General features: G+C 66.8%; 333 protein-coding genes, 6 tRNA genes, 3 pseudogenes and 1 riboswitch (1 of these 343 cut by a window edge). Of the genes and pseudogenes, 169 read left to right on the forward strand and 173 right to left on the reverse strand.

Translation table 11 applies throughout. From position 1 onward, the window contains the following. The 4 genes from BMX57_RS00825 to hisI all read right to left on the reverse strand — a co-directional run. Window positions 1–801 carry the beginning of a heme lyase CcmF/NrfE family subunit gene (locus BMX57_RS00825; protein ID WP_092361584.1) on the reverse strand. Its footprint begins 1,164 nt before the window's first position, so only the first 801 of its 1,965 coding nucleotides appear in the window; its start codon is at window positions 799–801; its stop codon lies off the left edge, out of view. Between the two features lie 84 nt (window positions 802–885). Continuing rightward, complete coding sequence (locus BMX57_RS00830; protein ID WP_092361586.1) at window positions 886–1,464, reverse strand: holin family protein; 579 nt, start codon at window positions 1,462–1,464, stop codon at window positions 886–888. After that, window positions 1,455–2,066 carry a holin-associated N-acetylmuramidase gene (locus tag BMX57_RS00835; protein ID WP_092361588.1) on the reverse strand — a complete coding sequence of 204 codons (612 nt, stop codon included), beginning with the start codon at window positions 2,064–2,066 and terminating at the stop codon, window positions 1,455–1,457. The genes BMX57_RS00830 and BMX57_RS00835 overlap by 10 nt, the downstream gene beginning before the upstream one ends. Before the next feature lie 148 nt (window positions 2,067–2,214). Beyond that, on the reverse strand, window positions 2,215–2,574 hold the full coding sequence (gene hisI / locus BMX57_RS00840) for a phosphoribosyl-AMP cyclohydrolase (protein ID WP_092361590.1): 360 nt from the start codon (window positions 2,572–2,574) through the stop codon (window positions 2,215–2,217). Between the two features lie 67 nt (window positions 2,575–2,641). Between hisI and BMX57_RS00845 the strand changes: the two genes are divergently transcribed. Continuing rightward, window positions 2,642–3,094, forward strand: coding sequence for an iron-sulfur cluster assembly scaffold protein (locus BMX57_RS00845; protein WP_092361592.1), 453 nt, complete (start codon window positions 2,642–2,644; stop codon window positions 3,092–3,094). A 476-nt stretch (window positions 3,095–3,570) separates the two neighbouring features. On the opposite strand, the gene recG is transcribed toward BMX57_RS00845, so the two are convergent. From recG to sciP, 4 genes are all read right to left on the reverse strand, one after another. Next, window positions 3,571–5,661 (reverse strand): ATP-dependent DNA helicase RecG, encoded by a 2,091-nt coding sequence (recG, locus tag BMX57_RS00850; protein WP_092361594.1) that lies wholly within the window; start codon window positions 5,659–5,661, stop codon window positions 3,571–3,573. Further along, window positions 5,658–7,778 carry an NAD-dependent DNA ligase LigA gene (gene ligA, locus BMX57_RS00855; RefSeq protein ID WP_092361596.1) on the reverse strand — a complete coding sequence of 707 codons (2,121 nt, stop codon included), beginning with the start codon at window positions 7,776–7,778 and terminating at the stop codon, window positions 5,658–5,660. The genes recG and ligA overlap by 4 nt, the downstream gene beginning before the upstream one ends. Before the next feature lie 123 nt (window positions 7,779–7,901). Continuing rightward, complete coding sequence (gene ctrA / locus BMX57_RS00860) at window positions 7,902–8,633, reverse strand: response regulator transcription factor CtrA (protein ID WP_092361598.1); 732 nt, start codon at window positions 8,631–8,633, stop codon at window positions 7,902–7,904. An 88-nt stretch (window positions 8,634–8,721) separates the two neighbouring features. Then, complete coding sequence (gene sciP / locus BMX57_RS00865) at window positions 8,722–9,009, reverse strand: CtrA inhibitor SciP (protein WP_092362193.1); 288 nt, start codon at window positions 9,007–9,009, stop codon at window positions 8,722–8,724. A gap of 142 nt (window positions 9,010–9,151) precedes the next feature. On the opposite strand from sciP, the gene mnmA reads away from it, so the two are divergent. Then, window positions 9,152–10,297 (forward strand): tRNA 2-thiouridine(34) synthase MnmA, encoded by a 1,146-nt coding sequence (gene mnmA, locus BMX57_RS00870; protein WP_092361600.1) that lies wholly within the window; start codon window positions 9,152–9,154, stop codon window positions 10,295–10,297. Continuing rightward, entirely contained in the window at window positions 10,290–10,820 is a 531-nt protein-coding gene (locus BMX57_RS00875) for a GNAT family N-acetyltransferase (RefSeq protein ID WP_092361602.1), read from the forward strand. The genes mnmA and BMX57_RS00875 overlap by 8 nt, the downstream gene beginning before the upstream one ends. 145 nt (window positions 10,821–10,965) lie before the next feature. Here BMX57_RS00875 and lpxB read toward each other — a convergent pair whose 3' ends face one another. From lpxB to pyrH, 13 genes are all read right to left on the reverse strand, one after another. Next, window positions 10,966–12,123 carry a lipid-A-disaccharide synthase gene (gene lpxB / locus BMX57_RS00880; RefSeq protein ID WP_092361604.1) on the reverse strand — a complete coding sequence of 386 codons (1,158 nt, stop codon included), beginning with the start codon at window positions 12,121–12,123 and terminating at the stop codon, window positions 10,966–10,968. Then, complete coding sequence (locus tag BMX57_RS00885) at window positions 12,123–12,917, reverse strand: LpxI family protein (protein WP_092361606.1); 795 nt, start codon at window positions 12,915–12,917, stop codon at window positions 12,123–12,125. The genes lpxB and BMX57_RS00885 overlap by 1 nt, the downstream gene beginning before the upstream one ends. 5 nt (window positions 12,918–12,922) lie before the next feature. Beyond that, on the reverse strand, window positions 12,923–13,708 hold the full coding sequence (gene lpxA / locus BMX57_RS00890; protein ID WP_092361607.1) for an acyl-ACP--UDP-N-acetylglucosamine O-acyltransferase: 786 nt from the start codon (window positions 13,706–13,708) through the stop codon (window positions 12,923–12,925). After that, window positions 13,705–14,178, reverse strand: coding sequence for a 3-hydroxyacyl-ACP dehydratase FabZ (fabZ, locus tag BMX57_RS00895; protein ID WP_092361609.1), 474 nt, complete (start codon window positions 14,176–14,178; stop codon window positions 13,705–13,707). Before fabZ ends, lpxA begins: the two co-directional genes overlap by 4 nt. Before the next feature lie 71 nt (window positions 14,179–14,249). Next, a complete protein-coding gene (locus BMX57_RS00900) occupies window positions 14,250–14,837 on the reverse strand; it encodes an OmpH/Skp family outer membrane protein (protein WP_092361611.1) in 588 nt (195 codons plus the stop codon). A gap of 6 nt (window positions 14,838–14,843) precedes the next feature. Further along, window positions 14,844–17,201 carry an outer membrane protein assembly factor BamA gene (gene bamA, locus BMX57_RS00905; protein WP_092361613.1) on the reverse strand — a complete coding sequence of 786 codons (2,358 nt, stop codon included), beginning with the start codon at window positions 17,199–17,201 and terminating at the stop codon, window positions 14,844–14,846. Between the two features lie 130 nt (window positions 17,202–17,331). Then, entirely contained in the window at window positions 17,332–17,457 is a 126-nt protein-coding gene (locus BMX57_RS20975; RefSeq protein WP_268235976.1) for a hypothetical protein, read from the reverse strand. Window positions 17,458–17,550: 93 nt separating this feature from the next. Further along, a complete protein-coding gene (gene rseP, locus BMX57_RS00910) occupies window positions 17,551–18,900 on the reverse strand; it encodes an RIP metalloprotease RseP (RefSeq protein WP_092361615.1) in 1,350 nt (449 codons plus the stop codon). A gap of 4 nt (window positions 18,901–18,904) precedes the next feature. After that, window positions 18,905–20,077: a 1-deoxy-D-xylulose-5-phosphate reductoisomerase gene (dxr, locus tag BMX57_RS00915; RefSeq protein ID WP_092361617.1), complete on the reverse strand. Its 1,173-nt coding sequence runs from the start codon at window positions 20,075–20,077 to the stop codon at window positions 18,905–18,907. Further along, complete coding sequence (locus tag BMX57_RS00920) at window positions 20,077–20,862, reverse strand: phosphatidate cytidylyltransferase (RefSeq protein ID WP_092361619.1); 786 nt, start codon at window positions 20,860–20,862, stop codon at window positions 20,077–20,079. Before BMX57_RS00920 ends, dxr begins: the two co-directional genes overlap by 1 nt. Beyond that, window positions 20,859–21,596 (reverse strand): undecaprenyl pyrophosphate synthase, encoded by a 738-nt coding sequence (locus BMX57_RS00925; protein WP_092361621.1) that lies wholly within the window; start codon window positions 21,594–21,596, stop codon window positions 20,859–20,861. Before BMX57_RS00925 ends, BMX57_RS00920 begins: the two co-directional genes overlap by 4 nt. Before the next feature lie 11 nt (window positions 21,597–21,607). Beyond that, a complete protein-coding gene (frr, locus tag BMX57_RS00930; protein ID WP_092361623.1) occupies window positions 21,608–22,171 on the reverse strand; it encodes a ribosome recycling factor in 564 nt (187 codons plus the stop codon). 48 nt (window positions 22,172–22,219) lie between these two features. After that, window positions 22,220–22,975 (reverse strand): UMP kinase, encoded by a 756-nt coding sequence (gene pyrH / locus BMX57_RS00935; RefSeq protein ID WP_092361625.1) that lies wholly within the window; start codon window positions 22,973–22,975, stop codon window positions 22,220–22,222. A gap of 107 nt (window positions 22,976–23,082) precedes the next feature. Between pyrH and miaA the strand changes: the two genes are divergently transcribed. The 6 genes from miaA to BMX57_RS00965 all read left to right on the forward strand — a co-directional run bounded on the left by miaA (window position 23,083) and on the right by BMX57_RS00965 (window position 31,340). Continuing rightward, entirely contained in the window at window positions 23,083–23,958 is an 876-nt protein-coding gene (gene miaA, locus BMX57_RS00940) for a tRNA (adenosine(37)-N6)-dimethylallyltransferase MiaA (RefSeq protein WP_229724129.1), read from the forward strand. A gap of 55 nt (window positions 23,959–24,013) precedes the next feature. Next, window positions 24,014–24,832: an AraC family transcriptional regulator gene (locus BMX57_RS00945; protein WP_092361628.1), complete on the forward strand. Its 819-nt coding sequence runs from the start codon at window positions 24,014–24,016 to the stop codon at window positions 24,830–24,832. Between the two features lie 239 nt (window positions 24,833–25,071). After that, window positions 25,072–26,739 (forward strand): ABC transporter substrate-binding protein, encoded by a 1,668-nt coding sequence (locus BMX57_RS00950; RefSeq protein ID WP_092361630.1) that lies wholly within the window; start codon window positions 25,072–25,074, stop codon window positions 26,737–26,739. A 140-nt stretch (window positions 26,740–26,879) separates the two neighbouring features. After that, window positions 26,880–27,926, forward strand: coding sequence for an ABC transporter permease (locus BMX57_RS00955; protein ID WP_092361632.1), 1,047 nt, complete (start codon window positions 26,880–26,882; stop codon window positions 27,924–27,926). Window positions 27,927–27,941: 15 nt separating this feature from the next. Continuing rightward, entirely contained in the window at window positions 27,942–29,156 is a 1,215-nt protein-coding gene (locus BMX57_RS00960; protein ID WP_092361633.1) for an ABC transporter permease, read from the forward strand. A gap of 96 nt (window positions 29,157–29,252) precedes the next feature. Beyond that, window positions 29,253–31,340 (forward strand): dipeptide ABC transporter ATP-binding protein, encoded by a 2,088-nt coding sequence (locus tag BMX57_RS00965; RefSeq protein WP_092361634.1) that lies wholly within the window; start codon window positions 29,253–29,255, stop codon window positions 31,338–31,340. Between the two features lie 81 nt (window positions 31,341–31,421). On the opposite strand, the gene BMX57_RS00970 is transcribed toward BMX57_RS00965, so the two are convergent. After that, the gene (locus BMX57_RS00970; protein WP_092361636.1) at window positions 31,422–32,000 is read right to left on the reverse strand and encodes a lytic transglycosylase domain-containing protein; all 579 of its coding nucleotides are present in this window, start codon (window positions 31,998–32,000) and stop codon (window positions 31,422–31,424) included. 211 nt (window positions 32,001–32,211) lie between these two features. Between BMX57_RS00970 and ssb the strand changes: the two genes are divergently transcribed. Further along, complete coding sequence (ssb, locus tag BMX57_RS00975) at window positions 32,212–32,706, forward strand: single-stranded DNA-binding protein (RefSeq protein ID WP_092361638.1); 495 nt, start codon at window positions 32,212–32,214, stop codon at window positions 32,704–32,706. Between the two features lie 15 nt (window positions 32,707–32,721). After that, window positions 32,722–33,792, forward strand: coding sequence for a site-2 protease family protein (locus BMX57_RS00980; protein ID WP_092361640.1), 1,071 nt, complete (start codon window positions 32,722–32,724; stop codon window positions 33,790–33,792). Window positions 33,793–33,823: 31 nt separating this feature from the next. On the opposite strand, the gene BMX57_RS00985 is transcribed toward BMX57_RS00980, so the two are convergent. The 3 genes from BMX57_RS00985 to BMX57_RS00995 all read right to left on the reverse strand — a co-directional run bounded on the left by BMX57_RS00985 (window position 33,824) and on the right by BMX57_RS00995 (window position 36,688). Then, entirely contained in the window at window positions 33,824–34,672 is an 849-nt protein-coding gene (locus BMX57_RS00985; RefSeq protein WP_092361642.1) for a LysR family transcriptional regulator, read from the reverse strand. A gap of 319 nt (window positions 34,673–34,991) precedes the next feature. Then, entirely contained in the window at window positions 34,992–36,101 is a 1,110-nt protein-coding gene (gene aroB, locus BMX57_RS00990) for a 3-dehydroquinate synthase (RefSeq protein ID WP_092361644.1), read from the reverse strand. Next, window positions 36,101–36,688: a shikimate kinase gene (locus tag BMX57_RS00995; RefSeq protein ID WP_092361646.1), complete on the reverse strand. Its 588-nt coding sequence runs from the start codon at window positions 36,686–36,688 to the stop codon at window positions 36,101–36,103. Before BMX57_RS00995 ends, aroB begins: the two co-directional genes overlap by 1 nt. Before the next feature lie 79 nt (window positions 36,689–36,767). Here BMX57_RS00995 and BMX57_RS20545 point away from each other — a divergent pair, with 79 nt between their 5' ends. The 4 genes from BMX57_RS20545 to BMX57_RS01010 all read left to right on the forward strand — a co-directional run bounded on the left by BMX57_RS20545 (window position 36,768) and on the right by BMX57_RS01010 (window position 40,722). Further along, complete coding sequence (locus BMX57_RS20545) at window positions 36,768–36,917, forward strand: hypothetical protein (protein WP_177175355.1); 150 nt, start codon at window positions 36,768–36,770, stop codon at window positions 36,915–36,917. Continuing rightward, entirely contained in the window at window positions 36,907–38,406 is a 1,500-nt protein-coding gene (locus tag BMX57_RS01000; RefSeq protein WP_092361648.1) for a hypothetical protein, read from the forward strand. Before BMX57_RS20545 ends, BMX57_RS01000 begins: the two co-directional genes overlap by 11 nt. Window positions 38,407–38,408: 2 nt before the next feature. After that, window positions 38,409–39,353 carry a tyrosine recombinase gene (locus BMX57_RS01005; RefSeq protein ID WP_092361650.1) on the forward strand — a complete coding sequence of 315 codons (945 nt, stop codon included), beginning with the start codon at window positions 38,409–38,411 and terminating at the stop codon, window positions 39,351–39,353. Between the two features lie 61 nt (window positions 39,354–39,414). Beyond that, the gene (locus BMX57_RS01010; protein ID WP_092361652.1) at window positions 39,415–40,722 is read left to right on the forward strand and encodes an HlyC/CorC family transporter; all 1,308 of its coding nucleotides are present in this window, start codon (window positions 39,415–39,417) and stop codon (window positions 40,720–40,722) included. A gap of 4 nt (window positions 40,723–40,726) precedes the next feature. Here the strand turns inward: BMX57_RS01010 and BMX57_RS01015 are convergent, their stop codons facing one another. After that, complete coding sequence (locus BMX57_RS01015; protein WP_177175356.1) at window positions 40,727–41,959, reverse strand: DUF2254 domain-containing protein; 1,233 nt, start codon at window positions 41,957–41,959, stop codon at window positions 40,727–40,729. 139 nt (window positions 41,960–42,098) lie between these two features. On the opposite strand from BMX57_RS01015, the gene BMX57_RS01020 reads away from it, so the two are divergent. Both BMX57_RS01020 and BMX57_RS01025 read left to right on the forward strand, forming a co-directional pair. Further along, window positions 42,099–44,516, forward strand: coding sequence for a GcvT family protein (locus BMX57_RS01020; RefSeq protein ID WP_092361656.1), 2,418 nt, complete (start codon window positions 42,099–42,101; stop codon window positions 44,514–44,516). A 32-nt stretch (window positions 44,517–44,548) separates the two neighbouring features. Beyond that, window positions 44,549–45,160 (forward strand): nucleotidyltransferase family protein, encoded by a 612-nt coding sequence (locus tag BMX57_RS01025; protein ID WP_092361658.1) that lies wholly within the window; start codon window positions 44,549–44,551, stop codon window positions 45,158–45,160. Window positions 45,161–45,265: 105 nt separating this feature from the next. Here the strand turns inward: BMX57_RS01025 and BMX57_RS21040 are convergent, their stop codons facing one another. Continuing rightward, window positions 45,266–46,408, reverse strand: coding sequence for a Hint domain-containing protein (locus BMX57_RS21040; RefSeq protein ID WP_308419721.1), 1,143 nt, complete (start codon window positions 46,406–46,408; stop codon window positions 45,266–45,268). 151 nt (window positions 46,409–46,559) lie between these two features. Here BMX57_RS21040 and BMX57_RS20270 point away from each other — a divergent pair, with 151 nt between their 5' ends. The 4 genes from BMX57_RS20270 to BMX57_RS01045 all read left to right on the forward strand — a co-directional run bounded on the left by BMX57_RS20270 (window position 46,560) and on the right by BMX57_RS01045 (window position 50,814). After that, the gene (locus BMX57_RS20270) at window positions 46,560–47,156 is read left to right on the forward strand and encodes a hypothetical protein (RefSeq protein WP_143057860.1); all 597 of its coding nucleotides are present in this window, start codon (window positions 46,560–46,562) and stop codon (window positions 47,154–47,156) included. 74 nt (window positions 47,157–47,230) lie between these two features. After that, window positions 47,231–48,655 (forward strand): DegQ family serine endoprotease, encoded by a 1,425-nt coding sequence (locus tag BMX57_RS01035; protein WP_092361659.1) that lies wholly within the window; start codon window positions 47,231–47,233, stop codon window positions 48,653–48,655. 118 nt (window positions 48,656–48,773) lie between these two features. Then, complete coding sequence (locus tag BMX57_RS01040) at window positions 48,774–49,457, forward strand: response regulator transcription factor (protein WP_092361661.1); 684 nt, start codon at window positions 48,774–48,776, stop codon at window positions 49,455–49,457. After that, window positions 49,450–50,814, forward strand: a complete 1,365-nt coding sequence (locus BMX57_RS01045) for a sensor histidine kinase (RefSeq protein ID WP_092361662.1) — start codon at window positions 49,450–49,452, stop codon at window positions 50,812–50,814. The genes BMX57_RS01040 and BMX57_RS01045 overlap by 8 nt, the downstream gene beginning before the upstream one ends. Window positions 50,815–50,819: 5 nt before the next feature. Here the strand turns inward: BMX57_RS01045 and BMX57_RS01050 are convergent, their stop codons facing one another. Both BMX57_RS01050 and BMX57_RS01055 read right to left on the reverse strand, forming a co-directional pair. Next, complete coding sequence (locus tag BMX57_RS01050) at window positions 50,820–51,554, reverse strand: creatininase family protein (protein ID WP_092361664.1); 735 nt, start codon at window positions 51,552–51,554, stop codon at window positions 50,820–50,822. Between the two features lie 69 nt (window positions 51,555–51,623). Continuing rightward, window positions 51,624–52,394 (reverse strand): transporter substrate-binding domain-containing protein, encoded by a 771-nt coding sequence (locus tag BMX57_RS01055; RefSeq protein ID WP_092361666.1) that lies wholly within the window; start codon window positions 52,392–52,394, stop codon window positions 51,624–51,626. Window positions 52,395–52,528: 134 nt separating this feature from the next. On the opposite strand from BMX57_RS01055, the gene BMX57_RS01060 reads away from it, so the two are divergent. Genes BMX57_RS01060 through BMX57_RS01070 form a run of 3 tightly spaced genes read left to right on the forward strand, consistent with a single transcriptional unit; the run spans window position 52,529 to window position 54,393 of the window. Next, window positions 52,529–53,269, forward strand: a complete 741-nt coding sequence (locus tag BMX57_RS01060; RefSeq protein ID WP_092361668.1) for an amino acid ABC transporter ATP-binding protein — start codon at window positions 52,529–52,531, stop codon at window positions 53,267–53,269. Between the two features lie 11 nt (window positions 53,270–53,280). Next, window positions 53,281–54,039: an amino acid ABC transporter permease gene (locus BMX57_RS01065; protein ID WP_092361670.1), complete on the forward strand. Its 759-nt coding sequence runs from the start codon at window positions 53,281–53,283 to the stop codon at window positions 54,037–54,039. Between the two features lie 12 nt (window positions 54,040–54,051). Continuing rightward, complete coding sequence (locus BMX57_RS01070; protein ID WP_092361672.1) at window positions 54,052–54,393, forward strand: carboxymuconolactone decarboxylase family protein; 342 nt, start codon at window positions 54,052–54,054, stop codon at window positions 54,391–54,393. Here BMX57_RS01070 and BMX57_RS01075 read toward each other — a convergent pair. Continuing rightward, the gene (locus tag BMX57_RS01075; protein WP_092361674.1) at window positions 54,390–55,616 is read right to left on the reverse strand and encodes a cytochrome P450; all 1,227 of its coding nucleotides are present in this window, start codon (window positions 55,614–55,616) and stop codon (window positions 54,390–54,392) included. The two genes, BMX57_RS01070 and BMX57_RS01075, sit on opposite strands and share 4 nt — an antisense overlap. A gap of 90 nt (window positions 55,617–55,706) precedes the next feature. Here BMX57_RS01075 and BMX57_RS01080 point away from each other — a divergent pair, with 90 nt between their 5' ends. Next, on the forward strand, window positions 55,707–56,057 hold the full coding sequence (locus BMX57_RS01080) for a TfoX/Sxy family DNA transformation protein (RefSeq protein ID WP_092361676.1): 351 nt from the start codon (window positions 55,707–55,709) through the stop codon (window positions 56,055–56,057). Window positions 56,058–56,222: 165 nt separating this feature from the next. Here the strand turns inward: BMX57_RS01080 and ndk are convergent, their stop codons facing one another. Continuing rightward, complete coding sequence (ndk, locus tag BMX57_RS01085) at window positions 56,223–56,645, reverse strand: nucleoside-diphosphate kinase (protein WP_092361678.1); 423 nt, start codon at window positions 56,643–56,645, stop codon at window positions 56,223–56,225. A 229-nt stretch (window positions 56,646–56,874) separates the two neighbouring features. Here ndk and BMX57_RS01090 point away from each other — a divergent pair, with 229 nt between their 5' ends. From BMX57_RS01090 to BMX57_RS01120, 7 genes are all read left to right on the forward strand, one after another. Then, window positions 56,875–57,114 carry a hypothetical protein gene (locus tag BMX57_RS01090; RefSeq protein ID WP_229724134.1) on the forward strand — a complete coding sequence of 80 codons (240 nt, stop codon included), beginning with the start codon at window positions 56,875–56,877 and terminating at the stop codon, window positions 57,112–57,114. A gap of 116 nt (window positions 57,115–57,230) precedes the next feature. Beyond that, on the forward strand, window positions 57,231–58,322 hold the full coding sequence (locus BMX57_RS01095) for a glycoside hydrolase domain-containing protein (protein ID WP_177175357.1): 1,092 nt from the start codon (window positions 57,231–57,233) through the stop codon (window positions 58,320–58,322). A gap of 122 nt (window positions 58,323–58,444) precedes the next feature. Beyond that, window positions 58,445–59,041 (forward strand): YceI family protein, encoded by a 597-nt coding sequence (locus BMX57_RS01100; RefSeq protein WP_092361682.1) that lies wholly within the window; start codon window positions 58,445–58,447, stop codon window positions 59,039–59,041. Window positions 59,042–59,072: 31 nt separating this feature from the next. Beyond that, complete coding sequence (locus tag BMX57_RS01105) at window positions 59,073–60,920, forward strand: ABC-F family ATP-binding cassette domain-containing protein (protein ID WP_092361684.1); 1,848 nt, start codon at window positions 59,073–59,075, stop codon at window positions 60,918–60,920. After that, complete coding sequence (locus BMX57_RS01110; protein ID WP_092361686.1) at window positions 60,917–61,537, forward strand: MarC family protein; 621 nt, start codon at window positions 60,917–60,919, stop codon at window positions 61,535–61,537. Before BMX57_RS01105 ends, BMX57_RS01110 begins: the two co-directional genes overlap by 4 nt. A 39-nt stretch (window positions 61,538–61,576) precedes the next feature. Continuing rightward, window positions 61,577–62,158 carry a retropepsin-like aspartic protease family protein gene (locus BMX57_RS01115; RefSeq protein ID WP_092361688.1) on the forward strand — a complete coding sequence of 194 codons (582 nt, stop codon included), beginning with the start codon at window positions 61,577–61,579 and terminating at the stop codon, window positions 62,156–62,158. A 65-nt stretch (window positions 62,159–62,223) separates the two neighbouring features. Next, window positions 62,224–62,805 (forward strand): hypothetical protein, encoded by a 582-nt coding sequence (locus tag BMX57_RS01120; RefSeq protein WP_092361690.1) that lies wholly within the window; start codon window positions 62,224–62,226, stop codon window positions 62,803–62,805. A gap of 2 nt (window positions 62,806–62,807) precedes the next feature. Here BMX57_RS01120 and BMX57_RS01125 read toward each other — a convergent pair whose 3' ends face one another. Genes BMX57_RS01125 through BMX57_RS01140 form a run of 4 tightly spaced genes read right to left on the reverse strand, consistent with a single transcriptional unit; the run spans window position 62,808 to window position 65,986 of the window. Next, window positions 62,808–63,572: an NAD(P)H-dependent oxidoreductase gene (locus BMX57_RS01125; protein ID WP_092361692.1), complete on the reverse strand. Its 765-nt coding sequence runs from the start codon at window positions 63,570–63,572 to the stop codon at window positions 62,808–62,810. A gap of 16 nt (window positions 63,573–63,588) precedes the next feature. Beyond that, complete coding sequence (locus BMX57_RS01130) at window positions 63,589–64,047, reverse strand: DNA polymerase III subunit chi (protein WP_092361694.1); 459 nt, start codon at window positions 64,045–64,047, stop codon at window positions 63,589–63,591. Then, complete coding sequence (locus BMX57_RS01135; protein ID WP_092361695.1) at window positions 64,048–64,449, reverse strand: VOC family protein; 402 nt, start codon at window positions 64,447–64,449, stop codon at window positions 64,048–64,050. 46 nt (window positions 64,450–64,495) lie between these two features. Further along, window positions 64,496–65,986 (reverse strand): leucyl aminopeptidase, encoded by a 1,491-nt coding sequence (locus tag BMX57_RS01140; protein WP_092362197.1) that lies wholly within the window; start codon window positions 65,984–65,986, stop codon window positions 64,496–64,498. A 136-nt stretch (window positions 65,987–66,122) separates the two neighbouring features. On the opposite strand from BMX57_RS01140, the gene lptF reads away from it, so the two are divergent. From lptF to BMX57_RS01180, 8 genes are all read left to right on the forward strand, one after another. Further along, the gene (gene lptF / locus BMX57_RS01145) at window positions 66,123–67,256 is read left to right on the forward strand and encodes an LPS export ABC transporter permease LptF (protein ID WP_092361697.1); all 1,134 of its coding nucleotides are present in this window, start codon (window positions 66,123–66,125) and stop codon (window positions 67,254–67,256) included. Next, entirely contained in the window at window positions 67,253–68,350 is a 1,098-nt protein-coding gene (gene lptG / locus BMX57_RS01150; protein ID WP_092361699.1) for an LPS export ABC transporter permease LptG, read from the forward strand. Before lptF ends, lptG begins: the two co-directional genes overlap by 4 nt. Beyond that, the gene (locus BMX57_RS01155) at window positions 68,347–70,500 is read left to right on the forward strand and encodes an LPS-assembly protein LptD (protein ID WP_229724135.1); all 2,154 of its coding nucleotides are present in this window, start codon (window positions 68,347–68,349) and stop codon (window positions 70,498–70,500) included. Before lptG ends, BMX57_RS01155 begins: the two co-directional genes overlap by 4 nt. Further along, window positions 70,485–71,741, forward strand: coding sequence for a peptidylprolyl isomerase (locus BMX57_RS01160; protein ID WP_092361701.1), 1,257 nt, complete (start codon window positions 70,485–70,487; stop codon window positions 71,739–71,741). Before BMX57_RS01155 ends, BMX57_RS01160 begins: the two co-directional genes overlap by 16 nt. Then, the gene (pdxA, locus tag BMX57_RS01165) at window positions 71,738–72,703 is read left to right on the forward strand and encodes a 4-hydroxythreonine-4-phosphate dehydrogenase PdxA (RefSeq protein WP_092361703.1); all 966 of its coding nucleotides are present in this window, start codon (window positions 71,738–71,740) and stop codon (window positions 72,701–72,703) included. Before BMX57_RS01160 ends, pdxA begins: the two co-directional genes overlap by 4 nt. Then, a complete protein-coding gene (gene rsmA / locus BMX57_RS01170) occupies window positions 72,700–73,542 on the forward strand; it encodes a 16S rRNA (adenine(1518)-N(6)/adenine(1519)-N(6))-dimethyltransferase RsmA (protein ID WP_092361705.1) in 843 nt (280 codons plus the stop codon). Before pdxA ends, rsmA begins: the two co-directional genes overlap by 4 nt. Window positions 73,543–73,728: 186 nt before the next feature. Next, the gene (locus BMX57_RS01175; RefSeq protein ID WP_092361707.1) at window positions 73,729–74,214 is read left to right on the forward strand and encodes a GNAT family N-acetyltransferase; all 486 of its coding nucleotides are present in this window, start codon (window positions 73,729–73,731) and stop codon (window positions 74,212–74,214) included. Window positions 74,215–74,263: 49 nt separating this feature from the next. Then, window positions 74,264–74,866 carry a GNAT family N-acetyltransferase gene (locus BMX57_RS01180; RefSeq protein WP_092361709.1) on the forward strand — a complete coding sequence of 201 codons (603 nt, stop codon included), beginning with the start codon at window positions 74,264–74,266 and terminating at the stop codon, window positions 74,864–74,866. Between the two features lie 209 nt (window positions 74,867–75,075). On the opposite strand, the gene BMX57_RS01185 is transcribed toward BMX57_RS01180, so the two are convergent. The 3 genes from BMX57_RS01185 to prfA all read right to left on the reverse strand — a co-directional run bounded on the left by BMX57_RS01185 (window position 75,076) and on the right by prfA (window position 77,790). After that, on the reverse strand, window positions 75,076–75,654 hold the full coding sequence (locus tag BMX57_RS01185; protein ID WP_092361711.1) for a DUF4167 domain-containing protein: 579 nt from the start codon (window positions 75,652–75,654) through the stop codon (window positions 75,076–75,078). Between the two features lie 241 nt (window positions 75,655–75,895). Further along, window positions 75,896–76,741 (reverse strand): peptide chain release factor N(5)-glutamine methyltransferase, encoded by an 846-nt coding sequence (prmC, locus tag BMX57_RS01190; RefSeq protein WP_092361713.1) that lies wholly within the window; start codon window positions 76,739–76,741, stop codon window positions 75,896–75,898. Then, a complete protein-coding gene (prfA, locus tag BMX57_RS01195; protein WP_092362201.1) occupies window positions 76,738–77,790 on the reverse strand; it encodes a peptide chain release factor 1 in 1,053 nt (350 codons plus the stop codon). The genes prmC and prfA overlap by 4 nt, the downstream gene beginning before the upstream one ends. Before the next feature lie 61 nt (window positions 77,791–77,851). Here prfA and BMX57_RS01200 point away from each other — a divergent pair, with 61 nt between their 5' ends. Next, window positions 77,852–78,139: a hypothetical protein gene (locus BMX57_RS01200; protein WP_092361715.1), complete on the forward strand. Its 288-nt coding sequence runs from the start codon at window positions 77,852–77,854 to the stop codon at window positions 78,137–78,139. Here the strand turns inward: BMX57_RS01200 and BMX57_RS01205 are convergent. Genes BMX57_RS01205 through BMX57_RS01220 form a run of 4 tightly spaced genes read right to left on the reverse strand, consistent with a single transcriptional unit; the run spans window position 78,074 to window position 81,616 of the window. Continuing rightward, a complete protein-coding gene (locus BMX57_RS01205; protein WP_092361717.1) occupies window positions 78,074–78,493 on the reverse strand; it encodes a DUF1499 domain-containing protein in 420 nt (139 codons plus the stop codon). The two genes, BMX57_RS01200 and BMX57_RS01205, sit on opposite strands and share 66 nt — an antisense overlap. 42 nt (window positions 78,494–78,535) lie before the next feature. After that, a complete protein-coding gene (gene speB, locus BMX57_RS01210; protein WP_092361730.1) occupies window positions 78,536–79,483 on the reverse strand; it encodes an agmatinase in 948 nt (315 codons plus the stop codon). Further along, a complete protein-coding gene (speB, locus tag BMX57_RS01215) occupies window positions 79,480–80,442 on the reverse strand; it encodes an agmatinase (protein WP_092361732.1) in 963 nt (320 codons plus the stop codon). The genes speB (BMX57_RS01210) and speB (BMX57_RS01215) overlap by 4 nt, the downstream gene beginning before the upstream one ends. Before the next feature lie 10 nt (window positions 80,443–80,452). After that, on the reverse strand, window positions 80,453–81,616 hold the full coding sequence (locus BMX57_RS01220; protein ID WP_092361734.1) for a M20 aminoacylase family protein: 1,164 nt from the start codon (window positions 81,614–81,616) through the stop codon (window positions 80,453–80,455). A gap of 65 nt (window positions 81,617–81,681) precedes the next feature. Between BMX57_RS01220 and mazG the strand changes: the two genes are divergently transcribed. The 5 genes from mazG (at window position 81,682) to BMX57_RS01245 (ending at window position 85,452) form a co-directional block, all read left to right on the forward strand. Continuing rightward, window positions 81,682–82,497 carry a nucleoside triphosphate pyrophosphohydrolase gene (gene mazG / locus BMX57_RS01225; protein ID WP_092361736.1) on the forward strand — a complete coding sequence of 272 codons (816 nt, stop codon included), beginning with the start codon at window positions 81,682–81,684 and terminating at the stop codon, window positions 82,495–82,497. A 153-nt stretch (window positions 82,498–82,650) separates the two neighbouring features. After that, window positions 82,651–83,592: a nucleoside hydrolase gene (locus BMX57_RS01230; protein WP_092361738.1), complete on the forward strand. Its 942-nt coding sequence runs from the start codon at window positions 82,651–82,653 to the stop codon at window positions 83,590–83,592. Continuing rightward, window positions 83,589–84,038, forward strand: coding sequence for a GNAT family N-acetyltransferase (locus BMX57_RS01235; protein WP_092361739.1), 450 nt, complete (start codon window positions 83,589–83,591; stop codon window positions 84,036–84,038). Before BMX57_RS01230 ends, BMX57_RS01235 begins: the two co-directional genes overlap by 4 nt. Window positions 84,039–84,200: 162 nt before the next feature. Continuing rightward, window positions 84,201–84,476, forward strand: a complete 276-nt coding sequence (locus tag BMX57_RS01240; protein WP_092361740.1) for a glycine zipper 2TM domain-containing protein — start codon at window positions 84,201–84,203, stop codon at window positions 84,474–84,476. A gap of 121 nt (window positions 84,477–84,597) precedes the next feature. Next, window positions 84,598–85,452 carry an FkbM family methyltransferase gene (locus tag BMX57_RS01245; protein WP_092361741.1) on the forward strand — a complete coding sequence of 285 codons (855 nt, stop codon included), beginning with the start codon at window positions 84,598–84,600 and terminating at the stop codon, window positions 85,450–85,452. An 89-nt stretch (window positions 85,453–85,541) separates the two neighbouring features. Here the strand turns inward: BMX57_RS01245 and eno are convergent, their stop codons facing one another. Together eno and BMX57_RS01255 are read right to left on the reverse strand one after the other, a co-directional pair. Then, window positions 85,542–86,816 carry a phosphopyruvate hydratase gene (gene eno / locus BMX57_RS01250; RefSeq protein ID WP_092361742.1) on the reverse strand — a complete coding sequence of 425 codons (1,275 nt, stop codon included), beginning with the start codon at window positions 86,814–86,816 and terminating at the stop codon, window positions 85,542–85,544. Between the two features lie 78 nt (window positions 86,817–86,894). Then, the gene (locus tag BMX57_RS01255; RefSeq protein ID WP_092361743.1) at window positions 86,895–87,800 is read right to left on the reverse strand and encodes a DMT family transporter; all 906 of its coding nucleotides are present in this window, start codon (window positions 87,798–87,800) and stop codon (window positions 86,895–86,897) included. Window positions 87,801–87,926: 126 nt separating this feature from the next. Between BMX57_RS01255 and BMX57_RS01260 the strand changes: the two genes are divergently transcribed. Continuing rightward, window positions 87,927–88,946 (forward strand): AbrB family transcriptional regulator, encoded by a 1,020-nt coding sequence (locus tag BMX57_RS01260; RefSeq protein WP_229724143.1) that lies wholly within the window; start codon window positions 87,927–87,929, stop codon window positions 88,944–88,946. 11 nt (window positions 88,947–88,957) lie between these two features. Here the strand turns inward: BMX57_RS01260 and BMX57_RS01265 are convergent, their stop codons facing one another. From BMX57_RS01265 to BMX57_RS01275, 3 genes are all read right to left on the reverse strand, one after another. Continuing rightward, complete coding sequence (locus BMX57_RS01265) at window positions 88,958–89,371, reverse strand: Fur family transcriptional regulator (protein WP_092361745.1); 414 nt, start codon at window positions 89,369–89,371, stop codon at window positions 88,958–88,960. A gap of 106 nt (window positions 89,372–89,477) precedes the next feature. Next, the gene (locus tag BMX57_RS01270; RefSeq protein ID WP_092361746.1) at window positions 89,478–90,182 is read right to left on the reverse strand and encodes an endonuclease/exonuclease/phosphatase family protein; all 705 of its coding nucleotides are present in this window, start codon (window positions 90,180–90,182) and stop codon (window positions 89,478–89,480) included. Window positions 90,183–90,311: 129 nt separating this feature from the next. Then, window positions 90,312–91,730: a protein adenylyltransferase SelO gene (locus tag BMX57_RS01275; RefSeq protein ID WP_092361747.1), complete on the reverse strand. Its 1,419-nt coding sequence runs from the start codon at window positions 91,728–91,730 to the stop codon at window positions 90,312–90,314. 59 nt (window positions 91,731–91,789) lie between these two features. Here BMX57_RS01275 and BMX57_RS01280 point away from each other — a divergent pair, with 59 nt between their 5' ends. Continuing rightward, on the forward strand, window positions 91,790–92,209 hold the full coding sequence (locus tag BMX57_RS01280) for a cupin domain-containing protein (RefSeq protein ID WP_092361748.1): 420 nt from the start codon (window positions 91,790–91,792) through the stop codon (window positions 92,207–92,209). Window positions 92,210–92,295: 86 nt separating this feature from the next. Here the strand turns inward: BMX57_RS01280 and BMX57_RS01285 are convergent, their stop codons facing one another. From BMX57_RS01285 to BMX57_RS01300, 4 genes are all read right to left on the reverse strand, one after another. Next, the gene (locus tag BMX57_RS01285; protein ID WP_092361749.1) at window positions 92,296–93,354 is read right to left on the reverse strand and encodes a FecCD family ABC transporter permease; all 1,059 of its coding nucleotides are present in this window, start codon (window positions 93,352–93,354) and stop codon (window positions 92,296–92,298) included. Between the two features lie 4 nt (window positions 93,355–93,358). Beyond that, a complete protein-coding gene (locus BMX57_RS01290; RefSeq protein ID WP_092361750.1) occupies window positions 93,359–94,294 on the reverse strand; it encodes an ABC transporter substrate-binding protein in 936 nt (311 codons plus the stop codon). Next, window positions 94,291–95,091 carry an ABC transporter ATP-binding protein gene (locus BMX57_RS01295; protein ID WP_092361751.1) on the reverse strand — a complete coding sequence of 267 codons (801 nt, stop codon included), beginning with the start codon at window positions 95,089–95,091 and terminating at the stop codon, window positions 94,291–94,293. The genes BMX57_RS01290 and BMX57_RS01295 overlap by 4 nt, the downstream gene beginning before the upstream one ends. Before the next feature lie 232 nt (window positions 95,092–95,323). Further along, a riboswitch (cobalamin riboswitch) is annotated at window positions 95,324–95,540 on the reverse strand. A 128-nt stretch (window positions 95,541–95,668) separates the two neighbouring features. Continuing rightward, on the reverse strand, window positions 95,669–96,790 hold the full coding sequence (locus BMX57_RS01300) for an anhydro-N-acetylmuramic acid kinase (protein WP_092361752.1): 1,122 nt from the start codon (window positions 96,788–96,790) through the stop codon (window positions 95,669–95,671). Between the two features lie 62 nt (window positions 96,791–96,852). Here BMX57_RS01300 and tyrS point away from each other — a divergent pair, with 62 nt between their 5' ends. After that, a complete protein-coding gene (gene tyrS / locus BMX57_RS01305) occupies window positions 96,853–98,103 on the forward strand; it encodes a tyrosine--tRNA ligase (protein ID WP_092361753.1) in 1,251 nt (416 codons plus the stop codon). A gap of 244 nt (window positions 98,104–98,347) precedes the next feature. Here tyrS and BMX57_RS01310 read toward each other — a convergent pair whose 3' ends face one another. Continuing rightward, window positions 98,348–100,171: an adenylate/guanylate cyclase domain-containing protein gene (locus BMX57_RS01310; protein WP_092361754.1), complete on the reverse strand. Its 1,824-nt coding sequence runs from the start codon at window positions 100,169–100,171 to the stop codon at window positions 98,348–98,350. Window positions 100,172–100,436: 265 nt separating this feature from the next. On the opposite strand from BMX57_RS01310, the gene BMX57_RS01315 reads away from it, so the two are divergent. Both BMX57_RS01315 and BMX57_RS01320 read left to right on the forward strand, forming a co-directional pair. Further along, complete coding sequence (locus BMX57_RS01315) at window positions 100,437–101,192, forward strand: SDR family NAD(P)-dependent oxidoreductase (RefSeq protein WP_092361755.1); 756 nt, start codon at window positions 100,437–100,439, stop codon at window positions 101,190–101,192. A gap of 4 nt (window positions 101,193–101,196) precedes the next feature. Continuing rightward, window positions 101,197–101,751 carry a sugar O-acetyltransferase gene (locus BMX57_RS01320; RefSeq protein WP_092361756.1) on the forward strand — a complete coding sequence of 185 codons (555 nt, stop codon included), beginning with the start codon at window positions 101,197–101,199 and terminating at the stop codon, window positions 101,749–101,751. Here BMX57_RS01320 and BMX57_RS01325 read toward each other — a convergent pair. The 3 genes from BMX57_RS01325 to BMX57_RS01335 form a co-directional block, all read right to left on the reverse strand. Next, the gene (locus BMX57_RS01325) at window positions 101,748–103,559 is read right to left on the reverse strand and encodes an ABC-F family ATP-binding cassette domain-containing protein (protein WP_092361757.1); all 1,812 of its coding nucleotides are present in this window, start codon (window positions 103,557–103,559) and stop codon (window positions 101,748–101,750) included. The genes BMX57_RS01320 and BMX57_RS01325 overlap by 4 nt on opposite strands. Before the next feature lie 68 nt (window positions 103,560–103,627). Then, the gene (locus BMX57_RS01330) at window positions 103,628–104,365 is read right to left on the reverse strand and encodes a GNAT family N-acetyltransferase (RefSeq protein WP_229724146.1); all 738 of its coding nucleotides are present in this window, start codon (window positions 104,363–104,365) and stop codon (window positions 103,628–103,630) included. A 51-nt stretch (window positions 104,366–104,416) separates the two neighbouring features. Continuing rightward, window positions 104,417–104,893: an outer membrane protein assembly factor BamE gene (locus tag BMX57_RS01335; protein ID WP_092361759.1), complete on the reverse strand. Its 477-nt coding sequence runs from the start codon at window positions 104,891–104,893 to the stop codon at window positions 104,417–104,419. 84 nt (window positions 104,894–104,977) lie between these two features. Here BMX57_RS01335 and BMX57_RS01340 point away from each other — a divergent pair, with 84 nt between their 5' ends. The 8 genes from BMX57_RS01340 to BMX57_RS01375 all read left to right on the forward strand — a co-directional run bounded on the left by BMX57_RS01340 (window position 104,978) and on the right by BMX57_RS01375 (window position 110,470). Next, window positions 104,978–105,514 (forward strand): YceD family protein, encoded by a 537-nt coding sequence (locus BMX57_RS01340; protein ID WP_092361761.1) that lies wholly within the window; start codon window positions 104,978–104,980, stop codon window positions 105,512–105,514. Between the two features lie 204 nt (window positions 105,515–105,718). Then, window positions 105,719–105,925: a 50S ribosomal protein L32 gene (rpmF, locus tag BMX57_RS01345; RefSeq protein WP_092361763.1), complete on the forward strand. Its 207-nt coding sequence runs from the start codon at window positions 105,719–105,721 to the stop codon at window positions 105,923–105,925. Window positions 105,926–105,949: 24 nt separating this feature from the next. Then, window positions 105,950–107,071: a phosphate acyltransferase PlsX gene (gene plsX, locus BMX57_RS01350; protein ID WP_092361765.1), complete on the forward strand. Its 1,122-nt coding sequence runs from the start codon at window positions 105,950–105,952 to the stop codon at window positions 107,069–107,071. Next, on the forward strand, window positions 107,072–108,043 hold the full coding sequence (locus BMX57_RS01355) for a beta-ketoacyl-ACP synthase III (RefSeq protein ID WP_092361767.1): 972 nt from the start codon (window positions 107,072–107,074) through the stop codon (window positions 108,041–108,043). It begins immediately after the preceding gene. A 98-nt stretch (window positions 108,044–108,141) separates the two neighbouring features. Continuing rightward, window positions 108,142–108,447, forward strand: a complete 306-nt coding sequence (gene ihfA / locus BMX57_RS01360; protein WP_092361769.1) for an integration host factor subunit alpha — start codon at window positions 108,142–108,144, stop codon at window positions 108,445–108,447. A gap of 11 nt (window positions 108,448–108,458) precedes the next feature. After that, complete coding sequence (locus BMX57_RS01365; RefSeq protein WP_092361771.1) at window positions 108,459–109,193, forward strand: MerR family transcriptional regulator; 735 nt, start codon at window positions 108,459–108,461, stop codon at window positions 109,191–109,193. A 62-nt stretch (window positions 109,194–109,255) separates the two neighbouring features. Next, window positions 109,256–109,332: transfer RNA gene (locus BMX57_RS01370), tRNA-Pro, on the forward strand. 58 nt (window positions 109,333–109,390) lie between these two features. Further along, the gene (locus BMX57_RS01375) at window positions 109,391–110,470 is read left to right on the forward strand and encodes a 2'-deoxycytidine 5'-triphosphate deaminase (RefSeq protein WP_092361773.1); all 1,080 of its coding nucleotides are present in this window, start codon (window positions 109,391–109,393) and stop codon (window positions 110,468–110,470) included. Window position 110,471: 1 nt separating this feature from the next. On the opposite strand, the gene BMX57_RS01380 is transcribed toward BMX57_RS01375, so the two are convergent. The 7 genes from BMX57_RS01380 to BMX57_RS01410 all read right to left on the reverse strand — a co-directional run bounded on the left by BMX57_RS01380 (window position 110,472) and on the right by BMX57_RS01410 (window position 117,412). Next, the gene (locus BMX57_RS01380; RefSeq protein ID WP_092361775.1) at window positions 110,472–110,759 is read right to left on the reverse strand and encodes a hypothetical protein; all 288 of its coding nucleotides are present in this window, start codon (window positions 110,757–110,759) and stop codon (window positions 110,472–110,474) included. A gap of 66 nt (window positions 110,760–110,825) precedes the next feature. Then, a complete protein-coding gene (gene scpB, locus BMX57_RS01385) occupies window positions 110,826–111,485 on the reverse strand; it encodes an SMC-Scp complex subunit ScpB (protein ID WP_092361777.1) in 660 nt (219 codons plus the stop codon). Next, complete coding sequence (locus BMX57_RS01390) at window positions 111,478–112,272, reverse strand: segregation and condensation protein A (RefSeq protein ID WP_092361779.1); 795 nt, start codon at window positions 112,270–112,272, stop codon at window positions 111,478–111,480. Before BMX57_RS01390 ends, scpB begins: the two co-directional genes overlap by 8 nt. Beyond that, window positions 112,262–113,269: a beta-N-acetylhexosaminidase gene (nagZ, locus tag BMX57_RS01395; protein ID WP_092361781.1), complete on the reverse strand. Its 1,008-nt coding sequence runs from the start codon at window positions 113,267–113,269 to the stop codon at window positions 112,262–112,264. The genes BMX57_RS01390 and nagZ overlap by 11 nt, the downstream gene beginning before the upstream one ends. Further along, the gene (locus BMX57_RS01400) at window positions 113,266–114,360 is read right to left on the reverse strand and encodes an SPOR domain-containing protein (RefSeq protein WP_092361783.1); all 1,095 of its coding nucleotides are present in this window, start codon (window positions 114,358–114,360) and stop codon (window positions 113,266–113,268) included. The genes nagZ and BMX57_RS01400 overlap by 4 nt, the downstream gene beginning before the upstream one ends. Window positions 114,361–114,445: 85 nt before the next feature. Continuing rightward, window positions 114,446–116,191, reverse strand: coding sequence for an arginine--tRNA ligase (gene argS, locus BMX57_RS01405; protein ID WP_092361785.1), 1,746 nt, complete (start codon window positions 116,189–116,191; stop codon window positions 114,446–114,448). A 63-nt stretch (window positions 116,192–116,254) separates the two neighbouring features. After that, a complete protein-coding gene (locus tag BMX57_RS01410; RefSeq protein WP_092361787.1) occupies window positions 116,255–117,412 on the reverse strand; it encodes a deoxyguanosinetriphosphate triphosphohydrolase in 1,158 nt (385 codons plus the stop codon). Window positions 117,413–117,488: 76 nt separating this feature from the next. Between BMX57_RS01410 and BMX57_RS01415 the strand changes: the two genes are divergently transcribed. Beyond that, window positions 117,489–117,812 carry a HesB/IscA family protein gene (locus BMX57_RS01415; RefSeq protein WP_092361789.1) on the forward strand — a complete coding sequence of 108 codons (324 nt, stop codon included), beginning with the start codon at window positions 117,489–117,491 and terminating at the stop codon, window positions 117,810–117,812. Between the two features lie 7 nt (window positions 117,813–117,819). Here BMX57_RS01415 and BMX57_RS01420 read toward each other — a convergent pair whose 3' ends face one another. The 3 genes from BMX57_RS01420 to BMX57_RS01430 are packed head-to-tail and all read right to left on the reverse strand — an operon-like array spanning window position 117,820 to window position 120,119. Further along, the gene (locus BMX57_RS01420) at window positions 117,820–118,689 is read right to left on the reverse strand and encodes a DMT family transporter (protein ID WP_092361791.1); all 870 of its coding nucleotides are present in this window, start codon (window positions 118,687–118,689) and stop codon (window positions 117,820–117,822) included. After that, a complete protein-coding gene (locus tag BMX57_RS01425) occupies window positions 118,686–119,762 on the reverse strand; it encodes a DUF6902 family protein (RefSeq protein WP_092361793.1) in 1,077 nt (358 codons plus the stop codon). Before BMX57_RS01425 ends, BMX57_RS01420 begins: the two co-directional genes overlap by 4 nt. A gap of 57 nt (window positions 119,763–119,819) precedes the next feature. Continuing rightward, window positions 119,820–120,119, reverse strand: a complete 300-nt coding sequence (locus tag BMX57_RS01430) for a DUF6749 family protein (RefSeq protein WP_092361795.1) — start codon at window positions 120,117–120,119, stop codon at window positions 119,820–119,822. 358 nt (window positions 120,120–120,477) lie between these two features. Between BMX57_RS01430 and xth the strand changes: the two genes are divergently transcribed. Beyond that, window positions 120,478–121,284, forward strand: a complete 807-nt coding sequence (gene xth, locus BMX57_RS01435; protein ID WP_092361797.1) for an exodeoxyribonuclease III — start codon at window positions 120,478–120,480, stop codon at window positions 121,282–121,284. A 7-nt stretch (window positions 121,285–121,291) separates the two neighbouring features. On the opposite strand, the gene BMX57_RS01440 is transcribed toward xth, so the two are convergent. After that, window positions 121,292–122,467 (reverse strand): FAD-dependent monooxygenase, encoded by a 1,176-nt coding sequence (locus BMX57_RS01440; RefSeq protein WP_092361799.1) that lies wholly within the window; start codon window positions 122,465–122,467, stop codon window positions 121,292–121,294. A gap of 97 nt (window positions 122,468–122,564) precedes the next feature. Continuing rightward, the gene (gene dksA / locus BMX57_RS01445) at window positions 122,565–122,987 is read right to left on the reverse strand and encodes an RNA polymerase-binding protein DksA (RefSeq protein WP_373283067.1); all 423 of its coding nucleotides are present in this window, start codon (window positions 122,985–122,987) and stop codon (window positions 122,565–122,567) included. A gap of 390 nt (window positions 122,988–123,377) precedes the next feature. Between dksA and BMX57_RS01450 the strand changes: the two genes are divergently transcribed. From BMX57_RS01450 to BMX57_RS01470, 5 genes are all read left to right on the forward strand, one after another. Continuing rightward, window positions 123,378–124,223 (forward strand): AAA family ATPase, encoded by an 846-nt coding sequence (locus tag BMX57_RS01450; RefSeq protein ID WP_092361803.1) that lies wholly within the window; start codon window positions 123,378–123,380, stop codon window positions 124,221–124,223. 117 nt (window positions 124,224–124,340) lie between these two features. Next, window positions 124,341–124,790, forward strand: a complete 450-nt coding sequence (locus BMX57_RS01455) for a GNAT family N-acetyltransferase (protein WP_092361805.1) — start codon at window positions 124,341–124,343, stop codon at window positions 124,788–124,790. Then, window positions 124,787–126,154, forward strand: coding sequence for a DUF2927 domain-containing protein (locus BMX57_RS01460; protein ID WP_092361807.1), 1,368 nt, complete (start codon window positions 124,787–124,789; stop codon window positions 126,152–126,154). Before BMX57_RS01455 ends, BMX57_RS01460 begins: the two co-directional genes overlap by 4 nt. 3 nt (window positions 126,155–126,157) lie before the next feature. Continuing rightward, the gene (locus tag BMX57_RS01465) at window positions 126,158–126,325 is read left to right on the forward strand and encodes an apolipoprotein acyltransferase (RefSeq protein ID WP_092361809.1); all 168 of its coding nucleotides are present in this window, start codon (window positions 126,158–126,160) and stop codon (window positions 126,323–126,325) included. 8 nt (window positions 126,326–126,333) lie between these two features. Next, the gene (locus BMX57_RS01470) at window positions 126,334–127,518 is read left to right on the forward strand and encodes a vWA domain-containing protein (RefSeq protein WP_092361811.1); all 1,185 of its coding nucleotides are present in this window, start codon (window positions 126,334–126,336) and stop codon (window positions 127,516–127,518) included. Here BMX57_RS01470 and BMX57_RS01475 read toward each other — a convergent pair. Next, a complete protein-coding gene (locus BMX57_RS01475; protein ID WP_092361813.1) occupies window positions 127,508–127,888 on the reverse strand; it encodes a hypothetical protein in 381 nt (126 codons plus the stop codon). The genes BMX57_RS01470 and BMX57_RS01475 overlap by 11 nt on opposite strands. 230 nt (window positions 127,889–128,118) lie before the next feature. Between BMX57_RS01475 and BMX57_RS01480 the strand changes: the two genes are divergently transcribed. Continuing rightward, window positions 128,119–128,808, forward strand: a complete 690-nt coding sequence (locus BMX57_RS01480; protein ID WP_092361816.1) for a M48 family metallopeptidase — start codon at window positions 128,119–128,121, stop codon at window positions 128,806–128,808. A 70-nt stretch (window positions 128,809–128,878) separates the two neighbouring features. Here BMX57_RS01480 and BMX57_RS01485 read toward each other — a convergent pair whose 3' ends face one another. The 5 genes from BMX57_RS01485 to BMX57_RS20555 form a co-directional block, all read right to left on the reverse strand. After that, window positions 128,879–129,421, reverse strand: coding sequence for an RSP_2648 family PIN domain-containing protein (locus BMX57_RS01485; protein ID WP_092361818.1), 543 nt, complete (start codon window positions 129,419–129,421; stop codon window positions 128,879–128,881). Beyond that, on the reverse strand, window positions 129,418–130,626 hold the full coding sequence (locus BMX57_RS01490) for an RSP_2647 family RNA methyltransferase (RefSeq protein ID WP_092361820.1): 1,209 nt from the start codon (window positions 130,624–130,626) through the stop codon (window positions 129,418–129,420). The genes BMX57_RS01485 and BMX57_RS01490 overlap by 4 nt, the downstream gene beginning before the upstream one ends. A gap of 77 nt (window positions 130,627–130,703) precedes the next feature. Then, entirely contained in the window at window positions 130,704–130,979 is a 276-nt protein-coding gene (locus tag BMX57_RS01495) for a hypothetical protein (RefSeq protein ID WP_092361822.1), read from the reverse strand. Beyond that, the gene (locus BMX57_RS01500; protein WP_092361824.1) at window positions 130,966–133,761 is read right to left on the reverse strand and encodes a [protein-PII] uridylyltransferase family protein; all 2,796 of its coding nucleotides are present in this window, start codon (window positions 133,759–133,761) and stop codon (window positions 130,966–130,968) included. The genes BMX57_RS01495 and BMX57_RS01500 overlap by 14 nt, the downstream gene beginning before the upstream one ends. Window positions 133,762–133,838: 77 nt before the next feature. Further along, a complete protein-coding gene (locus tag BMX57_RS20555; RefSeq protein ID WP_177175358.1) occupies window positions 133,839–133,979 on the reverse strand; it encodes a hypothetical protein in 141 nt (46 codons plus the stop codon). Between the two features lie 237 nt (window positions 133,980–134,216). Between BMX57_RS20555 and BMX57_RS01510 the strand changes: the two genes are divergently transcribed. The 4 genes from BMX57_RS01510 (at window position 134,217) to BMX57_RS01525 (ending at window position 136,465) form a co-directional block, all read left to right on the forward strand. Then, entirely contained in the window at window positions 134,217–134,642 is a 426-nt protein-coding gene (locus BMX57_RS01510; protein ID WP_092361828.1) for a DUF2852 domain-containing protein, read from the forward strand. Window positions 134,643–134,716: 74 nt separating this feature from the next. After that, the gene (locus tag BMX57_RS01515; protein ID WP_092361829.1) at window positions 134,717–135,154 is read left to right on the forward strand and encodes an RDD family protein; all 438 of its coding nucleotides are present in this window, start codon (window positions 134,717–134,719) and stop codon (window positions 135,152–135,154) included. A 91-nt stretch (window positions 135,155–135,245) separates the two neighbouring features. Next, window positions 135,246–136,067: an arginyltransferase gene (locus BMX57_RS01520; protein WP_092361831.1), complete on the forward strand. Its 822-nt coding sequence runs from the start codon at window positions 135,246–135,248 to the stop codon at window positions 136,065–136,067. Window positions 136,068–136,075: 8 nt separating this feature from the next. Further along, window positions 136,076–136,465: a VOC family protein gene (locus tag BMX57_RS01525; RefSeq protein WP_092361833.1), complete on the forward strand. Its 390-nt coding sequence runs from the start codon at window positions 136,076–136,078 to the stop codon at window positions 136,463–136,465. A gap of 111 nt (window positions 136,466–136,576) precedes the next feature. Here BMX57_RS01525 and BMX57_RS01530 read toward each other — a convergent pair whose 3' ends face one another. The 4 genes from BMX57_RS01530 to BMX57_RS01545 all read right to left on the reverse strand — a co-directional run bounded on the left by BMX57_RS01530 (window position 136,577) and on the right by BMX57_RS01545 (window position 141,666). Further along, on the reverse strand, window positions 136,577–137,038 hold the full coding sequence (locus tag BMX57_RS01530; protein ID WP_092361835.1) for a DUF6404 family protein: 462 nt from the start codon (window positions 137,036–137,038) through the stop codon (window positions 136,577–136,579). A 121-nt stretch (window positions 137,039–137,159) separates the two neighbouring features. Further along, on the reverse strand, window positions 137,160–139,514 hold the full coding sequence (locus BMX57_RS01535; RefSeq protein ID WP_092361837.1) for a TRAP transporter large permease: 2,355 nt from the start codon (window positions 139,512–139,514) through the stop codon (window positions 137,160–137,162). Between the two features lie 11 nt (window positions 139,515–139,525). Further along, the gene (locus BMX57_RS01540) at window positions 139,526–140,464 is read right to left on the reverse strand and encodes a TRAP transporter small permease subunit (RefSeq protein ID WP_092361839.1); all 939 of its coding nucleotides are present in this window, start codon (window positions 140,462–140,464) and stop codon (window positions 139,526–139,528) included. Between the two features lie 119 nt (window positions 140,465–140,583). Next, window positions 140,584–141,666 (reverse strand): TRAP transporter substrate-binding protein, encoded by a 1,083-nt coding sequence (locus BMX57_RS01545; RefSeq protein WP_092361841.1) that lies wholly within the window; start codon window positions 141,664–141,666, stop codon window positions 140,584–140,586. Window positions 141,667–141,916: 250 nt separating this feature from the next. Between BMX57_RS01545 and BMX57_RS01550 the strand changes: the two genes are divergently transcribed. The 4 genes from BMX57_RS01550 to ilvN all read left to right on the forward strand — a co-directional run bounded on the left by BMX57_RS01550 (window position 141,917) and on the right by ilvN (window position 146,679). After that, window positions 141,917–143,347 carry a cache domain-containing protein gene (locus BMX57_RS01550; protein ID WP_092361843.1) on the forward strand — a complete coding sequence of 477 codons (1,431 nt, stop codon included), beginning with the start codon at window positions 141,917–141,919 and terminating at the stop codon, window positions 143,345–143,347. Beyond that, the gene (locus BMX57_RS01555; RefSeq protein ID WP_092361845.1) at window positions 143,344–143,991 is read left to right on the forward strand and encodes a response regulator transcription factor; all 648 of its coding nucleotides are present in this window, start codon (window positions 143,344–143,346) and stop codon (window positions 143,989–143,991) included. The genes BMX57_RS01550 and BMX57_RS01555 overlap by 4 nt, the downstream gene beginning before the upstream one ends. 340 nt (window positions 143,992–144,331) lie before the next feature. Continuing rightward, window positions 144,332–146,083, forward strand: a complete 1,752-nt coding sequence (locus BMX57_RS01560) for an acetolactate synthase 3 large subunit (protein ID WP_092361847.1) — start codon at window positions 144,332–144,334, stop codon at window positions 146,081–146,083. Between the two features lie 35 nt (window positions 146,084–146,118). Then, complete coding sequence (gene ilvN, locus BMX57_RS01565) at window positions 146,119–146,679, forward strand: acetolactate synthase small subunit (protein WP_092361849.1); 561 nt, start codon at window positions 146,119–146,121, stop codon at window positions 146,677–146,679. A gap of 24 nt (window positions 146,680–146,703) precedes the next feature. On the opposite strand, the gene BMX57_RS01570 is transcribed toward ilvN, so the two are convergent. After that, window positions 146,704–147,078: a hypothetical protein gene (locus BMX57_RS01570; protein ID WP_092361851.1), complete on the reverse strand. Its 375-nt coding sequence runs from the start codon at window positions 147,076–147,078 to the stop codon at window positions 146,704–146,706. Window positions 147,079–147,319: 241 nt separating this feature from the next. Here BMX57_RS01570 and BMX57_RS01575 point away from each other — a divergent pair, with 241 nt between their 5' ends. From BMX57_RS01575 to BMX57_RS01585, 3 genes are all read left to right on the forward strand, one after another. Then, the gene (locus tag BMX57_RS01575) at window positions 147,320–148,117 is read left to right on the forward strand and encodes a helix-turn-helix domain-containing protein (protein ID WP_229724148.1); all 798 of its coding nucleotides are present in this window, start codon (window positions 147,320–147,322) and stop codon (window positions 148,115–148,117) included. Between the two features lie 105 nt (window positions 148,118–148,222). Continuing rightward, window positions 148,223–149,380, forward strand: a complete 1,158-nt coding sequence (locus BMX57_RS01580; RefSeq protein WP_092361855.1) for an aromatic ring-hydroxylating oxygenase subunit alpha — start codon at window positions 148,223–148,225, stop codon at window positions 149,378–149,380. Further along, window positions 149,377–149,592 carry a hypothetical protein gene (locus BMX57_RS01585; RefSeq protein ID WP_092361857.1) on the forward strand — a complete coding sequence of 72 codons (216 nt, stop codon included), beginning with the start codon at window positions 149,377–149,379 and terminating at the stop codon, window positions 149,590–149,592. Before BMX57_RS01580 ends, BMX57_RS01585 begins: the two co-directional genes overlap by 4 nt. A 24-nt stretch (window positions 149,593–149,616) precedes the next feature. On the opposite strand, the gene BMX57_RS01590 is transcribed toward BMX57_RS01585, so the two are convergent. Beyond that, window positions 149,617–150,399: a DUF2189 domain-containing protein gene (locus BMX57_RS01590; RefSeq protein ID WP_092361859.1), complete on the reverse strand. Its 783-nt coding sequence runs from the start codon at window positions 150,397–150,399 to the stop codon at window positions 149,617–149,619. Window positions 150,400–150,760: 361 nt separating this feature from the next. On the opposite strand from BMX57_RS01590, the gene BMX57_RS01595 reads away from it, so the two are divergent. Continuing rightward, complete coding sequence (locus tag BMX57_RS01595) at window positions 150,761–152,848, forward strand: calcium-binding protein (RefSeq protein ID WP_092361861.1); 2,088 nt, start codon at window positions 150,761–150,763, stop codon at window positions 152,846–152,848. Between the two features lies 1 nt (window position 152,849). On the opposite strand, the gene prfB is transcribed toward BMX57_RS01595, so the two are convergent. Further along, window positions 152,850–153,977, reverse strand: coding sequence for a peptide chain release factor 2 (prfB, locus tag BMX57_RS01600; RefSeq protein WP_092361863.1), 1,128 nt, complete (start codon window positions 153,975–153,977; stop codon window positions 152,850–152,852). A 139-nt stretch (window positions 153,978–154,116) separates the two neighbouring features. Here prfB and BMX57_RS01605 point away from each other — a divergent pair. Continuing rightward, a pseudogene (locus tag BMX57_RS01605) lies at window positions 154,117–154,626 on the forward strand (aminoglycoside phosphotransferase family protein); the annotation flags it as partial. 218 nt (window positions 154,627–154,844) lie between these two features. Here the strand turns inward: BMX57_RS01605 and BMX57_RS01610 are convergent. After that, the gene (locus tag BMX57_RS01610; RefSeq protein WP_092361867.1) at window positions 154,845–157,337 is read right to left on the reverse strand and encodes a penicillin-binding protein 1A; all 2,493 of its coding nucleotides are present in this window, start codon (window positions 157,335–157,337) and stop codon (window positions 154,845–154,847) included. A gap of 249 nt (window positions 157,338–157,586) precedes the next feature. Here BMX57_RS01610 and BMX57_RS01615 point away from each other — a divergent pair, with 249 nt between their 5' ends. Further along, window positions 157,587–158,981 (forward strand): hypothetical protein, encoded by a 1,395-nt coding sequence (locus BMX57_RS01615; RefSeq protein WP_092361869.1) that lies wholly within the window; start codon window positions 157,587–157,589, stop codon window positions 158,979–158,981. A gap of 4 nt (window positions 158,982–158,985) precedes the next feature. Here the strand turns inward: BMX57_RS01615 and BMX57_RS01620 are convergent, their stop codons facing one another. Then, on the reverse strand, window positions 158,986–160,203 hold the full coding sequence (locus tag BMX57_RS01620; RefSeq protein ID WP_092361871.1) for an N-acetylmuramoyl-L-alanine amidase: 1,218 nt from the start codon (window positions 160,201–160,203) through the stop codon (window positions 158,986–158,988). Window positions 160,204–160,245: 42 nt separating this feature from the next. Then, window positions 160,246–161,415, reverse strand: a complete 1,170-nt coding sequence (locus BMX57_RS01625) for a pyridoxal phosphate-dependent aminotransferase (protein ID WP_092361873.1) — start codon at window positions 161,413–161,415, stop codon at window positions 160,246–160,248. On the opposite strand from BMX57_RS01625, the gene BMX57_RS01630 reads away from it, so the two are divergent. The 3 genes from BMX57_RS01630 to BMX57_RS01640 all read left to right on the forward strand — a co-directional run bounded on the left by BMX57_RS01630 (window position 161,414) and on the right by BMX57_RS01640 (window position 164,047). Beyond that, window positions 161,414–162,787 carry a M48 family metalloprotease gene (locus BMX57_RS01630; RefSeq protein ID WP_092361875.1) on the forward strand — a complete coding sequence of 458 codons (1,374 nt, stop codon included), beginning with the start codon at window positions 161,414–161,416 and terminating at the stop codon, window positions 162,785–162,787. The genes BMX57_RS01625 and BMX57_RS01630 overlap by 2 nt on opposite strands. Next, complete coding sequence (locus BMX57_RS01635; RefSeq protein ID WP_092361877.1) at window positions 162,784–163,542, forward strand: DsbA family protein; 759 nt, start codon at window positions 162,784–162,786, stop codon at window positions 163,540–163,542. Before BMX57_RS01630 ends, BMX57_RS01635 begins: the two co-directional genes overlap by 4 nt. Before the next feature lie 223 nt (window positions 163,543–163,765). Next, entirely contained in the window at window positions 163,766–164,047 is a 282-nt protein-coding gene (locus BMX57_RS01640; protein ID WP_143057862.1) for a hypothetical protein, read from the forward strand. A gap of 21 nt (window positions 164,048–164,068) precedes the next feature. On the opposite strand, the gene ispG is transcribed toward BMX57_RS01640, so the two are convergent. From ispG to hemA, 3 genes are all read right to left on the reverse strand, one after another. Beyond that, a complete protein-coding gene (gene ispG, locus BMX57_RS01645) occupies window positions 164,069–165,187 on the reverse strand; it encodes a flavodoxin-dependent (E)-4-hydroxy-3-methylbut-2-enyl-diphosphate synthase (RefSeq protein ID WP_092361881.1) in 1,119 nt (372 codons plus the stop codon). A gap of 66 nt (window positions 165,188–165,253) precedes the next feature. Continuing rightward, a complete protein-coding gene (locus BMX57_RS01650) occupies window positions 165,254–166,519 on the reverse strand; it encodes a helix-turn-helix domain-containing protein (protein WP_092361883.1) in 1,266 nt (421 codons plus the stop codon). Window positions 166,520–166,649: 130 nt separating this feature from the next. Further along, a complete protein-coding gene (gene hemA, locus BMX57_RS01655; protein WP_092361885.1) occupies window positions 166,650–167,873 on the reverse strand; it encodes a 5-aminolevulinate synthase in 1,224 nt (407 codons plus the stop codon). Between the two features lie 223 nt (window positions 167,874–168,096). Here hemA and BMX57_RS01660 point away from each other — a divergent pair, with 223 nt between their 5' ends. Both BMX57_RS01660 and BMX57_RS01665 read left to right on the forward strand, forming a co-directional pair. Beyond that, complete coding sequence (locus tag BMX57_RS01660; RefSeq protein ID WP_092361887.1) at window positions 168,097–169,491, forward strand: M20/M25/M40 family metallo-hydrolase; 1,395 nt, start codon at window positions 168,097–168,099, stop codon at window positions 169,489–169,491. Continuing rightward, window positions 169,488–170,354: an alpha/beta fold hydrolase gene (locus BMX57_RS01665; protein WP_092361889.1), complete on the forward strand. Its 867-nt coding sequence runs from the start codon at window positions 169,488–169,490 to the stop codon at window positions 170,352–170,354. Before BMX57_RS01660 ends, BMX57_RS01665 begins: the two co-directional genes overlap by 4 nt. A gap of 12 nt (window positions 170,355–170,366) precedes the next feature. Here BMX57_RS01665 and BMX57_RS01670 read toward each other — a convergent pair. From BMX57_RS01670 to BMX57_RS01685, 4 genes are all read right to left on the reverse strand, one after another. Beyond that, window positions 170,367–170,443, reverse strand: a tRNA-Asp gene (locus BMX57_RS01670). A 49-nt stretch (window positions 170,444–170,492) separates the two neighbouring features. Beyond that, a tRNA-Asp gene (locus tag BMX57_RS01675) sits at window positions 170,493–170,569 on the reverse strand. A 258-nt stretch (window positions 170,570–170,827) separates the two neighbouring features. Further along, entirely contained in the window at window positions 170,828–171,766 is a 939-nt protein-coding gene (locus BMX57_RS01680) for a pirin family protein (protein ID WP_092361891.1), read from the reverse strand. Between the two features lie 86 nt (window positions 171,767–171,852). Beyond that, window positions 171,853–172,725, reverse strand: a complete 873-nt coding sequence (locus BMX57_RS01685) for a MurR/RpiR family transcriptional regulator (protein WP_092361893.1) — start codon at window positions 172,723–172,725, stop codon at window positions 171,853–171,855. A gap of 102 nt (window positions 172,726–172,827) precedes the next feature. Here BMX57_RS01685 and BMX57_RS01690 point away from each other — a divergent pair, with 102 nt between their 5' ends. The 10 genes from BMX57_RS01690 to BMX57_RS01735 all read left to right on the forward strand — a co-directional run bounded on the left by BMX57_RS01690 (window position 172,828) and on the right by BMX57_RS01735 (window position 182,509). After that, complete coding sequence (locus tag BMX57_RS01690) at window positions 172,828–173,634, forward strand: N-formylglutamate amidohydrolase (protein WP_092361895.1); 807 nt, start codon at window positions 172,828–172,830, stop codon at window positions 173,632–173,634. Next, complete coding sequence (locus tag BMX57_RS01695) at window positions 173,631–174,152, forward strand: TRAP transporter small permease subunit (protein WP_092361897.1); 522 nt, start codon at window positions 173,631–173,633, stop codon at window positions 174,150–174,152. The genes BMX57_RS01690 and BMX57_RS01695 overlap by 4 nt, the downstream gene beginning before the upstream one ends. Beyond that, window positions 174,152–175,477 (forward strand): TRAP transporter large permease, encoded by a 1,326-nt coding sequence (locus BMX57_RS01700; RefSeq protein WP_092361899.1) that lies wholly within the window; start codon window positions 174,152–174,154, stop codon window positions 175,475–175,477. Before BMX57_RS01695 ends, BMX57_RS01700 begins: the two co-directional genes overlap by 1 nt. Next, complete coding sequence (locus tag BMX57_RS01705) at window positions 175,467–176,201, forward strand: DUF4336 domain-containing protein (protein WP_092361901.1); 735 nt, start codon at window positions 175,467–175,469, stop codon at window positions 176,199–176,201. The genes BMX57_RS01700 and BMX57_RS01705 overlap by 11 nt, the downstream gene beginning before the upstream one ends. A 26-nt stretch (window positions 176,202–176,227) precedes the next feature. Next, on the forward strand, window positions 176,228–177,265 hold the full coding sequence (locus BMX57_RS01710; protein WP_092361903.1) for a TRAP transporter substrate-binding protein: 1,038 nt from the start codon (window positions 176,228–176,230) through the stop codon (window positions 177,263–177,265). A gap of 72 nt (window positions 177,266–177,337) precedes the next feature. Beyond that, window positions 177,338–178,702, forward strand: a complete 1,365-nt coding sequence (locus BMX57_RS01715; RefSeq protein WP_092361905.1) for a glutamine synthetase family protein — start codon at window positions 177,338–177,340, stop codon at window positions 178,700–178,702. Window positions 178,703–178,705: 3 nt separating this feature from the next. After that, a complete protein-coding gene (locus BMX57_RS01720) occupies window positions 178,706–179,110 on the forward strand; it encodes a YybH family protein (RefSeq protein WP_092361907.1) in 405 nt (134 codons plus the stop codon). Window positions 179,111–179,119: 9 nt separating this feature from the next. Then, entirely contained in the window at window positions 179,120–180,496 is a 1,377-nt protein-coding gene (locus tag BMX57_RS01725) for an aldehyde dehydrogenase family protein (RefSeq protein ID WP_092362203.1), read from the forward strand. A gap of 4 nt (window positions 180,497–180,500) precedes the next feature. Next, a complete protein-coding gene (locus tag BMX57_RS01730) occupies window positions 180,501–181,646 on the forward strand; it encodes an iron-containing alcohol dehydrogenase (RefSeq protein ID WP_092361908.1) in 1,146 nt (381 codons plus the stop codon). 149 nt (window positions 181,647–181,795) lie between these two features. Further along, the gene (locus tag BMX57_RS01735; protein ID WP_092361910.1) at window positions 181,796–182,509 is read left to right on the forward strand and encodes a hypothetical protein; all 714 of its coding nucleotides are present in this window, start codon (window positions 181,796–181,798) and stop codon (window positions 182,507–182,509) included. Between the two features lie 291 nt (window positions 182,510–182,800). Here BMX57_RS01735 and BMX57_RS01740 read toward each other — a convergent pair. The 5 genes from BMX57_RS01740 to BMX57_RS01760 all read right to left on the reverse strand — a co-directional run bounded on the left by BMX57_RS01740 (window position 182,801) and on the right by BMX57_RS01760 (window position 188,312). After that, a tRNA-Val gene (locus tag BMX57_RS01740) sits at window positions 182,801–182,875 on the reverse strand. Between the two features lie 19 nt (window positions 182,876–182,894). Continuing rightward, window positions 182,895–183,365: an HU family DNA-binding protein gene (locus BMX57_RS01745; protein WP_092362205.1), complete on the reverse strand. Its 471-nt coding sequence runs from the start codon at window positions 183,363–183,365 to the stop codon at window positions 182,895–182,897. 218 nt (window positions 183,366–183,583) lie between these two features. Continuing rightward, complete coding sequence (gene lon / locus BMX57_RS01750) at window positions 183,584–185,998, reverse strand: endopeptidase La (protein WP_092361912.1); 2,415 nt, start codon at window positions 185,996–185,998, stop codon at window positions 183,584–183,586. Window positions 185,999–186,193: 195 nt separating this feature from the next. Then, entirely contained in the window at window positions 186,194–187,324 is a 1,131-nt protein-coding gene (gene tgt / locus BMX57_RS01755) for a tRNA guanosine(34) transglycosylase Tgt (protein ID WP_092361914.1), read from the reverse strand. Window positions 187,325–187,379: 55 nt separating this feature from the next. Continuing rightward, complete coding sequence (locus tag BMX57_RS01760) at window positions 187,380–188,312, reverse strand: nucleoside hydrolase (protein WP_229724150.1); 933 nt, start codon at window positions 188,310–188,312, stop codon at window positions 187,380–187,382. Window positions 188,313–188,475: 163 nt separating this feature from the next. Between BMX57_RS01760 and BMX57_RS01765 the strand changes: the two genes are divergently transcribed. Together BMX57_RS01765 and BMX57_RS01770 are read left to right on the forward strand one after the other, a co-directional pair. Further along, window positions 188,476–189,369, forward strand: coding sequence for an SPFH domain-containing protein (locus BMX57_RS01765; protein ID WP_092361917.1), 894 nt, complete (start codon window positions 188,476–188,478; stop codon window positions 189,367–189,369). Then, window positions 189,369–189,647: a hypothetical protein gene (locus tag BMX57_RS01770; protein WP_092362207.1), complete on the forward strand. Its 279-nt coding sequence runs from the start codon at window positions 189,369–189,371 to the stop codon at window positions 189,645–189,647. Before BMX57_RS01765 ends, BMX57_RS01770 begins: the two co-directional genes overlap by 1 nt. Before the next feature lie 50 nt (window positions 189,648–189,697). Here the strand turns inward: BMX57_RS01770 and BMX57_RS01775 are convergent, their stop codons facing one another. Then, entirely contained in the window at window positions 189,698–189,880 is a 183-nt protein-coding gene (locus BMX57_RS01775; RefSeq protein WP_092361919.1) for a hypothetical protein, read from the reverse strand. A 177-nt stretch (window positions 189,881–190,057) separates the two neighbouring features. On the opposite strand from BMX57_RS01775, the gene BMX57_RS01780 reads away from it, so the two are divergent. Then, on the forward strand, window positions 190,058–190,420 hold the full coding sequence (locus BMX57_RS01780; protein ID WP_092361921.1) for an SUF system Fe-S cluster assembly protein: 363 nt from the start codon (window positions 190,058–190,060) through the stop codon (window positions 190,418–190,420). Between the two features lie 75 nt (window positions 190,421–190,495). Then, window positions 190,496–190,876, forward strand: coding sequence for a HesB/IscA family protein (locus BMX57_RS01785; RefSeq protein WP_092362209.1), 381 nt, complete (start codon window positions 190,496–190,498; stop codon window positions 190,874–190,876). Window positions 190,877–190,891: 15 nt separating this feature from the next. On the opposite strand, the gene BMX57_RS01790 is transcribed toward BMX57_RS01785, so the two are convergent. Next, window positions 190,892–191,806, reverse strand: a complete 915-nt coding sequence (locus BMX57_RS01790) for an isopenicillin N synthase family dioxygenase (RefSeq protein WP_092361923.1) — start codon at window positions 191,804–191,806, stop codon at window positions 190,892–190,894. A 132-nt stretch (window positions 191,807–191,938) separates the two neighbouring features. Here BMX57_RS01790 and tpiA point away from each other — a divergent pair, with 132 nt between their 5' ends. Then, window positions 191,939–192,688, forward strand: coding sequence for a triose-phosphate isomerase (gene tpiA, locus BMX57_RS01795; RefSeq protein WP_092361925.1), 750 nt, complete (start codon window positions 191,939–191,941; stop codon window positions 192,686–192,688). Window positions 192,689–192,746: 58 nt separating this feature from the next. On the opposite strand, the gene BMX57_RS01800 is transcribed toward tpiA, so the two are convergent. The 5 genes from BMX57_RS01800 to BMX57_RS01820 all read right to left on the reverse strand — a co-directional run bounded on the left by BMX57_RS01800 (window position 192,747) and on the right by BMX57_RS01820 (window position 199,150). Beyond that, a complete protein-coding gene (locus tag BMX57_RS01800; RefSeq protein ID WP_092361927.1) occupies window positions 192,747–194,123 on the reverse strand; it encodes a TRAP transporter large permease in 1,377 nt (458 codons plus the stop codon). Then, window positions 194,123–194,800, reverse strand: coding sequence for a TRAP transporter small permease (locus tag BMX57_RS01805; RefSeq protein ID WP_092361929.1), 678 nt, complete (start codon window positions 194,798–194,800; stop codon window positions 194,123–194,125). Before BMX57_RS01805 ends, BMX57_RS01800 begins: the two co-directional genes overlap by 1 nt. 124 nt (window positions 194,801–194,924) lie before the next feature. Then, a complete protein-coding gene (locus BMX57_RS01810; protein ID WP_092361931.1) occupies window positions 194,925–195,926 on the reverse strand; it encodes a DctP family TRAP transporter solute-binding subunit in 1,002 nt (333 codons plus the stop codon). A 264-nt stretch (window positions 195,927–196,190) separates the two neighbouring features. Beyond that, on the reverse strand, window positions 196,191–197,420 hold the full coding sequence (locus tag BMX57_RS01815) for a sigma-54-dependent transcriptional regulator (protein WP_092361933.1): 1,230 nt from the start codon (window positions 197,418–197,420) through the stop codon (window positions 196,191–196,193). Next, window positions 197,417–199,150 carry a sensor histidine kinase gene (locus tag BMX57_RS01820; RefSeq protein ID WP_092361935.1) on the reverse strand — a complete coding sequence of 578 codons (1,734 nt, stop codon included), beginning with the start codon at window positions 199,148–199,150 and terminating at the stop codon, window positions 197,417–197,419. The genes BMX57_RS01815 and BMX57_RS01820 overlap by 4 nt, the downstream gene beginning before the upstream one ends. Window positions 199,151–199,199: 49 nt before the next feature. Here BMX57_RS01820 and BMX57_RS01825 point away from each other — a divergent pair, with 49 nt between their 5' ends. Next, window positions 199,200–200,381, forward strand: a complete 1,182-nt coding sequence (locus BMX57_RS01825) for a cytochrome P450 (protein WP_092361937.1) — start codon at window positions 199,200–199,202, stop codon at window positions 200,379–200,381. Window positions 200,382–200,466: 85 nt separating this feature from the next. Here BMX57_RS01825 and BMX57_RS01830 read toward each other — a convergent pair whose 3' ends face one another. Further along, window positions 200,467–200,952, reverse strand: a complete 486-nt coding sequence (locus BMX57_RS01830) for an Lrp/AsnC family transcriptional regulator (protein ID WP_092361939.1) — start codon at window positions 200,950–200,952, stop codon at window positions 200,467–200,469. Between the two features lie 139 nt (window positions 200,953–201,091). Between BMX57_RS01830 and cobA the strand changes: the two genes are divergently transcribed. The 9 genes from cobA to BMX57_RS20980 all read left to right on the forward strand — a co-directional run bounded on the left by cobA (window position 201,092) and on the right by BMX57_RS20980 (window position 208,467). After that, entirely contained in the window at window positions 201,092–201,868 is a 777-nt protein-coding gene (gene cobA, locus BMX57_RS01835) for a uroporphyrinogen-III C-methyltransferase (RefSeq protein ID WP_092361941.1), read from the forward strand. Continuing rightward, entirely contained in the window at window positions 201,868–202,182 is a 315-nt protein-coding gene (locus BMX57_RS01840; protein WP_092361943.1) for a DUF2849 domain-containing protein, read from the forward strand. Before cobA ends, BMX57_RS01840 begins: the two co-directional genes overlap by 1 nt. Before the next feature lie 77 nt (window positions 202,183–202,259). Continuing rightward, window positions 202,260–203,927: a nitrite/sulfite reductase gene (locus tag BMX57_RS01845; RefSeq protein WP_092361945.1), complete on the forward strand. Its 1,668-nt coding sequence runs from the start codon at window positions 202,260–202,262 to the stop codon at window positions 203,925–203,927. Then, window positions 203,917–204,672 carry a phosphoadenylyl-sulfate reductase gene (locus tag BMX57_RS01850; protein WP_092361947.1) on the forward strand — a complete coding sequence of 252 codons (756 nt, stop codon included), beginning with the start codon at window positions 203,917–203,919 and terminating at the stop codon, window positions 204,670–204,672. The genes BMX57_RS01845 and BMX57_RS01850 overlap by 11 nt, the downstream gene beginning before the upstream one ends. Beyond that, window positions 204,669–205,076: a DUF934 domain-containing protein gene (locus tag BMX57_RS01855; protein WP_092361949.1), complete on the forward strand. Its 408-nt coding sequence runs from the start codon at window positions 204,669–204,671 to the stop codon at window positions 205,074–205,076. Before BMX57_RS01850 ends, BMX57_RS01855 begins: the two co-directional genes overlap by 4 nt. 107 nt (window positions 205,077–205,183) lie before the next feature. After that, window positions 205,184–206,017 (forward strand): ferredoxin--NADP reductase, encoded by an 834-nt coding sequence (locus BMX57_RS01860; protein ID WP_092361951.1) that lies wholly within the window; start codon window positions 205,184–205,186, stop codon window positions 206,015–206,017. A 120-nt stretch (window positions 206,018–206,137) separates the two neighbouring features. Further along, complete coding sequence (locus BMX57_RS01865; RefSeq protein WP_092362211.1) at window positions 206,138–207,529, forward strand: alpha/beta fold hydrolase; 1,392 nt, start codon at window positions 206,138–206,140, stop codon at window positions 207,527–207,529. A 47-nt stretch (window positions 207,530–207,576) separates the two neighbouring features. After that, the gene (gene infC / locus BMX57_RS01870) at window positions 207,577–208,200 is read left to right on the forward strand and encodes a translation initiation factor IF-3 (RefSeq protein ID WP_425304851.1); all 624 of its coding nucleotides are present in this window, start codon (window positions 207,577–207,579) and stop codon (window positions 208,198–208,200) included. 138 nt (window positions 208,201–208,338) lie between these two features. Then, the gene (locus tag BMX57_RS20980) at window positions 208,339–208,467 is read left to right on the forward strand and encodes a hypothetical protein (RefSeq protein ID WP_268235983.1); all 129 of its coding nucleotides are present in this window, start codon (window positions 208,339–208,341) and stop codon (window positions 208,465–208,467) included. Here the strand turns inward: BMX57_RS20980 and BMX57_RS01875 are convergent. The 8 genes from BMX57_RS01875 to BMX57_RS01910 form a co-directional block, all read right to left on the reverse strand. Beyond that, entirely contained in the window at window positions 208,452–209,243 is a 792-nt protein-coding gene (locus BMX57_RS01875) for an FAD binding domain-containing protein (RefSeq protein WP_092361953.1), read from the reverse strand. The genes BMX57_RS20980 and BMX57_RS01875 overlap by 16 nt on opposite strands. 101 nt (window positions 209,244–209,344) lie before the next feature. Then, window positions 209,345–211,708 (reverse strand): xanthine dehydrogenase family protein molybdopterin-binding subunit, encoded by a 2,364-nt coding sequence (locus BMX57_RS01880; RefSeq protein ID WP_092361955.1) that lies wholly within the window; start codon window positions 211,706–211,708, stop codon window positions 209,345–209,347. Window positions 211,709–211,770: 62 nt separating this feature from the next. Next, entirely contained in the window at window positions 211,771–212,256 is a 486-nt protein-coding gene (locus tag BMX57_RS01885) for a (2Fe-2S)-binding protein (RefSeq protein WP_092361957.1), read from the reverse strand. A gap of 101 nt (window positions 212,257–212,357) precedes the next feature. After that, window positions 212,358–213,359 carry a molybdopterin-binding protein gene (locus BMX57_RS01890; protein WP_092361959.1) on the reverse strand — a complete coding sequence of 334 codons (1,002 nt, stop codon included), beginning with the start codon at window positions 213,357–213,359 and terminating at the stop codon, window positions 212,358–212,360. Further along, window positions 213,356–214,324, reverse strand: coding sequence for an XdhC family protein (locus BMX57_RS01895; RefSeq protein WP_092362215.1), 969 nt, complete (start codon window positions 214,322–214,324; stop codon window positions 213,356–213,358). The genes BMX57_RS01890 and BMX57_RS01895 overlap by 4 nt, the downstream gene beginning before the upstream one ends. A gap of 113 nt (window positions 214,325–214,437) precedes the next feature. Further along, window positions 214,438–216,417 (reverse strand): OmpA family protein, encoded by a 1,980-nt coding sequence (locus BMX57_RS01900; RefSeq protein WP_092361961.1) that lies wholly within the window; start codon window positions 216,415–216,417, stop codon window positions 214,438–214,440. A 107-nt stretch (window positions 216,418–216,524) separates the two neighbouring features. Continuing rightward, on the reverse strand, window positions 216,525–217,784 hold the full coding sequence (locus BMX57_RS01905) for a vWA domain-containing protein (RefSeq protein ID WP_092361963.1): 1,260 nt from the start codon (window positions 217,782–217,784) through the stop codon (window positions 216,525–216,527). Between the two features lie 61 nt (window positions 217,785–217,845). Beyond that, the gene (locus BMX57_RS01910; RefSeq protein WP_092361965.1) at window positions 217,846–218,754 is read right to left on the reverse strand and encodes an AAA family ATPase; all 909 of its coding nucleotides are present in this window, start codon (window positions 218,752–218,754) and stop codon (window positions 217,846–217,848) included. Window positions 218,755–218,981: 227 nt separating this feature from the next. Here BMX57_RS01910 and BMX57_RS01915 point away from each other — a divergent pair, with 227 nt between their 5' ends. The 19 genes from BMX57_RS01915 to BMX57_RS02005 all read left to right on the forward strand — a co-directional run bounded on the left by BMX57_RS01915 (window position 218,982) and on the right by BMX57_RS02005 (window position 237,755). Then, entirely contained in the window at window positions 218,982–220,013 is a 1,032-nt protein-coding gene (locus BMX57_RS01915) for a glycosyltransferase family 2 protein (RefSeq protein ID WP_092361967.1), read from the forward strand. Further along, window positions 220,010–220,651, forward strand: coding sequence for a sulfotransferase family protein (locus BMX57_RS01920; protein WP_092361969.1), 642 nt, complete (start codon window positions 220,010–220,012; stop codon window positions 220,649–220,651). The genes BMX57_RS01915 and BMX57_RS01920 overlap by 4 nt, the downstream gene beginning before the upstream one ends. Beyond that, window positions 220,648–222,981 carry a glycosyltransferase family 2 protein gene (locus BMX57_RS01925; RefSeq protein WP_092361971.1) on the forward strand — a complete coding sequence of 778 codons (2,334 nt, stop codon included), beginning with the start codon at window positions 220,648–220,650 and terminating at the stop codon, window positions 222,979–222,981. The genes BMX57_RS01920 and BMX57_RS01925 overlap by 4 nt, the downstream gene beginning before the upstream one ends. Window positions 222,982–222,984: 3 nt before the next feature. Next, complete coding sequence (locus BMX57_RS01930) at window positions 222,985–223,698, forward strand: FkbM family methyltransferase (protein WP_092361973.1); 714 nt, start codon at window positions 222,985–222,987, stop codon at window positions 223,696–223,698. Window positions 223,699–223,702: 4 nt separating this feature from the next. Then, the gene (locus BMX57_RS01935; protein ID WP_092361975.1) at window positions 223,703–224,782 is read left to right on the forward strand and encodes a glycosyltransferase family 2 protein; all 1,080 of its coding nucleotides are present in this window, start codon (window positions 223,703–223,705) and stop codon (window positions 224,780–224,782) included. Between the two features lie 98 nt (window positions 224,783–224,880). After that, window positions 224,881–225,819, forward strand: coding sequence for a phosphoadenosine phosphosulfate reductase (locus BMX57_RS01940; protein ID WP_229724151.1), 939 nt, complete (start codon window positions 224,881–224,883; stop codon window positions 225,817–225,819). A gap of 60 nt (window positions 225,820–225,879) precedes the next feature. Next, window positions 225,880–226,917, forward strand: coding sequence for a dihydroorotase (gene pyrC / locus BMX57_RS01945; protein ID WP_092361978.1), 1,038 nt, complete (start codon window positions 225,880–225,882; stop codon window positions 226,915–226,917). A 72-nt stretch (window positions 226,918–226,989) separates the two neighbouring features. Next, window positions 226,990–227,670: an orotate phosphoribosyltransferase gene (locus tag BMX57_RS01950; RefSeq protein WP_092361979.1), complete on the forward strand. Its 681-nt coding sequence runs from the start codon at window positions 226,990–226,992 to the stop codon at window positions 227,668–227,670. Window positions 227,671–227,895: 225 nt separating this feature from the next. Beyond that, on the forward strand, window positions 227,896–229,383 hold the full coding sequence (locus BMX57_RS01955) for a replicative DNA helicase (protein WP_092362217.1): 1,488 nt from the start codon (window positions 227,896–227,898) through the stop codon (window positions 229,381–229,383). Between the two features lie 59 nt (window positions 229,384–229,442). Further along, window positions 229,443–230,246, forward strand: a complete 804-nt coding sequence (locus tag BMX57_RS01960; RefSeq protein WP_092361980.1) for a DUF1194 domain-containing protein — start codon at window positions 229,443–229,445, stop codon at window positions 230,244–230,246. A 66-nt stretch (window positions 230,247–230,312) separates the two neighbouring features. Next, window positions 230,313–231,347, forward strand: coding sequence for an alanine racemase (gene alr, locus BMX57_RS01965; protein WP_092361982.1), 1,035 nt, complete (start codon window positions 230,313–230,315; stop codon window positions 231,345–231,347). Further along, on the forward strand, window positions 231,344–232,126 hold the full coding sequence (locus tag BMX57_RS01970; RefSeq protein ID WP_092361984.1) for an MlaE family ABC transporter permease: 783 nt from the start codon (window positions 231,344–231,346) through the stop codon (window positions 232,124–232,126). The genes alr and BMX57_RS01970 overlap by 4 nt, the downstream gene beginning before the upstream one ends. Continuing rightward, window positions 232,123–232,869: an ABC transporter ATP-binding protein gene (locus BMX57_RS01975; protein WP_092361986.1), complete on the forward strand. Its 747-nt coding sequence runs from the start codon at window positions 232,123–232,125 to the stop codon at window positions 232,867–232,869. The genes BMX57_RS01970 and BMX57_RS01975 overlap by 4 nt, the downstream gene beginning before the upstream one ends. Beyond that, complete coding sequence (locus BMX57_RS01980; protein ID WP_092361988.1) at window positions 232,866–233,303, forward strand: paraquat-inducible protein A; 438 nt, start codon at window positions 232,866–232,868, stop codon at window positions 233,301–233,303. The genes BMX57_RS01975 and BMX57_RS01980 overlap by 4 nt, the downstream gene beginning before the upstream one ends. Window positions 233,304–233,334: 31 nt before the next feature. Further along, window positions 233,335–234,696, forward strand: a complete 1,362-nt coding sequence (gene radA / locus BMX57_RS01985) for a DNA repair protein RadA (protein WP_092361989.1) — start codon at window positions 233,335–233,337, stop codon at window positions 234,694–234,696. Window positions 234,697–234,738: 42 nt separating this feature from the next. Further along, entirely contained in the window at window positions 234,739–235,293 is a 555-nt protein-coding gene (locus BMX57_RS01990) for a CvpA family protein (RefSeq protein ID WP_092361990.1), read from the forward strand. 159 nt (window positions 235,294–235,452) lie between these two features. Beyond that, complete coding sequence (gene purF / locus BMX57_RS01995) at window positions 235,453–236,937, forward strand: amidophosphoribosyltransferase (protein ID WP_092362219.1); 1,485 nt, start codon at window positions 235,453–235,455, stop codon at window positions 236,935–236,937. A 151-nt stretch (window positions 236,938–237,088) separates the two neighbouring features. Then, on the forward strand, window positions 237,089–237,334 hold the full coding sequence (locus BMX57_RS02000; protein ID WP_092361992.1) for a hypothetical protein: 246 nt from the start codon (window positions 237,089–237,091) through the stop codon (window positions 237,332–237,334). Between the two features lie 7 nt (window positions 237,335–237,341). Next, window positions 237,342–237,755 carry a DUF1284 domain-containing protein gene (locus tag BMX57_RS02005; RefSeq protein WP_092361994.1) on the forward strand — a complete coding sequence of 138 codons (414 nt, stop codon included), beginning with the start codon at window positions 237,342–237,344 and terminating at the stop codon, window positions 237,753–237,755. A 102-nt stretch (window positions 237,756–237,857) separates the two neighbouring features. Here BMX57_RS02005 and BMX57_RS02010 read toward each other — a convergent pair whose 3' ends face one another. Then, on the reverse strand, window positions 237,858–238,460 hold the full coding sequence (locus BMX57_RS02010) for a biotin transporter BioY (protein ID WP_092361996.1): 603 nt from the start codon (window positions 238,458–238,460) through the stop codon (window positions 237,858–237,860). 101 nt (window positions 238,461–238,561) lie between these two features. Here BMX57_RS02010 and BMX57_RS02015 point away from each other — a divergent pair, with 101 nt between their 5' ends. Continuing rightward, window positions 238,562–239,218 carry an SDR family oxidoreductase gene (locus BMX57_RS02015; RefSeq protein WP_092361998.1) on the forward strand — a complete coding sequence of 219 codons (657 nt, stop codon included), beginning with the start codon at window positions 238,562–238,564 and terminating at the stop codon, window positions 239,216–239,218. Window positions 239,219–239,260: 42 nt separating this feature from the next. Here the strand turns inward: BMX57_RS02015 and BMX57_RS02020 are convergent, their stop codons facing one another. The 4 genes from BMX57_RS02020 to BMX57_RS02035 form a co-directional block, all read right to left on the reverse strand. Continuing rightward, window positions 239,261–240,106 (reverse strand): ATP-binding protein, encoded by an 846-nt coding sequence (locus tag BMX57_RS02020; RefSeq protein ID WP_092362000.1) that lies wholly within the window; start codon window positions 240,104–240,106, stop codon window positions 239,261–239,263. Window positions 240,107–240,167: 61 nt separating this feature from the next. Next, window positions 240,168–241,043: a twin-arginine translocase subunit TatC gene (tatC, locus tag BMX57_RS02025; protein WP_092362002.1), complete on the reverse strand. Its 876-nt coding sequence runs from the start codon at window positions 241,041–241,043 to the stop codon at window positions 240,168–240,170. After that, complete coding sequence (gene tatB / locus BMX57_RS02030; RefSeq protein WP_092362004.1) at window positions 241,040–241,525, reverse strand: Sec-independent protein translocase protein TatB; 486 nt, start codon at window positions 241,523–241,525, stop codon at window positions 241,040–241,042. Before tatB ends, tatC begins: the two co-directional genes overlap by 4 nt. Before the next feature lie 6 nt (window positions 241,526–241,531). After that, window positions 241,532–241,747 (reverse strand): twin-arginine translocase TatA/TatE family subunit, encoded by a 216-nt coding sequence (locus tag BMX57_RS02035; protein ID WP_092362221.1) that lies wholly within the window; start codon window positions 241,745–241,747, stop codon window positions 241,532–241,534. Between the two features lie 208 nt (window positions 241,748–241,955). On the opposite strand from BMX57_RS02035, the gene BMX57_RS02040 reads away from it, so the two are divergent. Next, window positions 241,956–242,621 carry a helix-turn-helix transcriptional regulator gene (locus BMX57_RS02040; RefSeq protein WP_092362006.1) on the forward strand — a complete coding sequence of 222 codons (666 nt, stop codon included), beginning with the start codon at window positions 241,956–241,958 and terminating at the stop codon, window positions 242,619–242,621. A gap of 94 nt (window positions 242,622–242,715) precedes the next feature. On the opposite strand, the gene BMX57_RS02045 is transcribed toward BMX57_RS02040, so the two are convergent. From BMX57_RS02045 to BMX57_RS02060, 4 genes are all read right to left on the reverse strand, one after another. Then, window positions 242,716–243,891, reverse strand: coding sequence for a peptidoglycan DD-metalloendopeptidase family protein (locus BMX57_RS02045; RefSeq protein ID WP_092362008.1), 1,176 nt, complete (start codon window positions 243,889–243,891; stop codon window positions 242,716–242,718). Between the two features lie 69 nt (window positions 243,892–243,960). Next, window positions 243,961–244,608 carry a protein-L-isoaspartate(D-aspartate) O-methyltransferase gene (locus tag BMX57_RS02050; protein ID WP_092362010.1) on the reverse strand — a complete coding sequence of 216 codons (648 nt, stop codon included), beginning with the start codon at window positions 244,606–244,608 and terminating at the stop codon, window positions 243,961–243,963. Continuing rightward, complete coding sequence (surE, locus tag BMX57_RS02055; RefSeq protein ID WP_092362012.1) at window positions 244,605–245,387, reverse strand: 5'/3'-nucleotidase SurE; 783 nt, start codon at window positions 245,385–245,387, stop codon at window positions 244,605–244,607. The genes BMX57_RS02050 and surE overlap by 4 nt, the downstream gene beginning before the upstream one ends. Window positions 245,388–245,495: 108 nt before the next feature. After that, the gene (locus BMX57_RS02060; RefSeq protein ID WP_092362014.1) at window positions 245,496–246,083 is read right to left on the reverse strand and encodes a riboflavin synthase; all 588 of its coding nucleotides are present in this window, start codon (window positions 246,081–246,083) and stop codon (window positions 245,496–245,498) included. 128 nt (window positions 246,084–246,211) lie between these two features. Here BMX57_RS02060 and BMX57_RS02065 point away from each other — a divergent pair, with 128 nt between their 5' ends. The 3 genes from BMX57_RS02065 (at window position 246,212) to BMX57_RS02075 (ending at window position 250,776) form a co-directional block, all read left to right on the forward strand. Next, entirely contained in the window at window positions 246,212–247,546 is a 1,335-nt protein-coding gene (locus BMX57_RS02065) for a capsule biosynthesis protein (protein ID WP_092362016.1), read from the forward strand. Between the two features lie 98 nt (window positions 247,547–247,644). Then, complete coding sequence (locus BMX57_RS02070; RefSeq protein WP_092362223.1) at window positions 247,645–248,778, forward strand: polysaccharide biosynthesis/export family protein; 1,134 nt, start codon at window positions 247,645–247,647, stop codon at window positions 248,776–248,778. Window positions 248,779–248,781: 3 nt separating this feature from the next. Then, a complete protein-coding gene (locus BMX57_RS02075) occupies window positions 248,782–250,776 on the forward strand; it encodes a capsular polysaccharide biosynthesis protein (RefSeq protein ID WP_092362018.1) in 1,995 nt (664 codons plus the stop codon). A 7-nt stretch (window positions 250,777–250,783) separates the two neighbouring features. On the opposite strand, the gene ribD is transcribed toward BMX57_RS02075, so the two are convergent. From ribD to BMX57_RS02145, 14 genes are all read right to left on the reverse strand, one after another. Then, a complete protein-coding gene (ribD, locus tag BMX57_RS02080; protein ID WP_092362020.1) occupies window positions 250,784–251,878 on the reverse strand; it encodes a bifunctional diaminohydroxyphosphoribosylaminopyrimidine deaminase/5-amino-6-(5-phosphoribosylamino)uracil reductase RibD in 1,095 nt (364 codons plus the stop codon). Window positions 251,879–251,912: 34 nt separating this feature from the next. Then, on the reverse strand, window positions 251,913–252,383 hold the full coding sequence (gene nrdR, locus BMX57_RS02085) for a transcriptional regulator NrdR (protein ID WP_092362022.1): 471 nt from the start codon (window positions 252,381–252,383) through the stop codon (window positions 251,913–251,915). A 121-nt stretch (window positions 252,384–252,504) separates the two neighbouring features. Continuing rightward, window positions 252,505–252,924 carry a secondary thiamine-phosphate synthase enzyme YjbQ gene (locus BMX57_RS02090; RefSeq protein ID WP_092362024.1) on the reverse strand — a complete coding sequence of 140 codons (420 nt, stop codon included), beginning with the start codon at window positions 252,922–252,924 and terminating at the stop codon, window positions 252,505–252,507. A 27-nt stretch (window positions 252,925–252,951) separates the two neighbouring features. Next, window positions 252,952–253,407, reverse strand: coding sequence for a hypothetical protein (locus tag BMX57_RS02095; protein ID WP_143057863.1), 456 nt, complete (start codon window positions 253,405–253,407; stop codon window positions 252,952–252,954). A gap of 10 nt (window positions 253,408–253,417) precedes the next feature. After that, on the reverse strand, window positions 253,418–253,861 hold the full coding sequence (locus BMX57_RS02100; protein ID WP_092362028.1) for a hypothetical protein: 444 nt from the start codon (window positions 253,859–253,861) through the stop codon (window positions 253,418–253,420). A 172-nt stretch (window positions 253,862–254,033) separates the two neighbouring features. Next, window positions 254,034–256,022, reverse strand: a complete 1,989-nt coding sequence (rpoD, locus tag BMX57_RS02105) for an RNA polymerase sigma factor RpoD (RefSeq protein ID WP_092362030.1) — start codon at window positions 256,020–256,022, stop codon at window positions 254,034–254,036. 110 nt (window positions 256,023–256,132) lie between these two features. Next, the gene (gene dnaG, locus BMX57_RS02110) at window positions 256,133–258,082 is read right to left on the reverse strand and encodes a DNA primase (protein WP_092362031.1); all 1,950 of its coding nucleotides are present in this window, start codon (window positions 258,080–258,082) and stop codon (window positions 256,133–256,135) included. 1 nt (window position 258,083) lies between these two features. After that, window positions 258,084–258,419 (reverse strand): hypothetical protein, encoded by a 336-nt coding sequence (locus BMX57_RS02115; RefSeq protein WP_092362033.1) that lies wholly within the window; start codon window positions 258,417–258,419, stop codon window positions 258,084–258,086. Window positions 258,420–258,455: 36 nt separating this feature from the next. After that, on the reverse strand, window positions 258,456–259,001 hold the full coding sequence (locus BMX57_RS02120) for a sarcosine oxidase subunit gamma (protein WP_092362225.1): 546 nt from the start codon (window positions 258,999–259,001) through the stop codon (window positions 258,456–258,458). Next, window positions 258,994–261,927: a sarcosine oxidase subunit alpha family protein gene (locus BMX57_RS02125; protein WP_092362034.1), complete on the reverse strand. Its 2,934-nt coding sequence runs from the start codon at window positions 261,925–261,927 to the stop codon at window positions 258,994–258,996. The genes BMX57_RS02120 and BMX57_RS02125 overlap by 8 nt, the downstream gene beginning before the upstream one ends. Next, window positions 261,924–262,187, reverse strand: a complete 264-nt coding sequence (locus BMX57_RS02130; protein ID WP_092362036.1) for a sarcosine oxidase subunit delta — start codon at window positions 262,185–262,187, stop codon at window positions 261,924–261,926. Before BMX57_RS02130 ends, BMX57_RS02125 begins: the two co-directional genes overlap by 4 nt. Window positions 262,188–262,242: 55 nt before the next feature. Continuing rightward, window positions 262,243–263,496, reverse strand: coding sequence for a sarcosine oxidase subunit beta family protein (locus BMX57_RS02135; RefSeq protein ID WP_092362038.1), 1,254 nt, complete (start codon window positions 263,494–263,496; stop codon window positions 262,243–262,245). Between the two features lie 113 nt (window positions 263,497–263,609). Further along, window positions 263,610–264,503, reverse strand: coding sequence for a hypothetical protein (locus tag BMX57_RS02140; protein ID WP_244892191.1), 894 nt, complete (start codon window positions 264,501–264,503; stop codon window positions 263,610–263,612). A gap of 86 nt (window positions 264,504–264,589) precedes the next feature. Further along, complete coding sequence (locus BMX57_RS02145) at window positions 264,590–266,020, reverse strand: Glu/Leu/Phe/Val family dehydrogenase (protein ID WP_092362040.1); 1,431 nt, start codon at window positions 266,018–266,020, stop codon at window positions 264,590–264,592. A gap of 388 nt (window positions 266,021–266,408) precedes the next feature. On the opposite strand from BMX57_RS02145, the gene BMX57_RS02150 reads away from it, so the two are divergent. The 3 genes from BMX57_RS02150 to BMX57_RS02160 are packed head-to-tail and all read left to right on the forward strand — an operon-like array spanning window position 266,409 to window position 269,168. Beyond that, window positions 266,409–268,079: a pilus assembly protein TadG-related protein gene (locus tag BMX57_RS02150; protein ID WP_229724161.1), complete on the forward strand. Its 1,671-nt coding sequence runs from the start codon at window positions 266,409–266,411 to the stop codon at window positions 268,077–268,079. Beyond that, on the forward strand, window positions 268,076–268,612 hold the full coding sequence (locus BMX57_RS02155; protein ID WP_092362042.1) for a TadE/TadG family type IV pilus assembly protein: 537 nt from the start codon (window positions 268,076–268,078) through the stop codon (window positions 268,610–268,612). The genes BMX57_RS02150 and BMX57_RS02155 overlap by 4 nt, the downstream gene beginning before the upstream one ends. Before the next feature lie 4 nt (window positions 268,613–268,616). Next, window positions 268,617–269,168, forward strand: coding sequence for a TadE/TadG family type IV pilus assembly protein (locus BMX57_RS02160; RefSeq protein WP_092362044.1), 552 nt, complete (start codon window positions 268,617–268,619; stop codon window positions 269,166–269,168). Here BMX57_RS02160 and BMX57_RS02165 read toward each other — a convergent pair. Next, window positions 269,147–269,635, reverse strand: a complete 489-nt coding sequence (locus BMX57_RS02165; RefSeq protein ID WP_092362046.1) for a hypothetical protein — start codon at window positions 269,633–269,635, stop codon at window positions 269,147–269,149. The two genes, BMX57_RS02160 and BMX57_RS02165, sit on opposite strands and share 22 nt — an antisense overlap. A 104-nt stretch (window positions 269,636–269,739) precedes the next feature. On the opposite strand from BMX57_RS02165, the gene BMX57_RS02170 reads away from it, so the two are divergent. The 3 genes from BMX57_RS02170 (at window position 269,740) to BMX57_RS02180 (ending at window position 272,297) form a co-directional block, all read left to right on the forward strand. Further along, window positions 269,740–270,927, forward strand: coding sequence for a 4Fe-4S double cluster binding domain-containing protein (locus BMX57_RS02170; protein WP_092362048.1), 1,188 nt, complete (start codon window positions 269,740–269,742; stop codon window positions 270,925–270,927). Between the two features lie 127 nt (window positions 270,928–271,054). Continuing rightward, the gene (locus BMX57_RS02175; RefSeq protein ID WP_092362050.1) at window positions 271,055–271,966 is read left to right on the forward strand and encodes a pirin family protein; all 912 of its coding nucleotides are present in this window, start codon (window positions 271,055–271,057) and stop codon (window positions 271,964–271,966) included. A gap of 37 nt (window positions 271,967–272,003) precedes the next feature. Continuing rightward, the gene (locus BMX57_RS02180) at window positions 272,004–272,297 is read left to right on the forward strand and encodes an antibiotic biosynthesis monooxygenase family protein (protein ID WP_092362053.1); all 294 of its coding nucleotides are present in this window, start codon (window positions 272,004–272,006) and stop codon (window positions 272,295–272,297) included. On the opposite strand, the gene BMX57_RS02185 is transcribed toward BMX57_RS02180, so the two are convergent. Continuing rightward, complete coding sequence (locus BMX57_RS02185) at window positions 272,298–272,888, reverse strand: TetR/AcrR family transcriptional regulator (protein WP_092362055.1); 591 nt, start codon at window positions 272,886–272,888, stop codon at window positions 272,298–272,300. Between the two features lie 103 nt (window positions 272,889–272,991). On the opposite strand from BMX57_RS02185, the gene BMX57_RS02190 reads away from it, so the two are divergent. From BMX57_RS02190 to BMX57_RS02210, 5 genes are all read left to right on the forward strand, one after another. Then, a complete protein-coding gene (locus BMX57_RS02190) occupies window positions 272,992–273,285 on the forward strand; it encodes a hypothetical protein (RefSeq protein ID WP_092362057.1) in 294 nt (97 codons plus the stop codon). A 108-nt stretch (window positions 273,286–273,393) separates the two neighbouring features. Further along, window positions 273,394–274,680, forward strand: coding sequence for a homoserine dehydrogenase (locus tag BMX57_RS02195; protein WP_092362059.1), 1,287 nt, complete (start codon window positions 273,394–273,396; stop codon window positions 274,678–274,680). A gap of 70 nt (window positions 274,681–274,750) precedes the next feature. Then, a complete protein-coding gene (glpX, locus tag BMX57_RS02200; RefSeq protein WP_092362061.1) occupies window positions 274,751–275,716 on the forward strand; it encodes a class II fructose-bisphosphatase in 966 nt (321 codons plus the stop codon). Between the two features lie 108 nt (window positions 275,717–275,824). Beyond that, entirely contained in the window at window positions 275,825–277,567 is a 1,743-nt protein-coding gene (recJ, locus tag BMX57_RS02205; protein ID WP_092362063.1) for a single-stranded-DNA-specific exonuclease RecJ, read from the forward strand. A gap of 124 nt (window positions 277,568–277,691) precedes the next feature. Next, window positions 277,692–277,766 (forward strand) — tRNA-Glu (locus BMX57_RS02210). Window positions 277,767–277,823: 57 nt separating this feature from the next. Here BMX57_RS02210 and eutB read toward each other — a convergent pair. Then, window positions 277,824–278,831 (reverse strand): hydroxyectoine utilization dehydratase EutB, encoded by a 1,008-nt coding sequence (gene eutB, locus BMX57_RS02215; RefSeq protein ID WP_373283072.1) that lies wholly within the window; start codon window positions 278,829–278,831, stop codon window positions 277,824–277,826. Between the two features lie 148 nt (window positions 278,832–278,979). Between eutB and BMX57_RS02220 the strand changes: the two genes are divergently transcribed. From BMX57_RS02220 to BMX57_RS02230, 3 genes are read left to right on the forward strand one after another with little or no spacing between them, the layout of a single operon-like run. Then, complete coding sequence (locus BMX57_RS02220) at window positions 278,980–280,536, forward strand: caspase family protein (RefSeq protein ID WP_177175360.1); 1,557 nt, start codon at window positions 278,980–278,982, stop codon at window positions 280,534–280,536. Then, window positions 280,506–281,207: a hypothetical protein gene (locus BMX57_RS02225; protein WP_143057864.1), complete on the forward strand. Its 702-nt coding sequence runs from the start codon at window positions 280,506–280,508 to the stop codon at window positions 281,205–281,207. The genes BMX57_RS02220 and BMX57_RS02225 overlap by 31 nt, the downstream gene beginning before the upstream one ends. A gap of 12 nt (window positions 281,208–281,219) precedes the next feature. Beyond that, on the forward strand, window positions 281,220–281,636 hold the full coding sequence (locus tag BMX57_RS02230; protein ID WP_143057865.1) for a hypothetical protein: 417 nt from the start codon (window positions 281,220–281,222) through the stop codon (window positions 281,634–281,636). On the opposite strand, the gene BMX57_RS02235 is transcribed toward BMX57_RS02230, so the two are convergent. The 11 genes and pseudogenes from BMX57_RS02235 to ectA form a co-directional block, all read right to left on the reverse strand. Continuing rightward, window positions 281,633–281,905, reverse strand: coding sequence for a DUF6522 family protein (locus BMX57_RS02235; protein ID WP_092362073.1), 273 nt, complete (start codon window positions 281,903–281,905; stop codon window positions 281,633–281,635). The genes BMX57_RS02230 and BMX57_RS02235 overlap by 4 nt on opposite strands. Window positions 281,906–281,910: 5 nt before the next feature. Next, window positions 281,911–282,135, reverse strand: coding sequence for a hexameric tyrosine-coordinated heme protein (locus BMX57_RS02240; RefSeq protein ID WP_092362075.1), 225 nt, complete (start codon window positions 282,133–282,135; stop codon window positions 281,911–281,913). A 42-nt stretch (window positions 282,136–282,177) separates the two neighbouring features. Then, complete coding sequence (locus tag BMX57_RS02245) at window positions 282,178–282,594, reverse strand: RrF2 family transcriptional regulator (protein ID WP_092362077.1); 417 nt, start codon at window positions 282,592–282,594, stop codon at window positions 282,178–282,180. A gap of 70 nt (window positions 282,595–282,664) precedes the next feature. Then, the gene (locus BMX57_RS02250) at window positions 282,665–284,266 is read right to left on the reverse strand and encodes a 5-guanidino-2-oxopentanoate decarboxylase (RefSeq protein WP_092362079.1); all 1,602 of its coding nucleotides are present in this window, start codon (window positions 284,264–284,266) and stop codon (window positions 282,665–282,667) included. Further along, a pseudogene (locus BMX57_RS02255) lies at window positions 284,263–285,449 on the reverse strand (pyridoxal phosphate-dependent aminotransferase). Before BMX57_RS02255 ends, BMX57_RS02250 begins: the two are co-directional and overlap by 4 nt. Before the next feature lie 54 nt (window positions 285,450–285,503). Beyond that, window positions 285,504–286,154: a phosphoglycolate phosphatase gene (gph, locus tag BMX57_RS02260; RefSeq protein ID WP_092362231.1), complete on the reverse strand. Its 651-nt coding sequence runs from the start codon at window positions 286,152–286,154 to the stop codon at window positions 285,504–285,506. After that, window positions 286,151–286,708 (reverse strand): thioredoxin family protein, encoded by a 558-nt coding sequence (locus BMX57_RS02265; RefSeq protein WP_092362081.1) that lies wholly within the window; start codon window positions 286,706–286,708, stop codon window positions 286,151–286,153. Before BMX57_RS02265 ends, gph begins: the two co-directional genes overlap by 4 nt. Before the next feature lie 151 nt (window positions 286,709–286,859). Next, entirely contained in the window at window positions 286,860–288,293 is a 1,434-nt protein-coding gene (locus tag BMX57_RS02270; RefSeq protein ID WP_092362083.1) for an aspartate kinase, read from the reverse strand. Window positions 288,294–288,339: 46 nt separating this feature from the next. Further along, entirely contained in the window at window positions 288,340–288,732 is a 393-nt protein-coding gene (locus tag BMX57_RS02275; protein WP_092362086.1) for an ectoine synthase, read from the reverse strand. A 3-nt stretch (window positions 288,733–288,735) separates the two neighbouring features. Continuing rightward, window positions 288,736–290,031 carry a diaminobutyrate--2-oxoglutarate transaminase gene (gene ectB / locus BMX57_RS02280; protein WP_092362088.1) on the reverse strand — a complete coding sequence of 432 codons (1,296 nt, stop codon included), beginning with the start codon at window positions 290,029–290,031 and terminating at the stop codon, window positions 288,736–288,738. A 51-nt stretch (window positions 290,032–290,082) separates the two neighbouring features. After that, window positions 290,083–290,613 carry a diaminobutyrate acetyltransferase gene (gene ectA, locus BMX57_RS02285; RefSeq protein ID WP_092362090.1) on the reverse strand — a complete coding sequence of 177 codons (531 nt, stop codon included), beginning with the start codon at window positions 290,611–290,613 and terminating at the stop codon, window positions 290,083–290,085. A gap of 240 nt (window positions 290,614–290,853) precedes the next feature. Between ectA and BMX57_RS02290 the strand changes: the two genes are divergently transcribed. Continuing rightward, a complete protein-coding gene (locus tag BMX57_RS02290) occupies window positions 290,854–291,339 on the forward strand; it encodes a MarR family winged helix-turn-helix transcriptional regulator (RefSeq protein WP_092362091.1) in 486 nt (161 codons plus the stop codon). A 12-nt stretch (window positions 291,340–291,351) separates the two neighbouring features. Here the strand turns inward: BMX57_RS02290 and dnaE are convergent, their stop codons facing one another. Next, window positions 291,352–294,852 carry a DNA polymerase III subunit alpha gene (gene dnaE / locus BMX57_RS02295; protein ID WP_092362093.1) on the reverse strand — a complete coding sequence of 1,167 codons (3,501 nt, stop codon included), beginning with the start codon at window positions 294,850–294,852 and terminating at the stop codon, window positions 291,352–291,354. Here dnaE and BMX57_RS20280 point away from each other — a divergent pair. The 5 genes from BMX57_RS20280 to BMX57_RS02315 all read left to right on the forward strand — a co-directional run bounded on the left by BMX57_RS20280 (window position 294,814) and on the right by BMX57_RS02315 (window position 300,056). Continuing rightward, window positions 294,814–295,128 carry a hypothetical protein gene (locus BMX57_RS20280; protein WP_143057866.1) on the forward strand — a complete coding sequence of 105 codons (315 nt, stop codon included), beginning with the start codon at window positions 294,814–294,816 and terminating at the stop codon, window positions 295,126–295,128. The genes dnaE and BMX57_RS20280 overlap by 39 nt on opposite strands. A 234-nt stretch (window positions 295,129–295,362) precedes the next feature. Then, window positions 295,363–296,880 (forward strand): ABC transporter ATP-binding protein, encoded by a 1,518-nt coding sequence (locus BMX57_RS02300; protein WP_092362095.1) that lies wholly within the window; start codon window positions 295,363–295,365, stop codon window positions 296,878–296,880. A 63-nt stretch (window positions 296,881–296,943) separates the two neighbouring features. Continuing rightward, the gene (locus BMX57_RS02305; RefSeq protein WP_092362097.1) at window positions 296,944–298,026 is read left to right on the forward strand and encodes an ABC transporter permease; all 1,083 of its coding nucleotides are present in this window, start codon (window positions 296,944–296,946) and stop codon (window positions 298,024–298,026) included. Between the two features lies 1 nt (window position 298,027). Next, complete coding sequence (locus BMX57_RS02310; protein ID WP_092362099.1) at window positions 298,028–298,948, forward strand: ABC transporter permease; 921 nt, start codon at window positions 298,028–298,030, stop codon at window positions 298,946–298,948. Window positions 298,949–298,982: 34 nt separating this feature from the next. After that, a complete protein-coding gene (locus BMX57_RS02315; RefSeq protein WP_092362101.1) occupies window positions 298,983–300,056 on the forward strand; it encodes a BMP family ABC transporter substrate-binding protein in 1,074 nt (357 codons plus the stop codon). A gap of 50 nt (window positions 300,057–300,106) precedes the next feature. Here the strand turns inward: BMX57_RS02315 and BMX57_RS02320 are convergent, their stop codons facing one another. Genes BMX57_RS02320 through BMX57_RS20560 form a run of 4 tightly spaced genes read right to left on the reverse strand, consistent with a single transcriptional unit; the run spans window position 300,107 to window position 304,005 of the window. Next, window positions 300,107–301,444 carry an adenylate/guanylate cyclase domain-containing protein gene (locus tag BMX57_RS02320; protein WP_092362102.1) on the reverse strand — a complete coding sequence of 446 codons (1,338 nt, stop codon included), beginning with the start codon at window positions 301,442–301,444 and terminating at the stop codon, window positions 300,107–300,109. Between the two features lie 56 nt (window positions 301,445–301,500). After that, on the reverse strand, window positions 301,501–302,115 hold the full coding sequence (locus tag BMX57_RS02325) for a CDP-alcohol phosphatidyltransferase family protein (protein ID WP_092362104.1): 615 nt from the start codon (window positions 302,113–302,115) through the stop codon (window positions 301,501–301,503). 47 nt (window positions 302,116–302,162) lie between these two features. Beyond that, window positions 302,163–303,398: an HlyD family secretion protein gene (locus BMX57_RS02330; RefSeq protein WP_092362233.1), complete on the reverse strand. Its 1,236-nt coding sequence runs from the start codon at window positions 303,396–303,398 to the stop codon at window positions 302,163–302,165. Then, on the reverse strand, window positions 303,391–304,005 hold the full coding sequence (locus BMX57_RS20560; RefSeq protein ID WP_177175361.1) for a hypothetical protein: 615 nt from the start codon (window positions 304,003–304,005) through the stop codon (window positions 303,391–303,393). The genes BMX57_RS02330 and BMX57_RS20560 overlap by 8 nt, the downstream gene beginning before the upstream one ends. Window positions 304,006–304,067: 62 nt before the next feature. On the opposite strand from BMX57_RS20560, the gene BMX57_RS02340 reads away from it, so the two are divergent. From BMX57_RS02340 to BMX57_RS20835, 4 genes are all read left to right on the forward strand, one after another. Further along, window positions 304,068–305,144 (forward strand): NAD(P)/FAD-dependent oxidoreductase, encoded by a 1,077-nt coding sequence (locus BMX57_RS02340; protein WP_092362106.1) that lies wholly within the window; start codon window positions 304,068–304,070, stop codon window positions 305,142–305,144. Continuing rightward, a complete protein-coding gene (locus tag BMX57_RS02345; RefSeq protein ID WP_092362108.1) occupies window positions 305,141–305,785 on the forward strand; it encodes a DUF938 domain-containing protein in 645 nt (214 codons plus the stop codon). Before BMX57_RS02340 ends, BMX57_RS02345 begins: the two co-directional genes overlap by 4 nt. Window positions 305,786–305,873: 88 nt before the next feature. After that, a complete protein-coding gene (locus BMX57_RS02350) occupies window positions 305,874–306,212 on the forward strand; it encodes a carboxymuconolactone decarboxylase family protein (protein ID WP_092362110.1) in 339 nt (112 codons plus the stop codon). Window positions 306,213–306,407: 195 nt separating this feature from the next. Then, the gene (locus BMX57_RS20835) at window positions 306,408–306,626 is read left to right on the forward strand and encodes a hypothetical protein (protein WP_229724172.1); all 219 of its coding nucleotides are present in this window, start codon (window positions 306,408–306,410) and stop codon (window positions 306,624–306,626) included. Window positions 306,627–306,730: 104 nt separating this feature from the next. Here BMX57_RS20835 and BMX57_RS02360 read toward each other — a convergent pair whose 3' ends face one another. From BMX57_RS02360 to BMX57_RS02385, 6 genes are all read right to left on the reverse strand, one after another. Further along, on the reverse strand, window positions 306,731–307,537 hold the full coding sequence (locus tag BMX57_RS02360) for a hypothetical protein (protein WP_092362112.1): 807 nt from the start codon (window positions 307,535–307,537) through the stop codon (window positions 306,731–306,733). A 10-nt stretch (window positions 307,538–307,547) separates the two neighbouring features. Then, entirely contained in the window at window positions 307,548–310,055 is a 2,508-nt protein-coding gene (locus tag BMX57_RS02365; RefSeq protein ID WP_092362114.1) for a GcvT family protein, read from the reverse strand. Window positions 310,056–310,196: 141 nt separating this feature from the next. Continuing rightward, on the reverse strand, window positions 310,197–311,438 hold the full coding sequence (locus tag BMX57_RS02370; protein WP_092362116.1) for a hypothetical protein: 1,242 nt from the start codon (window positions 311,436–311,438) through the stop codon (window positions 310,197–310,199). A 95-nt stretch (window positions 311,439–311,533) separates the two neighbouring features. Further along, window positions 311,534–312,937: an FAD-binding oxidoreductase gene (locus BMX57_RS02375; RefSeq protein ID WP_092362118.1), complete on the reverse strand. Its 1,404-nt coding sequence runs from the start codon at window positions 312,935–312,937 to the stop codon at window positions 311,534–311,536. Window positions 312,938–312,997: 60 nt separating this feature from the next. Next, entirely contained in the window at window positions 312,998–314,779 is a 1,782-nt protein-coding gene (gene ggt / locus BMX57_RS02380; RefSeq protein WP_092362120.1) for a gamma-glutamyltransferase, read from the reverse strand. A 53-nt stretch (window positions 314,780–314,832) separates the two neighbouring features. Next, window positions 314,833–315,819: a 2-hydroxyacid dehydrogenase gene (locus tag BMX57_RS02385; protein ID WP_092362235.1), complete on the reverse strand. Its 987-nt coding sequence runs from the start codon at window positions 315,817–315,819 to the stop codon at window positions 314,833–314,835. A gap of 138 nt (window positions 315,820–315,957) precedes the next feature. Here BMX57_RS02385 and BMX57_RS02390 point away from each other — a divergent pair, with 138 nt between their 5' ends. After that, window positions 315,958–316,479, forward strand: coding sequence for an SH3 domain-containing protein (locus BMX57_RS02390; protein ID WP_373283070.1), 522 nt, complete (start codon window positions 315,958–315,960; stop codon window positions 316,477–316,479). 8 nt (window positions 316,480–316,487) lie between these two features. On the opposite strand, the gene BMX57_RS02395 is transcribed toward BMX57_RS02390, so the two are convergent. Next, window positions 316,488–317,396: a haloalkane dehalogenase gene (locus BMX57_RS02395; protein WP_092362123.1), complete on the reverse strand. Its 909-nt coding sequence runs from the start codon at window positions 317,394–317,396 to the stop codon at window positions 316,488–316,490. A 95-nt stretch (window positions 317,397–317,491) separates the two neighbouring features. Here BMX57_RS02395 and BMX57_RS02400 point away from each other — a divergent pair, with 95 nt between their 5' ends. The 4 genes from BMX57_RS02400 to BMX57_RS02415 all read left to right on the forward strand — a co-directional run bounded on the left by BMX57_RS02400 (window position 317,492) and on the right by BMX57_RS02415 (window position 320,941). Beyond that, complete coding sequence (locus tag BMX57_RS02400; protein WP_092362135.1) at window positions 317,492–318,484, forward strand: NADPH:quinone reductase; 993 nt, start codon at window positions 317,492–317,494, stop codon at window positions 318,482–318,484. An 87-nt stretch (window positions 318,485–318,571) separates the two neighbouring features. After that, a tRNA-Gln gene (locus BMX57_RS02405) sits at window positions 318,572–318,646 on the forward strand. 272 nt (window positions 318,647–318,918) lie between these two features. Then, window positions 318,919–320,205 carry a site-specific integrase gene (locus tag BMX57_RS02410; RefSeq protein ID WP_092362137.1) on the forward strand — a complete coding sequence of 429 codons (1,287 nt, stop codon included), beginning with the start codon at window positions 318,919–318,921 and terminating at the stop codon, window positions 320,203–320,205. A 49-nt stretch (window positions 320,206–320,254) separates the two neighbouring features. Continuing rightward, a complete protein-coding gene (locus tag BMX57_RS02415; protein WP_143057867.1) occupies window positions 320,255–320,941 on the forward strand; it encodes a hypothetical protein in 687 nt (228 codons plus the stop codon). A 511-nt stretch (window positions 320,942–321,452) separates the two neighbouring features. Here BMX57_RS02415 and BMX57_RS02420 read toward each other — a convergent pair. The 4 genes from BMX57_RS02420 to BMX57_RS02435 form a co-directional block, all read right to left on the reverse strand. Next, entirely contained in the window at window positions 321,453–321,887 is a 435-nt protein-coding gene (locus tag BMX57_RS02420; RefSeq protein WP_092362140.1) for an ABA4-like family protein, read from the reverse strand. Window positions 321,888–322,000: 113 nt separating this feature from the next. Continuing rightward, window positions 322,001–322,429, reverse strand: coding sequence for a glyoxalase superfamily protein (locus BMX57_RS02425; RefSeq protein ID WP_092362142.1), 429 nt, complete (start codon window positions 322,427–322,429; stop codon window positions 322,001–322,003). Continuing rightward, a complete protein-coding gene (locus BMX57_RS02430; protein WP_092362144.1) occupies window positions 322,426–322,614 on the reverse strand; it encodes a hypothetical protein in 189 nt (62 codons plus the stop codon). Before BMX57_RS02430 ends, BMX57_RS02425 begins: the two co-directional genes overlap by 4 nt. Window positions 322,615–322,796: 182 nt before the next feature. Further along, on the reverse strand, window positions 322,797–323,711 hold the full coding sequence (locus BMX57_RS02435) for a LysR family transcriptional regulator (RefSeq protein ID WP_092362146.1): 915 nt from the start codon (window positions 323,709–323,711) through the stop codon (window positions 322,797–322,799). Between the two features lie 141 nt (window positions 323,712–323,852). Here BMX57_RS02435 and BMX57_RS02440 point away from each other — a divergent pair, with 141 nt between their 5' ends. The 5 genes and pseudogenes from BMX57_RS02440 (at window position 323,853) to BMX57_RS02455 (ending at window position 326,391) form a co-directional block, all read left to right on the forward strand. Next, the gene (locus tag BMX57_RS02440) at window positions 323,853–324,473 is read left to right on the forward strand and encodes a class I SAM-dependent methyltransferase (protein WP_092362148.1); all 621 of its coding nucleotides are present in this window, start codon (window positions 323,853–323,855) and stop codon (window positions 324,471–324,473) included. A 139-nt stretch (window positions 324,474–324,612) separates the two neighbouring features. Beyond that, window positions 324,613–324,732 (forward strand): annotated as a pseudogene (locus BMX57_RS20985) (DUF2306 domain-containing protein); the annotation flags it as partial. Window positions 324,733–324,817: 85 nt separating this feature from the next. Next, window positions 324,818–325,177 (forward strand): DUF2306 domain-containing protein, encoded by a 360-nt coding sequence (locus BMX57_RS20990; RefSeq protein WP_268235986.1) that lies wholly within the window; start codon window positions 324,818–324,820, stop codon window positions 325,175–325,177. A 49-nt stretch (window positions 325,178–325,226) separates the two neighbouring features. Further along, window positions 325,227–325,646 carry a DUF6326 family protein gene (locus BMX57_RS02450; RefSeq protein ID WP_092362150.1) on the forward strand — a complete coding sequence of 140 codons (420 nt, stop codon included), beginning with the start codon at window positions 325,227–325,229 and terminating at the stop codon, window positions 325,644–325,646. 46 nt (window positions 325,647–325,692) lie between these two features. After that, window positions 325,693–326,391, forward strand: a complete 699-nt coding sequence (locus BMX57_RS02455) for a class I SAM-dependent methyltransferase (RefSeq protein ID WP_092362152.1) — start codon at window positions 325,693–325,695, stop codon at window positions 326,389–326,391. Here BMX57_RS02455 and BMX57_RS20565 read toward each other — a convergent pair. The 9 genes from BMX57_RS20565 to BMX57_RS02495 form a co-directional block, all read right to left on the reverse strand. Beyond that, the gene (locus tag BMX57_RS20565; RefSeq protein ID WP_177175362.1) at window positions 326,342–326,755 is read right to left on the reverse strand and encodes a hypothetical protein; all 414 of its coding nucleotides are present in this window, start codon (window positions 326,753–326,755) and stop codon (window positions 326,342–326,344) included. The genes BMX57_RS02455 and BMX57_RS20565 overlap by 50 nt on opposite strands. Further along, on the reverse strand, window positions 326,745–327,095 hold the full coding sequence (locus BMX57_RS02460; RefSeq protein ID WP_143057868.1) for a hypothetical protein: 351 nt from the start codon (window positions 327,093–327,095) through the stop codon (window positions 326,745–326,747). Before BMX57_RS02460 ends, BMX57_RS20565 begins: the two co-directional genes overlap by 11 nt. A 266-nt stretch (window positions 327,096–327,361) precedes the next feature. Beyond that, window positions 327,362–327,757 (reverse strand): hypothetical protein, encoded by a 396-nt coding sequence (locus tag BMX57_RS02465; RefSeq protein ID WP_092362156.1) that lies wholly within the window; start codon window positions 327,755–327,757, stop codon window positions 327,362–327,364. A gap of 615 nt (window positions 327,758–328,372) precedes the next feature. Further along, window positions 328,373–328,831, reverse strand: coding sequence for a VOC family protein (locus tag BMX57_RS02470; RefSeq protein ID WP_092362158.1), 459 nt, complete (start codon window positions 328,829–328,831; stop codon window positions 328,373–328,375). A gap of 50 nt (window positions 328,832–328,881) precedes the next feature. Then, window positions 328,882–329,559 carry a DUF4386 domain-containing protein gene (locus BMX57_RS02475; protein ID WP_092362160.1) on the reverse strand — a complete coding sequence of 226 codons (678 nt, stop codon included), beginning with the start codon at window positions 329,557–329,559 and terminating at the stop codon, window positions 328,882–328,884. A 28-nt stretch (window positions 329,560–329,587) separates the two neighbouring features. Further along, complete coding sequence (locus BMX57_RS02480) at window positions 329,588–330,487, reverse strand: EamA family transporter (RefSeq protein ID WP_092362162.1); 900 nt, start codon at window positions 330,485–330,487, stop codon at window positions 329,588–329,590. A 186-nt stretch (window positions 330,488–330,673) separates the two neighbouring features. Beyond that, entirely contained in the window at window positions 330,674–331,312 is a 639-nt protein-coding gene (locus BMX57_RS02485) for a DsbA family oxidoreductase (protein WP_092362164.1), read from the reverse strand. Further along, window positions 331,312–331,935, reverse strand: coding sequence for an NAD(P)H:quinone oxidoreductase (gene wrbA, locus BMX57_RS02490; RefSeq protein ID WP_092362165.1), 624 nt, complete (start codon window positions 331,933–331,935; stop codon window positions 331,312–331,314). Before wrbA ends, BMX57_RS02485 begins: the two co-directional genes overlap by 1 nt. A gap of 106 nt (window positions 331,936–332,041) precedes the next feature. Continuing rightward, window positions 332,042–332,929: a LysR family transcriptional regulator gene (locus BMX57_RS02495; RefSeq protein ID WP_092362167.1), complete on the reverse strand. Its 888-nt coding sequence runs from the start codon at window positions 332,927–332,929 to the stop codon at window positions 332,042–332,044. Between the last annotated feature and the right edge of the window lie 352 nt (window positions 332,930–333,281).

The raw sequence follows: 333,281 nt of genomic DNA on the forward strand, positions 1-333,281 counted from the left end.
CTTTTCCACCACGATGGCGGAATGCAACAGCGCGGCGGCCAGCAGCCAGGGCATGAAAGAGGCATTCTCGACCGGGTCCCAGAACCAGAAACCGCCCCAGCCCAGCTCGTAATAGGCCCACCAGGACCCCAGCGCGATGCCGATGGTCAGAAAGACCCAGGCCGCCAGCGTCCAGGGCCGCACCCAGCGGCCCCAGGCGGCATCGACCCGGCCCTCGATCAGCGCGGCCACCGCAAAGCTGAAGGCCATGCTCAGGCCCACATAGCCCAGGTAGAGGAACGGCGGATGGAACGCGAGCCCCGGATCCTGCAAGAGCGGGTTCAGGTCCTGCCCGTCAAAGGGCGGCACGGCCATGCGCAGGAACGGGTTCGAGGTAAACAGGATGAAGGCGAAGAAAGCCACCGCGATCGCCGCCTGCACGCCCAGGACCCGCGCCCTGAGCGTGGGTGGCAAGCCGCCGCCGAACCAGGCCGCCATCGCCCCGAACAGGGTGACGATCAGCACCCAGAGCAGCATCGAGCCCTCGTGATTCCCCCAGGTGCCCGAGATCTTGTAGAGCATCGGCTTGGCCGAGTGGCTGTTCAGCACCACCAGCCGCAGCGAGAAATCCGAGGTGATGAAGGCCCACATGAGGGCGGCAAAGGCAAACCCGGTCAGCAGGAACTGCACCGACGCGGCCGGTTCGGCAACCGCCATCCAGCCGGGCCAGCGTTTATGCGCCCCGACCATCGGCACGATCATCTGCACGATGGCGACCAGGAAGGCGAGGATGAGGGCGAAGTGACCGAGTTCCGTAATCATGCGGAAAGGTATAGTATGCCCGCCACCCGGCTTCCAATCACATTCGCCCTGCCCGTCGCGCGTTGAACATCGCGTTGCGGGCCGTCAGGCCCGGCGCAGGCGGCGCCAATCCTCCAGCGCCGGGTTGGCATCGACCGCCAGGCTCTGGCGCGCCAGGTCCCCGTCGGGTCTGGGATCCGCGATGCCGGGACTGTCTGCGCGCAGCTGTCGCAGCTGCCGGATGTTTTCCATCACCTGCGGCGCGCGCCGCATCGCCCCGGCCAGGTCGCGCTCCAGATCCTGGATCTTGGCCTGGTGGCGTGCGCCGAAATAGAACGACACGATGACACCCAGCAGCCACCAGAGCGGCTCGGGCACCAGCGCGATGCCCTGCATCCGCTCGGCGAACCAGATCGGGTCCACCATGGCCGCAACGAAGAGGCCCAGCGTCCCCAGCGCCAGCGCCGGGCGCGGCAGACGGTTCAGCCCGTCCATGAACCGGTCGAACCCACCGCGCCGCGGCACGGCGAATTCGGCGGCGTATTGATCCTGCACCTGAGCGCGCAAGGCGGCGGCGCGCCCGGCCCCGGCCTCGGTATTCTCGCGGAACACCTCGGCCGTCTCGCGCAAAACGTTCCGCCCTCCGCCGAACAGCACCCCCATGAGCCCCGAGATCAGTCCCATGCGGCCACCCTCCTCGCGAATGCCCGCGCATCCATGTGATAGCGCGGCGACAGGAACGCCTCGGCCCGTCGGATCCAGCCGCCCTTGCCGCCCGCCCTTGTGCGGGCGTATTTTCGGCTCGACGGGCGCCGGTCGGCCAGCCGGAAATAGTAATTCCGCCGCGCCACCCCATAGGCATCGCGAAGCGCAACCGGATCGGGATCCGCTGCCAGCACCGCGGCCGCCACGGTCTGCGGCCCGATCGCACCGTCGACCACCACCTCGAAACCCATTTCGCGCAGCAGATGCTGCAGGATCCGCACGGCCTGCGCCCCGGCATTCACATACATGTCGAACACGCTCGCATGCAGGCACTCCGGCAGATCGGAGATCCGCGGCCGGCGGAAATAATGCGCCTCGAAGATCTCGACCGCCTGCGTCCGGCTCAGCGCGCGCACGTCCGCCGCCCCGACCAAGCCATCGCCATCGAGGTCCAGCCCGAGCCGGCGCATGGTATGGATCGTAACCCCGTATTTCGTGGCCCCGCCGGGATCGTCGGGGTCGTCCACGAACCCGCCCTCCCGCATCACGATCTCCTCGGCAATCTGGCGTATCTTGCGCATCGGCACCCTCCCTGGCAGAGAGGCCAACGCTGCTCGGACTTGCCTAATTCCCCGGAAACGTGCCGCGCGCCCTCCCGGCACGAAGCGCAACGCGTCGTCTTCCTCTTGCCGGAAATATCCCCGCCGGAGGCATGGCGCGCAGCGCCATTCAGACGATGGGCGTCATCAACTCGGTCTCCTGCCCGTCCCGCACCGCGGTATAGAAACAGCTGCGCCGGTTGGTGTGACAGGCCGGCCCGGTCTGGCGCACCAGCACCAGCAGGCAGTCGCGGTCGCAATCGAGCCGCAGATCGACAAGCTCCTGCACATGGCCCGAGCTTTCTCCCTTGACCCAGTACGCCTGCCGCGACCGCGACCAGTAGGTGACGCGCCCGGTCTCAAGCGTGCGCGCCACGGCTTCGGCATTCATCCAGGCCATCATCAGCACCGCGCCGTCCCCGGCATCCTGCGCAACGGCCGGAATCAGCCCGTCGGCGTTGTAGTTCAGGCTGGAGGGGTCGAAGGACATATGCGATAACCTTTTGAATCCGGGATCGGCCCCACTATCTATGGGCTGTACGCGACGAGGGAAAGCCATGACCGGCGAAACCGATCTGATCAAACTCTATTCCGGCCGGATCCTGGCGCTGGCGGCCGATATTCCCCATCTCGACCGGCTGGACGACCCGGACGCCACGGTCAAGAAACGCTCACCGCTCTGCGGCTCGACAGTGACGGTCGATATCAGCCTGCAGGACGGCCGCGTGGCCGGTTTCGGGCAGGACGTGAAGGCCTGCGCGCTGGGCCAGGCCGCCGCGTCGGTGGTCGGCGGCGCCATCATCGGCACCACGCGGGCGCAGGTGGAAACCGCGCGCGACCAGCTCAAGACGATGCTGAAGGAGGACGGCCCTGCCCCGGACGCGCCGTTCGACGGACTCGAGGTTCTGCGCCCGGCACGCGACTACAAGAACCGCCATGCCTCCATCCTGCTGGCGCTCGAGGCCTCGGCCGAAGCGGTCGAAAAGGCCGAACGCGCCAACTGCGCCTGACACCCCCTTGGCTTTGCAAGAAAAAACCGCCGCGCAGTCCCGGGCAGGACTGGCGGCGGCAGGTTGTGCGGGTCTCGACCGGGGATCGGGCGCAGGCCGTCGGGTCGGGGACAGGCAGGTGACCCGGAGCATCCGAAGGGACAGGAATGCAGGGTCGGCCGCGCCGGGACGAGATCGCAGGCAGATTCGCGTCAGAGACCCGGCAGGTGAAGCGCCGCGACCAGCATCACGACCAGCGAGGCCGCGCCGAGCGCATCTTGCACCAGGGTGCCTTGCGACCGGCTCAGCACGGATTTGATCTGGGTCAGCATGGTGTCACCTCCAAGTTGGTTAACTCTCTGTTGACCTTTTGTTCTCATTTTGCGGGCGCCCTGTAAAGAACTTTTTAGGAACATTCGCGAACAAAACCGGCCGTATCGCGACAATTCATTGAAATTTCATAATATTTTCCGCGCCCCTCGATTCGCCGCGCGGGATCAGCCGACCGAGATGAGACGAATGGCCTGGTCCTGCTTCATCAGCCACAGCAGCACCCGAGCGGCCCGCCCCCGCTCGCCCTCCAGGGCCGGGTCGGCCTCCAGCAGCGCCCGGGCATCGGTCTGCGCCATCGCCATCAGGCCCGCCTGCCGTTCCAGATCCGCGATTCGGAACCTCGGCAGACCCGATTGCGCGGTCCCGATCAGGTCGCCGGCGCCGCGCATCTCCAGATCGGTTTCGGCGATGCGGAACCCGTCTTCGGTCTCACGCAGAACTTCCAGCCTTCGCCGCCCGCCCTCGCCCAGGGGGGGCCGGTACATCAGCAGGCAGGTCGAATCCGCCTCACCCCGTCCGACCCGGCCCCGCAGCTGGTGCAGCTGCGCCAGGCCGAAGATCTCGGCGCGCTCGATCACCATGATCGACGCGTTGGGCACGTTCACCCCCACCTCGATCACCGTGGTCGCCACAAGAACCTTGGTGTCGCCCGACACAAAGGCGGCCATGGCGGCGTCCTTGTCGGCGGGCGGCATCTGGCCGTGGACCAACCCGACCACCCCCTCACCCAGTGTCGCGCGCAGCCGCTTGAACCGGTCCTCGGCGGCGGTCAGATCGGTCGCTTCCGACTCGTCCACCAGCGGACAGACCCAGTAGCATTGCCGCCCCTCTGCAATCGCGCGGCGCAGGTGGTTCACGACCTCGTCCATGCGCTCGGTCGAGACAACGGCGGTCTTGACCGGCTTGCGGCCCGGCGGTTTCTCGTCCAGCACCGAAACATCCATGTCGCCATATTGCGCCAAAGACAGGCTGCGCGGGATCGGCGTGGCGGTCATCACCAGAACATCCGCGCCCAGCCCCTTCTCCGCCAGTTCCATGCGCTGCCGCACACCGAAGCGGTGCTGTTCGTCGACGATGGCCAGGCGCAGGTCGCGGAACCCGACATCGGACTGGAACACCGCATGTGTGCCCACCAGCACCTGGATGTCGCCCCGCGCCAGAGCCTCCAGCTTGGCGCGCCGCTCCGCGCCCTTGTCGCGGCCGGTCAGCAGCTCGAGCACGACACCGGCCTCCTCGGCCAGCGGCCGCAGGCCCTCCAGGTGCTGGCGGGCGAGGATTTCGGTGGGCGCCATCATCACGCCCTGCCCGCCCGCCTCGACCGCGACAAGCAGCGCCATGAAGGCCACCAATGTCTTGCCCGCGCCCACGTCGCCCTGAAGCAGCCGGTTCATGCGCTCCGGCGCGGCCATGTCGGCGGTGATCTCGGCAATCGCCCGTTCCTGCGCCCCGGTCGGCCGGTATGGCAGGTTGGCAAGCACGCGGGACTGCAACGCACCGGTGGCCCTGCTCTGGATCCCGCGGGCCTTGCGTTCGCGGCGGCGCGCCAGCGCCAGGGTCAACTGATGCGCCATCAGCTCGTCATAGGCCAGGCGCGCGCGGGCCGGAGCGGTGGGCACGACGTCATCCAGACCCTGCGGCGCATGGGCCGCCTGCATCGCCTGCCGCCAGCCGGGCCAGCCCTCGCGCGCCTTCAGCGCGGGATCGATCCACTCGGCCAGCTCCGGCGCCCGCGCCAGCGCGCTTTGCGCCGCCTTCAGCGCGGTTTTCTGCGTCATGCCGTGCGTGAGATGATAGACCGGCTCGAAATCCGGAATGTCACCCGCCTCGGCCAGTGGCGCCATGTGCTCGGGATGCACCATCTGCGCCATGCCGTCGAAAAGCTCCAGCTTGCCCGACACGACACGCCGCGCGCCCTCGGGCAAGACCCGTCTCAGGTAGTCGCCGCGCGCGTGGAAGAACACCAGCTGGAAATCCGCCTGCGCGTCCTCGACATGCACGCGATAGGCCCCGCCCCGGCTGCGTGGAGGCCGATGGGCGCCGACCGTCACCTCGACGGTCAGCGTGCAGGGCAGATCGACCCCCTTGATCGTCTCGCGCCGGCGCCGGTCGATCACCGCATAGGGCAGCGAGAACAACACGTCGCGCGGAGTCTCGATCTCGATCTGCGCCATGACCTGCGCGGTCTTGGGGCCGACGCCCTCCAGCGTCTCCAACCCCGCGAAGAGCGAGAAAAGTTGCTCGGGGCGGCCGCTCATGCGTCGCCGATCAGCTGCAGCCAGCCATCCTCATCCAGCGTCTCGATCCCAAGCTCGGCGGCCTTCTTCGCCTTGGATCCCGCCCCCGGTCCGGCCACGAGCAGATCGGTCTTGGCGCTCACCGAGCCCGATACCTTGGCCCCCAGCGCCTCGGCCCGCGCCTTGGCCTCGGCGCGGGTCATCTTCTCCAGCGTGCCGGTGAACACCACCGTCTTGCCCGCCACCGGGCTGCCGGAGGTGTCTGGGCGCGACGCCTCCTGCACGTCGAGATGCGCCACCAGCCGTTCGATCGAGGCGCGCTCGTTCTCCTGGGCAAAGGCGGTGACCAGCGAGGCGGCCATCACCTGCCCCACCCCGTCGATGCTGAGCAGGTCGTCCCAGGCCGGGCCCTCCATCGTGGCGGCTTCGCGCATTGCTGCCTCGAAGGCCGCCCAGCTGCCGTAATGCGTGGCCAGCAGGTTCGAGGCGGCCTCGCCCACATGCCGCAGCCCCAGCGAAAAGATCAGTCGGCCCAGCGGGATGCGGCGTTTTTCGTCGATTGCCGCGAACAGGTTGGCGGCGGATTTCTCGCCCCAGCCCTCGCGGTTCTTCAACTGCTGCATGCCGCGGCCGAACCGCTCCTCGAGCGTGAAGATGTCCGCCGGTTCGGCAATCCAGCCGTCGGCATGGAACTGCTCCACCTGCTTGGCGCCCAGCCCCTCGATGTCGAAAGCCGCGCGCGAGACGAAATGCTTGAGCTTCTCCACCGCCTGCGCCGGGCAGATCAGGCCACCCGAGCAGCGCCGCACCGCATCGCCCTCCTCGCGGATCGCATCACTGCCGCATTCCGGGCAGATGGTCGGGAAGGCGTAGGGCTGCGCATCGGCTGGCCGTTTCGACAGGTCCACATCGGCCACCTTGGGGATCACGTCGCCGGCGCGATAGACCTGCACCCAGTCGCCGACGCGGATATCCTTGCCGCCGCGGATCTCCTCGCCGCGGCTGTCGCGCCCGGCGATGTAATCCTCGTTGTGAAGCGTCGCGTTCGAGACCACAACGCCCCCCACCGTCACCGGCGTCAGGCGCGCCACCGGGCTGAGCGCGCCGGTACGGCCGACCTGGATGTCGATCGCCTCGAGCCGGGTCCAGGCCAGTTCGGCGGGAAACTTGTGGGCGATGGCCCAGCGGGGCGTGGTGCTGCGATAACCCAGCCGGTGCTGCAGCCCCAGGTCGTTGACCTTGTAGACCACCCCGTCGATGTCATAGCCCAGCGTGGCGCGTTTCTGTTCGATTGTCGCGTAATGCGCCAGCATCTCCTCGGGCCCGTCGCACAGGGCCGTCAGATCGTTGGTCTGAAAGCCCAGTTTCCTCAGCCGCGCGATCGCCTTCATTTGCGTTTCTGCAAGAGGTTCGGAGGTCTCGCCCCAGGAATAGGCGAAGAACCGCAAGGGCCGCGCCTTGGTGATCGTTGCATCAAGCTGCCGCAACGAGCCCGCCGCGGCGTTGCGCGGGTTGGCGAATTGCTTGCCGCCGGTCTCGGCCTGCCTCTCGTTCAGGGCCCCGAAATCGGCGTGGCTCATGTAGATCTCGCCGCGAATTTCCAGCACGTCGGGCGCACCGTCGAGCTCTTGCGGAATGTCGCCAACGGTGCGGGCATTGGCGGTGACGTTCTCGCCCACGGCCCCGTCGCCGCGGGTGGCGGCCTGCACCAGCGTGCAGTTCTCGTATCGCAGGGACAAAGACACGCCGTCGATCTTGGGCTCGGCCGTGAAGGCCAGCGGGGCACCGGCATCGAGGCCCAGGTACTTGCGGATCGAGCGGTCGAAATCGGTCACGTCCTCGGCGCTGAAGGCATTGCCCAGCGACAACATGCGCATGGCATGCGTGACCTTGGCAAAGCCCTCCGAGGGGCGCGCGCCGACCGATTCGGACGGGCTGTCGGCACGTTTGAGATCGGGAAACCGCGCCTCGATCGCGGCGTTGCGCCGTTTCAGCGCGTCAAATTCGGCATCCGATATCTCGGGCGCGTCCTGGCCGTGATAGGCCTGATCGGCCCGCGCCAGCAGCGCGGCCAGGCGGGCCAGTTCGCCCTGCGCCTGCGCCTCGGTCATTTCGTCGATCTCGAGAGTGTCGGTCATGGCCCCGCCCAAGCTGTCGTCCGTTCGCCGACAAGTGATAGGACGGGGCCATGATCAGGTCCAGATGCCCATTTTCCGAGGTGAGTGGCGGCGGCCGCTCTGGACAGGCGGTGTATCGGGGTATCAGGCGCCGACGGCCAGGCGCGGGTCGTCCATCTCTTCGGGTTGCGGGTCGCGCAGGACATAGCCGCGACCCCAGACGGTCTCGATATAGTTGCGCCCGCCGGTGGCCTGGCTCAGCTTCTTGCGCAGCTTGCAGATGAACACGTCGATGATCTTGAGTTCGGGCTCGTCCATGCCGCCATAGAGATGGTTGAGGAACATCTCCTTGGTCAGCGTGGTGCCCTTGCGCAGCGACAGCAGTTCCAGCATCTGGTATTCCTTGCCGGTCAGGTGCACCGGCTGGCCATCCGCCTCGACCGTCTTGGCGTCCAGGTTCACCGAGATCAGACCGGTATGGATGACCGACTGGGAATGGCCCTTGGACCGGCGGATGATGGCGTGGATCCGCGCCACCAGTTCCTCGCGGTGGAACGGCTTGGTCAGGTAGTCGTCGGCGCCGAACCCGAAGCCCTTGATCTTGCTGTCTGTGTCGTCGGCCCCCGACAGGATCAGGATCGGCGTCTCGACGCGCGCAAGGCGCAACTGGCGCAGAACCTCGTGCCCGGTCATGTCGGGCAGGTTCAGGTCCAGCAGGATCAGGTCCAGCAGGATCAGGTCGTAGTCATAGAGCTTGGCAAGATCGACGCCCTCCTCCCCCAGATCGGTCGCATAGACGTTCAGGTTGGCATGGGTCAGCATCAGCTCGATGCTCTTCGACGTCGTCGGATCGTCTTCGACCAGTAGGATTCGCATTCAGTCTCTCCGCCTCAATTCGGGTTCGGTGTGCGGTTAACCCTGACCAATAAAGGTTAATCCCCTCTTACCCGTTATGGAGATACTACTACTCTCCCTTAGGTTGTCTATATCTTTTCAACGCCGTCGCCTTCAAACCTTCTGCCCCGTGCTCCGCCGCGGCGCTGACCCAGGCGTTGAACTCCTCTTCGCTCAGGCCATATGTCGACATCGCCTCCTCCAGCGGCAGCAGCCCGTAGAGGACGCCGCGCACCACCGCGATCTTGCGTGATGCCACCCAGCGCCGCGTGTCGGCGGGCGGCAGGTCCGCCCGGGTCATCCGCGTGCCATCCGGCAACCGAACCGCGCGCACGCCTTCCACCTTTCGCAAGAACATCCTCGCACCCTCCTTCATCTCCACCGCCATCCTGCGGAGGGCGTGCTTAACGGGGCGTGAAACGCGCCCTTGAGAGTGTCGCGGATTTTCCTATATTCCGACGGTCCCGGTACAACCCCCGACTCCGACAGGAACCCGACCCATGGCGCTCGACACCAGCACCCCGATCAACTCGCTCGGCTTTGCCAAGCCGCCATCCGAGACGCGGGTGGTCGTCGCCATGTCCGGCGGCGTCGACAGCTCGGTCGTGGCCGCGCACCTGGCCGACCAGGGCTATGACGTGGTGGGTGTCACGCTGCAGCTTTATGACCACGGCGCGGCGCTGGCCAAGAAGGGTGCCTGCTGCGCCGGTATCGACATCCACGACGCCCGCCGCGTCGCCGAAGAGCGCGGCTTTCCGCATTACGTGCTGGACTATGAGAACATCTTCAAGGACGCGGTTATCGACGAGTTCGCCGACAGCTATCTGGCGGGGGCCACGCCGGTGCCCTGCATCCGCTGCAACGAGCGGGTCAAGTTCAAGGACCTGCTGGAAACCGCCCGCGACCTCGAAGCCGACTGCATGGCCACCGGCCACTACATCCAGCGCAAGATGGGTCCCGACGGGCCGGAACTGCACAGTGCCGAGGATGCCAATCGCGACCAGAGCTATTTCCTGTTCTCGACCACCCCCGAGCAGCTCGCGTTCCTGCGCTTTCCGCTGGGCCACCTGCCGTCGAAACAGGCCACCCGAGAGATGGCGGCGCAATACGGGCTTTCGGTCGCAGACAAGCCCGACAGCCAGGACATCTGCTTCGTACCCAATGGCGACTATGCCAGCGTGATCGAGAAACTGCGCCCCGGCGCGGCCGAGCCCGGCGAGATCGTGCATGCCGACGGCCGGGTGCTGGGCCGCCATACCGGTGTGATCCACTACACGATCGGGCAGCGCCGCGGCCTGGGTATCGGCGGGTTGTCCGACCCGCTCTACGTGGTCAAACTGGACGTGGGTTCCAAGCAGGTCATCGTCGGCCCCAAAGAGATGCTGGCCACCCGCACCATCCCCGTGCGCGAGATCAACTGGCTGGGCGATGCGCCCTTCACCTCGCAGCCCGAATGGCACCTGTCGGTCAAGGTCCGCTCCACCCGCCCCCCGCGCGAGGCGATCATCCGGCCGCTCGGCGACACCACCGCCGAGGTCGAGTTGCTGACCCCCGAGGAAGGCGTCTCGCCGGGACAGGCCTGCGTATTCTACGAAGGCGACGGCAGCCGCATCTTCGGCGGCGGCTGGATCTGGCGAGGTGCCTGAGCAACTCGCCACCGAACGGCTGCTGCTCCGGCGGCTGCGGGCCGACGACGCCCCCGCGCTGCACGCAGTCTTCTCGGATGCGCTGGCCATGCAGTATTTCGGTGACCGCCATGAAACGCTGCAGCAGACCGTGGACTGGGTCTCGGGATCCGTCGACGCACCGGACAGCCGGTGCCGGGAATACGCGATCGTCCTGGAGGGTTGCGTCATCGGCAAGGCCGGTGTCTGGAACGCGCCTGAAATCGGGTTCTTCCTGCTCCGCGATCATTGGGGTCGCGGCTACATGCGCGAGGCGCTTGTCCGGCTGCTGCCGCGTTTTTTCGAGATGATGGACCTGGACGAGATCACCGCCGATGTCGACCCGCGCAATGCGGCCTCGCTGGCACTGCTGCACAAGCTGGGATTCGCGGAAACGCACCGGGCCTCCGCGACCATCCGCATCGGCGGGGAATGGTGCGACAGCGTCTTTCTGCGGCTCGGGCGCGATCAGGCCGTATCGGGGCCGGCATCTACCAGCACGTAGGGACCCGCCGCAATCATCGCCCAGGGGCCCAACCGTCCGGCAAGGCGGCCGGTAATGGCGGACAGGACGAGGGTCAAAAGAACCGCGAGATTGTCGGGATTAGTGGAAGCCGCGCCAGCGCCGCCGAAAGGCCGGGCAGCCCATGTCACGCACGCATTCCGGACAGGACCGCCCGCGCCGCGCGCAGGCCCGGCGCCTCGCCGCCCCGGCCCAGCCGGTCCATCGTCGCCTCCATCGCCGCCTGCTGCGCTTGCGGGTCGGCCCGCACCTCCGCCAGGTGACGGGCGATGGCCTCGGGCGTGCAGCCGGGGCCAAGGCATTCCGGCACCACGCGCGTCTCGCTGACCAGGTTGACCAGCGTCACGGTGTCGATGCTGACCATGCGCTCGGCGATCTTCTGGGTCAGCCAGCTGACCTTGTAGGCGATCACCATCGGCGTTCCGGCCGCCGCCAGTTCCAGCGACACCGTGCCCGAGGCCGCCAGCGCCAGCTCTGCCGTGGCAAAGGCCGCGCGCTTGTGGGCGGCGGCAGTATCCGGGTCGACGTGCCGCGGATCCAGGACAACCGGGTCACCCGGCCAATCCGCAACCTGCAGGCGCACCGCGTCGGCCACGTGTCCCACCGCCGGAACAACAACACGCATCTCCGGCGCCTCGGCCAGAAACCGCTTGAGGCCCGCACCGAATACCGGGGCAAGCCGGTCCACCTCGCCCCGGCGCGAGCCCGGCAGGACCAGCAGGACGGGCGCGTCGCCCAGATCCAGCGCCTCGCGCAGCGCCACGATCTCGGCCGGGGTGGCCTGCGGTTCGGCCACGACCGGATGTCCGACGAAATCGCAGGCCATGCCCGCCCGCTCCATATAGGGCGGCTCGAAGGGCAAGAGCGCCAGCACGTGGTCGATGACCCGCGCCATCCTGTCGGCCCGGCCCGGGCGCCAGGCCCAGACGCTGGGCGCCACGTAATGCACTGTGCGGATGTCGCTGGCGGCCTTCACCAACCCCGCAACCCGCAGTGAGAAATCGGGCGAGTCGATGGTGATGAGCACGTCGGGGCGCGTGTCCAGCACCGCTTGCGCGGTCTCTGCAATGCGACGCTTGAGATGGAAGTATTTCGGCAGGACCTCGACCAGCCCCATGACGCTCAGCTCATCCATCGGGAACCGGCTGACAAGGCCCTGTGCCTGCATCATCTGCCCGCCGATCCCGTCGAATTCGACATCCGGCACCAGCTCGCGCAGCCCCGCCATCAAGGCGCCGCCCAGCCGGTCGCCGGACGGCTCGCCGGCCAGCAGGAAGACGCGCATCAGGCGGGCCGCCCGACGACCTGCAGGAACAGGCCCAGCCGGTCGCATTCGGCGATCACCGTCTCGCGGTCCAGAACGATCACCCCGCCCTTTTCGATCACGATCCCCGACAGGCCCGCGGCCACGGCTGCTGTCACCGTGTCCGGGCCGATGGTCGGCAGATCGACGCGGTGGTCCTGGTCGGATTTGGGACCCTTGAACAGGATGCCGCCACCGGCATCAGGGCGCTGGGTCAGCGATTGCAGCATCCAGTTCGTGCCAAAGACGCCCTCGATCGCCAGCGCCTGACCGCGCAGCACGACACAGGCCTGCCCGATATCGGCCGTGCTCATCGCGCGCAGGATGGCGGCGCCGCGCGCGGCATCCTGCAGATCACCCTCCGAGGGCGCGGCCTGTGTCAGACTGCCCAGCGGCGGCAACAGGTCCGGCGCAATCTCATGCGCCGCACGCACGCGCAGCCCGGCCTCCTCGAAGATCCCGATCACCGCGCGCAGGGCGCCATCGTCACCGCTGAGGATCGCCGTCTGCAGCACCGGAACCAGCGGCATGGTGGCGGCATCGATGCGCGACGGGTCGATGGGCGGCCGACCGACCGCCCCGGCCATGCAAAGCTCGCTCACCCCGCGCGCCTTGAGATCTGCGATCAGGCTGCCGAGCTGCTCGATGGGAAACGGCCGGTCCACGGCCAGCCGGTCGGGCGGAAACCCCTCCATGGCGCAGATCAGCGGGCGCTCGGGCAGCCTGTCCACCAATTCGTCGGGCAGCGCGCCCGATCCCGCGATCAGCGCCAGCACCGGCCTCAATCCCCCGGCGTGAGGAAGGACCGGTCGGTGTCGCCGGTCACGAAGGCCACGATGCGCTGGACATACTCGCTGTCCGTCTCCTTGCCGATCCGCTGCGCGCGCTCCTGGAAGGTGCCGTCGCCCTGGGACAGGGTCTGGAAGGCCCGCCGCAGCGCCGAGATATCCTCGCGCGGGACACCGCCACGCTTGAGACCCACCAGGTTCAGCCCGTCCAGCCGGCCGCGCGACGCCTGCACAAGCCCGTAGGGGATCACGTCCTTGGGCACCATGGTAAGCGCGCCGATGATCGCGCCGCGCCCGACCCGCACCCATTGATGCAGGCCTGAAAGCCCACCGATGATCACGTCATCCTCGACCACGCAATGCCCGGCCGCGCCGGCATTGTTGACCATGATCACGCGGTTGCCGATCTGCACGTCATGGGCCACATGCGCGCCCGCCATCAGCAGGCAATCATCACCGATCCGGGTCACGCCACCGCCACCCTCGGTGCCGGTGTTGACCGTCACATGTTCACGGATCCGGTTGCGCCGGCCGATCTCCAGCCGGGTCTCCTCGCCGCCGAATTTCAGGTCCTGCGGGATCTCGCCGATCACCGAGAAATTGAAGATCACGGTGTCGTCGCCGATCTCGGTGTTGCCGGTCACGACCACGTGGCTTTTCAGCTCGACCCGTTCACCCAGCCGAACCCTGGCCCCGACGACGCAGAACGGCCCGATGACACAGCCGTCGCCGATCTGCGCGCCCTCCTCGATCACCGCACTGGGATGGACAAGGCTCATGTCGTCTTTTCCATGTCCCAATCGACATAGGCCGAGAACTCCGCCTCGGCGGCGGTCTCGCCCTCGACCCTGGCCACGCCCTTGAACTTGAACAGCTTGCCGCCCGGCTTGCCGCGCAGGGTCTCGACATGCATCTCCATCACGTCACCGGGCACGACCTTGCGGCGGAACTTGCACTTGTCGATGCCCATGAAATAGATCAGCAGCTCGGTGTCGATCACGTCGAATCCCACGCCCAGCATCACCCCCGAGGTCTGCGCCATCGCCTCGATGATCGTGACACCGGGCATGATCGGCGTGCCGGGGAAATGGCCCTGGAAATGCGGCTCGTTCATGGTGACGTTCTTGATCCCGCGCGCCGACTTGTAGCTGTCGATATCGACCACCTTGTCCACCAGGAGGAACGGGTAGCGGTGCGGCAGGATGCGCTGGATCAACTGAATGTCGGCGCATTTCTTCTCTGAACTCATCGGGCTGAGATCCTGTTCTTCAAGCATATCGCACCGTCACTAGCAACAGCCACCCGGATGGGCAAGCGGCGCTAGGGGTCGTCGCGCTCTTCCAGCGCCGCGCCGTCGCCGATGGTGGCGTCGATCCGCGCAATGGCCAGATCGGTGATGTCGGTGGCGTTGGCGCTCAGAAACACGCTGGAGCGTTCCAGGATGACGCCGGCGCCGGCTTCCTTCATCAGTGCCTCAAGAACCGGTTGCGCGATCACGAAGAAACGCGACTGCGCCTCTTCGGTCCGCTCGGACAGCGCCTCGAGCTTGGCCTTCTGTGTGCTGCGATGTTCCTGGACCTTGCGGTCAAACGCGTCGGCCAGTGCGCGGAACGCCTCGGGCTGCATGGTGCCGCGCCGCTCGGTCAGTTCCGCCTCCTCGCGGCTCAGGGCGGCGATGATGCGTTCGTTCTCGGCCGCCAGAACCGCGCTTTCGGCCTCGACCTCGTCGGCGATGCGGCGGCCGAAAAGCGACTCGCTGAACAGCCGGTCGGCGGAAATGGTCAGGATCTCGCCCTGCGGCACCCCGGTCTGCTGGGCCGGCGCCGGGCCGGCCGTCCAGACCGCGGCCAGGATGCAGAACGCCAGCGTCCGGGCCCGCCCCATGGTCAGCAACAGGCCCGGTCGCATGCCGCCTCAGAACCGCGCCTGAAGCGTCAGGTCGAAATTCTGCACCTTGTCGAACTCCTCTTTCACCAGCGCCTGCGAGAAGTTGAAGCGCAGCGGTCCGAAGGGCGTGTCCCACAGGACCGAGAACCCGAGCACGTGCCGGAATGATCCGCCTTCGCCGACGATCGTTCCGCCGGCCGTGTTCACGTCATCGAGATTCCAGAGATTGCCGACATCATAGAACAGCCCGCCACGGATCCCCAGCTCCTCGGGCAGGCCCAGCGGGAACTCGGCCTCGAGCCGCGCGACGGCGTAGTAGTTGCCGCCGATGGCGTCGTCCCGGCCGTTGGACAAATCGCGCGGGCCGATACCGGCCGGCTCGAAGCCACGGAAGGTGCGCGGCCCCAGCACGTAACGATCGACCGTGCGGCTGAACCCGTCGCGCCAGTAGAGCGCGCCCAGCTCGACCGTGGCGCGCAGCGTGACCTCCTCGTTGAAGGTCAGCTGTTGCGCAGTCGCCAGCGCCGAGGTCTTGACGAACTTGTTGTCGCCTCCCAGCCCGGCGGCGTCGACACCCAGCTGCAGCAGCAGCCCGCGCGTGGGATCCAGCCCGTCACGACGGCTGTCATAGGTATAGGTCATCCCCAGCGAACTGCTCGAGCGTTCGCCCTGGGCGATTTCCGACGCGATCACCGCACCGACCGTCTGATCCTCGCGCTGGACCATCTCGCTGGTCTCGAAATTGTAGCGCAGCTGCAGGTTGGACAGTTCGCCCACGTCGAAGGTCAGCGCCGGCTGGAAGAAGACCCGCTTGGTGTCGTAGTTGGTAAAGCTGGAATCGCGTTCGGACAGACCAAGCTCAAGGTCGAACTGCAGGTCACGGCCCAGCAGATACGGCTCGGTGAAGCCGAATGTGTAGCGTTCGGATTCCTGCGCGGTCGAGATCGACGCCGACAGGCGCTGCCCGCGGCCCAGCCAGTTCTCTTCGTTCAGGCTCACCGCCAGCCCGAACCCGTCCGAAACCGAGTAGTTGCCGCCGATGTTCAGCGATCCGGTCGGCTGTTCCTCGACATCCACATCGACGATCACGCGGTCCGAGGATGTCCCCTCGCGGGTCTCCACGTTCGACTCGGCGAAAAAGCCCAAGGCGCGGATGCGCTCGGCGCTCTCGCGGATCTCGCGCGGGTTGAACGGGTCGCCCTCGACGGTCTTGAACTGCTGGCGGATCACCCGGTCCAGCGTGGTCGTGTTGCCCTCGATGTCGATGCGCTCGACGAAGATGCGTGGCCCCTTGACCAGCGCGAACTCCACATTCAGCGTCAGCGACCGGTCGTTGCGGGTCACGCGCGGCTCGACACGCATGAAATCCACCCCGCGACGCAGGCCAAGACGCTCCAGCCGCGCGATCTCGTTGTCGACCAGCGACGGCGAGTAGGTCACGCCCGGACGCACCTTCACGGCCTCGCTATAGGGGCCCGCCTGGACCCCGGGAATCTCGCTGACCACGCTGACATTGCCGAACGAGAACTGCTGCCCCTCGGTCACGTCGAGCACCAGGAAGAAGGCGTCGCGCTCACGGGTGAACTCGGCATTGGCGCTGTTGACGCGGAAATCGACGAAACCGCGCGACAGGTAGAATTCGCGCAGCACCTGCTTGTCGAACTCGATCCGGTCGGCGATGAACGTATCCGCACGGATGAAGGTACGCAGGAGACCGGCCTGCTTGGTCTGCAGCACGCGGCGCAGCCGGCGGTCGGAATAGGCGCGGTTGCCGACGAAGCTGATGCGCTCGACTTCGATGGTCTCGCCCTCGGCGATCTCGTAGACCAGATCGACCCGGTTATTGCCGCGCCGGATCAGGCGAGGCGTCACCGTCGCCGCGATCCGGCCCTGGGCGGAATAGACCTCTGAAATCGCCACCGCGTCCCGCTCGGCCTGCTCGGCGGTGAATACGCGGCGCGTCTGCGCCGAGATCACCTCGCGCAGCACGTCGTCCTTGATGCGCCGGTTGCCCTCGAAGCTGATCTTGTTGATCGTCGGATATTCCGTGACCGTCACGACCAGCGTGCTGCCGCGCGGCGTCAGTTCGACTGTTTCAAAAACGCCACTGTCAAGAACGCGTTGATAGGCGTCGTTCAACTCGCCCGCCGTGACGTTCTGGCCGCGTTCGATTCCCATCCGGGCGATGATTGTCGAGGCCTCGATGCGCTCGTTGCCCTCGACCCGGACGTCGTTGAACCGATAGGTCTGCGCCTGTGCCGGCGCCGCGGCCAGCAGGAATGTCGTTGTAAGTCCTAGAAAAAATGCCAGCAGCGATGAATACAATATGTAGCTGCCCGATGCTCGGACACCGCAGGATGTTCCCGCGCCTCGCCTGTAAAACATGTTCTTGCCAACCCGATGTTCTTGCCGCTTCTGCTCTGTCAGTAGCCGGATTGAGCGTTGTTGTCAAAACGCCAAACGGCGCGCGCCCCGGTCGGGCGCGCGCCGTTCAGCAAGCGAAAACGCGTGTATTTCAGAATCCGCCGAGATAAGCCCCGAGGCTGAGCCCGGCGGCGACCGCGCCGAGGACGAACAGGCGGTCCCAGTTGAGCTCGACCAGAAGGCTGAGACCCCTGTAGGATTGCTGTATCGTCTGCATCGGTCCGATCCTCGTATCTTGTTGACGCCCCCGAAAGTAGGCCCGGAATATGGCAGGACTTGGGCGCCCTTTGTGACAAGATTGGGGCGGCGATCAGCAGAACAGGTCGTTGCCGAGCGCGAAGACCATCAGCATCAGGATCATCGTCAGGCCAAGCGCCATCAGGACCCGCATCGCCATGTCGCTGGGCGGTTTGCCCGCGACCGCCTCATAGGCGTAGAACACCAGGTGTCCGCCATCCAGCACCGGAATCGGGAACAGATTCATCAACCCGACGGCGGTGGACAGGACCGCGATGAACCAGATGAAGCTCTGCGCGCCCTGGCTGGCCATCGCACCCGAGGTTTCGGCGATGCCCAGCGGGCCGGTGATGTTGCAGGTGCTGATCGCGCCGGTGATCATGTGCCACAGCCCCGAGATCGAGCCGGTGATGATCCGCCAGGTCTGCACCACCCCTCCGGTCACCGCCTCGATCGGGCCCGCGGTCTCGGTGGCGGGATCCAGGACCATGCCGCCGATGATCCCGATGCGCCAATGCGTCCTGAATCCGCCATCGGCCTGCGGCTCGTCGGTTCGGCGCGGGGCCAGGGCGAATTCCAGTTCGGTCCCGTCACGCCAGACCGTCAGCAGCAGAACCCGCCCGTCCGAACTTTCCACCCTGTCCTTGAGTTGCGAGAAGGCAAAGATCGGATCGCCGTCCAACGCGGTGATGAGGTCGCCCGGTTTCAACTCGATATCCATTGCCGCGCTGCGCGGCGCCACCTGCTCGATCAGCGGCGGGAACAGCCAGGGCCCCTGCACCACCCGCTCGGACCCGTCACGGCGCACGGTGTATTGCAGCTGCCGCGCGGGCTCCAGGCCGGTCACGAAGTCGGACCAGGCAGCGTCATCCTCGAAATCCGGCGTCGGGATGCCCTCGATGGCGACGATCTCGTCGCCGGGCCGCAACTCGGTCACCACATCCGGCAGGGTTTCGACCTGCCCCACGGTCAGCGGATCGCTGACCACGCCCCGGATCATGAAGACGGCAGTGAAGATCAGGATCGACAGCGCGAAATTGAACACCGGTCCCGCCGCAACCGTTGCCGCACGCGCCCAGAGCGGCGCGCCGTGCATCGTGTGCCGCATCCGCTCGGGATCCAGCTCGGCCTCGGCCATCGCCGCGGCATCCTTGCCGGAGGCGGCATTGGAATCGCCCAGGAACTTGACATAGCCGCCGAATGGCAACAGGGCCACCTGCCAGCGCGTGCCATGCTTGTCCTCGCGGCTCCACAGCACCGGGCCGAACCCCAGCGAAAAGACCTCGGCATAGATGCCCGACCAGCGGCCGACGATGTAATGGCCGTATTCATGCACCGCCACGATGACCGACAGGGCCACGACAAACGCCACGATTGTGTAAACAAGCCCGCCGAATTCGGGGATAAGTGCCAGTATGTCCAATTTCTCAGCCTGCTCTTCTTGTCACGGCCGCATCGGCCCAGTCCCGTGCCAGATGATCCGTTCGGGTGACGTTATCAAGGGTCATTGGGGCGTCAATAAGACCGGCTTTTGACTCGAACCGCTCCAGCACCGTCTCGACCACCCCCGCCATGTCCAGGAATCCGATGCGTCTGGCAATGAAATGATCCAGCGCCCGTTCCTTGGCGCCGTTGAACACCGCGCCCGACAGCCCGCCCCGCGCCATCACCGCGCGCGCCAGCCGCAGCGCGGGATAGCGGGTGTCGTCCGGGGCCCGGAAGTTGAGCTGCGCCACCTGCGTCAGGTCCAGCCGCGGCACCGGCAGCACCCGCCGGTCCGGCCAGTGCAGGGCGTAACCGATGGCGTGCCGCATGTCCGGCGCGCCCAGATGCGCCATCAGCGCACCATCGGTGAACCCCACCAGCGCGTGCACGATGGATTCGGGGTGCACCACGACCTCGACCCTGCCCGGGTCGATGCCAAATAATTCATGTGTTTCAATAAGTTCAAGCGCCTTGTTGAACATAGACGCGCTGTCGATGGTAATGCGCTGACCCATGTCCCAGTTGGGATGGCTGGACGCCTGCTCGGGGGTCGCGCTGGTCAGCGCCGCGATCGGCCAGTCGCGGAACGCGCCGCCGCTGGCGGTGATCACGATACGCTCGATCGCCGCGACATCCTCGCCCACCAGCGCCTGGAACACAGCCGAATGCTCGCTGTCCACCGGCAAAATGCGCGCGCCAGTCCGGGCGGCGGCCTGCCGGACCAGCGCCCCGGCGCAGACCAGCGATTCCTTGTTCGCCAGGGCCAGGGTTGCGCCCTGCTCCAAAGCGGCCAGGCCAGGGGCCAGGCCCGCCGCGCCGACGATGGCCGACATCACCCAGTCCGCCGGGCGTGAGGCCGCCTCGACCAGGGCCGCCGGACCTGCCGCCGCCTCGACGCCCGACCCTTCAAGCGCGTCGCGCAGATCCTGCAGGCGGCCGGGATCGGCGGTCACGGCCAGATCGGCGCGCAGCCGCCGGGCATCCTCGGCCAGCCGGGCGATATTCGCCCCGCCGGTCAGCGCCACCACGTCATAGGCCTGCGGGTCGCGGGCAATCAGGTCGACCGTGTTCTGCCCTATGGACCCGGTTGCGCCAAGAATCGAGACCCTGCGCATCACGCCCCCCCCGGCAGCCAGATCGGGCCGGTTGCCAGCACGAAGACAGCGGCCCCCATCATGCCGTCGAACCGGTCGAGAAAGCCGCCGTGGCCCGGGATCAGGTTCGAGCTGTCCTTGACCCCCACATGGCGCTTGAGGGCGCTTTCGGCGATGTCACCGGCCTGGCTGGCCATCGCCGCCAGGACCGACACCAGAACCAGCGCCAGGCCCACCCCGGTCTGCGGGCCGAAGATCAGCCCGACCGCTGCTGCCGCAAGCCAGCCGCCACCGGTGCCCGACCAGGTCTTCTTGGGACTGACGCGGGGCCAGAGCTTGGGGCCGCCCAGCCCCTTGCCGCAGAAATAGCCGGCCACGTCGGTCGCTACCACGACGGCGATCAGCCACAGCATCCAGATCAGCCCGTGCGTCTCGCGGACCAGGATGAAACCCAGGCCCGCGACCGAAATCCAGAAGGCGAAGACCCCGAACAGCGCCCGGTGCCGGGCGATCCGGCCCATACCCACCAGCACGGGGGCCAAGAGCAGCGGCAGGCGCGCGACCGGCGGCACGTGATAGCTGGCCAGCACCGCCGCTCCGGTCAGCAGCGCCAGTTGCACCGCCACGCCGGACCGGTCGGGCGCCAGCATCCGCAGCAACTCCCAGATCATGATCCCGGTGGCGGCGGCGATGAACAGCTCGAACCAGATCCCGCCCAGCCACAGCTCCACCGCCGCGACCGCCGCCAGCACGATCCCCGAGACCAGCCGCGCCGCAAGATCGGACCATCGCCCGCCAGCGTTCATGTCTTCACCGATCCGAAGCGGCGGTCGCGGGCGCCATAGCTGCGGCACAGGCGCGCCAGTTCGTCGGCGGTGAAATCGGGCCAGAGCGTGTCTATGAACTCGTATTCGGCATAGGCCGACTGCCACAGCAGGAAGTTCGAGATCCGCGCCTCGCCGCTGGTGCGGATCACCAGGTCGGGATCGGGCAGAACCCTTGTGTCCAGATAGCGCGGCAGGGTCTCGACATCGACATCTTCGGGGCGCAGCTTGCCGTCGGCCACGTCCTGCGCCAGGCGCCGTGTGGCGCGGGCGACCTCGTCACGGCCGCCATAGTTCAGCGCAATGGTCAGATGAACCCCGGTATTGCCGCGGGTCTGCTCCTCCAGCGTGTCCATCAGCTCGATCAGCTTGGCATCCAGCCGCACCCGGTCGCCGATGAACCGCACACAGACCCCACGGGCGTGCAGCGCCCGGGTCTCGCGCGCGATATAGCGGCGGAACAGGCTCATCAGCCCGGCCACCTCGACCTGTGTGCGTTTCCAGTTCTCGGTCGAGAAGGCGAAGATCGTCAGGTATTCGACACCCAGATCGGGACAGGCCTCGACCACCTCGCGTACACGCCGGGCGCCGGCATGGTGGCCGAACAGCCGCGGCCGGCCGCGCGCCTGCGCCCACCGCCCGTTGCCATCCATGATGATGGCGACATGGCGCGGCCCGTGCGCGGTTCGGTCCGAGGGGTCCTTGTCCTTGGGCATGAATGCTCCGGTCAGACCTGCATGATCTCGGCCTGCTTGTGCTCAAGCGCGTCGTCCACCGCCTTGATCATCGTGTCGGTGAGCTCCTGAACCTCGGTTTCCCAGAATTTCTGGTCGTCCTCGCCCAGCCCGTCGGCCTTGGCCTTCTTGATCTGGTCCATGCCGTCGCGGCGCACGTTGCGGATGGCGACGCGGGCATGTTCGGCGTATTGCCCGGCCACCTTGGTCAGCTCGCGCCGGCGCTCCTCGTTCAGCTCGGGGATCGGCAGCATGATGATGGTGCCGTTCAGCTGCGGGTTGATGCCCAGCCCGCTCTCGCGAATCGCCTTCTCGACCTTACCCACCAGAGACTTGTCCCAGACATTCACCGTAACCATGCGCGGCTCGGGCACGTTGACCGTGCCGACCTGGTTGATCGGCGTCGGCTGGCCATAGGCCTCGACCATCACCGGCTCGAGCATCGAGGCCGAGGCGCGGCCGGTGCGCAGCGAGGCGAACTCGGTGCGCAGATTCGCCATCGCACCATCCATCCGGCGCTGAAGATCGTCGGTATCCAGTTCGAAATCGTCAGACATGCTGCCCACTCCCTTTTCAGGCTTGCCGATTGCTCGGACCTAATAGACCTAGCCACCCACCTTTGTATAGGTGCCCTCACCGGCAAGGATGCCGCGGAACCCGCCCGGCTCGTCCAGAGAAAAGACGATGATGGGCAGGTTGTTGTCGCGCGCCAATGCAATGGCGCTGGCGTCCATCACACCCAGCCGCTTGGCCAGCACGTCGTCATAGCTGACCGTGTCATAGCGTGTCGCGTCGTCGAACTTGGCGGGATCCTTGTCATAGACGCCATCGACCTTGGTGCCCTTGAAGATCGCCTCGCATTTCATCTCGTTGGCGCGCAGGGTGGCGGCCGTGTCGGTGGTGAAATACGGGTTGCCGGTGCCGGCGGCAAAGATGCAGACCCTTTTCTTTTCCAGGTGCCGCACCGCGCGGCGGCGAATGTACGGCTCGCAGACCTGGTCCATCGGAATCGCCGAGATCACCCGCGTGAACACCCCCAACCCCTCGAGCGCCGACTGCATCGCCAGGGCGTTCATCACCGTGGCCAGCATCCCCATGTAATCCGCCGTCGTGCGCTCCATCCCCTGCGCGCTGCCCTGCAACCCGCGAAAGATGTTGCCGCCGCCGATCACCATGCAGATCTCGACCCCGAGGTCATGCACCGACTTGACCTCTTCGGCGATGCGCTGGACGGTCGGCGGGTGCAGCCCGTACCCCTCGTTGCCCATCAGCGCCTCGCCGGAGATCTTGAGCATGACGCGGCGATAGGTCGTTTCGCGCGCGGGCTGTTCGCGCGTGGGCTGGGCGGGGGCAAGGGTCATCGGGGCGCTCCGGGCTGGCAGGGGTTCAATTCCGGCGCAAAATGGAGCAAAACGCACGCGGGTTCAATGCGCCGCGCAAGGATGGCGCTCAGGCGCGGAGGCAAGCGATGACCCTGCTGGATCAGGTGCCGCCGATCCCCGACAACATGCCGGTGCTGATCGCCGGGCCGACCGCCTCGGGAAAGTCCGAACTGGCGCTCCAGATCGCCGAGCGCCACGGCGGTGTCATCGTCAACGCGGATGCCAGCCAGGTCTATGCCTGCTGGCGCGTGGTGACCGCGCGCCCCTCGCCCGAAGAGGAAGCCCGCGCGCCGCACCGGCTCTATGGGCATGTCGCCCATGACGCGCCCTATTCCGCCGGTCACTGGCTGCGCGAGGTGCTGCCGCTGCTGGACGGTCCCGAACGGCCGATCATCACCGGCGGCACCGGGCTCTATTTCAAGGCGCTGACCGAAGGCATGGCCGAGATCCCCGCGACACCGCCCGCGATCCGCGCCGAGGCCGACGCGCTGCCGTTGGAGGTGCTGCTGGACGATCTGGACCGGGCGACGGCGGAGGGGCTGGACCGCAACAACCGCGCCCGCGTGCAACGCGCCTGGGAGGTGCAGCGCGCCACCGGCCGGCCCCTGGCCGACTGGCAGGCGGACACGCCTCCACCGACTCTGGACATCGCGCGGACGGTGCCGATCCTGTTCGACGTCGAGAAGGACTGGCTGAACACCCGGATCGAAGCCCGGTTCTCGCGGATGATCGAACTGGGCGCGCTGGACGAGGTCGCGGCCATGCGCGACCGTTACGACCCGACCCTGCCTTCTTGCAAGGCGATCGGCGCGCCGGAACTGGTGGCCTTTTTCGACGGCGAGATCGACCTCGACACCGCCCGCAGGCGCGCCACCATCGCCACGCGCCGCTTTGCCAAGCGGCAGCGCACCTGGTTCCGGGCCCGGATGACCGGGTGGCATCACGTCCGGCCCGGGATCTGACCCTTGTCCTTTTCCGCGAACTGCCATTAAGGTTCGGGCGGGAACAGGGGCTGAAATGAACTTTTTCGAACAAACCGAGCTATCGACCGCGGCGGCGGCGCATCTGGGCCTCTACAGCCTGCCGCAGCTTGCACCGCTCGGGCGCTGGCAACTGGAGCTGTTGCATGACCGCCCGGCGCATCTGCTGATCTGGATCACGCGCGGTCAGGCCCTGGCCCGGTTCGACGGCGCGCGGGCCGGTGTCGGGGTTCACAACGCGATCTTCCTGCCGGCGCGCCACGCGTTTTCCTTCGAGGCCGGCGGTCAGTGTTTCGGTCAGGCACTGCTGATCCCCGCGACCCTGGACCTGCCGCTTCCGGATCAACCGCAACACCTGCGCATCCGCGACGTTGCCGGTCAGAACGAACTGACCGGCCTGCTCGAGGCGCTGGGACGCGAACAGACCTCGGGCCGGCCCCTGCGCCAGGCGGCGATGCAGGCGCACGCGGCGCTGATCGGCATCTGGATGCAGCGCCAGATCGCCGCCGAACCGCCGGCGGCGAAGCCCGGTGCCGCGCGGCGGCTGACCCGACGTTACTTTGCCCGCCTGGCGCGGCATCACGCGGATGGCGGCGCGATGGCCGAGCATGCCGCGGCACTTGGGGTCACGCCCACGCACCTAACGCGGGTGTGCAAATCCGAAACCGGCCTGACCGCAGCATCCCTGCTGACCCAACGCGTCCTGCACGAAGCCCGGCGCCGGCTGGCGCAAGAGGGCGGACCGGCCCGACGAATCGCTGCCGACCTGGGGTTCGGCAGCGCTGCGTATTTCACCCGCTTCATGCAGCACCATACCGGTCGAACCCCGTCGGCCCTGCGCGGAACCACGTCCTGACGGTGATTACCCGCAAGCCGCGACAGCCCGGCCCATGTCGCATTCTTACAAGCCGAAATGTCGTTTTTTTGACATGAAGTGGCGAAACCGATCATTGACCTATGGAACTTTCTCATGCGGAATGGCCGCATGAGGACGCAATAGATCCACACGTCACCGCCGTCTCGATGCCGGAACGCATCGGAACGGACTTCGGATGACGGCCTCCAATAAAACGGGACACTTACGGGGAGAAACCGATGAACCACCAGACTTTGAACGGAAAACCGGTGCACTGGGCCGCCGAGATGCACGCGCAGGAATACCGCGACGGCAAGCTGAGCCGGCGCGAATTCCTGAGCCGGGCGACTTCGCTGGGCGTGACCGCGGCCGGCGCCTATGGCCTGATCGGCATGGTCGCGCCGACCGAGGCCATCGCCCAGGAGCGCCAGCAGGGCGGCACCCTGCGGGTGCAGATGAGCGTGCGCGAACTCAAGGATCCGCGCACCTTCGACTGGTCCGAAATGGGCAACCAGATGCGCGGCACGCTGGAATACCTGGTCGAATACAACTCCGACGGCACCTTCCGCGGCATGCTGCTGGAGGGCTGGGAGATCAACGAGGACGCCACCGAATACACGCTGAAGGTCCGCCAGGGCGTCAAGTGGAACAACGGCGACGACTTCACCGCCGAGGACGTGGCCCGCAACATCGGCCGCTGGTGCGACAAGAACTCGGAAACCAACTCGATGGCCGGCCGCTTCGCGACACTGATCGACGAGGACACCGGTCAGGTGATCGACGGCGCGGTCGAGGTGGTCGACGACCACACGCTCAAGCTGATGCTGCCGAAATCCGACATCTCGCTGATCGCCGGCATGTCCGACTATCCCGCCGCCATCGTGCACAGCTCGTTCGACGAGGCCGATGTCGCCAACAGCGTCGGCACCGGTCCCTACGTGATCGAAGAGCTGGAAGTGGGGGTCAAATGCACCCTGGTGCGAGCCCCCGACCATACCTGGTGGGGTGAATCCGTATTCGGCCCGGCGACGCTGGACCGGATCGAGTATACCGACTACGGCACCGATCCCTCGGCCTGGCTGGCGGCGCTGGAATCCGACGAGGTGGACATGCTGCACGAATCCGTGGGCGAGTTCATCGACGTGATGGACGGCCTCGGCTATGTGAAGTCCGAAGTCGTGACGATGGCCACGATGGTCATCCGGCCCAACCAGCTGGCCGAGATCGACGGCAAGAAGCCCTATGCCGACAAGCGCGTGCGCCAGGCGCTTCAGATGGCCGTGGACAACGCGGTCTGCCTGGAACTGGGCTATGGCGGGCGCGGTGCGGTGGCCGAAAACCACCATGTCGGGCCGATCCACCCCGAATATGCCGAACTGCCGCCGCAAAACCACGATCCGGCGGGCGCCAAGGCGCTGATGGAAGAGGCCGGGATGGCCGATTTCGAGCATGAGCTGATGTCGATCGACGATGACTGGCGCCGCAACACCTGCGACGCCGTGGCCGCGCAGCTGCGCGACGCGGGCATCAAGGTCAAGCGCACGGTGCTGCCCGGCAACACGTTCTGGAACGACTGGACGAAATACCCCTACAGCTCGACCAACTGGAACCACCGTCCGCTGGGCGTGCAGATCTGGGCGCTGGCCTACAAGTCGGGCGAGGCGTGGAACGAGTTCGGCTGGGCGAACCCGGACTTCGACGCCCTGCTGGACGAGGCGCTGGCCATCGCAGATGCCGACAAGCGCCGCGAGGTCTCGGCCAAGGGCCAGGCGCTGATCCAGGAGGAAGGCGTCACGGTGCAGCCCTACTGGCGCGCGCTCTATCGCCACATGCGCGAGGGGCTGGTCGGAACCGATCAGCACGTGGCCTTCGAGCACCACCACTACAAGTGGGGCCTGGCCGCCTGATCCCGGGCACATGACGAACCGGGGGCGCCATGCGTGGCGCCCTCCAAAGCCGCAGACCGCAGGGGCCTTCGCGCCGCTGCCGATCAAGAGCCTGAAAGAGGCCTCGGGTCTGCGGGCAAGCCTTACCATCAGGGGCTGACATGGGACTGTTCATTCTCCGGCGGGTCGGCGTGATGCTGTTGACCGCGCTCTGCCTGACCTTCGTGGTCTTCTTCATGACCAACCTCTATCCGAACCTGGAAAAACTGGCCAAGACCCAGGGCAACCAGCGGATGAGCGACGAACAGGTCGAAGCCTGGCTTGAAAACCGGGGCTACAACGATCCGCTCCTGATCAAGTATGGCCGCTGGCTGGGTGTCGTGCCCGGCTTCGTGAACACGATGGAGGACGGGCAGGTCCTGGGCAGCTGCGTGCGCCCCGGTGTCGAGCCCGAGGACACGCCGAGTTTCTGCGGCATCCTGCAGGGCGACTGGGGCTACTCGACACGGTTCAAGGACGAGGTCGGCGGGATCGTCGCCAAGCGCCTGGGCAATACCGGGTATCTCATGATGTGGGTGATGATCCTGATGGTGCCCACCGCGCTTATGGTGGGGGTTCTGGCCGGGATGCGCGAGGGGACCAAGCTGGACCGCTCGCTGTCGACCTTCTCGATCATCACCACGGCGACGCCCGAATACGTCTCGGGCGTGATCTTCATCGCCGTCTTCACCTCGTCGGCGGTGGGTCTGAAATGGTTCAAGGGCACCGCCACGCAGGCGATGGAAAACCCGACCTTCGAGAATTTCTTTCTGCCGGTGCTGACCATCGCGCTCTACGGCATGGGCTATATCGCCCGGATGACGCGCGCCTCGATGACAGAGGTGATGACCGCGCAATACATCCGCACCGCGCGGCTCAAGGGCGTCAGCTTTCCAAACATCGTGATGAAGCACGCGCTCAGGAACGCGCTGATCGCGCCGTTCACGGTGATCATGCTGCAGTTCCCCTGGCTGCTGAACGGCGTGGTGATCGTCGAGACCCTGTTCAACTACAAGGGTTTCGGCTGGATCCTGGTCGAGGCGGCGGGCAACAACGACATCCAGTTGCTGCTGGCGGTGTCGGTGGTGTCGGTCTTCGTCGTGCTGGTGACGCAGCTGATCTCGGATATCGGCTATGTCTACCTGAACCCCCGCATCCGGATCTCGTGAGAGAGGAGAAAGACCATGGAACCTCTCGGCACATTCGAGATCATCGCCCGCGTCTTCTGGCAATTCACCAGCGTCTGGATCGCGCTCATCATCCTGTTTGCCGTCTCGGTCGCGTTCAAGCGGCGGCTGGGCCTCTACGGCAAGCTGTTCGACAGCCCCATCGGCATGGTCGGCTTCGCGCTGGTGATGTTCTGGGTCTTCACCGGCATCTTCGGCGCGATGGAGTTGATCGTCACCCATGACCCGCTGGCACAGATATCGGGGATGAAGAACAAGGTCCCCGGCACGCCGGTTCCCGGCAGCGAGGAAGGCATATACGCCTATTACCTGCTGGGCGGGGACAACCTGGCCCGCGACGTGTTCAGCCGGATGGTGACCGGCGCATGGGTGGTGGTGCAGATCGCGCCACTGGCCACCCTGTTCGCCTTCATGGTGGGCATCACCCTGGGCCTGCCCGCGGGATATTTCGGCGGGCGCCTCGACACGCTGCTGTCCTTCCTGTCCAACCTGATCCTCGCCTTCCCGGTGATCCTGCTGTTCTACCTCTTGGTCACGCCCGAGATCGTGGCGACCGGCATGCCCAACTACATGGCGGCGGTGCTCTTCGTCTTTCCGATCGTGTTCCTGGGTGTGCTGCTCAATTCGCGCTACTACACGCAGCCGAATTTCCGCACGCCTCTGCTGGTGGCGGTGCTGGGCGTGGCGATCTGGCTCTACCTGTCGCTGATCTCGACCGGAGGCGCCTTTGTCGATGCCGGCACCTACCGGATCCCGGGCCTGCCCAAGCTGGTCGACCTGTTCGACGTGCCGGGCGGGGTACTGGTGGTCTTCGTCTCTGTGGTCTTCGTGAACTCGCCCACCGTGTTCCGTATCGTCCGGGGACTGACACTGGACATCAAGACGCGCGACTATGTCGCCGCCGCGCAGACCCGCGGAGAGGGCGCCTGGTATATCATGCTGTGGGAAATCCTGCCCAACGCGCGCGGCCCGCTGATCGTCGATTTCTGCCTGCGCATCGGCTATACCACGATCCTGCTGGGAACACTGGGCTTCTTCGGGCTGGGCCTGCCGCCGGAGAGCCCCGACTGGGGCAGCACGATCAACGAAGGCCGCAAGCTGCTGTCGATCTACCTGCACCCGGCCCTGCCGCCGGCGCTGGCGCTACTGTCGCTGGTGCTGGGTCTGAACCTGCTGGCGGACGGGCTGCGCGAGGAAAGCCTGCGCGATTGATGGAGAACGGCCGGGGGCCCTGCCCCCGGACCCCCGGAGTATTTGCAAAAAGATGAAGGACGCGCCGCACGCGGACCCTCATCGGGGAGAGCAAAGATGAGCAAGATGGCCGAATACGACGGACCGATTCTGGAGATCGACAAACTGTCGATCTCGTTCTTCACCCGGCTGCGGGAAATCCCGGCGGTGATGGATTTCTCGGTCGCGGTGCAGCCGGGCGAGGCGGTGGGCCTCGTGGGCGAGAGCGGCTGCGGCAAGTCCACCGTGGCGCTGGGAGTGATGCAGGACCTGGGCAAGAACGGCCGCGTCGTCGGCGGCACCATCAAGTTCAAGGGCCGCGACCTGGCCGAGATGAGCGCCGACGAGCTGCGCGACATCCGCGGCAACGAGATCGCGATGATCTACCAGGAGCCGATGGCGAGCCTCAACCCGGCGATGAAGATCGGCCGCCAGCTGATGGAAGTGCCGATGATCCACGAGGGCGTGAGCGCCGAAGAGGCCCGCAAGCGTGCCCTTGAGGTGGTCTCGGACGTGCGCCTGCCCGACCCTGAGCGGATGCTGAATTCCTATCCCCACCAGCTCTCTGGCGGCCAGCAGCAGCGCATCGTGATCGCCATGGCGCTGATGTCGAAACCCTCGCTGCTGATCCTGGACGAACCCACCACCGCGCTTGACGTGACAGTCGAGGCGGCGGTCGTGGAACTGGTCCGGGACCTGGGCAAGAAATACGGCACATCGATGCTTTTCATCAGCCACAACCTGGGGCTGGTGCTCGAGACCTGCGACCGGCTGTGCGTGATGTATTCCGGCGAAGCGGTGGAACGCGGCTCGATCGAGGACGTGTTCGACGAGATGCAGCACCCCTATACCCAGGCGCTGTTCCGGTCGATCCCGCTGCCGGGCGCGGACAAGAACAGCCGCCCCCTGGTGGCCATCCCCGGCAACTTCCCCCTGCCCCACGAACGCCCTCCGGGCTGCAATTTCGGCCCGCGCTGCGACTATTTCGAGGCCGGGCGCTGCGACCAGGGCGACATCCAGATGTTCGACGTGCCCGGCAACGACCGGCACGCGACGCGCTGTCTGAAATTCCAGGAGATCGACTGGAACGCGCCGCTGGTGCTGGCCGACACCAAGACCAAGGGCGAGATCGGCAATGTTGTCCTCAAGATGGACAACTTGCGGAAATACTACGAGGTGGCGGCCAACGTGCTGTTCGGCGGCGGCGAGAAGAAGGTCGTGAAAGCCAACGAGACGCTGACCTTCGAGGCCCGCGAATCCGAGACCTTGGCCATCGTCGGCGAATCCGGCTGCGGCAAGTCGACCTTCGCCAAGGTCCTGATGGGTCTGGAGACCGCGACCGACGGGCAGATCCTGCTGGACAACCGCAACATCGAGCAGATCCCGATCGAGCAGCGTGACACCAAGACCATCTCGGACGTGCAGATGGTGTTCCAGAACCCGTTCGACACGCTGAACCCGTCGATGACCGTGGGCCGGCAGATCATCCGCGCGCTGGAGATCTTCGGCATCGGCAAGAACGAGGCCGAGCGGCGGCAGCGCATGCTGGAGCTGCTGGACCTGGTGAAACTGCCCCGCGCCTTTGCCGACCGGATGCCGCGGCAGCTGTCGGGCGGCCAGAAACAGCGGGTCGGCATCGCGCGGGCATTCGCCGGCGACGCGCGGATCGTGGTGGCCGACGAGCCGGTCTCGGCGCTGGACGTGAGCGTGCAGGCGGCGGTGACCGACCTGTTGATGGAGATCCAGCGCGAGCAGAAGACGACGCTTCTGTTCATCAGCCACGACCTGAGCATCGTGCGCTATCTCAGCGACCGGGTGATGGTGATGTATCTGGGCCATGTCGTGGAACTGGGCACCACCGACCAGGTGTTCAGCCCGCCCTATCACCCCTATACCGAGGCGCTGCTCTCGGCGGTGCCGATCGCCGACACCTCGGTCGAGAAGACGCATATCGTGCTCGAGGGAGACATCCCCTCGGCGATGAACCCGCCGCCCGGCTGCCCGTTCCAGACCCGCTGCCGCTGGAAGTCGGAAGTGCCGGGCAACCTGTGCGACACCGAGGTGCCGCCGGTGCGGACGCTGGCCGAGGGCCACCAAGTCAAGTGCCACTTGTCGGACGAGGTGCTGGGCCGGATGGAGCCGGTGATCAAGATCGCGGCGGAATAGGCCCGCGTTCAGTCTTCCTCCGGCGGTGGTCGGTGCGACCCGGTTGTCAACACCGAGGGTGGCCTCGCAATCTGGCGCCAATCAGCCGCCCCAGATCACCTTCACGTAGTTCTTGGTTTCCTTGTAGGGCGGCACGCCGCCATAGCGCTCGACCGCGTCGGGGCCGGCATTGTAGGCCGCAAGCGCCAGGCGCCAGGACTTGAACTTGCGGAACTGGCGCGACAGGTAGCGCGCCCCGCCATCGAGGTTCTCGTAGGGATCATGCGGGTTCACGCCAAGCGCGCGGGCGGTGGCCGGCATGAGCTGCGCCAGACCCAGCGCGCCCTTGTGGGATTTCGCCCTTGGGTTCCAGCCGGATTCCTGCTGCACCAGCCGCAGAAACAGCTCTTCGGGGATCGCGTGGCGCCGCGCGGCGGCCCGCGCCATCTCCAGGTACTGACCGCGATACTTTCCCAGATAGCGCTTGTTGAAGCTGCCCTGCGCCGATTTCGGCTTCAGCCGAACCGAGCCCTCGTATTGCGAGGCGCCGCGCGTGTCCAGGAAACGGGTCTGGTTCTTGAACAGGTCGCGCCTGTTCTTGGTGCCGAACATGTCGGCCGCGACCGGTCCGGCCGTCACCGCAAGCGTCACCGCCACGATTCCCGATATAGTGCTGCGCATTCCCCGGCCCCTCGCCCTGTCGCGAGGCGAAACTATAGGTAAATTCGCCCCGATTGGAACCCCATGCGGGATTTCCGTCGGGCACAGTGACCGTTCACCGCTGGCCTTCAACGGCTAACTTTGCTTTAACCCTGACGCATGAGGATGGATCCGGTCCGGAACACTACCGGATTCGGATCCGAACGCACCGACAACGATAACGGGGGAAGCCATGGCAGGCTCGGTCAACAAGGTCATTCTGGTGGGCAATCTGGGCCGCGATCCCGAGGTCCGGACATTTCAGGATGGCGGCAAATTGTGCAATTTGCGCATTGCCACATCCGAAAGCTGGAAGGATCGTAACACAGGCGAACGCCGTGAAAGAACGGAATGGCACAACGTTGTGCTGCGTGGCGACGGACTAGTGCGGGTCGCCGAACAGTACCTGCGCAAGGGATCGAAGGTCTATGTCGAAGGTCAGCTTCAAACCCGCAAGTGGCAGGACCAATCCGGGCAGGACCGCTACTCAACAGACGTTGTCGTTGCTGGCCTAGGTGGCACGTTGACCATGCTTGATGGTCGCAGCGGCGACGGCGGCGGTGGCGGCTATGGCGGCGGCCAGGGCGGGTATGACAGCGGCCCGCAGGGTGATCCATACGGCGGATCGCAAGGCGGTGCACCTGCTCCCGCGTCGGGCGGCATCGACGACGACGAGATCCCGTTCTAGGACCGGAGACGAACGATGACATGGTCCTTCACGCTCGGCCGTCTGTTGGGATCCGAGCTGAGGGTCCATGTCACCTTCTTCCTGCTGCTTGCCTGGGTCGGCTTTGCCACCTATTCCGCCGGCGGCTGGGCGGCTGCCGCCGAGAACGTGCTGTTCGTCCTGGCGCTCTTCGCCTGCGTGGTGGCGCATGAGTTCGGCCACGCGCTGATGGCGCGCCGATACGGGATCCGGACCCCCGACATCACCCTGCTGCCGATCGGCGGGATGGCCCGGCTGGAACGGATGCCCGAAAAACCCGGTCAGGAGATCGCCGTCGCGCTGGCGGGACCAGCCGTCAACGTGGTGATCTTCGCGCTGCTGCTTCTGCTGGGCGCCGATCCGGGTACCGAAACGCTGACCGCCATCGACAGCGCCGGGCCGGATTTCCTGTCACGGCTTGCCGTGGTCAACCTGTTTCTGGCGGTGTTCAACATGATCCCGGCCTTCCCGATGGATGGCGGACGGGTGTTCCGCGCGCTCCTGTGCCTGGCGATGGACCGGGTGCGGGCCACGCGCCTTGCCGCCCTGGCCGGGCAGGTCGTGGCGTTCCTGCTGGGCTTTGCCGGCCTGAGCACCGGCAACCCGATCCTTGTGCTGATCGCACTGTTCGTCTTTGTCGCCGCCAATGCCGAGGCGCAGGACGTGGCGATGCGGGCGGTGTCGCGCCGGTTGCTGGCACGCGAGGCGATGATCACCAGCTACGAGGCGCTGGGGCCTCAGGACACGCTGCACAGTGCCGCGCAGGCGGTGATCCGCACCACGCAGCACGAGTTTCCGGTGCTCGATGACGACGGGCGGCTGCAAGGGTTCGTGACCCGCGCCGGTCTGTTTGCGGCCCTGGCCGGGGATACGACGCGCGGCGCCCCCGCCGCGTCGATCATGGAGAGCGAGATTCCCACCGTCGGGCTGACCGACGGGCTCGAGACGGTGCTGTCGATGCTGCACAAGGGCGCACCGGCGGTGGCGGTGCTGGGCGAAGCCGGCCAGATGCTGGGCTATATCACCCGCGAGAATGTCGGTGAGTTGATGGTGATCCGCGGCCGTTGACGCGTCCGGTGCGCGGGTGGACCAACGGGTTTCAGGACGTGCCTGAAGCTCGGAGGCCCCCGTCGCCCAGCAGCTCCGCGATGGCATCAAGCGCAGAGCGCACCGGCGGATCGTGCCGGGCGTCGTGGTGGCAGACCAGCCATTCCTCGTGGGTTAGCGCCTCGATCACCGGTCCCGTCCGGACCAGCCCATCCTGGCCCGAAGCGGCAAAGAGCGGCAGGACGATCTGTCCGACCCCGGCCAGCGCCAGGTCCAGGGCCAGGCGGGGATCGCTTGCCGTGGTCACGATCCGGTCGGCGTGACCGTCATGGATCCAGCGTTGCGAGGGGCTGCCGGCGTCCTCGGCCGGCGCGGCGATCCAGCCTTCGATCCCCGGAGCCGCGGCAAAGGGCGCATAGCGCACCGCGCCGGTCCGGCGCCCGGCCAGCCAGCTTTGCTCGGGACGCCGGTTGCGGATGCCGATATCGGCCTCGCGCCGCGCGATGTCCATTGCCACGGTGGTCGGCACGAATTCCGGCACCCAGGTATCCTCGGCGGACCAGATCAGGTTCAGGTGGCGGGCCAGGAATTGGGCGGTCCAGTGCCCGGCTGTAACACGGACCCTCGCGCGCCGACCGGATCCGGCAAAGGCGCCGAGCCGGTCCGCGAGATGGCGCAGGTCGCCGGCCTCCTCCAGCAGCGACCGCCCGGCAGCGGTCAGCGTATAGCCGCGGGCGCCCCGGGCAAAGAGGCGGATCCCGGTCTGACGTTCCAACTCGACCATCCGCCGGCTCAGCGTCGGCGCACTGACCCCGGTGGCCCGCGCGGCCGCCGAGAGACCGCCGCAATCGGCCACGGCGAGAAACAGGACCATGTCATCCAGAGAGAGGTTTCGTTTCATTATTGGAAAGCCGCTTTGAATCTTGCCACCTCGCACCTCTGCGGATGAGGGGCATATTATCAGGCTAACAGCCATAAATGGAATGAAATCATGAATGATCTGATCCGGCTCGCCAAATGGCAGCCGTCTGGCGACAACCTGTTCCGCAAGCATCCCCTGACCGAGCGTGAGATCTTTCGCCTGAGGATCAACGCCGCCCGCCGGGTCCGGCACAAGCGGCGCATTCTCCGGCTGGGACTTGGCGCCATTCGAAGGGTCTTGCGCCGATGGGCCCGACCGGGCGCAAAACTGCGGGTGCGCCTCCGCGGGCCCAGAGCGATTACGGCCTCAGCGCGTCCTCCAGCACTGTCCGGACCGTCTCGCGCGGGACATCCGAGGTGACGAAGGCCCGGCCGATCCCGCGCGCCAGAACGAAGCGCAGCTTGCCATCGACGACCTTCTTGTCCTGTCCCATCAGGTCCAGCAGGGCGTCGGCGCCGGGCAGGTCGCCAGGAATGTCGGCCAGGTCGGTCTTCAGGCCCATCGCGCGCAGATGTGCCCGCACGCGGCTGGGATCCTCCTGGCTGCACAGGCCCATCCGCCCCGACAGCTCGAAGGCCAGTGCACAGCCGATGGCCACGCCCTCGCCATGCAGCAGCCGGTCGGAATAGCCGGTGGCCGCTTCGAGCGCGTGACAGAACGTGTGCCCGAGGTTCAGCAGCGCGCGGTCGCCCTGCTCGGTCTCGTCGCGGACCACGATCTCGGCCTTCATCTGGACCGAGCGCGCCACCGCCTGCGACCGCGCGGCCATGTCGCCGCCGGCCATCGCGGGGCCGTTGGCCTCGAGCCAGGCAAAGAAATCCGCGTCGCCCAGCAGACCGTATTTGACCACTTCGCCATAGCCCGCCAGGAAATCGCGAGGCGCCAGCGAGGACAGCACGGCGGTATCGGCCAGCACCAGCGCCGGCTGGTGGAACGCGCCGATCAGGTTCTTGCCCTGCGGCGCGTTGATGCCGGTCTTGCCGCCCACCGAACTGTCCACCTGCGCCAGAAGCGAGGTCGGGATCTGCACGAACCGGACGCCACGGCGCAGGATCGCGGCGGCAAAGCCGGCCAGATCCCCGATCACCCCGCCGCCCAGGGCCACGACCACGTCGCGCCGTTCGACCTTCTGTTCGAGCAGCCATTCGACCGCCCGCTCCAGCTGCGCCCAGCCCTTGGTGGCCTCCCCGGGCGGCAGCGCCAGCGCGACCATCTCGATGCCGGCCGCGTCCAACCCTGTGCGAAGCGCGTCGAGATGCAGCCCGGCCACGGTCTCGTCGGTCAGCACCGCCACGCGCGGGCGCGCCAGAAACGGCGCGATGCGCTCACCTGCTTGGGGGAGCAGGTCCGGCCCGATCTCGACGTCATAGGCCCGCAGGCCCAGATCGACATGAACAGTCTGGTGCATCAGATCCGTCTCAACACATCCGGCCGGGTCAGGAGCGCCGCAATCACCCGGTCCACCATCTCCTCGATCGCGGCATCGCCGTCGGACACCACGGTCAGATCGGCCTGCGAATAGAACGGCACACGGGCCTCGAAAAGCCCCGAAAGCGTCGCCCGCGGATCGGCGGTGCGCAGCAGCGGCCGCGTATCCTTGTGCCGGACCCGGTTCCACAGAACGTCCAGATCGGCATTCAGCCAGACAGACGCGCCGCGCTCGGAGATCATCTTGCGGTTCTCGGCGGACAGGAAGGCCCCGCCCCCGGTCGACAGCACGCCGCGCGCCTCGTTCAGCAGCCGGCCGATCACCTGGCTTTCCTTGCGGCGAAAGAACTTCTCGCCATCGCGGGCGAAGATCTCGGGAATGGACATGTTGGCCGCCGATTCGATCTCGGCGTCGCTGTCGAGGAACGGCACGCCCAGCCGCGCGGCCAAGGCCCGTCCAACGGCGGTCTTTCCCGCGCCCATCATGCCCACCATCACCACGGTCTTGCGCAGTTCGAACGCCGCGGCGGCCGGGTCCGGGACCGTATTATGCTCAATTCCGCTCATTCCCCCGTGAATGACGTGATCTTGCCGAAAAGGCCAGTTATAACTTGGTCAAAACACGAAAATGGGGCAGCGTTTCATCATGGGTCGTCTTGTAAAATTCCTTGTCTATATCGTCTGCCTGTCCATCATCGGGCTGGTCGGATACGCCTATGTCGGGCCGTTCTTCGGCGTCGACTTTTCCGCGCCGCAAGAAGAGGTGCGGCAACCGGTGGTTCTGGATGCGGATTAAGCAGGCCGTATTTCCCCTGCTGCTGCCGATGGGCGCCGTCGCGCAGCAGCCCCTGTCGGCGATCGACTGGCTGAACCAGCCACCGCCGGTCGAACTGCCGGGGACCGTGCTGCTCGAGCCGCCGGTGACGCCCTCGGCGCTGCGGCCCGAGGTCGAGGTCACGCCGCTCGAATCGCTGTCGGTTCCCGTGGGGCTGGTGGGCACCGACGTCACCGGGCTGCCGGCCGATCTGTGGCGCGGCAGCGACGTGGCCCGGATCGAGGAGCTGCTGGATACGGTGGCCGTGCGCGACGTGCCGGCGATGCAATCCCTGCTCTACACGCTGCTCCTGTCGGAGAGCGGCGCGCCCAGCGGCACCGGCGCGGGCGAGCGGCTGCTGCTGGCGCGGATCGACCGGCTGATGGATCTGGGCGCCGTGGACGCGGCGCAGGAGCTGGCCCAGGTTGCCGGCCCAACCGCCAGCCCCGACCGGTTCGCCCGCTGGTTCGACGCCACGCTGCTGACCGGGGACGAGGATCGCAGCTGCAAGGCACTGGCGGCCGAGCCGCACCTGTCGCGGGACTATGCCGCGCGGATCTTCTGTGCCGCCCGACTCGGCGACTGGCAATCGGCGGCGCTGACGCTGGAGGCTGCGCATGCGCTGGATATCCTGCCTTCGCACAAGCTCGATCTGCTCGACCGCTTTCTCAGCCCCGAGATCTATGACGGCGCGCCGCCCCTGCCACGCCCCGACGCGCCCGACCCGCTGGCGTTCCGCCTGCATGAATCGATCGGCGAACGGCTGAACACCGCGACCCTGCCGCAACCCTTTGCCGTTGCGGACCTGCGCGACATCGCGGGCTGGAAGGCCCAGGTCGAGGCGGCCGAACGGCTGGCGCGCACCGGCGCGCTGACGCCCAATCACCTGCTGGGGCTCTATACCGCGCGTCAGCCGGCCGCGTCGGGTGGCGTCTGGGACAGGGTTCAGGCCGTGCAGCGTTTCGAAACCGCGCTGCAGACGGGAAGCCCCGAGGCTTTGGGCAAGACCCTGCCCGATGCCTGGGCGGCGATGACCGACGCCCGCCTGGAGGTGCCCTTTGCCGAGCTGTTCGCCGAGGCGCTGGCCAAGAGCGACGCCGGCGGCCTGGCCTGGCGGATCCGGCTGCTGTCGCGCGATTACGAGGCGGCCGCGGCCACACCGCCCGACCAATCCGCCGAGACGCAATTCCTGGCCGCGATTGCCCAGGGCGAACCGGGCCGCGCCACGCCCCCCGACGCGACGGCGCGGGCCATCACCGCAGGCTTCGATCCAGAGGCCACGCCCCCGGCCGAGATCAGCCGGATCATCCGGCGCGGGCAGCTGGGCGAGGCGATCCTGCGGGCGATGGCGCTGCTGGCGTCGGGCGATCCGGGCGATCTGAGCGATGCCCTGGCCACGTTCCGTGCGGTCGGGCTGGAAGACACGGCCCGGCGGGCGGGTTTGCAGCTGATGCTGCTGGACAGGGGCTGAACATGCCGGGTCCGGCCACACAGGAGCAATGGATCTCGACCTTTCTGGAAGCGCAGGCTGCCGAGTTGGGCGCGGCCACGAACACGCTTCTGGCCTATGGCCGCGACCTCAAGGACTTTGCCGCCTGGCTGGCGCGCAAGAGCAGCGACCTGGCTCAGGCCGACCGCGACCTGGTCGAGGCCTATCTGATCGACTGCGATGCCCAGGGGCTGGCGCGCGCCACCCGCGCGCGGCGCCTGTCGGCGGTCAAGCAGATCTACCGCTTCGCTTTCGAGGAAGGCTGGCGCGCGGACAACCCCGCCATCCAGATCAAGGGGCCGGGCCGCCAGAAACGCCTGCCCAAGACGCTGGATGTGCCCGAGGTGGACCGGCTCCTCGCCGCCGCGCGCAGCACCGGGCGCAGCGCGGCTGACCGGCTGCGCAACACCTGCCTGATGGAGCTGCTCTATGCCACGGGCATGCGGGTGAGCGAACTTGTCTCGCTGCCGGTCACGGCGGCGCGGGGCGATCCGCGCATGCTGCTGATCATGGGCAAGGGTGGCAAGGAACGCATGGTGCCGCTGTCTCCGCCGGCCCGCACCGCACTGAGCGACTGGCTGTCAGCCCGCGACGAGACCGAAGACGAGGCCACGGCCCGGGGCGTGCCGCGGTCGCGGTTCCTGTTCCCGTCGCGCGGCAAGTCGGGCCATCTGACGCGGCACCGGTTCTACATGCTGATCAAGGAACTGGCCGTGGCCGGCGGCGTGGCGCCCGGAAAGGTGACGCCACACACGCTGCGCCATGCCTTTGCCACGCATCTGCTGGCCAACGGCGCCGACCTGCGCTCGATCCAGACCCTGCTGGGCCATGCCGATGTTGCCACCACCGAGATCTATACCCATGTTCTCGAGGAACGGCTGGCCGATCTGGTGCTGGAACACCACCCGCTGGTCAAGGACAGGGGCTAACCCCTTGAACGCGAACCCCGCCGCCCCCATAAGAGTGCGGTAATCTACAATCGAAAGAGCAATGGACCCGACCTTACCCGCCCTCGACGGCGCCTTCTGGATCACCTGCGGCGCGATCCTGTTCCTTCTCGTCCTGTCTGGCTTCTTCTCCGGCTCGGAAACCGCGCTGACCGCCGCGTCGCGCGGCAAGCTGCGGGCGCAGGCCGACAAGGGGTCGCGCGGGGCGCAGCGCGCGCTGCTGATCACCGAAGACAACGAGCGCCTGATCGGATCGGTGCTGCTGGGCAACAACCTGGTCAACATCCTCGCCGCTTCGCTGGCCACCGCGCTGTTCACGCGGATCTTCGGCGAAAGCGGCGTGGCGCTGGCGACGCTGGTGATGACCATGCTGGTGCTGATCTTCGCCGAGGTGCTGCCCAAGACCTATGCGATCACCAATTCCGAGAAGGCCGCCGCGTTGGTGGCCGCACCGATCGGGGTGCTGGTCACGCTGTTCGCGCCTGTGGTATCGGCTGTGCGGGTGCTGGTGCGCGGCGTGCTGCGGGTCTTCGGCGTGCGCATCGACCCCGACAGCCACATCCTGGCCGTGCGCGAAGAGATCGCCGGGGCGCTGCAGCTGGGCCATTCCGAGGGCGTGGTCGAAAAGGAAGACCGCGACCGCATCCTGGGCGCGCTGGATCTGGGCGACCGCACGGTCGAAGAGATCATGCTGCACCGCTCGAACATCCAGATGATCGACGCCAACGCCGAGCCCGAGGAGATCCTGCAGCAATGCCTGCAGAGCCCGCACACGCGCCTGCCGGTGTATCGTGACGAGCCCGAGAACATCATCGGCGTGGTGCATGCCAAGGATCTGTTCCGGGCGATGTACAACCAGGTCGGCGGCACCGACGGCGATTCCAGCCGGCTCAGGAATTTCGACATCTCGCGGGTCTCGAACGCGCCCTATTTCGTGCCCGAGACCACCACGCTCGACGACCAGATGCGCGCCTTTCTGCGGATGCGCAGCCATTTCGCACTGGTGGTGGACGAATACGGATCGCTGCAGGGGCTGATCACGCTCGAGGACATCCTGGAAGAGATCGTAGGCGAGATCACCGACGAGTTCGACCCCGACAGCGAATTGCAGGTGCAGCGCACCGAGGACGGGCACTTTCTGGTCGACGGCGCGATGACGATCCGCGATCTCAACCGCGCCAATGACTGGTCGCTGCCGGATGAAGAGGCCAATACCGTTGCCGGGCTGGTGATCCACGAGGCGCAGATGATCCCGACCGTGGGCCAGGTGTTCTCGTTCCACAATTTCCGCTTCGAGGTGACCACGCGCGACGGAAACCGGGTGACGGGCCTGAAGATCCGCCCGCTCTGAGGGATCAGACCGCCGCCGCGGCCTCCAGCCGCGCGCGCTCGGACTCCTCGGTCAGCCCGTCCCTTGCACGCGCCAGGCTGCGGGCGGCGCAGTCGGTCGCGGCGCGCGCCATGCGGTCATCTGCCCGCGCGGCGATCGCGCCCAGGGCGCATTGGATCGCCACCTGCACCTCGACCATGCCGCCGGCATCCCGGGCGATCCGGTCAAAACTGTCCTCGAACAGCACGCCGGCATCCAGCGCACGGATCCAGACCCGGTCGAACCTGGTCTTGCCCCCGGCTCCCTCGCCGGCCAACAGCAGCAGGGACGACAGCCGGTCGACGACGTGGATGGCCGTGCCGGGATCGTTGATGCCCGGCGACAGGGCGCGGCTGGCAATGTCGGCCAGTACCGCGACACCGAACCGGGGATCCTGCACGAAGGACCGTGCCCGCGCGATGCGGAAGCCCTCGTCATAATCCCGCGACCGGTCCGCGCCCGCCGCGCCGCCGATCCGGGCCAGGACCTGACCCTCTTGGACGTAATCGCCGGGCAAGGCGAGCACATAGACCTGCGTGTCATCCCCCGCGGCCTGGCTCTGCAGGATGTCGAGAAAGACCTGCTCTACATAGCCCGCGCGCCGCGCGGGAACGGGAAAGCCGCCGGGATCGTGCTCCTGCTCCATCTCGCGCGCGCCATAGCATCCCGACGCGCCCAGCGTGCGCAGGGCGCGCCCGGCGCGCTGCTCGACCTGCGAGACGGTGTTGTTGAGGCTGCCCAGATCCTCCAGATGGGCGATCCAGCGAATGATCGAGACCACGATCATCACGATCACCACCGCCGTCACCCCGAACAACGCCACGCTCTCGCGCTCGCCGAAGAACGGCGTATGGCGCAGGACCATCGCGCAGAGCGAGAACAGGAACGCCCCCACGAACACCGCCAGCACCGAATGGGTCAGCGTGTCGTCCTTGAGGATGACATGGGTGCGCGGGCTCCACTGGGTTTCGGCGGCACGATGGGCCGAGGTCATCATGGTCAGCGAAAAGATCGTCACCGCCAGCATCGAACTGGCCAGCGTGGCCAGGATCGGATCGACCGAGTCGGCGCCGATGCGTTCGGCCACGCCCTCGGGGATCAGCCAGTCGAGCTGCTTGGCCAGCAGCACCGACACCACGCTGAGCGCCGCGATCAGCAGCACCCGGACATAGAGCTTGCGCAGGATCTGCCTGGCCAGCTGGAAAAACATCGAGATCATTGTGCCCCCTGGTTTCCATCCCGATTTCGACGCCCGGCTGGTCCGTATGCGACACGATCCGTCGCACAGCGGCAAGCGGCGCGGCACGATCGCCCAAGACTGGCCCGATATCCTGACCCCCAGTCTAGCGGAGCCATCCATGAATACCACATGCCAGGTCGCGGTGATCGGCGGCGGAGTCGTCGGCTGTTCGGTGCTGTATCATCTGACCAAGCTGGGCTGGTCCGACGTGATGCTGCTGGAACGCTCGGAGCTGACTTCGGGCTCCACCTGGCACGCCGCGGGCGGGTTTCACACGCTTAACGGCGACACCAACATGGCCGCGCTTCAGGGCTACACCATCCGGCTCTACAAGGAGTTGGAGGAGATCACCGGCCTGTCCTGCGGGCTGCACCATGTGGGCGGCGTGACGCTGGCCGACAATCGCGACCGATTCGACATGCTGCTGGCCGAACGCGCCAAGCACCGCTTCATGGGGCTGGAGACCGAGATCGTCGGGCCCGAGGAGATCCGCAGGATCGCGCCCGTCACCAACACAGACGGCATCATCGGCGCGCTCTTCGATCCGCTGGACGGGCATCTGGACCCGTCCGGTACGACCCATGCCTATGCCAAGGCGGCGCGCATGGGCGGTGCGACGATCCGCACGCACTGCATGGTGCGCGAGACCAACCAGCGCGCCGATGGCAGCTGGGATGTGGTCACCGACCAGGGCACCATCCATGCCGAACACCTGGTCAATGCCGGCGGCCTCTGGGCGCGCGAGGTGGCGGCGATGGCGGGCATCTACCTGCCGCTGCACCCGATGGAGCACCAGTATCTCGTCACCGAGGAGGTGCCCGAGATCGCTGCGATCATCGATGCCGGCGGCGAGCATCCGCACGTGATGGATCCCGCCGGCGAAAGCTATCTGCGGCAAGAGGGGCGCGGGCTGTGCATCGGCTTCTACGAACAGCCCTGCCGCCCCTGGGCGGTGGACGGAACGCCCTGGAATTTCGGGCACGAGCTGCTGCCCGACGATTTCGACAAGATCGAGCAGAGCATCGAATTCGCCTATCGCCGTTTTCCCGCTCTGGAGCGCGCGGGCGTTAAATCGGTGATCCACGGCCCCTTCACCTTTGCGCCCGATGGCAACCCGCTGGTCGGCCCGGTGCCGGGCCTGCGCAACTACTGGTCGGCCTGCGGGGTGATGGCGGGGTTCAGCCAGGGCGGCGGCGTCGGTCTCACGCTGGCGCAATGGATGATCGAGGGCGAACCCGACCGTGACGTCTTTGCGATGGACGTGGCCCGGTTCGGCGACTGGATCAGCCCCGGCTATACAAGGCCCAAGGTGATCGAGAATTACCAGAAGCGTTTCTCGGTCTCCTACCCCAACGAGGAACTGCCCGCCGCCCGCCCCAACCGCACCACGCCGATGTATGACATCTTCAGCGATCTGGGCGCGGTCTGGGGCCAGCAATACGGGCTGGAGGTGGCCAATTACTTCGCGCAGGACGGCGAACCCGATTACGAGACGCCGTCCTTTCGCCGGTCGGACGCCTTTGACGCCACCGCGCGCGAGGTGCGCGGCGTGCGGCAGGCTGTCGGCATCAACGAGGTCCACAATTTCGGAAAATACCGCGTCACGGGCGCCGGAGCGCGGGACTGGCTCGACCGGATCATGGCCGGGCGGATCCCCGCGCCGGGCCGCCTGTCGCTGACGCCGATGCTCTCGCCCAGCGGCCGGCTGATCGGGGATTTCACCGTCTCCTGCCTGGCCGAGGACGAGTTCCGGCTGACCGCTTCCTATGGTGCCCAGGCCTTCCACATGCGCTGGTTCGACCGGAACGCGGCCGAGGGCGTGCGGGTCGAGAATATCTCCGACCGGCTCGACGGGTTCCAGATCGCCGGACCCAGGGCCCGCGACGTGCTGGCATCCTGCACCCGCGCCGACATCTCTGACATGCGTTTCATGGATGTACGGCGGCTGGTCGTGGGCATGACCGACTGTATCGTCCAGCGCGTCAGCTATACCGGCGACCTCGGCTTCGAGATCTTCTGCGACCCGATGGCCCAGCGGCAATTGTGGTGGGTGCTGTGGCAGGCCGGTCAGCCGCACGGGATGGTGCCCTTCGGGATGCGCGCGATGATGTCGCTCAGGCTGGACAGGTTCTTCGGCTCGTGGCTGGCGGAGTATTCACCCGATTACACCGCCGCCGAAACCGGGCTGGACCGCTTCATCTCCTTCCGCAAGAACGTTGAATTCATTGGCCGTTCCGCTGCCGAGGCCGAGCGTGATGCCGGCCCGGCCCGGCGGCTCTGCGCCTTTGCGGTCGAGGCCGAGGACGCCGACGTGCACGCCTATGAGCCGATCTGGCTGGACGGCGCGGTGGCGGGGTTCTGCACCTCGGGCGGGTATTCCCATCACGCCGGGACATCGGTGGCGCTGGGTTTCCTGCCCACAGCGCGCATCAAGGACGGGTTGGAGGTCGAGATCGAGATCCTGGGCCAGATGTGCAGGGCGCACGTGATCTCCACCCCGCTTTTCGATCCCGAAGGGACCCGGATGCGGGGATAGCGCCGGGCGGCGCGTCCTGTCATCCTGCGCGCATGGAGATCCCGATCATCATCCTCGCCGCCGGGCAGTCGCGGCGCATGCAGGGGCGCGACAAGCTGCTGGAGGTGGTCGACGGCAAGCCGCTCGTTCGGCGGCAGGCGCAGATGGCCCGCCGGGTGACGACGGCGCCGGTGATCGTGGCCTTGCCGCCGGAACCGCATCGCCGCCATGACGTGCTGGCGGATCTGGAAGTGCAGCGGCTGAGCGTGCCGGACGCCGACGAAGGCATGAACGCCTCGCTGCGCCGCGCCTTCGCGGCGCTGCCCGATGATGCCCGGGCCGCCATGCTGGTGCTGGCGGATTTGCCCGACCTGACCGGTGATGACTTGAGAACTGTTCTGCAAGTTATTGATCTGGATGGAGATACGCTGATCTGGCGCGGGACGACTGTAGACGGAGAACCGGGCCATCCCATCGTCTTCCGCGCCGATCTGTTCGATGCGATGTCGCGGCTGCGCGGCGATGGCGGCGCGCGGAGCATCGTGGCGGCGGCCGGCCCCCGCGTGGCCCATGTTCCGCTGCCGGGGCGGCGCGCGCGCAACGATCTGGACACGCCCGAGGCCTGGGCGGCCTGGCGCCGGGCCAACCCCGGCCGCGCTGGATAACCCGTCGAGGGCATGTGCCGAAACGAAAGAAGCGGGCCGGCAACCCGACCCGCTCTTCCGGCCACGCACAGGATGCGCGTGACGTGCTGCAAACTCTTGTCGGTGTCAGTTCATCAACAGCCGCGCCTCGCGCTTGGTCAGGGACCGCCGGGCCGGGGCAAAGGCCGCCTGGCCATGGGCCGACCGAAGCTCGGGAAACAGCTCGAAGATCTCGGTGCGCTGGGCGTTGCCCAGACCGGCCAGAGCCTGGATCTCGGGCTGGAAGCTTTCGGACCAGGCGCCGTTGGACAAAACGACCTCGTGCCGGTCGAACATGAAGTGGATATAGGTGACGTCGAACAGGTCCACCGCCTCGACACCCTCCAGCCCGACCAGGTGCTTGGCCGCGACCAGCACCTCGCGGTCCTCGAAATAGAGCGCGGTCTTGTCGTTCGATACCAGAATGCGGTGGTTCGGGCTGACCGTCATGTCGCGTTCCGGCAAGCCGCCGCCCAAGGCTCCCGCGCGGATACGGATCGGCCTGAGATGCTCGGCCCGGATCAGGTCGGCGCGCCCCAGGCGGATCTCGTCATACCAGCGGATCGGCTGCAATCCGTTGTCGCGGGTGACGACCCGGTCACCTGCGCGCAACTCCTCGACCGGCTTTTCGCCCCGCGGCGTCGCGATCAGGATGCCGGGCGTGAAGCAGGGCACCAGACCCGCGGCCGGCCCTCCGCGCGCGGAGATGGTGGCCGGCCCCACGGCATCATGTGCCAGGAACACGGTCTCGTCGCGCCGGTTCGATCCGTTCTCGGCCTTCACGGCGACGCCCTGCGCCGCCGACCAGCCGATCCGGACCGTCACCGCATCGCCGGCCAGCGCGAAGCCGGCCGAAGTGGTCAGCACCGCCACGTTTTCCCCATCGCGATGTTCCACCTCGACCGCTCCATCCGGGCGAACCCGGATCCTGTTGGTCGCTGCACCTGCGCCATGCCCGTCGCCCTGGACCAGCGGCAAGCCCTTGTCATCGTCCTTTACGCGGAAAGCGGCGACGACCGTCCCCCGGCCCGGGTTGTCCGGATCGCCACCGCCTTCATCGACGTCAGGATGCAGGAGCTGCACCCCGTCGACCGCAACATCCACGTCCCCCACAACGCCAGGATGCTGCGCCGCAACCTCGTCCGACAGGGCCCCCGCCCCATCGGACACCGGCCCTGTCACCAGAACATCAACCACCCAGGCCGGTATTGGGTTGTCGCAACTCGTCACCTTACCTACTCCGTCTTCAGGCGCTTTCGCGCCGGGCCGCTCGCACGGCTTCCCCCATTGACCCCGAAGGGCCGCAAATCCTCGATCCCTCGGGACCGAATGAGGACGCGCCCCAGGCACACGCCCTCCGATCACCGGCCCGGGGTTGTCCGTGCCGGTGGATGTCGCCTCGCATTCGCTGCTGCACCGCGGCTGCGACCTGTCGTTCCCCCTTGCATCCCCCAATGCAGGTCAGGTGGCCGCCCCCGCGGCCATCGCCCTTCGATCGAAGGACAGGAACATTTTTACCCAAGTCCCGCCATCCGGGAAACCAAAAGCGCCGCTCCGCCGCGCCACTGGCCCTCCCGGCCTTGACCAGACCGCGATGCGGCCTGCGGCGAGTGGCAATCCCAAGTTGCTCACTGTTTCCAATCGAGAACTTGCTCGAGCCGAGATGATCTCCGACGGAGGCTTGTTTGCCCTTTTAGGTATGACGGATCAGGCAAGCCGCCTCAGAGTCTCGGTTTCGCAAACCGAAACAGTCCTCAACGGCACTCTACTTATCCTTGCGCGCCACATTCTTGCCCCAAACCCCGGAAAAAGTGGAACCAATCAGGTTGAGGCACTGCATATTTCGGCCACCGACGCAACAATCCGCCATCTTCTCGCTCGAATCAAAGTCAAATTCGACCGGATTCGCAGGTCACGTCCCGTCGTCCCGACCGCACCCGCATTAAGACATCTTAATCCAACCGACAGGCGCGGCTAACGCCGGCGGCTTATTCCTCTGTCAGACGCCGGGTCCCGCCCGGCAACTTGCCACGAAGATGACAGGAGCTTTCGATGGACATTCGCACGGCTGAAACACGCCATTCCCTGCCCGGCAAGGCCGGCGCCGCGGCGCTCGGTGCCTTGCTGCTGGCGGCAACCTCCCTGCCCGCCCATGCCGACGAGGCGCTGGCCGACCTGGTCGAGGAGGTCTCGCCCTCGGTCGTCACCGTGATTTCCCAGCAAAGCGCAAAGGCGATGCCGGCCCAGGCCGCGCCCTTCGACTTCGAGGGCCATCCCTTCGGCGAATTTTTCCGCCGGTTCGGCGTGCCCGAGGGCCGGCAGATGCCGCGCCCCGGTCCCAGCCAGGGCCTGGGCTCGGGCTTCGTGATCGATTCCGACGGGCTGGTGGTGACCAACCACCATGTTATCGACGGCGCCGAAAAGGTGACGATCCGCCTGAGCGACAAGCGCGAATTCACCGCCGAGGTCGTGGGGTCCGACCCGCTGACCGATCTGGCGCTGCTGAAGATCACCACCGATGCCGAGCTTCCGGCCGTTGTGCTGGGCGACAGCGACGCCATCCGCGTGGGCGAGGACGTGGTGGCCATCGGCAACCCGTTCGGCCTGAGCTCGACCGTGACCACGGGCATCGTGTCGGCCAAGGGGCGCAACATCTCGGACGGCCCCTATGCCGAGTTCCTGCAGACCGATGCCGCCATCAATAGGGGCAATTCCGGCGGTCCGCTCTTCGACATGGATGGCGAGGTCGTGGGCGTGAACTCGGCGATCTACTCGCCCTCCGGAGGCTCGGTTGGCCTTGGTTTCGCGGTTACGTCGAACATCGTGCAGGAGGTCGTGGCCGACCTGCGCGACGACGGAAAGGTCGATCGCGGCTGGCTGGGCGTCTCGATCCAGAGCGTGACCCCCGACATCGCCGGCGCGATGGGGCTTGACGCGTCGCAGGGCGCGCTGGTCGCCGACGTGGTTCCGGACAGCCCGGCCGACGGTGTGCTGCAGCCGGGCGACGTGATCGTGGGCTTCGGCGGCGCTGAGGTCGCCGACAGCGCGGACCTGCCCCGCCTGGTCGGTGCGACCGGTGCCGGCGAGGACAGCACCGTGACCGTCTTGCGCGACGGCGAGCGGGTCACGCTGGACCTGACGGTGGGCGAATACAAAGGCCCCACTGCGTCCGCCCCTGAGCAGGATGCCTCGAACATGGCGCTGGGTGTCACCGTCGCGCCGCTGACCGAGACCGCGCGCAACGAGCTTGGTCTGGGGTCCACCGTCACCGGCGTTCTTGTGATGGAGGTCGCCCCCGACAGCCCCGCCGCGCAGGCCGGGTTGCGGCGCGGCGACGTGATCATGAAGCTGGACGGCCAGGAGACAGACACGCCGCAGGCCCTGCAATCGGCGCTGAAGAACCAGGGGGAAGACCCCGCACTGATGCTGATCAACCGGCGCGGCGCACCGCTGTTCATCGCGGTCGACATCGCCTGACGCGACAACCGTGACGGACAGGAGACAAGGCGACGGGCCGGACACAAACCACCGTGTCCGGCCCCGTGCATTTCCGACACAGGCGGCCTATATACGCGGCGAGAAAGGACACCCGCCCATGAGCCGCCGCCTGTTGATCGTCGAGGACGACCCGGAAACCCGGGCCTTTATCGTCAAGGGGTTCAGCGAGGCGGGTTTTGCCGTGGAAACCGCCGAGAACGGGCGTGACGGGCTGTATCTGATGACCGATGGCGGGTTCGACGCGGTGATCCTCGACCGGATGCTGCCCGGGCTCGACGGGCTCAAGCTGGTGCGCTCAATCCGGGCGGCGGGGCTCAGTACGCCGGTGCTGATGCTGACCGCGATGAGCGCGGTGGACGAACGGGTCAAGGGACTGCGCGCCGGGGCCGATGATTACCTGGTCAAGCCGTTCTCGTTCCAGGAATTGCAGGCCCGGATCGAGGCGCTGCTGCGCCGCCCGCAGGACGGCACCGAGGAAACCTCGACCCTGACCTGCCGCGACCTGGAAATGGACCTGCTGCGCCGGCGCGTCACCCGCGCCGGGCGCGAGATCACCCTGACCCCGCGCGAGTTCCAGATCCTGGAGTTCTTCCTGCGCCGAAAGAACCGGGTGATCTCGCGCACCATGCTGCTCGAAGGCGTCTGGGACTATCATTTCGACCCGAATACCAACATCGTCGACGTCCACATTTCCAAGCTGCGCCGCGCGATAGACGACGGCGGCGCGGATCCGCTGATCGAGACGGTGCGCGGGGCCGGCTACATGATGTCGGATGACTAGGGCGCGCGCGCCCCTGCGCAACGCGCGCACCCGGCTGGTGCTGGCCAGCGTGGTGCTGAGCACGGTGATGACCGCGCTGGTCCTGGCCGTGGTCTATGTCACCGCCAACCGCACCATCGCCTCGGAAACCCGCAGCGTCGTGACCGCCGAACTGGCCGGGCTGGCCGACGAATACGAGCGGCTGGGCACGCTGGGCCTGATGCGCGCGATCGAACGGCGCAGCCAGGACGCCGCCGAGCGCGATGCGCTCTACCTGCTCACCGACCCGGCGGGCCGGGTGCTGGCGGGCAACCTGTTGCGCTGGCCGCCGGATATCGAACCCGGCAGCGGCTGGGTGCGGCTGGAACTGATGCGGGCGGGTGGCGACACGGCCGTGCCGATCTCGGCCGCGTCGATCCGCCTGCGTGGCGGCGAGCGGCTGTTGGTCGGGCGCGACGCCTCGGCCCGGCAGCAGTTCGACCGGGCGCTGCTGCAATCGGCGGGCCTGGCGTTGCTGGCCACGCTGGCGCTGAGCCTGCTCACCGGCTGGCTGCTGACCCGACTGGTGTTCTCGCGCCTGTCCGAGATTGCGCGCACGGCGGGCGATATCGTCTCCGGCGACCTCTCGCGCCGGATCCCCCTGCGCGGCACCGGCGACGAGCTGGACCGGATGGCCGAGACGCTCAACGAGATGCTGGAGCGGATCGAGGAACTGGTCGGCAACCTGCGCATGACCACGAACTCGCTCGCGCATGACCTGCGCTCGCCCCTGTCGCGCCTGCGCCAGCGGGTCGAGGCGCTGACCGCCACCGACCGCCCCGAAAGCGAGCGCGCCGCCGAGGCCGCACGGGCACAGGCCGAGATCGACCACCTGTTGCGCGTGTTCTCGCGGCTGACCGAGATCTCGCGCGCCGAGGCCGGGCTGGGCCGTGACCTGTTCGAGCCGGTCGAGCTGGAGCCGCTGGCCCGCGACGTGCTGGAATTCTACGAACCGGTGGCGCAGGAACAAGGCGTGGCCCTGACGCTCTCGGGCGAGGATGCCCGGCTGCCCGGCAACAAGGCGCTGCTGGCCCAGGCCCTGTCGAACCTGCTGGAGAACGCCCTGCGCTATGCGCCGGACGGCAGCACGATCCGGGTGACGCTGGGACGTGCCGGCGACCGGGTCGCGCTGACCGTTTCCGACAGCGGCCCCGGCGTGCCGGAGGAGGCGCTGCCCAGGCTGTCACGCCCCTTCGTGACGCTCGACGACAGCCGGACCGAGCAGAATTCGGGCCTGGGACTGGCCCTGGTGGCGGCCATCGCGCGGATGCATGGCGGCAGCTTCACCGCGCGCAACCTCGATCCCGGCTTCGAGGCCCAAATGACCCTGGGCCGTTAACCGCGTCACGGCACACAGAAGTCCTGGAACCGCTCCGCGACGCCCCGCGCCGCCAATTCCAGAAGGCGCGCGCCGTCTTCCGGCCGGGCCAGCGCCGAATGCGATCCGACCCGGCCATCGGGAAAGGCCGCCCGGTGCGCGTCCGGCGGGCCGTGGCGGTCGCCCGCATGGGCAGCGAGATAGCCGGGCTCCAGCCGCGCGGGTGGCTCTGCCGCCTCGCCGGGCGGCAGCGCGCCCAGAAGCGCCTGGGTGATCGCCACTTCGGACGGCGTGGCGTGCATCCCCTCCCAATCGCCATAGAGCGCCTTGCGCAGCGCGTCGGCCTCGGGCGCCTGCCACCAGCTCATGATGGCAACGGCACCGGTGGGATGGTTCGCGGCAATCTCCTCGAGCGGCTCGATATTCGCACCGTGGCCGTTGACCACGAACACGCCGCGAAACCCCTGCGCCAGCAGGCCGGCGATCACCTCCTCCGCCAGCGCCGAGAAGACCGGGCGCGACAGCGACACCGTGCCGGGAAAGGCGGTGTTGAATGGCGCCGGCGTATAGGCCAGCGCGGGCGCCACAACCGCGCCGCACAGCTCGGCAGCACGCTGCGCCACCGCCTCGGCGCAGATCGTGTCGGTGCCGATCCGGCCCATCGGCCCGTGCTGTTCGGTGGACCCCGCAGGCAGCAGGATCGCGGCGCCCTGCGCCAGCCGCGCCTCGACCTCGCGCCAGGTCATGTGCGCCAGTTGCATGCCATGTCCTTTCGCCCATGAAAGAGGGGCCGCGCGATCCGCACGGCCCCGCCTGCTGTGTCGATGGCCTCAGAGGCCCCAGTTGGCCTTCACCCCGTCAAAGAACCCCTGCGCCTGTTTCACCTTGACCCAGTTGTTGACGTAGTTGATCCACACCTGGTCATCCTGCGGCAGCAGCATGGCGATGGGCGACGGCGAGCGCGGCTCGGCCCCCTTGACCGGAACCACCGGGAATTTCTCCTGCAGCGTCACGCCCTCGATATTCGAGGTGATGAACACGTCGGCCCGGCCCGCCAGAACCTCCTGGAAGCCGCGCGCGGGCGCTTCGACCACCTTGATGTCGGCATCCGGAAACCACTCGCGCACCAGTTTCTCGAAGGTGGTCCCAAGGGTCGTGGCCACCTTCACCTCGGGCTTGTTGATCGAGGCGTAGCCGTCGAAACGGTCGGCCTTGTCCTCGGTGGTGAAGGGGAAGATCTCGACCGCGATGTAACTCTCGGAGAACCCCGCGACCTTCATCCGCGGCGGCGAGATCGAGGCCGATCCGGTGATGTGATACTTGCCCGCCACCACGCCGTTGACCAGCGTCTTCCAGTCGGTCGGCACATATTCCACCTCGACGCCCAGATCCTTGGCCAGCTCGTTCATCACGTCGATGTCGAACCCCTTGTAGCTGTTCGTCGCCGGATCGCGCAGGCTCATCGGGTTCCAGTCGCCGGTGGTGCCGACCTTCAGCACGCCGCCGTCCAGGATCTCGTTCAGCGCCGATTGCGCCGAGGCCGCGCCGCCGAGCACCAGCCCCGCCACCGCGATTGCGGCGGCCTTGAATATCTGTCTCATAACGGTTTCCCTGTTGTTGTTTTCGTTTCGGTGTTTTTCGTCTTGCTGCGAATGCTGCTTGATTTAAGGCCCCACCGCCCCCTAGGCTCAAGCAAAATCGTCACGGCCCCAGCGGCCAGCGCGGGGGAGCAGGCATGACCGAAACCGCAATCGAGCTGGTCGGGGTCAACAAATGGTTCGGCGATTTCCACGTCCTCAAGGATATCGACCTGACCGTGGGCGCCGGTCAAAAGGTCGTGATCTGCGGCCCGTCCGGATCCGGAAAATCCACTGTCGTGCGCTGCATCAACCGGCTGGAGAAGCACCAGAAGGGCACGATCCGGGTGAACGGAACCGAACTGCGCGGCGACGCGCAGACCATCGCCGCGATCCGGTCCGAGGTCGGCATGGTGTTCCAGCAATTCAACCTGTTCCCGCATCTCACCGTGCTCGACAACCTGATGCTGGGCCCGGTCAAGGCGCGCGGGCTGACCCGGGCCGAGGCCGAGAAAACCGCCCGCCATTACCTCGCCCGCGTGCACATCCCCGACCAGGCCGACAAGTATCCCGGCCAGCTGTCGGGCGGCCAGCAGCAGCGCGTGGCCATCGCCCGGTCGCTCTGCATGGAGCCGCGGGTGCTGCTCTTCGACGAGCCGACCTCGGCGCTCGACCCCGAGATGATTTCGGAGGTTCTGGACGTGATGATCGAACTGGCGCTCGATGGCATGACGATGGTGGTCGTCACTCACGAGATGGGGTTCGCGCGCAAGGTGGCCGACCAGATGGTCTTCATGGATGCCGGCGAGATCGTCGAGCGCGGCGCCCCCGAGGAGGTCTTTGCCGCGCCGAAATCCGACCGCTGCCGCAAGTTCCTCAGCCAGATCCTGCAGCATTGAAAAGGCGCGCGATGACCCGCTATCTCCCCTTCGCCGCCCTACTGCTGCTCGGGGGCTGTTCCAGTTCCTCGACCTGGGGCTGGTACGTGATCGACCCGACCACCGCCTCGGGCTGGATCAACATCAAGTTCCTGGTCTCGGGCATGGGCGACACGATCCTCATCTCGGTGATCGCCGCGGCCATCTCCATCGCGCTCGGCCTCATGGTCGCCCTGCCCGCCTTGTCCCACCGCCGCTGGCTGCGGATCGTCAACCGGGTCTATGTCGAGCTGATCCGCTCGATCCCGCTCCTGCCGATGCTGTTCTGGGTGTTCTACGGGCTGCCGATCATCTTTCGCTCGATGGGGCTGAACATCCCCATCGACCCGTTCTGGGGCGCGATCATCACCCTGGCCCTGTCCGACAGCGCCTTTACCGCCGAGATCTACCGCGCCGGCATCCAGTCGATCCCCAAGGGCCAGCACGAGGCGTCCCAAACCATCGGCCTCAGCTATGCCCAGACCATGCGCTACGTGATCCTGCCACAGGCGATCCGCCGCATCCTGCCGCCCCTGGCCAATCAGTTCATCTACATTGTCAAGATGAGCGCCTTCGCCAGCGTCATCGGCATGCAGGAGCTGACCCGGCGGGCCAACGAACTGGTCGTCACCGAATACCGCCCGCTCGAGATCTACTCGCTGCTGATCGTGGAGTACCTGGTGCTGGTCCTGATCATCAGCGCCGGCGTGCGCTGGCTGGAACGGCGCATGAGCGCGGATGAACGCATCTGACAAGGAGCCGCAATGGACTGGACCGAATTCATGACCGGCATCGAGGCCGACATCGCCACCTTCGCGCGGGAAGCGCCCGACACGATGAAGGGGTTCGGCACGATGGGCGCGGCGGCCAAGTCCAGCGGCGCGCTGGACGCGAAAACCAAGGAGATCATGGCGCTGGGCATCGCCATCGCCACGAGATGCGACAGCTGCATCGGCTTTCACATCCGCGCGCTGATCCGCCTGGGGACCACGCGCAAAGAACTGTGCGAGGCGCTGGCAATGGCCAGCTACATGGGCGGCGGGCCGTCGATCGCCTACAGCGCCAAGGCGTTGAAAGCGTTTGATACGTTCTCGTCCGCGGACTAGCCCAGCACGGCGGGCAGCGCCGCGTAGCCGCGAAACCGGATCCGCCCGCCGGACACCCGCCCCGGCAGCAGGCGGTAGCCGGGATAGCGGTTCAACAGCCGCCCGATCGCGATCCGCCCCTCCATCCGCGCCAGGGTCAGGCCGACGCAGACATGCGGCCCGCCGGCAAAGGCCAGGTGACGATTGGGCTTGCGCGCGATGTCGAAACGGTCGGGCGCCTCGAACACGGTCGGATCGCGATTGGCCGCCCCGATGCACAGGTGCAGGTTGGTACCCGCCGGAATGCGCATCCCGTCCAGCTCGATCTCGGCGGTGGTCTCGCGGTTGCCGAACTGGTTGGGCGAGCGGAACCGCAACACCTCCTCGACCGCCGGCACGATCAACTCGGGATCCTGCAAGAGCCGCGCCCGCTGATCCGGATGATCCTCGAGCAGCGCCAGCCCGTTGCCGATCAGGTTCGTCGTCGTCTCGTGCCCGGCATTGAGGATGAAGATGCAGTTCTGCAGAAGTTCGGTCTCGCTCAGCTGCCCATCCGCCCCCTCGCCCCGGATCAGCCGGGTCAGCACATCGGTCTCCGGATCTCCGGGTTCGGCCCGGCGCCGCGCCACCAGGTCCTGCAGATAGGCCTTGAAGTCGCGAACCGCCGCGTGGCCGCGTTGCAGCTGTGCCTCGCTCAACACCGGCTCCAGCGCGCCCAGGATGGCCAGCGACCAGTCGCGCAGCGGCCCGCGTTCCGCCATCGGCACATCGAGCAGGTTGCCGATGATCTGGATCGGGATGGTCGAAGCGAAATCCTCGATCAGGTCGACCCGCTGGCGCCCCGCCATCGCGTCCAGCAAATGATCCACCGTCTCGATCAGCCCCGGCTCCATCCGCGCGATCGCCCGCGGCGTCAGCGCCGAGGTCATGATCTTGCGCACCCGCGTGTGCAGCGGCGGGTCGTTGAACACCAGCGAGGTGGTGTGATGCTCGAAGAGCGGCGAGCCGACCCCGAACTTGGGCCCGAACGCGGCGGTCTTGTCCGAGGAATAAAGCGTGGTGTCGCGATAGATCCGGTCCAGGTCGCCATGCCGGCTCAGCAGCACCGACCCGTCCGGCTGCGCCAGCACCGGCGCCTCGGCCAGCAGCGCGTCGTAGTATGGGAACGGATCGTCGAGAAACCCGTCCGGCGGGTTGGTCAGGTCGAAATCGCGGATGTCTCCGGCGCCGAGTGTTGTGGTCATTGTCGCCTCCCTGCCCCTGCCTAGAAAGAACTGCCCCGGCACACAAGTGGGCGCTTGTCGCAGCCATCGGCGAGCGGCTAGCATCACCCCATGCCCGATCCCGTCTCCTCGATCCGCAACCTCGGCCCTGCATACGAGGCGGCCTGCGCCCGCGCCGGCATTCACAGCGCCCGTGACCTGCGCGCGCTGGGGGCCGATGTCGCCTATGCCCGTCTGTTGGGGACCGGCATGAAACCCCATTTCATCGGCTATTACGTGCTGGTGATGGGGTTGCAGGGGCGGCCGTGGAACGATTGCAAGGGCAAGGAAAAGGCCGCGCTGCGCAAGCGTTTCGACGCCATCAATTCCGCAGCCACGCCCGCCACCACACATGGGCTGGCGGCCGAACTCGACGCGATAGGCGTGCGCGTCCGCCCCGATCAACTCACCCCGGACACCTGATCCGATCCCCCAGCTTCCTCTCGCCCAAAATACCTTGGGGGGAGCCGCCGCAGGCGGCGTGGGGGGCAAAGCCCCCCTGAACGCATCCAGCGCGCCGCAGGCGCTCAACAAGAAAAGGGCCGCGCCCGGCGGACGCGGCCCGAGACAGGCAACCGGCGCTCCGGCTCAGCCGACCAGTTCGGTTCCGGCGAAGAAATAGGCGATCTCGACCGCCGCGGTCTCGGGCGCGTCCGAGCCGTGCACGGAATTCTCGCCGACCGACTCGGCGAACTCGGCGCGGATGGTGCCGGGGGCCGCGTCGGCGGGGTTGGTGGTGCCCATCACTTCGCGGTTCTTGGCAATGGCGTTCTCGCCTTCCAGCACCTGCACGACGACCGGTTCCGAAGACATGAACTCGCACAGCTCGTCATAGAACGGGCGCTCGGCATGCACCTCGTAGAACTTGCCGGCCTGTGCCTTGGACATGTGGATCCGCTTCTGCGCGATGATCCGCAGCCCGGCCTCCTCCAGCTTGGCGTTGATCTTGCCGGTCAGGTTGCGGCGGGTTGCGTCGGGCTTGATGATCGAGAAGGTACGTTCCAGTGCCATGCGGCTCTCCTAGGGTAAGGCCGGCGCAGCGCCCGGCGTCGTGAAAATCCGCGGTCCGATAGCATGGCTCATCCGCAGGATAAAGGGGATTTGCGCCCCTCCCGAACCGCCCGAAGCGCGGCGTTTACTTACACGACTTTTTTTGTCAGCTATTCGATGCCCGTACCGGGTGATTCTGAAAACGAGGTATAACCAGATGAAATGTCCTGCTCTTCTAACGGCGACGGTCATGGCGGCGCCCGCGCTTGCCGACACTCCGATGCCGCTGACCTACGAGGTTTTCGAGACCGCCGTCGCGCATGTCGACCTCCAGACCTGCCCGGCCGAACTGGCCCGGGACGAGGTCTTTTGCCGGGCAACGCTCAACCATGACGAAGTCCATGTCTTTGCCTTCAGCTTCGACGGAGACAGCCCGATGATCGGCTTTGCGACCTACCCGATGCCCGCCATTCCGGCCGGCGCGAACTGATCGGGCCGCGCCAGCCGTCGCCAGCCGGCCGATCCCGACAGTTGAAAACCCCGGCGTTTTGAACGCCACGCAACCGGTGCTACGCTGTCATGCAGATGTCCAGCATGGAGCAGATGATGCCCGGACTCGACCGCAGACAATTTGCGATTGGCCTGACCAGCCTGCCGCTGGCCGCGACCCTGCCGCGCCCGGCATCGGCGCTGGGCGACAGCGGCATCCACGTGATCGACATGGGCAACGCGCCGTTCCTGGACCGCGAGGCGGCGCCCAGCGGCCTCGACGGCGCCGAGGCCTGCACACGGCCCAACAACGATTTCCTGCAGACCCTGACCAATCTGGGCGTCGACACGGTGATCCGCTACTATTCCGACCGCAACAACGCCAATCTCAACTGCAAGAACGTCACCCGGCGCGAGCGCGCCATCCTGGCCGAGCACGGGCTGGCGCTGGCCATCGTCTACCAGTTCGAGGGGCGGCGGAAGAACCGCTATACCGGCGCGCAGGCGCAGGCCGATGCCGAGTTCTGCCTGGCCCGCGCCCGGGTGATCGACCAGCCGCCCGGTTCCACGATCTATTTCGGGGTCGATTCCGATGCAGCCCTGAACAGCGACCAGGGTGTGCTGGACTATTTCCGCGCGGTGAACCGGATCTTCGGCGGGCGCTACTCCGTCGGCATCTATGCCGCTGGCGCGCGCTGCGACCTGATCCGCCGGGCCGGGCTGGCGCAGCGGTTCTGGGTGCCCGAGGCGCCGGCCTGGGCCGGTACGCGCGACTTCCTGAACAGCGGGCAATGGACGCTGTTCCAGAACAAGACCGACATCAACAACAGCGCCTTGACCGGCGGGCTGGGCCAGGTCCTGCATATCGACACCGACATCCTCAACCCCGCCGCCGGCAACAGCATCGGCGCCTTCACCGGGGACGGCGCGGAAAAGATCTATGATCCGGCCCGATTGCGCGCCGTGGCCGCCGCGCGGCACTGGGTCACGACCGACCGGCTGGAGGTGCATGCCGAACCGGGCGGCGAGGTGGTGGGCCATGCCTGCATCGCCCGGACCGTGCATGTCCTGTCGCAGGAGGGCGACTGGGCCTGGGTCGACCTGGACGAGGACGGGCTGCCTGACGGCTGGTGCCGGCGCGACGGGCTGGCGCCGCTGGACCGGATGCCGCGCTGGCGCCGCACGGATTGCAAGCTCATGGACATCTGAGCCGCCCGACCCGCCCCGGGCCTGACCCGGGGCCTCACCGGGCGCCATGGCGCGAGGTCCCGGGTCAAGCCCGGGACAGGGATCGCGCCGCACATCACCCGCACCCTTCAAGGAGCCTCTTCATGACACGATGCCCAATACTTGCCGCCGGCGCCGCCGCGCAGGGCATCCCGGCCCAGGTCTTCACCCTCGACCCGGCCCATGGCAGCGTCACCTTCGGCGTCAGCCATCCGGGGCTCAGCCAGTTCACGGCCGGGTTCGACACGCTCTCGGCCACGCTCACGCTCGACCCCGACGATCCGGACGCGGCCGAACTCGAGGCCGAAATCCTGGTCTCGTCGCTGGACCTGCCGACACCGCCGCTGGGCCTTCGCGTGGCGCTCATGGCGCCGCTATGGTTCGACGCCGACGCCCATCCCACGATCACCTGCCGGTCGGACGCGATAACGCGGACCGGGGACGATGCGGCGCAAATTGAAGGCACGCTCACGATCAACGGCATCGACCGGCCGGTTCGGCTGACCGTCACCTACAATGCCGGCTATCCCGCCGGGCTGTTCGAGCCGCATGCCCGCATCGGGTTCTCGGCCGAGACCGACACCAGGCGCTCCGAATTCGGCCTTACCGAGGGCATTCCCGGCGCCGGCTCGGAACTGGGCGTGGGCGACAGCGTGCGGATCCGCATCGAAGCCGAGTTCACCGGCACCGCCGCCGATTGACACTTCGGCGCCCCTGCGCCAAACCCCCGCCATGCTCAGGATCGAAAGTATATCCTACGCGGTCGAGGGCCGCCCGCTGTTCGACGCGGCCAGCGCGACGATTCCCGCCGGCCACAAGGTCGGGCTGGTCGGGCGCAACGGCACCGGCAAGACGACGCTGTTCCGGCTGATCCGCGGCGAACTGGCGCTGGAGTCGGGCCATATCGCCCTGCCCTCGCGCGCCCGCATCGGCGGCGTCGCGCAAGAGGCGCCGGCCTCGCAGGACAGCCTGCTGGACACCGTGCTGGCCGCCGACACCGAGCGCGCCGCGCTGATGGAAGAGGCCGGCACCGCCGGAGATCCCGCCCGCATCGCCGAGATCCAGACCCGGCTGGCCGATATCGACGCCTGGTCGGCGGAGGCGCGCGCCGCCTCGATCCTCAAGGGGCTGGGCTTTGACGATGCCGAGCAGCAGCGCCCCTGCGCCGATTTCTCGGGCGGCTGGCGGATGCGCGTGGCACTGGCCGCGGTGCTTTTCTCGCAGCCCGACCTGCTGCTGCTGGACGAGCCGACCAACTATCTCGACCTCGAAGGCGCGCTCTGGCTCGAGAACTACCTGGCGAAATACCCGCATACTGTCATCATCATCAGCCACGACCGCGGCCTGCTGAACCGGGCCGTCGGCGCGATCCTGCATCTGGAGGATCGCAAGCTGACCTTCTACCAGGGCCCCTATGACCAGTTCGCGCGGCAACGCACCGAACGGCTGGCCCAGGCCGAGGCGATGGCCAAGAAGCAGGAGGCCCGGCGCGCGCATCTGCAATCCTACGTGGACCGCTTCCGCTACAAGGCCGACAAGGCGCGCCAGGCGCAGTCGCGGCTCAAGGCGATTGCCCGGATGCAGCCGATCTCGACCCCGCAGGAGGCCGCCCTGCGCGCCTTCACCTTCCCCGAACCCGAGGAACTGTCGCCACCCATCATCACGATGGAGGGCGGCGTGACCGGCTATGGCGACAAGGCGGTTCTGCGCCGGCTGAACCTGCGCATCGACCAGGACGACCGCATCGCCCTGCTGGGCCGCAACGGCCAGGGCAAATCGACCCTGTCCAAGCTGCTGTCCGACCGCCTGCCGCTGATGGACGGCAAGACCGTGCGCTCGCGCAAGCTGCGCGTGGGGTATTTCGCCCAGCACCAGGTCGACGAGTTGCATGTCGACGAAACCCCGATCGAGCATCTGCGCCGGCTGCGCCCGGACGAGCCGCCGGCCAAGCTGCGCGCGCGGCTGGGCGGGTTCGGCCTGACCGCGGCGCAGGCGGAAACAAAGGTCGGGCGGCTGTCGGGCGGGCAGAAGGCACGTCTGTCGCTGCTGATCGCCACGATCGACGCGCCGCACATGCTGATCCTCGACGAGCCGACCAACCATCTGGACATCGAAAGCCGCGAGGCGCTGGTCGAGGCGCTGACCGACTATACCGGCGCGGTGATCCTGGTCAGCCATGACATGCACCTGCTGAGCCTGGTCGCCGACCGGCTGTGGCTGGTCTCGGACGGCACCGTCACGTCCTATGACGACGATCTGGACAGCTACCGGTCACTTCTGCTGGCCCGCGACAAGCCCGCGCCGAAGCCATCCGCGCCCAAACCGCGCCGGCCCGCCCGCGAGCGGCTGCAGGCCCTGCGCGCCGAGGTACGCAAATGCGAGGACCGTGTCAGCAAGCTGACCGAGATGCAGGACAAGCTGGCCGCCAAGCTGGCGGATCCGGCGCTCTATGACGACACGCAGAGCAGCGAGCTCGAGGTCTGGAACCGCAAATATGCCGAGGTGCGCACCGCGATGGACCGCGCCGAGGAGCTCTGGCTCAGGGCGCAGGAAAAACTGGAGGCCGCCGAGGCACGATGATCGACTCCGCTTTCCTGATCACGGCATTCGTCTCGCTTTTCGTGGTGATCGACCCGATCGGCCTGATGCCACTGTTCATCGCGCTGACCCAGGACAACACCGCGCATGAGCGGCGCACCATCGCCATCCGCGCCTGCCTGACCTCGGTCTTCCTGCTGGTGCTGTTCACCGCGCTCGGCGAGGCGGTGCTGGGCTTCGTCGGCATCTCGATGGCCGCCTTCCGTGTGGCGGGCGGCGTCCTGCTGTTCCTGACCGCGCTCGACATGCTGTTCGAACGGCGCACGAAGCGGCGCGAGGACCGGACCGAGGAGGAGGATTTTCCCGACCCCTCGATCTTTCCGCTGGCGATCCCGCTGATCGCCGGTCCGGGCTCCATCGCCACGGTGATCCTGCTGGCCGGGCAGAAACCGGGGATCGAGGGGCTTGCCGCCGTGATCGCGATCATGTTCAGCGTGGTGGCCATCGTCTTCGGTTTCTTCATGCTGGCCGGCCCGATCGAGCGTATCCTGGGCAAGACCGGCACCGTGGTCGTCACCCGCCTGCTGGGCATGTTGCTGGCCGCCCTGTCGGTCCAGTTCATCCTCGACGGTCTGCGCGACTTTGGATTTGCCGCCTGAGCGCCTATATCCAGACCGGACAAAGCGGGAGCCCTGACCATGGACGCGGACAACACGGCGCGAATTCTCTATCTCAGCCTGCTGGGCGCCGCGGTCGCGTTCTGGTTCTTCACCCAGAACCGGCAGAGCCTGGGCAAGACGATGCAGATGGTCGCGGCCTGGGTGTTCATCTTCATGGGCGTGATCGCGGTGGTCGGCCTGTGGGAGGACATTCGCGGCACCGTCTCGCCCGGAACGCGGATGACCGTCACCGACAGCCGGGTCGAGGTGCCGCGCGCGCCGGACGGACATTACTATCTGCAACTTCTGGTCAACGGCGAACCGGTCGATTTCATGGTCGACACCGGCGCCAGCCAGATGGTGCTGACCCAGCGGGATGCCGAGCGGGCGGGCATCGACCCCGACAACCTCAACTATTTCGGCCGCGCGATGACCGCCAATGGCGAGGTGCGCACAGCGCCCGCGCAGCTGGACAGCGTGACGCTGGGCCAGTTCACCGACAGCGACATCACCGCCTGGGTCAACGAGGGCGACATGGACCAGTCGCTGCTGGGCATGGAATACCTGCAACGCTGGTCGTCGATCCAGATCACCGGCGGCGCGCTTGTCCTGGCCCGCTGAGCTTGGCGCAAGCGCGGGTTCCGTCCTAAGGTGCCCGGCAACAAGCCCGGAAGGACCGCGCGATCATGGCCATTCCACCCCCTGACGCCGATGACATCCGGGCCCTGATCGCCCTGTCGCGCCAGCGCATCGTCAGCTTCGGCTTCTGCCTGGGCAAGCGGCCGGGCACGGCGGTCATGGTGATGCATCGCGACCGGGACGCCAGCGTGATGGCCCGCAAGGCGCGGCAGCTGGGCGAGACGCCCAGGCTGGCCTTCGGGTTCCTGTCCACGCGCGGCCGGGTGGTCACGCTGACCTGCGAGAACACGCCGCCCCCGCGCATCGCCAAACACGTCAAGAAGTTCCTCATGGGGCTTGGCCTGAAGGTCAAGGTGACGCTGGCGGCCCAAGGCAGTGCCGAGGCGCCGGACGAGGCCGACGAGGCCGACCCCGCCGAGACCACGAAACCCGTCCCGCGCGACGGCGACTGGGCGAAACTGCGCGAGGCCGTCGAATCCGCGGCCCGCCGGACAATCGAAGAGACCCCGGCGATCGGCGACAAGCTGACCGCCGCGCTGGCCATTGCCGACCGCAAGGCGCGCAGCGGCGACCGCCGGGGCGCGGCGCGGGCGTTGCGCCAGATCGTGCAGGCCTTCGGTCTGAACTGAGCTCAGCCCTCGCGGCGGATAAAGGGGGAATGGCTGGCCGCATCGGGGCGCAGCTGGCCCTGCGCGTCGAACTCGGCATCGGCGTTGAACCTCAGCGCCGGCCGGGCGTCGAACCCGGCGATCACCCCTTCCTGTGCGGCGAGCGCCGCCGTCAGCCGCGCCTGCAGCGCCCGTTGCGCCGCGCCCTCGTGATAGCCGTGCACGCCATGCACCGAAACCGGATCGAGAACCGTGAAGCCGAGGTAGCGCAGCGTATAGGCCACGGGCCACAGCAGCAGCGACAGATCCCCTTCCTTGCCGCCGGGGCCGCATTCCACCTCGGTCGCGCCGGTGGTGACGCAAAACATCGCCTTTCGGCCCAGAAAGCGGCCCCGGTCGAACCGCTCGTCGACGCTGTGCAGCGCGCCATGCACCAGCACCCGGTCGAACCACCCCTTGAGCACCGCCGGCGGCGCAAACCACCAGAGCGGGAAGTGAAAGATCACCCGGTCGGCGGCCTGCAGCTTGGCGATCTCGCCCGCCACGTCGCGCGGCAGGCCGTTGCCATCGGGCCGCCCGCCTTGCGCCTTGAGCGGATCGAAGGGCTGGTCCTTTTGGACCTGAGCATAATGCTCCGCCCGCTCGACCGCATCGAAACGCTGGCCGCACAGATCCGACCACAGCACCTTGTGGCCAAGTCGGCGTGACGCCTCTGCGCTGGCCTCGGCCCAGGCCCCGTTGAACGAACGCCGCTCGGGATGTGCCAGGACGATCAGGGTGGTGGTCATGGCGTGTCCTTGCCGCTCAGGCCTCGGCCTTCTTTTCCCACCGTCCCGATTCCTCGGACCAGTATTGCGCCGGACATCCCGCACCGGTCAGCGCCTTCCACTGGTCGCGCGCGGTCTGCACCGCCTGCGGGTCGGTGCCGTCGAACAGGATGCAGACCCGTTCCAGCGCCGCAACCTCGTCGGGCGCCACCTCGGCCCCGTCCACCGCCATCACGCAGACCGCCCCGTTGGGCGCCTCGGCCGCCGTGGTCAGCAGGATCGGCTGGTCGGCGTCATGCGGCCCGCCTGCGCGGCCATGCGGCAGGAACCCGTCCTCGGGCCCCAGCCAGAGCCTCTCGTCCAGCCAGTCGAGCCGGCCCGGATCGCGCCCGCGGACGGCGATGCGCCAGCCGGCGCCGCGCGCCTTGTCCAGAAGGACCGGCAGGGTCTCCTCCAGCGGGCGGCGCGTCAGGTGATAGAAATAGACCGCGCCCATTCAGCCCGCCGCCGCATGGGGATCATAGTCGCCGAAGCTCCTGATATGGCCCTCGGGGTCGCGCACCGAGAAATTCGAACCGCCATAATCCTGCGCCTCGAGCGGCATCACGATCTCGGCTCCGGCGGCGGCGATCCGGTCGTGGCGCGCGGCCACGTCATCGACCACCGCATAGACCGCCGTGGTTTCGCCGCCGACCTTGGCGGGATCGACCATGAACCGGCCGAAATCGCCGCCGTTCCACGGGCCGAACATGAACATGCCCTGCCCCAGCATCAGCTGCGCGTGCACGATCGCTCCGCTTGCGTCGCGGTGAACCGCGTGTTCGCTCGGGCCGAACACGCCGGTCAGAAACTTCAGCGCGGCCTCGCAGTCATGGTATCGGGTGGCGGCGATCAGCATTGCGGGATCCTCGTGGCGGCGGCTCTGCGCCGCCAAGATATCACGATCAGTCGCCGGTTTCGAACTTGTCCTTCACCAGCCGGTCCAGCGCCCGCACGCCCCACCCGGTCGAACCCTTGGGCGCATAGGCACCTTCGGACTTCACCAGCGCGACACCGGCGATGTCCAGGTGGATCCAGGGTGTCTCGTCCTTGATGAAACGCTGGAGGAACTGCGCCGCGGTGATTGAGCCCGCGGGCCGTCCGCCGACGTTCTTCATGTCGGCGATGCGCGATTTCAGCTGTTCGTCATAGGCCTTGCCCAGCGGCATCCGCCAGGCGCCCTCGTCCTCGGCCGCGGCCGATTTCAGGAAGGCATCGCAGAGCGTGTCGTTGTTCGAAAAGACCCCGGCGTTCTCATGGCCCAGCCCGATGATGATCGCGCCGGTCAACGTCGCCAGGTCGATCACCCCGGCGGGGTTGAACCGGTCCTGCGCGTACCAGAGCACATCCGCCAGGACCAGCCGCCCCTCGGCATCGGTGTTGATGATCTCGACCGTGTCGCCCTTCATCGATTTGACCACGTCGCCCGGGCGCGTGGCATTGCCCGAGGGCATGTTCTCGACCAGGCCCACCAGTCCCACGACATTGGCCTTGGCCTTGCGCAGCGCCAGCGCGCGCATGGTGCCGGCCACGACCCCGGCACCGCCCATGTCCATGGTCATGTCCTCCATGCCGCCGGCGGGCTTCAGCGAGATCCCGCCGGTGTCGAACACCACGCCCTTGCCCACGAGCGCCAGCGGCGCCTCGTCCTTTTCGCCGCCGCTCCACTGCATCACCACCACTTTCGAAGGGCTGTCCGAGCCTTGCCCGACGCTCAGCAGCGTGCGCATCCCGAGTTTTTCCAGCGCATCCTCGTCCAGCACCTCAACCTTGAGCCCGAGATCCTCCATGGCCTTCAGGCGGTCGGCGAACTCGGTCGTGGTCAGCACGTTGGCCGGCTCGTTGACCAGATCGCGGGTCATCATCACGCCCTCGGCCGCCGCCTGCAGGGGCGCGAACGCCTCGGCCGCGGCGTCCGGCTTGGAATGGGCGATGGTAATCTCGGCCGTACCCTTGTCGTCCTTGTCGTCATCCTCGGCGGATTTATGCGCGTCGAACTTGTAGCTGCGCAGGGCAAGCCCCAGCGCCAGGTCGGCCGCGCGCCCCTGGTTGCCCGCCATCAGCAGAAGCGGCTTGCCGCCCAGCCCCTTGGCCAGCGCCGCGCCGGCCTTGCGCGTCTCGGTCGCATCGGCGCGGCGCGGCAGGATCAGCACATCGAGCGCCTCGGCCGCCAGTCCCGCGGGCCAGGCCAGCGAGATCACGTCGCCGCTTTTAACCTTGGAGAACCGCTTGCTGTCGACCAGCCGGGCCAGCGCCCCCTTGGTCAGCCGGTTGGCCCGACGTGCCCCGGGATCCAGCTTGCCGTCGGGCGTCACGATCACCGCGACGCGGCCTTCGGCGGTTGCGATGGCGTCCAGGTCGGTGGGCTGGAATCGGATCGGGATCGTGCGGCTCATCTCGGGCTCCTCGGTGGTTGTGACGGGCAACAGGTAACGCGCCGCCCGGGGCTTGACCAGATAGCAGTTTTCCCCGCCCGGCAATTGTTCTAAGGTCCGGCGAAATGGGCAGTCTCGCAGGGACCAGGGGGTCGCAGTGTCACGGTACGACAGATATGTGCTGTCGCAATTTCTGCTGTTCTTCGGGTTTTTCGCCCTGATTCTGGTCTCGGTCTTCTGGATCAACCGCGCCGTGGTGCTGTTCGACAGGCTGATCGGAGACGGGCAGTCCGCCCTCGTCTTCCTCGAGTTCACCGCGCTGACCCTGCCCAACCTGATCCGCATGGTGCTGCCGCTGGCGGCCTTTGCCGCCGCCGTCTATGTCACCAACCGGCTCAACGGCGACAGCGAGTTGACGGTGATGCAGGCCACCGGTTCCAGCCCCTGGCGGCTGGCGCGCCCGGCGCTGGTCTTCGGGCTGTTCTCGGCCGCGATGATGCTGGTTCTGACCAACGTGCTGCTGCCCGCCTCGATCAAGCAGCTCGAGGTCCGGGAGGACGAGGTGGCGCGCAACGTCACCGCGCGACTGCTGAGCGAAGGCAGCTTCCTGCACCCGGCCTCGGGCGTGACCTTCTATATCCGCCAGATCGACGCCGACGGGACGCTCAAGGATGTCTTCCTGTCCGACCGGCGCAAGCCCGGCGAGACCGTGACCTATACCGGTGCGCGGGCCTATCTGGTCCGCGACGGGGCGCGCGCGAACCTGGTGATGGTCGATGGTCTGGCGCAGCGGCTGAACGAGGCCGAGAACACGATGTCGAGCACGGTCTTTTCCGATTTCTCTTATGATATCAGTAGCCTGATCGACAAGGGCGACAGGGAAACGCGAAACATCCGCGCTATTCCCACGGGCGAGCTGATACAGAGCGCGGATGCGATTTCACAGACCGATGGCTACACCCCGGGGCAGATCGCCGAGGAGTTGCACCTGCGGTTCGCGCGGGCGCTGGTCTGCGTGGCCGTGGCCCTGATCGGATTCTCCTCGCTGTTGCTGGGCGGGTTCTCGCGTTTCGGCGTCTGGCAGCAGGCCTTGCTGGCCTTCCTGATCCTCGTGGCGCTCGAGCTTCTGCGCGGCGCGGTGACCGAGCCGGTCCTGAAGAACGCGGCCATGTGGCCACTGATCTACCTGCCCACCGTGCTGGGCCTGGCCATCGCGGCGGTCTTCCTGCGCATATCCGGCCGGCCCCTGTCGGTGATCCTCAAACGACGGTCGGGCGAGGTGGCGCAATGATCCTGGACCGCTATTTCGCGCGCCGCTTCCTGCAAAGCTTCCTGATCATCGGCGCGGTGTTCCTGACCCTCATCCTGCTGATCGACCTGATCGAGCAGCTTCGGCGTTTCGAGGGGATCGAACTGGGTTTCGGCCAGCTGGTGAAACTGACGCTGCTGAACGCGCCCTCGGCGATCAGCGAGATCCTGCCGCTGGTGATGATCCTGTCCACCGTGGTTCTGTTCGTCGGACTGGCGCGCAGCTCGGAACTGGTCGTCACCCGCGCGATCGGGCGGTCCGGCATCCGGGCGCTGCTGGCACCGGGCATCGTGGCCCTGCTGATCGGCGGGCTGGCGGTGACGACGCTGAACCCGATCGTGGCCGCGACATCCGAGCGTTACCAGCGCCTGTCCGACACGTTCCGCAACGGCGGCCCCTCGGTCCTGTCGCTCAGCGGCGAGGGGCTGTGGCTGCGCCAAGGCAGCCCGCGCGGGCAATCGGTGATCCACGCCACCGGGTTCGGCGAAGAGGGTGCGGTGCTCTATGACGTGTCGATCCTGACCTATGCGCGCGACGGCGGCCCGGTGCGCCAGATCCGCGCCGAAAGCGCGCGGCTCGAAGGCCAGACCTGGATTCTGAACAGCGCCAAGGTCTGGCCGCTGTCGGCAGGGCTGAACCCCGAGGCGGGCGCGGCCGAACACGAGGCGCTGGAGATCCCGACAACGCTGACCCAGGAGAGGATCCGCGACAGCCTGGGCCGCGCGAGCAGCATCTCGGTCTACGACCTGCCCGACATGATCCGGCAACTGCGCCAGGCCGGTTTCTCGACCAAGCAGCACGAGGTCTGGCTGCAATCGGAACTGGCGCGGCCCCTGTTCCTGCTGTCGATGGTGCTGGTCGGCGCGGCCTTCACCATGCGGCACACCCGGTTCGGCGGCACGGGGACGGCGGTTCTGATCACCATCCTGCTGGGCTTCACGCTCTATTTCATCCGCAACTTCGCCCAGGTTCTGGGCGCCAACGGGCAATTGCCGGTGACACTCGCCGCCTGGGCGCCGCCGGTGGCGTCAATCCTGCTGACCATCGGTCTGCTCCTGCATGCGGAGGACGGATGATGCGAGGCCGGGTCTTGGCCCTTGTCACGGCCCTGGCGACAGCGCTGGCGGCACCGGTGCGAGGCACAGCGCAGAACCTCGAGGCCCCGCAAGCGGGCGCCCCGGCAGTTCTGGTCGCGGATGAGGTCTTCATCACGCCGGAACGCCAGCTCATCGCCAAGGGCAATGTCGAGGCCTACCAGGGCGACATCCGGCTCAGCGCCCAGGGCATCATCTTCGACCGTGACAGTGGCCAGTTGACCCTCGAAGGCCCGATCCGCATCGACCAGGGCGGTTCCGTGACCATCCTGGCCGATACCGCCGAGATGGATGCGGGGCTGCAGAACGGGCTCCTTCGCGGCGCGCGGATGGTCTTCGACCAGCAGCTGCAACTGGCCTCGCTGCAGATGACCCGGGTCGGCGGGCGCTATACGCAGCTTTACAAGACCGCCGTAACATCCTGCAATATATGCCAAAACGGAGGTCCGCCGCTGTGGCAGGTGCGCGCACGAAAGATCACGCACGATCAGGAGGAACGCCAACTCTACCTGGAAGGCGCGCAATTCCTGATCCGCGATGTCCCAGTGTTCTATTTTCCCGGCCTGCGCGTGCCGGACCCCACTCTGGACCGGGCCACCGGATTCCTGATCCCGTCGATCCGCAGCACGTCGCAGCTGGGCACCGGGGTGCGGATCCCCTATTTCATCCGCCTGGGCGATCACCGCGACCTGACGCTGACGCCCTACATCTCGTCCAAGACGCGGACGCTGGGCCTGCGCTATCGCCAGGCGTTCCGGACCGGGCGCATCCAGCTCGAGGGGGCCTATACCCGCGATGACCTGATGCCCGATGACGACCGCGGCTACCTGTTCGCCGATGGCCAGTTCTTCCTGCCTGACGACTTCCGGTTGCGCTTCGACATCAAGACCACCTCGGACAACGCCTATCTGGTCGATTACGGCCTGCCGGACCTGGACCGGCTGCGCAGCGAGATCGCGCTGGAACGGGTCCGCCGCGACAGCCTGTTTCATGTCGGCCTGATCCACTACAAGACGCTGCGGGACGGCGAGGATGCCGAGCAATTGCCGCAGGAAATCGTCGATCTCGGCTTCCAGCGGCGCCTGTTTCCGACCGCGATCGGCGGCGAGGTGCGGCTCGGCTTCCTGCTGCACGGCTACCGCCGGCCCTCACCCGTGGACGTGCTTGGCCGAGACATCACCCGGGCCACCTTCGATGCCGAGTGGCTGCGCAGCTGGACGATGGCGTCGGGTCTGCGCGCGGACTGGCGGATCGGAACGGCGGTGGACGGGTTCCGCGTCAGCGATGACGACAACTTCCCGCCCGAGTCGCTTCGCATCACGCCGCGCGCGGCGCTCACCCTGCGCTATCCGATGACCCGCGCGACGGAAACCGGCGCCACAGACTACATCGAACCGATCTTCCAGATCGGCTGGGCCGATACGACCGGCGACGACGTGCCGCGCGACGAAAGCAACTTCGTCGAGTTCGACCAGGGCAATCTGCTGGACCTGTCGCGCTTCCCGGCCCCCGACGCCCGCGAGGACGGGCTGACCGCGGTGCTGGGCCTGAACTGGGCCCGCTACGCGGCCAATGGCTGGCAGTTCCGCGGCACGGTCGGCCAGGTCTATCGGCAGGAGTCGGACCCGCGGTTTTCCAAGACATCGGGCCTCGGTGGCAAGGCCTCGGACCTGCTGCTTGCGGGCCAGATCCAAACCGGCACGGGCCTGTCTCTGGCCGGGCGCGGGCTGCTCAACAGCGCGTTCAACCTGTCCAAGGCCGAGCTGCGCGGGGCATGGCAGAACGACACGGCGCGGCTGAGCGGCACCTATGTCTGGCTGGGCCGCGATCCGCAGGAGGACCGGGACCTGGCGGTCTCGGAAATCTGGCTCGACGGCGGCTATGACCTCAACCGGCACTGGACCGCCCTGGGCGACATCCGCTACGACATCAACGACAGCCGCCCGATCAATGCGGGTCTCGGGTTGATCTACCGCAACGAATGCCTGACCGTTAACATCTCGGTCAGCCGGCGCTATACCTCGTCGGAGAGCGTTGAACCCTCGACCGATTTCGGCCTATCCATCTCGCTCAACGGCTTTGCCGTGGCGGGCGCAAACAAAGAATACAGGCGATCATGCAGCAGCACCTGACCCATTCCCGACGCATCCTCGACCGACTGGCCCGGAGGGGCGCGCAGGTCGCCCTGGCGGCGCTGCTGAGCGCCGGGCCGGCGGTCCTGCCGGCACAGGCCCAGTTCGCGCCCGCGATCGAGGTCAACGAGGACGTGGTCACCGGATTCGAGCTGGAACAGCGCATCCGGTTCATGGATATCCTCAACATCCCCGGCAACCCCGAACGGGCCGCGCGCGAGGCCCTGATCGACGACCGCCTGAAACAGCAGGTCATCGAAGAGGCCGGGATCGAAGTGGCCCCCGAAGAAGTGCAGACCGGCATCGACGAGCTGGCCGGGCGCGCCAACCTGTCGGGCGAGGAGTTCCTCAACGCGCTGGAGGGCGAAGGCGTCTGGCCCGAGACCGTGCGCGACTTCGTCGAGATCCAGCTGACCTGGCGCGACTACATCGCCGCGCGCTACCTGTCGCAGGCGCGTCCCACCGACGACGAGATCGAACGCGCGCTGGGCCAGGCCGGCGGTGGCGGCGGGCTGCGCGTGCTGCTGTCCGAGATCATCATCCCGGTCACACCGCAAACCGTCGACCAGGTCGATGCCCTGGCGCGCGAACTGGCCGAGATCGAGGGCTATGACGCCTTTTCCGCCGCGGCCGCGCAATACTCGGCCGCCGACACGAGCAACAATGGCGGCCGGATGGAATGGGTGCCGATCACCCGGATTCCCGCCGGCCTGAGGCCGCTGATCCTGGACCTGACGCCGGGTGACGTGACCGATCCGATCACACTGCCCAACGCCGTCGCGGTGTTCCAGATGCGCGGCATCCAGGAAGTCGCGCGCGGCGAGCCGAACTATGCCGAGATCGACTATGCCGCCTATTACCTGGCCGGCGGGCGCAATGCCGAGACCCTGCAACAGGCGGCCCGGATCCAGGCCCGCGTGGACACTTGCGATGACCTCTACGGTGTCGCCAAGGGTCAGCCGCCCGAGGTTCTGGACCGGGTCCAGGCTGCACCGCGCGAGATCCCGCGCGACATCGCGCTGGAACTGGCCAAGCTGGACCCGAACGAAAGTTCGACCGGGCTCACGCGCAGCAACGGTCAGACACTGGTGATGCTGATGCTCTGCAGCCGGACCCGGGAACTCGGCCAGGATGTCGAGCGCGAGGATGTCGTGCGGGCGCTCACCGAACAGCGTCTGAACGCCTTCGCCGACAGCCTTCTGCAACAGCTGCGCGCCGACGCGGTGATTGCCGAGCCATGAGCCCGCGCCCCATCGCGCTGAGCTGCGGCGAACCGGCCGGGATCGGCCCCGAGATCGCGGCCCGCGCCTGGGACACGCTGCGCGATACCTGCCCCTTCGTCTGGATCGGGGATCCTTCGCACCTGCCGCCCGAGACGCCCGTGGCCCGGATCGAGGCGTCCGGACAGGCGGTCGCCGCCAGCGCAAGCGCCCTGCCCGTTCTGCCGCTGCCCTTCGCCGCGCCCTCGGTCCCGGGTCGGGCCGATCCGCGAAACGCCGCCGGCGTGATCGCCGCCATCGAAAAGGCCGTGTCTCTGGTACAGGACGGCGCCGCCTCGGCGGTCTGCACCGCACCCATCCACAAGAAGGCGCTGATCGACGGGGCCGATTTCGCCTATCCCGGCCATACCGAGTTCCTGGCTGCGCTGGCAGGCGGCGCACAGGCGGTGATGATGCTGGCCGGGCCGAGCCTGCGGGTCGTTCCGGTCACCATTCATGTCCCTCTGGCCCAGGTGCCGCGCGCCCTGACGCCCGATCTGCTGCGCGCGACCATCGAGATCACCGCCGCTGACCTGACCGCGAAGTTCGGCATCGCCCGCCCCCGGATCGCGGTTGCCGGCCTGAACCCCCATGCCGGCGAAGGCGGCGCGATGGGGCGCGAGGAGCTGGACTGGATCGCCGATCTGGTGGCGTCGATGTCCGGCCCCTACACGCTGACCGGGCCGCACCCGGCGGACACGATGTTCCATGCCGCCGCCCGCGCCCGTTACGACGCGGCGATCGCGATGTATCACGACCAGGCGCTGATCCCGATCAAGACGCTGGATTTCGACCGCGGTGTGAACGTGACGCTGGGCCTGCCGTTCATCCGCACCTCGCCCGACCACGGCACCGCATTCGACATCGCCGGCACCGGCACCGCCAATCCCACCAGCCTGATCGAGGCGCTGAAGCTGGCACAGCGCATGGCCCGGGCGGCATGAGCGCCATCGACACGCTGCCGCCGCTGCGCGAGGTGATCGCCAGGCACCGGCTGTCGGCGCGCAAGGCGCTGGGGCAGAACTTCCTTCTGGACCTCAACCTCACCGCCAAGATCGCCCGGCAGGCGGGCGACCTGACCTCCTGCGACGTGCTCGAGATCGGGCCGGGCCCCGGCGGGCTGACCCGCGGGCTGCTGGCCGAGGGCGCGCGGCGGGTGCTGGCGGTCGAGAAGGACGCACGCTGCATCCCGGCGTTGGAGGAGATCGCCGCCGCCTATCCCGGCCGGTTGCACATCCTGCAGGGCGACGCGCTTGAGATCGACGCGCCCGCGCATCTGACGAAACCGATCCGGGTGGTGGCCAACCTGCCGTACAACGTGGGCACCGAGCTTCTGGTGCGTTGGCTGACGCCGCCGGACTGGCCGCCCTACTGGCAGAGCCTGACGCTGATGTTTCAGCGCGAGGTGGCCGAGCGGATCGTGGCACAGCCCGGCGGCAAGGCCTATGGCCGGCTGGCGGTTCTGGCGCAATGGCGCAGCGATGCGCGGATCGTGATGGCGCTGCCGCCGGGCGCCTTCAGCCCGCCGCCCAAGGTGTCGAGTGCGGTCGTGCATCTGACCGCCCTGCCCGGACCGCGCCATCCGGCGGATCCCGCGGTGCTGTCGCGTGTGGTGGCGGCGGCCTTCAACCAGCGCCGCAAGATGCTGCGCGCCGCGCTCAAGGGCCTGGCGCCCGACATCGAGGACCGCCTGCGCGCCGCCGGCATCACCCCCACCGACCGGGCCGAACAGATCCCGCTCGAGGCGTTCTGCGCCCTGGCCCGCCAACTCGACCGGAGCTGAAAGCGCCCCGGCGCCGGGGTGGGGCGTTGCCTGTTGCGGTGTGGGCGATTCCGAGGCTTGGGATGGCGATGGTCGATTGAGCCCAGGGTCACCGATTCTGCGGACTAGACGAATGGCAGCTCTTCGTTGGTTGGCCGGTACTTGGCACATCTAGCCATAACAGCATTATGGGACTAGCGTTGAAGCATGCATGTATTTCGAAACGCTCTCCCGACCGACGCAATTCGCTGCTTCGAAATTGAAACATCAGCATACGAGGGAGACGAGGCAGCTAGCCTTGCGAAAATCGAAATGCGCATTGAGACCTATCCAGAGGGATTTCTAATCCTTGAAATAAGTGGACAGATTGTTGGGTTCATCAATTGCGGATGTGCCTACAATGTCGAGATGTCAGACGAAGAGTTCAAGGAACTCATCGGTCACGATCCAAACGCACCGCATGTGGTCATCATGTCAGTTGTTGTCGATCCCGAGCATCAGGGAAAAGGTTACTCAAAGGCTCTCTTAGCCGAATTCGAGAAACGCATGAGGGGACGGGGGAAGGCGGCCATTCATCTTATGTGCAAGGAGCACCACGTGCAGTTCTATGAGAAGTTTGGATATGACTATCAGCAACCCTCGGACTCCGATCACGGAGGGATGATCTGGCATGAAATGTCTATGACTCTGTGAACTGCAAATTGCTTGAATCCACTTAGTTTAGAAATTTGAAGGAAATCCAATGACGCAAATCAGGTCAGACCCTTCGGTCGCACTTGCCCCTCCGCTGCGGCCTTTCAGGCAAGAGGATGCTGACACGGTTGCGCGGCTTAACGACATGGCATCTGGCGGCATACTCCTAACAGTCTGGAAGCGACTGGCAGGCACAAACGGTGATCCATGGGAACACGGTCGTCTTCAACAGTTCGAGCAGATAGAGTCCGGATGGAACATCGTCGTGCTCGATCAAGGCTCCGGTGTCGAGGCGGTCATGATGGGACAACCCCACGGAGCCGAACCGGCTTCGCTCGAAGGCGTCGATGCCGAGTGGGTCCCACTGATGGAACTGGAGAACCTTGTCCCAGAAGCATGGTGCCTAAACGTGATCGCAACACTGCCTGCATATCGCGGCTTGGGACATGGTGCCCGTTTGATGGCGCAAGCGCAAAGCATGGCCCGCGCTGGCGGACACTCCCGTATCGCACTGGTGGTTTCTGATGCCAGCACCCCGGCGATCCGTCTTTATGAACGCAGTGGCCTTAGAGAGATGGCCAGACGCCCAATGTTCAAGGGTGACTGGGAAGGGCCAGGCCAAGATTGGGTGCTGATGGTCAAGTCGCTCTAAGAAATGTGATGCAGACTTTGGCGCAGCCGCAGCGAAAGCTAACTATGTCCGCTGATCCGACTTTCCATGCAGAGCGCTCCGCTGTTTCCTTTGGGATCAATTGCCTTGCGCCACTCCGTCACCACGAAGACCGCTGACGGAACTCGCGCGCACAAAGCAAAGCCCCGGCGCTGGGCCGGGGCTTGCGGGACCATCGGGTCATCACCTGCTTATTCGGCGACCTTGGTCGCGTCCTCGTTGGGGCCCGACGGCTTGGTGTCATCCGCCTGTTCCCCTTCGGCCGGTTTCGGCTTGCGGGCGCGCGGTTTGCGGGCGGGCTTGTTTGGCTTGCTTTCGGGCGTCTCGACCAGGCCGGAGCCTTCATTGCCGCCGGCGTCAGACAGGTCCAGCACATCGGGCTGCGCTGTCGCGCCCGGGTCCGAGGATCCCTGGCTGCCGCCGCCGGCGGCCTCGCGCTCCTGCCGCTCGGCGCGTTCGCGGTCGCGTTCGGCCTGGCGCTCGCGGTTCTGGCGCTCCTGCTCCTCGCGGCGCGATTCGATCTCGCGCTGGGCCTCGTTCAGCAGACGCTGGTAGTGCTCGGCGTGCTGCTGGAAATTCTCGGTGGCGACACGGTCATTTCCCAGCTGCGCATCCCGTGCCAGCTGGTTGTACTTGTCGATGATCTGCTGCGGCGTTCCGCGCACCTTGCCTTCGGGTCCGGAGCTGTCGAACACACGGTTGACGACATTGCCGCCGGACGGCCGGTTGCGGTTATTCTTCGACCGCGAACGGGATTTGGAAGATCTCATTTTGCTTTACGTCAGCCTTATGAACCACTGTCGATTGCCCCGTCTTGACGCTATGTGCGGCGAAGTGCTGCCGGGGTGTCGACTGTTGAGGGCTTGGCGTCGCCTGTGAGCCGCCGAAATGGCAGCGTCAATCTTTGCGACAATCCTGAGTAAACACGTCCATCCCGGTCAGACAAGGGGGCGCGGCATAATTTTCGGTGAATTCGGCCGGATTCGGCAAAAATACCTCGAAATCGGCGGATCAGCGCGGCCTGCGCGCGGCGACGACCCGGTCGCGGCCGTCGAGATCCTGGATGACTTGCACCCGCTCCAACCCAGCCGCGTCCAGCAGATCCGTCACCACCGCCGCCTGCGTCGGGCCGATCTCGACCAGCAGCCGCCCGCCACCGGTCATGTGCCCGGGCGCGTCGGCGGCGATGCGCCGATAGGCGCCCAGCCCGTCGCCGCCATCGGTCAGCGCCATTTCGGGCTCATGCTCGCGCACCTCGGCCGACAGTCCGTCCATCTCGTCGCACGCGATATAGGGCGGGTTCGAGACGATCAGGTCGAACCGGCCCGAAACCTGGTCCAGCCAGTCCGACTGCAGGATCTCGGCGCGCGCCTCGACCCGGTGCAGAACGGCGTTGGCGCTGGCCTGCAGGCAGGCGGCGCTGCTCAGGTCCACACCGGTGCCGCGCGCCTCGGCACGCTCGGCCAGCAGCGTCACCAGGATGCAGCCCGATCCGGTGCCGAGATCCAGCACGCGCGAGAACGGCTCGGCCAGCGCGGCCTCGATGAGGATCTCGGTCTCGGGGCGCGGGTCCAGCACGTCGCGGCTGACCTTGAAGCGGCGGCCGTAGAAGTCGCGCTCGCCCAGCAGATGCGAGACCGGCACGCGGATGGCGCGCAGGGCGATCAGCTGCTCGAAACGTTCGGCGATGGCGGGGTCCAGCTCTTCGGGGGCGATCAGCGTGACCCGGCTGGCCTCGATCCGCGCGGCATGGGCCAGCAGCATCCGCGCGTCGCGGGCCGGATCCGGCACCCCGGCGGCGCGCAGCCGGGCCGAGGCCGCCGCCATCGCCTGCGCCGCTGTTGCGCGGCCGTTCATGAAAAGGCGGCCAAACGGCTGGCCTGGTCGTCCGCGATCAGCGCGTCGATCACCTCGTCCAGATCGCCCGCCATCACCTGGTCCAGCTTGTAGAGGGTCAGGTTGATCCGGTGATCGGTCATGCGGCCCTGCGGAAAGTTGTAGGTGCGGATGCGCTCGGAGCGGTCGCCGCTGCCGACCTGGGCCGCGCGGTCGGCCGAGCGTTCGCTGTCGATCCGCTGGCGCTCCAGGTCGAACAGGCGCGACTTCAGCACTTGAAGGGCAATCTCGCGGTTGCGGTGCTGGCTCTTCTCGGAACTGGTCACGACGATGCCGGTCGGCAGATGGGTGATGCGCACGGCGGAATCGGTGGTGTTCACATGCTGCCCGCCCGCGCCCGAGGCGCGCATCGTGTCGATGCGCAACTCGCCCGGGTCGATCTGGATGTCCACGTCCTGCGCCTCGGGCAGCACCGCCACGGTCGCCGCCGAGGTGTGGATGCGGCCGCCGCTCTCGGTGGTGGGCACGCGCTGGACCCGGTGCACACCGGATTCGAACTTGAGCCGGGCGAAGACGCCGTCGCCCTTCACATGGGCCACCAGTTCCTTGAGACCGCCCAGCTCGGTGGCCTGTTCCTCGACGACATCGAAACTCCAGCCCCGCGCCTCGGCATATCGCTGATACATGCGCATCAGGTCCGCGGCAAAGAGCGCCGCCTCGTCTCCGCCCGTGCCGGGCCGGATCTCGAGGATCGCGGGGCGCGCATCGGCCGCGTCGCGCGGCAGCAGCGCAAGCTGCAGGGCGTGCTCCACCTCCGGCAGGCGCGAGCGCAGGGAAGCGACCTCTTCCTCCGCCAGCTCGCGCATGTCGGGATCGGCCAGCATCGCCTCGGCCTCGGCCAGATCCGCGCGCAGGCGCCGCCATTGGTCGATCTGCTCGACCACCGGTTTCAGCTCGGCGTATTCCCGGCCCAACGCCGCGAAATCCCCGCCGGCCGCCCCCTCGGACATGGCGGCTTCGAGGTATTGGAACCTCTGGGTGATCTGTTCAAGGCGCTCTTCGGGGACCATGCCGGCGGTGTCCGACATAACAGGTGTTTGGTCAAGGCTCTTGACGTGCTAAACTCAGGCCATGACACGCTTTGCCCTGATGCTGGTCCTGATGGCTTCGCCGGTCGCGGCGGATGTCGTCGGCCCGGGCGGCAAGGTGCGGGAATGCTACTGCACCGACAAGAGCGGCGCCCGCGTGGAACTGGGCGAGATGATCTGCCTGCAGGTGGACGGGCGCATGTTCACGGCGCAATGCCAGATGTCGCTGAACGTGCCGATGTGGCGCGAGGTGCAGCAGGGCTGCCTATCCTCCGGCCTGCAAAGCGTCGATCCACTCTTCGACGCGGGCCTTGTTCACCCCAAGATCTGATCCGCCGAAACGCAGGCGCGCGAAGATCTCGAGATGGTCGCCGACCTGCTGAACCGTGGTGTAGTCGGGAAAGCCGATGACCTTGCTGCGGGTGAGATAGGTCACCATCCCCTGCTCGACCGAGCCGGCCAGAACCTTTGTGCGCGGCCAGTCTCGGGCGATCATGTCCAGCCGCTCAAGCCCGTCGGGGCCGGTCTCGACCCGGCGTTTCGCGCCGCCCGGCAGGTCGGCGTCGGCCTGAACCTGCGGCGGCACGTGCCAGCGCTGCGGATCGCTGGGCGCCAGGCGCACATAGCCCAGTGCCACGACCGCCGCCGCGATCACCAGCCAGAGTATCGTCACGCTTCGTCCCATCCCGTGCCCCCTGCCGGACCGCGCCCCGGATCGGCCGGCCCGTTACCTGTGTTTCACGCCCGGCAGCACGCAGATCAGCTCGTAGAGCAGGTTCGCCGCCGTCAGGGCGGTGTTGCCCGACGGATCATAGGGCGGCGACACCTCGACCAGATCGCAGCCGACGATGTTCACCCCGCGCAGGGCGCGGATCAGCTCAAGCGCCTGCGGCGTGGTCAGCCCGCCGATCTCGGGCGTGCCGGTGCCCGGCGCATAAGCCGGGTCGAGACTGTCGATATCATAGGAGACATAGACCGGCCTATCGCCGATATCGCGAGGAATTTCCGCACCCAGAGGCGCCAGGCTCTTGAACCACAGCTCATGCGCCGGGAACTGCTGAAATCCCCAGCCCTGCGCCTCGGTGAAATCCTCGGCGGTGTAGCCGGTGCCGCGCAGACCCACCTGATAGGTCTTGTCGGGCTGGATCAGCCCCTCTTCCTGCGCCCGGCGGAACACGGTGCCGTGGGTCTCGCGCTCGCCGAACATGGTGTCGTTGACATCGGCATGGGCATCCACATGCACCAGCGCCACCGGCCCGTGGCGGGCGGCAACCGCGCGCAGGATCGGCAGGGTGATGGAATGATCGCCCCCCATCGCCACCGGTATCACGCCCGCGGCCAAGAGCCCGTCATAGCTGTCGCGGATGATCCGCAGACTGTCGGCCAGCGAGAAGGTGTTGATCGCCAGGTCGCCGATATCGGCCACCTGCAGGCTGTCGAAGGGGGCTGCCCCCGTGGCCATGTTGTAGGGCCGGATCATCGCGCTTTCGGCGCGGATCTGCTTGGGGCCGAACCGGGTGCCGGGCCGCCACGAGGTGCCGATATCCATCGGCACGCCCAGGACCGCCACATCCAGCCCGTCAAGCCGCTCGGCCTGGGGCAGCCGCATGAAGCTGTTGGGTCCCGAGAAGCGCGCCAGGTCGTTGCCGCTGATCGGCTGGTTGAATTCGGTCATTTCCGTTTTGCCCACCCCAGAAGGCAGATGATCTCGGTCGCGATATGGGCGCCGGCAATGGCGGTCGCGCCCGAGGTGTCGTAGGGCGGCGAGACCTCGACCACGTCGCCGCCCTTGATGTCGATGCCGGCGATGTCGCGCAGGATGATGGCGGTCTGGATCGAGCTGAGGCCGCCCCAGACCGGCGTTCCGGTGCCGGGCGCAAAGGCCGGGTCCAGCCCGTCGATGTCGAAGCTCAGGTAGACCGGGCTGGTGCCCACGATCCGCTTGATCTTCTGCGCCACCGCCGCGGGGCCGGATTCATAGACCTCGCGCGCGTCGATGATGTTGACGCCCAGCGTGTCCTCGTTGGTGGTGCGGATGCCGACCTGGACCGAGCGCGCGGGATCGACAATGCCCGATTTCACCGCCTTGTAGAACATCGTGCCGTGGTCCACCCGGTCCATGTTGTCGTCGGGCCAGGTGTCGGTATGGGCATCGAACTGCAGAAGCGACATCGGCCCGAACTTCTCGGCATAGGCCTTGAGGATGGGAAAGCTGATATAGTGATCGCCCCCCAGCGCCACCGAGGCGACACCGGCATCGAGGATGCCGCGCACATGGTCGGTCAGCGTCTCGGGAAAGGCCGGCACGTTGGCATAGTCGAAGGCCAGATCGCCGTAGTCGATGATCGCCATCTCGCTGAGCGCGTCATAGGGCCAGCCATAGGGCGCATCGGGTGATTGCAGCGCGCTGGCCTCGCGGAGCGCGCGCGGCCCCAGCCGCGTGCCGGGGCGGTTGGTTGCGGCCTGGTCGAAGGGCACACCGGTCACGGCGATATCCACCCCGGTCAGGTCCTTGGTGTATTTGCGCCGCAGGAACGAGGTCGCCCCGCCAAAGGTGTTCTCGAAGGACGGGCCCTTGAGATCCTTGCGGGTGAATGCCTCGTCCACCTGTGTCTTTGCGTCTTCGAGTGCCATGTCCGGTCCTTCAGGCTGCGGGCTGGGCGGTTTCCACCAGCCGCGCGAAGAACGAGGCGCCGATGGGCGCGATCTCGTCGTTGAAGTCATAGCCCGGGTGGTGCAGCCCGGCGCCGGCGCCCTGACCCAGGAACAGATAGGCGCCGGGCCGGGCCTGCAGCATGTAGGAGAAATCCTCGGCCCCCATCTCGCGCCCCGCCTCGGCCAGCACGCGGCCCTCGCCGGCCACCTCACGCGCAACCGACGCGGCAAACCCCGCACGGTCGGGATCGTTGACGGTGGCGGGATAGCCCACCTCGTAGTCAAGCTCGGCCTCGACCCCGAAACTGGCCGCCTGCCCGGCGACGATCTGCTGCATCCGGGCCATGACCATCTGCTGCACCGCCGGATCGAAGGTGCGCACCGTGCCGTTGAGATAGGCGGTGTCGGGGATCACGTTGTCGACCGTCCCGGCGTGGATCTGGGTGATCGAGATCACCAGGTCATCCAGCGCATAGTGGTTGCGGCTGACAATGGTCTGGATCGCCTGCGCGATCGAGACCGCGGCGATCACCGGGTCGCGCGTGTCCTGCGGCAGCGCGCCATGCCCGCCGACGCCGCGCACATGGATGTGAAACGTGTCCACCGCCGCCATGATCGGGCCGGGATTGGTGTAGAAGGCACCGGCATCGAAACCGGGCGCGTTGTGCAGCGCATAGACCTCGGCGATGTCGAACCGGTCCATCACGCCCTCCTCGACCATCACGCCGGCGCCGCCGCCATTCTCCTCGGCCGGCTGGAAGATCAGCGCGACGCGGCCGGCGAAGTTCCGCGTCTCGGCCAGGTAGCGGGCCGCGCCCAGAAGCATCGTCGTGTGCCCGTCATGGCCGCAGGCATGCATCCTTCCCGGCCGCTGCGAGGCATGCGGCAGGCCGGTCGCCTCGACGATGGGCAGCGCGTCCATGTCGGCCCGCAGCCCGATGGTCGGCCCCGCGCCCTGCCCCTCGATGATTGCCACCACGCCGGTCCGGGCGATCCCCTCGTGAATCTCGTCCACCCCGAAGTCACGCAGCCGTTCGACCACGAAACCCGCGGTCTCGGGGCAGTCCAGCCCCAGTTCGGGGATCTGGTGCAGATGCCGGCGCCACTCGGTCATGTCGGCGGCGAAATCCGCGATGCGGTTCACGACGGGCATTGGGCTGGACTCCTGGGTCTGGTCTTGGAATGGATGCATCTGACACCGGAACGGGGGGCTTCGCAATGCCGGAAAAACCACTCATCCACGACCGCGACGCCGGGATCGAACGGCTGCTGGAAATCATGCGCCGCCTGCGCGATCCCGACACGGGATGTCCCTGGGACATCGAACAGGATTTCGCCACCATCGCCCCCTATACGATCGAAGAAGCGCATGAGGTGGCCGACGCCATCGACCGGCGGGCCTGGAACGAGCTGAAGGGCGAACTGGGCGATCTGTTGTTCCAGTCGGTGTTTCACGCGCAGATGGCCGACGAGGCCGGGCATTTCACCTTTCAGGACGTGGTGCGAACCATGTCCGACAAGATGGTCGCCCGCCATCCGCATGTGTTCGGCGACGAAAGCCGCGACAAGTCCGCCGACCAGCAGACCCGCGACTGGGAGGCGATCAAGGCCGCCGAGCGCGCGGGCAAGGCGCAGCGTGGCGCACTGGACGGGGTCGCGCTGGGCCTGCCGGCACTGATGCGCGCGCTCAAGTTGCAGAAGCGGGCGGCGCGGGTTGGTTTCGACTGGGGCGAGATCGGCCCGGTGCTGGACAAGATCACCGAAGAGGCGCAGGAACTGGCCGAAGCGCGCGACAGCAAGGATGCCGACGCGCTGGAGGACGAGTTCGGCGACCTGCTCTTTGTCATCGTCAACCTGGGCCGGCATCTGGGCGTCGATCCCGAGGCGGCGCTGAGGCGCACCAACGCCAAGTTCACCCGCCGCTTCGAGACGATCGAGGCGCGCCTGGCCACGCAGGGCAAGACCCCGGCCGACAGCACGCTCGAGGAAATGGACGCGCTCTGGGATGCCGCCAAACGCGGCGAGAGGCGCTAGATCCGGTCGCGCAGGCTTTCGGGGATGGTCAGGCGTGGCCTCTCCGGCCGGCAATTGCCGGCCCGGACGACTTCCCTTGCGGTTGGTCCATGCGGCGATTAATGACCACGGGACAATCACGATGCAAGACGTTGTTCAAGGCAGGGAGTGCGTATGCCCCCACGCAAGATCATCATCGACACCGATCCCGGCCAGGACGACGCCGTGGCGATCCTGCTGGCGCTGGCCAGCCCCGACGAGATGGAGGTTCTGGGCATCACCGCCGTTGCCGGCAATGTTCCGCTGGCGCTGACCGCGCGCAACGCGCGGATCGTCTGCGAACTGGCGGGCCGCACCGACATCCCGGTTCACGCCGGATGCGACGCGCCGCTGGTGCGGCCGCTCGTCACCGCCGAGCATGTGCATGGCAAGACCGGTCTCGACGGCCCCGCCCTGCCCGAGCCGCAGATGCCGCTGGCGGAAGGTCACGCGGTGGATGTCATCATCGAGACCCTGCGCGACAATTCGCCCGGCACCGTGACGCTCTGCCCGTTGGGTCCGCTGACCAACATCGCGACCGCCTTCCGCAAGGCGCCCGAGATCGCCGGCCGCGTTCAGGAGATCGTGCTGATGGGCGGCGCCTATTTCGAGGTCGGCAACATCACGCCGGCGGCCGAATTCAACATCTACGTCGATCCCGAGGCGGCGGGGATCGTGTTCCGATCCGGCGCACCGATCACCGTGATGCCGCTGGATGTCACCCACAAGGCGCTGGTCACCAAGGCGCGCAACGACGCCTTTCGCGCCCTGGGAAGCCGGGTCGGCGCGGCGGTGGCCGAGATGACCGATTTCTTCGAACGGTTCGACCGCGAGAAATACGGATCGGACGGCGCGCCGCTGCACGATCCCTGCGTCACCGCCTACCTGATCCGGCCGGAGCTGTTCTCGGGCCGGCACATCAATGTCGAGATCGAGACGCAATCGGAGCTGACTCTGGGGATGACCGTGGCCGACTGGTGGGGCGTCACCGACCGTGCGCCCAACGCGACCTTCATGGGCGACGTGGACGCCGACGGGTTCTTCGCGCTGCTGACCGACCGGCTGGCCCGTCTATGACCGCCGCGCTGCGCCTTGCCCGCCCCGAGGACCTGGACCGCGTGACGGCACTGGTCGAGGCGTTTCACGCCGAGACCGGGCTGGCGCAGACCGACGAGGAGCGCCGCGCCGCGGTGGCCCCGCTGCTCGATGGCATACCGCATGGCTGCGTCTACCTGATCGGACCGGCGCGCGCGCCGCTGGGCTATGTGGTCATCACCTTCGGCTGGTCGGTCGAGTTCGGCGGGATGGATGCCTTTGTCGACGAGATCTATATCCGCCCTGCGATCCGCCGCCGCGGCATTGCCGGCGAGGTGCTGACCGAATTGCCCAAGGCGCTGGCCCGCGGCGGCATCAAGGCGCTGCATCTGGAGGTCGACGGCGATGACACCTCCGCGCAGCGCCTCTACCAGCGGGCGGGATTCCAGGGCCGCGACCGCTACATGCTGATGTCGCGCAAGCTCTGACACCGGGCCGATGCGCGGGTCCGCGCGCAAGACCGCCCGCGGATCGGCAAATTCCAGCCGGTCTTTTTCAAGAGGTTTTGGAACCTGCGCGGTTCTGGTTGGTTGTGCCGCAGAGTCCCGCCGCGTTTTGCGGCCTTCTTTCAACTGCCAAGGAGACTTGCGATGAAACTTTCCATGATCGTGCCGACCGCCTTTGCCGCGGTGGCCCTGACGGCCTGCACCAACCTGACACCCGAACAGCGCACCGTTGCGGGTGTTGCGGGCGGCGCGGCCGCCGGCCTGATCGCCGCGGATGCGCTCAAGGCCGATGACGACTGGAAGCTGATCGCGGCCCTTGGCGGCGCCGCTGCAGGTACGCTTGTCGCGCAGAACAACCAGTCGCAGCAATGCGCCTATTCGCGCGGCGACGGCACCTACTACACGGCCGCCTGCCCGTAAGCCGAAGATTTCGGAACGGCCGCAATCCGCAAGGGTTGCGGCCGGCCGAGCCTGCACCCTATGATCGCGGCATCCATCAAGGCGGCCCCGGCCCGGGTCCGCGGTCAAGGGTGCCTTGTCATTGACGAATTTCCCCGAACTTCTGCTCGACCACCTGATCGAGGAACACCGCGCCCAGACGCATCTGGCGACCTTCTCGATGCTTGGCGGCGACGACGCGCCGCACGGCATCCGCAAGAGGATCTTTCGCCAGACCACGCGCAATGTCGAGATCCTGTTCGAGCGGATGGTGGATCTGCTGGCCCCGGACACGATCCTTGAAATCGGCGCGCATGAGGCCGGGTTTTCCCGCCGCTGCAAGGCCAAGCATCCCGAAGCCCAGGTCATCGCCTTCGAAGCGAACCCGGCAATCTATGGCGAGTACCGGGCCGAAGCGGAAGCCGCCGGCGTCACCTATCGCAACGAGTGCATCGGGGATGCGGACGGGACCGCCACGTTCAACGTGCCGATCCGCGAGGATGGGCATCTTGGCCGTGGAACCGGCAGCCTGAACGCGCCCAAGGAAAGCGGCCGCGATGCCCGGCAGTTCGAAACGCCCTGTCACAAGCTGGATTCGATCGTCACGCCCGACAGCGGCCGTATCGCCGCCTGGATCGATGTCGAAGGTGCCGTGGGCCAGGTGCTGGACGGCGGCAGCGAGGCCTTTCACCAGGTCGATCTGGCCTTTATCGAGCTGGAGGAAAAGGAGGAATGGGCCGGGCAACTGGTCTATGCCGATGTCGCCAGGATCCTGGCCGGATTCGGGCTGTTGCCGTTCCTCTCGGCCTATCAGCGCCGCCGCCAGCTCAACGTGTTCTTCCTGCGCCAATCCCTGTTCGACACGCGCGCTGCACATCGTGTCCGGCGGCGTCATGCCGGCATGTTGCGCGACCTCGCCGGCGCGATCTCGGCCGAAAGCCTGCCGCAGGACAGCTGACCGACCCGCCGCCCAAGGAACTGGCCGCGCGTCGCGAGATTGGCGCCAGACCCCCGCCCAACACCGGACGGAGGCCCCGCGTATTTGGTTCAGCGCAGGATGCTGCGGCCGGCGTACTCGGCCACTTCGCCCAATGCTTCCTCGATGCGGATCAGCTGGTTGTACTTGGCCAGCCGGTCCGACCGCGCCAGCGAGCCGGTCTTGATCTGTCCGCAATTGGTGGCCACGGCCAGATCGGCGATGGTGGCGTCCTCGGTCTCGCCCGAGCGGTGACTCATCACGTTGGTATAGCGCGCCCGGTGGGCCATATCGACCGCGCGCAGCGTCTCGGTCAGCGAGCCGATCTGGTTGACCTTCACCAGCATCGAATTGGCACAGCCGCGCGCGATGCCGTCGGCCAGACGCTCGGGGTTGGTGACGAACAGATCGTCGCCCACCAGCTGTACCTTGTCCCCCAGCGCGTCGGTCAGCGCCTTCCAGCCATCCCAGTCATCCTCGGACATGCCGTCCTCGATCGAGATGATCGGATAGTCGTTCACCAGCGCCTGCAGATAGGCGACGTTCTCCTCCGAAGACAGGGTTTTTCCTTCCCCGGCAAAGACATACTTTCCGTCCTTGACGTACTCCGTGGCCGCGCAATCCAGCGCAAGGCAGATGTCGTCGCCCGGCGCATAGCCCGCCTTCTCGATGGATTTCAGGATGAAGTCCAGCGCGTCGCGGGTCGAGCCCAGCTCGGGCGCGAAGCCGCCCTCGTCGCCCAGCCCGGTGGACATGCCGGCGGCCGACAGCTCCTTCTTCAGCGTGTGGAACACCTCGGAGCCCATGCGCACGGCCTCGCGGATATTCGCGGCCGAGACCGGCATGATCATGAATTCCTGGATGTCGATCGGGTTGTCGGCATGTTCGCCGCCATTGATGATGTTCATCATCGGCACCGGCAGAACCCGCGCCGACGTGCCGCCCACATAGCGATAGAGCGGCTGCGCGGTGAAATCGGCGGCCGCCTTTGCCACGGCGAGGCTCACGCCGAGGATCGCGTTGGCGCCCAGCCGGGCCTTGTTGGCGGTTCCGTCCAGTTCGATCATGGTCCGGTCGATGGCGACCTGCTCGGTGGCGTCGAAGCCCACCAGTTCCTCGGCGATCTCGCCGTTCACGGCGGCCACGGCCTCGAGCACGCCCTTGCCCATGTAGCGCGCCTTGTCGCCGTCGCGCTTCTCGACCGCCTCATAGGCGCCGGTGGAGGCGCCCGAGGGCACGGCGGCGCGGCCCATGGTGCCGTCTTCGAGGATCACGTCGACCTCGACCGTGGGATTGCCCCGGCTGTCGAGGATTTCGCGGGCATGGATGTCGATGATGGTGCTCATGTGGGGCGTCCTCGGACTGGAATTGATTTGCCGCTGTCATAGCAAAGGGTGACGGAAAGTAAACCGCTCACGTTAGCGCTAACCGACCGGCCCGGCCGCGCGCTTGGCCGGTTTGCGCGCGGCAGATCGGACCCGCCCCTCGCGCACCAGCGTGTAGATGCCCGAACCCACGATGATCGCCGCGCCCAGCAGCATCAGGGAATCGGGCCGCTCGCCGAACACCACCATACCGACGATCAGGGCAAAGACGATCCGGCTGTAGCGGAACGGCGTCACAAAGGACACTTCGCCGATACGCATCGCCGCGACGATGGCGTAATAGGCCGCCACGCCCAGCAGGATCACCCCGGCGAAATACGCCCAGAGCTGCGCGTCGGGCGCCACATAGCCCCGGTCGCTGAACAGCGACAGGATGGCGGCGGCCGGGATCAGCATCAGGAAGGCCAGGAAGCTCAGCTGAAAGGACGAGGTTTCGCGCCCGACCTTGCGGGTGGCCAGGTCGCGGATCGCCAACCCGACCGTACCCTGCACCGCAAATAGCGACAGCACGTCGAAGCCCTCGGTCCCGGGGCGGATGACCAGCAGCACGCCGACGAACCCCACCAAGATCGCGCTCCAGCGGCGCCAGCCCACCGGTTCCTTCAGGAACAGCGCTGCGCCCAGCGTGACCAGCAGCGGCGTGGCCTGCAGGATCGACGACGCCTGCGAGATCGGCGTCAGCGCGATGGCGGTCACGAAACCGACCGTGCCGATCAACTCGCCCAGGTTGCGCAGCAGGACCGGACCGGCCAGATAGCCGCGGGTCCAGAGCGGCTGGCCCTTCAGCTTGGTGAGCACCGCAAAGACCGCCGCACCGCCGCTGCCCAGCACGGCGATGATTTGCCAGGGCGGCAGGGCGTCGGCGGTCAGCTTGATGAACATGTCCTCGATGGCGAAGCCGAGCATCGCCAGCACCATCAGGACGGCGCCGCGCAGGTTTTCCATGGCCGGGGACACTCCGTTTCAGGGTTGCGCCCGCCTTGGCCGAATTCCACGCCAGCCGCAAGGGCCGTGCGCGCAATTGCGCGGATGCGGGACCGGTGCTAGTCACCGGTCATGCCCGCAGATCCGATGATCCGTATCACCCTGACCTCGCTGGCCGTCGGTCTGGGCGGTGCGGCCGTCGCCTATGTGCTGAACGCGCCGGCCGCGGTTCTGATTGGCCCGGCGCTGGCGGTCAGCGGCGCGGCGCTGTCGGGCCTGCGCGTGGGCATCGCCGAGCCGGTGCGCAACGCCTGTTTCGTCGTGCTCGGGCTGGGTGTCGGATCGGGGTTCACCACCGATGCCGGGGCCGCGATCCAGCGTTGGCCCTTCGCCTTTGCGGCCATGGCGGCGATGCTGGCGGTGACCATGTTCCTCACCCGCACGATCCTGGCCCGGGCCTTCGACTTCGACCGGCGCAGCGCGATCCTGGCCGCCGCGCCGGGGCATCTGAGTTTCGTGATGGGGCTGTCGCAGGACCTGGGCGCCGACACCGCCCGGATCGCGGTGGTGCAGACCCTGCGGGTGCTGGCCCTGACCGTGACGGTGCCCTATGCCGCGCTGGCGCTGGGCTATCGCATGGATCCGGTGGTGCTGCCCCAGACCGCGCCGATGTCCATGTCCGCGCTCGCGGTCCTGGCAGTGTTGGGCATCGTGCTCGGGCTGCTGTTTCGCAGGCTGTTGCTGCCGGCGCCGCTCCTGCTGGGGCCGATGGCGGTCTCGGCGCTGGCGCATGTGACCGGGCTGACCGAGGGCGGCGTGCCGGGCTGGCTGATGCTGCCCGCCTTCGTGACGATGGGCACGCTGATCGGCACGCGGTTCACCGGCATGACCCTGACGCAGTTTCGCGGCGCGCTGCTGGCCGGGCTCTGCATGACCCTGATCGCGGTGACGATGGCCAGCCTGGCCGCGATTCCCGTGGCCGCCGCGCTGGACATGCCGGCGCCGCATGTGATGGTGGCCTTTGCGCCCGGCGGGCTGGAGACGATGATCGCGCTGGGTGCGACCATGCAGGCCAGCCCGGGATTCGTCGCCGCCTGCCACATCGTCCGGCTGATGATACTCAGCGTCCTGATCCCGGTGGCCGTGGGCCGCCGGCGGGTGGGCTGACGCGCCCCGGCTCAGCGCTTGCGGCGCGGTACGCCGTAGAGCTCCAGCTTGTGGCCGCGCAGCTCGTATCCCAGGCGCGCGGCGATGCGCTCCTGCAGCGCCTCGATCTCGGGGTCCACGAATTCGATCACCTCGCCGGTCTGCATGTCGATCAGGTGGTCGTGGTGGTCGCGCTCGGCATCCTCGTAGCGCGCGCGCCCGTCGCCGAATTCCAGCCGTTCCAGGATACCGGCCTCCTCGAACAGCTTGACCGTGCGGTAGACCGTGGCGATCGAGATGCCGGAATCGATGGCGGTGGCACGGGAATAGAGCTCCTCGACATCGGGGTGGTCGGCGCTGTCCTGCAGGACCTGCGCGATCACCCGGCGCTGGCCGGTCATGCGCAGCCCCTTGGCCTCACAACGGGCGATGATCGAGTCGGACATGGCGGCTCCCGGATCTTGCGCTTCGGCCTCCCGGTTTAATCGCTCCGCGACCGCGTTGCCACCGGGTTTTTCGCCTTGGCGGCAGGTCCGAGGTGAGGGGCGACCGCTAGTCCGCCGCGCGCAGGTCGGCCCAGACCGGAAGGTGGTCCGAGGCGATATGGGCCGGCCGCTCGGAATGCACGCCGTGGGCCGAGGCCGCCAGCCCGGCCCCGAGTGCGATGCGGTCCAGCGGTCCGACCGGCTGCGGGGCCGGAAAGCTGGGCATCGGCGGCAGGAACCGCATCTGTGGCGCCAGGTGGTCCAAAACCGGCTGGCGCGACCATTCGTTGAAATCGCCCGCCCAGACCGTCGGCAGGTCCGGCAGCCGGGCCATATCGCGGGTCAGGTGCGACACCTGCTGCTGGCGCGAGGGGCCGAACAGCCCCAGATGCAGCCCCACCACCCGAAGTCGTCCGATCGGCGTGTCGAACTCGGCCCGCACCGCGCCGCGCGGCTCGAACCCGGGAAGGTCGTGATGCGCGGTCCCGGTCAGGCGGATCCCGCCGCCCTTCCAGATCACCGCGTTTCCGTGCCAGCCCAGGCTGCCCGCGCCACCAAGATCGGCGATCTTCCAGCCGGCCTCGTTCAGGACGAAATGCGGCAGCGCCGCGGGACGCGGCGGAAGGCGCTTGTCGGCCTCCTGCAGGACGACGATCTGCGCCCCGAGCCGGTCCAGCACCGTCAGGATCCGGCGCGGTTGCCGCCGCAGGTCGAGGCCGACGCATTTCTGGATGTTATAGCTGGCAAGGCGCAGCGTCGATTGGCGGGGCATGTCGGTCCGGGCTGAGAGCTGGAGGCCAATCTTGCCCAGCGGGCCGCAAGGCGCAAGGGCGGTTGGGGGGCTTTGCCCCCCGTCGCCTGCGGCGCCTCCCCCCAGGATATTTTCCGCAAGAGGAAAGGGTCAGGTGCCGCAGAAGGTCGCGGCCACGATCTCGTCCTCCTTGGGGGGGCGGGTCAGGTCGGCATGCTCGGGCTGATCGTCATAGGGGCGGGCCAGTACCGCGCACAGGCGATGGAACGGGGCTTCGTCGCCGTCGAGCGCGGCGTCGATCATCTGTTCGATCCGGTGATTGCGGGGAATGAAGGCGGGGTTCGCAGCCCGGATCCGGCCGGATGCGCCCGGCTCCTGCGCGGTGCGCGCGGCCCAGCCCTCGGCCCAGCTTTCATAGGCGGCGGGGTCGATGAACTGGTCGCGCGCGGCATCCGTGCCGAGCGCGCGGAAGGTGTTGGTGAAATCGGCCCGATTGGCGGCCATCCGGATCAGCAGATCCGCGATCAGCGCCTGGTCCCCGTCCTGCGCGTCCCGCAGGCCCAGCTTGGCGCGGAACCGCGCCAGCCATTCCGCCTGCAGCAGGTCGGGCATCGCGTGCACGATCTCGGTGGCTTCTTCGACCGCCGCCTCGCGGTCGTCCATCTGCTGGATCAGCGCGGTGGCGAACTGCGCCAGGTTCCAGACCGCGATGTCGGGCTGGTTGGAATAGGCGTAGCGGCCCGTCCGGTCGATCGAGCTGTAGACCGTGTTGGGGTGGTAGCTGTCCATGAAGGCGCAAGGACCATAGTCGATGGTCTCGCCCGAGATCGCGCAATTGTCGGTGTTCATCACCCCGTGGATGAAGCCCACCGCCATCCATTGCGCGATCAGCCGCGCCTGGGCGTCGCGAACGGCCCTGAGCAGGCCCATCGGCCCGTCGGCATCGGGATAGTGGCGCGCGATGGCATAGGCGGTCAGACGCTTGAGGCTGGCGATGTCGCCCCGCGCGGCAAAGACCTGGAACGTGCCCACCCGCAGGTGGCTGGCCGCCACGCGGGTCAGCACCGCCCCCGGCATGGGTCCTTCGCGCAGCACCGTCTCGCCGGTTTCGACCGCGGCCAGGGCCCGGGTCGTGAGGATCCCCAGCGCGTGCATCGCCTCGGACACCACATATTCCCGCAGGACCGGCCCCAGCCAGGCCCGCCCGTCGCCCATCCGCGAATAGGGCGTGCGGCCGGATCCCTTGAGCTGGATGTCCCGGCGGGTCCCGTCGCGGTCCACCACCTCGCCCAACAGCAATGCGCGCCCATCGCCCAGCTGCGGGTTGTACTGGCCGAACTGGTGCCCCGAATAGAGCTGCGCCAGCGGCTCAGCGCCCTCGGGAAGGGCATTGCCGGCAAAGGCCTCGGCCATGTCGGACAGCTCGCCCGGGTCGATCCGCAGCAGGCGCGCCAGGTCCTCGTTGAAGGCGATCAGGCGCGGCGCGCGGACCGGCTCGGGCCGCAATCGGGTATAGAACGCGTCCGGCAGGCGCGCATAGCTGTTGTCGAAGGGGATCGTAAGCGTCATGGGGGCAAGATATGCTGCCCGTGCGGGATTGCCAGTGCCCGCCGGCAAAGAGAGGCGCCATGACCGCGCAGGAGATCATCGACCGCCTGAACCTCGCGCGACACCCCGAGGGCGGCTGGTACCGCCAGACCTGGGTTGCTGAAAACGCGGGCCGGCCGACCGGAACCTGCATCTATTTCCTGCTGGCCGAGGGCGAGCGTAGTCATTGGCATCGCGTCGATGCGACCGAGATCTGGCTCTACCACGCCGGGGCGCCGCTGGTCCTGTCGATCAGCGCGACCGACCGCGGCCCCGCAACCGATCACATGCTGACCCCGGACCTGGACACGGGGGCGCCGCAGCTGATCGTGCCGGCGGGCCATTGGCAGGCGGCGCGCACGACCGGGGACTGGACCCTGGTCAGCTGCACGGTCTCGCCGGGGTTCCGGTTCGAGGGGTTCGACCTGGCGGAACCGGGGTTCGATATACCGAGGGGATGAAGGACGGGATGCCGCCCGTTCGCAGAGATTGGCAGGATCGAGCCCGCAGTTCCCAATGCTGGGAGACAGATGAAGGGCTCAAGGATTCATATTGCCGACCTTTGCCGACCAAGTAGCCAAACGAAGAATATCCCTCCGACCAGACCGGTCACGATGCCGATGGGCATGTCTTCTGGCGCCATGACTGTACGCGCAGCGATATCGGCCCATAAAAGGAAAATCGCCCCGATCAAAGCGGAGCCAGGCAAAACACGGGCATAGTCGCCCCCGACCGCCATGCGCACCACGTGGGGGACCATCAGGCCTACAAAGCCGATAATCCCTGAAAACGCGACCATGACCCCGGTAATCAGCGCGCCCACGACAAAGACAGATAACCGAAATCTGGCAACGGGGATGCCAAGTGTTGAGGCCGTTTCGTCACCCACTGTCATTGCGTTCAAGTCCTTTGCCTTGAACATGAGCCATCCGGCACAGATCAAAAGGATGACGAGGGGGTAAAGCAGTTGGCTCCACTGGGCGAGACCAAGCCCACCGAGCATCCAGAAGACGACGATGTGGGTTGCTTTGGGATCGGCAAGGAAAACCAGGACATTCGCCCCAGCCATAATGATGAAGGATACGGCGACACCCGCCAGCACAAGGCGATCAGCGCTCATGGTATTTGCGAAACGCGATACGATCAGCACGATCGCCGTCGCGGCAAGCGCCCCGAGAAAGGCCAGCAGCGGCACGGTCAGGTGGCCCACGAACAAACCGGTGTGAAGAAGCGCGAGGATGGCACCGAATGCCCCGCCGGAGGATATCCCGAGGAGGTGTGGATCGGCCAAGGGGTTCCGCGTGACGGCCTGAAGGCTGGCCCCCACCATCGCCAATCCGGCTCCGACCATTATGGCAAGAAGGGCGCGTGGGAAACGGATTTCCCATACGATGGCTTCGCGGCTCTGAGACCAGGTTTCTTCGATGAAGCCCGGCGCAATTCTATTGAGGATGACGCCCCAGACCGTATTCAACGGGACCGGAACAGCCCCAACCGAAATCGCAAAGGAGAGCGAGACCAAAAGCAGGACCATTCCACCCAACAGGAAGGCCGGCATGCCACTGAAACGGTGAATGATTGCTTTGGCGCTTCGGGTCTCGGCCATGGGACTACTCGGCCCAGAAGGCTTCGGCCAAGGTCTTGATCGCCTGGATGTTCCGGGGTCCCGGCGTCGCCTCGACATATTCCAGAGTGACAAAGCGGTCGTTCTTGACCGCCGCCAGACCCGCGAGAGCAGGGTTGGACAGGATGAACTCGCGCTTCTGTGCTGCGGTCACTTCGCCGTAGTCGATGATCACGATGACCTCCGGGTTGCGGTCCACGACCTCTTCCCATGTCACCGTCGCCCAGCTTTTTTCGAAATCGTCCAGTATGTTGACGCCGCCGGCCGCTTCGATCAGTGCGGTCGGCATCGCGTAGCGGCCCGCCGTGAATGGCGTGTCTTCGCCGCTGTCATAGACAAACACGCGCAATGGCTCACCGGCTTCCAGTCGGTCCGTGAAGGCCGCGAGATCTGCCCGGTAGCTCTCCACAAGTTCGGCGGCCCTGTCTTCAACGCCGAAAATCGCACCCAGGTTCGTCAAATCAGCATACATGACATCGATGCCGGCCTTCTCCCTGTCCATGATATGGGAGCAGGACTCAGTCAGCTCGTAAACCTGGATGCCAAAGGGTTCCAATGTCTCCGGCGTGACTTCGCCGCCCACTTTCATGCCGTAATTCCACCCTGCGAAGAAGAAATCCGCATCGGCCCCGACAAGGACTTCTTTGGTTGGGTACTGCGCCGACAATTCGGGAAGTTCCTCGACGCCTGCACGCATTTCTTCGTCAAGCGTCTTCCAGCCCGAAATACCGGTGTAGCCCACCATTCGGTCGGCAAGGCCAAGGACCAGCATCATCTCGGTCAGGTTCACGTCGTTTGAAATCGCCCGTTCCGGGGGCGCATCGAAGGTGACAGAGCGATTACAGCTTTGAACCGTTGTATCGGCAATTGCCGCACCGGCGGCGATGGCGCATACCACGGTGGTGAGAAATGCCTTCCTCATGAGTGCGATCCTTGTTTCTGAAGATGGAATGTGAGGTGATCGGTGTTGCTGAGCGAAAGCTGCTCCTTGCGGGCAACGATCTGAAAAGCGTCAGAGACAGCGACCTCGGACAGCACCTTGGCGGGAGGGCCAAACCCGACAGCATGGCCGGAATGAAGGAGCAAGACGTCGTCACAGACACCAGCAGCCAGGTTCAGGTCATGCAGGGAAGTGACGATTGTCAGCGGCAGGCTTCGGATCAGGTCCAACACCTCAAGTTGGTGACGAATATCGAGGTGGTTGGTCGGCTCGTCGAGAATCAGAAGCCGCGGCTCTTGGGCGAGCGCACGAGCCACCATAACCCGTTGGCGTTCGCCGCCAGACAAGGTACCCAGATGGCGGCCAACCAGCCCCCGCAGTTCGAGCCGGTCCAAGGCGTCTTCGACAATGACTTTGTCTCGGGAACCAGTGGCCCCGCCGATACCACGCCGGTGCGGCGTCCGACCCAGGGCCACGATCTCCCCGACTGTAAGGGCAAAGTCACTGGGTTGTTCCTGCAAGACAGCGGCAACCCGCCGGGCTACGGCCTGGGCCGACAGGCTCCAGATATCATCGCCATCAATGCGGACGGTGCCGGTTGTCGGCCGGTAGAACCGGTAGAGCAAACGCAGTAGTGTGGTCTTTCCTGCCCCGTTGGGACCGACGATTCCCAGGACACGCCCAGTGTCCAGCGAAAAGCTGGTTGAGTGCAGAAGCGTGGCCGCACCACGATCCGACGACCAGGAAAGATCTTCTACTGAGAGCTTGGCCGCTTTCATGAGGCGAGGTCCCCTGCAATCGCCAGCCGAAGCTTGTCGATCAGTTCACGGCCGGGGCGACACTCGGTACCTTTGTGCCGACAGGATGTGCAAACTGTAATGCGATGGTCCATCGGACCCTCCGTCTCTCAAACGAGGGAAGGACGAACCATGTGGTTGGGGCCGAGACCGCTTTGCCAACTTATGCTCCTGACCAGGCACCCCGCCTGCATCGTGTTGAAATGCCAATGATGCTCGCGCACCGGTGATGGCAGGTCTCCTGACTCGCGGGTCGATGCTTCCCCAAACCTTCCCGGACGTGGTGTCCAGTGGTTCGTATCGGGGTCGCTCGCCGCTCACAGTTGCGGGGGCAGTCACGGATTTGGTGCCTGCTGGCTGCGCCGCACCGTGTTCCCTTTTCATCTCGTCAGCGCATCGGGCGTCCGAGAACCATCGGCGATGAAAAGACATCAAATCCAATCTGCGGTCAATGACTGGAACTCAATAAGATGCCGACATTGGGATTGATGGACGCGATGGCGTCTTCGCCCCGCTTTGCCGCCATTTCCGCCGCCCGGCATTGCCACGGCGGCAAGGCCTACCCGGCCGCGTCCATCTGCGGCACGCTCACCGTTCCGCCACCCACCAGCGCCCGCACGCCGGTCGTGCCCGGGCAGGATGTCGGCAGCCCGCGCGCCACGCGGACCGCGAGATAGGCAAAGGCCTGCGCCTCGAGCATGTCGCCGTCGAGACCGACGCTTTCGACCGGCTCCACCGGGCAGTCGAGCGAGACGCGCAGCATCTCCATCAGAACCGGATTCATGCGTCCGCCGCCGGTGACCAGCACGCGGTCGGGCTGTGACGGGCAATGCGCCATGCCCTGCGCCACCGCGGCGGCGATCATCGCGGTGAGCGTCGCCACCGCATCGGCATCGCCCAGTTCCGAGACCAGCCCGATCATCTCGGCGAAATCGTTGCGGTCGAGCGACTTGGGCGGGATGCGGGTGAAATAGGGCTCGTCCAGGAACAGCTCCAGTGCGCCGGTCTCGACCTTGCCGCGCAGCGCAAGCGCGCCGCCCTCGTCCATCGGCAGGCCCAGCCGTTCGAGCATCAGGTCGTTGATCGGCGCATTGGCCGGGCCGGTGTCGAAGGCCAGAAGCGCGCCTTCGGCCTCGGGGCGATCGAAGGAAGAATCCACATAGGTCAGGTTGCCGACGCCGCCCAGGTTGAGAAAGGCCAGCGGCGCGTCGGCCCCGATCCAGCGCGCGCAGGCATGGTGAAAGAACGGCGCCAGCGGGGCCCCCTCGCCGCCCATCGCCACGTCGTCGCTGCGGAAATCCCAGACCACCGGCACGCCCAGACCCTGCGCCAGGGCGGAGCCGTCGCCCACCTGCAACGTGCCGCGGTTGCGCGGATCATGGGCCAGGGTCTGGCCGTGAAAACCCACCAGATCGACCCCTTCGAACCCGGCCAGAACCTGAGCATGGGCCTCTGTCACGACCCGTGACGCCTCTGCGACCGCCGGCCCCTGCCACCGGCCCAGGGCCGCGCGCAGGATCGCGCGTTCCGCCTCGGGATAGGGACGATAGGCGGTCTTGCCGAACCCGGTGATGACATCGCCGTCGGTCTCGACCACTGCCGCGTCGACACCGTCCAGCGACGTGCCCGACATCGCCCCCAGCGCCCGCACCGGCCCTGCCCGGCTGATGGCCTTATTCATGGCCTTTCCCTTCGCCAAACTGCCGCCTATACATGCCCCGCAATTCCAACCCGAGGCAAGACATGACCTACCACCCCAAATCGGATTTCATCGCGGTGATGATGGAGCGCGGCTTTCTCGCCGACTGCACCGATTACCAGGGCCTCGACGAGGCGCTGATCTCGGGGGTGCGGACCGCCTATATCGGCTATGACGCCACCGCGCAGTCGCTGCATGTGGGTCACCTGCTGAACATCATGGTGCTGCGCTGGCTGCAGAAGACCGGGCACAAGCCGATCACGCTGATGGGCGGCGGCACCACCAAGGTGGGCGATCCCTCGTTCCGCTCGGACGAGCGCCCCCTGCTGGGGCCCGAGCAGATCGACGCCAACATCGCCGGCATGAAGCAGGTCTTCGCCAAGTATCTGAGCTATGGCGAGGGCGAGACCGACGCGCTGATGCTCAACAACGCCGAATGGCTGGACGATCTGAACTATCTCGAGTTCCTGCGCGACATCGGGCGGCATTTCTCGGTCAACCGGATGCTGTCGTTTGAATCGGTGAAGTCCCGGCTCGACCGCGAGCAGTCCTTGTCGTTCCTCGAATTCAACTACATGATCCTGCAAGCCTATGACTTCCTGGAGCTGAACCGCCGTTACGGCTGCATCCTGCAGATGGGCGGGTCGGACCAGTGGGGCAATATCGTCAACGGGGTCGACCTGACCCGGCGGGTGCTGGATCACGAGATCTATGGGCTGACCACGCCGCTTCTGACCACCAGCGACGGGCGCAAGATGGGCAAATCCGCCGGCGGCGCCGTGTGGCTGAACGACGCGATGCTGAGCCCCTACGAGTTCTGGCAGTTCTGGCGCAACACGACCGATGCCGATGTGGGCCGGTTCCTCAAGCTCTATACCGAGCTGCCTGTGGACGAATGCGACCGGCTGGGCGCGCTGGCAGGCTCCGAGATCAACGCGGCCAAGATCCGGCTGGCCAACGAGGTCACCACGCTTTTGCACGGGGCCGAGGCCGCCGCGACAGCCGAGGCCACGGCGCGCGAGGTGTTCGAAAAGGGCGGCGTCGGCGACGACCTGCCGACGCTGACGCTCAGCGCCGACGAGCTGGGCGACGGCATGTCGGTGGTGCAGCTGATCGTCCGCTCGGGTCTGGCGAAATCCGGCAAGGAGGCCAAGCGCCTGATCGCCGAGAACGGCGCGCGAATGGACGACGCGCCGCTGACCGATGCCGGGCTGATGATCGACGCGGGCAAGCTCTCCTCGCCGATCAAGCTGAGCGCGGGAAAGAAGCGGCACGCGCTCGTGCAGCTGGGGTAGTCATCGCGCTCCCGTCTGGAACGAAACAAACAGCCACCTGAGCGGTGGCCGCTTTTTCTGGCGAGACAAGGGTCCGAGGAAAACGCGCGGGTTATCCAGTTTGCGATAGGTCGGGTTTGCGGACAATGCAGTCCTTGCGTGCTGTTCAAGATAAATCCGTCAGATCACAGAGATTATTGTTTGTTTAAAACTATTTTGCAAGGTTTGCTAAAGCTAAGCTCAGTGCCCTAAAGGTTCAAAGAGGTTATGTCGGAACATCCAACCCTGCCATGGTTAGACCTTCCATGAGCTTGTCCACGAGAACTTTTTCCATACCACGTGCCCGGAATGGCTGTCTCGGATCTTCCGCATAGTCGGGCTTCAATTCAAGAACTTTTTCCAATGTCCTTTCGGCCATCTCTTGGTCCCCGTTCATGGCGTGTGCAGCTGTTAGAGCAGCCTGCACCATATAGTTGCCGGGCAAGTTCACGGTTTGCGCATGCGCAATAGACGCCGAATAGTCGCCTTGGAGGAATGAGTGCAATTGCCATATGAAATCCCACCAACTCTGGTGCTTGGGGTTCAAAGCTTTGGCCCGAGTAACCCATTCTTTGCCTGTATCCCATTGACCGGAATAGGCCATCCAAGTACCCAAATCCGCCAGAACGAAGGAGTCATATGGATTTAGCTCAATCGCCTTTCGCGCGTGGTTCGCGAAAACATCCGGTGCATCACCGACCATCTGGCTACGGATCGCCAGAGCGTAATACGCATCTGGATTGGCCGGGTCTAGATCGATCGCACGCTGTGCCGCGCGTAAACTGTCTTCGTCCCAACTGTCCTTCGTATCGATAGAGTATTTCTTCGACTCGATGTGTGAGAACGCCAGTCTCGACCATGCGAGCGAATAGTCGGGATCGGATTTCACCGCACCCATGAGGCAGTCACGCGCTCGCCGATGGCGGTCAGGTTCGAAATTCTCGTAAAACCAGTAAGACAGCAGCACGCACTCATAAGCGTTGAGGTTCTCTGGCGCCTTTTCCTCGATCGCGCGAGCCAACTTGGCATCGAAGATGGGGGCGTCAGCAGACCCGATCTCAGAAACGACCTTCCTTGCGATTTCGATCTGTACATCAATCACGCTTTGCGCCGACAGGTCGCGTGTGAATGGGCCGGGCGCGTTAAGCTGAACGCAATCCCTGGCATCCGTGAATGAGGTTGTAACTCGCAGGCTTTCATCCGCGCGACGGACCGTCCCGGATAGTATAAAATCTGCATTCAACTCCCTGCGGATGGTGGCGCAATCAACCTCAGAATACTCCCGTGTCGAACTGAGAGAAAAAACAAATAGATTAGAGAATTTGGTTAGGTAGGCGTTGATGTCTCGGCTAAGTCCATCAGCGAAGAAGACTTCTTCCGCACCCGCACCAACTTCCTCGAATGGTAGAACTGCGATCTTGGGACCCGTTGGCATACCTTGATCGACCTCTTCCTGTCGGGCGAACCACGCGAATACCGAGGCGACAGCAATCAATGCGACCGTCGCAATAGGCCACAGACGCATGAGTTTACGGCGACGGTAGGACTTTGCTGCCGTTTCGGGCCAGCAATAAAGATCAACCGGACGTGCAATGTTTTTGACACTGTGTTTGCCAATCGACGCGAATCTCGCATCGACTTTCCCCACAATTTGATCAGCGACAACGCCGGAGATTACTATCCCGCCGTTCGGCGCCAAAGGCTCTAGGCGCGCGGCGATATTAACCCCATCACCGAGAAGTGTTCCGTCCTGCTGTACTACGTCCCCGAAGTGCACCCCTATACGAAAGCGAAAATTATCTGCTTCATCTCGCTCCAATTGGGCCTGAGCATCGAGAGCGGCGCGAACGGCATCCAGCGCCGAAGGAAACTCGGCGATGACGCTATCTGCGGCAGTAGCGATAATCGAGCCCTGATGCTCAGCAAGAATGCCGTCTATAATCGCGCGTGAGTTGGAGAGCGCGGCCAGTGCTTTGGCCTCGTTTTCCTCCATCCGGGCACTGTAGGAAACGGCATCAGCCACCAGAAATCCAGCAAGTTTTCGGGACATTCGTTCTCCGGTTTTGTCTTGCGATGTCACAATGCAACAACCAGGCAGTTTGTACAAACAAAGACCGGTTTGCTGCGCCAGCGAAGGGCACGGTATTGATCCCGCCGCTTTGGGCTCAATTCTGCCGCTCCCCTTGCCCAAACCGCACACTCTCGGCTGACCAAGCCCCGCCGGCAACACGTCGTGCCAACAAGCCGCCCCTAGACTCCCACCCCCAATATCCATTATCTGAACGTGCGTTCAAATCACGGGACGGGAGCCTGCCATGCAGTTGAGCAAGACATCCGCAATCATCACCGGTGGCGCCTCGGGCCTGGGTGAGGCCACGGCCCGGCACTTCGCCGCCGCCGGGGCACAGGTCACGATCCTCGACCGCGACGCCGAGCGCGGGCAAAACGTCGCGCAGGAGATCGGCGGGCATTACGCCGAAACCGACGTGACCGACGAGGCCTCGGTCGCCGCCGCCATCGCGCTGGCCAAGGAGAAGATGGGCCGGATCACCGTGGCGGTGAACTGCGCCGGTGTGGCCTATGGCATCAAGACCGTGGGCAAGGACGGCCCGCACCCGCTGGACGCGTTCCAGCGCACTATCGATATCAACCTGGTCGGCAGCTTCAACGTCTCGCGCCTCGCCGCCGCCGAGATGGCCGGAAACACCCCCGACACCGAGGGCGCGCGCGGGGTGATCATCAACACCGCCTCGATCGCCGCTTTCGACGGCCAGAAGGGTCAGGCCGCCTATGCCGCCTCCAAGGGCGGTGTCGTCGGCATGACCCTGCCCATGGCGCGCGACCTGGCCTCGACCGGCATCCGGGTGATGGCCATCGCGCCGGGCATCTTCCTCACGCCGATGCTGATGGGCCTGCCCGAGGAGGTGCGCGAGGGGTTGGCCGCCGATGTGCCCAACCCGCCCCGTCTGGGCGATCCGGCGGAATACGGCCGGTTGGCCGGGTTCATCGTCGAGATGGGCTATCTCAACGGCGAGGTGATCCGGCTTGACGGCGCCCTGCGGATGCGCTGAGCCGATGCCGGAGGGGCGCAGCCAGAAGCAGAGGATGCTGGCGGGCGACTGGTATTGCTGCCTCGACACCGAGTTGGAGGAGATGCGGCAGGCCGCCCGCCGCGCCGTCCATGCCCACAACACCTGTCCGCCCGACACGCGCGGCCCGATGGCCGCAGCGCTGGCCACGCTCTTCCGGCAGATCGGCGCGGATTGCCTGATCGAGGCGCCGTTCCACTGCGCCTATGGGGTGAATATCGCGCTGGGTGACCGGGTCTATCTGAACGCCGGCTGCACCATCCTCGACACCGCGCCGGTCACAATCGGCGATGGTGCGATGCTCGGCCCCTCGGTCCAGATCTACTGCGCCCAGCATGCCACCGACCCCGGCGAGCGCGCCCGCGGGCTGGAAATCGCCCGCCCCGTCCGCATCGGCCGCAACGCCTGGATCGGCGGCGGCGCAATCGTGATGCCCGGTGTCACCGTGGGCGCGGATGCCATCGTCGGTGCGGGCAGCGTCGTAACCCGCGACGTGGCCGCCGGGGACACCGTTGTGGGCAACCCGGCCCGCAAGCGCTAGGCTTCGGCCTTCTCGGCCAGGGCCAGCCATTCCTCCTCGTCGGCGGCCAGCTTCTTCTGCCGCGCGACAAGCGCCTCGGTGGCCTTGTCGAACTTCACCGGCTCGCGCGCATAAAGGTCGGGATCGGAAAGAAGCGCCTCCAGCTTGGCGATCTCGGCTTCCAGACGGGTGATTTCGTCGGGCAGAGCCTCCAGCCGGTGCTTTTCGGTGAAGGACAGGCCGGGTTTATCCTCAGAGCGCGGTTGAGACTTTAGTTTCGCGGCAGAAGCTTTTGGTTTCTCGTCTTTTTTCTCGGTCCTGTCGCCGCGCTGCGAGATGTAGTCGCTCCAGCCGCCGGCATAGACGGTGGCGCGGCCGTCGCCCTCCATCGCCACCGTGGTCGCCGCCACCCGGTCCAGGAAATCCCGGTCGTGGCTGACCAGCAGCACCGTGCCGTCATAGCCGTCCAGCAATTCCTGCAGCAGGTCCAGCGTCTCGACATCCAGGTCGTTGGTGGGCTCGTCCAGCACCAGCAGGTTCGACGGCCGCGCCATCAGCCGCGCCAGCAGCAGCCGCGCCTTCTCGCCCCCCGAGAGCGAGCGCACCGGCGCGCGGGCCTGGCGTTCGTCGAACAGGAATTCCTTGAGATAGCCGACCACATGCTTGGGCTGGCCGCGCACCATGATCTGATCGGCCTTGCCCGACACCCGCATCCCGGGATCGCCGGTCAGGCTGTCCCACAGGCTCATGTCCGGATCGAGCTGCGCGCGCGCCTGGTCGAAGACCGCACCCTCCAGGTTGGTGCCCAGCGTGACGCTGCCCGCGTCCGGCGCCTCTTCGCCCAGCAGCATTTTCAGGAGCGTGGTCTTGCCCACCCCGTTGGGGCCGACGAACGCCACGCGGTCGCCGCGCTGCACAAGCAGGTCGAAATCGCGGACGATCCGCTTGCCGTCAAAGCGCTTGGACAGCCCGCGCGCCTCGATCACCTTGCGGCCCGATTTCGGCCCCGACTCGAGCGCCATCGCCGCGCTGCCCTGGCGCGCGATCTGCGCCGCACGCTGGGCGCGCAGGTCCTGCAACGCGCGCAACCGCCCCTGATTGCGCTTGCGCCGTGCGCTGATGCCCTCGACCGCCCAGCGGCCCTCGGCCTTGATCAGGCGGTTCATCTTGTGGCGCGCCTGGTCCTCGTCCTCCCAGACCTTGTCGCGCCATTCCTCGAAATGCGAGAAGCCCTTTTCCTGCCGCCGCACCTGCCCGCGGTCGATCCACAGGGTCGCGCGGGTCAGCGCCCGCAGGAACGCGCGGTCGTGGCTGATCAGCACGAACGCCGCCCGCGTGGCGGCCAGTTCGCGCTCCAGCCAGAGCGTCGCCTCGATGTCCAGGTGGTTGGTCGGCTCGTCCAGCAGCATCAGGTCCGGCGCCTCGGCCATCAGCCGGGCCAGCGCCGCGCGCCGCCGTTCGCCGCCCGAGGCGGTGGCGACCGCGCGGGCGGGGTCGAATTTCAACCCTTCGGCCGCGCGCTCCACCTTGTAGAGCTCGCCCGGTTCGAGATCCGCCGTCGCATAATCACCCAGCGTGGCGAACTCCGCCATCGCCGGATCCTGCTCCATGTAGCCCACGGAGCCGCCCGGCGGCAACACCACCTCGCCGGTATCCGCCTCGACCAGGCCCGCCATCACCTTCAGCAGCGTCGACTTGCCCGACCCGTTGCGCCCGACCAAGGCCACCCGGTCGCCCGGCTGGACCACCAGGTCGAGGCCGGAGAATACCGGCTCGCCCCCGAAGGTCAGCGAGATCGCGTTCATCTGCAACAAGGGTATGCGCGCCATGTCCGCCAGCTAAACCCCGGGACACAGGGCGTCAACGCCCCGCTTTCACTGTTCCGCAAATACTCGCATTACCCGGCCACCACCCGCAGCAGCCGTTTCCGGGCCGGGGGAATCGCGCGGATCTCGAGCCCGGTGAACACGTGCAGCGTGTTCATCCGCCGGTCGATCACCGCATGGTCGCTGACCCGCCCCCCCATCGCCAGGTAGCTCCTGAGCAATGGCGGCATCCCTCGCATCGCCCGCTCGGCGTCGGGCGGCGGGCCGGGCGGCTGACCGAAGCGGTAGACGTCCCGCGCCTTGATCCCCGGCCGCCAGTCCTCGGGCGCCAGGTAGCGGTGGCCCAGCAATGCCAGTGCCTCACGGTGGCGCGCCGGGTCGGTCCCGGCGAAGGACGCGCAGCCGAACAGCATTTCGATGCCGCCCCGATCCACCCAGACCGTCAACGCGCCCCAGGCCACCCGCAGGATGTCCGCGTCCGGCCCATCGGCCAGGGTGCAGAACCGGCCCAGCTCGGCCATCGGGCCGCGATAGCGTTCCAGCGCCGAGAGGTCATAGGTCTCGGCCGCGCAGCTTCGGCCGATGTGGCGGCCGTCGGCCAGGGTCAGGATGCGGAAGCAGCACACCGCCTGCGCGTCGCGCTGCATGTCCTCGACCAGAACATGCGTAAACTGGTCGTCGAACCCGTCCCTGTCAGGTTGATCCGTGCCGAAGGCCCGCGTACGCAATGCCTGCGCCGCGTCGATATCGGCCGGCGACTCGGCGCGGCGCGCCCGGTAGCGCCCCTTGCTCAGCAGGATCTGCGGCACGACGTCTTCCTCCACATCCGGCCTCGCGGACCTGTCCCGCTCCCGGACGCCCTATTCCGAGGTCGGCAGCGCGGTGGCCGGGTTGAAGTTGCCGAGATTGCCCAGAAGCTGCCGGATGAAGGTCTTGTCCTGGATCGCCGAGTCGGTGACGCGCCGCTGCAACGGCACCACCCGCCCGTCCTCCAGGCCATAGCGTTCTATGTTGCGCACGATGCCCGCCTGGTCGAAGCTGATCGCCACAAGCTCGCGGGCGACGACCTCGGGCGCCTTGGGACCAAAGTAACGCATCCGCGTCGAGACATAATAGATGCCCTGATCGCCGACCACGCTGGTCGAGCTGGGCGAGCCGATCGCCTCGATCACGCTGTCGCGGGTATCGACACCCGGCCGCACCTGCGCCAGTTCTTCCTCGCTTGGAACATAGCCGTGATTGCGGAACCGTTCGGAACAGCCTGCAAGCGCGACGGCCAGCGCGCAGAGCGCGGCGCATCTCGCCACTGGTCCGGTTCGCCAGACGGTCCTGTTCATCCCTGTCCCCTTGCCATGCCAAACGGCGACTACTATCCCGATACAAAATGCGACGCGCTGGTTCAACCGAGGAAAGCTGCCAATATGACCGAAGTGACCGCACTGCGGGTTGCCCAACTGCCGCAGAACAGCCCCACCCCTTTCGATCTGCAGCCCGACCGCGCCCATCTCGACGGGTTGGCCGAGGCGCTGGGCCTGCTGGGCCTGCGCAAGCTGCGCTTTTCAGGAGAGATCACGGCACAGGGCAGCCGCGACTGGCTTTTGACCGGGCATTTGGGCGCCACGGTAGTTCAGCCCTGCGTGGTCACGCTGGAGCCGGTGACGACACGCATCGAGGCACCGGTGCGCCGGCTCTACCTGGAAGACTGGCAACCGCCCGAGGCCGAAGAGGCGGAAATGCCAGAGGATGACGAGGCCGAGGCGCTGGGCACGGTGATCGACCCGGGCGCGGTCATGGCCGAGGCGCTGGCGCTGGCGCTGCCGCTCTACCCGCGCAAGGACGGGGTCGGACCGGGTGATACCGCCTTTGCCGCACCGGGCAAGGAACCGCTCACCGACGACGATGTGAAGCCCTTTGCCGGGCTGTCCGCGCTGCGTGACAAGCTCAAAAAAGAGCAATGACAGTCGGGCGGAAACCTGTCATAGGAGGCGGCCAGAAAAACCGCTTGAACACGCCGAGATTCGCAGTATTTTCGCGCCCTCATCGGATTTAGGGTTGGACAACGGACGGGCCACGGCCTAGACGCGCGTCACGCCTTTTAGGAACCAAAGACCGAAACCGGCCGGCGGCGCGCGCCGCGGCCCACCAGACACGAAGGTTGAGACATGGCTGTCCAACAGAACAAAGTATCCAAGTCGCGCCGCAACAACCGTCGTGCGCATGACGCGCTGGTTGCTGCAAACCCCAACGAGTGCGCCAATTGCGGCGAGCTGAAGCGCCCGCATCACGTCTGCGCCGCCTGCGGTCATTATGACGACCGCGAGGTCGTGGCCCAGGCCGACGAGATCGATCTGGACGAAGACGCGGCCTAAGCCCGTTCCGAGGCAGGCCACTTCATGACCGCGCAGCCCGATCCGATCGGCGAGCCCAGCACCAGGATCATCATCTCGGTCGACGCCATGGGCGGAGACGCGGGCCCGTCGGTCGTTGTCGCCGGCATCGCGGAATCGGCCAGAAAGAACCCGGATATCGGGTTCATCCTGCACGGGCCCGAAGAGACGCTGCGCAAACTTGTCGCCAAACGGCGCGTCCTGGACGGGCGCGTCGTTTTTCGTGATTGCGCCGATGTGGTCACGATGGAGGACAAGCCCAGCCAGGTGGTCCGCAGCGGCAAGGGCAGCTCGATGTGGTCGGCGCTGGAATCGGTGCGCGAGGGCGAGGCCTCGGGCGCGGTGTCCTGCGGCAATACCGGCGCGCTGATGGCGCTGTCGACGATTCGCCTGCGCCGCCTGCCCGGCGTGACGCGGCCCGCCATCGCGATCCTGTTTCCCTCGCGCAATCCGCAGGCGTTCAACGTGATGCTGGATGCGGGGGCCGATGTCCGCGCCGATGCCCGGGACCTGCTGCAATATGCGCTGATGGGCGCCTCCTATGCGCGCAACGGGCTCGACCTTGCGCGTCCCCGCGTGGGCCTGTTGAACGTGGGCACCGAGGAACACAAGGGCCGCGCCGAGCTGAAGGAAGCCCACGGCCTGATCTCGGACTTTGCCGCGCAGGCGAATTTCGAGTTCGTGGGCTTCGTCGAGGGTAGCGACATTCCCGGCGACCGGGCCGATGTGATCGTCACCGACGGGTTCACGGGCAATGTCGCGATCAAGACCGGCGAAGGCACCGCCGGGATGATCGGCGCTTTGCTGCGACAGGCGTTCAGGTATTCGCCGCTCTCGCGCCTGGCCTCGGTGCTGGCGATCACCTCGCTGAACCGCCTGAGAAAGCGGATAGATCCGCGCCAGGTCAATGGCGGGGTGTTCCTTGGCCTCAACGGCACCGTGATCAAGTCGCATGGCAGCGCCGACGCCACCGGCGTCTCGGCGGCGGTCAAGCTGGCCTTCACCCTCGCCCAGTCCGGCTTTGGGCAGAAACTGGCCGCGCGGGTTGCATCCACGGTCGAGCTTACCCAAGATACCGTTCAGCGCGCCGATGAGGGCGCGCGACAAGAACCAGAAGGCAGAGCGTAGATGGCAGCCCGAGCAGTCGTCACCGGTGTTGGGCACTACCTGCCCGAACGCGTGGTGCCAAACTCCGAGTTCGAGGCCACCCTGGACACCACCGACGAATGGATCCGTTCGCGCTCGGGGATCGAGCGCCGCCATTTCGCGGCCGAGGACGAAACCACCTCCGACCTGGCGACCCGCGCCGCCGAGGCGGCGCTGGCCGATGCCGGCATCACCGCCCAGGAGATCGACGCGATCATCCTCGCGACCTCGACCGCCGACCTGACCTTTCCCTCGGCCGCGACCATGGTGCAGGCCCGGCTGGGCATGACCGGCGGATTCGCTTTCGATGTCCAGGCGGTCTGTGCCGGTTTCGTCTATGCGTTGAGCAATGCCCATGCGCTGATCGTCTCGGGCCAGGCCAGCCGGGTGCTGGTGATCGGGGCCGAGACCTTCTCGCGGATCATGGACTGGACCGACCGCTCGACCTGCGTGCTGTTCGGTGACGGCGCGGGCGCGCTGGTGCTCGAGGCGAACGAGGGCACCGGAACCGCGCAGGATCGCGGCATCCTGGCCACCGACCTGCATTCCGACGGCCGCTTTCGAGACTTGCTCTATGTCGACGGGGGCGTGGCGACCCGGTCGACCGGCCATCTGCGGATGCAGGGGAACCAGGTGTTCCGCCATGCCGTTGAAAAGCTGACACAAACCGCCGAATCCGCGCTGGACAAGGCCGGCCTGAGCAGCGCCGATGTGGACTGGATCGTGCCGCATCAGGCCAATATCCGCATCATCCAGGGCACCGCCAAGAAGATGGGCCTGTCGATGGATCGCGTGGTGGTCACGGTGCAGGATCACGGCAACACCTCCGCCGCGTCGATCCCGCTTGCCCTGTCGGTCGCCAAGGCGCGCGGGCAGATCCGGCCCGGCGATCTGATCGTGACCGAGGCGATCGGCGGCGGGCTGGCCTGGGGTGCGGTGGTGCTGCGTTGGTAGGGTGGCGCGATCCGGCTTAACCAAGCGGCTGCAATTCATTGATATTGACAGGGAAATTCACCTCACCCTATGCTCTCCCCACATCACAGGGGGTTGGCATGGGCCACAAGACACTGACGCGCATGGATCTGAGCGAGGCCGTCTTCCGCGAAGTCGGCCTGTCCCGCAACGAAAGTGCGCAGCTCGTCGAGACGATGCTGAACCATATGTCCGACGCGCTGGTGCGTGGCGAGCAGGTCAAGATCTCGTCCTTCGGCACCTTCAGCGTGCGTGAGAAATCGGCCCGCATCGGCCGCAATCCCAAGACCGGCGAAGAGGTGCCGATCCAGCCGCGCCGGGTTCTGACATTCCGCCCGTCCCACCTGATGAAAGACCGGGTCGCCGCCGGCAACCGCAAGAGCTAGGACGCACGGGCATGAGCAAATCTCCTGACGCGTTTCGCACCATCAGCGAAGTTGCGGAATGGTTGGGGGTGCAGGCCCATGTGCTGCGGTTCTGGGAAAGCAAGTTCAGCCAGATCCGCCCGGTCAAGCGTGCCGGCGGTCGCCGGTATTACCGCCCCAACGACATGCTGTTGATCGGCGGCATCAAGAAGATGCTGCATGATGACGGGCTGACCATCAAGGGTGTGCAGAAAATCCTCCGCGAACAAGGGATTGCCCATGTGCAATCGGTCTCGCAATCGCTCGAGGAAAGCGCCGGCGACGATCTTGTCCCGGGCGGCACCGTGATCCAGTTCAAGGACCGCATGCCAATCCAGGGCGACCGCCTGGGCGACGCGGCGGATACGGGCAGCGTGATCGACCTGACCGCGACGGAAGAGGTGGAGAGCGGCGAGACCCCGGCCACGGCCCAGACTGCCGGATCATCGCAGGACCGCATCGCGTCGGACCGGGACGAACCTGAGGTCGAGTCGCCGGAGACGCCGGCCGACACGGCGACACCAGAGGACGCGACACCGCCGCCACGCCCGCGCGTCATCGACCTGCCCGATCCCCCGGCTGAGGCCGACATCCGCGCCGCCCCAGGCGCGCTGTCGCATCTGGCCGGTCTCGACCGCTTGAACGCGGCCCGCGCGCAGCGGATCGCACCGCTTGCCGCAGCGCTGCGAAACTGGCTCGACCAGCAGGACATCGGGTCCGCCGGCTAAGCGAAAAAGGCAATGATTCCCCCTTGCCCCTGTCCCCAAAACCGTTATGAACGGCCCAACGTCGGGCTATGGCGCAGCCTGGTAGCGCGTCCGTCTGGGGGACGGAAGGTCGCAGGTTCGAGTCCTGCTAGCCCGACCAAATCACACCGACGTTTCAGCCCGGCAAGCAAGACCCGCCGGATCGGCGAGGAACCCGCATGACCGGTGTTTGTCCCAATCAGCAGATCGAGGCGATGATCGCCGCAGGCGCGATCACCGCGTCCCGACCGGTTCTGCCCGAACAGGTCCAGCCCGCCAGCCTCGACCTGCGGCTGGGCACCGTCGCCTACCGGGTGCGCGCGTCCTTCCTGGCCGGTGACGGCGCCACCGTCGCGCAACGGCTGGCCGAGTTCGAGATGCACCGGATCGAGCTGGAAGGCGGTGCGGTTCTGGAAAAGGGTTGCGTCTACCTGGTGCCGCTGATGGAATCGCTGGCCCTGCCCGATGGCTGTTCGGCAGTGGCCAACGCCAAGAGCTCGACCGGGCGGCTGGACCTGCTCACCCGCATGATCACCGATGGCGGCGCCGAGTTCGACCGCGTACCCGAAGGCTATGCCGGCCCGCTCTATGCCGAGATCTGTCCGCGGTCCTTCTCGGTCCTGGTCCGGCCGGGCATGCGGCTCAACCAGATCCGGTTCCGCAGCGGCCAGGCAGTGCTTTCCGACGCCGACCTGACCCGCCTGCACGCCGACAGCCCTCTGGTGGACGGCCCTGCCGTGATCCAGGACGGGCTGGGCTTTTCGGTCGACCTGCGCCTGCCCGACAGCGATCTGGTGGGCTATCGCGCCAAGCCGCATACCGGGCTGATCGATCTGGACCGCATCGGCGGCTATGATCCGGCCGAATACTGGGAAGAGGTGCGCACGACCGAGGGGCGGATCATCCTGGACCCCGGCGCGTTCTACATTCTCGTCAGTCGCGAGGCGGTGCATATCCCGCCGCTCTATGCCGCCGAGATGGCGCCCTACCTGGCGATGGTGGGCGAGTTCCGGGTGCATTACGCGGGGTTCTTCGATCCCGGCTTCGGCCATGCCGGGGCCGGCGGGGCGGGATCACGCGGCGTTCTGGAAGTGCGCTGCCACGAGGCGCCCTTCGTGCTGGAGCATGGCCAGGTGGTCGGGCGGCTGGTCTATGAGCGGATGGCCGAGCGGCCGACGCAGCTCTATGGCGCCGGCATCGCCTCGAACTACCAGGGCCAGGGCCTGAAGCTGTCAAAGCATTTCCGGGCGGCGTCCTGACCTACTGCTTTCCCGCCTGCCGTTTCTCGCGCCGGGCGCGCCGCGCCTGCCGGCGTTCGCGCCTGCGCTGACGTTCGGCATCCGCTTCGGCGGGTGTCTGCGTCGCCGCCTCTGACTCGGCGGCCTTTGGCGCTGGATCGACCTCGGCGGGCGCCTGGGCCGGGTCGGTTTTCTGCTTGCGGGACTTGCCCAGCTTGCCGGCCGCGTCGATGCCCGCATTCAACCCGGAATTGACCACCCGCCGGGTCACGGCGCGCATGATCATGTTCATGATCTGGTTTCCGTTCATCTGCTCACCTCCGCTCTGCTCGTGTCGGATATAGGCCACACCCGCGCCGATTTCATCGGCCGGGGCTCACTCCTCCTCCTCGAAGAGTTCGCTCTGATCATCATCCTCGCCGGACTGTTCCTCGCCCATCGGCATGGCGCCGGGCGGCGGCCGGTTCTCCAGCAGGCCCGCGGCGCGCAGCTCCTTGAGCCCCGGCAGGTCGCGGGCGCTTTCCAGCCCGAAATGATCGAGGAATTGCGGCGTCACCACGAAGGTCACCGGACGGCCCGGTGTCATCCGCCGGCGGCCCAGCCGGATCCAGTCCATCTCCAGCAGCTGGTCGATGGTGCCGCGACTGACCGAGACGCCGCGGATCTCCTCGATCTCGGCGCGGGTGCAGGGCTGGTGATAGGACACGATGGCCAGCGTCTCGATCGCCGCACGGCTCAGCTTGCGGGTCTCGACGGTTTCCTTCTGCATCAGGAACCCCAGTTCGGGCGCGGTGCGGATTGCCCAGGCCTCGCCCACCTGCACGACCCGCACACCGCGCCCCTCGTAGCGGCGGCGCAGCAGCTCCAGCGCCTGCACCGGGTCCGATCCATGCGGCATCCGGGCTTCGAGGTCGCGCACGCTCACCGGATCGGCGCTGGCAAAGAGCACCGCCTCGACCATGCGTTCCTGCTCGGCCAGCGGCGGCGCCTCGAACAGGCTGTCCGGCGGGGTCTCGTCGCGGGGGTCTTCAGTCACTCTTGTCCGTCCTCCTGCGCACGTGGATCGGGGCGAATGTTTCGGTCTGGCGGATTTCCAGCTGGCCTTCCTTGACCAGTTCCAGCGAGGCCGCGAAGGTCGACGCCGTGGCCGAGCGGCGGCGCATCGGGTCGGCGTGCCAGCCGTCGGGCATGTAGCTTACGATGTCGGTCCAGCTGCCGGCGAATCCGATCAGCCCGCGCATCCGGTCCAAGGCCTGCTCCATCGTGAACACGTGGTCGCGGTCCATCACATAGGGGCGGAACTCGTCGCGGGTGCGGATGCGCGCATAGGCCTGCATCAGGTCCAGCAGCGTTGCGCTGTAGGTCACGGTCTTGATCCGCGCCACGTCCTCGGCCTGTCCCCGGGCGAAGAAATCGCGCCCCAGCTGGTCGCGCGCCATCAGCCGGGCCGCGGCATCGCGCATCGCCTGCAGGCGTTCCAGCTGAAACGCCAGATGCGCGGCCAACTCCTCGCCCGATGGCCCCTCTTCCTCGGGGTCCGGGGGCAGCAGCAGCCGCGACTTGAGAAAGGCCAGCCAGGCCGCCATGACCAGGTAATCCGCCGCCAGCTCGATCCGCAGTGCCTTGGCGCGTTCCACGAATTCCAGGTATTGCCTGGCCAGTTGCAGCACAGAGATCTTGCGCAGATCCACCTTCTGCGTACGCGCCAGGGTCAGCAGGGCGTCCAGAGGCCCCTCGAAGCCGTCCACGTCGACGATCAGAGACTCGGCGGCCAGGCGGTCTGCGACCGTGTCCCGATCCTCGCTGAAAAGGTTATCCGTCATAGTCCCGACCGTTCATCAGGCCGGATAGTTCCGCCTCGGCGGCCTCGATGTCAAGCGCAGCCGGTGCCTGGCGCGCCGCGAGCGCCCGCTCGGCCCGGGCCTGCGCTGCCGCGGCCATTTCGCCGGCCGCTTCGGCCACCGCCGCCCGCTCGGCCAGCGGCGCGTTGCAGAAGAGCACGACATCGCAGCCGGCCCCGATTGCGTCGCGCGCGATCTCGGCGGGGGATCCGCTGAGCGCCTTCATCGAGATATCGTCGGTCATCAGCAGCCCGTCGAAGCCGATCCCCTCGCGGATCAGCCGGATCACCGGCGGCGACAGGGTGGCCGGCCGATCATCGACCGCCGCAAAGACAACATGCGCGGACATGCCCATCGGCAGGTCGGAAAGCGCCGCGAAGGGCGCGAAATCGCAGGCTTTCAGCTCGGGCAGGTCGCTGCCCACCACCGGCAGCTCGTGATGGGTGTCCAGCGTCGCGCGGCCATGACCCGGCAGATGCTTGGCCACCGGCAGCACACCGCCGTCCAGCAGCCCCTGCGCCACGGCCCGGGCGATCTCGGCCACCGCTTCGGGCTGCGAGGCATAGCAGCGGTTGCGCAGGAACGCATGGGTCTGCGGCAGCGCGACATCCGCCAAAGGGGCGCAATTGCTGTCGATGCCGAGCGCGCGCAGCTCGTCGGCAATCAGGCGATAGCGCAGGTACATCGCGCGGGCGGCGCCCGCCCCGGCCTGGCGTGCGTGATCCAGAGGCGGCAGCCATTCCCGAGCCAGCGGCGCGCGCAGGCGCTGCACCCGGCCGCCCTCCTGGTCGATGGTCACAGGGCAATCGCGCCCCACCGCCTCGCGGAAATCGCCGCAGAGCGCGCGCACCTGGTCGGCGCTGTCGATGTTGCGCGCAAACAGGATGAAACCGAACGGGTCGGTATCGCGGAACAGGGCCTTCTCCTCGGGCGTCAGGCGCAGCCCTTCGGCGTCGAGGATCGTGGCCCCGAAGCTCACCGCGCGATCGCCGGGATGCAGTCTGCGTCCTCGGCGTTCAGCGCCGAACAGAAGCGGCGCGCATCGCTCAGGTCATCGAATCCCATCGCCCGAAGGCGATAGAAGGTGCGCCCGCCGCTGGTGGCCTTCTGCACCACGCGCTGCTTGCCATCGAGGTAGTCGCCGAACTGGCCGGTCAGGCGCTCCCATTCGGCGCGCGCCACCTCGGGGCTGTCGAAGGCGCCCAGCTGCGCCATGCGCGTGCCGTCGGGGATCGCCTCGGGATCGACATCCAGCGCGGCGGCGGATTCAACGGCGGCGTTGATCGCCTCGGCCAGGTCGGCATCAGGCTCAGGCGCGGCGCGCACGGTGCGTGCGGGGCGCGGTTGCGGCCGCGGCGACTGCTTCACGCCCGGCGCCTCCAGCAGCGCGGGATCGGGGGCCGCGGCCATCAGGTCGGCCGGGTCGATCGCCGGCAGCGGTTCGGGCTGCACAATCGCGGCGGCGGGCTGGGCCGTCGGGATGTCGCCGGTCTGCACCGCATTCTCCGGCAAGGGCCGGGCCTGGCGGGCCAGTTCCTGCACCAGGGCGTCAACGGATCCGTCCTGCACGGCATCGTCGGCGGTCTCGTCGGCCGCACTGGCCTGTGCCGTGTGGACCGCAGGCTCGGCGGCATCCGCCGCCATCTCGCCCATCGGCGCGTCCTCTTCGATCAGGGAGACCGGTTGCGGCGCCAGCTTCAGCCGGTCGGGCGGCGGCGCGGCGGTGCCCTTGGCGGCGACGGTGTTGACCGCCAGCCCCTGGTGATCGGCGCGTTCCCCGCCGGGGTTGTCGGGCTGCACCCGCATCGGACCTTCCAACGCGCGGACCACCGGAACACCGCTCACGTCGCGCATCACCAGCTTGTAGCCCCAGACCCCGACGCCCACCACCAGGGCCAGCGACCCCGCCGCGCCCAGAAGGCTGAGCAACCGGCCCAGCCCGGCGGGCCGCGCCATGTCGTCGTCATCATAGCCGGGATGGAAATCGGCCTCGGGCGCATATTGATGCGCCGAGAGAGAATACTGCACGTGTTGGGGGTGCACGTGACCGTGGTCGTAACTGTTCGCCATGTCCGCCTCACTGCCCGTCGCACGGGGCGGTGCCCGCGCTCAGGTACTTGTCGTTGCTGCCTCGGACCGGCGTTCTGGCGGTTTTCTACCGCATCTCCTGCGCCGGCTTCACGCCCAAGATATCAAGACCTGCCGAAATCACAACGGCCACGGACCGGGCCAAAGCGATTTTTGCCTGGCTTGTGGCGGCATCGCCATCCTGCAGGAAACGCAGCGACGGATCGTCGTTTCCGCGGTTCCACAGCGCATGGAATTCACCTGCCAATTCATAGAGATAGAGCGCGACCCTGTGCGGCTCGTTGCTGCGCGCGGCGATCTCGACCAGGCGTGGCCATTCCGCCAGCTTGCGCGCCAGCGCCAATTCGGCCTCGTGCGCCAGCACCGAAAGATCCGCCCCGGCCAGCGTCGCGTCGCCGGTGTCGATGCCGCCGTCACCCGCCTTGCGCAACACGCTCATCACCCGGGCATGGGCGTATTGCACGTAAAAGACCGGGTTCTCGCGGCTCTGTTCCAGCACCTTGTCGAAATCGAAGTCGAGCGGCGCGTCGTTCTTGCGGGTCAGCATGACGAAGCGGGTCACGTCCGGGCCCACCTGCTCGACCACGTCGCGCAGGGTGACGAAGGTGCCCGCCCGCTTGGACATCTTGAACGGCTCGCCATTCTTCCACAGCTTGACCAGCTGGGTCAGCTTGATGTCGAGCGGCACATTGCCGTCCGACAGCGCCGAGACCGCCGCCTTCATCCGCTTGACATAGCCGCCGTGGTCGGCGCCGAACACGTCGATCAGCAGGTCATAGCCACGGCTGATCTTGTCATAGTGATAGGCGATGTCGGGCGCGAAATAAGTCCAGCTGCCGTCGGATTTCATGATCGGCCGGTCCACGTCGTCGCCATGCGCGGTCGAGCGGAACAGCGTCTGCTCGCGCGGCTCCCAGTCCTCGGGGGTCTTGCCCTTGGGCGGCTCCAGTGTGCCGCGATAGATCAGGCCCTTGTCGTCGAGATCCTTGATCGCCGCCTCGATCTTGCCCGTGCCGTAGAGCGACTTCTCGCTGAAAAAGCGGTCCATCCGCACACCGAGCAGCGACAGGTCCTCGCGGATCAGGTCCATCATCGCGTCGGTGGCAAGCGCGCGCACCTCGTCCAGCCAGACCTCTTCGCCCTTGCCGACATAGGCGTCGCCGACCTTGTCCTTGAGCGCCTGGCCCACCGGAACCAGGTAGTCGCCGGGATAGGTGCCGTCCTCGAACGCGACCTCGCGCCCATGCGCCTCGAGATAGCGCAGGTAGACCGACCGGGCGAGCACATCCACCTGCGCGCCGCCGTCGTTGATGTAGTATTCGCGCGTGACCTCGTATCCGGCATAGTCCAGCAGGCTGGCCAGCGTGTCGCCGAACACCGCGCCGCGGGTATGGCCCACATGCACCGGCCCGGTGGGGTTGGTCGAGACATATTCGACGTTGACCCGTTTCCCCCGCCCCATCTCCGAGCGGCCGTAATCGGTGCCGCGCTCAAGGATCGTGCCGACGATCCCCTGCCAGACCGACGCCGCCAGCCGGAGGTTGAGAAAGCCCGGCCCGGCGACCTCGGCCGAGGTGATGCGCGCATCCGCGCCCAGCTTGCCGGCCAACGCCTCGGCGATCTCGCGCGGTTTCCGGCCCGCGGGCTTGGCAAGCACCATCGCCGCGTTGGTCGCCATGTCGCCATGCGCCGGGTCGCGCGGCGGCTCGACCGTCACGTTGTCAAAGCTCAGATCGGCGGGCAGCGCGCCCTCGTCCTGCATCTGGGCCAATGCGTCGAGCACCAGATCGCGGATCTCGGAAAACAGGTTCATCACGATGTCCTTGTTGCTTGCGCGCGGTTTACCACGGCGATCGGCAGGGTCAATGCGCGCCCCTCAGACCCGGTGCGGATCCGAGCCTGTCAGCCGGGCATGGTCCTGCAGGGCAAAGCGGTCGGTCATGCCGGCGACGTAGTCCGACACGATCCGCGCCAGCGCGGTCTCGTCCCCGGCGGCCTCGATGTCGCGGTGCCAGTGGCGCGGCATCTGGCGCGGGTCGTTGAGGTAGATCGGGAACAGCTCGCGCACCACGCGGCTCACCTGCGCGCGCTTCTCCATCACCCGCGGGGCGCGATACATGCGGGTGAACAAAAAGGCGCGGATCTCCTTGAGCCGGGGCCAGAGCGCATCGGAAAATGCCACCACCGGACGCCCAAGCGCGCGGATCTCCTCGACATTGCGGGCCTCGGACGCGGCCAGCAGGCGGCGCGCCGTCTCGATCACGTCCGAGACCATCACCCCGAACACCCGGCGCAGCGCCTCGTGCCGCCGCCGGTAGCCGTCGAGACCGGGGAACAGCCGGTCGACCTCGGCATAGCAGTCACCGACGATGGGCAGCGCGGCGATCTCGTCATCGGTGAACAGGCCCGCGCGCAGACCGTCATGCAGGTCGTGGTTGTTGTAGGCGATGTCGTCCGACAGCGCCGCCACCTGCGCCTCGGCGCTGGCATGGCTGTGCAGTTCCAGGTCGATCTCGGTATTGCACTCGGCCAGCGCCCAGGGCAGTTCGCCCAGAACTGGCCCGTTGTGTTTTGCAATCGCTTCAAGGGTTTCCCAGGTCAGGTTCAACCCATCGAACCGGGCATAGTGCCGCTCCAGCCGCGTGACGATGCGGATGGCCTGGGCGTTGTGGTCGAACCCGCCATAGGGCGCCATCAGCGCGTGCAGCGCATCCTCGCCGGTATGGCCGAACGGCGTGTGGCCCAGGTCATGCGCCAGCGCGACCGCCTCGGTCAGCTCCTCGTTCAGCCCCAGCGCCCCGGCAATCGTGCGCGCCACCTGCGCCACCTCGATGGAATGGGTCAGGCGGGTGCGGTAATTGTCGCCCTCGTGTTCCACGAAGACCTGGGTCTTGTGCTTGAGCCGGCGAAAGGCGCTGGCATGGATGATCCGGTCGCGGTCGCGCTGGAAACACGAGCGGAAACTGCTTTCCTCCTCGGCCACGCGCCGCCCGCGCGCGCGCCCCGGATCCGAGGCATAGGCTGCTCTTTGCACGGCTGCTGTCCTTGTCGCCCGTCCCGGTGCCTTCTATATATGCGGGACGGAAGACGCAAACCACGAGAGAGACATAATGAACCTGCCCCCCAAGGTCACCGACCGCGCATTCGAACGCCTGGCCGAGATCGGCGCCGCCGATCAGGGCAAGGCCCTGCGCGTCGCCGTCGAGGGCGGCGGATGCTCGGGGTTCCAGTACGAGATCGCGCTGGACGATCCGGCCGAGGACGACCTGGTGCTGGAGGGTAACGGGCAGAAAGTGGTGGTCGACAACGTGTCGCTGCCGTTTCTGGAGAATGCCGTCATCGACTTTTCCGAGGAACTGATCGGCGCGCGTTTCGTCATCGACAACCCCAACGCGGCCTCGTCCTGCGGCTGCGGCACGTCTTTTTCGATGTGACCGCGGCCTAGGGATCGGTGCGCAGCCGCGCGGTTCCCGCCCGCGGCGCGATCTCGTCCCAGACCAGGACCAGCCCCGAGCCGATCACCATCGCCGTGCCCAGCAGCGTCTGCGCCGAGGGCCATTGCCCGAAGACCCACGCCCCGAACCCGGCCATCCAGAAAAACTGCAGCCCCATCAGCGGCAGGACCACATGGGCCGCCAGGCAACGCAGGGCGATCACCACCAGCCAGCGCGCGCCGAAGAGCAGCAGCGCATAAAGCGCGACGAGCGACAGGTCGGCCGCGGGCATCGGGCGCCAGACGAAGGGCAGCGCCACGCCCATCGTGATCGCCAGCGCGAGGTTGGGATAGAACACCTGCGCCAGTGCGTTGCGTTCATGCCGGCCGATATAGCGCGCCAGTACCATCGAGACGGTGCCGACCCCGGTTGCCGCCAACGCCCAGAGATGCCCCACCCCGATCGCCTGCAGGCCGCCGGGAAACAGGGCCAGAACGCCAGTGAACCCCGCCAGCATCGCAATCCAGGCCGTGGGCCGCACCGCCTCGTTCAGGACCGGCCCCGACATCAGCGCGGCCAGGATCGGCATCAGGCCGATGAACAGGAACATCTCGGCCAGCGGAAGGTCGCGGAACCCGTAGAAGAAACAGATCGCCGCCAGCACCGTCGCCGCCGACCGCAGCGCCATGGCGCGCGGGCACGAGGTGCGCAGCCCCTGCCCGCCGACAAGGCACATCGCCGCCACCCCTGCCCCGGACAGCGCAAAGAGCTGTGCCGCCGCATAGCCGCCGGCGATCAGCTTGGTGATCGTGTCCGCAGCCGAGATCAGGCCGGTATAGGCCACCACCAGCGCCACCCCGGCCAGGACCGGGTTCACAGGTCCACCCCGCAGAGCTGGGTGCGCGCGAAGCCGGCAAAGAAGGTGTCGAACTGCCCGGTGCTGGCCTCGGCCTCGGACAGGACGGCTTGCTCGCCCTCGTCCAGCGCCGCGAAGATGCGGGGCCGCAGCGCCACCCAGTCGCCGCGCCGCGCGTCGCCCAGGGCATAGAGCGTCTGCGAGATCCGGCGCAGGGGTCTTGGCCCTTGATCCTCCAGGTGAAATCCCATCCGCCCCCGGTGCAACGGCGTGCCAAAGGCCGCTCCACCGGAAACCGCTCCGGCCCAATTGCCGACGAAGAACTGGTGGTAATCGTCCTGGCTGGCCGCGTGCGGTCCGGCCGCGATGGTGAACCGGCCGAGGCTGCGGCGCACCGCGTCCTCCCAGACGGCGGGCGCCGAGGCGCTGGCGTAGCGCAGCGCGATGCAGATCTCGGCCAGCAGGTCGCAATCGCCATCCAGCAGGGCCAGCACGCCGGCATGATCGAGGCTGCGCAGCGCCGCGGGCGACAGGCCGGGATCGCGGCGGCCGTATTCCGACAGGTAGAACACGATATGGGTCAGCTCGTAGGCGGCCTTGCGATTGGGCATCGCAAAGGTCTCGCTGCGGTCGATGAAAGCATGCAGCCGCTCGGTCAGCCCGGTGTCCTCGGGCAGCGGGTCGATCCCGCGCCGGAGCATCAGCCGCCGCGCCTCGGCGCGCTGCAGGTCCGACATCTCGGCGTCAGCCAGCCCCTCGCGCGCCGCCCAATGCGCCAAGGCTTCCCCCTTGTCACCCGGCAGGCCCAGATCCTCGAGATCCAGGCAGACCGACAGCAGGAAGCGATAGTATTGCGGGAAGAAACCCAGCCTCTGCTCGAGCGTTTGATAGAAATCCCGGAGCGGCGCCAGAGCATCCTGGGGCACAACGGTGCCGGTGCATTCGAGAATGTTCAGAAGCTCGGCGTTTTCCTTGAGCCAGAACACGTCCTCGGTCACCCGGCGGTGGCGGGCGAAACAGTCGATCAGCGCGGCCAGGCTCTCGGCGCCGGGACGCGCGCGCGCCGGCTTTGGCAGGTGGATGACGTTGGACATGGCTCTTTCTCCGTTGTTGCGGGCCGGGCGGCAATCGGGCCGCCCGACCGCATGTCCTCAGCCGCGCGGGCCGGACCAGGACGAGAACATCTCGGTCGCATCCCCCTCGATCGCCGCGCTGCGCAGCGACGGGCCCGACCACGAGGAGAACATCTCGGTCGCGCCGCCGGTAAAGGTCTCGGCGCGGGCGGGAGCGGACCAGGACGAGAACATCTCGGTTGCCTCTCCCGCCATGAGATCCGCGCCGCTCGACTGCGACCAGGACGAGCAGAGCCCGGTTTGACCGCCGTCGAGCAGGCTGGTTTCGACTGCCGGCTGCCCGGCGTTTTGATCGATTGCTTTCTTCAGTGCCGCCATTTTCGTTGTCCTTTCCGGTTGATTGGCCGGATCAGATTTGCAGCTTATGCGGTCTCATCAAGAAAAATATTCCCGCTTAAGCTGAGTTTCGGGCAGTTATCCACAAGTCTGAATTGTGTCAGAAACAAGGCGGGATTTTCCGGCCGGAAACCTTATCAACAGCATAAATTTTCTTATCCACACCCTTGTATTACTTGGGCAATCCGCTCTCGGCCGGTGATGCGGCGTCGAAATGTGGCAAAACTGTGGAGAATCATGTCGCCGCGCAAGTGAAGATTCGCGCGGCCCGTCGCGCTCGCGCCTTGCCCCCGCCAACAGCCTGCGCGATAGACTGGGCCGGGACCGGACGGGAGGCGTCATGAAAATCGCAAGCTTCAACATCAACGGCATCAAGGCGCGGATCCAGGCGCTGACCGACTGGCTGGACGAGGCCGCACCGGACGTCGTGTTGCTGCAGGAGATCAAGTCGGTCGATGACGGGTTTCCGCGTGAGCCGTTCGAGGATCGTGGCTACAACGTCGAGACCCACGGGCAGAAGGGGTTCAACGGCGTCGCCATCCTGTCCAAGCTGCCGCTCGAGGATGTCCGCCGCGGCCTGCCCTGCGACGATGGCGACGAACAGGCGCGCTGGATCGAGGCGACGGTCGTCGGGCAGCGCGCGCTGCGGATCTGCGGGCTGTACCTGCCCAATGGGAACCCGGTCGAGATCGACGACGCGGGCCAGCCGGTCGCGGGCGGTAAATATGCGTACAAGCTGGCCTGGATGGAGCGGCTGCGCCAGCGCGCCGCCGATCTGATGGCAGCCGAGGAACCGGCCCTGATGGCCGGGGACTACAACATCATCCCACAGGAAGAGGATGCCGCGCGCCCGGACGCCTGGCGCGACGACGCGCTGTTCCGCCCCGAAAGCCGCGCCGCGTTCCGCAGGATCGTCAACCTGGGCTATACCGAGGCGTTTCGCGCGCGCATCCAGGGGCCTGGCCATTACTCTTTCTGGGACTACCAGGCCGGCGCGTGGAACCGCAACGACGGCATCCGGATCGATCATGTCCTGCTGACGCCGCAGGCGGCGGATCTGCTGACCGACTGCCGCATCGACGCCGAGATCCGCGGGCGCGAAAAGCCCTCGGATCACGTGCCGGTCTGGGTCGAACTGGACGTCTGAGCGCGGCTCAGCCGGCGTTGCGCGTCACGTCATGGGCATAGAGCCAGTCGAACTGGCGCACCATCCGCTCAGGCGCCAGACGGCCGGCCATCCGCATCGCCATATGCGCGGGCGCCCGGATCGGCCCGCGCAGGTGGTATTTCCAGGCATTGCCATTGGCCGCGGCGATCACCTTGCAGGCGCGCGCGCGGCGCCGGGCCTGATAGGCCTCCAAGCCGTCCTCGATACTGGCCGCCCCGTCCAGCGCATCGGCCAGAACCCAGGCATCCTCGAGCGCCATGTTGGCCCCCTGCGCCAGGAATGGCAGCGTCGGATGGGCGGCGTCGCCCACCAGCGCCACACCACGGCCCTGCCAGCTTTGCGCCACGGGATGACGGAACAGGCCCCACAGCCCGACCTCCTCGACCCCTGCCAGAAGGCCGCGCACGGGGGCCGCGAAATCGGCGAAGGCGGCGCGCAGGTTGGCCGGATCGTCGGCATGGTGCCAGCCCTCGGCGGCCCAGGCGGCCCGCTCCTGCACCGCGACGATATTCACCAGATCGCCACCGCGCAGCGGATAGCTGACCACATGCCGCTTGGGCCCCATGTAAAGCTGCGCCTCGGGCGGGTGGTTCATGCGGTTGGGCACCGTGGCCCGCCAGGCGACCTGGCCGGTGAAGAACGGGTCTTCGGGCCCGTTCAGGAGTGCCCGCAGACGCGAATGCACCCCGTCCGCCCCGACCACCAGGTCGGCGCGCAGGCGGGCGCCGCTGCCGGTATGCAGCACCGGGCCGGGATCGGCCGACACCCGGTCCACCCGCTGCAACAGGCGCAGTTGCACTCCGACCTCGCGCGCGGCCTGTGCCAGCAGGTCGATCAGGTCGGCCCGGTGCACGAAGAGGTAGGGGTGTTCGGCGGCGTGGCGTGTCAGGTCCAGGCGCACCACGTCGCCCGAGCGGCGGTAGTCGCGCAGGACGACGGCACGGGCGGCCAGCCCGGCCCTGGCCAGGGCGTCGCCCAGACCCAGCGCCTGCAGCACGACGCTGCCATTGGGGCTGATCTGCAACCCGGCGCCGACCTCGCGAATCGCGTCGGCCTGTTCCAGCACGGTGACGTCCGCGCCACGCGCCTTCAGCGCGAGCGCCGCCGTCAGCCCGCCGATCCCGGCGCCTACGATGATGACCTTGCGATCCCGCATCCCAATGCGGCTCCCTTGGACTCAAGAACGCCGGGACGACGGACCCGGCGTTCCTGTTTTCGGTTGCGGCCGCGCGGCCCGTCGTTGCGGCGCGGCTTGCCGGTCAGTCGTCGCGATGGACCTTTTCGCGACGCTCGTGACGCTCCTGCGCCTCAAGGCTCATCGTCGCGATGGGCCGGGCATCCAGGCGCTTGAGCGAGATCGGGTCGCCCGTCACCTCGCAGAAGCCGTACTCGCCTTCGTCGATGCGGCGCAGGGCGGCGTCGATCTTGGCGACCAGCTTGCGCTGGCGGTCGCGGGTGCGCAGTTCCAGCGCGCGGTCGGTTTCCTCGCTGGCGCGGTCGGCCACGTCGGGAATGTTGCGGGTGCCGTCCTGCAGCCCCTCGATCGTATCCCGGCTGCCGGCCAGCAACTCGTTCTTCCAGGTGATCAGCTTGCGCCGGAAATACTCCAACTGCCGATCGTTCATGAACGGTTCATCTTCCGCCGGGCGATAGTCCTCTGGCAGAAAAACTTCCTGTTTCATTTTCTTGGCTCCCTCGGAATGGCCAATCGTATCGGACATCTGTGATTCCCGGATCATATTGGCGCCCCCTCACTGCCGCAGCGTTTATCCGACGGATCCGGAATTGTCACTACACAAAGGGCCACGGCCGGCGGCATTTTCGACATCCTGTTGCAGATGAAGATCATATCTGCCAATTCCTTGTTTTTCTGTGAATTTTGTCACATTACGTAACAAATTCTGAACCGCCGGGCGAAGGTTTGGATGGACGGGCCCCGAGCCGCCCGGCCGCCCGGCACTGCCCCTGAGTCTCGCCCCGCCCCGGAGGCGGTCGCGGCTTGTCAAACCGCGCCCGCAGCGATACCTCCGTCGCGCGCAGACACAACCGGCACCGCAGGAAAGGACCCGCCCATGACCGCCCGCTTCCAAGGCACCGCCGAATACGTGGCCACCGACGATCTGACCATCGCGGTGAATGCCGCCGTGACCCTGGAACGGCCGCTGCTGGTCAAGGGAGAACCCGGAACCGGCAAGACCGAACTGGCCCGCCAGGTGGCCCAGGCGCTGGGGCTGCGGATGATCGAGTGGAACATCAAGTCCACCACCCGCGCGCAGCAGGGCCTCTATGAATACGACGCAGTCAGCCGCCTGCGCGACAGCCAGCTGGGCGAGGAGCGGGTGCATGACGTCGGCAACTACATCAAGCGCGGCAAGCTGTGGCAGGCCTTTGACGCTGACGAAAAGGTGGTTCTGCTGATCGACGAGGTGGACAAGGCCGATATCGAGTTTCCCAACGACCTGCTGCAGGAACTCGACCGCATGGAATTCCATGTCTACGAGACCGGCGAGACGATCCGCGCCCGCCACCGCCCCATCGTCATCATCACCTCGAACAACGAGAAGGAACTGCCCGACGCGTTCCTGCGGCGGTGCTTCTTCCACTACATCCGCTTTCCGGACGAGGCGACCATGCGCAAGATCGTCGAGGTGCATCATCCGGGGATCAAGAACGCGCTGCTGACCGCCGCGCTGACGCAGTTCTACGAGCTGCGCGAGACGCCGGGGCTGAAGAAGAAGCCGTCGACTTCCGAGGTGCTGGACTGGCTCAAGCTGCTGCTGGCCGAGGATCTGAGCGCCGAGGACCTCAAGCGCGACGGCGCCAACGCCCTGCCACGGCTGCATGGCGCATTGCTCAAGAACGAGCAGGATGTGCACCTGTTCGAACGGCTGGCCTTCATGGCGCGCGGGCAACGCTGAGCGGGCGCCGGGCGCCCACGCGCTTGCCTTGTGCGTGCCGGAATGTCACCATAAACTCCGACAAGAATGCAGGCAGCCGGCTCAACCGGTCCGAATTGATTACAGGATTTCGACGCGGTGACAGATTCCCTCAAGGTGCGCGCGCTTCAGCCCGGCGACCGACCGGAATGGGCGGAACTGTGGACAGACTACCTGACCTTCTATGAAACCTCTGCCGCACCAGATGTTTACGGCACCACCTTCACGCGACTTCTGAGCGACGATCCGCGCGATTTCTCGGCCCTTGTGGCGGAACAGGACGGCCGGCTTGTCGGGCTCACGCACTACCTCTTTCACCGCCACGCCTGGAAGATCGAGGAGGTCTGCTATCTGCAGGATCTCTATGCCCGGCCCGAGCGCCGCGGCACCGGCGTCGGCCGCGCCCTGATCGAGGCGGTCTATGCCAGGGCGGACGCGCATGGCGCGCCTTCGGTCTACTGGCTGACCCAGGATTTCAACGACACCGCGCGCAGGCTCTATGACCGGATCGGCACCTGCACGCCCTTCATCCAGTACAGCCGGTCATGAGGCGCGCGGCATCCCTGGCTCTGGCGCTGATCCTGGCGGGGTGTTCCGCGCAGCCCCTGCGCGACACGCCGACCCGTGCCAACATCGCCGACAGCACCCTGCCGCCGATGAAGACATTCGCCGCGCCGCGCCCCTCGGCGCCGGTCCGGTCGAACGGCAACATCGCCGCCGATTTCCTGTCCCTGCATTTCGAGCTTGAGAGCGGCCGGCAATTGCCCGTCTTCACCCGGTTCGAGACGCCGATCACCGTGCGCGTGACCGGACAGGCGCCGCCCAGCCTGGGTGCCGACCTGTCCCGGCTGCTGGGCCGGCTGCGCGGCGAGGCGGGGATCGACATCCGGCAGGTCTCGGGCGGCATGGCCAACATCACGATCGAGGCGGTCAGCCGCGACGACATCCGCCGCGCCTTGCCGCAGGCAGCCTGTTTCGTGGTGCCAAACGTCTCGAGCCTGGAAGAATTCCGCCGCGAGCGGCGCAGCCAGCGCACCAACTGGTCGCTGCTGCGCGACCGCAACCGGCTGGGCATCTTCGTGCCCGCCGATTCCAGCCCGCAGGAGGTGCGCGACTGCCTGCACGAGGAACTGGCCCAGGCCATCGGCCCGCTGAACGACCTTTACCGGCTGCCTGACTCGGTGTTCAACGACGACAACGTACACACGGTGCTCACCGGTTTTGACATGCTGATCCTGCGCGCCACCTATGCGCCGGAACTGCGCAGCGGCATGACCCGCGCCCAGGTCGCCGCGGCCCTGCCCGGTATCCTGGCCCGGCTGAACCCGGCAGGCGCGCAGGTCGCGCCGGAGCCGGCCAGCGCGACGCCGCGCAACTGGATCGACGCGGTCCAGACCGCGCTTGGCCCCGGCGCCTCGGCCTCGGAGCGGCGCGCCGCCGCCAACGAGGCGCTGATCACCGCGCGCCGCCAGGGCTGGACCGATCACCGCCGCGCCTTCAGCCACTATATCGCCGGGCGGATGCTGCAGATGACCGATCCCGAGGCGGCGCAGCAGGAATACGGCACCGCGCTGCACTTTCTGGCACAGACCCCCGGCACCGAGTTGCAGCGGGCCTATGTGATCACCCAGACCGCGGCCTATGCCATCGCCAGCGGCGACGGTGCCACCGCGCTGCGGCAGATCCGGCCGCAGCTTGCGGTGGCCGAACGCGCCGAGAACGCCGCACTCCTGTCGACGCTGATGCTGCTGCAAGCCGAAGCGCTGGACCTGACCGGCCGGCACGACCGCGCCCGGGCGGTCCGGCTGGACAGTCTGGGCTGGGCGCGATACGGGTTCGGCTCGGATTGGGCGGTTCGCTCGAAGATGCAGGAGGTTGCATCGCTGAACCCCCGCAAACGGCTGGGCGGATAGACGATGATTTACCTGTCGATGGGTCTCCTGGGCGCGATCCTGGGCGGCATGACCGCCAAACGCCGCAAGGGCAGCCGCGCGGACATCGCCCAATATGCAGCCGTCTACGGCATCGCCTTTGCCATGCTGGGTTTGATCGTTACGGTGCTGCTGGACCGCACACTGATCTGAGCCGACCGATGTTCCTGCCCTTCTTCGAAAACCTGCGCAAATCCGGTGTTCCGGTCTCGCTGCGCGAATACCTCACCTTCCTTGAGGGCATGAAGGCGGGGCTGGCCACCTATGACGTCGAGGCGTTCTACTACCTCGCCCGCGTGGCGATGGTGAAGGACGAGCGCAACATCGACAAGTTCGACCGCGCCTTCGCCGCCAGCTTCAGCGGGCTCGAAGAGATCACGCTGGACCAGGTTATGGAGGCGGTGGACATCCCCGGCGACTGGCTGGAGAAGATGGCCGAGAAGCACCTGAGCGAGGAGGAAAAGGCCGAGATCGAGGCGATGGGCGGCTTCGACAAGCTGATGGAGACCCTGCGCGAACGGCTGGCCGAACAGCAAAGCCGGCACCAGGGCGGCAGCAAGTGGATCGGCACCGCCGGCACCTCGCCCTTCGGCGCCTATGGCTACAACCCCGAGGGCGTGCGCATCGGCCAGAAGGAAAGCCGCCACCAGCGCGCGGTCAAGGTCTGGGACAAGCGCGAGTTCCGCAATCTCGACGACACGGTCGAACTGGGCACCCGCAACATCAAGGTGGCGCTGAAACGCCTGCGCCGCTGGGCGCGCGAGGGCGCGGCCGAGGAGCTGGACCTGGACGGTACAATCCGCGCAACCGCCGAGCACGGCTATCTGGACGTGAAGACCCGGCCCGAGCGGCACAATGCCGTGAAGGTTCTGTTGTTTCTCGATGTTGGCGGCTCTATGGACCCGCATATCAAGGTCGTCGAAGAGCTGTTCTCGGCCGCCCGCGCCGAGTTCAAGCACCTGGAATACTACTATTTCCACAATTGCCTCTATGAGGGCGTCTGGCGCGACAACCGCCGGCGCTGGAACGCCCAGACGCTCACGCAAGAAGTGCTGCGCACCTATGGGCCAGACTACAAGTGCATTTTCGTGGGCGATGCCTCGATGAGCCCCTACGAGATCGCCTATCCCGGCGGCGCCAACGAGCACTGGAACCAGGAAGCGGGCCAGGTCTGGCTCGACCGCGCCCGCTCGCAATGGCCGGACAACCTCTGGATCAACCCGGTGCCCGAGAAATACTGGGACTACACCCATTCGATCGGCATGATCCGCGAGATCTTTGCCGACCAGATGGTGCCGATGACGCTGGAAGGGCTGGAACGCGGGATGCGCATGCTCAGCCGCTAGGATCTTCGCCAGGTTCCCGCAGATGCGCCTGGATCATGGCCTCGAACCGCTGCTGCAGTTCCGTCTGGTCCGCGGCCCGGATCGTCGGGTCCAGCAGGATCGTGCCGAGGAACAGCGCATAGTCCATCCGGGCCAGGGCCGGCGCCTCCGTCCCGGCCAGCCCGAACCGCGCCGAGAAGAGCGCCGCCATCACATCCTGTCGGGCCGCATCCGTCTCGGCCAGGATCGCGGCGATCTCCGGCGCGCGCCGGGCCAGTTCCCGCATGCCGATCTCGAGCCGGAAGTCGATCCGGGCCACCGCATCCGACAGCGCTCTGAACGCCTCGGGACTCGGTGGGCCATCGTCCAGCACCGCGATCACCTCCTCCATCTGGCGCTGCCGCCATTCCTGCGTCAGCGCGGCCAGGAAACCGCCGTGATTGCTGAAATGATGGTAGAACGACCCTCGCGTCCGCCCTGAAGCGGTAGGCTTGCATGTCGGGTCTCACTTCCCGATTGCGTTGGGGCCAACCATACCAGTTTGTATGGTCGGCACACATTGACCGGCCGATCCGTCCCTGCCCACTTGCCCTGCCCGCCGCATCGTCCCATATCTTGCTAATGCTCAAGCTGACGCCGATCCTGCTGGCCATCGCCTATGCCGTCGTGATGTATCGCATCTCGGTCTGGCGCACCCATCGGGATCTCGATGCGCGCTCGACGGAACTCGCCGATCCCAGGCTCAAGCGGCTGACCGACCGGCTGGCGGCAGCGCTGAACATCGCGCGGGTGCCGGTCTATATCTACGAGATCGACCCGGTAAACGGGCTGGCCGCGCCGGATGGGCGGATCTTCATCACGCGGGGGTTCTACCGGAAATTCCAGAACGGCGAGGTCAGCGCCGAGGAAATGGCCAGCGTGATCGCGCATGAGCTGGGCCATGTCGCGCTGGGACATGCGCGGCGTCGGATGATCGACTTCTCGGGCCAGAACGCGCTGCGCACGGCGCTGATCCTGGTGCTGAACCGGTTCATCCCGCTGATCGGCGTGTGGATCGCCAACGGGCTCACAGCGCTCCTGGCCTCGCGCCTGTCGCGCGGCGACGAATACGAGGCGGACGAATATGCCGCCGCGCTGCTGACCAAGGCAGGGATCGGCATCGAGCCGCAGAAATCGCTGTTCCGCAAGCTGGAAACCCTGACCCAGGCCCGCGCGGGCGTCGTCCCGGCCTGGCTGATGAGCCACCCCAAGACCGATGAGCGCATCGCCGCGCTGGAACGGCTGGAGACGCGCTGGTCGGATGGCGGCTAGGGCCGCGCCGGCCGGAGCGAGGAACCAGCCCCGCCGAGACACTTCCGGCCCGACGAAGCGGGATCCCGCGTCAGCTGGCCAGGGCCTTGCCCAGCCGTGGCAGGCGGGCCTTGCGGAGCAGGTTGCGCAGCGTCCAGTCCTGACCGGAGAGGCGGTTGGCCTCGGCCAGGACCCGCGCGGCGACAGCCCCCACCCCCTCGGGATCGTCCAGCCAGATCCGGTGCAGCAGCGCGTCGGGGTCGATCCGCTCCAGCCCCTCCTCGGCCAGGATGTTGCGCGGGAAATCGCGGGCGTTGAGCGTGACGATCACATCCGCCGAACCGGCCACCGCCACCGCCAGGACATGCAGGTCGGCGGGATCCGGCAGCCACAGCCGCGCCTCGATCCCCGGCGCCGGCGGCAGTTCGGCCGCGGGCCAGGCGGCACGGGTCAGCGCGATCTCGGCGCGCGCCTGCGCCTCGCCCTGCGGGCCCAGCTTGCGCGCCGCGCGCGCCCATTCCTCGAGGATGCGGCCCGACCAGAGGGGCGCGAAATGGCCAAGCCCGGCGGCGCCCAGCAGCATCTCGCGCATCACCGTGGGATAGATCACGCAGGTGTCCAGAACCGCCCTCACAGCCGGAAGAACACGGCCTTGAGGTAGCCCGACTCGGCCAGCTGCGGCAGCTGCGGGTGGTCCGGCCCGGCAAAGCCGGTATGAATCAGCTGCGCCCGCCGCCCGGCACGGCCGATTCCGCGGGCCGAAGCGTCGCGGAACCGCGACAGGTCGGCGGCATGCGAACAGGAGCAGAGCCCGAGATACCCGTCCGGCGCCACCAGCGGCGCGGCCAGGCGCGCGATGCGCTCATAGGCGCGCAGCCCGGCCTCGAGCGCCTGGCGGTTGGGCGCAAAGGCGGGCGGATCGCAGATCACCACGTCGAATTGCTGCCCATCGGCGGCCAGCGCGGCCAGCGTCTCGAAGGCGTCGCCCTGCCGGGTCTCAAACCGGTCGGCATGGCCCGAGGCCTGCGCCCCCTGCGCCGCCAGGGCCAGCGCCGGGGCCGAGCCGTCGACGCCGAGCGCGTTGCCGGCGCCGGCGGTCAGCATCGCAAGGGCGAAGCCGCCGACATGGCAGAACACGTCCAGCACCCGCGCGCCGGGCCGGACAAGGCCGGCGGCAAAGGCATGATTGGCGCGCTGGTCGTAGAACAGGCCGGTCTTCTGTCCGCCCGTCAGGTCGGCCATGTAGACCGCCCCGTTCATGTGCACCTGTACCGGCCCGTCCGGCGCCTGCCCGCGCAGCACCGCGCCCCGGTCGTCCAGCCCCTCGGGCGCCCGCGCCCGGCCCGAGGCGTTCTTGAGCACCGTATCGATACCGGTGGCGTCGACCAGCGCCTCGGTCAGAGGCTCGAGGAGCCGCTCGGCCCAGGCGGCGTTGGGCTGGATCACGCAGGTATCGCCGAAGCGGTCGATCACAACGCCGGGCAGCCCGTCCGCCTCGGCGTGGACCAGCCGGTAGAACGGGGCGCCGAACACCTGCACACGCAGCGCCAGCGCCCGGTCCAGCCGCGCCGCGAACCAGTCGCGGTCGATCACCGCCCCGGGATCGGGATCCAGCATCCGGCACAGGATCCGCGAGCCGGGATTGACCGCGACCAGCCCAAGCGGATTGCGCTTGTCATCCTCAAGCACGGCCAGGCTGCCGGGTGCGATCCGGCGGGTGCGGCGGTCGGTCACGACCTCGTTGTCATAGGCCCAGGGAAAGCCGTGGCGCAGGGCACGCGCATTGGCCTTTGGCTTGAGGCGCACGGTCGGTCGGGTCGCGGGATCGGGGGATGTCATCTGGGCCTGCCGTCGTGTGGGATCTGAGGGCTGCTTACCGCATGGCTCGGCAAGGATACAGAGCCGGTGTGCACCGCTCAGCCCCGCGGCCGCGACCGCCAGCCGCCCCGCCGGCGCGGCGCATCCGTCCGGCCCAACCCTTGCCTCAGAACCTCGGTCATCGGATGATCGGGGTGGTCGGCAGCAAAGCGCATGTGCAGCGCGCGCAACGCCTGTGCCTGGTCCAGGCCCTCGGGCAGGCTCAAGGCCCAGTCCAGAAAGATGCTCCGGCATTCGGCCGCGCCGATACCCTCGATGCGATAGGCCTCGCGGATCAGCCCCTTGGGATCCGAAGTGTCCTCAGTCCTGGTCATCCTGCCCCCTTCCGACCGCCGCGTCGATCGCCGCCGCCGCCTGTTCATAGCTGTCCTCCAGCGCGGCCTGCAGTGCCGCGATATCGTCATACCCTGCCGCCCGGCACAGGAAAGCCGCGCCGCCCTCGCCCAGATCCTCGGCCTTGAGCAGCTCGGGCGAGAGCAGCCGGGCGGCGCTTTGCACCGACCAGTAGAGCGCGTGGGCCTCGCGCAGAAGATCGGCGACGTCCGGGGTCAGCCAGCCTGTGTCGACCCCGGCCAACAGGCCAGCCCCCACCCCGCGCGCCGGGCTGCCGGCCAGCAGGGCACCGGCCTGGGCCACCAGCTCGACATCCATCATCCGCCCGGCCCCGGTCTTGGCGTCCCAGACACCGGCGGGCGACTTGGCGGCGGCCAGGCGGCCGCGCATCCGGGCGACCTCGTGCAGCACCTTCGCTCGGTCGCGTGGACGCGCCAGCAATTCCGCCCGGAACCCCTCGATATCCTCGGCCAGACCCGCATCACCGGCCAGCACCCGCGCGCGGGTCAGGGCCAGGTGTTCCCAGACCCAGGCCTCGTTTTGCTGGTAATGGGTGAAGCTGGCCCAGCTGGTCGCAACCGGACCCTGGTTGCCCGACGGGCGCAGCCGCATGTCGACCTCGTAGAGCCGCCCCTGCGACATCCGCGCGGTCAGCGCGGTGATCAGCGCCTGGGTCAGCCGGGCATAATACGGCCGCGGCGTGAGCGGGCGCTTGCCCTCCGACCCTTCCGAGCCCTGCGGATCGTAGATCAGGATCAGGTCCAGGTCCGATCCCGCGTGGATCCGCCCCGCGCCCAGCGATCCCATGCCCAGCACCGCGGCCCCGCGCCCGGGCGGCGGGCCGTGCTTGGCGGCGAATTGCGCCACGACCACGGGCAGGATGGCGGTGATCACGGCGCCGGCCAGTTCGGCGTACTGCGCCCCGGCCTGCGCCCCGTCGATGAGCCCGCGCAGGTGATGCACACCGATGCGGAATTTCCATTCCTTCGACCAGCGTCGGGCCATGTCGAGCCGGGTCTCATAGTCGGTCTCGTCCGCCAGGCGTTCGGTCAGGTCCGCCTCGAGCGCCGCCTGCCCCGGCCAATCGGCGAAGAAATCGCCGCCGATCACCGCGTCGAACACCGCCGAGTTGCGCGACAGGTATCCCGCCAGCGCGTTCGACGTGCCGACGATGTCCACCAGCAGATCGACCAGCTGCGAATTGGCCTCGAAGAGCGAGAAGAGCTGCACGCCGGCGGGCAGCCCGGCCAGGAACCCGTCCAGCGCCAGAAGCGCCTCCTCGGGCTTCGCGCAGCGCGCGAGCCGCGACAGCAGTTCGGGCTTGAGCCGCTCGAAGATCTGCCGGCCGCGCGTCGAGCGCAATGCCGGATAGCTGGGCCAGCGCGCCAGGACCGAGGCGTCGAATTCCACCTCGGCCGGCTCGGGCGCGGGCGGCGGCGCGGCATCGGGGGCAAAAAACCCCTCGGTCAGCTCGTGAACCTCGGTCAGACGGCGGGTCAGCGTTTCCTCCAGCGCCGCCCGGTCCATGTCCATCAGGCAGGCTATACGTTCGATCCCGTCGGCGCTGGTCGGCATCGTGTGGCTCTGCGCGTCATGCACCATCTGGATGCGGTGCTCGACCTCGCGATGGGCGCGGTAGTGCGCGCTCAGCTTGTCGGTGACATCCTCGGGCACCCACCCCTTTTCGGCCAGCGCCGCCAGCCCGTCGACAGTCCCGCGCACGCGCAGATCGGGATCTCGGCCGCCGGCGATCAGTTGCCGGGTCTGAGTGAAGAACTCGATCTCGCGAATGCCGCCCCGGCCCAGCTTCATGTCATGACCCGGAACCTTCAGCGCGCCGCCGGTGCCCTTGTTCTCGCGGATGCGCAGGCGCATGTCATGGGCGTCCTGGATCGCGGCGAAATCCAGATGCCGCCGCCAGACGAACGGGCGCAGTTCGGCCAGGAACCGCTCGCCCGCGCCGATATCGCCGGCGCAGGGCCGCGCCTTGATATAGGCCGCGCGCTCCCATGTCCGGCCCAGGCTTTCGTAGTAGCGCTCGGCCGCCTCCATCGACAGGCAGACCGGCGTGACCGCCGGGTCGGGCCGCAGCCGCAGATCGGTGCGGAACACGTAGCCATCCGCGGTCTTGTCCGACAACGTGGCGCAGAGGTTGCGGGTCGCGCGGACCATCATCTGCCGCGCCTCGTGGAAATCGTCGGGCGCATAGCGTGTCTCGTCGAAAAGCGCGATCAGGTCGATATCCGAGCTGTAGTTCAGCTCATGCGCGCCCATCTTGCCCATCGCCATCAGCACCAGGCCGGCGGCGCCCTCCAGATCGTCCCCGCCCTGCCCCGGCAGCTTGTTGCGGCGGAGCAGCGTGGCAATCTCGGCCCGCGCGGCCAGATCGACCGCCAGCCCGGCAAAATCGGTCAGCAGGCCGGTCACGCGCTCCAGCGGCCAGGCGCCGGACAGGTCCGCCAGCGCGGTCAGCAGCGCCAGGCGCCGCTTGGCCCGGCGCAGCCCCGGGCGCAGCTGGTCAGGCTCCAGCGCGCGGCAGTCGTCCATGATCGCACTCGCCGCGGCATCGGGATCCGACAGCGCCTCGGGCAGCCAGCCTGCCTCGCGTGCGACAAGACTGCCCAGATAGGGGCTGGATCCGGCCGCCCCCTCGACGAGCGCGGCCAGATCGCCGGTCAGCTCGGGCACTTTCTCGCGTGCCTCCTGCCCCAGCGCGGGGTCGTAGGGGCGCGGAAGGCGGGTGATCTTCAACGTCTCGGACATAGGCGCAAATAGCGCAGCAGTGTTGCGTTTCGTCAATGCGTCGGATCGGCTTTCGGCCTTGTGCGAGGCCCGGCCGGTCAGAGCAGGCTGGCGCCCAGTCCGATCAAAAGCGCCCAGATCGCGATGCCGAAAACCAGCGCGGCCAGGATCCACCAGCCGGCCCGCAGCCGCCACGGGCCGCGGGTCGTCCGGTTGTCATTGCGGTCGCCTGGGTCCAAGATCGTCCACCTGTGCCGGCTCAGCTGCGATGATCCACGCATCATACCGGCCGTCTCTATCTGAGTCTGGTTAATTCCCGCCTTCGAAACAAGCCGGTCACTCGCATTCAATGGAACGCCGGGCCGGCTGAAAAAATGTAAATCTTTTTTACATCGTCCCCTTGAACCTCGTCCCTGCCTTCCCCAGATTGTGTCATGTGAAGACCATTTACATTTACCCGATCTGGAGAGAGCGCAATGACCACACTGACCGAAACCGCATCAGCCCCGTCGCATCCGGGTTGGCTGCACCGCACCGAATCCTGGCTCGACAGCAAGGGGAAAGGCGCCTGGATCGCCGCGATGGTCCTGGGTTTCGTCTTCTTCTGGCCGATCGGCCTCGCCCTTCTGTGCTACATGATCTGGAGCAAACGCATGTTTGGAAAGTCCTGCCGCAACCGCAAGAGCTGGTCCCAGGGGATCAACGCGATGAAACCGTCGGGCAACTCGGCCTTCGACGCCTACAAGGCGGACACGCTGGCCCGGTTGGAACGTGAACAGCACGATTTCGAGTCCTTCCTCGAGCGGCTTCGCGAGGCCAAGGACAAGGCCGAGTTCGACCAGTTCATGAACGAACGCGCCAAGGCCAACCGCGACGGCGAGCCCGAGGAGGACGCCTCCTGAGCCGGCACGCAACCCTTCCGGACCCCCGCGCGGGGTCCGGCCCAGTCACCGAGCATGTCACGGAGCATGACGAGATGAGTTTCCTTCCCGACCCCGACCGCCAGCCGGATTTCTACCGGTCCGTCACCGCCAAGCGGTTCTTCGCATGGGTGTTCGACACCGTGGTCATCATCCTGCTGAGCCTGATCGCTGTGGTGTTCACCGCCTTCATCGGGGCCTTCTTCTTCGCCGCGCTCTACCTGCTGGTCGGCTTCGTCTATCGCACCGTGACGATCGCGTCCGGCTCCGGCACCTGGGGAATGCGCTTTGTCGGCATCGAACTGCGCGACGCCCGCGGCGCGCGGCTGGACGGCTCCCTGGCGCTGGCCCACACGCTGGGTTACACCGTGTCGATGGCCATCCCGGTGCTGCAGGTGATTTCGGTCCTGATGATGGTGCTGGGTTCGCGCGGACAGGGGCTCACCGACGCAGTCCTGGGCACCGTCGCGCTCAACCGGCGCGTGCTGGCCTGACCTTCCGGCCCCTCGCTGGGGCCGGGATTCCCGTCTTGGCGGGGTCTGAATCGGTTGTTATCATCCGGCCAGACAACGATCCGGAACCCTCATGCGCCACACCCTGCCCATCGCGCCCCAATTCTATGTGACGGCACCGCAGCCCTGCCCCTATCTTGAGGGCAGGATGGAGCGCAAGCTGTTCACCGCCCTGCAGGGCGACGGCGCGGACCAGTTGAACAACTCGCTGTCGCAACAGGGTTTCCGACGTTCGCAGAACGTGCTCTATCGCCCCTCCTGCGCCGATTGCGCGGCCTGCCTGTCGGCCCGGATCGAGGTGGCCGCCTTCGAGCCGAAGAAGAACCAGAAGCGCACGCGCCGGCGCAACCGGCACCTGCAGCGCCGGGCCACGTCACCCTGGGCCACGGACGAGCAATACGACCTGTTCCGCACCTATCTCGACGCGCGCCACGCCGATGGCGGCATGGCCGACATGGACGTGTTCGAATTCGCCGCGATGATCGAGGAAACCCCGATCCGCAGCCGCGTGGTCGAATACACCGACACCGAGACCGGGGCGCTGACCGCGGTCAGCCTGACCGATGTGCTCGATGACGGGCTCAGCATGGTCTATTCCTTCTACGATCCCGACCAGCCGCAGAATTCGCTGGGCACCTACATGATCCTCGACCATATCGAGATCGCGCGCGAGGCCGGGCTGCCTTATGTCTATCTCGGCTACTGGGTACCGGGCAGCCCCAAGATGGGCTACAAGGCCAAGTTCTCCGGGCTCGAGGTCTATCTGCGCGGGACTTGGCACAAGGTGGCGGATCCTTCCACCTTCCGGGCCGAGACGCATCCGCTCTCGACCGAACCCATTGCCGAGCAGGTCGCCAATATCCACCTGCCCGACCGCCGCGCCAGCCGCGGCTGACCGCGCCTGTGTCCCAGGGCCTTTTCGCGGTTGCGCTGGTCGTACCGGACTACGATACCGCCATCGCCTTCTATGTCGGGACATTGGGCTTCACCCTCGACCAGGACGAGGATCTCGGTTCGGGCAAGCGCTGGGTCCGCGTCACCCCGCCCGGTGCGGCCTCGGGCTCGCTGATCCTGGCCCGCGCCAGCAGCCCCGAACAGAGCGCCGCCATCGGGCGGCAGGCCGGCGGGCGCGTGGGATTCTTCCTGTCCACCGACGATTTCGACCGCGACCACGCCCGGATGCTGTCCCGCGGCGTCACCTTCGAGGAGGCGCCGCGCCGCGAGGCCTATGGCACGGTGGCGGTCTGGCGCGATCCGTTCGGCAATCGCTGGGATCTCGTGCAGTTCACCTGACCCGCATTTTTCTCTCGCCCGAAATACCTCGGGGATGAATTGGCGCGCCGCGCCAAGAAGGGGCAGCGCCCCTTCCCTGCCGCCGGGCCACGCCAGACCCGGCTGCCCCGGTCACAGATCCCGCCAGCGCGGCAACCCCATCTGCATCGCCTTGAACTTGTGGATGGCGGCAAACCCCAGCGCCAGCACGGTGTTGACCACCAGAAGGACATCCGGCCCGGCCTCGATCATGACCTGCACCGGCCGCGCCACATGGCCGAACTGCACCGAGAGATAGATGACCCCTCCGAAGATCCCGGTGAACAGGGCGAAGCCGAAGATCACCAGCCCGATCCACGACCAGTAGAACAGTGGTCGCGGTCCCAGGCCGATCGCGGCCAGCATCCGAAAGACCGGAGCGTAGGCGAAAGCGCCGGTCACGCCCCCGCGTTCGAGATGCGCCAGAGCCAGCGTCAGTCGCTCGCGCCGGGTGGTCGCCTTGCGGTGGGCGGGCTTCTCGCTGGCGGCCCTGAAGGATTGTTCCTGCCGCTCTTGCAGGCGGCTCAGGCGGTCTTCGAAGGATGTGTTCGGCATTCCGGTCTCGTGCGGCAAGTATTCCGGCCCAGAATTTGCAACCGAGCTTGGCAAGATCATGGCACCGCATCGAAAATCCCGTGACGCGACCACGAATCCAGGCCGGGACCGGCACGCGTCTTCAGTTCGGGATCAGGTCGGGCACGATCGTCACGATCGCCGGGAACCACCACAGGATCGCCAGCCCGGCCACCTGGATCAGCACGAAAGGCAGCACCCCGCGATAGATATGCGCGGTTGTGACCTCCTTAGGCGCGACGCCCCGCAAGTAGAACAGCGCAAAGCCGAAGGGCGGCGTCAGGAACGAGGTCTGCAGGTTCACCGCCACCATGATCGTCACCCATTTCGGATCGAAGGATCCGCCATAGATCACCGGCCCGACGATCGGGATCACAATGTAGATGATCTCGAGGAAGTCCAGCACGAAGCCCAGCACGAACAATACCAGCATCACGATCAGGAAGACCTTGTATTCGTTGTCGAAGCTCTTGAGGAATTGCTGGATGTAATGCTCGCCCCCGAAGGAGATCACCACCAGGTTCAGAAGCTGCGACCCGATCAGGATGGTAAACACCATCGACGTGACCTTGGCGGTCTCGCGCACCACCGGCGTCAGCACTCCGCCCGCGAACAGCACCCAGCAGGCGAAGAGCAGGCCGAACAGCGCGAACAGATAGGTGCCATAGGCGACGATGAACGCGATCCAGCTTTCCAGCGGGACATCGCCCTGGTTGACCCGCAGGTCGAAATTCACCCCGATCAGAAGGCAGATGATGATCGCGAAAGTGGCCCAGATAATCACCGCGCCGGATCGGCCATGTTCCTGCAGCTTGCGATAGGCCGCCAGCATGATCGCCCCGCCGGCGCCCAGGGCCGCGGCCGGGGTCGGGTTGGTCACGCCGCCCAGGATCGAGCCCAGCACCGCGACGATCAGGACCAGTGGCGGGAACACCACCCGGATCAGGTCGTTGGAGGCGCAGCGCTTCGCCGCCTCGCGACAGCCCCAGATCGCCAGCAGGAACGGCACCAGAAGGATCAGCACCGTTGCCCCCGACGAGGTGTTGGCGGCAATGAAGAGCACATCCGCCAGCGCCGCCAGGATCAGCCCGATACCGCCCAGGATCAGCGGCTTGGGATCGGCTGACGGCATGATGCCGCGCGCCAGGATAAGGGTCAGACCCATTAGAATGATCAGAACGCTGACGCCGGTGCCGATCGGCGCCGCCGAGGCGATCTTGGCGGCCTGCGCGGCGGCAAGGTCTTCCTCGCTCATGCGCTGGGCCTGCACTGCGCCGCCGTCCTCGTCGATGGCCTCCTGCTCGGCCACAGCCTGGTCCCAGGCCGCCTGCCCGTGCAGTTCGATCATCGAGGCCTTGCAGCCTTCGGACACGTTGGTGCGCAGGCTGGCGCTTTCCGATGCGTCGGAAAAGCTTGACACGGTGACGTTCTGGCTGCCGATCAGCCCGACGCTGCCCAGCAGCAGCGCGCCGCCGATCAGGCCGATCGGGGCGGCAACGAACCAGGTCAGCGTCTCGCCGCGGGTCCGCGCCTCTCCGCCGCCGCCCTCAAGCGCGACCGCGGGCGCCTTGCTGGGGTTGAGCAGCGCGAAACCGAAGGCGTAGAGCGCATAGAGCAGCGCCAGCATGATCCCCGGCAGCAGCGCCGCCTGGAACAGCGTGCCCACCGAGACCACCGCCGGCTCGCCCAGATAGGTCAGCGCATCGGTACAGCCCGCCGACACCGCCCGCGCCTCCTGCGCGGTGGAATAGAGATCGCCCGCCAGCGTGCCCAGAAGAACGATCACGATGGAGGGCGGGATGATCTGGCCCAGGGTGCCGCTGGCCGCGATCACGCCGGTCGCCAGTTCCGGCGAGTAGTTGTTGCGCAGCATGGTGGGCAGTGCCAGCAGGCCCATCGTGACCACTGTGGCCCCAACGATCCCGGTCGAGGCGGCGAGGAACGCGCCCACAACCACGATCGACACCGCCAGGCCGCCAGGCAGCGGCCCGAACACGCGCGCCATCGTGGTCAGCAGATCATTCGCGATCTTGGAGCGTTCCAGGGTGATGCCCATCATGACGAACATCAGAACAGCCAGCAGCGTCTCGATGGACTGGCCGGCCAGGACCCGCTCGTTCATCCGGTTGACGATGAACGACACGTTGCGGTCCAGCGCAACTTCCCAGCCGTTGACAAAGACCGGCTCGGCGATCCGGGGCAGTTCGGGATATCGGAAGACCGAGATCAGGTCGGTCTTGACCCCGGTGGCCACCAGGTCGCGATAGGCCTGGCTGCCGGTGTCGATCGCCTGGTGGATCAGCAGGCCGGCGCTGTCCAGCGCGGCGATGATCCCGAAGGAGATTACCCCGGCCCCACCGATGGCGAAGGCCACCGGAAAGCCCGAGAGGATGCCTCCGAAGAGGCAGAAAAAGACGATGATCAGGCCGATCTCGACGCCATCAAGTCCGAAAAGCATGATCTGGCCCCTTAGTGATGTTCTTCGATCGCATGGACAAGCTCGGCGTCGTCATCGCCCAGGTTGTCCCTGTCGAGATACTTGTTTTCGCTTTCCTCACCCTCGATGTATTCCAGGAATGAGCGGTAGAAGAATGCGATGGCGTGCAGGAACACCATTCCGGCAAAGGCCACCAGCAGGATCTTGAACAGGAAATAGGCGTTGAACCCGTTCGGGCTGAAGCCGATGGTCTCGACATTCCAGCGCAGGGCGCGGGACTTCATCAACAGCCGCTCCAGAGTGTCGCTGGCCGACGGGTTCGGCACGATCAGGTGCCGCCACAGGAAGAACCAGCCGTAGAGCCAGGTCAGCACCGCCGCCGGCATCATGAAAAACAGCGAGCCGAACATGTCGATGACGCGCTTGCCGCGATGGCTGAGTCCGGAATAGATCAGGTCGACCCGCACATGCCCGCCCTGCACGAAGGTGTAAGTGGCACAGAGGCAGACCACCAGGGCGTTGTAGAGCTTGAGTTCCTCGGCGAACCAGCTGATATCCATCGTGAAGGGAATGCCGAAACCGAACGACATGTCCGGCCGTGCAAAGACCCGCTGGATGACGACGATGACGATTTGCTGGATCACCATCAGCAGCCCGGCCCAGGCAAAGAACCGGCCGACCGTGTTGGCGAAACCTTCGAGCCCGCGCACCACGCCCCAGAGGATATTGTGCCGGAACAGGCCGATGGCCGTGATCAGCAGGAAGGCCGTGAAAACCACGAAGAAGAACTCGACCGAGCCGCCATAATAGACGAAGCGCATGATCGCTTCCTTGTCGGACCAGTCCAGCCAGAGCTGGGGATTGGCCACGGCGTAGCCGAAATTGATGAAGGACTCGGCGATGTTCTGTATCAGCCAGACCAGGCCGTTCCAGATCGTGCCGAACACCGAGGCGCCGTTCTCGTCCTGCATTCTGCCCCCTTGGTTTCATCCCTTGCCGATGTCCCCAAGCGTTACACGACACGGGGCCGGCATGAAACACGTAGGATCCCCCGCGCGGTGCGGGGGATCCGTTTTCTCACCGGTCAGGTTCAGCCAAGAACGCGGTCGCGCTGCGCGGTGTAGGCGCCGGACGACATGTTGATCCAGGCCGAGGACGATTTCATGGATTCCATCGCGCTGTCGTAGATCTTCTTGTACAGTTCGTCGCCCATGTTCTCGTCATGCACTTCCTGGCTGGCCTTGCCGAAGGCGTCCCAGACGCTGTCGGGGAATTCCAGGACCTTCACGCCGGACGATTGCAGGCGCTGCAGCGCCGCGCCGTTGTTGGCCAGGAACTGCGCCAGGTTCCACTGGTGGCACTCGCCCGATGCGATCTCGATGATCTTCTGCTGGGCGGGGGTCAGGCTTTCGAACACCTCGCGGTTGGTGGCCAGCGACAGGCCCGCACCGGGCTCGTGGAAGCCGGCGGTGTAGTAGGTCTTGGTGATCTCCTGGAAGCCGGCCTTCTCGTCGGCCCAGGGGCCGATCCACTCGGTCCCGTCGATCGCGCCCGAGCTGAGCGCCTGGTAGACTTCCGAGCCGGGGATGTTCTGAACGCTTGCGCCAAGCTTGCCCAGGGCCTTGCCGCCCAGGCCCGGCATCCGGAACTTGAGGCCGTTGAAATCCTCGGGGCCGTTGATTTCCTTGCTGAACCAGCCACCCGCCTGTGCGCCGGTATTGCCCGCCAGGAACGACTTGAGGCCAAAGATCTGGCCCAGCTCGTCATGCAACTCGTGGCCGCCCATGTGGTAGTACCAGTTCACCAGCTCCTGCGCGGTCATGCCGAACGGCACGGCGGTGAAGAAGGCATAGCCGGGATGCTGGCCGACGAAATAGTAGTCGGCGCCGTGATACATGTCGGCCTGGCCCGAGGTGACCGCGTCGAACACCTCGAACGCGCCCACAAGCTCGCCCGCGGCCTTCAGGTCCACGGTCAGCGCGCCATCGGACATGGCGGTAATGGTGTCGGCCACGCGCTGTGCCGAATCGTGCACACCGGCCAGGCCACGACCCCAGGTGGTCACCAGCGTCAGCGTGCGGTTGCCCTGTGCATAGGCCGGTGCGGCCAGTGCGGTTGCCGCGGCGGCCGAGCCGCCCAGTGCGGATTTCTTGAGAAATGAACGACGATCCATTTGAGTTAGGTCCTCCCCTTGCGAGACGTGCCCGACGCGATGCGCCGGGCGGATCGTTTGCAGTGGCGACACGTTAACGGCGACACCGGGTATGTGAATACCTAGTACTGCGTAGAAACCCCGGGAATTTGCGCCGGCCCCGCCGATCCACCACAAATCGCGTAGGTCCCGACGCCGCCGACCTGCGGTGTCGCCTGCTCCACAGGCATTTGCTTTGATTTTCCGACTCGCTTTGCGTAACGATTCGCCAATGTCGCGGCTGCGGTCCCTGATCCATCTTACCTATGCGCAGAAACTCTCGCTGATTGCCGCGATTCCGCTCGTGGTGGCGGTGGCCGCGATTGCCGCCGTCGTCGCCTACGAGGCGCGCGCCACCGCCGAGCGCGAGATCCGCGCGCTGCAGGACCGGATGCTCGAGGCCAAGAAGGCCGAACTGCGCAACTATGTCACCCAGGCGCGCAATGGCTTCTACTTCGTCTACGGCCCCGCCGCCCCCGACGACCAGCAGGCCAAGGACCGCGTGACCCAGATCCTGGCCGCGATGATCTATGGCAAGGAGGGCTCGTTCTTCGTCTACGACTATGACGGCACGAACCTGGTCAATCCCCGGCGGACCGAGTTCATCAACCGCGACATGACCGGCCTGACCGACAGCGAGGGCACGCCGATCGTGGACGAGCTGATCGAACTGGCGCGGCAGGGCTCGGGCTATCACACCTTTCTGTGGCCCAAGCCATCGACCGGCCGCGAGGAACGCATGATCGCCTATGTTCTGGGCCTGCAGGACTGGCAATGGGCGGTGGGCACCGGAGTCTTCATCGACGATGTGCTGGCCACCGTCGCCACCGAGCGCGCCGAGGTCGAGGCCCGCACGCGGCGCACCTTTCTCTATATCGGCGGCATCGTCCTGGCCGCCCTGCTGATCGTGTTCGCCTCGGGCATGCTGCTCAACACGCGCGAGCGGCGGCTGGCCGATGCCAAGCTCAAGCGGCTGACCCAGCGGGTGTTCGACGCCCAGGAGGAAGAGCGCGGGCGCGTGGCGCGCGAGCTGCATGACGGCATCAGCCAGATCCTCGTCGGCGTGCGCTATGCGCTGGACAACGCCCGCCGGCGGCTGGACCGGGGCGACCGGGACGCCGCGCGGGAGCCGCTGAACACGGGCATCGACAACCTGGGCAGCGCCATCAGCGAGGTTCGCCGGATCAGCCGCGACCTGCGGCCCCGCGTGCTGGACGATCTGGGCCTGGGGCCGGCGCTGCGCGCGCTGACCGAGGATTTCGCCGAGCGCACCGGGATCGAGACCGAGTTCTCGACCGTGGTGTTCCGCAACCGGCTGGACCAGGACAGCAAGATCGCGCTCTACCGGATCGCGCAGGAGGCGCTGACCAATATCGAGCGGCACTCGGGCGCCAGCCATGTCAGCATCGACCTGCGCGGCCACAAGAGCGGCGCGACGATGCGGATCACCGACAACGGTCGGGGCCTGCCGCCGGGCAACGAACGCGGTACCGGGCTGGGCCTGCGCAACATGCAGGAGCGGATCGAACAGCTTGACGGCACCTTGCGGATCCTGTCCACCAAGGGCAAACCCGGCGGCACCGTGATCGAGGCCAGCCTGCCGTTGAGCCACCTGCTGCCGCCCGAGGAGGAGGCGCCGAACATGAAAGAGGCCAGCAGATGAGCCAGACCCCGACCCGCGTCCTGATCGTCGACGACCACCCGATGGTGGCCGAGGGCATCCAGTCGATCCTGGAAAGCTATGACGACATCGAGGTCGTGGGCACCCTGACCACCGGCGAAGAGGCGGTGGAGCGCACACCGCACCTGCGGCCGGATGTCGTGCTGATGGATCTCAACATGCCCGGCTTGGGCGGGCTGACCGCCACCGAAATGCTGCTGGAACAGGCGCCCGAGACCTGCATCCTGATCCTGTCGATGCATGACAGCCCGCAATACATCTCGACCGCGCTCAGCCACGGCGCGCGGGGCTACGTGCTCAAGGACGTGCCCACCGACGAGATCAAGCAGGCCATCGACACTGTGCTGCGCGGCGAGCGGTATCTGTGCACCGGTGCGCGGGTGTCGCTGGAGCCACGGGACGACGACCAGCCGCAGGCGCTGACGGGGCGCGAGCAGACGATCCTGCTGCAGCTGGCCAAGGGCCGGTCCAACAAGGAAGTGGCCATCGCGCTGGATATTTCCGTACGCACGGTGGAAACGCACCGCAAGAACATCAAGCGCAAGCTCGGCATTTCCTCGACCGCGGGCCTGACCCGCTATGCGCTGGAACACGGCGTTCTGCAGGGCACAGGCGGCCGGCTCTGACCCGTTCGCCGACTCGCGCGCACGGCGAGAAATGCCGCCCTGCAGCGCGGCGCCGGATTGGCGGAAATGTCGCCTGCCCCGCGCGCCGCGTAAGAAAATGTCGGATTATTGCGTCGTGCAGCACGAAATTCACCCTTTTGCCGGTTGACGCCCCCTGCCCCCGACCATAATCTGCGCCGCAGCATCGAAGGAGCCGGGGACAGTGAACGCACTAGTCGTAATCGTGGGACCAACGCGCATGGGCCGGTAACGGTTGACCATAACCCTACCCATGCGCCTCCGAACCCTCGGGGGCTTTTTTTATGCGGAACAGACGGATGTCGCTTATGGAGCAAGGCACATGACACGTGAGATGACCGGCGCAAAGATGGTGGTCCAGGCCCTCAAGGATCAGGGCGTGGACACGGTATTCGGCTATCCCGGCGGCGCCGTGCTGCCGATCTATGACGAGGTCTTTCTGCAGAACGACATCCGCCACATTCTTGTGCGGCACGAACAGGGCGCGGTGCATGCCGCCGAGGGCTATGCCCGGTCCACCGGCAAGCCCGGCGTGGTCCTGGTCACCTCCGGCCCCGGCGCGACCAATGCCGTCACCGGTCTGACCGACGCGCTGATGGATTCGATCCCCATCGTCGTTCTGACCGGTCAGGTGCCGACCTTCATGATCGGCTCGGACGCCTTCCAGGAGGCCGACACGGTGGGCATCACCCGGCCCTGCACCAAGCACAACTGGCTGGTCAAGGACACCGACCGCCTGTCGGCCACCATCCACGAGGCGTTCCACGTCGCCACCGCCGGCCGCCCCGGCCCGGTTCTGGTGGACATCCCCAAAGACGTGCAGTTCGCCACCGGCAGCTATGCCGGGCCCAAGCCGACCGCCTCGCATTACCAGCCGCCGGTCAAGGGCGACATGGAGGAGATCACCGAGTTGGTCGCGGCCATCGAAAAGGCCAAGCGCCCGGTCTTCTATACCGGCGGCGGCGTGATCAATTCCGGCAAGGCCGCCAGCCAGCTTCTGCGTGAGCTGGTGGAGGCCACGGGCATTCCCATCACCTCGACCCTGATGGGTCTGGGCGCCTACCCCGCCTCGGGCCAGCACTGGCTGGGGATGCTGGGGATGCACGGGCTCTACGAGGCCAACATGGCGATGCATGACTGCGACCTGCTGATCAATATCGGTGCGCGGTTCGACGACCGCATCACCGGGCGCATCGACGCCTTCAGCCCCAAGTCCAAGAAGGCGCATATCGACATCGACCCCAGCTCGATCAACAAGGTCATCAAGACCGACATCCCGATCGTCGGCGACGTGGCGCATGTGCTCGAGGACATCCTCAAGGTCTGGAAGGCGCGCGGGCGCAAGACCGACGCCGAGGCCATCCGGAAATGGCAGATGCAGGTGGCCGAGTGGCGCAAGATCAACTGCCTGGCCTTCACCAACAGCGAGAAGTCGATCAAGCCGCAATACGCGCTGCAACGGCTCGAGGCGCTGACCAAGGACCATGACCGCTACATCACCACCGAGGTCGGCCAGCACCAGATGTGGGCGGCGCAGTTCCTGGGCTTCGAGGATCCCAACCGCTGGATGACCTCCGGCGGGCTGGGCACGATGGGCTATGGCTTCCCCGCCTCTATCGGCGTGCAGATGGCGCATCCCGAGGCGCTGGTCATCAATGTCGCGGGCGAGGCCAGCTGGCTGATGAACATGCAGGAGATGGGCACGGCGGTGCAGTATCGCCTGCCGGTCAAGCAGTTCATCCTCAACAACGAACGCCTCGGCATGGTGCGCCAGTGGCAGGAGCTGCTGCATGGCGAGCGGTATTCGCATTCCTGGTCCGAGGCGCTGCCCGATTTCGTGAAACTGGCCGAAGCCTTCGGCGCCAAGGGCATCCTTTGCAAGGATCCCGCCGACCTGGACGATGCGATCATGGAGATGCTGAACTATGACGGGCCGGTGATCTTCGACTGCCTGGTGGAGAAACACGAGAACTGCTTCCCGATGATCCCCAGCGGCAAGGCGCACAACGAGATGCTGCTGGGCGAGGCCGAGACGCAGGGCGTGATCGACACCAAAGGCTCGGTGCTGGTCTGAGACCGGCCGGAAACTGGATAAAGAAGGGACAATAAATGTCTGCCCTACATATCAAAAAAGGCGCAACACGGCATTCGGCCTACAACCTGCGCCCGACGTTTTCCGACGTGCAGGAGCGTCACACGATTGCGGTTCTGGTGGAAAACGAACCCGGCGTCCTGGCCCGTGTGATCGGCCTGTTCTCGGGCCGCGGCTACAACATCGAAAGCCTGACCGTGGCCGAGGTGGACCATACCGGACACCTGAGCCGGATCACCATCGTCACCACCGGCACGCCGCAGGTGATCGAGCAGATCAAGGCGCAGCTGGGCCGGATCGTGCCGGTGCATGAGGTGCATGACCTGACCGTCGAGGGCGCGTCGGTCGAGCGCGAATTGGCCATGCTGAAGGTGGTGAACAGCGGTGAAAAGCGGGTCGAGGCGCTGCGCCTGGCCGACATCTTCCGGGCCAACGTGGTCGACAGCACGCTGAACTCGTTTGTCTTCGAGATCACCGGCGCCCCGGACAAGATCGACGCCTTTGCCGACCTGATGCGGCCGCTGGGCCTGAGCGAGCTGGCCCGCACCGGTGTCGCCGCCTTGCTGCGCGGCGACTGACCGCCGCGCCCTGTCGCCGGGCTGTCAGGCCCGGCGCGCGTTCACCACATGCGGGCCGTCCACGCGGGGGCGACGAACCGGCGCAAAGGGAATCACCCGCGCCGGCCGGCAGTTGCCCGCCTCTGCAGCCTGTTGATCTGCGGGCGCATCCGCGTCCTGGGCAGCGTCCTGCAGCAAGCCCTGCAATTCGCGGCTGCCTCCCTGGCCCACGCGGCGCGGATTGCGCACCAGCCGCTGCTGCCTGCGGGTTTCCAGATCGAAAATGATCCAGTCGCCGACATCCAGCGCGACGGCCTCTTCGCCGCTTCCTGTTTGATAATAGGCGAGATCCCCCTGATCTTCGCACCAGACGACAGCCTTTCCGGCTGCCGGATCGCTCCAAAGCACTACACCATTCATGATCTATCCCGATCGCCCCATTTTTTTGTTAACTCTGTGATAATTTCTCAATGACAGACATGGTTTATTCCGCGTCTCGCCCTTGCATTTTGTGGCAAACGGCATAGTTCACTGACGCGCTTCGGCGACAGCGGTGACGCCCATGAACGTCACCCCGAGGCACCTATCGACGATTGCCGGCCAGTTGGCTATGCAACCCCAGAGTGTTCACCCCAAATTGCAGCAGTATTCAGGTCAGCCATTGCTCAATTCCCCTCGAAACCCGTCCGAGCTGCGCAACGTCTTCGGCCAGAATCTGCGCCGCCTGTCGAAGTCGCACAACTCGATTTCGGACTTGTCGCGCAAGCTGGGGATCAACCGGACGCAGTTCAACCGGTACCTGTCGGGCGAGAGTTTTCCACGCCCCGACGTTCTGGACCGGATCTGCCGCTTTTTCGGTGTCGATGCGCGGATCCTTCTGGAACCGGTCGACCAGATCGTGACCGGGGGCCAGATCCTCACCGGTCCGATCCTGGCGGATTTCCTGGGCAGCTCGCATGAAAATCTGCGTGAATCGGATTTTCCGTCAGGATTCTATAGGTTTGCACGCCGAAGCTTCGTCGATACGACGCGCTTCGTCGTGGGCCTTGTCTATGTGTTCCGCAAGAACGGCTTTGCCTATGTGCGCGGCTACGAGGCCAAGGAGGCCCTGCGCCAGCAACACCTGCCCTGCGACCCACGCGCCCGCGAGTTCCGCGGCAGCATCAGCCGGCAGGGCGAAGGCATCGCCCTGCTGATCTCGGGCCGCAACGGCGCGACCGGCTCCTACAACTTCCTGTCCAGGAGCGCCGCGATGCAGGATCGGTTCTGGACCGGATACGTGACTAGAAGCGTCCGGGAAAGCGTCACCGAGACCCGGATCACCCGCATGGTCTATGAGCACCTGGGCACGGAGACCGCCGAGATCCTGCACACGGCGCGAACGGCCGGCCTGTTGCCCGAGGACCGGCTGATGCCGTTCCACCGGCGCCTTCTGCGGCCCGACCTGCCGTTCCAGTAGCGGCCGGCGGTCCCCGCATGTCGCTGTGAGGCAGGCCGTGTCGCGGACAAGTCGGACGCGGGCGGCCGGTTCGGGCCAGACTGTGCGCGTTCACAGGAGCCCGCCATGCCGTCGACCCCGACCACCCTCGCCGATGTCCGCCAACCCATCGAACGCGCCAACGGCCTGCCCAACGCCCACTACACCGACCCGGGCGTGTTTGCCGAAGAGAACCAGGCCCTGATCGCCGACGGCTGGGCCGGGCTGGCGGCCGAGGGCGATGTTCCCACGCCGGGAGATGCGGTGCCCCTCACATTTCTCGGCATGCCGCTGCTGCTGCTGCGCGACCGCGCGGGCACCGTCCGGGTGTTCCAGAACATCTGCCGGCATCGCGGCATGATCCTGGTCGACGCGCCCCGCAAGATCGAGGGCGCCATCCGCTGCCCCTACCACAGCTGGTGCTATTCGACGCAAGGCCGGCTGGTCTCGACCCCTCATGTGGGTGGTCCGGGGCAGAACATCCATGCCGGCATCGACCGCGACACGCTGGGCCTGATCGAGGTGCGCAGCCATGTCTGGATGGGCGTCGTGTGGATCAACATCTCGGGCACGGCCGTGGAGTTCGAAGAGGCCCATGCCGACCTGATGTCCCGCTGGGCCGAGTTCGACAAGCCGCTGCATCACGGCGGCCCCGACAGCACCTTCCGGCTGGACGTGACCTGCAACTGGAAACTGGCGGTCGAGAATTACTGCGAAAGCTACCACCTGCCATGGGTGCATCCCGGGCTGAACAGCTATTCGCGGCTGGAAGATCACTATCACATCGAGGCGCCGGGCCGGTATTCCGGACAGGGCACGCTGGTCTATCGCCAGCTCAAGGCCGAGGACGGATCGGTCTTTGCCGATTTCGATGGGCTGAGCGACAAGTGGGACACCGGTGCGGAATATATTGCCGTCTATCCCAACGTCCTGCTCGGCGTGCATCGCGACCATGCCTTCGCGATCATCCTGGTGCCCGAGGCGCAGGATCGCACGTCGGAGCATGTCCATCTGCTCTACCCCACCCCCGACACCGACCCGGACCTGCGCGCGCGCAACGCGGCCCAGTGGAAACTGGTCTTCGAAGAGGATGTCTTTGTCGTCGAGGGCATGCAGCGCGGCCGCGCCGCGCCCGGTTTCGATGGTGGCCGGTTCTCGCCGGTCATGGACGGGCCCACGCATCTGTTCCACGACTGGGTGGCCGGGCGGCTGGAGGCGCATCGGGGCCGGCTCGCCGCGGAATGACCGATCTCGACGACCGGCTGCACGCGGCCCATGCCGCGCAGGACCGGTCCGCGCTGGTGCGCCTCTATACCGAGGCCGCGGACCGGGCCGAGACCCGGCAGGCAATGGCCTTTTACCTGACCCACGCCTATGTCCACGCGCTCGAAGCTGGGCTGCCCACGGCCGGACATCTCCGCCGTCGGCTTGCCGTACTCGGATGCGAAACACCTTAAAAACAAAAGGTTACGGCCGAAATCTCACCCGACTTCCGTGATCTGGCGATACAGGTGCCACGAGGCGTGGCCCAGCCAGGGCAACACCAGCAGAAGCCCCAGGAACCAGGGGATCAAGGCGGCAAATGTCGCCACCGCTATAAAGGCCGCCCAGGCCAGCATCACGGGCGCGTTGGCCTGCACAAAGCCGAAACTCGCGATCATCGCACTGACGAAATCCAGCTCGCGATCCAGCAGCATCGGGATCGCCAGCACCGTGAGCATGTAGAGCAACAGCGCAAACAGCGCCCCGACAACCGTGCCCACCGCCAGCATCGCCACCCCGTTCAGCGTCAGGAACACCTCGTAAGAGGATGATACGTTGGTCATCGTGCTGAGCCCCAGGAACAGCGCAAAGATCATGTGGCCGAGGAAGAACCAGAACATGAAGATCACCACGATCACCGCGCAGATGGACGGCAGCTGCCGCCGGCTCTGCTGGAACACGACCCCGAAGATCGCCGCGGGCTGCAGCGGCAGCCCTTGCTCCAGCCGATGCGACACCTCGTAGAGCCCCACCGCCGCAAACGGCCCGATCAGCGGAAATCCGATGGCAGCCAGGACCAGCCAGAAGCTGGTCCCGGTCTGCGCCGTGACCCACGCAAGGACCCAGCCAGCGAACACATAGAAGCCGGCGAACACGATACCGTAGAACGGCGCGGCCCGAAAATCCGCCCATCCCCGCCGCAATGCCCTGCGCAGCATCTCGGTGCTGGCCGGCCTCAGGGATGGAACGCCGAATTCCTTTTCCAAAGACGCACCTCGCATTTCTTCCTGGCCTCCAGGGCGATGCAACGGCATCGGACGGAATCGAACATAGCCGCGCGGCATCAGGCAAAAAAGATGCAACGCGCATGCGCTTTCAAACTGGAACTGCTCGGGAGGTGGCGGCCTGGCAACGAGAAATGCACACGTCAACGTTTCCGAACCGGAAACACTCGCCCCGTGTGGTTGGCCAAAGTGTCTTCTTTGAACACTGTAACCCCCTAAACGTAGGGTGAATTGAGAAGATCTGTGGATAAGTGCGCCAGTTTCGGTAGGGTCTCCGTTCGCGGCATTTGGTGAGCCGGACCGAGTTTGGGATTGACGTTGTTGCGCGGTCACCGGGCCCTTGAGCAAAGGTGTATGAATGGTCTCGGACGTTCCATGGAACGGCCAACCGGCCCACGGGCCTTTTTGGATCGGAACCGATAGGTCGGATCGGGTCTCACTTACCTTGTTCGGCCCGCAGGGTGCGATCGGTCTTGCGGGACACGATTATCTCTTGGGGACGGTTCGGAACAACGAACTATCTGGCGGCGACGGTCACGACCTGCTCCAGGGACTCGGCGGCCGGGACAGCCTGAACGGGAACGACGGATTTGACACGTTGTTCGGCGGGGAAGGCGACGACATTCTAATCGGCGGTCCGGGAAACGACCAGTTGGCCGGAGACCCCGGGCAAGACACCATAAACGGAGAAGACGGTCGAGACCTGATCGCCGGTGGTGAGGGTGACGATCTTCTTCTAGGCCTAGCCGCCGATGACTTCATTTTCGGAGGCAGCGGAAACGACGAGCTGCTTGGACACGGTGGTGATGACGTTCTTTTCGGACAGAGCGGCCAGGATTGGCTGCGCGGGCTGGACGGCAGCGACGATCTGTCAGGCGGACGTGGCGACGACGTCATATACGGCGATGACGGGAATGATCGGATTGCCGGTAACGGGGGAACCGATGCGCTCATCGCGGGGTCGGGAAACGACACGGTCTGGGCTGGACCCGGTTCGGATCTCGTTCTGGCGGGCGACGACGACGACCTCGTTTTCGCCGGCCTCGGTGATGACGACATTCGAGGAGGCCGCGGGCAAGACTTTCTGGTCGGAGGACCGGGAATCGACGCACTTCTCGGAGGAGGGAGCAGCGATACTCTACTTGGCGGTACCGGCGCCGACCTCCTCGTTGGAAACGACGGCGCCGATCTAGTCATCGGCGGGCGCGGCAACGATTCAATCTGGGGTGACAATTACGATGACAACCGGAACGAAGCCGTGTCGTCCGACAGCCTGTTTGGCGGTTTGGGCCACGATACTATCTCTGGCGGATCCGGTGGTGACGATCTGCATGGGGGCCTTGGAGACGATTTCCTCTTGGGTGAACATGGCAACGATTTCCTCATGGGAGGACGCGGCGATGATGAGCTTTGGGGGGGATCGGGCGACGACCGCCTGGTCGGGCTTACCGGGGCGGACCTACTAGACGGAGGAAGCGGTTTCGACCTTTTGTTCGGCAATATGGGCGATGATCGGATCAACGGAGGAACGGGCAACGACAGGCTTTTTGGTGGGATGGACAATGACGTTTTGACCGGTGGAGGCGGCGACGATTTTTTGAGTGGCGGCCTTGGCATCGATCTACTGGTCGGAGGTACGGGCAATGATCTCCTGTTCGGGGGGGTAGGAAATGACGGGATTTCTTTCTTCGACTTTGAAAACGGCCGTCACTACGGTCACGCGTCGCAGTCGGAAATACCTCCCGCCAACGCGCCTCCCGGGATCCCGGGTGGTGGTTTGTTCGGCGGCGCCGGCAACGACAGTTTGATCGGGGGTAAGGGCGACGACTACCTGGATGGGGGATCCGGGAGCGACGCCCTGTTCGCGGATAGGGGGCGGACAGTAATGGTTGGTGGGTCAGGCGGAGACGACTTCGTGTTCGGGTTCGATTCTTCAGCTGGTAGAGTAGAAGACATCGGCGAGACGATCATTCTAGACTTTGACCCCGACAATGATGACCTCTTGGTCTTTCACTCTTCCTTCCGTGGAACTTTGGAGATGTCGACGGACGGACAAGATGTAATCATTTCGGATGGACAAGGCGGTCGAATTCGAATCCTGGATCTCGTAGGCGAATTTCGCGGTGGCCAGGTCGGCGCAAATACCCTCGGTGAAAGCAACAGCAATGGACCGGCCCTAGGGTCTGATCGGCCGGGCTTTTCGATTTTGACCTACCGGGATGAGTTTATTCCCACCTGGACTGCAGAGACCGACCGAATTGATCTGATCTTCATGAATGCACCACGACAGGCAGCTGAGGGCCATTTCAGGATTTCGGACAACCCGCGCACATCATCCGGCGAGAACGCCTATGAAATGGACATGGCCGACCGCTATCTCGATACATTGGGCCAAGTGGAAATTACGCCCGACGGGATCGATTATTGGTTGACCGACGGCCTCTAGTTCAATCCTCGCCCTGCGCTTCGGCGCGGCTTTTGCCCGAGACGTTGAGCGCCAGCGTGGCGGCCATGAACCCGTCGAGGTCGCCGTCGAGCACGCCCTTGGTGTCCGAGGTCTCGTGGTTGGTGCGCAGGTCCTTCACCATCTGGTAGGGCTGCAACACATAGGAGCGGATCTGGTTGCCCCAGCCTGCATCGCCCTTGGCCTCGTGGGCGGCGTTGATCTCGGCGTTGCGACGGTCGAGCTCTTGCTGGTAGAGCCTTGATTTCAGGGCCTTCATGGCAATGTCACGGTTCTGGTGCTGGGACTTTTCCGAACTGGTGACGACGATCCCGGTGGGGATATGCGTGATCCGGACGGCCGAGTCTGTGGTGTTCACGTGCTGCCCGCCGGCGCCGGAGGAGCGATACGTGTCCACGCGGATATCGGCCGGGTTCACGTCGATTTCGATGTCGTCATCGACCACCGGATAGACCCAGACCGAACTGAACGACGTGTGTCGCTTGGCGGCGCTGTCATAGGGCGAGATGCGCACCAGGCGATGCACGCCGCTTTCGGATTTCAGCCAGCCGTAGGCATTGTGGCCCGAGATCTTGTAGGCGGCCGACTTGATGCCTGCCTCGTCCCCGGCGCTCTCGGATTGAAGCTCGACCTTGTAGCCCTTCTTCTCGGCCCAGCGGACATACATCCGCGCCAGCATCGCCGCCCAGTCGCAGCTCTCGGTGCCACCGGCGCCGGCGTTGATCTCAAGGAAGGTGTCGTTGCCATCGGCCTCGCCGTCCAGAAGCGCCTCAAGCTCCTTTTCGGCGGCGGTCTTCTGCAGCGACTTCAGCGCGGCCTCTGCATCGGCCACCACCTCGTCATCGCCTTCGGCCTCGCCCAGCTCGATCAGTTCCACATGGTCGGTCAGCTCCTGCCGGATGCGCTCGTAGGTTTCGATAGAATCCACCAGCGCCTGGCGGTCGCGCATCAGCTTCTGCGCGGCATCGGGGTTGTCCCAGAGGTTGGGGTCCTCGACACGGGCGTTGAATTCCTCAAGCCGGTGCGGTGCGGTCTCGTAATCCATGCGCTGGGCCAGAAGCTCCAGCGACTTCTCGATCTCTGCCACGATATTCTGGGTCTCGGCGCGCATGGGTTGTCCTGACTTGGCTTGTGCGGATTGCGTGATACCAAGTGGCAGACCCAGTCACAAGATCACCTGAAGGTGTGCTGCCGGAAATGACCGACCCGCCTGCCGAGATCCTTGACCGCTACGGTTTGCGCGGGTCTGGGCGGTGCGCAGCACGGATGGGCGCGCCCTTGTGCTGAAGCTCCATGCGCGCGCCGATCGCGGCAACGAGGCGGCGGGCACCCGGTATCTTGCGGCGATGCGAGGGTGCGGCGCGGTCGAAATCCTGCAGGATTCGGGGCGTGTCGTTGTCATGGCGCGTCTGACTGGTCCCAGCCTGGGCGACATCGCGCGCGCCGGTGCGCCGGTGCGGGCCGACCGCCTGTTGGCGGAAGCGGCGGCGGCGTTGCATCACCCGCCCCTGCCCCGGATCACCGGGCTGACGCCACTGGCCGAGAGTTTCCGGGCGCTCCTTGACCTGCGCGCCGCGCCCGACTGTCCCACGGGCCTGCGACGCGACATGGCCCGCGCGCAATTCCTGGCGGACCGCCTTCTCACCAGTCAGGCCGACCCCCGCCCGCTGCACGGCGATCTGCACCATGACAACGTGATTATGACGCCGGAAGGGCCGCGTGTTTTCGACGCCAAGGGCTATCTGGGCGACCGCGGTTAGGAGCTGGCGAATGCCCTGCGCAATCCTCGGGGATCGCGTAGGGCTGGCGGCCTGCCCGCGCGCGCCGAGCGCTTCGCCCGGGCGCTGGACGTTCCCACCGAAACACTGCGGCGCTGGGCCGTGGTGAAATGCGCCCAGTCGATCACCTGGCGCGCGCAGGGCCGGCTGTCAGGGGAACGCGAGGCGGCGCTGCTGGAGAAGCTGCTGAGCCTGGCAGGTCAGTAGAGCCCGCCCGAACTGACCGTGCCGAAATTGGCCTTGGGACCAACGGTGGTCTGCTGCCCGGTCGAGGTCGTGACCTGCTGGCCCGAGGTCGCCACCTCGTCGAACAGCGGCAGGTTCGACCCCATCGCAAAGCCGCCGTCATAGGTCAGGCCAAAGATCGGCTGTTCGCCATCGCGGAAATACTCGGCCACGACATTGGCGCCGCTGGCGCTGTCGGGCAGACGGGCGCCGGTATAACGGTCGATCTTGATGAAATGGCCGCCCGGGGGCACGTCGAAGGGACCGCCGCCGTATTTCTTCACCGCCTCGGTCATGAACTCCTGGAACACAGGGCCGCACATGGTGCCGCCATAGGCCCCCCGCCCCATCGGCCGCGGCTGGTCATAGCCCATGTAGCAGCCCGCCACGATGTTCGAGGTGAAGCCGATGAACCAGACATCCTTGGACTCGTTGGTGGTGCCGGTCTTTCCGGCGGTCGGAACCGGCAGGTTGATAACCCGACTGGCGGTGCCGCGCTCGACCACGCCGCGCAACATCGAGCTGAGCTGGTAGGCCGTCACCGGGTCCATCACCTGTTCGCGCCGTGTGACGATCCGGGGCGCGGAGTCGCGCGGGATCGAGGCATCCGTGCATTCGACGCAATCGCGGTCATCGTGGCGATAGATCGTTTCGCCGTGGCGGTTCTGGATCCGGTCCACCAGGGTCGGCTCGACCCGTTCGCCGCCATTGGCGAACATCGCGTAGGCCGACACCATCTTGTAGAGGGTCGTCTCCTCGGACCCCAGCGAATTGGCCAGGTAGGGGCCCATGTGGTCATAGACCCCAAACCGCTCGGCGTAACCCGCGACCACGGGCATCGACACTTCCTGCGCCAGGCGGATCGTCATCAGGTTTCGCGACATCTCGATCCCGGTGCGCAGCGGCGTGGGACCATAGAACTGGTTGCTCGAGTTCTTGGGCCGCCACAGGCCCTGGGGCGTGTTCACCTCGATGGGCGCGTCGACCACGATGGTGGCCGGGCTGTAGCCGCTGTCGAGCGCGGCGGCATAGACGAAGGGCTTGAAGGAGGAACCGGGCTGGCGCTGCGCCTGGGTGGCGCGGTTGAATACCGAATCCTGGTAGGAGAACCCGCCCTGCATCGCCAGGACGCGGCCGGAATTCACATCCATCGCGACAAAACCGCCCTGCACCTCAGGCACCTGGCGCAGCGACCAGGTTCCCTCGGTCTCGGTGGCGCGCACCAGCACGACGTCGCCGGCCTCGAAATTGTCGACGAAGGAACCGCGCATCCATTCGATGTCCGAGCGCGGGACGGTGCCGGTTTCCGCGGCATCCTCGACACCCACGCGCAGTTGCTGCTCGCCCACTTCCAGCACGACCGCCGGGTGCCAGGTGCCGTCCAGTTCGATATCGCGCGGCACGTCCGCCTCGTTCAGCGCGGCACGCCAGGCCTCTTCGCTCTCCAGCTGATCGGCGGGAATGGTCTTGTCGGTGCCCCGCCAGGCCCCGCGCGAGCGGTCGTATTTCTGCAGCCCGCGACGCAGCGCCTCGGCGGCCTCGACCTGCAATTCCTCGTCGATCGTGGCGCGCACGGTGAAGCCGCCGGTAAAGAACTCGCCCTCGCCGAAATCCTCGCTCAGCTGGCGGCGGATTTCCTCGGTGAAGTAGTCGCGCGGCGGCAGGGCCGTGCGGAAGCTCTCGAAATCGCCGTTCTGGACCGAACGCAGCGGCTGTGCGCGCTCGGCCTCGTATGTGGCCTCGTCGAGAAATCCGTTCTCCTCCATCTCGCGCAGGACGAAATTGCGCCGTGCCAGCAGACGCTCCTTGCGGCGGACCGGGTGATAGTCCGACGGCGCCTTGGGCAGCGACGCCAGGAAGGCCGCCTCGTGCGGGGCCAGTTCGCCGAGCGTCTTGTTGAAATAGGTCTGGGCGGCAGCGGTCACGCCATAGGAGTTCTGACCCAGGTAGATCTCGTTGAGGTAAAGCTCGAGGATCTGCTCCTTGTCCAGCGTGTGCTCGAGACGCGCGGCCAGGATGATCTCCTTGATCTTGCGCTCGGCGCGGCGGTCGCCGGACAGCAGGAAGTTCTTCATCACCTGCTGGGTGATCGTCGAGGCGCCGCGCACGGTTTCCCCGCGCGAGCGGACCGCTTCGATCCCGGCGGCGGCGATGCCGCGCAGGTCATAGCCCTTGTGGCTGTAGAAATTCTTGTCCTCGGCCGAGATGAAGGCCTGCTTCACCAGGTCGGGAATGGTTTCGATCGGGGTGAACAGGCGGCGTTCCTGTGCGAACTCGTCGATCAGGTGGCCCTTGCCCGAGTAGATCCGGCTGATCGTCGGTGGCTCGTACTGCGCCAGCGATTCATGGCTGGGCAGGTCGCGGGCATACATCCAGAAGATGCCGCCCAGCGTCAGCGCGGCCATGAAGATGCCCAGCGTCAGAAGGCCAAAGATCGCTCCGAAGAAGGAGAGGATGAACCGGATCACGTTGCAGCCCTTTGTTGAAGGTGGCCTCTATATAGTGTCGCACGGATCGGGCGTCAAAACACGAGGCGTGTTTCAGCCGCCCGCTCATGCGCGGAAGTCGGCGCCGTTGCAAGGGCTACGTCGCGGCGCGGAATTTGGCGCAGATGCGCATTTGGTGTAGTCTGGACGGCAATTTAAGGCCCGCACGTCACGTGGCCGGGTTCGGTGCGTGGCGTTCCAAGTCATTTTTTGTTTCGGAAAGCTACAGTTATGCCCAAGATCAAGTCTCCCGTCGGCGCGGGCAAGACCGCCGTGAACGATCCCAAGGACGTCAAGCTGATCCAGCAGATGCTGGGCGACCATGCCGAGGCGGTCGGCTACAAGAAGCCGCGCACCAGCGGCAAGATCGACCAGCCCACCATCACCGCCATCGGGCATTTCCAGAAGGAGGTGGCCAAGACCCGCGTGACCAGCGTGATCGAACCGGGGTCCAAGACCTTCAAGATGCTCGACATGGCGCCGCGCAAGATCGCCGAAATGATGGCCCCCGAGGAAGAGGTGCCGCTCAAGGGCAAGGTCTATCAGGTCAAGTGGCGCGGCAAGACCTACAATTTCACCGAGGACCAGATGGACCATGCGGTCTCGGCGATCCAGTCGCGCCTGCATACCGAAGTCATGCGTTTCATGGACACGTTGCGCAATTACCAGGCGCAGTATCGCGAGATGAAAGAGGGGTTCTGGACATTCTTCGTCAAGGCGGTGACGCCCGATGCAGATATCGACCGACCGGCAAAGTCGCTCAAGAAAGCCTCGGCCGAGGTGAGCAAGCTGGTCGATCTGACCTATGGAACCGACCAGAAGAAGCTGCTCAAGGCGCTCAAGCAGATGAAACAGGCCAAGATCGCGCTGGATGCGGTGGCCTTCGATATCAACATCCTGGGCAAGGAACTGCGCCAGAGCGCCAAGATCTGCGAAGAGATCTCGGTCGATCTGCGCGACGGGGCCTTCGACATCGTGCAACTGATCCTGGTGACCAACGGCGTCAATCCGACCGCTGCCGGCGCCGGCGTGGCCGCCACCAAGAACACAGTTCAGGAAATCGCCAACGGGCTGATCCTCAAGGGCCAGTGGACCAAGGAAGGCGGCGTCTACGGCTCGCTCAAGCGGGTGACCTTCGCCAGCATTGCCGGCGGTTTCTCGGGCTGGATCGGCGGCAAGGTCGGCAAGATCATCATGGCGGGCGTGGGCGACCGGCTGGCCGCGCGCATGGTCAACGCCCGCTGGATCGGCAAGCGCCTCTGGCCCACGGCGAACCGCTGGGCGGGCGAAGGGATCAAGGAGATCATCAGCCGCCATCCGGGCCTGCCGCGCAAGATCGGCAGCGAGATCGTGCTGCAGACGCTGATCCGCATGGCCCACAAGTTCTTTACCGGCCGGGCCATCGCCAAGGCGCTGACCGGGTATCTCAATGACTTGGAGCGCATCGTGGCCGACGCCCTGGACGGGGCCTCATCCGAGGCCAAGGCCATCTCGAAGATCACCAGCGAGATCGAGAAGCAGGGCCTGGCCGAGAAGGTCGGCACAGACATCCTGGCCGCGCATCAGAGGGAGATCCGCGGCGAGATCGACAAGGCCCTTGCCGCCGCCGAGAAGCAGAGCGCCTGAGGCGCTACTGACGCACCAGGGCGCGCCGCGCGCGGTCCTCGGCCAGCCATTGTCGCAGGCCGTTGCGGACGCCGCGCGCCATGCCCGCGCGCCAGTCCGGATCGTTCAGGTTCTTCCGGTCACGCGGGCTGGAGAGGAAGCCGATCTCGACCAGCACCGAGGGGATGTCGGCGGCCTTGAGAACAGAGAAGGTCGCCGAGCGAAGCGGCCGGGTGTTCATCGGGCCGCCCTGCCGGGTCATCATATCCACCAGCGACTGCGCCAGCGCGGCGCTGCGCGGCCGGGTTTCCTGCCGCGCCAGATCCAACAGTACGCCGGTCACCTGATCGTCGGCGTGGCTCAGATCGACGCCGGACAGCAACTGGTCCCGGTCGTGGCGTTCCGCCAGCTTGGCCGACGCCACGTCCGAGGCGTCCTGGGACAAGGTGTAGACGGTGGCGCCATGCGCCTGGCCCTCGGCCAGCGAATCCGCATGCAGCGACACGAACACATCGGCACCCGCCCGATGCGCCAGGTCGATACGCCGCTCCAGCGACACGAAATGGTCGCCGTCGCGGGTCAGGATCACCTCGAAGCCGCCGCTGCGCAGCAGCAACTCGCGCAGCTCGCGGGCGAAGATCAGCATCAGGTCCTTTTCGGCCACGTCGTCCACCTCGGCACCGGGATCCACGCCGCCATGTCCGGGATCCAGCACAACGACAAGTGGCCCGTCGGGGCCGCGGTGCGGGGAGGGCTCGATCGGGGCGGCGGGCGGCAGATCCCAGCGCGGATCGCGCGGGGCGCCCGCGGTCGCGGCGAACCGCTCGGCGCTCACCGGCGCGAGCGAAACGCCCAGATGCGCACGGCCGGTCACGTCGTCGATGTCGAGACCGGCCTGAACCACGTTCATCGGCGCGCCGAGGTCGAGGACCATGCGTGACCAACCCGGCAGGTAGGTGCCGAACCGCACACCCGCGATTCCGGACGCCTGCAGCGTGTCGTGATCCAGATCGCCCCAATCCACCTCGCGGAAATCCAGCACAAGGCGCGGCGGTGCGTCCAGGGTAAAGATCCGGTAGGGCACGCCCTGGCTGAGGAACAGGTCGATGCGGACATCCGTCGCACCAGCATCCGAGATCCGGCTGCGCGCGCTGTCGATACGCGCGAATCCGGTAAACTCCTGCGCGGCGGCAGGAACGGTCAGCGCCCAGATCAGCGCCAGAATGGAGATCAGTCTGCTCATGCCCTCGGGTCTCTTGCCTCGGCTTTTGGCGCTCACGTTACCTCAGCGCGCCGGGGTTGGGAACGCCCGCTCGCGCCGCGCCATGAAATCGGCCAGTCGGGCCAGACCTTCCTCGATATCCGCCGTCGCCCGCGCATAGGAGAAACGCAAGGTGCGATGGCCCCGCACAGGATCGAAATCCAGCCCCGGCGTCACCGCCACGCCGGCCTGCTCCAGGATCTCGGCCGCGAAGGCGCGGCTGTCATCGGTCAGGTCCGAGACATCCGCGTAGATGTAGAACGCCCCGTCAGGTGGCGCGAAGCGGGTGAACCCGGCACTGGGCAGCCGCTCGATCATCAGCTTTCGGTTTGCCTTGTAAATATCCAGATTTGCTTGCAATTCCGGCTCGCAGTCCAACGCGGCCAGGGCCGCGACCTGGCTGACATGCGGTGGGCAGATGAACAGGTTCTGGGCGATGCGCTCGACCACGCGCACATGGTCCTCGGGCACCACCATCCAGCCCACCCGCCAGCCTGTCATCGAGAAATACTTGGAAAACGAGTTGATCACGTAGAGCTCGTCCGACAGCTCCAGCCCCGTTACCGCCCGGTTCTCGTATTCCAGCCCGTGATAGATCTCGTCGCTGATGAAGCTGGCGCCCTGCGCCCGCGCCGCCTCGATCAGCGCACCCATTGCCGCGTGGTCCAGCATGGTGCCCGTGGGATTGGCCGGCGAGGCCACCATCAGCCCGGCCAGGTCCAGCCCGTCCAGATCCGCGGGCACCGGTTGCAGGCGGTTCCCGGGCGCGGTTTCGATGTCCACCGGGCGCAGCCCCAGCGCCGTCAGGATCTGGCGGTAGGACGGGTATCCGGGGGCGCCGATTCCCACCCGGTCGCCGGAGTCGAAGAGGGCCGTGAAGGCCAGCAGGAAGGCGCCGGACGAACCCGGCGTCACCACCACCCGGTCCGGGTTCAGGTCGACCCCGTACCACTCGCCGTAGAGCCGCGCGATGCGCCGCCGCAGCGCCGGCAGACCCAGCGCAACGGTATAGCCCATCGCGTCCTGCCGCATCGTGCCGGCCACCGCCTCGATTGCGCCGGCCGGCGCGCCGGTTCCGGGCTGGCCGACCTCCATGTGGATGATGCGCCGCCCGCCCTCCTCGGCCCGGCGCGCGGCCTCCATCACGTCCATCACGATAAAGGGATCGACCTCGGACCGGGTTGAGTTTCGCATGGCCTTCTCCCATTTTGCGCTGATGGACTTGAAACGCGGAACCCGGCGGACGTCAATCCCGACCCTCGTGCTGGGCCTGGCCCTGTGCCTGCTGACCGCGCTGCCCGCCCGCGCCCTGACATTGCTGCGCGATCCCGATATCGAGAACGGGCTGCGCGAGCTGGCCTTTCCGGTGCTGCGCGCCGCCGGGCTGAACCCCAAACGGGTCAAGATCCTGCTGGTCAATGACGGCAAGTTCAACGCCTTCGTGCTGGACCACAATGCAATCTTTCTCAATTACGGTCTGATCCTCAAGGTGGACCGGGCCGATGTGCTGCAGGCGGTGATCGCGCATGAGGCGGCGCATATCGCCAACGGCCATATCGCCCGGCGCATGCAGAACCTGCAAAGCGCACGCAATGCCGCCGGCCTGGGCCTGGCGCTGGCCATCCTGGCCGGGGCGGCCGGTGCCGGAGAGGCCGCGGCCGGCATCGCCACGGGCACCCAGAGCTCGGCCCTGCGCAGCTTTCTCAGCCACACCCGGGCCGAGGAATCCGCCGCTGACCGCACTGCGGCCAGCCTGCTGCGCGCCTCGGACATCGACCTGCAGGGTCTGGTCGACCTGCACCGCGCCTTTGCCGGGCAGGAGAACCTGAGCCCGGCCGCCCAAGACCCCTATATGCGCTCGCATCCGCTGACCCGCGACCGGCTCCGCGCCGCCGAGAGTTACCTGGACGCGGCCGGCCCACAGCCCGACACCCGGCCCGAGACCGCTTATTGGTTCGCCCGGATCCAGGGCAAGGTCTCGGCCTTCACCCGCAGCCCCAAATGGACCCAGCGACGCGCGACAAACGAGCGTCACGCCGACATCCGCCACATGCGCCTGGCTATCGCCCATCACCGCAGCCAGAACCTCGGCGCGGCCCGGCGGGAAATCGACCGGGCGCTGGCCCTGCGGCCCGAGGATCCGTTCTACTACGAGCTCAAGGGCCAGATCCTGATCGAAAACCGCCGGGTCGGCGAAGCGGTGGCCGCCTATGGCCGGGCGGTGGACCTGGCCCCGACCGAACCGCTGATCCTGGCCGGCTATGGCCGGGCGCTGCTGGCCTCGGGAAAGCCGGACGCGGCGTTGGAGGTTCTGGAGCGGGCGCGGGCCCGCGATTACCGCGACACACGGATGATGCGCGACCTGGCGATGGCCTATGCGCGATCCGGGCAGAACGGCATGGCCTCGCTGGTGACGGCGGAACGCTATGCCTTGCAGGGGCGCATGGACGATGCGCAGATACACGCCAAACGGGCCATCGGACAGCTGCCGACCGGATCGACCGGTTGGCAACGTGCCGAAGATGTGCTCATTGCAACCGAAAACGCAGAAAAGAGGAAACGATGATGCTCCGCTATGCTGCCCCGGGCCTGGCTGCCCTGTCCCTGCTCGCCGCGCCGGCAGGAGCCTCGGACCTCACCGCACTCTCCGACCAGGAGCGTGACGCCTTCGGCGCCGAGGTTCGGCAATACCTGCTGGAGAACCCCGAGGTCATCGTCGAGGCCATCAACATCCTCGAACAGCGACAGGCCGAGGCCGAGGCGCTGGCCGACGAGGAGCTGGTCGCCGCGAAGGCGGACGAGCTGTTCAACGACGGCTATTCCTGGGTCGGCGGCAATCCCGACGGCGACGTGACGCTGGTCGAGTTCATGGACTACCGCTGCGGCTTTTGCCGCCGTGCGGTGCCGGAGGTGGACCAGGTGCTGAAAGAGGACGGCAACATCCGGCTGGTGATCAAGGAATTCCCCATCCTGGGCGAAGCCTCGATGATCTCCTCGCGCTTTGCCATCGCCACCAAGCAGGTCGCCGGCGACGACGCCTACAAGCAGGTACATGACGCTCTGATGGCCTATGACGGCGACGTGAACGACACCGCCCTGCGCCGCATCGGCGAGGGTCTGGGCCTGGATGTCGAGCCGATCCTGGCGGCGATGGAGGGCGAGGCCGTGACCCAACAGATCGCCCGCACCCGGGCGCTGGCGCAGGAACTGAAGATCTCGGGCACGCCCACTTTCGTGCTGGACTCCGAGATGCTGCGCGGCTACCTGCCGGCCGACCGGATGCTGGACCTGGTCAACGAAATCCGCAACGACCGCGGCTGAACCGCGCGCCACACCACGCCGCGGGCCAGGGGCGGACCGGCGAAAATCGGCCTGATTTCAACCGCTACGCGCGCCGCGGATGACGCCGTGCGGGATCCGTCCTACGCTCTTGCGAAAGCCTTCAGCCGGTCGGGCGCAATTCGGTCGGCGCGGTAACTATCTGTAAATACCTCTTGAGATACTTTCAATCTTAGGTTGAATAATCGAAAAGAGAGAGCGGTAAATGACAATGCTTGCAAATGGCTTCATGGTGTTTCTCTGGCTCGTGGCAGCGCCGGCCTTCTTTGTCCTGTGGTATCTGACGACCAAGAAGCTGATTGCGACACGGCTGCAACTGCTCAAGCAGATGAAGCAGAATCAAGCCTTTAGCGAAAAGACGCTCGCTCTGGACACCGACCTGCGGAAAAAGCGTGCCCGGATCCGGAGTCTGGAGAAGGAACTGAGCGCCGCGCGTCACCTGCCCGAACACCGGATCGAGCAGCACAAGCAGATGCAATCCGCCTGACCGCCCTGCCCGTTTTTGAACCTACTCGGCGGCTTTCACGTCGTCGAGTTCCGCGGCCTTCCGCTCGACCTGCTCGACGATATGGTCGATCATCTGCTCGTTGGTCATCTTGTGGCTGGCCTTGCCCGCCAGATAGACCATGCCCGCCCCCGCGCCGCCGCCGGTGAATCCCACATCGGTCATCAGGGCCTCGCCGGGGCCGTTCACCACGCAGCCGATGATCGACAGGCTCATCGGCGTCTTGATGTGTTCCAGCCGCTTTTCCAGTTCGGCCACGGTGGCGATCACGTCGAACCCCTGCCGCGCGCAGGACGGGCAGGAGATGATGTTCACGCCGCGATGGCGCAGGCCCAGCGATTTCAGGATCTCGTAGCCGACCTTGACCTCTTCGATCGGATCGGCGCTGAGGCTCACGCGGATGGTGTCGCCAATCCCCATCCAGAGCAGGTTGCCAAGCCCGACCGCCGACTTGATGGTGCCCGAGACAAGCCCGCCCGCCTCGGTGATCCCGAGGTGGATCGGCGCGTCGGTGGCCTCGGCGATGCCCTGGTACGCGGCGGCGGCCAGGAACACGTCGCTGGCCTTCACGCTGATCTTGAAGGCGTGGAAATCGTTGTCCTCGAGGATGCGGATATGCTCCAGCCCGGATTCGACCATCGCCTCGGGACAGGGCTCGCCGTATTTCTCCAAAAGGTGCCTCTCCAGGCTGCCGGCATTGACCCCGATCCGCATGGAACAGCCGTGATCGCGGGCCGCGGCGATCACCTCGCGGACACGCTCGGGCGATCCGATATTGCCCGGATTGATGCGCAGGCAGGCAGCCCCGGCCTCGGCCGCCTCGATGCCGCGGCGATAGTGGAAATGGATGTCGGCGACGATCGGCACCGGGCTTTCGCGCACGATCTCGCGCAGGGCGCGCGAGGACGCCTCGTCGGGCACCGAGACCCGCACGATATCCGCCCCCGCCTCTGCCGCGGCCTGCACCTGCGCCACGGTTGCGGCGACATCGGTGGTCGGCGTGTTGGTCATGGTCTGAACCGAGATCGGTGCATCCCCACCGACCGGCACCGAGCCGACCATGATCCGGCGGGACTTGCGGCGGTAGATGTTGCGCCAGGGGCGGATCGGGTTCAGCGACATGATGCAGGCTCGCGTCTTGATGCGTCACCGCCTACATAGGCCCGTGGCGCGGTGCCTGCAATGCGGTCAGTTGCCGGCGATGTCCTGATCGGCGGCCGGCTGCGCCTGCGCCTCGGCCACCATGCGGGCGAGGTCGTCATCCTGCTGGATGTCGGCCACCTGGTAGCGGTCGGTCACTTCGGCAATCGACAGCGGCAGGTTCTTGGTGACGACGCCGCGGTCGCCGACGGGTCCGAAATGCTGGCCGTTGACCAGGAAATACACCGCGCCGGATTCGCCGGCCCGCAGTGTCGGCGGTTCTTCGGTCAGCGGCACCTCATAGGTGGTGCCGGGTTCCATTATCTCTTCGTAGATATGCGTGCCGTCCGCGGCGGTCACGCGCACCCAGGACGGGCGCACCGCCACCATCACCAGGTTGGGCTTGGCCGGCTCGACGACCTGCGGGACCGACCCGGCGGCGGGCGATACCGACGGCACGGTCGGACCGGGACGCCAGCGCCCGTCGCGGGGGTCGCCGGCCGGTGTTGCCTCGGCCAGCTGCACCTCGGGCAGTTCCGGCGCGCGGAAGCTGCCCACCATGCGCGGATCGAGCGTCGAGATCGGCGCGTCGCGCGACACCAGCACCGGCACGTCCAGCGCCTGCGGACGATAGAGGCGGTCCAGGGCCTCGGCGCTCGGCGCCGTCAGCCCGTCCTCGTCGGTCTCCCCGGCCCCGGCCGCTCCGGCCAGCGGATCCAGGTCCGACAGGACCACCGGCGCCTGTTCGACCGGTGCGACCTGCACTTGCTGGACCTGCTTGAGCACGGTCAGTGCGCCATAGCCGATCCCGCCGATCAGCGCGACGAGCACCATCATCGAACCGATCGCCCGCGGTTCGATCCGGCTCATCAAAGGCTCGCCGCCCGGAATAAAGGGCGTGGCCGGCGCGACGAAGGGATCGCGGCCGCGGGCCGGCGCCTTGGCGAGGCCCGCGGTCTGCTTCTTGATCACCGACGCCTCGGAAGACATGCCATGGGCGACCTCGAAGCCGCTTTCCTGGCAGAAGGTGGCAAAGGTCTCGTCGGGGTTCATGCCCAGGTAGCGCGCATAGGAGCGCACGTACCCGGCGATGAAACCGGGCGTGTCGAAGGCGGAAGGATCAGAGTTCTCGATGGCGGCGATGTAGTTCGCCTTGATCCGCAGCTCTCGCTGAACATCGAGGAGAGACTTGCCCATAGTGGCGCGTTCGCCGCGCATGATATCGCCCAGACGCAATTCGAAGTCGTCGAACCCCTTGGGTTGGACAACCTCTGCCGCTTCTTCGATATCGCGCTTGGACCTGCGCCCGATCATGCCTGCCGCCCCATCTACCCTGCCGCGTGTTTCAGCCAAGCCGATGATCGACCCCAGTCCCGATTCGGCTGCGCTTGTTGTTTCAGGCAGCCTAACACGTGGCAAGCGAGTTGCACACTAATGCGTGAGGTTAACCGGCAAGTTCGGCGCGATTTAGCGCACAATGCGACCAAAGTTCGTCCATCGCGCGGACCAGGTGGTTCATCTCGTCCGGCCCGTGGACCGGCGACGGGGTGAACCGCAACCGCTCGGTTCCGCGTGGAACGGTGGGGAAATTGATCGGCTGGACATAGATGCCGTAGCTGTCCAGCAGCATGTCGCTGAGCTTCTTGGTGTGCACCGGGTCCCCGACGATCACCGGCACGATATGCGAGCCGTGGTCGATCAGCGGCAGCCCCATGGCCTTGAGCCGGGTCTTGAGGATCTTCGCCTGGGTCTGATGCTGTTCGCGCAACTCGGGCGCCCGCTTGAGATGCGCGACCGAAGCCGCGGCCCCGGCTGCCACGGCCGGCGGAAGCGAGGTCGTGAAGATGAAGCCCGGCGCATAAGACCTTATGGCGTCGCACATTTTCGCACTGGCAGCGATGTAGCCGCCCATTACGCCATAGGCCTTGGCCAGGGTGCCGTTGATGATGTCGATGCGATGTGCCAGCCGGTCCCGCTCGGTCACGCCGCCGCCGCGCGCGCCATACATGCCGACCGCGTGCACCTCGTCGATATAGGTCAGCGCGCCGAACTCGTCGGCCAGGTCGCAGATCGCCTCGATCGGACCGAAATCGCCATCCATCGAATAGACCGATTCAAACGCGATCAGCTTGGGCGCGGCCGGGTCGTCGGCCTCCAGCAACTCGCGCAGGTGTTCGACGTCGTTGTGGCGGAAGATGCGCTTGGCCCCGCCGTTGCGGCGCACGCCCTCGATCATCGAGGCGTGGTTGAGCGCGTCCGAATAGATGATCAGCCCCGGAAATAGCCGCGGCAGCGTCGACAGCGTGGCATCGTTGGCGATATAGGCGCTGGTGAACAAGAGCGCCGCTTCCTTGCCGTGCAGGTCGGCCAGCTCGGCCTCAAGCCGCTTGTGATAGACGGTGGTGCCGCTGATGTTGCGGGTGCCCCCAGAACCGGCGCCCGCGGCGCCCAGAGCCTCGGTCATCGCCTCGAGCACCACGGGATGCTGGCCCATGCCCAGATAGTCGTTGCCGCACCACACGGTGATGTCGCGCTCGCTGCCGTCGGGCCGGGTCCAGACCGCGTGCGGGAACTGCCCGTTGCGGCGCTCGATGTCGATGAATGTGCGGTACCGGCCCTCGTCGTGAAGGCGGGCAATGGCGGTGTCCAGCTGGGCGGTATAGTCCACCTGACGTCTCCTTGTCGTTCGCCCGGGGGTCAGCATCCCCGGTCAGGCGCCGCAGGGGCAGCTGACGCGTTCCAGCTTGGATACAGAGATCCAAGGCCCCGATCAACCGGTTAGCAGCGGTCCACATGTCGCAGCCTTGATCTGGATCAAGGCCCCTCTGGACAGTCGCCCGAACGCTGTTACGGTCGGCCGCGAAATACCCCATGATAGCCCGGAGGACCGCATGTCACTAGAGGATGTTCTGGCCCGCATCGACGCCGACCTGCCCGACGCCAAGACCCGCCTGATGGAGCTGCTGCGGATCCCGTCGATCTCGACCGATCCTGACTACAAGGCGCAGTGCGAGCAGGCCGCGAGCTGGCTGGTATCCGACCTGCAATCCATTGGGATCACGTCGGAAAAGCGCGCCACGCCGGGGCATCCGATGGTGGTGGGCCATGTGGACGGGCCCGAGCACGCGCCGCACCTGCTGTTCTACGGTCATTACGACGTGCAGCCGGTCGACCCGCTGGAGCTGTGGAACCGCGACCCGTTCGACCCGGCCATCGAAGAGACGGATGCCGGCCCGGTGATCCGCGGGCGCGGGTCGTCCGACGACAAGGGCCAGCTGATGACCTTTGTCGAGGCCTGCCGCGCCTGGGCCGCGGTCGAGGGCAGCCTGCCCTGCCGCATCACCTTCTTCTTCGAGGGCGAGGAGGAATCGGGATCGCCCTCGCTGGTGCCGTTCCTGGAACAGAACGCCGACGAGCTGAAGGCCGACATCGCCCTGGTCTGCGACACGTCGATGGTGTCGCGCGGTGTGCCGTCCATCGCCTCGCAGCTGCGCGGGATGCTCAAGGACGAGTTCACCATCACCGGGCCGCGGATCGACCTGCATTCGGGCCATTACGGCGGCCCCGGCCTGAACCCGCTGCGCGAGATCGCCCGCATCGTCGACTCGTTCTACGATCAGGACACCGGCCGCGTCGCTGTGGCCGGGTTCTACGACGGCGTACATGAGGTGCCCGAGGACCAGCTGCGCCAGTGGCAGGACTGCGGGTTCGACGAAGCGGAATATCTCAACTCTGTGGGGTACAGCCAGGCGCATGGCGAAAAGGGCTATTCGACGCTGGAACAGCAATGGGCGCGCCCGACGCTGGAGGTCAACGGAATGTGGGGCGGATATACCGGCGCCGGAACCAAGACGGTGATCCCGAGCCAGGCGCATTGCAAGATCACCTGCCGGCTGGTCGGCGACATGGATCCCGACGCGCTGCGCGACAAGATCCGGGCGCATGTCGAAGAGCGGCTTTCGCCGGATGCCGACGTGACCTGGAACAACGATCTGGAAGGCTCGCGCGCCGCGGTGATGAACATCGCCCGGCCCGAGTTCGAGGCCGCGCGCGCGGCGCTCTCGGACGAATGGAACCGCGAGGCGGTGTTCTGCGGCATGGGCGGCTCGATCCCCGTCGTGGGGTTCTTCCGTAACATCCTGGGCCTCGATTCCATGCTGATCGGGTTCGCCAACGACGACGACGCGATCCACTCTCCGAACGAGAAATACGACGTGAAGAGCTTTCACAAGGGGATCCGGTCCTGGGCGCGGGTTCTGGACCGGCTGTCCGCGCGACCGGCATGAGCATTCCCGGATTCACCGAACACGCATTCACGCGCGACGGGGTCGAGCTGTCCTATTCCCGTGGCGGATCGGGACTGCCGCTGCTGCTTCTGCACGGGTTTCCCCAAACCCGGGCCATGTGGATGCATGTGGCGCCTGCCCTTGCGGAAACGCATGACGTGATCTGCCCGGACCTGCGCGGATACGGCAACAGCGCAAAACCCGGCCCGGTCTCCGCCTACAGTTTCCGCGAGATGGCGCGCGACCAACTGGCGGTGATGGGGCATCTGGGGTTCGAGCGCTTTGCCGTGGCGGGCCATGACCGGGGCGGCCGGGTGGCGCACCGCCTGGCGCTGGATGCGCCCGAGGCGGTGACGCGGCTGTGCGTGATGGACATCGTGCCCACCGCCACGCTGCTCGCCCCGTTGCGCCGCGAGGTGGCGCAGAGCTATTACCACTGGTTCTTCCTGGCCCAGCCCGCGCCCTTGCCCGAAACCCTGATCGGGCACGATCCGGATCTCTATTTCGAATCCTGCCTCAGCGGCTGGGGCGGCGCCGGGTTGGCCGAGTTCGATGACAAGCAGCTGGCGGCCTATCGCGCGGCCTGGCGGGATCCCGAGACCATTCGCGGCATGTGCAACGACTACCGCGCCGCCCTCATGCATGATTTCGATGACGATTCCGCCGATGCGGATGCGCGCGTGCACTGTCCGACATGGGTATTCTATGGCGCCCAGGGGGCGATGGCCGGGGCCTATGACGTGCCGGCGGTGTGGTCGGGGAAATGCACCGAGATGTCCGCGCAGGCCATCCGGGGCGGCCATTTCTTCGTGGACACCAACCCGGGCGACACCAGTGCCGCGCTGCGGGCGTTCCTGGACTGAATTTTCGGGAAATGGCGCGGTTGACGGGGCTCGAACCCGCGACCTCCGGCGTGACAGGCCGGCACTCTAACCAACTGAGCTACAACCGCGCATGGTCGTATTGCCGATCCCTTGACCCGGATCCGGGGCTGGCAGCGGTGGCGCGGTTGACGGGGCTCGAACCCGCGACCTCCGGCGTGACAGGCCGGCACTCTAACCAACTGAGCTACAACCGCTCACTGCCCGCTCATCTCTGAGCGTTGGGCTGTATTATGGCCCCGCCCCTGCCTCGTCAAGCAGGCATGCGGATTTTTTTCCGCGCCGCCGCGCCATCCGTGCCAGTGCCCGGCCCGAAGTCTCCCGGCGGGTTGGATTTCATGGGCGAAACGCCCCGTCCGCAAGGCGGATGCCCAGGCAATCGACCGCGAAACCAGCGTTGGAATTGAGGCGAATCCGGCGACAATACCGGGGCTCGCAGCGGCATTGTCGCGACGTCACCGGTCCGGCAGCGGGATGTGTTCGGCATCGTCGCCCGGTGGCAGGCGAAAGCGGCCATGTGCCCAGTCGCCGGCGCGCCAGGCCTCCTTGGCGGCGTCGATGCGATCCCTGGACGAGGCCACGAAATTCCACCAGATATGGCGCGGGCCGTTCAGCGTGGCGCCGCCCAGCATCATCAGCCGCGCGCCCTGCGCACCGGCCTTCAGGCTCAACGAGTCACCGGGGCGGAAGACCATCATCCGGCCCGCCTCGAACTCCTGCCCGGCCACTTCGACCGCGCCGTCGATCACATAGACCCCGCGATCCTCATGGTTGTCGGGCAAGGGGATTGCCGCGCCCGGTTCCAGCGTGGCATCGGCATAGAACATCTCGGATGTGGTGGTGACCGGCGCTGTCTCGCCCCAGACATCGCCCAGGATCAGCCGGACCCGCTTGCCCTCGCCCTCCAACAGCGGCAGCGCGTCTTCGGGCGCGTGCTCGAAGGAGGCCGGCGCGTCCTCCAGCTCTTCCGGCAGGGCCACCCAGGTCTGGATGCCCATCATGGACAGCGGCGCCTTGCGGGCCTCGCCGTCGGTGCGCTCGGAATGGGTGACGCCGTGGCCGGACACCATCCAGTTTACCGCACCCGGTTCGATCCACTGGTCGGTGCCCAGCGAGTCGCGGTGGTGCAGCCGGCCCTTGTAAAGATAGGTGACGGTGGCCAGGCCGATATGCGGATGCGGGCGCACGTCGATCCCCTGCCCGGTCAGGAACTCGACCGGCCCCATCTGGTCGAAGAAGATGAAGGGGCCCACCATCTGCCGGCGCGGCGCGGGCAGCGCGCGGCGCACCTCGAACCCGCCCAGATCGCGGGCGCGGGGCACGATCACGGTTTCGATCGCGTCGACCGCGTCGCCGGTGGGACAATCGGGATCCAGGGCGGGGTTCCAGGACATCGGCGCTCTCCTTCCGGGCAGGTTCGGGCGAAGATAGCACATGCCGGGACTGCGCCAATCCCGAGCCGCGAACACGGGCTGTGCGCTCAGCCCTGATTGCGGAAAATCCGGGTGGAGGAGAACATCGCCTCCAGCTCCTCGATCCGTTCCTTGCTCTCTTCCCAGCGGGTGGTCTGCACCTCGGCGATCAGCGCCTCGACGATCAGCATCAGCGCGATGGTCGAATCCCAGCTCGACGGCGCCTCGACCAGCCCGTTGAATGTGTAATGGGCACAGCGCGCGATGGGCGAGCCCCATTGGTCGGTGAACAGAACCACGGTTGCCCCACGCTCGGCGGCGGTCTGGGCCAGCTTTTCCAGATGCGCCTCGTAGCGGCGGATGTCGAAGATCACCAGCACCGAGGACGGCCCCATGTCCAGCAGGTATTGCGGCCAGACATTGGCCGAGTTGCCCAGCATGGTCACGTTGGGGCGGATGATCTGCATGTGGTTGAACAGGTAGTCCGCGTTCGACCGGGTGATCCGCCCGCCGACGACGTAAAGCGGGCGCTCGGTCTCGGCCAGCAGCTTCGCCACCGCGTCGAAGAGTCCGAGGTCGATGCGTTCCAGCGTGTGCCGCATGTTCGTCCAGACCACGCCGGCAAAGCGCATCAGCGGGTGTTCGGCGCTTTCGTCCACGACCCAGGCATCGCGTTTGGACAGGGGCTTCTTGATCTGGGCCGCCACCTCTTCGCGCAGGGCGTCCTGCAGGTCGGGGAAGCCGTCGAAGCCCAGCTTGCGCGCCATGCGGATCACCGTGGGCGTGGACACGCCGGCCGCAACCGCCAACTTGGTGATCGATTGCAGCCCGCCCATCGGATAATCCTGCAGCAGGATCGACGCCAGCTGTCGCTCGGACCGCGTGAGGGTGTCGGTCGCGTCCTGGATCTTTTGCTTCACAAGCTTGGTGGTCGGTGACACCGGCGCCTCGTTTTTAGCGATTATTACAGCCTACGGTGATTTGTAGTCATGTCTACAGAAATTTCATTGACAGGCGTGGGGTTCCTGTAACCAATGCTACACATGGCAACCGTGTCCGAGTCACCCCTGCTGACCCCGTTGGAAGGCCCCCCGGTCCGGGTGCTGAACGCAAGCGGTCCGGCCCGCGCGGTGCTGGTCTGCGAACATGCAAGCCGGTTCATTCCCGCCACGCTGCGGGGACTCGGCCTGGATGCCGCGGCGGCGCAATCGCACGCCGCGTGGGATATCGGCGCGATGGAGCTGGCCGTCGAGCTGATGGGTGCGCTCGATGCACCGCTGGTCGCCGCCCGGGTCAGCCGGCTGGTCTATGACTGCAACCGGCCGCCCGAGGCGCCCGACTCGATCCCCGCAAAAAGCGAGGTCTACGACATTCCCGGCAATACCGGTCTGAGCACCGCAGAGCGCGATGCCCGCGGGCATGAGATCTATGCCCCGTTCCGCGCGACGCTGGCCGGGGCGCTCGACGCAAGGCCGGACGCATCGCTTCTGATCACGGTCCACAGCTTCACGCCGGTCTATAACGGCCGTAGACGCGACGTCGAGCTGGGCATTCTGCATGACGCGGACGACCGCGCCGCGCGGCACCTGCTGCGCGCCTTGGGCGACAGCGGCCTCAGGACCGCGCTGAACGAGCCCTATTCCGCCGCCGACGGAGTGACCCACACGCTGCGCGCGCACGCGATCGGCCGCGGGCTGGCCAATGTCATGATCGAGGTGCGCAACGACCTGCTGGACACCCCGGCCGGCGTGAACCGGATCGCCGGCCTGCTGACACCGGCGCTGGCGCGGGTGATCGCCGAGATGGACCCAGAAAGCGCCCCGGACACCAACGAGAGGGCGACGCCATGAACCTGCTGCGCGGTTATGTCCGCGTCATCGACCGGATCAATCGCTGGATCGGGCGGGTGGTGATGTTCGGCATCTTCGTGATGATGGGCATCCTGCTGTGGTCGACGGTTTCCAAGGTGTTCTTCGTGCCCTCGCTCTGGACCCTGGAGATGGCGCAGTTCGCGATGGTCGCCTATTTCATGCTGGGCGGGCCTTATTCGATCCAGATGGGCTCGAACGTGCGCATGGACCTGCTCTATGGCGAGTGGAGCGACCGCCGCAAGGCGCAGGTGGACGCCTTCACGGTGCTGTTCCTGATCGTCTACCTGGTCATCCTTCTGTGGGGCGGCTGGGACAGCCTGATGTATTCGTTCCAATACGGCGGCGAGCGCAGCTCGAGCGTCTGGCGGCCCTATCTCTGGCCCATCAAGTCGATCATGGTCCTGGGCATCTTCCTGATGCTGCTGCAGGCGATCAGCGAGCTGTGCAAGGACATCCTGCGCATCCGCGGCGACAAGATCCCGCGCGAGGTGGTCTGATGTCCTATGACATGATCGCGATCCTGATGTTCTCGACCATGATGGTCATGCTGCTGACCGGTCAGCGCGTGTTCGGCGCCATCGGCTTTGTCGCGGTAGTGGCCGCGCTCTTCCTGTGGGGCGACCGGGGCGGGTATGACCTGGGCTTTTCGGCGGCGATCAAGGTGATGAAATGGTATCCGCTGCTGACGCTGCCGATGTTCATCTTCATGGGCTATATCCTGTCGGAATCCAAGATCGCCGACGATCTCTACCGGATGTTCCATGTCTGGATGGGCGGCGTCTCGGGCGGGCTGGCCATCGGCACGATCGGGTTGATGGTGCTGATCTCGGCGATGAACGGGCTGAGCGTGGCGGGCATGGCGATCGGCGCCACCATCGCCCTGCCGGAACTGCTCAAGCGCAACTATGACAAACGGATGGTCACCGGCGTGATCCAGGCCGGGTCGAGCCTGGGCATCCTGGTGCCGCCCTCGGTGGTGCTGGTGCTCTACGCGATGATCGCGCGCCAGCCGGTGGGCCAGCTGTGGCTCGCGGGCGTCCTGCCTGGGCTGATGATGGCGGGAATGTTCATCCTCTACATCGTGATCCGCTGCCGGATCACCCCGTCGCTGGGCCCGGCCCTGCCGCCGGAAGAGCGCGATGTCGGCCTGGCGGAAAAGCTGCGGCTGCTGCGCGCGGGGCTGCTGCCGCTGGTGATCTTCTTCTCGATGATGGTGCCCTTCGTGAACGGCTGGACCTCGCTGGTGGAAAGCTCGGCCATCGGGGCCATCGCCGCCTTCCTGGCCGCGGTGCTCAAGCGCCGGATGACCTGGCAGGTGTTCGAGACCTCGGTTCGCAACACGCTGGGGATCTCGTGTATGTTCATGTGGATCATCCTGGCGGCGCTGGCCTTCGGCGCGGTATTCGACGGGCTGGGCGCGGTCAAGGCCATCGACAACCTGTTCACCGAGCGCATGGGGCTGAGCCCCTGGGCGATCCTGATCCTGATGCAGCTGAGCTTCATCCTGATGGGCACGTTTCTGGACGACACCGCCATGCTGGTGATCGTCGCACCGCTCTACGTGCCGCTGGTGGGCGAGCTGGGCTTCGATCTGGTATGGTATGGCGTTCTCTACACAATCACCTGCCAGATCGCCTATATGACGCCGCCCTTCGGCTATAACCTGTTCCTGATGCGGGCGATGGCCCCGCCCGAGATCGGCATCGGCGACATCTACCGCTCGATCATCCCCTTCGTGCTGGTCATGGCGCTGGCGCTGGCGACGGTGATGGTGTTTCCGCAGGTCGCGCTGTGGCTGCCGGAGCAAGTCTATGGCAAGTGACGCGCTCCTGCAGCCCATCGGCCCCGAGATCTGGCTGGCGAACGGACCCGAGATCCGGTTCTACGGCATCCCCTTCCCCACGCGGATGACGGTGATCCGGCTGGCCGATGGCGACCTCTTCCTGCACTCGCCCATTGCGCATTCCGCGGAACTGGAGAGCGAACTGCGCGCGTTGGGGCGCATCCGGCACCTGGTGTCGCCCAACTGGATCCACTACGCCCATATCGGGACCTGGGCCGAGGCCGTGCCGGACAGCATCGCCTGGGCCTCGCCCGGGGTGCGCGAACGGGCCGCGAAACAGGGCGATCCGGTCGCGTTCGACCGTGACCTCGACGATGCGCCCGACCCCGGCTGGCAGGACGAGATCGACCAGATGATCGTGCGCGGCAGCCGCGTGCACCGCGAGGTCGTCTTCTTTCACCGCCCGTCGCGGGTGCTGATCCTGACCGACCTGATCGAGAACATGCACACAGAGAACATGCCCCTCTGGCTGCGTCCGCTGGCGCGGCTGGGCGGCATCGTCGCCCCGAACGGCAAGATGCCGCTGGACATGTGGCTGTCCTTTTCCGGCCATCGCGACACCCTGGCCCGCGCTCTGGGCCGGATGCTGGACTGGAATCCGACGATCGTCGTGCTCGCGCATGGCGACATCCTGCGTGAGAATGTGCCGGAACGGCTCCGCGCGGGTTTCCGAGGCCTCGCCCCGCTGGGGCCGGCCGAATGACTGCAACCAACAGAGAGGATCAAGACATGACGACCAGACGCAAGTTCCTGACCACCGCCGGCATCGGCGGCGCCGCCGCGCTGGCCAGCCCGGCCATCGTGCAGGCGCAGACCGCGATCAAGTGGCGCTTCCAGACCTATGCCGGCGCCGCGCTGGGCGAACAGGTGACCAAGCCGATCATCGACTACATCAACTCGGCCGCAAACGGCGAGCTGGAGATCGAGCTGTTCTATGCCGACCAGATCGTGCCCACCGGCGAGCTGTTCCAGGCGTTGCAGCGCGGCACCATCGACGGCGTGCACTCGGATGACGACTCGATGGCCTCGCCCACGCCGCTGCGCCAGTTCGGCGGGTATTTCCCCTTTGCGACCAAGCACATCCTCGACGTGCCGGTACTGTTCAACCAGTATGGCCTGGCCGATATCTGGCGCGAGGAATACGCCAAAGTCGGCGTCGCCTGGCTGTCGGCGGCGGGTCAAGACCCGTGCAATTTCAACACCAAGAAGGAAATCACCTCGGTCGCCGATCTCGACGGGCTGAAGCTCTATACCTTCCCCACGGCGGGTCGGTTCCTGGCACAGTTCGGCGTGGTGCCGGTGAACATCCCCTACGAGGATGCCGAGGTCGCCGTGCAGACCGGCGAGCTGGACGGCATGGCCTGGTCGGGCATCACCGAGGACTACACGGTGGGCTGGGCCGACGTCACCGACTATTTCCTGACCAACAACATCTCGGGCGCCTGGATCGGCTCGTTCTTCGCCAACCAGGAACGCTGGGCCGAATTGCCCGACCATCTCAAGCAGCTGGTCATGGCCGCGATCGAGGCCGGGCACACCTATCGCAACCAGTGGTACTGGGGCGGCGAGGCGCGGCTGCGGGCCAAGGGCGAAAAGCTGGCACTGCGCACGGTGCCGGCCGCGGAATGGGCCGAGGTCGAGAACGCCGCCAAGGAGTTCTGGAACGAAGTGGCCGAGGAAGGTGAGATCCACCAGAAGATCGTGTCGATCTTCCGCGAGTATAACGACGTGATCAACCAGGCCGGACCGCCCTACACCTTCGGCTGATCCACCCAAGCAACCCGTGGTCCCGGCACACTTGCCGGGGCCGCAAACCCACTTCTTCAGAGGAGCCGCGAAATGTCCGGCAAACTATCCTTCGATGCGCTGCGCGAGCTGGCCGATCGCGGCGAAATCGACACCGTCCTGGTCTGTTTCCCGGACATGCAGGGCCGGCTGATGGGCAAGCGGTTCCACGTGCGGAACTTCCTCGACAGCGCCTGGGAAGAGACCCATTGCTGCAACTACCTGCTGGCCACCGACCTTGAGATGGCAACGCCCGACGGTTATCGCGCCACGTCCTGGGAATCGGGATACGGCGACTATGTGATGAAGCCCGACCTCACCACGCTGAGGCCCCTGCCCTGGCTCGAAGGCACGGTGATGGTGATGTGCGACATCCTCGACCATCACTCGCACGAACCGGTGCCGCATTCCCCCCGCCAGGTGCTCAAGGCCCAGGTCGCGCGCGCCGAGGCGCTGGGGCTGACGCCGATGATGGCGACCGAGCTGGAGTTTTTCCTGTTCGAGGGCACGTTCGACGAGAACCGCAAGCGCGGCTACCGGCCGCTGGCGACCTTCGGCGGCTACAACGAGGATTACCACATCCTGCAGACCACCCGCGAAGAGCACGTGATGCGCCCGCTGCGCAACCATCTCTTTGCCGCCGGCATCCCGGTCGAGAACACCAAGGGCGAGGCCGAGGCCGGCCAGGGCGAGCTGAACATCCGCTATGCCGATGCGCTGGCCTGCGCCGATCATCACACGATCGCCAAGCACGCCACCAAGGAGATCGCGCAGCAGAACGGGCTGTCGGCATCGTTCCTGCCGAAATGGCACCAGAATCGCGTGGGCTCGGCCAGCCATGTGCACCTGTCGCTCTGGCGCGGCGACGATCCCGCCTTTCACGACAAGGATGCCGAGCATGGCCTGTCGGAGCTGGGCCGCCGGTTCTGTGCCGGCATGATCGCCTATGCGCCCGATTACACGTTCTTCCTGGCGCCCTATGTGAACAGCTACAAACGCTTCATGAAGGGCACCTTTGCACCCACCAAGACGGTCTGGTCGGTCGACAACCGCACCGCCGGGTTCCGTCTGTGCGGCGAAGGCACCAAAGCGGTGCGCATGGAGTGTCGGATCGGCGGTTCGGACCTGAACCCCTACCTGGCGCAGGCGGCGCTGATCGCCGCCGGGCTCAAGGGGATCGAGGACGGCATGGAACTGGCCGCGTCCACCAGGGGCGACCTCTACGAGGACAGCTCGGCCCGCGAGATTCCGCGCCACCTGCGCGACGCAGCGGAGACCCTGCGCAACTCCACCATGCTGCGCGAGGCGATGGGCGACTGGGTGGTCGATCACTATACCCGCTGCGCCGAATGGGAGCAGGAGGAGTTCGACCGGGTCGTGACCGACTGGGAAATCGCGCGCGGATTCGAGAAGGCCTGAGCAGTGGACTTCAACACCGATGTCGCGGATTGGATTGACCGGTATCTTGGGCGCTACGCCGAACGTGATGCCAATGGTTGCGCCGAGATGTATCATCCGAACGCCCGGATCGACTCTCCGTCTGGGCCGCCGCTTCAAGGGCGCCAGGAAATCCGTGACGCCCATGTCGCGTGGTTCGACGAAGGCGAAGAGAACAAGAGCATGGAGATCCTATCGGCGGGAATGGAGCAGAACCTCGGTTATGTTCTGGTCCGGTTCGCCGCCGACTTGCCCCGGCCGAACGGCGGGCCGGGGTTGCGCGCGACCGGTACGAGCCTAAACGTAATGGTACGAAAAGCAGGAACCACGGACTGGCAAATCTTGCTGTCCAGCATGACGGAAGACCCCGATGACACACCCCGCGGATAGGGCATGGCCATGACACAGACAGTCCAATGCATCTCGCCGATCGACGGATCGGTCTATCTGGAACGCACCGCGCTGACGACCGAGGCGGCGGTGGAGGCGGCTGACCGCGCGCGCAAGGCGCAGCCGGACTGGGCCGCGCGCCCGCTGGCCGAACGTATCGCGCTGGTGCGCGCCGCCGTGGCCGAGGTGGGCAAGACGACCCACCGGATGGCGACCGAACTGGCGCATCAGATGGGCCGCCCTGTGCGCTATGGCGGGGAATTCGGCGGCTTCGAGGAACGCGCGCTGCACATGGCGGATATCGCCGAGGCGGCGCTGGCCCCGCAGGTGATCGAGGACAGCGGCGCCTTTCTGCGCAAGATCGAGCGCGAGCCGCATGGCGTGGTTCTGGTGGTGGCGCCCTGGAACTATCCCTACATGACGGCGATAAACACCGTCGCCCCGGCCCTGATCGCCGGCAACACGGTGCTTTTGAAACACGCCGGGCAAACCCTTCAGGTCGGCGAACGGCTGGCCGAGGCATTCCACGCCGCGGGCGTGCCCGAGGACGTGTTCCAGAATGTCGTGCTGGGCCATGACACGACGTCTGCGCTGATCTCGGGGCGGCATGTGGATTTCGTGAACTTCACCGGCTCGGTCGGTGGCGGCCAGGCGATGGAGCGAGCCGCGGCGGGCACGTTCATCCCGGTCTCGACCGAGCTTGGCGGCAAGGATCCGGCCTATGTCCGGGCCGATGCCGACCTGGATGCGGCGGTCGAGGGGCTGATCGACGGCGCGATGTTCAACTCCGGCCAGTGCTGCTGCGGGATCGAGCGGATCTATGTGCAGGACGGCCTGTTCAACGCCTTCCTGGAAAAGGCCGTCGAACTGGTGAACAGCTACAAGCTGGGCAATCCGCTGGACCCCGAGACCACGATCGGACCGATGGCGCATGTCCGCTTTGCCCGCGTGGCGCGCGACCAGATCGAGGACGCCATCGCCAAGGGCGCGACATACCATATCGACCGGTTTCCCGACGATGATGGCGGCGCCTATCTGACGCCGCAGATCCTGACCGGCGTCAACCACGACATGGACGTGATGCGCGAGGAGACCTTTGGCCCGGTCGTGGGCATCATGCCGGTGCATGACGACGAGGAGGCCATCGCGCTGATGAATGACAGCCGGTTCGGCCTGACCGCCGCGATCTGGACCCGGGATGTGGACGCGGCGGACCGCATCGGCCGGCGGTTGCAGACCGGCACCGTGTTCATGAACCGCTGCGACTATCTCGACCCGGCCTTGTGCTGGACCGGTTGCAAGGATACCGGCCGGGGCGCGGGCCTGTCGGTGCTGGGCTTCCAGGCGCTGACCCGGCCCAAATCCTACCACCTGAAGAAAGAGTGATCGCATGAATCTTGTCGGCAACTGGTCCTACCCCACCGCAATCCGCTTCGGCGCCGGCCGCATCTCCGAGATCGCCGAGGCCTGCGCCGCCGCCGGGATCACCAAACCGTTGCTGGTGACCGATCGCGGGCTGGCGGATATGGAGATCACCCGGGCGACGCTGGACCTGCTGGAGCGGGGCGGTCTGGGCCGCGCGATTTTTTCGCAGGTCAACCCCAATCCCAACGAGAAAAACGTGGCCGCCGGGCTCGAGTTCTACCGCGAAGGCGGGTTCGACGGTGTCGTGGCCTTTGGCGGCGGCTCGGGGCTGGACTTGGGCAAGGTGCTGGCCTTCATGGCCGGGCAGACGCGGTCGCTGTGGGATTTCGAGGATATCGGCGACTGGTGGACCCGGGCCGACCCCGACGGCATCCACCCGATCGTCGCCGTGCCCACCACCGCCGGCACCGGCTCCGAGGTCGGGCGCGCCAGCGTCATCACCAATTCCGAGACCCACGAGAAGAAGATCATCTTCCACCCCAGGATGCTGCCCGAGGTGGTGATCTGCGACCCGGAACTGACCGTGGGAATGCCCAAGTTCATCACCGCCGGCACCGGGCTCGATGCCTTCGCCCATTGCGTCGAGGCGTTCTGTTCGCCGCATTACCACCCGATGAGCCAGGGCATCGCGCTGGAGGGGATGCGGCTGGTCAAGGTGTACCTGCCGCGCGCCTATCGCGACGGCGCTGATATCGAGGCGCGCGCCAACATGATGAGCGCGGCGGCAATGGGCGCCACCGCCTTCCAGAAGGGATTGGGCGCGATCCATGCGCTCAGCCATCCCATCGGCGCGCATCACCACACCCATCACGGCACGACGAACGCGGTCTGCATGCCCGCGGTGCTGCAGTTCAACCGGCCCAAGGTCGAGGGCGCGCTGACACAGGCGGCGGCCTATCTCGGCATCGAAGGCGGGTTCGACGGCTTCTGCGCCTATGTCGATGCGCTCAATGCCTCGCTCGGCATTCCGCAAAAGCTGTCCGCGCTGGGTGTCACCGACCCCGACCTGGACGCCCTGGTGCGCGATGCGCTGAACGATCCGTCGACAGGCGGGAACCCGGTGGCAATGACACCCGAGAATACCCGCGCGCTGTTCGAGGCAGTGCTTTAGGGCGCCCGGCCCGCGCAAGTGTTGAGACATGGCAACAGGGCCGGAATTCTGCCCTGTTCGCCTTTCGGTTGCGGACCACGCTCCTAGACTGCGCGCAGGCGCAAAAGCGCCCGCGCGAGTCGGCTCGCGCCAACAAAAGGAGCAGTGTTTTGAACAAGTTGACTATTGCCGGCGCAGTCGCGGCCGGCCTTCTTTCCACACAAGTCGTGGCGGCGGAACTGGTGGGCGGCAGCCTCGACATCGGCTATTCGCAATTCACCGGGGATGGCGACGACCTGGCGCGCTACACTTTCGCCGGATCGGGCGAACTGGCCTTCAACCGGCAGTTCTCGTTGCAGCTCGACCTGGGTCTCTACAATTTCGACCTGATCGACGAGACCGCGCGCAACATCACATTGCACTCGAACTTCCATGCCACCGACACGACCTCGCTGGGCCTCTTCCTGGGGCGCGAGACGCTGGACAGCAACGATCTGGACTTCATCGGCGCCGAGATCGGGCACGAGTTCAACAACGGCCAGATCGAAGGCTATGCCATGCGGCTGGATGGTGCCGGAAGTGACGGCACGCAGATCGGTGCGCTGGTGAGCGGCGACCTGACCGAGCAGGTCGGGCTGAGCGCGCGTATCGACTACATGGACGGCGACAATGCCGTCGAGGTCACCCGGCTGGCGCTCGGCGCCGACTACAAGCTGGGTGAAGGCGCGGCGATTTACGGCGAGATCGGCAATGCCGAGTTCACCTCTTTCGGCAACAGCGCCGACGAGGCCTTTGTCGGCGCCGGTCTGCGGATCGACTTCGGCCAGGGCCGCGGCACGACCTTCCGGCGGCGCGGCTTCCTCGACATCATTCCCGGGCTCTGAGCCTCGCGGACCCTGGCGGTATCGCCGGGGTCACCCTGCCGCCAGAGGAATACAGCACCGATGGCCCGGCATTGCGCTGCCACCGGCCGGCCGGCAAGACACGCACTTGCGCAACTCGCGGCGCCCATCCCATACCCTGGAATACGCAACGGCACCTCGCTGAGGCGCGTCAGAGGACCGGTCGATCATCGAGCCCGGGCTCGAACCGGAACAGCTCTCGGCGTTTACATGACACGACTGCCGTTCAATCCATCTTTGCCAAGTCAGGCCACTCTCCCGGCGGAGAGTGCGTGGTGGGCGATACTGGATTCGAACCAGTGACCCCTCCGATGTGAACGGAGTGCTCTACCACTGAGCCAATCGCCCGTGAGCCGGGGTATTACAGCTAGTCGGCAGGCTCCGCAAGGGGGTCTTTCGCCGGTTTTCCCGCCCCGCGCGCCTGGCGCAGACGGCAGAACACGACCTGCCCATTTCCCTTCTGTTCGGTCCGGTTGATCCGCAGTTTGCCAAAGGGCTGGAGGTTCAGCTCGCGCCCCTCCGCGACGGTCTCGCCCAGCACGGCCAGCATTGCCTCGACCACCGGTTTCGCGTCCTTCTTCTTGATCCCCGACCGGGCCACGACCGCCTCGATCAGATCGGCCTTCTTGAGCTCTGGCTGACCGACCACCGGCGCGGCCGGCTTCACCACGGTGGGGGCCGGGCCGGTATGCTCCGCCCCGCCCGCGATGCTCAGCGACGGCTTGCTGCGCGGGCGGACCGGTGCCGCCGCATCGGGTGCGGCGGGTTTTGCCGCGGCGGGTTTGGTCGCCGCCGGTTTCCGGGTTGGTGCCTTGGATCCACTGCTTTTCTTGGCCATGTCCTGCCCCTCAATCTGCATCATGCCTGAGATGACACAGTAACCGCTCCCGGCCCGCAGTACCACAGCCGGATGCCCAGGTCCCGGGCATCCCCTTCCTCTTGCCGAAAATACCTTGGGGGGAGTCGCCGAAGGCGACGGGGGGCAAAGCCCCCCGCCCCGGTCGCCGCCAGCGGCGGCGAAACTCAGGCTGGCGACAGAACCGGCGCCGTCGCGGATCAGTGCGTCGTGGCGCCCGGCCCTTCTTCGCCCTTGGCGATCGCGGACCTGGCCGCGGCGGCTTCTTCCTCGGCCGCCTCGTCCCACTCGATCGGCTCCGGTTTGGCGATCAGCGCGTGTTCCAGCACTTCCGAGACATGGCTGACAGGAATGATCGTCAGGCCTTCCTTCACGTTGTCGGGAATCTCCGGCAGGTCCTTCTCGTTCTCCTGCGGGATCAGCACCGTCTTGATGCCGCCACGCAGCGCCGCCAGCAGCTTCTCCTTCAGCCCGCCGATGGCCAGCGCATTGCCGCGCAGCGTGACCTCGCCGGTCATGGCGATATCCTTGCGCACCGGGATACCGGTCAGCACCGAGACGATCGACGTGACCATCGCCAGGCCCGCCGAGGGACCGTCCTTGGGCGTGGCGCCCTCGGGCACGTGCACGTGGATGTCCCACTTGTCGAAGCGCGGCGGCTTGATGCCGAGCCTGGGCGAGATCGAGCGGACATAGGACGACGCCGCCTCGATCGATTCCTTCATCACGTCGCCCAGCTTGCCGGTGGTCTTCATCCGACCCTTGCCCGGCAGACGCAGCGCCTCGATGTTGAGCAGCTCGCCCCCCACCGACGTATAGGCCAGCCCGGTCACGACGCCGATCTGGTCGCTTTCCTCGGCCAGGCCATAGCGGTATTTCGGCACGCCAAGGAACTCGTCCAGGTTGTCGGGCGTCACGGAGACGCTCTCCGCCTCGCCCTTGATGATCCGGGTCAGCGACTTGCGCGCCACCTTGGCGATCTCGCGTTCCAGGTTCCGCACGCCCGCTTCGCGGGTATAGGTGCGGATCATCTTGGTCAGCGCCTCGTCTGTCAGTTCGAACTCCTTGCCCTTCAGCCCGTGGTTCTTGACCTGTTTCGAGATCAGGTGCTGCTTGGCGATCTCGCGCTTCTCGTCCTCGGTGTAGCCGGCCAGCGGAATGATCTCCATCCGGTCGAGCAAGGGCCCGGGCATGTTGTAGCTGTTGGACGTGGTCAGGAACATCACATTCGAAAGATCGTATTCCACCTCGAGATAGTGGTCCACGAAAGTGTTGTTCTGCTCCGGGTCCAGCACCTCGAGCATGGCCGAGGCCGGGTCGCCGCGGAAGTCCTGGCCCATCTTGTCGATCTCGTCCAGCAGGATCAGCGGGTTCGTGGTCTTGGCCTTCTTCAGCGCCTGGATGATCTTGCCGGGCATCGAGCCGATATAGGTCCGGCGGTGGCCGCGGATCTCGGATTCGTCGCGCACCCCGCCGAGGCTGATGCGGATGAACTCGCGCCCGGTGGCGCGCGCGACCGACTTGCCCAGCGAGGTCTTGCCCACGCCCGGCGGGCCGACCAGGCACATGATCGGGCCCTTCATCTTCTTCGACCGCTGCTGCACGGCCAGGTATTCGACGATGCGTTCCTTGACCTTCTCCAGCCCGTAATGGTCGTCGTCCAGCACCTTCTGCGCACGACCCAGATCCTTCTTCACGCGCGACTTCACGCCCCACGGGATCGACAGCATCCAGTCGAGATAGTTGCGCACGACCGTTGCCTCGGCACTCATCGGCGACATGTTCTTGAGCTTCTTGAGCTCGGCCTCGGCCTTCTCGCGCGCCTCTTTCGACAGCTTGGTCTCGGCGATCTTCTCTTCCAGCTCGGCGATCTCGCCGGCGCCCTCCTCGCCGTCACCCAGCTCGCGCTGAATGGCCTTCATCTGCTCATTCAGGTAATACTCGCGCTGGGTCTTCTCCATCTGCGACTTGACGCGGGTCTTGATCTTCTTCTCGACCTGCAGGACCGACATCTCGCCCTGCATCAGCCCATAGACCTTTTCCAGCCGTTCACTGACGCTGAGCGTTTCCAGAAGATCCTGCTTCTGCTCGACCTCAATGCCCAGATGCCCGGCCACCAGGTCGGCCAGCTTGGCCGGCTCGGTGGTCTCGCCCACAGCGGCCAGCGCCTCCTCGGGGATGTTCTTGCGCACCTTGGCATAGCGCTCGAACTCGTCGCCCACAGTGCGCAGCAGCGCCTCGGTGGTGGTCACGTCACCCGGCATCTCGGACAGGTATTCGGCGCGCGCCTCGAAGAAGTCCTCGTTTTCGAGGAATTCGGTGATGGTGACACGCGCCTGCCCCTCGACCAGCACCTTGACGGTGCCGTCGGGCAGTTTCAGCAGCTGCAGCACGTTGGCCAGCACGCCCGCGCGGAAGATGCCGTCGCTGTCGGGATCGTCCACCGCGGGGTCGATCTGGCTCGACAGCAGGATCTGCTTGTCGTCCTGCATCACCTCTTCGAGGGCGCGCACCGATTTCTCGCGGCCCACGAAAAGCGGCACGATCATGTGCGGGAACACCACGATGTCGCGCAGCGGCAGGACGGGATAGGAGGAGTTCAACGGCTCTTGCATGCTCAATCCTTGTCATTGGCAAGACGAACCGGCCCCGCTTGGCGGCAGCACTGTCCGTCTCCGGTATGGGCTAGTGAAGTGGGGCGGTCACACCGCCTTTTCAACCGCACCGCCTGTATTGGCCGGCAGCATGACGCCACTGACCGGTCACCGCAAGGTCACATGCGCGCGATTGCGGCATTTTCGTCGGCAAGATCACATCGGGTCGATATCGCCCTGTTCGCGGGCGGCATGGAACTCCGACTGCCAGGCAGCGAACCGGCCTTCGGCGATGGCCGCGCGCATCCCGGCCATCAGGTCCTGGTAGAATTGCAGGTTGTGCCAGGTCAGCAGCATCGAACTGATGATCTCCTGGCTGCGGAAGACATGGTGCAGATAGGCGCGGGAGTAGTTTCGGCAGGCCGGGCAGGAGCAGGCCTCATCCAGCGGGCGCGGATCGTCCATGTGGCGGGCGTTCTTGATGTTGAGCTGGCCGTGCCGGGTGAACACCTGCCCGGTGCGTCCCGACCGCGACGGCAGGACGCAATCCATCATGTCGATCCCGCGGGCCACGGCGCCCACGATGTCATCGGGCTTGCCCACCCCCATCAGATAGCGCGGCTTGTTCTCGGGCAGCTGGTCGGTGGCGAAGTCCAGCACGCCGAACATCGCCTCCTGCCCCTCGCCCACCGCCAGGCCGCCCACTGCGTAGCCCTCGAATCCGATCTCGCGCAGCGCCTCGGCACTTTCGGCGCGCAGGTCGTGTTCCAACCCGCCCTGCTGAATGCCGAACAGCGCATGACCCGGCCGGTCGCCGAAGGCCGCCCGCGAGCGCGCGGCCCAGCGCATCGATAGGCGCATGCTGCGGGCGATGCGGTCGCGGTCGGCGGGCAGCGCCGGGCATTCGTCGAAACACATCACGATATCGCTGCCCAGCAGACGCTGGATCTCCATCGAGCGTTCCGGGGTCAGTTCGTGTTTCGACCCGTCGATATGGGATTTGAAGGTCACGCCCTCTTCGGTCAGCCTGCGCAACCCGGCCAGGCTCATCACCTGGAAGCCGCCGGAATCCGTCAGGATGGGACGGTCCCAGTTCATGAACCGGTGCAGCCCGCCCAGACGGTCGATCCGCTCGGCGGTGGGGCGCAGCATCAGGTGATAGGTGTTGCCCAGCAGCACGTCGGCGCCGGTGGCCCGGACATTCTCGGGCAGCATGGCCTTGACCGTGGCGGCGGTGCCGACCGGCATGAAGGCCGGTGTGCGGATCCGGCCGCGCGGGGTGTCGATCGCGCCGGTGCGGGCGCGGCCGTCGGTGGCATCCAGCCGGAAGGAGAAACGCTCTGTCATGACGCCGCGAATTGCCCCATCGGGGGGCGCAATGCAAGCCTGTCGCGGCCTGCGCTCAATGCAGGCTGGCGACCCGCTGGGTGAACAGGTCGATCACCTCGCGCGCCGCGACTGTCCTGCAGACGGCCACGTCCGGCCGGGAGCTGTCCATCCGGGTTGCACCGATCTCGTCACCATCCTGCGCGACATGCAGCCCGGTCTGCACCGTGTCGAACAGCTGCGGGTGGGTGCATGCGATCACCGCAGTCGAGTCGTGCAGCCCGCAGCCCTCGATCCCCACGCTGTTGCGGTAGAATTCCAGGTAGAACTGCGAGATCTCGCGCAGGAAGCCGCCCACCTTGGGGGCCGCACCGCTCAGCAGGTCGAAATCGCCGGCATCGTAAAGCGTGCCGAGCGTGACATCGAGGCCGACCAGCGTCACCTCGGCCCCGGCGGCCAGAACCTCGTCTGCGGCCACGGGGTCGTGATAGATGTTGGCCTCGGCCGCGGCGGTCACGTTGCCGCCGTTGAAGACCGATCCGCCCATGATGACCAGCCGGTTCAGGTTGCCGGCAAAACCGGGATCCAGGCGCATCGCGTCGGCGATGTTGGTCAGCGGCCCGATGGCGCAGACGATCAGCTCGCCGGCATGTTCCCGCGCCATGCGCACCAGGAACTCCGCCGCGCTCTCCGGGTGGTTCTGCCCGATCTGCGGGATCTCGGTGACATGGCCAAACCCCTCGGCCCCATGCACCGCGACCGACGGGTGATAATCCGACGCGCCGCGCGGCAGAGCCGCGCCTTCGGCCACCGGCACATCGAGGCCCAGAAGATGCAGGACATAACGCGCGTTGCGGCTTGACTGGTGCACCTGCGTGTTGCCGAACACGGTGCTCAGCCCCAGCAGCTCGATCTCGGGTGCGGCGGCGGCATAGGCAATGGCCAGCGCGTCGTCGATTCCCGGGTCGGTATCAATGATCAGCTTCATGGGCGAGGGGGATACAGCCATTCCCGCCCGCGGCCAAGCGCGCAGGTGGGGAAAGGCCCGCAGAAAGCGCAAATAGCGCCCAGATTGCAGTTGCGCGACGCGCCGTTCGCCTCATACACATCTTGAAAAGCGACGATTCAACCCACAAATGTATACTATTGCACACAATGACTTGGAGAGCTGAATGAACGAAGACCTGATTATGGACCTGATCGCCGGGAACATCCTTTATCTGCTGGGCGCCGGCCTGATCGTGCTGGTCATCCTCAAGGGCATCAAGATCGTCCCGCAATCGGAGAAGTTCGTGGTCGAAAGGTTCGGCCGCCTGCATTCCGTCCTGGGGCCGGGCATCAATTTCATCGTTCCGTTCCTGGACGTGGCGCGCCACAAGATCTCGATCCTCGAACGGCAACTGCCCGACGCCACCCAGGACGCGATCACCAAGGACAATGTCCTGGTCCAGATCGACACATCGGTCTTCTATCGCATTCTCGAGCCGGAAAAGACGGTTTATCGCATCCGCGACGTGGACGGGGCCATCGCCACCACCGTGGCCGGGATCGTGCGGGCCGAGATCGGCAAGCTGGACCTCGATGACGTGCAGTCGAACCGCAACCAGCTGATCAGCCAGATCCAGGCCAGCGTCGAGGACGCGGTGGACAACTGGGGCATCGAGGTCACACGGGCCGAGATCCTGGACGTCAACCTCGATCAGGCGACGCGCGACGCGATGCTGCAACAGCTCAACGCCGAGCGGGCGCGGCGCGCGCAGGTCACCGAGGCCGAGGGCAAGAAACGGTCGGTCGAGCTGGAGGCGGATGCCGAGCTCTATGCCGCCGAACAGACCGCCAAGGCGCGGCGCATCCAGGCCGATGCCGAAGCCTATGCCACCGAGGTGGTGGCCAACGCGATCCGCGAAAACGGCATCCAGGCCGCGCAATACCAGGTCGCGCTGAAGCAGGTCGAGGCGCTGAACGCCCTTGGCAACGGCTCCGGCAAGCAGACCATCGTCCTGCCCGCCAGCGCGCTCGAGGCCTTCGGCGATGCCTTCAAGCTGCTCAAGGGAGATGTTCGATGATGACCGAACCGCTATGGACCGTCTGGTGGGTCTGGGGCGCGGCCGCGCTGATCCTGGCGATTCTCGAGGTGCTGGTGCCCGGCTTCGTCTTCGTGGGCTTTGCGGTCGGTGCCGCCGCGGTGGCGCTGTTCCTGCTCAACACCGGGCTCAGCCTGGGGCTGGCGCCGCTGCTGCTGATCTTCGCGGTGCTGTCGCTGGTGACCTGGTTGATCCTGCGGCGCTACTTCGCCCTGCCCAAAGGACAGGTCAAGCGTTTCACCGACGATATCAACGACTGACGCGGCGGATCGGGACGGGCCGCCACCGGCCCGTCCGGCAGCAACGCGGGTCAGCCCTGATGGGGGCCGCGCAGCCCGGCAATGGCGCGGCGCACCGCTTGCCAGTCCTCGGCCTCGGCCTTGCGGCCGGCCGCCTCGCAATGGCGCACCTTCTCGGCCACCTCTGCCTCGGCCTTGCCCCCATGCGCGGTATAGAGCGCGCGGGCGTATTCCACGGTCTTGATCGGGTCCATCCTGTCATCCTCCCATTCGTCTGGTTGCAGGTTTCCCCCACTCCGGGCGCTGCCGCCCAAGGGATGCCATCATAACACGAATCCGCAGCTTGCGAAGTCTGCCATGCGGGCACGGCCACTTTACGCGCCTATCCGCATTCCCTATATAAACAGTCGACAAAAGGCACCGAGGATCACATGACCAGTTCGACCGAACAGTTCGAGGGCGCACCGCTGATCGCGCCGTCCAGCGTGGACCATCCGCTCTACGATCAGGTGGTCGAGGCGTGCCGCAGCGTCTATGACCCTGAAATCCCGGTCAATATCTACGAGCTGGGGCTGATCTACACGATCGAGATCTCGCCCGAGAACGAAATCCGCGTGGTGATGACCCTGACCGCGCCGGGATGTCCCGTGGCCGGCGAGATGCCGGGCTGGGTGGCCGAGGCGATCGAGCCGCTGCCCGGCGTCAAGCAGGTCGATGTGGAACTCACCTGGGAGCCGCCCTGGGGCATGGAAATGATGTCGGACGAGGCGCGGCTGGAACTGGGGTTCATGTAGCACCGATCGGTGACGGCCCTTGAGACGTGCGGGCCGCATCCCTAGGTTAAACATGACTCGGAATTGGAGATTTTCATGTTCGGCATTCCCGGCAAACAGGCGGTCACCATGACGCCGCGCGCCGCGGCCCAGATCGCCAGGCTGATGGACAAGGGCGGCCATGCCGGTCTGCGCATCGGCGTCAAGAAGGGCGGTTGCGCAGGCATGGAATACACGATGGACTACGTGGAGTCGCCCGAGGCCAATGACGAGGTGGTCGAACAGGACGGCGCGCGCATCCTGATCGCCCCGATGGCCCAGATGTTCCTCTTCGGAACCGAGATCGACTATGAGGTCTCGCTGCTGGAATCGGGCTTCAAGTTCCGCAATCCCAACGTGGTCGACGCCTGCGGCTGTGGTGAATCGATCAAGTTCGACGACAGCGTCGGGCAGGCGCAGCAATCCACCGGCAAGTGACCGCTCGGGCCGTCCCTACCCCGCCGCGTTCAGGTGCAGGTAGGTCTCGGAATACCTGCGGGTCAGGTGCATCCCCGCCGAAATCGCCTGGGCCGAGCCCGGCGGCGCGACATTGGTGTCGTAGCCGGGGTTGAAGAACATCGGGATCGAGATCCGCTCCTCGGGGCCGCCGCGCACCCGGTGCGGGGTGGCCTTGATCTGCCCGTCGGTCCAGAACTCCAGCATCTCGCCGAAATTGATCACGAACGTGCCGGGGTCCGCCCGGACGCCTACCCAGGTGCCGTCCGGCATCTGCGCCTCCAGCCCGCCGACCCCGTCGGTCGCCAGCAGGGTCAGGCAGCCATAATCGGTATGCGCGGCGATGCCAAAATCCTTGTCGCCCGCCCAATCGGGCCGCGCCGGATAGTAGTTGCCGCGCAGCAGCGCCATCGGGGTCTCGAAGGCGGTATCGAAATAGTGCTCGTCCCGGCCGGTCGCGGCGGCGATGGCGCGCAGAACCTGCATCGCCACGGCGCAGGCCTCGGTGTAGTAGCCCTGAACCTCGGCGCGGAAACCGGCCGGGTGCCCGGGCCAGAGGTTCGGCGCATAGACGCTCAGCCCCCGCGTGGCATAAGGATTGCCGTCGGGCAGCTCATAGCCGCAGTCGAAGACTTCCTTGAAATCGGGATTGGCGTCGGGGTCGACCTGTTCGGTCTGTGGTGCCCCCCAGCCGCGGTTCGACCCGGTGCGGGCCATGTCGACCCCGCGCTTGTCTTCTTCGGGCAGGGTGAAGAAGTCGCGATAGGCGGCCAGCACCCGCCGCACCCGATCCCCGGTCAGCGCGGTGTTGGACAATTTGAGAAACCCGATTTCCTCGACCGCGTGCGCCAGGCGCTGCATCTCCTCGGGGTGCCGCGCGTTCAGGCGCGCAAGATCCAGGTCGTCGATCATCGGGATGCCCTCGTTTTCCGTCGCGTAAGCCTGCCGCGCGGCACTCGTTCTGGCAAGCGCGATTTATCTGGACGCGTGGCGGATGCTCTGGGAAAAGCGTGAGCAACATTGGAAGCGTGAAAGGACATGGCCATGCGGCGGAAACTGGCGGCAGGAAACTGGAAAATGAACGGCACCGGCGCACAGCTGGCAGAGCTGGACCGGCTGGCCGCGGCGCATCCCGAACCGGGGGTCGACGTGCTGATCTGCCCGCCCGCCACGCTGATCCACCGCGCCGCGTCGGCCCTGGCCCAGAGCCCGGTTTCCGTGGGCGGCCAGGACTGCCACGCCGCCATGTCGGGCGCGCATACCGGCGATGTCGCGGCCCAGATGTTGGCCGAGGCCGGTGCGACGGCGGCGATCCTGGGCCATTCCGAGCGCCGCGCCGATCACGGCGAGACCGATGCGCAGGTGCGCGACAAGACCGCGGCCGCCATCGCCGCCGGGCTGGTGGCCGTGGTCTGCCTGGGCGAGAGCCTGGACGACCGCGAGGCGGGCCGCACCCTCGACGTGGTCGGCGCGCAGCTCGATGGCTCGGTGCCGGATGATGCGAGCGCCGACCGTCTGGTCATCGCCTACGAGCCGATCTGGGCCATCGGGACCGGCAAGGTTCCGACCCTGGAGCAGATCGGCGAGGTGCACGACTTTCTGCGCGACCGCCTGAGCGCCCGTTTCGGGCGCGAGCCCGGCACGGCGATCCGACTGCTTTATGGCGGGTCGGTGAAACCGGGCAACGCGGCCGAGATCTTTGCGGTGAACAATGTAGACGGCGCGCTGGTCGGCGGCGCCAGCCTCAAGGCCGAGGATTTCTCGCCCATCATCGCGGCGCTGGAAGCGGCCTGACGCCCGAACAGAAAAACGGCCCCGCGCGGGGCCGTTTCCTGTTCTACCGGCAAATTGCCTAGTTGGTTATGATCTCCGGCCCCATGAAGGTGTTGGGCAGGACCGTGGACAGCCACGGAATGTAGGTCACCATGATCAGGAAGACGAACAGCACCGCCAGGAAGGGCAGCGCCGCGCGCACGACGCTCATCATCGGCATACCGGCCACGCCCGAGGTCACGAAGAGGTTGAGCCCCACCGGCGGCGTGATCATCCCGATCTCCATGTTCACCACCATAATGATGCCGAGGTGAATCGGGTCGATGCCCAGTTCGATGGCGATGGGGAACACCAAGGGTGCCACGATCACCAGCAGGCCCGAGGGCTCCATGAACTGTCCGCCGATCAGCAGGATGACGTTGACCACGATCAGGAAGGTGATCGGCCCCAGCCCCGCCGACAGCATCGCGTTGGCGATGTGCTGCGGGATCTGTTCGTCGGTCAGCACGTGCTTGAGGATCAGCGCGTTGGCGATGACGAAAAGCAGCGTCACCGTCAGCTTGCCGGCCTCGAACAGGGTGCGCCGCGTGTCGTCGTGGACAAAGGCGGTGAGCAGCGCGTGTGGCCGCTTCCACAGCGGCATGTTCGGGGCATCCCCCTCGCGGGCCAGAGGCCCCATGTCCTTGTAGACGAAGCTGGCGATCAGGAAGGCATAGACCGCCGCCACCGCCGCTGCCTCGGTGGGCGTGAAGATGCCGCCATAGATGCCGCCCAGGATGATTACGATCAGGAACAGGCCCCAGGCCGCCTCGCGCGCGGACTCGAAGATCTCGCCCCAGCCCAGCCAGTCGCCCTTGGGCAGGTTCTTGACCTTGGCCATGACGTAGATCGTGACCATCAGCATGAGGCCCGCCAGCAGACCGGGGATCACCCCGGCCAGGAACATCCGGCCCACCGACACCTCGACCGCGGCGGCATAGACCACCATCACGATCGACGGCGGGATCAGGATGCCCAGGGTGCCGGCGTTGCAGATCACGCCCGCGGCGAACTCCTTGGAGTAACCGACCTGCCGCATGCCTGCGATCACGATGGACCCGATGGCGACCACGGTGGCCGGCGACGACCCGGAGAGCGCGGCGAACAGCATGCAGGCGAAGACCCCGGCAATCGCCAGCCCGCCCGGCAGGTGCCCGACGCAGGCGATCGAGAAGCGGATGATCCGCCGCGCCACCCCGCCGGTCGTCATGAATGACGACGCCAGGATGAAGAAGGGGATCGCCAGGAGGGTGAAGTGCCCCTCGAACGCCTCGAACAGGGTACCGGCGACCGAGGCCAGCGAACTGTCGGAATAGATCAGCAGGAACAGCGTCGAGCTGAGGCCCAGCGACACCGCAATCGGCACCCCGATCAGCAGCAGCCCGATGACCATCGAGAACAGAAGAACGACATCCATCAGCTTTGCCCCCCGTGTTGCGAGCGGACCTGCTCCAGCTCTTCCTCGACCTCGTGGCTGGCGACCATGCGGTCGGCCTCGCCGCGCCAGATGGCGATCGCCACCTGCACGAAACGGATCAGCAGAAGCAGCATCGACACCGGCAGGACCAGGTAGGGCACTACCTTGGGCAGCTTCTCGTATCCCTCGCCGTAGTTGATCAGATCCTCGAGAAAGCGCAGCGGCGCGACCATCGGGATGTCGTCAACCTCATAGAAGCTCTGGCTGCGCGCGGAAGTGTCGAAGCCGGTGGGGAACCAGCGGCCCGAGGTCGGCGGCAGGTCGGCGAAGACCGCCCAATAGTCATAGGTGCCCTTGAGCATCAGCAGCGAGAACACCAGGCAGGCCGCCACCGCGACCAGCGCCATGACCCGCCGCGGCGCCGGCGCCAGCATGTTGAGAACGGCGTCGACCCCCAGGTGGGCGTGTTTCTTGACCGCATAGGACGCGCCCAGCAGCACCAGCCAGCCGAAGGTGAACACCGTCAGCTCGAGCGCCCAGAGAATGTTGGAGTTGAATACGAAACGCGCGATCACGTTGGCGAATGTGACTGCCGTCATCAGACCGAGCAGCGCCGCGATGAGCGTCTCCTCGATCCGGTCGGCAAGCCCGGTTGGTCCGGGTGCAGAACCAGACATCTTGCTGTCCCCACGAATTGCTGGAAATCGGAGAATTCAGCGGGCCGGACGGCGTTGCCGGCCCGCTGGGCGCGGTGCGCGCGTGCCACTCCCCTGCCACGCGCGCGCCTTGCCTGAACCGGGATCAGAACCCGGCGTTGATGGATTGTGCCGCGTCGATCTTTTCCTGACCGACGTCACCGGCGAACTTTTCCCAGACCGGCTTCATCGCGTCGACCCAGGCCTGGCGCTGTTCCGGCGTCAGTTCGCGGATGACCCCGCCGGCGTCGATGATCGACTTTTTCGCGGCCTGGTTCACGCTGTAGGATTCCTTGTTCCGGGTCTCGGTCACCTCGGTGAGGATGGTAAGGAACTGGTCGCGCACATCCGGCTCCAGGCTGTCCAGCCAGTCGACGCTGGTGACGACCAGATAGTCGATGATGCCGTGATTGGTCTCGGTGATGCCGTCCTGCACCTCGAAGAACTTCTTGCCGTAGATGTTGGACCAGGTGTTCTCCTGCCCGTCCACAACGCCCTGCTGCAGCGCGCCATAGACTTCCGAGAAGGCCATCTTCTGCGGGCTGCCCCCGATGGCTTCCATCTGCGCGACCAGAACGTCCGAGGATTGCACACGGAACTTCAGCCCGTTGGCGTCAGAGGGTTCCAGCAGCGGCTTGTTGGCCGACATCTGCTTCATGCCGTTGTGCCAGAAGGCCAGACCCTGCAGGCCGCGGCGCTGCATGCTGTCCTTCATCGCCTGGCCGGTTTCCGAGGCCTGGAAGGCGTCGACCGCCTCGATGTTCTTGAACATGAAGGGCAGGTCGAACAGGCGGAACTGCTTGGTGAACTTCTCGAACTTGGACAGCGAGGGTGCTGCCAGCTGCACGTCGCCCTGCAGCATCGCCTCGAGCACCTTGTCGTCGTTGTAGAGCGTGGAGTTGGGGTAGACCTCCATGCACATCGTGCCGTTCATCTCGTCATTCACCCGCTGTTCCAGCAGCGAGGCGGCGATGCCCTTGGGGTGCTTGTCGGTGTTGGTCACATGCGCGAACTTGACGACGATCTCGCCTTCTTCGCAGGCGGCAAAGCCCGCGGTCGCGGTCACGCTCAGCGCCAGTGCGGTGGCGGCGGTTGCCAGAAATTTCATGTCGGATCTCCTCCCGAGAAACTTGCAGTCAATAATCAGCGCGATCTGCGCATCAAGCGCCGGACATCCGGCGCGATGGGCAAAGTGAACCGAATCGCTGCCATCCACTCAACATGCGGGTTCCGGAGGTTGGAACTTTCTGTTTTATTCATCTTTTTCAATTTATTACGGCATGGCGTAAAGGTCTACCTTCCGTTGGGTCAGTCGGCATGTGCGAATTTCCGCACAGGGAAATTCCTGTTTGTGCGGAATTCCGCACAACACCTAGGGCCGGAACGAATCGGGGCGAATCGCGTATTTGGCCAGCTTGTCGTAGAAGGTCTTGCGCGGCAGCTTGAGCGCCTTGGCCGCCTCAGCCGCGCGCCCGTTGCAGCGGTCGAGCGCGGCGACCAGCAGCGACCTCTCGACCCGCGCCATCTGTTCGGCCAGCCCGAGATCCCGCGCCCCGGCCACGTCCTCGGGCAGGCCCAGCACGAAGCGCATCGCCTCGGACATCAGCGCGCGCGCATTGCCCGGCCAGTCCCGCGCCATCAGCGCGGCAAGGTGGTCCGGCGTGATCTCGGGCGCGGTCACCCCGGCCTGCTCGGCGGCCTGGGCCACGTAGCTGCGGAAGATCACCGGAATGTCCTCGGGCCGCTCGGCCAGCGAGGGGATGCGCACCCGCATCACGTCGAGGCGATAGAAGAGATCCGCGTTGAAGCCGCCCTGAGTGACCGCATCGGCAAGATCGACGGTGGTGCCAGCAAGGATACGCATCTCGGCGCCCTGCTCGATCCGGTCGAGCACCGCGTATTGCGTCTCCTCGGACATCGCCGACACCTCGTCGAGGAACAGCGACCCGCCCGCCGCGTCGGGGCAGACGCGGGCGAAACCATCCGGCGTCAGCCCGGCCGCCGCGCGCTTGACGAACGGGCCCTGGGCCGCGGGCGACATCAGGTGGATCACCTCGGCCACCTTCGAGATGCCGCTGCCCGGCGGCCCGGTAACCAGAACCTCGGCGCCGCTGCGCGCCACGTTGCGGACCCGCTCGCGCATGGCCTCGACCCGACCCGAAATGCCGAAGATCAGCCGCGCGGCCGGATCGCCGCTTTCCATCTGGCGCTTGACGCGACGCGCCTCCAGCACATCGGCGCGCACCCGCGCCGCCCGTTCCAGCACCTCCAGCAGATCCGCCGCGGCGCAGGGCTTCTCCAGAAAGTCGAACGCCCCCTCGCCCATCGCCTTGACCGCCATCGGGATGTCGCCTTCGCCGGTCAGCAGCACGATGGGCAATTCCGGATCCCGCTCGCGCGCATAGTTCAGCAGGTGAAACCCGTCCCGCCCCGGCATCCGAATGTCGGTCACGATCACGCCGTCGAATTCCTCGGTGATGTGATCCTTGGCCGCCACGAAGGACGCCGCCGGCATCGGCACGTAGTCTGCCAGCTCCAGCGTCTGGCTCAGCGCCTCGCGCACGGCGGCGTCGTCATCGACCAGCAGCACCTTGCGGATCATGCGGCCCGGTCCTCCTCATAGCGGTCCAGCTCGACGGTGAACTCGGCGCCGCTGCCGGTATTGGCCCCCCGGATGTCGCCGCCAAAGCTCTGCACCAGACCATAGGAGATCGACAGGCCAAGCCCCATCCCCTCGGACGAGCCAACTTCCTTGGTGGAGTAGAACGGCTCGAAGATCTTGTCGGGATCGGCGATCCCCGGGCCGGTGTCGCGCACCGAGACCCGCAGCCGCGCGCCGGTCTCCAGCGCGATCCGGATGCGCTTGTCCGCCTGCCCGTCCATCGCGTCTGCGGCGTTGTTGATCAGGTTGACGAAGACCTGCCCCAGCCGCACCTCGCCGCCCCAGGCAAAGACCGGCCCGGCGGGCGGCGTCCAGTCCAGCGCCACGTGATCGGCGCGCAGCCGCGCGGCGGTCAGCTCCACCGCAGTGTCGATGACCTGGACCAGGTCGACCCGGCCCATCGGTTCGCTCTCGTTGCGGGCAAAGGCGCGCAGGTTGCGGATGATCCGCGCCATCCGTGATGCCAGCGCCGCGATCTTATCCAGGTTCCCTTCCGCCGTTCCGGACCTTCCGCGCTGCAGCAGGGCAGCGCCGTTCTCGGCATATTGCTGGATCGCCATCAGCGGCTGGTTCAACTCGTGGCTGATGCCCGCCGACATCTGGCCCAGGGCGCTCAGCTTGCCGGCCTGCACCAGGTCGGCCTGCGCGCGCTTCAGCGCGGCTTCGGCCTCCTGGCGTTCGGCCACCTCGCGGCGCAGCCGGGCGTTTGCGGCCGACAGCGCCTTGGTGCGGGCGGCCACCCGGCTTTCCAGCACCGCGTTGACCTGGGCCAGCGCGCGGCGGCGTTCGGTGACCAGGAATAGCACCGCGCCGAAGGCCAGGCAGATCGCGGCAATGGCCGCCGCCTGCAACCCCGCCAGCCGCCGGGCGGGCGCGGCATCGACCAGCACCTCGCCCCGCATGCCGATCACCGGCAGGTCCCGGATCAGGTGCAGCGCCCGCGCCGGCAGGTATGGGCCCCAATCCAGCCGCCAGATCTCGAACCGCCCGACATGACGGGCCTGGAACCGGCGCGGCGGTCCCTCGGGCGGTAACAGCCCCGCCGCCCCGTCCGGCCGGCGCCAGAACAGCAGCTCGGAGCGGTTGGTGATGAAGACCTCGCCGCTGTCATCGGTGAAGAACACCGCCGGCGCGTTCCCGCGCCAGTCCCATTCCACATGCGCCACGTCGACCGCAACGATCAGCGCCCCGCGCACCTTGCCATCGCCGGCGAAATCCGGCGCGGCAAAATAATAAGCCCGCTGGTCCAGCGGCCCGCTCACGCCGTGATCGCGACCGACGGCGCCGTGCAGCGCCCTCTGAAAGAACGGCGTGCCCGACACATCCGCACTCAGCTGGCGCCGCGCCGAGACCAGGACCGTTCCGTCGCGATCGGCATACATCACATCCAGCGCCGAGGTCTTGTCGGCCGCCTCCAGCAGCAGCGCCCGCGCCCGCGCCAGTCCGGCGGCATCGTCCAGCCGGTCCAGCGCCGGATGGTCGGCCAGCAGGACGGCGGTGTCCTGGTAGCGTTGCAGCTGTGCGCTCAGCCGGTCGCTGGCCAGTTCCAGATCGGCGGCGGCGCGACGCTCCAGCTGCCCAAGCGCCTGCCGGTAACCATAGGACCAGACGGCCGCCGCCAGCAGGCCGACCGCCAGTACGAACCCGGATATGAACCACCAGCGCCGCATCTTGCACAAGCTCTTGCATTGCCTACACACCAAGGCAAGTCTGCACGACATGCCGCAGCTTTCGCAATCGCCCACCGATCCCGCCTTCGTCCAGGATCCCTATCCGTTCTATGCCGCCGCACGCGCCCGCGGCGACCTGCATTTCTGGAAGGACTACGGAATGGTCGCCGCCTTCAGCCACGAGGCGGTGCAGACCCTGCTCAAGGACCGCCGCTTCGGCCGCGAGGTTCCGCCCGAACGGGCGCAGGCGGTCCCCGACCACCTGGCCCCCTGGCAAGCGGTCGAGGCGCATTCGATGCTCGAGCTTGAACCGCCCCGCCACACCCGGCTGCGGTCGCTGGTGCTGCGCGCCTTCACCTCGCGGGCCATCGCCGCGCTGGCCGCCGATCTCGAGGCGCTCTGCCACCAGCTGATCGACCGCTTCCCCGATGCGCCCTTCGATCTGCTCGACGCCTATTGCACGCAGGTTCCGGTGGTGACGATCTGCCGCCTGCTCGGCGTGCCCGAGGCGATGGCGCCGAAATTGCTGGACTGGTCGCATGCGATGGTGGCCATGTATCAGGCCAACCGCACCCGTCGGACCGAAGAGGACGCGGCCCGGGCCTCGGCCGATTTCACGGCCTTTTTGCGCGACTATATCGAACAGCGCCGCGCCGACCCGCGCGAGGACCTGATCACCCGGCTGATCGCCGCCGAGGAGGATGGCACACGGCTCGATGCCGACGAGCTGATCGCCACCTGCATCCTGCTGCTGAACGCCGGTCACGAGGCGACGGTGCACGCGCTGGGCAACGGGGTGAAGACCCTGCTGGAGACCGGGACGGGCCGGGACGCGTTGCAGTCTGACCGCATCGACCGAACCGTCGAGGAAATCCTGCGCTTCGATCCGCCGCTGCACATGTTCACCCGCTACGCCTATGAAGACGCCACCGTGCTGGGCCACGACTTCCGGCGCGGCGACGAGGTGGCGCTGCTGCTGGGCGCGGCCAATCGCGACCCCGCGATCTGGCCCGAGGCCGAGCGGTTCGACCCGGCGCGCGAGATCCGGACCAACTCCGCCTTCGGCGGCGGGCTTCATTTCTGCGTCGGCGCGCCGCTGGCCCGGCTGGAGATGCGCATCGCGCTGCCGATCCTGTTCGACCGCTGCCCCGGCCTGCACCTGGCCGCGCCGCCCGCCTATTCCGACAGCTACCATTTCCACGGCCTCACGGCGCTGATGGTCGAGACCTGACCGCCAGCGCGGGGATCCCCGCTTCATCTGGCCGGAAATACCTCGGGAGAGGTGCGGCCTGCCGCGACGGGGGCGGCGCCCCCGCTCAGCCCTCCGCCGGGGCCTGCGCTTCGAGCGGCAGCATGGTGGTGGACTTGATCTCCTCCATCGACAGCAACGCGGTGACGTTGTGCACCCGCACCTCCGAGATCAACGCCTGGTAGAACGCGTCATAGGCGCGCGCATTGCGCACGCGGACCTTGAGGATGTAGTCGATGTCGCCGGCCAGCCGGTGCGCCTCCTGCACCTCGGGCCGGTCGCGCAGCGCCTTGAGGAAGGCCATCTGCCACTCCGCCTCGTGTTCAGATGTGCGGATCAGCACGAAGAACGTGGCCTCGAACCCCAGCGCCTCGGCATCCAGAAGCACGGTCTGCTGGCCGATGACCCCGGCCGCCTTCAGCTTGCGGATGCGATTCCATACCGGCGTCTTCGACGACCCGACCCGGCCGGCGATCTCGTCCAGGGACTGGCTGGCGTCCCGCTGTAGTTCGGCCAGGATTTTCCTGTCCATGCCGTCTATGCGTACCGACATTCCCGATATTTCCTTTCAGGCAAACTTGCGTTCCATTCCTCCGGATATGCGGAACATCTGTTCTTATTCCCCGCAATATCTGGCCATTTACCGGGAACATTTCCTATATTGGACAGGAAGTCAAACAGCAGGCCAAGGCATGACCATGCAGCAAGACCCGCAGAACGCAGCCCAGGTTAAATTCGTCGGCGCCGGCCCCGGCGACCCCGATCTGTTGACCGTGCAGGCGCTGCGCGCGCTAGAGGCGGCGGACGTGGTGCTGCATGACCGTCTCGTCAGCGATGCGATCCTCGCGCTTGCCGGTGCGTCGGCGCGGCTGGTCGATGTGGGCAAGGCCGGGTTCGGCCCGTCCTGGGACCAGCGCGACATCGAGGCGCTGATCGTGGCCGAGGCCGCGTCGGGCGCGCGGGTGGTACGCCTGAAATCCGGCGATCCTGCCGTCTTCGGCCGTCTGGACGAGGAAATCGAGGCGGTCGAGGCCGCCGGCCTGAGCTGGCGCATCGTGCCGGGCCTGACCGCCGCATCGGCCGCGGTTGCCGCCATCGGCCAGAGCCTCACCCGCCGCGGACGCAATTCCGGCCTGCGCCTTCTGACCGGGCATGACATGCGCGGCTTTGCCGATCACGACTGGTCCGCGCTTGCCCGTCCGGGCGAGGTGGCGGCGATCTACATGGGCAAGAAATCCGCCCGTTTCATCCAGGGCCGGCTGATCATGCACGGGGCCGATCGCGCGACCCCGGTGACGCTGGTGGAAAACGCCTCGCGCCCCGATCAGCGGGTGCTGCCCACGACGCTCGACCGGCTGCCGGCCGATCTCGATGCCGCCGGGATGGACGGCCCGGTGCTGACGCTGTTCGGCCTGGCGCCCCGCGCCGCCGTCCGCACGCTTCCCCTGCTTCACGAGGAGTTCGCCTGATGCCCCGCGCCTATACCCCCAAGATCGTCACCGCCAACGACCTTCTGGAAGGCGACGTGATCTACCTGACCGCCGATGACCGCTGGTCGCGCCGCATGGCCGAGGCCGAGCTGATCACCGACGAGGCCCATGCCCAGCTGCGCCTGCTCGACGCCGAAAGGCAGACCGACCGCGTGGTGGGCGCCTACCTGGCCGATGCGCAAGCGGGCGAGTCGGGACCCGAACCAACCCATTTCCGCGAGGATTTCCGCCGCCGGGGGCCGTCCAACTATCGGCATGGCAAACAGGAAACCGCCCCGCAACCACGGGCCTGACACCGACCCGCCCTCTTCGCCCAAGCAACCCTCACGCAATTGGCCCCGGCTCCGGGGCTGCGACAAGGACCGCCAAAATGTATCTCTATTCCGAGTTCGACACCGCCTTTCTGGCCGAGCGCAACGCCCAGTTCCGTGCCCAGGTGGAACGCCGCATCGACGGATCGCTGACCGAGGACGAGTTCAAGCCGCTGCGCCTGATGAACGGGCTCTACCTGCAACTGCACGCCTACATGCTGCGGGTTGCCATCCCCTATGGCACGCTGAGCAGCGCGCAGATGCGGCAGCTGGCGCTGCTGGCCGAGAAATGGGACAAGGGCTATGGCCATTTCACAACCCGCCAGAACATCCAGTACAACTGGCCCAAGCTGCGCGACGTGCCCGACATGCTGGACGCGCTGGCTAAGGTCGGGCTGCACGCCATCCAGACCAGCGGCAACACCATCCGCAACGTGACCGCCGACCATTTCGCCGGCGCGACGGCGGACGAGGTGGCCGACCCGCGCCCCTATGCCGAGCTGCTGCGGCAATGGTCCACCGACCATCCCGAGTTCCAGTTCATGCCGCGCAAGTTCAAGATCGCCATCACCGGCGCCGAGGCCGACCGCGCGGTGATCAAGGCGCATGACATCGGGTTGCAACTGGTCGAGCGCGACGGCGTGCTGGGCGCCAAGGTGCTGGTCGGCGGCGGTCTGGGCCGCACGCCCATGCTGGGCAAGGTGCTGAACGAATTCGTGGCCTTCGACGACCTGCTGGCCTATCTCGAGGCGGCGGTCAGCGTCTGGAACCAGCTGGGCCGGCGGGACAACAAGTTCAAGTCGCGCATCAAGATCACCGTGCACGAGCTTGGCATCGAGGAGATCCGGGCCCGCACCGAGGCCCGGTTCGCCGAGATCCGACCCGAGTTCCGAGGCGCCGACATGGAGCTGCTGGAGCGGATCAAGGCGCAGTTCGCGCCGCCGGCATTCCGCGACGGCTCCACGGCCGGGTTCGAAAGTGCCTATTCCAACGATCCCGTCTTCCGCTCCTGGATCGACACCAACATCGCGCCGCACAAGCGGGCCGATCACGCCATCGTCACGGTCTCGCTCAAGGCGCATGGCGCGACCCCCGGCGACGCCACCGCCGAGCAGATGCGGCTGCTGGCCGATCTGGCCGAGCGCTACGGCCATGACGAGCTGCGCATCAGCCACGAGCAGAACGTGATCCTGCCGCATGTGCACAAATCGGACTTGCCGGCGGTTCATGCCGCGCTCAAGGAACACGGGCTGGCCACCGCCAATATCGGTCTGATTTCGGATATCATCGCCTGCCCCGGCATGGATTACTGCGCGCTGGCGACCGCCCGGTCGATCCCGGTTGCGCAACAGATCGCCACGCGGTTCGACGAGCTGAAGCTGGAGCACGATATCGGCCATCTGAAGATCAAGATCTCGGGCTGCATCAACGCCTGCGGCCATCACCACGTGGGCCATATCGGCATCCTCGGGCTGGATCGCGCGGGCGTCGAGAACTACCAGATCACGCTGGGCGGCGACGGAACCGAGACCGCCGCGCTGGGCCAACGCACCGGGCCGGGCTTTGCCTATGACCAGATCGTGCCGGCCATCGAGCGGCTGGTCTATGCCTATCTCGACCTGCGCGAGGGGCCGGAAGAGACCTTCCTGCAGACCTATCGCCGGCTGGGCATGGCGCCGTTCAAGTCGGCCCTCTACGACGAAGAGGCCCGTGCCGATGCCGCTTGACCGTCCCCAGCCCAGCGCGGACGACTCTGCCCTGACCGAGCGCGTGGCGGGGCTGAACACTAGGTTCCGCCACCACGGCGCGACGGATGTGCTGCGCGGGGCGCTGGAAAAGGCCGGAAAGATCGCGCTGGTCTCCAGCTTCGGCGCGGAATCCGTGGTGCTGCTGCACATGGCGGCGGTGATCGACCGCGCGACGCCGGTGATTTTCATCGACACCGAGATGCTGTTCACCGAAACGCTGGTCTACCAGGTCGAGGTGTCGGAACGGCTGGGCCTGAAGAACGTGCGGATCATCCGTGCGGATGAGGCCGAGGTCGGCCGCGAGGATCCCTATGGCGCGCTGCATCTGCGCGACACCGACGCCTGCTGCGCCCTGCGCAAGACCCGGCCGCTGCTGCGGGCGCTCGACGGGTATGACGGCTGGATCACCGGCCGCAAGCGGTTCCAGTCGGGCACCCGCGCGGCGCTCGATTTCTTCGAGGTCGAGGACGGAACCGGCCGGATCAAGGTCAACCCGCTGGCCCACTGGGCGCGCGAGGACGTGCGCGCCTATATGGACGAGAACCGCCTGCCCCGGCACCCGCTGGTGGCCAGGGGCTATCCCTCGATCGGCTGTGCGCCCTGCACCTCGCCGGTCCGCGAGGGCGAGGACCCGCGCGCCGGACGCTGGCGCAACCAAGACAAGGACGAATGCGGCATCCACATTGTCGATGGCAAGGTGGTCCGCGACGGAGCAAGCACATGACTGTAATCGTGACCGATACCGGCTTTGGCCCCGATGACTGGACCGGCGGCTTCGCCGCACCCGGCGCCGCGGCCAACACTGTGACCGCGCTGGACGTGCCGTCCGACGCCGATCCCGACGTGCTGGCCGAACAACTGGACGGCGTGCAACTGGTGCGGGTCGATTTCCCGTCCTTCGCCGACGGCCGCGGGTTCACCATCGCGCGCACCTTGCGCCGCAAGGGCTTTGCCGGGCGCTTGCGGGCCCGGGGCCACGTGCTGGCCGACCAGTATGCGATGGCCCGCCGCGCCGGCTTCGACGAGGTCGAGATCGACGACGATCTGGCCGCCCGCCAGCCCGAGAACCAGTGGCTCGCCCGCGCCGACTGGCAGTCGCATGACTACCAGGCGCGGCTGCGCGGCTGAGGTTTTCGTTAGCCTGCAAACAAAAAGGGGCAGACAAGCCCCCCTTTCGTGACCTATATCAAAGATCAATCAGAGGTGCCGGTTTACCAGACCGGCAAGCACAACCGATGACAGAGATACGACCCGTGACCCAAGCTGCCGCCGTCAAGGCCCCCACCCTGCCCGATGCCCAGACCGTGCTCTCGGTCCAGCACTGGACCGACCGCCTGTTCTCGTTCCGCGTGACCCGGCCCGCGTCCCTGCGGTTCCGCTCGGGCGAGTTCGTGATGATCGGGCTCATGGGCGACAACGGCAAGCCGCTCCTGCGCGCCTATTCCATCGCCTCGCCCAGCTGGGACGACGAGCTGGAATTCTATTCCATCAAGGTGCAGGACGGCCCGCTGACAAGCAAGCTGCAGCACATCCAGCCCGGCGACCAGATCATCCTGCGGCCCAAGCCCGTGGGCACGCTTGTTCATGACGCGCTGCTGCCGGGCAAGCGGATCTGGTTCTTCGCCACCGGCACCGGCTTTGCCCCCTTCGCCTCGCTGCTGCGCGAGCCGCAGACCTACGAGGATTACGACGAGGTGATCGTCACCCATACCTGCCGCGACGTGGCCGAACTGGAATATGGCCGCCGGCTGATCGAGGAGATCAAGGCCGACGAGATGCTGGCCGAGCTGATGGGCGACGGCTTTGCCGACAAGATCCGCTACTACCCGACGACCACGCGAGAGCAGAGCCCCCGGATGGGCCGGATCACCACGCTGCTGGAAGACGGCACCGTGTTCCGCGATCTCAGCATCGAGGGCGGCATCAAGCCCGAGACCGACCGCGCCATGGTCTGCGGCAGCCTGGCCTTCAACCACGACATCAAGGCGATCCTCGAGGGGTTCGGCCTGCGCGAAGGCGCCAATTCCGAACCCAAGGAATTCGTCGTTGAAAAGGCCTTTGTCGGCTGACGCGCCACCTCATCCGCAACGAAACAAGTCAAATGGGCGCCCGGGCGCCCATTTTGTCCCTTACCGGCTGTGCCGCGCTTTTGTAGCATGCGCTACCTTCACCTGCTCAAAAGCCCGCCCATGCGCCGTCTCTCCGCCATCCTGATTGCCGACATCCACGGGTTCTCGACCCTGGTGGAGGCCGACGAGGAGCCTGTTCTTCTGCGGCAGAAGGCGCTGAGGGATGATCTGATAGACCCCGGCGTCGCCGGGGAAGGCGGGCGCGTCGTCAAATCCACCGGCGACGGGATCTTCGCCGAATTCGCCTCCATACGTGCCGCTGTGCGCTGTGCCATTGCGTTGCAGACCGCGCTCATCGCCCACGAGGCCGGTTTGCCGGAAGACCGCAGGCTGCGCTATCGCATCGGCGTGCATATCGGGGACGTGACTGTTGATGGCGACGACCTGCTGGGCGATGCGGTGAACATGGCGGCGCGGCTGGAGACCCTGGCGGTTCCGGGAGGGGTGTGCATCTCGGATACCGTGCTGCAGATGCTGGACGCCGAACAGCAGGCCGGCTTCACCGACCTGGGCACCCAGCGTGTCCGCAACATCACCCGTCCGGTCCGGGTCTGGCAATGGAGCGACGAGGCCCCCCAGGGCTTCGAGCCGCTGGAGACCGAGGCGCAGGCGCAGAAGATCGGATTCTGCGTGGCGCCGGACGGGGTGACGCTGGCCTATGGCGACATCGGCCTCGGCCCGGTGGTGTTCAAGGCGCCCAACTGGATCAACCATCTGGACTACGACTGGCGCAGCCCGATCGCCGGACCGGGGCTGGCCCGCATCGCGCGCCATCACCGGCTGGTGCGGTTCGACCAGCGCGGCAACGGGCTGTCGGACTGGGAGGTTCCGGATATCTCCGAGGATGCGATGGTCTCGGACATGGCCGCCGTCGTCGAGGCCGCGGGCCTGGGTCGTTTCGCCCTGTTCGGCCAGTCGCAAGGCTGCGCCTTCTCGATCCGCTATGCCGCCGAGAATCCCGACCGGGTGTCCTGCATGGTCCTGCTCGGCGGCTATGCGCGCGGCGCCCTGCGCCGGGGCGCCCCGGATCAGGAGGCGCTGCACACCGCCACCAACACCCTGATCCGCGAGGGCTGGGGCTCACCCAACGCCGCCTATCGCCACATCTTCACCGAAAGCATGATCCCGGATGCCACGCCGGGGCAGAAGGCGCTGTGGGACGAACGCCAGCGGGTCTCGACCACCCCCGCCAACGCGGCGCGGATCAACCAGATGAATGCACAGGTCGATGTGAGCGCGCTGGCCGCGCAGGTAGCCGCCCCGACGCTCGTCTGCCATGCCGAGGGCGACCGGCGCATTCCGCTGGAGGAAGGCCGCCGCATGGCCGCCCTCCTGCCCAAATCCGAGTTCGTCACCCTGCCCGGCTCAAGCCATATCCTGGTCGACGGAACCGAGGCCTACGAGATGTTCAACGACCGGTTCCGCGACTTCGTGGCCCGCCACGCGCCCTGACCGCAAACGGCGCAGGGCCCGGTTGAAATCGCCGTTTACGCCTGCGATTGTCGCTTGAAACGGCTGCGGCGCAGGTTTACTTTGCAACTTCGAAATTCGGAAACAAAACAAGGAACGAACCCATAGCCCGCAGACCTCACAACGCGCCGCCCACCCGTGACACCGGCCCGCGCGTCAACGACAAGATCCGTGCCCCCGAAATCCGCCTGATCGGCGCCGACGGCGAGAATGTGGGCGTCGTGAATCCCACCCGGGCCATGGAGATGGCCCAGGAGGCGGGGCTGGATCTTGTGGAGATCTCACCCAACGCGACGCCGCCGGTCTGCAAGATCATGGACTATGGCAAGTACAAGTACGAAACGCAGAAACGCGAGAGCGAGGCGCGCAAGAAGCAGAAGATCATCGAGGTGAAGGAGGTCAAGTTCCGGCCCAACACCGACACGCATGACTATGACGTCAAGATGCGCAACGTGATGAAATTCCTGGAAAACGGCGACAAGGTGAAGGTCACGCTGCGGTTCCGCGGCCGCGAGATGGCGCACCAGAACCTGGGCCGCGAGCTGCTGGAACGGGTGGCCGAGGACACCAAGGAGATCGGCAAGGTCGAGAACATGCCGAAGATGGAAGGCCGCCAGATGATCATGATGATCGGCCCGCTGCCGCAGAAATAGCGCGCGCGCGGCACACAGACTGACGAACCCGCAGGGCCGACCCGGTCGCTGCGGGTTTTTCATGTCCGGAGGCAGGTTTTCCGACGGAAAACGCCGTCAGAACCGTTCAAATCCTAGTCATCGACCGGAGGCTTTGACATGCGAGAAACCCTGCTGACCGCCCTGATCCTGATCGCCAGCCCGTTCGTCCATGCCGGCGACCCCCAAGGGTCCGCCCGGCCCTGCGTGTCAGAGCCGGTCGGGCAGAGAACTTACGCGGCGGCCTGAACCGCCCGCCGGGTCAGCACCGCGGCCAGATGCGCCCGGTATTCCGGCGTGCCGTGCAGGTCGCCGATCATGCCATCGGCCGGCAGGGCGAGCCCGTCCAGCGCCGCCGCCGAGAAATCCGACCCCAGCGCCGCCTCGGCCTCGGACCAGCGGAACACGCCATCCTCCGACGCGCCGGTGACCGCCACCCGCACGCCATCGTCGAACCGCGCCACGAAGACCCCCACCAGCGCGAAGCGCGAGGCCGCCTGATCGAACTTCTGGTAATTCGCCGCCCGCGGCACCGGGAACCGGACCGAGGTGATGATCTCGCCCTCCTCCAGCGCGGTTGCGAACATCCCCTGGAAATAGTCGTCCGCGGGGATCTCGCGCGCATTGGTGACGATCACCGCGCCCGAGGCCAGCGCCGCGGCCGGGTAGCAGGCCGAGGGGTCGTTGTTGGCCAGCGACCCGCCGATCGTGCCGCGGTTGCGCACTGCCGGATCACCGATATTGCCCGCCAGCGCCGCCAATGCGGGATAGGAAGCGGCGGCCTTCTCCGCCACCACCGCATGGGGGGTGGCCCCGCCGATGGTCAGCGCGCCGTCATCCTCGACGCAGACGCCCTGCATCTCGCCGATGCCGGTCAGGCTGACAAGTTTAGCCGGGTTGGCCAGCCGCTGCTTCATTGTCGGGATCAAGGTCTGCCCCCCGCCCAGCGCCTGCGCCTCGTCTGTCTTCAGCGCCGCAACCGCATCGGAAATGCTGCCCGGCCGTTCGAACTCGAATTCATACATCTCGTCTCTCCTCCAAGAGGACGCATGCCCTGCATCTTCCTCTTGCTGAAAATACCTTCGGGGGTCCGGGGGCAGACAGCCCCCGGTCCTACCCTCTCAACTCACCCCTGCATCGCCGCCCAGACGCGCGACGGCGTCAGCGGCATGTCGACATGGTCGACCTTGTGACCGCCCGATTGCAGCGCGTCGACCACCGCGTTCACCACCGAGGGCGGCGAGCCGATGGCCCCGGCCTCGCCGCAGCCCTTCACGCCCAGCGGATTGTGGGTGCAGGGGGTCTGGCAGGAATGATCCACCGAATAGAACGGCAAGTCGTCCGCGCGCGGCATCGCGTAGTCCATGTAGGACGCGCTCAGCAGCTGGCCGTCCGCGTCGTAGACACAGCCCTCCAGCAGGGCCTGGCCGATGCCCTGGGCCAGCCCGCCATGGACCTGGCCGTCGACGATCATCGGGTTGACCACATTGCCGAAATCGTCGGCCGCCGCGAACCGCTCGATCGTGACCTTGCCGGTCTCGGGATCGACCTCGACCTCGCAGGCATAGGCGCCCGCGGGATAGGTGAAGTTGGCGGGATCGTAGAATGCCGTCTCCTCCAGCCCCGGCTCGATCTCTTCCAGCGGGTAGTTGTGCGGCACGTAGGCCGCCAGCGTGACATCGCCCCAGGCCACCGACTTGTCGGTGCCGGCGACGGTGAACTGCCCGTCCTTCAGCTCGATATCGGCCTCGCTGGCCTCCATCAGATGCGCGGCGATCTTCTTGCTCTTGTTGATGATCTTCTCGGTGGCCCGCACCATGGCCGAGCCGCAGACCGCCAGACTGCGCGAGCCATAGGTGCCCATGCCGAAGGGGATCCTCGAGCTGTCGCCATGCACGATGTCGACCATACTCTCGTCGATGCCCAGCATCTCGGCCACCACCTGCGGGAAGGCGGTCTCGTGCCCCTGCCCGTGGGAATGCGCGCCCACCATCACGCTGATCGAGCCGGTGGCGTTCACCCGCACCGTGGCCGCGTCATAGAGCCCGGCGCGCGCGCCCAGCTGGCCCACCAGGGCCGAGGGCGCGATGCCGCAGGCCTCGATATAGCAATTCACGCCCAGGCCCCGCAGCTTGCCGCGCTTCTCGCTTTCGGCGCGGCGGGCGGCAAAGCCGGACAGGTCTGCGATCTCTTCCAGCTTGTCCATCGTGGCCACGTAATCGCCGGTGTCGTATTCCACCGCGACCGGCGTGGCATAGGGGAACTCGGTGATGAAGTTCTGCCGGCGCAGCGCGATCGGATCGACGCCCAGTTCGCGCGCCGCCTTGTCGATCACCCGCTCCAGCTGGAACGTCGCCTCGGGCCGGCCCGCGCCGCGATAGGCGTCCACGGGCACGGTGTTGGTGAACACCGCCTTGACGTTCACATAGATCAGCGGGGTCTTGTAATTGCCCGCCATCAGAACCCCGTGCAGCCAGGTCGGAACGCTGGTCGAAAAGGTGCTGAGATACGCGCCCATATTGGCATGGGTGTCGGTGCGCAGCGCCACGAAATTGTTGTCGCCGTCCAGCGCCAGCTCGATCTTTGTCACGTGGTCCCGGCCCTGCGCGTCGGACAGGAACGCCTCGCTGCGCGAGGAGGTCCATTTGACGGGCCGGTTCAGCTGCCGGGCGGCGAAGGTGCAGAACGCCTCTTCGGCATAGTGAAAGATTTTCGAGCCGAAGCCGCCGCCCACATCCGGGGCCACCACGCGCAGCTTGTGCTCGGGGATGCCCAGAACGAAGGCGCCCATCAGCAGGCGGATCACATGCGGGTTCTGGCTGGTGGTGTAGAGCGTCGATTCATCGTTGGCGCGGCTGTAGTCGCCCACCGCCACGCGCGGCTCCATCGGGTTGGCCACAAGCCGCTGGTTCACCAGCTCCAGCGTTGTGACATGGGCGGCGTTCCTGATCGCCTCGTCCACCGCCTCGCGGTTCTCCTCGACGAAGCCCCAGTCGTAGCAGAGGTTGCTGGTCAGGTCGTCATGCACCTTGGGCGCGCCGTCTTTCAGCGCCGCCTTCATGTCGATAACCGCCGGCAGATCCTCGATATCGACCTCGATCGCCTCGGCGGCGTCGCGCGCCTGCTCATAGGTCTCGGCGACCACGGCGGCAATCGGGTCGCCCACATGCCGCACCTTGCCCTGGGCCAGCACCGGATGCGCCGGTTCCTGCATCACCTCGCCATGCCGGTCCGTCACCTGCCAGCCGCAGGGCAGACCGCCCACGCCCTCGAAATCGGCCCCGGTGAAGATGCGGACCACGCCGGGCATCCCCTCGGCCGCGTCGGTGTTCACGCCGTTGATCCGGCCATGCGCCACGTCCGAGCGCAGGAAATGCACATAGGCCTGGCCGCGCAGGTTGATGTCGTCGGTATAGTTCCCGGTCCCGGTCAGAAAGCGCACGTCCTCGCGCCGCTTCGGACTGGCTCCGATGCCACTGTCTTTGGGCATGTCTGGTCTCCTCCCTGTGCGGTGCGTGCCGGCACGCACCTTGCGTCTGAACTATCGCCGGTTCACTCGGCGGCAATGGCGCCCGCGTCCTGGCCGCTTGCGGCAAGGATCGCCTTGACGATGTTGTGATAGCCGGTGCAGCGGCAGATATTGCCTTCCAGATAGTCGCGGATCTCGGCCTCGCTGGGCTTCGGGGTCTCCTTCAGCAGCGCCGCGGCGGTCATCACCATGCCAGGCGTGCAGAACCCGCATTGCAGCCCGTGATGGTCCTGGAACGCCTGCTGGATCACGTTGAGCGATCCGTCGGCGCCGGCCTGGCCCTCGATCGTGTCGACCTGCGCGCCCTCGGCCTCGAGCGCGAACATGGTGCAGGCCTTCACGTCCTTGCCGTCCACATGCACCACGCAGGCACCGCATTGGCTGGTGTCGCAGCCCACATGGGTGCCGGTCAGGCCCAGGTTGTCGCGCAAAAAGGACGACAGCAACGTCCGTCCCTCGACCTCCCCGCGCGCAGGTTTGCCGTTCACCGTCATTGCGACCTGTGGCATGGAATTCTCCCTGTCGATTGTTCTCCCTTGGGCGCGAGTTAATCATGCCGACCCTTGTTTGAGAACAGATTTTTTCGTCGCGGCGTCGGGCCCGGACGGCGTCAGCCCCTGCGCCCCGCGCGCGGCTGCGGGCGTGTCGGGATCTCCTTGAGCAGCCCGCCCACGCCCATGTGGGCGATGTCGTCGCCGCTGACCTCGAGGCCGCAGGCGACGCGCGACAGCACCCAGTCGGCGCCGTTGAGCGCCGGCGACCGCGCACAGCCCGGCAGCCCGATCACCGGCCGGCCGTCGAGATCACCCAGGAACAGCAGGTTTCCGGGATCGACCGGCATGCCGAAGCGGGTGACATGCCCGCCGGCGGCGGCGACGGCGCTGGGGGCGACGTCATCGGGATCGGAGGTGGCCGATCCGGTCAGGATCAGCGCCATTGCACCCGGCAGGTCCGAGAGCGCCCGGGTCAGCTCGGCGGCGTCATGCGGGATGATCCGCGGCGAGGCCAGCTCCATGCCCAGAGCCTCGACCCGGGTCCGGATGGCGGCGATGCCCTTGTCGTTGGGCGGCCCGCCCGGGATCTCGGTGACGACCAGACCGGCGCTGCGGAAGACCGGTGCCGCCAGCCGGATCGCGCCTCTGGCCTCGGCCTCGGCGCGGGCAACCGCCGCCTCGGGCACGCCGTAGGAGATCACCTTGATCGTGGCGACCATGCCGCCCGGCCCCATCTGCTGCCAGGGCGGAACCGTGGCGACGGTGATCATCGGGTGCACCCGGTTGAACCGGGTGACCGCCTCGGCATCCAGCGCGACCACCCCCGGCCCCTCAGCCAGGATGTTCACCCGGCCGGTGAAGGGCTCGGCCAGGCGCAATCCGGCGGCGGCAGGATCGGGCACCAGCGCATCGGCAAGCCGGCGCGCCGCCGCGTTCTCGTGCAAGTCCCCGCGATCGAGCCGGGCCACGATCACCGATTCGATCCCGGCCTGCGCGAGCGTCGCCAGATCGTCCTTTTGCAGCGTGATCCCCTTGCGCAGCTTGCGCCCGCCGGCCTTGACCGAATGGGCCAGGATCGCGCCCCCGGCCTGCGCCACCGGCACCGGACCGAATTTCACGCCTTGCCCCGCAGCACGGCGGTCATCTGCGCCAGGATCGCCACCGCGATCTCGGCCGGACCGGCCGCGCCGATGTCGAGGCCGATGGGTCCGTGGATCCGGGCGATCTGATCGGCGGTGAATCCGGCCGCCTGCATCCGGTCCACGCGCTTGGCCTGGGTGCGGGTCGAGCCCAGCGCCCCGATATAGAACACATCCGCCCTCAGCGCAGCCTCGAGCGCGGGATCGTCGATCTTGGGATCATGGGTCAGCAGCACCAGCGCGGTGCGCGCATCCAGCCCCAGCTGGGCCACAGCCTCGTCGGGCCAGTCGGTGACGATCTGCTCGCCGGGAAAGCGCGCGGCGCTGGCGAAGGCGTCGCGCGGGTCGATGATCACCGGGTCATAGCCGGCGATGCGTGCCATCGGCACCAGCGCCTGCGCGATATGCACCGCGCCCACAGCGATCAGGCGCAGGGGGGGATTGTGAATTGCGACAAAGGTGCGCCCGTCAGGCTCGAAGCCCGACCGGTCCATCCGCATCCGCTCGGCATGGCCGTCCCGGCGCAGCGCCCGGCGGCCGGTCTCGGTGTTCACCTCATAGGCCAGCGCCTGGCGTCCGGCGCGGGCGGCGACCAGTTCGGCCAGCATCTCCTCGGGCAGCACTTTCCCCACAGGCTCGACCAGCACCCGGATGGTGCCGCCGCAGGCCAGGCCCACGGCAAAGGCATCCTCGTCGCTGACGCCGAATTCCAGCAGCCGCGCCTGGCCCTCCTCAAGCGCCTCCAGCGCCTCGACGATCACCGCGCCCTCGACGCAGCCGCCCGAGACGGACCCCTCGATCCGCCCATCGCCGCCGATGGCCAGCTGCGCACCGACCCGGCGGGGCGCGCTGCCCCAGGTCTCGACCACGGTGGCCAGCGCCGCGCCCTTGCCGGCGCGGTGCCAGTCCAGCGCGGTCTCGGGGATGTTGTCGAACCGGTCCATGATCTTCCTTTCGCCCGGCGCCGACGGCACGGGCCGCGCCATCATGCCGGGTCGACTCTGGATCAACGGCGGGTCCGAATGCAAGTCCGACCGACGCGGCCGGATCGTCGCCGTCAGTTCCGCGCGCTTTGCAGCAGCGGTGTGATCCGACGCACCGCCGCGCGCCGATTGGCGCGTTCGGCATCCAGCGTCGCAATGGCCAGGTCACTTTCGCCATAGCCCTGCACAACCAGGTTTTCGGGCGGCACGTCGAAATACTCGGTCAGGGCCAGTGCAACGCTTTCCGCACGGCGGTCGGAGAGGGCCAGGTTGAACGCCGCCGCGCCCACCGCATCGGTATGCCCCTCGACCAGGAACACCTCGGCCGGGTTGCGGTCGATCATGCCGCGCAGCGCGTTGCCCAGCGCCGCCAGTTCCTCCGCCTCTTGCGGGCGGATCACTGCCGAGCCGGTCTCGAAGTTGATGCTGTCCACGGTGATCTCGGGCACCAGCCGGCGCACGGCGTCGACATGCCGGACCTGCTCCAGCGAGAAGCTGCGGTTCACGCCGTCCGACTGTGCCGCGGCCAGCGCTGCGGCCAGATCCTCGGCCTCGACCTGGCGAATGTCGACCGCCCGCCGCGCGCGCGGCTTCGGCAACTGGCTGACTTCGACCTGCTCGACCTTCTTGGTGTCGTCGAAGAGAACCGTGCTGGTGCCGTCGGGCAGCGTGCGGATACGGCGCAGCACGCGGCCATCGGCGGCGCGGACGGTTTCCACCTCGGTCCCGTCGCCGCGCACGACAACGGTGCGGGTCGAGCCGTCCTTGAAGCGGTAGGTGGTGACATCCGATCCCGGCTGACGCAGCAGGGCGTCGTCATTCTTGAGAATGCGATAGCGCCCGTCCTGCTCGACCACCGCGCGGTCGCCGGAATTGGTCACCACCTTTTCGCCGCTTTTCAGGAGCGAACCCACCGCAAGCGCGCCGAGACCCAGCAGGGCCGCGCGCTGCGCATTGCTGAGGCCGTCGTCGCTGTCAGCCGGTTCGGCGGCCGGGGCCTGCTGCGCGGCTTGGGTTTCGGCCACGTTCTCGGACACGTCGGTGTCGAATTCCTCGTCGGAACTGCGGGCTGTGTCTTCGGTGACGGTTTCCTCGACCACATCGACCTCGGCCGAAGCGCCGGCATCCGTTTCGGCGGCGGCCGCAGCGGCGGGCGTCTCGGATTCGGCCTGGGCCAGGGCATCGGCCTGCTCCTGGCTGTCCATCGGCGCAACCTCCGGAGCCTCCCCAGCCGTGTCCGCGACGTCCTTGTCGGGTGTGTCGGCGCCGGTTTGCGCTGCGCCATCGTCCTGCGCTTCCGGCTGTTCGGCCGCCGGTTCCGCGGCGGTCACATCCTCGGCCGGAGTGTTTGTGCTTTCGGCCGTTTCCGCCTCATCGGCCGGTTGAGTGCCGGACTGGACATCCTCGGTTGCCGCCGCGGCGGATCCTGTCTGCCCTGTCGCCGCCGGCGCGGTGGTGTCGCCCCCTGCCCCTGCTTCGGGTTGCGATTGGGCCTCGGCTTCCGGGTTCTGGGCCGGCGCTTCGGCTGTCTCGGCCGGCTGATTGTCCTGCGCATCGGCAGGCGGGTTCTCGGCGGCATCGGCCTGCGCCGCCCCGGCACCTTCCTCCGCCTCGGGATCTGCCTGCGCTTCGGGCGGCGCCTCCTGCGTGGCCGTTTCGGACGACTGGGCCTGTTGATCCCCCGTGGCTTCAGCCGCGCCGTCCGCTGCCTCCGCCTCCGGCGCATCTGTCTGCATCCGCGCTGACAGGTCCGCGACGAAGGCGGTCGAGGTAAGCCCTGAGGGCAGCAGAGCATCAAGCTGCCCGCTCAGATAGGCGTTACAAAGCTCGATCTCCGGTCCGGTCCCCTGCAGGGTGAGGCCGCCATCTCCGCCGACCACCGCATCGGCGCTGGCCAGATCCCGGCAGCGGGCGATCTGTGCCGCGATCTCGGCCTCGCCCATCTGTTCCAGGCCCAATGCCGAACCGGTGTCCTGTGCCACGAGCGGGGCGGGTGCCGCCAGCGAAGCCATGAGCGCGATGGCGGTGGTCGATCTGAGTATTCCTGGTTTCATCCGATCTGCCTTTCCGATTCCGTGAGTCGCTGAACGTCCGAACGGAAACGCGGGGGTGACAGAGGGGGTTCCCCCGGCCCGACACGGCGTCGGCGGGCTTCCACCGGTCAGGCGGTGAATTGCGCCATCAGCCGGGCCTTCTCGCCGAGATCGTCGGGGCGCGAGATCGCATCGGCCAGATCCTCGAGCGCGGCGATGGAATGGCCGGCGCGGAAGCTGTCGACATGCGGCAGCATCGCGGCGATGCCCCGGGCGCGGGGCGCGAACCCGTCCCAGCGCAGCAGCGGGTTGAGCCAGATCAGCCGGCGGGCCGACAGCTGCAGCCGCTGCATCTCGTGCGCCAGGCGGGCGGGGTCGTCGCGGTCCAGCCCGTCGGTGATCAACAGCACCACCGCGCCCTGTCCCATGACCCGGCGCGACCAGTCGCGGTTGAAGGCGTGCAGGCAGGCGCCGATCCGGGTGCCGCCCTCCCAGTCCTGCGCCTCGGACCCGGCGGCGGCCAGGGCGGCGTCGACATCGCGTTGGCGCAGGTGGCGGGTGATGTTGGTGAGCCGCGTGCCGAAGGTGAAGGCATGCACGCGCGCCCAGCCCGCCCCTCTGGCATTGGAGACGGAATGGAGAAAATGCAGGATGATCCGGCTGTACTGGCTCATCGAGCCGGAAATGTCGCAAAGCACGACCAGGTTCGGCCAGCGCGGGCGTGGCCGCTGGCGGGCAATTGTGTGCATGTCGCCGCCCTGCCGCATCGCCGCGCGCAGGGTGCGGGCGCGGTCGATCCGCCGGCCCTGCGCGCTGGCCTGGCCGCGCCGCGAGGGGATCGGCTTGACCGGCAGTTCCAGACGGGCCAGCATCCGCTTGGCGCGCGCCACCTCGTCGGTGCTCATCTGCTCGAAATCGAGCGTGCGAAGCCGCTCTTCGGCGGACATGGTGAGCGTCGCGTCCACCTCGATCTCGGTGCCTTCCGCCTCGCGGTCCCGGGTGTCCGGCAGATCCGGCTGCGCCCCGTCCAGCAGGGCCTCCGCGGCGCGTTTCTCGGCGGCGCGCGCGCTGCGCTCCTCCTGCACGCCGCGGATGGCAGGCAGCATCATCGCCATCATGTGCTCGAGATATCGCGGATCGCGCCAGTAGAGGCGGAAGACCTGGGCGAACACCGCGCGGTGTTCGGGCCGCGAGACGAAGCAGGCATGCAGCGTCCAGTAGAAGTCGCGTTTCTCGGTGAACCCCGCCGCCTCGACCGCGCGGACGGCATCGATCACCCGGCCCGGCCCGATCGGCAGGCCCGCCTTGCGCAGGGCGCGGGCGAAATGCGCGATGTTCTGCGCCAGTTTCGGCGCCTCGGGGATTTCCAGCGGGATGTATTCCGGCATCAGCCGGCCACATGGGGGCTCTGCCCCCATACCCCCGGAGTATTTCCCAAAAGATGAAGGGTCATGCCGGTGCCAGAGATGCCCGAGCCTGGTCGAGCAGACGCTTGGCCTCGGAGCCCTGCAGCCTCTGGATGTCGTCCTGATATTTCAGGATCGCGCCCAGCGTGTCGGCGATCACCTCGGGCGACAGGTCGATGACATCCAGCGCCAGCAGACATTTGGCCCAGTCGATGGTTTCGGCGACGCCGGGTTTCTTGAACAGGTCCTCGGTCCTGAGCTGCTGGACGAAGGCCACCACCTGGCGGCTGAGGGTCTCGGCCGCCTCGGGCGCGCGGGCGTGCAGGATCTCGATCTCGCGGTCGAAATCGGGATAGTCGACCCAGTGATAGAGGCAGCGGCGCTTGAGCGCGTCATGCACCTCGCGGGTGCGGTTCGAGGTGACGATGACGATGGGCGGCTCGGGCGCCGTGATCGTGCCCAGTTCCGGCACCGTGACCTGGTAGTCGCTGAGCGCCTCGAGCAGGAAGGCTTCGAACGGCTCGTCGGTGCGGTCCAGCTCGTCGATCAGCAGCACCGGGGCCCCTGCCGGATCGGGGCGCATGGCCTGCAGGAGCGGCCGCTCGATCAGGTAGTCGGGGCCGAAAAGCTCGCGCTGCAGGTCGTCGCGATCGGCGGAGCCGGTCGCCTCGGCGGTGCGGATGGCCACCATCTGCGCGGCGAAGTTCCAGTCGTAGACGGCGCTGGCGGCATCCAGCCCCTCGTAGCATTGCAGGCGGATCAGCCGCCGCCCCAGCGCCGCGCTCAGCGCCTTGGCGATCTCGGTCTTGCCGACACCGGCCTCGCCCTCGAGGAACAGCGGCCGACCCAAGCGCAGGGCTAGGAAGGTCACGGTGGCCAGCGCACGGCCACAGACATAGCCCTGCGCGCCCAGCGCCTGCTGCACGGCGTCGATCGAGTCTGGCCTGGTCATCCATCCCTCCGTTTTTCGCCCCCCAAGAGGTCATGCCGCGCGCGCCGCGTCAAGCGAGCGGCCAAGATTGACGCCCCATGTCGCGGCCTGTAATGGTTTTGAGAAGAAAAACAGGCACTTTGGTCCCGGACCCCACCGGGTTCGGGCCGGCAAGGCGGATCGAGAGGCGGACGGATCATGCCCGATCGGGGCCCGGCGGCGCCCGGAGAGAAGACGGGAGGCGCGCAATGCGCATCACCGCGGTAACCTGCGTCAAGAACGAGGGGCCGTTTCTTCTGGAATGGATCGCGTTCAACCGGCTGATCGGCGTGACCGATTTCCTGTTCTATTCCAACGATTGCAGCGACGGCACCGACCGGTTGCTGGACGCGCTGGACGCGCGCGGGCTGGTCCGGCACCTGCCGAACCCGGCCGAGGGGCGCAACTACCAGATGGAGGCATTGAAGGCTGCCGCCCATCAGGATGTGGTCAAGAGCGCCGATTGGGTCTGGATCGCCGATGTCGACGAGTTCCTGAACATCCACGTGGGCGATCACACGATCCCGGGGCTGATCGAGGCCTGCGACAACCCGCAGGCGATCTCGGTCACGTTCCAGTTCTTCGCCAATGACGGCCTCGGTGAATTCGAGGACCGGCCCGTCATCGCCCAGTTCACCCGCAGCCACAATCCCGACATCTGGTGCGGAGAAACCGCGCAGGAGGTCAAGACGCTGGTTCGGAGGGATTTTCCGCTGCAATATTACGGCGCGCACCGGCCGTTCTTCCGCAAGTCCCTGCCCGAGAAGAAGCGCCCGTCCTGGACCGATGGCGGCGGGCGCCCGGTGCCGCACAAGTTCCTGGTGGCGGCCAACCCGCGGCGCATCCGCAAGTTTCCGGCCCGCGGCGCGCGCGGGTTGGCGACCTTGAACCACTACGCTTTGCGCAGCCTCGACAGCTACCTGGTCAAGACCGACCGCGGCGACGTCAATCGTGAGAACCGGAACTTCGATGATACCTATTGGCGCGAGCGCAACGACAACGCCTGGCAGGACTTGAGCATTGCCCGGTATCTACCTGACCTGGAACAGGAAATCTCTGAATTGAAGGCCTTGCCCGGTATAGCGGCACTGCATGACGAGGCGGTTCGGCTGCACTGCGCGCGGCGCGATGCGCTGCTGACGCAACCCGCCTACCAGGCGCTGCGCGAGCAGTTGCGGACCGCCTCGCCCCTGCCGCCCGAGGAAGAGGCGCTGCTGCGCAGTCTGGAGGCGGTGGCATGACGCGGCTGCGGGTCATCAACCTCGGCCTGCCGAAATCCGGCACCACGACGCTGGGACGGTCCCTGCGCGAGGCGGGGCTGCGCGTGGCCGACTGGAAGGTGCGCCCGGACCAGAGCGACGATCCCGAGGTCGGCGGGCGGTTTCTGGGCGACCTGATGTATCGCGGCTATTTCGAGACCGGCGATCCGCTGCAATATCTCGACGGGTTCGACGCGCTGTCGGAGCTCAACGTCGCCAATGTCGCGTTGAACCGTTGGCCGCAGACCGACTGGGGCCTGCTCAGCGCCCTGATGGAGCGGCACCCCGGCGCGCGGTTCCTGCTCAGCTCGCGCGAGGCGGGGCGGCACGTGGACAGCATCCTGCGCTGGAACAATCTGGGCCGCGAACGGCTGCCCAGGCTGGACATTCCCGGCCTGCCGCGCGGCTTCGGCACCTCGGCCGAGGAACTGGCCCGCTGGATCGAAGGGCATCGCAGCTTCTGCCGCAAGGTCTTTGCCGGCAGCGACCGGTTTCTGGAATACGATGTCGAGGATCCGGGCGTGATCGGCCAGCTGAGCGATTTCCTGGGGATCGAGCTGACCTGGTGGGGCACCGAGAACCGCAATCCGCAGGACAAGGCGACGGGGGCCGTGCGGTGAGGATCGTCCTGCATCTCGGCCCCGAGGTCGCCGGGGCCGGCCGGATCCAGCGGATCCTGTCGGACAAGCGCGAGCAGCTGGCCGGCAAGGGCGTCCTCTATCCGCGCAGCCCGGGCGACCGCAACCACACGCGCCTGTTCATGGCCGTCACCGACCCGGATCACGTCGATCCGCTGCGGGCCAACCGTGGCTTCGCCGACCCAGCGCGGCAGGCGGCGTTGCGCGCCGATGTTCTGGGCGGGCTGCGCCGCGAGATCGACCGCCACACCCCGCAAGTGCTGATCCTGTCGGCGGCGCAGCTGGCCTCGTCGGTTCACAGGCGCAGCGAGATGGAGCGGATACGGGCCCTGCTCGCGGAATTCTCCGAGGACATCTCGCTGCTGGCCCTGGTAGACGACCCCGCGCGGCTGATGCTGGCGCATTTCGCCTGGCAGCTGCGCGAGGGCCGCGCCGCGCCTTTGGACCGGGATCTCGGACTGCTGGACGCGCCCGACTGGTGGCAGGCCTGCCTGGACGTGATGCCGCGGATCGACCCGGCCTCGGGCCGGTTCGAGGAGACCGAGGGCGCCCCCTTCTGGCTGGACCTGGCGCAGATGCAGGCGCGCTGGGAAGAGGTGTTCGGCACCGGCCGGTTCAGGTTTCATCACCACGACCCCGACGCGCTGGCGCAAGAGACCGCGACCGACGAGGTCCGCGCGGCCTTCGGTATCGAGACCGGCATGGGCCGGACCGTGACCGCGATCGAAACACCCCTGCCCCCGGCCGCGGACCTGGCGCGGTGGCGGCAGTTCAACGCGCTGCTGATGAAGTACGCGAGCCTGAAGGGCGGGTTTGTTCCCCGCCGCCTGCTGCGCCAGTTGCACGACGAACTGGCGGTGGGCGGCCCCGCCGCGGATGCGAGGGCCTTGGCGTCGGTGTCCCGGCGCTTCGGCCCGGCAAACGCGGCCCTGGCCGAGGCGCATCCCGGGCTGGGTCCGGACTGGCCCGCGTCGCCATCCCCGTCCGATCCCTGGGCCGAGGCGGATCCGCTGTTCGGCTTCCGCGCCTCGCAATACCTGCTGGCCTTCCGCTACCGCATCGACAAGGCGCTCAAATCCGAGGATGCGCCGCAGCCCGACGAACCCGCCACCGACACCCCGACGGGCCTGAGCGAGGCCGCCCGCGCCATCCTGCCACCCGGCGCGGTCGAGAAGTTCCGCAGCCTGCGCAACTCGGCCTTTGCGCCGCATAACCGGCTGGGCGCGGTGGACGAGGAACAGCTGGCCGCGACATTCGACCCGGCGCCGATGCGGGACCTGCCCGAGGGGCACAGCGGCAACGTGATCGTCGGCTGCATGAAGAACGAGGCGCCCTATGTCGTCGAATGGGTGGCCTATCACCGCGCCATCGGCGTCGACAACTTCCTGATCTACACCAACGATTGCAGCGACGGCACGTCGGAGATCCTGTCGCGATTGCAGCAGATGGGCGTCCTGCAGCACCGCAACAACGACGGCTGGAAGGGCGGATCGCCGCAGCAATACGCGCTGAACCAGGCCCTGAAGGAGCCGGTGATCCGCGACGCCGACTGGATCATCCATATCGACGTGGACGAGTTCATCAACATTCGCTGCGGCAACGGCACGCTTGCGGATTTCTTCGACCGCGTCCCCGAGGCGACCAACGTGGCCATGACCTGGCGGCTGTTCGGCCATAACGGCATCGCGCGCCTGGACGACCGGTTCGTGATCGACCAGTTCGACGCCTGCGCGCCGAAATTCTGCCCCAAGCCGCACACCGCCTGGGGCTTCAAGACCATGTTCCGCAACATCGGCGCCTACGGCAAGATCAGCTGCCACCGGCCCAACAAGCTGAACGAGGCGCGCCGCGACCTGGTGCGCTGGGTCAACGGGTCGGGCCGCGACATGACGCGCGAGGCGGTGGACAACGGCTGGCGCAATTCCAAGCGCAGCATCGGCTATGACCTGATCCAGCTGAACCACTACGCGCTGCGCAGCGCCGAGAGCTTTCTCATCAAGCGACAGCGCGGCCGGGCGCTGCATGTGGACCGATCGATCGGGTTGAACTACTGGATCCGCATGGACTGGTGCGACCACCGCGACGTGACCATCAAGCGCAACCTGCCGCGCCTGCGCGCCGAATACGACCGGCTGATGCGGGATGACACGCTGCGGGCGCTGCACAGGCAGGGGCTTGACTGGCATCGCGCCAAGGCGGCCGAGCTGCACGGCATGGCGGAGTTTGCCGAGCTCTACCGGCAGGCGCTCGACATCAAGCTCACCGAAACCGAGCGCGTGGCCTATGCCCTGGCGCTGGACATGGAGAGCTGAGCGATGACCGCAGCCGATCCCGGCGCCGCCGATGACGCCCCGGACACGCCCGAGACGATCGCCTGCCGCGACATCCGGTTTCCGCTGGATCGCGGGCTGCTGACCCCGCGCCTGCGGACTTTGCTGCGCAGCGACGGGTTCGAGGCCAAGGAGGCCGACGCCGCCCTGCGCCTGGTCAAACGCGGCGACGTCGTGATGGAGCTGGGCGGCGGGCTGGGGTTCCTGTCCACCCTGCTGGCACTGAAAACGCGCGCCAAGGCGGTCCATTCGTATGAGCCCAACCTGGCGCTGGTGCGCTATGCGCGCGAGGTCCATGCCCTCAACCGGGCCGACAAGGCGCAGATGCATCACGGTGTTCTGGGCGATGCGCCGGGCGAGGCCACGTTCTACCTGCGCGACGATCCCCTGACCTCGTCGCTGTTTGCCGACCACGGCCCCGGCGAGGTCCTGCCCCTGCGCACGCCGGTCCTGTCCGCCGAGGCCGAAATTGCCCGCCTCTCGCCCACGATCCTGATCTGCGACATCGAGGGGGCCGAGGCCGATCTGCTGCCGAAGCTGGACCTGTCGGGCCTGCGCGGCGTGCTGGTCGAGCTGCATCCGCGCTGGATCGGCGCGGCGGGGGTGGCCGGGATATTCGCGCGGATGCACGCCGCCGGGCTGGTGTTCTTTCCCAGGCTGTCGCAGGGCAAGGTGGCCGTGTTCAAGAGGGGGTGGTAGGGCGATGCGCTTCCTGGCGATCCTGACCGTCCGCAACGAGGGGGCGTTCCTGCTGGAATGGCTGGCCCATCACCAGGCCGCGGGCTTCACCGATTTCCTCGTCTTCTCGAACGACTGCCAGGACGGCACCGACAAGATGCTGGACCGGCTGGAGGAAATGGGCCACCTCACGCATCTGCGCAACGAGGGCCCATATGACAAGGGCGGAATCCAGTTCACCGCGCTCAAGGCGGCGGCGCGGCACAAGCTGGTCAAAAAGGCCGACTGGATCCTGCCGCTGGACATCGACGAGTTCGTCAACATCCATGCCGGCGACGGCACGGTGCAGGACCTGACCGCCGCCCTGCCCGAGGCCACCGCCATCACCCTGACCTGGCGCCTGTTCGGCAACGCCGAGACCGTGCGCTATGCCGACACGCCCATCACCCGCGCATTCACCAAATGCGCGCCCGAGGTGATGTTCTGGCCCTGGCGGGCGGCAATGTTCAAGACGCTCTACCGCAATGACGGAACCTATCGCAAACCCGGCGTGCACCGCCCCCGCAGCCCCGATCCCGACCGCCTGGCGCAGGCGCGGTGGTTCGACGGTCACGGCAGGCCTCTGGACGAGCAGTTCCGCGAGAAACGCATCTTCTCCAATTTCGGGCGCGAGAATTACGGGCTGGCGCAGCTCAACCACTATCCGCTGGGCGCGATGGAAAGCTACGTGCTCAAGGCCGACCGGGGCCGCGCCGTGCATTCCGACCAGATGCTCGATGTCGACTATTGGGTCGAGCGCAATTTCAACACTGACGAGGATCTCTCGATCCAGCGGCTGTGCGACCGCGCCGACCCGTTGCGCGCCGCGCTGCTGGGCGATGACAGCCTTGGCCGCCTGCACGAAAAGGCCGTCGCCTGGCGCCAGGCGCGGTTCCTCAAGCTGATGGAGCAGGAACCCTATCGCGCCCTGTTCGCGCGCTTGCTGATGACGCCGCCGTCGCGCCCGGTGAACGCGGCCTCGGCACGCACCCTGACCGGGTTCGCCAATCTCGGGCGCATGAAATCCGGCGACGATGCGCAGGAAAACGACCCCAAAGCGACCTGAGATTTGCCCATTTTGGCCGCAATCCGCCGATATCGCTGTCCTTTACACCGGCCCCATTGCGGCCGGACGGAAGAGGACGGGCCATGTTGCATGAAAAGATGAGCAGAATCGACGAATCCATTGCCGGCTACCGGCGCGGGATCTGGCGCGCCAAGCTGATCGAGCAGGCCGAGGCCGAAGGCATGGCCCAGGATCTGGGCGAGGAGTATTTCGCCACCTTCATCGACCGCAACAGCACGCTTCTCGTCACCTTCGAGACCGCCCAGGCCATCCGCGCCCGGTCGGACACGCATCAGCCACTGGGCTTCAAGATGGTCAAGGCGCATGACTGGTCGCATCTGTGCATCATCGCCGGCGAGCAGAGCTGGTTCCGCGACGAGGCGATCTATGACTTCTTCGACCGGCTGATCGACGACGGCTTCTTCGAGGATTTCGACCGGGTCCTGTTCCACGGCTCCGGGGCCTGCGGCTATGCCGCCGCGGCCTATTCCGTGGCCTCGCCCGGCGCGACCGCGCTGCTGGTGCAGCCGCAGGCGACACTGGACCCGCGCATGACGGAATGGGACGACCGCTTTCGCAACATGCGGCGCAGCAGTTTCACCGACCGCTACGGCTATGCCCCCGACATGCTGGACGCGGCCGAACGCGCCTTCGTGATCTACGATCCGGCCCAGCAGCTCGACGCGATGCATGCCAGCCTGTTCCAGCGCGCCAACGTCACCCGCCTGCGGATGCGCAACATGGGCGGCTACCTGCAATCGCGCCTGGCCGAGATGCGCATCTTCGACCAGATCCTCACCCTGGCCGGCCGCGGCGAGCTGTCCGCGCACCGGTTCTATCAGCTCTACCGCGCGCGCCGGAGCAATGCGCGCTATCTCAAGGCGCTGGCCGCCCAGCTCAACCATGCGAATCGCCCGGGGCTTGAGACCATGCTGTGCCGCAGCGTGCTGGAGCGGATGCCGATCCGCCGGCTGCGCCGCCGGCTGGACGAACTGACCGAGGCGCAGGCCGGCGAAACACCCGGAAACACCGGCTGAGCGCACCCTTGGCGCGTTCCGGGACTTCCCCGCCCCGCGGCACTGTGCTAGCGGAACGCCATGACCGACAGCCTCACGATCCGCCGCCCGGACGACTGGCACCTGCATCTGCGCGACGGCGCGATGCTCAGGGCCGTATTGCCGGAAACCGCCCGCCATTTCGCCCGCGCGATCATCATGCCGAACCTGGTGCCGCCGGTGGTGACGACGGCACAGGCCGCGGCCTATCACGACCGGATCCTGGCGGCGCTGCCCACGGGCATGGACTTCCGGCCGCTGATGACCCTCTACCTGACCGAAGAGACCGATCCCGACGATGTCGCCGCCGGCCATGCCAGCGGGCTCATCAAGGCGGTCAAGCTCTACCCGGCCGGGGCAACCACCAATTCCGCGTCGGGCGTGCAGGATTTCGACAAGGTGCGCGGCGTGCTCGAGCGCATGGCCGAGATCGGCCTGCCGCTCTGCGTACATGGCGAGGTGACCGAGGCCGAGATCGACATCTTCGACCGCGAGGCGGTGTTCATCGAACGCGTGCTCGACCCGATCCGGCGCATGACGCCGGGGCTTCGCGTGGTGATGGAGCACATCACCACCTCAGACGGGGTCGACTATGTCAAGGCCAGCGATGACGGGCTCGCGGCCACGATCACAACCCACCACCTGGTCATCAACCGCAACCACATCCTGGTGGGCGGCATCAAGCCGCATTACTACTGCCTGCCCGTGGCCAAGCGCGAGGATCACCGGCGGGCGCTGCTGGCCGCCGCCACGTCGGGCGATGCGCGGTTCTTCCTGGGCACCGACAGCGCCCCGCACACCGACGCCGGCAAGGAAAGCGCCTGCGGCTGCGCCGGCTGCTTCACCGCCACCAACACCATGTCCCTGCTGGCCGAGATCTTCGAACGCGAGGACGCGCTCGACCGGCTTGAAGGGTTCGCCTCGCGCCACGGCCCGGCCTTCTACGGGATGCCGGTAAATGCGGACACGATCACCCTGACCAAGGGCGCGCCCGTCGACTATCCCGCCAAGATCGACACCGGCGACGGCCCGGTCACCGTGTTCGATCCCGGCTTCCCGCTGCATTGGCGCGTCACCTGATTTCATCGTTCCCGAAATACTCCCGCCGGAGGCGTCCGACGCCTCCGCCCCAGACCGAAGGTTGCCCGTGACATGATCCCGTCCAGTTTCCCCGATGCCCCCGAAATCGCCCGGCTGACGGCGCGGATGCTGCTCGAGATCGAGGCGGTGCATTTCAACGCGCGCGACCCCTTCACCCTGGCCAGCGGCCTGCCCAGCCCGACCTATATCGACTGCCGCAAGCTGATCTCCTTTCCGCGCATCCGGTCCACGCTGATGGACTTCCTGACCGTGACCGTCATGCGCAATGCCGGCTTCGAGGCGTTCGACAACATCGCCGGCGGCGAGACCGCGGGCATCCCTTTCGCCGCGCTGGTGGCCGAACGCATGGCCCTGCCGATGACCTATGTGCGCAAGAAACCCAAGGGCTACGGCCGCAACGCCCGGATCGAGGGCGCGATGACCGAGGGCCAGCGCGTGCTGCTGGTCGAGGACCTGACCACCGACGGCGGCTCCAAGCTGTCCTTTGTCGACGCGATCCGCGAGACAGGGGCCAGCTGCGGCCATACCGCGGTGCTGTTCTACTACGGGATCTTCCCCGAGACCGAAAAGGCGCTGGGCGATCACGGGATCAGCCTGCATTACCTCTGCACATGGTGGGATGTGCTGGCCGAGGCGCGCGCGCAGGGCGCGTTCGACGCCGAGACCCTGGCCGGGGTCGAGGCGTTCCTGAGCGATCCCCGCGCCTGGCAGGCGGCCCGCGACCCCGGCTGACCTTACGGCACCCGGCCTGGGGAGAACGCGGCGTCGAATCGATTTCGCAAGGCAGATCTGGTGGGCCTATGCAGGGCCTTCCGCATGATGTAGGCTTGCGCTAAATCGCGCACAAGGGACACACAGGGTTATCCCTAGCCGCAAGGGCGGTTCGTCCACAAGGATTTCCAGATGTCCCAGGCAGGCCCGCATGTGTATGACACGCGCTCAGGCACGGGGAACATGATGAACGAGATAACAAGTTTCGAGCAGACACCGGCACAGATCCAGAATCCGGACACGATGCCCCATTCGGTCGAGGCCGAGCAGCAGCTTCTGGGCGCGATCTTGACCAACAACGATCTCTATGACCGCGTGGCCTCGATCATCGGGCCCGAGCATTTCTATGATCCGGTACACGCGCGCATCTTCGAGGTGGCCTCGGCGCGCATCGCCAAGAACGCGCTGGCCTCGCCGGTGACGCTGAAATCCTTCATGGCCGAGGACGAGGGGCTCAAAGAGCTGGGCGGGCCCGCCTATCTCGCCAATCTCGCCGGCGCCTCGGTCAGCGCCTTCGCGGTGCGCGACTATGCCCAGATGATCTATGACCTGGCGATCCGGCGCGAGCTGATCCGCCTGGGCCGCGACATCTCGGACAAGGCCGCGCGCGTGGACGTGGCCAGCGAGCCGAAGGAGCAGATCGTCGAGGCCGAGCAGCAACTCTACAAGCTTTCCGAGCAGGGCCAGACCGAGTCGGGGTTCAAATCCTTCCTCAAGGCCGTCACCGAAGCCGTGAACGTCACCAACGAGGCCTACCAGCGTGGCGGCGGCATGGCGGGAATCTCGACCGGTCTGGCCGACCTGGACCGGCAGCTGGGCGGCTTGCATCCCTCGGACCTGATCATCCTGGCCGGGCGCCCTTCGATGGGCAAGACCTCGCTGGCCACGAATGTCGCCTTCAACGTCGCCAAGGCCTACAAGCGCGGGATGAAACCCGACGGCAAGGAAGGCGCGGTGGATGGCGGCGTCGTGGGGTTCTTCTCGCTCGAGATGAGCGCCGAGCAGCTGGCTGGGCGGATTCTGGCCGAGGCGTCGGAAATCTCCAGCCACAAGATCCGCCAGGGCGACATGACCGAGGACGAGTTCCGCCGCTTCGTCAATGCCGCCAAGGAGTTGGAGAGCTGCCCGCTCTTCATCGACGACACCCCGGCGCTGGCCATCGCGCAGCTGGCCGCCCGCGCCCGGCGGCTCAAGCGCACGCATGGGCTGGACCTGCTGGTCATCGACTATCTGCAGCTCTGCCGCGGCACCGCCGAGAACCGGGTGAACGAGATCGCCGAGATCTCGATGGGTATGAAGGCCATCGCCAAGGAGCTGAACATCCCCGTGGTGGCCCTGTCGCAGCTCAGCCGCCAGGTCGAGAACCGCGACGACAAGCGCCCGCAGCTTTCGGACCTGCGCGAATCCGGCTCGATCGAGCAGGATGCCGACGTGGTGATGTTCGTGTTCCGCGAGGAATACTACAAGGAACGCGAGAAACCCGGCGATCACGAGCTGGACAAGATGGAAGACTGGAAGGCCGCGATGGACCGCCTGCACGGCAAGGCCGAGGTCATCGTCGGTAAGCAGCGCCACGGCCCGATCGGCACCGTCGAGCTGAGCTTCGAGGCCCAGTTCACCCGCTTCGGCAACCTGGTCAAGCCCTGGCAGCAGGTCGGCGGCGACGGGTTCTGAACCGCGCACCTGCGCAAACGTGACTGGACAGCCGCACCCGCATCTGGCGCAATCGCCGGATGCACCGGCTTGCCCTGATCGTCGCCCTTGCCTGGATGGCCCTGCCCCTGATCGCGCAGGAGGAGCGCGAGGTCGATGTCGAGCTGTTTCTTGCCGTCGATGTTTCGCGGTCGATGTCTGCGGCCGAACTGCATATCCAGCGCCGCGGATATGCCGCCGCCCTGCGCAGCCCCGAGGTAATCGCCGCCATCGAGGGCGGGCTGATCGGGGTCATCGCGCTCACCTATGTGGAATGGGCCGGCGCGGGCAGCCAGCGGGTCGTGGTGCCCTGGACCCTGGTGCGGGGCGCCGAGGATGCCGGCCGCATCGCCGACCGCATCGAGGCGGATGCCGGCGCGGGGATGCGGCGCACCTCGATCACCCAGGCGATCCGCTATGCCACCCGGGATTTCGACGGCAACGGCTTTGCCGGCCTGCGGCGGGTGATCGACGTGTCGGGGGACGGGCCAAACAACCAGGGCGGCCCCGTGACCGAGGCGCGGGACGCCGCCACCCTGCGCGGCATCGTGATCAACGGCCTGCCCCTGATGACCCGCGACGCGCTCAGCGACCGCTGGGGCATCCCCGATCTCGACACCTATTACGTCCGCTGCGTGATCGGCGGGCCGGGCGCCTTTGTCATGCCGGTGCATGACTGGGAGAGGTTCGCGGATGCGGTGCGGCGCAAGCTGGTGCTGGAAATCGCCGGTCATCGCGCCGCTGTTCGGGCGATTCCGGCGCAGATGCGGGCCTTGCCGCCCTATGATTGCGGCATCGGCGAGAAGATCTGGCAGCGCAATCGCAGATACTTCGACCTGCCCTGAGCGGCGGCGCGCGGGCCGGTGTCCAAGCAGTCTTGACCTCGGCCCGCATCCTGTCATGAACGGGGCATGAGCACCGGACACCTGACCATCGACCTGGCCGCATTGGCCGATAACTGGCGATCGCTGGACGCGAAAACCGGCGTGGCGACCGCCGCCGTGGTCAAGGCCGACGGCTATGGCCTGGGCCTCGGGCCCGTTGCCCGGACGCTGGCCCGCGCCGGGGTGCGGCATTTCTTTGTCGCCATCGCCGAGGAAGGCGCTGAGCTGCGCCGCGCTCTGGGTCCTGGCCCCGAGATCTCGGTCTTTTCCGGCCACATGCCCGGCGACGCCGATCTGCTGCGGGCGCACGGGCTGACCCCGATGATCAACTCGGTCGACCAGATGCTGCGCCATGTCGAACAGTTGCCTCGCCACCGGTTCGGCATCCAGCTCGACACCGGCATGAATCGGCTGGGCATGGAGCCTGCGGAATGGGCGGCGCTGCGCGACATCGCGCTGCGCCAGAAGCCCACGCTGATCATGTCGCACCTGGCCTGCGCCGATGAACCCTGGCATGGAATGAACGAGCATCAACTCCATGTTTTCAAGGAATTGACGGATGGTGTTGATGTCCCGCGGTCGCTTGCGGCCACCGGTGGGATCCTGTTGGGCGAACGCTATCACTTCGACCTTTGCCGCCCCGGCGTCGGCCTCTACGGGGGCGAGCCTTTCGACGAGGCCAAGGCGGTGGCCACGCTGGACCTGCCGGTGATCCAGATCCGCGACCTGACCCCGGGCGAGACGGTCGGCTACGGCAACACCTGGACCGCCGCGCGCCCGACGCGGGTGGCCACCGTGGCGGCCGGCTATGCCGACGGCATCCTGCGTGGCTGTACCGGCGGCATCGCGCTCTATTCCGGGCAGACCGCCTGTCCGGTGGTCGGGCGCGTGTCGATGGACCTGATCACGGCCGACATTACTGACCTGCCGGGAGACCCGGAAAGCCTGAGCATTCTCAACCGCTTGCAAACCGTAGACGATCTTGCCGACGCGGCCGGAAGCATCGGCTACGAGATCCTGACCGCGCTTGGGCACCGCTATCGCCGGAGCTATGTGGAATGAGCGTGCTGGCGATCCCCGGCTGGATCGGTCGGCGCACGCTTGCTGCTCTAGCCGTGTTCGGCCGAGTGGCCCTGTTTGCCCTGGGTGCGGTCAGCCACATCCTGCGCCCGCCCTACTATCCGCGCGAGATCGGCCTGGCGCTGCTCAACATCGGCTGGTTGTCGCTGCCGGTGGTGGGGCTGACCGCCATCTTCACCGGCGGTGCGCTGGCGTTGCAGATCTATGCCGGCGGCGCGCGGTTCAACGCCGAGGCGGTGGTGCCGCAGATCGTCGCCATCGGCATGGTGCGCGAGCTGGGCCCGGTGCTGGTCGGGCTGATGATCGCGGCGCGCGTGACCTCCTCGATCGCGGCCGAGATCGCCACCATGAAGGTCACCGAACAGATCGACGCGCTGGTCACGCTGTCCACGCATCCGATGAAATACCTGGTCGGTCCGCGGGTGCTGGCGGCACTGATCACCGTGCCGCTGCTGGTGGGCGTGGGCGACGTGATCGGCATTGCCGGCGGCTATGCCGTGTCGGTGCAGAACCTGGGATTCAACGCCGCCGCCTACCTGACCAACACGGTCAACTTCCTCGAGCTGCGCGACATCGTCTCGTCGCTGGTCAAGGGCGCGGCCTTCGGCATGATCGCCTCGGTGATGGGCTGCTACTACGGCATGAACTCGGGCCGCGGCGCACAGGGCGTGGGCCGCGCCACCAAGGGTTCGGTCGAGGCGGCGGCGGTGCTGATCCTGGCCGCGAACTTCGTGCTGACGGGGGTGTTCTTCTCGGTATGATCGAAATGCAGGACGTCCATAAGGCCTTTGGCGACAACCGGGTGCTGCAGGGCATGACGCTGACGATCCCCAAGGGCACGTCGCTGGTCATCATCGGCGGATCGGGCACCGGCAAGTCTGTGGCGCTCAAATGTATCCTGGGCCTGATCCAGCCGGAGTCCGGTCGGATCCTGGTGGATGGCAAGGATGCCTCGAAAGGTGACCGCGACGCCTTCCTGGCCCGGTTCGGAATGTTGTTCCAGGGCGGCGCGCTGTTCGATTCGCTGCCCGTGTGGCAGAACGTGGCCTTCCGCCTGCTGCGCGGATCGCTGAAGCGTCCGCAGGAAGAAGCCCGCCAGATCGCCATCGAAAAACTGCGCCGCGTCGGGCTGAAGGCGGACGTGGCCGACCGCCTGCCCGCCGAGCTGTCGGGCGGGATGCAGAAACGCGTGGGCCTGGCCCGCGCCATCGCCGCCGAGCCCGAGATCATCTTCTTCGACGAGCCGACCACCGGGCTCGACCCGATCATGGCGGGCGTCATCAACGACCTGATCCGCGAGATCGTGACCGAGATGGGGGCGACCGCCATGACCATCACCCATGACATGACCAGCGTGCGCGCCATTGCCGACGATGTGGCCATGCTGCATGACGGGGTGATCCAGTGGACCGGGCCCGTCGCGCAGATGGATGCCAGCGGCGATCCGTATCTCGACCAGTTCATCCACGGCCGCGCCGAGGGACCGATCGAGGCTGTGCGGTGAAATACGCCAACCTCGCCCTGCTCGTCCTGTTTCCGGTCGCCTGGTTCGCGCCGCTCCTGCGCGCGGGCATCGCCCTGCCGCTGTTCGGACTCAGCGAGATTTCGGTGATCTCGGGCCTGCAATCGCTGTGGGACAGCGACGTGGCCCTGGCGCTGCTGGTGACCTTCCTGGCGGTCTTTGCGCCCTACATGAAGACCATCGGCCTGGCGCTGATCCATTTCGGCCTGCTGCGCCGCAAGGCGCTGCCGGCGCTGGAGATCCTCGGCAAGCTTGCCATGGCCGACGTGTTCCTGATCGCGCTCTACGTGGTCATCGTCAAGGGCGTGGGCCTGGCGCGGGTCGAGACCGCCTGGGGCCTCTATCTCTTCACCGCCTGCATCCTCGCCTCGATCGCCATCGGCTGGCTCAGCGAGCCCCGCGCAAAGCGCGCTTGAGCCGCCCGCCGCCTTGAGGCACTAGGGAAGAATGGCAAAACCGTCCTTCTCCTGCTCCGCCTGCGGGGCCTCCTATACCAAGTGGTCCGGCCGCTGCGAAGGCTGCGGCGCGTGGAACACGATCAGCCAGGATGTGCCGCTGTCGGCGGGCCCGGCCTCGAAGGCGCTGGGCGCCCGGCGTGGCCGCACCATCGCGCTCAGCGACCTTGCCACCGACGAGGCGCCGCCGCCGCGCACCCTGAGCGGGCTGGACGAGCTGGACCGGGTGCTGGGCGGCGGGCTGGTCCCGGCCTCGGCCATCCTGGTCGGCGGCGATCCTGGCATCGGCAAGTCGACGCTTCTGCTGCAGGCGGCCGCGCATTTCGCGCGCGCCGGGCTCAAGACGCTCTATGTCTCGGGCGAGGAGGCCAGCGCGCAGGTGCGGATGCGCGCCCGCCGGCTGGGGCTGGGCGACGCGCCGGTGCAATTGGCCGCCGAGACCAACTTGCGCGACATCCTGACCACGCTCGAGACCGAGAAACCCGGGCTGGTGATCATCGATTCGATCCAGACCATGTGGGCCGACAATGTCGAAAGCGCGCCCGGCTCGGTCAGCCAGGTCCGCGCTGCCGCGCATGAGCTGACCAGCTTTGCCAAGCGCCACGGGGTGTCCGTGGTGCTGGTGGGCCATGTCACCAAGGAGGGCCAGATCGCCGGCCCCCGCGTGGTCGAGCACATGGTCGACACGGTGCTCTATTTCGAGGGTGAGCGCGGCCACCAGTTCCGCATCCTGCGCAGCGTCAAGAACCGCTTTGGCGCCGCCGACGAGATCGGCGTGTTCGAGATGACGGGGCGCGGGCTGGAGCAGGTTCTCAACCCCTCGGCGCTGTTTCTGTCCGAGCGCGGCACGCCCAGTGCCGGGTCGGTCGTGTTCGCCGGGATCGAGGGCACCCGCCCCGTGCTGGTCGAGTTGCAGGCGCTGGTCGCGCCCTCCTCGCTCAGCCAGCCGCGCCGCACGGTGGTGGGCTGGGACGGCGGGCGGCTGGCGATGATCCTGGCGGTGCTCGAGGCGCGATGCGGCATCCCGTTTGCCGGTCTCGACGTCTATCTCAACGTCGCCGGCGGCATGAAGATCTCGGAACCGGCGGCCGACCTGGCCGTTGCCGCCGCGCTGCTCAGCGCGCGCGAGGACAGCGCCTTGCCGGCGGAAACGGTGGTTTTCGGCGAGATTTCCCTCTCTGGCGCCCTGCGCCCGGCGGCGCAGACCGAAAACAGGTTGAAAGAGGCGCAAAAACTTGGTTTCACCTCCGCCATTGCTCCGGCAGGTGGCAAGACCGGAACCGTTGCCGGTCTGCAACTGGCCCGACCCTCCGATCTACAGGGGTTTGTTGGCGAAACCTTCGGAGCGGGGTAAGGTCCCGGCGCGGGGCACAAGAGGCAAAAACAGGCGAGGGCCATGGAAGGTTTCACCATCATCGACGGGGTCGTGGCCCTTGTGATCGTTTTGTCGGCCATTCTGGCCTATGCGCGCGGCCTTGTGCGCGAGGTCATGGCGATCCTGGGCTGGGTCGCCGCCGCCGTCCTGGCCTTCATCTTCGCGCCGCAGGCGGTGCCGCTGGTGCGCGAGTTGCCGGTGGTCGGCGATTTCCTGGGCGACAGCTGCGAACTGGCGGTGATCGCCGCCTTCGCCGGTGTCTTTGCATTGGCGCTGATCGTGGTCAGCTTCTTCACGCCGCTGTTCTCCTCGCTGGTACAGAGATCCGCCCTGGGCGGGCTGGACCAGGCGCTGGGCTTCATGTTCGGCGTGGCGCGCGGCATCCTCTTGGTGGCCATCGCCTTCTTCGTCTATGACACGGTGATGACCGGGCAGAGCTATACCGTCGTCGACGAAAGCCGCTCGGCGCTGGTGTTCGAGCGGATGACCGGCAAGATCGAGGAACAGGACCCCGAGCAGGCCCTGGGCTGGATCACGCAGCAATACGAACAGCTTGTGGGCACCTGCGCCGAGTGATCGCCGCGCCCGGAGGATCACATGCCGCGCGCGGTGCGCCCCGAAGGGCGGCTGCGGCGATTTGAGTTGTGATCCTTTCGTGACACCGGGCGGCAGAGGCAGTATGTCGGGGCCGGAAAGCGCCACGGATTCGGAGCCGCTGACTTGCCCAAGCCGCAGATGCCCCCTGCCCACCCGTTCGACACCAGCCATTTGCGTGACCTCGGTCACGACGACAAGCTGCACGAAGAATGCGGGATATTCGGCGTTGTCGGCGTGGCGGACGCCGCCAGTTTCGTGGCGCTCGGGCTGCACGCGCTCCAGCATCGCGGGCAAGAGGCCGGCGGCATCGTCACCCACGATCCCGAACAGGGGTTCAACTCGGCCCGCCGCTTCGGCTATGTGCGCGACAACTTCACCTCGAAATCGGTGATGGAGACGCTGCCGGGGCCGCTGGCCATCGGCCATGTCCGCTACTCCACCGCAGGCTCCAAGGGCCAGACCGCCATCCGCGACGTGCAGCCGTTCTTCGGCGAGTTCGCCATGGGCGGCGCGGCGATTGCCCATAACGGCAACATCACCAATGCCAACGCGCTGCGGCGCGAGCTGATCGAGCGCGGCTCGATCTTCCAGAGCTCTTCGGACAGCGAGTGCATCATCCACCTGATGGCACGGTCGCTGCAGCGCACCATCCCCGAGCGGATGGAGGATGCGCTGCGCCGGGTCGAGGGCGCGTTCTCGGTCGTGGCCATGACCCGAACCAAGCTCATCGGCGTGCGCGACCCGATGGGCGTGCGGCCGCTGGTGCTGGGCCAGATCGGCGACGGCTGGGTGCTGAGTTCGGAGACCTGCGCGCTGGACATCATCGGCGCCGAGTTCATCCGCGAGATCAAACCCGGCGAAATGGTCGTGATCACCGACAAGGGCGTCGAGAGCCATTTCCCGTTCCGCCCGCGTCCCTCGAAGTTCTGCATCTTCGAGCATGTCTATTTTTCGCGCCCCGATTCGATCCTGGGCGGGCGCAGCGTCTACGAGACCCGCGAGGGGATCGGCCGCGAACTGGCCAAGGAAAGCCCGGTCGAGGCCGATCTGGTCTGCCCGGTGCCCGACAGCGGCACGCCGGCGGCGATCGGGTTCTCGCTGGAATCCGGCATCCCCTATGCGATGGGGATCATCCGCAACCAGTATATGGGCCGCACCTTCATCGAGCCCACCGAGCAGATCCGCAACATGGGCGTGCGGCTCAAGCTGAACGTCAACCGCGCCCTGATCCGCGGCAAGCGCGTGGTGCTGGTGGACGATTCCGTCGTGCGCGGCACGACCAGCCGCAAGATCAAGGAAATGATCCTGGATGCCGGCGCGCGGGAGGTGCATTTCCGCATCGCCAGCCCGCCGACGGCCTGGCCCTGTTTCTATGGCGTCGACACGCCCGAACGCGAGAAGCTGCTGGCCGCCACGATGTCCGAGGACGAGATGACCCGCCATCTGGCGGTCGACAGCCTGAAATTCATCTCGCTCGACGGGCTCTACCGTGCCGTGGGCGAGGCCTCGGGCCGGGACGCCGGCTGCCCGCAATATTGCGACGCCTGTTTCTCGGGCGAATACCCGGTGACGCCGGCCGACATGGTCGAGAAGGGTTTCCAGGTCAAATCCGCCGCCGAGTGACCGCGTCGGCGGGTCTTCGCCGCATCCCCCTGGCCGTCAGGGCACCTGAACCGTTATGTCGCAGGGTCACCTCTTTTGCCCAGGCCCGCCCCCTGATACCGGGCGGCTCTCAGGACCGAAACAAGGGGCGCCGGACAGCCGGCGAACGAACATGGTAAATTCCATCGTTGAAAAAGCCGCGACGCAACAGGCCGACCTGGGCGGCGGCGGAACCGACATCCTGGGCGTGTTCGGACCGCAGAACGACCTGCAGGCGCTGGTCCGTACGCCGTGGGGTCGGATCCGGACGGTCGAGCGTGGCGCGCGCCTGCAGGGCGGCCGCATCGCCGCGATTGACGCTGAGGGGGTCATCATTCAGAAGAACGGCCAGGCCTACAGGTTGAAGCTGTTGAACTGAGGGGCGCATGCCGATCCGCTTCCGACCGCATCATTTCCTCTGCGCGCTGGGATTTCGCGGCAAGGGATATTCCGACGCGTTCACCGGAAACATGGCGCGGATCGTGCAGGACGGGCTGCGCGGTCCCGGCGGAGATGCCCGGCAGATCGAGGTGGTCGGCGCCACCGACGACATCTGCATCCCCTGCCCGCACCGCCGCGGGACGCTCTGCGCGAAAGAGACACGCATCGCGGCGCTCGACGCCCGGCATGCCGCCGCGCTGAACCTGGCAGCGGGCGACCTGCTGACCTGGGGCGCGGCCAAGGAACGGATCCGCGCGCTTGTGGCGCCGGGCGACCTGAGCCGGCTCTGCGCCGGTTGCCAATGGCTGGCTGCCGGCTATTGCGAGGGCGCGCTCCGGGCCCTGCACGGCGCCGAGTGACCCGCGCCTGCGGCGTTTCAGGCGGGTTTCGACATCATGGCCCCGAAAACGACAAGGGACGCCCGCTTGGGGCGTCCCTGTTCCGGCAATGCCGGTGTTGTTTCAGCCGCGGCGGGACTTGAGCGCGGCCCATCCGCCGGTCACGACCAGTGCCGCGATCACGGCCTTGAGCGCGTCGCCCAGCAGGAACGGGCTGACCCAGTAGGTCCAGATCGCGTCCGCCGACGAGCCGACCCAGCTGCCCTCGAAGCCCAGAGCGCCGGCAACAGCCATCGGCCAGGCCACACCCGGGATGTAGAGGACCGCCGAGGCGACGATGCCCACCAGCGCGGTGCCGATCACGCCGCGCGCCAACCCGCGCTCGGCGGCCAGACCGGCCAGCCAGGCCATCAGCACGAAGCCCACCAGGAACCCGGCCGTGGGGCCGACCAGCGCAGCCGTCGACATGCCGTTGGCAAAGACCGGCAGACCGGCCGCGCCTTCGGCCAGGTAGGCCAGCAGCGTCGCCGCGCCCAGCCGCGATCCGAAGGTCAGGCCCACGATCAGGATGGCCAGGGTCTGCAGGGTCATCGGCACCGGGATCATCGGCACGCTGATCTGCGCCGCCACGGCGATGAACAGCGAGCCGCCCAGCACCATCGCGGCCTTGCGCCCCAGCGTGTCGGAGCCGATCACGGCCTGGCCCAGAACGGTCTGTCTTGTCATGTCACGTCTCCTTCGGGATTTCGGCGCATTTTTTTGCTGCACCCGCGAAATGTCAAGGCAACACGCTTGCCTTGCCTCAAAAAGGATGAAATCAGCGGCGCATGAGCGAGAACAGGAAGATTGCCCTGGTCACCGGAGCCTCGCGCGGCCTTGGCGCCGCCATCGCCGAGGCGCTGGCACCCGAACACCACGTCGTCGCCGTGGCGCGCACCACCGGCGCGCTGGAAGAGCTGGACGACCGAATCAAGGCCCGGGGCGGTGCCGCCACGCTGGCGCCGATGGACATCACCAAGCCCGAGGCGATGGCCGCGCTCTGCCGCGGCATCCATGACCGCTGGGGGCGCGTCGACCTGTGGGTGCACAGCGCGATCCACACTGCCCCGCTCAGCCCGGCGGTCTTTGTCGAGCCAAAGGACTGGGACCGGAGCATCGCCGTCAACGCCACCGCGACCTCGGTGCTGATCCCCTATGTCGCGCCGCTGCTGGGCGAGACCGGGCGCGCGGTCTTTTTCGACGACCCGCATGGCGGCGAGAAGTTCTTCGGCGCCTACGGGGCCACCAAGGCCGCGCAGATGGCGCTGGCGCGCAGCTGGGCCGCCGAGACGGTCAAGACCGGCCCGCGCGTCGAAATCCTCTCTCCGCGTCCGATGGCCACCGCCCTGCGCGCCCGGTTCTATCCGGGCGAGAACCGCGATGCGCTGGCGCGCCCCTCGGACGAGGCCGCGCGACTGCTGGCCGAGCTTGCCGAACGGGCCTGACGGCCCGTGCCTCCGGCGGGAGTATTTGCAAAAAGATGAAGATCAGGCGTCGAGCCTGACCCCGTGCCGGCCCGCCAGATCCACGAAGAACTGCCACGCGACACGGCCCGACCGCGCGCCCCTTGTGGCCTGCCATTCGATCGCCTCGGCGCGCAATGCCTCGGGATCCGGGGCAAGGCCGTGGGCCGCGCAATACCGTTCGATCATCGCCAGATACTCGTCCTGCCCGCAGGGGTGGAAGCCCAGCCAGAGGCCGAACCGATCGCTGAGCGAGACCTTTTCCTCGACCGCCTCGGAGGGCGAGATGGCGCTGGAGCGCTCGTTCTCGATCATGTCTCGCGGCATCAGGTGGCGGCGGTTGGACGTGGCGTAGAGCACCACGTTTTCCGGGCGCCCCTCGATGCCGCCGTCCAGCACCGCCTTGAGCGACTTGTAGTGCTGGTCGTCATGGCTGAACGACAGGTCGTCGCAGAACAGGATGAAGCGGTGCCGCGCCCCGCGCAGATGCGCCAGCAGGCGCCCGACGCTGGGCAGATCCTCGCGCTGCAGCTCGACCAGCTTCAGCTCGGGGAATTCGGCGAGAAGCGCGCCATGCGCGGATTTGACCAGGCTCGACTTGCCCATGCCCCGCGCGCCCCAGAGCAGCGCGTTGTTGGCCTTGAACCCGTCGGCGAAACGGCGGGTGTTCTCGAGCAGCGTATCCCGCGCCCGGTTGATGCCCACCAGCAGGTCCAGATCGACCCGGTTGACCTGCACCACCGGTTCCAGCCGATCCGGCGCGACATGCCAGACAAAGGCGGTTGCCGCGTCGAAATCCGGTGTGGCCATCGGCGCCGGGGCGATCCGTTCCAGCGCCTCGGCAATGCGGGTCATCGCGTCGCTGTCCATGTTCCCCTCTCCTTGGCCCGGCAGCGGTGGTGGCGGGGCCGCGTACGGCCCCTGCCCCGGATCACCGGTCCTCACCCGGATCCTCGACATCCGCCAGGTCATGGTCCTCCTCGTCGTCGTAATAGCCCTGGGCGCGCAACTCCGCCTCGCGCTTGCGCTCCACGCGGGCCACCAGCCGGATCGACACCTCGTAGAGGCCATAGACCACCACGAACAGGATGACCTGGGTGATCACGTCCGGCGGCGTCACCAGAGCGGCCAGGATCAGGATCGCGACAACGGCGTATTTGCGCACCGATCCCAGCCCTTCGGCGCTGACCAGGCCCGCCTTGCCCATCAGCGTCAGCAGGACCGGCAGCTGAAAGCACAGGCCGAAGGCCACGATAAACTTGATCGTGAGGTTGAGATATTCCTGCGCCGAACCCTGGAACACCACGCTGAGCGGCGCGCCGGTCTCGGTCGAGACCGCCTCGCCCTCGGCGCCGAATTGCTGGAAGCCGAGGAAGAAGTCATAGGCCAGCGGCGTGACCACGTAGAAGGCAAAGGCCGCGCCCAGCAGGAACATGAAGGGCGAGGCCAGCATGAACGGCAGGAACGCGTTCTTCTCGCTGCGGTAGAGGCCAGGCGCCACGAAGCGCCACATCTGCATGCCGATATAGGGAAAGGCCAGCATGAACCCGCCCAGGAGCGAGACCTTGATGGCCACGAAGAAGCCCTCCTGCGGCGAGATGAAGATCAGGTCGCAATCCTGCCCGCGCTCGGCCAGAACCTCGCAGAGCGGGTTGGTGAGGAAGTTGAACACCGGGGTCGCCACGGTGAAACAGATCACCATGCCGATGATGAAAGCCACCACCGAGTGAATGAGCCGCGTGCGCAGCTCGGTCAGATGCTCGATCAGCGGGGCCGTCGAATCCTCGATCTCGTCGGTCTTGGTCATGACTTGGCCTCGGGCTCGGCGGCCGTGTCCGGCGCGGCGGATTTAAGCGCCGCTTCGGCCTCGTCCGCCTTGGCCGACGCTTCGGCCGCCTCGCGCGCCTTGCGGTCGGCGGCGGCGCGGGCGCTTGCCGCCTGGATCTTCTTGGCCTGTTCCGCGCGTTCGGCGGAGAGCTTGCCGGTCGCGCTGTCCGGGTCGTAGCGGGTCGGATCGAACTCGGACTTGAACTCACCCGCCGCCTTCTTGACGCCGTCCATCGCCGAGCCGACCGGGTTGGTCGCCGCCTTGATGCTTTTCTGGATGTCGCTCACGCCGGCCTCGTCGGCGGCCTCGTTCATCGCCCGGCTGAACTCGCGCGCCATGCCACGCATCTTGCCGACCCAGCGCCCGGCATTGCGGAACAGCACCGGCAGATCCTTCGGCCCCACGACGATCAGCGCCACGATGCCGATCACCAGCAGCTCGGTCCAGCCCAGATCGAACATGGCCGCTTACGCCTTGTCCTTGTCGGTTTCGGGCGTCACGTCCTTGGCCGTCTCCGAGGCATCCTGTTCCAACTCCTCCGAGCCGTCCTTGACACCACGCTTGAAGGCGGTGATGCCCTTGCCCACTTCACCCATCAACGAGCTGATCTTGCCGCGCCCGAACAGGACGAGCACCACAACGGCGATCAGCAGAAGGCCGGGAAGGCCGATATTGTTCAACATGTCTGTCATCTCCCATCACTTGCCCCGCGCCTGGGGCCGGGGCGGAAATTCCGTCCCCCGTTTACGCATCACGGCGCGCCAAGGCAAAGCGGCAATGCCGGCGGTGGCGCCCGTCCGCGGCGATTTTTTTCCGGCGCGTGAACTGGCCTATCCACTCCTGACAGGTTAATGTCAGTTGCGACGCAGAAACCGCCAAGGACACCGTACCATGCGCCGCACCGACCGGCTTGTCGACATCCTCAGGATTCTGCGCGACGGACAGACCTGCCGCGCGGACGAGATCGCCGAGCGTCTGGGGGTGTCGGTCCGCACCATCTACCGCGACATGGACACGCTGGCCGCCTCGGGCCTGCCGGTGCGCGGCACAAGGGGGGCGGGCTATGTCCTGATCGAAGCCACCACCCTGCCGCCGCTCACGCTGACGGGCCCCGAGCTCGACGCGCTCAACCTCGCGCTGGCCATCGTAGGCGAGGCCGCGGATCCCGACCTGAAGGCCGCCGCACAGTCGCTTGCCGACAAGATCGACGCCGGGCTTCCGGCAGAAACCGTGGCGCCGGCGGAGGCCTGGAAATTCGCGGTCCACCCTTTCGCCGACGCCGCGCGCGGGTTTGCGCACCTGGCCCCCCTGCGCGCCGCAATCAAATCGCGGCAGAAGCTGCGGCTCGAATACCGCAGCCCCGACGGCATCGGGACGCGACGAGTCGTCCGCCCCCTGCGCGTGGCCAGCCTGGGTCGCGTCTGGACGCTCACCGCCTGGTGCGAATTGCGAAACGATTTCCGAGAGTTCCGCGTCGATCTTGTCGAAAGCGTGACGCCCCTGCCCGAGCTCTTCACCGACGAGCCAGGCAAAACGCTGGCGGAATACACCCCCTGACCCTTCCTCTCGCCGCAAATACCTCGGAGCGCGAGGCGGAGCCTCGCACAAGGGATCGAGCGCGCCGAAGGCGCTCAATCCGGTAACGGCCGGCTCACTTCAGGTAGGGCTCGGGATCCACGCTGTCGAAGCCCTTGCGCACCTCGAAATGTACATAAGCGTCGTCGCCGCTGCGCAGCTTGGCCAGCTTCTGACCGCGCTTGACCCGGTCGCCCTTGTTCACTTCGATGGCATCGACATTGGCATAGACCGTCAGCAGGTTGTCCTTGTGGCGCAGCACGATGATCGGCACCTCGTCGGCATCGGCGGTGATCGCCGCCACGGTTCCGTCCTCCGCCGCGGTGACCGGCGCGCCGGGCGAGGCGGCGATGTCGATGCCCTCGCTCTTGCCCTTCTCGTAGGTGCGGATGATCTTGCCCGAGACCGGAAAGGCCAGCGCGGCGTTGCTGGTGGCGGTCGGCGCGGCCACGGGGATCTCGGGCGGCTCGGGCGCCTCGACGGCGACCTTCTCTTCCGGCAGGGGCTGGGTCGCGCTCGGCGGCGTCGGCGTCGGAGAGCCCGCGCCGGGTTGTGTCACCGCGGTGCCGCCCGCGACCGGAACCGCCCGGTTGGGGGCGGGCTGGTTGTTCACCGGGATGATCAGGTACTGGCCCTCGCGCACCGCCAGGTCCGGCCCCAGGCCGTTCCACTCGCCCAGCGACTTCACCGGCACCTGGTAGAGCCGCGAGATGGTATAGGCGGTCTCGCCGCGCGCCACCTTGTGGCGCACCGGCTCGGGCCCCGAGGGCGTCGCGGCGGCCGGCTGTGCGGGCTCCAATGTCGAGGTCTGCACAGATGGCGTGTCGGGAGAGCGGTCGATGGCATCGCCGGCCAGGGTCGCGATGTCGACATTGCCCGGCGCGCCGGCAGGTTCGCTGACCCGGCGCGGCAGGGCCAGCACCTCGCCATCGCGCAGCCGGTCGTCGGGGTTCAGCCCGTTGAACCGCGCCACCTCGCCCGCCGGCAGGCCGACGCGGGTGGCCAGCTCGGTCACCGAGTCACCGCGCCGCGCCACCGCCACCTGGTAGTTCGGGTAGGAGATCACCCCGCGCTCATCCGGCGCCGGCCGGGGCGCGGTGGCCGCGCCCTGGGCCGCGGGCGCGGTGCTGAACGCACCCAGCTGCCCGCGCAGGTCATAGTCCAGCGGCTCCTCGCAGCCGGCCAGCAGGGCAACAGCCGACAGCACCGCCGCGCGGCGCAACATTCTGGGAGTCCCGAAAAACTCGTTCATCTCGCCATCCTCAATATCCGCCCCCTGTTGGCCGGAGGCTTGACCGCAACCGCGGTGTCATTGTCTTGTTCACCCGTCCCGGCCCAGCCCCTCCAGCAGGGGAACGAAGCGCACGGGCCGGATCTCGTCATACTCATAGCCGGTCTCGGACCGGCGCACGCGGATCAGCGTCTGCACCGTGTCGGACTGGCCGACCGGCACAACCATGATACCCCCGATCTTGAGCTGCGCCAATAGGGGGCCGGGCGGATCCTCGGCCGCCGCGGTCACGATGATGCGGTCAAAGGGCGCCTGCTCTTCCAGGCCGCGCGATCCGTCGGCGGTCATCGCGGTGATATTGACCAGGTTCAGCCCGTCGAACACCGCCTGCGCCTCGCGCACCAGCCGGGCGTGACGGTCCAGCGTGTAGACCCGCCGCGCCAGCTTGCTCAGCACCGCCGCCTGATAGCCAGAGCCGGTGCCGATCTCCAGCACCTTGTCGCGCCCGGTCAGTTTCAGCGCCTGGGTCATCAGCCCCACCACCGAGGGCTGGCTGATCGTCTGACCGCAGGCGATGGGCAGCGGCATGTCCTCATAGGCACGGCCGGCGAAGATGCCGCGCACGAACTGTCCTCGGTCAATTTCCTCCATTGCCGCAAGCACCCGCGTGTCCGTCACCCCGCGCGCGCGCAGGTGATAGACAAACTGCATCTTGGTCTCGGCGTCGGGTCCGCTCATTCGATCGCCCTGAACCGCTCCAGCGCGTCATGCGCGGTCAGATCGGCGCGCATGGGCGTGACCGAGACATAGCCGTCCAGGTTGACCGCGGCATCGGTGCCCGCTTCCGTCGCGATCTGCTGGTCGCCGCCGCGCACCCACAGGAACCGCCGCCCCGAGGGCGAGACATGCGGCTCGACGCTGAAGGACGTGCCCTGGCGCAGCCCTTGCGGCACGGCGCGGATACCGCGCACCTGCTGCGCCGGCACGGGGGGAAAGTTGACGTTGTAGAACAGCCGATACCCCGGCCCACCCTCCGCGTCATGCGCGAGAATCCGCCGGACCACCTCGGCCCCGTGGCCCGCGGCGGCGTCGAAGCTGTTGTCCAGGTCCCGGTTCGCCGGGCCGAAATACTGCGACAGGGCCACCGCCGGGATCCCCTGCAGCGCCGCCTCGAGCGCCCCGCCCAGGGTGCCGGAATAGAGCGCGTTCTCGGCCGAGTTGTTGCCCCGGTTGACCCCCGACAGGACCAGATCGGGCCGGGCCTCCGCCATCACGTCGTAAAGCCCGGCCAGAACGCAATCGGCCGGGCTGCCCTCGGCCGCGTAGCGGCGGTCGCCCATCCGGGCGATCATCGTGGGGTGCGTGTAGCTGATGCAATGCGCCACACCCGACTGCTCGAAGGCCGGCGCCACCACCCAGACCTCGCCCTCGGGTCCGGCCAGCTCGGCGGCGATCGCCTCGGCCACGGCCAGGCCCGGCGCGTTGATGCCGTCGTCATTTGTCAGAAGAATGCGCATGTCACCTGCCCAGTTTGGCCCTTGATAGTCGCGCCACGTCGATACGGCAAGCCGCAGCGGGCGCATGATACCGGGCGGAAAGGCCCGCCGGACAGTCCCCGAAGCGGCCTATCCGACCTCGTTCAGACGCGCCACGTAGCGGGCCAGGGTATCGACCTCCAGGTTCACCCGGTCCCCGACCGAAACGTCGCCCCAGGTCGTCACCTCCTTGGTGTGCGGGATGAAGTTGATGCCGAACTCCGCCCCGTCGACCTCGTTCACGGTAAGCGACGTGCCGTTGAGCGCGACCGACCCCTTTGGCGCGATGAACCGGGCCAGGTCGTCGGGCGCGCGCAGCGTCACCCGCGTGCTGTCGCCCTCGTCGCGCAGGGCCACGACCTCGGCCACGCCGTCCACATGGCCCGACACGATATGCCCGCCCAGCTCATCGCCGACCTTGAGCGCGCGTTCCAGGTTGACCCGCCGGCCCGGCGTCCAGTCGCCGAGATTGGTCTTGGAGACGGTTTCCGCGCTGACCTGCACGTCATACCAGTCGTCGCCCAGGGCAATGACCGTCAGGCAGACCCCGTCGCAGGCGATCGAGGCGCCGATGTCGATGCGCGACGTGTCATAGGCGGTGCGGATCCGCGCCCGCAGGTCGCCCGCCTGCTCCAGCTCGATTATCGTGCCCATATCGGTGACGATCCCGGTAAACATGCCCCTGCTCCTTGCGCTGGTCCCTTGCCGATCAGGTAACCGGCGGGCGCGGCGGCGGCAAGTGCAAGCTTGCCCTGTTCCGGCGCAGCGCCCATAGTTGACCGCAGGCAGGCAGACAGACTTGGACGATGCAGACAGACAGCCCCTCCGCGGACCGGCCGGCGCCGGGTGACGATGGCCACGGCCCGTCGCGGACGCGCGTGTTCCTGTTCCTGCAGGGGCCGCACGGCCCCTTCTTCGCCGGGCTGGGCCGGATGCTGCGGCAGGCGGGTTGCGGCGTGCTGCGGGTCGGTTTCAATGCCGGCGACAGCGCGTTCTGGCCCGATCGCGCCAGCTATGTGCCCTATCGCGGCCCGGTCGCGGATTGGCCCGAGGCGCTGGAGGCACTGGTCGCCGCACATGGCGTCACCGACATCGTGCTTTACGGCGACACGCGGCCAGTCCATGCCGCGGCGGTCCGGCTGGGCAAGGCGCAGGGGCTGACGGTGCATGTGTTCGAGGAAGGCTATCTGCGCCCCTACTGGGTCACCTACGAGCGCGGCGGATCGAACGGCCATTCCAGGCTCATGCAGATGTCCCTGCCCGAGATGGAATGCGCGCTGGCCCGCGCCGAGGCCGAACCGCCGATGCCGCCCGCGCATTGGGGCGACATGCGCCAGCACATCTTCTACGGCGCGCTCTATCACGGGTTCGTCCTGTTCATGAACCGCGGCTATCCCCAGTTCCGCCCGCATCGCGACGTGCCGGTGTCACGTGAATTCGCCCACTACACGCGGCAGATGCTGACCTTGCCGCTGACCGCGCTGCGCCGGCGCTATGCCACCCGGGCCATCCACAAGAGCGGCGTGCCCTATCACCTGGCGCTTCTGCAACTGGACCATGACGCCAGTTTCCTGGCCCATTCTCCGTTTCCCGACACGCTGAGCTTTCTCGGCGAGGTGATCGCCGGCTTCGCCCGGGGCGCGCCGGGGCATCACCACCTTGTGGTCAAGGCGCATCCGCTGGACAGCGGTCGGGTGCCGCTGCGCCGCGAGATACGGGCGCTGGCCGACCGGCACGGGCTGGCGGGCCGGGTGCATTTCATCGGCGGCGGCAAGCTGGCGCGGCTGCTCGACCACGCCCGCAGCGCTGTGACGGTCAACTCGACCGCGGGGCAGCAGGTGCTGTGGCGCGGCATCCCCCTGCGCGTGTTCGGTCGCGCGGTCTATGCCAAGCCCGAATTCGTCACCCATCAGCCGCTCGAGGCGTTCTTCGCCGCCCCCGCGCCGCCCGATGCCCGCGCCTATCGCGTGTTCCGGCGCTACCTGCTGCAGACCAGCCAATTGCCCGGCGGGTTCTACTCGCGCAGCGGGCGCGGACAGCTCCTGCGCCAGGTCGCTGACCGAATGCTGTCACCGGCCGACCCCTACGACTCGGCGCAGCCGGGGAGCGCGGCACAGGGGCAACAGTTGCGCGCCGTCTGAACCGGTCGGCCCGCCCGGACACTGGATAATGTCCGAACCATTCGATAGCGTTGAAAAAAAATCCGAGGCACAAGAATAACAGGTCAGGAGACCGAGTGGTGAATACCCTTACCGTCCAATGGGTGAAACCCGTTGCAACCCTGGCCGTCGCCGGGTTCCTTGCCGCGTGCACCCTTCCGGGCGTCGGCCCCAGCAAGAGCCAGATCTTCAAGGGCTCTGTCCAGCAGGAGGGCGACGCCTTCGTCGTTTCGGTGAACGATCGCGTGACCCGCGCCACCGCCGTGGTTCCGGCGCTGGGCTTTTCCAGCAACTTCCAGAACGCAGCGCAACTGACATCGGACACCGTGCGCCCGGGCGACATCCTGGGCCTGACGGTGTGGGAGAATGTCGATGACGGCCTGCTCAGCGGTGAGACCGGCGCGGCCACCATCCTCGAAGAAGTGCAGGTCGACAGCGACGGCTTCATCTTCGTGCCTTATGCCGGCCGCGTGCGGGCCACCGGCAACACGCCGAACCAGCTGCGGCTTCTGATCACGGAACGACTCCAGGAACAGACCCCCGACCCGCAGGTCGAGGTGCGCCGCGTGGCCGGCGACGGGGCCACCGTGTCGCTGACCGGCGCGGTCGGCGGCCAGGGGGTCTATCCGATCGAACGGCCGACCCGCACCCTGTCGACCATGCTGGCCCAGGCCGGCGGCGTGTCCATCGAGCCCGAAATCGCCCGCGTCTCGGTGATCCGGGGCAACCAGAAGGGCCAGGTCTGGTATCAGGACCTGTTCCGCAACCCGGAACTGGACATCGCGCTGCGCGGCGGCGACCGCATCCTGGTCGAGGAGGACACGCGGTCCTTCACCGCGATCGGCGCTGTCAGCGGCCAGTCGCGCGTTCCCTTCGAGTCGCAGGACCTCTCGGCGCTCGAGGCAATCGCGCAGGTCGGCGGTCTGCTTCCGCTGTCCTCGGACCCCACCGGCGTCTTCGTGTTCCGCAATGAACCCGCCGAGATCGCCGGGCAGGTGCTGGGCCGCTCCGACCTTCAGGGTGCGCAGCGCATGGTCTATGTGCTGAACCTCAAGGATCCCAACGGCATCTTCGTGGCCCGCGACTTCGTGATCCGTGACGACGACACGCTCTATGTGACCGAGGCACCCTATGCGCAGTGGACCAAGACGATCTCGCTCATCTCGGGTGGCCTGACGCCCTTTGCCAACGTCGCGACCCTGACCGGCAGCTGATCGGTGCGCCCGGACCCGGAGGACGGGGCCGAGCGGGCGCGCCTGTTCGCCTATAATGCCGGGTTCCTCGCCCCGCGGATCCGCCGGATCCTCGCGCTGGCCGGCCACGACCTGCGCCTCGGGCTGCCCGGCCCGGGCGACCGCGTGGCGGTCTGGGGCAACAGCCCGACCGCCCATCGCGGCCGCCGCATCGCCGCCGCGCGGGATGTCCCGCTTCTGCATGTCGAGGATGCCTTCTTGCGCTCGTTGCGGCCCGGCCGCCTGGGCGAGCCGCCGCTGGGCCTGCTGCTGGACGAAAGCGGCCTGCATTTCGATCCGCGCAGCCCGTCCGACCTGGAAACCCTGCTGGCCACGCATCCGCTGGACGACACCGCCCTGCTGGACCGGGCGCGGCTGGGCATCACCCGCCTGCGCGAGTTGCATCTGAGCAAATACAGCGCCTTGGATCCCGGCATCGCCGCGCCCGAGCCGGGCTATGTTCTGGTGGTCGACCAGCTGCGCGGCGACGCCTCGGTCACGGCCAGCAACGGCAGCGAGGCGCTGTTTCGCGAGATGCTGGTCTTCGCGCAGGAGGAGAACCCCGGCGCGCGCGTGGTGATCAAGACCCATCCCGAGACCGCATCGGGCCTGCGCCCCGGGCATTTCTCGGCGCGTGACGAAAACCACCGCATCAGCCTTCTGGACGCGCCGCTCAGCCCCTGGTCGCTGCTGGAGGGGGCGGTCGGGGTCTATACGCTGTCCTCGCAGATGGGTTTCGAGGCGATCCTGGCCGGGCACAAGCCGCGCGTCTTCGGCCAGCCTTTCTATGCAGGCTGGGGCCTGACGCGCGACGAGAACCCGGTGCCGCGCCGGGCGCGGCGGATCACGGCGGCGCAGCTCTTCGCCGGCGCGATGATCCTCTACCCGACCTGGTACGACCCCTGCCGGGACCGGCTGTGCAGCTTCGAGAACATGCTCGACATGCTGGCCGCCCTCGCGCGGGCCTGGCGCGAGGATCACCGCGGCTGGACCGCCAGCGGCATGCGCCTGTGGAAACGCCCGCACCTGCAACGCTTCTTCGGCGGCACGCGGCGGGTGCGGTTTGCCGAGACGCCCGCGCCGGGCGACACAGGGCGGCACATGGTCTGGGCCGGCCGCGCCGGGCCGGAGCAGGCCGATGCCGTGCGGATCGAGGACGGGTTCCTGCGCTCGCGCGGGCTGGGCGCCCGGCTGGTGCCGCCGCTGTCGCTGGTCTGCGACACACAAGGCATCTACTACGATCCCACGCGCCCCAGCGACCTGGAGGACCTGATCGCCAAACGCCGCACCCTGCGGCCCGACCAGCGGCAGCGGGCCGAGCGGGTGATCGCGCGGCTGACCGGCGCGGGGCTGACCAAGTACAACCAGGGCGGCGCCGCGCCCGACCTGCCGCAGGGTTATCGCATCCTCGTGCCGGGTCAGGTCGAGGACGACGCCTCGCTCCTCACCGGCGGCGGGACGGTGCGCCGCAACGCCGACCTGCTGCGCACCGTGCGCAAGGCCAATCCCGGCGCGGTGATCGTCTACAAGCCACATCCCGATGTCGAAGCGGGGCTGCGCGAAGGCGCCATTGCGCCCGGCCCGTTGGCCGATGCGGTGGCGGCCGGGACGGATCCCGCCGCCCTGCTAGAGCAAGTGCAGGAGGTCTGGACCATGACGTCGCTCATGGGGTTCGAGGCGCTGCTGCGCGGATTGCCCGTCACCACGCTGGGCGCGCCGTTCTTCGCCGGCTGGGGCCTGACCACCGATCTGGGCCCGGTGCCGGTGCGGCGCGGCGCGCGGCCGGATCTGGCGGGACTGGTGCACGCGGCCCTCATCGATTATCCGCGCTACTTCGATCCGGTGAGCGGGCTGCCCTGCCCCGTCGAGGTGGCCTTGGACCGGCTGAGCGACGGACCGCTGCCGCGACAGGGCCCCGGCCTTCGCCTCCTGTCCCGGCTGCAGGGCCTGCTGGCCTCGGCCCCCGGCCTGTGGCGCTGAGCCGGGGTCAGCCGGCGACGCCAGCCCGTGGCAGGGCCCGTACCCAGCGGTGCATGAGATCGGCCCCCACGCGCCTTTGCTCGGCCAGTTCGAACCGGGGCGCGTCGGCAAGACGGTCCAGGCCAAGCGCGCCAATGGCGGGCAGGCCCTCGGCCCCGATGGCCAGCCCGGCGGAAAACCCGATCAGCTGATCGACCAGATCGGCCTCGATCAGCGAGGCGGCCAGCGCCGCGCCGCCCTCGCAGAACACCCGCGTCAGCCCGGCCTGGCCCAGCTGCTGCAACAGGTCGGCGGCGTCGATCTGCACCCCGTGCAGCGCACAGGGGATCAGCCTTGCGCCCACGCCTTCCCAGGCCTTGACCCGCTCGGCATCGGTGGTCGGCCCGTGGCACAGCCAGACCGGCACCTCGCGCGCGCTGCGGGCCAGCTGGCCCATCAGCGGCAGGTCGAGATGGCGCGAGACCACCACCCGCACCGGTTGCCGCGCAACACCCATGCCGCGCACCGTCAGGGCCGGGTCGTCGGCGCGCGCCGTGCCCGCGCCGATCATCACCGCATCGTGGCGGGCGCGCATCGCGTGCACCACGCGCCGGGCCTCGGGCCCGGTGATCCACTGGCTTTCGCCGGTGGCCGTGGCGATGCGCCCGTCGAAGCTGCTTGCCAGTTTCAGCGTGACCAGCGGCCGGCCCTGCTCGGACCGCAGCAGGAAGCCCGCGTGATCGCGCGCGGCGGTGCCGGACAGCAGGCCGGTCTCGACCGTCACGCCGGCGCGGCGCAGCATCTCGAACCCCTCGCCCGAAACCCGCGGATCGCTGTCCTCGATCGGGCTGACCACCCGGGCCACGCCCGCGTCGATCAAGGCCTGGGCACAGGGCGGGGTCTGCCCGTGATGGGCGCAGGGCTCTAGGCTGACATAGGCGGTCGCCCCGCGCGCCTGCGCGCCGGCCTGGGCCAGCGCCTCGGTCTCGGCGTGCGGGCGGCCGCCCGGCTGCGTCTGGCCACGGCCGACGATACGGCCACCCTGCACGATCACGCAGCCGACCGCGGGGTTGGGCCAGCATGTCCCCTGCCCGCGCCGCCCCAGGGACAGGGCCAGCGCCATGTATCCCGCGTCGCTTCGGGTCACGCCGGGGCGGTCATTCTTCGGCCGGCGGCGTCGGCGGACGCAGCTCGTGCACGAAATCCTCGAAATCGTCGGCCGCCTGGAAGTTCTTGTAGACGCTGGCAAAGCGCACATAGGCGACGGTGTCGATCCGGGCCAGCGCCTCCATCACGATCTCGCCGATCATCTTGGACGGGATATCGGTGTCGCCCATGCTTTCCAGGCGCCGCACGATGCCCGAGATCATCTGGTCGATGCGTTCGGGCTCGATGGGGCGTTTCTGCATCGAGATGCGTATCGAACGTTCCAGCTTGTCGCGGTCGAAATCCTCGCGCTTGCCGTTGGTCTTGATCACCACCAGGTCGCGCAGCTGCACCCGTTCATAAGTGGTGAACCGCCCGCCGCAGGCCGGGCAGAACCGCCGCCTGCGAATGGCCACGTGATCCTCGGCAGGCCGGGAATCCTTGACCTGGGTGTCGATATTTCCGCAAAACGGGCAGCGCATCCGCCGTCTCCCTCGTGTGATTATCCGCCTCGATTTGTGAGCGCTCCGGCCCACTTATCCACAACTATAGGCGACACGCTAGCATTTGGGTAGTGAAGAAATCGCACCGCTAGATCAAGGGTCAATCGCGCCGGAAATGCGCCGCGACCCGACGCCTGTGGGGCGCGTTGCGGTGCTCGAACAGATAGACGCCCTGCCAGGTTCCCAGCAGCGGCACGCCGTCCGAGACCGGCAGCTGCAGGTTGACCGGCAGCAGCGCGGCCTTGATATGCGCGGGCATGTCGTCGGGGCCTTCGCTTGTGTGGCGCAGATAGCGCATCGACGGGTCGTCGGCGGGCGGCACCAGCCGGGACAGATAGGCCAGCAGGTCGCGCTGCACGTCGGGATCCGCGTTCTCCTGGATCAGCAGCGAACAGGATGTGTGGCGCACGAAGAGCGTCAGCAGCCCGTCGCCGCCCGCCCCGCCCAGCCAGTCGCGCAGATCGGCGGTGAACTCGTAGAGCCCGGTCCCGCGTGTCGCGATCTCGAACTCACTCAGCATCACGGGCCCTTTCGGTGCCGGTCCGGGTCAAACGACAAAGGGCGGAAAGACCGGGCACAGGCCATGTCCGCGCGTAACCGACTGGTGGTCGCCCACCTTGAACCCGGTTCGGACCTGCAGGTCGATCGGCGTGACGCCCACCGCCTCGGGCGTCAGGGTGAACTGCACCGAGGAGCGCCCGCCCGCCGCCGCGCTGCGCCCGACGCCGCGCACGATATAGAGCTGGTCGGACCAGTCGGCACCGAGGCGGCGGCGGGCATATTCCGCCGCGCCGCACCAGTATTCGTCGGTTCCCGCCAGCGGGAAGGGCACGACCTCGAACACCGCGTCCGACACCTGGTAGACCCGCGTGCCATAGGGCGTGGCAAAGGCCGCGCCGGGCGGCGCGGGCCCGGCAGGGGCGGTGGTCTGGGTCTCGCAGGCGGCCAGGACCAGGAAGGCCAGGGTCAGCAAACGGCTCGGGATCTTGCGTCTTGCGCTCATCGGGCGGCCCTCAGCGGTCCAGGAACGGGTTGTAGGGCCGGCAACGGGTCTTGGCGGCCTGCACCGACATGCTATCGCCCACCTTGAAGCCCGAGCGGAAGGTCTGGTCGATGGGCGTGATCCCCAGCGCGCCCGGATTGATCGTGAACTGGACCGAGGACCGACGGCCGGTTGTCACGCTGGGCTGGATGCCGCTGGCCACATAGACCTCCGTGGTCCAGGAGGCACCCTGAACGCGCCGCGCATATTCCGAGGCGCCGCACCAGTAGTCGTCGAACCGCGCCCCGGCGCGCGGGATGACCTCGAACAGGTCGGCGTTCACCGGGTTTACCCGGACGCCGTTGAGCACGGTGATGCCGCCGGGCGGGTTGACGCCCGTCGCGCCCGGCGCGGTGCCGGTGGGCATTTCGCAGGCCGCGACCAGGAAAAGGGCAAGGATCAGGTATCGTTTCATGTTTCCGCATCCGTGGCTGGCTGTTTCAGGCAAACCTAGCCCGATAATCCGGCCGCGAACAGGGCAACTCTCCGTCACCGGGTGGTGATGGGGACGCGGGCGTTCGGCGCGATGCTGCCGGACCCTTGGGATCATGCAAACGAAAAACGCCCCCGAACCGGGGGCGTCTGTCTCACTGATCCAGGAAGGACCGCAGCTTGCGCGAGCGGCTGGGGTGCTTGAGCTTGCGCAGCGCCTTGGCCTCGATCTGCCGGATCCGTTCGCGGGTCACGCTGAACTGCTGGCCGACCTCTTCCAGCGTGTGATCGGTGTTCATGCCGATGCCGAAGCGCATCCGCAGCACCCGCTCCTCGCGCGGGGTGAGCGAGGCCAGAACCCGCGTCGTGGTCTCCTTCAGGTTTTCCTGGATGGCGGAATCCAGCGGCAGGACGGCGTTCTTGTCCTCGATGAAATCGCCGAGCTGGCTGTCCTCCTCGTCGCCGATGGGGGTTTCCAGAGAAATCGGCTCCTTGGCGATCTTCATCACCTTGCGGACCTTTTCCAGCGGCATCTGCAGCTTTTCGGCCAGCTCCTCGGGCGTCGCCTCGCGGCCGATCTCGTGCAGCATCTGGCGGCCGGTGCGGACCAGCTTGTTGATCGTCTCGATCATGTGCACCGGGATGCGGATGGTGCGCGCCTGATCGGCAATGCTGCGGGTGATGGCCTGGCGGATCCACCAGGTGGCATAGGTCGAGAACTTGTAGCCGCGGCGATACTCGAACTTGTCCACGGCCTTCATCAGGCCGATATTGCCTTCCTGAATGAGATCAAGGAATTGCAGCCCGCGGTTGGTGTATTTCTTGGCAATCGAGATGACCAGGCGCAGGTTGGCCTCGACCATCTCCTTCTTGGCCTGACGCGCCTCTTTCTCGCCCTTCTGGACCTGCTGGACGATGCGGCGGAACTCGCTGATGTCGAGGCCGACATACTGGCCCACCTGCGCCATGTCCGCGCGCAGCTCCTCGACCTTGCCCGAGGAGCGTTCGATGAACATCTGCCAGCCCCGGCCAGGCTTTTCGGCCATCTCGGAGAGCCAGTTGGGATCCAGCTCGCGGCCGCGATAGGCATCGACGAACTCGCGCCGGTTGATGCGGGCCTGGTCGGCCAGCTTGACCATGGCCGAGTCGATCGACATCACCCGCTTGTTGATGCCGTAGAGCTGGTCGATCAGCGCCTCGATCCGGTTGTTGTGAAGGTGCAACCCGTTGACCAGTTCCACGATCTCGGACCGCAGCGACTGATAGGTCTCCTCGTCGCGGGCGCTGAACGATCTGTCCTCGTTCAGCGTGGCCGAGATGCGGCTGTCCTGCATCTCGCTCAGCTGGGCGAAATCGGTCGAAATGCGTTCGAGCGTGCTCAGCACCTGGTCCTTGAGCGCGGCCTCCATCGCCGCCAGCGACATGCTGGCCTGGTCCTCTTCGTCATCGTCGTCGTCGCTGGCGATCGGGTTGCCGTCGGCGTCCAGTTCCGGCTCGTTCTCCTTGTCGGGCTTGGTCGCCTGAACGCCCGCGGTGTCGACCACCGACGCGCTGACCTCGCCCTCCTCGTCCAGTTGGTTGCCGAACGTGGTCTCAAGGTCGATGACATCGCGCAGCAGGATGTCCTCGCTCAGCAACTCGTCGTGCCAGATGGTGATCGCCTGGAAGGTCAGCGGGCTTTCGCAGAGGCCCGCGATCATCGTGTTGCGGCCGGCCTCGATGCGCTTGGCGATGGCGATCTCGCCCTCGCGGCTGAGCAGTTCCACGCTGCCCATCTCGCGCAGGTACATGCGCACCGGGTCGTCGGTGCGGTCCAGCTTTTCGGCCTGCGCGCCGGACAGCGCCACCTCGCGGTTGCTGTCGGTGGTGACCAGATCGGTCGAGCCCTTGTCCTCGCCCTCTTCGGCCTCTTCGTCCTCGATGATGTTGATGCCCATCTCGGACAGCATCGACATCACGTCCTCGATCTGTTCCGAGCTGACCTGATCGGGCGGCAGAACCTGGTTGAGCTGATCGTAGGTGATGTAGCCTTTTTCGCGGGCCGCGCCGATCATCTTCTTGACCTGCGCCTGGCTCATGTCGAGCGAGACTTCGTCGTCCTGTTCCTCGGGCTTGCGGTCGTCGTTGGAATCTTTGGCGGCCATTCAATGCTCCTGCGGGGACGGGTGATTCGGAGTGGGCGAATCATTAGCGCTCTGAACTGATTCGGCCACCCGTTTACCCGGTTTTTTTCAAGTGTTCCTCTGCAAAACGCCTAGCGGCGTTTGCGCTCGAATTTGATGCCCGCCATGATCGCCTCGAAGGCCTCGCGCTCGGTGCGGTCCACCCTTGCGCCGTTGTCGGCAATATCGAACACGGACTTGTCCTCGTTCTGGCTCCGGGTGGCGCGGTTTCTGGCCTCCGCCGCCTGCGCCAGCCTCCAGGTCACGGCCTCGTCCGTCTGTCCGGCCAGTTCCTCCTCGGCCTCGGCGATCTCTGCGGTCAGTCCGCGATGCGCTTTGAGTTTTGCGAGTTCTTCGGCCAATGTCATCTCGGCCAGTTCAACGTCGCCCGGTCGTCGCACGCAAGGACTTATGGCGACATGGCGCAGGGCATGCAGCTTTTCAAGGGGCCCAGGCCCCAGCGCCTCGATTATCCTGTCGGTGAGGCTTTCGGGCTGCACGATCCCGTGGCGCAGGATCAGCGATCTGAGCGCGGCATGGTCGGGATCGCGGCAGTCGAGATCCTCGAAATCCTGCTCGAACTGCACGATGACATCCGGCGCCGCGATGGCGGTCGCCAGGATGACTTCGATCCGCAGGCGGGTATGGGCGTCCTGCCCGCCCGAGGCCAGCAGCGAGGCCTTGGTCGTCGAACTGGCGGGCGCCGGGGCGGGTTTCCAGCTGCCGCGCGGCTGCCAGGGCGCGCGCGGCTTGCGCGCGGGGCGGAAGAGCTGCCAGCGCAGATCCTTGATCTCGGCGCCGTAATGCGCGCGGATCGACGGGTCGCGGATCAGCCTGATCTTCTCGCGCAGCGACTTGTCCAGCGCCGCCTTGCGCTCGGGGCTGTCGAAGATCTTGCCTTCCGTCTCGCGCTGCCACAGCAGCCGCACCATCGGCATGGCCTGGTCCAGCACGCTTTGCACCGCTGCCGGTCCCTCTCCCCGGATCAGGTCGTCGGGGTCCTTGCCCTCGGGCATCAGTGCAAAGCGCAGGCTCTTTCCGGCCTCCAGAAGCGGCAGCGCCAGGTCCACCACCCGCATCGCCGCGCGCAGCCCGGCGGTGTCACCGTCCAGCGCGATGATCGGCTCGTCGGAGATCCGCCACAGCAGTTGCAGCTGGTGCTCGGTGACCGCCGTGCCCAGCGGCGCGACGCAGGCGCCGAACCCGCCCTCGGCGAGCGCGATCACATCCATGTAGCCTTCGGCCACGATCAAGGGCTGGCCCTGCCCCGCCGCCTGCCGTGCCGGTCCGTGGTTGTAGAGGCTGCGCCCCTTGTCGAACAATGCGGTCTCGGGCGAGTTGAGGTATTTGGCGTTGTCGTTGGGGTCCATCGCCCGGCCGCCAAAGGCGATGGCGCGCCCGCGCACGTCGCGGATCGGAAAGATGATGCGGTTGCGGAACGTGTCATAGGGCTTGCCGCCCTTGGACGAGGGCTTGGCCAGCCCCGCGCCCAGGATCAGGTCCTCGCCCACGCCCTTGCCGCGCAGATGGTCCCAGAGGTTCTGCCAGCCATCGGGCGCAAAGCCGATCTCCCACCGCTCCAGCGCGGCACCGTCGAGCCCGCGCCGGGCCACGTAGTCGCGCGCCGCCGCCGCGGCCCCGGTGTTGAGCGACAGGCGGAAGAACTGCACCGCCCGCTCCATCACTTCGGCCAGCTCGGTCCGGTGGTCCTGCTTCTCCTGCGCGCGGGGGTCGCGGGCGGGCATCGTCATGCCGCACTCGCCGGCCAGGATCTCGACCGCCTCGATGAACGAGACGTTCTCGGTCTCCTTCACGAAGGAGATCGCGTCGCCCTTGGCGTGACAGCCGAAGCAGTAGTAGAACCCCTTGCGGTCGTCGACATGGAATGATGCGGTCTTCTCATGGTGAAACGGGCATGGCGCCCACAGGTCGCCCTTGCCCTGGCTTGATTTGCGCTGGTCCCACATGACCTTGCGGCCGACCACCTGACCCAGGCTGGTCCGGCTGCGCAATTCGTCCAGGAACCCGGGCGGCAGCGACATGTCAGTTGCCCAGCTGTTTCTGCTGCTCCTGGATCAGCTCCCATTGCTCCAGGCATTGCTGCTCGAACGATGTTCCCAGATCGGTCTTGCGCAGGTCGCGCATCTTCTGGTCGTAGACCCACGGCGCGTAGGTCGGGATCGCCTTGCTGTAATTCGCCGGCCAGGGCGGGTTCGACGCCACGATGACCTTCATCACGTCCCGCAGCTTCACTCTGTCCATTCGCGCCTCCTGGATCGCGCGGATCACCTGCGCCTGGTAGCCGCAACTGGCCTCCTTGGTCTCCTGCGCCAGGGCGGGCGTTGCCAGCAGCAAAAGGGCAAGGGCGATGCGGGTCATGAGCGGTCTCCGGAATCAGGGATGGATCCCGCTACCCTACCCCCGTGCCGCCACGGCTTCCATCGCCGTTTGCAGATCGTGAACGAGTGTCGCAGCCATCGACCGGAACGCCAGGATCAGGAACGCGCCGTCCTCGATCCGGGTGATCGAGGCGGTCATGTGGAACAGCAGGCTGCGCATGCTGTGCCCCTCGGGAAAGCTGCCGGCGCGCAGGTCCACCGGCACCAGCCGCGCCAGCACGTCCTCGGCCCCCGGCCCGTGCAGCCGCACGGCGGCCCAGGCATCGCTCTGATCGGTCAGCGCGGCATGATCGGCCAGCGCGGGATCGGGCGCCGGCCCCACCAGCATCGCCTGCCCATGGCCGAACCAGATCGCCCGCGCCTGCCTGTCCCCGGTGGCCCGGCTGGGCGCGGGAAACCCCATCCCATGCGCCGCTTGCAAGACCTTGGACAGGGCTTCTGCCTGCCCCTTGTAGGGCGAGACAGACGTCAGCGCGCCCGGCGCGACCTCGTCCAGCAACACCGCGCCCACGCGCAGCGGCAGCAGCCCCGCACAGGGCGTTCTTGCGACCAGCTCAACCACGCATCCGCCCTCCATCCGGGTCGAAGAAGACCGGGCCGGTCACTTCGCACAGCGTCGTGACCCCGCGCAGCCCGTCCCACATCTTGACGATCTCGCCATGCCGGTCGGAACCGCCCTTGAGGAACCCCAGCCCGATCATCTGCCCCAGCATCGGAGAATGGCAGACCGAGGTGACATAGCCCTGCCCGTTCTCGCGCACCGGCGGATCCTCTTCGCGGAAAAGATGCGCACCGGCCAGCATCCGGCCATCGGCGTTGATCGGCTTCAACCCCACAAGCCGCTCGCGGTCCGCCTCCAGCAGACCGGGCCGCTCGGACATGGTCTTGCCGATGCAGTCCTTCTTGGCCGACACCATCCGCCCCATGCCGATGTCGAAGGCCGTGGTGCGCCCGTGGATCTCGGCATGGGTGATGAAGCCCTTTTCGATCCTGAGCACGTTGAGCGCCTCCATCCCGTAGGGACCGCCGCCCAGCGCCTCGGCCCGGTCGGTCAGGATATCGAACAGCGCCGCGCCATAGCGTGCCGGCACCGCAATCTCGAAGCCCTGTTCGCCCGAGAACGAGATCCGGAACAGCCGCCCGGCAATGCCGCCCACCGAGACCGCCCCGCAGGACATGAACGGCCAGTCGGCCGCGTCCAGCGGCGCATCCAGGATACCATCCAGCAGCTCCCGCGCCTTGGGGCCGGCCACCGCAAACTGCGCCCATTGTTCCGTCACCGAGACGAACCGCACGTCCCAATCGGGCTGCAACCCCTGATGCACGAATTCCAGGTGCTTCATCACCTCGCCCGCCGCGGCGGTGGTGGTGGTCATCAGGTAATGCTTCTCGCCCAACCGTGCGGTGGTGCCGTCATCCATGACGAACCCGTCCTCGCGCAGCATCAAGCCATAGCGCACACGCCCCACCTTCAGGGTCGAGAACATGTTGGAATAGACGAAATCCAGAAACGCCGCCGCATCCTTGCCCTGGATGTCGATCTTGCCCAGCGTGGACACATCGGCCACACCCACCGCCTCGCGCACATAGCCCACCTCGCGGTCGCAGGACTGCCGCCAGTCACTCTCGCCGTCGCGCGGGAAGTAGCTTGGGCGATACCACAGCCCCGCCTCGATCATCGGCGCCCCGCGCTCGATGCTGGCGGCATGGCTGGTGGCGAACCGTTCCGGCCGGAATCCCTTGCCCTCGGCCCCCGCCCCCAGCGCGGCGATGGCCACTGGCGAATAGGGCGGGCGAAAGGTCGTGGTCCCGGTCTGGGGAATGCCGCGCCCGGTCGCATCCGCCAGCACCGCCAGCGCGGCGACGTTCGAATTCTTGCCCTGGTCGGTCGCCATGCCTTGCGTGGTATAGCGCTTCATGTGCTCGACCGAGCGGAAGTTCTCCTGTGCAGCCTGTTTCACGTCCTTCACGGTCACGTCGTTCTGGAAATCCAGCCAGGCCCGGCCCTTGCCCGACACCGCCCAAAGCGGCGCGATCCGGTACGGGTCGTCCTCCGCCTCGGGCAGCGGTTCGTCGCGCACCGTCCGCCCCAGTTCCTCCAGCACCGCCCGCGCCGCCGCCGCGCCCTCGCGCAGGCAGGTAGCGGTGGAAAACGCCCCGTTGCAGGCGCCCGCCGCACGCAGGCCCGGCACCGCGCCCTCCTGCGGCACGAAACACGCGATGTCGTCGCGCCAGACCGGGCGGGCGTTCATGTGACAGGTCAGGTGCACCGTGGGGTTCCATCCGCCCGTCACCGCCAGCGCATCGGCCGCGATCCGCTCCTCGCCCTGTGCCGTGCGGATCGTCACCGCCTCCAGCCCCCTGCGCCCGGAGGCATCGCAGACGACCGCCCCGCGCCGCAGCTCGAAATCGCGGCTCTCCGGCGCATCTTCCCGGCTGTCGATCACCGCCGGAACATGCACGCCGGCCGCCAGCAGATCCCGCGCCGTGCGATGCGCGTCGTCGCTGTTGCCGAACACCGCCACGGACTGACCCGGGCTGACCCCCCAGCGGTTCACATAGGCGCGCACCGCCCCCGCCGTCATGATCCCCGGCCGGTCGTTGTTGCGGAATGCCACCGGCCGCTCGATGGCGCCTGCCGCCAGCACCGCGCGCTTGGCGACAATGGTCCAATAGGTCTCGACCGGCGCCCCGCGCGGCCGCCGCCCGGAATGGTGCAGCACCCGCTCCAGCGCGCCATAGGTGCCGCCGTCATAGGCGCCGAACACCGTTGTCCGGCCCATCCGCCGCACATTGGGCAGCGCATCGAGCTCGGCCAGCACGACATCCGCCCAGAGATGCCCCGCCTGCCCATCCACCTCATATGTCTCGGCCAGTAGCCGCCCGCCCATGCGCGCCTGCTCGTCAGCCAGGATCACGTCGGCGCCGGCACGCCCGGCCACCAGCGCCGCCATCAAGCCCGCCGGCCCGGCCCCGATCACCAGCAGGTCACAGAACGCATGGGCCCGCTCATAGCGCTCCCCGCCGGCCTGCCCCGACAGCGCGCCCAGCCCCGCCGCGCGGCGGATCACCGGCTCATAAAGCTTCTCCCAGAACGACCGCGGCCACATGAAGGTCTTGTAGTAGAACCCCGCGCCCAGGAAGGGCGCCGCCAGGTCGTTCACCGCCATCAGGTCAAAGCCCAGCGAGGGCCAGCGGTTCTGGCTCCATGCCTGCAGCCCCTCGTGGATCTCCTGCATGGTCGCCCGCACATTGGGCTCGCGCGCGTCACCCGCACCCACGGTGACCAGCGCGTTGGGCTCCTCGCTGCCGGCGCTCAGCACACCGCGCGGCCGGTGATACTTGAACGACCGCCCCATCACCCGCACGCCATTGGCCAAGAGCGCCGAGGCCAGCGTGTCGCCCTCGAACCCCGAATGGCGCGCCCCGTCGAACTCGAAGGCAACCGGCTTCGACCGGTCGATCAGCCCGCGCCCCGCCAGCCTCATGACCGTTCCTCCGACGCCAGCGCGACGCGCCCGATCTCATGCGTGACCGTATCACGCTCGACCACCAGCCAGGCGCCGCAGCCGCCCTCATGATACCACAGCTCGCGGGTCGGCCCGGCCGGGTTCTCGCGCAGATAGACGAAATCGTCCCAGGCCTCGACCCCGGCATCGGGCGCCGGGCGCTCCAGGTCCACCGCTGCACCCCGGTACCAGAATTCGCGCCGGTCTCGTGTCCCGCAGAGCGGACAGGGGATCCTCATGCCGCACCCCCCGGCTTCATCTTTTTCCAAATACTCGAATCCGACATCGCCGCCCTCAGTGCAGGTTGTGTTGAGAGCCCTTGCCCTCTTCATCGATGATCCCGCGCCCGGTGCGGAAGCGGTCCAGCCGGAACCCGGTGGCGTTCTGGTGGTGGGTGCCGGTGGCGATCAGATGCGCCAACACGTTGCCCGAGCCGGGCACCGCCTTGAAGCCGCCATAGTTCCAGCCGCAATTCACGAACAGCCCGTCCACGTGGGTCTTGTCGATGATCGGCGAGCCGTCGGGCGACATGTCCATGATCCCGCCCCAGCTGCGCAGCACGCGGGCCTTGCCGATCATCGGCATCAACGCCATGCCCGCCTCCATCACCTGCTCGACGCCGGGCAGGTTGCCGCGCGCGGCATAGGAGGCATAGAAATCCAGGTCGCCGCCGAAGACCAGCCCGCCCTTGTCGGACTGGCTGATATAGAAATGGCCCATGCCGAAGCTGACCACGTGGTCGATGCAGGGCTTCAGCCCTTCGGTGACATAGGCCTGCAGCACGTGGCTCTCGATCGGCAGGCGCATGCCGGCCAGCGCCGCCACCTGGCTCGACCGGCCGGCAACCACCATCGCCACCTTCTTCGCCCGGATCGCGCCGCGCGTGGTCTGCACGCCCTTGACCGCGCCGCCCTCGATGTCGATGCCGGTCACCTCGCAGTTCTGGATCAGGTCCACCCCACGCCGATCGGCGCCGCGGGCATAGCCCCAGGCCACCGCGTCATGGCGCGCGGTGCCGCCGCGCGGATGGTAGAGCCCGCCATAGATCGGAAAGCGCAAATCGTCGAAGTTGAGATAGGGCAGCATCGGGCGCAGCTCGTCGCGCCCCAGCAGCACCGCGTCGTCGCCCTGGGCCAGCATCGCGTTGCCGCGCCGGGCGAAGGCGTCGCGCTGGCCGTCCGAGTGGAACAGGTTGATCAGCCCGCGCTGCGAATGCATCACGTTGTAGTTGAGGTCTTCCTCCAGCCCCTCCCACAGTTTCAGCGAATGCGAGTAGAACTCGGAATTGCCGGGCAGGAAGTAGTTGGCGCGCACGATTGTGGTGTTGCGCCCGACATTGCCGCCGCCAAGGTATCCCTTTTCCAGCACCGCGACATTGGTGATGCCGTGGTCGCGCGCCAGGTAGTAGGCGGTGCTCAGCCCGTGGCCGCCGCCACCGATGATAACAACGTCGTAGTCGGAATTCGGATCGGGGTCGCGCCAATGCGGGGTCCAGCCGCGATTGCCCGTCAGCCCTTCCTTAAGGACCCGAAGGCCGGAAAACCGCATGCCAAACTCCCCTTCCACCGCCCGCCGGGACGGCCTGCCCCAGCGGTAGCAAAGCCTGCGGCCCCGACCAAGACCGATTTCGACATATTCTGGTCAACCGCCGACCGCGGCGGTCAGAACCGCGCACGAAAGGCAAGGCCGGCGATCGGTGCGGTCTCGTAATCCTGCGTGTCGACCCGCCGACCGGCGGCATCCTCGAGCTTGAGCCGCCCGTTGATCTCGGCACCCGCGAACAGGCTCAGCGACAGGCCCGGGTTCGGCGCATAGTCCAGCGCCAGCACCACCGGGATGCTGCTGTCCTCGCCGACGCCGCCCGGTGCGAGACCGGCATCGTCGAGACGGAACCGGACTTCCTCGCGCCGTGCGCTCAGCGACAGGCGCACCGTGTCGCTGTAGTCATAGGACAGGGTCAGGCCCGGGCCCTGGGTGGCGCCCAGACCGCTGCCGGTGCTCAGCGTCCAGCCATCGGCGATCTGCCAGTCGACCAGCAGCGCCGGAAACACTGTGTCGCCATCGCTGCCCAGCCCCGAGAACGCGCCGAAGGCCGGGCCGATGCGCAGCCGGTCGCCCAGCTGCCAGGTCACGCCGGCAAACACGCCATAGGTCCGCCCGTCCGAGGCGCTGGCGCCGCGCTCGTAGTCCCAGCGGATCTGCGGGGCCACGAACAGCCGCCCGGTCTCGCCCAGCTGCAGCCGCAGCGGCGCCGACAGGCGGATGTCGCGGATGTCCTCCCACGGCCGGTTTCCCGCTGCGCTGAAATCATAGGACAGCTGCCCGTAGCTGAGGAACAGGCCCGCCGAGGTGCCTCCGGGCGTCCGGTAGAGTCCGCCCGCGCGCAGGAAGGTGCGGCTGGCACTGAACGCGCCGCCCCCGTCCAGGTCGGCGTCATCCTGCCAGACCGACAGCCCGTCGACCTGCGCCGCCCAGCCGGTGCGTTCCTGCGCCGCCGCCGGCAGGGCAACGGCCAGCGCGGCGGCCGCGACGGCGCCTTTCAGCTTGTTCATCATGGGTTGCGACTCCTCGGTCTGCCTGCAATCCCAAGAGGAGTAGCGCGGAGTGGCGCGACCGCCACTCCGGCCGCGCCGATTTCCGGTCAGAGCCCCTTGGCGCGGTAGCTCGCCGCCACCTTGCCGATCGACACCAGGTAGGCCGCCGTGCGCAGATCCTCGACATCGGCGCGCTCGTGCCAGACCGAGCGCATCGACTGGTAGGCGATGCGCATGGTGTCATCGAGGCCCGAGCGCACCAGTTCCAGCTCGTCGGCCCCGCGCAGGTACTTGGCCTTGAAGTCGGGCGACATCGACCAGGCATCGCCCATGTGGCGGTCGAGCCGCTCCAGCTCGCGCACGATCAGTTCGTGGCGCGCCTCTTCCTGCCGGCGCTGCATCCGGCCGAAGCGGATATGGCTCAGGTTCTTGACCCATTCGAAGTAGGAGACCGTCACACCGCCGGCATTGGCATACATGTCGGGAATGATCACCGTGCCCTTCTTGCGCAGGATCTCGTCGGCGCCCGCCGTGACCGGGCCGTTGGCGGCCTCGATGATCAGCGGTGCCTTGATCCGCTCGGCGTTGGACAGGTTGATGACACCCTCCAGCGCCGCCGGGATGAGGATGTCACAGGCTTCCTCCAGCACTTGCGCACCCTCGGCGTGATGGGTCGCGTCGGGAAAACCGGTGACGCCGCCATGTTTCGCGATCCACTGGTGCACCGCCTCGACGTCCAGGCCCTCGGGGCTGAACAGCGCGCCGTCGCGCTCGATGATGCCGGTGACGATCGAGCCGTCCTCCTCGCTGAGGAACTTGGCGGCGTGATATCCCACGTTGCCCAGGCCCTGCACGATCACCCGCTTGCCATCCAGTGTGCCGGTCAGCCCGGCCTTCTCCATGTCGCGCTTGTCGCGGAAGAACTCCTGCAGCGCGTATTGCACGCCCCGCCCCGTCGCCTCGGTCCGGCCCTGGATGCCGCCGGCGTTGATCGGCTTGCCGGTGACGCAGGCGCGGCTGTTGATGTCGGTGGTGTTCATGCGCGCATACTGGTCGGCGATCCAGGCCATCTCGCGCTCGCCGGTACCCATGTCGGGGGCCGGCACGTTCTGGCTGGGATGGATCAGGTCGCGCTTGGCCAGCTCATAGGCCAACCGGCGGGTGATCTGTTCCAGCTCGTGTTCCTCGTATTGCCGCGGGTCGATGCACAGCCCCCCCTTGGAGCCGCCGAACGGCGCCTCGACCAGCGCGCATTTGTAGGTCATCAGCGCCGCCAGCGCCTCGACCTCGTCCTGGTTGACCGACGGCGCATAGCGGATGCCGCCCTTGACCGGCTCCATGTGCTCGGAATGCACCGAGCGGTAGCCCACGAAGGTGTGGATCTGACCGCGCAGGCGGACGCCGAACCGAACGGTGTAGGTCGCGTTGCAGACCCGGATCTTCTCTTCCAGACCGGGCGGCAGATCCATCAGGGCGACCGCCCTGTTGAACATCAGATCTACGCTCTCGCGGAAGCTGGGTTCTTTCACGTGGGACATTCGTTCCTCCATACCCGTTCGGCACGCGCCGCCGGTCCGTTTGTGCCATCGGCGCGTGACGCCATCCCTAACGGATGCGACATTTTTGACCAGCTTGGCAATCGCCGATTCAGGGTTGCGGCGCGAATCGGTGCGGCAAGAGGCGATTTCAAGTCATTGTCCTTCGGCGGGAAACAGCCGACCGAAGGCTGCGCCCAGTGTCGCCAAATAAGGCCCGATAACCTCGCTCCGGCGCCGGTTTTGCCCAAATCTCGCCATCATCCACTGGCATCAAATCAAGGCCGGAAACCGACTTCGGCCGGGACCTTCCGTCCCTTTTCAGAGGTGTATCATGTGCAAGACTCATTATTCTAAGTCCGTGCGGCCGCGGGTTCGGGGCGCCCAGCGCGTGCGCAGGATCATGGTCGACTACATTCGAAACGACAGCGGTTCGATGTCGCTGTTCGTCAGTTTCCTTCTGCTGATCATGCTGGCCGTCGGCGGCTTGGGTGTCGATGTCATGCGGTTCGAACGTGACCGCGCCCGGCTGCAGAGCGCGCTGGACCGCGCCGTTCTGGCCGCCGCGGACCTCGACCAGACGCAGGATCCCAAGGCCGTGGTCGAGGACTACCTGGCCAAGGAAGGGCTGCTGCAAAACCTCAAGGAGGTCAAGGTCACGCCGGAATCCGCCGGTCAGGAAAACACCGGACCGCTGGGCTTCCGTATCGTCGAGGCCCGGGCAGAGTCGCGGTTCCCGACCCATTTCATGCACCTCTCCGGCGTCGATTTTCTGACCGCCCAAGCCGGCAGCATCGCCGAGGAAAGCATCGGCGAGGTCGAGATCTCGCTGGTCCTGGACGTGTCGGGTTCGATGAACAACTACAACCGCCTGACCAACCTCAAGGTCGCGGCCAAGGATTTCATCGACCAGATGGTGCAGAACACCCGCGATGGTGATCTGTCGATCTCGATCGTGCCCTACGCCACCCAGGTCTCGGTGCCCGAAACGATCTTCGATCAGTACAAGACCGAGGGCACGAACGACTACTCGCGCTGCATCAATTTCAATGGCAGCGATTTCAACAGTACCCAGATGCTGACCAAGGACGCGGACTCGGCGCCGACCTTCGAGCGGACGATGCATTTCGACCCGTGGTACACGACCGACCGCCGCGACAACGGCAAGATCCTCGGCGATGGCGGTGGCCTGCCCGTCTGCGAGGCGATGGCCAACCGCGAGATCATGGCGTTTCAGAAGGACGCCACCACGCTCAAGAACTACATCCAGGATTTCGTGGCCCGCGGCAACACTTCGCTGGACATCGGGATGAAGTGGGGCGCGGCGATGCTCGATCCCAGCTTCGATCCGGTGGTCGACGCGATGGTGGCCGCCAACGAGGTTCCCAACGCCTTCTCCGACCGCCCGGCAGCCTATAACGCCGGCGACACGCTCAAGATCATCGTTCTGATGACCGACGGCAACAACACGTCGCAATACTACATCAAGAACGACTACCGCGAGGGCCAGTCGAACATCTGGTGGAACGAAGAGGAAGAAACCTATTCCGTCTACAATCCCGACAGCGGCTGGTACTACTGGGTCGATGCCGACGACTACAACGCCTATGAATGGCAGGATCACCCGTACGGCAACGGCGACTCGCATTGGGATTGCGGCAGCTCGGGCTGCTGGGAGGACACCAACGAGCCCGAGGATGGCGAGGCCGTGCGTCTGGACTATCCCGAACTCTGGGCGCGCACTTCGCTGTGGTACAACGTCAAAGAGCACTACTACCCGTGGATGAACGACAGCTCCGCGCGCAGCGAGTGGGTCTATGGCGTGCGCGGCTACAAGAACGACAACACCAAGGACAGCCGCACCCAGGCAATCTGCGACGCGGCAAAGGACTCGAACATCATCGTCTACACGATCGCGTTCGAGGCGCCGCCCGAGGGCAAGTCGATCCTGGAATACTGCGCCAGCTCGGACAGCCACTACTATGATGTCGACGGGCTCGAGATCAAGGACGCCTTCGACTCGATCGGCTCGTCGATCCGCAAGCTGAGGCTGACCCAATGATGTGGCCGCTGAAGAAAGGTCTTCGTCGGTTCAAGTCCGACGAAGACGGGAACGCCACGGTCGAATTCGCCATCGTGTTCCCCGCCTTCATGTTCCTGGTCGTGGCCGGGGTCGAGATCGGGATGGTCACGCTCAACCACGTCATGCTGGAACGGGCCGTGGACCTGACGGTGCGCGACATCCGGCTGGGCACGGGCAACGCCTTCCAGCACGACCAGATCAAGACGACGATCTGCAACCGCGCCCAGTTCATCGACGATTGCGACGACAACCTCCGGCTGGAGATGATCCCGCAGGATCCGCGCGCCGGGCTGACCATTCCGGACGAGCCCGACTGCACCGACCGGACCGAGGAGGCGCGACCGGTGCGCGAGTTCAAGAACGGTCAGAGCAACCAGCTGATGGTCTTGCGCGCCTGCGTCAAGATCACGCCGCTGATCCCGACCTCGGGACTCGGCAAGAAGCTCGCCAACAACCCCGAGGGCCAGTACGCGTTGACCGCGACCACGGCCTTCGTTCAGGAGCCTCAGTAATCCCATGCTGCATCACATCGTGAAAAGACGGCTCAAGGCGTTCTCGCGGGACGAGGGCGGAATGATCTCGGTCGAGGCGCTGATCCTGGCCCCAATCCTGTGCTGGGCCTTCGTCGCCGTCTACACCTATTTCGACGCCTACCGGCAGAGCGCGCTGAACCTCAAGGCATCCTATACCATCAGCGATCTCGTCTCGCGCGAGACCCAGACGGTCACGGCCGCCTACACCGCGTCCATGGTCGATCTGTTCCGCAAGATGACCGACTCGACCAACAACGCGGCGCTGCGCATCTCGGTGATCCGCTTCGACGACGACACCGACAAGTACCTGATCGACTGGTCGTCCAACCACGGCTTCGACAACCCGCTCAGCAACAGCGACATGGAGGGCATGCGCGCCAGGCTGCCGATCATGCCCGACGAGGAGCGGCTGATCCTGGTCGAGTCCCGGAGCACCTATGTGCCGCCCTTCTATGCCGGCATCGACATCATGGACATCGACAACTTCGTGTTCACCCGGCCGCGCTTTGCGGGTCAGATCGCGTCCGACATCTGATCGCGTTCGGCCAGCAGGGCCGCCAGGATGTCGGCCATCGCCTTGGTCTGAGAGGCGGGCGTGACCCCGCCGATCCCGACACGGCGGCCCAGCCGCCACCACAACCCCGGCTGCCACGCCCGGCTGCCGGGGTTTTTCAGTCGCACCAGGAACCCGTTGGACGGCTTGAAGGCGAACATGCCGCGATCCATCGCCGCGATCTCCTCCAGCCGCGCGATCCATTCGCCGGTGCTGGAGCGCAGCCCGGCCCGCGTTAGTTCGATCCGGTGCGTCGTGGCCTGGGCCATGCGCCGCGCCACCCACAGTGCCGCAGCACCCATCACCACCAGGAACAGCTGCCAGCCCGGCTGCGGCGGCTCGGCGATCGCCACGTAGAGGACGATCAGCGCGACGCCGGCCAGCATCCCGATGCCGATCCACCGCCGTGGCGCCGAGGCGCTCACCACCGCCAGAACCTCGTCTTCCATCGCCACCCCCTGCCTGCGTTGCCGTCCCAAGCGCGCTTAACGCAATTCCACCGCCGGCAACAGGGTCATTGCGCGACCAGTCCGGCGCTGCCACTCTGACCGGCATGAGCTATCCCGCCAACCGGGCCGATCCGCGCCGACCGGGCGATGCCGAGGCCGGCATCGAGGTGACCGACGCGTTCAAGCGCTTCAGCCAGCGCAACGACATCTTCACCCGCGCGATGTGGGATGACGATGTGCGCTCGCCCGACACCGACGCCTTCTTCGCCTCCTACCGGATGGAGGCCGCACCGCGCCGGGGCGAGGGCTTCTCGCAGCGCGATTTCGCGCTGCGCAACGCGTCGTGGCTGATTTCGGACGTGATGACCAACCGCCATGCCGACCGGGGTCGGCGCGAGGGGTTCCAGGCCGCGATCAGCGACGACACGCCCGTCGCGCCCGACGCCCTGCCTGTCGACGATCCCGCCGCGATGAGTGCCGAGATCAAGCGCGTGTCGCGGTTCTTCGGCGCCGACCTGTGCGGTGTCACCGATCTGGACGAACGGTGGCTCTATACCGACCGCGTCGACACCCGCGACCTGAGCGCGGCATCGCCGGACCTGCCCGAGGGCCTGACGTCGGTGATCGTGCTGGGGCACGAGATGGACCGCGCGCTGGTCGCCACCTACCCTTCGGCGCTGGCCGGGGCCGCCACGGGGCGCGAATACAGCCACGAGGCGGCCATCGTGATGCAGCTGGCCGCCTATATCCGCAACCTGGGCTATCGCGCCGTGGCCTCGATGAACGACACCGGCCTGGTGATCCCCTACGCGGTCAAGGCGGGCCTGGGCGAATATGCCCGCAACCAGCTGGTGATCACGCCGGAATTCGGGCCCCGCCTGCGGTTCTCGAAGATCTTCACCGATCTGCAGCTGGCCCATGACAGGCCCGCGCCGCTGGGCGTGCGCGCCTTCTGTGACATCTGCACCAAATGCGCCGACGCCTGCCCGCCCAAGGCGCTGCCCTACGGGCCGCCCGGGACCGCCGGCGCGAATGTCTCGGCGATCGCAGGCGTGCGGAAATGGACATCGGATGCCGAGAAGTGCTTCTCGTTCTGGGCCCGCACCCGCACCGATTGCGCCATCTGCATGCGGGTCTGCCCGTTCAACCGGGACTTCTCCAAGCGCCGGCACAGGCTGTGGCTGAAACTGGCGCTGTCGCGGTTCCGCAAGCTGGCGCTCTGGCTCGACCGCAGGCGGGGCGGGCGGATGAAACCGTCCGAGTGGTGGCGCGGCGGCCGCGCGCCGCGATGATCTTTGGATACTGTGCGCGGGCGCAGCTTACGTGCACCCACGCACAGTAACTTTGCCCTTAATCGGCTTTACCGCGATCACTGCACACCTATATCTGAGAAACCGAAACACAGACACAGGTTGCCCCATGTCCCTGCGCCCCACGCTCGAAACCCGCCGCGCCGTACCCACGATGGAAGGCGCCGGCGTCAAGCTGCACCGCGCCTTCGGCTTTCAGGATCCGTCCGAGCTGGACCCGTTCCTGCTGTTCGACGATTTCCGCAACGACCGGCCCGAGGATTACCTGCGCGGTTTCCCCTGGCATCCGCACCGCGGCATCGAGACCATCACCTATGTGCTGGCCGGCACCGTCGAACATGGCGACTCGCTGGGCAATACCGGCACGCTGGGCGCGGGCGACGTGCAATGGATGACCGCAGGATCGGGCATCCTGCACCAGGAGATGCCGCAGGGAAACGCCGCCGGGCAGATGCACGGGTTCCAGCTCTGGGGCAACCTGCCCGCCTCCCAGAAGATGACCGCGCCGCGCTATCAGGACGTGACGGGTGCCGACATCCCCGAGGTGGTCGACGATGACGGCACAGCCGTGAAGGTGATCGTGGGCGCGTTCTGGGGCCGCACAGGCCCAGTGGACGGCATCGCCGCCGACCCGCAATACCTGGACATCTCGGTTCCCGCCGGTGTTACCAAACGCTTCAAGATCGACACCTATCGCCGCGCTTTCGCTTATGTTTTCGAGGGAAGCGCCAGCTTTGCGGATGCCTCGGATCCGACCGGGATCCTGCTGGAAAAGGAGGTCGCGGGCCAGGAGGTCAACATCCGCGACCTGTCGGGCGACCGCACGCTGGTGCGCTTCGGCACCGGCGACGAGATCACCGTCCGGGCCGGCCCCGGCGGCGTGCGCTTCCTGCTGATCTCGGGTGCGCCGATCGCCGAGCCGGTGGCCTGGCATGGCCCGATCGTGATGAACACCCAAGCCGAGTTGCAGCAGGCAATGCGCGATCTGCGCAACGGCACGTTCATCCGCCCGGCGCATTGACGTGGTATGATGCGCCCACCTGAACCGGGAGGCCATCATGATCGTCCGCATATTTCGCGCCGTCATCCACGACGACAAGATACCGTCGTTCCAGAACTTCATGCTCGAGACGGCCCTGCCCCTGATGCGCGCGCAGCCGGGGCTGGTGTCGATCCAGGCCTGCCTGCCACGCCCGGAAACCCCAAACGAATTCTGCCTCGTGATGGTGTGGGAGTCCGTCGAGTCGTTGGCGGCGTTTGCCGGGGAGGACTGGCGAAAACCGCATGTCCACCCTGACGAAGAGGGCATCGTCAAGGAACGCTATCTGCACCACTACGAACTGGCGGCCTGATCAGGCGGCCACGGCCTTGCGCACCATGTCCCAATAGATCGTCTCGACCTCGGCCAGGGTCAGGCGGCCGCCGCTGCGATACCAGGTGTTCACGCCGTTCAGCATGGCGATCACTGCCAGCGTAGCGATCTTGGGATCCGGCACCGTGAACCGGCCCGCTGCCACCCCCTGCCGCAGGATCGCCTCCAGCCCGTCCTCGTAGCGGCGGCGCAGCGCCTCGATCGCGGCGAAGTTCTCTTCGCTGAGGTTGCGCAGCTCCATATAGGCGATGAACACCTCGTCCGGCCGCTCCAGGTGAAAGCGGATGTGAAAGCGCACGAAGTCGCGCAGACGGTCCAGCGGATCGGCCTCCGGCGCGTCGCGCGCCGCCCGCGCGGCCAGCAACTCCTCCATATGGCCGCGCATCAGCCGGAACAGCAGCGTCTGCTTGTCCGGCGTGTAGTTGTAGAGCGCCCCGGCCTGCACGCCGACCTCGCCCGCGATCTGGCGCATGGACACCGCGGCAAAGCCGAATTGCGCGAACAGCCGCAGCGCCGCCGCGTCGATGCGGGGGCCGGTTATGTCGGAATGTGACCCTTGGGTACGCGCCATGCCCTCAGGCTATCTGAACACGTGTTCAGATAAAAGCCCCGCTTGCACCTTTCCGCGGGCCGGGGCATCACGGGATGGCGCGTCCCGCCACCGGAGAGCGAAGATGCACAGATGGACCGGTCCCGCGATGATCGCCGCCCTTGCCCTCGGCGGCTGCGTCGAAGTGCCGGAACTGGAGGGGACCATCGCACCCGACCTGGAGCGGGCGCGATATCCCGACCTTGTGCCGCTCGACGCGGCCCTTGGCCGCCGCCCCCCGCCACGGGAGGAATCGCAGGAAATCGAGGACGAGCTTTCCGCGCGCGTCGAGGGTCTGCGCAGCCGCGCCGATGCCCTGCAGGCACCGCTCCTCGGGGATGCGGACCGTCAGCGCCTGCAGCCGGCCAACCGCCCCTGACGCCGCACCGCTTCGAGCGTTGCACCCGTGGGGCGAAACCGCTAAGGCAAACCCGCGACGGGCGCCTTGGGCACAAGACCCGGAGATCAGGCAGAAAGGATCCACGGTATGGCGCAGGCGCTGCGGCTTGGAATTGCAGGTTTGGGAACGGTCGGCGTGGGCGTCGTCAAGATCGTGCGCCGGCAGGCGGCGCTGCTGGCCGCGCGCACCGGCCGGCCGATCGAGATCGCCGCCGTCTCGGCCCGCTATGCCGGCAAGGACCGCGGTGTGAGCCTGTCGGGCTATGACTGGGAGGACGACGCGGTGGCGCTGGCGCGGCGCGACGACGTGGATGTCTTCGTCGAGCTGATGGGCGGCTCGGACGGGCCGGCCAAGGCCGCGACCGAGGCGGCGCTGGCCGCCGGCAAGGACGTGGTGACCGCCAACAAGGCGCTGCTGGCGATCCACGGCCAATCCCTGGCCGAACAGGCCGAGGCGGCCGGGCGCGTGATCCGCTTTGAGGCCGCGGTCGCCGGCGGCATCCCGGTCATCAAGGCGCTGACCGAAAGCCTGGCGGGCAACGACATCACCCGGGTGATGGGCGTGATGAACGGCACCTGCAACTATATCCTGACGCGGATGGAGTCGGAGGGCCTTGGCTATAACGCGCTGTTCGAGGAATGCGCCAAGCTGGGCTATCTCGAGGCCGATCCGAACCTGGACGTGGGCGGAATCGACGCCGCGCACAAACTGGCGCTGCTGGCGGCCATCGCTTTCGGCACGAAACCCGATTTCGACGCGGTCGAGATCGAGGGGATCCAGCGCATCAGCCTGGACGATATCCATCAGGCCGCCGACATGGGCTATCGGATCAAGCTGCTGGGCGTGGCCAAGCGCACGCCGCGCGGGCTGGAGCAGCGCATGCAGCCTTGCCTGGTGCCCGCCGAGTCGCCCCTGGGCCGGCTCGAGGGCGGCACCAACATGGTGGTGATCGAAGGCGACGCGGTGGACCGGATCGTGCTGCACGGCCCCGGCGCCGGCGAGGGCCCCACCGCCAGCGCGGTGCTGGGCGACATCTGCGACCTGGCGCGCGGGTTCCGCCTGCCGACCTTCGGGCAGCCCGCCGCCAGCCTGGAACAGGCGCAGCCGGCGCGCACCGGCCTGCCGGCGCCGTATTACCTGCGCATGGCGCTGCTCGACAAACCCGGCGCGCTGGCCAAGGTCGCGGCGGCCCTGGGCGATGCCGGCGTCTCGATCGACCGGATGCGCCAATACGGCCATACCGACACCACCGCGCCGGTGCTGATCGTGACCCACAAGACCACCCGCGCCGAGATCGACACCGCGGTCGAGGCGCTGTCCCGCACCGACGTGCTGGCCATGGATCCGGTCGCGCTCAGGATCGAGGAAGTCTGACCCCGCCCCTTGCGGCGGCAACGGCAAGCGGGCTATGCCGCCCTCAACGCCCCTGACCGGAGAAAGCCAGATGAGCCCCACGAAATACGATTTCAACGACCGCATGCTGTCCCTGGGGCTGGCGCGCGTGGCCGAGCAGGCCGCCATCGCCTCGGCCTCGCTGGTCGGGCGCGGCGACGAGAAGGCCGCCGACCAGGCCGCCGTCAACGCCATGCGCGAACAGCTGAACCTGCTGGACATCGCCGGGGTCGTGGTGATTGGAGAGGGCGAGCGCGACGAGGCGCCCATGCTGTTCATCGGTGAAGAGGTCGGCACCGGCGACGGGCCGGGCGTGGACATCGCCCTGGACCCGCTGGAGGGCACCACGCTCACCGCCAAGGATATGCCCAACGCGCTGACCGTGATCGCGCTTGGGCCGCGCGGCTCGATGCTGCACGCGCCGGATGTCTACATGGACAAGCTGGCGGTCGGTCCCGGCTTTCCCGAGGGCGTCGTGTCGCTGGACATGGACCCGGCCGAGCGCGTCGAGGCGCTGGCCCGCGCCAAGGGCTGCGCGCCCGCCGACATCACTGTCTGCATCCTGGAACGCCCGCGCCACGAGGAGATGATCGCGCAGGTGCGCGGCACCGGCGCGTCGATCCGGCTGATCACCGATGGCGACGTGGCCGGCGTGATGCACTGCGCCGAAAGCGCGATCACCGGCATCGACATGTATATGGGCCAGGGCGGCGCGCCCGAGGGTGTGCTGGCGGCGGCGGCGCTGAAATGCATGGGCGGGCAGATCTTCGGCCGGCTGGTGTTCCGCAACGAGGACGAGAAGGCGCGCGCCGACAAGGCCGGGATCACCGATCTCGACCGCATCTATGCCCGCGACGACATGGTCACGGCCGATGTCGTCTTTGCCGCCACCGGCGTGACCGGCGGCTCGCTGCTGCCGCGGATCAAGCGCGAACCCGGCTGGGTCGAGACCACGACGCTGCTGATGCGGTCCAAGACCGGCTCGGTGCGCCGCATGTCCTACCGCACGCCGGTCTGAGACCGCGCGCGGGGATGCGGCTTGCGCCGCAGCCTCCGGCGGGAGTATTTGTGAAACGGTGAAAGGCCGGATCCGCACAGGGTCCGGCCGTTGCATGAGAGGTGAGCGGTGGCATTTCTGGGCGTTGAGCGATCCTTGAGCGGCCGGCGCTGGATCGGGCCTTCGGGCGAGGTCGACCGCGCCGCGGGCATGCTGGCGCAACGGACCGCCCTGCCCGACCCGGTGTGCCGGGTGCTGGCGAGGCGCGGCGTGCCCCCGGAGGAGGCCGCCGCCTTCCTGGCGCCGACGCTGAAGGAGTTGCTGCCCGACCCGCGCGACCTGAAGGACATGGAGGACGCGGCGGCACGGGTGCTGCGCGCGGTCGAGGCCCGCGAGCGGATCGCCGTCTTTGCGGATTACGATGTCGACGGGGGCAGCTCGGCCGCGCTCCTGCTGATCTGGCTGCGCGCGGCGGGGCGCGCGGCGACGCTCTATGTTCCCGACCGGATCGACGAGGGCTATGGCCCGAACGAGCCGGCGATGGCGGCGCTGGCGCGGGATCACGACCTGATCATCTGCGTCGATTGCGGCACGCTGAGCCACGCGCCGATCGCCGCCGCGCAGGGTGCCGACGTGATCGTGCTGGACCACCACCTGGGGGGCGAGACCCTGCCCGACTGCCTGGCCGTGGTGAACCCCAACCGGCAGGACGAGAACGGCGATCTGGGCCATCTCTGCGCCGCCGGGGTGGTGTTCCTGCTGCTGGTCGAGATGCGCCGCCAGATCCGGGCGGCGGGCGGCGCCGGCGGGCCGGACCTGATGTCGCTTCTGGACCTGGTGGCGCTGGCCACGGTGGCCGACGTGGCGCCACTGGTCGGGGTCAACCGGGCACTGGTGCGCCAGGGACTCAAGGTCATGGCCCGGCGGCAGCGGCCCGGGCTGGTGGCCCTCTCGGACGTGGCGCGCATGGACGCACCGCCCAACACCTATCACCTGGGGTTCCTGCTGGGTCCGCGGGTGAATGCCGGCGGGCGCATCGGCAAGGCCGACCTTGGCGCGCGGCTCCTGGCCACCGACTCGCTGGTCGAGGCCGAGGCCATCGCCAGCCAGCTGGATGCGCTGAACACCGAACGGCGCGAGGTCGAGGCCGCGGTGCGCGCCGCCGCCCTGGAACAGGCCGAGGCGCGTGGACTGGACGCGCCGCTGGTCTGGGCGGCCGCCGACGGCTGGCATCCGGGCGTCGTGGGCATCGTCGCCTCGCGCCTCAAGGAGGCCGCCAACCGCCCGGCCATCGTCATCGGTTTCGACGGGGCCGAGGGCAAGGGCTCGGGCCGCTCGGTCGCCGGCGTCGACCTCGGCGCGGCGATCCAGAAGCTGGCCGCCGAGGGGCTGCTGATCAAGGGCGGCGGGCATCGCATGGCCGCGGGCCTGACCGTGGACCGCGACCGGCTGGAGCCGGCGATGGAACGGCTGTCGGACCTGCTGGCCAAGCAGGGCGCCGGCCAGGGCGGCCCGGCGGACCTGGCATTGGACGGCGTGCTGATGCCCGGGGCGGCGACGGTCGAGCTGATCGAACAGCTGGACCAGGCCGGCCCCTATGGCGCCGGGGCGCCGGCGCCGCGTTTCGCCCTGCCGGACATGCAGGTGCGCTATGCCAAGCGGGTCGGCGAGTCGCATCTCAAGCTGTCGCTGTCCGACGGCATGTCCGGCAGCCTGGACGCCATCGCTTTCGGCGCCTTCGAGGGAGATATGGGACCGCGCCTGGCCGATCACGGCGGTGCGCGCTTCCACCTGGCCGGCCGGCTGGAGGTGAACAGCTGGCGCGGCCGCCAGAGCGTGCAGCTGCGTCTCGAGGACGCCGCCGAGGCGTGAATTTCCGGCAAATTCCCGGCGCCGCGACGAGGCCGGGCGATAGCCAAAAAAGTTTCCGCGGCCCGACTTTTTCCGCTTGCAGCACTGCCCGTGAAACCGTAAAAGCCGCCCCACAAGACAGCGTGGCCCGTTCGTCTATCGGTTAGGACGCCAGGTTTTCAACCTGGAAAGAGGGGTTCGATTCCCCTACGGGCTGCCACTTCTTCCTCTCCCGAGATTGCCGCCAATCCCCACGCATGAATGGGGCGCCGTCTGGTCAGCGACGATATGGCTGGCCCGGGATGACATGTCCGTCCAGATCGACCTCCTGCCCGGTGACGACGCGGGTGAAGACCTCCATGTCGGGATTGCGCCCGGTGATGACCGTGGCGGTCACGCCCTGCGGTTCGATCCGGCCCGACAGGACCGCCGCCAGCCCGACGACGCTGCCGCCCTCGGCGACCATCCGGTCCTCGTAATAGAGCGTCTGCATGGCGCGGTAGATCTCGGCCTCGCTGACCAGCACGGTCTCGTCGATCAGGCGGCGGCACAGGGCAAAGGTCAGGCGGTTGTCCCGGCCGATGCCGCCGCCCAGCGAGTCGGCGAGGCTGGGCACCTCTTCCACCTCGACCGGGTGGCCGGCGTCGATGGCGGCCTTCATGGCCGCGCCGCGCTCCATCGTGATGCCGACGACCCGCAGATCCGGCTTGATCGTCTTGGCGGCCAGCGCGATCCCGGCGGCCAGCCCGCCGCCCGAGAGCGGCACCAGCAGCGTCTGCAGGTCGGGCCGCGCCTGCAGCATCTCCAGCCCGATTGTGCCCTGCCCGGCGATCACATGCGGGTCGTCGAAGGGCGGGATCTCGGCCAGTCCCTGTTCGGCGACGAGACGCAGGCACTCGACATGCGCCTCGTCCTGGGAGCGGCCGCTGATCGCCACCTCGGCGCCCAGCGCGCGGATTCCCTCGACCTTGGCCCGGGGCACCAGCTCGGACATGCAGATCACCGCGCGCAGACCGCGCCGGGCCGCGGCATATGCCACGCCGCGCCCGTGATTTCCGGTCGAGCAGCAGGTCACGCCGGTGGTCTCGGGCGGCAGCGCCGCGATGGCGTTGAGCGCCCCGCGCAGCTTGAACGCGCCGATGGGCTGCGTAGATTCCAGCTTCAGCAGGAACGCCGCGCCGGTGCGCTCACTCATGAACGGCGATGGCACGAGCGGCGTGTTGTCGGCCACGCCGGCGATCACCCGCCGCGCGGCCAGAATGTCGGACAAGTCAAGTTCCACGATGCACTCCGATACTGGCCTCGCGGGCACGCTAGTCGAAAGCGGCGCGGCGCGAAACCGGGCGGGCGTCAAGGCAGGTGCAAAGCGCGCGGCGCTGGGCTAACGTCGCGTCATGGTCGGTGTCCAATCCCTGTCCGTGCCGGCGGCGCCCTTGCTCCGCCTTGTCTGCGTGGCGCTGCTTGCGGCGCTGCCGCTCCATGCCGGCGAGCGGGTCGCCCTGCTGATCGGCAACGCGGATTATTCGACCCCGGGCATGTCGCTGCGCAACCCCGTCAACGATGTCGACGCGCTGGGCGAGGCGCTGCGCGGACTGGGCTTTGCCGTGACCGAGGTCACCGACCGCGACGGGGCGGCGATGGCGCAGGCGGTCGAGACCTTCGGCCGGGATGCGACCGGGGCCGAGATGGCGGTGTTCTTCTATGCCGGGCACGGGGTGCAGATCAGCGGCGAGAACCACCTGATCGGCACCGATTTCTCGGGTGGCGACCTGGGCGCGCTGCGCCGATCCTCGATCACGATGGGCCGGGTGCGCGACGCCATCAGCCGCGCCGGGCCCGAGATCGGCATCCTGATCCTGGACGCCTGCCGCAACAACCCGTTTTCGGAGCGTGGCCTCGTCGAGCGTGGGCTGGTGCGGGCGCGGGGCGGCGCCGGTCTGCTGATCGCCTATGCCACCGATCCGGGCAACGTGGCCTATGACGGGTTGGGCGAGAACAGCGTGTTCACCGCGGGCTTGCTGGACCATATCGGCACACCGGGGCTGGATGCGCGGCTGATGCTGGGACGGGTGCGCCAGCAGGTGGTGCTGGAGACCCAGGGGCGGCAAGTGCCCTGGGTCGAGGAATCGGTTCTCAGCGAGCACAGCTTCGCCGCCGCGCTGCCCGCCGAGGAGGCGCCGGACGACGCCACCGCGGCCGAACTGGCGCGCTGGCGCGGGATCGCGTCCGAGACCGATCCGGAGGCGTTCCGCGCCTATCTGCGCGACTATCCCGAGGGCCTGTTCGCCGGGTTCGCCCGCGACCGCATCGCCCGCCTGCAGGCCGCAGGTCCCGCCGTGGCGGAGGCCGGCGCACCGGTCGAGACGGTTCTGGCCGCAGCCGAAACCGACAGGATGGCCGCGGCCCTGGCGGCGCTGGGCCTGCTGGATCCCGGCCCGGCCCGCGCCGTGCCCGGCGAGCTGCGCCCGGCGCTGGAGCGCTACCGGCGGCAGCTGCCCGAGCGCACCGAGCTGAGCAGCGACCAGCTCTACAATGACGCGGCGCGGGTCTCGACCTTTCTCGCGGCCACGACGCTGCAACGGCTGCGCACCGACATCGTCGCCCTGCGCAGCGTCGAACGCACGCTGGACATCGCCGAGGATGCGATGCGCCAGATCGAACAGATCGCCGAGACCGATCCCGCCGCGCGCCCGATCCTGCGCCAGGCGGAAAGCGATCTCTACGACATCCGCCGCTCGCGCGGGATCATCCTGCGACGGCTGGACCAGAGCCGCAGTTATTATGACGAGATCCTGGCCCGCGCCGTGCGCTTCTTTCCCGAACGCGCCACGCTGGAACTGGTCGGCGCGACGGATGCGGGGCGCGACCTGGGCGCGGGCGGCGAGACCCTGACTCGCGATGCGGCGCTGTTTCTGCGGCACGTGGCACAAACCAACGAAACAAACGAGGGGAGTTACAAATGGTTGGCGGATCTCATTCCACAAGAGTGATCGCGGCGATGCTGGCCGCGGCAACGGCGCTTTCGGCCTGCGGCGGCGGGGGCGATACGGCCGAGGTCACGACGGTTCAGCCGGGCAGCAGCCAGGCCGAGGCGGATCTGGCCAAACAGGCCGCGGCGATGCAGAAGACCATCCTGCAGGGCGCGCTGGCCGGCGGCGCCGCGGGTGGGGCCATCGGCTTCGGCCTGGGCGGCAGTGACGATGCCGGCAGCGGCTTTACCATCGGGCTGGGCGCGGGCGCGGCGGCGGGCACCTACGTCGCCTTCGTGCAGCGGAAATACGCCAACCGCGAACGCCGCCTGGGCCAGATCAAGAGCGACCTGGACCGCAACGCCGCCGAGATGCAGACCACGATCAACGTGATGAACCAGGTTCTTGCGGCGCAGAAGGCGGAGCTGGACGCGCTGCGCGCCCAGGCCGCCGCGGGGGCCGCGACCCCGGAGCAGGTGCAAGCCGAAGTGACCGAGGCCAATGGCAACCTGGCCCAGATGCAGATCGCCATCGACGGCGCCAGCAAGCGGCAGGCCGAGTTCACCGAGGCGCGCGGCTTGACCGTGGCCGGAAACCAGGCCGCCTCGCCGATCGATGGCGACCTGGCCTCGCTGTCCAACCAGATCGCGCAGATGAAGGGCATCGCCAACGACCTGGCGACGTCGCTTTGAATGGGGACCGTGATGATGCGCCCCGCCCTGCTCCGCCTTGTCGCGCCCGCGCTCTTGCTGGCGGGCTGCCAGACCACCAGCGACCCGGCCGAGGGCGGGTTCTTCGACGGGGTGTCGGGGATCGCCAGCGGCAGCTATGACGCCCGGATCGACACCGCCGAGGCCGATGTCGCCGGGGCCCAGGCGCGCAACGAAGCGCTGGCGGCGCAGATCCGCGGCTCGGAATCCGAGCTGGCCCAGCTCAAGCTGCAGATCCTTCAGCAGCGCAACACGCTGGGCACACCGGACGCGGCCACAGCGTCGCGCATCGACCGGGTGCTGAACGACACGCCCGGCGGGGCCACGCCGGATGCGCGGCTGGCCGCGCTGCAACGCTCGATCTCGGAGGCGCGCGCGCTCAGCGCCGACCTGGCCCGGCTGTCGGGTTAATCCCCTGCAGCGGGGCGCCGCGCGGCGGGAAAGCGCGACCGCTTGACGATCTCGCCGGCGGCATCGACCGTCATCCGCAGGGCCTGGCCGTCATGGTAGAAGGTGAAGCGCCAGTTGCCTTCATCGGCCTCGACGCCCTTCTCGCAGACCGAGGTGATGGCCCCGGCGCGCATCAGTTCGGGCACCTCGGTCGCGGTGACGCCGAAGGCCTCGGCCAGAACCTGCGCGTCGACGACGAACTCGCCGCCGTTGCGTTCCACCTGCGTCATCCGCGTCACCGCCAGTAATTGTTGGCCGCGGCGACGGTGGCGAAATGCGTGGCGACCACCTGGCTGGCCTCGATCAGCCGTTCGGCGTCTTCGGCATATTCCGCGCGCAACCGCTCGCGGATCTCGGCCTCGGGCTGGGTCATCTTGACCGCGACCCGCGCCAGCTTGACCGCGAGGTCATAGCCCTCGGCAGGGGTTTCGGTGATCAGGCTGGGCAACCAGTCGGACATGTCTCGCTCCTTCTTGTGCGGTTTCGCGGCCGGTATCCGCAGCTAGACGGAGACCGGCGCAGGCAGCGCGATATCGGCCAGGGTCGAGCGGTCGAGATCGGCCAGAAAGGCGCGCTCGGCCGACCGCAGCCGGACCTTGAGCCGGCAGCACCCGTCGATAGTGCAATCGGCGCCGCCGGGCCCGAAGCACTCGACCAGCGCCTGCCCGGCCTCCAGCACGCGCACAACCTCGCCCAGGCGGATATCACCGGGCGGCCGCGTCAGAACCGCGCCGCCGCCCGCGCCGCGCCGGGTCTCGACGATGCCGGCCTGCGCCAGGCGCTGCATGATCTTGCTCAGGTGATTGCGCGACAGATCGAACTCGGCCGCCAGCTCGGCGGTGCTGAATCCCCGGTCCGGCGCGCTGGCCATGCGCATCAGCATGCGCAGCCCGTAATCGGTAAAGGATGTCAGGCGCATCCGGCGATCTCCGCTTAAATGGATATTGTAGATACCTATTTCACATTCGGCGTATCCCGGCAAGGGGGCGTCAGAAGGACGCGGCGAACCCGGTCGCGTCAATCTCGATCATGCGCGGTCCATCGGGCGGCGCATCCGCGCGCAGGGCGGCGGCAAAGGCTTCCGGGTCGGCCTCGATCCGGGTGAACAACATCCGGCAAGCCTTTGCAATGGCTTGAAAATCCGGCGGCTCCGGATCGCAGCCCACTACCGCCACACCGGCATCGCGCATCGACGTCTCGATCTCGCCATAGCCACGGTTGTTCCAGATCACGAAGGTGATCGGCAGCCGCTCCTGCACCGCGACCATCAGTTCGGGCAAGGTGAATTGCGCGCCGCCATCGCCGGCGAGGCACAGCACCGGCGTCTCCGGTGCGCCCAGCGCTGCACCGATGGCCGCGGGAATGGCATAGCCCAGGGCACCAAAGCCGGTGGCGGAATTGAACCAGCCGCCGGGCCGGTCGTGATCGTGGTAGAGGTTGCCCGCATAGGTCAGCTGCGTCGAGTCGCCCACCATCACCGCGCCGGGCATGGCCTCTCGCGCGGCCGCAAGGTGCCGGCACAGAGCGCGCATCGCGGGTCCGATCTCCTGCCAGGCGCCGGCGCGGGCCGCTTCGGCCCGGCCCGGCCCGTCGTCCGTGTCGGCCGTCCCGTCGCCCAGGTCAGCACGCAGCGCCGTCAGGACGGAACCCGCATCGGCGCGTATCGCAAGTTCCGCCGGGTGGCGCGCCAGCTGCGCGGCGCTCAGGTCGACGCGCAGCAGTGCCGGCAGGTCCGGCAACCCGCCGAGGCCATACATGTCATAATCGGTCGGGCCCAGCTCGGTGCCCAGCGCCAGAACCAAATCCGCGCCTTCGATCAGGTCGCGCACCGCACGCAGGCTTGGGCTGGCCGGCACGCCGAGCGGATGGGCATGCATCAGGCCGCGCGCGTTGACCGTCTGCACCACCGGCGCATCGCAGCGCTCGGCCACGGCTCGCAGCGCATCGCCGGCGCGCCGCACGCCGCCCCCGGCCAGGATCACCGGGCGCCGGGCGCGCTTGAGCCGCGCCGCGATATCCGCCACATCCGACGGATCGGGCCCAGACGCGCCGGCGGCCGGTGCGGGATCGGTTGGCGTTGCAAGCGGCAGCGGCGCGACATCCAGAGGGATCTCGACATGCACCGGGCCGGGCCGCTCGGATGCAAAGAGATCAAACGCTGCATCCAGCGCCGGCGCCAACGCCTCGGCCCGGTCGACCTGCAGGGCCCGCAGCGCGACACCGGCGGACAGGCCCAGCTGGTCGGGCAACTCGTGCAGATGCCCCAACCCCTTGCCCAGGCTCGCGCGCGCATTGACGCCCGATAGCACCAGCATCGGCACGCTGTCGGCGCGGGCCTGGGCCATCGGCGTCAGAGTATTGGTCAGCCCCGGCCCGGTGATGACCAGCGCCACGCCCGGCCGACCGGTGACGCGGGCATAGCCGTCGGCCATGAACCCGGCCCCTTGCTCGTGGCGCGGCGTGACATGGCGGATGCCCGAGGCCGCCAGCCCGCGATAGAGCTCGATCGTGTGCACCCCGGGGATGCCAAAGACCAGATCGACGCCGCGCGCGCGCAACGCCTGAACCAGCCCCTCGCCGATACGGGTCATGCCGCGTCCTCCTTCAACTGGTTGAGATGGGTTGTGATGCGGTTGCAGGCCTCGTCCAGCCGGGCGTCCTCCACGGTCAGCGCCACGCGCACCCAGTCCCGCATGGTCTGGCCGAACGAAGAGCCGGGCATCACCGCAACGCCGCCACGGGCCAGCAGGTCGCGCGCATAGGCCGCGCCGGTCAACCCGGTCGCGGCGACATTGACCATGGCGAACATCCCCGCCTCGGGCATCTTCACGACCAGGTCGGTCTCAGTGTCAAGCCGCCGTTGCAAAAGGGCGGCCCGGGCGGCGAAGCGTGTGCGCATGCCCGCGGCCACGGGCGAGCCGTCGCGCACCGCCCGCTCGGTCATGTCGGCGATGAAGGGCTGGTTTCCGAACAGCATCGTCTCGGACAGCGGCAGCGCGGCCGCAGCAAACGCCTCAGGGCCGATGCACCAGCCGCTGCGGAACCCAGGCGCGGCATGGCTCTTGGAGATCGACGAGGCCACCACGACCCGCTCGGCCAAGTCCTCAAAGGCCAGGGGCGAGACGAAGGTGGCGCCATCGAACACAAGGTCCTCATAAACCTCGTCCGAGACGATCCACAGGTCATGTTCCCGGGCCAATGCGCCGATGGCGGCGATGTCCTCTGCGGTCAGGATCGCGCCGGTCGGGTTGTGCGGCGTGTTGAGCAGGATCGCCCGGCTGCGCGGCGTGATCCGCGCGGCGATATCCTCGGCCTGCAGGCGGAACCCGTCCTCGGGGCGCAGGGGCACTGGCACCATCGCGGCGCCGCTGGCCCGGATCACGCCCTCATAGGTGGCATAGAGCGGATCGCCCACCAGCACCTCGCATCCCGGCTCGGCGATGGCCATGAACGTGGCATAGAGCGCGGTCTGCGTGCCGGGAAGCAGATCACCTGGTCGGCCCCGATGGCGCGGCCGGTACTGCGGGCGTAGCGGTCGGCCAGCGCCGCGCGCAGGCCCGGCTCGCCGCGCCCGTCGGAATAGCCGGTGCGCCCGGCGCGCATCGCGGCGGCGGCCGCGTCGGTCAGGGAGTGCGGCGTCGGCACGTCGGGCTCACCGATGGTCAGCTCGATGATGTCCTCGCCCCGGGCCGCGCGAGCGCGCGCCTCGGCATGGACCTCCCATTTCTCGCCGCCCAGACCGGCCAGGCGTTCGGTGATCGATGCGTATCTCATGACATCTCCATCGCCTTGTTCCCGACCGGCCGTGCCGACCACGGCAGCAGGTTGTCAGACCGACGCCGGTGCGACCAGCCCGGCCAGATCCCCGAAGTGGTCGAACACCGCGTGATGCGGCAGGTCTGTCACCGGTCCCTTGCGGTAGCCGCCCGAGAACAGCAGGAACGGCACCCCCGCGCGTTGCGCACATTCGGCATCCACCTCGCTGTCGCCAACGAAAAGCCCGGTTTCGTGGCCCAGCAACGCAAAGGTGTGCCGCAGCGGCGCTGGGTCGGGCTTGCGCCGGGACAGGCTGTCGCCGCCCACAACCGCGGCGATATGCGTGCCCAGGCCCAGGAGCGACAGCACCCTTCGCGCCGGCGCCTCGGGCTTGTTGGTGCAGACCGCCAAGGGATGACCCCGCGCCGCAAGCGTCTCCAGCATCTCGGGTACGCCGGGATAGGGCCGCGTCAGGTCCGCCGGGGCGCGATTGTAATGCTCCAGCATTGCCGCAACCATGTCGTCATGTCGCCCGGGATCCAGGTCCAGGTGCTCGATGACACGATCGACCAGCGACGGCACGCCCCTGCCGACGAATGAGCCGACGGTCGCAAGCGTCAGCGGCGCCTGCCCGATCCCGTCCAGCATCCGGTTGACCGCGGCGTGGATATCCGGCGCGCTGTGGACCAGCGTGCCGTCCAGGTCGAATACGACCGGCGTCACGAGGCGGGTTTCCACTTGATCGAACAGCCCATCGACGGGATCTGGTCGCGCGGGCCCTGTCCGGTCTCGGCCACCTGTTTCATCGCCTCATAGAGGTCGCGGCGCGCGTCCCCCGGCCCGGCCGCGCGGCCCGAGGCATCCAGGCGGCCGCGATACTGCAACTCCAGATCCGCGTTGAATCCGAAGAAGTCCGGCGTGCAGTCCGCGTCATAGGCCCGTGCCACCGATTGCTCGGCATCGTGCAGATAGGGAAAGGGGAAGTCCCGCACCCGCGCCATCTCGGCCATCGCCCCGAACCCGTCCTCGGGATAGGCCTGCGCGTCGTTGGAACAGATAGCGGCAACGCCCACCCCCAACGCCTGCAGGTCGCGCGCGTCGCGCAGGATCCGGTCGAGCACCGCCAGCACATAGGGGCAGTGGTTGCAGATGAACATGATCAGCGTGCCCTTCGGCCCGGCGACCTGGCCCAGCCGATAAGTCTGGCCATCAGTGGCCGGAAGGATGAAATCAGGCGCCTTCCAGCCGAATGCGCAAACAGGTGTCGATACCGCCATGTCGCCTCCATTCTTCCTGCCGCCCGGATCGGCCATGGCGATCTGCGGCCTTCCCGCACATGCAACCACCCCGCCCCGCCGGGCGCAAACGAAAAAAAACGGAGGCCCGGGTGGGCCTCCGTCCGATGTCGCGACTTGTCCGATGTCCGGTTCAGGCAGCCTCGGCCTGCTGCAGAGCCTCGGGCTCAAAAAAAACGTCGTGCAGCGCCTTGACGCCCGTGTCCAGATCGTCGCGGGCGATCACGAATTGCACGTCCACGTTTCGCGGTGTCTGGTGCGCCGCGATGACCTTGACCTTCTGGTCCTGCAGCGCCTGCAGACCGGTGCACAGGACATCAATGCCCGACAGGTCGCGGCCGATGGCCGACACGATGCCCAGCGACTGCATGGTCACGGTGGCCGAGGGATAGAGCTGGTGCAGATCCCGCTCGACCCGGCGCACCGATTTCAGCGAGGCCTCGACATAATGCGTGATCGTGTTGGCGTTCGAGGTCTTGGACACGATGCGCACGTTGTGGCGGCGCAGCGCCTCCAGGATGGCGGTGTCGTACCCCTTGACCCCGACCATGTCCTGTTCGAACAGCTCCAGTGCCACGACACCCAGCCCGGTCAGGATCTCGACCGACGGCCCGCTGGCCGGTCCGTCGTCGATCAGCGTGCCGGGATCGTCGGGCTCGAACGCGTTGGTCACGCGCAGCGGGATGTCCGACTGGCGCAGGGTCTTGGCCGCCTTGGGGTGGATCGCCTCCATCCCCATGTTCGACAGCTGGTCTGCCACGTCATAGTTGGTGTGCCCCAGCTTGCGCACATTCTCGGCGCCGACCAGCTTGGGATCGGCCGAGGAGAGGTGGAACTCCTTGTGGATGATCGCCTCGGACGCGCCGGTATGGGCGGCGATGTTCGAGAACGTGACCTCGGAGTAGCCGCGGTCGAACTCGCGCATCAGCCCGTCGCGGCACTGCGCATAGCCGGTGACGATGGGCATCTCGACGCTCAGGTCGATGCCCTTGAGACCGGCTGTGATGCGGTCCTGCAGGGTATAGTCCCCCTCGTCGCGCCAACCGCTGAGGTCGACGAACCGGGCGTCGATCCCGGCACGCTGCAGCATCAGCGCGGTCACGAAGGCGGAATGCGCCTCGCCCAGGCCGGACAGCAGCTCGCGGATCACCATCATCTGGCTGGACAACCGGAAATGGCCATAGGAACACAGGCGCCGCAGGTCGAACAGGCAGCTGCGCGCCCCCTCGGTCCGCTCGCGCACGAATTCGTCGGCCATCGCCAGGTCGCCATCATGGTCGAGCACCTCGCCATGGGCCTTGCGCATGGCTTCGGCCACGCCGGTCAAGGCGTCCAGCCAGCCGTGGTCGTCGTCGCTGTTGGAGAACAGGCCGAAGACGCCGGGCGTGCCGGATTTCTTGTGCTCGAGCAGCAGGTCGGTGATGCCGCCGAAGGCCGAGACCACGAAGATCCGGCCATAGACATCCGCGCCTTCACGACCGCCGAGGAACAGCGTGTCGCGCAGGTCGCGGATCCGGCTCATCGATGTTCCGCCGATCTTCTCGACGGTGTGTTTTGGAAACGTCACGGTTTCACTTACCCGGCCATTGTCGCCGGGCCCTTCTATTTCGGTTTCAGCTGTCGGCAAGCGCGTAGGACCCGTCTTCCTGGTGGACCTCGTTGCCGGTCACCGGGGGGTTGAACACGCAGGCCATGACAAGCTCTTCGTCGGCGCGCAGGGTGTGGCGGTCGTGCTTGTCCAGCGCGTACATCACACCGGGTTCGATCGCATGGGTCTCGCCGGTGGCCAGATCGGTGATCGAGCCCTTGCCCTGCATGCAATAGACGCTTTCGAAGTGGTTCTTGTATTCGAACGTGTGCTCGGACCCTTCCTCGAGGAAGGTGATGTGGAACGAAAATCCCATCTTGTCCTGCTCCAGCAGCATCCGCACCGATGTCCAGTTGGCGTCGGACACCACGCGGTCACGCTCGGTTTTGACGATCTTGTTGAAGTCTCTGACAATCATGGTTCACTCCGCCGCCTGTTTGAGGCCGTGCGCCGCGTCGCGGGCGGCTTCGGTCAGGATCGAGAGGCCCTTGGCAAAGGTGTCCTGCGGGGTGGTGAGCGGCGCCAGGATCTTGACCACCTGGTCCTCGGAGCCCGAGGTCTCGACGATCAGCCCGTTCTGGAAGGCGCGCGCACAGATGTCCGAGGCCAGTTCGCCGGTGCCGACATCCACGCCCTGCATCAGGCCGCGGCCCTTGACATAGGCACCCGGCAGCATCGCGGCGATATCCGCGAGCGCGGTGGTCAGCATCAGCGCCTTGTCGGCCAGCTCGCGCTGGAAGGCGTCGTCGGACCAGAACTTCTCGATCGCCACGCGGGCGGTGACGAAGGCATGGGTGTTGCCACGGAACGTGCCGTTGTGCTCGGCCGGGCCGAACACGTCATGCTCGGGCTTGACCAGCACCAGCGCCATCGGCAGGCCGAAGCCGGACACCGATTTCGCCATCGTCACGATATCGGGTTCCACGTCCATCTCCTCGAACGAGAAGAAGGTGCCGCAGCGGCCGCACCCGGCCTGGATGTCGTCGATGATCAGCAGCGCGCCATGCGCCCTGGCCATATCGGCGATGCGGCGCACCCATTCGGGGCTCGCGGCGTTCAGGCCGCCTTCGCCCTGCACGGTTTCGAGCAGGATCGCGGCGGGCGCATCGATACCGCCCGAGCTGTCTTCGAGCATCTGCTGCAGGAAGTCGGCGCTGTCGAAGCCGTTGTCGAAGAAGCCGTCATAGGGCATCCGCGTCACGTCGGGCAGGCTGGAGCCGCCGGCGGCGCGGTGATAGCCGTTGCCGGTGGCCGCAAGCGCGCCCAGCGTCATGCCGTGGAAGCCGTTGGTGAACGAGATGACATTGCTGCGCCCGGTGATCTTGCGCGCCAGCTTCAGCGCCGCTTCGACGGCATTGGCGCCGGTCGGGCCGGTGAACATGATCTTGTGATCCATGCCGCGCGGCTTGAGGATGTGCTGCTCGAAGGCCGTCAGGAACGATGCCTTGGCATCCGAGTGGAAATCCAGGCCATGCGACAGACCGTCGGCGGCGATATGGGCGATCAGCGCCTCTTTCATGTCCGGGTCGTTATGGCCGTAATTCACCGACGAGCAGCCGGCGAGGAAGTCGATATAAGTGCGGCCCGCCTCGTCGGTCAGCTCGGAGCCCTGGGCGCGGGTGAAGACGGTGTCGAAGTTGCGGCAATAGCTGCGCACCTTCGACTCGCGTCGCTTGAAGATCGATTGCTTTTCAGTGCCAGTCTCGGCAAGGGTCATGGGACATCCTTCGGGGTTGAATGGGTTCAGAACGGGCGGTCGCAGCATCGCTCAGGCGGCGCGGCGCGCCTCGGCGGCCAACTTGATCGTGACCATGTTCTCGGTTTCGTGACGGTCGCGGAAATGCAGCGCCTGCGTATAGTAGGGCTGGACATCCAGCTTCGTGCGCTGGGAGCGCGCGAAGCGGCGGAACAGCGACCAGGACGCGTCGTTGTTGCTGGTGATCGTGGTCTGCATGCGGGTCACATCCGCACATTCGTCGCGCGACACCAGTTCGCGCAGCATGAGCGACCCCAGACCGGTGCCGCGCGCGTCCTCGGACACCGCCACCTGCCAGACGAACACCGTCTCGGGATCGTCGGGAATGACATAGGCGGACACCCAGCCGGCGGTCTTGCCGTTCAGCTCGGCCAGAACGCAGGTGTCGCGGAAATGGTCGCACTGGACCAGGTTGCAATACATCGAGTTCTCGTCGAGCGGCTTGCATTCGCGCACCAGCTCCCAGATATCCGCACCATCCTTCGCGTCGGGTTTGCGAAGAACGGGAAAGGGTTTCCTGAACAGTTCAAGTGCGTGCTGCATGGCTGGTTTCGCCTCCTCATTTACTTCGGCAACCTAAATAACATTCACCCCAAGTTACTTCAACCTTCAAAGCATTTATTTGTGGCGCTTCGGCCGCAAATAGCGCGTCTTGGCGCATTTATGGTGTATTCCAGCCAAGCAGACAAAGGGTTTTCTCAAAGCAAAGTCGTTCATCTTGACTTATTGAATTTTCGGCGATCTTCTGCCAACATCGGTCGATTTCAAAGGACAGGAGGCGATATGGACCGAGTCGACAGCAGCCTTGTCGCCCTGCGCCGAATCCTGCGCGCGACCGAGCTGTTCGGGCGCGAACTGGCGGAATCGGCCGGGTTGACCGCGGCCCAGTTCCGGGTGCTGCAGGTGGTGGCCGAGAAGGGCCAGACCACGGCCAAGGAGATCTCGCAACAGATGCGCGTGTCGCAGGCGACCGTCACGGCGCTGGTGGACAAGCTGGTGGGCCACGGGCTGGTTCAGCGCATCAAGTCGCTGACCGACCGCCGCCAGATCAACATCGTCATCACCGAGACCGGCCGCCGCACCATCGAATCCGCCCCCGACGCGCTGCAACAACGCTATGTGCGCGAATTCACCGCCCTGTCCGACTGGGAACAGTCCATGATCGTGGCAGTGCTCGAGCGGGTGTCGGCGATGCTGGATGCCGAGGATCTGGATGTCGCGCCGGTGCTCGATGCCGGCGACCTCAGGCAACCGGGCGAGGCGGGCTGAACCGCACCGGCGTCACAACTCCTCGACCGACATCACCCCTTCCAGCGATTTGATCGCGCCCTTGATCTGCGGATTGATCGGAAAATCCTGGCCCAGGTCCATCTCGACATCGCCCGGCAGGCCCGGCGCGATCAGGCAGAACTGAACCGGGCCTTTCGAGGCGCCGCGCGCTGCATTGGCGGCATCCTGAAGAACGCGGGCCACGGTGCCCACCGCATCCGCCTCGTCCACGAACACCCGCAGGCCGGTGGCCCCTGCCCCGGCCACAGCCGCGTCGATCGGCGCGATGGACCGGCCCAGCAGCTTGAGCTGATCCGATTCCTGCGTCGCCTCGGCGGTCACAACAACCTTGGCGCCGGTTTCCAGGAAATCGCGGCTCTTCTCCAGCGCCTCGGAAAACAGCGTGACCTCGAATGCGCCGGTCGGGTCGCTCATCTGGACAAAGGCGAAGCGGTTGCCGCGCGCGGATTTGCGCTCCTGCCGGCCGGCCACGACACCGGCGATCTTGGCGATCAGCGGGCCGGCGCGCACCTTCTCGGTGACGCCGTCCAGGGTCAGCACGTCCTGGCGCCTGAGGCTGGGCATGTAGTCGTCCAGCGGATGCCCCGACAGGTAGAAGCCGATCGCCTTGAACTCCTCGGCCAGGCGTTCGGCGGGCAGCCAGTCGGGGGTCTGCACCAGGCGCGGCTCGGGCAGATCCTCGCCCGCCTCGCCGAACAGCGACACCTGGTTCGAATTCTTCTGATCGTGCACAGCCGCAGAATAGGCCACCAGCGCGTCCAGGCTGTCGAACACGCGGCGCCGGTTCGGATCCAGTTGATCAAAGGCACCGGCACGGGCCAGCATCTCGAGCGGGCGCTTGCCGACGCGTTTCAGATCCACGCGGCGGGCGAAGTCATAGAGGGTGACGAACGCGCCGTCGCCGCGCGCCTCGGTCACCAGCCGCATCGCCTCGACACCCACATTCTTGAGCGCGCCGAGCGCATAGACCAGTTCGCCGCCCTCCACATCGAATGTGGCCTGGCTGCGGTTCACGCAGGGCGGTACCCAGGGCAGGCCCAGCCCCTTGCGCACCTCTTCGAAATAGACGCCCAGCTTGTCGGTCAGGTGCAGGTCGCAATTCATCACCCCGGCCATGAACTCGACCGGGTGGTTCGCCTTGAGCCAAGCGGTCTGGTAGCTGACCACCGCATAGGCGGCGGCGTGGGACTTGTTGAAGCCGTAATTGGCGAATTTCTCCAGCAGGTCGAACACCTCGCTGGCCTTGGGCTTGTCCACGCCGTTCTTCTTCGCGCCCTCGATGAACTTCGGGCGCTCGGCGTCCATCGCCTCCTTGATCTTCTTGCCCATGGCGCGGCGCAGCAGGTCGGCGCCGCCCAGACTGTAGCCGGCCATGACCTGCGCGATCTGCATCACCTGTTCCTGGTAGACGATGATGCCCTGCGTCTCTTCCAGGATGTCGTCGATCAGCGGGTGGATCGAGGTGATCTCGCGCTGGCCGTTCTTGACCTCGCAATAGGTGGGGATGTTCTCCATCGGGCCGGGACGGTAGAGCGCCACCAGCGCCACGATATCCTCGATGCAGTTGGGCTTCATGCGCTTGAGCGCATCCATCATGCCCGAGCTTTCCACCTGGAACACCGCGACAGTCTTGGCCCGCGAATAGAGCTCATAGGTCTTGGCGTCGTCCAGCGGGATCTGGCCGATGTCGTTCTCGGCCCCCTCGAAGGGCTGGTAGATCGTGCTGCCGTCCTGCGCCACATGCAGGTCGCGGCCGGACTTGTGGATGAGGTCGATGGCGTTCTGGATCACCGTGAGGGTCTTGAGCCCCAGGAAATCGAACTTGACCAGCCCGGCCTGCTCCACCCATTTCATGTTGAACTGCGTGGCCGGCATGTCCGAGCGCGGATCCTGGTAGAGCGGCACCAGAGCATCGAGCGGCCGGTCGCCGATCACCACGCCGGCGGCATGGGTCGAGGCGTTGCGCAGCAGGCCCTCGACCTGCTGGCCATAGGTCAGGAGGCGGTCCACCACCTCTTCCTCGCGCGCGGCCTCGCGCAGGCGCGGCTCGTCGCTCAGCGCCTTCTCGATGCTGACCGGCTTGACCCCCTCCACCGGGATCATCTTGCTCAGGCGGTCCACCTGGCCATAGGGCATCTGCAACACCCGGCCGATATCGCGCACCGCCGCCTTGGACAGAAGCGCGCCGAAAGTGATGATCTGGCCCACCTTGTCGCGGCCGTATTTCTCCTGCACGTAGCGGATCACCTCTTCGCGGCGGTCCATGCAGAAGTCGATGTCGAAATCCGGCATGCTGACCCGCTCGGGGTTCAGGAACCGTTCGAACAGCAGGCTGTAGCGCAGCGGGTCCAGATCGGTGATGGTCAGCGCATAGGCCACCAGGCTGCCCGCGCCCGAGCCGCGCCCCGGCCCCACCGGAATGTCGTGATCCTTGGCCCATTTGATGAAATCGGCAACGATCAGGAAATAGCCGGGAAAGCCCATCCCCTCGATGATGCCCAGTTCGAAATCCAGACGCTTCTGATACGCCTCGAGGCTGACCGCGTGCGGGATCACCGCCAGCCGCTTCTGCAGCCCCTCGTTGGCCTGGCGGCGCAGTTCCTCGACTTCGTCATCGGCGAACCTGGGCAGGATCGGGTCTCGCCTGCAGGCCATGAAGGCGCAACGGCGGGCAATCTCGACGGTGTTCTCCAGCGCCTCGGGCAGATCGGCGAACAGCGTCGCCATTTCCTGCGGGCTCTTGAAATAGTGCTGCGCGGTCAGGCGGCGGCGCGGATCCTGCTGGTCGACATAGGCGCCATCGGAGATGCAGATCAGCGCGTCATGTGCCTCGTACATGCCGGCCTCGGGGAAATAGACATCGTTTGTGGCGACCAGCGGCAGCGACTTGGCATAGGCCATCTCGATATGGCCGCGCTCGGTCAGCCGCTCGGCCTCGGGTGCGCCATCCTCGCCGGGATGACGCTGCAATTCGACATAGAGCCGGTCGGGAAAGGCCGCCGCCAGCCGATCCAGAAGCGCCTCGGCCGCCGGGCGTTGCCCCGCCTGCAACTGGCGCCCTATCGGCCCGTCCGGCCCGCCCGTCAGGCAGATGAGGCCGCCGGACAAGGCCTCGAGCTCGGCCAGCGTGACCTGCGGCAGCTGTCCGCGCTTGTCCACGTAGAGGCAGGTATTGAGGCGCATCAGGTTCTCATACCCCGCCTCGGACTGCGCCAGCAGGACAAGGGGCGCGGGCCGGTGGGGCTGTTCGCCGGGCGTTCGCTCGACATAGGCCAGATCGACCTGGCAGCCGATGATCGGCTGGATGCCCGCGCCGCTGGCCGCGACCGAAAACTCCAGCGCGGCGAAGAGGTTGTTGGTGTCGGTGACGGCCACCGCCGGCATCTCCATGCGCTTGCAGAGATCCGGCAGTTTCTTGAGCCGAACCGCCCCTTCCAGAAGCGAATACTCGGTGTGAACGCGCAGGTGGATGAATCGGGGATCGCTGCTCATGGCCCGACATTAGGGGCCGGTTCCGGCAGCGGAAAGCCGAAAGTGCCGGGCCCCGCAGCACCGGGTTCCGCCGCCGAAGCGAAAGGGCCGCTATCGGTTCTCTTGGAATTTTTGAAGCACCTTCGCGCCAACCGGAAGGAAACCCACCGGAATCGCGATGAAATTCCCGGCATTCCCTGCAAGTGGGCCGGCAAAAACGAAAAAATTCTGCGGCGCAGCATCGGTTTTTCTTGCCAGAGCGGCACGCGGCTTTCTAACGTGGCGGCACAACAATAGCCCGCTCGGCCTTCTCCGTCGCATCGGAGGCCGGGGCATATCGGGCCAACAGGGTACCGCGACCGGTTTCAAGTATGAACTTCACGTTTCTTCTGATCGGAGAGCGCGTTGCGCTGCGGGATGTGTCCGCGGGCGCGTCAGCATCCGACCGGCCGTGCGCCGAACGGCCTCAGGGCGCCGGGCCATGAGCGGCGTGGGAAGCGGCCGGGGCGACCAGCGGAAGGAGCCGCGCGCGTGAACACACCACTTCTGAGCCTACAAGGGCTGACCAAGGCCTATCCCGGCGTCGTGGCGAACGACTCGGTATCCTTCGACATCGGCGAGGGCGAGGTCCATGCCCTGCTGGGCGAGAACGGCGCGGGGAAATCCACGCTGGTCAAGATGATCTATGGCCTGGTCAAGCCGGACAGCGGCAAGATGCTGTTGCGCGGCGCGGCTTTTGCGCCCAGCGAGCCGCGCGCGGCGCGGGCCGACGGCATCGCGATGGTGTTCCAGCATTTCTCGCTGTTCGATGCGCTGAACGTGGCCGAGAACATCGCGCTGGGGATGGAGAAGCCGCCCGCCCTGCGCGACCTGGCCGCGCGCATTCGCGAGGTCAGCGAGACCTATGGCCTGCCGCTCGATCCGTTCCGCACCGTGGGCGACCTCTCGGCGGGCGAGCGGCAGCGGGTCGAGATCATCCGCTGCCTGCTGCAGGATCCCAAGCTGCTGATCATGGACGAGCCGACCAGCGTCCTGACCCCGCAGGAGGTCGAGATCCTGTTCGAAACGCTCAAGAAACTGCGGTCCGAAGGCACCTCGATCCTCTATATCTCGCACAAGCTGGAGGAAATCCGCGCGCTCTGCGATGCGGCGACGATCCTGCGGCTGGGCAAGAATGTGGGCGAATGCGTGCCGTCCGAGACCTCGGCGCGGGACATGGCCGAATTGATGGTGGGCACCGTGCTGCAGACCCCGGAACGGGCCGGGCGCGCCTTCGGCGAGATGGCGCTGGACATCTCGGGCCTGTCGGTGCCCAGCCCCTCGGCCTTCGGCACGGCGCTCAAGAACGTGCACCTGGCGGTGCGCAAGGGCGAGGTGCTGGGCATCGGCGGAGTGGCCGGGAACGGGCAGGACGAGCTGCTGGGCGTGTTGTCGGGCGAGATCTTGACCGCGGCGGACGCGGTGAAGCTGATGGACCGGCCGATCGGGCGCCTGGGGCCGACCGCGCGGCGGCGGCTGGGCCTTCTGACCGCGCCCGAGGAGCGGCTGGGCCATGCGGCGGCGCCGAACATGAGCCTGACCGAGAACGCTCTGCTGACCGGGTCGGTGCGCGAGGGGCTGGAGCGCAACGGCTTCCTGCGCTGGTCCGAGACACAGAGTTTCGCCGAGCGCATCATCGCGGAGTTCGACGTGCGCACCCCGGGGCCGGAGAACGCGGCACGGTCGCTGTCGGGTGGCAACCTGCAGAAATTCGTGATCGGGCGCGAGGTGCTGCAGCGGCCCGAAGTGCTGGTCGTGAACCAGCCGACCTGGGGCGTGGATGCCTCGGCGGCGGCGGCGATCCGGCAGGCGCTGCTGGACCTGGCGGCCAAGGGAACGGCAGTGGTCTGCATCAGCCAGGACCTGGACGAGCTGATGGAGATCGCCGACAGCTTTGCCGCGCTGAACGAGGGCCGGCTGAGCGCGCCGCGCGAGACCGCGGACCTGTCGGTTGAGGAGATCGGCCTGATGATGGGCGGCGCGCATGGCATGGAGGTGGCGCATGTGTGATATGTGCGGGCGCCTTCGGCGAGAGTATTTTCGAAAAGATGAAGCCTGTGGGGGAATGTGCCGATGATCGTGCTGGACAAACGGCCGCAGCCGTCGCGGGCCTGGTCGATGGCGACCCCGGTGGTGGCGGTGCTGGCGACGATGCTGTTCGGCGGGCTGCTGTTCGCGGCGCTTGGCAAGAACCCGGTCGAGGCGATCCGGACGATCTTCTGGGATCCGCTCTTTGGCGAGTTCGCTTTCTACTACCGCCCGCAGCTTCTGGTGAAGGGGGCGCCGCTGGTGCTGATCGCGATCGGCCTGTCGCTGGGGTTCCGCGCCGGGATCTGGAATATCGGCGCCGAGGGGCAATACATCATCGGCGCGCTGATGGGCGCCGGCGTCGGGCTGGCCCTCTACCCGCTGGAAGCGTGGTACGTGTTTCCGCTGATGGTGATCGGCGGTGCGCTGGGCGGCTGGGTCTGGGCGATGATCCCGGCGGTGCTCAAGGTGCGGTTCGGCACCAACGAGATCCTGGTGTCGCTGATGCTGGTCTATGTGGCCGAGCAGCTGCTGGCCTCGATGTCTCTGGGGCTCATGAAGAACCCCGAGGGGTTCGGTTTTCCCGGCTCGCGCAACCTGCAGCAATATGAGAGCGCATATAATGCCGAACTGATCGCCGGATCGGGGATGCATTGGGGCGTGGTGGCGGCGCTGATCGCGGTGATCTTTGCCTATGTGCTGCTGAACCGGCACATGCTGGGCTTTCACATCCGGCTGACCGGCGAGGCACCGCGGGCGGCGAAATTCGCCGGCGTGCGGCCCGCGCGGCTGATCCTGTTCTGCCTCGGCGCCTCGGGCGCGCTGGCGGGGCTGGCGGGGCTGTTCGAGGTGTCGGGACCGGCGGGCGTGGTCAGCATCGACTTCAACGTGGGCTATGGCTTTACCGCGATCATCGTGGCGTTCCTGGGCCGGCTGCACCCGGTGGGCATTCTGTTGGCGGGCGGGCTGATGGCGCTGACCTATATCGGCGGCGAGATCGCGCAGTCGAACCTGGGCCTGCCCGCCGCCGCGATCCAGGTGTTCCAGGGGATGCTTCTGTTCTTCCTGCTGGCGCTGGACCTGTTGACCAACTACCGCGTCCGCGCGGCCTGGAGCGAGGTGGCCTGAGATGGACCTGTCCGCAATCAATCCCGTCCTGCTGGTGGCTTCGCTGATGGTCGCCGCCACACCGATCCTGCTGGCCGGGATCGGCGAGCTGGTGGTCGAGAAATCCGGCGTGCTGAACCTCGGTGTCGAGGGGATGATGATCACCGGCGCGATCTGCGGCTTTGCCGTGACGGTCGAGACCGGCTCGCCCGCCTTGGGCTTCGTGGCCGCGGCGGTGGGCGGAGCGCTTCTGTCACTGCTCTTCGCGGTGCTGACCCAGGTGGCGCTGGCCAACCAGGTGGCGAGCGGGCTGGCGCTGACGCTGTTCGGGCTGGGGCTGAGCGCGCTGATGGGCCAGGGCTATGTGGGCATCAAGCCGCCCTCGACGCCGAAGCTGGACATCCCGGTGCTGAGCGACCTGCCGGTGGTGGGCCGGATCCTGTTCGGGCATGACCTGGTGCTGTACCTGGGCATCGCCCTGGTCGCGGCGGTCTGGGCGACGCTGAAATACACCCGCGCCGGTCTGATCCTGCGCGCGGTGGGCGAGAACCACGACGCCGCCCACGCGCTGGGCTACAAGGTGATCCGCATCCGCACGCTGGCCATCCTGTTCGGCGGCGCCTGCGCGGGGCTGGGCGGGGCCTATATCAGCCTGGTGCGCGTGCCGCAGTGGACGGAAGGGATGACCGCCGGCGTCGGCTGGATCGCGCTGGCGCTGGTGGTCTTCGCCAGCTGGAAGCCGTGGCGCGTGCTGCTGGGCGCCTATCTGTTCGGCGGCGTGACCGTGGTGCAGCTGAACCTGCAGGCGGCGGGCGTTGCCATTCCGGTCGAGTATCTGGCAATGTCGCCCTATCTGGTGACGATCCTGGTGCTCGTGATCCTGTCCGCCGACAAGAGCCGTGCACCGGCATCGCTCGGCCGGTCATTCCACGCCGCGCATTGACACTGAATTCAACACACCAACTGGGGAGAAACTCATGAAACTGACCAAACTACTCGCAACCGGCGCCGTGGCGCTGGGTCTTGCGACCGGCGCATGGGCGCAGGACAAGACAAAGGTGGGCTTCGTCTATGTCGGCCCCGTCGGCGACGGCGGCTGGACCTATGAACACGACAAGGGCCGCCAGGCGGTCGAAAAGGAATTCGGAGACAAGGTCGAGACCGTGTTCGTCGAAAGCGTGCCCGAGGGCCCCGATGCCGAGCGGGTGATGACGCAGATGGCGCTGGACGGCGCCGACCTGATCTTCACCACTTCCTTCGGTTACATGGACCCGACCATCAACGTCGCCAAGAAGTTCCCGGACGTGAAATTCGAGCACGCCACCGGCTACAAGACCGCGCCCAACGTGTCGGTCTATTCCGCCCGCTTCTACGAGGGGCGCGCGGTGCAGGGCCACATCGCCGGCAAGATGACGGAATCCAACATCGTGGGCTATATCGGCTCCTACCCGATCCCCGAAGTGGTCCGCGGCATCAACTCGGCCTTCATCCACGCCAGGAAGGCCAACCCGGACGTGCAGTTCAAGATCGTCTGGGCCTATACCTGGTTCGACCCCGCGAAAGAGGCCGACGCGGCCAAGGTGCTGATCGAACAGGGCGCCGACGTGATCCTGCAGCACACTGATTCCACTGCCCCGCAGGCCGCCGCGCAGGATGCGGGCAACGTGATCACCTTCGGCCAGGCCTCGGATATGTCCGAATACAAGCCCAAGCCGCGCGTGAGCTCGATCATCGACAACTGGGCGCCCTATTACATCGCGCGCACCCAGGCGGTAATGGACGGCACCTGGGAGAGCACCAGCACCTGGGACGGCATCCGCGAGGGCATGGTCGAGATCGGCGAGATCACCGACGCGGTTCCGGCGGATGTCAAGGAAGAGGCGGTCGCGCTGATGAACAGCATCGCCAATGGCGAATACCACCCGTTCACCGGGCCGCTGAAAAAGCAGGACGGCAGCGACTGGCTGGCCGAGGGCGAGACCGCCGATGACGGTACGCTGGCCGGCATGAACTTCTATGTCGAAGGACTGGAAGGCGAGATCCCGCAATAAGCGGGCGCCTCAGGCAAGCAGACTGAGCCCCGCCCTCGTGGCGGGGTTTTTCATGACTGCAGGCGAAACAACGGCCATTCTCCCGGAACGCCCTTGAGCGTCTGCGGGGCGAGCGTTTCGAATTCGAGCCCTGATCCGACCACAAGATCGCGGACGGTTCCCGAGACGCGTATCTCTTCCGCGCCTGCCCCGTCGGCGATGCGCTGTGATATTGTCACGGCAAGTCCGGTCACGTCGTCCTGCCGACGCAGGCATTCGCCGGTGTGAACACCAGAGCGGATTTGCAGGCCCAGGGCGGCGGCATCCTCGCGGATCGCCCGGGCGGCGGCAACCGCGCGACTGGGGCCGGCAAAGGTCGCCATCAACCCGTCGCCCAGCCATTTCACCAGATCGCCGTCATGCCGGGACACCGCCCGCCGTGCCGCGGAGTCATGGGACTCGATCAACTGCTTCCACCCTGCATCGCCCAGTTTTGCGGCCCGTTCCGTGGAACCGACGATATCCGTCACCAGGATCGTCGCGAGCACCCTTTCGTCGCGCACCGGAACCTCGGCCTGGGCCACGAAATTCAGGATCTGGTCGCTGACCTGGTACGGATCGCCCACCCACGGCAGATGGTCGTCCCGCTCGAGGATCCGCAATTCGCTGTTCGGCATGGCCTCGGCAAGATAACGGGCATCCCTCAAATCGACCGCCCGGTCGCCGCTCATGTGCAGAACCAGCGCCGGCGCCTGCACCGAAGGCAGAAGGGCGCGAATGTCGATCTCGTAGTTGAGGCGGGTGATCGCAACGGCCGAGGACGGGCTGCCAGACTGCACCAGCAGACGGTTCATGAAGGCCTGCTCCTGCGGATCATCGGCCACCGTCGGGGCCACTTCGCGGAAGAAATCCGAAAAGTCGCCCCAGGAGTTGCGCAGGTTGCTCATATCGGCCTCGTGCGCGTCACGCTTGCGGCCATCCGGCCAGTCGGGTTTCCAGGCCCTGCAGGGGAAGCATCCGATCAGGACAACGCCCGAGACCCTTTCGGGATAGGTCGCGGCGAACATCGTCGTCATGTTGCCGCCTTCGCTGACACCGAACAGCGCCGCACGTTCCGATCCGGCGGCGTCCATCACCGCCCGGATGTCCTCGGCGCGTTCTTCCAGCGTGGGGGCACCGACATTGCGGTCGGACATTCCCGTGCCGCGCTTGTCGAACAGGATCAGCCGACACCGCTCGGCCAGTCGGTTCAGAAAGGCCGCATAGCCGGGATGCTCCCAGGCAACATCGATATTGTGGAGCCAGCCCGAGGCATAGACAAGGTCCACCGGACCGTCACCGAAGACCTGATAGGCAATCGAAACATCGCCCGCGAGCGTGAACCGGGTCTCGGGTCTGTCGGCTGCCATATTCACCCCAAAGCATCACCTGCACCGGCACCATAGTACACGGCGCCGCGCCAAGGTCACGCCGAACCGGAAAACACCCGCGCCGCCAGCAGCACCCTGGATCCGGCGGTGACGAAGCACAGCGCTCCGAAGACCCAGGCCATCGGCGCGAACCAGGCGGGCCAGAGGCAGAGCGCGACAAAGAAGGCGATGGTTTCGGTCCCCTCAAGCAGGCCGCCGGTGAAATAGAGCGTCTTGACCCCGCGCGCGGAGGACGACATCCGGTGCTTCTCGGCCAGCACGGCATAGGCGAGGAAACTGGCGCCGTTCACGTAGAAGGCCATCAGCAGGAACGAACCCGCCACCCCGTTGCCGGACGGATCGGCCAGCACGAAGGCCAGCGGGATCGCGCCGTAGAAGGCGAAATCGCAGGTGATGTCGAGAAATCCGCCGAAATCGCTGGGCTGGCCGGCGCGCGCCACCGCCCCGTCCAGCCCGTCGGCCAGGCGGGACAGCAGGAGCGGCGCCAACGCCAGCAGGGGGTGGCCGAAGGCGATCAGAACCGCCGCCGCCAGGCCCAGCACGAGGCCAGCAAGCGTCACCTGGTTGGCGGTGATGCGCCGACGCGCCAGCCGACGCCCCTGGGCGTTCAGGATCGGGTCGATCAGGGGGCGGATCTTGGCATCGAGCATGGGTTCGACTTAACGCCAGTGGTCTTCAAGCGCCAATCACGTTCCGATCAATGCTCGCCCAGCACCAGGGTCGTGACCGGCATCAGGAGCATCTGGATGCGCAGAAGGATCGCATGGACCAGCCCGACAGTATCGACAACGTGCAGATAGATCCAGCGCGCGGTGCTGAGCCCTTCGTCGTCCAACGCATCGTGGTTGTTGGTATAGGCGTTCGCGATACAGGTGGCGCCGGCCGGGATACCTATGGTCTGGCCGGCGTAGAGCGGTTCGAGGAATGCGGTGATCGTTCCGGGCCGGGCGTTGTCCTGCGGGTCGCGCAGCCGGTCGGTGGGGCGGATCTGGCCGGCCGGAATCACGTCCTGAACCGCGACGATGACCATGGGGATCACTTCGAACGGTTTGGCCAGGCAACCCATCTCGGCAAACATGCCAGGTTTGATCACGCTGGCGCTGATCTGCGGAAAGCCCGCGACATAACGTTCCTGTTCCGTGAAGGTTTCGGGCACAAGGATGCCCGCCGGGCGCAGGATCGGGTTCACGTAGTCTCCCACCTGCAGGCCGAATTGCTCGACCCGGCCCGACGTGCCGGCGACCACGGTTGTCTTGGCCAGTTCCGCTTCGGCCTGTTCCAGCGCGGCCTGGGCGCTGGCGCGCTGGGCCGGGATCAGCACGTCGATGTTCTCTTTCACGGCATCGCGCGCGGCCGCCGCCGCCGCCACCTCGCCCTCGCGCCGGGCTACGAGGTTCTCCAACCGCTCGATTTCCGTCAGACGCACGGCGGATGACCCGCGGTCGCGCAGCTCCTCGTTTCGGGCCAGGTCGTCCCGCGCCTGTTCCAGGGCCGCCGAAGCCTGTTCGATCCCGGCCTCTGCGGCCGCAAGGTCGGCTCCGGCCACCTGTTGCGATGCTTCGACCTCGGCGATCTTGCGGCGGGCGGTCTCGACCGCGGCCTGCTGGCTGGTGGCGTCGAGGCGGAACAGCACGTCGCCGGCCTCGACCGTCTGGTTGTTCTCGACACGCACCTCGGCCACGCGCCCGCCGGTTTCGGGCAGGATCGTGACCGTGCGAAAATACGAGGTCACGGTCGTGGCCGACGGATGGTAGAAGAACACCAGCGTGATCAGCGATATGGTCAGCACCGTGCAAAGCGTGATCCCGTAGCGCAACTCGTACCACATCGAGAAGAACGTGATCTCGCGCCCCCAGCGTTTGCCCTGGACGTACCGGCGATAGAGATAGTCGGGCAGGATCGTCACCAGCGAACTGAGGAGAAGTTCAAACATCGCGGCCATCCCCCGGTGCGGGATCCGGGGTTTGCGCCGTCGGCGGCGCGGCGTCAGGGGTGGCCTGCGCCGTCGACCGGGCCGGTTCCGGAGCGGCGGCCGGGGCCGCGGCTTCCGCATGCGGCGTCTGTTGCGCCACCGGCAGTCGGCTGTAGATCGCCATGAGCGAATCCGAGATGGATTGCAGCGGCGTCAGGAAATCCGGCATCCGGAACGCAGCCAGCAGCAGCGCCGCGACCCAGAACACGTTGTTATGCGTGAACAGCGCCAGCAGGGCGAGAATGCCGATCACCTGGAACTGCGTGTGATTTCCGTGATGCGCCATCCGCTCGGGCAGTGAATGCAACGTGAAATAGAAGCCGCCGATCAGAATGATCAAACCGATGGTGAAGACGGCGACCGCGGTGAACAGGGGGTCGCTGCCGTCCGCGCCGGGAAGGTAGCTCGGAACATGCGCCGAAGCCATCGGGTGTAGGTCGGGGCTTTCCACAGCGTGCTCCAGGTTTGCGGCAAGGCCAGTCTCCGCTTCTTTATGGGCGGGTTTCAAGCATTTATGCAAGAAGTGACTTCCGCACTGGGCGGGGGCTTTTTCTTCGCGAAGCGCCATGCGAGTGTGCGCGCGACCGGGGTCGGAGGCGCCCTCCCCGCGCCCAGAAGGAACAGGATGGCATGGACGATTTTCTGGTGATCGGCGGCGGCATCGCGGGGCTGAGCGCGGGCGCGCGCCTGTCGCGTCACGGCAAGGTGACGGTTCTCGAGGCGGAATCCGCGCTCGGTTATCACGCTTCGGGCCGCTCGGCGGCGCTGTTCGAGGAGAATTACGGCCTGGCGCCCGTGGTGGCGCTGAACCGGGCCAGCGCGGAGTATCACCGGACGGCCAATGGCGGTTATCTCAGCCCGCGGGGATTCCTTCTGGTCGGGCGCGCCGAAGACGGGGAGGCTTTTGCCGGGGACATGGCTGCGCTCGGGCTCGAGCGGATCTCCTGCGGCGAGGCGATGGACCGGGTGCCGATCCTCGATCCGGGCATGCTGGCCGAGGCGGCCTATCACGCGGGCGCCGAGGATATCGACACCGACAGGATGCTGCAGGATTTCGCGCGCGAGATCCGGCGCAATGGCGGGCGGGTTCTGACCGGTCACCTGGTCGAGGCCATCGCGCACTCTCCGGGCTGGCGGGTCGATGCGGCCGGCGAGACCTTCGAGGCGCGGATCCTCGTCAATGCCGCCGGGGCCTGGGCCGATCAGGTGGCGGCGCTGTCCGGAGTCGAACCGGTCGGCCTGACACCGTGCCGGCGGTCGATGGCCCGCCTGCCCGCACCGGGCGGCCACGATGTCACCGGCTGGCCCCTGATCATGGGCGTGGGCGAGCGCTGGTATGCCAAACCGGATGCCGGCAAGCTTCTGGTCTCGCCCGCCGATGCCGACCCGGTCGCCCCCCAGGATGCCTGGGCCGACGACATGGTTCTGGCCGAGGGGTTGGCGCGCTACGAGGAGATGGTGACCGAGCCGGTCACCCGGGTCGAGACGAACTGGGCCGGCCTGCGCAGCTTTGCCCCCGACAAGGCGCTGGTGCTGGGCCCGGACCCGGAGGTGCCGGACTTTGTCTGGTGCGCGGGCCAGGGCGGCTATGGCTTCCAGAGCGCGCCGGCGGCCTCGCAACTGGTGGCGGATCTGGTCACCGGGGCCGCGCCTGCGATCGACGCGGACATGGTTGCGGCGCTGCGCCCCGACAGGTTGCGGCGATGAACCGGCGCCCCCTGCCCCCGCAGGCCAGCGTCGCCACGCCGGGTGAAGGCGGCCGCCTGGTCGCGCCGGCGGCCAGCCGCAATGCCGAGGCGCTGGGCGATCTGCTGGCGCGCGTCGCACCGGCGCAGGGTCGCGCCCTGGAGTTGGCCAGCGGCACCGGCCAGCATGTCGCGGCCTTTGCCGAGCGGTTTCCGGCGCTGCAATGGCAACCCACCGAGATCGCCCCCGCGCGCCGCGCCAGCATCGACGCCTATTGCAAGGCGCTGCCCAATGTCGCGCCGGCGCTGGAACTGGACGCGACCCGACCGGGCTGGTCGGCCGAGCATCCCGGTCAGGACCTGATCCTCCTCGTCAACCTGTTGCACCTGATCAGCGCCCCCGAGGCGGAAACCCTGATCGCCGAAGCCGCCCGCGCGCTGTCGCCGGGCGGAACGCTGGCGATCTACGGCCCCTTCATGCGCTCGGGCGCACTGACCAGCGATGGCGACCGCCGGTTTCACGCCGCACTGAGCGCGCAGGACCCCGCCATCGGCTACAAGGACGACCAGGACATTCTGGACCTGGGCGCGGCTGCGGGGCTCGAGGTTGCGGAGCGGGTCGAGATGCCCGCCAACAACCTGGCCCTGGTCTGGCGGCGCTAAAAACCGGTGCCCACCTGATCAAGATCAAGGACCGGCGCGGTATCAGCGCACACATATGCAAAAAATTTCATATGTGAAGGAGATTTCGATGAGCTGGAACCAGAAGCTGGCCGCGACCCGCTCCGGGCTGCGCAACCTCAACGGCGCCATACCGGACACGTCCCGCGCCTTTGGCGCGCTGGGCAAGACCGTCAAGGAAGGCGGCATGCGGGACTACAAGACCAAGGAGTTCATTGCGTTGGGAATCTCGATCGCCTCGCGGTGCGAACCCTGCATCTCGCTTCACGTCGAAGCGCTGGTCAAAGCCGGTGCAACCCGCGCGGAACTCGCCGACGTCCTGGGCATGTCCATCCAGATGGGCGGAGGACCGTCCATGATGTACGCCGCCAAGGCGCTGGAATGCTTCGATGAACTGACCGCAACCTGACCGCGGCATCCTGTCGCCGACGGAACGCCTCTGCCAGGCCGGTTCATCCGCGACACGCAACACAGAGGAGAGCGCCATGTTCTGTCTCAAGACTTCCCCGTTCTTGTTGCCCTGACCCTCGCCACGTCGGCAAATGCCCAGCCGGTGCCGGGCGCCCACTTTATCGAGAATTGGGATCTCGACGGAGATGGCCAGGTGACGCCTGCCGAGTTGACCGAAAAGCGCGGCGAATTGTTCTACATGTTCGATCAGGACGGGAATGGCACGCTGGACCCGGCAGAATACGACCTGTTCGACGAGACGCGGCGGGCCGATATCGAAACCAACGCAGGCGGCCGCAAGGGGCCGATGAGGGTGGTCGATCACGCCATGGCGCGCGGATTCAACGACGGCGATGGCGACGGGATGGTGTAGGCGGTTGAGTTCGAAGCCAAGTCCGCAGATGTCTTCGGGATGCTCGACCTGGATGGCGATGGCGCAATTGCGGCTGCGGATTTCGCGGCCATGCGCAAGGGCGGCTAGGCCGCGCCCTCCGACCGGGACAGGAACCGGGCAAGCACAAAGAACGCGCCGATCAGCAGGGCTGGCAGCACGAGGATCTTGAAGATGAACACCGCGAGGATGGCGATGTAGCTGCGCAGCAGGTCATCGGCGCGGTCAGACACGTTCGCCACGATTTCCTGGTAGCGCCCGGCCTCGTCCATCGCGCTGCCAAGGTTCTGCCACCAGCCGGCGGGAGCATCGGTGTCGGGGATAGCGCTTTCGGCGTCGGCGCTGATCTCGGCGATGACGGCCGCATGTTCGGCCCAGACATCCTCGGTCAACCGGTCGGCGACCAGCCCCGACAGCAGGAAGGCGACCGGCAGCGCCAGCGCAAGGAACAGCCCGTACCACACCAGCCGCCGCGACAGGGCGACGACGACCGCGTGCCGCCCGATGCCGCGGTCGGCCATCCAGATGCCCAGCGCCAGCGCCATCATGCCCGCCCCCACGGCGCTGACCGGCCCCATCGCCACCGAGAGGACGCCGGTGACGATCATCACGTTGAACACCACCCCGGCGATGCGCTCGATCGTGTCGTCGATGGGTTCGAGGAAGCGGAAGGGCTGCGCCGAGGCCGAGGCGACCAGCGAGCCGCCGACCTCGACCTCCTGCGCTGATGACAGCACCGCGTTGAGCGTACGCAGCGAGACATAGATCCCGGCGCTGGCGGTGGCCACGTCACCGGCATAGGCGCGGGCCGCCTCGGTCACGGGGTTCGAGCGGTAGAACACCGTCGCCAGAAGCGCGATCCCCGCACAGAGCGCGAGGACCGCCAGCCGCACCGGGCGGCGCTCAGCCGTCCTTGCGGATGGTCTCGTTCTTCGGATCATAGGGGCTGTCGCATGTGACGGTCGCGTCCCACAGCTTGTCGAGCATCCTGACCTTAAGCTTCGTGCCCTCGACCGCAAGATCCGGCGTGACGTAACCCATTCCGATGGACTGGCCGAAGGCGACCGAATAGCCGCCCGAGGTCAGGCGGCCCACCCGGGTGCCATCGGGCGTATAAAGTGCCTCGCGCCCCCAGGGGTCGGCATCGTCGGGTCCATCGATCAGCAGGGTGCAGCATTTGACCCGAACGCCGGTCCGCTCCAGCGCGTCCTTGCCGTGGAACTCCTTGGACAGGTCCACGAAACGCGGCAGGTCTGCTTCGAGCGGGGTGGCATCCCGGCCCAGCTCGTTGCCGAAGGCGCGATAGCTCTTCTCCTGCCGCAGCCAGTTCTGCGCCCGCGCACCGACCAGCTTCATGCCGTGCTCGGCGCCCGCCTGCTCCAGCAGATCAAAGAGGTAGTTCTGCATCTCGATCGGGTGATGCAACTCCCACCCAAGCTCGCCGGTATAGGCCACGCGGATGGCGTTGACCGGGCACATGCCCAACTCGATCCGGCGGGCGGACAGCCACGGGAAGCGCTTGTTGGATAGCGCGGTGGCCGGGTCGGCATCCTTGATGACCGCACTCAGCACGTCGCGCGATTTCGGCCCGGCAATGGCAAAGACGCCCCATTGGGTGGTCACGTCCTGAATCTCGATATAGCCGAATTCGCCCATCTTGTCCTCGGCGGCCTTGCGCAGGAAATCGGCGTCGTATTCCGTCCAGGCGCCGGCGGAGACCAGGTAATACTCGTGCTCCTTCAGGCGCACGATGGTGTATTCGGTGCGCGTGGTGCCGTGATCGGTCAGCGCATAGGTCAGGTTGATGCGTCCAACCTTGGGCAGCTTGTTGCAGGTGAACCAGTCGAGGAACCGGGTCGCGCCGGGCCCCTTGACGATATGCTTGGTGAAGGCAGTGGCGTCGATCAGGCCGACGCCCTCGCGGATCGCCTTGGCCTCGTCCACCGCATATTGCCACCAGCCGCCGCGGCGGAAGCTGCGCGCGTCATGGTCGAAGTTGTCCGGCGCACCCAGCGGGCCGTAGTAGTTCGGACGTTCCCAGCCGTTGACCCAGCCGAACTGAGCGCCGCGCGCCTTTTGCCGGTCATAGGCAGGTGCGGTGCGCAGCGGGCGGCAGGCCGGGCGCTCCTCGTCCGGATGGTGCAGGATGTAGACGTGGTCGTAACATTCCTCGTTCTTGCGCGCGGCGAACTCGGTGGTCATCCAGTTCTGGCTGTAGCGCTTGGGATCGAGGCTGGCCATGTCGATCTCGGCCTCGCCCTCGACCATCAGCTGCGCCAGGTAATAGCCGGTGCCGCCAGCGGCGGTGATGCCGAAGCTGAATCCCTCGGCCAGCCACATGTTGCGCAGCCCCGGTGCGGGGCCGACCAGCGGGTTGCCGTCGGGCGTGTAGCAGATCGGCCCGTTGAAATCGTCCTTGAGCCCGCTCTCCTCGCAGGAGGGGATGCGATGGATCATCGCCATGTACTGGCTTTCGATCCGCTCCAGATCCAGCGGGAAGAGGTCGGCGCGGAAGCTGTCGGGCACGCCATGTTCGAACCTTGCCGGTGCGTTCTTTTCATAGACGCCCAGGATCCAGCCGCCACGCTCTTCGCGGACATAGCTCTGCGCGTCGGCGTCGCGGATCACCGGATGCTCGGCCCCGCCGGTCTTGCGGTACTCGACCAGCGCGGGATCCTTGTCCATCACGATGAACTGGTGCTCGACCGGGATGGCGGGGATCTTGATGCCCAGCATCCCGGCGGTGCGCTGCGCGTGGTTGCCGGATGCGGTGACGACATGTTCGGCGCTGACCACGACCTGCTCGTCCGAGGGCACCAGGTTGCCGCCCTGCTCGACCATTCGGCTCAGGGTGACGTCCCAGTGATCGCCCTTCCACTCGAACCCGTCGGCCTGCCACTTCCGCTCGATCGTCACGCCGCGCTGGCGGGCGCCCTTGGCCATGGCCTGGGTGACATCGGCAGGGTTAATGTAGCCGTCGGTGTTGTGATAGAGCGCGCCCTTGAGGTCCGAGGTCTCGATCAGCGGCCAGCGCGCCTTGATCTCATCCGGGGTCAGCCATTCGTAGGGCACCCCGCAGGTCTCGGCGGTCGCGGCATAGAGCATGTATTCGTCCATGCGTTCGTCGGTCTGCGCCATGCGCAGGTTGCCGACCACCGCGAACCCGGCATTGAGGCCGGTCTCCTCTTCCAGCGTCTTGTAGAAATCGACGGAATACTTGTGGATATGCGTCGTGGCGTAGGACATGTTGAACAGCGGCAACAATCCGGCGGCGTGCCAGGTCGAGCCGCTGGTCAGCTCGTCGCGCTCCACCAGCATCACGTCGTCCCAGCCGGCCCGTGCCAGGTGATAGGCGATCGAGGTTCCGACGGCTCCGCCGCCGACGACCAGGGCTTTGACTTGGGTTTTCATGACCAGGCGACTCCGCTTGAATTTGCTTGCCCCCATATGGCGCAAACCCCAAGCCCAGCGCGACAGCAACCCGACCTGTGAAGGGAAAAAAACGACCCGCGCGGGCGGCGCGGGCCGGAAATGCGCGGCCGGAGGGCCGGCTCAGCCGCCCGACAGCGTGCAGCGCTTGACCGCGCCGTTCAGCGAGCAGTTCTGCTTGACGCCCGCCGGGGTGCCACCCTTGCGCACCTTGACCTCGACCGGCTCGCGCGGTTCTGCGGCGGCGATGTCGTCGCCCTTGCCGAACGCCGAGCCGATCGTGGCCAGGAACCCCTTGGCCGCGCCCAGCCCCGGAATGCCCGCCTTGCGCCGGTCGCCATCGACCAGCGTTTTCAAACCCTTGCGGTAGTCGCGCTGGATCCTGTCGCCCAGGTCCGCGACCTTGCCGCCGGTCAGGTCCATCACCCCGTCCCGGCCGCCATTGCCCGAGGTGATGGTGTTCACCACCAGAGCCTTCTCGTCGATGTTGCTTATCTGCTGCTGCGCCGCGGCGGCCTGCAACTGCCGGAACTCCGAGTGCAGCGCGCCCATCGCCAGCGCCAAATCGGGCTGCGCTTCCTCGGGTACCACGACGTCGTTGCCGACCACCGGCACCGGCCAGCGCAGGAGCGCGTTCAGCCCCTCGAAATCGACACCGGCCAGGATGTCACGGATCGCGGCATCGTCGGCCTGCGCATGGATGCGGATCACGACTTCCTCGTCCAGGCCGATCCGGCCGATGATCTCGCGATAGGGGCGCTTATCGGCATCGGATGCCAGCGCATGACCCAGATCCTCGATGAATCCCACACCGCCGATCACCGCAAAGCCCGCCTGATCCCTGCCGCCGAAATTCTCGGCGGCAATGGTCTGCGACACCAGGCCCATCAGCGAGTTCCTGGCCGCGCGCGGCTTGAGATGCACGTCGATCCAGACAATCTGTTCGCCGTTTTCATAGACCCAGCCGCGCTTGTCGGCCTTGCGCGCCATGTCCTCGGCCTTGGCCCGGCTCAGCCCCATCGCCACCGGCGAGGCCGCCGCGCTGGGGCTGTTCATCGCCTCGAAGCGCGACCGCACGGTCAGGACCGCCGCGTTCTCGCCATCCAGAAGGCTGCGGCGCGACCAGCCGGCGGGGGCTTCGGGCAGGTAAGGCTTGCCGCCTTCACGCCACCGCTGCTGCCGCTCTTTCTCAAGCTGGGCCGAGTGTTTCTCGGCCTGGTAGAGGTCGAACCTCGTGTTGACGTTCTGGATATATCCGGACAGGCCCAGCGACCCGCCCGCCTTCTTGTTCTGGAGGTAGTAATCGACGCCCGCGCCGGTAATCGCGCATACCGCCGCGAAACCCAAAAGATGCAACTTGCTCAAGATACCTGTCCCCTGAATTCATTCAGGTCCGTTGCAACAGGGAATTCAGGCGCTTCCGGGGCAGAATGTCGGAAAAAGCTTGATCGGCGTGCAGCTCAGCCGGGCAGGATCTTGCCGGGGTTCATGATGTTGTCGGGATCCAGCGCCGCCTTGATCGCCGCCATATAGCGGGTCGCGGCGCCAAGCTCTTGTTCCAGATAGGGTTTCTTGCCCTGCCCGATGCCGTGTTCGCCGGTGCAGGTGCCCTCCATCGAGATTGCCAGATCGTTGAGCCAGCCGACGAATTCGCCGGCCCGCGCCACCTCGTCCGCGTCGCTCATGTCGATCAGCGGCAGGCTGTGGAAATTGCCGTCGCCCACATGGCCGACAATGGGCGCGATCAGCCCCAGCTCGCGCGCCTTGTCCTGCGCCGCGGTCACGCATTCGGCCAGCCGCGAGATCGGCACGCAGACATCGGTTGAGATGCCGCTGGCGCCCGGACGCAGTTGCAGCGAGGCCCAGTACATGTCGTGCCGCGCCTTCCACAGCTTGTTGCGCTCTTCGGTGGTGGTGGTGGCGGCAAAGCCGGTTCCGCCGAAATCCGCGGCGATCTCGCCGAAGCTGTCGGCCTGCTCCACGACGCCGTTCTCCGAGCCGTGGAATTCCAGCAGCAGGAGCGGCGTCTCGGGCAGCTCCAGCCCGGAATAGTCGTTTGCGGCCTTGACGCTCATCTCGTCCAGCAGCTCGATCCGGGCCATCGGGATGCCGAACTGGATCGTGGCGATCACCGCCTGGCAGGCCGCGTCCACGGACGGAAAGGAGCAGCGCGCCGAACTGATCGCCTCGGGGATGCCCTGCAATCGCAGGGTGATCTCGGTGATGATGCCCAGCGTGCCCTCGGCCCCGATCATCAGGCGGGTCAGGTCATACCCGGCCGAGGTCTTGCGGGCGCGTTGCGCGGTGCGGATCACCTGCCCATCGGCCATCACCACTTCGAGGCCGAGGATGTTGTCCTTCATCGTGCCGTAGCGCACCGCGTTGGTGCCCGAGGCGCGGGTCGCCGCCATGCCGCCCAGCGAGGCATTGGCGCCGGGGTCGATGGGAAAGAACAGGCCCTGGTCGCGCAGATGGGTGTTGAGATCCTCGCGGGTGACGCCGGGCTGGACCACGCAATCGAGATCCTCGGCATGCACCGCGAGGATCCGGTTCATCCGCATCAGGTCGACCGAAATACCGCCCGCCGGCGCGTTCACATGCCCCTCGAGCGAGGTGCCGGTGCCGAAGGGGATCACCGGCACCTTGTATTCGGCGCAGATGCGCACGATCTCGGCCACCTCGTCGGTGCTTTCGGGAAAGACCACCGCATCGGGCGACTGGTTGTCGATCCAGGTGGTCGTGTGGCCGTGCTGTTCACGCACTGACGCACCGGTCTGCACCCGGTCGCCGAAGCGCTGTTTCAGGATACCGGTGACGGTCTCGATCCCGGTCTCGTTGCGCGGCAGCATGATGGGCTGGGCCATGCCCGTCCCTCCCCTTGGTTGGTCCTGCGCGCGCCCCCGCCGGAGGGGCGCGCCCTTGTGTCACTCGCCCAGCGCGATGCCTTCGCGCCGGGGATCGGCCCCGCCCCTGAGCGTGTCGCCGATCTCGATGGCGTGCAGGCCCGAGGTCAGGTCGCGCTGGTTGACCTCGAAGCCGAGGCCGGTCAGCGCCTCTTCCAGATCGGCGGCGCTGGTGCCTTCCTCCACATCGTAAGTGCCGAAGCGATTGACAAGATGCGGCAGCGCCAGCGCCTGCTGCACATCCATGCCCCAATCGGCCCAGGCGATGATCGACTTGGCGACATAGCCGATGATCCGGCTGCCGCCGGGCGAGCCGATGGCCAGCACCGGTTTGCCGTCCTGCATCACGATGGTGGGCGACATGGAGGAACGCGGGCGCTTGCCCGGCTCCAGCCGGTTGGCGATGGGCACGCCGTCGGAATGGGTCTTGAACGAGAAATCCGTGAGCTCGTTGTTGAGCAGGAAGCCGTTCGTCATCAGCCGCGATCCGAACCCGTTCTCGATGGTCGTGGTCATCGACAGCACGTTGCCCTGCCCGTCCACGATCGATATATGCGAGGTCGAGGGCAGTTCGATGGACACGTCGTCGGCCCAATTCGACGCATGATCGAACTCCGGGTTGCCCGGCGCCACTTCGGCCAGCGCGGCGTCGGTGCCCAACAGTTCGGCGCGCGAGGCGAGGTAGCCGGGATCGACCAGCCCGGCCGTCGGCATCGGCACGAAATCGCTGTCGGCCATGTAGCGGCCGCGGTCGGCGAAGGCCAGCCGCGAGGCGTCGCCGATCAGCCGCCAGGCCTCGGGGTTCTCGGCCCCCAGCGCGGCCAGGTCATGATTGTTCAGCATGCCCAGGATCTGCCCCACGTTCAGCGCGCCCGACGATGGCGGGCCCATGCCGCAGACATCATAGGCGCGGTATTCCGCGCAGACCGGCGCGCGCTCCTTGACCTGATAGAGCGCCAGGTCGACGCCGGACAGCACGCCGGGATTGCCCTCGGCATTGCGCACGGTGCGCACGATGTCGGCCGCGATCGGCCCGCCATAGAAGCCCGCCGCGCCCTCCTCGGCCAGGGTCCGCAGCGTGGCGGCATACTCGGGGTTCTTCAGCAGATCGCCCTCGGCCAGAGCGGTGCCGCCGGGCAGGAAATACGCGGCCGTGGCCGGGAAGCGCGACAGCCGGTCGGCGTCGCCCTCGATCAGCCCGGCCAGGCGCGGCGAGACCGCGAACCCGTCCTCGGCCAGCGCAATGCCCTTGTCGAACAGGTCCGGCCAGGGCGTGCGGCCCCAGCGCCGATGCGCCTCTTCCAGCAGCGCCGGCGTGCCGGGTGTGCCGACCGAGCGTCCGCCCACCACCGCATCGAAGAATTGCCGCGGCTCGCCGTTCTCGTCCTGGAACAGCCTCGGAGTGGCCGCCAGCGGCGCGGTCTCGCGCCCGTCCAGCGTGGTCAGCTCGCCGCTCTCGGCATCGTACCAGACCAGGAACGCGCCGCCGCCCAGCCCCGAGCTCTGCGGCTCGACCAGACCCAGCACCACCTGCACGGCCACCATGGCGTCAGCGGCGCTGCCGCCCGCGCGCAGGATCTCGGCCCCGGCCTCCACCGCCAGCGGGTTGGCGGCGGCGACCATCCAGTTCTCGGCCACCACCGGCTGGCCCGCGGCCTTGGCGGTGACCGCGGCGACCGCCTCGGCCGACAGGGGCGTCGCCTCGCCGCCGGTCGCTGCCTCGGGCGCAACCGTGTCGGCGGCCTCCTGCGCCAGCGCCACCTGCGCCGCGAAGATCATGCAGAATGTCAGAACCGGTCTCATGGTCACCTCCCTGTGGTCGTGGAAAACCCCAACGCCGCGAAGGCGGCGCCGGCTCAGAGCATGGCCGGCACCACCTGGTCCGGTGGCCGGTGGCCATCCTCGAAGGTCTTGATGTTGATGATCACCTTCTCGCCCATCTCGATCCGCCCTTCGACGGTGGCCGATCCCATATGCGGCAGCAGGACCACGTTGGACAACTCACGCAGGCGCGGGTTCACGTTGACCCCGTCCTCGTAGACATCGAGGCCGGCGCCTGCGATCTCGCCCGCGCGGATCATCCGGGTCAGCGCGTTCTCGTCGATCACCTCGCCGCGCGAGGTGTTGACCACCACGGCACTGGGTTTCATCAGCTTGAGCCGGCGGGCGTTCAGCAAATGGAAGGTCGAGGGAGTCGAGGGGCAGTTGACCGACACCACGTCCATCCGGGCGAGCATCTGGTCCAGGCTCTCCCACCAGGTCGCCTCGTGCTCGTCCTCGATCTCGGGGCGCAGGCGGCGGCGATTGTGGTAATGCACCTGCATCCCGAAGGCCCGCGCGCGGCGGGCCACGGCCTGGCCGATGCGGCCCATGCCAAGGATGCCCAGGCGGCGCCCGCCGACACGGCCGCCCAGCATCGCGTTGGGAGACCAGCCCTGCCAGCCCCCCTTCTGCATCATCGCCAGCCCCTCGGGGATACGCCGCGTGACGGCGAGGATCAGCGCCATCGTCATGTCGGCGGTGTCGTCGGTCAGAACGCCCGGCGTGTTCGACACCAGGATGCCGCGCTGACGTGCCGTGGCCACATCGATATGGTCGACCCCGGCACCATAGTTGGCGATCAGGCGCAGCTGTTCGCCGGCCTGCCCCAGAAGACCCGCATCGATCTGGTCATTCAGGGTCGGCACAAGTATGTCGGCGGTCTTGACGGCGTCGACCAGCTCGGGCCGCGTCATCGGGTCGTCCGTGTCCCGCAGGCGCACATCGAACAGCTCGCTCAGCCGGGTCTCCACCGCTTCGGGCAACCGTCGCGTAACGACAACACTCAGACGTTCTCTTGGCACCAAGTATCTCCCACAGGTTTTCAAACCGGTCCGCGCCGTGGCATCGTGGCTCAGGATCCGACGAGGCACAAGAACCCCGGGACCAAATCTCGCAGGCTTTTTTCCGGACCGCAGAACAGACAGTCGAACAGGCAGACCGTGACCGACAGAATACCGAGTTTCCGCCGGTTGGCCGTTGCCCTGGCCACCGCCGTTTTGATTTCGGCAGGCACACCGCCACAGGCCGATTCCGACCGCGGTCCGGTGACCAACCTGCCCTTGCCGCGCTATGTCTCGATGAAGGCGCACGAGGGCAACGTGCGGCGCGGCCCGTCTCTCACGCATCGCATCGACTGGGTGTTCAAGCGGCGCGACATGCCGCTGCAGATCACCGCCGAACACGGCCATTGGCGGCGCGTGCAGGACCGCGACGGCGCCGGCGGCTGGGTGCATTACGCGCTGCTGTCGGGCGTGCGCACCGTGCTGGTCGAAAAGGAGATGCTGGCCGTGCGTGCCAGCCCCGCCCCCGACGCGCCGATCACGGCGCATTTCGAGCTGGGCGTCGTGGCCCGGCTGAGCAGCTGCACCCTGCGCTGGTGCCGGATCTCGGCCAACGGCTATCGCGGCTGGGCGCAGAAGCAGTTCCTCTGGGGCGTGGATCCCGGTGAGGTGCTGGAGTAACCGCCGCCTCAGCGGGTCCGAACGATGAAGTCGATCACCAGGTCGGCCAGCGCATCGCCGGCGTCCTCCTGCAGGAAATGCCCGGCCGCCGGAATGAGCCGGTGTGGCTGTCCCGCCGCGCCCGGGCACTGCTCCTGAAACACCGCGTCGATCCCCGCCATCACCTGATCGGCCTCGCCGAAAGCGGTCAGCACCGGCGTGTCCAGCGTGCGGATCACCCGCCACGCCGCGCGGTTCTCCTCCGCGCCCGGATCGCCCGGCGACATGGGCACCAAGAGCGGCATCTGCCGCGGGCCGGCCTTGTAGCTTTCGTCGGGAAACGGTGCGTCATAGGCCGCCACCTCGTCCTCGGTCAGCTTGCTGACCGTGCCGCCATGGACGATCCGCCCGGCGCGGAACTCGGGCACCGTCTGGCTGTAGTCGCGCCATTTCCCGAAAGCCTCGCCCAGCGGCTGCTCGCCGGTCGGCAGAGCAGTGTTGGCCACGACGATTCGGGCGAACCGTTCGGGCATGTCCGCCCAGAGCCGCAGCCCGATCAGCCCGCCCCAGTCCTGGCAGAACAGGGTGATGCCGGTCAGGTCGAGCTGCCGGATGACCGCGCCCGTCCAGGCCACGTGCCGGGCATAGGTGTGATCCTCGCGGCGCGCGGGCTTGTCCGAGCGGCCGAACCCGACCAGGTCGGGCGCGATCACGCGGTGGCCCGCGGTCGCCAGGCGCGGGATCATGTGCCGGTAGAGGTAGCACCAGGTCGGCTCGCCATGCAGGGCCAGCACCGGCGCGGCCTGCGCAGGTCCCTCGTCCAGGTAATGGATCCGCAGGCTGCCGGATTCGCTGTCGTCGACCTGCAGGTAGTTGGGCGCGAAGGGGAAATCGGCGAGGTCCCTGAACCGGTCCTCGGGGGTGCGCAATGTCTTCATCGTCCTGCCTCCGTTCGCTGATGCAACCCTAGCATTTTGCGCCCCGCTGGCTAGGGTGCCCCGGAACACGCCACGCAACCGACCGGAGGCAGATCGTGAAAGCCGTGACCTATGACCGCTTCGGCCCCGCCGCCGAGGTCCTGACCCTGGATACTCTGGACGACCCACAGCCGGCGCCCGGCGAGGTGCTGGTCGCGCTGGCCTATTCCGGGGTGAACCCGTCGGACGTCAAGGCCCGCGCCGGCGCGCGGCCGGGCGTGACCCGCCCGCCCTTTCCGCGGATCGTGCCGCATAGCGACGGCGCGGGCGAGATCGTGGCGGTCGGTGACGGCGTGGACGCCGGCCGGGTCGGTGAGCGCGTCTGGATCTGGAACGGCCAGTGGAAGCGCGCCTTCGGCACCGCCGCCGGGCTGATCGCCCTGCCCGCGGCGCAGGCGGTCGCGCTGCCGCCCGGAACTTCGCTTCAAACCGGTGCGGTTCTGGGCATCCCGGGCCAGACCGCCTGTCACACGGTGTTTTCCGGCGGGCCGGTGGAGGATGCCACGGTGCTGATCCACGGCGGCGCCGGAACGGTCGGCTATCTGGCGGTGCAGCTGGCGCGCTGGGGTGGCGCGCGGGTTATCGCGACCGCCCGCCCGACCGCCTTCGACCGGGTGCGCGAAGCGGGCGCGGACGCGGTGCTGGACTATGCCGCGCCGGACCTGGCCGAGCGTGTCCTGGCCGCCAATGACGGCCGCCCGGTGGACCGGATCGTCGATGTCGAGTTCGGCCGCAACGCGGCGGTGAATGCCGCCGTCATCGCCGAATGCGGCCGCATCAACGCCTATGGCTCGGCCGCAGTGATGGAACCGGTGCTGCCCTTCTACCCGCTCATGTTCAAGGCGGTGACGCTGGAAATGGCGCTGATCTACCTGCTGACGCCAGAGCAGCGCGAATACACTTGCAACCGGCTGCGCGCGGCGCTGGAGCAAGGCGCGCTCGACTGTCCGGTGCAGCAGGTTCTGCCGCTTGCCGACTGCGCCCGGGCGCATGACATCGTGGCCCAGGGCGGGCGTCGCGGGGCGGTTCTGCTGGACACGCAAAGCTGACCCGCAGGGCGGTTCGGCAGCGGGCCATTTTTTTGAAACTGCCCTCTTGAACCCGTTTTGCAACCGGCGTAAGTAGCCGCTCACCGTTGGGGTGTAGCCAAGTGGTAAGGCAGCGGTTTTTGGTACCGTGTACCGTAGGTTCGAATCCTACCACCCCAGCCATGATCCAGAAAAAACACAGAAATACCAAAGGCTTGATCTTTGGTATCACGCGCGCATCGCAGCGCGTTTCTCGCCGTTTCCAGGACCCCCAAATTCGCCTCCTTTCTGCGTCCGAGCCAACGTCGACTCGGTTGGACAGGGCGCGTTGCATGGAGACAACACTCACTCGCCTGGTATTTCCGCGCGCGTCCGGTCGAACGGATTTCCTGCTCGCTGCGGGGACGTTCGGCATCGGGCCGATCCCTCCGTCCGCGGCAACGGAGTAGTGATCCATGCCCTTCGACTTTTCCGCGGTCCTCGACGAGACCGCTATCCCGCATGTGCTCAAGGAAATCCTGCGCGCCGAACTTGGGCGGATCGTATCCGAGAGCCAAGATCCCCTGCTCGACGCCGAGGCGCGTTTGTCGGAGCTTGACAAGGAATCCGACGCACTTCTCAAGGATGCCCAAGGTAGGACGTTCGCCGCCTGCGAATACGCGATCCTCGCTGCCTGCGATCGCCTGGATTTCGCGCGTCCCGCTGTCGTCCCGTTCGCGCTCGGCCGTGGCGTCACGGTGCTCCTGAAATCGCTCAAGGCGCTTGAACGCGATGTCATTGAGACCTTTGCCGATCCGCTGATCCTGGCAGAGCCGCTTCTCACCCGCCACGGTCTCGCCGTCATCGACGGCAGGGTTCCGGACCCGCTCCGCATCTCCGATGCGCTCGAGGCTGCGCTTCACGGGAAGAGTTCGCAGATGGTGCGGAAACTGAAGACCACGGCACGTATCGTCATGGAGTTCGAGGGAGATCTCCCTCTCGAACGCTTGCCGGACCATATCGACCGCATCATGACGCAGATTTCGCGCCTTCCCAAGCATCACGGAAGGTCGCATGGAAAGAATCGCTTCAACAAGGAAGGTGATGTCAGAACAAAACTTGACGATATCGCGGCCGCAGACGCGCATGACAAAGAACAGTATGCGTCCATCGCGGCGCGAAAGGATCTCAGCATGGGCCAGAAGCGTGCGGAACTGGCCGATCTTCTGGCACCTCGGGTCACGCTCACGAACCTCGAGCGCCACCTCGATCGACTTCACGACATTCTCAGGTCGGCAGCTTACAGGAAGAACTATCAGGGACCGACAAAACTGAGGTCCTACCCGCAGCTCGCCCTTCTCATGAGGGACGATTGGCAAAACCGACGCCGGGAGAACCCGCTCTACCTCCGTGTGACTCTTCCGAAGCTGCGCTTGCGCTGGTCCAACGAGCGACTCGTTCGAATGCTCACATCGCCAGTCTATCGCGGCTGCTGGAGCGACAAGCGCCGCTCCAAGTCCGGTCGCATGATCTTCCGTGACGCGCTCTACTGGGTACCGCTCATCCTGCTGACAATGGGCACCCGGGTGAAGGAAGTGCTGCAGCTAACCCGGCGCGACCTTCTTCTCCGCGACGGTGTGCATTGTCTGCGCCTTTGCTGGAACGCAGAGCAGGAGGGCAAAACCCCGTCTGCACAACGTATTGTGCCAATTCCGCAGGTTCTGTTGGACCTCGGCTTCGTCGACTGGGTTCGGTCGATCTAAGGCGGGCCGGGCGCGCTGCTCTTCCCCGAGATCGTCTCCGCGAATGCGGATGGCCCGGAGGACATCTTCACCAAGAGGTTCCACACTGTTCGTCGCCGCAATCGACATCACGACCATCCATCCGCGCGCCGAAGCAGTCCTCGCAGATGTCGTGAAGCAAACCAACCCTGCAAGGCGAGTCATCAAGCGCAATAGAGCCATGGCGATCGCGGTGCCCCCGCTGACACCCCTTCGCCGTGAATGGCATGATCTCAGGTTCGGCCGCGACCTGGTCTGGACCGAGGGCCGCTATCGCCTCCGGGACTACAAGCTGCGTAAGACCCGGCATCGTCCCGGACGCGAGGAATACCCGGGATCCGTTCATCCGAACGCGCAGCATTTCGTCGACGCCCGCCTGCTTCAGGATGATGACCCGAAATATCTCGACGCCCTACGCGAGAATGCCGAGCAGCAGGAATGGCCGCTATTCGTCCATCCCAACGGCACGCTCGTTGCCGAGAACTACGTGTCGCAAGTCTGGTCATCGGAGTTCGGAACCGGCGCGCATATCTGCCGATCTATCGTCTACGACGTGGTCTTTGCACTCAGCGAGGATGCGACGCTGGCTGGCATGGTCATGAACGATCACACGTCGCAGCAAGCGCGCACAAGATACACTGGTGACAGAGCAAAGCAAGCCGCGCTCGCAGCGGCAAGTAAAGAAATCGACGGCATCTTTGATGCGTTCGATGCGTGATGTGGACAGCAGTGATAACTCTTGGTCGTATTCAGTCACTGGTGAGTGCCGCAACAAACCGACGCTGGCCTCTCGTGGGCGGTGATTGCGCGATGGGTCCGCCCGGAGCTACGCCAAATATCGGGCCCGGGGCGGGAAATGAGCATGGCGGCGCCCCCTTAAGGGGCGCGCGCCGGGGTTCTTCACAGCGTCCGTAGGACGTCGTCGGCATTGATGCCTTCGTTCAGGATGATTTGGAGATGCTCGCGCATGTCATCAGCATCCATTGCGCGAACAGTATAGGCGTCCGTATGGTTGGGACTTTCGTCCCGAGGACGGTGAGCCGGTTCGTTTCGGCGAAATGGTATCAGTCCGGTTCCGTTAGGGAGAACCGCAGGCAATCGCTTACTGCTTCGCCCCAACACTCTCACAAACGGCCCATTCCTGCCATTGCCCACCCCGAGGTGATGCTGCGGTGCGGCCCGTCGAACCTGCCGTTCGCTGCACGCGCAAAACCAGGGCCCAATTAGAATCACAGATCGCGGACAGAACCGACATCCGCTCTCCGAACGCACCGCACGATCTGGAACATGAGATATCCGGCCGGTCCGAACAGGAAGGTCGCGGGCAGGCAGGGTGCAACCAACCAGAAGGCCATATCATCGCGCCGTCCCTGCCGACAGATCCACGCCCCGACCAAGAGGTCGAAGGCGAGGTAGTGAATCCACCCAGCGATCAGCGCATTTGCGTGCGAGAACAGCTCCGTCACCTCGGCGAAACTTCCGAAACCACCAGTTGGCGGCGGGAAGGCGAATGTCATGATCACATACCCCGCGGACAAGATCACAGGAATGGTCCAACCTGCGATCCGCTCGGACAAGATCGGCATAAGGGGTGACAGGAGGAGCGAGGCCCAACCGGCCATCGCCAGAATACCCGCAAGAGAGAAGATCAGTTCGTGGTTCATTGAGTTTCCTGAAAGGCTGCGGCGCGTGGCGTCTCACCGTGTGTCGCGCACCCTCAATTGCAGTGACCGCCCTGCCTCGCCTGGGGTGCGATGCGGGGTGGCCAATTCAGTCTTCAGAGATCGAGTTCGACATGCGGCGTCCCGTCCGACGTTCGCTCCTTAGAGTGGCCATCGGGGCCGACCTCGACCCGGATCTGCTTGCGCAGGTTCGAGAAGCTCTCGAAGCGGACCACGTCCACCGCCTCGTCGAGATCGAGGACCAGCCGAAACCAACCGGGTCGCAACTGGTCAGCCGCCAGTACTGTCGCGGCGAAGGGTTGCGACATGTAGCGCCCGGTCACCCGCCCACCGGCGGTCCAACCTCGGGGCGGGCGGTCGCGCATCTCGGCATGAAACGCGTTCCAGTCGCGGAAGCCGTGCCGCTGTGCGACCTTCTCCAGCGCCTGCGCGTGGCTGATCGGTTCACCCTGTTCGGTGAGGGTCGCGCGTATCCGTTTAGCTTCCCGCTTCGCTTTTGCGATCGTCGGCAACTCGCGTGTCATACCCACCCTTCCCCGATTGGCGTAACGGCGGCCAGCGCGTTCGCCCCCGAGAAATGCCCCAGGACAAGCGAATCGGCCACGGCGAGAGCGCCGTTCATGCCCATGACGAAGATGATGGGAAGCGCTGTGCGCGCGCAGATCGGGCCGAGCGGCCCTGTGAGAAACGAATTGATGTGGGACGACATGACCCCGTTTTCCTTCCGGCTCAGGTCGCGCAAGGATTGGACGGGGCCCGCATTACCATCCGCGCGACAGGTGCCGAGGATGACGAAGATCGTATCGGCTACAGAACTTCACCTTGACGGAATGTCGGCGGGCGGCAGGCGTCTGTTGCCTGCGGCGCTGTTAGACGGCCCGGGGTGTGCTGTCAAGCGGCGCGGGTTCCACGCCCCACGCGCTCTGCGAGGCCGCGGGCCAAGGTGTCGAAGACGATGCGGATGCGGCGGCTGGTCTGTAACTCGCGGTGCGTGACCAGCCAGATGGGGAACTCCAGCGACGGAAAATCGGGCAGAACCTTTTCGATGCCCGGCTCGGCGTCACCGAGGGTTTCGGGCTGCATGGAGACGCCATAGCCCGCCTTCACCAGCTCCCAGGCGACGACGCCGCTCGCGCTCGACATCACGAAGCTTTCCGCCCGGATCGGCACGCCCATGTTGTACAGCGGGGCCATCAGGCGTTCGGGATCGGCATTGCCCACGAAGTCGTGGTCGGCGATGTCGCGCGCGGTGCGCGGACGGCCGGCGCGGTCGAGATAATCGGTCGCGGCATAGAGATTCGCGCGAAAGTCGCCGAGGTGCCGCGCGATAAGGTCGTGCTGGTCCGGCCGGACATGCCGGATCGCGATATCGGCGTCGCGCTGCGTCAGGTTTTCCATCTCGCTCGAGGCGAGGATGCGGACGCGGACGCCCGGCGCGGCGTCCCTGAGAGGCTTGAGGACGCGGGGCAGGATCGCAGCGGACAGCAGGTCGGTCCCTGTGACCGTGACCTCGCCCGTCACGTCCTGCGACTTTCCGTCGGCCACCATGGAGATCAGCGTCGCCGCCTCGCCCATCGCACGGACATGGAGGAGCAGGTCTCGACCGGACTCTGTCAGGGTCAGCCCCCGGACGCTGCGTTCGACGAGCGTCACCTCCAGCGCTTCCTCCAACGCGCCGATCTGCCGCCCGATGGTCGGCTGGGTCGACTTCAGCACGCGCGCAGCACCACTGAACGAGCCTTCCTCGGCTGTCGCGAGGAAGGCGCGCACCTGGTTCCAGTCGAAGGAGATGGCCTGCCAGTTCATGTACCAGCGTATAGCAGATGGACGGATTTAGGCAATCGACCAGTCGTGTACGCATGGGCAATACCGCTCTCCACAGGGAGCGGCCCGATGGCCGCCCCGTTTCACCGCGCCGCGCGCCCACTTGTTTCGATGGATAGACCGATGACCGCTCAACCCTTCTGGGACCGCATGGCCCCAAAATACGCCCGCAAGCCCGTGGGTGATCCCGACGCCTACCACGAGAAACTCGCGCTCGCCGCTTCGCTGCTGAAGCCCGGTGACCGGGTCCTCGAGATCGGCTGCGGGACGGGTACCACCGCGCTGCGGCTCGCGCGCCACGTCGCCAAATACACCGCGACAGACGGCTCCCGCGCCATGATCGGGATCGCCGGTACGAAGCTCGGCCCGGGCGCACCGGAGAACGTCACGTTTCATCATGCCGACGCGGCCGAGCAGGTCGCCGGGGCGCCCTTCGACGCAATCTGCGCCTTCAGCCTGCTGCACCTGGTCGAGGACGTCCCGGGGGTTCTGGCGACCGTGCACGCGCAGCTGAGGCCGCGCGGTCTGTTCCTGTCCAAGACGGTGTGCACGAAGGCGGCCGCCTGGCCGATCCGTGTGCTGATCCCCACGCTCACCACGCTCCGCATCGCGCCGAGGGTCACGCCGCTGAGCCGGGCGGAGCTCGTCCGGCATATCGCGGACGCGGGCTTCGAGGTCGAGCGCACTATGCATTTCGGCAAGAACCGCATGAGTCCGATCATCGTCGCGCGCAAGGCCGCGTGAAGCCAACCGCCCCGTTATTCCGAGAGACCGCAGCATGCATTTCGTAAGCCGTCGCGAATGGGCGTTCCTCGCCCTGGTATTCCTCTACTCCTTCATCCCAGCCGTGGGCGGACTATTCCGGATTCCGGAGCTTCTTGGCATGCCGGCGATCGTTCCGCCGAACCCGCGCGCGGTGATCGATCCCGTGCCGATCACGCTGCACATCCTCGGCAGTTCGGTTTTCTGCCTGGCCGGGGCCGTTCAGTTCCTGCCGAGCCTGCGGCGCCATCGCCCAGCCCTGCACCGGACCCTCGGGCGGGTCGTGGCGGCAGCGGGATGCCGTCAGCGCGCTCACCGGGCTCTGGATGACCGTGTCCTACACGTTCCCAGCGGCGCTGCAAGGACCACTGCTCTACGGGGCGCGGGTCACGCTCAGCCTCGCGATGGTCGCCTTGATTGCGTGGGCCGTCGTTGCAATCCGGTCGCGAGACATCGCCTCGCACCGGGCCGCGATGCTGCGTGCCTATGCCATCGCCCAAGGGGCCTCAACGCAGACCGCGCTCTTTCTGATCGCCATGATCTTCTTCGGAACCGAGCCGCTCGGCGTCTCGCGGGACCTGATGATGGTGGCCGCGTGGGCGATCAACATCGGGGTCGCGGAGGTCCTGATCCATCGTGCCTTCGGGACGCGCAGATCGCGCGCGACGGTCTCCAGCACGCCTTGACCCTTGGCCACATGCCGACCGGCCTTACCACCTCCAAAAGGAAACCCGAATGCGAAAGCTCGATCCCCATACCCTTCTCTCAGCCCTCTGGCTCTTCATCCTGCTCAACATCATCTTTCGCGACATTCACCAGTTTGTCCTCGCGTCCCACCTCAAGATGCTGCTCACCGGCCATTACAACGGCATGGAGATCACGGAAGAACTGATGCTTCTGGGCGGTGTCCACGTCCAGGTCCCGATCGCGATGGTGCTCTTTTCGCTGCTGCTGACCCGCAGGATCGGCCGTCCTGTCACCATCCTTGCAGCAATCATTACGACGGGGACGCTCCTCTCCTCCGCGCCGCCTGACCTGGACGACACCTTTCACCTCGTCATCGAGCTCGCGGCCCTCGCCGCAATTCTATGGACCGCTTGGACGTGGACCGATCAGGAACGTGCCGCGGCTCAGGCCGGCAACCAACACTTGTAAGCGTCCGTGTCCGTATCACGACGTTTCCGAAAGCCAGGAAAATCAGATGTTTGCACAGACGCCCATACGCGATGGAGTCGATCAATACGAGAGACTGGCGCCGCGCTATGACAGGCTGCATCATCGCTGGCTGCGGCATGCAGGAGGCGAGGCTCAGGCCGCCTTAGAGGCTTTGGTGCGCGCGCTCGCAACGCCGAACTCGAAGTTGCTGGATGCGGGCTGCGGCACCGGCAAACTGGCCCGTACATTGATTGCCGAGGGCATGTCGCCGCAACTGATGACCCTGCTCGACCCGTCTGCAGCCATGCTTGCGCGCTGCGCGGACATTCCTGTGCCGAAGATGCAAGAACGACTGGAGGCGCTGCCGTTTGAAGACGGCGCGTTCGATCTTGTGACCTGTGTCTGGGCGCTGGAAACCGTACCGGATCCCTTTCTGGCATTGACTGAGCTTTGCAGGGTCGTTCGACGAGGCGGCGCGCTGTGCCTCGCGTTCTGCGCCGATGAGCCTGCCCGTGGGCTGGCGGACGGTCTGATGCGCCAGGCGCTTTTGTATCGCGGCACCGGTCGGTTCTTGTCCCGCTCTCGCTTGATGCGGGCCATCGAGAGTATCGATGGATTTGAAGTGCGCGCAATTCCGAGCCAGGGTCCGGCCTCGACCGTGCTTGCAAGGCGGACAGGCGCTGTGGTCCAAGCGGTCACGAAACCGAAAGTTGAGCCATATCCACCACAACATGGAGATCAATAATGATCGGATAGGCCTGAAGGATCTCATGGTTTGAATGCCTCCCGTCGCAGCATTGGTGGCCGTAAGAGTCCGCGCCGGAATGTTTTATCTCGTAGCCGAGCGCGAGGAACGCTTCGCGTGCCGCCGGGCTTGGGGGATCAGGATGTCTCGGGGACGTCATCACCGTGATGCCTGCGATCTCACGGCCGCATTGGACGTAGTGCCGGTCGATCCAGACGAGGGCCGACGGTAAGCGGTACTTCTGGACGAGCCAGAGCGTGACATCGCAGATGTCTTGCTCGAGACCGAATTCCTCCGGATAGACACTCAGACGGCGCTGTCTCGCGATCTGCAGGGCACATCGCGGCGCGGCCCTACCCGGCATGGCGGAACCTCGCAAGCAGCTCGCTGACGCGCGCGCCATGCCATCGTGCCATGTCGGACGCCGGCAGGCTGCGCTCATGGCTGATCCGGTCGAGCGCGGAGGGTGCTTGCTCCGACAGAATGCGGCGAATGTCGCGGAGCGCCTGCTCGACGGCATCGGCATCCGGGAACCGTTCGGGGACCGCACCGTGCAGATCGCAGAGGGCGTCGAACCCGCTCTTGTCGTCGAGCGCATCCAGGAGGTCGCAGAGCCCCGCACCGTGCCGGCGCAGGTGTTTCTCTGTCCCGGCCACTGCGTCGAAGCGGGCCTGGCTGGTGTTGACGGTGGTGGAGTTGTGCATGATTTTCTCCCTTTCATGCATGAACGAACGGTGCTGGTGGTGCCTGAGTCATCGGCGTCATGGTCCGTGCATCGCGGGGAGAGGGGGCGGGTCGGGCTGGCTCCTTTCGGCTGAAAACGGGGGCGGCTGTCGTGTGTTGGTGACGGGGACATTGGTCATTCTGCGGGAACACGAAGGAAAAAGTGGTAGGCTGGCGGGTTTTCCTGGGAGAGCGGCTGCTTCACCTCGGCCGCCTCGCTGGACGCGCGACGGCCGGCGTAGGGACATCAGATGATCCGCTTTTCTTCGGTTGGAGCGATCCCCGCGCCGCGCAGCACATCATCGAGGCCGTCAGCGAACAGGCAGAGCTCGGGGACGATCGGGTCCTCGGGCTCGAGCAGGGCGACACATCCCTCGGCCTCCCACTCCTCTTCATGGGCCTGCTCGAGGAGCAGAATCGCCCGCAGCTGGAGAAGCAATCGTCGGAGGCCGTGCGTGATCGACCCGGGCTGTTCCAGGCCGTCGCGGATCCCGTTGAGGAGCCGAGCGCCGCGCCGGTCTGCGAGCAGGACCGCTGTATGGCCGAGCGCCTCGTCGTGATGGGAGAGAAACTCCCTCAGCGCCAGCTCGCCGGCCGACATGGAGCGGGCTTCCGTGCTGGCGGTTACTCTCGAATGAAACATGGGGACCTCCTTGTGATGGTTTCGTCCGGGCTTCGTCCCGGGTCAGGAAGGATCGGAGGTCCGTTGCGCCGCCGGTCGCTGTGTCTCGCGCATCACTTGGAAATCGCCGAGGTCAGCGAAAGGCCGCATGTCGCATGGGCACTACTGGGGAGACACCTCGTTCGTTTCGTCAGTCACAAGCGAGATTGGCCGGATGGGCTGGAGGCGAAGCATTTTTCCGGTTAGTTAGGGAAAAAATGTGCCTCCTTCTCGCGACGTCTTCTCGGGCGCGCGCAACAATGAGAAGGCCGAAATCCGGGTGTCAAATGTCGCCCCGATTAACACGGAGATAACATCAACGTGCACGAGGTGTTCAGAAGCTACATTTTACAAGCCGCAGTGTAAAAAACCAATCTGCGTGCATCAGAACCCGCGACCCCAATGGGAATGCCGTTTTATCGGTGATACTATCGATCGGTGAATCATTAGAGGTGTCATTCACTTATCGCGGTGACAAGTGCGACGGAATTGCCATCCGGGACTTGGGTGAACGGCCCTTGCAATCCCACTCAGGAGAATTCCCGGAATTTCGCCTGATGGAGCGAGGAGCACCGCCGTGCGGTAACGGCGGCGCCTCTAAGCCGTCGACCCTTTCCAACTCGGATCCTTGGCAACGAGCTCGACTGTGTTGCCGTCGGGATCAAAGGTGAAGACTCCGCGCCAGCCGACCCAGTCGAAGGTCTCGACTTGATAGTCCCGCCCGAGTTCCTCGTACCACGCGATGACAGCATCCTGTTCCTTCCAAGGTAAGCTGAGCGCGATGTGGTGGAGCGAGGATCCCGGCCCTGTAGCTGGTGGCTGGTCATTGGCACCGGCTCGGCCGGCGCCCTCGATGTCGTGGCGAAACAGGGCCAGAACGGCGGTATGGCCTTCAAAGCCGTCGGCGATCCGGAAAAAGGCGATGGGCGCGTCCTGTGGGTCCCGCATCGGTGCAAGCCCGATCACATCGCGGTAGAACGCCACCATGGCGCTGTGATCAATGCAGCGGATGGCGATTTCACCAAGCGCGCGGACGGTGAAGCCTCGTTCGGTCATTGGTTTTTCTCCGGGTTGCTGTGATTTGGATGGAAAGGGGGCGCCTCATGTCACTTCGGCCCCTTCTGCGAGAGCAGGCGCAGACAAAACGCCGTCTCGGCGAGGATCGTCAGCCCGTAGGCCGGCAGGAACACTGGCGAGAACTCGGGTGCGAAGAACCGCAGGCCGCTGCCGGTAACATAGACAAGCCCAGCGATCCCGAGCCCGGCACCGAACGCCCTGGCGATGAGACCCGAGCGCCAGACAAGTGAGCCCATGATTAGGCTGTTCACACCGAAGAATACCAGTCCGAGATCGTAACCGTAGGCGTGCAGGCCCAGAAACACCAGAGCCAGCACCGGAGCATCGGTCAGCTCGTCGGCGCGGCTCAGCACCAACCACGCTGCCAGCAGAGCCGTGAGGCTCGTGGCGATCAGCACCGTCTGAATCAGGCGGAACACCATTGCCGACAGCGCAAGGCCCGGCGCCACCGTGCGAAAGATCAGATATAGCAGGATCGCAAGACCTGCATCGCTGAGCGCCATCATGAGGTCTGAGGCGATGGCGAGGCGGAACTGGACCGGTGCCGCAAGGATCGCGGCGGCGGTGGCGTCGGCATCGCTGAAGTCGATCAGGGGCGCGCGCAGTCCCAGCTCAGCCCCGAGACCCGTGACGATGATGACGAGGTAGAGACATCCGGCAAGCCGGGCCTTCCGGGCGAGGTCGGCGGTGAGTGCAAGGGGAGTCATGAGGCGCTGCCCTTTCCCAAATGAGTGATCAGGCGAACCATGCCCAGCTTTTGACAGGACGCACTGGGGTAAATCCGGCGGATGGGCGGTTCGCCTGCTGCCCCGCCCAGACAGAGCCGAGGACGATTGCTGCGCCGAGACCCTGTACGAACGTCAGGGATTGGCCCAGAACCACCCAGCCGAGAAACACGGCTGTCACCGGACTCATCATCCCGAGCATCGAAACCGCACCGGGTTCGATCCGGGCCACGCCCCGGAACCAGAGCGCGTAGGTCACCGCCGCGCCGATGAGGCCAAGCCAAGCCAGCCCAGTGACGTTCGTCACTGTCAGCGGCGGCAGCGCCGGTTCCATGATCAGTGCGAAGGGCAGCAGGATCAAGCCGCCCGCGGTCAACTGCCATGCAGTGAAGCTGAGCGCGGATACCGGCGGCTGCCATTTCCGGCTGAGGACCGTGCCTGCCGCCATCGACGCAGCACCACCAAGCCCTGCGGCGATCCCCACGGGGTCGAGCACGGCGTCGGGGCCAATCAGCAAGAGCGCCACCCCCAGAACGCCGGTAGCGGCAGCGGCGACCGCACCCGCCCGGATCGGCGTGCCAAGCCATCCGCGTGCCATCAGGATCACCATCATGGCCTGCAGCGACCCCAGCGTGGCGGCAATGCCACCGGGGAGCCGGTAGGCGGCAACGAAGAGCAACGTCCAGAACAGCGCGAAGTTGAAACTGCCAAGGAGGAAGGCCCGCCCGAGCCAAGCGCGGGGCGGCAGGCGTCGCGTGAGGATCAGCAGCAGAAGCCCGGCCGGCAGGGCGCGCAGCGCGGCAAGCGTTACGGGATAGCCGGGCGGCAACGCCTCGGTCGTGACCAGATAGGTGCTGCCCCAGATCGCTGGGGCGAGCGCCGTGAGAAGGATGTCGGTGGTGCGGGACATGGTGGTCGTCTCCTCGTCGTGGCTCTTACCAGAGCGGATGGAAGGGAAAGCGACGGCGTTCGGGGCTCGGCTTGAGACCGATGTCGCGCATCACGTGGGGCGGAAGGCCGTGCGGCACGCCGCGCGGAGTGCAGCGGCGGTGTCGGGCGAATATGCGTAGGACTGTGACGATCATTGGATTTCCTTTCATGCGACAAGCCTCAGGGCCGCGCGCAGCTGCGCCGAGAGGTCCTTGCGCGGGCCATTGACGAGGCGGGCGCCCGTTTCGCGGATGATGAGTGCGGGGATCGACCGGACCTGCAGCGCGCGAGCGTCCTGTCGGTCGGCCTCGACCGCGCGGCGGGTTTCCGGGGCGTCGAAGACCTGTGCAAAGGCAGCCGCCTCGAAACCCAGCTCGCGCGCCGCATCCAACACCGTGGCCGGATCGGCGACGTTCCGCGCCTCGGCCAGATGCGCGCGCTGAAGCCGGTCGAACATGTCCCAATGCGCCGCCTGTCCACCCAGCCGCTCCGCGGCCTTGCAGCCCAGCGCGGCGGTCATGCCGTGCGGGTAGTCGAAGGGGGCCGCGCGCATGGCGTCGATATCGACGAGCTCCGGATGGTCGCTCACACCGCGACAGACCGCCCAGTGCTCCAGGATGGTCTCGCGGGCATCTTCGGGCGTGCCCCAGCGCATGGCCATCTCGGCCGGGCTGGCCTGCAGGACGAAGCTGCGGTGCCGAATGTCCAGATCGAACTCGGTCGCCAGCGCGCGCATCCGCGAGGAGATGTTGAAGCACCAGCAGCAGACGACGTCGTGAAAGAAGTCGATGGTGAGGGAGGTCATCACGCGGCCTCCTCTTGCCAGGTGGTCCCGGCCAGCCGCGCAGCGATCCGTGCCACATGGGCGCCCTGGAAACGTGCGCCGGCCAGGTCGGTCTCGGTTGGGTGGCGCGAGCCGTCGGCGCCGGCGATGGTACCCGCGCCATAGGGCGCGCCCCCGACGATGCCTTCGGCGGTTGTCTGGCCGGCGAAGGTATAGGGCATGCCCGCGATCAGCATGCCGAAATGCTGCAGCGGGATCTGGGTCGAGAGCAGCGTCGCCTCGTGCCCGCCATGCTGTGAGCCGGTGGAGGTGAAGACCGCCGCGACCTTGCCCACCAGCGCGTTCCGCGCCCAGAGCCCGCCCGCCTGGTCGAGGAAGGACTTCATCTGTCCGGCCATCATGCCAAAGAGCGTGGGCGTACCGAAGATGATGGCGTCATAGGTCTCCAGATCGGCGGGCACTGCAACGGGCGTGTCGTCGGCCGCGAAGCCGGCCTTCCGCTGGATCTCCTCCGGGACGGTTTCGGGCACACGGCGCAGGTCGACGTGGGTGCCAGGCACGGATTGCGCACCTTCGGCCTCGGCCTGCGCAAGCGCACGGACATGGCCGTAGCTGGAATAGTAAAGAACGAGAACGCGGGTCATGGGATCCTCTCAGAGTTGGGGTTGCGATGCCCAAGAGGATCGGGGATGGAGACGGCGAGAATAACCGGCCGTCTGTCACTTCATTCTTAACGTGGATTGAAGAATGTCAGGGGCCCAGCGCCGCCCGAAGGTGGTCGAGAAACGCCGTGACCTTCGCGTCCATGCCGAGGCGCGAGGCCGTCACGGCAAAGATTTCGGGCGCGGGAAGCTCCCAGTCGGGCAGCACCCGGAGAAGATCGCCCCGCGCCTCGGGCTCCTTCGAGACGAAGTCCGGCAAGGTGCCAATGCCCTGACCTGCGATCAACAGGTCGCGCAGCACGAGGCTGTTGCCGACCCGAACCAGCGGGTCGAGGTCGATTTTGGTCGTGCCGGAAGGGCCATGCAACTCCCAGGATGTGAGGTGGTCCGCGAGCAGGAAGCCGATCACGCGGTGCCGTGTGATGTCATCCGGTGTCGACAGGATACCTGCGCGATCCAGGTAGGAGGGTGCGGCGAAGACTCGTTGGTGCATCGTCCCTATCTTGCGCGCAACGAGTGCCGAGTCGGGCATGGCGACCCGGATACGGATCGAGACGTCGAACCCGCCCTCGACCATGTCCACGACGCGATCGTCGAGTGAGAGCGTGAGCCGCAAGTTGGGATAGCTGTCGAGAAAGCCCGGCAGGAATGGTGCTATGACCGTCTGCCCGAAGGAACTGGGCGCGTTCACCTTCAGATGCCCGCGCACCGCCCCGGCGCCGTCGCGGATGCGCGTCTCGACCCCGGATACAGCATCGAGGATGCCGCTTGCCTCGTCGTAGTAGAGCCGCCCCGCATCCGTCAGCGACATGGACCGCGTCGTGCGCGTGAGAAGCGTGGTGCAGAGGCTTTCCTCGAGCAGCTTAACCTCGCGGCTCAGCAGCGCCGGGGACACGCCGAGGTCCTCCGCCGCCCGCGCAAAACTTCCGCGTTCGACGATGCGGCGGAAGGCGTGCATAACCGAGAGCTTGTCCATTCCGGGTTCTCAACTCCTCACTAAAGATCGCTCGATATGGGCCGGCTACGCCACGATACCATGATCGGCTCGAAAGACCGGCAATCATTGAAACACTCCGAGTGAACGTAGCGCAGGCAATGGCCCGCGAGGGCTTTAGGCGTCGAACCTGACGTTTGCTGCCGAAGGCGTGAAGGTCGGCTTTGGGCTGCTACAGGTTTCAGAACAATTCGGGCGGTTTCCGGGCTTTCTCTGTAGGTGCAAAGCGTTCAGTCGGCTTGAGCGAAGAGCTGACTTTCAAGGGAACTTGAGAATGGCGTGTTCCCTGTGACGTCTAAAGGCGGTGTCCAGCCCGAAGCGGAATCGCAAGAAT

It is taken from the genome of Cribrihabitans marinus (assembly GCF_900109035.1).
Classification (GTDB): Bacteria; Pseudomonadota; Alphaproteobacteria; order Rhodobacterales; family Rhodobacteraceae; genus Cribrihabitans; species Cribrihabitans marinus.

Coding starts and splice junctions, on each gene's coding strand:
- BMX57_RS02045 (WP_092362008.1), bottom strand. CDS start 243,891: ATGAACGAGTTTTTCGGGACTCCCAGAATGTTGCGCCGCGCGGCGGTG.
- BMX57_RS01825 (WP_092361937.1), top strand. CDS start 199,200: ATGCCGCAGCTTTCGCAATCGCCCACCGATCCCGCCTTCGTCCAGGAT.
- dnaE (WP_092362093.1), bottom strand. CDS start 294,852: ATGAGCAGCGATCCCCGATTCATCCACCTGCGCGTTCACACCGAGTAT.
- BMX57_RS01025 (WP_092361658.1), top strand. CDS start 44,549: ATGGAGATCCCGATCATCATCCTCGCCGCCGGGCAGTCGCGGCGCATG.
- BMX57_RS01780 (WP_092361921.1), top strand. CDS start 190,058: ATGACCAGTTCGACCGAACAGTTCGAGGGCGCACCGCTGATCGCGCCG.
- BMX57_RS02375 (WP_092362118.1), bottom strand. CDS start 312,937: ATGGCCCAGCCCATCATGCTGCCGCGCAACGAGACCGGGATCGAGACC.
- BMX57_RS20990 (WP_268235986.1), top strand. CDS start 324,818: ATGACCGTGTCCTACACGTTCCCAGCGGCGCTGCAAGGACCACTGCTC.
- BMX57_RS01065 (WP_092361670.1), top strand. CDS start 53,281: ATGACCCGCTATCTCCCCTTCGCCGCCCTACTGCTGCTCGGGGGCTGT.
- mnmA (WP_092361600.1), top strand. CDS start 9,152: ATGGCGCTCGACACCAGCACCCCGATCAACTCGCTCGGCTTTGCCAAG.
- BMX57_RS02485 (WP_092362164.1), bottom strand. CDS start 331,312: ATGACCTCCCTCACCATCGACTTCTTTCACGACGTCGTCTGCTGCTGG.
- BMX57_RS01335 (WP_092361759.1), bottom strand. CDS start 104,893: ATGAACAGGACCGTCTGGCGAACCGGACCAGTGGCGAGATGCGCCGCG.
- BMX57_RS01185 (WP_092361711.1), bottom strand. CDS start 75,654: ATGAGATCTTCCAAATCCCGTTCGCGGTCGAAGAATAACCGCAACCGG.
- BMX57_RS01450 (WP_092361803.1), top strand. CDS start 123,378: ATGACCGCCCGCTTCCAAGGCACCGCCGAATACGTGGCCACCGACGAT.
- BMX57_RS01020 (WP_092361656.1), top strand. CDS start 42,099: ATGAATACCACATGCCAGGTCGCGGTGATCGGCGGCGGAGTCGTCGGC.
- BMX57_RS01380 (WP_092361775.1), bottom strand. CDS start 110,759: ATGAACGGAAACCAGATCATGAACATGATCATGCGCGCCGTGACCCGG.
- lpxB (WP_092361604.1), bottom strand. CDS start 12,123: ATGCGCGTCTTCCTGCTGGCCGGCGAGCCGTCCGGCGACCGGCTGGGC.
- BMX57_RS02040 (WP_092362006.1), top strand. CDS start 241,956: ATGCGCCGCACCGACCGGCTTGTCGACATCCTCAGGATTCTGCGCGAC.
- BMX57_RS02290 (WP_092362091.1), top strand. CDS start 290,854: ATGGACCGAGTCGACAGCAGCCTTGTCGCCCTGCGCCGAATCCTGCGC.
- BMX57_RS01310 (WP_092361754.1), bottom strand. CDS start 100,171: ATGTCCCGAAAACTTGCTGGATTTCTGGTGGCTGATGCCGTTTCCTAC.
- BMX57_RS02250 (WP_092362079.1), bottom strand. CDS start 284,266: ATGACCCGTATCGGCGAGGGGCTGGTTCAGGCGTTGCGCGCGCGCGGC.
- prfB (WP_092361863.1), bottom strand. CDS start 153,977: ATGCGCGCCGAGACCCAGAATATCGTGGCAGAGATCGAGAAGTCGCTG.
- BMX57_RS01055 (WP_092361666.1), bottom strand. CDS start 52,394: ATGAGACAGATATTCAAGGCCGCCGCAATCGCGGTGGCGGGGCTGGTG.
- dxr (WP_092361617.1), bottom strand. CDS start 20,077: ATGCGCAGGGTCTCGATTCTTGGCGCAACCGGGTCCATAGGGCAGAAC.
- BMX57_RS01035 (WP_092361659.1), top strand. CDS start 47,231: ATGGACATTCGCACGGCTGAAACACGCCATTCCCTGCCCGGCAAGGCC.
- BMX57_RS01840 (WP_092361943.1), top strand. CDS start 201,868: ATGCCCCGCGCCTATACCCCCAAGATCGTCACCGCCAACGACCTTCTG.
- cobA (WP_092361941.1), top strand. CDS start 201,092: ATGACCATGCAGCAAGACCCGCAGAACGCAGCCCAGGTTAAATTCGTC.
- ectA (WP_092362090.1), bottom strand. CDS start 290,613: ATGCAGCACGCACTTGAACTGTTCAGGAAACCCTTTCCCGTTCTTCGC.
- BMX57_RS01820 (WP_092361935.1), bottom strand. CDS start 199,150: ATGCGGCGCTGGTGGTTCATATCCGGGTTCGTACTGGCGGTCGGCCTG.
- BMX57_RS02415 (WP_143057867.1), top strand. CDS start 320,255: ATGGCCCGGAGGACATCTTCACCAAGAGGTTCCACACTGTTCGTCGCC.
- BMX57_RS02115 (WP_092362033.1), bottom strand. CDS start 258,419: ATGACCCGCATCGCCCTTGCCCTTTTGCTGCTGGCAACGCCCGCCCTG.
- BMX57_RS01580 (WP_092361855.1), top strand. CDS start 148,223: ATGCCGTCGACCCCGACCACCCTCGCCGATGTCCGCCAACCCATCGAA.
- BMX57_RS01050 (WP_092361664.1), bottom strand. CDS start 51,554: ATGCAACTGGCGCACATGACCTGGCGCGAGGTCGAGGCGCGGCTGGCG.
- BMX57_RS01520 (WP_092361831.1), top strand. CDS start 135,246: ATGCGCCACACCCTGCCCATCGCGCCCCAATTCTATGTGACGGCACCG.
- ihfA (WP_092361769.1), top strand. CDS start 108,142: ATGGGCCACAAGACACTGACGCGCATGGATCTGAGCGAGGCCGTCTTC.
- BMX57_RS01425 (WP_092361793.1), bottom strand. CDS start 119,762: ATGTCCAACGTCATCCACCTGCCAAAGCCGGCGCGCGCGCGTCCCGGC.
- BMX57_RS01880 (WP_092361955.1), bottom strand. CDS start 211,708: ATGCCCAAAGACAGTGGCATCGGAGCCAGTCCGAAGCGGCGCGAGGAC.
- BMX57_RS01075 (WP_092361674.1), bottom strand. CDS start 55,616: ATGACCACAACACTCGGCGCCGGAGACATCCGCGATTTCGACCTGACC.
- BMX57_RS01400 (WP_092361783.1), bottom strand. CDS start 114,360: ATGGCGAACAGTTACGACCACGGTCACGTGCACCCCCAACACGTGCAG.
- BMX57_RS02050 (WP_092362010.1), bottom strand. CDS start 244,608: ATGAGCGGACCCGACGCCGAGACCAAGATGCAGTTTGTCTATCACCTG.
- BMX57_RS01010 (WP_092361652.1), top strand. CDS start 39,415: ATGGACCCGACCTTACCCGCCCTCGACGGCGCCTTCTGGATCACCTGC.
- BMX57_RS02480 (WP_092362162.1), bottom strand. CDS start 330,487: ATGTCCCGCACCACCGACATCCTTCTCACGGCGCTCGCCCCAGCGATC.
- BMX57_RS02350 (WP_092362110.1), top strand. CDS start 305,874: ATGAGCTGGAACCAGAAGCTGGCCGCGACCCGCTCCGGGCTGCGCAAC.
- BMX57_RS02340 (WP_092362106.1), top strand. CDS start 304,068: ATGGACGATTTTCTGGTGATCGGCGGCGGCATCGCGGGGCTGAGCGCG.
- ligA (WP_092361596.1), bottom strand. CDS start 7,778: ATGACCGACACTCTCGAGATCGACGAAATGACCGAGGCGCAGGCGCAG.
- BMX57_RS00920 (WP_092361619.1), bottom strand. CDS start 20,862: ATGAACGCTGGCGGGCGATGGTCCGATCTTGCGGCGCGGCTGGTCTCG.
- prmC (WP_092361713.1), bottom strand. CDS start 76,741: ATGAACGGCCGCGCAACAGCGGCGCAGGCGATGGCGGCGGCCTCGGCC.
- BMX57_RS02130 (WP_092362036.1), bottom strand. CDS start 262,187: ATGAGGATCCCCTGTCCGCTCTGCGGGACACGAGACCGGCGCGAATTC.
- ggt (WP_092362120.1), bottom strand. CDS start 314,779: ATGAGACCGGTTCTGACATTCTGCATGATCTTCGCGGCGCAGGTGGCG.
- miaA (WP_229724129.1), top strand. CDS start 23,083: ATGACCCTGCTGGATCAGGTGCCGCCGATCCCCGACAACATGCCGGTG.
- BMX57_RS01690 (WP_092361895.1), top strand. CDS start 172,828: ATGGCAACCGTGTCCGAGTCACCCCTGCTGACCCCGTTGGAAGGCCCC.
- ilvN (WP_092361849.1), top strand. CDS start 146,119: ATGTCTGCCCTACATATCAAAAAAGGCGCAACACGGCATTCGGCCTAC.
- glpX (WP_092362061.1), top strand. CDS start 274,751: ATGAGCCCCACGAAATACGATTTCAACGACCGCATGCTGTCCCTGGGG.
- fabZ (WP_092361609.1), bottom strand. CDS start 14,178: ATGAGTTCAGAGAAGAAATGCGCCGACATTCAGTTGATCCAGCGCATC.
- BMX57_RS01240 (WP_092361740.1), top strand. CDS start 84,201: ATGAAACTTTCCATGATCGTGCCGACCGCCTTTGCCGCGGTGGCCCTG.
- BMX57_RS01235 (WP_092361739.1), top strand. CDS start 83,589: ATGACCGCCGCGCTGCGCCTTGCCCGCCCCGAGGACCTGGACCGCGTG.
- BMX57_RS01430 (WP_092361795.1), bottom strand. CDS start 120,119: ATGGCGGCACTGAAGAAAGCAATCGATCAAAACGCCGGGCAGCCGGCA.
- BMX57_RS01560 (WP_092361847.1), top strand. CDS start 144,332: ATGACACGTGAGATGACCGGCGCAAAGATGGTGGTCCAGGCCCTCAAG.
- BMX57_RS01940 (WP_229724151.1), top strand. CDS start 224,881: ATGAGCAGAATCGACGAATCCATTGCCGGCTACCGGCGCGGGATCTGG.
- BMX57_RS02060 (WP_092362014.1), bottom strand. CDS start 246,083: ATGTTTACCGGGATCGTCACCGATATGGGCACGATAATCGAGCTGGAG.
- hisI (WP_092361590.1), bottom strand. CDS start 2,574: ATGTCCTTCGACCCCTCCAGCCTGAACTACAACGCCGACGGGCTGATT.
- BMX57_RS01480 (WP_092361816.1), top strand. CDS start 128,119: ATGCTCAAGCTGACGCCGATCCTGCTGGCCATCGCCTATGCCGTCGTG.
- BMX57_RS01180 (WP_092361709.1), top strand. CDS start 74,264: ATGACGCAAATCAGGTCAGACCCTTCGGTCGCACTTGCCCCTCCGCTG.
- BMX57_RS01570 (WP_092361851.1), bottom strand. CDS start 147,078: ATGAATGGTGTAGTGCTTTGGAGCGATCCGGCAGCCGGAAAGGCTGTC.
- bamA (WP_092361613.1), bottom strand. CDS start 17,201: ATGTTTTACAGGCGAGGCGCGGGAACATCCTGCGGTGTCCGAGCATCG.
- BMX57_RS01615 (WP_092361869.1), top strand. CDS start 157,587: ATGCCCAAGATCAAGTCTCCCGTCGGCGCGGGCAAGACCGCCGTGAAC.
- BMX57_RS02170 (WP_092362048.1), top strand. CDS start 269,740: ATGAGCTATCCCGCCAACCGGGCCGATCCGCGCCGACCGGGCGATGCC.
- BMX57_RS00835 (WP_092361588.1), bottom strand. CDS start 2,066: ATGCGCAAGATACGCCAGATTGCCGAGGAGATCGTGATGCGGGAGGGC.
- BMX57_RS00830 (WP_092361586.1), bottom strand. CDS start 1,464: ATGGGACTGATCTCGGGGCTCATGGGGGTGCTGTTCGGCGGAGGGCGG.
- BMX57_RS02425 (WP_092362142.1), bottom strand. CDS start 322,429: ATGACACGCGAGTTGCCGACGATCGCAAAAGCGAAGCGGGAAGCTAAA.
- BMX57_RS01620 (WP_092361871.1), bottom strand. CDS start 160,203: ATGAGCAGACTGATCTCCATTCTGGCGCTGATCTGGGCGCTGACCGTT.
- BMX57_RS01900 (WP_092361961.1), bottom strand. CDS start 216,417: ATGAAACCAGGAATACTCAGATCGACCACCGCCATCGCGCTCATGGCT.
- BMX57_RS01625 (WP_092361873.1), bottom strand. CDS start 161,415: ATGCGAAACTCAACCCGGTCCGAGGTCGATCCCTTTATCGTGATGGAC.
- lptG (WP_092361699.1), top strand. CDS start 67,253: ATGATCCTGGACCGCTATTTCGCGCGCCGCTTCCTGCAAAGCTTCCTG.
- BMX57_RS01130 (WP_092361694.1), bottom strand. CDS start 64,047: ATGGGCGCGGTCTATTTCTATCACCTGACGCGCCGCCCGCTGGAGGAG.
- BMX57_RS01510 (WP_092361828.1), top strand. CDS start 134,217: ATGACCACACTGACCGAAACCGCATCAGCCCCGTCGCATCCGGGTTGG.
- BMX57_RS00965 (WP_092361634.1), top strand. CDS start 29,253: ATGAGCAAGATGGCCGAATACGACGGACCGATTCTGGAGATCGACAAA.
- BMX57_RS01935 (WP_092361975.1), top strand. CDS start 223,703: ATGCGCTTCCTGGCGATCCTGACCGTCCGCAACGAGGGGGCGTTCCTG.
- BMX57_RS01355 (WP_092361767.1), top strand. CDS start 107,072: ATGGCAGCCCGAGCAGTCGTCACCGGTGTTGGGCACTACCTGCCCGAA.
- BMX57_RS01555 (WP_092361845.1), top strand. CDS start 143,344: ATGAGCCAGACCCCGACCCGCGTCCTGATCGTCGACGACCACCCGATG.
- BMX57_RS02320 (WP_092362102.1), bottom strand. CDS start 301,444: ATGGCAGCCGACAGACCCGAGACCCGGTTCACGCTCGCGGGCGATGTT.
- BMX57_RS01800 (WP_092361927.1), bottom strand. CDS start 194,123: ATGGATGTCGTTCTTCTGTTCTCGATGGTCATCGGGCTGCTGCTGATC.
- BMX57_RS01635 (WP_092361877.1), top strand. CDS start 162,784: ATGATGCTCCGCTATGCTGCCCCGGGCCTGGCTGCCCTGTCCCTGCTC.
- pdxA (WP_092361703.1), top strand. CDS start 71,738: ATGAGCCCGCGCCCCATCGCGCTGAGCTGCGGCGAACCGGCCGGGATC.
- BMX57_RS02135 (WP_092362038.1), bottom strand. CDS start 263,496: ATGCGGTTTTCCGGCCTTCGGGTCCTTAAGGAAGGGCTGACGGGCAAT.
- BMX57_RS02145 (WP_092362040.1), bottom strand. CDS start 266,020: ATGTCCCACGTGAAAGAACCCAGCTTCCGCGAGAGCGTAGATCTGATG.
- BMX57_RS02465 (WP_092362156.1), bottom strand. CDS start 327,757: ATGTTTCATTCGAGAGTAACCGCCAGCACGGAAGCCCGCTCCATGTCG.
- BMX57_RS01595 (WP_092361861.1), top strand. CDS start 150,761: ATGGTCTCGGACGTTCCATGGAACGGCCAACCGGCCCACGGGCCTTTT.
- BMX57_RS02010 (WP_092361996.1), bottom strand. CDS start 238,460: ATGACAAGACAGACCGTTCTGGGCCAGGCCGTGATCGGCTCCGACACG.
- purF (WP_092362219.1), top strand. CDS start 235,453: ATGCCCCCTGCCCACCCGTTCGACACCAGCCATTTGCGTGACCTCGGT.
- BMX57_RS00955 (WP_092361632.1), top strand. CDS start 26,880: ATGGGACTGTTCATTCTCCGGCGGGTCGGCGTGATGCTGTTGACCGCG.
- BMX57_RS02365 (WP_092362114.1), bottom strand. CDS start 310,055: ATGAAAACCCAAGTCAAAGCCCTGGTCGTCGGCGGCGGAGCCGTCGGA.
- BMX57_RS01695 (WP_092361897.1), top strand. CDS start 173,631: ATGAACCTGCTGCGCGGTTATGTCCGCGTCATCGACCGGATCAATCGC.
- pyrC (WP_092361978.1), top strand. CDS start 225,880: ATGACCGACAGCCTCACGATCCGCCGCCCGGACGACTGGCACCTGCAT.
- BMX57_RS01530 (WP_092361835.1), bottom strand. CDS start 137,038: ATGCCGAACACATCCTTCGAAGACCGCCTGAGCCGCCTGCAAGAGCGG.
- BMX57_RS01640 (WP_143057862.1), top strand. CDS start 163,766: ATGACAATGCTTGCAAATGGCTTCATGGTGTTTCTCTGGCTCGTGGCA.
- radA (WP_092361989.1), top strand. CDS start 233,335: ATGGCAAAACCGTCCTTCTCCTGCTCCGCCTGCGGGGCCTCCTATACC.
- BMX57_RS01970 (WP_092361984.1), top strand. CDS start 231,344: ATGAGCGTGCTGGCGATCCCCGGCTGGATCGGTCGGCGCACGCTTGCT.
- BMX57_RS02240 (WP_092362075.1), bottom strand. CDS start 282,135: ATGTCCGACTGGTTGCCCAGCCTGATCACCGAAACCCCTGCCGAGGGC.
- BMX57_RS01920 (WP_092361969.1), top strand. CDS start 220,010: ATGACGCGGCTGCGGGTCATCAACCTCGGCCTGCCGAAATCCGGCACC.
- BMX57_RS02475 (WP_092362160.1), bottom strand. CDS start 329,559: ATGACTCCCCTTGCACTCACCGCCGACCTCGCCCGGAAGGCCCGGCTT.
- BMX57_RS01905 (WP_092361963.1), bottom strand. CDS start 217,784: ATGCCGGAATACATCCCGCTGGAAATCCCCGAGGCGCCGAAACTGGCG.
- BMX57_RS01855 (WP_092361949.1), top strand. CDS start 204,669: ATGACTGTAATCGTGACCGATACCGGCTTTGGCCCCGATGACTGGACC.
- tgt (WP_092361914.1), bottom strand. CDS start 187,324: ATGACAGAGCGTTTCTCCTTCCGGCTGGATGCCACCGACGGCCGCGCC.
- BMX57_RS01470 (WP_092361811.1), top strand. CDS start 126,334: ATGTTCCTGCCCTTCTTCGAAAACCTGCGCAAATCCGGTGTTCCGGTC.
- BMX57_RS00970 (WP_092361636.1), bottom strand. CDS start 32,000: ATGCGCAGCACTATATCGGGAATCGTGGCGGTGACGCTTGCGGTGACG.
- BMX57_RS02035 (WP_092362221.1), bottom strand. CDS start 241,747: ATGTTGAACAATATCGGCCTTCCCGGCCTTCTGCTGATCGCCGTTGTG.
- BMX57_RS01630 (WP_092361875.1), top strand. CDS start 161,414: ATGGCCTTCTCCCATTTTGCGCTGATGGACTTGAAACGCGGAACCCGG.
- BMX57_RS01910 (WP_092361965.1), bottom strand. CDS start 218,754: ATGACCAGGCCAGACTCGATCGACGCCGTGCAGCAGGCGCTGGGCGCG.
- BMX57_RS00845 (WP_092361592.1), top strand. CDS start 2,642: ATGACCGGCGAAACCGATCTGATCAAACTCTATTCCGGCCGGATCCTG.
- BMX57_RS02065 (WP_092362016.1), top strand. CDS start 246,212: ATGCAGACAGACAGCCCCTCCGCGGACCGGCCGGCGCCGGGTGACGAT.
- xth (WP_092361797.1), top strand. CDS start 120,478: ATGAAAATCGCAAGCTTCAACATCAACGGCATCAAGGCGCGGATCCAG.
- ctrA (WP_092361598.1), bottom strand. CDS start 8,633: ATGCGAATCCTACTGGTCGAAGACGATCCGACGACGTCGAAGAGCATC.
- BMX57_RS01230 (WP_092361738.1), top strand. CDS start 82,651: ATGCCCCCACGCAAGATCATCATCGACACCGATCCCGGCCAGGACGAC.
- BMX57_RS01830 (WP_092361939.1), bottom strand. CDS start 200,952: ATGTCGGTACGCATAGACGGCATGGACAGGAAAATCCTGGCCGAACTA.
- BMX57_RS01005 (WP_092361650.1), top strand. CDS start 38,409: ATGCCGGGTCCGGCCACACAGGAGCAATGGATCTCGACCTTTCTGGAA.
- BMX57_RS01320 (WP_092361756.1), top strand. CDS start 101,197: ATGCCGGAGGGGCGCAGCCAGAAGCAGAGGATGCTGGCGGGCGACTGG.
- pyrH (WP_092361625.1), bottom strand. CDS start 22,975: ATGACCCTTGCCCCCGCCCAGCCCACGCGCGAACAGCCCGCGCGCGAA.
- BMX57_RS01990 (WP_092361990.1), top strand. CDS start 234,739: ATGGAAGGTTTCACCATCATCGACGGGGTCGTGGCCCTTGTGATCGTT.
- BMX57_RS01315 (WP_092361755.1), top strand. CDS start 100,437: ATGCAGTTGAGCAAGACATCCGCAATCATCACCGGTGGCGCCTCGGGC.
- BMX57_RS20565 (WP_177175362.1), bottom strand. CDS start 326,755: ATGCCGGGTAGGGCCGCGCCGCGATGTGCCCTGCAGATCGCGAGACAG.
- BMX57_RS02140 (WP_244892191.1), bottom strand. CDS start 264,503: ATGATGAACAAGCTGAAAGGCGCCGTCGCGGCCGCCGCGCTGGCCGTT.
- BMX57_RS02345 (WP_092362108.1), top strand. CDS start 305,141: ATGAACCGGCGCCCCCTGCCCCCGCAGGCCAGCGTCGCCACGCCGGGT.
- ndk (WP_092361678.1), bottom strand. CDS start 56,645: ATGGCACTGGAACGTACCTTCTCGATCATCAAGCCCGACGCAACCCGC.
- surE (WP_092362012.1), bottom strand. CDS start 245,387: ATGCGCATTCTTCTGACAAATGACGACGGCATCAACGCGCCGGGCCTG.
- tatB (WP_092362004.1), bottom strand. CDS start 241,525: ATGTTCGATCTGGGCTGGACCGAGCTGCTGGTGATCGGCATCGTGGCG.
- ispG (WP_092361881.1), bottom strand. CDS start 165,187: ATGTCGCTGAACCCGATCCGCCCCTGGCGCAACATCTACCGCCGCAAG.
- ssb (WP_092361638.1), top strand. CDS start 32,212: ATGGCAGGCTCGGTCAACAAGGTCATTCTGGTGGGCAATCTGGGCCGC.
- BMX57_RS01590 (WP_092361859.1), bottom strand. CDS start 150,399: ATGCGAGGTGCGTCTTTGGAAAAGGAATTCGGCGTTCCATCCCTGAGG.
- BMX57_RS01300 (WP_092361752.1), bottom strand. CDS start 96,790: ATGAATAAGGCCATCAGCCGGGCAGGGCCGGTGCGGGCGCTGGGGGCG.
- BMX57_RS02090 (WP_092362024.1), bottom strand. CDS start 252,924: ATGCTGAGTGAGTTCGAGATCGCGACACGCGGGACCGGGCTCTACGAG.
- BMX57_RS01015 (WP_177175356.1), bottom strand. CDS start 41,959: ATGATCTCGATGTTTTTCCAGCTGGCCAGGCAGATCCTGCGCAAGCTC.
- BMX57_RS02225 (WP_143057864.1), top strand. CDS start 280,506: ATGGTTGGCGGATCTCATTCCACAAGAGTGATCGCGGCGATGCTGGCC.
- BMX57_RS00960 (WP_092361633.1), top strand. CDS start 27,942: ATGGAACCTCTCGGCACATTCGAGATCATCGCCCGCGTCTTCTGGCAA.
- BMX57_RS01535 (WP_092361837.1), bottom strand. CDS start 139,514: ATGCTTTTCGGACTTGATGGCGTCGAGATCGGCCTGATCATCGTCTTT.
- BMX57_RS02440 (WP_092362148.1), top strand. CDS start 323,853: ATGACCGCTCAACCCTTCTGGGACCGCATGGCCCCAAAATACGCCCGC.
- BMX57_RS01460 (WP_092361807.1), top strand. CDS start 124,787: ATGAGGCGCGCGGCATCCCTGGCTCTGGCGCTGATCCTGGCGGGGTGT.
- BMX57_RS02460 (WP_143057868.1), bottom strand. CDS start 327,095: ATGCACAACTCCACCACCGTCAACACCAGCCAGGCCCGCTTCGACGCA.
- BMX57_RS01135 (WP_092361695.1), bottom strand. CDS start 64,449: ATGCTGATCGCCGCCACCCGATACCATGACTGCGAGGCCGCGCTGAAG.
- BMX57_RS01585 (WP_092361857.1), top strand. CDS start 149,377: ATGACCGATCTCGACGACCGGCTGCACGCGGCCCATGCCGCGCAGGAC.
- BMX57_RS01115 (WP_092361688.1), top strand. CDS start 61,577: ATGGACGCGGACAACACGGCGCGAATTCTCTATCTCAGCCTGCTGGGC.
- aroB (WP_092361644.1), bottom strand. CDS start 36,101: ATGCACCAGACTGTTCATGTCGATCTGGGCCTGCGGGCCTATGACGTC.
- BMX57_RS02275 (WP_092362086.1), bottom strand. CDS start 288,732: ATGATTGTCAGAGACTTCAACAAGATCGTCAAAACCGAGCGTGACCGC.
- BMX57_RS01090 (WP_229724134.1), top strand. CDS start 56,875: ATGGCGGCGCCCGCGCTTGCCGACACTCCGATGCCGCTGACCTACGAG.
- sciP (WP_092362193.1), bottom strand. CDS start 9,009: ATGTTCTTGCGAAAGGTGGAAGGCGTGCGCGCGGTTCGGTTGCCGGAT.
- BMX57_RS01885 (WP_092361957.1), bottom strand. CDS start 212,256: ATGCCACAGGTCGCAATGACGGTGAACGGCAAACCTGCGCGCGGGGAG.
- dnaG (WP_092362031.1), bottom strand. CDS start 258,082: ATGTCGCTGCCGCCCGGGTTCCTGGACGAATTGCGCAGCCGGACCAGC.
- BMX57_RS02305 (WP_092362097.1), top strand. CDS start 296,944: ATGATCGTGCTGGACAAACGGCCGCAGCCGTCGCGGGCCTGGTCGATG.
- BMX57_RS02430 (WP_092362144.1), bottom strand. CDS start 322,614: ATGTCGTCCCACATCAATTCGTTTCTCACAGGGCCGCTCGGCCCGATC.
- BMX57_RS02185 (WP_092362055.1), bottom strand. CDS start 272,888: ATGGCGCGTACCCAAGGGTCACATTCCGACATAACCGGCCCCCGCATC.
- mazG (WP_092361736.1), top strand. CDS start 81,682: ATGCCGGAAAAACCACTCATCCACGACCGCGACGCCGGGATCGAACGG.
- BMX57_RS02395 (WP_092362123.1), bottom strand. CDS start 317,396: ATGAAGACATTGCGCACCCCCGAGGACCGGTTCAGGGACCTCGCCGAT.
- alr (WP_092361982.1), top strand. CDS start 230,313: ATGAGCACCGGACACCTGACCATCGACCTGGCCGCATTGGCCGATAAC.
- BMX57_RS02435 (WP_092362146.1), bottom strand. CDS start 323,711: ATGAACTGGCAGGCCATCTCCTTCGACTGGAACCAGGTGCGCGCCTTC.
- BMX57_RS20980 (WP_268235983.1), top strand. CDS start 208,339: ATGCGAGAAACCCTGCTGACCGCCCTGATCCTGATCGCCAGCCCGTTC.
- BMX57_RS01745 (WP_092362205.1), bottom strand. CDS start 183,365: ATGGCCAAGAAAAGCAGTGGATCCAAGGCACCAACCCGGAAACCGGCG.
- tatC (WP_092362002.1), bottom strand. CDS start 241,043: ATGACCAAGACCGACGAGATCGAGGATTCGACGGCCCCGCTGATCGAG.
- BMX57_RS01265 (WP_092361745.1), bottom strand. CDS start 89,371: ATGTCCGACTCGATCATCGCCCGTTGTGAGGCCAAGGGGCTGCGCATG.
- BMX57_RS01665 (WP_092361889.1), top strand. CDS start 169,488: ATGAGCATTCCCGGATTCACCGAACACGCATTCACGCGCGACGGGGTC.
- BMX57_RS02095 (WP_143057863.1), bottom strand. CDS start 253,407: ATGAGCGCAAGACGCAAGATCCCGAGCCGTTTGCTGACCCTGGCCTTC.
- rsmA (WP_092361705.1), top strand. CDS start 72,700: ATGAGCGCCATCGACACGCTGCCGCCGCTGCGCGAGGTGATCGCCAGG.
- BMX57_RS02160 (WP_092362044.1), top strand. CDS start 268,617: ATGCTGCATCACATCGTGAAAAGACGGCTCAAGGCGTTCTCGCGGGAC.
- BMX57_RS02015 (WP_092361998.1), top strand. CDS start 238,562: ATGAGCGAGAACAGGAAGATTGCCCTGGTCACCGGAGCCTCGCGCGGC.
- BMX57_RS01125 (WP_092361692.1), bottom strand. CDS start 63,572: ATGACCACCACCCTGATCGTCCTGGCACATCCCGAGCGGCGTTCGTTC.
- BMX57_RS00985 (WP_092361642.1), bottom strand. CDS start 34,672: ATGAAACGAAACCTCTCTCTGGATGACATGGTCCTGTTTCTCGCCGTG.
- BMX57_RS01155 (WP_229724135.1), top strand. CDS start 68,347: ATGATGCGAGGCCGGGTCTTGGCCCTTGTCACGGCCCTGGCGACAGCG.
- BMX57_RS02245 (WP_092362077.1), bottom strand. CDS start 282,594: ATGCGCCTGACATCCTTTACCGATTACGGGCTGCGCATGCTGATGCGC.
- BMX57_RS01785 (WP_092362209.1), top strand. CDS start 190,496: ATGTTCGGCATTCCCGGCAAACAGGCGGTCACCATGACGCCGCGCGCC.
- BMX57_RS01465 (WP_092361809.1), top strand. CDS start 126,158: ATGATTTACCTGTCGATGGGTCTCCTGGGCGCGATCCTGGGCGGCATG.
- BMX57_RS02410 (WP_092362137.1), top strand. CDS start 318,919: ATGCCCTTCGACTTTTCCGCGGTCCTCGACGAGACCGCTATCCCGCAT.
- BMX57_RS02000 (WP_092361992.1), top strand. CDS start 237,089: ATGGTAAATTCCATCGTTGAAAAAGCCGCGACGCAACAGGCCGACCTG.
- BMX57_RS01120 (WP_092361690.1), top strand. CDS start 62,224: ATGGCCATTCCACCCCCTGACGCCGATGACATCCGGGCCCTGATCGCC.
- BMX57_RS00900 (WP_092361611.1), bottom strand. CDS start 14,837: ATGCGACCGGGCCTGTTGCTGACCATGGGGCGGGCCCGGACGCTGGCG.
- eno (WP_092361742.1), bottom strand. CDS start 86,816: ATGAGCACCATCATCGACATCCATGCCCGCGAAATCCTCGACAGCCGG.
- lpxA (WP_092361607.1), bottom strand. CDS start 13,708: ATGAGCCTTGTCCATCCCAGTGCGGTGATCGAGGAGGGCGCGCAGATC.
- BMX57_RS01705 (WP_092361901.1), top strand. CDS start 175,467: ATGGCAAGTGACGCGCTCCTGCAGCCCATCGGCCCCGAGATCTGGCTG.
- frr (WP_092361623.1), bottom strand. CDS start 22,171: ATGTCTGACGATTTCGAACTGGATACCGACGATCTTCAGCGCCGGATG.
- BMX57_RS01270 (WP_092361746.1), bottom strand. CDS start 90,182: ATGCCCCGCCAATCGACGCTGCGCCTTGCCAGCTATAACATCCAGAAA.
- BMX57_RS01375 (WP_092361773.1), top strand. CDS start 109,391: ATGACCGGTGTTTGTCCCAATCAGCAGATCGAGGCGATGATCGCCGCA.
- BMX57_RS01175 (WP_092361707.1), top strand. CDS start 73,729: ATGCATGTATTTCGAAACGCTCTCCCGACCGACGCAATTCGCTGCTTC.
- tpiA (WP_092361925.1), top strand. CDS start 191,939: ATGCGGCGGAAACTGGCGGCAGGAAACTGGAAAATGAACGGCACCGGC.
- BMX57_RS01850 (WP_092361947.1), top strand. CDS start 203,917: ATGCCGCTTGACCGTCCCCAGCCCAGCGCGGACGACTCTGCCCTGACC.
- BMX57_RS01475 (WP_092361813.1), bottom strand. CDS start 127,888: ATGGAGGAGGTGATCGCGGTGCTGGACGATGGCCCACCGAGTCCCGAG.
- BMX57_RS01680 (WP_092361891.1), bottom strand. CDS start 171,766: ATGTCCTGGAACCCCGCCCTGGATCCCGATTGTCCCACCGGCGACGCG.
- BMX57_RS01540 (WP_092361839.1), bottom strand. CDS start 140,464: ATGCAGGACGAGAACGGCGCCTCGGTGTTCGGCACGATCTGGAACGGC.
- BMX57_RS01930 (WP_092361973.1), top strand. CDS start 222,985: ATGACCGCAGCCGATCCCGGCGCCGCCGATGACGCCCCGGACACGCCC.
- rpmF (WP_092361763.1), top strand. CDS start 105,719: ATGGCTGTCCAACAGAACAAAGTATCCAAGTCGCGCCGCAACAACCGT.
- BMX57_RS01790 (WP_092361923.1), bottom strand. CDS start 191,806: ATGATCGACGACCTGGATCTTGCGCGCCTGAACGCGCGGCACCCCGAG.
- BMX57_RS01140 (WP_092362197.1), bottom strand. CDS start 65,986: ATGAGCCGCACGATCCCGATCCGATTCCAGCCCACCGACCTGGACGCC.
- BMX57_RS01295 (WP_092361751.1), bottom strand. CDS start 95,091: ATGAAAGCGGCCAAGCTCTCAGTAGAAGATCTTTCCTGGTCGTCGGAT.
- ectB (WP_092362088.1), bottom strand. CDS start 290,031: ATGACCCTTGCCGAGACTGGCACTGAAAAGCAATCGATCTTCAAGCGA.
- BMX57_RS01495 (WP_092361822.1), bottom strand. CDS start 130,979: ATGACCAGGACTGAGGACACTTCGGATCCCAAGGGGCTGATCCGCGAG.
- BMX57_RS02100 (WP_092362028.1), bottom strand. CDS start 253,861: ATGAAACGATACCTGATCCTTGCCCTTTTCCTGGTCGCGGCCTGCGAA.
- BMX57_RS01390 (WP_092361779.1), bottom strand. CDS start 112,272: ATGACGGATAACCTTTTCAGCGAGGATCGGGACACGGTCGCAGACCGC.
- BMX57_RS01515 (WP_092361829.1), top strand. CDS start 134,717: ATGAGTTTCCTTCCCGACCCCGACCGCCAGCCGGATTTCTACCGGTCC.
- BMX57_RS01805 (WP_092361929.1), bottom strand. CDS start 194,800: ATGTCTGGTTCTGCACCCGGACCAACCGGGCTTGCCGACCGGATCGAG.
- BMX57_RS02165 (WP_092362046.1), bottom strand. CDS start 269,635: ATGGAAGACGAGGTTCTGGCGGTGGTGAGCGCCTCGGCGCCACGGCGG.
- BMX57_RS02310 (WP_092362099.1), top strand. CDS start 298,028: ATGGACCTGTCCGCAATCAATCCCGTCCTGCTGGTGGCTTCGCTGATG.
- BMX57_RS01960 (WP_092361980.1), top strand. CDS start 229,443: ATGCACCGGCTTGCCCTGATCGTCGCCCTTGCCTGGATGGCCCTGCCC.
- BMX57_RS01550 (WP_092361843.1), top strand. CDS start 141,917: ATGTCGCGGCTGCGGTCCCTGATCCATCTTACCTATGCGCAGAAACTC.
- BMX57_RS01975 (WP_092361986.1), top strand. CDS start 232,123: ATGATCGAAATGCAGGACGTCCATAAGGCCTTTGGCGACAACCGGGTG.
- BMX57_RS02020 (WP_092362000.1), bottom strand. CDS start 240,106: ATGGACAGCGACGCGATGACCCGCATTGCCGAGGCGCTGGAACGGATC.
- BMX57_RS01710 (WP_092361903.1), top strand. CDS start 176,228: ATGACGACCAGACGCAAGTTCCTGACCACCGCCGGCATCGGCGGCGCC.
- ribD (WP_092362020.1), bottom strand. CDS start 251,878: ATGGCGCTGGCCCTGTCCCTGGGGCGGCGCGGGCAGGGGACATGCTGG.
- BMX57_RS02125 (WP_092362034.1), bottom strand. CDS start 261,927: ATGAGGCTGGCGGGGCGCGGGCTGATCGACCGGTCGAAGCCGGTTGCC.
- speB (WP_092361732.1), bottom strand. CDS start 80,442: ATGGCACTCGAAGACGCAAAGACACAGGTGGACGAGGCATTCACCCGC.
- nrdR (WP_092362022.1), bottom strand. CDS start 252,383: ATGCGCTGCCCGTTTTGCGGAAATATCGACACCCAGGTCAAGGATTCC.
- BMX57_RS01100 (WP_092361682.1), top strand. CDS start 58,445: ATGACACGATGCCCAATACTTGCCGCCGGCGCCGCCGCGCAGGGCATC.
- BMX57_RS02235 (WP_092362073.1), bottom strand. CDS start 281,905: ATGACGCAGGTGGAACGCAACGGCGGCGAGTTCGTCGTCGACGCGCAG.
- prfA (WP_092362201.1), bottom strand. CDS start 77,790: ATGGTCCCCGAAGAGCGCCTTGAACAGATCACCCAGAGGTTCCAATAC.
- BMX57_RS01260 (WP_229724143.1), top strand. CDS start 87,927: ATGATCCGTATCACCCTGACCTCGCTGGCCGTCGGTCTGGGCGGTGCG.
- BMX57_RS02325 (WP_092362104.1), bottom strand. CDS start 302,115: ATGCTCGATGCCAAGATCCGCCCCCTGATCGACCCGATCCTGAACGCC.
- BMX57_RS02420 (WP_092362140.1), bottom strand. CDS start 321,887: ATGAACCACGAACTGATCTTCTCTCTTGCGGGTATTCTGGCGATGGCC.
- BMX57_RS01110 (WP_092361686.1), top strand. CDS start 60,917: ATGATCGACTCCGCTTTCCTGATCACGGCATTCGTCTCGCTTTTCGTG.
- BMX57_RS01000 (WP_092361648.1), top strand. CDS start 36,907: ATGCGGATTAAGCAGGCCGTATTTCCCCTGCTGCTGCCGATGGGCGCC.
- speB (WP_092361730.1), bottom strand. CDS start 79,483: ATGACCGAATTCAACCAGCCGATCAGCGGCAACGACCTGGCGCGCTTC.
- BMX57_RS01045 (WP_092361662.1), top strand. CDS start 49,450: ATGACTAGGGCGCGCGCGCCCCTGCGCAACGCGCGCACCCGGCTGGTG.
- BMX57_RS01060 (WP_092361668.1), top strand. CDS start 52,529: ATGACCGAAACCGCAATCGAGCTGGTCGGGGTCAACAAATGGTTCGGC.
- BMX57_RS01860 (WP_092361951.1), top strand. CDS start 205,184: ATGACAGAGATACGACCCGTGACCCAAGCTGCCGCCGTCAAGGCCCCC.
- BMX57_RS00995 (WP_092361646.1), bottom strand. CDS start 36,688: ATGAGCGGAATTGAGCATAATACGGTCCCGGACCCGGCCGCCGCGGCG.
- BMX57_RS02470 (WP_092362158.1), bottom strand. CDS start 328,831: ATGACCGAACGAGGCTTCACCGTCCGCGCGCTTGGTGAAATCGCCATC.
- BMX57_RS01160 (WP_092361701.1), top strand. CDS start 70,485: ATGCAGCAGCACCTGACCCATTCCCGACGCATCCTCGACCGACTGGCC.
- BMX57_RS02315 (WP_092362101.1), top strand. CDS start 298,983: ATGAAACTGACCAAACTACTCGCAACCGGCGCCGTGGCGCTGGGTCTT.
- BMX57_RS01500 (WP_092361824.1), bottom strand. CDS start 133,761: ATGTCCGAGACGTTGAAGATCACCCGCCTTCCGCGCCCCTACGACCCC.
- BMX57_RS01700 (WP_092361899.1), top strand. CDS start 174,152: ATGTCCTATGACATGATCGCGATCCTGATGTTCTCGACCATGATGGTC.
- argS (WP_092361785.1), bottom strand. CDS start 116,191: ATGAACCTGTTTTCCGAGATCCGCGATCTGGTGCTCGACGCATTGGCC.
- BMX57_RS01770 (WP_092362207.1), top strand. CDS start 189,369: ATGACCGAACCGCTATGGACCGTCTGGTGGGTCTGGGGCGCGGCCGCG.
- BMX57_RS01650 (WP_092361883.1), bottom strand. CDS start 166,519: ATGATCGGGCGCAGGTCCAAGCGCGATATCGAAGAAGCGGCAGAGGTT.
- tyrS (WP_092361753.1), top strand. CDS start 96,853: ATGACCTACCACCCCAAATCGGATTTCATCGCGGTGATGATGGAGCGC.
- recG (WP_092361594.1), bottom strand. CDS start 5,661: ATGAGCGGCCGCCCCGAGCAACTTTTCTCGCTCTTCGCGGGGTTGGAG.
- BMX57_RS01255 (WP_092361743.1), bottom strand. CDS start 87,800: ATGGAAAACCTGCGCGGCGCCGTCCTGATGGTGCTGGCGATGCTCGGC.
- BMX57_RS01290 (WP_092361750.1), bottom strand. CDS start 94,294: ATGAGGAAGGCATTTCTCACCACCGTGGTATGCGCCATCGCCGCCGGT.
- BMX57_RS20975 (WP_268235976.1), bottom strand. CDS start 17,457: ATGCAGACGATACAGCAATCCTACAGGGGTCTCAGCCTTCTGGTCGAG.
- BMX57_RS01545 (WP_092361841.1), bottom strand. CDS start 141,666: ATGGATCGTCGTTCATTTCTCAAGAAATCCGCACTGGGCGGCTCGGCC.
- BMX57_RS01325 (WP_092361757.1), bottom strand. CDS start 103,559: ATGGCGCGCATACCCTTGTTGCAGATGAACGCGATCTCGCTGACCTTC.
- wrbA (WP_092362165.1), bottom strand. CDS start 331,935: ATGACCCGCGTTCTCGTTCTTTACTATTCCAGCTACGGCCATGTCCGT.
- BMX57_RS00950 (WP_092361630.1), top strand. CDS start 25,072: ATGAACCACCAGACTTTGAACGGAAAACCGGTGCACTGGGCCGCCGAG.
- BMX57_RS00945 (WP_092361628.1), top strand. CDS start 24,014: ATGAACTTTTTCGAACAAACCGAGCTATCGACCGCGGCGGCGGCGCAT.
- BMX57_RS01105 (WP_092361684.1), top strand. CDS start 59,073: ATGCTCAGGATCGAAAGTATATCCTACGCGGTCGAGGGCCGCCCGCTG.
- BMX57_RS02175 (WP_092362050.1), top strand. CDS start 271,055: ATGTCCCTGCGCCCCACGCTCGAAACCCGCCGCGCCGTACCCACGATG.
- BMX57_RS01810 (WP_092361931.1), bottom strand. CDS start 195,926: ATGAAATTTCTGGCAACCGCCGCCACCGCACTGGCGCTGAGCGTGACC.
- BMX57_RS01200 (WP_092361715.1), top strand. CDS start 77,852: ATGACACGCTTTGCCCTGATGCTGGTCCTGATGGCTTCGCCGGTCGCG.
- BMX57_RS02155 (WP_092362042.1), top strand. CDS start 268,076: ATGATGTGGCCGCTGAAGAAAGGTCTTCGTCGGTTCAAGTCCGACGAA.
- BMX57_RS01365 (WP_092361771.1), top strand. CDS start 108,459: ATGAGCAAATCTCCTGACGCGTTTCGCACCATCAGCGAAGTTGCGGAA.
- BMX57_RS01220 (WP_092361734.1), bottom strand. CDS start 81,616: ATGCCCGTCGTGAACCGCATCGCGGATTTCGCCGCCGACATGACCGAG.
- BMX57_RS00925 (WP_092361621.1), bottom strand. CDS start 21,596: ATGCCCAAGGACAAGGACCCCTCGGACCGAACCGCGCACGGGCCGCGC.
- BMX57_RS02265 (WP_092362081.1), bottom strand. CDS start 286,708: ATGGCGGTATCGACACCTGTTTGCGCATTCGGCTGGAAGGCGCCTGAT.
- BMX57_RS02180 (WP_092362053.1), top strand. CDS start 272,004: ATGATCGTCCGCATATTTCGCGCCGTCATCCACGACGACAAGATACCG.
- BMX57_RS01660 (WP_092361887.1), top strand. CDS start 168,097: ATGTCACTAGAGGATGTTCTGGCCCGCATCGACGCCGACCTGCCCGAC.
- BMX57_RS02195 (WP_092362059.1), top strand. CDS start 273,394: ATGGCGCAGGCGCTGCGGCTTGGAATTGCAGGTTTGGGAACGGTCGGC.
- BMX57_RS01070 (WP_092361672.1), top strand. CDS start 54,052: ATGGACTGGACCGAATTCATGACCGGCATCGAGGCCGACATCGCCACC.
- BMX57_RS01760 (WP_229724150.1), bottom strand. CDS start 188,312: ATGGCTGTATCCCCCTCGCCCATGAAGCTGATCATTGATACCGACCCG.
- BMX57_RS01950 (WP_092361979.1), top strand. CDS start 226,990: ATGATCCCGTCCAGTTTCCCCGATGCCCCCGAAATCGCCCGGCTGACG.
- BMX57_RS02495 (WP_092362167.1), bottom strand. CDS start 332,929: ATGGACAAGCTCTCGGTTATGCACGCCTTCCGCCGCATCGTCGAACGC.
- rpoD (WP_092362030.1), bottom strand. CDS start 256,022: ATGGCCGCCAAAGATTCCAACGACGACCGCAAGCCCGAGGAACAGGAC.
- BMX57_RS01040 (WP_092361661.1), top strand. CDS start 48,774: ATGAGCCGCCGCCTGTTGATCGTCGAGGACGACCCGGAAACCCGGGCC.
- BMX57_RS01955 (WP_092362217.1), top strand. CDS start 227,896: ATGAACGAGATAACAAGTTTCGAGCAGACACCGGCACAGATCCAGAAT.
- BMX57_RS02230 (WP_143057865.1), top strand. CDS start 281,220: ATGATGCGCCCCGCCCTGCTCCGCCTTGTCGCGCCCGCGCTCTTGCTG.
- BMX57_RS01775 (WP_092361919.1), bottom strand. CDS start 189,880: ATGGACCCGATCAAGACCGTGGAATACGCCCGCGCGCTCTATACCGCG.
- BMX57_RS01845 (WP_092361945.1), top strand. CDS start 202,260: ATGTATCTCTATTCCGAGTTCGACACCGCCTTTCTGGCCGAGCGCAAC.
- BMX57_RS01875 (WP_092361953.1), bottom strand. CDS start 209,243: ATGTATGAATTCGAGTTCGAACGGCCGGGCAGCATTTCCGATGCGGTT.
- BMX57_RS20560 (WP_177175361.1), bottom strand. CDS start 304,005: ATGGCGCTTCGCGAAGAAAAAGCCCCCGCCCAGTGCGGAAGTCACTTC.
- BMX57_RS20545 (WP_177175355.1), top strand. CDS start 36,768: ATGGGTCGTCTTGTAAAATTCCTTGTCTATATCGTCTGCCTGTCCATC.
- plsX (WP_092361765.1), top strand. CDS start 105,950: ATGACCGCGCAGCCCGATCCGATCGGCGAGCCCAGCACCAGGATCATC.
- BMX57_RS01915 (WP_092361967.1), top strand. CDS start 218,982: ATGCGCATCACCGCGGTAACCTGCGTCAAGAACGAGGGGCCGTTTCTT.
- BMX57_RS02450 (WP_092362150.1), top strand. CDS start 325,227: ATGCGAAAGCTCGATCCCCATACCCTTCTCTCAGCCCTCTGGCTCTTC.
- lon (WP_092361912.1), bottom strand. CDS start 185,998: ATGCAAGAGCCGTTGAACTCCTCCTATCCCGTCCTGCCGCTGCGCGAC.
- BMX57_RS02455 (WP_092362152.1), top strand. CDS start 325,693: ATGTTTGCACAGACGCCCATACGCGATGGAGTCGATCAATACGAGAGA.
- BMX57_RS01280 (WP_092361748.1), top strand. CDS start 91,790: ATGACCGCGCAGGAGATCATCGACCGCCTGAACCTCGCGCGACACCCC.
- BMX57_RS01895 (WP_092362215.1), bottom strand. CDS start 214,324: ATGGACCGGTTCGACAACATCCCCGAGACCGCGCTGGACTGGCACCGC.
- BMX57_RS01490 (WP_092361820.1), bottom strand. CDS start 130,626: ATGACATCCCCCGATCCCGCGACCCGACCGACCGTGCGCCTCAAGCCA.
- BMX57_RS01765 (WP_092361917.1), top strand. CDS start 188,476: ATGAACGAAGACCTGATTATGGACCTGATCGCCGGGAACATCCTTTAT.
- BMX57_RS01725 (WP_092362203.1), top strand. CDS start 179,120: ATGACACAGACAGTCCAATGCATCTCGCCGATCGACGGATCGGTCTAT.
- BMX57_RS01285 (WP_092361749.1), bottom strand. CDS start 93,354: ATGGCCGAGACCCGAAGCGCCAAAGCAATCATTCACCGTTTCAGTGGC.
- BMX57_RS01080 (WP_092361676.1), top strand. CDS start 55,707: ATGCCCGATCCCGTCTCCTCGATCCGCAACCTCGGCCCTGCATACGAG.
- BMX57_RS01865 (WP_092362211.1), top strand. CDS start 206,138: ATGCGCCGTCTCTCCGCCATCCTGATTGCCGACATCCACGGGTTCTCG.
- dksA (WP_373283067.1), bottom strand. CDS start 122,987: ATGAAACAGGAAGTTTTTCTGCCAGAGGACTATCGCCCGGCGGAAGAT.
- BMX57_RS01730 (WP_092361908.1), top strand. CDS start 180,501: ATGAATCTTGTCGGCAACTGGTCCTACCCCACCGCAATCCGCTTCGGC.
- BMX57_RS02005 (WP_092361994.1), top strand. CDS start 237,342: ATGCCGATCCGCTTCCGACCGCATCATTTCCTCTGCGCGCTGGGATTT.
- BMX57_RS01715 (WP_092361905.1), top strand. CDS start 177,338: ATGTCCGGCAAACTATCCTTCGATGCGCTGCGCGAGCTGGCCGATCGC.
- BMX57_RS01340 (WP_092361761.1), top strand. CDS start 104,978: ATGACCGAAGTGACCGCACTGCGGGTTGCCCAACTGCCGCAGAACAGC.
- BMX57_RS01415 (WP_092361789.1), top strand. CDS start 117,489: ATGAACCTGCCCCCCAAGGTCACCGACCGCGCATTCGAACGCCTGGCC.
- BMX57_RS00980 (WP_092361640.1), top strand. CDS start 32,722: ATGACATGGTCCTTCACGCTCGGCCGTCTGTTGGGATCCGAGCTGAGG.
- BMX57_RS02330 (WP_092362233.1), bottom strand. CDS start 303,398: ATGTTTGAACTTCTCCTCAGTTCGCTGGTGACGATCCTGCCCGACTAT.
- BMX57_RS01095 (WP_177175357.1), top strand. CDS start 57,231: ATGCCCGGACTCGACCGCAGACAATTTGCGATTGGCCTGACCAGCCTG.
- BMX57_RS01205 (WP_092361717.1), bottom strand. CDS start 78,493: ATGGGACGAAGCGTGACGATACTCTGGCTGGTGATCGCGGCGGCGGTC.
- BMX57_RS01275 (WP_092361747.1), bottom strand. CDS start 91,730: ATGACGCTTACGATCCCCTTCGACAACAGCTATGCGCGCCTGCCGGAC.
- BMX57_RS02190 (WP_092362057.1), top strand. CDS start 272,992: ATGCACAGATGGACCGGTCCCGCGATGATCGCCGCCCTTGCCCTCGGC.
- BMX57_RS01815 (WP_092361933.1), bottom strand. CDS start 197,420: ATGATCCGCAAGGTGCTGCTGGTCGATGACGACGCCGCCGTGCGCGAG.